Here is a 440437-nt window from a genome sequence, read left to right as displayed (position 1 = left end):
GGCAATCGCCGCGGCGGCTGCGTTGGTGGGATCGAGCCCCGGCGGCTCCAGCGTCATGCCCATGACGACGCTATCCTTCTTGCCCTGCGCCAGGCTCGGCAGCGGCGCGGCGGCGAACGCGGCGACCAATGCAAAAACGGCCAATTTCCTAAACATTCGCGTGTTCCCCTGACATATCGCGTGACCAGACTAAGCCAGTCCCGCACAAAAGGCTAACTCTCCTCCGACGACACCGGAGGCAATGCCATCACCGCCTCGGCGCGATGGCACGCGGCCAGCTGCGCCGGACCCACTTTGCGCAGCGCAGGCGCGATCTCGCGACAGTGCTGATCGGCCAACGCACAGCGTGAAGCGTAGGGACATCCCGTTGCGCCCACGGACTGCGAGGCGATCGCCTGCGCCCCGCGACGCCGACGCAAACCACCGGCCCGGGCGCGCGGAACGGCCTCGAGCAGCGCGCGCGTGTAGGGATGGGCGCAGTGCGCGAACAAATCCTCGGGCCGGCCCTGCTCGACGATCCGGCCGAGATACATCACCGCGATCTCGTCGCAGAGATAATCGACGACGGCAAGATCGTGGCTGATCAGGATGTAGCTCAACCCGAACTCATCCTGCAGATCCTGCAGGAGATTGAGTACCTGAGCCTGCACCGACACGTCGAGCGCGCTGACCGGCTCGTCGGCGACGATCAGCTTCGGCTGGGTGATCAGCGCGCGCGCGATCGCGATGCGCTGGCGCTGGCCGCCGGAGAACTCGTGCGGAAACTTGTCCATGTCGGTGTCACGCAATCCGACCTGCCGCAGCACGGTCGCGACGCGCTGACGCAGCGCGGTGCGATCCACGCGCCCAATCGCGGTCAAGGGCTCCGAGACGATACGCACAATGGTCTGCCGTGGGTCCAGCGAACCATAGGGATCCTGAAACACCATCTGGAAATCCCGCCGGGCGCGGCGAAGCTCGTCGGCCGGCAGCCGGTTCAGGTCGCGGCCCAGGAGCGACACCGAACCTGACGATGGCCGTTCCAGCGCCATCACCAGCCGCGCGAAGGTCGACTTGCCCGATCCGGACTCGCCGACCACGCCGAGGCTGCGGCCTGCCATCACCTGCGCGGTGACGCCGTTGAGCGCATGCACCTGCCCGGCCGGCTTGAACATGCTTTCCCGCGGCAGCGTGTAGCGCTGCGCCAGATCCTTCACATCGAGCAGCGGCAGCTCGGCGGGCGGTGGCGCCTGGTCCAGCATGGTCATGCGCTCAAAACTCCGGCCGCCTCAGCCAACGAAATATCCGTCCTGAGGCAGCGCACGCCATGCCCGGCGCCGACGTCCACGGTGGCCGGCAGCGCCACGCGGCAACGATCTTCGACGATCGCGCAGCGGTCGGCGAACGTGCAACCGGAGGGCAGATCGGCCAGCTCGGGCACGGTGCCGGCGATGGTCTGCAGCCGGGTGCCCTTGCGCGCACCAAGACGCGGGCGAGCCCGAAACAGGCCTTGCGTATAGGGATGTCCCATGCGCGTGAATACGGCATCCGTTGCGCCACTTTCGACGACGGTGCCGCCATACATCACCGCCATGCGCTGGACGCTCTCGGCAATGACGCCGAGATCGTGCGAGATCAGGATCATCGACATGCCGCGCTCGGCGACAAGGTCCGCAATCAGCTCGAGGATCTGTCCCTGGATGGTGACGTCGAGCGCCGTGGTCGGCTCATCGGCGATCAGCACGTCAGGCTGGCAGGCCAGCGCCATGGCAATGGTAACGCGCTGGCGCTGGCCGCCGGAGAACTGGTGCGGATAGGCGTCGACGCGTTTCGCCGGGTCGGGAAGGCCGACACGATCGAGCAAGGCGATGGCTTCCTTGCGCGCCTGCGCGGCCGAACAATTGGTGTGGCGCCGCAGCGGCTCGGCCACCTGGTGCCCGATCGTGTGCATCGGATTGAGCGCGGTCATCGGCTCCTGGAAGATCATGCCGATGCGATTGCCGCGCAGCTTGCAGTAATCCGCATCCGGCAGGCCGACCAGTTCGCGGCCGTCGAGCCGGATGCTGCCGGTGATGACCGCGCTCTCGGGCAGCAGGCCCATCAGCGCGAGCGCGGTGACGGACTTGCCGCATCCGGATTCGCCGACGAGACCCAAGGTTTCGCCGCGCTTCAGCGCGAAGCTGATCCCGCGAACCGCCTGCGCGGGCCCGCGGCTGGTGTTGAGCCGGACGCCGAGATCCCTGACTTCGATCAATGGTGTGTTGGCGGGCACGCTCATGTTCATCGCTCCCGCGCCAGCCGGGGATCGAGCAGATCGCGCAACCCGTCGCCGAGCAGATTGAGGCCGAGCACGGCGATTGCGATCGCAGCGCCCGGATAGACCGCGAGCATCGGCGACTGGAACAGCAACGTCTGCGCATCGTTCAGCATGCGTCCCCAGGACGGCTGCGGCGGCTGCGTGCCGAGCCCGAGGTAGGACAGCGCGGCCTCGGCCAGGATCGCGAGCGCGAACTGGATCGTCGCCTGCACGATCAGGACCGAAAGGATGTTCGGCAGCACGTGCTCGATGGTGATCCGGAAGCCGCCCTTGCCCGAGGCGCGCGCAGCCAGCACGAACTCCCGCGCCCAGATCGCATTGGCCGATCCGCGGGTCAGCCGGACCAGGGTTGGAACCTGGAAGATGCCGATGGCGGCGATCGAGGTCACCATGCCCGGGCCTGCGACGGCCGCCAGCATGATCGCCGACAGCACTGCGGGAAACGCGAACGTGAAGTCGCTCATCCGCATGATGAGCTCTTCGGTCCAGCCCCGGCGTGCGGCGGCGATCAGCCCGAGGCACACGCCAAACGTGAGGCCGATCCCGACCGCGATGACGCCGACCATGATGGTGGAGCGGGCGCCGACCAGCAGCAACGAGACGATATCTCGGCCAAGCACGTCGGTGCCGAGCCAGTGCGCGGCCGACAGCGGCCGCAGCTTGGACGCCACGTCGATCTCATAAGCCGACCACGGCGTCCATACCAGCGACAGCAAGGCGGCACCGACCACCAGCAGCGTGAGCGTGCCGCCGGTGACAAAGCTGCGATGACGCAGCGCGCGCCGCCAGAAGCCGGTCGCAGGCCGCGAACGCGCGGTGGCGGCCTGCACGTCACCCGAAACGCTCAACGGGACGCTCATAGGTTATGCACCTTGATGCGCGGATCGATGAAGGCGTAGAGCACATCGACCACGAAATTGACGACCACGACCATGGCCGCGAGCAGCATCACGCAGTTGCGCACCACGATCAGGTCGCGATTGGCGATCGACTGGAAGATCAGCCGGCCGAGACCCGGCAGATAGAACACGTTCTCGATCACGATGGTCCCGGCCAGCAGATTGGCGAACTGAAGGCCCATGATTGTCATCACCGGGATCATCGCGTTGCGCAGCACGTGCTGCCACAATACGTCGCGCTTGCTCAAGCCCTTGGCGCGTGCGGTGCGCACGAAATCCTCACGCAGCACCTCGAGCACCGCCGAGCGTGTGACCCGGGCGAGGATCGCCGCCTGCACCACCGATAGCGAGATCGCAGGCAACAGCAGCGACTTGATCCCGGCAACAATGCTTTCGTCCCAGCCCGCAAAGCCGCCGGCCGAAAGCCATTGCAGCTTCACCGAGAACAGCAGGATCAGCAGGATGGCGAACCAGAAGTTTGGAAGCGCCATACCGAACTGCGTCAGCGACATCACACCCACGTCGCCGAACTTGTTGTGATTTGCCGCCGTATAGATTCCAGCCGTCAGCGCCAGCACGACCGTCATCGACATCGACATGATCGCCAGCGGCATTGTCAGCGTGAGCCGCTCCGCGATCAATCCGCCGACCGGCGTGCCGTAGACATAGCTGCTTCCCAGGTCCCCCGTCAGCATCCCCTTGATCCAATGCAGGTACCGATAGTGCAGCGGTTGATCCAGCCCGAGCTTGACGGTCAGCGCCCGGACCGCATCAGGCGAGGCATCCGCGCCCATCAGCATCTGTGCGGCGTTGCCGGGCAAGGCATCCAGAACAAGGAAGATAATCAGCGACGCGCCGACCAGCGTCGCTATCAGCGTCAGAAAGCGGCGGAAAATGAAGACGCTCAAGTCCCGATTTCCTTGCTAGCGGCCGGCCCCTCGTTAGCGATCAAGCGTGGTGGCGGCCGCATGTTCGATTATCCGGTTTGACTCGGCCAGCGGCCGAGAAGATCTTGCGAAGCCTCGAACAGCGCGCTGACGCGCAGCAATTCGATGTCGGCGCGGAATTTACCGACGAGTTGAATACCGATTGGCAGGCCGTCCGCGCCAAAGCCACAGGGCAGGCTCACCGCCGGATGGCCGGTCATGTTGAACGGCATTGTCCAGGGAAACCAGTTCGGCCGCACGTCGCTGAATACCCGCCCGTCGATTTCTATCGTGCCGAACAGGTCCTGATCGATCGGAAGCGCGGTGCGAGTGATGGTTGGCATCGCGAGAATATCGAACCTCTGCAACAATGTCTGAATCCGCCGGAACAGAGACGTACGGTCAAACATCGCCCGCTGATAGTCAACACCGCTGACCCTGGTGGCCAGCGCCAGCTGCTTCATGAAAGCTTCGCTCAGCACGTCGCCATGATCGGCCGCAAGCTGCTCGAACCGTGCGCGCCAGGCGGTGTGATTGATGGCGCGCCAGATCGGCTCTATCTCAAATCCGTCGGCGGGCATTTCCTCGACCTCAGCCCCGAGGGCTTGCAGCCCGGCGAGCGCGCCCTTGAATGAAGCGGCGACATCGGCCGCAACTGGCCGGCCTGATGGCGCGAGGCAGAATGCAATCTTGCGCCCGCGCAGGTTGCCGCTTGGCGCCGATCCCTCGACGAAATCCCCCTGCGGAATTCCGATCGACCACGGATCGGAAGCGTCTTCTCCCGACATTGCCTGCATCATCAGGGCGGTGTCCGCGACGGTGCGTGTCATCGGGGTCACGTAGGTCTGGTTGCCGAACGCGTCGTGCACCTGGCTGTGCGGAATAAGGCCGTTGCTTTGCTTGAGCCCGACAACGCCGTTGCAGGCCGCCGGAATCCGCGTCGAGCCGCCGCCATCCGTCGCGATCGCAAGAGGTGCGATGCCACTGGCGACCGCTACCGCCGCTCCCCCGCTGGAACCGCCGCTCGAGCGCGCGTCACTCCAGGCATTGCGCGTGCGGCCGAACAACGGCGAATCCGTCAGGCACTTGGTGCCGAACTCGGGCGTGGTGGTCTTGCCTACGAGGATGGCACCCTCTGCCCGCATTCGCGCCACGGCGACCGCGTCATGGTCGGGAACGTTATCCTTGTAGGGGATCGCGCCGAAGGTGGTTCGCACTCCCCTGGTGTTGACCAGGTCTTTCACCGTGAACGGAATGCCGTGAAGAAGGCCCAGCGGCCCGCCGGCCATGACCTCGCGCTCCGCCTTCCCTGCCGCGGCTATCGCCTCATCGCCGCACAGCGTGATGAAGCAGTTCAACGAGGGCTGCATCCGCTCGGCACGCGCGAGAACGGCACGCATGATCTCAACCGGCGAAACCTCCTTGCGGGCGACCCGAGCACGGAGTTCGGTCGCCGGCAGGAAGCAGAGTTCATCGCTCATGACGCGCAAATCCCCAGGACCGAATTTGACGGCAAGATGACACTCACATTGACTTCAAGTCCAATACCATCGCACAACTTACCCATACGATTTCGGTATGGCAAAAATGGACCTCCGGCGTCTCCGCTATTTCGTTGCCGTTGCAGAAGAACGCAGCGTTGGCCGGGCGGCCGTCCGCCTGCGCATGGCGCAGCCGCCACTGTCGGTCCAGATCCGCAAACTGGAATCGGAAGTAGGAACCCCGCTGTTTCGTCGCGGCGCCCAGGGAATGGAGTTGACGGCGGCCGGTCGCGCCTTGCTGTCGCGCGCGCGTGAAGCGCTGGCCCTCGCGGCCGAAGGCTTCGAGGCAGCCCGCGCGGTAGCCGCGGGGCGCCGGGGAAGATTGTCTGTCGGATACATGTTCGTGCTGGCCCATGCCGTGTTGCCTAAACTCGTGCCGGAACTCCGCAAGACCCTTCCGAAAGTCGACCTCGAATTCATCGAACTGAGCGCGTCAACGCGTGAAGCGCGGTTGCTGGACCACAGCGTAACCGTCGCGCTGTGCATGCCGGCCATTCGCCACAGCGAGATTGAAGCCTCCACCATCGGAACGCAGCGATTGATGCTTGCCATGCCGGCCGGCTCGCCGCTGGCGCGCTCCGCGGCGGTACCGGTGAACCGACTGCAGGGGCGTCCGCTCATCAGTCTGCCCGCGCCCACCGAGGATCCCGCAACATCTATTGTGGCGGCGCTGCTGCGGCGGCATCAGGTCGCCATGCCGGTTACGAACCGGGTTGAAACGGTCCACTCGGCTCTCAGCATGGTCCTGGCCGGGGAAGGCCTGGCGATCCTTCCCGCCTGCGCCGAACTCGGATGCCCAACGGGCGTCGTGTTCAGGCCCTTCCTCGATGCCGACGATGCGATCGATGTCGCGGTTTGCTGGCGCCGGGATTCGCTCAATCCGCTGGTCCGGAATTTCCTGAAGTGCGCGGAACGGGTGATCGGTCAGCTCTGAGCGTTGCGAAAGGCTCGTTGGCACTTGATCGCGTCGATGTTCAGGTCGCATAAAGCCCTTTGACGATTGGCAGGCGCGCGGCGCGCAGCGCCGGAAAAAGCCCGCCGATCAATCCGACGACCAGCGCGAGACCAACGCCCTCGGCGATCAGCCACGGACTGAGCTTGAAGTCGAACACCACCTGGGTGAAGTTGCCGCCAAGCGTCGAGGCGGTGATGCCATCGAAAATCAGGTAGGTTGCGGCTGCACCAACCAGCCCGCCGATCGCAGCCAGCGACAGCGATTCCACCAGCGTTCCGATGAAGGCGGGGAAACCGCCGAACCCGATCGCCCGCAATGTGGCAATTTCGGTCGCGCGCGCCGCCACCGACGAGTACATGGTGTTGAGCGCGCCGGCGAGCGCGCCGAAGGCCATGGCGATCGCCAGCGGCCAGCCCAGCTTCTGGATCAGGTCGGAAGTTTGTGACGCCTGCTCGGCGAAATAGGCGGTTTCCGATTTGACGTCGAGCTTCAGCCGCGGATCGTTGTCGCTATAGTTCTTCAGTTCGCTCAACGCCGCCGGACTGGTGAGCCGCGCGCGTACGGTCTGGACGACATTGTTACGATTGAACAGGCTCTGCACGACGGGAAGATCGGCCCAGATTTCGGATTCGAATACGTTGCCGCCGGCATCGAACACGCCGACAACGGTCCAGCGGGTGGCCCCGAAGGACACGGTGCTGCCGAGTTCAAAACCCTCGAACTCCCGCAACAAGGCTTTGCCGACCACGATCTCGTTGCTGCCGCGATCGAACATCCGGCCTGCGGTGATCGCCACGCCTTTGCGCAACGTGGCGCCCTGCTCGCCGATGCCGCGCAGCGGCAGGTTGGCTTTGGTTTTGGTAGAGCGCTTGAGGCCGTCGACCACGAGATAGAGTTCGGGTGAGATCAGCGGCTTGCCGTCGCTGCCGCGGGCGATGCCCGGTCCATCCTCGATCAGGCGAACCTGGTCGCGGGAAACGGTGCTGTTGATTTCCGCCTGCGAGCCCGCGCGCAAGACAATGGCGATATCGTCGGCGCCCGACCCGGCGATGGTCCGCTGGAATCCATTGGCCATGGCGAGGAAGGCGAGCAACACGATTACCACCAGCGCGATCGCGATCACGGTCGACAGCGACAGCCAGCGGCGCTGCGCGATGCTCTTGAGGTTGATCGAGGTGACTGCAATCACCTGAAGCAGGAGCGAACGCATGGTCTATCCTCGTCCGAGTGCGGCGGCGATCTTGAGCCGCATCGCATTGAGCGCCGGAATGATTCCGGTGATCAGCCCCAACGCGATCATCAGCGCAATCCCCTGCAGCGCAATATCAGGCGATACGGAGAATGCCGGCGCGATCTCGGCAAGGCTGCTGCGTAGCGCTATCGCAATCAGCGCGGCAATCGCCAAACCCGGCAGGCCGCCGAGCAGCGCCAGCAGCACCGATTCGCCGAGCACCAATCGCAATATTCGCGGACCCGAGAAGCCCAGTGTCTTCAGCACCCCGATCTCTCTCGTGCGCTCGCGGATCGACAGCGCCATGGTGTTGCCGACGATCATCAGGATGGTGACGAATGCCGCGCCGACCACTAGAAACACGATCAGCGCGATATTTCCGAACTGCGCGACGAAAGCCTGGCCGAAAGCCTTTTCGGTGTCAGTCGAGGTCTCCGCGGTGGAATTGACGAACATCGCGTCGATCGCCTTCGCGACACGATCGTTGTTCTCCGGCGAGTTGGTCTGGAGGATCAACCAGCCGATGGTGTCCTTGCCGAACGAGCGGGTCTCGTCGAAATAGGCGTACTGGAACAACATGAAGTTGGTGTCGACATGCTCGACCTTGCCTTTGACAATGCCGGCAATGGTGAAATCCCAGGTGTGCCCACCGCTGCGCTGGGTGAAAATGTTGCTCGCGACCGGCACGCGATCGCCGACCTTCCAGCCCCATTTCTGCGCCAGTTTTTCGCCGATGACCGCGCTGCTGCGATTCTGTTTGAAGGCTTTGAGCTGATCGGGCGCAATCTCGAATTCGCTGCGGTAGACATCGAAATAGGTCGCCGGCTCTACCGCCAGCGACATAACGAAATTTTTCGGGTCCTGGTAGTAGCCGCCGAACCAGTTGGCATGTGTGATCTGCCGTACCCCGTCCACCGCGCGCACGCGGTTGAAATAGGCAATTGGCAGCGGCTGCGTGAAGTTGATCTTGTTGACGGTGATCAGCCGGTCCGCGGCAGCGCGATCCGTCCCCGCAGTGAAGGCGCGATGGAATCCGGCAAGCACGCCGAAGATCATGAACGCCACCAGGATCGACACGATCATCAGGATGGCGCGCAATTTGCGGCGAAACAGGTTTTTCCGCACCAGGTCGAAGTCGTTCACGCGGCGAGCTCCTGTTCGACGAACTGGCCCTTGTCGAGATGCAGAATCCGCTTGGCATAGCGCGCCGCCGCCGGATCGTGGGTCACCATCACGATGGTCTTGCCGAGATCCTTGTTGAGAAGCTGCAGGATCGTGAGAATTTCGTCAGCGGAATGCCGGTCGAGGTCACCGGTGGGTTCGTCGCACAGCAGGAGGTTGGGATCCGAAACGATGGCACGCGCGATCGCAACGCGCTGCTGCTGGCCGCCCGACATTTCGCGCGGATGGTGCTTGACGCGATCGGCGAGACCGACCACCGACAGCGCCGTCTCGACCCGGCTTGCCCGCTCCTTGCGCCGCAGATTGGTGAGCAGCAGCGGCAATTCCACGTTCTGCGCCGCGGTCAGCATCGGCATCAGATTGTAGAACTGGAAGATGAAGCCGATATTGGCGGCGCGCCAGCGGGCAAGCTCGCCCTCCGATAGGCCATCGGTGCGCCGGTCGGCAACGGTAAGTTCGCCTTCATCGACGCCGTCGATGCCGCCGAGCAGGTTGAGCAGCGTGGTCTTGCCCGAGCCGGACGGTCCCATGACGGCGACGAAATCGCCGCGGGGAATGCTCAGATCGAGATGATCGAAAATTGAAATCGTTTCCTTGCCCTTGGTGAAGCGCTTGCTGACGCCGGCGAGGCGAACCATCGGTTGTTCCGCTGTCACTTTTTTTCTCTCCCGTCGAATTCAATCGGACTAGTTTGCCGCGTTGGTTTTGCCGGCGGCGGCGCCGTCAGCCCTGGCGTCGCGCAGAAACGTCACTTTCACGGCCATGTCGGGCAGGATGCGCTTATCCCTTTGCACAAAGCGGATACGAACCTTCACCGTGGCCTTTTCGCGATTGGCCGTCGGCACGATAGCGATCACCGCGGCCGGAATGCTCCAGTCCGGATAGGCGTCCAGCACCGCGTTGACGGCACCGCCGGGAACCACCCGGCCGATGAAGGCTTCGTTGACGTCGACCTCGATTTCGATCGAATCCATGTCGACGATGGTGCAGATGCCGGTGCGGGTGAACCCGCCGACCGACATCGGCGAAATCATCTCGCCGGGCTGGGCGCTGCGTTCGACGACGACGCCGGCGAACGGCGCGCGAATCTGATGTTTGTAGAGCACCGAAGCACTGCGCCTGGCATCGATGCTTGCCGAATTGAACTGCGACTGTGCCTGACGCAGTTGCGCCGTCAACACGCCGACGCGGGCCTGAGCCTTGGTCAGGTCGGCGTCGGTCGCAAAATTCTTCTGTGACAGTGTCTGTACCCGGGTCATGATCCGCGTCGCATCCTGCAGGTCGGCGGTGATCGCGGCAATCGCGGCATCCGCCGCCTCGGCGCGCGACTGCGCCAACTCGTGATCCTTTTCCGCAAGCACGCTGTCGAGCCGCGCGACGATCTGCCCCTCGGTGACGGTCATGCCCTCGTCGACGAAAATCTCGACGACCTTGCCGGTGATCTCGGCGGCGACCGTGGCCTTGCGACGGGCCACCACATAACCGGACGCAGCCAAATTGCCGGACTCGCTGCCAGCGGCGGCCTGCTCGCGCGGCTGGAGTTGCGGTGCCGGCGATTGTGCAACCGGTTGCGATGAGGTGTCCTGGGGACGATCCTGGGTCCGAAATACGGTGACGGCAAGGGCTGCGCACGCCACGATGACGCACGCCGCAATGACCGCTCCGATCGGCAGCCAACGGCGCCGGCTCGTGGACCGGACAGGCTCGCTCGCACCGCGGTCGATCGAAAGCGAGCGAAGCAGTTTGGTCCTGTCGTCGCTCATCGTTATCCTGTCCTCGTCACCGGGCCGCCAAGCTCTGGGTATCAAGCTCAGGGTATTACGTATCACCTGGCTTTTCCATTCGCACGTAGGTCGCTTCTGTCCCGTGCTACCGCCTGCAAGTAGCAGGTTCCGTCTCGTTTTGTTTGGGGTCGTTTCACCCGATTCGTCGCGATTTCTGCGCGGCGTTCCGAGGGGAAGGGTGAGCAGTCGCACGGAACGGAGTTCCGACGTGCAGCCGCAGGTCTGCGTGATGAGCTGTCGTTCACGTCGTTCCGGCAGGGCGGAGTCGCCGAATCGCCGATTCATATCTCAGCGACGCCGAGGCGTGCGCCGCCGGTCGCCGGGCCTACCGGAATAGCCGCCTGGCTAGACTGTAAATTTCTTGAAAAGCTTGGTGGGCGCACCAGGGCTCGAACCTGGGACCCGATGATTAAGAGTCATCTGCTCTACCAACTGAGCTATGCGCCCGGAGCCAAAGGTCCGGAAAAGCCTCCGCAAGAGGGCGTCGTTTAGCAAAGCGATTCCCCGATGTCCAGCAAACCCGAGCGAGTTTTCCCGGCCTTTGGCGCCAGCCCGGGACGGCGAAAAACCGCTGGATTCCAGCGGCTTCCGCCCCCGCCGGGACCCGCTTCCGGAAACCGGCGCTCAGAGCCGCTCGGCGCCCCCGCGGTCCGGCCCGCCATCCCGGTCGTAGCGGTTGCGGTCAAAGCCGCGATCGCGGCCGCCATCGTCGCGATCCCGCTCAAAACGCTCCATATGCCGGTGCCGCCAGCCTTCGCCGCGGCCGCCGAACCGGCGATCCATTCCGGTGAGCACGGCAAGACGGCGCTTCTGGCCGTCATCCAGCGTCTTGTAGAGCGGATCGGCCGCATCGGCGATTTTCTTCATGGCCGCCGCGGAAGCCGCCATGCTGTCGGCGCGCTCGCGCAGGCGGGTGACGGGATCGTCGGGCTTCTGCTGGCTGGAATCATCCCGCCGCGCTTCCATCCGCGCATTGGCGCGATCGATCCGCAGCTTTGAAAATTCCCGCACCGCGGCCTCGACCGGCGGCCACAGCTTCTCCTGCTCGGCGTTCAGCTTGAGGCCGGCATGGACCGCCGCGATCCGCGCGTCGGCAAACGCCGCCCGGTCTTCCGGGTTCATCCGCATGTGACTGTGCGACCAATGGCGGTGCTGGGCATAGACCGCGGTCGAACCGGCGATGGCGAGCACCGCGACCGCGGCGATGGTGAACTTCCTCATGCTGACCTCCAATGAAAGGTTGCCTGAAGATGGCCCCGCCCGGGGCGGCAATCAACTTAACGATGGGCAAGAGTGCCTTCCCTTACCAAGATGTAATGTCGCGCCGTTCGCCCTTCCTGAATCAGAGCATGCCGAGCGCACGCGGCAGCCACAGCGAGATTTCCGGCACGTAGGTGACGACGACGAGGAATCCCAACATGGTCAGCAGCCACGGCCACACTGCGATGGTCAGCTCCGTGATGCCCATCTTGGCGATACCGGAGGCCACATAGAGATTGAGCCCGACCGGTGGGTGGCACATCCCGACTTCCATGTTGACGACCATCAGGATACCGAGATGCACCGGGTGGATGCCGAGCTTGACCGCCACCGGAAACAGGATCGGCGCCATGATCAGCACGATCGAGGAGGCCTCCATCACGTTGCCGGCGATCAGCAGCAGCACGTTGACGATCAAAAGGAAGATGATCCAGTCGACACCGATCGAGGTGATCCATGCCGCAATCTGCTGCGGAATATTCTCGTTCGCCATCAGGAACGAGAACAGCACCGCGTTGGTGATGATGTAGAGGATCATCGCGCTCATGTTGGCGGAGCCGAGCAGCACCCGCGGCACGTCCCTGAGCGTCATGTCCTTGTAGACGAACACGGCGATGACGAAGGCGTAAACCGCGCTGATCGCCGCGGCCTCGGTCGGCGTGAACAGGCCGGCATAGATGCCGCCGAGCACGATCAGGATCAGCAGCAGTCCCCACATGCACTTCTGGAACGCCACCAGGCGTTCGGACCAGCTCGCGCGCGGCAGCCGCGGATAGTCGTATTTCCAGGCGCGATAGAACGTCGTCAGTCCGAGCAGCGTCGCCAGCATGACGCCGGGAATGACTCCGGCCATGAACATCTGCCCGACCGAGGCCGACGACACGCGGGCGCCCGACGGGTCGAGCGCAACGCTGCCGCCGGTCGCCACGCAATAGATCACCATCACGATCGAGGGCGGGATCAGGATGCCGAGCGCGCCTGACGTGGTGATGACGCCGGCGCCGAAGCGCTTGGGGAAACCCTGCTTCACCATCGCCGGCATCATGATGGAGCCGATCGCGATCACGGTCGCCGGCGAAGATCCCGACACCGCGGCGAACAGCGCGCAGGCCATCACGCCCGCGAGACCGAGCCCGCCGTACCAGTGCCCGACCATCGAGGTGGCGAAATTGATCATGCGGCGCGCGACGCCGCCATGGGTCAGGAAGTTGCCCGCCAGGATGAAGAACGGGATCGCCATGATCTCGAAATTGTCGATGCCGGTGAACAGCTTCAGCGCCACGGATTCGGTCGGGACGTTCGTCATCGTGTAGATGAAGGTCAGAACCGTCATGCCGAGCGCGATCGAGATCGGCATGCCCGTCAGCATCAGCGCGACCAGAAGCCCAAAAATGAACAGGCTGGTCATCGCGTGGCCTCCGCGGCGCCGATTCCGGGTGCTTCGACGTCGATACCCTCGACATGGGCGTGGTCGTGATGCGGCAGGTCGCCGGTGCGCCAGAACTTGAACGCGACCTGGAGGAAGCGGAAGCACATCAAGTAGGAGCCGAGCGGAATGCAGAGGTAGACAAACCAGCTCGGAATTTCGAGATCGGGCGAGACCTGGTCGGTGTGCATCAACCCGTAGACGAATTTGGCACCCATGGTGCCGATCACGGCGGTGAAGAACGCGCCGCAGAACAGCCCGAACAGCACCACGGCCCGCCGCCACGGCGGGTTGAGCAGATTGACCACGACATCGACGCCGACATGGATGCCGGTGCGCACGCCATAGGCCGCACCGAACTTCGCCACCCACACGAACATGTAGATGCACAGCTCCTGCGCCCAGGACATGTGGATGGGAAACAGCAGCGGGTAAAGCAGCGGAATGCCGATGAGATAGCGATGCATCACGGCGAGAAAGATGATGAAGGTCGCGAGCCCCATCAGCGTCGTGATCAGTATCTCCTCAAGACGATCGAGGATGCGAAGAAACATCTAATTCCCCCAATTATCGAAGCTCGTCATGGCCGCATAGCCGTCTGAAGGACGGTGTCGCTTCCGCTCGCCTATGCCCGGCCATCCACGCCTTTCTTGCTGCCAAGCGAAAAAGACGTGGATGCCCGGGACAAGCCCGGGCATGACGGAGAACGATTTATTTGCCCCTACCACGCGCTTGAAAAGCGCGCGGCACCCCAAGTCGGTCGCCTTAGTTGGTCGCGCCCCTCGTCTCCTTGAGGAATTCGTCGATCAGCGGCTGGCCGACGCGCTTTGCCACATCCTGGTAAACCGGATCGAGCGCCTTGCGCATCGCCGAGTCCTGCTCCGGTGTGAGCGCGATGATCTCGCTCTTGCCGGTCTTCTTGATCTCGGCCAGGGCGTCGTCGTTTTCCTTCTGCGACTGGCCGTTGCCGTAGGCGGTGGCTTCCTGCATCGCCTTGTCGAGTTGCGGCTTGATATCGGCGGGAATGCCGTCCCAGAATTTCTTGTTCACCACCACGATGTAACCGATGTAACCGTGGTTGGTGACGGTGATGTACTTCTGCACCTCGTGCATTTTCTGGGTGTAGATGTTGGACCAGGTGTTTTCCTGGCCGTCGACCACGCCGGTCTGCAGCGCCTGATAGACTTCAGAGAACGCCATCACCTGCGGAATCGCGCCCAGCGTGCGGAACTGCGCTTCAAGCACCTTGGACGACTGGATGCGGAACTTCATACCCTTGTAGTCGGCGGGCGCGATGAGCTTCTTGTTGGCACTCATCATCTTGAAGCCGTTGTCCCAATAGGCCAGACCGGTCATGCCCTTGGCATCGAGCAGTCCCAGCAGGCGCTTGCCGAGCGGGCCGTCGGTGACCTTGCGGAGCGTCTTGAGGTCGGGGAGGATGTACGGCAGATCGAACACCTCGAATTCCTTGACGCCGATCGGGCCGAATTTGGCGTTCGACGGCGCCAGCATCTGCACGGCGCCGAGCTGCAGCGCTTCCAGCTCTTCCTTGTCCTTGTAGAGCTGCGAGTTCGGGTAGACTTCGACCTTGACCTTGCCGCCGGTGTATTTCTCGGCAAGCTCCTTGAATTTTTCGGCCGCCAGCCCCTTCGGCGTGTTCGGCGCCACGACGTGGCTGAACTTGATGACGATCGGCGACTGCGCCGAGGCCGGCCCAACTAGCGCCAATGCCGCGATCGATGCCGCAGCCAAAATCAATTTCCGCATGTTTCCTCCCGCGTATTTTTTGCGGAGCGCGAACAACCCGGCTCCGAAGCTTGTATGCCAATCGAACCAATACAGAGAAGCCGGACAAAACACCATTGCCCGTTAGCAGGGGCCGATCGCTTCAAGGTTTGCTGCATCGCAAAAAAATACCGCGACTTGTTCAGGGATGGATCGCCAAGAGGTGATTGCCGCTGCCGAACGGAGGGACATGGCTCCGCGCCCTCGCCGCGCGTAGCGCCCGAGGCATGCAACCAATGGCCCTCGAAAAGAGAGGGCGCAGGGAAGACCGGGTGCGCGCTGCACCCGCGGTCCCGTGTGCGATATGCACAAAACAAAATGCACACGAGCATACAGGGCAGCGGGTGCAGCGCGCATCCGGCATTCCCTGCGCAATGGCTTTACGGATTATAACGAGCTCTTGTGTCCGCAAAATCTGCCAGAATGGGCGAACGGGCGGTTCTCGTAGGCGCCCGTCGCTGGACTTGAGCCCGAGCGAGCTCGGGAAGCATGAGGCCTGTCGGGGGGCGTGGGACAGGTCGGTGTCTTCCTCAGCAGGAACAGTTGCATGGGCTTCGACCCGGACCGAACTGCGAGAGGAGCTGGACGTAGTGAAGCAAGCCAATCTCGTGTCGCGGAATCGATGTTGCCAAGGACAAGGTAGATGTTTGCATTCGCCCGCTGTCGGCGTTTGCAAGCGGCGGAGGGCCGGCGCGAGCTGGCGTCGTGGCTGCGCCGGAAGAAGGTCGGCAAGGCGGTGATGGAGGCGAGCGGCGGCGCTGCAGGCGCAGTGGGCCAAGGCGCTGCGTGACGCCAAAATCGAGTTCGCATCGTCGATCAGCAGGTTCGCGACTTCGCCCGATCGGCCGGCGCTTCTTCCAGGCTGATACGATCGATGCCGAGATGATCAGCCTGGTTTTGCCGAGACGTTCGTCGACGATCCGAGTCAGGCGCCGTGCGGCGCGCGAGGAAGCGCGCAGATCGTGAACGCGCGTCTGGGACTGCTCGACCTGCAGATGGCTTCCCCATAACAGGGCGGCACGCCGGACCGAAACCGGTGCTAAAATGCACGCGGATGTTGAGATATCGCCGTCGAAATCGCCAAGCTGGGACATGATCGCGGCCATGATCAAGGCCCGCCACGTTTGCGGAACTTGCCGAGATCATCGAGAGCGTGCGGAGCGCTGCAGACCGCCGCCTCTGATTACGGAAATGCGGAACAGAGTAAGGTCAATAACCAGATCGGCGCTGCCCTGCTGGTGCCGCACCTTACGATGACGACGGCAGCGGCGCGGCGAGCGCCACATCAAGGGCGGACGCCGCAAGGTCCGCAATCTCTTCTGCATGGTATCTGAAGGGCCGCGACCCAGCACAACCCCGGCCTCGGGCCTTCTACGATCGCCTGATACCAAAGACAGGAAGAAAGGTCGCCCATATCGCCATGCGCAAGCTCGCCATCATCACCGACATCATGATCGCCAGGCGCCAGAAATAGGATCAAAACTTCACGTGGTGGGATGACGAGCGGCCCGCCGCTCGGCCTTCGGCAGAGCGCCTGGCACCAAAAGACCGGTGAGCGGCTGGGGTCAAGGCCGCAAGCCGCCGGAGGCAGTAGCGCGTAGCGCCAGCGAGCCGGCGATCACCGGGCACCACCAAAACAGCCAGCTACGGTGCCCCGGAGAACGGCTCTTTTGCCTCCGTTGCGCCCTGGAAGCTATTGCCTCCAGGTGCATTGACGCCAGCACCGCGACGTCAGGACCACACGTCTTCGCCGTACGCTTTTGTCGCGTTCGTCTTCGCAACATCAGCGTCCACCGCAACCCGTCCAACGTCCGTGACGACGGCCGACGCCCTTCTGAGTAGGACGGGATGGCCAAACATGTACCCCTGATTTGGATTCCGTAAAAGCGAAATATTTTTTATTCTGGGGGCTTGACATTGGTTCTGCGAATCCGAATCGATCTGCTGGCGGGCAACAGTGCAGGGCTCCATCTGCTTGAACCGTGCAGGCCGGAACTGCGCTTCAAAAATCCAGCTTGGATTGAATCGCATCTATTCCGGCCTTGGCGCAGGCTTCGTCGGCATCGCCGCCGGGCGCTCCCGAAACGCCGATCGCACCGACCAGCGAACCGCCCGCCTCGATGACGAGTCCGCCGCCAATGACGACCGCGCCCGGAAGATTGCGAATGCCCGCCTGCATCATGCCCGGCTGGCTGATGGCGAACAGGTTGCTGGTGCTGCTGCGGAAGGTCGCCGCTGTCCACGCCTTGCCCGAAGCGGTTGCGGGGGTGTGTGCTCCGGCGTACCGATCGCGCAAAATGACCTGGACGACGCCGAAGCGATCGACCACGGCGACTGCAACCTGGTAACCGCGCTGCTGACAGTTCGCGAGTGTGGATTGGGCTAGTTCCAGTGCGATCGCAGGCGCCAGGGATTTATAGGTAATGAGCGATTCCTGTGCGGGAGACGCCGTTGAAATCAACAGAGCGAAACCCGTCAGCAGATGTACAAAACCTTTGCTGCCCATAACTGATCCCGTTCGGTGGCTTGGGTGATCAAGGCGGATTTTAACCGCGGCTTCCGTTGCGCGCTGTTGCATTTATCGCCTTGCTGAATTATCACGTGCGCAGGGGAAATACGGTCTCCCCTCGAGGCTTCGGTCAAAGCACTGTGCAACACTCGACACGTCGAGACAATGTGCACATGGACAAGCGAAAGCCACCAATTCTTCCAAACGAACTCGATCTGCAGCCTGCCTCTGGTCAGGCAAGTCAATCGCGCCGGGACCGACGTCATTCCGGCCAATCCGATCCCTGCGGAAATGAGCTGACCAACCCCTCTCAACTGACGGCAAAGCTTTGGAGAGCCATCATCGCGGCTGCGTTTTTCCTCATCGGAGTGAATGACATGTCAAACACCGCAATAAGTTTCGAAGGCGCCCGGACCGGCGTTGCGCCTGAGGGTTGGACCGCCACCCTCACAGGATCAGGCGATCCAAAATGGACGGTCGAAAGCGATGCGACGGCGCCGTCAAAATCGAAGGTGCTCAAGCAATCCGGCCGGGCGACCTACCCCCTGCTTCTAAAGGACGACGCAAATATCAAGGACGGATTTGTCGAGGTAAAATTCAAGGCGATCGCGGGATCGCAGGACCGCGCCGCCGGCATTATCTGGCGGGCGAAAGATGCGAACAACTACTACGTGACCCGGGCCAATGCGCTTGAGGACAATGTCGTTCTCTACAAGACCGTCAACGGCGTCAGAAGCCCGCTGGACATTGTCGGCCGCAAAGGCGGCTACGGAACGGATGTCAAGGTGCCGGCCGACACCTGGCACAGCTTGCGTGTTGACTTCAAAGCCTCGCGCTTCAGCGTGTCCTTCAACGGCAAGCAATTGTTCGAGGTCGAGGATTCCACATTCGCCGATGCCGGCAAGGTTGGGCTGTGGACCAAAGCCGACAGCGTCACGCTGTTTGACGAGGTGAGTTACGGCGAGACGAATTAGTTCAACGACGATCACACGCCGAATGCGTCCACTACAAACAGATGAGACGTTTTCAGCATCGATACCAGGAACGACCGTCATGGAATTTCGTGCCGCGACGAGCGAACCAATCTAACGGCGCTCCTGGATTTGACCGCTGCTGTCGACGACGAGGGATACTTCCTTGCCGCCCTTCGTCGCCTTGACGACCGTACCTTCGGGCGTGGATTTGATGTCTCGGATTTGTGAGTAGCCGGCGGATTCCAGCTTGGCCACGAGTTCCTGCTGGGTCATGGCATGAGCAGGCGAAAAGGTGCCCGAACAGGCGATCAGTACAAGCGTTGCGCACGCTACAATCGTCTTAGTTATATTCATGTTTGCCTCTTGACGCTGGATGCCGGCGATAAGGGGCGATGAATGGTTTGGTTCCGATTGAATGCGCACGGCTTCGTGATTATTCGAGCCGCTCAAGTGAGCATGTTCATTCACCGGTACTGTTGCGTGTGCACTGCACTCTGACTAAAAACACGTACGGGGAAATGCAGACTCCCCATCAGACGGTTCCCGTCCAAGATCTGCGCAACACTCGCTTGTCGAGAGGTTTGCGCATGGATGGCCGAAAATCACAAATCCAACCAACAACCCCATGCGGACGAATCGACGCTGACGCAGCGCCAACCGATTCTGTCCGCGAGAGCTCGTCAGTCGCCTATTTCGGCGATGCAGCGCGCCTCAACGAAGGCTTCGCCATTGCGTTACGTGCAATGGGCATCGATCCCGGCGTTCTGATGCCAGATGCGGCACCATCCGACACCACCTCAAACCCGGAGGACAACTAGATGGGTATCAAACTTTGGCTTATGGCCTCGATGCTTGCGGCCTCGTTCACGACAGCCGCGACCGCCCAGGACATCGACTGGAACAAGATCGATGACGCGTTCGGAAGAAAGGCCGCGGTCTCGGGCGACGTGCACCGCTACGGCTTTCCCCGCACCGATCTGACCGTGACCCTCGACGGCGTCACCATCAGGCCTGCACTGGCGCTCGGCGGCTGGGTCGCGTTCAAGCCGATGCACGGGGGCGCCATGGTGATGGGCGACCTCGTGCTGCTGGAGACCGAGATCAATCCGGTCATGCTCAAGATGATAGAAGGCGGGCTCGAGATCACTGCCGTTCACAATCATCTGCTGCGCGCCTCGCCTGCTACGTTCTACATGCACGTGGGAGGCCACGGCGATCCCGCAAAGATGGCCAGCGTCATCAGGGAAGCTCTGGCGGCGAGCAAGACCCCGCTCACGCCGCAAGCCGCGGCCCCACCGCCTGCTGTCGATCTCGACACGGCGCAACTCGATCAGATCATCGGCGTCAAGGGACAGCCGAACGGCGGCGTCTATCAATTCGCCGTGCCGCGCCGTGATCCGATCACGGAAAATGGCATGCAGCTCAGTCCGGTCGGGCCGATGGGCGTGGCGACAGCCATCGGTTTTCAACCCACCGGTGGCGGCAAGGCAGCGATCACCGGCGATTTCGTGCTCTCCGGCGATGAGGTGAACCCTGTGATCAACGCATTGCGGACGAACGGCATCGACGTCACCGCCGTCCACAGCCATATGCTCGGCGAACAGCCACGGCTGTTCTTCCTTCACTTCTGGGCCAATGACGATGCGTTGAAGCTTGCCCGCGGACTTCGCGCGGCGCTTGACAGGACGGCCAGCGCGAAGAGTTAGGAAAAAGGGCTCGATCAAGCCACTGGTTTGAACCTATGGGGATTCGCAGCCTCCCCACCAGATGGATGTCCATCCAAGTGCTCGCCACCTCGCCAGGGGGAAGCGACCTATGGATGGACTGATTCTCGCTCTTTTTGTTTTGGCAGCTTTTGCCGGCGGTTTCGTCAGCGGCTTTTCGGGGTTCGCCATGGGCCTCGTCGTGTCAGGCATATGGCTGCACATCATTACACCGATCCAAACCGCAGCGCTGATCGCCGGCTACGGTCTGCTCACGCAGGGTTACGGCATCCTTAAACTGCGTCAGGCGTTGGACTGGCAAAAAATCTGGCCACTCACACTGGGCACAGCGATCGGAATCCCGATCGGTGTGATCCTGCTGAACCAGATCAGTCCGGTATATCTGCAGTTCGGCGTCGGTGTACTGCTCGTGCTCTACACGGTTTACGGCCTGGCGCGGCCGGCATTCAAGCCTATCAAAATAGGAGCCGGTCCCGACATCGCCATTGGCATCGTCAACGGCCTCGTAGGCGGATTGACCGGACTTGGTGGCGTCGTGTCGACCATCTCCTGTCAATGGCGCGGTTGGACAAAGGATAAGCAACGGGCGGTGTTCCAACCGGTGCTGTTCGCGGCCTTCGTGGTAATCTCCATATCCATGGGAATTACCGGCGCCTTCACTTCGGAAACCCTCAAACTGTACGGACTGGGCTTTCCATTCATGGTCGCCGGCCTGTGGAGCGGCTTCAAGCTCTATGGAACGATTGACGACGAGGCATTCCGCAACGTGGTGCTGGTGCTTCTTCTGCTCGCTGGCCTATCGCTGATCGCGACAGCATTGCTCGCGCGCGGTCCCTGACATGAGGCTTGCGGCAACGCTCTTGCCAGACTAGCTTGGTCCGGCGGGGAAAAGCAGACTCCCCACCAGACGGCGTTCCCGTCCAAGTTCTGCGCAACACTCGATATTCGAGGAGATTGCGCGTGGACGAACCCAAGGCTGGTTTTCTTTCCTCCTGTTCCCCGGTTGTTTTGAGCGCAGCACCTAGCACGGTGAGGCCGTCATGCCGCTGAAAACAATCGGAATCATCGCCATCCCGGAAGCCGCGGGCAGCGAGTTTGATCACGCGGCCTTTGACGCGAAAAGCCGACGTGTCTTCATTGCGCACACCGCGCGCGATTGCATCGAGGTGATCGACCACGACGCCGGCAGGCATATTGCGACGCTGCCGGGATTTCCAGGCGTGGCCGGCGCCGTCGCCGACGACGGTCAGATTCTGGCAACCAACCGCGGCGGCGCCAGCATTGCCTTGCTTGATGCTGTCACCCTGGAAACTCGCGCCATGCCCAAGACCGGGAGGCGACCGAACGGCGCTGTGATCGTTGCCCGATCCGGCCTCGCCATCGCTGCTTGCATCGGCGACGACAAGGAAGGGCCAACGCTGCAACTGATCGGATTGAGCGATCATACACACGTATCGATTGAGCTACCGGGACGGCCGCGCTGGTGCGTCACCGATGCCGCCGCCGAACGGCTGTTCCTCTGCATCCGCGAGCCGTCGATGGTGCTGGTGGCCCGCCTGCCCGACCTCGGCGCCGTAACGCATTGGAAAGTGCCCTCATCAGGCGCCCACGGTCTCGACATCGATCATTCAAGAGGACGACTTTACGTTGCCTGCGACGACTCAACTCTGGTCGAGATGAGCAGCGCTTCGGGCGAAGTCATCAACGTCTGGCCGATCGGAGGCCCGCCCGATGTCACGTTTTTCAACCCGGCGACCGGTCTGGTTCATGTCGCCATCGGGGAGCCCGGGCTCGTCTGTTCCATTGATCCGCGCAACGGCCATGCCACACGAACCGTGACCGGTCCGGACGCGCATACCACGGCGCTGGTGTCGCCGGACCAGCTTTACGTCATCTCACCTGCGCATGGCGGAGTTCTCGTCCTTTCGGACGCCTGATGTCCGCTAACAATATTAATTCAAGGCAGACCCAGCATGAAATGGATCACCCGCCAGAAAGTCAAAGTCGATCGCATCGCCTGCGCGTGGCTCACCCGAGGAGTTGATGCTCCCTGCCATCGCTTGAACATCAGAGGTGGGCATGGTACAGAAATCACTCGGGCCTTTGACAACCGCCCGATGAGCTCCCGCAGCCAAGTGTTGTTTCGCTCCAATACGGAGGTGAAACCATGCCTTGCGGCAGCACTACCTGCAATTCAACCAATACCCTCGACACAGTCTCCTCCTTTCCGGGCTCCTCCTTTCCGGGCCTTGGATGGTCCTGGAGAATCCCGCTCGCGTGGCTGGATCGAACAGCACAGAGGTGGGAACGACGTCGCCAGTACGGGCAGCTCCTCGAACTTGATGACCGAATGCTCGCCGACATTGGCTTGTCGAGGACAATCGCCAAAGAAGTGCGCAGGTCTTCCTTGTACATCACTGCGTGGCGCGACAGCCAATGACTTGCCAATGCTTGCTATTGGGTGGTGGGCTCAACTGATCCCTCCCGCGCCTCAGTTGGGGTTCGATCGAGCAAAATCCTTCGAGCCCCATATCCGATCTACGACGCGAGTGGCGCAAGCCCGCTCCAGTCGAACGTGATGCCATGACCGTGTCGCGCCGGCGCGATTGCCATGCCGTGTTCGATGGCAAGCGGATGCTCGATATAGCGATCGAGCCCGAATCCGTGCGCCTCGAGATAGGAGCGGTTTGAGCAGGCTGCGAGCAGGTGCACGGTAATGTCATGTGCGCCGTGGCTGGTCACCGGCAGGTTGAACGCTTCGGCGAGCCGCGCGATCTTCATGAAGGCTGTGACGCCTCCGCAATTGGTGACATCGGGCTCGGGATACGACACCGCTCCGGCCGCAATGTAGTTCTTGAACTCCCAGAGCGAGCGCAGGTTTTCGCCGGCCGCGATCGGCACGCCACCGGCGGCCATGATGCGGACGTGACCGGAGATATCGTCGGGAATGATCGGCTCCTCAAGCCAGGTCAGGTCGCAGGGTTGCAGGGCGCGCGCGGCGCGAATGGCTTCCTCGACCGACCATTTCATGTTGGCATCCACCATTAGCGGAAAGCCGTTGCCAAGATGCTTGCGCATCGCCTGCACCCGCGTGACATCGGCGGCGAGATCAGGACGACCGACCTTCATCTTGATGGCGCGAAAGCCCTTGGCGAGATTGTCGTCGGTTTGCTGCAGCAGCGCCTCCACGGAAAGATCCAGATCGATGCCGCCGGCGTAACAGGGTACGCGCGCATCGAAGCCGCCGAGCAGACGAAACAGCGGCAGCTTGGCACGGCGCGCCTTGAGGTCCCACAGGGCGATGTCGAGCGCCGACAGCGCCAGCACCGGCGGCCCGCCGCGGCCGCCATAGTGCAAGGCCCACCAGACCTGATGCCAGATCGCCTCGGTATCGTCAGCTTCGCGGCCTTCGACCAGTTCGGGAATCTCCCGCCGCAGCGCATCGGCAATCGCGCCGCCATTGCGGCCGACTGTGTAGGTATAGCCAACCCCTTCGGCCCCGTCGGAATCGCGGACACGGCAAGTTAGCAATTCGAAGGCGTCGATGTTGCCGTGCGTGCTGTCCGAGAGGCTGACGGTCAGCGGGATCCGATAGAGCCCGGTGTCGATCGTCGTGATGAGCGCCATTGGTCTCCGCCCTTTTTTATTTATCCTAAGCCGCCCGCCTTGGCAGGGCAATTGCTCGAGCATCTGCAGGAGATCACCGCGCTCCGGAAGGATTCGAGCAGCGATACGCTTGCCGTGCTTATTTCGCCGCCGCGGCGCGCAGGATCGGCATCAGCCGCGCGGTTTCGCTTTTGACCAGATCCGCGAGGGCTTTTGGTCCGCGGCGGGCCTGCTCTATGCTGTCGGCGCCGAGGTCGGCCAACCGCTTCTGCACGGCCTCCTCGTTGAGTCCCTTGTTCAGGGCATCAGCAAGCTTCTCGACCACCGCCGGCGGCGTGCCTCTTGGCACGAACACGCCGTAAAACGGCGCAATATCGAATTCCGGCAAGCCCTGCTCATGGGATGTGGGGACATCGGGCAGCAAGGGACTGCGTTTTCTCGCGGCGACCGCGAGCGCCTTGACGTTGCCTGCCTGCACCTGGCTCAATGTTCCGAGCACGGGATCGCATTCATAGTCGACCTGACCTCCCAGCATGGCATTCAACACCGGGGCCGTGCCGGTGAACGGAATCATCGTTGGCTTGATGCCAATCGCCGCGTGAAGCAGCAGACAACCGATATAGGACACCGAGCCCAGCCCGGCATGCCCGACATTGAGCTTGTCCGGATTGGACTTCGCGTAGGCAATGAATTCCTTGAGGTTGTTGGCGGGAAAATCCTTGCGGACCACCAGCAATTCCGGATATTCGGCCGTCAGTCCAATCGGCTCGAAGTCCTTCTGTGGATCGTAGCCCAGGCTGGGATAGAACGCCGGCGCCAGCGCATTGGTGCCGAGGTGACCGGAAAGGATGGTGTATCCGTCGGCCGTAGCCTTGGCGGCGCGCAGCGCTCCCGTGGTGCCGCCGGCACCGACGACATTCTCGACCACAAATTTCTGACCGAGGTGACGGCCAAAGATGTCGGCGACGATCCTGCCTGTGATATCGGCCGGCCCGCCGGCGGCGAAGGGAACGATGACCGTGACCGTTCTGGTGGGATAATCCTGGGCCCGTGCGTCGCCTGGTCCAGCTACGGCCACCATAGCAACGACCGCTGCTGCCAAATACCTGGCCATCTGCCGCCTCCCCGAGTTCTCGTTTCTTATCTGGCCGAGCCTACAGGCAAGCCAGCAAGTAGCAAGTAGCCGACGCGTTGCCGGGGGCCTTTGCGTCAACGGCCCTGGAGCCTTTCGTTTCGATTGAATCGGAACGGAGTTCTAGATTCTCGATTGACGCGTTTTCCTGACGCGAACCGGTATCCACCCCGGATCAAGTCCGGGGCAGGCTTCGCTGGAAAACGCTCTAACGCCACCCGAGCGCCGGAGCGACGTGCCGCAGGATCGATTCAATGACATGGCTATTGTAGGCGACGCCGAGTTGGTTGGGGACCGTCACCAGCAACGTGTCGGCCTCAGCGATGGCCTCGTCCTTCCTGAGCTGCTCGATCAGAACGTCCGGCTCGGCGGCATAACCCCGGCCGAAGATCGCCCGGGTCGTTGGATCGATAAAGCCAATCTGGTCATCATCCTCGCCACCGAGGCCGAAATAGGCGCGATCGCGATCGCCCATGATGGCGATGATGTTGCGGCTCACCGATACGCGGGGTGATCGCGCATGGCCCGCCTCCTTCCAGGCCGCGCGGTAGGCCCTGATCTGGGCAGCCTGCTGGATGTGGAAAGCCTCGCCGGTTTCGTCGTTCTTGAGCGTCGAACTCTGCAGGTTCATGCCCAGTTTCGCCGCCCAGATTGCCGTAGCGTTCGAGCCGGCGCCCCACCAGATGCGCTCACGCAGTCCCTCGGAATGCGGTTCAAGGCGCAGCAATCCCGGCGGGTTCGGAAACATCGGGCGCGGATTGGGCTGCGCGAAGCCCTGGCCGCGCAGCACGTCGAGAAAGACCTCGGCATGGCGCCGGCCCATATCGGCATCGCTCTCGCCTTCGGCCGGCTGGTAGCCGAAATACCGCCATCCATCGATGACCTGCTCGGGCGAGCCTCTGCTAATTCCAAGTTGCAGCCGCCCGCCCGAAATGAGATCGGCCGCGCCGGCGTCTTCGGCCATGTAGAGCGGATTTTCATAGCGCATGTCGATAACGGCCGTGCCGATCTCGATGCGGCTGGTTTTCGCGCCGACAGCTGCGAGCAAGGGAAATGGCGAGGCGAGCTGGCGGGCGAAGTGATGGACGCGAAAATAGGCGCCGTCGGCGCCCAATTGCTCGGCCGCGACGGCGAGATCGATCGATTGCAGCAGCGTGTCCGCCGCCGAGCGCGTCTGCGACTGCGACGAGGCTGTCCAATGCCCGAACGATAGAAATCCGATGTGCTTCATGCTGCGGCACCGGCGATCAGTTCGAAGGAGCGCAGCCGCTTGGCGTGATCGTAGACATCGGACACGATCATGAGTTCGTCGGCGCCGGTTTCCGCAACCAGCGTATCAATGCCCGCACGAACCGTATCGGGCGAGCCAATGATGGAGCGCGCGAGCATGCTCATCGCCTGGGCCTTTTCCGCTGGCGACCAGTAGCTTTCGATGTCGTCGATCGGCGGCTGGCTGAGGCCGCGCGCGCCGCGGAAGATGTTGGTAAAGGACATCTGCTGCGTCGTCGCCAGCTTGAGCGCTTCCTCATCGCTGCCGGCAGCGATGATGTTGACGCCGACCATCGCGTAGGGACGCTCGAGCTGCTCGGACGGTTTGAAGCGGCTGCGGTAGATCTGCAGCGCCGGCAGGAGGAGTTCGGGTGCAAAGTGCGAGGCGAAGGCATAGGGAAGCCCGAGCTCGGCCGCCAGCATCGCGCCGAAATTGCTCGATCCCAAAATCCACAGCGGCACTTCCGTTCCGGCCGCCGGCACGGCCTGGATGCGCTGGTTTGGACCGGCCGAAGCCAGGAAGGCCTGCACCTCGAGAACGTCCTGCGGAAAATTTTCGGCGGCTTCGGGCGTGCGGCGCAACGCGCGCAGCGTCAGCTGGTCGGTGCCGGGGGCGCGGCCCAGCCCAAGGTCGATGCGGCCCGGAAACAGCCGCGCCAGCGTCCCGAACTGCTCGGCGATGACGTAAGGCGCATGGTTGGGCAGCATGATGCCGCCCGCACCGACGCGGATGGTCTTTGTTCCCGCAGCGATATGACCAATCACGACCGAGGTCGCGGCGCTGGCGATGCCGGCCATGTTGTGATGCTCCGCCACCCAGATGCGGCGATAGCCCCAGGCCTCGGCATGAACCGCAACATCGCGGGCGTTGTATAACGCGCCGCGCGCATCGGTATCTTCGGTGACGCGAACGAGATCGAGGATAGACAATGTCGTCATAACAACTCCCGAACGAACCATTTGAAATGACGCCGCCCGAGGCTTCATCCGATTCTGCTGGCCCCATATGGATATGGTCGACGTGTGGGTCAATCTGCTGTACGCGAAGGGCGACCGGGCGATAATGCCGGGCGCGTCGCTGCGCCAACCACCGCTATGGGCGCAAGGCAGCTCAGCAAACCGGGGTGTTTATTGATTCCGGCGGCCCGCGACGACGTCGCGATACAGGGCGGCGTAGCGGCTCGCCCGATTGCGCCATGATACGTCGGTCGACATGCCATTGGTCTGCAAGCTTCGCCAGGCTGGCCGGTCCTGCCACAGGATATTGGCGCGGCGCAGGGCGCCATCGAGCGCTTCGGCCGTGACTGGCCCAAACGTGAAGCCGGTTGCAACACCACCGGCGGTGCCGGCCTCCCCTGCGTCCATGACGGTATCGGCAAGGCCGCCGACCTGCGATACGATCGGGACAGCGCCGTATCGCAAGGCGCAAAGCTGGGTCAAACCGCATGGTTCGAAGCGCGACGGTACCGCGAGGGCGTCGGCACCGGCCTGAATGAGATGGGCGAGCGCTTCGTCGTAGCCGATCACAACCGCGATCCGCCCGGCGTGCGCTTTGGCGGCGGCCTGATAACCCTGCTGGAGATCCGCATCTCCGCTCCCGAGCAAGGCCAACTGCATCCCTTCACCGAGGATGGTCGGGACGTTCTCGAGCAGGATATCCAGTCCCTTCTGCCAGGACAGGCGGCTCACCACGCCGAGCAGCAGGGCGTTTGGCGACGGATCAAGTCCAAGCCGGCGCTGCAGCGCCAATTTATTCACCGCACGCGGCGCCGGCTCCGTCGCGCTGAAACGCGCGGCGATGTCAGGGTCGATCTCGGGGTCCCAGACCGAGATATCAATGCCGTTGAGGATGCCGCTCAGGACCTGGGATCGTTCGCGCAGCAACCCGCCCAGCCCCATGCCGCCCTCATCCGTCTGAATCTCGCGCGCATAGGTCGGCGAAACCGTGGTGATGCGATCGGCAAATTGCAGGCCCGCTTTCAGGAAGCTGATCGCACCATAATATTCGACGCCGTGAATCGAAAAAGATTCGGGCGGCAAGCCGAACGCAGCGAGCATGTGATGCGGAAACCGGCCCTGGTAGGCCAGATTGTGAACCGTCATTACGGTGGCGGGCCGGGGCCGATGGGTAAGGTGCAAATAGGCAGGCGCGAGGCCGGCCTGCCAGTCATGGGCATGCAGCACGTCAGGCACGAAGGACGGAATGGCGCCCTGGCCGATTTCGGCCGCCATCTTCGAAAGCGCGGCAAAGCGCATGCCGTTATCCGGCCAATCAATGCCATCGGGCGTGACGTAAGGATTGCCGGGCCGCGCATAGAGATGCGGCGCGTCGAGCACGAACAGATCGAGGCTGCCATGCGAGCCGCCGAGCAGGCGGGCCGGTCCGCCAAAAAAATCCGGCACATGGAGGAGCTCCTCCGCGACCACGAGCGCCTTGATGACATCGGGATATCCCGGCACCAGGGTTCGCGTTTCGATGCCGTCCGCGCGCAAGGCGATCGGAAGAGCGCCGACGACGTCGGCAAGGCCGCCGGTCTTGACGATCGGATAGATTTCAGAGACGACCGCAAGAACGCGAACCTGCGTCATGCACCGAGCCTGTCGAGCATCGGCTGCGTGATGAGCGTGATGCCTTGCGCCGTGGTTCGAAACCGTTTCGCATCGAGTTCGGAATCCTCGCCGACCACGAGGCCTTCCGGGATGCGAACGCCGCGATCGATCACGACATTCCTCAGCCGCGCATGCCGGCCCACATTCACGTAAGGCATGACGACGGCATTTTCCATGCTGGCATAGGAATTGACGTGAACCCCGGTGAACAGCAGGGAGCGCCGCAGTGTGGCGCCGGATATGATGCAGCCTCCGGAGACCAGCGACGTCACCGCCTGCCCGCGCCGATCCTGCTCGTCGTGAACGAATTTGGCGGGCGGCGAGATCTCGGCATGGGTCCAGATCGGCCATGCGCGGTCGTAAATATCGAGCTCGGGCGCGGCGTCGGTGAGGTCGATGTTGGCGGCCCAATAGGCATCCACGGTGCCGACGTCCCGCCAGTAGGCCCGTGGATCGTCGTCGGAGGACCTGACGCAGGAGGTGGAGAACTGGTGCGCCACCGCCCGGCCGTTCTTGACGAGGTAGGGGATCACGTCCTTGCCGAAATCGTGGCTCGAATTCGGGTCGTTCGCGTCACGCCGCAATTCGTCGAACAGGAATTTCGAATCGAAGACATAGATCCCCATGCTGGCCAGCGACGTGTCGGGCTTGCCGGGCATTGGCGGCGGATCGGCCGGCTTCTCGAGGAAGGATTTGACGATACCCTCGTCATCGACGTCGATGATCCCGAAGCCGCTCGACTCTGCGCGCGGCGTCTCGAGGCAGCCGATGGTGACGTCGGCGCGCTGCTCGACGTGCTGCTTGAGCATGCGTTCATAGTCCATCTTGTAGATGTGATCTCCGGCGAGCAGCACGATGAATCTGGCATCGTGCGATTCGATGATGTCGATGTTCTGATAAACCGCGTCAGCCGTTCCGAGGTACCAGTTGGTCTCCGAGACGCGCTGGCTCGCCGGCAGGATGTCGAAACTCTCGTTGCGCTCCGGACGAAAGAAATTCCAGCCCATTTGCAGATGCCTGATCAGGCTGTGGGCCTTGTACTGGGTTGCAACCGCTATCCGGCGAATTCCGGAGTTCACCGCGTTGGAGAGGGCAAAATCGATGATGCGGGATTTTCCGCCGAAATAGACCGCCGGCTTGGCCCGCCTGTCGGTAAGCTCCATCAGCCGGCTGCCACGACCGCCCGCAAGAACGAAGGCGAGCGCATGGCGTGACAGCGGTTCGTTGACGATCGTGGCCATTTTTGTCCTCCCTGGACCCACAACGCATGCCCACGACACCTTCTCTTGTCCGGAAGGCAGGATCGAGGGCCACTGGCCGATAGTAGCGGGACGAATGGCTGATCGGAAAGTGGCATGTAGAACGGTTGAGTTCTGAAATTTGTTCCTTCCGCGGAAGTCGGTGCTTCGCTGTTCCGCCGGACCCAATGGCTGCTGCTGGCGCGGCGGGAGAACGTTCGGGGAAGACCCGTTACGCGCCGTTTGCCTTCAACACTTCGAACACGGCGGCCGTATCCTGATCCCCCAGTCCCATCGCCATGGCCTTGGCGTAAACCGGCTGCGTCATCGTAAAGAGCGGCGTTTCGCAGCAGAGTTCGCTGGCGAACTCCGCGATAATGGCCATGTCCTTTTTCCAGGTCGAGATCCGCATCGTCGCCGGTTCATAGCTGCGGCGTGCCATCATCGGGGCGCGCATCTGAAACATCCGCGAACCGCCCGCGCCGGGAGCGATCATCTCGATCACCCGAGTCAAATCGAGGCCGGCCCGTTCGGCGAGCAGCATCGCTTCCGCCGCGGCGACGTTGTGAATGGCGACCAGGTGATTGGCGACAAACTTCATTCGGCTGCCATTGCCGTAAGCGCCGAGATCGGCACTCTGCGTGGCAAAGTCGGCAAACAAGCCGGCACACCGCGCGATCGCGGCTTTATCGCCGCTGGCATAGACGACGAGGTCGCGAATCGCGGCCTGGGCACCGGTCCCGCTGAGCGGACAATCGAGCGCAATATGACCTGCAGGCTCGAGGATGTCCCTGAAACGCGCCTTGTCAGCGATCGTGAACGTACTGAGTTCGACGACGATGCGCTCGCCTTGAGTGCCCAAGGCAATCTCCGTCGCGACGGCATGGGCGGCCGCGGCGCTGGACAGGCTTGTCATGATCGTCGATGCCCGGGCGGCGACAGCACCTACACCATCGACGATGGTCACGCCGGCAAGCGCAAGCTCGCTGTTGCGCGCCGGCTCGGTGTCGAAGCCGACGACATGCCAGCCGCGCTCGACGAGGTTGCGGGCGATGGCGCCCCCCATGATGCCCAGTCCAATGATACCCACTGTCCGGTCCATGTTACCTCGAGTCTGCCGGTTCACTGCCAACAACCAGTTCGCTCAGCGATTCCCTGGCAATCGCGGGAATCATACCATTGGCGGCGGTTCGCGGGCCGGGTCAAATCCGAATTCTTGCGAGACGACCTTTTGTCACAAAGCCGACGCGTGCCAGTCGAGCGATGCCCGAAATACTGACTTGTTGCCAGTGGTGCCGGACGCTACCTTCGCTTGCCCGTTTTTTCGTTTACCCGATTTTTCCTGGAAGCTTAGATGATCTGCCCGGGTTGCCAGCACGAAAACAGCGCGGGGGCGAAGTTCTGCGAGGAATGCGCTTCGGCTCTGGCACCTGTTTGCGCGAATTGCGGCAACCAGATTTCACCGACGGCGAAGTTTTGCTCGGATTGCGGTCGCCCGACCGGCCGGAGCGCGCCTACCTTTTTGTCTTCGCGCTCCATGGCGCTGAGACCGCAGACCCCCCGCCACCTCGCCGAAAGAATCCTCAACGCCAGAACCGAAGTCGAGGGCGAGCGAAAGCAGGTGAGCGTGGTGTTCGCCGATATCACGGGTTCGTTGGAGCTGATATACGGCCGGGACCCCGAGAGCGCGCAGGCGATCCTCAATCCCGTGCTCGAGCAGATGATTGAGGCCGTCCACTACTATGAGGGTACGGTCAACAGGCTTCTGGGTGATGGGATCATGGCGATCTTTGGCGCGCCATTGGCCCACGAGGATCATGCGGTGCGCGCTTGCTACGCCGCGCTGATGATACAGGAATCCGCCGCCGAACTGGCGGACCGCGCCGAACAGCCGCTCAAAATCCGGGTCGGAATCAACTCGGGAGAAATCGTCGTCTGCGCCATCAGCAAAGACCTCGATATGGAATACACCGTCGTCGGCGAGACCGCGCATCTGGCGGCCCGCATGGAGCAGATGGCGCGGCCCGGCTCGATCCTGACGACAGCGAAGACCGTCCGTTTGGCGGAAGGATACATCACCGCGCAGTCTCTCGGTCCAGTACCGATCAAGGGGCTTGCCGAGCCCGAGGAGGTCTATGAACTCGTTGGCGCGGGCCCCGCGCGCACCCGTTTGCAGGCAGCCACCATTCGGGGCCTGACCCAGTTCGTTGGCCGCGAGAGCGAACTGGATCAGCTCCGCCGTGCACAGCAGCCGGTGGCCACGGGGACGGGCCAATTGGTGGCCGTCATCGGCGAGGCCGGCGTTGGCAAATCGCGTCTGCTTTACGAGTTCACCCACTCGCATCGGCTGCTTGGCTGGCTGGTGCTCGAGACCACGGCGATCTCGCTCGGAAGAGCGACGAGTTACCTGCCCGTGGTCGCGCTGCTCAAGAGCTACTTTGCGATCCAGGACCGCGACGAGCAGCCCGAAATACGCCGCAAGGTGGTCGAGAAAACACTCGCGCTCGACGAAGGGCTCGAACCGACGCTATCAGCGCTATTGGCCCTGCTCGACATCCCCGTCGATGACGCCGGCTGGCACACGCTCGATCCAGCGCAGCGCCGGCGGCGTTATCTCGATGCCGTAAGGGGTCTGATACTGGAGGCCGCTCGCAAGCAGCCGGTTCTTCTGATCTTCGAAGACCTGCACTGGGTAGACAACGAGACGCAAGCCCTGCTCGACGCCCTGGCGGGCGATCTGGGCTCGGCTCGCCTGCTGCTATTGGTCACCTATCGTCCCGGCTACCAGGACATCTGGGGCAGCAGGCCAAACTACCGTCAGGTCCGGCTAAGCGCGCTGCCGACCCATGACGCCCATGATCTGCTGGAAGTGCTGCTTGGCCGGGATCCCGAACTTGATCCGCTCAAGCAGCTGCTCATCGGACGCGGCGGCAATCCGTTTTTTCTCGAGGAGACCGTCCGTGCCCTGGTCGAGATACAGGCCTTGTCGGGAGAACGAGGTCATTATTGCCTGATGCGTCCGATTGGAAATATTCAGGTTCCGCCCACGGTACAGGCCATCCTGGCGGCGCGCATCGATCGGCTACTCCCCAGCGATAAGAATCTGCTGCAGATCGCTTCGGTCGTGGGCCGCGAGATTCCGTTGGCGGTGCTTCGACCAATGGCCGACTTTACCGAAGAAGCACTCAATCATGCGCTCGAACACCTGCAGACGGCCGAGTTTCTCTTTGAGACCGGACTTTATCCAGACGTCGAATACTCGTTCACCCATGCGCTCACGCACGAAGTGACCTACAACGGACTGCTACGGGCGCGGCGGAGCTCGCTCCATGCGCGGCTGGTCAATGCGATCGAGACCTTGTACCGGGATCGGCTCGGCGAACACATCGAGCGCCTGGCACAGCATGCGGTTCGTGGTGAGCTGCTGGAGAAAGCCGTTCGATACCTGCGGCAGGCCGGGCAGAAAGCGCTGTCGCGTTCGGCGCTCGAGAACGGGCGGGTCTGGTTCGAACAGGCCCTCTCCATCCTCGAGAAGGTGCCCGAAACCAGGGAGAATATCGAACTCTCCATCGACATCAGGTTTGACCTGCGAAACTCCCTGCATCCCCTGGGTCACCTCGAGCGATGCCTGGATCACCTCCAGAAGGTGCAAGTCCAGGCCACTCAGCTCGGCGACAAGCGACGGCTTGGCCAGGCTTCATCGTTCCTGTGCCAGTACTATCGGTTGATGGGCGAACTCGATCCCGCCACGGAAGCCGGCGAACGCGCCATGGCCATTGCGGAAGAACTGGACGAACTGCCGCTTCGGATGGTGGTGAGCGGCCACTTCGCGGCGCTGTGTGCCGCAAGGGGCAATCATCATCGCGCCTCGGAAATACTGGACGCGGCTGTCGAGCGCCTTCGCGGCGATATCGCCACCGAGATGATGGGCACGACGGGGGTCCTTGGCGTTTTCATGCGCGGCTATCTGGCGTGTTCGCTGGCCGAACTCGGCGAGTTTGAGCGTGCCGCGCGCTCTGCCAAGGAGGCCGTGGAAATCGCCGAAACGGCAAACCAGGTCTATAGCCTGGCCTTTTCCTACTACTGCAAGGGCACCGTGCTCGCACTTCAGGGCGAAGTGTCGCAAGGCATTGACGTCCTCGAGCAGGGTCTCACGCTTGCCCGCGCATGGACTCTGCCGTTGGTGCTTCCACTGATCGGCGTGTCGCTCGGACACGCCTATTGCCTGGCCGATCGCACCGACGAGGCGATCGCGTTGCTGGAGGAGACCGAACGTGAGGGAAGCGCCATGCATCGCTTCGGCGGCCACGCCATGATTTTGGTCCGCCTCGGTGAAGCCTATCTTCGCAGCTCCCGCACCGCCGACGCCGAACGGACCGCCAGACGGGCGCTCGTTCTTGCCCGCAAACAGGGCGAGTACGGCTATGAGGCCCACGCACTCCGGCTGCTGGCCGAGCTCGGACTGGGTGACCCCTCCCCGATTGACGAGAGCGAGACAAACTTTCTCCAGGCGCTGCGAAAGGCCGAGGCGTTCGACCTGCGCCCCCTGGCGGCTCAATGTCACCTCGGGCTCGGAAAACGCTACAGATCGGCCGGCCAGAGCGGAAGCGCCGAGCAGCACCTCACCATGGCCGCAGTCCTGTTTCAGGAGCTTGGTATGCAATTCTGGGCCGAACAAGCGCGGTCGCAGCTTGATTCATTGTCCTAGTCCGAGATCGAAGAGAAGAGCCCAAGGAAGGCGCCATATCCTGCCAGTCCAGCGCAAAGCTCACTCACCGGGGATTTGTTGATGGTTCGGTAACCTTCTGCATTCAAGATTCGGGCAGTTGGTTGCGTTGGAGTATCGCTTTGGAAAATTTTGACGAGCTGCGCGATCTCGCAGCGGACGTTCGCGCATTCATTGAACATTCAAACGACCCGGCCGCCGCATTGCGGGATGTGGTCGCGGCCTATGATGTCGTCTTGGGTATCTTTCCCTCGGATGAGGGAATGGGCTTGCACGTCGTCAAGGGCGGCAGTTTGCTGGACCGACTCGCTACCCTTCAGTCGAATGCCCTCTACAGCCACACCGCTATTGCCGTGCATAGCCGCGAACAGGCGGTAGAGCTTCAAGCGCTGGTGGCTTAAAGGCGCCTTCGGTTCGGCCTGAACGCGTCATGCCCTAGCCGCGCTTGGCAGCAGCCTTGGTTTCTGGCGCCGCAACTTCCAGGGCGGTGACCTCCAGCCCGCACGCGTGCGCGAGCGCGCGCAGTTCGAGCTGAAGGGCCTCGAGCTCATGGCTGTCGAGGCCTCCATCGAACGCGATCGCGGTGACGACTGGATCCCGGATCTCGGCAGCGTTACTTCTTCCTGGCGGCTTTCTTCTTGCCGGTTTTCTTGCCGGCTTTCTTGGCAGCGCGCTTCTTGGCTCTTGCTTCTCTTGCAAGGCGATCCTTTTTTGCGGCCGCGGTGGCTTTCCACTTTGTCTCAAAGTCCTTCACTCCCGCCACGAACTGACGAAGCATCGACTTGCCCTCAGCGCTCTTGGGCGTGACCGCGACCCGAATATAGGTGCGCCCTGTCGTGCTTACCTTCTTGTTGACTTGAATGTACGCCATCCGCTTTTGCCCCTTCCCGTTGTTGCCAAGCGGCCCCGACCCGAGGCTGCCCCTTGCCAAGTGCTTTGAATGTTATCAGCGAATTGGGAGGCTTGGAAGATGCGCGGCGCGCCATCGAGATCTCTCATCATGTACCAGTCCGGCGTGGCCTCGTAGCTGTCTTCGATCCTGACCTTCTGGCCGCGCGCCAGCTGGACGAAAGTCCTCGCCATGTTGTGCTTGCCGACCAGATCGAAAATGTTGGTCGAAGACGTAAACCTGCCGATGCCGATTTCCGTGATGCAGGGAATGCCGCGCACGTCCTCCTTGAGATCCACACTGAAAACGCCCGACGCCCTCGCATCGAGCAGCTTGATGGCCCGCACGCAGGTATCGACGACTTTGGGTTCGAAGACCGTCTTGGCGAGGGCCGCCACGGAGGAGACCCGCGCCGGCTGGCTGCCCATGCCGAGATAGGAAAGCCGTTCGTAGGTCTTGATGAGGATCAGCTCGCCGTCCTTCCAGACGCTTTGGCAGCCGAAATCCCGGCCCGGCAGATACTCCGACAGCACAAACGCCGCGACCGGCACGCCGCGCATCTCCTTCCAGTACCGGATCCAGCTCCGTGCCTGCTCGGGCGTCTGGACCGGCAGCGCGCCGAGCGCGCCGGCCCCGCTCCGGACCCGGCACCACAATGGCCGGCCGCCTTTGAGCTGCTGGAAGATTCTGGTGATCTGCTTCAGGTCCCGCACCGGATAGGTTTCGGGAGCGTCGATGCCGTTGCGGCGCAGCAGTGAAATGAGACGGTACTTGTCGCGGGAAACACTCAGCACGGCTTCGCCCGGCAGGAACAGATACTCGCTAAAACACTTCCGCGCGCGCGACAAGCTCTCAACATCGGCATCGACGGTCGGAATAATGAGATGCAGGCGTTCGGTCTTCATGATCCAGCGCAGCACCTCGCTCCATTCCGGGTGATCGGCAGGCGGGACGAGGTAATTCTTGTCGGCGTCGGACTTCTTCAGGGAGAACTGGTCGTCGTTGCAGCCCACGATAAAGGAAGTGCCGGCCCCGGCCCGGATGCTGCGGGCCAAATTGTTGCTCGAACCGTTACCCGCGCTCGTAAACAGCAATCGCGCAGCCACCAATTTCTCCGTATCGCTTAAATATGATCTGGCCCGAAAGGAAGCTAACGATGAACTTCTCGAAGATATGCAACAAATCTTGCTGAAGCAACCAACCATGGGCCATATCCCACAGCGACAAGCGAAGCGAGGCTCGTACGCGGCACGAAGCGTCGTCAGCCTCCCGAGGGAATGGTTTAGCGTTGATATCGCGCGGTTGGTGCCACGTCGATCACGCCCAGATCAACCAGGGTACGGTGAAACCGGCGCTTCCGCTCCGACGATGATGCGAAGTAGGCTCCGCCGCAATGTTCGAGCAGGCTCGCGCGCGTCGCGAAGATTTCATCAAGCGGCAGACCGGCGTGCTGCAAAGCTACCGTCCCAAGAAAGGCGATATCCAGTTCGCGGCCGCGTCCGCAAGGAATTCGATCGGCGAAGTCGTTCAAGGTTTCGATGGCGTAGAACGTGCGGAACTGCCGTCTCGCGTCTTGCTCGAGGTCGAGTTTTCTCTCGATCCGCCGCGTCATGACGGGTTGATGATCTCCATAATGCACAATGAGTGTCGGACGGTTGGGAAAACGAGCGGAAAGCTCGGATTTGAGTTTCTTCCAGGTCACAGCGGTCTCGACGAGCCGCGCGTAATACTCGGCATAATGTGCGTCGGGAAGGCTTGCGGCAGCAAACGCGCGCTCGCTTTCAAAGTGGTTGGGCGCAACCAGGTTTCGGTTGTGCGGGCCGTGGTTGAAGTTGGTCAGTGCGTATAAGAAGCGCGGCGACGCATCGTCAGCAATGCCTTTCATGTGAGCATCGAGTGCGGCACCGAGAAACAATGCATCGGAATTTGTCGCTTCGAATCGTTTGACGTCGAAGGGCGGATCAAAATCATCCGTAAAGAGACGCTGGTCGATGCCTATTGAACGGTAGAACCTGTCGTAGTTGAGAAAGCTGCGACGGCAGCTCGAGGTCAGCATCGTTCTGTATCCGAGCGCCGCGAGCGTCTTTGGCAGACTGCTATGGAAGCGGCCGGCGCCTCGTTTGAAGAGAAAATAGGCGTTTGAACCGAAGCTCGCGCTTGAAAGGCCCGTCAGCAGGCTGAATTCCGATTGCCATGATCCGCCGCCAAAAATATCCACGTTAAGGCTGCCGTGGAGACCGTTTTCCGGTGACAGGAACTCTTCGACAACCGGCTCGACCGGAAGACCAAATATGCGCGGATCGAAGATCGACTCGTGCTGGATGACGATAATGTCGGGATAATCGGGGCGGCGCGCCGGAACGGCCGCCATCAGCGGCAGCGGGTCGTTGGCGATATCGCTCAGAGCGAGCCCGCCGAACGGCCGCCAGGCAAGCGGGTTGAGCAGGGATGCAATGAAGCTGGAAAGAAAACACCGGCGCAGCGCCGCACCGCGCTGGAACGGTACCGGCCCGCCGCTTGCCCTGTAGGCGGCCAACAGGCCAATAGAGGCAAGGCCGAAAAAGAGGACCTGGAATTCCAAGGATACAGGCGGCCCGCGCACGTAGAGCACGGTTGCGACCGCGGCCACCATGAGCGCGAGGCTTCCGGCGAAAGCTGCCGTCAGCGCGAGCGGATACTGTGCCAACAAAAACGGAACCGTTCCGGCAAACGCCAGCGGCAGATCCGTTGCCGTGAGCTTGATCCCGCTGTGATCGTATTTGACCTTCGACGCTCCGAAAATGCCCGCCGCCAGGATGGAAGACAGCAGCATCGCTCTTTCCAGATCAGCAACGACGAACAGCAGCAGCGCAGTGCACAAACACAGCGCGGCGACGGCCAGTGTAAGGTGCTCAACGCTGCGTTCCGCAAGCCAGAGAACGACGAGAGCGATCAGGATGATCAGGGCCAATGACATATCGATAAGATGCCAGAGGAATGAATCGGCGTCCACGACAGCGAAGCGGACATTCGCGCAGGACGTTGAAACCTGCTAAGGGCAGGCGATGGAGCAGACATGACCGATCCCGTCGACATCAACCGCCGGAACTGGGACGAGCGCGCGGCCATTCATGCGCGCGACACCACCGGTGACTATATGCTCGAGCGGTTCAGGGCCGGCGAGGATGCGCTGCACGCGATCGAAGCGGCAGAACTCGGCGACATCGCCGGAAAGCGCGTGCTGCATCTGCAGTGCCATATTGGCCGGGACACATTGTGCCTGGTTCGGCGCGGCGCGATTGCGACCGGGCTGGATTTTTCCCCGGCCGCGCTGGATGTGGCACGGCGCCTGTCCGAAGAGACCGGCCTGAAGGCCGACTTCGTCGAGGGGACCGTCGATCAGGCTCCCGTCCTGACGCCGGGCCCGTTCGATCTTGTCTTCACCACCTGGGGCGCCATTTGCTGGCTGCCCGATATGAAGGACTGGGCAAAGGTCATCGCCTCCGTGCTGGCACCGGGCGGCGAACTGTATTTCGCGGACGCGCATCCAAGCTTCTTGGCGATGGAAGAGACCGCCGGCAGGCTTGTGCCCACCTACGATTTTCAAACGCCTGCCGACCGGCCGCTGCCGTTCGCAAACGAGACCACCTACACCGGCGACCCCACGATCATGTCGCATCAATCCACCCGCGAGTGGATCCACTCGCTCTCGGCCGTGCTCGGCGGACTGATCGATGCCGGCCTGACGATTACGATGTTCAGGGAGCACGAAGTGTTGCCCTGGCGCGGCCTGCCAAGCCTGGTGCCTGCGTCGGAAAGGCTGTGGCGGCTTGCCGATGGCGCGCCGCGGATGCCGTTGTCGTATTCGGTGAGAGCCAGAAAAGGTTCGTGAAACGGGAGCAGCCTAGGTCGAAGACTGCTTTCGCACGGACCATCGAAAGAACCGTGCAGGCAAGATCAGCCGTTGATTCCACCTGCTGATCTGCGCCGGCCGTTTCAAGCTCATCGCGGAGGCTCGCTTCCGAGAAGACAGCCTCACCACTGTGCCGGCGAAAGACCGCAAGTCGGAGGCATGGCTTGAGCATAATGGCCGAAGGAACAATTGGTATACCCAAAGCAAGGCAAGCATCACGCCAACCATACAGCTACGCCGCGTTCAAGGCCTGCGCGATATCCGCGATCAGGTCGGACGGATGCTCGATGCCGATCGACAGCCGGATCGTGGAGTCGAGCACGCCGATTTTCTGGCGGATGTCGGCGGCGACGCCGGAATGGGTCATGCTGGCCGGCAGGCTGGCCAGCGACTCGGTGCCGCCGAGGCTCACCGCCAGTTTGAAGATTTGCAGCGCGTTGAGGAATTTGAAGGCGGCGGCCTGGCCGCCGACAATGTCGAACGAGAAGGTCGAACCGGCGCCGGTGCATTGCCCGGCGAATAGACGCCCGGCCGGCGAATTCGCATCATGGTGGCCGAGGTAATGGACGTGCGCCACCTTGGCGTGGTCGCGCAGAAAATCCGCCACGAGCCGTGCGTTTGCATCGGCCTTTTCCATGCGGATGCTCAAGGTCTCGAGCGACCTGGAAAGCATCCAGCAGGAATGCGGGTCGAGCTGGGTGCCGATGGCACCGCGCAACGCCTTGATGTCCTTCATCAGGGCTTTCGAGCCGAGCGCCGCGCCCGCGATCAGGTCGGAATGGCCGCCGATATATTTGGTCAGCGAATACAATGACAGGTCCGCGCCGTGTTCGATCGGCCGCTGAAACACCGGCCCGAGCAATGTATTGTCGCACGCGACGATCGGCGTGTGATCCTGCGCCTCGCCGATGTTATCGGCGACGCGGCGGATCATCGCGATGTCGACCAGGCCGTTGGTGGGGTTGGCCGGGGTCTCGATGAAAATCATCGAAACCCGTCCCTTGCGCATGGCGTCTTCCGCCGCCAGCTGGGCGGCGGCTTCGTCGATGCCGTCGGCGAAGCCCACCGCGCCGATCGAGAGGCCCGCCAGCGTCTTGGTGAACAGGGTTTCCGTCCCGCCATAGAGCGGCTGCGAATGGAGAATGACGTCGCCGGGGCGGACAAAGGCCAGGATCGCGGTCGAAATCGCCGACATGCCCGACGAGAACAGCGCGCACTTCTCGGTACGCTCGTAGACCGCGAGCCGATCCTCGACGATCTCGCTGTTGGGATGATTGAACCGCGAATAAACCAGCCCTGCGCCCATTCCCTCGGGTGGCTCGCGCCGGCCCGAGACGAAATCGAAATAATCCTGACCGTCTTCAGCGGTCCTGAACACGAAGGTCGAGGTCAGAAACACCGGTGGCTTGACGGCGCCTTCCGACAGTTGCGGATCGTAGCCGTAATTCAGCATCAGCGTTTCCGGATGCAGCATGTGGTTGCCGATATGCGTCTTGGACGGAAACGGTTTCACCATGGCGTGCCTCGCTGGCTGAATTCAGAGACGTTGCCCCGGGTCGCCCGCAAAGACGACGCGGTGGATGCGACGGCATCCAACGACTCGGGGTCAACGCTACGAGGAGCAGCCTAGCAACATCCGGGGCTGATTTCACCGCGCATGAAACAGTTTCCGGGTCGGGCGACCACGTCGCCGCGCGAGCCGCGTTGCAGATGGTCTGGCAATACCGGTGAGGAAAACCGGCATCGCCGCTTCGTCGCAGGCCTGGCCAGCAGCTTGCTCAGCGCTCGGACCGCATATAGGGGCTGTCCTCGGACACATGCTTCAATTCCGGCGCAACATCCATCTTGTGGGCCACGCTGGTCCGGCTCCGGCCCGCGCTTTCCGGATTACCTACGAATGCCCACATGATCACGCCAATCGCGAGTGTCGCGCCGCTTATCACGCCGATGTCCCGCTTCATTGCGAACTCCCGTATTGCCTCGGGCGTGCACAAATCAAGCCAGCCGCTCGTGGTCGAAGTATGGCTAATGCAAGATCGGCCGGCCGATCCCGGCAATGTGATGGCTGAACCGCGGCAGCGCTCAACTCTTGCTTGGCGTGGCCGCGTCCGGAGCCAATCTGCCGAGCATGGCGGTGAGTTCCTCGTCCGCGCTGATGATCGTCTTGTTGCGATCACCGACGTCCGTTGCAGACTCCGGTGCGATCGGCAGCTCGACGGATGCGCCAATCGTTTCTTGTTTGGCCGGTTCGACCGGCCGGGGCGCGGAAGCAGGCAATTTTTCGGAGAGTTTTAATGTCTCCTCCGGCAACAGCTTGGGTTGCCGATCCGGCCGATGGGCCCCTGCGTTCGAGCTTCCGCCAGTTGAATCGGGCAGCGTGGTATCAACAGCCGCATGGCGTCGCGGCGCGACGCCCTTGCTGGCTCTTGCAACGATCCCGTCGACGATGGCAGGAAGCCTGTCCTTGTCGGTCTCCGCCAAATACTCCCCGGCCAGTTCGTCCACATATTGCTGTCCGTAGTCGGCCAGGACAGAGGTGACCCGCGCGAGATCGGCATCGCTTTCGACAAGCCGCCGCCATGCCTGCCGATCGTAGGAAGACGCTTCGTGAGCCCTTGCCGGTTTCGGCTCCGGGACCGCTGGAGCCGCCGCCATGGGTTCGTCCGCCCGCTCGCCGCTCTGGGCGGCAGCGCTTGCCCGCTTTCGATTATTCTCCGCCACCAGGAGTGACAGCAGGCCAACGCCCATCAGCAGGAATCCAAGCGCGGCCCATACCAGCGTGGCGCAAAGGACAGCCCCGGCAATCAGCAATATCCACCCAGCAACGCGCACTAACTGGCCTTCTCTGTGAACACAGCCGCACTTAGTTGATAAACATCGACACTAATTCTCGACGCTTCCGGCAAGCCGCGCAACACAAGATTAGCGCCGCAACCGGCGTCAGGCCGGCGCTTTCGTGCTGCGATACGGGAGTCGTGGGCCGCGTAGCTACGCGCCGGTGACGCGCCAGATCACATCGCCGACATCGTCCGCCACCAGCAGCGAGCCGTCGGGCCCGAGGGTCACGCCGACCGGCCGGCCATAGGATTCGCGCTCGTCGGGTGCGAGAAACCCCGACAGGATATCCCGCGCCGGTCCGGACGGGCGTCCGTTCACGAACGGCACGAACACGACCTTGTAGCCGCTCAGCGTGCTGCGGTTCCAGGAACCGTGCTGCCCGATCACCATGCCGTCGGGAAAGCCCGGGAGCGTCCCGGCCGGCATCCAACATAAACCCAGCGAAGCGGTATGACCGCCCAGCGCATAGTCCGGCGTGATCGCCTTGGCGACCAGGGCCGGGTCCTGTGGCACCCGGTCGTCCACCGTCTGCCCCCAGTAGCAATAGGGCCAGCCGTAGAAGCCGCCATCGCGCACCGAGGTCAGATAGTCCGGAGGCGTCTCGTCGCCGAGGCCGTCGCGCTCGTTGACCACCGTCCAGAGCACGCCGGTCTGCGGCTCCCACGCCATGCCGACCGCGTTGCGCAGGCCGCCGGCAAAGATGCGGCTGGAACCGCTGGCGAGATCAAGCTCATAGATCGCCGCCCGGCCCTCTTCCACTTCCATGCCGCTCTCGGCGATGTTGCTCTGCGAACCGACGCCGGCATAGAGCTTCTTGCCATCGGGGCTTGCCAGCAGGCTCCGCGTCCAGTGCCCGCCCGGCTTGAAGGTGACGAGTTTGCGCCCGGGTGCGCTGATGCTTGCGGCGTTCGCCGCATAGGGGAATGCCACCACGCCATCGGTATTGCCGACATAGAAGGTGTCGCCGAGCAGCGCCATGCCGAACGGCTGGCTCAGCCCCTCCATGAAAATTCCGCGCTGTTCGGCAACGCCGTCGCCATCGGCATCGCGCAACCGCGTGATGCGGTTCGCGCTGACGCCAAGGGCGTGGGCACGTCGCATCGTCGCCTGCATCGCGTAGCTGAACACGCTCCGGATCGGACCTGCGATTTGGTTCGACTCGGCGATCAGGACGTCGCCATTGGGCAGCACGTTGATCCAGCGCGGATGTTGCAGGCCGGTCGCAAACGCATTGACCTTGAGCCCGGGCGCGGCCGTCGGCTTGTGCCCTTCGTCCCAGCCCCTGGCCGACGGCATCTTGAGCGTCGGAATGGCGCCTTGCGGCTTCGCCTCCGGCACCACAGGCGCGCTGCCCCAGGCCGGCGCAGGTGCCGCGCCCTGCAATCTGCGCCAAAACAGCGCACCAGCACCGATCAGCGCGACGATGCGCGCAAAAATTGCAGAAAGGCTCATGTTATTCCCCAGTTGATCGCGCGCACACTAGAGCAAAACCGCGCGCGCGACGGAAGCGACATTCCGCCTTGTTTGCTTCCTGAGGTTTGGGGATGCCGCATAGCGACCATGCGCGCTCTTGCGACCTACCGGCCGAAAATTGCAGCGCGGCAATTTCGGCCTGAAAACAAAGGCCTGAAAAAGCGAAAGGGGCCGATGGCCCCTTTCAACCCAAGTGCTGAGAACGATACCGCTATATATAGGGCGACATATCGCACGCGTCAACGATGTCTCCCGGGGCGCGTTGCCGCAGCTCCGCTTTCTTACGCCTGCGCTCAGGCGACGGAGCGATTCAATTGTTCTTAACTCTTAAACTCGCTCCAGTTGTATCTATTCATCATACATTCTTGCTTGCTTTGGCATTTCAGAGCGCAATTGGACGCAAAAAAAGCCCGACAGGAGAAAATGATGCAAATCGATTCACAATTGCGTCGAAAAAGCAGATCGTGAAAGTCCGCCCGATGCTGTAAAAGCCGATCCGCTATCAAAGCTCAATCTGCGGAGGGTCACGCTCGGCGAGGAACCCGCGAATAACCAACGGGATTTATCGATGAGCGTCGGACTGATCGCCCTTCTCGACGATATCGCGGCGATCGCAAAGGCGGCAGCGGCCTCCCTCGACGATGTCGCCAGCCAGGCCGCCAGGGCGGGGGTAAAGGCGGCAGGCGTCGTCATCGATGATACCGCGGTGACGCCAGGCTATGTGATCGGATTTGCGGCCAAGCGCGAACTGCCGATCGTGGGCAAGATCGCGGCGGGATCGCTTCGCAACAAACTACTGATCCTGCTTCCCGTTGCGCTGGCGCTCAGCTACTTCCTACCCGCTGCGATCACGCCGCTATTGATGTTCGGCGGGGCCTACCTCTGCTACGAAGGCGTTGAAAAGCTGTACGAAGCCGTCCTGCCCCATCACGCGCACCAGCATGAGGCCGAACTCGGCACGGTGGCGTTGCAGGCGCAGACGCTCGAAGATCAGAAGGTCGCGAGCGCCATCAAGACCGACTTCATCCTCTCGGCCGAGATCATGGCGATTACGCTGGCGGCGCTGCCCGCCGGAACCATCTTGATGCAGGCCATCGTGCTGGCGGTGGTCGGGATCGGGATCACGGTCGCGGTGTATGGCGTGGTGGCGCTGATCGTGAAGGCCGACGACGCCGGCGTCGCGCTGGCGCGAAACGACAATGTCTCGGCCATCGCCAGTGTCGGCCGCGGCCTGGGACACGCCCTGGTTCGAGGCATGCCCGTCTTCCTGACAATTCTCAGCGCCGTCGGTACCGCCGCGATGATCTGGGTCGGCGGCGGCATCGTATTGCATGGCGTGGAGGCCTACGGCCCGCCGTCCATCGGTCATGCCGTCCATGCCGCGACCGACGCGGCGGCCCATGCCCTTCCATCGATCGCCGGCGCGCTCAAATGGATCGTCGAGGCCGCTATATCGGGGGTCATTGGACTGGTGGTCGGCGCGGCCTCGATCCCGATCATCGGATATGCCGTGGCGCCGGCGTGGAAGCGAGTAAAGGGGCTTCTGCCGGGCTGAAGGCTTCGGAATAGAGATGGCCTGAAAACTATTCCGCCTTGGTTTCCTGCGGCGCGGGGTTCGCCGCCACCGCAGGTCCGCCGCCGAGCAGCCTTGCGAGGCTGCGGGCGCGCCGCGTATCGATGCTGACATGGGCGGTCATGCCAGCGCGCAACGCCGGTTCGCCGGGCCGTGCAACCAGCTGCAGCCGCACCGGCAGGCGCTGCACCACCTTCACCCAATTGCCGGAGGCGTTTTGCGCCGGCAGGATCGCGAACTCCGCGCCGGTCGCCGGGCTGATGCTTTCCACCACGGCGTCCCAGGTGACGTCGGGATGCATGTCGAGCACGACCTTGGCCTTCTGCCCCACCGTCACATGGGTCAGATCGGTCTCCTTGAAATTGGCCTCCAGCCACGGCCTGCGGTCGGTGACCAGCGCGAACAGCGGCGTCTGCGCCCTGACCTGCTCGCCGAGCTGCAGCTTGAAATTGACGACCACACCGGCCTTCGGCGCCTTGATCTCGGTATAGGCAAGGTCGAGCGCCGCGCGGTCCCGCACCGCCAGCTTTTCGCGCACCGCCGCGAATTGATCCGTCGGCCGGTCGGGCTTGCCGCCCAGCGCAGCTTCGACGCGCGCGATGCGCTGGTGCAGCACGGCGACGCGGTCCTCGCCTTCCTGCTCCTCGCTGTTGGATTGTTCGAGCTTCGCCGCCGAGGTCACGCCGCGCCCGGACAGCTCACGCTGGCGCCTGGCCAGGGTCTGAAGATACGTCAGCTTGTTCTCCGCCTCGCGGGTTTCGGCCCGGATCTCTCGCAGGCTGGCCTTGAGCTGCTCGACGGCGGCGCGCGCGGAATCGATTTCGGCTTCGGCCTTGGCCAGCACCAACCGATAGGGCGCCGGGTCGAGGCGAAGCAGCACGTCGCCGGCGGCGACGGCCGAATGGTCGCGGATCCGCAACTCGATGATGCGCCCCTGAACCTCGCTGGCGATCTGGGCGATATCCGCCTTGACGAAGGCGTTCTCGGTCGAGATGTGGCGGCCGCCCTGCAGCCAGAACATCAGCGCGCCCACCAGGACCAGCCCGGGCACACCGATGAGCGCCAATCGCTTCATCCGTTTGGTCATGGCGCGGCCCTGCCGTTGAGCCGGGCCACCCCGGAAGCTCGCTTTCTCGGAGTCGCCGCTCCATTGGTTCGCGCGGCCTCGCCGTCATCCGCCGACACCAGGGTTTTCTTGATGCGCTGCAGCAAAGTCATCAACTGCTTGCGTTCTGCCCCGGCGAGATCGGCGAGCCCGGCATCGACCGTGTTTTCGGCCACCCGCCAGATGCGCTTGTGGACCTTCTCGGCCTCCCTGGTCAGGTACACGCGTTTGACGCGGCGGTCGTCAGGCTGGGTACGGCGTTCGACCCAGCCATTGGCCACCAGCCGGTCGATCATGCGGCCGGCGGTGGCCTTCTCGACCTCCATCATCTCGGCCAGTTCGGAATGCGAGGCGCCGGGGCGCCGGTGCAGGCGGGTCAACACCAGCCATTGCGCCCGCGTGATGCCGAGGCGGCGCACGCGGCGATCGAACTCGGTCCGCAACAGGCGGGCAACGTCCGAAATCACAACCCCAATATATTCGTCGGTATTTGGCATGGCGCTGTTGTAGCCGCCCTGAAATTAGTAAGCTAGGTTAGTATTTGACATCAGCTGCCGCAAGGGACATCGCCCTGAGTTCCACCAGCATGGAGGCCGAGGACGTCGCCGGGACCCTGTCCACGGCGCAACGCTATTTGACGCTGATGACGGTGGTGCTCGGCTCTTCGCTGTACGGCACCGCGCTGCTGACGACCTCGACCATCCTGCCGCAGATGCAGGGCGCGCTGTCGGCGACCCAGGACGAGGTCGCCTGGGTGATGACCTTCAACATCCTGGCGACCGCGGTGGTGACGCCGATGACCGGCTGGCTGGTCTCCCGCTTCGGCAGCAGACGCGTCATGGTGTGGTCGGTCGGGTGCTTCACGCTGACGACGCTGCTGTGCGGCATGGCGCAATCGCTCGAAACGCTGGTGCTGTGGCGCATCCTGCAGGGCGGCGCGGGGGCGCCATTGGTGCCGCTGTCGCAGTCGATCCTGTTTGCGACCTTCCCGCGCCGCCAGCACTCGATGGTGATGTCGATCTTCGGAATGGCGGTCGCGGTAGCACCGGTATTCGGTCCGGTATATGGCGGCTATCTCGCCGAGGCGCATAGCTGGCGCTGGTCGTTCTACATGCTGGTGCCGATCGGGATTGCGGCCACGTTCGGCATGGCCTGGACGCTGCCTTCCGACAGCCAGCTGACCAAGGTCCGCTTCGACTGGACCGGCTTTATCGCGCTGGCGACCGCGCTGGCCGCGATCCAGCTGGTGCTGGCCCGCGGCGTGCGGCTGGACTGGTTCGACTCGACCGAGATCGTGATCGAATGCCTGATTGCGGGGATCGCGTTCTATGTCTTCCTCGTCCACAGCATCGGCGCCCGCAATCCGTTCGTGAACCTGAAGCTGCTGACCGACCGCAATTATGCGATCGGGCTGGCGCTGGTAACGATCTACGGCATGCTGAACTTCACGCCGATGGTGCTGCTACCGCCGCTGCTGCAGCAGCAGGCCGGCTACCCCGACGCATTGGTCGGACAGGTGATCGGATCGCGCGGCGTCGGCATGCTGGTCGGCTTCATGATGGCCGGCTTCATGAACCGGCTCGATCCGCGCCTCACCATGGCGTTCGGTTTTGGCCTGCAGACCGTGGCCGGGTTGTGGATGCTGACCTTCGACCTCAACGTCACGATGGAGCTTCTGGTCGTCAACAGCATGATCCAGGGATTTGCCGTCGGCGTGGTCTGGGTGCCGATCACGGCGGTGGCATTCGGCACGCTCGACGCGAAGCATTATGCGGAAGCGTCCGCGATCTTCCATTTGCTGCGCAACATCGGATCGAGCTTCTTCATTTCGCTGTCGATCGCCGAGATCGTGCGCACCGCAGGGGCCAATTACAGCCGGATGACCGAGATGATCTCGCCCTATAATCGTGCGCTGACGACGCCGGGCACGATGGGCGCCTGGAACTTCGATACCGTGCCGGGCCTTGCGAGGGCGGCCAAGGAGATCGCGCGCCAGTCGATGATGATCGGCTACCTGAATGCGTTCACGATGTACACGGTGACGTCGGGCCTTGCCGTGGTGTTCGTCCTGATGGTTCGGGGCCGCAAGGCGGATTGAGAGGCGGCTTGATGCGATGCACGAGCACCGGGCTCTTACGGACGCGGCAATCGCGTTTCCGTGATATATATTTCGCGGACCGGCCTTGATGAAACAATTCTCCCCATCAATGAAGCCATTTTAGTGATCTGGCGAACCCTTCCTGAAATGATTTCCGGGCATGCTGAAGTGTTACTGAGAAACGAATTTCACCAGACTAGCGGTGGCATCCTCAACGAAGTGGAACACGCCATGCTCTCAGAAAAATTCTTTCTGGTATTGGAAACCCTCCGGAGCGAGGCCGAGCGCAGCCCGACCTATTCGGACGGCAGCACCAGAGCGGTAAGCACCTCGCCGCACGTCCCGGTCCAGCTGCCGGCCACCGGCCGGAAGTAAATCGGCTTCGGCCGGTCGCGCCGTCTCGCGACCTTCAAACGCACGACGCCGCACCTGTGCGGCGCGGCGTCGCTTCGCGGCAATCCTGGCTGAGCGATCAACCCACGTTCTTCGGGCCGATCGGGAAATCACCCTTCGGGCCGGGCTTCGGGTCGAGCGTTCCATCGACGATGCAGTAGCCGATTCCCAATGCCACGCCCAAGGCGACGAACGGAAACCAGCCGCCGCTGACCTTGTCCAGATTGGAATCAGACAACCGCGCGAGGCCGTCGGTGTTCACAGTTGCTTGCGTGTTGGCCATGAATGTCTCCTTCAATTGGCCGTCCATCCCTCAACGCCCATCCAGGGGATCGAGATCGCCGAGGCTCGCCATCGAAGCTGACCAAAGCCGGATGATTTCGCTGTGACCGGAATCACGGTGTGGCGCCGCAAAGGTGTTCGCACCAAACAGAAACGCGGCACCACAGGCGCCGCGTTTCGATTTTCTCATTTTTTCGACCGTCATTCCGGGGCGTCCGAAGGACGAACCCGGAATCTCGAGATTCCGGGTTCGATGCTTCGCATCGCCCCGGAATGACGGCGCTACGCGCCGTCAGCTCGCCACGGCCGACGACGGCATGTCGCGCTCGCGCTTCATGACGATCTTGTTGAGCGCGCCGAGATAGGCTTTTGCCGAAGCGACCAGCGTATCCGGATCTGACGCCTTCGAGGTCATCGAGCGGCCTTCATGGGCAAGCCGCACCGAGACTTCGGCTTGCGCGTCGGTTCCCTCGGTGACGGCATGGACCTGGTACAGTTCGAGCTTGGCCTCGTGCGGCACCAGCGCCTTGATGCAGTTGAACACCGCGTCGACCGGGCCGTTGCCTTCGGCCTCCTCGATTTTGATCTGGCCGCCAATGTCGAGCTTCATGGTGGCGCGCTGCGGTCCATGGGTGCCCGCGATCACCGTCAGCGACGTCAGCTTGATGCGGTCATGCGAAGCCGCGATCTCCTGATCGACCAGCGCCTCGATGTCCTCGTCATAGATGTCCTTCTTGCGGTCGGCGAGCGCCTTCATCCGCACGAAGGCGTCTTCCAGCTGGTTGGCGCCGAGCTTGTAACCCATCTCCTCCAGCTTGTGCACGAAGGCGTGACGGCCGGAATGCTTGCCGAGCACCAGCGACGACTTCTTCAGGCCGATCATCTCGGGCCGCATGATCTCGTAGGTCGAAGCATCCTTCAGCACGCCGTCCTGATGGATGCCGCTCTCATGGGCGAACGCATTGCGGCCGACGATGGCCTTGTTGTACTGCACCGGGAACGAGGTCGCCGCCGATACCAGTTTCGAGGCCCGGGTCAGCATGGTGGTGTCGATATTATTCCACCACGGAAATACGTCCTGGCGGACGTTCATCGCCATCACGACTTCTTCCAGCGCGGCATTGCCGGCCCGCTCGCCGATGCCGTTGACGGTGCATTCGATCTGCCGCGCGCCGCCGGCGATGCCGGCCAGCGAATTGGCAACGGCCATGCCGAGGTCGTTGTGGCAATGGACCGAGAATACCGCCTTGTCGGAATTCGGCACCCGCTCGATCAGCGTGCGCATGAAGCGGGTGTATTCCTCGGGCGTGGTGTAGCCGACGGTGTCGGGAATATTGACCGTAGTGGCGCCGGCCTTGATCACGGCCTCGACGATGCGGCAGAGGTAGTCCATCTCGCTGCGGGTGGCGTCCTCGGCCGACCATTCGACGTCGTCGATCTGGTTGCGGGCGCGGGTGACGTTGGCGATCGAGAGTTCCATCACCTGCTCGGGCGTCATGTTCAGCTTGACGCGCATGTGCAGCGGCGAGGTTGCGATCACGGTGTGGACGCGGCCGCGCCGGGCGAATTTCACCGCTTCGGCGCAGCGGTCGATGTCCTTTGGATTGGCCCGCGACAGGCCTGCGATCACCGAGTTCTTGGAGCGGCGGGCGATCTCGCTGACCGCCTGGAAATCACCTTCGGATGTAATTGGAAAACCGGCCTCGATGACGTCGACGCCCATGTCGTCGAGCATCTCGGCTATCTCGAGCTTTTCCTCGAACGTCATGGTGGCGCCGGGGCACTGCTCGCCGTCGCGCAACGTGGTATCGAATACGATTACGCGGTCCTTCTCGGACTTTTTAACTGAAGTCATCTGAAAATTCCTTTTGGGTCGTGCGCCGCGGTCTGGGCGCTGAAGGGTTCTTGGTGTTCTCGCGCAACCCCTGAGTGCCCAGGCGCAAACCGCCCAGACGGCCCTCAGGGGCCGATAAGAAGCAGCAGCCCGCCAAGAAGGAGGGTGGGCAAGGACGCAGCCGGAATCGCCGGGATACGGACGGCCGAAGCCGATCCACCCTGAACTCCAACATTTTCGCTGCTTGTCAGCATTGCCAGACCCTTGAGGAGCCGAAATCCTCGACCAAAACCATTGACGGTTCGTTGCCGGGACCACGTTCCAGGGCCGTTCTAGACGAGAAATATGGCCGGCCGCAATGCCAAAAGACGGTCAGGATAGTTGACCTAACGCGGCAAAAGCGCGGCAGGGTAAATGGTGCCCTGCCTTCTACCCCCGCGGACACGCAGCCGTGACCCGGCGACCGGCGGGCAATGCCCACCCTGATTTTCGTTCGGGTTGAAACCCGGGGACCGAGAACCATCTTTGGCCCCGGTGGAGATATTTGAAAAACGGAGCGGCGGATGAGCCAGCGGTTTCTCCTGCTGACCTTGCTGGCGGCCTTCAGCCTTGCGGTTCTCTTTGCGACGCTGACCACGGTCCGCCAGCTGCACATTCAAACGTCGGCGATCGCACAACCGCTGCATCGGGGCTGAGCGCGCCGGGTAGGCGTTACGCGGATGCCGTATTTGTTCCACCATCCTGCAGCGCTTAAAGCCACATGGTGGTGCGCGGCCGCCAGTTGTATGAACCGGTGACCGGTTCATGGACGGAGCGCGCGTTTGGACAGGTTTCAGATCGGCAGTCACTTTCTTGCGCTGGCCGCCGCCTTCGCGCTCGCGGTGCCGATCGGCTGGGACCGCGAGAAGTACGCGCGAAGCGCCGGCCTGAGGACCTTTCCGCTGGTCGCCCTGGCCAGTTGCGGCTTCGTGCAAGCCAGCGAAAACCTGCTCGTGCACTCACCCGACGGCATGGCCAAAGTCATCGAAGGGCTGATTACCGGCATCGGCTTCATCGGCGGCGGCGCCATTCTCAAACAGGGCAGCTCGGTTCACGGCACTGCGACCGCGGCAAGCCTGTGGGCGACCGGCGCGATCGGCGTTTCCGTCGGGCTCGGCAGTTATGACGTCGCCGTCACGGTCGCCGTGTTTACCTTCCTGACGTTGCGCCTGCTGACACTCGTCAAGGACGAAAGTGATGCAGGCGAAGGCGGCAAGCCCGATCGGACCTGAAAAGGCCGCAGCGTAAAGGCGCTTTGTTGCGTTGCGCGAGGCCGCCGCCTCAACTTTTGCGCAAACCCCGCCTATTGACGTAAGCTGCCGGCTACCGATCCGGCAGGAGGCTGTCCCATGTCAAAGAAGGGGGTTACGGGCCATGACGAGTGGGTGGTGACGCAGGCCCTCGCCACGGCCCTGGTCGCGCTCGAACAGCTTCCGGAGAAAATTCAGCCGCGACCTCACATGGACGATCTCAGGAAGCTCCTGACGGCCGGCTGCGCCCCCGGAAGCGTCGGCCTGCATCTGGCCCAGGCGAAGTGCCGGCTGTTTCCGCAAACCGATCCGGAGACGATCTATCGGGAATATGGCCTGGAGGCCGGCCGGGACTGACAAGTCGTAGGGTGGGCAAAGCGAAGCGTGCCCACCATTCCTGGCGTGCGCAACGATGGTGGGCACGGCGCAAGAGCGCCTCTGCCCACCCTACTTCTTCGCAACCTTCGTCGCCTTCTCTTCCGCCAGCAGCGCCTCGCGCACTTTTGCGAATTCGCTGCGGTCGGCCTTGTCGACCTCCGGGAAACGCAGATCGAGCCTGTCGAGCGCGCTGACGATGGTCGAGCCGATCACGACGCGGGCGAACCATTTGTGGTCGGCCGGCACCACATGCCACGGCGCGTGGCGCGCCGAGGTGTGGCGGATCATGTCCTGATAGGCGGCCTGGTATTTCGCCCATAGCTTGCGCTCGGCAATATCGGCCAGCGAGAACTTCCAGTTCTTGGCGGGCTCCTCCAGCCGGGCGAGGAAGCGCTCGCGCTGCTCTTCCCTGGAGATGTTGAGGAAGAACTTTAAAATAACGGTGCCGTTGCGCGCGAGGTAACGCTCCATGCTGGAGATATCCTCGAACCGTTCGCGCCAGATATTCTTGGTCACCAGCTTTTTTGGAATCTTCTGCTTGCCGAGGATCTCGGGGTGTACTCGCACCACGAGACATTCCTCGTAGTACGAACGGTTGAAGATGCCGATCCGGCCGCGCTCGGGTAGCGCGATCATGCTGCGCCAGAGAAAATCGTGATCGAGCTCCTTGGTCGACGGCTGCTTGAAAGACGTGACTTCGCAGCCCTGCGGGTTTACCCCTTCGAACACGCTCTTGATCGCGGAGTCCTTGCCGGCGGCGTCCATGCCCTGGAACACCAGCAGCATCGACCAGCGGTCCTGCGCGTAGAGCTTTTCCTGAAAATCACTCAGCCGCTTGCGGTTGGCCTCGATGATCTTCTCGCCCTTCTCCTTGTCGAGGCCACCCTTTTCGTTGGTCTTGTGCGATTTCAGGTGAAACTCGCCCGTTCCGTCGACGCGGAACGGCGCGACAAAGGGCTTCAGTGCATCGCCAAGCGGTGGCTGTGATTGCTTGCTCATGAGGTCGGCTTCGCCGCCGGTTTCTCCATGGGCTTCCTGGATTGCGTCCTGAGCCGATCGATGATGCTACCGAGAATGCCCTTGGGCAGGAATATGATGAACAGCACCAGCAGCACGCCGTAGACGAGGTTGTCCCAGCCCACCGCCTTGGTCCCGAACCAGATGCGCAGAAATTCGGCAAGCAGGATCGTGATGACGGCGCCGACCGTCGGCCCCAACGACACATAGACGCCGCCGACGATGACGGCGAACACCATTTGCAGGGACACCGCAATGCCGCTGACCGTATCGGGCGAGATGAACATCTGGTACTGGCAGTACAGCGCGCCGGCGAGCGCCGTCATCAGCGCGCTGATGATGGTGATCTTGAGCTTTTCGAAGGTGACGTTGACGCCGGCGGCGGCGGCGGCATCCTCATCGTCCGAGATCGCCTCCATGGCATAGCGGCTCATGCTGCGGTCGACCCAGCGCCAGATCAAAAGGCCTACCACCCAGACGAACAGCGCGATCAGGTACCACGTCGTCTTGTCGTCGAACTGCAGCGCCAGCAACTGGCTGCCCTTGGTGCGGTTCGGGGTGTAGCCGAGCGAGCCGCCGGTGTAGTCGCGCGTCGCGGTGATGACCTGCAGCACGATGCCGGAGAGTGCCAGCGTCACCAGCACGAAATAATGCCCGGTGATGCGGAAGCGGAAGCAGGGATAGGCGACGATGACCGCGAGCACGCCGGCCGCCAGCATGCTGAGCGGAATGCCGATCCACGGCGAGACGCCGAGATGGTTCCACAACAGTGCCGTGACATAGGCGCCGACGCCCATGAAGCCGCCATGGCCGAGCGACACCAGGCCGAAGCGGCCCATGATCGACCACGAGGTGTAGGCGAACGACCAGATCAGGATCAGCACCAGAATGTGCAGGTGATACGGATCGCGATAGACGAAGGGCAGCGCGATCAGCGCTGCCAGCGCAACGGCCCAGCCGGCATGACGCGGATTCACGAGCGCCTCGCGAAAAGACCGGCCGGCCGGATGAACATCATGACGATGAAGAAGGCGAAAGCGAGCACGTAGCCCCATTCGAGGTCGGAGAACAGGCCGCCGAGCGAAATAATCTCGGCAAACACGAACGCCGCGATGAAGCCGCCGACGAAGTTGCCGAGCCCGCCGAGCACGCAGATCAAAAAGGTGATCGGCCCGAACGACAGGCCGACGAAGGGATGCACGTCGTATTGCAGCACCAGGAGGCAGGCCGCGAGGCCGGCCAGCGCGCCGCCCAGCGCCGAAGTGATGAGGTAGATGCGCTTGGTATCGACGCCCATCAGCGACATGATCTGACGGTCCTGCGAGATGGCGCGGATCGCGGTCCCGGTATAGGTGCGCGTCATGAACAGGTAGACGGTGATCATGCCGATCAGCGCCGCGGCGAACGACAGCAGCCGCGAATAGCTGAAGTGCATCTCGCCGAGCGCCAGCACCGGCAGGCGGATGCCGAGATTGCGGAAGTCGATGCCGAAGGCGACGGTGGCGAAGCTCTGCAGGATGAACAGCACGCCGCCGGTCGCGAGCAGCTGGTTGATCGGCGGCGCGGTGAGCAGCGGCGCGATGACGATGTAGTGCAGCGCGGCGCCCAGCAGTGCCACCAGCAGAATGGTCAGCGGCGCCGCGACCCAATACGGCAGGCCGTAAAACTGCACCAAATAGTACATGCCGTACATGCCGATCATGACCAGTTCGGCATAGCAGATCCAGGTCACGTCGATGACGCCGAAGATCAGGTTGAGCCCGAGCGCCAGCAGCGCCAGCACTCCGCCGAGCAGGATGCCGTTGACCACGGCCTCCAGCAGATAGATGTCGAATACGTCCAGAAATCCCTGCATCGCGATCCTACACTCCCAGATACGCTTGCTTGATGGTGTCGTTGTTCAGCATCTCCGCCGAGGTGCCGGAGGCGCGGATGCTGCCGGCCTCGAGCAGGTAGGCGCGATCGACCACGCGCAGCACCTGCTGCACGTTCTGCTCGACGATCAGCACCGTGAGCCCGCCGGCGCGGATCCGTTTGACCAGTTCGAACACCTGCTGCACCACGACCGGCGCCAGTCCGGCCGACGGCTCATCGAGCAGCAAAAGTTTCGGATTCGACATCAGCGCCCGGCCGATCGCGCACATCTGCTGTTCGCCGCCCGACATGGTGCCGGCCATCTGGCTGCGGCGTTCTTTCATGCGCGGAAACAGATCGAACACGAATTCCAGCCGCTCGGCATATTTGGCGCGGGCGCCTTCCATGTAGGCGCCCATCTTCAGATTGTCGTCGACCGTCAGCCGCGGAAACAGCCGGCGATTTTCCGGCACATGGGCGATGCCGAGGCTGACGATGCGATGCGCCGGCGTCGCCAGCACGTCGGTGCCCTGCATCGAGATCGAGCCTTTGACAGGCCGGATCAGGCCGGAGATCACCCGCATCAGCGTGGTCTTGCCGGCGCCGTTGGGACCGATCACGCCGACCGCCTCGCCTGCCTTGACGTCGAGGTTGACGCCAAACAGCGCCTGGAAACTGCCGTAACCCGCATCGACCGATTTCAGTTCGAGCATGCCTAGTCCCCTGCCCGCCGGCGCGCTTCCCCGGCCGCGACCTGGGTCGAATCCGCATCGGTGCCGAGGTAGACCTCAATCACGCGGGGATCGCTCGACACGGCACTCGGCAAACCTTCGGAAATCTTCTCGCCGTGATCGAGCACCATGACGCGGTCGACCACCCGCATCAGCACGCCCATGATGTGCTCGACCCAGATGATGGTGATGCCGAGTTCGTCGCGGATCTTGCGCAGCATGTCGGCAGCCTGATCCATCTCGTGCTCGTCGAGGCCGCCGAGGCTCTCGTCGGCGAGCAGAAGTTTCGGCCCGGTCGCCAGCGCTTTCGCGAGTTCGAGCTTCTTCAGGCCGGCGGCGCCGAGCCCATCGACCATGGCATGGCGATCCGTCGTCAGGCCGACCATACGAAGCGCCTTTTCGGCGGCCTCGTCGGCCTCGGCGCGGCTATGGCTGCCCCGGCCATAGTAGCCGGCCAGTTCCACGTTCTCGAAGATGCTGAGCCGGTGGAACGGCCGCGGGATCTGGAAGGTGCGGCCGATGCCGCGGTTGATGATGCGATGAGGGGCGGCGCCTGCGATCTCCGCGCCGTCGAACAGAATCGAGCCTGCGGTCGGGACCAGCGTGCCCGACAGCATGTTGAAGATCGTGCTCTTGCCGGAGCCGTTGGGGCCGATCAGGCCGAGAATCTCGCCCTGCTCGACCCGGAACGACACGTTGTTGACTGCGGTAAAGCCGCCGAAGCGCTTCACCAATCCATTCACCGTCAGCACCGAAAGCTCTCCGCTAACCCGTGTTACTGGTTGCTGAAGGTGGTGCCCTTCGGCAACGGCAGCACGGCCTCGCGTTGCGCCTGGCTCTTCGGCCACACCACATACGATTTGTCGTCGACATACTGGATCACCACCGGGAACGAGCGCTCATTCTGGCCGGCCATCTGCTGGCCCTCGCCGTAGAACTTGACGCCGAAACCCAGCATGGTGCCGCCTTCGGGCAGGTCGACTTCCAGCGCCGCCTTGCGCAGCGCTTCGGGATCGACACCGCCATATTTTTTGATGGCGCGCGGCAGCACTTCGGTCATGAAGACGTAGGTGTTCGACGCGGCCATGCCGACATGGGCGGAGCGGATGGCGACGCCGGGTTTCGCCTTGTCGAACTCCTCACCCACCATCTTGATGATCGGCGGCAGCTTCGGATCCATCGACTTCTGGTTGGCAAGCCAGATCGAGATCGGATCGGTGTTGAAGACGTAGTTGACGTCGCCGCCAAGCCCTTCCTTCAGCTTCTCGTACACGCCATAGCCCGCGCCATGGCCGACCAGCGCGCCGAATTTCAGGCCCTGCTCGCGCGCCTGGCGCAGCAGCAGCGTGATGTCCGGGTTGTAGCCGGTATGGAACACCACGTCGGGCCGTCCGCGCTTCAGCTTGGTGACGAGCGCGGAAAGATCCGGCGCGGTGGCGGAATAGCCTTCCTTCAGGACGACGTTGAAGCCGGCCTTCTTGGCGCCCGCCTCGTTGCCCTTCGACACGTCGACGCCGTAGGCGCCGTCCTCATGGATGATCGCCACCCGCAGGTCCTTCGGCTCCTTGCCGAACTTTTCCTTGGCGTTCTGGGCGATGAAATCCATCGTCATCAGGCCGAACTGATCGCCGCTGGCCTGTGGGCGGAAGATATATTTGAAATTCTTGTCGGCGAGCACCGCCGAGGAAATGCAGGTGGTGATCCACATGAACTTCTTCAATTGCTCGACGCGGGCGGCCACCGGCACGCACTGCGCCGACGAGAAGAAGCCGAGCAGCATGTCGACCTTTTCCTGCTCAACGAGGCGGATCGCCTCGTTGATGGCGACATCGGGCTTACTCTGCGCATCGGCGTAGACCGCCTCGATCTTGTAGCCTTCGACACCGGTCTTGCTGAAATGGTCGAGCATGATCTTGGCGCCGGTGTATTGCAGCTCGGAACCGCCGCCGGCGAGTGGTCCGGTCAGGTCGTAGATCACACCGATCTTGATTTTCTTTTCCTGGGCCTCGGCGACAACCACCGTTCCCAGCAGCGCCATCGCGGCGGTCAGTCCGACAAACAGGCGTGAAATTTTGTGCCCCGGCATAAATCCCTCCCTGGAAGATTTTGCGTCTTATTATTCTTGACGGCGCCTATCACATGGGGAGTGCAGACCGATGTCAAGCGCATTGGGATGCGTCTACCCAACGCAGGCCAATTTTGAGGCACGCCTGCACGTCAGGGTTGGGGCCCCAGCTGCGCTTCAATGAACGAGGTGACAAAGTGCGGCATCGCTGACGTGAGATCGCGCGTTCCGCGCACCAGATGAATTGCCGATAGTTCAGGCGATTGCTGCAAGGCAAGATTAGCCTCGATCCGGGCGCGCAATGCTTCACCGGGCATATCGACGTGCAGCAGCCGGATCATCGCCAGCGCCGGACCGGTGTAGACGCAGTGCCAATCAGCATCGCTGCGGTAGTCGCCCGCCGCCAGACCGGTTTCCTCCTCGAGTTCGCGCGCCACACTGCCGGATATGTCGAGCGCGCCATCCCTGACGTCATCGAGATCGGGCGTGCCTGACGGAAAATAGATGCGCCCGGCGTTGGAAGTGTGCCGGCCCATCTCACCCAGCAGGAACGCGCCGTCGGCGCAGCGTAGCGCGCCCATCCCGAACCCGTTGAACACGTCCTTGTCGGGAAAACCCCAGTCGCGCCACGCCAGGAAGCTGGCGAAATCGGTTTCGAAATAGCCGGCCGTGAGGTGACTGCCGGCAAAGACCGGATGGCGTCCGAGCAGCACGCGCCCGTTCCACAAATGCGGATTCTCGCGCTGCGCCTGCGCAAAATGCGCATCGATCTCGGCGCGCCGCGCGTCGGCGAACGGCCAGGACCAGGACAAGACCGGCAAATCGAGCGAGACAACGCGATGAATGACCGAAGGTGTCGTGCCATTCATCGCCGCATCGCTTCCTGCATGATGTCACGCACCACTTCACGCTTATCTGGCGTTCGATCCCGTCGTTTTCTTGACCTGATCGACATATTTATTGGTGTAGGTCTTGGTGACGTCGATATTGGCTTTTGCGACCTCGGGCGAGCCTTCGCTGAACACCGCGAGCACGGCATCCGCGCCCTTCGGGTCCATCTTGCCGTTCAAGGAATACATCGGGATCGTGTTCTTCAGCGCCGCCAGATACAGCTCCTTGTTCTTGCCGACGATCTCTTCCGGCATTTTCGCCATGATCTCCTCCGGCGTGTGCGAGTGAATCCAGCTCAGCGTGTTGACGATCGCGGTGGTCAAAGCCTGCACTTCCTTCTCGTGGGATTTGATCCAGGCCGCCGTGGTGTAGAGCGAGCCGCCCGGATATTCGCCGCCGAAAACGCTCAGCGTGTCCTTTTGGGTGCGGGTGTCGCTCAGTATCTTCAAGTCGGGATAGCTGCCCTGCAGTACCGTGACCGACGGATCCAGCATCACGGCCGCGTCGATCTGGCCCTGCTGCATCGCCGCGATCGCGGTGGCACCAAGGCCGACGCCGATGACAGAGGCGCTGGTCGGATCGAGACCGTTCTTCTTCAACAGATATTTCAGGAAGAAATCGGTCGAGGAGCCCGGCGCGCTGACGCCGACTTTCTTGCCGGCCAGATCCTTGATCGAGTTGATTTCCTTGTTGTGCGAGGGCGATACGACCAGCACCAGCCCGGGGTAGCGGTCATAGACCACGAACGACACCAGTTCCTGCTTCTTGGCGGCCAGATTGACGCAATGGTCGAAATAGCCGGACACCACGTCGGCGCTGCCGCCGAGCACGGCCTTGAGCGCATCCGAGCCGCCCTTGAGATCGACCAATTCGACGGCCAGGCCGGCTTTTTCGTATTCGCCGAGCTGCCTGGCCAGCACCGTCGGCAGATAGCAAAGGCACGAACCGCCTCCGATCGCGATGGTGACCTTGCTTTGCGCTGCGGCAAAGCTCGACGTCAGCACCAGCGCCAGTAGCGCCCCGGCCAGCCGGCCAACAATTTTCTTCATGGTTTCCTCCGATGGGTTGCCGGCAGGATAATGCAGCGCACACGCCTTGAGAAGGCGGCTTTGGTGACAATGCGAGGGCCTGTTATTGCAACGCTGGTCCGCTCGCTGCGATTTATTCCATCGCGGATGCGTGGTGTTTCGTCGCGCTGGCGAAGTGCGCCTTCGCGGCGTAGCATTGCCTTGCAAGAAAATACAACCCAGGGGGCCTATCCATGAATCGCATCGCTACGACGCTCGCTATATCAGCCGCTTTCGCCGCCGGCGTCGGCGTTACGCATCTGCTGCGTCCGGCCCATGCCGCCGAGAACATTACAGCGCAGGTCATCTCTACCGGTGAGATGAATGGTGACGCGCTCGGGTCTGCCAATCCCGCCGGGTTCCGCTCCAAGATGTTCGTCTCCGCCGACGGCGTCACGATCTCGATCCAGGACGGCAACGTGCCCAAGCACATGCATCCGAACACCAACGAGATGCAGTTCATCCTCGAGGGCACCGGGACGGTCTGGCTGGGCGACAAGGAAGTCAAGGTGAAGCCGGGCGACCTCGTCGTGATCCCCAAGGGCACCGCCCATGGCGGCACCAAGCCGGACGGACGAACCTTCAAGGCGATCGCGATCAAGACCCCGCCGCAGGCACCGGATGATACGAAGATGCTGAACTGACGCGAGGCGTCATCCCGGGTTGGTGCGCAGCACCAGACCTCAGGTACGCAATTGCGCACCTGAGGTCTGGTGCTTTGTATCGCCCCCGGAATGACGGAGTGAGTCCCTACCCCCTGCTCTCCGTCGCCGTCGGCCGCCATACCAGAAGCCGCCGCTCGACCAGCGTCACGCCGTAGTCGATCAGGATAACGAAGGCGGACAGCACGAACATGCCGGCGAAAACAGCGCCGACGTCGAATACACCCTCGGCCTGCTGGATCAAATAGCCGAGGCCGGCCGCCGATCCCAGATATTCGCCGACAACGGCGCCGACCACCGCGAAGCCGACCGCTGTGTGCAGCGAGGAAAACATCCACGACAACGCCGACGGCCAATACACATGCCGCGTCAACTGCCGTTCGCTCATGCCGAGCATGCGGCCGTTATCCAGCACGGTGGTGCTGACCTCCTTGACGCCCTGATAGACGTTGAAGAACACGATGAAGAACACCAGCGTCACGCCGAGCGCGACCTTGGACCAGATGCCGAGCCCGAGCCACAGCGCGAAGATCGGCGCCAGCACCACGCGCGGCAGCGCGTTCATCATCTTGACATAGGGATCGAACACCGCGGCGACGCGGGGCTGGCGTGCGAACCAGAAGCCGACCAGCACGCCGCCGACCGAACCGATCACGAAGGCCAGGACCGACTCCCACAGCGTGATCATCAGATGCTTCCAGATCACGCCGGTCGCGAACCATTTGTAGACCTGGCTGGCGACATCGACCGGAGTGGAGAAGAAGAACGGCGGCAACAGCATGCGGCCGAACACCGGAACGGTGGCGAAGAACTGCCACAGCGAGAGGGCGACCACGGCGACCATCAATTGCCAGAACAGCAGCGTCAGGCGGGACATCAGCCGGCCTCCGCCACTTGCGAGGACTGCGCGTAGCCTTTCATCACTTCATCCTTCAGCACGCTCCAGATTTCCCGGTGCAACTCGTGGAACTGCTTTTCCATCCGTACTTCCGCGATGTCGCGCGGGCGCGGCAGCGCCACCTTCCAGTCGCCGATGATGCGTGCGCCTGGCCCTGCCGACATGATCACCACGCGGTCGGCCAGCGCGATCGCCTCTTCGAGATCGTGGGTCACGAACAGCACCGCCTTGCGGTCGGCGGTCCATAGTTCCAGCAAGAGATTGCCCATGATCTGGCGGGTCTGGGCATCGAGCGGCCCGAACGGCTCATCCATCAGCAGGATCTTGGGATCGCGGATCAGCACTTGCGCGAGGCCCACGCGTTTGCGCTGCCCGCCGGACAGCATATGCGGATAGCGGTTGCCGAACGCGCCGAGCCCGACCGCCGTCAGCCAGCCCTGCGCGCGCTCCAGGGCGATTCCCCGCGGCGCGCCCTTGATCTCGAGGCCAATGGCGACATTGTCGATCGCGGTCTTCCAGGGAAACAGCGCGTCGGCCTGAAACAGATAGCCGGCGTCCCGATTGAGCCCGGTGAGCGGCTGGTCAAAAATCCGCACCGCGCCTGCGGCCGGCTTCAACAGACCGGCGGCGACGTTGAGCAGCGTCGATTTCCCACATCCGGTAGGTCCTACAATGGCGACGAATTCGCCATGCGCGACTGAAAGCCTGGCCTTTTCCACCGCGGTATAGACCCGCGCGTCGGCAAGGCGGAATGCCACCGTCGCATCGTCAAGCGCGACCGCCGTAGGCTGTACCGTGTTCACTGCATCCCCTCCAGACTTTGCAGCATGCCTTAGCTGTTACGAACGACAAGTTCAACGCGGCAGCACAACGTGGTAGTTGATCCTTTGTAGCTCTGGACACCGCCTTTTTGTCGGCTCGACCGGTCTGCTTTGGCAGCCTGCCTTGCGAACGGGGTTTGCCGATCGACAGACCCATCGCCATCTATCGAATTCGTGTATCTATTGATCCGTTCAGAATTCATTTCGGAGATGTTCGATGAAGCGGGGGTTTCACCTCGTCGGACCGGCGGTACTGCTCGTCATCACGTGGGGCGTGATCTTTGAGATCGGGTTTCGGCTGCAGCAGTATTTCGGCCCGCTGTACGACCTCGAAATGGCGAGTGTCAATTTGAACTGGCAATCCGACGTCCTGAATCATCGCCCGACGCCGGAAGACCAGAATCTGTGCATCTACGGCGATCCGACCGGCTTCAGCTACAAGCGATCCTTTGACGCAAACGGCATCCGGATCATCGACGATCCAGCACAGCAGGCCGAGTGCGAAAATCCGGTTTCGGTCCTGTTCCTCGGCGATTCATTCATGGAAGGCTACGACGACAGGAACACACTGCCGTACCACGTCGCAAGATACTTCAAGACCGAGCGGGCCACCTGCCTGAAAACCTACAATGCCGGCTACACCTCATATTCCCCGGCCATCTTCGTGCCGCAGGCCAAGAAGCTGCTGCCGGTTCTGCGTCCCGACTATATCGTGGTCGACGTGGACGAGACCGACCTGTACGACGATTTTGCGCGATATCGCGGGCTGATTGTGCGCGACGAACACGGACAGAATGTCGGCGTCAAGGCCTCACCCATGGGACGCGAATGCAGTATCGGCCTGATGGAGGCTCGCAAGCATCCCTTGTATCTAATGAGGTTTGCGGCAAAGCTTTGGCACGCCTTTGTGCGCATGCCGGCGGTGATTGAAAAGAACCGGTCGGATTTCACCCTGTTTTCCTATTCGCAGGACCATGGCACTGATCTCGAACGGAAATATGCAGAGCCGTTGCTGAGCTTCAGGAACAATCTGCAGGAGCTGGCTGACGTACTGAAGGATTACACCAAGGATGGCAGCCGGGTGCTGTTCATTTCTCACCCGCACCTTCAGCACTTGAAGCCCGACCCAGCGGGCCGCCTCTGGAACGATCTCGTCAGCTCTTCGGTGCAAAGAATTTGCCTCGCCAACGGCTTTCGCTTCTTCAATGCCACCGAGGCATTGAAGCTGCGGTCCGGATCGCGTCCCGAGCGCTTCTATTGGGGAGGTAACGATATGCATTTCAGTCATGAGGGCCTGGCAGAATATTCCGCTGCGGTCGCAGCGTTTATGGCCTCGGCGATGATCCCGAAGGACTGAGCGCTCAACCTGACGCTTGCCTGGGCCGACGGCCATCCAACGATGTTACGCTTGCCGGTGGCATAAAAAGGCTGGCGCCTGGCTCACGATTGGCCGATTTTTCGGCTATCACTATTTCCCTTTCGGAGAATCCACGTCGAATGCCGGCCTCGTCCCTCATCTCCTACGCGCATGTCGCCAAGACCTTCGACGCCGGCCGGGATGCGCGCGTGGTGGCGGTGGACGACGTCTCGCTCGATGTCGCCGAGGGTGAGTTGCTGGCCATCGTCGGCGGCTCCGGGTCGGGCAAGACCACGCTGCTGCGGCTGGCCAACCGGCTTATCGAGGCCGACGCGGGCCACATCACCGTGGAGGGCGAAGACGTCCGCAATGCCGATCCGATCCTGTTGCGCCGGCGGATCGGCTATGTGTTCCAGAGCGGCGGGCTGTTTCCGCATCTCAGTGTCGCCGGCAATATCGGCATCACGCCAAAGCTGCTCGGCTGGCCTGCGGACGAAATCGCCGCGCGGGTCGATGAACTGCTCGATCTGGTGCGGCTCGACCGCGCGCAATATCGCGACCGGCTGCCGCATGAATTGTCCGGCGGCCAGCGCCAGCGCGTCGGTGTGGCGCGGGCGCTGGCGGCGAAACCGCGTATCGTACTGATGGACGAGCCGTTCGGCGCGCTCGACCCCTTGACCCGCGACGCACTCGGCGACGATTATCGCGAATTGCACCGTCGGCTCGGGCTGACCACGGTCATGATTACCCATGACATGACCGAGGCCATTCTGCTGGCCGACCGCGTTGCCGTCATGGGTGGCGGAAAATTGCTGGCAGAAGGCACGCCGACCGAACTCTCCGGTAGCGGCGATGCTTACGTCGGCGAATTGCTGCGCACGCCGCGGCGGCAGGCGGAACGGCTCGGCGCGCTGCTGCCGCGGGATGGCGCCGCATGAATTTGTTCTCCGATCCACGCTGGAGCGAAGCGCTCGGGCACCTGCCGGATTATCTCGGCAATCATGTCCGCGTCAGCGTTACCGCGCTGGCGCTCGGGCTCGCCGTCAGCCTGCCCCTCGCGATCGTCGCGCGGCATCGACCCGTCATGCGCGGCGCGCTGCTCGGATTTGCCAGCATCGTGCAGACCGTACCCGGACTGGCGCTGCTCGCGCTGTTCTATCCGCTCCTGCTGGCGCTCGCGGCATTGTCGCTATCGTGGTTCGGATATGGATTTTCCGCCTTCGGCTTCCTGCCCGCCGTGCTGGCGCTGGCGCTCTATTCGATGCTGCCGGTGCTGCGCAACACCATCACCGGCCTGCAGGGCGTCGACGCCGCGATCCTGGAAGCCGCCCAGGGCGTCGGCATGACGTCGCGGCAATCCCTGTTCACGGTGGAATTGCCGCTGGCATTGCCGGTCATGATGGCGGGCATCCGCACCGCGGCGGTCTGGGTGATCGGCACCGCGACGCTGTCGACGCCGATCGGCCAGACCAGCCTCGGCAACTACATCTTTGCTGGATTGCAGACCCAGAACTGGGTCTTCGTGCTGTTCGGCTGCGTTTCCGCCGCGGTGCTGGCGCTGGCGGTCGATCAATTGCTGGCGCTGATCGAGAACGGCTTGCGCAACCGCAGCCGGCTTCGCGCTGTTCTTGGCGGCGCCGGCATAGCATTGCTGGTCGCGGCGACGCTGATCCCAGCCATGACGCGCTCTCAAACCAACTATGTCATCGGCGCCAAGACCTTTGCCGAGCAGTATGTGCTCTCGGCGCTGATGGCGCAGCGGATGAGGGCTGCGGGTCTCTCCGCCAGTTCCCGCGAGGGCCTCGGTTCGAACGTGATCTTCGAGGCGCTGGCCTCCAACGATATCGATCTCTATGTCGATTATTCCGGTACGCTGTGGGCCAATCAGTTCCAGCGCAGCGATATCCGGCCGCGCCAGGAGGTGCTCGCGGAATTGAAGACCATGCTCGCCAAACAGAACATCACGCTGCTCGGCGAACTCGGCTTCGAGAACGCCTATTCGCTGGTGATGCCGCGCAAACGGGCCGAGCAGCTCGGCATCCGCAGCATCGCCGATCTGGCGCCGCGCGCGGCCGAAATGTCGATGGCCGCGGACTATGAATTCTTCTCACGGCCGGAATGGGCCGGGCTGAAAAAAGCCTACGGGCTGTCGTTCCGCGCGCAGCGGCAGATGCAGCCGGACTTCATGTATGCCGCCGCAGCCTCCGGCGAAGTCGATGTGATCGCGGGCTACACCAGCGACGGGCTGATCGCGAAATACGATCTGGTGGTGCTGAACGACGTCAAGCAGGCGATCCCGCCCTACGACGCGATGGTGCTGCTCGCCCCCAAACGCGCCAATGATGCGGCGTTGCGCGCGGCGCTGCAGCCGCTGCTCGGCAAGATCGATATCGCCGTGATGCGCGAGGCCAATCTGCGTGCAGCGGGTGGCGACGCGACTTCATCGCCCGATGCGGTGGCGAAGTGGTTGTGGGACAAGATCGGGACGAAGTAGGCGATCTGCGCTAATGTGTCCCGGCCCACGTGGAAACGCGCCGTGAACTTTTCGCGCTCCCTCGCACTGCCTGCCGCGGGAATCGCCGTGATGTCGGGACTGATGTTCGGAATGGCCGATGCCACAGCGGCATCCCTGCCCGCGCGCGTCACCTTTGCGAGTGCCGACGGGCGGACGACGCTGGTCGGTTACGTCTTCATGCCGGAGGCGCCGCATGCATCGCGCACGCCTGCGGTGGTGATGATGCATGGCCGCGCCGGCGTGTACTCCTCGGCCGCCAACGGCAAATACGACGCTTCGACGCTTTCAAAGCGTCATCAGCAATGGGGACGGATCTGGGCTCAGCAAGGCTATCTTGCCATTTTGGTCGATGGCTTCGGCCCCCGCGGGTATCCGCGCGGCTTCCCCCGCTTCAGCTACGATTCCCGGCCCGATGAATTGAATGAAATCACCGTTCGTCCGCTCGACGCCTATGGCGCGCTGGCTTACTTGCGGACCCGCAACGACGTGATCGCCGATCGGGTCGCGTTGCAGGGCTGGTCCAACGGCGGCAGCGCCACGCTGGCGACGATGTCAGCGATCGCGCCCGGCACATCAGCGCCGACGCCCGCAACCGGCTTCCGGGCCGGACTGGCGTTCTACCCGGGCTGCGGCCTGAAAGGCCAGTTCGCCGACGGGATCAAACCTTACGCACCGGTGCAGGTGTTGCACGGATCGGCCGACGAGGAAGTCTCGCCGCGGCGCTGTGCCGAGTTCGTCGCCAAAAGCCAGAGAATCGGCGGCGATATCCAGTTCCAGCTCTATCCCGATGCGACGCATGGCTTCGACGATCCCAGCCCCTCGCGCCAGAGAAACGAGGCCAATGGGTCCGCGACCCGCGACGCGATAGCGCGCGCGGTAGCGTTCTTTGCGGGCGTGCTGAAGCCGTAGGCTTTTGTGCAGGACGGCAGCCTGCCTGAACCGGCGCCTACAGCCCCCGCACCAGCCCGGCGTCGATCAGGAGGCGGTTGAAGCGCCTGGCTTCCGCGCCGTCCTTGCAGGCGTAGAATACGCCCTTGCAGCGGAACATGATGCTCTTCTGCTCCCTGAACGACGGATCGAGCGGCACGCCGGCGGCTTCCTGAATCACCAGCGGGATGTAGGCCGCATCGAGGGTTGCAAGGGCCGACGACAGATCGGGCGGCTGGAAGTTGATTCCATCCAGCGCATAATAGGTCGAGAAGTAGCGTGGATCCGCGGTCATGATACGTTGGCCCAGCGATTTCCGGTCGATGCCGGGCTCGAGCAGTTTCTGCGAGATTGCCGGTTGATGATCGCCGAAGCGCAGCACCAGAAATGATTGGTCCGGATAGTCGCGCGCCAGCCGTGCGGTGAAATCGCGGTAGTCCTTTGCCGTCATGATCTGGCGGCGAATATATTCGTCGATCTCCGGCGTATTTCCCGGCGGTTTCCAGTCCGGCGTCAGGTCGGGCCGGTAGACACTGGTCCAGGGAAAATGATTGGCCGTGAGATAGACGAACATGAAGACCGGCGACTGTGACGATTGCTGGTCCGCGAACGCCTTCAGAGCCTGGTCGAAGTAGAACTTGTCGGGCTGCATGTCCTCAGCGACGCCCATATCCGCCATGTCGAGGAATCGCTCGACGCCGAGACCCTTCTGGAACGCCCGCGCGCTGAGGAAGTCGCCATAGGTCGGATAGAGCGAGACGGTCTTGTAGCCGCAACGCTGCAGCGCCTGCGGCAGGCCGCGCTCGATCCGGTTCGCGGTGATCCTCGTGACGTAGAACTTCAGATCGCCGAACGACCGCACCGACATGCCGGTCAGGACATTGAACTCGGTGTACCAGGTCGGACCGCCGGTCGCCTCGGCGATCATGGTCCGTTGCTTGCCGTCAGCGGACTTGAAGTAGTCGGCATACCCCGGCGGCACCTTGACGCCGGGCGCGGCTGAGATGTCGAAGCTGGACTCGTCGAGCAGCAGGATGATGTGCGGCCGCTTTGCCGTGGCGTCGCATTTTTCGTCCGGCGACAGTGCCGTCCGGCCTGTGGCATGCGCTCCCGGGGCCAGGCCAAGCGAGCCGCTCGCCGGCGGATCGGCCTCGATCCATCCGGTCGAGGCCAGCCGCGACACCGCAACCACGCCCGAGCGCGCCAGACTGGAAATATGATTGACGCCCTGGAACGGCTCCCACGCCTGCTCGGGTACTGCGACCGACATCGCCGACATCGACACGGTGGTGGCGGCAAGAACCGCCAGCACAGGGCGGCGACCTGCGCGAAGCGGATCGACGCGCCAGATCGCCCACAGCAGCGGAACGGCAATTACTGCCGCTACGATCAGTTGCGTCCGCAACTGTGGAAACACCGAGAGCAGGAACGACAACGTATCGCGATCGATGATCAGGAAATCGAGGAACGTCAGAGTTAGCTGCAAAATGTCGGACTTAAAGCGCGACAGCACGATCAGCAGCACCACCAAAACAAGCCCCAGCGCAGCGGCAATGCCGGGCCGCGGCAGCACCAGCAGCAAGAGACAATTCACAAAGACCCACGCCAGCGCCGAGAGCGTGATGCCAAAAAATCCGTATTCCGTGGTGAGCAGGACCGCCAGGGCCGCAAGATGCAGCGCGGCGACCACGCCGACGCCGGCATAGAACCAGGCCCCGCGCGATGCTGTATCGCCGGCCCGGCTTGCTGCTGGTTTGACGGAGGCTGGAATACTAACCCTCCTGCTGGCTAGAGGTTTTTCACGAAACCGGCGTCGATCAGAAGCCGGTTGAAGCGTCGGGCTTCTGCGCCGCCCTTGCAAGCATAGAACACGCCCTTGCAGCGCAGCATGATGCTCTTCTGCTCCGTAAAGGAGGGATCGAGCGGGATGCCGGCGGCCTCCTGGACCACCAGCGGCAGATAGGCCGCGTCGACCGTTTCCATCACCGCGGGGCTCTTGACCGGTTCGAAATTGATGGCGTCGATCGCGTAATAGGTCGTGAAATAGCGCGGATCGTAATTCTCGAACTTCTTGCCGGCGGCGATCTCGTCAATACCGGGATCGAGGACATGGGACGAAAATTCCGGCTGATGGTCGCCATAGCGCACGATCAGAAACGGCTGTGCCGGAAACTTCTTCTTCAACCCGGCGACGAACGCCGCGTAGTCGTTGGCGCTCATGGTCTGCCGGCGGACATATTCATCGACCACAGGCGTGTTGCCGGGCCTGGTCCAGGACGGCGTCAGGTCGGCGCGAAACGGTTTCTCCCACGGGAAGTGATTGGCGGCGAGATAGACGAAGATGAATTGCGGGTTCGTCGCGGCGTTCTGCGACAACAGGCTCAGGGCCTTGTCATAAAAGAAACTGTCGGGCTCGATGCCCTTGGCGCCGAGATCGCGAGCGTCGTAGAAATTCTGGATGCCGGTGGTGGTGTGGAAACCGCGCGCGCTCATGAACGCGCCGTGGGCCGGATAGAGCGAAGTCGTGCTGTAGCCGCAGCGGCGCAGCGCCAGCGGCAAGCCGCGCTCGACACGGCCCGCCGCGATGCGGGTCACAAAGTAGGAAAACCGGCCGAACGAGCGCGACGACAGCCCGGCCAGCACATTGTATTCGGTGAACCAGCTCGCCCCGCCGCTGCTTTCGGCCACGAACTTGCGCGCCTTGCCATCGAAGGAGTCGAAATGGCTGCCATAGCCCGCCGGGACCTTGATGCCCTGCGCCTGCCGAATGTCGAAACTCGACTCGTCATGGACCATGATGATGTGCGGCCGCCGCCCCGCCGGGGCGCATGAATCCACCAGCGGCACCTTGAGGCGGCCGGCGGCAACGGCGTCGGATTCCATGAAACCGTAGTTGGCGAAATCCGAGACCGCAGTAACGCCGGAACGGGCAAATTTGGACAGGTAGCCGTCGGGATAGTAGCTGCGCCAGGCATCATCGGGCCACGTAAAGGAATATCCTGCGAGCGCGGCAAGGCAGGCGAGCATGCCCGCCAGCGCCGGCAGGCGGCGGATGCGGAACGGATCGAGCCACCACAGCGCGTACATCAGGGGAATGGTGACGAGGCCGGTCAGGATCACCGACCAGCGCAGGTTCGGGAAAATCGTAAACAGGAATGCGGCACTGTCGCGATCGATCACCATCAGGTCGACGAAGTTCGCGGTCATCTGCACGACGCCGTGCTTGAACTTCGACAGCAGCACCAGCACCACGACCAGCGTCAGCGACAGCGCGCCCGACAGCGCGGGCCGGCGCACTAGCGCGATGAACAGCAGGTTCAGGATGCCCCAGGACAGCGCGAAGCCGACCCGCCCGGCGAAATCCGGTTCAGTCTGGTACATGATTGCCACCGCGGCGGCATGCGGCGCAGCGACGGCCAATAGCCGCCATGCACCGATCGCGGCGATGCCGGCGGCGACCGCAGCAATTGCGGAGGGACCTGGGTTTGGCGCGGGCGCCATGGATGGGACGCAACACTGCCCGGCGCAATGCAAATGCCTTGGCTGGCGACGGCCAGGAGACCCACGACGCAGCCGGAACCTGAGCCGTGTCATGAAAACGTAGTGTAAACGTCATGAACAGGCAATGAATTTGCCGTTGCAACGCAAAGCTTTAGTGAATCCGGTTGGCATTCGCACACGCCGCCGGCCGGCCCGCCGCCAGCCCCGCGCGCGCCCTTGCCAACGGCCAAGGATCGTCGCCGGGCCACCTGATTTTAGCGACTTCTGGGTCAGGTACCGGACAGACAACCGTTTTTGGACGGCGTTATTTTTGGACATGCCGAGGACCAGAGCCGATCCAGAGCTGTTGCCCACCCACCGTCCGCGCTGCCCTGACTGCCAAACGCGGATGCTGACGGTTGCCGTGTTGGCGGGCACGGAAGGATTCGAGCATCGCAGCTACCAATGCCCGAAATGCGCCCACGTCGAAACCAGGATCGAGGCGATCGACCCGCTGGATCCGCATAGCGTGGGCTGGACAGGTGGCAGGCCGGGACAGTTGCAGCAAGCCGCGCCAGGCCCGGTCCCCGATAACCCGACGAAAACCCAGTAATAGCCGAAGCGTTACAACCATGGCCCGACCGATCAAGAACCCCCGCCCCAAGCTCGATCTCGAAACCGAAGCGCTGGCCGCGCTTGAAGCAGCCCGCACCATGGCTCCCGGCCCGGAGCGCACCGAAGCGATGAAGCGCGCCGGCATTCTGCAAAACGCCGTGGACATGCAGGGCGTGCTGTTTGCCAAGCGGGGGCGACCGCCAAAGAGCTGAGCCTCAATCGTATGGAGGAATGCGCATGATCACGGAGCATTTCAATTCCAGGACCGTGGCCAATATGGAAGTCGCGCTGGAGCGGGCCAGCCTGTTACTGAAAAAGAAGCCGGAACTGCACGAGTACCGGCGCTACATCGCCAACAAAATTCTCAAACGCGCCGAGGGTGGCGACACGACGCTTGAAGGTCTTACCGAAGCCGGAAGCATGGCCGCCCGCGAACTTCGGGTTCGCGCCAAACCGGATCGTCATTACCGGAAAACGTCAGCCCGGCTCGACGATCAATAGGATCACGAAAAATATCGAGATGGCGATCACGGCAGTCAACGCCAAGGCGCCGGCGACCCGGATCGCGATTTGAGTCAAGCCCAGATCTTCGTCAAACCGGGGGGCGGACATTAGTCGTCAGCCGCACCACGGCTTCCGATTTCAGCGGGTCGGCAATCGTCTTGGTTTCGATCGCGTTGCACTTCGGGCATTCGAAAGTCCGTTCCTCGGAACCGTCGGGCAGCGGCGCGATACGCGCCAGCATCATCCGGGAGAGGCACCGACCGCAGCGCGGCCGTTCGATCCAAGAAAGCGGGACGTCCGGTGTTCTGGGCATGATCCTTCTCTCATGCATATCTCGCCGCTTGGATCGTGCCGTTCGCGGCGCACAAAAGCATCTTTCAAACATGGAAAGACGCAGGCCCGTAATATCCTGCCGCATCGTTCGCCGAACGGCTTTCGGCGTCTGTCCGATACCCGACATAGTGGGATTATTTTCTTGCTATGTCCGGTAGTTGACGTACCGTCCGGGAATTATCGGGTATCCCGCCAAGGCACCGATAGCTGAGAGTTCTTCGCGCTCCCGCCTGTCACTCAGGAGCGCGCTTCGTGGACAATCAATTGCTCAGCCTTCTCTCGCCGTCCGACTCAAAACTTCTCACGCCTTATTTTAAGCCGGCAAAATTCGAACAGCACCACGTGTTGTTTGAAGCGGACGAACAAATTCGCCACGTCTATTTTCCGACCAGCGCAGTCGTGTCGTTGGTGATCACGCTTTCGACCGGGGAAACCGTCGAAGCGGCGATGGTCGGCAGCGACGGCGTGGTCGGTGCTTCCGCGGCACTCGATGGCAAAGTATCGCTGAGCCGCGGCATCATTCAGCTTGGCGGTGAAATTATCGTGTGCGATATCGACGCCCTTAAATCAACCGCCCTGAAAAGCCCGAATTTGCTCTCTCTGCTCATTCGACACGAACAAACAGTCTACGCGCAGGCGCAGCAATCCGCGGCATGTTTTGCCACGCATCAGGTGGAAGCGCGGTTCTGCCGCTGGTTACTCCGCGCGAGGGACTTATCCGGGAGTGACAACCTGCCGTTCACGCAGGAATATCTGGCGGAAATGCTCGGCGTCCGAAGAACGAGTGTGACCGCGGTTGCCAAGACCTTGCAGGAGGCCGGCCTGATCAAATATGCCCGCGGCAAGATCCAGATCATCGATGCGAAGGCGATGCAGAGGAGCACCTGCGAATGCTATGGCTCGGTCAAGATGCTTTATGAAAAGCTGATCGGACCGATCAAGAAGTAGCCGGCAGCCTGGTGCGTTGCCGACGCCATTCTATTGGTTGCATGGCTTCAGAGTCTTGATGGCGTTTTCCGCCTCGGCCCGCGTTTTATAGATCGTGTCGCTGGCCACCGTGATGTTGGGCGTGTCGGTGCGAAGGGTCTTGTCGACCACCGTGCAGGTCTTGGTTAGCGAGTTCAGCACGATGTAGAATGCAGGTGCGTTTCCCGCAGGCTGGGCGAGAGCGGAAGCGTTCAGAATCAGCACGAACACGGCGGATAACAAGCCTCGCTTCATGGCAGTCTCCGTTAGCCGCTTCCCAGGCGAACGAGGCTCAGGACGAGCACCAGCACGATGGCGCCGACAAGCCCGCCAAAGAAGATCCACCGTCGCAGCGGCGTATTGAGGATCACCTCGGCGCCTCGCGCCTTGTTGGCGGGATAGGGTTCCTTCGGCGGTGGTGCGGGTTGCGCAGGACCTTCTCTGACCACGGGCGTCCTCCCGGTTCAGCATGCAGTCTCCAAATTGATGCAGCAGCGAACGGTGGCGGAACGGCTTGCCGCGTCTGTCAACGCGCGGCGCCATCGTGGGTTCCTGGCACCTTGGGCGGTGTCTTGTGCCCCAGCATCAAGCGAATTTGCCGGGAACTTTGGCAATACCCTCGATAAAGAGATCGAGGATGCCTGCCGCGGTGCCTTCGGCGTCCGCGCCGGCGACACCCCAACGCGGAAAATGGCCATCGATGTTCATCCGGGCGAAGCCATAGACCAGCGCCCGGCCGGCAATCTGCACCCGTTTCAGGTCCGGCGAGCGCAATTGCCCCTCCGCAAACGCCTCCGCCAGCGTGCGTTCGGCAAGATCGATCAGCTCGGCATTGTCCTGCGAGACACCCGCCGCCTTGTCGTGATCAAAAAAGCGGCGGCTGGAAATGATCTCGAAATGGGTCGGGTTCTTCATCGCCCAGCGCAGGTAGGCCAGCCCCAGGCAGCGAAACCGGCCCAAGGGGTCGCCGGCGCCGGCCGGTGCCTCGGCAAGTGCCGCCTCGATCTCGGCCCGGAACCGGCGCTGCGCTTCCTCGGCGACGGCGTTCATCAGGGCGTCGCGACTCGGAAAATGCCGGAACGGCGCCCCCGGCGACACTCCGGCGCGGCGCGCGGCCTCGCGCACACTGACCGCCTCGGGACCGCCCTCGCCGACCAATTGCAGCGCGGCGTCGATCAGGACCCGCCGGAGATCGCCATGGTGATAGGGCTTTGGCGCCGGCACGCGCGCGGTGCGGCGGCGCGGTTTGGCAGGCGGAGCTTTGGCGGACGGAGGTTTGGCTGAAGGACGCATTCTCCCTCCTACCATCACCCTCTTGTGAATGTAAGCATCGATTACACGGATTGACGAAGCGCGGGCCGCAAATGTAACTGGTGATTACATTCATTTGCAGGGGAGCGCGCGATGTCCGGCCGTCAAAACTGGTTCGAAGGCTGGCGGCTGTTCGCCGTGCTGGCGCTGACCCTGCTCGCGCTGTCGGTCTGGATCGCCGGGATGCGGCAATTCGAGGTCGATGGCGTGCGCATGGTGATCCGCTTCACCGCGCGGACCTCGCTGCTGTTCTTCTGTCTCGCCTTCAGCGCCGCGGCGCTGGCGCGGCTCTGGCCCAACGCCTGGACACGATGGCAGCGCCGCAATCGCCGCTATCTCGGCGTGACCTTTGCGGCATCGCACGGCATCCACGCGGTGGCAATCGGCGCGTTCGCAATCATGGATCCGGCGGGTTATGCAGCCGCGACCTCGCTGGCCTCCTATATTTTCGGCGGCATCGGCTATGCCGTCATCATCGCGATGACGGCGACGTCATTCGACCGCACCGCCAGAGCCCTCGGCGCGACCGCCTGGCGCAGGTTGCATCTGATCGGCGGCTATTATTTGCTGCTTCAGTTCACGGTGTCGTTCGGCAAGCGGATCCCGGACATGCCGCTCTACGCGCTGTTCCTGATCCCGCTGGCCGCGGTGTTCGCCCTGCGGATGATCAGCATGGCGGCGGCGCGAACCCCGCGGACGATGGCCGCGGGATGACGGTCAGTCATATCAGAGCAGATGAAACGAGCGGCCCAATCGGCGATGAATGGTGATCACGGCGCGATCGACGTCGCTGATCAGGCTGTCGCCGAGCACCACGTTCGGGATTTCCCAGTTGCGGCCGCCGCGAACGCCCGCCACCGGCTGAAGACCGCTGACACGAGCGGTTTCGCATCCCGGTTGATCGCGAAGCGCCGCGTTGACCAGTTCGGTCAGCTCCACGTTGGTCTTGCCGATTGTTTCCGTCACCGCGTCGCCGTCATGCCTGCGGCGTCAGGCCGAGGCGTTTGGCGATGATCTTGTCGACCGTGCGCCTGGGCAGCAGCGCCGCCACCAATACCTGCACCGGATCGGGCACGATCGAATACCGGACTCTCGGTTTCGGCAGTGTCAGTGCGTCGAATATCTTCTCGGCGATCTTCTCCGCCGGCAATCCGGTCGCGCCGAGCCGCAGCATGTAGGCGCGAACCTTTTGCAGCGACGGGAAAAACGGCGAGTTTCTATAGCCGGAAATATCGACCTCTTCGGCCTTGTTCCAGATCGGCGTCTTCACCGCACCGGGGGCGACGATGATGACGTCGATTCCGAACAGCATCAGTTCGCGGCGCAGGCTCTCCGACAACCCCTCGATCGCGTGCTTGGAGGCCGCATAGGCCGACGTCATCGGCGCGCCATTCTTGCCGGAGACCGAGGAGATCATTACGATGCGGCCCTTCGGCCCCTTGAGCTGCGGATCGGCGCCGAGCAGCGGGCCGAACGCCTGCGTCGCGATCACAGGCCCGATCACATTGACCTCCAACTGGCGGCGGAACTCGTCGGCCGCAAGTTCGAACACCGGACCGGACACCGCAATGCCGGCATTGTTGACGAGCCCGGCCAGCGTTTCGCCGTTCAATTGGCGGCGCACCTCGCGCGCCGCGGCCAGCACCGCCGCCTCGTCGGTGACATCGAACAGCAGCGGCGTGAAGTCAGCACCGAACTCGACCCTGAGGCGGTCGGCGTCGAGCTGCTTGCGCACGCTGCCGAACACGCGAAAGCCACGATCGAGCAACAGTTTCGCGGAAGCCCAGCCGATGCCGGTGGATGCCCCGGTGATCACGACGGTTCTCATGATTATCTCCCCCTCTGCAAGGCGGGGTTGATGTAATCCGGATCGGGAGAAGTGCAATGAGCGGCGGCGGCCGGTATCCCTCGTCGACGGAGGCGCCGCGCCCTCGCCCCGTAATTGCATGGGAGAGATTGAAGAACGCCGCCCAGCAGCCTTAACGAAATTCGTCGTGAAGAAACCCTTAGCGTAGCGCGTCAAGAGCCACTACCCGGCGGCCGGCGAGGCTTGATGGCCTGTTGTCGGAGCGCTTCGCCTTCGAGTTTTTTCCGAAACGGTTTGGAGAGGATAGCAGCCCGGACCAAGTACCGGAGACGGCGCAAATTCAGCGAATGCCGGTGGTTTGACGTCGATATGGCGCAATAGGGCGGCATGCAGCGTCGCATGCTTGGTAAAGCAATCGGCAATGCAAACCGGACAATGTTCGGACCGCTCATGCGGCGAACGCGCAACGATACGTGCGAACTTCCCACGCGCCTGTTTTCAGTGCAGCCGTCCCGCGATTCTACGGAGTTTCGCCTTAACGCTCGCGAAAGACCGCATTCGGCATGGTGCATGCTGAAGTTGAAACAACAAACAGGCTGCCCACGATGGCGCAACAGCCGGCTCACTCCATTATCGCCGAACTCGAAGACGCCGTAAGAGGCGGATCGCCTGCCCGGCGGGTCGAAACCCTGCGTCAGGTCACCGATCTCTTCCTCAATGACGGCGAACGTCTCAGCGAAGACCAGGTCAAGGTTTTTGACGACGTGCTCTGCCTGCTGATCGCACGCGTCGAGACGCGGGCCAGGGCCGAGCTCAGCAAGCGGCTGGCGCCGCTCGACTACGCGCCGTTCGAAGTCATTCAGTATCTCGCATGGGACGACGAAATCTCGGTCGCCGGCGAGGTGCTCACCCATTCCAACCGCCTCAGCGTCGAAGCGCTGGTCGAAATCGCCCGCATCAAGGGGCAGGAGCATCTGCTCGCGATCTCGGCGCGCGACAATCTGCCGGAGGCCGTCACCGACGTGATCGTCGATCGCGGCCAGACCAAGGTCATTCGAAGGCTCGCGAAGAACGCGACCGCACGATTCTCCGAGGCCGGCTATTCCGGCATGGTCACGCATTCCGAAAGCGATGAGGAATTGGTCGAGATCCTCGGCCTGCGCCTCGATCTCCCTATAAAATTCCTGCGCGACCTGCTGCGCCGCGCCAAGGACGCCGTTCGTGCAAGGCTTCTGGCCCTTGCGCCGCCCGCACTGCAGGAAGAGATCCGCCGGGTGATCGAAGACATCGTGCGCGAGGGACCTCCGTCCGGACGCGACTTCCGCGTGGCCGAAGAACTCATCAAGCTGATGATGGAATTGAAGGAGTTGGACGACGCCGCGGTGTATGATTTCGCGGAAGCCAAGAAGTTCGATGAAGTCATGGTCTCACTCGCGGTACTCAACGACGTGCCGTCCGAAATGATGGCGCGCCTGATCGAAGGGCCCCGCGCCGACCTCATCCTGATTCCCTGCCGGTCAGCCCGCCTGAACTGGCCGACGGTCGAGAGCATCCTGCGCAACCGGCCGATGAAGCGCCGCATCGACGACCAAACGCTGGCCATCGCTGAGCGGGACTACAAGAAACTGTCGATGGAGACCGCCCAGCGCACCGTCCGCTTCTGGCAACTTCACAACAGGATCGAGCGATAGATCTCGCTCCTGCACGCGGGCGGCATGACTGTCACGCCGCGCGCACCGTCTCCAGGAATTTGCCGACCTCCCGTTTGAGGCGGCCGCTTTCCGACGAAAGCGACTGCGCCGACGTCAGCATCCGGGATGACGCCGAACCGGTTTCGCTGGCGCCGCGTTGCACGTCGGTGATGTTGGAGGCCACCTGCTGGGTGCCGAGCGCCGCCTGCTGAACGTTACGGGCGACCTCCTGTGTGGCAGCGCCCTGCTCCTCGACCGCGGCGGCAATGGTCGACGAGATTTCCGAGATCCGGCCGATGGTCAAGCCGATCTCCTCGATCGCGTGCACGGAATCCCGCGTCGCGCTCTGGATGTCGCTGATCTGCTTGCGAATCTCTTCGGTCGCTTTCGCCGTTTGCTCAGCCAGCGCCTTGACCTCGGAGGCGACTACCGCAAAGCCACGTCCGGCCTCTCCGGCACGCGCCGCTTCGATGGTTGCGTTGAGGGCCAACAGGTTGGTTTGCCCCGCGACGGTGTTGATCAGTTCGACCACATCGCCGATCCGGTTGGCCGCACTCGACAGGTCATTGACGCGGTCGTGGGTCTTGCGCGCCTGCTCCACTGCCTCGCCTGCAATTTCCGCGGATGCCTGCACCTGCCGGCTGATCTCGTTGACCGAGGAGGCCATCTCTTCGCTCGCGGAGGCCACCGATTGAACATTGGTCGAGGCCTCCTCCGAGGCAGCGGCGACCATGGTCGCAAGTTCCTGCGCCCGCACCGCGGTCGTCGTCACGGTGCCCGCCGACGCCTCAAGCTCCGTCGAGGCAGCCGTCACGGTTTCGATAATCTCACCGACCGTGCCTTCAAACGCGTCGGCAAGCCGGGCCATCTCGGCTGACTTTTCCTGCCGCGCGGTAATTTCGAGCGCCTCGCGCTCGGCCTGCATGGCTTGCACCCGGACGGCATTATCCTTGAACACCAGTAAGGCGCGCGCCATCGAACCCAATTCGTCGCGGCGGTCCGAGCAGGGCACGACAACCGACGTCCCGCCGCCCGCCAGTTCACCCATCGCGTCGGTCATCTGGCCAAGCGAACGAATGATGCGGATCGTCACCATCCAGAGCGTAGCTGCGGCGAGCAGCAGCGAGAAAGCCATCAGCAAGCCATTGAGCACCAGGGTCTGCAAGCTGTTGCGCCGGGCGGCTTCGGCCAGACGCGCGGCTTCCTGGCTGGCCAATGCGCTCAACGCGATCACTTCGTCGATGGCCGCCGTCGACTGGCTGAACCATTCGGCGGAATTGATCGGGTAGTTTCCGCCACCAAGACCCCCGGCGTAGACTGCCTTGCGGGTCTCCTCGAAGCGCTGGAACACCCGTTGGCGGACCCGGCTGGCGCCCGCGGTCACCGGCGGCGCTGCCGAGGTTTTTGCCGCATAGGCCTGGACATAATCCCACGCCGCTTCCACACGGCCCCGGAAGGCGCCGAGTGCGCTGATCTCCTGAGCCTTCATCGGTCGGGCGGCGGCGACCATTGCCGCCACCATGGCGCGCTCGCGGCCGAGATACTCGCTCATGATCCAGACGAAGTGCTTGAGATTTTGCAGGCTCGACAGCCGCGCCTGAATGTTGTCCTCGTCCATCGCCGCGGCCACGCGCAGACTCTGACTCGCCACGATCATCGCGGTGATGGTCGGCGCCCATTGCGACACCACCTGAGACTGACGCGCGCTTGCGGGTTTGGCCATTTCAGCGGCCGCCTGGCGTCGGAGCTCTACCAGTTGCTCGAACACACGTTTCGCGTTCGCGATCAGTTCGTCGCGATTGGCAAAATCCTGCGCCGCCATGCGACCGAGCGCCTGCTCAAACGGCTGGTCCGCCGCCTTGCGAAAATTCCCGATCGCCGCGACTTGCGCCTCCGCTGCGGGATTGGCCGCATTCAATGCCAGGTTGGTCGCTCCGCGCTCGCGGGCCCATTGGCCGGCACTTTCCAGCAACAGATCGGCGACCTCGTTGGCGGATGCGGCGTCCGAAGCTGTGGCGCGCTCGAGGCTGGCATTGCGCAACACGTAACCCGATACGGCGAGGCCGAGCAGGGACAGCAGCGCAACGGCGGCGATGAGAAGATTGCGAATATTCCAAACAGTGACTTGGGCGGCCGGATTCATGGCGAGAGGGCTTTCAATCCAGGACTTCAAATGTCACAAGGACGCCGAGATTGCGAAGCACGGACGCGGAGAGAATCCGCGGAGATCTTGAAGTCTCGTTCGGTCGTCGTCTTAGAAATAATCCTACCCGCTTAATTTCCTGTGAATTACTGGAGACGATGCGATCGTTCGCATTCGCGCGGAAGATGAAAGCAGCAACTACGAATAGCAGTTGCGTTGCATGATCTTCTGTTGCTTGAAAAATTTCGACGAGCGCCAACAAATCAAATTCGGCTGCAGTGATGTTGCAGAGATAGTGACGCGCGCCCGACGCAACCCTTCTTCGACGCGCGTGACGCCGTGCTCACCACCTCAGCCGAGTCCATCACCGCGATGATGGGCACGCTTCACTTTGCCCGCTTGGGATCTGATCATGAAAAAGGGCCGCGCGATGCGCGGCCCAAATTCGTTCTGACCTTGAGAGCTATCAGTTCTTGGTCTTGTCGACCAGCGCGCCCTTCTTGATCCACGGCATCATGTCGCGGAGTTTTTCGCCGACTTCCTCGATCGGGTGGGCGGCGAGCTTGGCGCGGGTGGCCTTGAACGAGGTCTGGTTGACCTTGTTCTCCAGCATCCAGTCGCGGGCGAACTTGCCGGACTGGATGTCGGACAACACGCGCTTCATCTCGGCCTTGGTCTCTGATGTCACGATGCGCGGGCCGGTGACGTATTCGCCGTACTCGGCGGTGTTGGAGATCGAGTAGTTCATGTTGGCGATGCCGCCTTCATAGATCAGGTCGACGATCAGCTTCACTTCGTGCAGGCATTCGAAATACGCCATCTCGGGCGCGTAGCCGGCTTCCACCAGCGTCTCGAAACCACCCTTGATCAGTTCGACCAGGCCGCCGCACAGCACCACCTGCTCGCCGAACAAATCGGTCTCGCATTCTTCCTTGAACGAGGTCTCGATGATGCCGGCACGGCCGCCGCCGATGGCCGAAGCATAGGACAGGCCGAGGTCATGGGCGTTGCCCGAGACGTCCTTGGCGATCGCGATCAGGCAGGGCACGCCGCCGCCGCGCTGATATTCGGAGCGCACGGTGTGGCCGGGGCCCTTCGGCGCGATCATCAGCACGTCGAGATCGGCGCGCGGGTCGAGCAGGTTGAAGTGCACGTTGAGGCCGTGCGCGAACACGAGCGCCGCGCCCTTTTTCATGTTGTCGTGCAGATGCTCGCGGTAGATATCGCCCTGCAATTCGTCGGGGGTGAGCATCATGACGAGGTCGGCCCATTTGGCGGCTTCGGCGACTTCCATCACCTTGAAGCCGGCGCTTTCGGCCTTCTTGGCCGAGGCGGAGCCCTTGCGCAGCGCGATGGCCACGTCCTTGACGCCGGAATCCTTCAGGTTCAGCGCATGGGCATGGCCCTGGCTGCCGTAGCCGACGATGACGACCTTCTTGCCCTTGATCAGGTTCAGGTCGGCATCACGATCGTAATAAACTCGCATAGTCGTTTCCTCATCGGTGGCCAAAACCAGGCCGGTTAATCAGGCATTTGGGTGGGATGGAGCGCCGGTCGCCCGCGAATTTCCGGCGTTGTCTAGAGCATTTTCCGTGTCAAAGGAAACCCGTTTCTGCATGGCGCGGTGCGGCATCATGCGTCCATGAAGACCGGGTAGAGCGAGGCCAATAGCAGCACCGCCATGACGATGTTGAAGGCCCGCACCGCCCTCGGCGAGGTCAGGACCGGCCGCAGCGCGCTGCCGAACAGCGCCCAGGCGGTGCAGGACAGCGCCCCGAGGAGCAGGCTGAGTGCGACCTGGATGGCGATGTTCCAGGGATAGGGTGAGATCGCCGCATAGGCGGTGATGGTGCCGATCACCATGACCCAGCCCTTGGCGTTGACCCATTGGAACATCGCCGCGCCCCAGAACGTCATCGGCCCGCGACGGTTGTCCTGGCCGGCCGAAACCGGCCCCGACATCGCAATCGCGGCGGCGAGATAGATCAAATAGACGACGCCGGCATATTTGAGGATCGTCTGCAGCACCGGATAGGCGATGAAGATAGTGCCGAGCCCAAGCCCGACCGCGCCGACCATGAAGGCAAAGCCGAACGTGATCCCGGCGATGTGCGGAATGGTCGGGCGGAACCCGTAAGTCAGTCCGGAGGAGAGCAGCATGATGTTGTTCGGGCCCGGCGTGAAGAACATCACCGTGGCGAACAGCACGAAGGCTATCAAAAGCGAATGTGACATGGCGACCTCACGCGATCTTTGGCAGAACTGTTTTTGATGAGGAATGCGAACGCTTCGCCAGCAGCATCACGGCGATGCCACCGACCACGGTGATCATGCCGGCGAGCCGCAGCGGCCCAAAAGTTTCGCCGAATACCACACTGGAAGCCGCGGATCCAACGAACGGCACCAGCAGCGCGAACGGCACCACCTGCGCCGCGGGATAATCCCGCAGCAGCCGGCCCCACAGCCAATAGGCGATGCTGGTGGAAATCAAGCCGAGCGCCAGCATACAGACGAAGCCGGTCAGCGACATGTTGGTCAGCGCGTGCCAGGTTGGCTGCGGCCCGTTGCTGACCAGCGTCAGCGCGGACAAGGGAACTGCGGCAACCAGACACAGCCACGCGAACAGATCGAACATCCGCACGTCCTGCGCCTGTCGCAGCAGCAAATTGCCGGCCGCAAAGCTGAGCGGCGAGATCATCAGAACGGCGAACGCGGCGACGCTGAAATCATAACCGACGGTGCCGCAGATCATCAGAAGGCCGAGCGTGGCGACACCGATGCCGACGGCCTGGGTGCGCGACGGCAATTCCGAAAACAGCAGCTCCGCAAAGCCGATCGTGAACAGGGCCTGGCTCTGCACGATCACGCTGGACAGGCCGACCGGCACGCCGTACGCGATGGCAAACGCCTGCGACAGGAACTGGCCGAGGAACAGCGTAAAGCTGATCGCGATCAGCAGCGGCCAGGGCACATCGGGCTTCTTCACGAACAGGCACGGCAGCGCCGCGATCGCAAAGCGCAGCGTCGTCATCAGCTCCGGCGAAAATTCGTTGAGCGCGATCCGGCTTGCGACAAAGGCAAGCCCCCAGATCACCGCTACCAGGACGGCGATGCAGACATCGGCCGGTTTCATTTTTTTCTAGCTCTGTTGGTGGTCCGGCTTCGGTTTGCGCAAAAGATAGGTGCCGTGCAGCGGCGCGTGATAGTCGACCGATTCCAGCGTGAAGCCGACATCGGTCAGCATGCGTTCGATCACCCAGCCGAAGGTCGAGTATTCGTCGCGCATATGGGTGACCACGCTCTCGCGCTCGAAATCGTGGTTCTTGATCGAGAAATCGGCCCACGCCTCGACGTCGCGATCGACGCCGTCGGGCATGCTGACGAAAACGATGTCGCGCAGGTAAAAATTGGCGCCGGGCTTCAGCGCCGCATGGATTCGCGCCAGTGCCACCACCTTCCAGAAATCCGGCAGATGATGCAGCGTGAACTCGCTGACGATCAGATCATAGGAATTCGGCTGGTAGGCGAAGCTCAGCATGCCCGCCGGCTGGGTGCGAACCGCGACCTTGCGGTCGCGGGCCTGGATATTGGCGAGCGCCAGCATCGCCGGCGAAATGTCGATGGCGTCGACTTCGGCGCCCATCAGCGCCGCCTCGACGGCCAGCACGCCGTTGCCGCAGCCGATATCGGCCAGCCGCCAGCCGCGCTGGACACCGAGCATGGTCAGCGCCGCGCGGGCGCGGATGTCGCTGTCGTCATGCCGGTCATAGATCGAGGCGACGGCGGAATCGAGCCCGAGCTGCCGCCTTTGATTGTAATACCAGTCGCGCGCCAGCATGTTCACATCCCTTCGGGCCCGCGCCCGATCGCGGCAACCCCGGTGCGCGACACCTCGACAAGTCCGATCGGGCGCATCAGGTCGATGAATTGATTGATCTTGGTGGAATTGCCGGTGATCTCGAACACAAAGCTCTCGGTGGTGGCGTCGATCACGCGGGCGCGGAACGCGTCGGCGAGCCGCAGCGCCTCGACGCGGTTATCGCCGCCGCCGCGCACCTTCACCATCGCGAGTTCGCGCTCGATCGAGCGGCCGGTCAGCGTCATGTCGACGACGCGGTAGACCGGCACCATGCGGTCGAGCTGGTGCTTGATCTGCTCGATCACCATCGGCGTGCCCGTGGTGACGATGGTGATGCGGGAGAGATGTTTCTGGCTCTCGGTCTCGGAGACGGTGAGGCTCTCGATGTTGTAGCCGCGGCCGGAGAACAGCCCGATCACGCGCGCGAGCACGCCCGGCTCGTTCTGCACCAGCACCGAGAGCGTGTGCGACTCGCTCGGGTCGTGGCGATCTTCGAGAAAGTATGCGGATGCGGGCTGGTTCATTGTCGTCCCCAAATTTCGGCTTACACCAGCGCCGTGGCGGCGGCGGTGACATTTTCGTTGCGGGCGATCCATTTCCAGAACAGATCGAAATCGATATTGCCGCCGGACAGAATCAGCCCGACGCGTTTGCCGCGCAGCTTTGCCTTGTCCTGTAGGGCGGCCGCTAGTGCGGCGGCACCGGCGCCCTCGGCGAGATTGTGGGTGTCTGTCCAATAGGCCCGCACCGCGTCGGCGATTTCGTCGTCGGTCACTTGCACGATGCGCGAGGCGCCCTTGCGGATGATCGCGAGCGCTTCCGGATCGGGGACGCGCGTCGCCATGCCGTCGGCCAGCGTGTTGCTGCTATTGGTCTTCACCACGGTGCCGGCCGCGTACGACAGCGCGTAGGACGGCGCTTCCGTCGATTGCACGCCGACGATTTCCGTCTTTAGCCCGAGCAGGTCGCGCGCCAGGATGCAGCCGCAGATACCGGAGCCCTGCCCGATCGGAACATAGAGAATATCGATGTCCGGCGCGGCGCGCAGCAGTTCAAGCGCATAGGTGGTAACTCCCATCACCAGGTCGCGATGGAAGGACGGCACCAGTTCGAGCCCCTCGCGCTCGGCGTGGCGCTCGCATTCCTCGCGGGCGGACTGAAAATCCTCGCCATGCTCGACGAGATTGGCCCCGAGGGCGCGCATCGACTGGTTCTTTTCGACCGAGTTACCGCGCGGCACGTAGATCGTCACCGGCACGCCGTAACGGCGCGCAGAGAAGGCGAGGCTCTGGCCGTGATTACCGCGCGTCGCCGAGATGATTCCGGGGGTCTGCGGCCGCTCGCGCTGCAGCCGCTCGACATAAACCAGCCCGCCCCGCACCTTGAAGGCGCCGATCGGGGTGTGGTTCTCATGCTTGACGACGACGTCGGCGCCGAGCCGTTGCGCCAGCAGCGGCCACGCATGCGCGGGCGTCGGCGGCATCGCTGCCCCGACGACCTGATGTGCGCGCTCGAGTTGCCCCAGATCAAACATCTTCGTTTCCTGTCAACCTTCCATCTTCTCGTCATCCCCGCGAAAGCGGGGATCCAGTATTCCAGAGACGCCAGAGAATCGCCGAGACGCCGCGGCGTACTGGATCGCCCGGTCAAGCCGGGCGATGACAGCAGAGTTTGTGTCTATCATCCTCACACCAGCGCCTTGCCGCCGGCGAAGGCCGCGGCGGTCGCCTCATCGGTCGCTTCCGCCGGCAACAGCATTTCATTGTGCGCCTTGCCGGACGGGATCATCGGGAAGCAGTTTTCCAGCGCCGCGACGCGGCAGTCGAACAGCACCGGGCGCTTGACCGAGATCATTTCCTTGAGCGCGCCGTCGAGATCGCCGGGCTTGATCGCCTGCAGGCCGACGCAGCCGAACGCGTCCGCGAGCTTGACGAAATCCGGCAGCGCCTCCGAATAGGAATGCGACAGCCGGTTGCCGTGCAGCAGCTGCTGCCACTGCCGGACCATGCCCATGTACTGGTTGTTCAGGATGAAGATCTTGATCGGCAGTTCGAACTGTACCGCCGTCGACATCTCCTGCATCGTCATCTGCACCGAGGCATCGCCCGCGATATCGATCACGAGGCTGTCCGGATGCGCGACCTGGACGCCGAGCGCCGCAGGCAGCCCGTAGCCCATGGTGCCGAGGCCGCCTGACGTCATCCAGCGGTGCGGCTCCTCGAAGCCGAAGAACTGCGCCGCCCACATCTGGTGCTGGCCGACTTCGGTGGTGATGTAGGTGTCGTGGCCGCGCGTCGCCTCGAACAGTCGCTCGATGGCATATTGCGGCAGGATGACCTCGCTGTTCTTCCTGTAGGCGAGCGAGTTGCGCGCGCGCCATACGGCGATCTCCTGCCACCACGCCTTGATATTCGGCTTCCTGGCTTCCGCCTTGAACACCTGCAGCAGGTCGCCGAGCACGTTGGCGCAGTCGCCGATGATCGGCACGTCGACGTGGATGTTCTTGTTGATCGACGACGGGTCGATGTCGATGTGGATCTTCTTCGAGCCCGGCGAGAAAGCGTCGGTTCGGCCGGTAATGCGGTCGTCGAAGCGCGCGCCGACGCACAGCATGACGTCGCAGTCATGCATCGCCATGTTGGATTCGTAGGTGCCGTGCATGCCGAGCATGCCGAGCCAGTTCTTGCCGGTCGCGGGGTAAGCGCCGAGGCCCATCAAGGTCGAGGTGATGGGGAAGCCGGTGACCTCGACCAGCTCGCGCAGCAGTTTCGAGGCTTCAAGCCCCGAGTTGATGACGCCGCCGCCGGAGTAGATCACCGGGCGCTTGGCGCCGGCGAGCAACGCCACGGCCTTGCGGATCTGCGCCGCATCGCCCTTCACCCGCGGCGAGTAGGACACATGCACGTCGGACTTGCGCGGCGGATGATAGGTGCCGGTGGCGAACTGCACGTCCTTTGGCACGTCGACCACGACGGGGCCGGGACGGCCCGTGGTGGCGACGTAGAACGCCTCGTGCAGCACCTTGGCAAGATCGTTGACGTCGCGCACCAGCCAATTGTGCTTGGTGCAGGGACGGGTGATGCCGACGGTGTCGCATTCCTGGAACGCGTCATTGCCGATCAGATGCGTCGGCACCTGCCCGGTGATGCAGACCAGCGGAATCGAATCCATCAGCGCATCGGTCAGCGGCGTCACCATGTTGGTGGCGCCGGGGCCGGACGTCACCAGCACGACGCCCGGTTTGCCGGTCGAGCGTGCATAGCCTTCGGCGGCGTGGCCGGCGCCTTGCTCGTGCCGCACCAGGATGTGCTCGACTTCGCTCTGCTGGAAGATCTCGTCATAGATCGGAAGCACCGCGCCGCCGGGATAGCCGAACAAATGCTGGACGCCATGATCGATGAGCGCGCGCACGATCATCGCGGCGCCGGTCATCTGGTTCGGATCGTGGCTGCTATCGGTCATGGCTTGCTCCGGATGCGCTGTGTTTGCGCGGCTTGGTCGGTTTGGATTTCGGGAAATAAAAAAGGGCCCCAGAGGCCCCCATGCACACCGCCTGAATTTGGATGGCCTCAGCCATCCCGGGCGGTGCGCCAGGGTACGACTACGATAAGGAGTTTGGTAATAATATTACGCATTTGTCGGCTCGGACTTCCCAAAGGTTGCGCGGGTTATACCGTCCAGACCCCGGAAGTCAAGGGAAGGACGCTTTCAGCGCGATTGTGGCAGTGTAACCGGGTTCCGGCCGTTCGGCGAGTGCGAATTTACTGTTCCCTGCCATGCGGGGCCCGCAACCGGGCTACGTCTCCAGCCACCCCCGTGCCGCCTCCGGCGCCACCCACTCAAACTCCGGCAATTGATGCCGAAACCAGGTGAATTGCCGCTTGGCGTAGTGGCGGGTGTCGGCGCGGCCGATTTCGGCGGCCTCATCGCGGGTGATCTCGCCCTTCAGATGCCGGATCAGTGCCGGCACACCATGGGCCTTCATCGCCGGCAGCAGCGGGTCGAGATGCCGTGCCGCGAGCGCCCTCACCTCCTCCAGCGCGCCGGCCGCCAGCATCACATCGAACCGCGCATCGATCCGCGCGTAGAGCTGGTCGCGCTCCGGCGCCAGAAACAGCGCGCTGAATTCGCCTGGCGGCAGCAGCGGCGGCAGGCCTTCGCGGTGCCAGTCGTTCAGCGCGCGGCCGGTGGCCTCGACCACTTCGAGTGCTCGCGCGATGCGGACGCGATCACGCGGCTTCAGGCGTTCCGCCGAGACCGGATCCCGCGTCGCGAGTTCGGCATGCAGCGCCTCGACGCCGTCGCGTTCCAGCCGCGCGCGCACGCCCTCGCGCACTGCGGCCGGAATCGGCGGCACGGCCGACAGCCCGCGCGTCAACGCCTTGAAATACAGCCCGGAACCGCCGACGAAGATTGGCAGACGTTTTGCGGCTTGCGCCTCCGCCAACATGCTGGCGGCATCCGCGACCCAGGCCCCGGCCGAAAAATTCACGGCCGCATCGACATGGCCATAGAGCCGGTGCGGTGCCAGCGCCTCCTCTTCCGGCGTCGGCCGTGCCGTAAGGATGCGCAGATCGCGGTAAACCTGCATGGAATCGGTGTTGATGACGACGCCGCCGGTCTTTTGCGCCAGCGCCAGCGCCAGCGCCGACTTGCCGCTGGCAGTCGGCCCTGCGATAAGCACGGCCTTGCTCCCAAATAGCGAATTCGCCCGCATGTCCTTGGTCGCCACGCTCATCTGCAATCCCGTCGACCCCGCCCTCGACTCCACCATCGTCGACGGTGCGCTGGCCGTTCTGCCCTCGCCCGGCACCGCACAATGGCTGTTCGACGAGGTCGCGGTCGATATTCCTTTTACTGGTAGCGAAGATATCAAGGCGATCGAGGCCCGTCTGCGCGAGGCGCGCGGCGACCTGCCGATCGACATTGTCGTGCAGCCTGTCGCGCTCAGGCGCAAGAAGCTTTTTCTCGCCGACATGGATTCCACCATGATCGGCCAGGAATGCATCGACGAGCTGGCCGATTTCGCCGGACTGAAGGCGCATGTCGCCGCCATCACCGAGCGCGCAATGCGCGGCGAGATCGAGTTCGAGCCGGCGCTGCGCGAGCGCGTCGCATTGCTGAAAGACTTGCCGGTCGGCGTGGTCGATGAGGTCCTGAAGAAGCGCATCACGGCAACGCCGGGCGGCCGCGAACTGGTCATGACCATGCGCGCCAATGGTGCCTACACCTGCCTGATCTCGGGAGGCTTTACGCTGTTCACCAACGCGGTTGCCGCGATGATCGGGTTCCAGGAAAACCGCGCCAACGAATTGAAGGTGTCAGACGGCAAGCTGACCGGCGAGGTGACGGAGCCGATCCTGGGCCGCGCCGCCAAGCTTGCCACGCTGATTGAGCTGCGCGAAACCTTCGATCTCGACGGTATCGACACGCTGGTGACCGGCGATGGCGCCAACGATCTCGGCATGATCGAGGCCGCCGGCCTCGGCGTCGCCTACCACGCCAAGCCGGCCGTGGCGGCGGCCGCAGCGGCCCGGATCGATCACGGCGATCTCACGGCGCTGCTCTATGCGCAGGGCTATCGGCGCGATGAGTTCGTGGGAGCGTAGTCTACGCTACGCGCTACAATGCCCCAGCAGCAAACGTGTTGCAGGCCTGTACTGTGCCCTGCTTGTAGCCGGTCATGAACCATTGCTTGCGCTGCGCCGCGGTGCCATGGGTGAATGAATCGGGCACCACCCTGCCCGTCGTCTGCCGCTGCAGCGTGTCGCCGCCGATCTCCGCGGCCGTGGTCAACGCCGCTTCGATGTCGCCGGGCTCGATCAAGCCAGGGCGTTTGTTTTCCTCGCGGTTGACCCAGACGCCGGACAGGCAATCCGCCTGCAGTTCGACCTTGACCTGCAGCGCGTTGGCCTCCGCCTTGCTGGCCTGCTCCTGCAGCTTCTTCACGCGCGGCAGGATACCGAGCAGGTTCTGAACGTGATGGCCGGCCTGGTGTGCGATGATATAGGCAGCCGCGAATTTGCAGGCATTGCCCGTACAACCGCGAAAGCGCGTCTCGACCTCACGGAAGAAATGCGTGTCGAGATAGATTTGCTTGTCCGCCGGGCAGTAGAACGGCCCCGTCGCCGACTGCACCATGCCGCAGCGTCCGCCATTGGTGGCGTTCCGAAACAGCACGATCCGCGGCCCCGAATAGGACAGCCCGGTCGCTTGAAATATCTCGCCCCAGCGGTCATCGACCTCGCCGACAACGCCGCTAATCAGGCTCCCCATCTCGTCGGGCGGCGCGCCGATTTTCGGTGTGGCCAGAGGCGCCGGCGCGATCGCCGCGACCGCCGGTTCCGGCGGCGCACTGATACTCGGTGTGACCGGAGTTGTAGGCACTATCGCTGTGACCGCCGGTTTCGCCGGCGGAGGAACGGTTGGATTGGCGGGCTTGAGATAAATCTCGTCTTTCGACAGCGAGCCGGAGAAATAAGGCTGCTGCTGACGGTTGGTCGCGCTCATGACGGCGTCGCGCACCCGTCGCAACATGAAAGTGACTTCAACGCCCGGCGCCTCTATTCTTCAACAGAGCTTCGGTGTACGGGCTGTTGCGACCGTTTCCGTCACCGGCCGTCGTGCCCTCCCTCGCCGCATAAGCCACCAGGATATTGTCCTCCGGTTCAACCCGGGCAAATCCGCGCTCCACCGTGCGGGTTCGCACCGAGCGTTGCATGCTGGCCGCAAACGGATTGCTCCGGCACGCGTCGAGCAACACAAAGCCGAGCCGGCTCGCCTTGGAAACTTGCAGCATCAAGGTTTTGAGATTGATGGCTTCGCTCGCTACATCGAGATCGCTGCGCAATTCGGCGTCAACGGGAAGCAGCCAGTTCTCGCCCCCGACTTCGATGCCGTGTCCTGCAAAAAAGATGATGGCGATCTCGGATCCTGTTGTTTCCCGCCCGAATTCGATGAATGCCCGGCGCATGTTGTCGAATGTTGCATCGGTCAATCGGCGAACGGAAAACCCGAGCCGTTCGAGTGAGGCACCCACATCGGACGCATCATTCAGCGGATTCGGAAGCCGCGGCACTCTTTGATAGGCGCCATTCCCGATCACGAGGGCCACCCGGCTGGCCGCAACCGCAAAGGACGTCCCGGCCATCGTGCCCAAAGCGACGATGGCGACCAGCAACCAGAGGCGTGGTTTTTTCAGCATGGGTGGTGTTAGGCCAACCAAAAAATCGACAGCGTAATAATCAATTGCCAATCCGACGGCCTCATCTGGCCACCTATCCACGGGATAGTCAACAGGACGGGGTTTGGACCTTGATCGCGACGACGCGGTGCGTTCGTGACGGCGTGAACGACCGCCGCACCAGAGCACGAAGCATTTAATTGCTTGTTCGTGGCACTCCCCTCGCCCAACTTTGGCGAAAGCAGCGCGGGTGGAGTTCTTCGGGTGAACCAGGTCAATTTTCGATTCGCATCGTCCTCTCTTGCCGGGAGCGACCCGCTGCAGGCCATCGAGATCGCCTATCGGCGGATCGAGGCCGAGCGTGACCGCAACTGCTGGATCCATGTCCGCCCGATCGCACAGACGCAGGATCATTGCCGCACGCTGATGGTGCGCGCCGACGCCGGCGAAAGCTTGCCGCTGCTCGGTGTCCTGTTCGGCGTCAAAGACAATATCGACGTTGCGGGCATGCCGACGACGGCGGCGGTCCCGGCATTCCGCTACATGCCGGCACGATCAGCCGAAAGCGTCGAACGCCTGATCGCGGCCGGCGCCATCTGCATCGGCAAGACCAATCTCGACCAACTCGCCACCGGCCTCTCCGGTGCGCGCTCGCCCTACGGCTCCTGCGCCAGCGTCGCGGACCCGCGCTACGTCTCGGGCGGCTCCAGTTCCGGCTCGGCGGTCGCGGTCGCCGCCGGGCACGTCACGTTCGCGCTCGGCACCGACACCGGCGGCTCGGGCCGCATTCCCGCCGGGTTCAACGACGTCGTCGGCATCAAGCCGACGGTCGGGCTGGTATCGTCGCGCGGCCTGGTGCCGAATTGCCCGACGCTGGACTGCGTCTCAATCTTCTGTAATTCAGTGCAGGACGGCGCCGCGATCCTGGACGTCATCCAAGGCTACGATCCCGAAGATCCGTACAGCCGGCCTGCGCCGGCGGCTTCCGGCGTCCTCGCCGCCGGCAAGTTCAAGTTCGGCCGCCTGATGGCCAAGGATCTCGAATTCTTCGGCATGCCCGAATGCGGCGCGCTCTACGAGCAGGCCTGCGACCGGTTTTCCACTCTCGGCGGCACCGCGGTCGAGATCGATTTTGCACCGTTTGCCGAGGCCGGCGAGATGATGTTCGCCGGCCCCTGGGTTGCGGAACGACGCGCGTCGATATCAGCCCTGATGGAGGTCGATACCGATCGATTGCTCGACGTCACCAAGACAGTGCTTCGAACGGCCGGCAGCTATTCGGCGATCGATACCTTCACCGCGATGCACCGGTTGTTGCGGCTGCGCCGGCAAACGCAAGGCCTCCTCGCCGGTGTCGATGCGCTGGTGGTGCCAACGGCGCCGCGCCCGTTCCTGCTGGACGAGATGCACGGCGATCCGGTCACGCTGAACAACCGGCTCGGCCACTACTCCTATTTTGCCAATCTGCTGGACCTGTGCGCGGTGGCGATCCCGAACGGCGTGTTGCCGAACGGCATTCCCATGGGCGTGACACTGCTGGCACCGGCCTGGTCCGACCGGGCGTTGATCGCATTGGCGCGGCGGCTCGAAGCAGGCAAACCCGGCGCGCCGCTCGCGTTGATGTCGCGCGCCGCCGAGGCTTAAGCAAAAAATCGCGAAAACAACCCCATGCACAGTATGGATTGTGCCCCTCGGCTCGCAGCACCCACGATATGTTGTATCCCGGGTGCGAGAAGAATGGTTCGCCGTCGCCGCCGAACCTAATCTCGTCTCGTTCTAGACCACCTCCAGATCCAGCGCCGGCATGTTCAGGATCGAGATCAGCCCGCGGTGATACCGGATGATGCCGCGCTGCTGCATGCGCGCGAGCTGAACCGTGACCCATTGCCGGGTGGAGCCGATCAGATTGGCGAGGTCGCCATGGGTAAACGGCACCGCGATGGTGGTTTCGCGGCCGTTGCGGATGCCGTGTATCCGCGACAGGAAAATCAGCAGGCGATGCAGCCGTTCGGTGACCGAGCGCGTCCCCAGCATCTGCGCCATCGCCGAGTAGCACCGCGCCTTGAACGCGAGCGCGTCCAGCAGCGCGACCGCGAGCGGCGCGGACTGCAGCGCGATCTTCTTCAGCGCCGGTCCCGGCAGAAATGTCAGCTCGCTCGCCTCAACCGCCACCGACGTCCACATATGCGGTCCGGTGCCGAACAAATCCGGGCCGCCGACAAAGTTGCCCGGAAACCAGTAGGCCAGCGTCACCTCGCGCCCTGAGGGGGCGACATAGTAGCTGCGAATGCGGCCGGATCGGATCAAATAGATTCCGGTCTGACCATCACCCTGTTGCCAGACGAACTGACCGGCCTCGAGAGGCTTGTCGCGGCCGATTCCACGCAGCCGTAGCCGATCCGCCTCGCACAATTCATCCAGCAGACCCGGCAGCGGGCGGACGAGGCTGTCCGATTCCGCCAGCATGATGCCGGCTGCGGTTCTGGCAAGTGCTGCTGTCATGATCGCCTCCTTGAATTGCGCTAATCAATTCAAGACTCGTGCCAAGAAGGCACGATTTGGCGCCGTTAGAGCCTTCGGTTTGACGCGTTTTCTTGAACGCGAACCGGTATCCACTTCGCTTTGAAAACGCTTTAGCCGGCGCTCGACTGATCGAAGGCGCGGCGGCCTTCGGAGCGGATCAGCTCGAGGCAATCTTTCTTTAGCGCGAGGTAGGCCGGATCGAGCATGATGGCGTTGGAACGCGGCCGCGGCAGCTTGATACCGAGATCGCGCAGAATGCGTCCGGGGCCCGCGCTCATGATCAGGACGCGGTCCGCCAGCAGAATAGCCTCGTCGATATCATGCGTCACAAACACGACCGTTGCATCGATCCGCTCGCGCAGTTCGAGCAGGCTGTCCTGCATCACGCTGCGGGTCTGGGCGTCGAGCGCGCCGAACGGCTCGTCCATCAACAGCACGCGGGGCTGGTTGGCAAGCGCGCGTGCGATCGCCACGCGTTGCTGCATGCCGCCGGAAAGCGTGTGCGGATAGGCGTCGGCGAAGCGATTGAGACCGATCATCTCGATCAGGCCATCGGCGATCGCCCGGGCCTCGCTGCGCGACTTGCCCAGCATGCGCGGGCCGTGGGCGATGTTTCTGCGGACGGATTTCCAGGGGAACAGATGCGGCTGCTGGAACACCATGCCGACATCGGGCCGCGGACGCTGCATCGGCCTGCCGTCCACCATCACCGCGCCGCTGTACGGCGTCTCCAGGCCCGCGATGGCGTTGAGCACCGTCGACTTGCCGCATCCGGATGGACCCACGATGCAGACAAACTCGCCGTGCTCCACGCTGAACGTCACCCGATCGACCGCGATCACCTGTCCCTGCGGCGTGTCGAACACGATGCTGAGATCGGCGACGCTGATGATGGTGCGGGCCACCGCGCGCTCTCCTGCAAGCGACGGCCGTGGATGCGCAAGCGTCAACGCCGGTTCGGATCGATGTCCCATCTGCTTCATCGCCACCACACCGTGCGTTCCGCGACCGCCGCGAACAGCCGGTCGGCGACAAACGACATCAACCCGAGCGCGGCCAATCCGCCCATCACCTGACCGGTCTGCAAATTCTGCTGCGCGATCTCGATCCGGTAGACGATGCCGGCAAAGGCGCCCGCCAGTTCGGCCGCCACCAGCGTGTAAAACGAAATGCTGATCGCGGTTCGAAGCCCGACCACGATGTAGGGCAAGGCGCCGAGCAGCACGATCTCCTGCAGCATCTGGCGCCGCGGCGTTCCGAGCATCTGCGCCGCGCGGATCAGTCCGCGGTCGACCTTCTGCACGCCGATGTGGGTGGAGAGCCATACCGTGAAGAACACGCCCCAGACCACCAGGAACAGCTTGCCGGTTTCAGACAGGCCGAACCAGAGGATCACGATCGGGACGAACGCGATCGGCGGTATAGGCCGCAGGATATGAAACAGCGGCGACAGCAGGCTCGATACCAGCGCAAACTGCCCGGTGAGAACGCCGAGTGCGATGCCCAGCGCCGCTCCCACCACGAACCCGGTCACGACGCGATAGAGGCTCGCGCCGAGATCCAGAAAGAACTGCCCGCTTCGCACCCATTCGAGCACGGCAACTACGACGACGGACGGCGGCGGAAACAACACGGCGTTGACGACCCCCGACCGCGCGACCACCTCCCACGCCACGATAAAGAGCGGAATCGAGAGCGCGCCGACCAGGATGTTGAGCCGCTTCATGTTCTATTTGGCCGAGACGGTGACGCGGCCGGCATCGATGCCGCGCAGCGGTTCGAGTGCGAGTACCTTGGCGAAGTCAGGCATCGTCGCGCCCGGCGGGTGGTTGCCGCTCTCCAGCCGCCATGCCGCATGCAGCTTGAGGATGCCGAGCAACTGATCGTCGATGCGGACGCGGTAGATATAGTCCTGCCAGATCGCTGCCAGTTCGTCACGCTTCATGCCGACGGCATCGGCGATGGTCGCGATCGCCTCGTCCGGGTTCGCCTTCAGCCAGGCCTCGGCGTCGAGCAAGGCGCGAAGAAACTTCTGGACCTGCGGGCCGTTGGCCTCAAGATACGGCCGCGTCACGACGATGTTGAAGGTCTCGGAATAAAGACCCTTGGTGTCGAGCAGTACCGCGTTCTCGCCAAGCGCCTTCCTGGCGTTGGCGATATGCGGCTCCCAGGTATCGAAGGCGTCGATGCTGCCGGCCGCCATCGCCGGCAGCATTTCCTGCGGCCGGAGGTTGACCAGCGTCACGTCGCCCGGCGTCAGGCCCGCGGCCTTCAGCAGCGTCGAGGTGTAGACCTCGCTGCCGGTGCCCGCGGTGAAGCCGATCTTCTTGCCGCGCAAATCGGCCTTGGTTTTGATCCCGGCCTTTGCCGCTGTCATGGTCTTGAGATCGGAATATTCCATGCCGGCGACGAATGCGATCGGCTGATTGGCCATCGCCGCGGCGGTCACCGGCGCTTCGGCCGTGGTCGCGAAATCGGCGCCGCCGCCGAGCACTGTATCCAGGCATTGCTTGCCCGAGGTGAAGTTGGCGACGGAGATATCGAGCCCCTGCTTTTCGAACATGCCCTTCGCCTTGGCAACGATGACCAGTCCGGATATCGGGCCGAGATTCTGCGCCAGCCGCGCTTTCACAAGTTCCTGCGCCGCGGCCATCGTGGGCGCGACGATCGACCAGCAGAGCGCGGCACATGCCGCAAACATGACGACGGGGATGGGTCTGGCGCGCGGCATGAGTGATCTCCGTGGGCCGCCAGGGGTCTGACGGCATGCTTGGTGACAATGATGGCGCCGGCCCCTGACCGGTCCCACCCGCAAACCCCGCGTCCTCCCTTGGACCTCCCGGCCAGCCTGTTGGGACCGTTGAGGTGGTCCCGCTGTTGTCCGAGATGCGGATCGTCGGTCATGGCCTCCGTCCAAGGAAGCAATTAATCGACATTGGGCGCGGGCAGGCGCGACATGACGCGGCCAGGGATGCTTTCGCATCCCGGCCACGACGTCGGGTCATCGCTTGATTGGGTTACGGTCAGGCTGGCCGGTCGAGACGCCGTCCGTCAGCACAGGAGAGGCGACGCAAAACGCCGCCCTTCCGCGGAACACCTACTGCACGAGCAGCGGCACGAAGCGCAACTCGCCTTCGCCGTTGGCGACCATCAGCAGAACCGACTTGCGCCCGTCCTTCTTGATCTGATCGACCCGCTTCTTGACGTCGGCCGTGTTCGTCACTGCCTCCTGCGCCACTTCGACGATGACGTCGCCAGCGGACAGCCGCTTCTCGGCGGCATCGGATGCATTATCAACGCCGGTGATGACCACGCCCTTGACGCTGTCCTTGATCTTGTATTTGCCGCGCAGATCCTTGCTCAGGGCGGCCAGATCGAGGCCAAGCACCTTCTGCGTCACCGGCTTCTCGGCGGCGGGCTCGTCCTTGGGCTTGGCGGCGGCCTGCTGCACCTTCTCGTTATCCTCGAGCCGGCCGAGCGTTACCTTCTTGATCGCCTCGGTGCCCTTGCGGATGACGACGACCTCGACTTCCTTGCCGACCGTGGTGTCGGCGACCACGCGCGAGAGGTCCTTCGGGTCCTTGACGTCCTTGCCGTCGAACTTGATCACGACGTCGCCGGGCTCGATCCCGGCGGGCTTCGCCGGGCCCTTGTCGTCGATGCCGGCGACCAGCGCGCCGCGCGCCGGCTTGATGTTGAGGCTTTCGGCGATCTCGTCGGTGACCTGCTGGATGCGGACACCGAGCCAGCCGCGGCGCAATTCGCCGAATTCCCGGAGCTGATTGACCACGCCGATGACGGTCTTGGAGGGCACCGCGAAGCCGAGGCCGATCGAGCCGCCGGTCGGCGAGATGATCAGCGTGTTGACGCCGACCACTTCACCCTCGAGGTTGAACAGCGGGCCACCGGAATTGCCGCGGTTGATCGAGGCGTCGGTCTGGATGTAGCTGTCGTAGGGACCCTGGCTGATGTCGCGGTTGCGCGCCGAGACGATACCGGCCGTCACCGAGCCGCCGAGGCTGAAGGGGTTGCCGATCGCAATCACCCATTCACCGAGACGCAGCTTGTCGGACTCGCCGAACTTGACCGCGACCAGCGGCTTCACCGGCTTGAATTTCAACACCGCGATATCGGTCTTCTTGTCGACGCCGACCAGCTCGGCCTTGATCTTGGTGCCGTCGTTCATGATGACGTTGATCTCGTCGGCATCTGCGATGACGTGATTGTTGGTCACGACGACGCCGGCGGTATCGATGATGAAACCGGAGCCGAGCGAATTGGTCTTGCGCGGCTGCATCTCGCCCCGCTCGCCACCCTTGGGGGCGCCGCCGCGCCGGTTCTTGAAGAAGTCGTCGAAAAATTCCTCGAACGGCGAACCCGGCGGCAATTGCGGCGTGGTCTGGCGGTCGCTGCCGCCGCCTCCGCCCTTGGCCTCGACGTTTTGCGAGGTCGAGATGTTGACGACAGCGTCGATCACCTTTTCGGCGATGTCGGCGATGCCGTCCGGGCCCCGTGCGAAGGCCGGCGCCGCGGCGAGAGCGCCGGCGGCGCCAAGCGAGATCGCAGCTCCCATCATGCGCAGGCGACGGCTCAGGGCGGGTCTGGCACCGGTCATGTCAGCTTCTCTCCAGCGGGTCGATTTGGGTCCACAGTGCCCCCGAATTGGCCTGAGGCGCAAGCATTTGAACCGGGCAATTCGGCGAAAAACCGGCCATCGGCGGCTCACGATTTCGTTGATTCCGCAGGCGATTCGCCAAGGTCGGCACGGCCCGGAGCGCTAGCGCCTCACCAGCCAGATCAGGAGCAGGCCCACGACCGCCGATCCGATGCCCACGCCGCGCAAAATGTTGTCCGGCGTCGCCATCGCGCTCTTCATCGCCCGGCGCATCCAGGCCGGGCTTGCCGCGAACATCAGGCCTTCCAGCACAAACAGGATTCCCATGCCGATGAGGAAGTCGGCAAACGCTATGGACCTCATCGGATGGCAACCTCCCCGCTGGACGCGCGTCTCGCTTTATCGCAGGCGAAGCGGCATCCGCTTCGCCTGATGTGTTGTGTGGCCGGCCGGAGAGCTATTGCTTCGGCGCGGCTGGCGCGGCGGCGGCCGGCGGGTGGCCGGCCGAATTGGCAAAGAAGCGGAAGAACTCCGAATCCGGCCGCAGCAGGAAGCGGGTGTCGTTGCTGCGAAGCCCGGTCTCATAGGCCGACATCGAGCGGTAGAAGGCGAAGAATTCCGGATCCTTGCCATAGGCCTCGGCGAACAGCCGGTTGCGCTCGGCGTCGCCGGCACCACGCGTCTGTTCGGACGTCGAATTGGCTTCCGCGATGATGACGGTCGCCTCACGATCGGCCTTGGACCTGATCTCCTGCGCCTTCTGTCCGCCCTGGGCGCGGAACTCGGCGGCCTCGCGCGCCCGCTCGGTCTGCATGCGCTGGTAGACCGCCTGGCTGTTCTGCTCCGGCAGATCGGCGCGGCGGATCCGCACGTCGACGACCTGGATGCCGTAACCGTCGGCCTCCTTGTCGAGCTGATCGCGAATCCGCAGCATCAGGCCTTCGCGTTCGTCACGTACGACCTGGATAAAAGTAACCTCGCCCAGCACGCGGCGCAACGACGCGTTCAGCAGCGTCGTGAGCTGGATGTTCGCCGCCTGGATCGTGCCGATGCTCTGATAGAAGCGCAGCGCGTTCTTGATGCGGTAGCGGGCGAAGGCATCGACCACCAGCCGCTTCTGATCCGAGGCGATCACTTCCTGCGACGGATTTTCCAGATCGAGGATGCGCTTGTCGATCGAGATGACCGTGTCAATGAACGGCGCCTTGAAGTTGAGGCCCGGTTCGGTGACGACGCGGATGGGCTCACCGAGCCGCACCACCAGCACTTGCTGGGTCTGGTCCACGGTGAAGACGGAGCTGTAGCCGACGATAACGACGACAAACAGCGTTATCAGGAGGACAATGCCTGCGACGGGAGACCTCATCGGTTGGCTCCCTGCTGCTGCTGCTGACCCGTGGTAGGCTGCGCCGGGGCACGCCGCGGCGACAACTCGCTGAGCGGCAAATACGGCACCATGTTCTGCGCCGACGGGCCGCCGTCATAGACGAGCTTCTCGGCGTTGCTGAGGATACGCTCCATCGTCTCCAGATAAATTCGCTGCCGCGTCACGTCTTTTGCCTTGTAGTATTCGTCATAGACCTTGAGGAAGCGCGCGCTCTGGCCCTTGGCCTCGGCAACCGCCTGCTCCTTGTAACCTTCAGCGACTTGCAGGATTTGCGCTGCGCGGCCCCGCGCGTCGGGAACGACGCGGTTGGCGTAGGTCTGCGCCTCGTTCTGCAGACGCTCAAGATCGGCGCGGGCGGCCTGCACGTCACGGAACGCGTCGATCACCTGCGCGGGCGGATCGACCTTCTGCATCTGCACCTGCGTGATCTGAATCCCCGAACCATAATTGTCGAGCGTCTTCTGCATCAGCTCCTGCACGCCGGCTTCCGTGGAGGTGCGGGCGCCGGTCAGGATCGGCTGGATCATGGAGCGGCCGATCACCTCGCGCATCGCGCTTTCGGCGACCGCCTTCACGGTGCCTTCAGGATTCTGGATGTTGAAGAGGTAATTGCCGACGCCATCGGGCTTGATCCGCCATAACACCGTGAAATCGACGTCGACGATGTTCTCGTCGCCCGTCAGCATCAGGCTTTCTTCCGGCACGTCGCGCATGGTGCGGCCGCGCCCGGACGGATCGCTGATCAGCGTCATGCCGATCGAGATGGTCGACACGCGCAGCGCCTTCGGCAGCAGCACGGTCTCGATCGGATAGGGCAGATGATAGTTCAGGCCCGGCTGCACGGTCTTGATGTGCTTGCCGAAGCGCAGGATCACGCCGAGTTCTTCCGACTGAACGCGGAAAAACCCCGACAGGAACCAGATCGCCAGCGCGCCGATCAGGACCAGCGCGATGCCCATGCCGCTGAAATGGCCGCCCGGCAGCAGCTGCTGGATCTTGTCCTGGCCGCGACGCAGAAGATCCTCAAGATCGGGCGGGCGCGGCCCAACCGATTGCGGACCGTTGCCCCACGGTCCCTTCGGACCCGAGCCCCACGGGCCCCCGCCTTGATTCTTCCACGGCATCTAAAAGTCTCCTCCGCGGGCCCAGGTCCGCCTGATTGGGCAAGTTGCCCAGCCCCGTATGTCCGCCCGGCTTTATAGGGGACCGCCCGGGTCCTTACAACGCAAGCTTATGACCAAAGCAGCTATGCCTGAGGCCAAAATTGTCAATGCAAACATTGGTTAGCGAGGTTAATGCGGCAATTGACGCGGGCCGCGCCGGCGAAATGTCACATAGGAGAAGTCGGCGCTGTCGTCGGGACCGGCCGGATTCCGCACGCGCGCCACCTCTTCCCAGTCGGAAGCCGCAATTGCGGGGAAACGCGTATCGCCGTCGGGCCGGGCATGCACCTCGGTGATTTCCAGCCGGTCGGCACGATCGATCCATTGCGCATAGATTTCCGCGCCGCCGAGGATCGCGATCTCAGTGGCGAAACGTCGCAGCGCATCGCCGGTGGCGATCGCCTCGGCGTCGGCAAGGGAAGTCGTGACCACGGCGCCGTCGGCGCGGTAGGCGGCATCGCGCGTGACCACGATGTTGGTCCGCCCGGGGAGCGGCCGGCGAGGAAACGACAGGAAGGTCTTGCGGCCCATCACGATCGGCTTTCCCATCGTCATCGCCTTTAACCGCTGCATGTCGGATTTCAGCCGCCACGGGATGGCGCCGCCGGCGCCGATCACACCGTTCTCGGCGATCGCGGCAATGAGGACGATCTCCATCAGCGTGCGCCCCGCGCCAGCGCCGTCAGCGCCGGACCGTTGACCCGGCATACCGTCCACTCGTCCATCAAGACTGCACCCAGCGATTTGTAGAATTCGATCGACGGCGTATTCCAGTCCAGCACCGACCATTGCAACCGCGACCAGCCATTCTCGACGCATTGCCTGGCAAGATCAGCCAGCAGCGCCTTGCCGATCCCCCTGCCGCGCTGCGCCGGACGGACGAACAGGTCGAAAAATTGATGAACCAGACCGCGAACCCGACCGGTTCCCCTTCCCACTCGGCAATCTCGCAAAACAGCCGCGGATGACTGCCGAACAGCGCCGCGTCGATGTCTGCTTCGGTGGCTTCGACCTCGTGGAGCAGCTTTTCGTATTCGGCGAGTTCGCGAACCAGAGCGAGGACAAGTCCGGCCTCATCGGAACGCGCGCGGCGGATAGCGAGTGACATTCAATCGCCCACACCGCTGATCATACAGCCACCGCGGCCTTGATATGCGGGTGCGGGTCGTAGCCCTCGAGCGCGAAGTCCTCGTAACGGAACGCGAAGATGTCCTTTACCTCCGGATTGATCTTCATGACCGGCAGCGGCCGCGTCGGCCGCGTCAGTTGCAGCCGCGCCTGATCGAGATGATTGGAGTAGAGATGCGCGTCGCCAAGCGAGTGCACGAAATCGCCCGCCTTCAATCCCGTCACCTGGGCCACCATCGTGGTCAGTAGTGCATAGGACGCGATGTTGAAGGGCACGCCGAGGAACACGTCGGCCGAGCGCTGATAGAGCTGGCACGACAGCTTGCCGTTCGCGACGTAGAACTGGAACAGGCAGTGACAGGGCGGCAGCGCCATCTTGTCGACGTCGGCCGGATTCCACGCGCTCACGATCAGCCGCCGCGAATCCGGGTTGCGCTTGATCATGTCGATGAGGTTGGAAATCTGGTCGATGCGGCGGCCGTCGGGCGCCGGCCAGGATCGCCACTGCGAGCCATAGACCGGGCCAAGATCGCCGTTGGCGTCAGCCCATTCATCCCAGATCGAAACCCCGTTGTCCTTGAGATATTTGATGTTGGTGTCGCCGGCCAGGAACCAGAGCAATTCGTGCACGATCGCCTTCAGCGGCAGCCGCTTGGTGGTCAGCATCGGAAACCCGGCGCCGAGGTTGAAGCGCATCTGGTGACCGAAGATCGACAGCGTGCCGGTGCCGGTGCGGTCGTGCTTTTCAGCGCCGTCGGCGAGGATCCGTTCGAGCAGGTCGTGGTACTGATTCATGTGGTCTTCTTGCGGTCTTCTTGGCGACGGTTGCGCAAGCCTTTCGGGAAGGCCAATTTAGCGGCCGGTGCCGGCGATCGACAGCGCCGATTCGGCTGCGTCCTGATTATACCCCGAAAATGTTGTTCCACCCCCGAAACGACAAGGGGCGGAACCTGCGTCCCGCCCCTCGCCTATCCGATTGATTGGAATATTAATTTGCCGGCTTGAGAACCGGCGTCCACTTCGCGATTTCGCCCTTCACCAGTGCCGTCAGCGCCTCCGGCGTGCGGTCCTTGGGGCCCGGGATCACGCTGCCGAGATCGAGCAGCCGCTTGCGGACGTTCTCATCGTCGAGTGCCTTGACGACCGCCTCGTTCAGCTTGGCGATGACCGGCGCCGGCGTGCCCTTGGGCGCAAAAATCGCATTCCACGCCTGGGCCTGGAACGCCGGCAGGCCGGCCTCCGTGGTGGTCGGAACATTGGGCAGCGACGGATTACGCTCGGCGGTGGCGACCGCATAGGCCTTGATGGTGCCGCCATTGATCTGCGGCACGGCGTTGACGATCTGGTCGCACATGTAGTCGACCTGCCCGCCGACCAGCGCGTTCATCGCAGGTCCGGTGCCGTTGAAGGGCACGCCGACCGGCTTGACCCCCAGCACCGAGTTCAGCAACTCGCACGACACGTTCGAGACCGAACCGACACCGGCATGCGCCGCGTTGATCTTGGTTTCGTTCGCCTTGACGTAAGTGACGAATTCCTTGAGATCCTTGGGCGCGAAATCCTTGCGCGCCAGGATCAGGATCGGCGTGCCGGCGAGCAGCGCGACCGGCTCGAAATCCTTTTCAGGATGATAGGCGAGCTTGGGATAGAGCGGCACCGAGGCCGCGTGCGTGCCCATATGCCCGGTGATCAGCGTATAGCCGTCATTGGCGGCGCGCGCTGCGCGCGTGGTGGCGGTGGTGCCGCCGGCGCCGACCACGTTCTCGATGATGATGCTCTGGCCGAGCGTCTGCGCCATATGGCCGGTGACGATGCGCGCGATCACGTCGGTCGGACCACCCGCCGCAAACGGCACGATCATGGTGATGCTGCGCGCGGGATAGTTTTGCGCCTGCGCCGGCGCGGCAAGAGCGACCAACCCGGCAAGCGCGGCCAGGCAACCGCCCGCCAGTAAGCGACCATACAGTTTCATCTCGTTCCCCTAGTTATCTATTTGCCATTGCGGGAAACGCCGGCCCAATCAGCCGGCATTCCCATTTCATGATAGGACCAACGAAGTCGAGTGGACTTCGGACTGCGGCGAGCCGACGCAGGTCAGTTCTCGGACTCCACGAACACCTGGTCGCGCTTTTTGCGTAGCGATGGCAGTATTGCCAGCACCAGCAAGGCTGCAGCGATGGCCATCAGCAACGCCGACAGCGGACGGGTCAGGAAAACCGACCAGTCACCGCGTGAGATCAGCAACGCGCGGCGAAGGTTCTCTTCCATCAATGGTCCGAGCACCATGCCGAGCAGCAGCGGCGCCGGCTCGAAATCGTGCTTGATCAGCCAATATCCGACCAGCCCGAACGCGCCGGCGAGCATGACGTCTGTCGGCGCGTTGTTCACCGAATAAATGCCGATCGCGCAGAAGACCACGATCGAGGGAAACATCAGCCGATAGGGCACACGCAACAGCCGCACCCAGATCCCGACCAGCGGCAGGTTGATGATCAGCAGCATTAAATTGCCGACCCACATCGAAGCGATCATGCCCCAGACCAGCTCGGGCTGCTTCTGCATCACCTGCGGTCCCGGCACGATGCCGTGAATGGTCATCGCGCCGACCATCAGCGCCATGACAGCGTTCGGCGGGATGCCGAGCGTCAACAGCGGGATGAACGAGGTTTGCGCCGCCGCGTTGTTGGCGCTTTCCGGCGCCGCAACGCCCTCGATCACGCCGTGGCCGAACTTCTGCGGGTGCTTCGATACTTTCTTTTCCAGGGTATAGGCCGCGAACGATGCAATGACCGCGCCGCCGCCCGGCAGAATGCCGAGGATCGATCCCAAAACCGTGCCGCGCCCGATCGCGGGCGCAGCAGCCTTGAGGTCTGCTTTGGTCGGCATCAGGCCGGTCACCTTCTGCTGCACCAGCTTGCGGTCGGTTTCACCGCCCGCATCGAGATTGCGGATAATCTCGGCGAAGCCGAACAGACCCATCGCGACGGTGGCAAAGCCGAGGCCATCCGCGAGTTCGGGGATATTGAAGGCCATCCTTGACGCGCCGGTCTCGATGTCGGACCCGACCATCGACAGCAGCAGGCCGAACACGATCATCGCGATCGCCTTCAGCACCGACCCCTTGGCGAGCACCACCGCGAAGATCAGGCCGAGCACCATTAGCGAGAAATATTCGGCCGGCCCGAACGCCAGCGCGATTTTGGTCAGCGGCGCGCCCAGCAGTGCGATCAGAACGGTCGCGACGCAGCCCGCAAAGAACGAGCCGATCGCCGCGATCGCCAGCGCCGGACCCGCCCGTCCCTTCTTGGCCATCTGAAAACCGTCGAGCGCGGTCACGACGGAGCCCGCCTCGCCTGGAATGTTGACCAGGATCGAGGTGGTCGAACCGCCATATTGTGCGCCGTAGTAGATGCCTGCGAGCATGATCAGCGCACCGACCGGCGGCAGGCCGAAGGTGATCGGCAGCAGCATGGCGACCGTGGCGATGGTGCCGATGCCCGGCAGCACGCCGACCAGCGTTCCGACCAATGCGCCGATCAGGCACAGCAGAATGTTGACGGGAATGGGAATAGACATACCGCCGAGGAAAGCGGGGGTCCACTGCACGAGCTGGAATACGACACCGAAGCCGAGGCCAAGGTTTGAAAAGACTTCTCCCATCACACCCTCACCGGATCATAAATTTGGGCAGCATCTGCAAGGGCAGACCGAGCGCGTAGGGAAACAACAGGCTGCAGAAGGCGGTCAGGCACACGCCGACGATGATGGCTTCCGTCCATTTCGTTTCGGGAGAGCCCAACGCCGCAATCAGGAAACTCGATAATGCGGTGACGATCAGACCCATCGGGCGGATCAAGAACGCAAAGGAGAGGATCGCCATCGATACGAAGAGCGGGCCCCGCCAATGGTACTTCGCCAGGTGGGCGCCCTCGGTGACGACGCCCATGACCGTCACCGCAACGCCGAGGCCAAGCAACAGAAAGGCGAACATGCGCGGCGCGGTTCCGGCTCCGAACGAGAAGCCCCGCATGCCCTGCAAATCGCTCGACGCCCACAGCGCAAACAGCGCGATTGCAATCAACGCAACCCCGCCGATGAAGTCCTGCGGGCCGCGAATCCACTTCGGCAAGATGGAATTGACCGGCCCGTGGCTCGGCGTATCACTCATCGATATCTCTCCCCCCGACAGGGCTTCCCGCCCGCTCTGATTGGATGGCGTTTCTGATTGGATGGCGTTTGTGCACAGGTCCCAAGGTCTTGCCTAGCCATTTTCCTCAGATAACGCCAGCAAAACCCAAAGCGCCCCCGGCAAGCAATATCCAGACCGGATTGAGCCGCGTGGCAAAGGCCAGAATCGCGGCTGCCGCCGTTACCAGTCCGGCCACCCAGCTCCGGTCCGAGGTCAGCGCCAAAATCAGGCCACTGGCGCCCATCAGGCCGATCGAAAGCGGAACAAGGGCCGCCTGGATGATGGCGGGCCAGCGGGAATGGCTCGACCGCTGCAGCAGGCCGCTCACAAAATAGGCAAGCACGGCGGTCGGACCGCACATCGCCAAGGTCGCGGCCAGCGCGCCGGCAACGCCCGCGACGGAATAACCGATCAGCGTCACGATCAGCACGTTCGGCCCTGGCGAGAGCTGGGAAATGGCAAAGATATCGGCGAATTGCTTGTCATTCATCCAGTGGTGAACATCGACCGCGATCCGATGCATCTCGGGTATGGCCGAATTCGCGCCGCCAACCGCAAACAGCGACATCAAACCGAAAGTCCAAACGAGCGTCGAAACCGGATGGCTGTCTGAATTCATGCGGCCACCCGCCGATGCAGAAAAAAAGGTGATACCGAGGCTGAGCGGGACCGCCACCAGCAGCACCGTCGGCAGCGGCAGCCGCAGCAGGCCGATCGCAACGAACACCGCGAGCAGCATGACGAGGCCGGCCAGGTCGCGCTTTTTGATCAGCGGCATCATCATCTTGAAGACGACCGCCATCAGAAGCCCGACCGCCGCGCAGGATACGCCTGCCAGGATCCGCCGCAGCGCGTCGATCTCGCCGTAGCGCGCATACAGCGCCGCGAGGATGGTGGCGATCACCATCGGTGGGCCGACCAGCCCGGCAAAGGCCGCGATGCCGCCGGCAATGCCGCGAAAGCGCGCGCCGAACACGACCGACAAATTGACGATATTCGGCCCTGGCAGAAAATGGCACAGCGCAAAGGTTTCGTTGAATTCTTCCGCCGTCATCCAGCGATGCTGGTCGACAATACCGCGGCGGGCCCAGACCAGTACCCCGCCGAAGCCGGCCAGCGACATTTTGGCGAACGCCACGAACAGCTCAAGCAGGCCGGGCTGTTTTGGCGGGTGCAGTACAGGGATATCCGGCGCCGGGACGGCGGCCGGCGGGGATTGCGAGGCCATGAACCGAAATCTAGAACGGCGGCACCGCCGAGGCCAATCCCAATTCGGCGTGTTCCCGTGCGTTCCAGGCCCATCCCGGCCCTGTTTTTCTCGCCATTTGCCCTTATATTAGAGCTGCCGGTTCGCCGGCTATGGAAATAAATTGCCGTCGCAATAAACCATTCGGACCCGGGGGCAGTACCCGGCGCCTCCACCCAAGCCCACCCCCTGAAGGCGGGTTTCGGCGGGGGCGAAACAGGATCGACGAGGGCGTAAAGGACGTGTTTTTTCCCGGTATGGTTCCGCCGTTATCGGGCTATGCAATAGTTGCAAACGACAACTATGCTCCGGTTGCTCAGGCTGCGTAACGCAGTTTGAAAGACCAAGTCTAAAGTCCTAGTGGGTTAAGCTCCGCTGGGCGGGGTTCGGAGGCACCTGGCAACAGAAGCCTCCACTTTAATTTGGGCTGCTTTCTTGCGAGTTTACTTGGCAGTTTTCTTGTGATTTGCCACTCGGCGAAAACGCTTCTGCCGGCACATTCCGACGACGACGCCTGCTGACCTGCCGCCGCCGCCGGGGTAGCATGGGGCAAAGGCGAGTCGGGCGACCGGCGCCGCCGCCATCTCAATGTAACAGGACCACCATGGCAACCGACCACATCCGTTATGACGTGCTGGCGCGCGACGCGCTGCGCGGGGTGCTGCGCCGCGTGCTGACCGACGCTGCCGAGCACGGCCTGCCCGGCGAGCATCATTTCTTCATCACCTTCCTGTCCACCGCCGACGGCGTCAAACTGTCGCCGCGGCTGCTGGCGCAATATCCGGAAGAGATGACCATCATCCTGCAGCACCAGTTCTGGGACCTGGTGGTGACCGAGGATCGCTTCGAGGTCGGTCTGTCGTTCGGCGGCATCCCCGAGCGGCTGGTGGTTCCGTTCGCGGCGATCAAGAGCTTCCTCGATCCTTCGGTGAAGTTCGGGCTGCAATTCGAACCATCCGACGAGGCCGCCGAAACGCCCACCGCCAACCTGCCCGCTGTTCCCGCGCCATCCGCCCTGACCGTCCCTGCTCCGGCCGCAACCGCCGAAGTCAAGGATGAGAGCAAGGACGACAGCAAGGATGAACCGGCCAAGCCGAGCGAAGGCGCGGAAGTGGTGCGGCTGGATCGTTTCCGCAAGAAATAGATTTCCGCCGGACAGTACCTGGAGACAATCTAGGCGCGGGAAAATTCGCGACGCTGTAGAATAACGTTCCGCATCCCCGCGTAACGGAATTCATTGATGGCCCGACGAGCAACATCCCCGCGATCCAAATCCACCCGCAGCGAAACCGACAGTTTCGGGCCCATTGACGTCCCCGCCGATCGCTACTGGGGCGCACAGACCGAGCGCTCGCGGCAGAATTTCCGCATCGGCCATGACCGCATGCCGATCGCGCTGGTCCACGCGCTCGGCATCGTCAAACTCGCCGCCGCCCAGACCAACCGCGATCTCGGCCTGCTCGACACACGCCGCGCCACCGCCATCGCCCGCGCCGCGCGCGAAGTGATCGAGGGCAAGCTCGACGATCATTTTCCGCTGGTGGTCTGGCAGACCGGTTCCGGCACCCAGACCAACATGAATCTCAACGAGGTGATCGGCAACCGCGCCAACCAGGTGCTCGGCGGCGAACTTGGCGCCAAAAAGCCGGTTCATCCCAACGATCACGTAAATATGAGCCAGTCCTCGAACGATTCATTTCCGACCGCGATGCATATCGCGGCCGCCGGACGCATTATTGACGATCTGATCCCGGCCCTGAGCGAACTGCAGCGCGAACTGCGCAAGAAGGAAAAGGCATTTGCCAGGATCGTCAAGATCGGCCGCACCCATACTCAGGATGCGACGCCGCTGACGCTGGGTCAGGAATTTTCCGGTTATGCTGCACAGGTAGAGAGCGGCATCGCGCGGCTGCGCGTGGCGGTGAAGGATCTGTTTCCGCTGGCGCAAGGCGGCACCGCTGTGGGCACCGGCCTCAACTCGAAGCCGAAATTCGCGAGGATATTCGCAAGGCACGTCGCCAAGATTACGAAACTGCCGTTCACGAGTGCCGCCAACAAGTTCGAGGCGCTGGCATCCAACGATGCCTATGTGCTGGTGCACGGTGCGATCAACTCGGTGGCGACCGGCCTGTTCAAGATCGCCAACGATATTCGCCTGCTGGGATCGGGCCCGCGCTCCGGTCTCGGTGAATTGATCCTGCCTGAAAACGAACCGGGTTCGTCGATCATGCCGGGCAAGGTCAATCCCACCCAATGCGAAGCGCTGACCATGGTTTGCTGCCAGGTGTTCGGCAACCAGACCGCCATTACGGTTGCCGGCAGCCAGGGCCATTTCGAGCTGAACGTCTACAAGCCGGTACTGGCATATTGTATGTTGAATTCCATCGAATTGTTGTCGGACGTGGTTCGCTCCTTCACCGAGCATTGCGTGGTGGGAATACGCGCCGACGAAAAGCGCATCCGCGATTTGATGGAGCGTTCGCTGATGCTGGTGACGGCACTCGCGCCCAAAATCGGTTACGACAACGCCGCCAAGGTTGCCAAATCGGCGCATGCGCGCGGAACGACATTGAAGGACGAGGCTGTGCGGCTGGAGTTCGTTACTGCGGCCGAGTTCGATCGCCTGGTGCAGCCCGACAAGATGACGCGCCCGGGCTGAGGCTCGCGCGCCCCCGGGAAACTACGGGCGCGTGTGTATGATTATTGATCATAACCGCTAAAGAATGAGCTTGTTCATCTATCGCCATCGCGCCGACGCATGGTACGAGCACGAATTATTTAGTATTCGCAGGGCGAAATTTATTTTTTGATGCTATCACAGAGCACCACACGGGGATTCTGATGACCATCGAGTTTGCGCGCGCGCGGCGTGATCACGTTTGCCTACGTAATGACCCGCGTAATAAATCATCACACCTTCAATTCGCCGGATGATGGAGGCGAGCATGGGGGACGTGATCAACCTGAAGCGATTCAAGAAGCGGAACGAGCGCGAAGCGTCGGCCAAAAAGGCCGATGCCAACCGTGCACGGTTCGGCCGCACCAAATCCGAGCGCGCGCTTGATGAACATGCCAAGGATCGCGCCGGGAGCTTGCTTGATCAACATCGTATCGACGGCGGAGACGCATCATGAAGTCCCCGGTCGTGAAGCGTTCGATCGTGGTCGCCGGCCACAAGACCAGCGTCAGCCTCGAAGAGGCGTTCTGGAACGGCATGAAGGAAATCTCGGGCCTGCGGAACATGACGCTGTCCGAACTGGTCGGCGAGATCGACAGCAACCGCCAGCAGGGCAATTTATCCTCGGCGATACGTCTGTTCGTGCTCGACTATTTCCGCACCCGCGCCATGCCGGCCGCAGCCGGCCCGGATGCGCGACCGCAGGCCTGATTTGGCCTGGCGCCGATGGCTTTGCCGACCGGCGCCTGGCCCATTCCGCAGCCGCGCGATGCCATTGTTGTTCGATTTCCGCCATTTCCGGCATAATGCCGGCACGACGGCCTTAAAGGCCGCGCGCGGCTTGTTATCGGACGCTGGAGTAGCCACTTAGGGGACTCAGCATCCGGCCCGCTTCAAGCGCCTGTCCGGAAACGCGACGCCTTAGCCACACCAAATCCTACCGACGATATCGGCCAACGGCACGTCGCCCCGACGTGCGCGTCACGGGTCAGGACATTTCATGCCTACCGAACATGCCGCCGTGCGAGTCGTTCACAAGCCCTGGGGGGTCGGCGATCTGCAACCCTGGAGCCATGTTGACGGGTCTGGTGATGCCGTCGGCGAGCTATGGTTCGAGCGGGCCGACAAGGACGCACCCACGCCGGCCTTGCTGCTCAAGCTGCTCTTCACGAGCGAACCCTTGTCGATCCAGGTACATCCGGACGACACTTTCGCGCGCGCGATGGGGATGCCGAACGGCAAGAGCGAGGCGTGGTACATCCTCTCCGCCCAGCCCGATGCGCAAATCGGCGTTGGATTAAAGCACCAGGTAACGCCACAGCAATTGCGTACGTCGATCCAGAATGGCTCGATCGCCGAACTCGTTCACTGGCGAGCGGTCGCCAAAGGCGACGTCATCTACATCCCGGCCGGCACCATCCACACCATCGGCGCGGGGATCGTGCTGGCCGAAATTCAGCAGAACAGCGACGCGACATTCCGCCTGTTCGACTATGGCCGGCAGCGCGAATTGCACGAAAACGACGGGGTCGCCGTTGCACACCCATGGCCGCTTCGTACGCCTTGCAATCCGGCCCACCTCACCACCGAACGCATGGTTCTCGTCGCGAGTAAACATTTTGTTCTCGAGCGCATTGAGCTGCCCGAGCGTTCAAGCTGGGCGCTGCTTGCCGAACCGGAGACCTGGATGCTCGTTCTCGACGGCCATGCTGCAGTCGGTTTGGCCGCGGCGTCGATCGGGGAAGCCGTCTTCATTGGCGGCGGCCGCACCAGCATCGAGGTCGGCAACAATGGATTGAGCGCGCTGATCGCGTATCCGGCGAGCCGCGCGATCGATTCCCTGTTGCAGAGGCTCTGTGAACAACCGGGCAAGCCATCCAATCCAGTTGCTCCCTCTGTTCCGCAGTTTGCGGGCCCAGCCGGGGCGCTAACATGACGCCGCTTCGCCGCATCGCCGTCATCGGCAATTCGCTGCCTCGCCGCTGCGGTATCGCCACCTTCACAACCGATCTGGAACGCGCGATTTCCAATTCACGGCCGGACCTGGAGACCAGCATTGTCGCAATGAACGACCACGGGCAAGCCTACGACTATCCCGCTTCGGTCGCCTTGCAGATCAAGGATGACACCATTGAAGACTATGTGCGTGCCGCGGCCTTCCTGAACGCCGGCCGGTTCGACGTTGTCTGCCTGCAACACGAATTCGGAATCTTCGGCGGTGAAGCCGGTGCCCACATCCTCGAACTGCTTTCACGCCTCAGTATGCCGGTCATCACGACGCTGCACACGGTGCTGGCCAAGCCGACCGCCGCCCAGCGCGCGGTCATGGAGCGCATTGTCGAGGCGTCTTCGAAGATCATCGTGATGGCCAACAAGGGACGCGAGATGCTGCGTCGCGTCTATCGCGTGCCGGACGACAAGATCGAGGTCATTGCCCACGGCATCCCCGATTTTCCGTTTGTCGAGCCCGACGCAGCAAAGGCCAAACTCGGATTCAGCGACCGCTCCGTTATTCTGACGTTCGGCCTGCTCTCCCCCAGCAAGGGCATCGAGGTCATGATCGACGCCATGCCCTTGATCCTGGAACGGCGCGCGGACGCGGTCTATGTCGTGCTCGGCGCAACGCATCCCAATCTGGTGCGCGACCAGGGCGAAGCCTATCGCGAGAGCCTGATGACGCGCGTGCGCGAATTGGGGGTCGAGGACCACGTCGTATTCCTCGACCAGTTCGTCGATCAGGCGACGTTGCTGGAATTTATTTCGATGTGCGATGTCTACGTCACGCCTTATCTCAATGAAGCGCAGATGACGTCGGGTACGCTGGCCTACAGCTTCGGATTGGGGAAGCCGGTAGTGTCGACGCCTTATTGGCACGCGCTTGAGCTGCTGGATGACGGCCGTGGCGTGATCGTTCCCTTCGGCAACGCGGTCGCGATCGGCAAGGAAATTGCGCAATTGCTCACCAATGCCCCTCGCCGGCAGGCGATGCGCGAGCGTGCCTATTCGATCAGCCGATCGATGACATGGGAGCGCACGGCCGAATGTTACATGGCCGCTTTCGAAAGTGTGCGCCATGGTGACTGGCTCAAGGTGGTCGCGCGTACTGGGCCGGTCGCGATCGCGCACAGCCCTGCGGCGTCCGATATGCAATTGGATCACTTTCTTTCCATGTGCGACGATACTGGCCTGTTCCAGCACGCAGTGCATTCGGTGCCCAATAGGGCGCACGGCTATTGCGTGGATGACAATGCCCGCGCCTTGCTGCTGGCCTGCGCCCTCAACAACCCGGGCGAAACCCGTCTGTCCGAGGTTTTGACGGCCCGCTTTGCCGCCTTCGTTCAGCATGCGTGGAATCCCGACACCAAACGGTTTCGCAATTTCATGGGCTTCAATCGAACCTGGCTCGAAGACCGCGGCTCCGAAGACAGCCATGGGCGGACACTATGGGCGCTGGGTGAGTGCGCGCGCAGGGACGCAAGCCCGTCGCGACGCCGATGGGCTGCCGCCTTGTTTGCCGAGGCATTACCGGCCGTCGAGGCCTTTGGTTCGCCCCGCGCCTTGGCGTTCACCCTGCTGGGTCTGGACGGCTATTGCGCCGTTGCTCGCGATGATGCGCGCGCCCGAGAAATCCGGCGTTTTCTTGCCGACAAGCTGATGTCGGGCCTCGCGTCGGTCGAAACGCCGGACTGGTCGTGGTTCGAGGAAGGCCTGGCGTATGACAATGCGCGCCTGCCGCAAGCCTTGATGCTGACAGGCATGGCCACGCAAACACCTGATTACCTCAATGCCGGATTGCGATCCCTGCGTTGGCTGATGATACAACAAACAGCTTCGACGGGACATTTCCGTCCCATCGGCACCGCCGGCTTTGGTGAACTGCGCCAACCGCCTCGCGCGTTCGACCAGCAGCCCGTGGAGGCAGCGGCGACGATCGCCGCCTGCCTGACCGCCTGGCGCGCGGAGGGTGACCCCGAATGGAAGGCGATCGCAACCAACGTTTTCGCCTGGTTTCTCGGCCGCAACGATTTGTCGATCGCGCTGGTCGATCCCGAGACCGGCAGTTGCCGGGATGGGTTGCATCCCGACCGGGCCAACGAAAATCGCGGCGGCGAGTCGGTCGTGTCCTATCTGCTCGGTCTCGCTGATATTCGTCAGCTTGCACGCGTCAATGTCAGCGTGACACCGCCGGTGGCGCTTCGCGCCATCGGCGCCTGAGTTCAGTTTCCCCTAACGAACCGAGGACACCTTGTTGCAAGCCACTTTCCTGCATCGGCAAGCGCTCTATCTGCGCCCCGACCCCGCGCGCGTGATCGTACGCCCATTCAAGCCGACGACTGAACCGCGCGACCTCAACCCGACCGACAAGACACGCGCCAACCATATCGTCGAGCGCGTGCTCGCACTCGATCCGAAAGTCACAGCCAGCCTGTTGGCCGACGTACTGGAGAACTTCCAGGGCCGGCATCGCAACCTGCTGCAGGAATTCGAGTTTCGCGCTGACGAGATGGAGCAGGCGCTGGCCGCTCACGGCGCTTTTTCCAACGTCCAGCGCCAGCTGATCGGCGCTTTTTTCCTGAACGAATATTCGTTCGAGGCCTCTGCACTGTTCAATCCCAGCATCGTACCGCATCCCGACCAGTCTGGAGCGCCGAAAGGCGGCCTCCGCTTCGTGCTCAGTCTCCGGGCCGTTGGCGAAGGGCACGTGTCTTCGCTGACATTTCGCACCGGCACCATCGCCGCCGACGGCAGCCTCGCCGTCGATCCGACCGCGCGGCTGGCCTCCAGTCCCCGGGTCGGACGTCGCGTATCCGGACCATCAGGCGAAGAGGTTGAGATCACCTTCAAGGAGGAACAGGACATCAGTGAACGCGTGATATTTCCGGTGACGGCATCCCAATCTCAGGGCATCGAAGACGCCCGCTTCGTCGAATTCAGCGATGGCGGCCGAAAGACCTATTACGCGACCTTCACCGCCTATACCGGCAGAGCGATACGATCGGAGTTGATCGAGACCAGCGACTTCCTGTCATTTCGAATGTCGCCGCTGCAGGGGACCGCGGCGCGCAACAAGGGTATGGCGCTGTTCCCGCGCAGAATCGACGGCAAATACGCCATGATCGCGCGTCAGGACAATGAGAACCTCTATTTGATCTATTCGGACGATCTGCACCAATGGGACGGCGGTCAGGCGATCCTGAAGCCGCAATTCCCCTGGGAGTTCGTGCAGATCGGAAACTGCGGTTCACCGATCGAACTGGATGAAGGATGGCTGCTGCTGACGCACGGCGTCGGTCCGCTCCGAAAGTATTCGATCGGCGCGGCCCTGCTCGACAAGAACGATCCATCCAGGGTGCTGGCGCGTTCGGTCGAACCGTTGCTGCATCCCGAGCCGTCGGAACGCGAAGGCTACGTTCCCAACGTGGTTTATACCTGCGGGGCGATGCGGCACAATGATCAGATCATTTTGCCTTACGCCGTATCGGACACCTATTCCAACTTTGCGACCATCAAGATTGCAGCCCTGATGCAGGCGATGTCCTGAAGCCAAAATAGCGCGACACGGCCTGGCACACTCAAAGGAGGGCCTCATGGCTCGGGAGACAAGCTACTTCGTGCAGGCCTTCAACCCAGGCAGAGGCGGAAATCTGAAGGCCGACGCCCCGATCGCCTGCAAAACGGAAAGCGGCGCGCTTCGAACGGCCGAGAGACTGGCGCTGAGCAAGCTGGGCGTCGTCGCCTTCGCGTCGACAGGAGATCCCGAGATGGGCGACTATGACGACGAACCGACGGTGTTCTTCCGGCAAGGCAAGTTGCCGTCGGCGTTTGATTGAGGCATGTGCTTGCGAGCCGCAGGCGCATTCCGCAAGGACTGCGCCAACGGCGATCGTCTCGCAGACCTCAATAGACGAGGCTGGAACCGGGCGGTTGTTCCAGCGCGGCGGCGAGCGAACGATACTCCGCGCAGTCGCTGCCGCAGATCGCGGCAATCCGGCTCAAATGATATTGCGCAGAATCGCGGTTGCCCTGTTCGATCTGCCACAGACCGTAATACTGCCAGGTCAGCACGTGGTTCGGATCTGCCTTTAGCGCGCGCTCATACCAGGCTTGCGACAGTTTGTAGTCGCCGAGCTTGCGATAGGAGTAGCCGATCAGATTGGCCACGTTCGGGTGATCGTCATGGCCGAGCGCCTTCAACTGCTCGATGGCGCCGGCATACTCGTTGCGGTCGTAGATCGTGGCGAAGGCTGCGCGATAGCCCTGGATAAAGGCGGGGTCGCCGAGACTGGTTTCCTTGGCCTTCTTCTTGGCCTTTTGGGTGCTGCTTTTGGCGGGCCGCGGCGCCGACCTGGTTTCCGGCGGCGGGGTCGTTGCCATCGGGGACTCGGCGCCGCCACCACCACCTCCTCCGGCGGCAAAGGCCGGAACCAGCGGTGACGCAACGGCCAGCGCCGCTAAGGACATGGCCAGTGTTAATAACCTGATCGCGGATTTGATCACACGCGCCTCCTGTCTCGAGGATGGGGATTCCTCCAGCCGTATCCATCAACCCCGCTTTGCCCGAGACATTCCCTAACTTCGCCCTAACTTCGTCAGGCGGCGTCCTCACAAACAGGAGAGACCGGCGACGACGCCCCTTGCCTTAGGGCTGGCAAGTTTCTAGGAAATGCCGATCCAGTCATACAGACCCATGGAGAGAGCAATGGACATCGCAATGCACACCGCGCCGCGATCCCTGTCCATTTCGGAAGCTCTCTATGCCCGCCTTTCTCATTCTGGATTCGATTTGCCTCACCACGCCTGACGGACGCCCACTGTTCGACGGACTGACGCTTGCGTTTGGGCGCGAGCGGACGGGGCTGGTCGGCCGCAACGGCTCCGGCAAATCCACGCTGCTGCGGCTGATCGGCGGCGAGAGCGAACCTGCCGGCGGATCCGTTCAACGCACCGGCACGATCGGTATGCTCGCGCAGCTGGCGGACGATGGGCAGACGCTCGCGCAAGCGCTCGGGGTTGCCGACGACATCGCCCGCCTGCGCCGTCTCGAACACGGCGAGGGCTCGCTCGCCGATGCGGCGGAAGCCGACTGGACGTTGGAAACCAGACTGCATTCCGCGCTGGTCGAAACCGGCCTGCCCGCGATGCCGCTCGATCGTCCGATCGCCTCGCTGAGCGGCGGCGAACGCACGCGCGTCGCACTGGCGCGCCTCTTGATCGAAGCGCCGGACCTGCTGTTGCTCGATGAGCCCACCAACAATCTCGATGCCGATGGGCGGCAGGCCGTGGCGCAATTGCTCGAACGCTGGCAGGGCGGCGCCCTCGTCGCCAGCCACGACCGCACCTTGCTGGAGCGCGTCGACCGCATCGTCGAACTGACGCCGGTCGGCATCACCGTGTTCGGCGGCGCGTGGTCCGCCTTCGCCGAGGCGCGCGACGCCGCCCGCGCCCGCGCCGGAGCCGAACTCGAACGCGCGTCGGACGCGCTGCGCGATACCGAACGCTCGATTCAGAAAGCGCGCGAGAAAAAGGCGCGCCGTGACCGCGTCGGTCGCGCCTATGCACGCTCGGGCAGCCAGGCAAGGATCATGTTGGGTGCTCAAAAGCAGCGCGCGGAAGCCAGCAGCGCCCGCGCCGGCCAACTTGCCGACCGCCTGATCGGCGGCCGCACCGACGCGCTTGAGGAGGCCCGCGCCAAAGTCGAAGTCCTGACACCGCTTGCGATCGACTTGCCCGAGACCAATTTGCCAAGTGGCCGCGAACTCGTCGCCTTCAAGGATGTGACGATGTCCTTTGCAGGCCGCCCATTGTTCGGCCCGCTGTCATTCGAGGTGCGCGGGCCCGAGCGGATCGCGATCCGCGGCGCCAACGGCTCCGGCAAGACCACGCTGTTGCGGTTGATTGCGGGAGAGTTGAAACCCGCGAGCGGCGAGATCCGCCGCCTGACCGATCGCATCGCCGTGCTCGACCAGCATGTCGGGCTGCTCGATCCGGCCGCATCCATTCTCGATAATCTCCGCCGCCTCAATCCGGAATTGACTGGCAACGAGGCGCACGCCGCACTCGCCCGCTTTGCTTTCCGCAACCGCGCCGCACTGCAAATCGCCGGCACGCTGTCCGGCGGCGAGCGGCTGCGCGCGGGGATGGCCTGCGTGTTCGCGCGGCCACAGCCGCCGTTGCTGTTGTTGCTGGATGAGCCGACCAATCATCTCGATCTCGCTTCGATCGAGGAGCTGGAGCACGCGCTGCGCGGATTTGACGGCGCGCTGATCGTGATCAGCCACGACCAAGCGTTTCTGCAGGCGATCGGGATCGAACGTGAGATCGCGCTCTAATTGATCTTTTAATTATTCTGCAGCGCCGGCCGCTGCGGTGGATTGGCGACCTGCGGCGTGAGCGACAGCGGCGGCTTCGGCCTCGATTTGGCTACCGGAGCAGGACCGGGCGCCGGCCTGACTTCGATCGGCGGCGGCAGCGGCGCAACTTGCTGCTGGCTCGTCAGCGGCGCGGGCAGATTCGGCGCGGGTGCCGGCGCCGTGGCGACGGGCGGCGGCGGACGCGGCGTGGCGGCCTTTGGCTTGGCCGGTGGCCGGCGCGGATCGCGGCCGGGGACCGGCACGGGCAGCAGCGGCTCGCTCGGCGAAGCCACGTCCGGCGTCGGCGGCAGCGCCACCGCATCCGGCGGCAGCGATATCGGCGCGGGCATCGGCGGCGGCGGTTCGCCGCGCTCGATCGCATCCAGCCTTCTGGTTTCGTGATCGATCGTCCGCACCGCCAGCCAGGACGACAAGGCCGTCACGTCGACGCTGCGGTTGAGCGCGTCGGGCGTGCCTACCGCAAACAACTGAATTTCGGGGCGGCCGGTCGCGGGCCCAACCATCGTCAGCGCCAGCGCCGCGCGGATGTCGGCCTGGTCCGCCGGAATATCGTAACCGCCGGAGACCGTGGCGCGGACGCCATTGGCGTCGAGTGTGGTGGCGCCGACGCGCAGCCGGCCATCCCTGACGTTGAACGGAATTTGCGCCGAACTGACCGCCAGCCCGCCGACCAACAGCGCCGGTTCGACGATCTGCTTCAGCCGCGCCTCGTCCTTGGCCTGACCGCCGTCGCTGGCGCGCACCGCTACTTCAAAGGCGCGCGGATCGAGGCCGGCAATCCTCGCGGATTCCAGCGTCACGGTTCCGCTGCCGGACAGTGCACCGGTCAGCGCCGACGCGCTGCGGCCCTGGCTTGCCAAACTCATCTGCAGCGCCGTGCGGCCCGCGGGCATCGCGAGATTGCGATAGCGCAGTGCCGTGCCATCGACGCCCGTGAGCTGCACGCTCGCGTTCAGCGCAATTCCGTTTGGGCTTTGCCTCGCGTCGATCGTGGCTGTCACCTCACCGCCGCCGATCTTGCCGTTGATGGCATCGAACGTCAGCGACTGGCCGTCGCTCTTCACGAAGCCGCTGACCGGCTGCAACTCGCTGCCGCCCGGCAGCGCGCCGCGCAGCGCCTGGAACGCGACCTTGCCGCGCCAGCCTTTGAGCAGCCCCGTGGTAAGCGGCTCCGCTGCGTCGTGTCCGGCAGCCCCCATCGCCAACGCAAAGGCCGGCGCGAGCGCGAGCTGGTCCAGGCCGATTTCGCCCTCGATGTTTTTCTCATCACCAAGGGTAACCGAAACGTGTCCGCGCAGCCGCGAACCGGCAATGCTGCTGTCGAGATCGTCGAACGCGAGCTTGTTGCCTGCGAGCGACACGCGCGACGACAGGCCGATATTCTGTGCCAGCGTGTCCGTTGGTTTGAGGTCGAGCAGCGGCCCGAAATCGGCGCTGCGAACTTTCAGCGAGAAACTGCCCTTGGCTTCCTGCGCCCATGGTTCGGCCGTACCGTCGGCGTCGGCGTCCAAACCCTTTCCAGAGATCCTCGCCTTGAGCCGCAGCGATGCACCCCATGCCCCCGTCGCCGAACCCTCGAATTGCGCCGGGCCGTCACCGGCGGTCATCGCGCGATCGAGCCCGAGCAGCGCCAGCAGGGCACGGCCCTGTCCCGACGACATCTTCGACTCGATGCCGATTTCGCTGCGCCCCAGCGCCTGCAGATCGATGCCTTGAATAGCCCCTTGGATCGCAGCCACCGGCGGCTTCGCGGTGATCGTGGTGATACCCTTGAGCTGCGGCGAATCGATATCGATCACCGCGCGCGCGTTGCCCCGATCGGCCTGCCCGGCGCTCTTGCTGAGCTCGAGGGCGAGTTTGACGCGCGCGGGTCCCGGGCTCGCCCCCATCGCGCTGAGCCGCGCCGCCAGCGAAGGCGCAAACGGCGTCAGCAACGCGGTGATCTGGCCAAACGACGACGCCGTCGAATGCAGTTCCAGCTTGCCAATCGATGCGACGCGGTCGAAACGGCCGACGCCTTCCAGCGCGACCTTGTCAGGCTGACCGATATTCAACTGGTCGAGCGCGAAAGCCTTCGGGCTATAGCCAAGCCGCGCCACCAGTGGCCGCAACTCCTGACCAGCGGAAATGGCGCGGCCGATATCCAGCACCAGCTGCCCTTCGTCCGGCCACTCGGCCTGCGGGCCTGCCAGCGAGCGTACAAACGTAGTGGCTGCATCGAGGTCGAGCCGCTCGGCTTTCAGCTGCGCAGAAATTTTCGAGCCGCTGTTGGCGTCCCGGTGCGAGACCGCAACGCGGCCTTCGACGGCGCCGCCATCAATTTCGGCCTTCATCGCATCGATCGAAAATCCATCAGGCGCAATGGTGACGTCGCCGCGCAGCCGCAACGGCTTCTGGCTGCGATTGCTGATGTCGCCGCGGCCCTGCAGCCAGGTCATCAACGCGTCGGGATCGGACGATTCGACGTTGAGCGCGGCCTTGAATTGATCGGGCGACGCGCCTTTTGCGGTCGCCTCGCTCAGCGAGACCCGGGTGGTGCCGGGCGCGCGAAAATCCAGCTTGCGCACGCTCCAGGATTTCGCATCGCCATGCAGCGCGGCGGCGATGTCCTGCAACGGACGGCCGCCCAGCATCACCTGCTCGGCGGCGAGTTCGATCTGCGCCGGGATCGGGACTTGCGGAAGCCCCGACATCAGCTCCCGCACCGCCGGCAACACGCGCACCGGCTCGGTCGCGCTGGCATCCTTGCCGTCCTTGGCGAAAAATTTGTCGGCATCAAGCTGGCGCGCCGAGAGCGCAGCCCGTAGCAGTGGCGCCGCGCCAAAGCGCATGTCGCCATTGCCGGATAATTTCAGCGCCCGCTCGTCCGTGCCGTAGGTCATTTCGAGCGCTTCGAGCCGTGCGGCCGAGTAATCGGCCTTGACCCGGGAGCTGACACGCCAGGATGGCGGCGAAATGTCGAAGTCGCCGGCCTTTTGGCGGGGAGGGCTCGCCAATATCATTGTGCCTTCGAAGCGCGGCGCCCGGGCGTCGAACGACAAGATGCCGTCGAGATCGGCCGCAAGCGTCTTCGGACCGGGATCGATATTCAAATGGACACGCGTGCCGCTGCCGTCGGCGGTCTGGCCGGAAGAAACCCGAAACGGATAGCGCGTGCCCGACAGCACGAAATTGCCGTCGCCACGGATCGAGCCCGCCAGCGAACGCACATCGCCGGAAAACGCGATGTCGCTGAGTTCGAGGGTGCTGCGGCTGGCGGCGTCGTGCAGCGCGATCCGGCCGGTGAGATTCAGCCGATCGATCGCCAGCGAACCCGGATTGAGCGTTCCTGTCGAGGCCGGCCAGTCGATCCGGCCCTTGGGATCGAGCCCGAGATCGAGCGACATGCCATTGATGGAAAGCTCCGTGGCGCGCACCTCGCCGCGCATCAGCGAGCCCAGACTGAATTCGACGTCGAGCTTGTCGGCGCGCACCTTGCCGAGATCGTTGGCACCGCCGACGACCACCGAGCGCAGCTGCAACGACGGCGCCGGCAACAGCCGCGCATCGAGTTTGCCGCTGACGCGCACCGGCGTGCCGATGATCCGGCTCGCCTCGGCCTCGAATTGCGGCCGGAACTGATTCCAGTCGATGAAATACGGTCCGACGAGCGCGGCCACCAGCGCGATGATGAAAGCGATTGCCAGGCCGAGCAGCGTCGTCTGCACGGTGTCTCCCCATGAACCCGCCCCGGCACAGACCGCGCCACGCGAACTCAGGCCGGAGCAGCCCAATATATAGAGGGAAGTATGGCGAAGTCACAGCGCCATCGACGCCAGAGCCCTTCCGGTTCCGAATAATTCAGAACCGGGCGCTGGTCCCATTTCGAGGCGACGCGGTTACCAGCTGGCGGGCAGATGCTTCAGGCCGCGGAGCACAAAAGTCGGCCGCCATTCCGGGTTCACCGCGTCATCCAGCCGCAGGTCGGGAATCCGGCGCAGCAGGGTCGCGAGCGCGATCTCGGCCTCGATCCGCGCCAACTGGGCGCCGAGGCAGAAGTGAATGCCCCCGCCAAAGGACAGCGGCTTCACGTTGGGTCTGGTGATGTCGAGGCGCTCCGGATGGTCGGGATAGACCGCCGGGTCGTGGTTGGCCGAGCCGAGCAGGCAGAGCACAGTCTCGCCCTTCGGAATCTTCCGGCCGCCGAGGTCGTCAATGTCTTCCAGCGCCACCCGGCCGGTGAGTTGCACCGACGAATCGTAACGCAGGAACTCCTCGATCGCGTTGGTGATGAGCTCAGGCCTGGCCTTGAGCAGCGCCAATTGGTCGGGATTGCGATGCAGCGCCAGCAAGCCGTTGCCGATCAGGTTGACGGTCGTCTCATGGCCGGCGCCGAACAGCAGAATGATGTTGGCCGTCAGTTCCTCGTTGGAGAGCTTGTGACCGTCCTCCTCGGCTTGCACCAGCTGCGTGGTCAGATCGTCGCCGGGCTGTTTTCTGCGCAACTCGAACAATTGCTGGAAATACATCTCGGAAATGAGGGTGCCTTCGTTGGCCTGCTTGATCTCTTCCGGCGACAACGGCACGGGATCGAGAATACGGCCACCGACGCGCGCCCTGGTGTAGAACGCCTCGCGATGCTCTTCGGGAATTCCCAGCATGTCGCAAATGACGGTCACCGGCAGGCGGAACGCGAAATCCTCGATCAGATCCATCCTGCCCTGCGGGATGATCCGGTCGAGCGTCTCGTCGACGATTTGCTGGATGCGCGGGCGCATGTCCTCGATCCGGCGCGCGGTAAACGCCTTCACGACCAGCCCGCGCAGACGGGTGTGGTCGGGTGGATCCTGCTGCAGCATCATCAGGCCCAGGCTGCGAAAGGCCGGCTCCTCCATGATCTTGGGGCCATAACGCCGGATCGTGCGTTCGACATGTTCCTTGCCGAAGCGCTTGTCACGGATCACGAGGCTGGCCTCGGCATGCCGGCTGGCGACATAGACGCCGAGCGGCGTCAGATGCACCGGATCGGTGGCGCGCATTTTCGCGTAATGCGGATAGGGATTGCGGATGAATTCGGGTGACAACGGATTGAAAAGCGGTTCGCTCGTCGCAGTCTGAACATGCTCGTTCATCGTGACCTCGCTTGATTTCCACACCGCATTGTTTTGACGTTGTTTTTCAGCGTTTCGGCGGCTGAAAAATGCCGCACGGCATCTGCAACTCGATACACTGTTGTATCGAGTTGCATTCTGACCTAAAACGGCACGATGTCAAGAGTTCGAACCAGACCGACACGCGACGAAACCCGCGACAAGCTGTTCGAGGCGGCGGCGCGCGTGTTCGAGGAACAGGGCATCGGCGGCGCCAGCATCGAGACCCTCGCCGCCGCAGCCGGCTTCTCGCGCGGCGCGTTCTATTCGAATTTCAAGAGCAAGGACGAGTTGATCATCGCGATGCTCGAGGATCACCTCGAGCAAACCACTCGGCGCAACCTCGAGCTTCTCGCCAGGCACAAAAACCTCGCCGACTTCATCGACGCGCTGAAGACCATGGATCGCAGCAAGCAGGATCCGCTCGGCCGCTCGCCTTTGCTGCACATGGAGATGATCCTGTTCGTGGCGCGCGCGGAAAAGCGCCGACCCGAACTTGCCAAGCGGCTGCGCGCTGGCCGTAAGCTGATCGCCGACATCCTCGAGACGACGTCCAGGAACAGCGGCAGGAATCCAGCAATCGATCCGGCGTGGATGGGGGCGATCGTTCTGGCGATGGAGGATGGTTTTCGGCTGCATCGCCTGATCGATCCGGAGACCACGCCATCAGATAGTTTCCTGCGTGCCATCGGCGATCTCAGGCGCGCTATCGGGGCGGCGTCGAAAGAATCCTAACCGCCGCCACGCGCCTTATGCAGCTGCCCCGCCACCGCGCGGATCTTGCGCGGCGAGGCCTGCCAGATCGCGAGCGCCGACAGTGCGCTGACCGCGATACCGATTGCAAACGCCAGCGTGTAGCTGCCGTAGCGGTCGAACAGAAATCCGGTCGCCCACGGGCCGGCCGCGCCGCCGGCCAGTGCCGCCAGCATGATGGTGCCGAAAATGCTGCCGTACTGCTTGCCCTGGAAGATCTCGAGCACCACCGCGCCCAATACCGAGGTCAGGCCGTAGCCGAGCACGCCCTGGGTCACGATCATCAGATAGACCAGCGGCAAGGCAGGCGCGAATTTCAGGCCGATCAGCGCCGCAAAACAGATCGCAAATCCGGCGCAGCTGATCGTCCAGATCCATTCGCGCCCGATCCGGTCGGAGAGATGCCCGAGCCAGATCTGGCCGGGAATGCCGAGCAGGCTGACCACGCCGAGCGCCCACACCGCGACGTTGGAGCTAAAGCCGATATCGAGCAGGTATTTGGTCTGGTGCACCTGCACCGCGTACCAGACGTAGAGGCCGCAGAAATAGCTGAGGCATATCCACCAGAACCTTGCGGTGCGCAGCGCGCGCTGCAAAGTCCAGTCGGTGGCGGCCCAGACCGGATCGACGATGTTGGACACCGGCTTTGGTGAATTGGCCGTCGGCGCGGCATCGCCGTCCGGCAGCAGTCCGATATCCTCGGGCCGCTTGCGCAGCAGCAGATTGATCGGCGCCAGCACGACGAGCACCACAATGCCCATCGCGGTGCAGGCGGTGCGCCAGCCGGTCTGCTCGATCATCAGCTGCACCCACGGCAGCAGGGTCACCGAGCCGATGCCGACGCCGGCAAACGCCAGCCCCATCGCAAGGCCGCGGCGGCGAATGAACCAGTTCGGCACGAACAGCGATTGGCCGGAATAACCGAGGCAGACGCTTCCCGCGCCGACCAGCACGCCGATGGTGAGATAGAGATGCCAGGGCTGCGTCGTCAGCGGCGCCAGCAACAGGCCTGCGCCCATCAGCGCCACCCCGATTTCCATTACCGCGCGCGGACCAAAACGGTCCATCAAGCGGCCGATCAGCGGGCTGACGCCGCCGGATACGATGAAACCGAACGAGAACGCGCCCGCGGTGACGCCGCGTTCCCAGCCGAACTCGGAGATGATGGGTGGAAAGAACAGCGAGAACGCGGTCCGTGCATTGACGCCGATCGCCATGGTGACGAACGTCACCGCGACGATCATCCAGCCGTAAAAGAAGGGAAGACGCATCAGGTTTAGCCTGTCATTCCGGGGCGATGCGAAGCATCGAACCCGGAATCTCGAGATTCCGGGTCTGGTCCTTCGGACCATCCCGGAATGACGGGGTCAAGGGCTTTTGAAACTGTTCAAGCGCCGGGTACGTCGGGCCAGCTATGAATGCTGCATGGTGCAGAGCATCATCAAGGACGTCGCGTCCAGCTGATGGCATTGACGGCGCCGAGCGGAATCTCGCCGGCAATGATCTTCTCGACCTGCCGCACCGTCTCCAGCGACTGGCTTTCGATCGCCGGCGGCGTCAGTCCGCCGATATGCGGCGTGGCGATCACGTTCGGCAGCTTTGCCAATTCCGGCGTCGGCATCTGGTCCGGTGCGCGGCCGACATCCATCGCGGCACCTGCGATACGGTTGTCGCGCAATGCCGCGCTCAGCGCCGCCTCGTCGACGAGATTGCCGCGCGACAGATTGATGAAGAACGCATGCGGCTGCATCCGCGCCAGCGCCGCCTGCCCGATCAGATTTTCCGTCGCATCATTGGCGACCGCGAGACAGACGACAAAGTCGGACCGGCCGAGCAGATCGTCGAGCGATACATGCTGGATCTCAGCCTCGTTCACCCGCGCAAAGGGATCGGCGACCAGAACTTCCATGCCCAGCACTTTCGCGATCTGGGCAAGGTAGCGGCCGATGCTGCCATAGCCGATGATGCCGATGCGGCTGCCGGCCAGCTGCCGGCCCATGATGACCTCCGGCTTCCGTCCGGCATGGTAATCGGCGCTGGCGCGCGAGACGCCGCGCGACAGATCGACCATGAATCCCACAGCGAGTTCGGCCACCGACTGGACGAAGCCGGGTCCGGCATGGGTGACCAGCACGCCCACTTTGGACGCGGATTCGACGTCGATGTTTCGGATATCGACGGCGCAGCGAACGAAGGCGCGCAGTTTTGGCAGCCGTGAAAAAATCTCGCCGGGGCCGGCGGTGAGCCGGTCCGCCACGATGATCTCGACATCCTGCGCGGCCGCGATCAGGCCGGACGCATCCAGCGCGTTGTCACCCGGATGCAGTTGCACTTGCGCAATCGCCTGCAAACCGCTGAGGCTGCGCTCGCCGTAATATTGCGCCCTCGCCTGCGGCGTATGGGTGAGCAGGACTTTCACGTCAGGATCTCCGTTTATTTGGATTTGGCGACTGACGTGCCGTCCCAATCTTCGCCGCCGGGGTTATCGAGCTGCTGCCTGCAGCGCTCGATCATGACCGATGCCGCCGCATCGTCCTTGCGGATTTCCTTCACCTGTTCGAACGCGGCGATCGCGGCGGTGAATTCGCGCGCCCGCCAGGCCGCCAAGCCAGCTTCATAAGCATACACCCAGTCGATCGCGCCGCTGGCCTCGTCCGCCATCGCAAGCAATTCGTAGATCTGCAAGCCGCCGGCACGGCCATAGACCGCCAATCGGTCGAGTTCGCGCACCACGATGCGATCGCCGGCCAGACGCCGCGTTTCGGGGCCGATAATGATGGTGGAGCCGTAGACCTTGTTGGTGCTCTCCAGCCGGCTCGCGATGTTCACGGCGTCGCCGATCACCGTGTAGTTCAGCCGGACTTCCGACCCGATATTGCCGACCAGCATGTCGCCGGAATTGATGCCGATGCGGATCTTGACCGGCTGGCCGTGGTCGTCGACGAGACCCGATTCGGCCATGACGCGCTGGCAGGCCAACGCGGCGCGGCAGCAATCGACGGCGTGCTCGGGGTTCGGCGCCGGCGCCCCCCAGAACGCCATCACGGCATCGCCGATGAATTTGTCGATGGTGCCGCCTTGCGCCTGGATCTGCACCGAGACGGAATCGAAATAGCGCGACAGCAGCGGAATGATGCGGTCGCCGAGCCGCTCCGACATGCCGGTGAAGCCGGCGAGATCGATGAACATCACGCTCATGGCCTTCACCGAACCGCCGAGGCGGGCGCCATCGCCGTCGCTCACCAGGCGCTTCACCAGATCGGCCGGAATGTACTTTCGGAACGCGGCGAGCCCCTGCGCCATGTCGCTGATCGCGCCCGAGAGGTTCTTGATTTCGGTCAGCCGCGACGGATGGCGCTGCACTTTATCCAGATCAAAGCGCTCGACATGCCTGATCTCGCCCACCACCTTGATCAGGGGCGCGGCGATCAGGCGCTGCGCGAGCCAGGCCGACAGCAGCCCCGCGATCACGATCAGGACCGCAAGGCCGATCAACAGGTTCCGGATCGTCATCTGCACCGGGCCGAGGAATTCCGATTCCGGCACCACGGTGACCAGCGACCAGCCCGGAAACGAGATCGGCGTCAGCACCGCCTGATAGACCTTGCCGTCCCGCGTCACCTGGCGCTTCAGCGGCTCGCCCTCGCCGGGATTGTAGGCGCTGCCGGCGCTCTTCATCGCGTCCACCGCGACCGGAAACAGCGGATGATCGGTCTTCAGCGCCATCACTTCGCTGGCATCGGGATCGGGCGCCGCGACCACGCCGCCCTCGCGATCGAGGATGAACGCGCCGGCGGATTTGCCGACCGTCAGCTGCGACAGGAAATTCGAGACCCGCGTCAATTCGATGATGATGGCGATGACGCCGGCGGGCTTCTGATCGATCTGGATCGGTGCTGCGAACGCGGCCGCCAGACGTTCGCCGTTCGGATGCTTCGTCAGAACCGACCAGTTCTCGTCGTTGGAGCCGATCACTTCGCGGAACCATTCCTGATCGGTGACGGAATAATTGGTATCCTCGACCCGGCTGGACTTGGTCAGGGTCTCGCCACCTGTGAACTCATAGCGGTTGATCCTGGCTTTTCGATCGCCCGCGATTTCGATCATTTCGATGACGCCATTGCCAAGCTTGTGCCCGGCAAAGAACGCCCCGTCCGGCCATCCGAACGCCACCCAGGAAATGGTCGGTTGCGAGCGCAACTGCGACCGGATCACCACCTCGCGCATCTCGGCGTCGCGCGCCTCGAACACTTTTCCGAGCAACAAGGTGCGCACCGCCGACATCGACGATCGCGCTTCGGAGGTGATCGATTGCAGCTCATCGCCGACAGCGGAGACGATCTGCTCGTTGATGGTATCGGCAAGGGTCTGGCTGACCCGCTGGGCGGTGCGCCACCACAACAAATGCACGCCGACGGCGCTGACGACGATCGACGTCAGTACGAGGGCGGAGATGGCGCTGCGGATGCCGATGCGCATGCGGGGTCCTGGTTCGCGGGGTCGGTTACCGCAATACGGAACGATAGGTGCGTCTGTTTCACCGGCGAGGCCGGCCTCTTCATATGCCTCGAATCATAAGCCTTGGACACGGCTCTGTGACCAGAGTTGAGCCGGCAGGCGGCGAAACTTACCGATTGCCTGTTCCGTACCAGCCAAGACGGCGCTATGCCTTGCGGCAGTTCTCGAAGGTCATGCAATGAGCGATGTTTCCATCCCGGCGGCGATGATTGCCGGTCTCGTCAGCTTCCTGTCGCCCTGCGTGCTGCCGCTGGTGCCCCCCTATCTGATCTACCTGACCGGCGCGACAATCGAGCAGGTCAGCAACGAGGGGGCGACGACGGCCTCGAAGCGCGCGGTGATGGCCGCGGCTGGCATGTTCGTGCTCGGCTTCACCACGGTGTTCGTGGCGCTCGGCGCCAGCGCTTCCATCATCGGCGGGCTGATCCGGGCCTGGTCGGCCGAACTCTCGATCGTCGCCGGCATCGTCATCATCATCATGGGGCTGCATTTCCTCGGACTGACCCGGATCGGGCTGTTGATGCGCGAGGGAAGACTGACCGCGCCGAAGCCGGTCGGGCTGTGGGGCGCCTATGTCATGGGGCTTGCCTTCGCGTTCGGCTGGACCCCCTGCATCGGGCCGATCCTGGCCGCGATCCTGTCGATTGCGGCCGCCGAAGCCACGGTGATCAAGGGCGCCGGCCTGCTTGCGGTCTATTCCCTCGGGCTCGGAATCCCGTTCCTGCTGGCGGCCTTCATGATCGAGCAGTTCTCCGAACTGTTCGCCCGGATGAAGCGGCATCTCGTCACCGTCGAGCGCGCCATGGGCGTCCTGATGGTCATTACCGGCATCGGTTTCCTGACCGGCGCCGTTACCAGCGTCAGCATCTGGCTGTTGGAGACTTTTCCCGCACTGCAAAATTTCGGTTGAGGCGTAACAAGCGCGCCATCGGCTGCGAAACTCCGGCATGGCCAGGTTTGTCGCCGCCATGGCGGCCGCGCTTTCGCGCATACCGGATTTTGAGGCGGCCGCCCCTGCGGCCTCACCTCACGATAATCATTGGAGGGGGCCCGCATGAATTTCATCGTTAATCTTTTGCTCCTGCTGCCGGCGCAGATCGCTTCGTATTTCTCCTGGGCCGGACCTCTCATCATGCGGCTGGTCGTCGGCTACACCTTCATGCTGGCCGGCTGGGGCAAGCTCAACAACCTGCCGCTGGTCACCGAGAATTTTGCCGGATGGGGCATCCCGTTTCCAAACATCCTCACCCCGTTCGTGGCAAGCGTCGAGTGCTTTGGCGGCGCCATGCTGATCCTCGGCCTGTTCACCCGGATTCCCGCCGCGATGCTGGCGGTGGTCATGCTGGTCGCGATCAAAGCGGCGAAATGGGACGACATCGATTCCCTGCAGACGCTGCTCGGCTTCGAGGAGATGACCTATTTTGCCGCCTTCATGTGGCTTGCAATCGTCGGCCCCGGTGCCGCCTCCGTCGACCGGCTGCTGATGAAATCCGCCGGTTACAACAAGGTGCCGGCCTGAAGATCGGCCGCCCCCGCGGCCTCACAATGCCGTGACCTCGCGAAAAGTCTGAGCCCGGATCTTGCCGCGCGCGTAGCTGTCGCAACACCAGCGCTTCCGGGAGCCGCCATGAAACTCGTCCGCATCGCCGCCTTCGCCATTGCCGCGCTCGCGGGCAGTGCTCTCCACGCATCCGACGGCGTCAAATGGAGCGAATGGAGCGAGGACCTGTTCAGCCGCGCCGCCGCCGAACAGCGTTTTGTCATTCTCGACCTCGAGGCGGTGTGGTGCCACTGGTGCCACGTCATGGAAAAGACCACCTATGCCGATCCCAAGGTGAAGGAGCTGCTGGCGTCGAAATACCTGCCGGTCCGCGTCGACCAGGATGCCAACCCGGACTTGTCGAGCCGCTATGGCGACTGGGGCTGGCCGGCGACCATCGTGTTCGGCCCGGACGGCACCGAGATCGCCAAGCTGCGGGGATATATCGAGCCCGAGCGGATGCAGGCGCTGCTCAAGGCCATCATCGACGATCCCTCGCCCGGACCGTCCGTCGGCGAGGCCTTCGAAGTAAAACCGGCCGCGTCGGCATTTCTCAGCAAGCAACAGCGCGCCGAGCTGACGAAAAATCATGACGAGTCCTACGACGAAAAACTCGGCGGCTGGGGCGAGAACCAGAAATTCATCGATGCCGACAGCCTGGATCTTGCGATCACCCGTGCCGAGGCCGGTGATGCCACCGCGATCAAGCGCGCGCGGCAGACGCTGGATGCGGCGATAGCCTTGATCGATCCGGTATGGGGCGGCGTCTATCAATATTCCGAAGCCGGCTCCTGGACCCGTCCGCATTTCGAAAAGATCATGTCGTTCCAGGCGCAATATCTGCGTCAGTACAGCCAGGCCTATGCGCTGTGGAAGGATCCGAAATATCTTGCCGCCGCCCGCAGCATCGAGCGCTATCTCGCCGACTTTCTCTCAAGCCCGGGCGGCGCGTTCCATGTCAGCCAGGATGCGGACCTCGATCACGACACCGACGGGCACAAATATTATGCGCTAGGCGATAGCGGCCGCCGCAAACTCGGCATGCCGCGCATCGACAAGAATTTGTACGCGCGCGAGAACGGCTGGGCGATCTCGGGTCTGGCCGCCTATTACAACGTCACCAACGACGCCAAAGCGCTCGCAATTGCCGAACGCGCGGCAAAGTGGGTCAACGCCAACCGGGCGCTGCCGGACGGCGGATTCCGTCACGGCGAGAAGGATCGCGGCGGCCCCTTCCTCGGCGACGCGCTTGCGATGGGCCAGGCTTTTCTCGATCTCTACGCCGCCACCGGCAATCGCGAATGGCTCACCTCCGCCGCGAAGGCCGGCGATTTCGTCGCGACTTTTCGCGACGACGCCGGCGGCTTCGTGACGTCGAAGACTTCAGAAGCCAAAACCGGCGTATTGGCAAAACCGGCAAAGCTGCTGGACGATCAGGTGCAGGTTGCGCGCTTCATGAGCCTGCTCAACCGCTATTACGGCACCGAGAGTTATCGCGAGCACGCGTCGCATGCGATGCGCTATGCGAGCAGCGCCTCGGCCGGAATGATCCGCCCGTTGCCCGGCGTGCTGCTGGCCGACGAAGAACTCGCGATCGAGCCGACCCACATGACCATCGTCGGCCACAAGGACGCGCCCCGCGCCCGCGAGCTGCACACCTTGGCCCGCGCATTGCCGGCCCGCTACAAGCGCCTGGAGTGGCTCGACCTGCGCGAAGGCAAATTGCCCAACCCCGATGTCGAATACCCTGATCTTGGCGAGCCCGCAGCCTTCGCCTGCAGCAACCGCATCTGCTCGTTCCCCTCGTTCAATGCCGAGGAGTTGCAAGCCACGGTGAAGCAGATGGCGAAGCTGAAGCCGTCGCGCGCGTCGTTGAACTGAAAACAAGCGGCAATTCCCGTTGTGCAACGCAGCGAGACTTGTCCGCCCCCGGTGTAGAGCGTGGTGAGTTTAGGTCTGACTGCGAGCCGCGAAGCAGGTGCGCTCCCTCTCCCGCTTGCGGGGGAGGGCTGGGGTGGGGGTGTCTCCGCGAGCGACACTCTTCGTGGGGAGAGAGCCCCCACCCGCCGCGCTTCGCGCGTCGACCTAAGAGCGAGCTTCGCTCGTCTCGACCCCGCAAGCGGGAGAGGTGCAGCGAATCCGCGGCCCCACCGATTCAACTTCATAACGCTTTGGTCCATTGAAGGGCGTGGTTTCCTGACCATCGTCAGCGTCAATTACCATTCTCTCCGCGTAACGAAATAGTCTGACTGTGCCGGTGTTAGACTTGAACGGCCGTCCAAATCCAAAAATCAAAACTTTCTTTCGAAATTCTGTAACCAAATCGCCGATGCCCCGTAGCTGTTTTCGGATGAGCGTTCACATCACGGCGGCTTGGCGGCCTTCGCGAAGCCGCCGCGATCTGATTGGCATCCGTTGTTTCCCCTGCGTTGTGCGGGTCGATGATCCCCATCGAACGCGCACGGCGTCATATTGTCGTCAAACAATCATCGAGGAGAACGTCATGAAGCTGAATTCAAAATCCGGTGCGACGCTCGCGGCCGCCGCGGCGACTTTGTTCCTCGCCGGCGCGGTCGCGTCGACCGGGTCGACCTCGGCAAACGCCGCGGCCGGCAAGTGCATGGTCGGCAACGCCTGCAAGGGCCAGAGCGCCTGCAAGGGCGGCGCTAGCGCGTGCAAGGGCCAGAATGCCTGCAAGGGTCAGGGCTTCTCGATGGCCACCGAGAAGGCTTGCACCGCCATGGGTGGCAAGTTCGTCAAGGCTTGATCGTCCCGAATTGAGGCGAAAAGGGCTCGGCATCGATGCCGGGCCCCCATCAGGTTTCCCAATGGCCGCTCATTAAAATAAATTCAGCCGGCCGTGTAACCAAGCCAAACCCGCCGCGTATTTAATCCCGGGTGCCATCTGCCGGTCGTGATTGTCGGGGCTGGCCGGGTGGTGCACCTTCACAGTTCCTTTTCGAGGAGACGCTCATGAAGATGACTTCCAAGTCCGGCGCCACGATTGCCGCTGCCGCGGCCACCCTGTTCCTGGCTGGCGCTGCCATGTCGAACGTCGCCTACGCCGCCGGCGAAGGCAAATGTATCGGCGCCAACGCCTGCAAGGGCCAGAGCGCCTGCAAGGGCGGTGCGAACGCCTGCAAAGGCCAGAACGCCTGCAAGGGTCAGGGCTTCTCCGCCATGACCAAGGAAAAGTGCGAAGCCGCCAAGGGCAAGTATACGCCCGCCTAAATCGACACCATCCGGAACGGGGCCCGGTGTAGGCCGGGTCCCCTTTCCATGATAATTTGAGGCAATACCTATCGCCGCGGTCGGTGATGCCCATCGCCGCGGTCGGCGAAGCGCGAAGCGGAGACGAGATGAACGTCGCAAGCAGATTGCCCAACTCCCCGGCGGCGCCCGGGCGCCGAGCGCAATCGACCGGGCAATCGGACAAGCCGCCGTTCCTCGGCTTCGGTCTCGGCCTGCGCGCGCAACATTACGACGAAATTTTGAACGGTAACCCGCCGATCGACTGGTTCGAGGTCATCAGCGAAAACTACATGCTGCCGGGCGGCCAGCCGCTGCGCGTGCTGGACAGGATCTGCGAACGCTATCCTGTCGTGATGCACGGCGTGTCGCTATCGATCGCCTCGACCGCGCCGCCGAATTTCGAATATCTGCAGGGCTTGAAAGACCTCGCCCGGCGTGTCGAGCCGAAATGGATCTCCGATCATCTGTGCTGGACCGGCGTGCACGGCAAGAATTTGCACGACCTGTTGCCGATCCCCTACACGTCAGAAGCGCTCGACCACGTCGTCAGCCGCGTGCAGCTGGTGCAGGATTTCCTCGGCCGCGCCATCGTGCTCGAGAACGTCTCGACCTATGTCCAGTTCAACAATTCCGAAATGACGGAATGGGAATTCCTGTCCGAACTGTCGCGCCGCTCCGGCTGCTGGCTGCTGTTCGACATCAACAACGTCTATGTCAGCGCCTTCAACCACGGCTACGATCCGCTGGTCTTTCTCAACGGGATTCCGGCCGACCGCGTCGTCCAGTTCCACATGGCCGGCCACAGCCACATGGGCACCCACATCATCGACACCCATGACCATCCCGTGTGCGAGGACGTCTGGGACCTCTATGTCGCGGCCATCGAGCGCTTCGGCCGGGTCTCGACCATGATCGAGCGCGACGACAACATCCCGCCGCTCGGCGAACTGCTTCTGGAAGTCAACCGCACCCGTGAGATCGCCGAAAAGATCTTGCCGCCGCTGGGCCTGCGGGCGGGATGAGCGACTTCGCGCGACAGCAGGCTGATTTCCAGCGCGGCATCCTGACCGATGACGACACGGTGCTCGGCGAAATCCTCGACAGTCCCCGCGAGAAGCGCGAGACGCTGTATGGCGTCTACCGCCACGCCTATGGCTCGCGGCTGGTCGAGGCCATGCGTAACGATCACGCGCTGCTGCATTCCTATCTGGGCGACGAGATGTTCGACGAGATGGGCCACGCCTATGTCAAGGCGCGGCCCTCCGAGCATCCGAACCTGCGCTGGTTCTCGCAAGGCCTGCCGGAATTCCTGAAATCCGCCAAGCCCTACTGCGATCACCCGGTGCTGGCCGATCTCGCCGCGCTGGAAAAAGCGCTCAACGACGCCTTCGACGCCGCGGAAGGGTCCGTGCTCGACCTCGCCGCCATGGCCGCGTTCGCGCCGGAGCAATGGAACGATCTCAAATTCCGCCCGCACCCCAGTGCGGCGAGGCTCGATCTGTCGACCAACGCGGCCGCGGTCTGGCTGGCGCTCAAGAACGACGAGACGCCGCCGGAAGCATCCACCCTCGATGAACCGTCGCGCATCCTGGTCTGGCGTCAGGACACCACGCCGATGTTCCGCGAGCTCCCCGCTGAAGAAGCGATGATGTGGGACGAAGCCGCGAACGGCATTGCGTTCGGCGTGCTCTGCGAGATGCTTGCGACCTATGACGACCCCGACGGCGCGGCGGCGCGCGGCGCGGGCTATCTGCACGGCTGGATTACATCGGGGAACCTGACGGCGGTTTCCGCCAAATAAAGAAAGCCCGCACCATGGGCACCGACACCGATCGCCATTTTATCGAGCGCATGAGGTGGGACGAAGTCGCGCGGCACATCGGCAACGGGGCGGCGGCGATATTGCCGATCGGTGCGGCGGCCAAGCAGCATGGTTTCCACCTCCCGCTCAACACCGATCGCATCCAGGCCGAATGGCTCGCCAGCCAGCTCGCCGGGCGGTTCGACGCGCTGATCTGGCCGACGCTAAGTTACGGACACTATCCGGCCTTCGTCGCCTATGCCGGCAGCAGCAGCCTTTCGAGCGCCACCTTCGAAGCCGTGGTGCACGAGATCGCGCAAGGCATTCTCGCCGACGGTTGCCGAAAGCTGTTCGTGCTCGACACCGGGATCAGCACGCTGGCACCGGTCGAACGCGCGCTGGCGCGGCTCGATGCCGGCAAGGTCATGCATCTGCGGATCCATGACGGACCGCGCTATCGCCAGGCCGCCGAGCGGCTGGCCGAGCAAAACCATGGCAGCCATGCCGACGAACTCGAGACCTCGTTGATGCTGGCGCTGGCGCCGCATCTCGTCGAGATGGCGCGCGCCGAACCGAGCCCGGCCATTGGGCAGGAGGCGCCCGGCCCCCTGACGCCGCTGGATGTGAACTCGCCGAATTACAGCCGCTCCGGCAGCTTTGGCGATCCCACCCTCGCGACATTGGCCAAGGGCGAGATCCTGCTGGCAGCGATGCTCGACGATCTCCGGGAACAGGTCGCCGCGTTCGTGACTGAAGCAGCTGCCGCGCAACCACGATCCGGCATGACCCGCAGCGTGTCGCGATGAAAAACATCGGCGGCGTCAGCAGGATCATCGTGGCCGGCGCCATGCTGGCCGGCGCCATCTCGTTCCGCGCCGATGCGCAATCGGAATTTATGCGCGGCGACCGGATGCCCTATGACGCGTTCGACCGCATGCCGAAGACCGATCTCGAAATCGCAGGCAGCACCATCCATGTCAGTTTCGCGCCCGGCGAGATGACGCTGCCACGGGAAAAGGTGCTCGACTGGGTCCGGATGTCGGCGAAGGCGGTCGCGGCCTATTACGGCCGGTTTCCCGTCGAACAGCTGCGGCTGCTGCTGGTGCCGGTCGACGGCGCCCGGATCCGCGGCGGCACGACCTGGGGCTATCGCGGCGCCGCGATCCGCATCCCGCTCGGCCGCGACTCCACCGAGGACGTCTTGCGGCGCGACTGGGTCATGGTGCACGAGATGGTGCACACCGCCCTGCCCGACCTGAATTATCGCTATACCTGGCTGTCGGAAGGTCTTGCGGTCTATGTCGAGCCGGTCGCACGGGTGCAGGCCGGCGATCTCACCGCGGCGGAGATCTGGCAGGCGATGATGCGCGACATGCCCAAGGGCCTGCCGCAGGCCGGCGACCAGGGCCTCGACAACACCGACACCTGGGGCCGCAAATATTGGGGCGGCGCGCTGTTCTGCCTGCTCGCCGATATCGAAATCCGCAAACGGACCGACAACCGGCTTGGCTTGCAGGACGCCATGCGCGGCGTCCTCGCCGCCGGCGGCAACCACGAAAAGGCCTGGTCGATCGACCGCATCCTCTCCACCGCCGACAACGCCGTCGGCGTCGATGTGCTGACCCGGCTTCACGGCGAGATGGGACCAAAACCGGTGACGCCGGATCTCGCCGGCCTCTGGCGCGATCTCGGGCTGAAGCCGCACGGCGAAAACCTCGAATTCGACGACGCTGCGCCGCTCGCCGCCATCCGCAAGGCGATCACTGCACCGCGCGCGAAATAGCGGGGCTGCTACGCCGTGCCCAGCAAAGGATGCTCTTTCAGCACGTCGTCGCTGATCAATTTGGACTGGATGGCGCGAAACAGCGTTCGCGCAGTGGTGGTGTGATTGGCCTTGAGGCAGAGCTCGACGATCTGGCGCACAGCCGCGTCACGCAACAGACCATCGGAAATCTTCATGGCGATTTCCATAGCGACCTTCGCCGCGCGCTCATAACGTTCTACTTCGGACTCGATTTTCGCCTGCGAACGGTCCGCAGAAGCGCCGATCTTTTCCGCGCTGCTGGCGGCAGAACGGCAGATCGCCCGTATCCTGTGCGCGGCCTGGATATCACCGATTGGCTCCTCGATGGGCTCGTCCCAGATCTCCTTGGGTGCGTCCTTTTTGAACCATTGCATGGAATCAGCAGCCAGCGCGTTTGCAAGACAAACAATGCGATCGTGCGATCGGTGGCGGCATTCTCATCCGGGAAAATCAATCGGTGGTGACATTCCGGCAACAGAGGTTCGAAAATCCGGTTCGTTGTTTGTGGCGTGCAGCCGGCCTCCATGGTTTCGGGCGACGATCTACGCCGACCGCCTGGGGCCGATCGCCTCGAACTGCGCCTTCTGCTCGTCGTTCAGCGTGGCGTAAAAATCCTCAAGCGCGGCGCGCACCTGCTTGACGGCCTGCAGCATGGTGTCGAGCCGCTTGGCGATGGCGGCGAACCGCGCCGGAGGCGTCATCAGCTCGTCCGGCTGACAGGCGGCCTTCAGCATCTCGTCGGCCTCGGCGCTGGTGTCCTGAAGCACCTGCAGGGCGGCGCGCTGGGTGTCGTTCGGCTGCAGCCTCGCCTCGATCTCGCCGGTCGGCCAGGCCAAAGCGGCGGACTGCGCCGCGCCGCAGCCTTCAGCGGCACCTTGAGCAGTTGCTTGAGGCGTTGATTGAGGCGTTGCTTGAGCAGTTGCTCGAGCAGTTCGTTTGGCGGATCGCCGCTTCGCATGGTCGGGCACGGCTACCCTGCGCTGCTCTTCGGCGAGCGCGTTGAACCTCGCCTTCTGTTCGTCGTCCAGCATGCCATAGAATTTCTCCAGCGGCGGCCGCACCGTGGCGACCGCCGAGATCATCGCCTCGATCCGCTGCTGCATGGCGCCGAGCCGGCCCGGCGCCGTCAACACGACGTGCGACGGGCACGCGCTGCGAATGTTCTGCGCGGCCGCGATCGATGCGTTGCCGAGTTCGTCGAGCGCGGCAAATTGCGCATCGTTCGGCTGTACCGTGAGCTGGATCTGGTCGATCGGCACGCCGGCGATGGCGCGGCTGTCATCGCCGCACATTTGCGCCAACGGAGGAAGCCCGCGATTCCTGCGGCCGGACGGACGCGGCGCCAGATAGCGCTCCAGGTCATCGAAGCCGTAGGGCGAAAATATTCCGGCGTAAATATCGGGATAGCCGTAATCCCAGAACCCGACGCGGTCTCCCCAGATCGTGTAATCGTAGATGTCGTGATAGGCGAACGGCCAGAACAGCGGACCAACCCATCCATAGCCGCCGTTGCCGTGTTGCCACCACCCGCTTCCGCCGCGGCCGTGATGCCAGCCTGCGACGGCAAACCCGGCCGCGATCTGGCCGCGCGCCATGGGGTTGCTGAGCAGGCGTCCGGCGCGGGATCCGCCGGCGCGCGACAGCGAATTCATCGCGTTGCGGACGTTTCCCGACCGTATCGAGGCGTTTCGGATCTGGCCGGGATTCGGGCCGTGCCGCCCGGCAAAAGGATGGCCGCGAAAATGGTCCCTCGACGAACGGGCGATGGCGAACTTGCCGCCGCCATGGTGGCCACCGGAATGACCGTGATGCCCGCCGAAATGCCCGTGGCCGCCGCCGTGACCGCGGCCGCCCCCATGACCACCGCCGTGGCCACCGCCATGACCTCCGCCCTTGCCGATTGCCATGCCCGAAAGCAGGGTCGCCAGAACGAGCACCACGATTCCGATTGCCGGCTTGAACATGGCATGCTCCCTCGCGCCACCTCGCCGAGGTTGCGGCATCAGACAGACGCCGACCGGGAGCAAAAGTTCCCCTGCGACGCCTCCGCAGTCATCACGCTTTAGAAGGCGTCTGCCTGCAGTGCGCGCACTTCCTTGACTGCAGCCTTCATGAGGGGCCTGACCGCCTCATCCTCTCGCCCAAGAACGATGCCGGATGCAAAGGCACGGACGCGCCGATCCTTCCGAGGGGACTTCAGGGCAACTTCCGCCGCCATCTTCCGATGTGCAGCGAAATCGTTGAGTGATCCCAAGGCATCCTGGATGTTTTTCAGATGTCTGGAGAGACGCGCGATTTGCTTGTGCTCGCGCTTGCCGGGGAAAAGGCTTTCAAAAAATTCGACCGCATACCTGACCTTCTTGACCCTGATGCGAAACCTGTGACGTTCGCGCGCGGACAGCTTCCCAAGGTCGCGTCCCTGCTTGAGCAGTTTTTTGACACGGCGGCGGAGTATCTCCGCCGCGAACGTTCCGATGGGGGTGGTCGTATCTTTCCGCCCGCCCCTGTGTCTTTCCTCGATCCACTCCAGCACGTCGACAAGAAGCGCCCGGCAGCGCGCCGACCCGACGGCTTCGCTCGCGCGCTCAAGCGCTTTGGCCCGTCTTGCGGCAAACTCCGTCTCGATCGCCTTGCCAGCCCGGCGCGGGACAATGTCCCGCACCGCCTGGCTTATCCTTTCCTTGACGAAGACGTCGATTTCGCGCGCCGGCGCGAGTTCGCTTGTCAGCCACCTCAGCTCCGACTTGATCTTCTCGGTGCGCGCTTCGGAAAGCACATCAGAGAACAGGGAAATCGCCGCCCGCAAACGGCGCAACCCCACTCTCATCTGATGGATACCCTCGGGATCAAGCATGCGCACCGCGTCCGCATTCGCAGCAAAATGCCGGACAGCCGAGCGGGCGATAACTCGGAATCCCTCCTCGGCGGTCATGTCATCCTGCAATTCGATGGATTCCGCGAAGACGACCTGGCCATTCTTGCCGCTTGCAAGCTCATAGCCGCGCTCTGACTTGGTTCTGAAATAGAGTTCAGCACCGATTTTTTTCCCGACGAATTTTGCGAGCCGGAACAGATCGGCCGGACGGCCCGTTTTTAGTTCCAATTCCAATTCTTCAATCGGGCTTGAACGGCGTCCCGCGATCAGGCGGCCCCGGTCAACCGCCAGTTCGATCTCGCTGCTCCGCGAGCGGACCGGGAGGGTCACGCGATGAACCGAAGTCTTGAAGATCGGCTTGAGCTTGCCCCGCAATTTTTTCGACGCGAGTGGTTCGAGCGGCGTTCCGTCGACCTTCTTGAGGTCGGGCGCATTGCCCTCGATCTCTGTTTCCCATTCCCCCCGGCCGAATTGTGCTCCCGCAGCGCTCTTGATCGTTTGAATATGCTTGTCGCCGATTTGCCGGACGCGCAACGCAAGCCCGTATCTTCTGAGTTTGTGCTTTGCGGTATCAAAGTAGGTTGAAACCTGTTTGCTCTCCTCGCAGGCTTTGGTCATGCCGCCGGGAATTTTTCCCCGAGCAAGGCCCCGCAGCCCGCGCGCTGGGACGCGGAATTTCAGTTCGGTCTCAACACCCATCGAAACGCTCCGGCAAGCCGTTCAGATTCGAATAGCCGTCGAGATATTAGATAATTCAAGGGAATGTTCGAGGATGCCCTGGCGATCAAAAATTAACCTGCGGAACTCTGCCGGTGCGGATCGCGCGTCTGGCTTCTGCGCCGCAGCAAATTACGTACCGCGCATTTCCGCGTCCGCGTTGAAAGGCCAAAAGCGCACATCTCGCTTGAATGCGATTGGGGCAGTGCACTCCAGAAATTGCAATTTCGGCCAGTGTAGATGCAGCTCCTGTGGCGGTAAAGACCGGCAAAGGCTCACCGCTTATGCTTGTCTCTCGCTTGACGTGCAATGTCGCCCGAAAGAGTTTGCGCGCGGCACCGTTGGCAAAGGCGAATTCTCCTCTAAGAGTGCGGGGCGTGTACGGTGCGGCTGCGACGAGACGGAGTTGCGGATGAAACAGTTATCCCACACAGGTGCCGCGCTTGCCGGAACGATTGACCTCGGCGACCTGACGGTCAACCGATTGGGCTTCGGCGCGATGCGGCTGTGCGGAGATTATGCCTGGGGACGACCAAGGGATCGACAGCACGTCAATCGGGTTCTGCATCGAGCGGTCGAGCTGGGCGTTAATTTTATTGACACGGCTGATAGTTATGGCCCCGAAGCGAATGAGTCATTGATATCGCAGGCGCTGTATCCCTACCCGCCGGGTTTGGTTATTGCCACGAAAGGCGGCTTGGTGAGACCAAACCGCGGATCCTGGGTCCCGGACGGTCGCCCCGACCATTTGCGGCGGGCAATTGAAGGCAGTTTGCAGCGCTTGCGGCTGGATCGCATTGATTTGTACCAATTCCATGCGCCTGACCCCAATGTACCCTTCACAGAGTCGGTTGGAACGCTGGCTGATCTGCAGCGCCTGGGCAAAATTCGCCATATAGGCGTCTCGAACGTTACGGTCGCCCAGCTCGAGGTGGCGCGCTCCATCACACCAATCGTGTCGGTTCAGAACGAATACAATCTGCGAAACCGAACCAGCGAAGAAGTACTCGCCGCCTGCGAGCGTCTCGGAATTGCTTTTCTGCCCTGGTATCCCCTGGGTGGGAAGCGCGGCCTGAGGGCACAGAGGATAAAGGAAGTCGCCTCGCGTCGCGGTCTCACGCACGCTGCCCTGTCCCTTGCATGGTTGCTCGCTAAATCACCTGTTATGCTGCCAATCCCGGGCACTCGATCCATCGATCATCTGGAGGATAATTTGCTTGCGGCCGGCCTCAAGCTTGATCCGGAAGACCTTGACGACTTGGGATGAAGGCACGGCCATGTAAGTCGCGCCGTCCGATGATCGGGCCAGTAGTCGACATCCGCTTGCGTCAGTGACGTCTGTTTTGGGTCAAAGCAGTCCTGACGACCACGACACGCCGGCTTCCGCTTTGCCTCGAACAGCGGACATTGCTGCGCCGGCCCAGTCGGTCCGGTTCGTGCCAAAGGGCGACATGGCTCCGCCAGCAGGCTCACCCAGAGGCGGTACACCCTATCGAGTAGGCACCGTTCCTTTAACGGCCCAAGCCGCACTTACAAAACTTCGCGGCCCGTCTGGCTGACCGGACAGATAGGCCTTGCGAACAGCGGCCTGCACTCGCTCTGGAGTGCCTTGGGGTAGCGATGAAAGGAAAGCTGCTAACGTGCCTTGGCCATTGATGAGCGGAAACCAATAGTCGTCGAAACTCGCAAAATCCATTCGGATAGTCAGGATCTGCTCGGCGACGTTTTCAAGGCCGACGGCCGTGAAGCCCCGGGCCATTTCGCCCGGAAAGGTCATCGGTCTCACAAGAGCGGGATCGCGCCTGACAAGCGCGGTGGGCTCAATTGCAGCGATTGTATCCCAGAACATTCGCTGGCTAGGCATGCCGCCAAATGTATCCCAGACTGTGGCCGCTATAATCCCACCCGGCCGCACAACGCGAAGCATTTCGGCTATCGCCCGTTCGGGTGTCGGTACAAAATGCAGAACGAGCATCGACATAGCGCGATCGAAATGGTTTTCACCGAAGGGTATCGAACAGGCGTCACCTTGCCGTGCGGATATCCGCTGATCGGTGTTGCGCTGTAGAAGCGCTTCGACGAACTGTGGTTCGAAGTCGATGGCTTCGATGGTCGCAACATTGGCTCGCTCAGGGATCAGGAACGTTAGGCTCCCGGTTCCACATCCGACATCTATGATGCGCTCGCCGTCTGCAACGCCAGCGAAGTCCAGAAAAAGGGGAGCCAAACGCTTGCTCCATCTCCCCATGTACTGATCGTAACCATCAGCGCCCTTTGCAATGAAATTGGAGGACATGGCTCTCCTCGATTGCCCAATCGCCGCAGCTTAGTACCATTCGGCGTGGTGACTAGTGAACATCGAAACAATACCCGGCGTCCAACGAGACCTTCAAGGTCCGCTCCGGGCCCAGACTGTGTGAAAAGTCCGAATCCGATGGAATACTTCCCCCGCGCATGAAGCGTCGACTTCCGTTATGGGTCACGAACGACAAAACCCAAAGTGAGCGTAACGCGTCCGCTTTCGGGCGCATCGCGACCAAAGCGCTCCCGAGCCGGCCATCTTGAGCCCACCTGCCAAACCCGGCACGCTGGCTCCTAAGGCTTGGCCTGGTCCTCCCAGTCCTCCCACTCGACATCATGGATTTCCAGGTAGCGGGAAACGGCCACCCCGATGGTTGGGAAAAAGTTACGCTCGCCGAGCTGCGCCAATAATCCGAACTTCTTCAGCTTGTCCTTTACGGGATCCTTGAGTTCGGCAAAACAAAGCTCGATATCCTGTGCGTGCAACGCCTCGTCCAGTTCGGCGAGCGTGTCGCCGGCGGTGACGTCCACGCTGGTGACCGGCTCCGCCGCAACGACCAGCCAGCGTACCGGCGTCGGCGATTTCGCCACCGCGTCCAGAGCGCGCGCCTTGAAAAATTCAGCGTTGGCGAAGAACAGCGGCGCATCCCACCGAAACAGAACCAGCCCGGGGATCTGGCGTGCATCCGGATATCTCGTGATGTCGTGATAGCCTTTCACGCCGTCGGCGCGGCCCAGCACGGCGGAGTGCGGGCGCCACCCGCCCCATAGAAACTCGGCAATGGCGAGGGCGATTGCCAGACCTATTCCCGGAATCACGCCGAGCGCGGCGACGCCGACAAAGCAGACGATCGATAGCCAGAACTCCCACGGCTGAATCCGGTAGATGCGCTTGAGGTCGGTGACCTCGATCAAGCCGATGGCGGCGGCGATGACGACGGCGGCCAATGCAGCATTGGGCAAATACTGAAGGAGGTTCGGGGCCACCAGCAGAAAAAAAGCGATGGCAAGCGCACCCACGATGCAGGTCAGTTGCGTGCGGGCGCCGGCGGCTTCTGCGACAGGCGTGCGCGACCCGCTGCTGCTGACCGGGAAACCTTGAAAAAAACCGGTCACCAGATTGGCGGCGCCGAGCCCGACCATCTCCTGGTTGGGATCGACCTTGGCGCCCAATCGCGCGGCATAGGCCCGCGAAAGCACGCTGGTGTCAGCAAAAGATACCATCGCGATGGCGCAACCGCCGATCAGCACCGGGAATATGTCGCCGGGACCGATCCAGGGAACGGCGAAACCCGGCAGACCCTGCGCAAGGGGACCCAGAACTGTCACGCCGTAACGCGGCGCAAGATCCAGCGCGGCGACGGCGGCCGTTGCCCCGACGACGGCAATCAGAATGTCTGGCAGCCGCTTGTATTTCTGGAGCAGGAGGATAACCGTCAACGTGCCGAGCCCGATCCCGAAGGCTACCCAGTTGGTCTTGCCATCAAGGATCGCGCTGGCGATCGCCCACAAGCTGCGCAAGGATCCTTCGCTCTCGATCGAGAAGCCGAACAGCTTTGGCAGTTGGGTGATCAATACGATTAATGCAATTCCATTGATGTAGCCGTAGCGTATCGGCTTGGAGAGAAGCTCGGTCACAAAGCCCAGGCGGGCGACGCCTGCCAGAATGCATACCGTCCCGGAAACGATTGCCAACATGGCGGCCAGGGTTGCGGCACGGACGGGATCGCCACCCGACAACGGAACGACAACGCCAAGGATGATGGCTGCCAGAGCCGAGTCCGGTCCGAGGACGAGGATGCGGCTAGGGCCGAACAATGCGTAGACGAGCAGCGGTACGATCGTTGAGTACAGACCGTAGATGCCGGGCAAGCCCGAGGCCTCCGCGTAGGCAATGCCGACCGGGACCAGCATGGCCGACAGCACGAGCCCAGCGAATATATCGTGCGGAAGCCATCCCATGTCATATCGACGGAGGGTGTCGAGACCTGGCAGCCAGCGGGTCCAATGATCCATGGCCTGTCACTCTCAAGCCCGGTCGGGCTCGTTGGCCGGGCTCGAACGCCGTACGTCATGCGTCGGCGCGATTGGCTTAGCTATCAATCCTGTCTAGGCTGCCGGCACGATTTTCCCGGGATTGAAGATGTTTTGCGGATCGAGCGCCTTTTTCAGCGCGCGCATGGCGTCGATCGCCTCGTCGCCGAGCTCGGCCTTCAGGTATTTCTGCTTGCCCTGGCCGATGCCGTGCTCGCCGGTGCAGGTGCCGCCCATTGCCTGCGCGCGCTCGACCAGCCGATGCATGAAATCCTCGCCGCGGGCCATCTCGTCGGCATTGTCGACGTCGCAGACCAGCGAGCAGTGGAAATTGCCGTCGCCGACATGGCCGACGATCGGCGACAGCAGGTTGAGCCGCTTCAGATCCTCCTCGGTCTCGGTGACGCAATCGGCCAGCCGCGAAATCGGCACGCAGACATCGGTCGCGACCACGCCGGCGCCGGGGCGCAGCGCCTTTACCGACCAATAGGCGTCGTGCCGCGCCTGCCAGAGTTTGGTCCGATCTTCCGGCTTGGTGGTCCAGGTGAAATCGCCGCCGCCGCATTCGCCGGCGATCTCCTTGAAGTTCTTCGACTGCTCCGCGACCTCGTTGGCGCTGCCATGGAATTCCAGCAGCAGCAGCGGCGTCTCCGGCAACGTCAGTTTCGAATAGGAATTGCAGGCGCGCACCTGCTCGGCGTTGAGCAGTTCGATGCGCGCGACGGGAATCCCGGTCTGGATTGCCAGGATGGTAGCTTGGCAGGCGCCGCGCACGGTCTCGAACGAACAGGCGGCCGCCGCGATCGTCTCGGGAATGCCGCGCAGCTTGATCGTGAGTTCGGAGATGATGCCGAGCGTACCCTCGGCGCCGACGAACAGATGCGTCAGGTCATAGCCGGCGGCGGATTTCTTGGCCCGCGTGCCTGTGGTGATGATCTCGCCGTCGCCGCGCACGACTTTGAGCGCCAGCACGTTGTCGCGCATGGTGCCGTAGCGTACCGCGTTGGTGCCCGATGCGCGCGTCGAGGCCATGCCGCCGAGCGAGGCATCGGCGCCGGGATCGATCGGGAAGAACACGCCCTGGTCGCGCAAATGCTCGTTGAGCGCCTTGCGGGTGACGCCGGGCTGGATCACGCAATCGAGGTCGTCGGCGTGGACTTCCAGCACCTTGTTCATGTCGTGGAGATCAATGCAGACGCCGCCGGCGGGCGCATTGACCTGCCCCTCCAGCGAGGTTCCGGTGCCGAACGCGATCACGGGAACGGTATGCCTGGCGCAGATCCGCACCACGTCCTGGATATCGGCGGTTTCCTGCGCCATCACGACCGCATCGGGCGGCTGGGTCGGCAGCCAGGTGGTGGTATGGCCATGCTGTTCGCGCACCGCCTGCGAGGTGATCAGGCGGTTGCCGAACCGCGCCGCCAGCGCCTCGATCGCGCTCGCCAGCGCCTGCGGCTCCGGCCGCTTCTCATTGCCCGATATCGTCATCGCCACGCAAAATTCCTCCTGGCTTTCAGCCGACCGTGGCAAAGGATATATGGGGGGTCAAGAGCGATCGGCCAAACAGGGATGGATGATGACATCAGCTTCAGCCGCCAAGGATAGACTATCCGAAATGCCGCTACCGCCTGCGCCATTTTTGTCGTCCGTGATGCAGATCGAGCCGCCATGGATCGACTACAACGGCCATCTCAACATGGCCTACTACAACGTCATGATGGACCGCGCGATCGACGAGATGTGGCTGCAGCTTGGCATGGGCCCCGGCTACATGAAGGAGCGCCAAGGCTCGAGCTTCACCGCCGAATGCCATGTGCGGTACCTGCGCGAGATTCATCTCGGCGATCCCGTGCAGGTCACGGTCTATCTGCTCGCCGCCGACGACAAGCGCATTCACACCTTCGAGGAACTGCGCCACGCCACCGAGGGCTGGATCTCCGCGACCTCGGAGAACATGACCATCCACATCGACATGAACGCGCGAAAGGCTGCACCATTTCCGCCCGACATCCGCGCCCGCATTCAGGCGGTGGTGGATTCACATGCGGCCGTCCCACGCCCCGAGGGCACCGGCCGGAAGGTGGCGATGCCCCCGAAGTAGCGCTGCATGCGACCGTCATCCCCGCGCAATGGCTTCGCCATTGTCGCTGGAGGCGCGAGCCTTGCGGTGCACTTGCACCGCTGGGCGAGCCTCGAAGGATGGGCCACGGGCCGTACTCATCCTTCGAGGCGCGCAAGCCAGCGGCGCAATTGCGCCGCCGAGCGCACCTCCCGAGCGAACGCAAATGCGTTCGTCCGGGGATGACGGCAGACAGTGCAGAATCTACACCCGCGTTCGTCCGCGCACCACGCCGACCACCGCCGAGATCAGGAACAGGATGATGGCGATGAAGAAGATCGCCTTGGCGATTTCGACGGAGGCGCCGGCGATGCCGCCGAAGCCCAGAATACCCGCGATCAACGCGATGACCAGAAACGTAACGACCCAGCTCAGCATGGTCAGACCTCTGATTGGTTGCGATCGGCGCGGCTAAAAGCCATCGCGCCCGCTCATGCCAAAACAATCCGGGCCGAAAGCGATGGTTCCTGGGCGCGAAACCGGGAAATTTGCCGATCGGGTGGAACAAAATCGCGCGCGGCCGGCGCAAAACGGCCTCCCGGGATAACGCCGGATAAAACCTGTCAAAACGGCCGAACAGGCCCTATATGGCCTTTAATCCCTGCTATGAAGGCTCCCCTTCAGCGCCCCGCGGTGCCATCGTGGGAAGAAGACGATTCGCATGACCGAGCCGAGCAAATTGCCCCATCACGGCGTTCCCGAGCACCAGCCCGCGGCTGGCGGCATCGCCGCGCGCGCGCGCGCCACGGCGGCCCCGCAATACCTCACCGGGCTCAATCCCGAGCAGCGCGACGCTGTCGTGACGCTGGACGGCCCGGTGCTGGTGCTGGCCGGCGCCGGCACCGGCAAGACGCGCGTGCTGACCACGCGTATCGCGCATATCCTGAGCCAGGGCCGGGCACGGCCGCACGAAATCCTGTCCGTGACCTTCACCAACAAGGCCGCGCGCGAGATGAAGCTGCGGCTCGGCCAGATGCTCGGCCAGGCCGTCGAAGGCATGCCATGGCTCGGCACCTTCCACTCGATCGGCGGCCGCATCCTGCGCATCCACGCCGAGCTGGTGCAGCTGAAATCCAATTTCACGGTGCTCGACGTCGACGACCAGGTCCGGCTGCTGAAGCAGTTGCTGCAGGCCGAGAACATCGACGACAAGCGCTGGCCGGCGCGGATGCTGGCCGGGCTGATCGACGGCTGGAAGAACCGCGGCCTGACGCCGGCGCAGGTGCCATCAGGCGAAGCCGCCGTGTTCGGCAATGGCAAGGGCGGCAAGCTCTACGCCAGCTACCAGGAGCGGCTGAAAATCCTCAACGCCGCCGATTTCGGCGATCTGTTGCTGGAGAACATCCGCCTGTTCCGCGAGCACCCCGACGTGCTCCGGCAATACCAGAGCCGGTTCAAGTTCATCCTGGTCGACGAATATCAGGACACCAACGTCGCGCAGTATCTGTGGCTGCGGCTATTGTCGCAGGCGCCGAGCAAGCCGGGCGTGCCGCTATCGTCCGTCGTTCCGGGGGCGCTCGACTCTCCCGTCATCCCCTCGCCCGTCATTCCGGGGCGCGTAGACTCTCCCGTCGTTCCGGGGCGCATCGAAGATGCGAACCCGGAACCTCGAGATAAAGAGGACTCATCTCGAGATTCCGGGTTCGCACCTTTCGATGCGCCCCGGAATGACGAGAGAAATGTCGCCCCCTCCTCGCCTCTCAAAAACATCTGCTGCGTCGGCGACGACGACCAGTCGATCTATGGCTGGCGCGGCGCCGAGGTCGACAACATCCTGCGCTTCGAGCACGATTTTCCCGGCGCCAAGGTCATCCGCCTCGAACGCAATTACCGCTCCACCGGCCATATCCTCGCCGCCGCCTCGCATCTGATCGCGCATAATGAAGGCCGGCTGGGCAAGACGCTGCGCACCGAGGATGTCGACGGCGAGAAGGTCACGGTGACCGGCTCCTGGGATTCGGAAGAGGAAGCCCGCGCCATCGGCGAGGAGATCGAGCAGCTGCAGCGCGCCGGCGACAATCTCAACGAGGTCGCGATCCTGGTGCGGGCCTCGTTCCAGATGCGCGAATTCGAAGATCGTTTCGTCACCCTCGGCCTGCCCTATCGCGTGATCGGCGGCCCGAGGTTCTATGAGCGCGCCGAAATCCGCGACGCGCTGGCTTATTTGCGCGTGATCAATTCGCCGGCGGATGATCTCGCCTTCGAGCGCATCGTTAACGTGCCCAAGCGCGGGCTCGGCGACGCCACCGTGCAGATGCTGCACGACCACGCCCGCAAGCGCCGCATTCCGCTGTTCGAGGCCGCCCGCGCCGTGGTCGAGACCGACGAGTTGAAGCCGAAGGCGCGCGGGTCCTTGCGCGATCTCATCCTGCATTTCGACCGCTGGCGCGCCCAGCGCGAGGTGACCGCGCATACCGTGCTGGCCGAGATCGTGCTCGACGAGAGCGGCTATACCGAGATGTGGCAGAAGGACCGCTCCGCGGACGCCGCCGGACGGCTCGATAACCTCAAGGAACTGGTGCGCTCGATGGAGGAGTTCGAGAACCTGCAGGGCTTTCTCGAACATATCTCGCTGGTGATGGACCGCGATACCGGACCCGAGGAGCAGGCGGTGTCGCTGATGACGCTGCATTCCGCCAAGGGGCTGGAATTCGACAACGTGTTCCTGCCCGGCTGGGAGGAAGGCCTGTTTCCGAGCCAGCGCACGCTCGACGAACAGGGCCGCGCCGGTCTGGAAGAAGAGCGTCGCCTCGCCCATGTCGGGCTGACCCGCGCCCGCCGCCGCGCCAAATTATATTTCGCCACCAACCGCCGCATTCACGGCACCTGGTCGACCACGATCCCGTCGCGCTTCCTCGACGAATTGCCGGCTGACAATGTCGAGATCACGGAGTCCAAGGGCGGCTCGGGCTGGGGCGGTGCCGGCGGCTACGGCGCCTCGCGCTTCGACAATGTGGAATCGTTCGGCTCCAGCTACACCACGCCGGGCTGGCAGCGCGCGCAGGCCAATCGCGCGCGTAACAATCAAGGCGGCCGTCACGGCCAGACCCGCGACGGTTTTGAGGAAAGCCAGTCGCCATTTTCGGATTTGCGCGGCGATAGTTCAGGTTCGCGCGGTAACGCCGGCGGCTTCTCCCGCGCCAAGCGCGGGCCGATGGTGATCGAGGGTGAACTGGTCGCCAAATCCACCGGCACCGTTTCGGAGTTCGCGCTCGACGACCGCGTCTTCCACCAGAAATTCGGCTACGGCAACGTGGTGAAGGTCGACGGCAACAAGCTCACCATCGCCTTCGAGAAGGCCGGCGAGAAGAAGGTGGTCGACAGTTTTGTCGAGCGGGTGTGAGCGCATATTTGACCGGGTCTGGCCGCGGCTGGAGCGTGATGGCATTGGGTTCAACCAGCATTCCCGTCGTCCTGAGGAGCGAGCGCAGCGAGCCTCGAAGGATGTGCCACGGGCCGTGCTCATCCTTCGAGGCTCGCCGAAGACGGCGAGCACCTCAGGATGACGGGAGATAGTGCGAGCATGCCTCTCCGACCTAATGTCATCATCTAGGATTAGGAGTTCGCGATGCCGCATTACATCGCATTGATCCATAAAGACTCGGACAGCTGTTACGGCGTGTCATTCCCTGATATTCCCGGTGTGTTTACCGCCGGAGACACCGTCGACGAAGCGATGCAACAGGCGCGCGAAGTCCTGCAATTTGCTGCGGAGGATTGGACCAACCCTAACGGCTCGCTCGGCTTCAAAGCCCCGAGCACCATCGACGAATTGCGCAATAACCCCGAATTTCTTGAGGACGCGAAAGACGCGGTGGTCGCGTTCGTCGAATATCCTGCTCGCGCCCACGCCGCGGAATAGCTGCGTCGTTCCGGGCTTCGGCGGTTATTCCCGAGATTTCTCGCGTAGTGATGGCTTCGGCGCTGGTTTCCGGGACCGCCTTTGCGAACCCAGCACGAGCCGAAAATCCATTTACACGAAACGAGGACCTTGCGCTCGATATGCCGCGGGTGATCAACTCTCGGACCGGAATGCTGCTGCACGGTTGGAGAAAACACCATGTTCAAGAAGATTGCGATCGTGGCTGGTTTGGGACTGGCACTGTCAGCCACGGCGGAGGCCCAGACACCGCGCAAGGGAGGCGTCATCAGGATGACGGCGCCCTACGGCTCGAGTTTCACCAGCATGGACATTCTGACGACCCAGCGCGCCCAGGACGAGATCGTCGCCAAGGGCCTGCATCGCTCGCTCTACATCTGGAACTCCGCCGACGGCAAGCCGGTTCTGGAGCTTGCCAAGGAACACACCGTCTCGGGCGGCGGCCTTGTTCATACCTTCAAGCTGCGCGACGACGCTTACTTCCACCATGGCCGCAAGATGACGGCCGACGACATCATCTGGACCTACAACCGCATCATGGACGGCACCAAGGCCTATCCCGGCGCGCGCTTTGTCCGCCTGATCGAGGGCGCGTCCGAGGTCGAGAAGGGCAAAGCCAAGGAAATCTCCGGCCTGAAGAAAATCGACGATTTCACGCTGGAAATGAAGCTGACCGAGAAGGTCGATCCGGGCTTCTACTTCTTCAACGCGATAACCTCGATCTATCCCGCCGACGAGGCCGCGAAGGACGGCTTCATCCAGAAACCGATCGGCCTTGGGCCATTCAAGTTTGTCGAGCACGTGCCGGGATCGCGCGTCGTTCTGGAACGCTGGGACAGGTTCTACAAATCCGGCAAGCCGTATGCCGACAAGATGATCGTCTCGCTCATGGGCGAAGCCGCGGCGCGCGATGTCGCCTTCCGCAACAAGGAAATCGACACCTCGGTGCTGGGCCCAGCGCAGTATGTCGCCTATCAGGCCGACCCAGCCCTCAAGGGCACCATCGTCGAAGTCGCCGAGGTCTTTACGCGCTACATGGGGATGAATCCCGCCTTCAAGCCGTTCGCCGACAAGCGGGTGCGGCAGGCCATCAACCATGCGATCGATGCCGATCTGATCATCAGCAAACTCGTGAAGAACAAGGCCTATCGTGCCGCAAGCTGGCTGCCTTTGACCTCACCCGCTTTCGACAAGACCATGAAGCCCTACGCCTTCGATCCCGCAAAAGCCAAGCAGTTGCTCGCAGACGCGGGCTATCCCGCCGGCTTTGAATTCGAATGGACGGCGAGCCAGAATGAAAGCTGGGGTCTGCCGATCGTCGAGGCCATCATCCCGATGCTGGACCGGGTGGGCATCAAGGTGAAGGTCAAGCAGGTCGAGACCGCGGTGCTGGCGGAGGTCGCGCGCAAGGGCGAGTTCCAGGCCTTCATCTATTCGCAGGCGACCGGCCCGGATCCCCAGGCAGCCCTGAAATGCTTCCACTCGGCGACGCCGCAATCGGCCTGCAACTACACCAGCTTCAAGAACGCGGACTTCGACAAGCTGATCGATGAGGCCGGGCAGACCGACGACGCCGCCAAGCGCGTCCAGCTGCTGCAAAAGGCCAATGCGCTGCTCTATGAAGAGGCGCCGGTGTGGTTCTTCAACTACAACAAGGCGGTCATGGCGGTGCAGCCCTGGCTCAAGGGAATTCAGCTGAACGCGACCGAACTGACCCACCAGAACGTCGAAGACCTGTGGGTCGATCAGACCTCGCCCGCCAAGTGAGATACAAGTGACGCGCGCTCTCGCCCTCCCTGCATCGCAACATGATGGAGGAAGGGAGGAACAGGTCTGATGCTCTCGTTCGCGATCCGCCGAATCCTGCAAACCGTTCCGACCGTGCTGGCTGTCGTGCTGGTGATCTTCGTGCTGTTCAGCGTCGTTCCGGGCAGCATCGTATCGAGCATGAACGATGACGGCCGCGGTCCGACCGACCCGCAGGTCGTGGAGCGCATGAAAAAGCAGCTCGGCCTCGACGATCCCGTCTATATCAGGTTCAGTTCCTACATTGCCAAGCTTGCGACCGGCGATTTCGGAACGTCGTTCCGGACCCGCGAGCCGGTCACCACCATGCTCGCCAAACGGGCGTGGCCGACGCTGCAATTGATTTTCGCATCGATGACGTTTGCGATCGCGATTGGCGTACCGCTCGGTTTCGTCGCGGCGCTGCGGCCGGGCGGCATCGTCGACACGCTCTCGATGGTCGTGGCGGTGTCGGGGCTTTCAATGGCCAAATTCTGGCTCGGGCTGCTGCTAATGTACCTTTTTGCGTTGAAACTCGGCTGGCTGCCGAGTTTCGGCTATGGCGACGGCGGGCTCAAATACCTGATCCTGCCAGCCGTGACCCTCGGTGTCTCGCCGATGGCGCTGCTGGCACGGACGACGCGCGCCGCGGTGCTCGAGATCATGACCGCGGATTTTGTCCGCACCGCGCGCTCGAAGGGCATGAGCGAGACCCGGGTCGTGAAGTGGCACGTGATGCGCAATGCGCTGGTCCTCATCCTCACCACGATCGGCCTGCAATTCGGCGCCTTGATGGGACAGGCGGTCGTCGTCGAGAAACTGTTCTCCTGGCCGGGCATCGGCTCGCTGCTGGTCGACAGTGTCCTGCAGCGCGACCTTCCTGCCGTCCAGGGTTCCATCCTCGTGGTGGTGCTGTTCTTTCTGACGATCAATACAATGATCGACCTGCTCTATGCCGTGATCGATCCCAGGATCAGATACGCATGAGTGCCGGCTTGATCGATCACGCTCTACTGACTGTAGCGCCTGCCGCGGCGGGGCGGCTGCGATGAGGCTCGGCGCCAATTTCATCATCGGCGGGGCATTGTTCGCGCTGGCGATCGTCGTCGGCCTGCTCGCGCCGTGGCTGGCGCATACCGATCCGGTGATGGATGCCAACCTCATGAATGCGGAGGAGCCGCCGAGCTGGACCTGGTGGTTCGGCACCGACGCGCAGGGCCGCGATATCTATTCACGCGTCGTGCACGGCGCGCGCATCTCGCTGACGGTCGGCATCGTCTCGCAGCTCGTCAACAGCGTCATCGGCGTGACACTGGGCTTGACCGCCGGCTATTGGGGCGGCTGGTGGGACGATTTCGTTAATGGGCTGACCAATCTCATGCTCGCGATCCCCTCGCTGATCTTCGCGCTGGCCATCATGGCGGTCCTCGGACCCGGGCTGACCAGCCTGCTGATCGCGCTCGGTTTGACCAACTGGTCCTTCACCTGCCGGATCGCGCGGGCGTCGACGCTGTCGCTCAAGAGCCAGGGCTATGTGCAGGCGGCACGGGTGCTCGGCTACGGCGATTTGCGCATCATGATCACGCAGCTGCTGCCGAACATGGTCGGCCCGATCATCGTCATCGGCACGCTCGGTATGGGCAGCGCGATACTGGCCGAAGCCGCACTTTCGTTCCTTGGCCTCGGCGTCCGCCCGCCCTATCCGAGCTGGGGCAGCATGCTGTCGGAGGCGCGCGACCAGATCACGACGGCGCCGTGGCTCTCGATCTTTCCCGGCCTTGCGATCTTCCTGACGGTGCTCGGCCTCAATTTGCTCGGCGATGGCTTGCGTGACGTTCTCGACCCACAGTCGCGGAGCCGGCGCACATGACGACACCTCCCCTGATCGAAGTCGAGGACCTGCGCATCGATCTCAACTATCGATCCCGCCATGTTGCGGCGGTCGAGGGCGTTTCATTCCGCATCGACCGTGGCGAGACTTTTGGGCTGGTCGGCGAATCCGGCTGCGGCAAGAGCATTACGGCGCTCGCCTTGATCGGCCTGTTGCGCGACCCGCTTTCGATCGGCGCCGGCGCCATCCGGTTTGACGGGCGCCAGATCCAGAACCTTCCGGCGGCCGAGCAACGGAGCTTGCGCGGCAATCGCATCGCCATGATCTTCCAGGAGCCAATGACGGCGCTCAATCCGGTCTCGCCGGTCGGCCGGCAGATCGCCGAGATGTTCGTGCTCCACCAGGGCAAGGACTGGCGGGAAGCCGACCGGTTGGCGGTCGAGGCGCTGGCCAGCGTCCGCGTCCCCGCCCCCGAGCGGCGGGTGAAGGATTACCCGCACCAGCTCTCGGGCGGCATGCGCCAGCGCGTGATGATCGCCATCGCACTCGCCTGCGGCCCGGACCTTCTGATCGCCGACGAGCCGACCACCGCGCTCGACGTCACCGTGCAGGCCGAGATCATCGAGCTGATGCGGAATTTATGCGCCGAGCGAGGCACCGCCATTCTGATGATCAGCCATGATCTCGGCCTGGTCGCCAATGTCTGCCGCCGCGTCGCCGTGATGTATGCCGGCCGCATCGTCGAGGAACGCGGCTCGGACGATATCTTCCGCGCCAGCTCGCATCCCTATACGCAAGGGCTGGTCGACTCGCTGCCGCGGCTGGGAACTCGCGCCGCCCTTGGCCGGACGCGGCTGACGGAGATCGCGGGCGTCGTGCCGGCGATCACGGATTTCCCGCACGGTTGCCGGTTCCATCCGCGCTGCGCGCACGCGACCGACATTTGCCGGACCACCGAGCCGGAGACGACATGGCTCGGTGCGGGCGGGCTGGTCAGGTGCCATCACCATGCATGAACCTGCGGCGAGGCCCGGCGACGATGTCATCCTCCGTGTGGAGGATCTCGCGGTGCATTTTCCGGTCGGCGGCGGCCTGCTGGGCGGCGGCCGGCGGCTGTTGCGCGCGGTCGACGGGGTCGATCTCGAACTGAAGCGCGGCGAATGCCTCGGTCTGGTCGGCGAGTCCGGATGCGGCAAGTCGACATTGGCGCTTTCGATCCTCGGCCTGCAGGCGCCGACGCGAGGCCGCATCGTGCTGGACGGCCAGGTCGTGACCGGCCGGCAATCGGTCGATCGAAAATCATTGGCCCGTATCGTCCAGATCGTGTTTCAGGATCCCTACGCCTCGCTCAATCCACGCCAGACCGTTCGCCGCACGCTGGAAGACCCGCTGCGTCTGCACGGCGTAACGGCCAAGAGCGAGGTCGACGGACGCGTTGCGGCCATGCTTCGGCATGTCGGCCTGCGGCCCGAACAGGCCGACCGCTACCCGCATGAATTCTCCGGCGGCCAGCGCCAGCGCATCGGCATCGCCCGCGCACTGATCCTCAATCCCAAAATTGTCATCTGTGACGAACCGGTATCGGCGCTGGATGTTTCCATCCGGGCCCAGATCATCAATCTGCTGCTGGAATTAAAGGAAACGCTCGGCCTCTCCTACATTATGATCAGCCACGACCTCGGCGTGGTCGAGCACATGAGCGACCGCGTCGCCGTGATGTATCTCGGCCGCATTGTAGAGAGCGGCGGCTGGCGCGAGATCTTCGAACGGCCGGCGCACCCGTATACGCAAACCCTGATATCAGCGATTCCCGACCCGCTGCGCCGCGCGCCGCTGGCGACGATACCGGGCGAGCTTCCCAATCCGCTCGATCCGCCGGACGGATGTGCGTTCAGTCCGCGCTGCCGTTACGCCGAAGCCGTGTGCCAGCGCGAGCCCCGGCCATCGCTCGAAACGCGTCCCGACGGCCACGCGGTGCGGTGCTGGCGCGCCGACGAGATTGCGGGGCAGACGGCGCTGGCCTCGCCCGAAAGCTGAGATCCCCAAAGACGGCGGGCACGCGACGCCATGAGTCCGCGGCTCACATATCGAGATGTGCATCGAGCGATCGAAATGCCCGCGGCCGTCTAGACAATCCCGCGGACGGCCCACGCGCTGGCCGTGAAAGAGCGCGGTCCGTCGTCTGAGCCAGAAAGATAGGCGCGGCGCATATACTCCTCGAGTACGGCGCGTTTGCTTTGATCCAGACCAGTCACATAGGCACCCACCGTGCCCTGACCCCTCAGCCAAGGCAGCCAGTAGTCGGCAAATGATGCGAAGTCCATGCGGATTGTCAGCGACGATTGCACGACCTCCTTCAAGCCCATGTCGGACCATGCGGCCGCAAACTCGCCCGGACCGGTGAACGGCGCAGAGAATTGCTTGGCACGGAACGCCTCTCCTCCTGGATCCAGGACAGCGGCTGTATCCGCCAGTACGCGCAGAAAAGTGAGGCCTCCTTTGAAGTCCCATACGGCGGCCGCGACCACGCCGCCAGGCTTAGTAACGCGCCGCATCTCGCGAGCGGCTTGCTCTGCGGCAGGCACAAAGTTCAAGACGAGCAGCGACATGGCCGCGTCGAATGTGGCGTCCCCGTAAGGTAGCGAAGCCGCGTCTCCTTGTTCGAATTGCAGGCGGGGATTGTTCGCTTTCGATCGCGCGTAATCGACAAAGTCTTGCGAATAATCAATCCCGACAATGGAGGCGTGCGGGAATTCGTCCGCGAGTGTGAAGGTCAAGCTCCCGGTACCGCAGCCGACATCAAGAATGCGCATCGCATCAGGGATCGCGGCGAACTGTGTGAACAGTGGTGCGAGCCGGGTACTCCACCGGCCCATGCTCTGCTGATAGCCGGTAGCGTCATTTGCCTTGTAGGTCGACATGGCGAATCTCCGTTAGCGCAACTCCACACGGCCGCGTGGGCACGCTACGCGGGCCCGCCTGGACCGACAGATATCCTAACGCTTCCTCGAGCTTGTCGATGCCGAGGTTTAGGTCGGGAGTGGCGTAGATGATGTGATCGAGCTTTCGAATCTGCCCACCGGCTGCCTGGGGAGATGCCGGCGCCATGCGTTTGCCTCATCGCGTAGAAACTTGCCTGATGCGTGCGAGCATGCGCAGACGCGGAGCTTCTTGGATACTCCACAAAGTGTAGTATCCTCCAGGAGAGGACCTTGCTCGGCTTCACCAGGCAAGAAGGAGCAGGCTAGTGAGAACCTATGGGCAGTTTTGTCCGATTTCCAAGGCGGCCGAGCTGTTCTGCGAACGGTGGACGCCGCTGATCATCCGCGACTTGGGAAAGGGCGTTTCACGCTTTTCCGAACTTCAGCGCGGCGTCGCACGGGCTTCCCCGACCCTCCTGTCACGCCGACTTAAGGAGCTTGAATCCGAAGGACTGGTCGAGCGGCGTCGATCGGAATCCGGACGCGGCTGGACCTATCATCTCACTACGCCGGGGCAGGATCTCATGCCGCTGGTGCACGCGCTCGGCGCCTGGGGGCAAAGGTGGTCACGGCGCGAGCTGATGGATCACGAGCTCGATGCAGGTCTTCTTCTCTGGTCCATGGAGCGGGGCTCGCGTCCTGACGCCTTCGGGGGTGGCCGTTCGGTCGTGCAGTTAACATTCCGCGAGCGACCTGCTCGCTGGCGGCACTACTGGTTTGTCGGCGGAAACGGCGCGACGCAATTGTGCATCAAGGATCCCGGTTTCGAAATTGATCTCTACCTGACTACGACCCTGCGCGACATGATCTACATCTGGCGCGGCGATCTTCCGCTCGAGGCCGCGCTCAGGAAGGGAAAGCTCGAAGCAATCGGCAAAGCAACGGCCAGATCCGCGCTGCCGCGCTGGCTCGCCAGATCCAAACTCGCCGACGTGAAATCAGAAAGGCCGAATCGAGACATTCCAAGTGCTGGTAGTCGCAGCCGATCGAAGCGGCAGGCTGAGAGCGACAAAGCGGTTCGGTGATCGCCGCCGCCTGCCCAATAGAGTCCCCCGTACCACGAGGCTCGACCGTCCGCTGCTGGCACAACGCGGACAGTCGGCACACTGACGCCGCGGCCCGTTAGCGACGACGCCGGGCGAGCTTCCCAATCCGCTCAATCCGCCGGACGGATGTGCGTTCAGTCCGCGCTGCCGTTACGCCGAAGCCATGTGCCATCGCGAGCCCCCGCCATCGCTCGAAACGCGTCCCGACGGACACGCGGTGCTGGCGTGAACCGGGCTAGCCCGTATTCCTGACCGCGTCAGCTAGCATGGCGTAAAGCTCGCGCTTGCTGAGCTCCTCAGGCTGCCTCGCTACTGTCTTCTTCCGCGACACATTCTTCGCCACCGGGCGGGCACCGTCGGCCAGCAACGCCGGCCTTCGCTTCGGGACCGGCCTTATGTTGGGTTTTGCTGTTGGCGGTTTGTGACCACGTTTCAGGCCCAAACGAGTTAGCCTGCCGCAGACCGCGTTGCGGCTACAGCCGACACGGCGCGCGATCTGTGCGGCGCTCTGTCCTACGGACCAGAGTTCTTTGAGCAGCGCTACGTCTTTCGCATCCCAACCCATGCGAGACACTATACGCCGACTGCCAACCACAGGCTATTCTAGTCTTCGTCCGGCTCGCGCACGGCCGGCGGTTGGTCGGCGTCCTCCTCTTCGTCTTCTTCGTCGTCTGCTTCGTCGTCTTCATCTTCATCAGGATCCCGGGGCGGCACCGTGTTGCCCGTGATCACGGGACTCCCGTCGATCAACCTGGTGGAAAATTCCTCCGGGATGTGTCGTTTCATGTTGATGCTCCCTGGGACGTGGACCCTCCGAAGTAATCGGCCCGGCCCGCCGATCTGAACTTCAGTGTAAGCTCGCGGAACGCCTTTAGATCAACCCCATGAGGATGAACGCAGCGATCTCGATCAGGACTGCGGTCCCGAGGGTTGCGACGACGAGAAAGGCGTCGGCTGGCGATAAATAATGCATTGCATGCCTCGCAGTTTTGCGAAGCCCCGAGTCCCCATGAACTAAATTCACCTGAGCAAAAAAGGTTGCGGTTCCCAAGGCGCTACCCCAACATGGCTGGCGCAAAGACCCGGGACGTCCGGACGACATCACGGGTAGGCTATTGGAACAGCTTGCGTCGCGCTGGTCGCGCCCGCCATGACGAACCATTACTTCAATCCTGGCCGATACACGGATGCGGAACTCGTCGGCCTGCGGCGATGCGTCACTCATTGCATATCTCACCGCTTGGCTTCCAAGCCTGGACAGTTGCCGGAGCCGTCCAGATTGCCGGAAGCAACACGACCCGCAATTAAAAATAAGCCTTGCGTTCGGTCGACAGGACGCGCTCAAATCGTCGTATTGGAATAACAAAAGGCGAGGCGTAGCGAGCGGGAGAACGGCGATGGGTGCAATTGGAACGGATTTTCAGCCCGAGCTGATCGAATTGACGAGGGCCGTCCTGGACGATGTCACGGTCATGCTCCCCGAGGCAAAGCGCACGTCGACGATGAAGGCCGAAATCGCGTCTCACATTCTTGAATGTGCCGCGAAGGGCGAGCGGGACCCGATAGCGCTGAGAACAGCTGCACTCTCGGCCACCGTGGAGTGTACTCACTATTCGCACGATATCTCTCCGGAGCGCAGGGCCATCTAGGACATAAAAAGCCGCCCGGGCATGACTCCGTGCGGCTCCTTACGCGACTGCCGGTTTCCCGGTTCCGCCGCTGCTGCCTCATAAACCGTCGAGTGGCGTGAGGGTTCCGCCGTCGCAAGGCGTTTGAGGTTACAAGTCGCCTCGCGGGATGCAGTGCGATCTGTTACCGTACGGCGGGAACCTTACGCGCCCGCGCGACGGGTCGCCCATGCCGCTGCGCAGCGGTTCATAGTTCGGTAGCTGATCAGATCGAACGGCGCTCAGCGAAGCCCCGATGTCTGCTTTGAAGCGTCCCCGAAAGCCTTAGCCTTGCTGTTCATCCGTCGCGACAAGGCGCCCGTCTTTCACCTCGTAAGAAACTGCGGCGTTACCGGATCGCTCTATGGCGCGCTCCAGCCACCTGATCGATTCATCGACCCAATATTCCTGGCGCTCGGGCTCAGTCCGCGCCCTTTCACGACACACAGAGGCTAGAGTGATGCACGCTGCTTTGCGGTCCATGGCTCACCCTCATCTGGTTGCGGGCCGGGTGATGTCAGCCACATATTGAGACGCGCACTTATTGAGACGCGCCGTTTCTTAACTTTGCCCCACGCTTAAGTTGCCGCGCAAACATACCTCGGCCAGAACGATTGTCTGTCCGGTAGCCGACAAAAAGTGAAGCTACGACACTGTCGGATTTGCCGACTGCGGGGGACATCGCCCGCGCGGGGGCGCATGGCTCGAGGGGGTTAGTAGCGGGACGGATCAACGGCGGTCAGTGAACCCCAATGTCCGTTCAGCAGCACAGAACGCGCTCAAGTCGGACATCGCGCCATGTCCGAAAAGTGCCAACCCGGAAGTCGGATATGCAGGCAGCTCTCTCAATGTGAGGCACATCACTAACAGGTTCTGCAAAATCATCCACGGTGGTTGGCACAGGCAAGCGATAATGCAGCCTGATTTGGGATCACGAAAATGAACTTTTCACGCATAGGCTTCATCGTGCTGGCTGCCACCGTATCACTCTCTGCGATGCCGGGATTGGTATCTTCCGCACTGGCCGGACCCTATGACTGGATGAGCAACAAGCCTTATGTGGCCTGCCTTAAAAGAGCGAACCATCTCGCCGCGGTGAGGCGCGATCATGGGGGCGGTAGGGCAGTCTACGAAATCAGCTACAACAGCGGTCGTCGTGCCTGTAACAGGGCATTTGGTTACCCTGATTACTGATCTCCTCGGGGACGAGCGGCTGTTACGCCTCGGCACTAAAGACCCCCCCGATTCAAACCGAGGGGCAGGTCTCGGAAACGCGACTATAGACCCCCCTCATACCGTTGCGGCAATGCAGTCCAAACAGGAGACTTGCTATGACAGATACACGCGCTCAAATGGCAGCGGGAATGTTCATGCCGGTGCTGGACGGATACGTGTTTCGCGAGCCCTATCGATGGCCTTTCACGCAAGCCCGACATTACCTCGTGAACGAAGCCCAGAGAGATAAAATCATTGCAATGATCGTTCCGAAACGGCCAATGCTCTGGCAAATCGCACTATGGGGCACACTATGCTTGATGGTGGTCGCAGCTGGATTCGTGGTCTGGGCCTTTACTCGGCATGAGAACCCAACCCTGGTCGACACAATCAGTATGATGGTTCTGACGTTCGCACAGGTCGTCGTGGCCTTTCTGTTTCTGCGTTGGCTTAAACTGCGCGAGCTTCGGCCGCTCCTCGCGAGCCTTCCGACCACGGATTTGAAGATCACAAGAAGCGACATGCAACGTCAGTCGATGAATGCGATGTCTATCAGGCAACTCATTCTCCTTGGTGCAATCAATGTCATGGCGTGTTCGTCATTTCTGATCAGCGGAATCATTTTCCTCATACTGAGCCAATCGCAAGGATTGTTTTATCTCGCCGGAGCACTTCTGTTTGGTGCGTTGACGTTTCTTTACTACCGCCTCCTGATTGACCGGGTAGAGAATACGCCCGCTAAAGCCGCCACGAGCCCATAACGGCGGCTCGCCTCGGTTAAAAGCTGTTCGGGCCGCATGTATGTCATTGGGTCATGCGCGTCGGTTTGGCCGGACCACGGCGACTTCCGGTCTACCCCGGTGAACGGACATTCGCAGGATAGGCGGGCATGTCACAAAGGTGCCAACAGGCGACATTCGAGTGGTGTATAACGAAAGAGGCCGCCTCAGTAGGCGGCCCTTAATTCGAGTTTGAAAGGGACGGGGATAGCTGGAGATGAAAAGCGTTTTGAACGGACCAGGCGCACAGCTCTTTGCGCTGCTCTTTATGTCGTTCGCCGCCGGTGCGCTCGCCATTGTGGCGTTTAAGGGAGCCCTGCGCAACGACAGTGAGTGGATGATTTTGGCTGGCGTTACCGTCATCTTTCTCGTCACGATAGGCATCAACGCTGTTCGGCTTATTAGAAAGACCGGTGCCTCCTAGCTCTCGAAGAGGACGCCTCTTAGATTACCGACGGCACACATTGAAGTGCGATCTCAATAGGAACAGTTCGGCAACCGAGAACCTTCCCTGAACCCGGCAGATGTTGTCACAAATAACCGCATGTCTCTCGTGGCTCAAATTGAGAAGTCGGGATGTTCGACCGGCAGGTCAGCTTCACCGCCAATGGCAGACACCTCAGAGGGCCATCGGCATGTCTCAAACGTGCCATAAACCGACATCCGATCAAAGCGACCCACTACGATCTGCCATAAGTGCCGAACTCGGGAGACCCAATTCGCTGGGGACGAGGGTGATGCGTTTGGCGGCGTCGGTGCGTTCATCGCACGGCCCCTCACCCGCCTTTGGCGAGTGAGGCCATAGCGTTGGCGTCGGCGGCAACCTGAGCGGTGATTGCGCTCTGACGAAGGCTAGTGCGCCAAAAGAACGGGGCGTGCCGAAGCGTTCTTGAGGATGTGGCGCGTCGCTCCGCCCAGAAGCATCTCGCGCAGGCGGCTATGGGAATAGGCGCCCATGATCAGCAGGCCGGCTTCATACTCTGCCCCCACCGCGAGCAGCGTATCGCCCACCGAGCGCAATTCCGGTGCAACCACCTGCGCGGTCGCACTGATGCCATGACAGCGCAAATAGGCAAGCACCTCGGCCTGCGAGGCTTGGCGATTGCTGGCGTCGCGGTCAACTCTTATGACCCGCACCGATTTGGCAAGTTGCATGAACGGGATGGCAGCAGAGACTGCGTGCCAGCATTCCGGGCTCTCGTCCCAGGCGATCATCACGCTGTCGGTCAGATTAGTCTGCAGCTGAGCCGGCGCCAACAGCACGGGGCGACGGGTCCGCAGCAGCGATTGCTCGGCAATGGCCATGAGCGATTCCGTCACGGTGGCGCTCGCGGCGACCATCAGGTCGAAGGCAGCGGCCCGTTGCACCGCGATTTCGACATACGATCCCTCGGCTTCGCGCCAGGATGCTGCGAGCGGGCTGCCGGGCTCGTCGTTCGCCGATAGCATCGGGATGCCGACTACCGCGCAGGCCTGCGCGAAAACCTCACGCGCTTCCTGCGCTGTTCGCTCCCGTTCCTCGGCGTACCGGTTTTCCAATGCAACGGTCGCCGTTCGTCCCATCTCGGTGGCCGTCAGGCCGCCGCGCGCGACCGGCGGCGGCTCACTGATAAACAGTGCCTGGACGTGAGCCCCGAGCGCCTTCGCGACAGACAGGGCCGTTTCGATTTGACCGGTGTGACTGGCTGAGCCGGGAAGTGGAACCAGGATTCGCTTGATACTCATGAGAGCCTCCTGCGATGGCGCCATTTGCGACGACAGACGGCATATGTGTGTTGAGCCGAAGCGAAATCGCGCAATACTGCCCAATTCATAACTTCCGGAATCACCCCAAAGTTCCGGAGACCTGCCGGTTGCCGACTTTGGACGGCGATGTCCGGTGTGGATCAAAAAGCGTCGATTTGACCGGACCACGGCGACTTCTGGTCTACCCCGGCGAACAGAAATTCTCAGGCCAGGCGGGCATGTCTCAAAGGTGCCAACTACGCCCGCCGCTCGACGCCATGCTTGCGCACGCAGCGGACGGGTAGCCCTTGCGAACAATTACGCATCAGATTCTATATTCACCAAAACTTCCCCCGCGGTGATTTCGGGGTCTCCAAGATTCAGGTCATGCAGGCTTGCTTGAACAAACTCCAGTACTTTTTGGTTCGCCGCATTGGCGCTTTCGCGGTCCTCGAATATCATGACAGCGACACCGACGCCTCCGCCGCCATCCAGCACATAATAAGATCTGAATCCGCGCGATTCCCTTAGCATCTGACCGATGCCGCTTTTGGCGCGGCGAGCAGCATCCGCAACCGAGTGAACCTTGGTGTACTTTCGAATGACTATGTACATGAGGCCACCCATGCGTCTCAGTTCCAGCCCCGCCCATCAAAGCATATCGGGCCGCTGCTGGACCAGGGCCGCAATGATTCTTGACGACTTCGCCACTACTGTCCAACAAATCCACGCAGCTTGTTCACCGTTTCGGCGGCGTCCTTGGCTTCCTCGGTTGTCAGGACGGTGATCTCACCAGTTCGCCTATGCAAGACGCTGTGATGGATTGGCGCGCCTGAAAGGCCGTCTACATCCGACTTCACCGCGATGTCGTCGATATCGGAGAGCGCGAACTCGACAGGCTTTCTGTTCCACAGCAGCATTTTTTGCTGCAGCGTTGCCTTGCCGGAATCCTTGTCGAGTGTAAGCGTCGTTGAGCCCGCTTTCAAAACGAGCTTGCTCGGAGTTGCTTCGATATTAGCCATGGCAGGTCCCCGTTGGTCCCTACTCCAGATGTCAATTATCGGGCGATTTACGCACTGTGTCGAGCGACAAATTGACACCAAAAGACGCAGGCAGCCGGTGTCCATTTCGGGACGCATCGCCAAAACCTGTGTGCCAATGATCGACAGCTTTGTGCCAACAGCATCACTCTGAAACAGCCTCAAAACAACGCGATGAACGTTCATCTTAAATAGTTACCGTAATTCCTGAATCGAGTTTGCTCTCGCTCAAAAAGACCATATCGACCTCGGACGCGCAGCGAGGTTCGACATGGCAGAAGCGAGCTACGATCTCATCAGGTCCCGGACAGTCCCTTTCAATTGGCGGATCGCCGCGATTGCTACGTTCACGATTCTGGTCGTGGCACTGGCAGCCTTGCTCCACGTCATCCCCTACGGCCGCGCGGTGTGGGATTTCGTCTTCATCCTCGATGGCGCCTATCGCATCGGCCACGGGCAAGTTCCGCACGTCGACTTTTCCTCGCCGGTCGGCGCGCTGACACTTTACCTGACGCATTTTGCCGAACGGCTTTTTCCCACCGGGCAGCCCTTCGTCGGCCTGCACGCGCTGGCGTGGCTCATGGTGGTGCCGCCGTTCGCCGTGATCGCGTCGCGCATTCAATCCGGCTGGGGTTTCGCCGCCAGCTTCGCGATTCTCGCGATGGTGGTTCTGGTGCCCTACACGCTCGACCCCACCATGCTCTCCGAGATCAGCTATTTTGCCACCTATAACCGCTTCGCCACCGCGATCCTGTTTTTGGCAGCGCTTTGGTATGTGCTGCCAAAGGCCCGCGGTGACGGCGTGTTGCTGGGTTACCTGCTGACCGCCCTGATCTTCATCAAGATCACCGCTGCGATAACCATGCTCGGCCTGGTCGTGGCGGCCGTGCTGCTCGGACGGGCGCGGCCCGCCGCGCTGTTCACCATGCTGTTCGTCACCGCGGCACTGGCGGGGCTGATCGAGTTGGCGACCGGAGGACTGGTCTCCGGCTACCTGCGCGACATCGTCGCGATGAGTGCATTGAACCGGGGCGGCGCGCTTTACCGGCTTGCCGCCACGTCGGCCCGCAACTGGCTGCCGCTTGTCGTCACGCTCACGATCGTCGGGCTCGCGGCCCGCGAACTCGATTTCACCGCGGCCGTTCGGCGCCCGCTCCATTTCGTGCGCGAGACCATCGCGCGCGAAGCATTTGCCGTGGATGCCACGCTGCTGGTCGCGGTCGCGCTCGCCGCGGAAAGCCAGAACACCGGCGGCGTCGGACTGATTGCCGCCGCGGCCGTGCTTTTCCATCCGAGCCTGCCCGTCAGCCGCGGCTGGCGCCTGGCGGCCGCAGCGGTACTCGGCGCGACGCTCGTCCTGCCGATGGCCGACGTCGTTGAAAAGCGTGTGGTCTCGACCCTAGTGCGGGAAAGGCAGGGCACGACCGAGCACGGCTTTGCAACGTTCCTGCCGGGCATGCGCGTGCCGCCCGCCACGCTCGCCGGCTCCCGGCTGATGACGCGCCTGCAATCCGAATGGATGCCCTACCTCGACGAGATCACCAATAATGGCTTCGATCTCGACGGCGATCCGGCCAGCACGAGCCCAGCGACGCGCGCGGCGTGGGCGATCAGCGTCGCCGAAGCCGGAGCGAATTTTCAGCGGCTTGGCTATGCGTCCAAGGCGCAGCGCTATACGACCATCGACTTTGCCGAATCCTTCCCGCGGATGCTCGGCTTGACGCCGGCGCGCGGCTCCACCCTGGCGATGGATTTTCGCCGCACGGTGCCTGCGTTTTCCGTAACCGAAGCGTCGACCTATCTGGCGTCCGCGGACGGCGTGTTTTTCCGCACCTGCGTTTTGCCCGGCGCGGCCGACACCAATCCGGCAACCTTCCGCACCGTGCTCGAACGCGAGTTCACGCGACACAAGCTGCATCCCTGCTGGGATTTCTACAGCCGTACCCGCTGAAAGGGCCCGCATGTCCACCTTACCCCTGCCGCTGATTCCCGAGCTCTCCGCGTCCCGCGAGGCTCCGCCGCCCCGGCCGCTGATTCTTGATCTCGATGGCACGCTGGTGCGCGCCGACATGCTGCTCGAGACCGTCCTGGCGCTGCTCAGGAGCGCGCCGTGGCGGCTGTTCGAGATCGGCCTGTGGATGCTGCGCGGCCGCGCCTATCTCAAGCGCCGTCTCGCCGAGGAAACCAGCATCGAGCCGGATGTCCTGCCGTTCAATGAGGAACTGCTCGCCTACGCGGCCGACATCGCGGCGAGCGGGCGGCCGGTCTACGTCGCCACCGCCGCCGACGCCAAGGTTGCGGAGAAGGTCGTGCGACGGATTGCTTTCATTCGCGGCGTCATCGGCAGCGACGGCGTGCGCAACCTGAAGGGCGAAGCGAAGGCGCTGGTTCTCGCCGAACGATTCCCCGACGGCTTCGACTATGCCGGCGACGCGCGCGCCGACATTCCAATCTGGCGCCGCGCCACCAACGCCATCGTCGTCGAGGCGGCAAGTTCGGTGCAGCACGCCGCCGCAAGCGTCGCGACCGTCGCCAAAGTGTTCCCGCGACCGTCCCGAATCCGCGCATTGCTGCGCAGCATGCGCCCGCACCAATGGGCGAAAAACGCGCTGGTTTTCGTGCCGCTCATTCTCGCCGGACTGGCCTCGCACGCTGACGCCGTCTACGCGACGACATGCGCTTTCATCGCCCTCGGCCTGGTTGCCTCATCGACCTATCTCGTCAACGATATCTGGGACCTGACCGATGACCGCAGCCACTGGTCGAAGCGAAACCGGCCGCTGGCGAGCGGACGACTACCGCTCGCAACCGCGATCGCGGCGGTTCCAATTGGACTGGTGATGGGCATCGCCGTTGCGGCGCTGGCCGGACCGGCGACCGTTGCCGTCGTCCTGCTGTATCTCGCCGTAACCCTGCTCTACTCGTTCGCGCTCAAGCGCATCCCGATTCTCGACGGTTTCGTTCTGGCCTCCTTGTTCACGCTGCGCCTCGGCGCCGGCATCGTGGCGTCGGGAGCGCCGCCGTCGCCCTGGCTCCTGGTGTTCGCGATGTTCCTGTTCGCCTCGCTCAGCTTCGCCAAACGCCATACCGAGGTTGCCCGCGTCATCGAGCGCGGAGGCACCGAGGTCCGCGGCCGCGGCTACAAGTCCATGGACCTGCCGCTCATCATGGGCATCGGCATGGCGACCGGGGTCGCCGCCGTGCTCATCATGGTGCTCTACATCATCAACGACGCGTTCCGGCAGAGCTTCTACGGCAACACCGCCTGGCTGTGGGGTTTTCCGGCGATCCTGTTCCTGTTTGTGTGCCGGATCTGGCTGAAGTGCGGACGCAGCGAACTGCACGACGATCCCGTGGCTTTTGCCGTCACCGATCGGCCAAGCCTGGCGCTCGGCGGCGCCCTGATGGTGTGCTTCGGACTGGCATGGTCGGGCGCGTTTGGCTGACATGGCCCGTCGTCACCGGCCAGCCCGCCCCCGGGGCTCCCTTGGGCGCGGAGGTTGACGTCCTGCAAGTCAACCGAAAAAAATCTACCGGACAATGTCGGATTCGGGATACCTCGTTCGTCGTTTCGCCAGGCCGATCCAGCCGGCCCCGTTACCCAAGCGAAGCGAAAGGATGAGCAATGGCCAACACTGCCAAGAAGACTGCCAAGAACACGATTTGCGTATGGTACGACAAGGACGCAGAGGCTGCCGCCCGCTTCTACGCCGAAACCTTTCCCGACAGCTTCGTCGGCGCCGTCCACCGGGCACCCGGTGACTATCCCTCCGGCAAGGCGGGCGACGTGCTGACGGTGGATTTCACCGTTGCCGGCATCCCCTGTATCGGCCTCAACGGCGGTCCGATGTTCAAGCACAACGAAGCGTTCTCGTTCCAGATCGCCACCGATGACCAGGAAGAGACCGACCGCTACTGGAATGCCATCGTCGGCAATGGCGGTCAGGAGAGTGCGTGCGGCTGGTGCAAGGACAAATGGGGCATCTCCTGGCAAATCACGCCGCGCGTGCTGACGGAGGCGATGGCGGCCGGCGGCGCTGAAGCAAAGCGCGCCTTCGATGCCATGATGACCATGAAGAAAATCGACGTCGCCACGATCGCGGCGGCGCGGCGCGGCTGACGCTCACGACGAGATTGTCCGGATAGAGGTGTCCCCTGATAGACGTGTCCTGGCCAGCTTCAGTTGCTGGCCAGGCTCAGTCGCCGCGGGCGCGCGACGCGCCTATCCTCGGCATCGGACGTTGTCTACTTCTGCTCGTTCGCGCGCATCTCTTCCGCAAATGGCCGCAGGCCTTGCGACATGTCATCGAGACGCTTTTGCCATTCCGCGCCGGGCATGAAAGCGAGAACCGGGACGTCGCCTGGCGAACTCTTGACGTATTCGGGGTCACGCACGCTTTCCGCAATGGCCGCTTCGAGTTGCTTGACGATTTCGTCGGGAACGCCCTTCGGCACCGCGAAGCCGCGTTCGGCCGTCATGGTGATCGCGACGCCGGCCTCCTCCGCCGTCGGCACGTCGGGAAGCGAAGGCGAGCGCGTCTTCGACAGGATCGCAATGACGCGAAGTTCTCCCTTGTTGGTGCCGTGCAGCTCGGGCACCTCGCTGAGGCTGATCATTCCCACTTGCAAATGGCCGCCCAGAATGTCGGTCCGCTGCGCCGACGTGCCGCGATAGGAAATCTCGTTGGGCTCGACCCTGGCGGCGCCCGCCAGCATGCGTATCGCCAAATGCCCGTTGGTACCCGCGCCATTGTGACCGAACGTGACCGAGCCGGGCTTGTTGCGCAACGCGGCGAGAACGTCCGAAAGACTGGTGAGTTTGCTGGCCGCATGCACCACCATGATGCTGGGATCATCGACCACGCGCGCCACCAGACGGATTTCATCCATGCCGTACTGGGTCTTTCGCGTCATCGGGAGAAAATTGTAGCCGGGCACGTTGACCACACCCATCGCATAGGCATCGGGGGCGGCGCGGGCAATCGAGCTAAACGCGATCTCGCCGCCGGCACCGGGCTTGTTCAGCACGACGAACTTGGCCTTTGCGCCCACCCTTTTCTCGACGAACGGCAGCAGCTTGCGGGCCATGACGTCGGTGCCGCCACCGGCCGCGAAGCCGACGACAACTTCAATCGGCTTGTCGTCTGGCCATGTCGCCCAACAAGGTCCGCTGGCTGCGATGCCGAGAATTGCTGCGATTATTGTTTGGACCTTCTTATGCATGAAGGCTTTCCTCCGCTCTGATTTTTCTCGCCGGCACACTAGAGCCCTTTCCGTTTCGATTGAATCGAAACGGGGCTCTAGATTCCTTGTTGACGCGTTTTCTTAACGCGAACCGGGTCCACTTCGCTGGAAAACGCTATAACCGATCGAGTCGGTCCGTCCAGACCTAGCGCGTCATAGCCGTCATCCCGATAAGTGCGGTGCGTGCGCCGCTGCCGACGGACAGGCCGAAAAAATCTCACCTCCCCTGGGTTATGGAGGCGAGATCGGCAATTCGGCTCTCTGCGGCTGCGCGATCAGTCGCGGGGAATCGGAAGAACGATGCCGCCGCCGACCGCAAGCAGCTTCGCGATCATCTGCGGCGTCAGCAGGTCATGGCCCCTGGAAGGTGCGGATGCGCAAGGAGGTTGTTGCCGGCAATCGACGCACTGGGTGCCGCCTCCTACCACCAGCTCGAGCCCGGCTGCACCTGCTGATAGTATGGCTGGCCGCCGCGGCGGCGCGTCGTGGCGGGTTGCGGCGGCTGCGGCTCCCAGCTGCGCTGGAAAAACGGGTTGAAGCCGTCTCCAGCGAAGGAGTCGTTCGCAGCGTAGACATCGATCGGGGGCGTGGGCTTGCGCGTGATGAAGCCGCCTTGCGGCTGGGTGCTCAGCACCACGACGAACTCGGTGCGATAGTTGGTCTCGACACTCAGCGGCTCGTCCGAGATCACGATCGAGGAGCGTGGCACTGCGGTCGGCGCGATGCGATCGAGCACCTCCTGCGGAATGGTGATGCGGTCGAGCGCGGCCTTGGCGTCGTCGGCGTTGTCGATGCTGACCGCGGTCCAGCGCAGGCCTGAATCGTTTTGCGCCACCGCCGTGAACACATGCGTGCCGATCGGTCGTTCCGGATTGCGGATCGTGACCGGGACCTCAATCGTCGCATCGAACACAATGCCGCCGCCGTCTGGCGCCGGCTTGTGCGTGGGCCGCCGCACGTAAAGCTTCTGCGTCTCGCGGCTGATGTAGATCGAGACCGGCTCGAGCGCGAGCTTGGCTTCGCTGGCCGCCTTGGCGGTGTCGGCCTTCCTGGCCTGGGCCACCTTGGCGGCGTCTTTTGCCGCGGCGGCGGCGTCGAGCTTCGCTTTCGAGTCGGTCTTGGCGGCCTCAAGCTGGGTCCCGAGATCAGCGGCCTTGGCGGCGGCCTTTTGCTTGAGGTCCTCGGCCCGCGCCCTGGCCTCGTCGGTCCTGGCGGCGGCGAGCGCTTTGTCGGCGTAGGCGAGTTCGGCGTCGGCACGGGTCTTGAGCACCTGCAGCTTGCGCAGCGATGCTGTCAGCGTCGCCGTCTCGCGCGTCGCCGCCGCGGCGGCTTTCTTGGCCTCATCGGCCGCCTTGGCGGCCTCGGCAGCCTCGCGGGGGAGCGCCTCGGCTCTGGCCGGCGCGGCCGCGATGGCCTCCGCCTTCGGCGAGAACAGCGCCGGATGGGAGAATTCGACCGGCTCGGCGTCGTTGGGCGAGATGATCACCCGCATCCCGATCCGCGTCTTGTCGAACAGCTTGTCGGCAAAGCCGAACGGCATCCGCACGCAGCCGTGCGAGGCCGCATAGCCCGGCAGCGGCCCGCCGTGCAGCGCGATGCCGTTCCAGGTGATGCGCTGCATGTTCGGCATCGAGGCATCGTCATACATGTTGGAGCGGTGTTCCTTGTTCTTCTCGAGGACGGCGAAGACGCCGGCCGGCGTTTCGCGACCCGAGGTCCCGGTCGACACCGGCGCGCGCAGGATCCAGCCCTCGGCGTCGTACAAAGTAACCTGCTGGGTCTTGATCGACACGATCGCCATGATCGGCTCGCCCGCATCGCGCGGCGCCGTCGCCTCCTTGGGGGCCGCGGGGCGCGGCTGCCGCGGCGCGGCATCGGCGGTCGGCGCCGTCAAGGCCGCCAATGCGGCCATGACCGCGAACGTCACTATGGCGGGAAGGCCGCAACGCCGCATCGTCACCGTGGATTGCGCCGTCGTAAGTCGATTTACCATGCCTTGCCTCGGTTCAAATGCCTGCCCGCGCTTGCGTCGATCGCGTATCAGATTGCGGTCATTGGATTAACAAACCGCCGCCACCATCCACGCCGTCCATTTCGCCCCGAGGGGATTATCGGCACTTCCGTTGGCAATTCACTCATATACGACAGCCCGCGCAGGAGAAAGGGTCGCCCGCGGCGTCCATCGACCCCGTTTACGATCTGCGAGCCGAGTCGCCCCCGCGCGCAATAGCGATGTGGATACGGCGGGTGCGACAAAACAACCCGGCGCAAAGCCGGGCTTCCGTCATGCCCGACCGGCGGGGCAGCAATGGGGCAATAATGATGGGCATGTCTTTTGCTTCCTGCACAGGAAACAGTCCTGTCGAGGCCCGCATGTTGGGAATCCCGCGGCGCTACAGCCACTTTGTCTATGGCTTTATTCAGTCGGGCTTGACCTGCGCGGTAGCGGCGGCGATCGCCAGCTTTCCGCTCGCGGGATCGGGTCATTTCGTCGTGCACTGGGGGCGGGCATGGCTGTTCTCGTGGCTGCTGATGTTGCCGGTGGTGCTGTTTGCGGCGCCCGTCATCCGCCGCCTGGCCGATGCCATGACCCGGGAAGAGTAGCAGGCTCGCTCCATGGAAACGAGCCTGCCTGACCACCGAACCGTTACTTCTTCATGCCGTCCTTGGACATGGCATCTTTCGACATACCGTCGTGCTTCTTCATGGCGTCCCTGGACATCGCATCTTCCTTTTTCATGTTGTCCTTGGACATCGCGTCCTTGGACATCGCGTCCTTCGCCATCCCGTCCTTGCTCATCTTGTCCTGCGCGTAGGCCGCGGGCGCCGAGGCAAGTCCGAACGCGAGTGCAAGCGCGGAAATCGAGAGCAAGGCGCGCAGATTCCTGGTTGTCATCGTCAATATCCTTCGTTGTGTCTGTTAGCGGTTAGCCGCTGTTCCGATTACGTCGATCGATCGGCCTTCGTTACGAACGGGGCTCGACCGGTGGTGAACACATCGCTGTGATCAATCAGCCGTCTTGGCCGGCATCATTGGCGTCTCTCCTCTGTTTGATGGAAGTTTGAGGTGCGTGGTCAGTACCGCTGCCAGCGCGAGCGACACACCGACGCCGGCGACGCAGGCGATCCAGCCCAGGCGGTCGAACAATTGTCCGAGCACGGCGCTGCCGACCAGACCGCCGAAGAAGTAACAGGCGAGATACGTCCCACTGGCGACACCGCGGTTGTCGTGGGCCGCCTGACCGACAAAGCCGGTCGCCGAAGCCTGCGCGAAGAAAGTGCCAACGCCAACCAGCACCATGCCGGTAAGGACGGGTGCAAGATGCGAGGACAGCATCAAGGGCAATCCAACCGCGGCGAGCGCAAGGGCGCCCCACAGCACCGGCCGGGTGCCAAACCGTGCGACGGCTCGTCCGGCGAACAGCGTCGTGACCACGGAGGGTGCAAAGACAAAATAGACCAGGCCGAGATCCATTCGCCCGAGCGACAGCGGCGCGCGGACGAGAACGAAGTTGACGAAGGTAAAAGTGCCGACGAAAGCGAACAGGATGCAGAAGCCGATCGCGTAGGCGGCGCGCAGCGAGGGATCGCGCCAATGGGCAACGGTAGCCGCGAAAGGCGATTGCGTCGTCGGCATCGCCTGCATCGGCTTGACCTGCCGAATGGTGAAGTACACCAGCACCGCACCGGCCAGATTGAGCAGCGCGAAACAATAGAAATTCGAGGCCAGTCCGAACGTGTCGACCAGCGCGGCCGACATCAGCCGCCCGATCAGATTACTGGCGACATTGCCGGTGATATAGGCCGCGAATGCGCCGCCGGCGTCCATCGTGCTGCACTGCTCGCCGAGATGGGTCAGCGTCAGGGCAAAGGCCGATGCCATGCAAAGACCCTGCAGCACGCGAAGGAAAGTGAACGTGACAAGGTCGGGTGCACTCGCCAGCAGCGTGGTGGGGATCGCGAGCAAGACCAGGCTCACGAGAATGCCGAGCCGGCGGTCGATAAGCGGGCTCAGGAATCCGACCACCAGACTGGCGGCCGCCATGCCTACGGTGCTGGCATTGACGGCGACACCCATCGCGGCCGGGGTCACGTCGTAGTGCCGGGTCAGGGACGGAAGGATGGCCTGCATCGCGAACAGATCGACCACGGTGAGAAAAGCCGTCAGGCCGATGATCAGGGAACGCAGCGCCACACCTGGCGAGCGGCCATCCATATCGATCGCGTGCGTTTTCATCGATGCGGAAAGCTCGGTCATGGTGCGACTCGCCAGCATGATCTGGAAGGGGATGTGACGCCTGGGCGTGCGGGGCAACACGGGGGATCCCAGGACGTCACATCAGGCAACGGGCGCGGCAAGCGCGCGCGTTACATCCGGTTACATGTGGTGGTCGTGCGGATCCTTGCGGACGTCGCCGACATAGAGAATGACGGTCTCCCTGCCGAGGTTCTTCCACCAGTGCGAGACACCGGCGACTTCCGGCCTGATCTCGCCGGCCTTGTGCACGATCGGATCGGCGCAATTGCTGGCGTACTCGACGATCTCGCCCTGCTGCACGAAGATCAGCGCCGGACGATCGTCATGGCTGTGCCACGGCACGATGCCGCCGGGCTCGATCGTCAGCTTGCGGAAACGCAGCTCGCGATCCCTGATATTGGCCGGCTGCTTCTCAAGATTGATCGCACCGAGCGTGACGTCCGTGACGCCGACCGCCTTGTAATCGACCTTTTCGCGGACGTTGGCCTTGATCCTGTCGGCCGGGCATTCGCCGGCCGATGCCGCCGGCGCCGACGCGAGCGTGCCTGCGAAAATGCCGGCAAGCGCGAGGCCATGCCAGAGGGTGCTGGATGAGCTGGATTTGGACATGTCGTGGTCTCCTCTGTTGTTTGCTTCCGCCTTTGAAGTGGCCGAAATGGATTTGGCCGGCTACGTCACGACAGTCGACGAAATCACCAGAGGAATGAAATGCCGGTTGGCTCTGGACTCGATAGCGCCGGGCTATGCGTGCCCGAGCATGTGCTTGATGTCGGATGAAAACGTCGGATAGGCGTAGACGTTGTCGCGAATCTGCGCGGCGGTGAGGCCAAAGCGCATCGCCAGGCCGAACAGGTTCACCAATTCCTGGCCGGCGTGCCCGACGAAATGCGCGCCGAGGATGCGGTCGGTGGTCCGATCGACAATGATTTTCGACCACGCGACGGTCTCGGCATAGGTTCTTGCCGAGAACCAGTCACACATGTCGTTGGTGTGCACGTCGATTGCAAAGCCGTTTTGCCGGGCGGTAGCCTCGGTCAATCCAACCGCGGCGAGCGGAGGAACGGTGTAGACCGACGTCGCCATGCTGGCGTAGTCGGGACTGTATTTCGGCCCTTCCACGATATTGCGGCCGACGATGTCGCCCTCATAGGTGGCGATCGGCGAGAGCTGCGGCGAAGTCGGCACCGCGTCGCCACAGACATGGACGAGCGGGTTGGAGATCGAGCGCAGATGGCGATCCACTGCGACGCGGCCGTTGGCGTGTTCGACGTTGCCGGCGGTGAGGTCCAGCATATCGACGTTGGCGACACGGCCGGCGCCGTTGACGATACGATCAGCATCCAGAGCGTGCTCGGCGCCGTCGTGGTGGAAGATCACGCGCAGACGGCCGTCTGCACGCTCGATCCGCTTGACGCTGACGGCCATTTTGACGCTGATGCCAATGCGCTCGCTCTCGATCTGCAGGCGAACGACGGCGTCAGCGTCCATCGCCGGCAGCAATTGCCGCTGCGCTTCGAGAACGGTGACCTCGGTGCCTGTCCGCGCATAGACATGGCCGAACTCCAGCGATATGACGCCGCCGCCGACGAATATCACCGATGCCGGCAAGTCGCGCTCGCTCAGCATTTCGTCCGAGGTGATCATGAACTCCGCGCCAGGGATCGGAAGCGGCCGCGGCTTTGAGCCTGTCGCGATCACGATGTGTTTGGCTTCGAGTTCGCGGCTCCCCACGCGAATAAGATTGCGTCCTGCGAAAACCGCGCTGCCTTTGATGATTTCAACGTCGCGCTTGGCCATCGAGCGGGCCAGTTTGGCCGGGATGTCCTTGATCATTTCCTTTTCGCGGTCGATCAGGGCTGCCCAGTCGAGCCTGGGCTTTCCAACCGAGATGAGATGAACGGCTGCGCGTTCGATCTCATGCAGGGCGTGGCCGGCCGCCACCAGCACCTTCTTCGGCGTGCAGCCGCGGTTCGGACAGGTGCCTCCCAGCATATCCTGCTCGATCATGGCGACCGACATGCCGGCGCGCCGGACCGGCCCGGTCACCCCGATGCCGGCATTGCCGCCGCCGAGGATGACTACATCGAATTGCTCTCTGCTCATCGGATGAACCTTCTTCTGGCAATGATCCGGACGAAATCAGGCCGCGCGCTGGCGCAGCCTGTCAGCCCATATGTGGAGCAGGCGGGCGGTGTTACTTCGTCGTGATCGTCGAGGTGATCGAAGCCACGACCTTGGTCGCCATCTCGAACTGCGCGACGCGATCCCTGATGTTGTGACGCTTCGCGATCCATCCGAAATCGGTCCAGACCGCCCAGACGTCGCCATTGTCATCCTGGGTCAGCAGCAGTCGCACCGGCCAGTCGAGGCCGGCATTGGGGTTGGAGGTGATGAATTGGGTTCCGAGCGGCGGATTGCCGAACACCAGAAGCGTCGAGGGACGCAGCTGGATGCCGGCATCGGCCGCGAGCTTCGACTGGTCGATTTCCGAGAAGAACTTGATCCCCTTGCTGGCGATATCGGCCTTGATGCGGGTGATGGCTTCCGCCAGCGGCACCGCGCTCTTGACCCGGGTGATGCCGTCGTCGCTATCAGCCCGGGCCCCGGACGCGATGGAAGCCACGAGAAACAGCAACAGCAGCGTTACAGCGAAATTCGCGAAACGGTTGGTCAAACCAGGTGTCATGGAACGTCTCCTATCCGGGGTCCATGCCGTCGGCATGGCTTCCGGCGCAGGATGATTGTCGTCGCCGGTAAACTGAAATGCGATCTCGCTCTCATTTTGATAGCGGCCAGCTATTGGCAGGAGCATGCTGTCGGGGTCTCGATACGCCGTGGCTATCGAACCCATTGGGCGACGGCATTTCTGGCGCGCCGCAATCCGGCCTCTGATGGCGGCAGCGCCCGATCGGGCCGGGGCCCCTTGCCGTTGGCCCGGGCCGGAAAATAGTATCAGCCGAATACCGGAGAAAAACATGTCGCTATCTTCAGCCGATGCCGAGCGTCTCAAGGAGGCTTTCCAGCAATGTCGCGACATGGAAGGCACGCTGAGCGACCAGCTTCAGGCCTATGCCGCGGCGGGGCGGGAGATCTTTCCGGCCTATGGCGAGGCGGTCGACCGGCTGGTGGCGCGACTGCACGAAAACGGCGGCGGCGAGAACGCGCCGCGGCCGGGCGAGCCGATGCCGCCATTCCTGTTGCCGGACGAGACCGGCCGGCTGATCAGTCTGCCGTCACTGCTGGCCGAAGGACCGCTCGCGGTGATGTTCTATCGCGGACACTGGTGCCCTTATTGCCGGCTCAACGTCCGGGCGGTGATCCAGGCGCACGACCGCATCAAGGCATTGGGCGCGCAGACGGTGGCGATCATGCCGGAGACCCAGCCATTTACCGAAAGGTTCAAGGCCGAGGCCAGGGCGCCGTTCCCGGTGCTGACCGATCTCGACAATGGCTATGCGCTGTCGCTCAACCTGGCGATCTGGCTCGGCACCGAGATCCAGCGGCTGCTGTCCTATCAGAACCTGTCGGAATTCCACGGCAATGACGGCTGGATGCTCCCGATCCCCGCAACCTTCGTGGTCGGCCGCGATGGCCTGATAAAGGCCCGGTTCGTCGATCCGGACTTTCGCAAGCGCATGGAAATCGACGACCTGATCGCCGCACTGAAGAGCGCCAGCGAGGAGCGCTGACGCGCCGTATCCTTCAGACATTCGCGCCCTTGTCGACGACGCGCTGCCAGTCCGCACCGCGCAGCATGCGCATCACGGCGGATGCCACCGCCGTGCGCTCACGTCCGGCGACGCCATAGAGGTGCACGGTGCGGCGCGAATCCAGTCCCTCGACCGGCGTGCGTTTCAACGTGTCCGGCAGCGAGGCGGTGTGGGGAACCACCGCGATGCCGATATCGGCCTCCAGCAGTTCGATCAGGTCGCGCTCGGAGGCGATCTGGTGGCTGCGCTCGACCGCAACGCCATGCTCACGCAGAGAGCGGCCGAGTCGATCCGAATGTTCGCAGTAATTCCGTGACAGCCACTGCTCGGCACGCAAATCATCGAAGCCGATCGTTTCGCGCTCCGCCAGCGGATGCCGCCGGTTGATGACGAGATCGAAATCCTCCGTGAATAGCGGCCAGGTGTCCAGCCGGTCCCAGTCGCTGCCGAGTTCGGCGGCAATGCCAAGCTCGGCTTCGCCCTTCTTCAGATATTCGCCGACCTCGTCGGCGTTGCCGCGCAGGAAGCGGAATTCGAGCCGGTTGAACTGGCGTTTGATCTGGTCGAGACAGGGAATCAGGATGGACAGATCGACGGAATGGCTGAGAGCGATCCGCAGCGCTCCGACTTCGCCGCCCTTGAAGGACGCCGCCAGCATGCGTGCGCCAGCGGCTGCATCATAGCATTGCTGCAGCAGCGGGTGCATCCGCAGGCCGAGTTCGGTCAATTGCGCCGCCGGCCGCTCGCGCCGGAACAGATCGCCGCCCATTTCCGCCTCGAGCTGCTTGATCGCCCGCGTCAGCGACGGCTGGGTGACATTGCACTCGTCGGCGGCGCGCGTGAAGTTCAGTAACCGCGCCACTGCGAGGAAATACCTGACCTGATGCATCTCCATGATCGTGCTGCCCTGCCTGTTTCGCTGGAGAAATTAGCCGAATGGCCGCGGCAATAACACCCAAACCGCAATAGCGGCCGCCTATGGTTTCGGAAGCCAAAGGGCATTTCAAAACCCAAAGGCCGTCCTGCACATTCGAGCCGAGAATGCCGGAAGCGCAGGAAGGGCTCTGTCATGAACATTCAGGTGAAGGCGCAGGATGCCAAGGCGGCACGGCCGCTCGCCGGCAAGGTCTCGCTGGTCACGGGGTCGACCAGCGGTATTGGCCTCGGGATCGCGCGGGCATTGGCCGAGGCCGGATCGGCGGTGGTGCTGAATGGTCTTGGGGTCGCCTCCGAAATCGCCGGGATCAAAGACCAGATCGAGGCCAATTTCGGCGTCAAGGTCAGCTATTCCGCCGCCGATATGAGCAAGCCTGAGGCGATCGCCGACATGATCGCCGCGACGATTACCGGACATGGCCGGCTCGACATACTCGTCAACAATGCCGGCATTCAATATGTGGCGCCGCTCGACCAGTTTCCTGTCGAAAAATGGGACGCGATCCTGTCGATCAATCTGTCATCCGCGTTTCACACGACGCGGCTGGCCCTGCCGGCGATGCGCCAGAACAAGTTCGGGCGCATCATCAACATCGCCTCGGCCCATGGACTGGTCGGGTCGCCGTTCAAGGCGGCCTACGTCGCCGCCAAGCACGGTATCGTCGGGCTGACCAAGGTCGCCGCGCTGGAGACCGCCGAGGAAGGCATCACCTGCAATGCGATCTGCCCGGGATACGTCTCTACGCCACTGGTCGAGGCGCAGATCGACGGCCAGGCCAAAGCGCACGGCATTTCTCGCGAGCAGGTGATCCACGACGTGCTGCTGGCGCAGCAGCCAAACAAGCGCTTCGCCACCGTCGAGCAATTGGGCGCGTTGACCGTCTTCCTCGCCAGCGACGCCGCGGCATCGATCACCGGCATCGCGCTGCCGGTCGATGGCGGCTGGACCGCGCACTGAGGTGTTGAACGGAACGAAATCAAGGGAGTGCCACATGAACGACGTCCGGGACAATTGCGCTTCGCCACAGGCATTCGCCGGATCCGGGCCGGGCCAGATCGTGCTCGTGCTGCAGGGCGGCGGCGCGCTCGGCTCCTATCAGGCCGGCGTCTATCAGGCGCTGCACGAGGCCGGTATCGAGCCGGACTGGATCATCGGCACCTCGATCGGCGCTATCAACGCCAGCCTGATCGCCGGAAACTCACCGCCTAACCGGCTGTCGCGGCTGCGCGAATTCTGGAAGAAGATGGAGCAGAACCCGGTCTGGAGTTTTCGCGACATTTTTCCGGGCTTCAACGAAAAGCTTTCCTATTGGTCGACCGTGACCAACGGCATTCCCGGCTTCTTCCGGCCGAACCCGCTGGCGCACGCCGGCGACAGCTATACGCTCGGCGCCGATCGGGCCGGCTACTACTCGACCTCACCGCTGCAGCGCACGCTGACCGAACTGGTTGATTTCAACCTGGTGAGCCGGTGCAAGCCGCGGCTGACGGTCGGCGCGGCGCACGTCTGCACCGGCCAGATGCGCTATTTCGACAGCCGGGATGGCGAGATTGGCGTCAAGCACATCATGGCGTCGGGCGCGTTGCCGCCGGCATTCCCGGCCGTTCGAATTGACGGTGAACTGTATTGGGACGGCGGCATTCTGTCGAACACGCCGACCGAAGCCGTGTTCGACGACAACCCGCGCAGGAATTCCTTGATCTTCGCCGTGCATCTCTGGAATCCGACCGGCGCCGAGCCGACCACGATGGCGGAGGTGCTGAACCGGCACAAGGACGTGCAGTATTCCAGCCGGATCGCCAGCCACGTCGCGCGGCAACAGCAGGCCCATCGGCTGCGCCATGTCATCAACCAGCTCGCCGCGCGCTTGCCGGAGTCCGAGCGCAACAGCGAAGCGGTGAAGGAGCTGGCGAGCTATGGCTGCCCGACGCGGATGCACGTTGTGCGGCTGCTGGTCCCGCAACTTATCCGCGAAGACCACACCAAGGACATCGACTTCAGCCCGTCCGGCATCATGCAGCGCTGGGATGCCGGCTATTGCCACACCAAAGCGGTACTCGAACGCAAACCGTGGACCGGCGACTTCGATTCGTTGTCGGGCGTGGTCCTGCACGAGCAGAAGGAGCTGTTCGCGGAAGCGGCAGAGTGACGGCCTATGGTCACATTTTCGTCGCTACTTGCCCGTCCAGCCCGAAACTTCGTACCAAAACCGACGCGAACGCCCCCGAGCGGAGCCCTCCCCGTTATCCTAGAATGTGTGCAATTTATAACCAGCGCGTCGAAAATTTGAATGCTCCGCCCTCATTCGAGGCACGAAGGTTCATGCCCCCATATCCTGCTCTGCCCCGCCCGCCTTCGTGACTTCGGCCTCTTGGCCCTCGGATGCATCCCCGAACGGAGCGCAAGCAGGCGCTGCTGGGAAAAGCGCTGCGTCAAGCGCATCCGGGCTCCCGGGTGCTTGAAATGATTTGTCCATTTCCGGGCTGCCGGCGGCGACGATTGTATTTTCGCCGGTCCTAAGGAACTTTTTGGAAATTCTGCCATTGCAGCTGTGTCGATTGGTGCGAACCCCCGAGGAGTGTTTGCAATGGCAACCCAAATCGTTATGGACCACAGTGGCGATACCCGACATCACTTCGATGCGAACGACGCAAAGGCGCTGCTTGAAGCGGAAGAACGCTTCAAACAGCTGACCGGCGCCGGCTATACGGCGGCAACCAGAAATTCCTCCGGCGACCCGGTCGTGACCCGCAGGTTCGATCCGAAAGCCGAAGAAACCCTGTTTTATCCAAGGCTAGTCGGCGGCTAGAGCCTCATGTTGCGGGCCAGGCTACGAAATGCTGTCCGTAACATCAGGCAATTCCTGGCGGACAGCGCCCACCGCTGGCAATTGTTTCGGGCTCAATATCGAGAATTGGGCCGCACGCAACGGGAGGTGCGGGGCATAAGGCTGTTGCAAGCGTGGCTATCGGCTGAACAGCGCGTTCAGTTTAACAAATACGGGTATTTCGAAGTCACGGGCTGCCATAGCGGCAAGCGATACCGCATATGTTATGGCTCAGCGACAAATATCCATGAGCTTGACCAGTATGGGCGCCCGAAGGCCGGTTGGTGTTTTGTGCCGAACCAGCCTTTGGTGCCCGGCGACGTCATGCTCGCACAGAAAATTGCCTTGGAGACCGACGAGTGGAGCGCGCTGGCGGTGGCCAAATCGTTCAGGCCGACTTGGCATTGAGCAACTGGCATTGAACAATTGATATTGGTCGCTTGGCATTGATCACCTGGAATTGAACATCAGGTGCCAAGCCACGCCTGCCACTGAGGGCCCAGGCCCCACTGCGCCGGCGCTGCCAACGAGCAGCGCTTGCGATCGTGATGCACCGGCTGCGTCGCGGCCGCATAGGCTTGGTCCAAAAGGGAGATCGGCTCGCTCTACTCCCTACTCCGGTTTGAATCCCGAGGCTTTGACCACGGGTCCCCACAGTTCGGAGTCGGATTTTTCAAGCCTTGCAAACTCTTCGGCCGATGTTCCGGTGGCCTGAACGCCGAGCTGCGAGAGGCGTCCGCCAAACTCGGGGCTCCGCACAGCTTCGACCACGGCCTGGTTTAGCTGCGAGACGACCGCGGCGGGCGTCCTGGCCGGAACATACATGCCATACCAGCCCTCGCCGCGGATGCCGTACCCGCCTTCCATGAAGGTTGGCACCTCACGCATGACCACCGAACGCTCGCGGCCCGACGTCGCGAGGACGCGGATGCGGCCGGCGTTGTGGGCCTCGACCAGATCCTGTGTCGAGGTAAAAAACATCGGGAGGTGACCGCCGATCAGGTCGGTGATGGCCTGCGGGTTGCCTTTGTAGGCGACGTGGCGAAGTTCGATGCCGGCCTCGCGGGCGAACAGTACCGCAAAGAAGTGCGGCAAGGATCCCGCCGCCGGGGTGCCGTACGCCGCCTGCGCAGGATTGACCTTCAACCACGCGATCAGCTCCTTGAGGGTCCTGGCGGGCACGTTCGCACCGACCGCGACGGCAAGGTCGTAGGTCCCGACCTGCGAGATCGGCTGGAAATCTCTCACGGGATCGTAGGCCAGATTGTCGTAGACATGCGGAAACAGCGCCATCGGTGCGATCGGCGTGAACAGCAAAACCGTACCGTCGGCTGCAGCGTCCTTGACCGACTGGACGCCGAGGCGTCCGGCCGCGCCGGCCTTGTTCTCGACGATGACGGTCCGGTTGAGCTTCTTGCGCATGGAATCGGCGATCATCCGTGCTGCCGTGTCGCCGACGCCGCCGGCTGGATACGGCAGAACGATCCGGATGGGGGATTCACCTGGTTGCGCAACGGCATGATCCGCCATGACCAGGCTGAGGATGGCGGCCAATGCAATTCTGATGATGCGCACAGGCGCCCCCAATTACCGCGGATGTTTGGTTATTGTCTTGACCGATGCAGCCTCTGCCCCAATGATCCATAAAGGAAGTACTGTTATTCTTATAGGGCAATAGAATCTCTTGATGGGGGGCGGCATGGATCGCAGCACGGACAGACGCATCAAGCTTCGCGACCTTCAGGTATTTCAGGCCGCCGCAGAGACCGGCAGCATGGCGAAGGCGGCGGCTCACATGGCGATAACCCAGCCCGCCGTTTCATATGCGATTTCAGAGCTGGAACAGACCGTGGGCGTGCCGTTGCTCGACCGTTCGTCGCAGGGTGTGACGCCGACGGTCTACGGACGCGCATTGCTCGAGCGCAGTGCCATCGTGTTCAATGAATTGCGGCAAGGCGTTAGCGAGATCGCCTCGCTTGCCGACCCCGAAGTCGGTGAGTTGAGGATCGGCACAACCCCGCCGATGTCGGCGGTTGCCTCGGCCGTCTTCAATCGTCTGGTGCCGCGCTATCCGCGAATGAGGTTCGAGCTCAGTGTCGGCCCCACCGACGTACTGCTTCGCCAGTTGCGCCAGCGCGATGTCGAGATCGTCATCAGCAGGATCGCGTCGATGGCGGGCCATGACGACCTCAGCATTGACACACTGTTTCAGGACGAGTTGGTGGTTATCTGCAGCAAACACAACAAGTGGGCTCAACGCCGAAACGTTTCCCTGGCAGAACTCGTCGGCCAATCCTGGGTGTTGCCGCCTGCAGCAGGCTTCCTCACCGGGATCATGCGCGCTGCTTTCGAAGCCGAAGGCCTGGAGTTTCCCCGTGCAACCGTCACGACCTCGTGCACGTATTCGCTGAGCGTTCTGGTCGGAAACGGCAATTTCCTCGGCATTCATCCCCGCGCCATGTTGACGACCCCGAACGATCATCCGCAACTGACCGCCGTCGATGTACGGCTGCCGACGACGCGCGGGGCGGTCGGCTTGATCGCGCTGAAGGATCGTTCGCTGAGCCCGGTGGCAAAGCTGTTCGCGCAGTCGATCCTTCCTGTCGTTGAGGATATTCAACCGCAGCGGACGTTGCGCGCGGCGCTCACGTCGCGCGCTTTGCCCCAGACGGCACCTGCTTCACGTTGAGCTGCGTTCGGCCGTCGTGCTCGATCAGCCCATCGGTAAATCGGAAGTCGCCGATATCCGGTCAAAGTAACACGAATGACCCGTCACGAGCCTGCACTACACGGTCAGCACATCTTCAATTCGGATCGGCAGGGTACGCACGCGTTTGCCAGTTGCGTGAAAGACGGCGTTGGCGATGGCTGGGGCCATGCCGACGAGCGCGATCTCGCCGAGGCCTTTGACGCCAAGCGCGTTGACGTGTGGATCCAGCTCCTCGACGAAGTGCGCTTCGAGTTGGGGAATGTCGAGATTCACGGGCAGGAGGTAATCGGCCATGTGGGCGTTGACCGGACGTCCGTCGCGTGGATCGAGGACAGTGCGCTCCATGAGCGCCATGCCCATACCGCCGATCATGCCGCCGATGCATTGGCTCCTCGCAAGTCGCGGATTAATGACGCGGCCGATTCCGTAGGCGCCTACTGCACGGCGCAGCCGGATCGTTCCGACGTCCGGATCGACAGCCACCTCCGCAAATACGGCTCCAAAGGAGTGCATCGAAAATCGGGCCGCGACATCGGGATCGCGCTGAGACGAAGCCGTTACCTCGATGGGTCGGCTGTCCTGAGGGCGCTTCGCAGCCTCCTCTTGCACCGCAAGGCAGGCGGCACGAACCGCAGAGCCGACCGAGGCCATCGTCCATGAGCCGCCATGGGATGGAGCGGGCGGATAGTCAGAGCGGCCCAGGCTGAAGCGCACCCGTTCAACGGGCAGCCCCAGCGTCTCGGCGGCAACTTGCGTCATGGACGTGTAGGTGCCGGGACCCATGTCGCTTGCCGCGACTTCAACTTCAGCGGTGCCGTCAGGGAGCAGCCGCGCCCGCGCATTCGCCGGCGCATGGAAAGCCGGATAGCTCGCTGATGCCACGCCCATGCCGACCAGCAACCGGCCATCGCGCATCGAACGGGGCTCGGGTAACCGCCGCGACCAGCCGAAACGCTCGGCGGCGAGGTCATGGCATTTCATGAGGGATCGGCTGGAGAACGGCTTGTTCTCGCCCTCATCGATAGCCGGCTCGTTGCGGCGCCGCAGCTCTATGGGATCGATCCCAAGCTTGTACGACAATTCATCCGCGGCACATTCGAGCGCAAAGACACCGCTGGCCTCGCCGGGACCGCGCATATGGTTTGGGGTGCCGATATCGAGTGGCAGCAGCCGGTAGCGGGTCCGCACGTTCGGCGCAGAATAAAGGAAGGTCGTGACTGACGTCAGAGCCTCCATGAACTCTTCGTATCGGCTCGTCTCGCCGGTGCCTTCGTGCACAATGCTGGTGAGCTTGCCGTCCGCCGTGGCCCCAAGGGCCATCCGCTGAAGGGTGCGGGGCCGGTGGCCCGTCATGAAGAACATCTGCTTGCGCGTAAGTACGAGCTTGACGGGACGTCCCACTTGTCGCGCCGCCATGGCAGCAAGCGTCACATGCGGCCACGTCCTGAGCGACGTGCCGAAGGCGCCACCGATAAACGGACAGATCACCTGTACGTTCTCGGGCTGCAGGCCGAAGACGGCCGCGACCTCGGCCTGTTCGTTGACGACGAACTGGCTCTTGCTCCACAGCGTCAGCCGATTGCCATTCCAGGCCGCGACGGTGGCATGCGGCTCCATTGGATTATGGTTTTCGCGCGCGATTTCGTAGATCTCGTCGACCCTCATCGGCGCATCCGCGAGAGCGCCGTCAGCAGCGCCGCGCGCGGTGTCGGCCGGCAGCATCGCATCCGGCTGCTTCCCGGCTTCCGGGACGATAGGCCGGGCTTTTGCGTCGGCAGGATCAATAATCGGCCGCTCGGCCGAGTAGGAGATACGTAGCGCGGCAGCTGCACGCTCCGCATGGTCGAGCGTATCGGCGACGACGATCGCTACCGGTTGTCCATAGAAGCGCACGTGGTCATCCTGCAACACATGCAGCCGCTCCCCCGTGGCCGGATCGATGTAGCTCTTGTGAGGTGCATATGCCAGGCGTGGCGCATTGTGGTGCGTGATGACTGCAATGACGCCCTGCATCTTCTCAACCTGCCCGGTGTCGACACCGGTCACGCGGCCGAGACCCACCGTGGCACCGGCGACCACCGCGTAGGCTTGGCCGGGCTGGTTGAAGTCGGCGGCATAGCGTGCGGCACCGGTGACCTTGGCGCGACCATCCACGCGCGGCAGCGGCTTTCCGATCACGTTCGTTGTCATGCGGCTTCTCCGGTCATCTCAAGGGCGCGGACGATCGTCCGGGGCAGGAGTTCGAGCTTGTAGTGATTGCCCGATAGGGGACGGGCTCCTTCGACTGCCAACCGGGCGGCTGTCTCGAACACTTTGCGATCCGGCGCCTTGCCGATCAGCGCTTTCTCCACTGTGCGCAGACGCCACGGCCGAGTGCCTACACCGCCAACAGCGAGCCGCGCCTGACGGATCACCCCGCCGCCAACGTCCAGTGCGGCGGCAGCGGACACCAGCGCAAACTCATAGGAGGCGCGGTCGCGCACCTTGAGATAGCGCGCCCGCCGGCTGTACGGGCCGCCGGGGACCCGCACCGTCAGGATGAGTTCGCCAGGCAGCAGCGTGTGTTCGAGATGGGGCGTATCGCCCGGCAAACGAAACAGTTCCTCGACTGGAAAGCTGCGCTCGCCCTGCGGTCCCCTCACCTGCATTGTAGCTTCGAGGGCGACCAGGACGACGGCGACGTCCGAAGGATGCGTTGCGACGCAATGATTGCTCGTGCCGAGAATGGCGTGGCCGGCATTCAGACCATCGATCGCGGCGCAACCGGAGTTCGGGGTGCGCTTATTGCAGGGCGCATCGTGCATCCGGAAATAGGGGCAGCGCACGCGCTGGAGCAGATTGCCGCCGATGGAGGCCATGTTGCGCAGTTGCGGCGATGCGCCCTCGATCAGGCTTTCGGCGACGAGCGGGTGCAGGCGCTGCACGTCGGGATGGGCGGCGACATCGGCCATGCGGGCGAGCGCGCCGATCACGAGATCGGAGCCATCAATACGGATTTCGGAAAGCGGGAGCGTGTTAATGTCGACAAGGTGCTCCGGCCGCTCCACCTCCTCCCGCATGAGGTCGATCAACGTCGTGCCACCGGCGATGAAACGTCGGCCGGACGACGCGGCGGCGATAGCGCCATGGACGGAGGTCGCCTTCTCGATCGTGAATGGGAACATGGTCAGGCCCCCTTGGCAGCGTCTGCGACCGCGGCGACGATCCCCGGATAGGCGCCGCAGCGGCAGATATTGCCGCTCATCCAGAACCTGATTTCATCCGGCGTATTCGCATGACCCTCCGCGATGCAGCCAATTCCCGACATGATCTGTCCGGGGGTGCAGAAGCCGCACTGCAACCCATCGTGCTCGACGAATGCAGTCTGGAGTGGATGGAGTTCGCCATTCGTCTCAAGGCCCTCGATCGTCCTGATCTCAGCCCCGTCATGCATCGCGGCCAGCGCCAGGCAGGAGACGATCCGCCTGCCGTTCAGAAGGACGGTGCAAGCGCCGCAGGCGCCCTGGTTGCAGCCCTTCTTCGTCCCGGTGAGATCGAGCGTTTCGCGTAGCACATCGAGCAGTGAACGGCGGGGATCCAGGTCAAACTCATGCTGGTTTCCGTTGACGACCAAGCGGAATCGTCTCGTGGATGGGCTGGGAGGCCGTTCAGATATGGATTGTGCGGCAACTTCCGGTGCGGCCGCGAGTGCGGCCACTCCCCCGACCGTCAGCAGGATCGAACGGCGTGATAATCCGCCACGACCTTGTTCGATCTGCACGGCATCGCCGCTGAACGGCTTCTCGCTTTTCATGGTCGTCTGCTCGCCTGTTTATGAGGTGATGATCGTTCTTGCTACCGGATGGCCCACAACTCGACGCTCGGAAGCGGATCGAATTTTGCCGCGCACTTCAGTATCAAGCGCAGCCAACCTTCGCCTCAGACGAGCATTGCGAGTTAAGCATTACGCGATGGGACGCACCGTTCCGATATTGCGGCGACTATCGCGGTGTTGCGATCAATTGCACCGGCCCTACAGAGAGCGTCGGAACGCCGAGGGGGTCACTCCGACAATCGTACGGAAAGCCGCCGTGAAAGCTGATGGTGTCTCGTAACCGACTGCAAGCGCGACCTGTGTGATGCTCAGATCTGAATGGGTGAGAAGCTCGCGGGCGCGGCGCATGCGTTGCGCGGTCAACCATGCATGCGGGGTTTGGCCGGTCGACTGCCGAAAAGCCGTGCAGAAGTGAAAGCGGCTTAGGCCGACAAGAGCGGCGAGCTCATTGAGCCCGATATGCTGCTCGAGATTCTCGCACATATACGTCGTAACACGCCGCACCTGCCAGTCAGCAAGGCCGCCCTTTATGACGGCAGCAGGCAAGCTGCCAAATGATGAATGCTCCCGGATCAGCCGCGAGCAGAGAAGGTCGATCACCTGCTCCACGAACAGACGGGACGATGCACTGTCTCGCGTCGCCTCGTGACTCAGAATTTCAAGCAGCCCCGCCGCCGCCGGATCGGCGAAAGCGACGCGCGGAAGAATTTCGACAGGTCGCCCACCCGCGATCTCGTCAGCGCATGCCTGGAGGCGTTCCTGAGTGAGATAGACATGCGAAACGACCACCGGGCCGGCAATGTTCCAGTGGCCGTCAATGCCCTGCGGAATGAGAGTGAACGCTTTCGAGTTGGTTCTGGAAGTCAGGCGCTTGTTCTCAATCCGCCAGGATATCTCATGCTGTCCTTCGTAGCAGCCGACAGCGACGTGCCCCGCAACGCCCCGCATGTAATCTTCTTGCAGCCCGCCATGCGCCCATTTCGAAGTCAGACGCGTATCACCGTGCAAAACCTCAGGCACCAGTACCGGTGGCTCGTCCAGGATGCGGGCCATCTCAATGGCGGCATCAGGACTTGAGTGGTCCGCTGCAGATCGGCGCAGGCCGCGTGGATTCGGCGCAGCCCTGCTTCGGGAACGGAACAGCCGCTGGTCCAAACTGTCGCCCTCCTCAAGCTGCTAGAATATTCGCATTGATTGAGATTGAGATTGAGGTTCAATTATACCAAAGGGCCCGTAGGGCATACGAAGGTTGGCACCCTAGAAAAATATCCGCGACGCTCGCGGGTGCCGTCCGCGGATCTGCCCACAAATTGGTCAGCGCATTGTTGATGGAAGGGCAGTTCGGGCGAGGCCTAGGCCTCGTGGCGACGTGGTAGCTCCTGGCTACCTCGAGCTTCGGCTGACCGCCGGTTGTGCCACGCACAGGACCTCACCGCTCTCGATGGCTCGTTGCCGCCGCGAACGGCTCGATCTGAGGCGGTCGAGTCCCTTTCATGTCCTGACTTACATCCGGGGCGTCTTGTTCATGTCAGCAATTGCGAATTCGGTTCGGCGATCCGGCCCACGCGACCGAACGTCGTCAATTTCTCGCGCCGCACTTCGCCTGCGAATTAAAGGGTATTGCCCGCGACTATCTTGCGCGCGGATGCCGCTCGCGTCCACCACATAGAGCGCACCCGTGCCGAGCTCCCAACCACTTTGCGAACGAGTGCTCGTGCTCCCCCGAAGCAACCGCTTTCGCCAAATAGCTATCGCTTCTGCCTCGTGCGAAGCCTCACTTTGAGTCGGGAATGCGGATCAAAGCGAGTATCCGTGGGCCCTTTGAATTTGTACACACCCTAACTCACCTACGATCCACGAGTCGTCTCGCGCGCAATAGCAATTTGAATAAACCAGGTGCGACAAATCAACCCGACGGGCAAATCATTTCCGATTTGCAGAAAGCGTGTCAAGTCCCAGGACAAAAAATATTTCGCTTTTACAGAATCAAAAATCAGTTTATATCTTCGCCATCCCGTCCCGCCAGAGGGGCGCATCATGATCGTCACGATCGTTGGGACGGGTCGCGGTGGACGCTGGTAGTGCCGATAACGAACGGCGCGAGAGCGTACGGCAAAGACGTGTGGTCCTGACGCCCTTAGGCTGGCGTCAAGTTGCGTCGGATTCATTTCGGCGCAGCGACGGTGGCAACAGAGTATAGGCTCACCGGGGAGAGCACGTTATAAGCCGTAAAGCCATTGCGCAGGGAATGCCGGATGTTCTCCGCTGCCCTGTATGCTCGTGTGCACCTTTGTTTGTGCACTTCGCACACGAGATCGCGGGTGCAGCGCGCATCCGGCATTCCCTGCGCCCTCTATTTTCGAGGGCGGGAAGTTTCCAGCAAAGCTCGGGCGCAACGTGCCGCGAGATCGCGAAGGTGTGTGTTCCGTCCACACCGTCATCACCCGCGAAGGCGGGTGATCCAGTATCCAGAGACAATGATAGAACCGAGAGGCCGCGGCGATCGGGGACAGCGGAGCCCGTGGCTCCTCCTCCCACACCACCGTACGTGGCCGGGTCCGTATGCCGGCAGTTCGCTGGATTGCGGTTGCGGGACGCGCGAGGAAGCATAGGCCGATGGATCCGAAGAAGCCGATTGGCATGGCGGTGGGAGCGCGCGACCGCTTGCGAGCCGCCAAGGGCCATGCTGATCTCGGCCGTCGTTGCTGCTAGGACCGCCGACGCTGCGTCGCAGCTCGCGCCGAGTTCGCCTCGCCTTCACCACCAGATACAGCGCAATCGTCGCGCCGAACACCACCAGCGCTCGCAACACCGACGGTGTTTGGCAGAAGCCGAAGTAGCCGCGCCATCCGGTGAGATAGGCGGACAACCAGTTCGATAGTCGCTTCGCATTGCGCCCGCATGCGCCGCGTCAGTTCTCGGACCCTGCCTTGAAGCGGGCGATCGCCCGCGCGATGCGCCGTCGGCTTCCACAGGTGCTGCTCCAGGAACTTGCGGACGCTCGATTTGGCGACCGCACCTTGGCCTTGTTGACCCTTAGCCCGGAGATGTCGGCAAGGAACTGTTCGACGCCGGTCATTACCGTCGCCCGCACGTTGCTGCGCATGATGCCAGGTCGTTGCGCGCGCAATGAAGTGTGACCGCGCTTCTCCAGTTCCTTGTCCAAGACGTCCAGCATCGTGGTTCGACAATAGCGGTTGCAGCTGCCCACCTTGCGGCGTGCCTTCCTCCGTCGGACTGACCAGTCCTCCCTCCATCACCCCTGCGGTCAGAAAGCCGCGGATGAGCTTCAGGATGCGCCGTCAGCTACCCGCTTGGCTACGAGTCCACCAGACGAATGGTTGATCCGGTCGAAGAACTTTTCCAGGTCGATATCCACGACGACGGCGGCATCCGGACGCAACAGGCTCTACGCCCGTTCCACCGCCTGATGTGTCGAGCGCTTCACCAGGCCGGTTGTCTCGGAGAACGTTCCGTCCCAGTCGCCCGTAGCGCCTGCATCGCCGCCTGCCGGATCCAGGCGGTCGAGCACCGTCGAATGCCGAGCAGCCGTACGCCGCCCGACGCCTTCGGTATCTCCACGCCGCACCGGCTGCGGCCAGCGCTGCCGCCGCGGGAGTGATCGGGATCGCAGGCCAGTGCTCCTTCAGGTAGGCGGCTGGGTAATTCGCTCAACGGTCATCCCATCGACGCCCGCCGCACCTTTGTTGCGTTTCACTTGCGCCAGTTTTCAGGTTCTCACGCTCGACAACGTCTTCCACGACGGTCCCGCGACTGCTGCTGCTCCTCGAGACCTCGCCGTGCATGCGCTTCGCCTGGCGGCAGCGCTTCGGGCTTCACCCTCCGCCCTGCGCTCCGAGTTCAGTTCGATTCGATTTTTCTGCCGCATGGTCGCACGATCGTCGCTCTAGTGGCCTCTTCCAGGCGGTGCCCGCCTTCGGCGCGCCGTCGTCTACTATGCCCTCTGCTGACTTCGCGGGCCGCGTCAGCCGCCTTGCGACGGCCTCAGTCCCGTGCCGGGACAGCGCAGACCTCCCTGAGGTAAGACCGATCGCCTTCACCGCACGCCCGCCGGATTTACCGCCCTTCATCAGACTTCTGCGACCAGTAGCTCGCTCGTCCGGTCGCAGGCCCTCGATATCCGTGTCGGTCCATCGGGCCGCGACTTTGCTCCACGCTTTCTTCGACCCCACCGCGACGCCCTTGCGCTTCGCTAATCCTTCGCCGCCATCAGGCTGAGAATGAGCCAGAGACATCAATGATAGAACCGAGAGGCCGCGGCGTACTGGGTCCCCCGCCTGCGCGGGGGATGACAGCTGTATGTGGAGCGGCGCCATTGCGGTCATTGCGCACCCTGCCCCCCCAAACAAAAACGGCGGGGAAATTCCCCGCCGCTTTGAATTCAACGACCCGAGAATGACCTTACATCATCCCCATGTCCAGCATGCCCGGCAGTTGCGCGAGCGGCAGGGCGGCGGCGCCGACCAGGGTGGCGACCATCGCGGCCAGCGCGTGGTTGGCGCGGCGCTTGCCGCGCATCTGGGCGGCAATCCATTCCAGCACCTTGGTGTCGATGTTGACGGCCTTGGCGGGGGCCCAGCTTTCGATGTCGGTGTCCGGCGACAGCGCTACCGTGCGCGGCGGCACCGGCAGGCCGGATTCGGAGGCGGCATGATGGGCGATCGCCTTGGCCAGCAGATCGTCGAAGCGGCCATCGTCGCTTCGCTCGGCGGCAGCGTCGCTGATTTCGAACAGCGCCTCGGCTTCGGCGCGGCTGACCGGCTGATGCTCGATGGCGGCCGCGGTCAGGATGCGCGCGCACCAGGCGGCGTCATCGGCATCGAGCGCGCGGGAAAAATGGATGCGGCCTTTGGTGGTCGGGCCTTCGCCGGTGATGACGCCATCGCGCACGATGGTCAGGGCGTGGGCTGCGGTCTTGCGGCAGGAAGGTTGGAGTATGGCAGACGCTTCAATCGATTTGGTACTACTAGGGGCAGACATAGCTTTCACTTCTCAATTTCTTTTTCTGGTCCAGCATTGCGACGCTGGCGTAAACGAGTGGTTAACGATTCGGAACTTGCATTCCGAGATTTTTAGATGGTTGCCAATTGGTCGCTGTGACTGATGTCACGGTTCAGTTGAACGCCCCATGAACACCGCCCTTGAGACACCCCTGAAACCCCCTTGCAAAATCGGGACCGGGTTCATGCGGGCCATAAAAGGCGATATCGGGGCAATCCGGGCGATTACGGCCGACGGGGATTTTTCGCCGCAGGGGCGCGGATCAAAAGAAGGTGCTAGGAGTTCCCCCGCGCGAAGAAAAATATCGCCTTTTGTCGTCGGCGGTTCACTTCCATCGCGCTAGCGCGTATGATCCGCAACCGAAATTCTACTGTAACTTGAACGACATGAGGTCGAACCATGGCTCTCCAGATAGGCACACTCGCCCCTGACTTCGAAGCCCAGACCACCGAGGGCAAGATCAAATTCCACGACTGGATCGGCTCCAGTTGGGCGCTGTTGTTCTCGCACCCGAAGGATTTCACTCCGGTTTGCACCACCGAACTCGGCGCTCTCGCAAAGTTGAAGCCGGAATTCGACAAGCGCGGCGTCAAGCTGATGGGGCTCAGCGTCGATCCCGTCGACAAGCATTCGAAATGGTCCGAGGACATCAAGGAGACGCAGGGCGCGGCGCCGAACTATCCGATGATCGGCGACACCGATTTCAACGTCTCAAAACTCTACGACATGCTCCCCGCCTCCACCTCGGGCGATCCGGCGACCCGCACCGCCGCCGATAACCAGACCGTGCGCAACGTCTTCGTCATCGGACCGGACAAGAAGATCAAGCTGGTGCTGGTCTACCCGATGACCACGGGCCGCAATTTCCAGGAAATCTTGCGCGCAATCGATTCCCTGCAGATGACCGCCAAGCATCGCGTTGCGACGCCGGCCGACTGGAAACAGGGTGAAGACGTCATCATCGCAGGCTCGGTCAGCGACGACGAGGCCAAGACGATCTATCCGCAGGGCTGGAAAGCGCCGAAGCCCTACATCCGGATCGTGCCCCAGCCGAAGTGACGGCTGCGATTGCAAAGCAATCGAAGCCGTCATCCCGGGGCGCGAAGCGAACCCGGGATCTCGAGATTCCGGGTCTGGTGCTTACGCACCATCCCGGAATGACACCTTGAACGAGATTCCGGGTCTGGTGCTCACGCACCATCCCGGAATGACACCTTGAGCGGTGTTGCGGATATTGACGGCAGTCGCTGAATCATCCTCAAGCCGTACCTCTGTTGACCAGAAACACCGCTCCCGCGCACGCCGACATGCCGACAAGCGCTACTCCATCGAGCCGTTCGCCGAACAGCACATAGGCCATCAGCGCCGTTACCGCCGGCACCAGATAGAACAGGCTCGCCACCGACGTCGCGGCCGAGCGGCGGATCAGCCAGTACAACAACCCGATCGATCCGATCGACAGCACCACGACCAGCCAGCCCAGCGCGAGCACGAACTCCGTGGTCCAATGCACCACATGGTCCTCGAACAGCCATGCCCCGATGCCGAAGAAGATCGTGACCGCGATGTACTGCACGAGGTTGCCGGCACGCCAGTCGATCGCGTTGCAATAGCGGCGCTGGTAGAGCGTGCCGAGCGTGATGCTGACCAGCGACACGGCAGAAGCGAGCCAGCCCCAACCCGCGTCCCCGCTCATCGGCCGGTCGTGCAGGATCAGCACCACGCCGGCCAATCCGAGCAAAAGTCCGGTCCATTGAATCGGCGTGACGCGCTCGCCGAGCCAGCGGTTGGCGATGGTCGAGGTCAGGATCGGCTGCAGGCCGGGAATCAGCGCCGACAATCCGGCGGGAATCGAATGCGCAATCGCGATCGCGGTGCCGCCGAGATAGAACCCGTGCACCAGAATACCCGCAATGGCGCTGTGGGCGATGCCGATCCGATCGGGCCATCGCGGCCGCACGATCGCGACAATCACCGCCATCAACACCACCACCAGCGCCATCCGGATCGCGAGGTAGGTCAGCGGATCGGCGTTGTTCACCACGTATTTGGTGCCGATGAAGCCGGTGCTCCACAGCACCACGAAAATCGCCGGCGCCGCGCGCGCGGCGAAATTCTCAAGGTCACGATTCATGGGCGCAAGCGTAGCCGCGCGATTGCGCCCGGCTCAAAACGCTTCCGGACAGGGATCGACGATCTTCCAGAGTTCACCGCCGTTCTTGATCTTCTTCATCTCGGTGGTGAGCCCGCCATTGCGCCTGATCCAGTCCTTCACGGTATCCGGATAATAGGACATCAGGTCCGACGTTCCGTCGGAACTCGTGACCTTGATACCGAAGGTGAAGGCCTTGTCGTAATAGGCCTGGTGGAAGCCGAGGCTCGCCTTCGGCGTCACGCAAATCTTGTTCATCGGCACGATGCCGAACACCAGCGTGCAGGCCGAGTTGCAGATGCCGTCGATGATGACGCGTTCCTTGCGATCGCGGATGCGCTTGTACTTCGCCTTGTATTCCTCGACATAGCCGCCATGGTCGCGCGTGATGTGCAGGTCGGCCCGCGCCGGGGTCGCGACCAGAACCGAAAGGGACAGCAGGGCAAGGGACGTGATGCGCATGGATCGATCGGGAACCGGGTAGCCTTGTCAACGCAGGAGGGCGGTCCTTGGAGGCTGGACCACACCGCAGAACCTTGGCCGGACTGTGTTGGGATTTCGTTAAGCATCGCTTGGGGGCCAAAAATAGGCAAAGTGTTGCCAGCTTTCCGCAGCTTTTCGGCTCCTTCTGCGTAAAATAGCCCCCGGACCGGCCAAAAACGTCTAGGTTCCGCTGGGACTACCGGAGAATCGAAATGACCAGAGCCAAGTTTTTGATTGCTGCCGCCCTGTTTGCCGCCGCCGCGCTAGCCCCCAGCCTGGCGGACGCACGCCACCGGCACCATCGCCATCACTGGCCGCTGCCCTACCCGATCAGCTACCTGCACAATTACGGCCCGGGGCCGCAGCCCGGCACCTTTGCCTATTATGACGGCCCCTCGACCAATCACTGCCGTCGGAGCGCGGCCGCCTATATCGGCCAGGGTGGCCGGCATCCCTGCTACTAGCGTTCCGCTGCTGGCCCTGCCCGGACAAGTCTGATAATCGGGCGGGCTACAGGCACTCGTAGCTCAGCTGGATAGAGCATCGGATTTCGATTCCGAGGGTCGGGAGTTCGAATCTCTCCGAGTGCGCCATTCGGCGCAAAGCCGGGCGGCAGACACCCATTCGAGAGCGGAATGACATGAGAAAGATGATCCTGGCGCTGGCGATCCTGTATCCGGCCGCGGCGTTTGCTCAGGGAACGGCTACGCCAACCGCCCCCGCCCCTCCGCCCACGGTCGGCGGCAAGCCGCTGGTGCAGGTCGGGTCGAAAAAGCCAGCAGCCGAGAAGTCGGCAAAATCGGCACCCGCCAAGCCGCTGTCCATCGCGCAGAAGCTGCAGGCCTGTCAGGACATTGATGACGCGACCAAGGAACGCCTGACTTGCTATGACGGCGTCTATGCGCCGCAGCCCAAACCCAAGCCGTCTGCCGCCAAGAGCGCCAGTGAATGCCGCTTCGTGAAGGAAGAAGACGAGCGGCTGACCTGCTTCAACCGCTTCGTCGACAAAATTCCGCAGCTGCCGCGGTAACCGTCAAGCCGCTCGGCCCGAAGGCGGAGAAGCTCGCAAGCGGCGCGCTACCAGGTGTTCCCGAAAAAGCCGAAATGCTGCTGCTGGGCAAAATGCTGCTGCTGGGCAAAGCGCATCGCCGGCGGCTGAGCCGGGCGGGCCTTGGCGACTTTGCGCTTGCGCGGAGCAGCCTGCGGCTCAACCTTCCTGGTTTCCTTGGCTTCGGCCGGCACGAATTGGGCAAACGTATCCCGCACCCGCGCGGTTGCGCGGGTGTCGGCGACCGGCGCCGGTGCCACGGCGATTTGGGTCGCTGGCGCCGGCGGAACAATGGTTGGGAGGCTCATGTCATAGACCACCCGCTCCGGCAATTTCTGGTCGGAACGGATCCGGACCACGGTCTTGTCGATCGAGCCCGTCGAATTGCTAGCCACGGCAGTTTCCTGCGGGGCGAACGCATCAAGCGCAAACAACAGCGCGAGCAGGATGCCGCCGACAAACAGGAAGTATCGCGCTACGGGCATTGACGTCGCTCCTCCGCGCCGGTGCGCGGTTCATTCGGCCTAACTGGAGATATGTTGATTAGTTCCTGGGGCATCCCCCAGGTTCAACGGCGGCGATCACATTTTCGGGTTCGCGGGATCAGGCTCGACTGGCGGTGACCAGCGAACATTTCGCCTTGTTTGCATTAACATTGACGAACCCGACCAGCACGCCGGCGTAAAGCCTCCGGCTCCTGGTGTTCACGGTGTCGGGAATTACCCGCCGACGGTCGGTCAAATGGCTGCCGTCCCAGCGCGTAAACGCGCAAGCAATTTCGATATCTTTCACCGCATAATCATTGGCGTTGCGCAGCGTGAACGTAACGAGCGCCTTCGAGCCGAGCCCACCCCTTCGCCACGATTGCGAGGAAATCCTCAAACCCTCCATCGGCGATTTCGACTCCGGCGCAATCGACATCGGCGCAGTCACCGCGGCGGGATCAGTGGCATAGGCTGCGTGAGCCAATGTGGTCTCGGCAGCGGCGGGAGTCACCGCATCCTCAACCAGGGTTACTTTCTGCGCGTAGATGACTGGAGCAGGTTCTGCCGCGGAGCGGCCCTCGGCGTCGCTCGGTTCGGGAATCATCATCCATATCGTGCATCCCGCGATCGCGATGGCCGGCAAAACGAGCAGTCGCAGGTGCGCGGCTCCGAACGACCGTCCAGCGATCCTCATGGCCATGCCCTCACCCGGCGGCGACGGCGATACGGTTGCCGCTCCGCGCATGAAAAAAGCCCTACGGACGTTACCCCGTACGGCTCTCACACGACTGCCGCTGCACGGTTCCGCCGCTGGCTTATAATCGCTTACGGTCAAAATGGTTGCACGTAAGCTCGACAATTTTGCGGCGGCAGAGGCGCGCCACAGGGGATGGAATTGCGGACGACCGGCCGCTAGATTGCCGGCGCTGTAAAAGCAGTCGCGACAACAAGAGGCTTGGGGAGACGAATATGCCGACAGTAACTTGGGACCATGTCCATCTGCGCAGTCCCGACCCGGAAGCGACCGCGGCCTGGCTTGCCGATATCCTGGGCGGCGAGATCATCCGCGGCCCAGACAGAATCGACGTCAAGCTCGGCGGCGCCAACGTGTTCATCGCGCCTGTTACGGCCGGAGACGGCGTCAACACGCCGCCGGTGACGCCCTATCAAGGCCTCGATCATTTCGGCCTGACGGTAAAGGATATTGACGCGGTCGCCGCCGAGATCAAGGCCAAGGGCGTCGAGTTCACCAAGCCGCCGACCACAATCCGGCCCGGCGTGCGCATCTGTTTCATCCGCGGGCCGCAGGGCATTTCCATCGAGCTCCTGGAGCGCGACAAGAAATACGCGTGATCCGCCCGTTACGTCATGGACCCCGGCATGAAGCAGCGGATGGTCAATCCACTGTAGCCACGGATCGGCCAAACCATGGTTCGGCCGGCGCGGTTGGGTTCCGTAATCACCGCTTCGTCGGGCACGTCGATCCATTCGCCTTCGATGCGCACGCGGTAGCGGCCGTTGCTGGATTCCCAGTCGACATCGCTGACCGCGCTGCCGTCGGCATCAGAGCAACACGGCCCCTTCCCGCTTCTCAAGGAGTCGAACCACTCCTTGAGCGGCGATTTGGCGTAGCGGCCGTCCAGGTCGCGCGTATGCCCAACATGCGCGATCGCCCACAGCAGCACCACGAGACCCAGTTTCAGCGGTGTCCTTCGCCAGCCGGCACGGCGGCGGCCCGTTCCATGGTTGTCATTCTCGGCACTGAGATGCGGCACATGGCCGCCGGAATTGATCCAGTTGCTCATCTGTCTGTTGCTCCAACACCCACCGGCCGGTGCACAACAGAAGAAGCATTTCATGGGCCAACTTGATTCGGCCCTCGTGACCCGTCATCATCCCCGCGTCAGGGCTTTGCACGTATATTTGCGGGCCAGCTATGTTGACGCTGCGGGTTCCGCTTGGGCACGATTGGCGGGTTCCGCGGGCGCGGAAACTGGCGTTGGGACGTCATGAAGAACGGTCTGTATTCGATCCACGTCACCCTGCTGGATGGGCGCACCGGCAAGGGCAGCGGCGTGATTCTGTTCCGGGATGGCCAGATTCTCGGCGGCGACGCCTATCTGTTCTATACCGGTAGCTACACCGTGAAGGAAGATACCTTCAAGGGCGAAGTGCTGGTACAGCGGCACACGTCGAGCCCCGATGCCAATCCGCTGTTCGGCGGGCCGAATCCGGTCGGCATCGGCGTCTCCGGCACCTTCACGGACACGCGGGGCACCATGAACGGCACCGCGCTGGTGGGAAAAGCCAGCCAGATTTTCGGCGCCACGCTGCGCAAGCTGGCCGATACGAATTAGCCGGGCACCCATTCTCCGAGCCTTGGCTCACCGGTAGAGCATCACGCCGTCCTGCGCGGTGCGGCTGTTGCTGCATCGCCGGTGTTGGGCGTGCCGCTCGGCTCGATCAACACCAGATGCACCTCCTCCCTCGCAACGGGTCGATGCTCGACGCCCTTGGGCACGACATACATCTGTCCCGGCCCGAGCGTGATCGTTCGATCACGCAACTGAATATCGAGCACACCCTTCAGGACGAGAAAGAAATCGTCCGTGTCATCGTGATGGTGCCAGACAAATTCACCTTTCACTTTCACGACCATGACGTCGCAATCGTTGAACCGCGTCACCGTGCGGGGCGACCAGTGCTCGGAGAACGTGGATAGCTTCTCCGACAAATCAATTCCGTTGCTCATTGATGGTGCCTGTTGCTATTCCGCCGCCATTTCGAGCGGCGCCGTGCGCGGCAGGATCATCTGGATCCGCGTGCCGCCGCCCGGCTCCGAGTCAAGGTCTAGCCTCCCACCAAGGCGGTTGGTCACGATGCTGTAGACGATGTGCAGGCCGAGCCCGGTGCCGCCCTGATCGCGCCGGGTCGTGAAGAACGGATCGAACGCGCGGCGGCGGACGTCGAGGCTCATGCCGCATCCATTGTCGGAAAACAGAATCTCGACATTGTCCTTGCCGGACTCGCGCACCTGGATATCGACCGTGCCGGGCTTGCCGTCCGGGAAGGCGTGCGCCACCGAATTGAGGAACAGATTGGTGAGCACCTGTCCGTAGGGACCGGGGTAGCTGTTCATCATCAGATTGGGCTGGCAGTCGACGTTGAGGGTCAGATTGTGTTTGCGCAGGCCCGGCCGCAGGCTCATCACCACCTGCTCGGTGAGATCGCCGAGGTCGAAGCTGCGCTGATCGGAGTAGTTGCGGTCGGCCGCGACCTGCTTGAATGACTGGATCAGCTCGGCCGCACGGTTCAGGTTGGCGACCAGTTGCGATGACGCATCGCGGCTGGTCTCGAGAAAATCGGTCAGGCTGGAGCGCCGCAGTTCGCCGCGCGCGACCTCGGCGGCGAAATTCACCGTCTTGCGTTCCAGCGCGGAGGCGACCGTCAAACTGATGCCGACGGGATTGTTGACCTCGTGGGCGACGCCCGCCACCAGGCGGCCGAGGGCGGCGAGTTTTTCGGCCTCGATCAGCGAATTCTGGGTCTCCCGCAAGTTGCGCAACGCGCCTTCGGCGGCGTCCTTGGCCTTGCGCATCTCGAATTCGACGCGTTTGCGCTCGCCGATATCGAGCGCGACGGTGACGATATTCTCGATCTCGCCCGCCGCATCCAGCAGCGGCAGCTTGTTGACCAGCCATTGTCGCATATTGCCGGCGGCATCCTCGTATTCCTCCTCGTAGAAACCGAGTTCGCTGCCGCCCGCCAGCACCCGTTTGTCATGCTCGTCGGTCTTTTTTGCACCATAGCGCGACATCAGGTCGGCCGTGGTGCGGCCGATGGCCTCCGCAGGCTCGATTCCGAAAATGCCGGCCATGTAGCGGTTCATCAGGAGATAGCGAAGCTGCTTGTCCTTGACGTTGATCACCGCCGGCACGGTATCGATCACCTGTTGCAGCAGGCGGCGGCCCTCGGCGATCGCATCCTCGGCGCGTTTCTGGTCGGTAATGTCGCGGACCGTCCCCTCGTAACGGATCAACTCGCCATCCTCGTTGCGCACGGCGCTGGCACTGTCGGAGAGCCAGAGGACCCTGCCATCGCGCGCGCGAACCTGATATTCGTACTCGCGCACCATGCCGTCGCGTTCCATCAGCCGCTCATATTCCGCCCGCGCCCGCGGATCGACGTAGACGGATTCGGAGACGTCGCCGATGCCCTTGATCAGATCCTGCGGCGTGGCGTAACCCATCATCCGCGCCAGCGCCGGGTTGGCGTTGAGCAGCGCACCTCCGGGCGTGGTGACGTAGATTCCGTCCACTGACGCCTCGAACAATTTGCGATAGCTTTCTTCGGCGAGGCGCTGTTCGGCCAGCGCGCGTACCGCCGCCTCGCGCGCCGCATCGGCATCGACCAGCGTCTGGCGGAACACTTCGGCGGCTCGCGCGATGTCGCCGATTTCGTTGTCGACATCGGTCTGCGGGATCGAGGTATTCTTTTCGCCGCCAGCTACCTTGCGGATCGAAGCCGCAATCATTGCGAGCGGCCGCACGGTACGCCGAACCACCAGCAGCGAAGCGAACAGCCCGATCAGCACGCCGGCCGTGCCGAGCACGATGCTCTGCCATTTTGCTTCCGCCAGCGTCCGGGCGAAATCGCGCGACAGCACGTGGCCGCGGCGCTCGCTGACCCCGCGCAGCAATTCGGTGACGCGCTGGATCAGGCGCCCCTCCGCGCCCAGCACCTCCTTGTCAATGTCGGATATCTGCCGCTCGCGGGTCGAGATGTTGATAATCGCCAGGGCATAGTCATCGACGGCCGCGCGAAGCTTCGGCTCCGTCATGGTCATCGAGCGCATGCTTTGAGCCGCCAGTTCGGCGGCGGACGGATTTCGCGCCAGCAAAGCCGAGGCGATCTGGCTCTGCGTTTGAAACAGCGCCGACGCGATCAGTGGATCCGGGGTGTCGGCGATCGCCGCATCGAATTTCTCGCGTAGCGGCGGTAGCCCGACGATCAGCTCGGCACGGCGGTTGATCAGCGAGGAAATCCGCTCGATGCCGCTGCGGTAGGTCGACAGGCGTTCGGTGACGCCGTCGATCATGTCCTGTTGCTCAGGAGCCAGCTCCAGCCGGGTTTTCTTCAGGACTTCGCCGAGCGCGGTCGCCGCCTCACCGACCTGGACCGACTGGGTGCCGGGCTCGGTGACGAAATCCCGTGCCGCCAGACGCAACTCGTTCATGCGCCGGTCGATATCCTCGGCGAGGTCGCCGACGCTTTGCAGCCGCTGCAGCTCGCCAAAGGTCGCATCGATGTGGCGGATGGCGATGACGCTGGCGGTGGAGGTGATGATGATCACCGCCAGCACCAGCATGAAACTGCCGAATGTCAGCTGGCCAATCGACAACGAGAACGATCGCGTCATGGGCGAATTCGGCGGCGATTCAGAGGTCATGTTGGTGGGGCCGGGCTCCAATCGGCGGCAATATACGACGTTATGCGGGCCGTGGGGAACATGCTCAAATCGATCGCGAAGCCGGCCAGACTCGTCCGGGGCGGCACGCCGGTCCACGCCCTAGCGTCACGCTGGCGTCCCAGCGCCGGTCCCCGCTGCCCCAATCCGGGATTCGGCCGTGGCGGTAGCCCGGCCGCGGCAAAATGGCCAGATTTCGCCTCGGGGCCCTCATCGCGACCTACCCGGCCAGGGTCTTCACGCACGGCCTGGCCCTACCCCCTGGACCTGTCGCAACGCCTTCAGCAGGTCGGACGGCATCATGCCGAACATGTCGCGAAAGGCGCTGCTGAAATGGGCCGAACTGGCAAAGCCGGCGGCGTGGGCGGCTTCCGTCAGGGACGAGCCTTCGCCGCAGGCGCGCACCGCCGCGCCCATCCGGTTCCAGATCCGGTAGCGCCGCAACGGCACGCCGGTCTCGGCCTTGAACAGATGCAGGAACCGCGACGCCGATAGCCCGGCGTGCGCCGCCAGTTCCGTCAGCCGGTGCGCTTTGTGCGGCTCGTCCCGCATCAACCGCAGCGCCGCCGATATCCGCACATTGGCTTTCGTGCGGGTGCCAACGCCCAGTAAGTCGCCGAGCAACGCGCGGCCCTCGCCCGCCGCGATGCGACCTTCGGCAAGGCCGGTCAGGATCTCGATCACGGAGGACTCATCGCGCAGCTCGAATGCCGCACGCGCGCGCGTTTCCGCCATCCGCGCCAGCAGCGCCTTGAGGTCACGCCCCAGCGGATCGACATAGAGGAACGCCATGCGCCCGTGCGCGATTCGCAGATGGTGCAGGCTGTTGGGCAATATCAAGACGCTGCGGGCGGAACGATAATCCGTCGTGGGATCCGCCGGATCGTCGGCCACTTCCAGCGCCGCATCGAGGCCGACGGCCAGGACGGCGGTCGCGTTGCGGTGTGGCGTCAATCCGAAGGCCGGGCCGAGATAAAGCACGCGGGCGCCGCCCCACCCCAACAATTTCGTCTCGCCGATTGCTCGCATAGCCAGTTTCTGAAAGCCCGGGTGGTTCGGGCGGGGCTAGATTATAGGCATCATAATAGGACCCGGCACGATGACAGATAAGCTTGATGACACCGACAGCCAAGCCGCGATTGAACGTACCCGGCGGGCCGTGACGCGTTACGCGACCGCGTGGCTTGCGGGTGACCGGGCGGCGCTCGCCGCCTGCTACCACGACGGCTTCACGCTGCATTATTTTGGCCGCAACCCGCTCGCCGGCGACCACGGGGGCAAGACGGCCGCGCTCGCGATCCTGGCCGAGGTCACCCGCCGCACCAACCGGAAGCTGCTCGGCATCGTCGACATCATGGCCGGCCCCGAGCGCGGCGCGCTCTTGGTGCGCGAGCGCTTCGAGCGCGACGGCAAGGCAGCTGAATTCGAACGGCTATTGGTCTATGCGGTGCGCGACGGACTGCTGGGGGAATGCTGGGTGTGGGACCAGGACCAGGCGGCGATCGACGCTTATCTCGCGTGAGGCGCTGCTCTGTCGCGCCAACACACTTCGCTAGCTATCGAAGTGTATCAGCCGACCGAGCCGACCTCGAACACGTCGCCGTCATAGCCGGCCTCGAGCGGGATTCGCAGCTGACGGCCGCCGTTATCTTTGGTCATGATCGGCGTCACCGTGACGACGGACTTGCCTCTGCTATCCCCCAGCGCGGCCTGCACGCTGTCCTGCTTGCCGAGCTTGATCAGGTTGCGCGTGGTCGGGAACGGCAGCTTGAAGCGGCCGGTCTCGCCGCCTTCCAGCGCCTCGCGCGGCGACACCCAGATCGAATCGGTGGATTCCTTGCCGTCGTGGGCGCCGACCTGTTCCGGCGGCGCGGCGGCGAGGAAGAACCAGGTGTCAAAGCGCTTCGGCATGCCTTCGGGGGTGATCCAGTGCGCATAGGGCACGAGTTCATCGAGCGCCAGCACCATGCCGTTATCGGTCAGCACTTTGAGGAAGCTGATCTTGCTGTCGCACAGGTCGGCCCGGTGCGCAGCTTCGATCGCGCTGGCCCTGACGGCATCGACCAGCGCGTTCGATCCCTTCGGCCGCGCCAGCAGGATGCCGCTTTCTTCAAAAGTCTCGCGGATCGCGGCGATGCGGAAGCTGAGCGTGGCCTCGTCGAGCCCCTCGCCGCCCGAATACAATTCAGGCGCCGCGATGATCTCCTTGTCGCCCTTGTCGACGCTGCCGCCGGGAAACACCAGCGCGCCGGAATTGAAGTCGATCTCATAATGGCGAACCATCATGAAGACTTCGATTTCTTTTCGGGCCGTGGCATCGCGCAGCAACAGGATGGTGGACGCCGGGCGCGGAGGTTTGGCGGGTTCAGTCATCGGATCAACCTGCTGCGCTGGATTGCGGCTGCAGATTGGCGCGGCGATCGACCCGCGCCACCCGCGACAGCAGATATTCGACTTCGGCCTTTGCTGTCGCGGTAATGGTCGCACCCGGCTTGCGCTGCGCGCTGGAGGCGATCACGCCGCGCTTCTGCAGCACATATTTGCGCACGGCGAGACCGGCGCCCGGCTGCTGCTCGTAACGGATCAGCGGCAGATGCGCGTCGAACAGATCGTGCGCGGCGTCGCGCTTGCCGGCCTTTTGCAGTTTTACGACATCGATCAGCAATTCCGGGAAAGCGTAGCCGGTCATGGCGCCATCGGCGCCGCGCTCCATTTCGAAATCGAGGAACAAGCCGCCATTGCCGACGAGGATCGACATCGGCTTCAGCGAACCGTCCTTCTGGAAGCCGCGCAGCGTGGAAATCTTCTCCAGCCCTGGCCAGTCCTCGTGCTTGAGCATCACGCAGGACGGCGAATCCATCACGATCTTGCGGATCACCGCGGGCGTGAACACGACGTTGAGGGTCAGCGGATAATCCTGCAGCACCCAGGGAATGTCATCGCCGATGGCTTCCTGCGCCTGCTTGAAATAGCCCGTGATCTGGTCGTCGGTACGCAAATGCGGCGGCGGCGCGATCATCACGCCGGCGGCGCCCGCATCCATCGACGCTTTTGCAAGCGAGCGCATGGTAGCAAATCCCGGCGCCGAGACGCCGACGATGATCTGCATATTCCTGGCGCGCTTGACGAAGCGAATCGCCACCTGCTCGGCTTCAACCGCATCGAGCTTCGGCGCCTCGCCCAAGATGCCGAGCACGGTGACGCCGTCGCAGCCGACTTCGGCATAGAAATCGGTCAGCCGGTCGATCGATTTCTCGTCGATGCGGCCGTCATCGTGGAACGGGGTCGGCGCAATCGCAAAGGTGCCTGCGGCCTGGGCGGTGAGCTTCATGGTGATCTTCCATAACTGAGGGGCGAATATTCCTGATCCAGTGATACCACCGAGTGACTGGTGTCTCAAAGCGGGAGATTGAGCCTGGGAATGAACCTTCCCGGGATCGAGCCGGATGGAACAACGCCATCGTCGACTGCTCCCATGCGGCGGTAGAACGGGGCGGCGTCCGGATCGGCCTCGATCAGCAGGCTCATAGCCCCGGCGGCCCGCGCAGTGGCCTTGGCCCAATCGAGCAGCTGTCGGCCGGTGCCGGTGCGGAGCATGGCCGGATCGACGAACAGCTTTTCGAGTTGCGCGATTTGGCCCTCGGATTTCACCTCGGCAACGCCGGCAAGACGGCCATCGACTTCGGCGACCTGCACGCGGGACGCCATGATGGCCGCAGGCGTCACCGCAAGCTCCCTGCGGCAAGCCTGCATGAAGGCCGCGTCGTAGCCCCAAACCGCCTTCGAGCGCAGGCACAGCTCGGTAAGCGCGGCAGCTTCTTCGGGACGAGCGGGCCGCAGCGCTAGCATAGAGCCTCCTTGCGATGGGACGAGAAGTTCAGAACCGCCGCGCGCCCATCTTGATCTGTTCTTCGGAGAAGAAGATCTCCTTGGCGTGCTCGACGATGTCTTGCGCCTTCCAGGCCTCACCCGGCGGCTTCCAGCCTTCCATTTCCATCATCCGCATCTCGCGGACGCCGCGGGGACCGGAAACGCCGAGCGTCTTGCCGGTCTGGTCGCCAGAGAGATCGCTGACCATGTATAGCACCGCCGGCGCGATGCCGTCCGGCCCCAGCGCCGCTTTGGGGTTCTCGATATAGCGCGGCAGGTCCGCGGTCATGCGGGTCAACGCGCCCGGCGCCAGGGTCCAGATCCGGATGTTGTACTTGCGGCCCTCGATCGCCAACACGTTCGACAGCCCCCAGATACCACCCTTGGCGGCGCCGTAATTGGTCTGGCCGAAATTACCGATCAGGCCCGAGGTCGAGGACGTGTTGACGATGACGCCGCCGCCATTCTCGCGCATCCATTTGAACACCGGCTGGGTGCAGCAGAACGTGCCTTTGAGGTGCACCCTGAGCACCTTGTCCCAGTTGGCTTCCTTGGCTTTCGCAAAAGTCTCGTCGAGCAGGATGCCGGCGTTGTTCACCAGAATATCGGCGCGCCCAAAGTTCTTGATGGCGTCTACGAACACCGACTGGCCGCCGGCCATGGTCGAGATGTCGGCGCCATTGGCGACCGCGCGGCCGCCCTCGGCCTTGATCGCCTCGACCACGTTCTGCGCCATGGTCTGGTCGCCGCCGGAGCCGTCACGGGGACCGCCGAGGTCGTTGACCACGACCGCCGCACCCTCGCGCGCGAACAATTTTGCGTAGGCTTCGCCGAGCCCGCCGCCCGCACCGGTGATGAGGGCGACCTTGCCGTCGAGTAATCCCATGGTGGTTCTCCCTGTGGTTCTTTCTTCCTTACCTCGCCCCGCTTGCGGGGAGAGGTCGGATCGCTCTTGCGATCCGGGTGAGGGGGTACAGGTCTCACCACCGTCACAGCTCGCGGTGAGAGCCCCTCACCCCAACCCTCTCCCCGCAAGCGCGGGGCGAGGGAGCGCACCGCCGACGGAGCGCACCGCCTTCGACGGCCTTAACCCAGCACTGTCCTGCCGCTCTTGATCACGGTGACATCCCGCGACTTCACCTTGGCTTCGAACGAAACGACGTTGCCGTCCTTCCACAATTCCATCGTCACGGTTTCGCCGGGATAGACCGGCGAGGAGAACCGCGCGGAATGCTGCCTGAAGGCTGACGCGTCATAATCGGCGTAGGTCTGCAGCACGCCACGGCAAGTGATGCCGTAGGTGCACATGCCATGCAGGATCGGTTTTGGGAAACCGGCCTTTTTGGCGAATTCCGGATCGGAGTGCAGCGGGTTGCGGTCGCCGCACAGCCGATAGACCAGCGCCTGATCCGGGCGCGTCGTGATGTCGATGATCCTGTCGGGCGCCCGGCTCGGCACCTTGTGCGGCTCGGGCTGGCCTTCGGACGGCCCGCCGAACCCGCCATCGCCGCGCGCGAAACGCGAGGCGACCAGGGTCGCAAGCTTCTCGCCCTTCTCGTCCTTCAACACCGTCTGGTGCCGGATCACCGCGCCCTTGTCCTTGCCCTTGTCGAACACGTCGAGCACGGTCGAGTCGGCCGTGATGTGCGCCGCGCCGGGCAGCGGCTTGTGGAAGGTGATGTCGCGCTCGCCGTCAACCACCATCACGCGATTGAGATTCATCTCGCCGGGACCCGCCCCCCAGGCCGCCACCGAAGCGAACGTCGGCACCACCTTGAGCGGCCGCGGCGTCAGCGTGCCCTCGTTGACGAAGGCCAGCTCCTTCTCGTCCAGGGGATCCGCGCCCATGCCGATCCCGTAGGCGTAGAGCATGACGTCGCGGTCGGTGTAGGCGTATTTCTGGCCGAGGTTTTTCAAGGCCATCAGATTTTCATACACGATCGGCATTTTTGGGCGTCCTCTCGAATTTCTTTGTTTGCGCCGTCGCAACATTCTCAGCTGTCACCCCCGCGAAGGCGGGGGTCCAGTAAACGCCGGTGATTACTGGATCCCCGCCTTCGCGGGGATGACGACTTTCTGCATTGCGCGCTTAGTGCGCATCTCTCTCGTTACGCCGGCGTGAAGAACGGCAGCGGGGCGCCGTCGGTTGGCTTCCACACCACCTTGACCTTCTGGCCGATCCTGAGCTTGTCCATGTCGCAGTCGACGATGTTGGTCTGCAGCGACGGGCCTTCCTTCAGCGTGACATAGGCGATCGCGTAAGGCCCGGTGGGCGATTTGCGCATCAGGCTGAAGGTGTAGATCGTGGCTTCGCCGGAGCTCTGCTCCCACTCCGTCTTGTCGGAGAAGCAGAACGGGCAGATCGAGCGCGGGAAGAAATGCGGCTCGCCGCAGGCGGTGCAGCGCTTGATCATGAACTTGCCCTGCCGGGCGGCTTCCCAGAACGGCGCGGTTTCCGGATTGCCCTGCGGCACGGGAAGTTTCCTTGGCTCCGTCATCACGCACGCTCCAGAATGCAGGTTGAGGCGGCATGGCGCACGCCGAGAAGTCCGCCGGTGCCATGGGCGACCGCGAGATCGCAGTTTGGCACCTGCACCTTGGGATGCGCTTCGCCGCGCAACTGACGCACCGCTTCGATGATTTTTGTCATGCCGCCGCGGTTGACCGGATGATTGCTGCAGAGGCCGCCGCCATCGGTGTTGAATGGCAGTTTGCCGACGCCCGAAATCAGATTGCCGTCGGCGACGAACTTGCCGCCCTCGCCTTTCCTGCAGAAGCCGAGATCCTCGAGCTGCATCAGCACCGTGATGGTGAAGCTGTCATAGATCGAGGCGTATTTGATATCTTTCGGCGTGACGCCCGCCTCCTCGAACGCGCGCGGGCCGGACCACACGCCGGCGGAGTAAGTCAGATCGAGATCCTTGCCGCCGCGCGGGCCCTTCATTGCCTCGCCATGGCCGATCAGGCGCACCAGCGGCTTCTTCAGGCTCTTTGCAATCTCCGGCGTGGTGACGATCAGCGCGCCGCCGCCGTCGGTGACGACGCAGCAGTCCATTCGATGCAGGGGATCGGAGATCATCGGCGAGTTCAAAACGTCCTCGACGGTGACGACTTCCTTCAGCATCGCGTGCGGGTTGTACTGGGCGTGGTGCGAGGCTGCGACCTTGATCCAGGCGAGCTGCTCGCTGGTGGTGCCGTAGTCGTGCATATGGCGCATGGCACACATGCCGTAGGCATTGTGGGTGGTCGCGCCATAAGCGGCCTCGAAATCGCCTTCGGCGCCGGCGGCGCGCGGCGGCATCGGGCCGGTGCGCGGCTTGCCGGCCAGCGTAATCAGCGCGATCGAGCATTTGCCGGCGGCGATCGCCTCGGCGGCGTGGCCGAGATGGATCAAATAGGAACAGCCACCGGTTTCGGTGGAATCCATGTGGCGCACTTTCAGGCCAAGGTAGTCGACCATCGGCCACAGGCCGCCCGGGGCGTCGCCGGCGCAGAAATAGCCGTCGATATCGGCTTTGGTGAGCCCCGCGTCCTCGATCGCGCCCTTGGCGACCTCGGCGTGCAACTGCGCGGTGGATTTATCGGGTGCGTGCCGGGTGGGATGCTCAAAGATCCCGGCAATGTAGGCCTTGCCCTTGATGGTCAAATCGTTCTCCGCTGGCGCTTCTATTTCCAATGTTTTTCTGGCCTGTCGGGAGGGCCTTGGCAAGCAAGGAAATATTCCGTCAGGCGAGACGGGAGCGACGGACTCAAGTCGGGATGATTATCAGCGAACATCGTATCAGGTTGGCATGCCAACGCTGTCGTCCTCCGCGAAAGCGGGGGACCCAGTACGCCGCGGCTTATCGATTCAATCACTGGTGTCTCTGGGATACTGGGTCACCCGCCTTCGCGGGTGACGACAACTGAATATGACGCCGCGTTCTCGCGGCGCTGATCGCCCGAGGTTTGCAATTCGTTTCGCCCTCTGAAACAGAGAGGGCGCAGGGAATGCCGGATGCGCGCTGCACCCGCGATCTCGTGTGCAATGTGCACTAAGAAATGCGCACACGAGCATACAGGGCAGCGGAGAACATCCGACATTCCCTGCGCAATGGCTTTACGGCTTATAACGAGCTCTCCCCGGAGAACGGCTCTTTTGCCTCCGTTGCGCCCTGGAAGCTATTGCCTCCAGGTGCATTGACGCCAGCACCGCGACGTCAGGACCACACGCCTTTGCCGTACGCTCTCGCGCCGTTCGTTATCGGCACTACCAGCGTCCACCGCGACCCGTCCCAACGATCGTGACGATCATGATACGCCCCTCTGGCGGAACGGGATGGGCGAAGATATAGACTGATTTTTGTTTCCGTAAAAGAGAAATATTTTTTATTTTGGGGCTTGACACGATTTCCGTAAATCGGAAGTGATTTGCCCGACGGACAAAATCAGTTTTGGCGATCGCGCAAACCGAACCAATTGCCGGCGGTCAAATCGGGCTGCGCCGCCCGGAAATCCGCAGACGCCCCCGGCGTCCATGGAAACTCCCCGCCCCGGTCCGAGAACACTAGCTCGAGGCACTCGAAAGTGTCATTGCCATAAAACCATCCGCTCCATCCCAGGTGAGATGGATAGTGCCCGAGCGCAACGGGGAGAAGCACGGCCTCCCCATTTTCAAAAATCTCTTTGGTTGGTTCGCCAACGGGAAAGCGCCGTCCCGCTTCGAGTTCGCGATAGATGGTCCAGAACGTATCGTGAGCGTTCTCTTTCGACATTGAGAACAGGATCACCTCCGGAAAACCGAACTTCAGCCAGAAGCCGGTGGTGTAGGCGAAGCCGGGTCCCTCACTGTCCGGCATTACATGCGTACCGATCCAGCCATGTTCACGAATTCGGGCAACGAAGCTCTGTTCGTGTTGGTCAAGTCGCTGGGGGTCGACGTCAAGGGCTGTGGCCATGAATACGTATCCGATCGAGGAACTTTCGACGTCATAAAACGTTGACGGTGATGGATTACAAGCATCAATCATAGCGCAGCAATGCGCACCAGTCGTGTCGCGACGGGCGGATGTACCCCTCGTGACAGTGAAGGCCTCCAGCTTCGGCTCGGAGGTCTTTTGCGTTTTGGCAGGCCGGCGCTCCAGCTTTCGCAAAACTGACGTCGGTGGTTATGGGTCCCGGGATGCAAGGCAGGAACTGTAGGGCTTTTTTACAGAATCCTCTCACCAAATTTTCTTAGTGCAGCGTCCGCGAGGGTCAAACCTAGACCTGGGGCATCGTTCAAAGTCACCCACCCATCCGCAATGTTCGGTGGATTTTCGAACAATTCAGCCTGCAGAGGATCGCGCTCAGGGTCGGTAAATGATTCGACAGTGCAACCGGCCGGCGTCGAAGCCACAAGCGGTGCATGGATGAAGCAGTCGTGATGCGGCGCGACCTGAACGTGATTGAGCTCGCACAAAGCCGCGAGCTTGCGTCCCTCCGTGAAGCCACCGAACATTGTGCAATCAAACTGCAGAATCTGAATCGCCCGCTCTTCCAGCAACGCCCGGCAGCCATAAGCTGTGAGCTCACTCTCGCCCGCGGAGAGAGGGATGCGCGTTCGCTGCGATAGCAGCTTCAACTCGCGGCGGTCATCGGCCCATCGGACTGGCTCCTCCAGCCAACGCGGCCTTAGCGGCTCCAACAGGCCGATCGCCTCGGTAGCGGTCGCGAGGTCCCAGGCGCGATTGGCGTCGATCATCAAGTCGTTGTCACTGCCGATGACATCGCGAACGACTTCGAGCCGCTTCATGTCCTCCGCGAGCGTGACACCACCGACCTTAGCCTTATAGCCAGTATGGCCCTGCCCCTTGAGTTTCTGCATTTCATCGCGCAATTCCACGAGGTCCTTGCCGTCGCGGTAGTAAGCACATGTGACGTAGCATGGCACGCGGTCGCGGTATCCACCGAGCAGGCGATGGAGCGGCAATTTCGCCATCTTGCCGATGATGTCCCAGCAAGCGATATCGACGGCCGCAGCGATGCGAATGAGAGCCTCCCGGCCCCAACCTTTCTCGTGCGCCAAACGCTGCGATGTCAGGGAAAGCACCGCCTCGTGCAGCCGCTCCGGCGCGAGGGGGTCCATGCCGATGATCTGTTCGCCAATGCCGTTCCGGAACGCCTGGATGATCGGTTCGGCGGACGCGTAACTCGTCGCCAGACCGAACCCCTCGACACCTTCGCTCGTACGCATACGAACAAGAATCTCGTTGGCACTTGCAACGGTGAAGTGGCTGACCCAGTGCGGGCGGTCAGTGTGGGGCGCACGGAGAACGAATACTTCGAGGCCGTCGATGTGCATGACGTATCCTTTCCCGCAACATACGGCGCTCGCAAACGGTGGCAGCTGAATGGTGCGTCCGCGGGTAAAGCACCTGTTCCGGCGATGTCGACGATCTGATCTTCTGCAGCTACTTGACGCGCTTCCTCAGATCAGTCCACTTTGATGCCTGCGAAGTTGATAACCTTGGCCCACTTCTCGGTTTCGTCGGCAATCAGCTTTCCAAATTCCGCGGGCGAACCTCGAAACGCTGTGCCGCCCAGGTCGGAAACGCGTGCCTTGAGCTTGGGATCAGCCAGCCCCGCATTGACCTCATTGTGGAGAATGTTGACGATCTCGGCAGGCGTGCCTTTCGGCGTGCCGAGGCCAAACCAGTCGCTCGCCTCGTAACCTTTTACGAATTCGCTCACCGCCGGAATGTCCGGCAACGCCTCTGAACGTTTCGCAGTGGTCACCGCCAGTGCCCGCAGCTTGCCGGCTTTGACGTGATCGATTGAAGAGGCCATGCCGCCGAACAAGAGGTCCACCTGTCCGCCGATCAGATCGGACAGTGCAGGCCCAGCGCCGCGATACGGCACGTGGCGCACGTCGACGCCAGTCATCATCTTGAACAGTTCGCCCGTCAGATGATTGATGCTCCCGTTGCCACCCGAGGCCATGTTGATCTTGCCCGGATTGGCCTTGGCGTAGTCGATGAACTCCGGGACCATCTTCGCCGGAACGGATGGATTTACCAGCAAGATGAGCGGTTGGCGGATCATGCTTGCAACCGGCGCGATGTCGCGGAGAAACTCGAAGTGGAGCCTCTTGTAGAGCGTTGCGTTGATTGCATTCGCAGGGTTTACCATCAGAAGCGTGTATCCATCCGGCGCCGCCGTCACGACTGCCTCGGTGGCGATATTCGTGCCGGCGCCCGGTCGATTTTCGATAATGAATGGCTGGCCAAGTCGCTCCGACAGCCATTGCCCTATCAGGCGCGCAACGATGTCGTTCGAGCCGCCGGCGGCGTAGCCGACGATGATGCGCACCGGTCGCGAGGGATAGGTCCCCGCCCGCGCCGCGAGCGGCCACGCCGCTGCTGCGCCTACCATCATGATGAAATCGCGTCGCCTCATTTTTCCCTCCCAGGATACCGAGCCATGACGCCGCACCTACAATCAGAAGGACGCTTGATATTGGTGCTGTTTTCATATTGGCGCTGATTGCCCGAGACGCACAATGCGGAAGATGCTAAGTTTGCCTCAGGTGTCGCCGAAGGCTCACAGCCTCATGTCAATTCGGTTTGACCTGACCGACTTAGGGTTGTTCCTGCATGTGGCGGATGCCGGAAGCATCACGCATGGGGCGAGCCGAGCAAACATGACTCTGGCGTCTGCGAGTGAGCGGATCCACGCCATGGAAGACGCGCTCGGCATTCCGCTGCTCGAGAGGAAGCGGCGGGGCATCCAGCTCACTCCGGCAGGATCGGCGCTTGGGCGTCATGCGCGCACCATGATGCAGCACCTGGAGGAAATGCGCGGCGAGTTGAACGATTTCGCAAAGGGGCTGAGATGCAGTATCCACGTTCTTGCGAATACCGTCGCAACGGTAGAGTTTCTTCCGCCTCTTCTGGCCCCATTTCTGTCGGCCCATCCCAACATCGACGTCGACCTCGAGGAGCGCCAAAGCGGAGAGATCATACGTGCCATCGCCGAGGGCCATGCCGACATCGGCATCGTCGCCGAACCGGTGAACCCTGCCGAGGAGCTCGAGGTCTTTCCTTTTGCTGAAGACCGCCTTGTTCTGATCGCGCCCCGTCGCTACGTGCTCAGTCCGAAAAGCGAGATAGCTTTTCGGGAGGTCCTGGACCACGAGTTCGTAGGTTTCCCGGAAGGCAGCGCGCTCCAGAAGACGTTGAACCATCATGCCGCGCGCGCCGGTCACCGGATGAAGCTTCGCGTACGGCTTAACAGCTTCGACTCCGTCGCTCGGATGGTCGAGAACGGTATCGGGATTGCCGTCCTGCCGCAAAGCGCAGCACGACGGTGCCAGCGGTCAATGGCCATCCGCAGTTTTCCTCTTTCGGACGGCTGGGCTGCTCGCCATTTCACGGTTTGCATACGCAAGTCCAGGTCACTGTCTCCCCACGCCAAACGACTCCTGGAGTACTTGATCCGTCACTCGCCGTCGGCCGAATGACGCAACATGTTCCGGATTAAGGATAGCGTGTTAGCCCTTTGCCGTCACAGCGTGAGTCCGTTCGTGGCACATCGCGACGTATCGCTGCGATGCAACGATACGTCGGCTGCCGGGCGCAAGGCGGACACGAGCAGTCGATCTGATCTGCGCTTTATGGGTTCATGGTCTAGCATTGCAGGGTAAGCAAAGCGAAGCGTGCCCACTCTACTCGGCAGGAAGTAGCCCGATCCCAACCTAGAGATCGTAGGATGGGTGGAGCGAAGCGATACCCATCAATTGCAGACCCTGACGGTAATGGGTTTCGCGAAGGACTCAACCCCATCCTACAGCTGCGGGCTGAACAAAACGCCGCAGCCTCCCTGGGGACAAATTCTGCGAAGTGCCGATCGGCTCCAAGGCCGGCGAACGGCGTTCTTTGAGGCCAACACCTTCTAGGCATGGCTCCATAAGCAACTTTCGTACATTTCGTCGGAACGAAATCCCGCTTCCCGCGTGATAGTTCACGGGCATAGCAGCTGGAGGATCAGGAATGTTTAAAGGAATGCGCGGGTATGCGTTCGGCGTCGCAGCAGCAGCGGCTCTTTTTGTAATTCCGATCCCGGCCTTTTCCCAATCCATTGAGGTTGGACCGGGGGGCGTCCGAATTGGGGATGGGCAATGCGAGCAATTGCGACGTGCCTGCGAAAACAAGGACGCGCTCGGGGAGCGTGGGGAAGGAAATTGCCGCAGGTACCGGGAGACCTGCCAAGGATCAGCTCGGAGGGACGTGTGCGGCGAATTGAGGCAAGCTTGCCTCAACAAGGAGCAGTTGGGTGAACAAGGCGAGGGAAATTGCCGCAGGTATCGCCAGACTTGTAGAGGTCGGTTGTAGAGCTCGCCAATTTCGCAGCGTTGCGGGGCGGCTCGGCATCGCCCCGCGCACCGTCATCGCGAAAGGCCACCTCAGCACGGTGTGTAGTGTGCAGGGCGGGTTCTCTTTAACCCGCCGCATTCCATGCAAGATGGCGGGTTAAAGAGAACCCGCCCTGTCCTTGCTTGTTCGTCTAGACCTACGGCCTTCGGGCGCATTTGCAACCTAATCCTTTCCGCCCAAAATAGTAGTGGCCTGATTTGGAGTGTAACGATGTGTGACTTCTATCACCGCGAGCGCGTGCTGCATGTCGTACCCCTGCCAGCACAGAGGGGATGGTCCCCTCCTTTAAGCAGGAGAGAAACATGAACCACGAAGTACGCGAACTGAACGATGCCGAACTCGAAGCCGTCTCCGGCGGCATGACCTGTGAGACCGCGTGCGTTGTCTCCAACATTCACCAAATGACCGCTATAGCCTTGGGCGTCTTGGGCAATAATGACGGGGCGCAGTACTTCAGCGGCTTGGCGACCGGAGTGTTTAATGGCGGTTGCAAATAGTAACGGGAAGAACGAGGCCGCCTCAGTTGGCGGCCTCTTTCGTCTCTGGGTATACGCCCGAAGGCCGTAGACCTATAACTCTCAACGTCATAAAACGTTGACGGTCAAGGATTACACACGTCAATTATAGCGCAGCGATGCGCACCAGTCGTGTCGCGAAGGGCGGATGTACCCCTCGGGACTGTGAAGGCCTCCAGCTCCGGCTCGGAGGTCCTTTGCGTTTTGGCAGGCTTTGGTTTGTCCGTCTCCGTTGAGGGACGATGGCAGGCTCAAGCACGCCTTTGCTCACCTTAGACGCCTTTGCTGTCATTCCGGGGCGTGCGAAGCACGAGCCCGGAATCCATTTCACCGCGCTGCTTGCGGCTCAATGGATTCCGGGCTCGCGCCAACAGGCGCGCCCCGGAATGACAGCGAACCCCTACTCCGCCGCGATCTGGCGCGGCGCCGGCGGCGGGTTGACGAGGTCGGCGGCGAGCTGGGTGTAGCGGGCCTTGGCGTCGTGCGCTGCCTTTTCCTTCACCGGGCCGTAGCCGCGGATGCGGTCGGGCAGCGAGAGGATTTCGATGGCCGTATCGAGCGTCAGCGGCGACAGCAGGCCGAGCACGGTCGCGACGTCCTTCTCGTAGCCGGCGATCAGATCGCGCTCGAGCTTGCGGTCGGCGCTGTAGCCGAAGATGTCGAGTGACGTGCCGCGCAGGCCCTTCATTTTTGTGAGAATCCGGAACAATGGCATCATCCACGCGCCGAAATTGCGTTTGCCCGGCCGCCCCATCGCGTCGGGCTTGCCCGCCAGCATCGGAGCCGCGAGGTTGAAGCTGAACTTGAAATCGCCCTCGAACTGGTCGCGAAGCTGCTTTTCGAAGCGGCCATCGGTAAAAAGCCGCGCCACTTCGTACTCGTCCTTGTAGGCGAGCAGTTTTGCGTAATTGATCGCCACCGCACGCGGCAAGGCGTCGCCGTAACCGCCACTGGTCGCGGCGTCGCGGACCTGCTTGACCAGCCCCTGATAGCGGGCGGCAAGTTTTGCGTCCTGATACTCGGTCAGGAGGTTACTGCGATGGACGATGATCTCGTCGAGCGACATCGCATCCAGCGTCTTCGGTGCAACCGTGTCGTCCTGACCCTTCATCATCGAGATCAGCTTTGCCGGGTCGTGCGCGGCCAGACGTCCGAGCTGGAATGCCTGCTGGTTCAGCTTGATCGCGACGCCGTTGACCTCGATGGCCTGCTCGATGGCCTTCGCCGAGAGCGGCAGCAGGCCCTTCTGATAGGCAAAGCCCATCATCATCATGTTGGTGGCGATGGAATCGCCGAGCAGCATTTCGGCGGGTTTGGTGAAATCGAAGAACGACGAATCCTTGCGCAGCGCGGTTTCCAGCACGTGGTTGACCTTGCGGGCCTGGAAATTGAAGTCGCGGTTGAGGATGAAATCGGCGATCGGAATGAGGTGGGTGTTGATGATCCCGGTGGTGCGGCCGGATTCGCAGAGCGTGATGGTTTCCTTGGAGACCGCCACCACTTCATCAGCGGCCAGCACGAGATCGGCGGTACCGGTGACGATGCGCGAACAGGTGACGTCGGCGGTATGTTCGGACAGCCGGACATGGCTCAGCACCGCGCCGCCCTTTTGCGCCAGACCGGACATGTCGAGGATCATGCTGGCCTTGCCTTCGATATGCGCGGCCATGCCGAGCAGCGCGCCGATCGTCAATACGCCGGTGCCGCCGACGCCGCCGACGGCGACGTTATAGGGACGGTCCAGTGTAGGCCTTGAAGCAGGCTCCGGCAGCTCGCCGATATCGCCAACGCCCGCCGGCGCGCGTTTGCGCATCTTGCCGCCGTCGATGGTGACAAAGGACGGGCAAAAGCCCTTTACGCAGGAATAGTCCTTGTTGCAGGTCGACTGGTTGATGGTGCGTTTGCGCCCGAGCTCGGTTTCCAGCGGCTCGACCGAAATGCAGTTCGACTGCACCGAACAATCGCCGCAGCCCTCGCAGACCGCCGGATTGATCATGACGCGGCGCGCCGGATCTTCCAGCGTGCCCCTTTTGCGACGGCGGCGCTTTTCGGCGGCGCAGGTCTGCACGAACACGATCGCGGAGGCGCCCTTCACCTTGCGCAGCGTCTTCTGCACGGTGTCGAGTTCGTCGCGATGCGCGGTCTTGACGCCGGGCGCGATCTCGGAGGCCGGATAGGCGTCGGGATTTTCCGAGACCAGGTAGATTTCGCGGATGCCTTCGGCGTGGAGCTGGAAGGTGATCTGCTGCGGCGACAATTCGCCGTCGACATGCTGGCCGCCGGTCATCGCGGTCGCGTCGTTGTAGAGGATCTTGTAGGTGATGTTGGCCCCGGAGGCGACCGCCTGGCGGATCGCGAGGCTGCCGGAATGGAAATAGGTGCCGTCGCCGAGATTGGCGAACACGTGCTCTTCCTTGGTGAACGGCGCGACACCGACCCACGGCACGCCCTCGCCGCCCATATGGGTAAACGTCTCGGTGGAACGGTCCATCCACAGCGCCATGAAATGGCACCCGATGCCGGCAAAGGCGCGGCTGCCTTCCGGCACTTTTGTCGACGTGTTGTGCGGGCAGCCCGAACAGAAATACGGCGTGCGGGTGATCGGCGCGACTGCCTGCATCTGCGTTGCCTGCCGGCCGTTGAACCAGTCGGCCTTGGCGCGCAGCATCGCTGCGATCTCGGGGTTGAGGTTGAGGCGAAGCAGCCGCTCGGTCAGTGAGCTCGCCAGCGACGCGACGCTGAGCTCTTCCGCAAAGGGGAGGAAGCGCTTGTCGTGGTCGTCCATCTTGCCGATGATGCGGGGACGGACATCGTCGCGCCAGTTGAACAGCTCCTGCTTGACCTGATTTTCGACGATCTCGCGGCGCTCTTCGATGATGAAGATTTCTTCGAGACCTACCGCGAACTCCCGCACGCCTTCCGGCTCCAGCGGCCAGGGCATCCCGATCTTGTAGAGCCTGAGGCCGATCTTGGCGGCGACCTCAGGCGTGACGCCGAGTTCGCGCAGCGCCTGGCGGATGTCCTCGTAGCTCTTGCCGGACGCCATGATGCCGTAACGGGCGTTCGGCGAATCCATGGTGACGCGGTTGACCTTGTTGGCGCGGGCAAAGGCGATCGCGGCAAAGCCCTTGTAGTCCTGCAGGCGGCGGTCCTGCGCAAAACGGTCGTCGGGCCAGCGCAGATTGAGGCCGCCCTCGGGCATTTCGAAATCGGTCGGAATCACGAATGGCGTCATCTCGTCGGTGAGGTCGATCTCGGCGGTGGTTTCCACCGTCTCGGTGATCACCTTCATGCCGACCCAGCAGCCGGAATAGCGCGACATCGCGATACCCAGCAAACCCATCTCGATCATTTCATGGATGCTGGAGGGATAGAGATAGGGCATCAGCGCCGACATGAAGGCATGGTCGGACTGATGCGGCACGGTGGAGGATTTGGCGCCGTGGTCGTCGCCGGCGAGAACCAGCACGCCGCCGTTCTTGGCCGAGCCTGCCGCGTTGCCGTGGCGGAACACGTCGCCGCAGCGATCGACGCCGGGGCCCTTGCCGTACCAGATGCCGACCACGCCATCGTAGTTGGCGCCGGGCGAAAGGTTGAGCTGCTGCGAGCCCCAGACCGCGGTCGCCGCGAGGTCCTCGTTCACGCCGGGCTGGAACTTGATGTTGTACTGTTCGAGGTGCTTGCGGGCGGCGAACAATTGCTGGTCGTAACCGCCAAGGGGCGAGCCGCGATAGCCTGAAATGAAGCCCGCGGTATTGAGCCCTTGGGCGCGGTCGCGGCGGATTTGCGCCATCGGCAGCCGCACCAAGGCCTGAATGCCGGTCAGGAAGACGTGACCGGATCCTTGGGTGTATTTCTGATCGAGACTGATCGGACCTTGGTTAATTCCCATTTAAGCCCTCGTTTGCCACCCGCTTGAGCCTCGCGATGGCTGTTTTAGCTAGTCATCCGAACTTGTTAGAACCAGTCTATGTCGGATTTTCCGCTTCCCGCACTACAAATCTGGGCAACGGAGCCGTGCGTTCAAAGATCGCAACTTCGTGCCGGGAAGAATGCCAGCCGGTTTCGGTTTGTGTCGTGCGGGCGCCTTGCCACGAAATGGCATGAGGTGGCCGCGTTCCTGCGTTTGGGGATAACGCCCCCAAGCAGTCAGCAGCGGCACGTCGTTGCCGAGGACTATACGCCATCCATGCTGCAGCGCCGTGCAGCCAACGCGGCCGTCGTCCCTGCCCGGCCAGCGCCATCACAAAGGACCGCGTTCCGGGGCGGTGGCTGACCGGGTGTGGCCACCTCTCCACCTACTGGCAGCCCGCGATTCGGCGTGGAACCGCGACTCGCGGGTTCACATCAGCTGGTTGCAGGATTTGGCGCGGAACATCCGGGCGGGCCAGCCATTGTATCTTCGTATCTTCGCTTACCGCTTTGGGGTTCAAACGGAGGAACTTATTAATGACCTACAATCCGAACGACCCGTATCGTCCCAATCTGAGTGATGACGAAATCCGTCGTCAGGCGCGCATGAACAGCCTCGACAACGAGATCCAGGCCGACCCGCAACTTGCCGAGGGTCCCGCCAGCGGCGCCAAGATCGCGATGTTCGCAATTGCCATCGCCGTCGTGATGGGCGCGTTGTTCTATGGTCTGAACAACACCAACGTGAACGAGGCCGGCACCACGCCGTCCAGCCAGACCGCGCAGACACGGCCGGATAACCCGACGGCGCCTCCGGGCATGCGTGACGTGACGCCCAAATCGAACAACCAGCCCGGCACGACCACCGGTGCCGCGCCGCAGCGCCCGGCGCCCTCGCCGGCGGCTCCGTCCGACAACGCTCCAGCCAAACAGTAACGGCCGAAGCGGGAGTGACCTAAACGACAGCGCAGCGGGCATTTCGCCCGCTGCGCTGTTTGTTTTGTGTTTGGATGTTTTAGCTGAACATCTTGTTGAGTTCGCCGCCGGGATAGCCGCCTGCAAATTCCGTGAAGGTGCCCTGCTCCGCCATCTCCTTTGATGCCTTCATGAAGCCGGCCCACGCCATCCGCGCCAGCGAAGCGCCAACACTGATACGGCGAACGCCGAGATCGCCGGCAATTTTCAACGACGGCCCGGCCGCGCCGACCAGGAGATTGACCGGTTTTGGTGCGACCGCCTTCACCACGGCCGAAATCTCCTCCGGCGTTGAAATGCCGGGCGCATAAAGGCAATCGGCGCCGGCCTCGGCATAGGCGGTGAGCCGGTCGATCACGAGTTTCAGATCCTTCTGCCCGCGCAGGAATGCCTCGCAGCGGCCGGTGAGCAGGACGCCGCTGTTGTCCGCGTCGATCGCCTTGCGCGCCGCTTTGATGCGATCGACGGCGAACTCACGATCGAACAGCGGCTTGGCGTTGTCTCCGGTAAAATCCTCGATCGAAAGCCCGGCGACGCCGGTCTTGACGGCGCGGGCGACGTTGACGCCGACTTTGTCCGCCTCATGCGCAAAACCGTCCTCGAAATCGGCATTGACGGGAATGTCGACCGCCGCACTGATCGCGGCGAGATGATCGCAGACCTCATCGACGCTGACGCGGTTGTCGGCTTTGGCAATGGCCCAGGCAAAACCGGCGCTGGTGGAAGCCAGCGCCTTGAAGCCGAGATGCTGCAACGCCTTCGCGCTGCCGACATCGAACGGATTGGGGATGATGAAGCAGCCGCTCTCGTGCAACTTCTTGAAGGCGGCGCGTTTGTCAGCAGTTGTCAGCATGGTCACTCCCCAAAATTGTTTGTTGGCGCCGCCAAGATAGGTACGCAAGCCCTGCGCCGCCAGACACTCATGCCACGACCTGGCGCAGGAAGGTTCGTTCCTCGGCGAGGATGAACTGGTTCTGCTCGGCGAAGCTGAAATTGGCCATGCCTTCCTTGTCGGCGCGCAGCCGCGCCCGGTAGCTCTCATAGGCCGCGAGGCTGTCGAACGAAATCAGCGCGAAGGCGATGTTGTTGGTGCCCTCATGCGGCATCCAGTAACCGATCAGATCGCCGCCGCATTTCGGAATGATGCTGAGCCAGTTTTTCGAGTACGCCTCGAACATCGCCCGCTTGAACGGATCGAGTTGGTAGCGGATGAATACGGTGATGGTCATGTGAGGCTCCTGTGCTTGCTTGGTCGTCATTGCGAACGCAGCGAAGCAATCCATTCCGCCGCGTGTGGTGCGATGGATTGCTTCGCGGAGCCTGTCATCGGGCGCGCATTCGCGCGACCCGTTGGCTCGCAATGACGTTCGCGAAGACAATACCCGCTTGATCGACGGAAACGCTTCGTCTATCATCGAACTATGAAAGCAGGTCCCGATATCGCGATGGTCGCTTCCCTGGTCGGCGATCCCGCGCGTGCCAACATGCTGACCGGGCTGATGAGCGGCCGCGCACTGACCGCGACCGAGCTGGCACACGAGGCCGGGATCACGCCGCAAACCGCGAGTTCGCACCTGGCCAAACTGGAAGCCGGCGGCCTGATCGAGCAGGAGAAGCAAGGCCGTCACCGCTACTACCGCCTCGCCGACCCCGACGTCGCCGGCGTGCTCGAGGGCCTGGCGGGGCTTGCCGCCCGCGCCGGCCACATGCGCGTGCGGACGGGGCCGAAGGATCCGGCGCTGCGACGTGCGCGGATCTGCTACGACCACCTCGCCGGCGATCTCGGCGTGCAGATGCTCGACAGCATGAAACAGCAGAAGCTGGTCCGGCACAGCAAGGAGACGATCGAACTCACCAGTGAAGGCAAGCGGTTCCTGGCGAAGGCGCTGCAGATCGACGCCGCCACGCTGGCCCATCCGCGCCGGCCTGTCTGCAAGGCCTGCCTCGACTGGAGCGAACGGCGGCATCACCTCGCGGGCACGTTGGGCGCTGCGGTCATGAGCCGGTTCACCGAACTAAACTGGGCCGCGCGCGATACCGCGCCGGGCAGCCGCGTCGTCAATTTCACCCGCAACGGCGAGAAGCGATTCGCGGCGCTGTTCGGCGCCAGCGAGGTCTGATTCGGAAGCCTGATTCAAACCGCTCGCCGGTTTACGCATTGGCCGCGAATAAGGCGGCCGCGACAGGAATATGTTAGCAGAGTAGCCGGCAATTCGTTGCCGGCGCATCATCCATCAACAACATTCATTTTCTATTCAGGTCTGCGTGACTAGGTTCCGGACCGCGCCGCTTGGCGGCCAAGAAACGGGAGACACCATGAAGTACCTTTTCGCAGCAGTTTTGGTCGCAGCGTCCTTTGCGAGTTTCAGCGCGGCCAACGCCGCGGGCGGCTGCGGCCCTGGCTGGCATCGCGGTCCGTATGGCGCATGCGTGGTCAATCGCGGCCGTGTTGTCGTGGTCCCCCCGCGCGTCGTGCGCCCGCCGGTCGTGGTGGTGCGGCCCGGCGGCCGCGTTTGCCCCTACGGCATGGTCTGGGCTTACGGACGCTGCCGCGTTCGGTAACATCGATCAGAACGGCAAAAAGGCCCCGCTCCGGCGGGGCTTTTTATTTGGCGGGACGACGTTGAACGTTGCGCCGTGTTCTGCAGACGAAGCGCGCCAGCAGGAGTGGCAAAGGCCACCCCTGCCCGGTTACGCCAAAAACCTCACCAGTAGCGTCGGCGCCAGAAGCGGCGACGGCGCCAGCGGCGGCGATGCCAGCCGTAATGCCTGCGGCGCCAGCCCCAACGACGACGGCCCCAGCCACGGCGACGGCCCCATCCGCGGCCACGGCCACGGCCCCAGCGCACATCCTCCGGCTTGAGCCGATCGACCTCATCGCCAGACGTGACGGCCGGTTGAGCATCGGGCTTGGCGGGGAGTTGACCGTCCGGGACCAGCGGCTGCGGCGTCAGCGGTGCGGCCTGTGCGCTGGCCGCGAGCGCGACACCACCTGCCGCGAATCCAAAGGCGAGTTTCAGAAAGTGCCGGCGCTCCATGATGTCTCCTCCTCCGCGATCGGTTGGATTGAGCAGCAGAGTTTCGGCGCGCCGAGATGAATGCTGGATGAATTGCGCGTTCAGGTTTGGCGTCTCCAATACACTGATGTCGTCCCTGCGAACGCAGGGACACGCCGCGTATGGCCGGATTTGCTGGCAGGAAGATCATCACCAGCGAGCAAAATTACTACCGACGGTGGCTATGGGTCCCTGCGTTCGCAGGGACGACGGGAAACCTATTTCCCGAACTCCTCCGCCAGCACCAGCACTTCGCGCGTGCGCGTCACGTCGGGCCAGTCGCGGTTGAAATCGGCGATCAGCCGGTCCATGTCGGGCGCCCTGGTCGCGCGATCGAGCGCGGCCTCGTCGGAGAACTGATACATCGCGTGATGCAGCGCGGGATCGCTGAGGCTCCAGTAGCGCCACGCCTTTTCGGCGCCGAACGATTTGACGGCATCGGGCAGATGTTCGCGCGAATACCAGGCGTCGAACGCCTGACGCTTGGAGGCATCGGTCACGGTGGCGCGGACGACGAACAGGGCTTTGGGCATTTCGGTTCCTCCCGATTGTTATTTTGAGATTGCGATCGCCGCCATGCGATCTCGCGAACTCTAGATAAACGGCAAGCGGGCGCAAGCCACATGCAGACGTCACAATGTCGTGGTGATATCGTTCTTTACACCGTCACTTGCGAGGTTCGTTCATGCCGTCCTGCCGCCTTCCAATTCTGCTCTTCGCGCTTGCGATGCTTGCATCCGCCACCCCCGCCGCGGCGCAAAGCGTGCCCTTGCCCCGCGAGGCGCAGATCGGCCCGCGCCCGTTCTATCTCGTCGACAAGATGAAGGACGGCCCGCTCAAGGAAAAGCTCAAGCAGTGCACCGGCCCGTTCCACAAGAGCGACTTCTCGATCGGCCACCGCGGCGCGGCGATGCAGTTTCCCGAGCACACCAGGGAATCCTATACCGCCGCGGCGCGCATGGGCGCCGGCATCATCGAATGCGACGTGACCTTCACCAGGGATCGCGAACTGGTCTGCCGGCATTCGCAATGCGATCTGCACACCACGACCAACATCCTGGCCGTGCCCGCACTCGCCGCCAAGTGTACGCAAGGTTTCAGCCCCACCGACCCGGCGAGCGGCAAGAAGGCGTCGGCCAAATGCTGCACCAGCGACATCACGCTCGCCGAATTCAAGACGCTGACCGCGAAGATGGACGGCTTCAATCCGGATGCCACCAACGTTGCGGACTACATCAACGGCACGCCGCGCTGGCGCAGCGATCTCTACGCCAATTCCGGCACGCTGGTGACGCATGACGAGAGCATCGCGCTGATCAAGAGTCTCGGCGCCAAGTTCACACCGGAATTGAAAGCACCGGAAGTGCCGATGCCGTTCGACGGCGACTACACCCAGGAAAAATATGCCGCGCAAATGCTCGCCGCCTACAAGGCCGCCGGCATTCCGGCGAGCGACGTGTTCGCACAGAGTTTTAACCTTGCCGACGTGCTGTTCTGGGTGAAGACCGAGCCGGCGTTTGGCGCGCAGGCAGTCTATCTCGAGGACCGCTACGAGAAACAGGGCCTCGATCCCGGCAAGCCCGAGACCTGGAAGCCTTCGATGGCCGAGCTGAAGGCCTCCGGCGTCAGAATCCTGGCGCCGCCGATCTGGACCATGCTGACGCTGAACGACAAAAAGGAAATCATCCCGTCCGAATACGCCAAGGCCGCGAAAGCTGCCGGCCTCGATTTGATCGGCTGGTCGCTGGAGCGCGACGGGCCGCTGAACAAGGGCGGCGGCTTCTATCATCGCTCCGTCAAGGCTGCCATCGACCGCGACGGCGATACGCTGACGGTGCTGGATGTGCTTGCAAAGCAGGTCGGCATCCGCGGCATGTTCTCGGACTGGCCGGCGACCACGACGTTCTATGCGAGTTGCATGGGGATGAAGTGAGGCAATCGCCGGAATCGTAGGGTGGGTTTCGGCGAAGCCGTAACCCACCGAAGCGATGCTCGGATCGATACCGCTCCCGTTACCCCACTTACATTTTAGGTCGCTGACAGCCTCCACGGCGCCGGGCGGGCTTCCCCGACAATCTCCACGCTCTTGCCCTCATTGGTTCTTGAGGCGGCGAGCGGCAACGTGACCCCGCTCACAGTGCCGCGCGGAGTGTCACCTAGGTAACAAGTTGAGACCGACACTCCTGCCACTACTCGGCGTGAGAAGGGAATGGTCTCTTCTCGAAAACAGGAGATTGAAATGACAAAGTTGCATGAACTGATTGACGCCGACTTGGATGCCGTCATCGGCGGCGCGGACCCGAACTACCATTTCTGCTGGAACGGACCAGCAGGTACTGGCGCCTATCCCCTAAACGTGTCCTGCGGCCCCACCTGGCAGGATATCTATCAAGGCTGGGCCGATCTCGGTCGGCGGTTGGGCGGCAAGGCATGAACTCCGAGGAGGCCGCCTCAGTTGGCGGCCTCTTTCAACCGCCAGCGTTGCGGGAAACCTTCCGCGCTCGTCGCGCCGTCCTTGCGTGCCCGAAGCGCAGGCAAGATGGCCGCCTGTAGGTTGTTCGCCTGCTTCCGCGTGGCCTCTGGCGTCTTCCCGGCCAGCAACGCCTTACAGATATCGTCTGCCGTCATCGGCCCTGACGCCTTCCGCAGCGTGTCTATGACGGCCCGGTAAAGCGTCCCGCGCTTGAACCACGGATTGCCGACATTGCGCCGCTTGGGAGCGATCAACCGGATATTCACGTCCGGGCTGAGCATCTTCATCACGGCCTCAACCTGGAATATCGCCACCGTAGCCGTTTGGTCTCGCGCTGGTTGGCGCTGAGCTTGCCGGCCAACTCGCTATGGAGTTGGCGGAGGGTATAGAGGGCTTGCTTGGTTAGTATCATGGCGTGGGGCATCCGCCAGAGATGGCGGCGGACCGTTCAAAGTCCTTGTGCCGTTTGCGCCATAACACCGCGCTAACCCACCCTAGGGCGCCTTGGGCGGACACCTCGGCCCCTGAACCTTCCGGCCGTTCACCCCGTCTAACCGACCATGCAGCTATTTCAACGCACCAAGCAAGCTGTTCGCGCAGCGGCCGACCGATTTGACGCATGGACCAGCCGACATCAAACGGCCCTCCGCACGCTTCGTCATGTGGCCTGCTTCGCCCTGATGCTCGGCGGCGTGGCGCACGCCTCCTATCATTCCGCTTTGGCGCAATCCGCGCAGGCGTCGTGCGGTGAGAAGTGTCTGACCATGCCGGGCTTCTACCTCCTCGCCGCAGCGGCCTGGGGCGGCGTGGCTGTGCTGACCGCATTGGCCTACGCCGCATTGCTCGACGCATTCAAACGCCAGCCTCCCCCGGATGGAGACATCCTCTGGATCGCAATGGGCTTCATCGTCGCACTGTTCAGCACGCTGTTTGGCGCGCACAGCTATGCCAAGGCCGAGTTCTTTTTCGCATGGTGCATCGGCGGCGCCGGCGTGGTGGATTTTTTCTGGTCAAGGCTTGCGCGCAGGCGATACGGGAATCATGGCACGGGCGTAGCCGTAGCTCCGTGGGGACGCTCCAGAGTTAACTGGTCGGTTTCGGTGGGTTAATCCAGCCGACCCCGCTTATTCGTCCTGCGCGTCAGCCAGTTTCATCGGTGCATCACCAACCACCCGCAGATCGATCCGGCTAATGAGATCCGAGCGGAGCAGTTCGGCGGCGCCAATGGCCTCCTCCGTCTGTCGCAAGGTGCTGACGTTCGAACCCAGCGAGACAATTCCGCCCAGTATCATGGCGATCGATCCGAGGGCTGCGACCTGACTGGCTGCTATCAGGCCGAGTACCGTCACGAGCAGCAACGCACCGCCGCCGGCAATGGCCGCCTTCGACGCCAGAATAAACTTCCGGCATCGCTCGGCGGCCTCGGAAAGCGCCGCGATCTGCGCTTCGATCCGTGAAATCTCGTCGGTCGGGTCGTATTCAGCCATCAGGTTCTAGATCGTAGGATGGGCGGAGCGACCTGTGTCCGCCGTAGCTCAAAGAGCGAAGGCGGAAGCGATACCCATCAATTGCAAGTGCCAGGGCGAAAGATGGTGGGTTACGCAACGCTAACCCACCCTACGAAGCTTCAACTCACAACGGCAAATTGTCGTGCTTCTTCGCCGGCATCTCGACCTTCTTGTCTTTCAGCATCGCCAGCGCCCGCGCGATCCGCTTCCTCGTCGAATGCGGCATGATGACGTCGTCGATATAGCCGCGCTCGGCGGCGATGAACGGCGACAGGAATCTGTCTTCATATTCCTTGGTTCGCGCCGTGATCTTGTCGGCGTCGCCAATGTCGCTGCGGAAGATGATTTCCACCGCCCCCTTGGCGCCCATCACGGCGATCTGGGCGGTCGGCCAGGCGTAGTTCATGTCGGCGCCGATTTCCTTGGACGCCATCACGTCGAACGCGCCGCCATAGGCCTTGCGCGTGATGATCGTCACCAGCGGCACCGTGCATTGCGAATAGGCGAACAGCAGTTTGGCGCCGTGCTTGATCAGGCCGCCATATTCCTGGCTCGTACCCGGCAGGAAGCCCGGCACGTCGACAAAGGTCACGATCGGGACGTTGAAGGCGTCGCAGAAGCGGACGAAGCGCGCGGCTTTTCGCGAGGCATCCGAGTCAAGCACCCCCGCCAGCACCATCGGCTGGTTGGCCACGAAGCCCACGGTGCGGCCGGCGATGCGACCGAAGCCGGTGACGATGTTCTTGGCGAACGTTTCCGAGATTTCGAAGAAGTCACCCTCGTCCACGACCTTCAGGATCAATTCCTTCATGTCATAGGGCTTGTTCGGATTGTCGGGGATCAAGGTATCGAGCGACATGTCGAGGCGTTCGATACTGTCAAAACTCGGCCATTCCGGCACGCCATCGGTGTTGTTGGACGGCAGGAAGTCGATCAGCCGGCGCATCTGCAGCAACGTCTCGACGTCGTTCTCGAAGGCACCATCCGCGATCGAGGAGCGCGTGGCGTGCACCGAGGCGCCGCCGAGTTCTTCGGCTGTGACCACCTCGTTGGTGACGGTCTTGACCACGTCGGGGCCGGTGACGAACATGTAGCTCGTGTTCTTCACCATGAAGATGAAGTCGGTCATCGCGGGCGAATAGACGTCGCCGCCGGCGCAAGGGCCCATGATGACGGAGATCTGCGGGATCACGCCCGAGGCGATGACGTTGCGGCGGAACACATAGGAATAGCCCGCGAGCGCCGCGACGCCTTCCTGGATCCGCGCGCCGCCGGCGTCATAGAGCCCGATGATCGGCGCCCTCGCCTTCATCGCCATGTCCTGGATTTTTACAATCTTCTGCGCGTGGGTCTCGGAGAGCGAGCCGCCGAACACCGTAAAATCCTTGGCGAAGACAAAGGTCTTGCGGCCGTTGACGGTGCCCCAGCCGGTGACGACGCCGTCCCCCGGTACTTTTGTCTTCTCCATGCCGAATTCGACGGAGCGGTGTTCGACGAACATGTCGAACTCCTCGAACGAGCCTTTGTCCAGCAGCAATTCGATGCGCTCGCGCGCGGTCAATTTTCCGCGAGCGTGCTGCGCCTCGATGCGCTTCTCGCCGCCGCCAAGCTTGGCGCCGGCGCGCCGCTCTTCGAGGGTGTCCAGGATGTCTTTCATGCTGCTTTCCGCCCCGTCATAGGTCCGAATTGGCCGGGGTTCTAACACGGCCTTTTGCGAACCGGAAACACCCCTCTATGCCCCCTGGCACCGCGCGGAAATGCACCTATATCCGCACCTCTGCACAGGGGATGCAATTGACGGATACCGCTACCGCCGAGCCTGCCGGGGCCGTTACCGGGGGCCTGCGAACGATGCTGCGGCTGGAAGGCCTGGCGCTGTTTTTGGGGATGACGCTGCTCTACTGGGTCTGGGAAGGATCGTGGTGGGTCTACGCCGCGCTGATTCTGGCGCCCGACCTCAGCTTCGCCGCCTACTTGTTTGGGCCGCGCTTCGGGGCGATGATCTACAACGCCGCCCACACCTACATGGTGCCGATGGCGCTGATGACGGTGGGATTTGCCACCGCCGAGCCCCTGGTGCTGTCGATCGCGATGATCTGGCTCGCCCATATCGGCTTCGACCGCGCGCTCGGCTACGGGCTGAAATATTCCACCGGATTTGGTTTTACCCATCTCGGCCGGATCGGGAAGAAATCGGCCACCACCTAAACCGGTTTGACAGGCAAAGCACTGCTTGGTCTAGTTGCCCCACAACGAAAAACACTGGGGGGCACACCGATGCTGACAGACTGGCGCTTCGCCGTCACGGCCGCGATCTTCTGCACCGGGACACTGCTGGCTTGCCTCGAGAGCAACGCGCAATCGATCCCGAAGGAAATCGCTGCGCGCACCGAAATCTACGCGATCCCGTCGCTGACGATTTCGGACCAGCAATTCCTGACCGGCGACACCAACGGCAAACAGGTCACCGTTGGCGGTGCATTCCGCATCGCGCAAGGCACCGGCAAATTACCCGTCGTGGTGCTGATGCACGGCTCGAGCGGCGTTGGCGCCGGCATGGATCCGTGGGTACGCCAGTTCAACAGCATGGGGATTTCGACCTTCGTGATCGACGGCTTCTCCGGCCGCGGCCTCACCGCCGTCGGCCCGAACCAGGGCCTGCTCGGCCGGCTCAATTTCATCGTCGACATCTATCGCTCGCTGGAGATTCTCGCCAGGCATCCGCGTGTCGATCCTGAACGGATCGCGCTGATGGGATTCTCGCGCGGTGGACAGGCCGCGCTCTACGCCAGCCTCGATCGTTTTCACAAGCAGTGGAACAAGTCCGGCGCGCAGTTCGCCGGCTACGTCTCGTTCTATCCGGACTGCTCGACAAGCTACGCCACCGACACCGAAATCGCGGCGCGCCCGATCCGGATCTATCACGGCACGCCCGACGATTATAATCCGGTCGCGAGCTGCAAGGCCTATCTGGCGCGGCTGCTGGAGGCCAAACGCGACGTGGTGCTGACCGAATACCCGGACTCCCAGCACGGCTTCGATTCCGGCCTGCTCGGCCTCAGCACGATTGCGGTCTCCACCAATTCGCAGACCGCGCGCAATTGCAAGCTCAGCGAGGGCGAAGGCGGCGTGCTTGTCAACGCCGATACGAAAGCGCCGTTCAGCTACAAGGATGCCTGCATCGAACTCAACCCGCATGTCGGCGGCAACCCCGTGACCGCCGCGGAAGCGCGCAAGGCGGTGAGTGATTTCTTAGCGGCACTGTTCAAGCTGGGCTAGCGCTGGTCGCCGGGGACTCCCTCGCAGCTCTCCGGCAAGGCGAGAAGTAAAGGAGAGCAAGCGGTGCTGCCGCCACTTCTCCCGGCGCGCTATTTCAAATGCAACAGCGCCCCGCCCCGGCCGGTGCTGGTTGTGCATGGTCGTGGACGCAGGAACTCTGGTCCGGCGCAACGGCGCAACCAGCCGAACCAATTGGACCCACGCGGCGCCTCCCGCGTTAGCTTCCCAACACGGAACCGAAATGGAGGCAAAACATGTCGAGATCCAAAATCGCACCGGCCGGGTTACTGCTGCTGGCATCTCTGTATCTTCCCGGCAGCAGCCAGGCCGCGCCAGCTTCACCCTTTGCCGGTATGGCCGGTTCATGGTCCGGCGGCGGCGTGCTGAGTACGAGCGACGGAGCACAGGAGCGACTGCGGTGCCGGGCCTCCTACGACGTCACCGGAAGCGGGGCCGAACTCCGCCTCAGTCTCCGATGCGCTAGCGAAAGCTATAATTTCGATCTGGCGAGCGACGTTCAATACCGGGGCGGCGCGATATCGGGGTCGTGGAGCGAAGCCAGCCGCAACGCCTCCGGGACCCTTTCCGGACGCGCTGCCGGCGACCGCATCGACGTTGCGGCGCGGGGTGAGAGCTTCTCCGCCAATCTGTCGCTGACGACGCGCGGCGGCCAACAGACCGTGTCGATCCGCCCGCAAGGAACCAACATCACCGACGTTTCGCTCGCGCTCAACCGGCGCTAGCCGGCGATAATCCTGGTTGACCGAGCGCAGCCGTCAGCTCGAGCGCGCCATTCCGGCGTCACGTGCGTCAGATCGCGACAATATCGGTAAGACATTGCTGCGTCACCGTCATGCGCGCGGCGATCTGGGCAGGCTCCTTGCAGTCCATGTTCATCGCGAACACGGTCTGCATGTTGCCTTTCTCGGCCCAGCCGACCATCCAGCCCAGCGACGGCTTGCCCTGCTCGGCGCCCAGCAGGCCGCTCTTGGCGCGGATCGTGGCGTCGCCAACCTTCGTCACCGTCAGGATGTCGCGCACCAGCTCCTGGCTGCGCTTGGACACCGGCAATACGCCGCGCCGCAGCCGGTCGACGAAATCGATCTGCTGGATCGGATCGATGCGCAGGTTTCCCGTCAGCCAGAACTGATCGATGCCGCCGCCGATATCGCGGTTGCCATAGTCGAACAGGTCGAGATATTTCTGCATCCGCTCGGCGCCGATGCGCCGGGCGATCTCCTGATAGACCGGTACCGCCGAGACCGCGATCGCCGAGCGCAGCGTGTGGTCCTTGTTCCACGGCTCTATGCTGCGGGTCACCCCGTCCCACTTGAAGATATCCTTGTCCGGATCCTCGACCACGCCGGTTTCCAGCGCGATCAGCGAATTCGGAATCTTGAAGGTGGAAGCCGGCAGCTTCGCTTCGCCGGAGCGGACCTTGTCGCTGGCGATCATCAGGTAATCATCGACCTTGTAGCCGATGAAGGTGCCGACCGTTCCGACATTGAAGAACCGCTTTGCGAGATCATCGCGAAACTCGCTGCGTTGATAGGAGACATTGGCGAAGCTGCGCGAAGGGTTAATGCTCGCGGCGGCAAGAAGTCCGAGCGTATGGCGTCGATTGATCACGGGGGATTTCCGAAACGATTGAGGAGAGCGGCGGAGGATGCGGTTGGCATCGTGGTAAAACGATGACAATGGAAATGCCAGATAGCGGATTTTTCCGATGCCGCCATCCTTCGAGACGCGGCTGCGCCGCTCCTCCAGCGATGAGCTTACGCTCACGCGGGAATGAGGTCTGGTGCTAGACCCTCATGGTGAGGAGCGCGTAGCGCGTCTCCGGACGATGCTACGCATCGCCGGGCGAATCACGAGGCCCGAACTGTAGCTACCTGATCCGCCCCGACAGCTGAAGCACGAAAATCAGCACTTCCGCGACCGCCTTGTAGAGCTCTTCCGGAATTTCGTCGCCGATCTCGACATGGGACAGCGCGCCCGCTAGCACTTCGTTTTGCTCGATCGGGATGTCGTGGGCTTTGGCGAGTTCGATGATCCTGGCGCCGATCGTGCCCTTGCCCTTGGCGACGACGCGCGGCGCCCCCTTCTTGTCGTAGTGCAGCGCGACCGCGAGTTGGCCTCTCGCTTCGACGTTCATAGCGCGCGATCCAGGAAGTGCCCGGCCTTGGCGGGGGCGGCCTGCGGCGGCGCGCCGTCGCGGATCACGATCTCGCCGGGCTGCAGTTCGGCTTTGGCGAGCGCCTGGCTCAATTCCGCAGCGCCGGCGCGCAGCTGCGCGGCGGTGGCGGGCCGCTCCGCCCACATCCGTACCGAGGTCTTTTCGCCGATCAGCGACACCAGCGCATGGATCGGTCCGGTCGGCTCGACATCGAGCGAAAACCGCGCGCGCCACACCTGCCTGGCGGCTTCGGCCTCGCTGGCGCTGCCGTCGCGGGCAATCTCGAACTGCGCCATCGCGGTGCCCTGCGGCGTCACGAACGGAATCTCGAAATTCCAGCGCGGCGTGGTCAGGTCGATCTTTGGCCCCGGCCCGTCGATGCGGTCCGGCAGCGAGGCGACCTGCAGCAGGGTTTGCCGTGCAATCGCGGCATCCGTGTCGTCGAGCAGATGATGCGCTGTGGTGGCGAGCGGCGCGTCCGGCGCGAGCGAGGGCGAAGCCACGGGCTGCGCCGTCGGCGACGCGCCGCGAAACGGCGGCGGCGGCGTATTGGTGTGAACGGTGATGTCGTCGCCGGGAGCACCTTTCGCCATGCCGGCGGCGCGCGCGGGATTGCCGAGCTCCTGCAGCGCTTCCTGCAACAGGTTCATGGTCGCGCCGGCGCTCGGTCCGGAATTGAGGGCTTGCGCGAGCGCACCGTGCAGGCCGCCGCGCGATTGAACGGTGTCCGGAGCGACCGGTAGCCGCGCCTGCGGCAGCAGGATTTCCTGGACGTCGGGTTCGCCGGCCGCAGGCGGCACGAGGCCAGGCGCGAGATTCGATAACCCCGCCTGCGTCGGCATCGGCATCGGCTTCGCCGCCGTCGTTCCATCCGCGCCGAGCGCCGATTGCAGCGTCTGGCGCAGCACGATCAGCGCGGCCTTGAGATCGGGCACGCCAGACGACGGCACCGAGCCCGCGGCCAGCGACGCCTCGAGGAAAATCCCGGATTTCTGGAACGCGTTCTTGATGTCGCCGCCATCGAGGTTCTGGTCGAGGCTGGTCTGCTGCGCCAGCACCTGCGCGATCGCCTGCTGCAATTTCGGCGGCAGGCTGCCGGAGGCCGCCGCAGCACCGAGATTGGCGAACAAAGGCGCGAGGCTGTCCTGCTCGGTCGCCGCACTCTGCGCCGCAACCGACACCGCCGCACGTTCGGGGGGCGTCAGCACGTTCGTCAAAGCATTCTTGGACGCGACAATCGTCGGGCGGTTGGCCGCGGCGCCGACCAGCGCTTCGGGCGACAGGGTAACAGCATCGCCGGATGTACCATTCGCGTCGCCGCCCTGCCCGACCATCGCAAGGCGGATGCCGTCCTTGGTCTGCGACACCGCCAGCTGCAGCGTCTGGCCCGCCTGCAGCGGGACTTCCGAGAGCACGTCGATCGAGAGTGCTGCGATCGCGATCCGCACCAGATTGGCGTCGAGAACCTTCAGGACCTGCGCATTGACCACGCTGCCCGGCGCCAGCAGGAGTTCGGGCGCAACGCCGCCTGCCGCTTTCGCGGCCAGCACCGGAAGCACGGTATTGTTGATCGGGATCGCCATATCAGGTCTCGGCCAGAGCACGAGGCTACCCCGGCGTCGTAAACCTCTCGTTAACCGACCAACCGATTCAGGGCTTCATGGCTTTCAAAATGGTCACCGCGGCGGTGAAATCGACCAACCGGGCTGCCCTCCGGGCCGCGACTTCCTCGTCGATGCCCCATTTCTCGATGTTCCAGTCCTCATCGACGTGCGCGGCGGCCCAGACCTCGTCGGCGTTGTGCACGCCATGATACAGCGCCAGCGCCAGCAGCGCCGAGCCGGTCAGCGTCGTCACCACATGCAGCGCCGCGATCGACCAGGGGTCATCGGGAAACACCGCGCGCGCCGCCTTGATCGCGGGCTCCGGCTGGGCGACATGCACGATCCCCTCGGCCAACATGAAATGGGCGCCGAGTTCTTCTGCCGCCCAGAACACCACCGGGTCCCAATGCGCGGCTTCCCTGGCGACCAGCGCCTCGGGATGGCCGGCGCGATAGAACAATAAATCGGTGCCGAGATATTTCGCGACGTCGTCGGCAACTACGTCGACACGATCGACCACCGCTTCGCCGACGCTGTTGGCAAAGCGCGTCAGCGGCATGGTCAGGGGATTGATGGTCTCGACCTGCGCATTCCATTCCGCCGCGATCGCGTCGGCGATCTCGCGATTGGGGGCGACGACATGGCGGCCGGAGGGCGTGCGGATCGGCCGGCCGTCGAGCGTGACGGCAAAACCGCCATCGGCCTCGGCGATGCCGGCACTGGTGTAAAACCGCTTGCGCCGCGGCACGCGGGTCGCGCGTCGCACCGCTTCTTCCGGGTCGTAAGGCGACTGTCCGGCAACTTCATCGAATAATTCACGCATGCGCGCGTTATAGCGCTTTTGGGTGAAATAGACACCGGTTGAGGTGAGAAAACGCGCCAATCGGAGCTGTACGCAAGGCTTTCGCTCGGCCTCGTTTGCCGTCAAAATAGGTCTGGTGAAACCGGAAAAGGGCCCGAGAGCCGTGAAATTCCTCGTTGCGATCCTGATACTCGTGGCCGGCCTCGCCGCCTCGCCCGCGCAAGCCGGGTTCCGCACGCCGGAATCGCTGGTCCGCAATGTCTACGCCTATTACGGCAAGGGTTCCTCGGACCTCTCGAAGGGTTTGCCGCGCAGCGCCGAGATCGCGGAGCAGTTTTTCGACCGGAATTTGCGAAGCGCATGGATTGCCCCACGCGCGGCGCCTTACGATTTCCTGGTGCAGGGCCCGACCTGGAAAATCGGTCCGGTCACGACCAAGATCCTGCGCACGGAATTCGACAAGACCTATGTCACCGCCACCTTCGACAATAACGGCAAAGCCGTTTCGCTGAACTTCATCGCCGTCAAAGGCCCCGACGGCTGGGTGATCTCGGACATCGAAAGCGCGCACGATTCCCTGCGGCTGTTTCTCGCGCAGTTCAAGCGCTGAGAGCGTTCACGGCTTGCGATAGATCACCTGCCCCGCACGAATGGTGTAGGCGACTTTCGCAAGATTGCCGACGTCGGCCATGGGATCGCCGTCGAGGACGACGAGATCGGCGTCAAACCCCGTTTCTACCTTACCCTTCCTCGCAGCCTTGAAAAAAGCTGCCGGATTGGTCGTCAGCGAGGCAAGCACCTGCCGTTCCGACAGCGCACGGTGCATCAGTTCGTATTCGAGCGATGTGTCATAGACATTGGTAAAGCCGACATCGGTCCCAAACAGGACGACGCCGCCGTTCTCCGAAAAAGCTTTGAGCTGGCTAACGCCGGAATCGACCAACCGGGCAGCAAGGCCGCCGGGTGCGGTGCTCCAGAGCGAGAGCGTCGGAATCAGCGCAACCCCTTGCAATTTGAAGCGCGCGAGTTGCTCGGACGTAAAGCCGGGCTCCCGGGGTACGGTGTGGGCGAGCACGTCGACTCCAGCTGCGATCACCACTTCCACACCCGTTCTGTTTTGTGGGTGCGCAAACACCGGCTTGCCCTGGGCGTGCGCCACATCGACTGCTGCCTTTGCCGTCGCCGCATCCATATTGACTACGGGCTTCTCCCCCATGAACGCGCCGACGAACAGCTTGATACCGTCCATGCCCATTCCGAGCGCTTCGCGCGCGGATTTATCGGCTTCGTCTGGCGTGCCGATTTGCGGAAGCTCCACGTCGGCTGGCAGATACACGGGATGCCCCCCTTTGGGGTAGAAGTTGCCGGCGAGAAGAATGTTCGGCCCCGGAATTTCGCCCGAATTGACACGACGGCGGAGCGGCAAGGAGTCAGTCGGATCAGATCCAAGATTCCAGACCGTAGTGAATCCCCACCGCGTCAGCATGTTCTGCATCGATTCCGTCAACGACACGGCCGGCGCGCTGGCTGCTTTGGCCCACATCGCCTGCGTGAAATGAACGTGGCTGTTCCAGAAGCCGGCAACAATGGTCTTGCCGGCGCAATCAACGACGCGCGCGCCTTGCGGGATTTGCAGTTCGCTGCGGCCACCGATCGCGGTGATGACACCGTCAGTCGCGACAACCACTGCATCAACGAGCGGCGCAGCGTCGGGCGATGCGTGGACCCTGCCACCCACCAGCGCGAGTGTTTCCGCCGTGGCTGGCGCGCCGAAGCAGGCGGCCTGCCCCAGAAGAAAACAGAAAAACGCAGCGCGGAGCCAAGTGCCGGTCATAGGCCGATCCCCTGTTCACGATGGCAGCCTGGTGCCAAACAAACCGGACCGGGCGATAACTGATTAACACGCCCTCGATTTGACCGCTGTTCCGCTCCCGGAAAATTGATGGGTGGCGCATTGAGGGATCGAGCGCGCTACTCCTCCGGCGCGTTCTCGATCGGATCGAACCGGTCGTGCTCGAGCCCGAGCAGGTTCCAGGACTGCAGCATATGCGGCGGCAGCGGCGCGCTTGCGTCGATCACGCCGCCGCGCGGATGCGGGATCACGATCCGGCGCGCCAGGAGATGCAGGCGGTTCTGGATGCCGCCTGGCAGGTCCCAGTTTTCCTTGTTGAAGTATTTGGGATCGCCGACGATGGCGTGACCGATATGCGCCATATGCGCGCGCAGCTGATGGGTTCGCCCCGTCACCGGCTTCAACGATACCCAGGCTAGCTTCTGCGCCGAGGTCTCGACCACCGCATAGTAAGTCACGGCGTGGCTTGCGCCTTCATCGCCATGCTTGGCGATCCGCATGATGGTGTCGTCTTCGCTCTCTTCCTTGGCCAGATAGGTCGAGATGCGGCCCTGCTTCGGCTTCGGCACACCTGCGACCATCGCCCAGTAAATCTTTCGCGCGGAACGGTGGCGGAACGAGCCGGTCAGCGCGGTGGCGGCAAAGCGCGTTTTCGCAATCAAGAGACAGCCCGAGGTTTCCCGGTCCAGCCGGTGCACCAGCCGCGGCTTCTGCCCCTTGGCGTCGCGCATCACTTCCAGCATATCGTCGACGTTGCGCGTGATGCCGGAGCCGCCCTGCACCGCCAGGCCTGCGGGCTTGTTCAGCACCATGACGTCGGCGTCCTCGTACAGGATCATGTCCTTGAGTGCCCGCAGCGTCTTGGTTGCGGCTTCGGAGAGAGTCCCGCCTCCCACCTTCGGCGTATCGAGCTTGAGCGGCGGAATCCGGATGCTCTGCCCCTCCTCGATCCGGTCCTTGCTGTCGGCGCGCTTGCCGTTGACGCGCAGCTCGCCTTTGCGAACGATGCGCTGGATATGGGAAAACGACAGGCCCGGGAAACGCGCCTCGAGAAAACGATCGACGCGCATGTTGTTCTCGTCCGCGGTCACGACCACGGTCTGGACCGTGGTCGGCAACGGTGGCGGCTCGGCGACGATCTTCTCAGGCTCGGGAATGTAAGGCGCCGGTTTGGGCGCGCGGGGCGCTGACGCCGCAAAGCGCGCCGGCGGCTTGCCGCCCGGGCGCTGCGCCGGCCGCTCGGCTTTCGAGCCTCGATAGGGGCGCGCGCCTTTCGGGCGGTCGCCCGCCGGGCGGAGAGGTTTTTTGACGCGACGGCTCATGATGGCTAGCGGCTCCGGATGAGGCCGTTAGGTAGCCCAAATGCAGCGAATCGTCACGGTTAAATCAGGCTGTTCCGCGGGTATTCGGCCGATTTGGTGTAATTGGTGTCGAGATCGGCCATGCTGACTCGGACGTATAACAAGGGAAATGGGAGTACGGGATGAAACCGACGACATGGGCCATGAATGCGTTATTGGCCGTGATTGCTGCGATGTGGGCGGGCGCAGCCCCCGCGCAGCAGCCTCCGATGTCCGAGGATCTGGCGTGGAAGCTTCTGGAACTGGGACGCACCATCGATCCGCCCAAGACCGCCGCGCTTTACGCACCGATGCAGCAAAAGGAGCCCTACGAGGGCGTCAACGCCGGGCGCGACGTCAAATACGGCCCGGCCGAGCGCCATCTGCTCGACGTCTTCATGCCGGCGACGAATTCATCGGCGCGGCCGGTGCTGATCTATATTCATGGCGGCGGTTTTGTTGCCGGCAACAAGCGCAATCCCGGCAGTCCGTTTTACGACAACATCATGCTGTGGGCGGTGAAGAACGGTTTTGTCGGCGTCAACGCCACCTACCGGCTGGCGCCGCAATTCGTTTATCCGGCCAGCGCCGAAGACCTTGCCTCGGTCGTGCAATGGGTCACCGAGAAAATCCGCGAGCGCGGCGGCGACCCGGCGCGCATCTTCCTGATGGGACAATCCGCCGGCGCTGTGCACGTTGCCAACTACGTGTCGCATCCCGAGCTTCACAAGGTGAAAGGCGGCGGCCTCGCCGGCGCGATCATGCTATCGGGCCTTTACGACCTGACGGCCTCGCCGGTCGGCGACGCCGAGATCATCTATTTCGGCTCGGATCCCTCGCGCTATGCCGAACGATCTTCGCTGCGAGGCCTGCTGGAGACAAAAATCCCGCTGATGATGACGGCCGCCGAGCTCGACCCGCCCCGCTTCATCGAGCAATACGAACTGGTGAAACAGGCCACCTGCAAGCGCGCCAGCGGCTGCGCGCGCACTTTCATGCTGCCCCAGCACAACCACATGTCCGAGGTCTACGCGATCAACACCGCGGATACGCGGCTGACCGACGAGATTCTGGAATTTGTGAAGACGGGAAAGTAGCGCCACTCATTTGCACTGCGCGTCATTTCTCAACTTGTTGAGATCGACGGCCGCATTGCTGGATGGACGCTGCTTCATCGCCACGTCTGCCGCCGCGCAGGCGGCGTCGCGGTCGCCATTCTGCAGGCGGGCGTGGGCGAGATTGATCCAGGCGTCGCCAAAGTCCGGCGTGTCCTTGACCGCCTGTTCCAGCACCGGCTGCGCCTCCTTCGGCCGCTTCGCGACCAGAAGCACGCGGCCGTAGTCTGCATTCAGCATCTTCAGCGGGTTGGGCTGCTTCTGCGCGATCCGGAACAGCTCTTCGGCGAAGTCGATATCCTTGAAGCGTATTTGGGCGATCGCCGCCAGGCCGTGATAGACGACGCTCTGTTCGGGGGCCACGAGAAACGCCTGATTGAATCTCAGTGCGGCTTCGGGGTATTTGCCCGATCCAAGCGCCCGCCAACCACGCTTGACAACTTCGTCCAGGGCCTTCTCCCGCGTGCCGGCCGCCTGCACCAGCGCCTTTACAAACTTGTCGTCCTCTTCCCGTTGCGCGTCGGTCTTGTCGGCGAAGCCGAAGAACGGCTGTTCTTTGGTCGGCGCAGCATACGTACGCTTCGTCACCTGCACACCCGGTGCAACTTCCACGGTGTCCGCCAACGCGCAATGCGCAAATCCCATTGCAAGAAGCGCGAATGCGAAAGAGAAGAAGCCACGGCACTTTCGACCAATCATTCAGCACTTCCCCCACCGCGCTCGCGTCGCAGCTTCGCCCAATAATCCAGCCGCTTGCGGATTTCGCGCTCGAAGCCGCGGTCCGGCGGATCGTAAAATGTCTGGCGACCCAGTGCTTCCGGGAAATAGTCCTGGCCCGAGAACGCATCGGGCGCGTCGTGGTCGTATGCGTACCCGGAGCCGTAGCCTTCCGACTTCATCAGCTTGGTCGGCGAGTTGAGGATGTGCTTTGGCGGCAGCAGCGAACCGCCCTCCTTTGCCGCCCGCATCGCGGCGCCAAAGGCCTTGTAGGCGGCGTTCGATTTCGGTGCGGTGGCGAGATAGATCACGGCCTGCGCGATCGCCAGTTCGCCCTCGGGATGGCCGAGAAAATCATAGGCGTCCTTGGCGGCGTTGCAGATCACCAGCGCCTGCGGATCGGCAAGGCCAATGTCCTCGACCGCCATGCGCACCACCCGCCGCGCCAGGAACAGCGGGTCTTCACCGGCGTCCATCATTCGCGCGAGATAATACAGCGCCGCATCCGGATCGGAGCCACGCACCGCCTTATGCAGCGCCGAGATCAGGTTGTAATGGCCGTCGGCCGACTTGTCGTAGATCGGCGCGCGGCGCTGCAGGATCTCCTGCAACTGCGCGGCGTTGAAGGTTTCGTCCTTGCGCGCGGCGCGCCAGACCTCCTCGGCCAGCGTCAGCGCGGCGCGGCCGTCGCCATCGGCCATCCGCACCAGCACGGCGCGAGCCTCGGCATCGAGCGGCAGCTTTTTGCCTTCGATCTTTTCGGCATGAGCATAGAGCTTCTCGACCGCGGCCGCGTCGAGCGAATGAAACACCAGCACGCGGGCCCGCGACAGTAGCGCCGCGTTGAGTTCGAACGACGGATTTTCCGTGGTGGCGCCGACCAGCACCACGGTGCCGTCTTCCATCACGGGCAGAAACGAATCCTGCTGCGCGCGGTTGAAGCGATGCACCTCGTCGACGAACAGCAACGTGCCCTTGCCGGTCTCGCGGCGGGCACGCGCCGCGTCGAACACTTTCTTCAGGTCGGCAACGCCGGAGAACACCGCGGAGATCTGCTCGAAATGCAGCTCGGTGGCGTCCGCGAGCAGCCGCGCCACCGTGGTCTTGCCGGTGCCGGGCGGCCCCCAGAACACCAGCGAGCCCAGCGTGCGCGTTTCCAGCATCCGTGTCAGCGCGCCATCGGGACCGAGGATGTGATCCTGGCCGACGACATCGCCTAGCGACTGCGGACGCAGCCGGTCCGGCAGCGGCCGCGGCGCGTCCTGCTCCATCCCTGCCGCGGCAAAGAGGTTGGTTGCCTCGCGCGGTTGTTTCGGGCTCATCCGCCGAGCGTCACGTTGATCTGCTGGCCGCCGCGCACCACCCTGATGCGCCAGATCCGCGACTGACTTTTTGAGGCCTTGTCGAGATCGCTGGTCTTGGCGATCTTCTGGTTGTTGACTGCCTGAATGATGTCCCCCTTCTGGAAGCCGACGCTGGCGGCGGCTCCGCCGTCGGCAAGATCGATCACGACGACGCCCTCGGCCGAAGCGTCGAGACGCAGTTCGTCGGCCACCGCCGGAGAGATGTTAGCGACCTTCGCGCCCTGGAACGGCGAGCCGGGCGCGGTCAGCACGATCTCATCGCGATTGGTATCGGGAGCGGTTTCCAGTGGCACCGCCAGCTTCACGGTCTTGCCGGCACGCTGCACGTCGATCTGGGCTGAACCACCCAACGGACGGGTGGCGAAGCGGTAGTCGAACGCGTTGGGATCGTCGATCACCTGTCCATCGATGCCCACGATCAGGTCGGACAGTTTGAGGCCGGCACGCGCTGCCGGACCGTTCGGCGCGACATTGGCGACCAACGCGCCGGTCGGCAACTTGAGCCCCAGCGTCTCCGCGATCTCCGGCGTCACCGCCTGCAACCTGGCGCCGAGATACGGGCGCTTCACCGCCTTGCCGCCGCTCTTGGCGGAGGCAACGACCACGCGCACCATGTTGGCAGGTATGGCAAAGCCGATGCCCTGCGAACCACCGGAGCGCGAGAAGATCGCGGTGTTGATGCCCGCAAGCTTGCCGGTCATGTCGACCAGCGCGCCACCGGAATTGCCGGGGTTGATCGCGGCATCGGTCTGGATGAAGAACTGATAGTCGGTGATGCCGACTTGGGTGCGCGCCAGCGCCGAGATGATGCCTTGCGTCACGGTCTGGCCGACACCAAAGGGATTGCCGATCGCGAGCACGACGTCGCCGACCAGCACTTCGTCGGAATTGGCAAAGTCGAGCGTCGCGAATTTCTCCCTGGAGTCCTTGATGCGCAGCACCGCCAGATCGGTGCGACTGTCCTTGAGCACGATCTCGGCCTCGAATTCGCGCTTGTCCGCCAGCGATATCTTGACCTGATCGGCGCCTTCGATGACGTGGTTGTTGGTGACGACGAGACCGGAGGCATCGACCATCACGCCCGAACCCAGCGAACGCTGCATCTGCTCCGGCTGCTGGCCGGGCACGCCGAAGAAGCGGCGGAAGATCGGATCGTCCAGCAGCGGGTTGCGGTTCTGCACGGTCTTGGCGGCATAGACGTTGACCACCGCCGGCTGCACCCGCTGCACGATCGGCGCAAACGATAGCCGAAGTTCCGCCGCCGACGACGGCACGCGGCGCTCCTGCGCCAGCGCCGGTGTGGCAACGACGGCGGAAACCAGCAGCAGGGTAACGTAACGAATCAACGTCATGCGAAAATCCCGGAAATTGTGGCCTCAGATATAGATGCGCAGCGGCAACGAGAGAAGACAAAGCAGTACTGAACTACGCCGCGCGATCGGGCGCTTCGATGGTTTCGGGCGCAGGTCCACAGGACAGCTGGTCCCGATGGCTCTCCCCCCAGGCCTTCAGCGTATCGATCACGGGACGCAGGCTCTCGCCGATCTCCGAGAGGGTATATTCGACCCGCGGCGGCACTTCGGCATAGACCTTGCGGATCACCAGTTTGTCATCCTCCAGCGCGCGCAGCTGCTTGGTCAGCATGCGCTGGGTAATGCCGGGCATCCGCCGCCGCAACTCCCCAAATCGCTGGGTGCCGGCTTGGAGGTGGAACAGGATCACGCCCTTCCACTTGCCGTCGATCAGATCGAGGGTCGCCTCGACCGCGCAGCCGGGCCGATGGGCAAAATTCCGCCTTTTCATGCGTTATTTTCCAATAGTATCCAAACAGGGACTAGCTCCCCGATTTTACAGTACTTGCCAAATTGACGCCAGCGCGACAGGTAGGCTGATCGCTTCGAACAGGAGACCTCAGCCATGAAGGCCGTCGGATACCAAAAATCGCTCCCGATCGAGGACGCGAATTCGCTGATCGATTTCGAGACCGCCAAGGGCGAGCCGAAAGGCCGCGACATCCGCGTCGCCGTAAAGGCGATCTCGGCCAATCCGGTCGATTACAAGGTCCGCAAGCGCGCCGCGCCGCCAGCGGGCGAAACCAAGATTTTGGGTTATGACGCGGCCGGCGTCGTCGATGCGGTCGGTCCGGACGTCACGCTGTTCAAACCGGGCGATGAAGTGTTTTACGCCGGCTCGATCCTGCGCCAGGGCACCAACTCGGAATTTCACCTCGTCGATGAGCGCATCGTCGGCCACAAGCCGAAGTCGCTGTCATTCGCGCAGGCCGCCGCACTTCCCCTCACCTCGATCACCGCCTGGGAATTGCTGTTCGACCGCCTCGGCGCGGTGCCGGGCAAGAGCGTCGACCCGCGCACGCTGATGATCACTGGCGGCGCCGGTGGCGTCGGCTCGATCCTGATCCAGCTCGCCCGCCGCCTCACTGGCCTTACGGTGGTTGCGACCGCGACCCGGCCGGAATCGAAAAAATGGTGCCTCGATCTCGGCGCGCATGCGGTGATCGATCACAGCAAACCGATGAAGGAGCAGATCGAGCAATTGAAAGTGCCGCCGGTCGCGCTCGTCGCCAGCCTCACCTACACCGATCAGCATTACAAGCCGATCGCAGAATTGATGGCGCCGCAGGGCAAGTTCGGCCTGATCGACGATCCCCCGGAGTTCACCATGAGCGCCTTCAAGGGTAAGGCAATCTCGGTGCATTGGGAATCGATGTTCACGCGCTCGTCGTTCCAGACGCCGGACATGATCGCGCAGCACATGCTGCTCAATGACGTCGCCGACCTCCTCGACAAGGGCGTGCTGCGCACTACGCTGGACCAGACCTTTGGCACCATCAACGCCGCCAACCTCAAGCGCGCCCATGCGCTGCTGGAGTCGGGTAAATCGCGCGGTAAGATCGTGCTGGAAGGGTGGTAGCGGGCCAACAATTGGGTTGATCGGGGCCCCGATTCAAGGGACGCTCCCTGATCGATCCGGGACGGCTGTCGCCGAAGACCCCGGCGCGAATTGCCGGGGTTACGGAAGACAGGAGTACTTGTTCGACATGATACGGATGTTTCTATTGGCCGCGATTGCGTCGGCCTGCGTCGCCGGTTCGTCTTCGATCGCCGCCGCCCAAGGCACCAACCAAGGCACCTACCCCGAAAAATCCTTGCAATTGATCGTGCCCTTCCCGCCGGGTGGAGCTTCCGACGTGATCGGCCGCATCGCCGCGGGCGAACTGGAGGCGCGCCTCGGCAAGCCTGTGATCGTTCTCAACCGCCCCGGCGGAGGCACGGTGATCGCCGCCAAGGAGGCCGCGAACGCGGCGCCCGATGGCTACACCCTGTTCTGGAGCTCCAATTCGACCTTCACCTTGCAGCACGCGGTCAAGGAAAATGTGCCGTTTGACAGCGCCAGGGATTTCGAGCCGATCGGTCAGCTCGGCACGCTGACCATGGTGCTGGTCACCCATCGCGACAACCCGATCAAGGACGTCGCGACCCTGGTGGCGGCCGCGAAGGCCAAACCCGACAAGCTGTCGCTGGCGTCCTTTGGCGTCGCGACCATCTCGCATTTTGCCGGGGAGATGTTCAAATCCAGTGCCGGCATCAAGATGGTGCACCTGCCCTACAAGGGCAGCGCCCCGGCGATGAACGACCTGATCGGCAAGCATATCGAGTATCACGTCGATACCGTGATCGCCGTCAGGCCGCAGCTCGAAGCCGGCACCGTTCGCCCGCTCGCCGTGTTCTCCGCCAAGCGCTCGTCGTTCATGCCCGATGTTCCGACGCTCGCCGAACTCGGCTATCCCAAGATCGACCTCGTCTCTTGGGGCACCCTCGTTGCGCCGAAGGCAATCCCGCCGGCCATTCGCGACCGGCTGGCCGCGGTGCTGGAAGAGGCCATCGCGAGTCCCGCGGTCATCGAGCGCTTCCAGAAGGTCGGGTTCGACCCCGCCTTCAAACGCTATCCGGACTGGCCGGGCTACATTGCCAAGGAAACCGCGGAAATGAAGGAACTGGCTCGCGCCGCAGGCATCAAGGAAGAGTGATGACTGAGCCTTGCGACCTGACCGCGGTAGCGGCGCGGGCGTTGATCGGCGAACGCGCGCTTTCGCCGGTCGAATTGCTGGATAGTTGCATTCGACGCATCGAGGCGATCGATCCCGCGGTGAATGCCGTCATCGCGCGCGCGTTCGAGTCTGCGCGCGAAACGGCGCGGGGAAGCGAAGCTGCAGTCATGCGCGGCGACGCGCTCGGCCCGCTGCACGGGCTGCCGCTAGGGGTCAAGGACCTGATCGACGCCAAGGGACTGCCGACGAGTTTCGGCAGCGTGCTGTTCGCCGACAATATCGCCAAGGACGACGAAGCCATCGTCGCGATGCTCAGGCGCGCCGGAGCGATCGTCGTCGGCAAGACCAACGTCCCCGAATGGGGCGCGGGCGGCAACACCCGCAACGCACTGCACGGCGCGACGGGCAATCCCTTCGACCCCGATCGATCCGCGGCCGGCTCATCCGGCGGATCGGCGGTGGCGCTTGCCACCGGCATGGTGCCGCTGGCGACCGGCTCCGATACCGGCGGATCGGTACGCAATCCCGCCGCCTTTTGCGGCGTGGTGGGATTCCGCCCCTCGCCCGGCTTGATTGCGAGCAACAGCCGCAACATGGCCTGGCTGCAAATCTCGCAGCTCGGGCCGATGGCACGCACGGTTTCGGACGCGTGCCTGATGCTGTCCTGCATGCTGGACCGTGACGCGCGGGATCCGCTTTCCGCGATCCTTCACGCCGGCGGTTCGCCTGCGCCCGCTGCCTATCGCGATCCACCGGCGACCAACCTTGGCGCTCTACGAATTGCGGCAACCACGGACTTCGGCTTCGCGCCGACGGAGCGCGCGATCGCCGAAACCTTCAGGACCAGGCTTGCGGCCTTCGGATCGGCGTTCCGCAGTGTCGAATGGACTCATCCGGATTGCAGCAATGCCGACGAGGTGTTCGCTGTCCTGCGTGCGGTTGCCTTCCTCGGCCGTCATCGCGAGCTTGCGGAAAAACATCCAGACAAGGTCGGTCCCAACATTCGCGACAACGTGGCGGAGGGCCTCGGCTATTCGGCGCTGGACGTCGCGCGGGCCCTGTCGATGCAGACCGAGATGTATCGGCGCTGGCAGAGTTTCTTCGGCGAGCACGATTTTGTTCTCGCGCCTGCGATCACGATCAGCCCGCGGCCGTGGTCGGAACTATACCCTGCCGTGATCGACGGCGTCCCGACAAAATCCTATTTCCACTGGCTGGCGATGGCCTATGCGGTCACCAATGTCGGGCATCCCGTGGTGGCGATACCGGCGGGGCGCGATGGCGCCGGAATGCCGTTCGGCATCCAAGTGATCGGGCCGCGAGGCGGCGATCTCGCAACACTGTCGGTGGCGCGCGAGATCGAGGCGCTGCTGTCAGCCAATCCGGAAACGGCTCGTCCCGTTCCCGATCTCGCCTGGCTGGCTCGCCAGAAGCCGATTGCCGGCAAGCCGGGATTCCGCGATTTCGACTGACAATGCCGGCATCGCTGCACCTCACGCGATGGTCTGGATGATGCCGCCCTCAGCACGCAATGCAGCGCCGTTGGTGACGGAGGCTTCCCTGGAGCTGACGTACACCACCATGTTGGCAATCTCTTCGACACTGGCGAAACGCTCGACCAGCGACGTCGGCCGGTGCTGCTTGACGAAGCGCGCAGCCGCTTCCTCGACCGACTGGCCATTCTGCTTTGCCAGATCCGCAACGAAGGTCTCGACACCCTCCGACATGGTCGGTCCGGGCAACACCGAATTGACCGTCACGGCGGTGCCGCGGGTCAGTTCTGCGAGGCCGCGGGCTACCGCGAGCTGCGCGGTCTTGGTCATGCCGTAATGGATCATCTCCTTTGGAATATTCAGCGCGGATTCCGACGAGATGAAAACGATACGGCCCCAATTGCGCTTCAGCATGCCAGGCATATAAGCGCGCGACAGCCGCACGCCCGACATGACATTGACCTCGTAGAAGCGGCTCCAGTCCTCGTCGGGGATATCGAAGAAGCCCTTGGGTTCGAAGATCCCGGCATTGTTGATCAGGATGTCGACGCTCGGCAGCGCCTCAAGCAGCGCGTCGCAACCCGCTGCGGTCGAGACGTCCGCGGCCACACCGCTGACCTTGGCGCCGGGCACCGACTTGGTGATTGCGGCGACCGCACCATCGACCTTGCCCTGCGCCCGGCCATTGATCACGACCGTCGCGCCCGACGCGGCCAGTCCCCTGGCGATGGCGTGCCCGATGCCGGCGGTCGAGCCCGTGACCAGCGCGGTTTTTCCCGAGAGATCGATGTTCATTGGATATTTCTCCATCATTGATGACGAAGATATCGGAAGCAGCGGACACAGCCGCAATTGCACTCTTCAGTTCGTGATCCCTTTTTGGGATGGCCTCCTCGCTTCGCCGTAGAAGACCTCTCGAGTTGGTCGGTAAGGGGTCGAGCGCCGCTCATTCGGGGATGCTCCGGCGACGCCAACATTCCGATTACCGTTCGAACCATTCTGTCGGCAAAGCGAACGCGCGCTCCGACCAGGCAACAAAGGCCGCGCCCGGAGGCGCCGCTCGGGAAAGCCGAAGTGACGATGGCATTCGGCGACGGCCACATCCAGCAATGGCCGGTGCCGCAGACAGCGGTCGCCGCTGCGCGAGGGTTCTGGCCGCGATCACCTGAACAACCATTCATCAAATTAAAATCTGCCGCCACACCGTTCCGGCGCCTGCCCCCAATGCAACGAAACTCACTCGAATGTGTTTATTCGGCGTCTAATTTACGCAAAGGAGTGTTCGATGAGGAAAGCACCTTTGGTTCTGGCAGTTGCGGCCACCCTCGGCCTGACGGCGGTTGCGGCGCCGTCACCCGCGGAAGCGCACTGGCGCGGCGGCGGATTTTTCCCGGCTGTGGCCGGCGGACTTCTGGCGGGAGCGTTGATCGGCGGCATTGCGTCCAACGCCTACGCCTATGGCCCGGGTTACGGATATTATGGGCCGCGCTATTACGGCTACGCTCCGGCCTATTACGGCGGCTATGCGCCAGCCTATTACGGCGGATATGGATACTATGGCGAGCCCTATGTGCCCGTAGTCCGCTATCGCCGCGTGGTGCGCCCGGCCTTCGCCTTTTATCCGAGGCCCCGGTATTATCATCGCCACTGGCATGGCTGGTGAGTAGGGCGAAACCGGCGTCGGACGTCGCATGACGTTCGTCGCTTTCGGCAAATAAAAAAGCGGCGCCCGAAGCGCCGCTTTGAAGTCGTTTTTGAAACAGGTAGCCGGTAAGGCTTATGCCGCCTCGGCGGACTTTTCCTGCACCGGGCCGGAGTCCTTGCCTTTGGCATCGACGTCGCGGTCGACGAACTCGATCACGGCCATCGGGGCGTTGTCGCCGTAGCGAAAGCCGGCCTTGATGATGCGGGTGTAGCCACCCTGGCGGTCTTTGTAACGCGACGCCAGCACGTCGAACAGCTTCCTGACCTGATCCTTGTCGCGCATTTCAGAGATCGCCTGGCGGCGCATCGCCAGACCGCCCTTCTTGCCGAGCGTGACCAGCTTCTCGACGATCGGGCGCAGTTCCTTCGCCTTCGGCAGCGTGGTGACGATCTGCTCGTGCTTGATCAGCGCCGCGCACATGTTGGCGAACATCGCTTTGCGATGCTCGGCGGTGCGGTTGAGCTTCCGATGAACCTTGCCGTGACGCATGTTGAATTCCTCAATACTTATTCTGTCGCGACGGTTCGTCGGACTTGTTGCTCAGGTGGGCCGCCTGCGTTCGCCCAAAAAGCAATGGCCGCGCTTTCGCCCGGCCATCGCGGTCATTGCTAAATCAATAATGGTCTTCGAAGCGCTTGGCGAGCTCGTCGATATTCTCCGGCGGCCAGCCCGGCACTTCCATGCCGAGATGCAGACCCATCTGGGCCAGCACTTCCTTGATCTCGTTGAGCGACTTGCGGCCGAAGTTCGGGGTACGGAGCATTTCCGCTTCCGACTTCTGCACGAGGTCGCCGATGTAGACGATGTTGTCGTTCTTCAGGCAGTTTGCCGAACGCACCGACAATTCCAGTTCGTCGACCTTCTTGAGGAACGCCGGGTTGAACGCGAGATCGGGGATGATCTCCTGCGTCACTTCCTTGCGCGGCTCTTCGAAGTTCACGAACACGTTGAGCTGATCCTGCAGGATGCGCGCGGCATAGGCCACCGAGTCTTCCGGCGTGATCGCACCATTGGTCTCGATCGTCATGGTCAGCTTGTCGTAGTCGAGGATCTGGCCCTCGCGGGTATTCTCGACCTTGTAGGAAACCTTGCGGACCGGAGAGAACAGGCTGTCGACCGGGATCAGGCCGATCGGCGCGTCCTCGGGACGGTTACGCTCGGCGGCAACGTAGCCCTTGCCGGAAGCGACCGTGAACTCCATGCGGATTTCCGCGCCCTCGTCCAGGGTGCAGATCTGCAGGTCGGGATTGAGCACCACGACATCGCCGACGGTCTGAATGTCGCCGGCGGTGACGACGCCCGGGCCCTGCTTCTTCACGACCATGCGCTTGGGGCCTTCGCCCTGCATCTTGATCGAGATGTCCTTGATGTTGAGCACGATGTCGGTGACGTCCTCGCGAACGCCCGCGATCGAGGAGAACTCGTGCAGCACGCCGTCGATGTGCACCGACTGCACCGCTGCACCCTGCAGCGAGGACAGCAGGATGCGGCGCAGCGCGTTACCCAGCGTCTGGCCGAAGCCGCGCTCGAGCGGTTCTGCCACAACGGTCGCAAACCGGGCCGCATCGGAGCCCGGCGTTACCTGCAGCTTGTTCGGTCGAATAAGTTCTTGCCAATTTTTCTGGATCGTCACTGTGTCACCCATGTGTCAGTCCTTTGGGCCAGTCGTGCCCGCAACTGACGTTGGAGATCGCGGATCAGCCCGCGGCTGTCGAAATTCCAAGGCAATCGCGGCGGATAAATCCGACCACGACCAAAAATCAAACCCGCCGACGCTTGCGCGGACGGCAACCATTGTGCGGGATCGTCGTCACGTCGCGAATCGATGTGACGGTGAAGCCCGCCGCCTGCAGCGCGCGAAGCGCCGACTCACGGCCCGAACCGGGGCCTGCAACTTCCACTTCCAGCGTGCGCATGCCGTGTTCCTGCGCCTTCTTGGAAACGTCTTCGGCCGCGACCTGCGCAGCATAGGGGGTCGACTTGCGCGAGCCCTTGAATCCCATCGTGCCGGCCGACGACCAGGCAATGGTATTGCCCTGCGCGTCGGTGATGGTGATGGTCGTGTTGTTGAACGACGAATTCACGTGCGCGATGCCGGAGGCGATGTTCTTGCGTTCGCGACGGCGTACGCGGGTGGCTTCCTTGCCCATTCCAAAACCTTTCCTGTGATCTCAAACGCCGCCGTAGTGCCAGCGGCTACACCTAAGAGGCGAGTAGTGAATGCGAATAGCGCATGGTAGGGATTGCCCTACTCGCTATTCGCTACTCCCAATTCACCGAATTATTTCTTCTTGCCGGCAATCGACTTGGCCGGGCCCTTGCGCGTGCGCGCATTGGTGTGGGTACGCTGACCACGCACCGGCAGGCCGCGGCGATGACGCAGGCCGCGATAGCAGCCGAGGTCCATCAGACGCTTGATGTTGATGCCGACTTCACGGCGAAGATCGCCCTCGACCAGATAGTCGCGGTCGATGACTTCGCGGATCTGAAGAACTTCCTGGTCGCTGAGCTGGCTGACGCGGCGCTCTACCGGGATCTTCACCTTCTCGATGATCTCGGCCGCGTTCTTCTGGCCGATGCCATGGATGTACTGGAGCGCGATCAAGACGCGCTTGTTGGTCGGGATATTCACGCCGGCAATACGGGCCACGGACTTCTCTCCTGTCGCCGATCCCTCGCGGACCGGCACTATGTTCTTGCTAACTCGGGCAGGTGTTCACAAACGCGAACACGACGCCCGTCCCCTCAGATTCTTTTGGGGCCCGGCATCGTCTGAAACTATCCGACTTGGATGCGGGCTTATTAAAGGATTCAACTCGGTTTCGTCAACCGTCTCTATCGTTTAGCTCGCTTTTTCGTGACCTTTTTCACGGCCTTCCTGGTCGTCTTTTTGGCGGCCTTTTTGCCCGCTTTCCTGGCGGTCTGCCTGGTCGTTTTCTTCGCGGCCTTCTTGGTTGCCTTTTTGGCTTTTTTTGCCACTTTGGCGGCCTTTGGAGCGGTTTTGACGGCTTTCTTGGCTGTTTTGGCCTTTTTGCCCGCCGGCTTGGCGGTCTTGCTGGCGCCAGCCTTGGCCTGTTTTGCCGGTGCCGCCGCCTTTGCCGTCGCTTTGGGTTCCACCGCGCCGATTGCGGACAGGATCCGGTTAATTTCCCGCGTGACGTGCTCGATGGTCATCATGCCATCGACCGTGAGCAGCTTGCGCCGCTCTGAATAATAGTGAATCAGCGGCTCGGTCTGGGTCCGGTAGTTCGCCAGCCGCTTCGACAGCACCTCGGGGGTGTCGTCGATTCGCACTTCCTCGCCTCGCGCCCGCATCTCGGCGACGCGATTCTCGACGCGGTCGAGCAGCGCACTCTCGTTGACGCGCAGCTCGATCACGGCGTCGAGCTTGATATGCTTCTTCTTCAACAGTTCATCGAGCGCGGCGGCCTGCGGCACCGTGCGCGGAAAGCCGTCGAGGATGAACCCGTTCTTCATGTCGGGCTGGTCGAGGCGGTCGGAGATGATGCCGATGACGATTTCGTCCGGCACCAGCGCGCCGCTCGCCATGACGTCCTTGGCCTGCAGGCCGATCGGCGTCTGGGCGGCCACCGCAGCGCGCAGCATTTCGCCGGTCGAGAGCTGGATGAGGTCGTGCTTCTGAACCAGCCGCTGCGCCTGGGTCCCCTTGCCCGCACCAGGCGGCCCCAGAAGGATCAATCTCATGACAATTCGCCCCCCGGCTTGGTGAGCGAATGACGCACACCCGTGACTGTGATTTCAGACCGCGACATTACCACCTAGCGGCGGCGGCCCTTGAGCTTGGATTTCCGGATCAGCCCTTCATACTGATGGGCGAGCAGATAGCCCTGCACCTGCGCCACCGTATCCATCGTCACGCTGACGACGATCAGAAGCGAGGTTCCGCCAAAGTAGAACGGCACCGCGGCGTAGGAGATCAGGATTTCGGGAATCAGGCAGACGATGGCGAGATAGATCGCGCCCAATACCGTGACGCGCGACAGCACGTAGTCGATATATTCGGCGGTGCGCTCGCCCGGACGGATGCCGGGGATGAAGCCGCCGTGCTTCTTCAGATTGTCGGCGGTCTCGGTCGGGTTGAACACGATCGCGGTGTAGAAGAACGCGAAGAACACGATCAGCCCGAGATAACAGAACAGGAACAACGGACGGCCGTGGCTGAGCTGGGTGTTGAGCCACTGGAACCATTCCGGACCCGAGCCCGCGTTGAAGTTCGCCACCGTGGTCGGCAGCAATAGCAGCGACGAGGCGAAGATCGGCGGGATCACGCCGGAGGTGTTGAGCTTTAGCGGCAGATGCGAGGACTGGCCCTCGAACATCTTGTTGCCGACCTGGCGCTTCGGATACTGGATCAGGAGCCGCCGCTGCGCGCGTTCCATGAACACGATGAAGGCGATCACGACGACCGCCATCACGATCACGACCAGGATCAGGGCGGTCGACAGCGCGCCCTGACGGCCGAGTTCGAGCATGTTGGCAAGCGCCGACGGCAGCTCGGCGACAATGCCGGCCAGGATGATCAGCGAAATACCGTTGCCGATGCCGCGTGAGGTGATCTGCTCGCCAAGCCACATCAGGAACATGGTGCCGCCGGTCAGCGTGATCGCGGTGGAGATCAGGAAGAACGGACCGGGCTCGCTGACGACGTTGCCGGCACCCTGCAGGCCGACCGCGATGCCGTAGGACTGGAACGCGGCGAGGATCACCGTGAGATAGCGGGTATACTGGTTCAGCGTCTTGCGGCCGGCCTCGCCTTCCTTCTTCAGCGCCTCGAGCTGCGGCGAAACCGTCGTCAGAAGCTGGATGATGATGGAGGCCGAGATATACGGCATGATGTTCAGTGCGAAGATCGCCATGCGGTTGATGCCGCCGCCGGCGAACATGTTGAACATGCCGAGAATGCCGCCGGCCTGGGACTTGAACACCTGCTCCCAGGCCGCCGGGTCGATGCCGGGCAGCGGGATATAGGTGCCGAGCCGATAAACAAGCAGCGCACCCAGTGTGAACCAGATGCGCTTCTTCAGTTCGTCGGCTTTACCGAGCGCAGAGAAATTGAGGTTTGCCGCAAGTTGTTCTGCTGCTGAGACCATGTCTAGGCTTTCTCCCGCCGTCCCTCACGCCTCGAGCCCCGAGCGGGGCTATCGGCAGACGCCGGACATTATTTGGTGCTCGGCTTCGATAAGTCCATCGTTCTATTGGCGGATTGCCCGCGCCCTGGCGGGCAATGACGCAGATGTTACGCCGCCTCGCCTTCTTCCTTCTTCGGGGCCAGCACCTTCACCGTGCCGCCGGCCTTTTCGACCGCCGCGATCGCGGGCTTCGAGGCGCCGTGCGCCTCGATGGTGAGCTTGGCCTTGATTTCGCCGCGGCCGAGCAGCCGCAGGCCATCCTTGGCGCGGCGCAGCACGCCGGCCTTCACCAGCGATTCAGCGGTGATGGTCTCGTTGGCATCGACCAGCTTGGCATCGATCGCGTCCTGCAGACGGTCGAGGTTGATCTCGGCGAAATCGAGCTTGAAGATGTTGGTGAAGCCACGCTTCGGCAGGCGCCGATGCAGCGGCATCTGGCCGCCCTCGAAGCCCTTGATGCGCACGCCCGAACGCGCGGTCTGACCCTTGCCGCCGCGGCCCGCCGTCTTGCCTTTGCCTGAACCGATGCCACGGCCGACGCGCATGCGCTTCTTGCGCGAGCCGGCGTTGTCGGCGATATCGCTGAGCTTCATCGCGAAATTCCCTTATCTTGGAGCATGATCTTGACCGAAAACCGGTCCCCGCTTTTCGGGATCATGCTCCTCCTTGCCTACTCGCCGACGACGCGGACGAGATGTTGAACTTTGGCGATCATGCCGCGAATCGCAGGGGTGTCCTGCAGCTCGGTAACCCGGCCGATCTTGTTGAGCTTGAGGCCGATCAGCGTCGCACGCTGCGAGTGGTGGCGGCGGATTGCGCTGCCGGTCTGCTCGACCTTGATCATCTTTGCGGCCTTGGCCATCGTATCAACTCCGAATAGCGCGCGAAGACGCGCCTGATTGTTTATTCAGCCACCACTTCGGCATCGCCACCGACGCGGCGCGACTGCAGCGTGGACACCTTGATGTTGCGGCGTGCCGCCACCGAACGCGGCGAATCCTGATGCTTCAGCGCGTCGAAGGTTGCGCGAACCATGTTGTAGGGATTCGACGAGCCGATCGACTTCGCCACCACGTCCTGGATGCCGAGCGTTTCGAACACCGCGCGCATCGGACCGCCCGCGATGATGCCGGTACCGGCGGGAGCTGCGCGCAGATAGACGCGGCCTGCGCCGTGACGGCCGGCGATATCGTGATGCAGCGTGCGGCCTTCGCGCAGCGCAACGCGCGTCAGATTACGCTTCGCCGATTCCGTCGCCTTGCGGATCGCCTCGGGGACTTCGCGCGCCTTGCCGTGACCGAAACCGACCCGGCCCTTCTGGTCGCCGATCACGACCAGCGCCGCAAAGCCGAAGCGCTTGCCGCCCTTGACGACCTTCGCCACACGATTGATGTGGACGAGCTTGTCGACGAATTCACTGTCGCGCTCTTCCCGGCCGCCCCTGTGGCCGCCACCGCGCTCGCGTTCACCTGCCATGGTGTTTTCCAATCTCTTAGAGGCGAAAGCCCCTGTCCGTTCAAAACCAGTTGTTAGAAGCTCAATCCGCTTTCGCGTGCCGCATCCGCGAGCGCCTTGACGCGCCCGTGATAGAGATATTGGCCGCGATCGAACACCACTTCCGTGACGCCCTTCTGCACGGCGCGTTCCGCCAGCAGCTTGCCGACAGCCTTGGCCGCATCGATGTCGGCGCCCGTGTTGCCGCTCTCGCGCATCGTCTTCTCCAGCGACGACGCCGAAGCCAGCGTCTCGCCCTTCAGGTCGTCGATGACCTGGGCGTAGATGTGCTTCGACGAGCGGAACACCGACAGACGCGGACGTCCGTTGGCGGAGCGGCGCAGTGAATTTCTCACACGCTGCTTGCGCCGGGCATTTGTAACTTTCAGTGACATGACCGGCTCCGTTACTTCTTCTTGCCTTCCTTGCGGAAGATGAATTCGTTGGCGTACTTCACGCCCTTGCCCTTGTAGGGCTCCGGCGGACGATAGGAGCGGATCTCGGCCGCAACCTGACCGACGCGCTGGGAATCGTTGCCCGTGATCGTGATCTCGGTCGGCTTCGGCACCGCGATGGTGATGCCTTCCGGGATCGCATAAACGACATCATGGCTGTAGCCGAGCGCGAGCTGCAGGTTCTTGCCCTGCAGTGCTGCGCGATAACCGACGCCGGTGATCTCGAGCTTCTTCTCGAAACCCTTGGTGACGCCCTCGACCAGGTTTGCGACCTGGGCGCGCGCGGTGCCGTACATGGCCTGCGCCCGGTTGGTTTCGAGCTTCGGCGCGACCTTGACCGCGCCATCCTCGAACTTCACCTCGACGTCGTCATGCACGACGAACTGAAGCTGGCCCTTCGGCCCCTTCATCTTGACGGTCTGCCCTTCGACGGTCGCCGTCACACCGGACGGGATCGGCACGGGGCGTTTGCCAACACGTGACATGGCTTAAATCCTTCCTCAGAACACCGTGAAGAGAACTTCACCGCCCACGTTCGCGTCACGCGCTTCGTGGTCAGCCATGATTCCCTTCGGTGTCGACAAAACCGAAATACCGAGACCGTTGTTCACGCGCGGCAGGTTCTTCACCGAGGCGTAAACCCGGCGGCCGGGCTTCGACACCCGCTCGATTTCGCGAATGACCGGCTCGCCGTCGAAATACTTCAGTTCGATCTCGAGCTCGCTGCGGCCGGACGAATGCTCGACGCTGGCATAGCCGCGGATGTATCCCTCGGACTTCAGCACTTCGAGCACGTTGGCGCGCATCTTCGAGCCCGGGGTCGAAACCTTGGACTTCGAGCGCATCTGCGCGTTGCGGATACGGGTGATGAGATCGCTGATCGGATCGTGCGTTGACATCTGACGACCCTCCTTACCAGCTCGACTTCACGAGCCCGGGAACCAGGCCCTTGGAGCCGAGTTCACGCAGCGCGATACGGCTGAGCTTGTTCTTGCGATAGACCGAGCGCGGACGACCGGTCAGCTCGCAACGGTTGCGGATGCGCGTCGCCGACGAGTTGCGCGGCATCTCGGCAAGCTTCAGCGTCGCGGCGAAGCGCTCTTCCATCGGCTTGGTCTTGTCGGCGATGATCGCCTTCAGCTTCGCGCGCTGGGGAGCGGCGTTCTTCGTCATCCGCTTGCGCCGGTTGTTCTTCTCGATCGAACTCTTCTTTGCCATGCTTGGCTCCTGGGTTTCCGCGTTTGAGAGGCTTTTAACTGCGTCTCACTGCCGGAACGGGAAATTGAAAGCGGTCAACAAGGCACGCGCCTCGTCGTCGGTCCGCGCCGTGGTGCAAACCGTGATGTCCATGCCCAATGTTTCCCCGGCCTTGTCGAAGTCGATTTCGGGGAAAATGATGTGCTCCTTGAGGCCGAGCGAATAGTTGCCGCGGCCGTCGAAGCTCTTGGCGTTGAGGCCGCGGAAGTCGCGCACGCGCGGCAGCGCCACGTTCACCAGGCGATCGATGAACTCGTACATCTTGGTCTTGCGCAGCGTGACCTTGCAGCCGATCGGCTGGTTTTCACGCAGCTTGAAGGTCGCGATGGCGACGCGCGAATAGGTCACGATCGCCTTCTGGCCCGCGATCAGCGACAAATCGGCCGCCGCCGTCTCGGCCTTTTTGCGGTCGTTGACGGCCTCGCCGACGCCCATGTTGAGGACGACCTTGTCGAGACGCGGCACCTGCATGACGTTGGCATAGCCGAACTGTTCGGTCAGCTTGCTGCGGATGCTCTGGTCGTACTCCGCGCGCAGGCGCGGCACGTAAGCGGTATCAGCCATCGATCTCTGCTCCCGAGCTCTTGGCAATGCGTACCTTCTTGCCATCGGCCTGAATCTTGAAACCCACGCGGGTCGGCTTTCCGTCCTTGCCGAGATAGGCGATGTTGGACAGGTGGATCGGCGCCTCCTTGGAGATGATGCCGCCTTCCTGCGCCTGGGTCTGCTTCTGGTGACGCTTCACCATGTTGACGCCACGCACCAACGCCTTGTTCTCGTCGGGGCGGACCTCGAATACTTCGCCGGTGCGGCCCTTGTCGCGGCCGTTCAGCACGATGACCTTGTCGCCCTTGCGGATCTTGGCAGCCATCACAGCACCTCCGGCGCAAGTGAAATGATCTTCATGTGGTTCCTGGCGCGCAGTTCGCGCGGCACCGGCCCGAAGATACGGGTGCCGACCGGCTCCGACTGATTGTTGATCAGCACGGCGGCGTTGCGGTCGAAGCGGATGACCGAGCCGTCGGCGCGGCGAATGTCCTTGCGGACCCGCACCACGACAGCCTTCATCACGTCGCCCTTCTTCACCTTGCCGCGCGGAATCGCTTCCTTGATCGACACAACGATAACATCGCCCACGGTGGCATAGCGGCGCTTGGAGCCCCCAAGCACCTTGATGCACATGACACGGCGTGCGCCTGAATTATCGGCCACGTCGAGGTTGGTCTGCATCTGAATCATTGATGCACCTCGTCCTCTTTCTGATGCGCTGAAACGCGCTTAAAATTTCCCAAAACCAGTCCGGCGAAACCAGACTTGCTTCAGGCCGTTTTCTTCTGTTCGCCCCGGACAACCGTCCAGCGCTTCAACTTCGAGATCGGCTTGCTCTCCTCGATCCACACCATGTCGCCCGGCTTGAACTCGTTGTTCTCGTCGTGCGCGTGGTAGTTTTTCGAGCGGCGGATCGTCTTCTTGTAGATCGGGTGGGTGAATCGGCGGTCGACGCGCACCACGATCGTCTTGGCTTGCTTGTCGCTCACGACCACGCCCTGAAGGGTTCGTTTCGGCATATCCGGCCTCTTACTTCTTCTTCGCGCGCGCTTGCGCGGCGATGGTCTTGATGCGGGCGATATCGCGGCGGGCTTCACGCAGCCGCGTGGTGTTCTCCAGCTGCCCGGTGGCGCGCTGGAAACGCAGGTTGAAACGCTCTTTCTTCAGGTTGAGGACCGCGTCCTCCCTCTGATCTTCGCTCATCGCGCGAATGTCGGCGGTTTTCATCTCGGCCATGACGTTACTCCGCAATGCGCGCGACGAAGCGCGTCTTGATCGGCAGCTTGGCGGCGGCGAGCGAGAGCGCTTCCTTTGCGGTCTGCACCGTGACGCCGTCGATCTCGAATATCACGCGGCCTGGCTTGACCCGGGCCACCCACAATTCCGGGGTACCCTTGCCCGAGCCCATGCGGACTTCGGCGGGCTTCTTCGACACCGGCAGGTCCGGAAATATGCGGATCCAGACGCGGCCGGCGCGCTTCATGTGACGGGTCAGCGCGCGGCGCGCGGCTTCGATCTGACGGGCGGTGATGCGCTCTGGCGCCATCGCCTTCAGGCCGAACTGTCCGAACGACAACGTCGCGCCCGAAGTCGCAACGCCGTGGATACGGCCCTTATGCGCCTTCCGGAACTTCGTTTTCTTTGGTTGCATCATGGCTTACGCCCTCAAACCTTCTCTAATGTCTCAAGCAGCGTCGCGACGCGGACGGGTAGTGTCGCCTTCGGCCATCTTCTTGTCCTGGGCCATCGGATCGTGCTCGAGGATCTCGCCCTTGAAGATCCAGACCTTGACGCCGCAGGTACCGAATGTGGTGAACGCAGTTGCCACGCCGTAATCGACGTCGGCGCGCAGCGTGTGCAAGGGCACGCGACCTTCGCGATACCATTCCATGCGCGCGATTTCGGCGCCGCCGAGACGGCCCGAGCAGTTGATACGAATGCCTTCGGCGCCAAGACGCATCGCCGACTGCACCGCGCGCTTCATGGCGCGGCGAAATGCGACGCGGCGCTCGAGCTGCTGCGCGATCGATTCGGCGACCAGGGTGGCGTCGAGTTCGGGCTTGCGGATTTCGACGATGTTGATGACGACGTCGGAAGCCGTGATGTCGGCAACCCGCTTGCGCAGCTTGTCGATGTCGGCGCCCTTCTTGCCGATCACGACGCCGGGACGCGCCGAATGGATCGTGACGCGGCACTTCTTGTGCGGACGCTCGATCACGATGCGGGCAACGGCGGCCTGCTTGAGTTCCTTGTGCAGGATCTCACGGATCTGGACGTCCTCGTGCAGCAACTTGCCGTACTCGTTCTTGCCGGCGAACCAACGGGAATCCCACGTACGGTTGATGCCGAGACGCAGTCCGATTGGATTGATTTTTTGACCCATCGTCTTCTCCCGCGCCCTTAAGCGCCAGCCTCGGCCTCGACCTGACGAACCACGATGGTCAGGTGCGAGAACGGTTTGTAGATACGACCCGAACGGCCACGGCCGCGCGGCGAAAAGCGCTTCATCACGATGCCGTTGCCGACATGGGCCTCGGCGACGACCAGATCGTCGACCTCGAGGTCGTGGTTGTTCTCGGCATTGGCGATCGCCGATTCCAGGCACTTCTTGACGTCGACCGCGATCCGCTTGCGCGAGAACTGCAGGTCGGCCAGTGCCGCAGATGCCTTCCGGCCGCGGATCAGCTGCGCGACAAGATTAAGCTTCTGCGGGCTCACGCGCAGCATCCGGGCCACAGCCTTGGCCTCGTTATCCGCGAGCACTCGTTCGCGCTTTGGTTTGCTCATCGCTTATTCCTCAAGCCTTCTTGGCTTTCTTGTCGCCAGAATGGCCATGGAAGGTACGGGTCGGCGAGAACTCGCCGAACTTGTGGCCCACCATTTCCTCGTTGACCGATACCGGCACATGCTTCTGGCCGTTGTAGACACCGAAGACCAGGCCGACGAACTGCGGCAGGATGGTCGAGCGGCGGCTCCAGATCTTGATGACGTCGTGACGGCCGGACGCGCGCGCGGCATCTGCTTTCTTGAGCAGAGAACCCTCGACGAACGGGCCTTTCCAGACTGAACGAACCATGTCCGGCGTTCCTTACTTCTTCCGCTTGTGGCGGCTTAGGAGGATGAATCTGTTGGTCGACTTATTCGAACGGGTCTTCTTGCCCTTGGTCGGCTTGCCCCACGGGGTCACCGGGTGGCGGCCGCCCGAGGTGCGGCCTTCGCCGCCGCCGTGCGGATGGTCGATCGGGTTCATGACGACGCCGCGGTTATGCGGACGCCAGCCCAGCCAGCGGGTACGGCCGGCCTTGCCGATCGAGATGTTCATGTGGTCGGGGTTGGAGACCGCACCGATGGTGCCGCGGCAACGGCCGTGCACCAGGCGCTGCTCGCCCGAGTTCAGACGCAGAATGACGTAGTCCTGGTCGCGGCCGACGATCTGCGCGTAGGTCCCGGCGGAACGTGCGATCTGGCCGCCCTTGCCGATCTTCATCTCGATGTTGTGGACGATGGTGCCGACCGGCATGTTGCCGAGCGGCATGACATTGCCGGGCTTCACGTCGACGTAGTTGCCGGCAACCACGGTCTCGCCGACGGCAAGCCGCTGCGGCGCCAGGATGTAGGCCTGCTCGCCGTCCGCATACTTGATCAGCGCGATGAACGCGGTGCGGTTCGGATCGTATTCCAGGCGCTCGACGGTCGCCGATACGTCGACCTTGTCGCGCTTGAAGTCGACCATCCGGTAGGCCTTCTTGTGGCCACCGCCACGAAAGCGCACCGTGATACGGCCGGTGTTGTTGCGGCCGCCGTTGCTGTGCTTGCCTTCGGTCAACGCCTTGACCGGCTTGCCCTTGTACAGCGCCGAACGGTCGACCATCACCAGCTGGCGCTGGCCTGGCGTCGTCGGATTGTATGTTTTCAATGCCATCGTCGTAACGCCTTATAGTCCGGTGGTGACGTCGATGCGGTGGCCCTCTTCGAGGGTCACGATCGCCCGCTTCACATCCGACTGCGAACCGAAATTGCCGCGGAACACCTTGGTTTTTCCCTTGCGGACCAGCGTGTTCACGCTCTTCACCTTGACGTCGAACAGCTTCTCGACGGCTTCCTTGATTTGCGGCTTGGTCGCCTTGCTGGCGACCTTGAACACAACCTTGTTGTGCTCGGACGCCACCGTCGCCTTTTCGGTCACCACCGGGGCAACGATCACGTCGTAATGGCGCGGATCGATATTCTTCATTTGAAGCGCGCCTCCAACGCATCCACTGCCGACTTGGTCAACACCAGCTTGTGACGGCGCAGAATGTCATAAACGTTGATGCCCTGGATCGGCAGCACGTCGATGTTCGGAATGTTCCGCGCCGCGGTCGCGAAACCGACGTTCACCTCGGCGCCGTCGATGATCAGTGCATTGGTCAGGCCGAGACCCGAGAAATGTCCGACCAACGCCTTGGTCTTGGCGGCCTCGAGCGTCGCCGATTCGATCACGATCAAACCGCCGTCCTTGGCCTTGGCGGAGAGCGCATGGCGAAGCGCCAGCGCGCGCACCTTCTTCGGCAAGGCGAAGGCGTGCGAGCGCACCACCGGGCCGAACGCACGGCCGCCGCCGCGGAACTGCGGAACGCGGGCCGAACCGTGACGAGCACCGCCGGTGCCCTTCTGCTTGTACATCTTCTTGCCGGTGCGCCAGACCTCGGCGCGGCCCTGCGTCTTGTGGGTGCCGGCCTGACGCTTGGCGAGCTGCCAGTTGACGCAGCGCTGGATGATATCCTTGCGCGGCTCCAGGCCGAAAATCTCGTCGGACAGCTGGACCGAACCGGCTTCCTTGCCCTCAAGGGTCGTGACTTTCAGTTCCATCTCACGCGCCCTCCTGCTCGGCCGGCGCTGCAGCCTGCTCGGCGCCGCCCACAACCCTGAACTTGCCGGGCTTCGGAGCCTCCTTCGGCAACGGCTTCTTCACCGCATCACGCACCGAGATCCATCCGCCCTTGGAGCCGGGAACGGCGCCCTCGACGAGGATCAGGCCGCGCTCGACGTCGGTCTGTACGACGCGCAGGTTGAGCGTGGTGATGCGATCGACGCCCATGTGACCGGGCATCTTCTTGTTCTTGAAGGTCTTGCCGGGATCCTGACGTCCGCCGGTCGAACCGATCGAACGATGCGAAACCGACACACCGTGGGTGGCGCGAAGACCGCCGAAGTTCCAGCGCTTCATGCCGCCGGCAAAACCCTTACCGACCGAGGTGCCGGTGACGTCGACGAACTGGCCGACCACGAAATGGTCCGCCTGAATCTCGGCGCCAACCGGGATCAGCGCGTCTTCCGACACGCGGAACTCGGTGACCTTCCGCTTGGGCTCGACCTTGGACACCGCAAACTGGCCGCGCTCTGCCTTGGGCAGATAGACGGTCTTGCGGGTACCGGAACCGAGCTGCAGCGCAACGTAACCGTTCTTCTCGGTCGTGCGGTGGCCCAGAACCTGGCAATTGCCCAGCTTCAGCACGGTCACAGGGATATGTTCACCGGTCTCCGTAAAGACCCGCGTCATCCCGACCTTTTGTGCGATCACTCCGGAGCGCATCGGCGTGCTTCCTGTTCTTTCTGTCCGCTAAGTTCGGACGATCTAAAAAAATCTAGAGCTTGATCTCGACGTCGACACCGGCGGCCAGGTCGAGCTTCATCAAAGCATCGACGGTCTGCGGGGTCGGGTCGACAATGTCGAGCAGGCGCTTGTGGGTGCGCATCTCGAATTGTTCACGGCTCTTCTTGTCGACGTGCGGCGAACGGTTGACGGTGAACTTCTCGATGCGGGTGGGCAGCGGAATCGGTCCGCGAACCTGAGCACCGGTACGTTTCGCCGTGTTCACGATCTCGCGGGTCGACGTATCGAGAATTCGATGGTCGAACGCCTTGAGACGGATGCGAATATTTTGGCCGTTCATTGCCGCTGTCTTTCTTTGTCGTCGTATTTGCGAATGGTGGCTAGCGAGTAACGAATGACTTCATTCGCTACTCGCCATGTTCCTGTTCGCTTACTCGATGATGGCGGAGACGACACCCGAGCCGACGGTGCGGCCACCTTCGCGGATCGCGAAGCGGAGCTTCTCTTCCATCGCGATCGGCACGATCAGGTGCACTTCCATCGCGATGTTGTCGCCCGGCATCACCATTTCGGTGCCTTCGGGCAGATGTACGACGCCGGTCACGTCGGTGGTGCGGAAGTAGAACTGCGGCCGGTAGTTGGTGAAGAACGGGGTGTGACGACCGCCCTCCTCCTTGGTCAGGATGTAAGCCTCAGCCTTGAACTTGGTGTGCGGCTTGACCGAACCCGGCTTGCACAGCACCTGGCCACGCTCGACTTCCTCGCGCTTGGTACCGCGCAGCAGCGCACCGATGTTGTCGCCGGCCTGGCCCTGATCGAGCAGCTTGCGGAACATTTCAACGCCGGTGACGATGGTCTTCTGGGTATCGCGGAGACCGACGATTTCGATTTCCTCGCCGACCTTGACGATGCCGCGTTCGACACGACCGGTCACCACGGTGCCGCGGCCCGAGATCGAGAACACGTCTTCGACCGGCATCAGGAACGGCTGGTCGATCGGCCGCGCCGGCTGCGGAATGCTTTCGTCGACGGCCTTCATCAGTTCGACGATCGCATCGTGGCCGAGCTTCTTGTCCTTGTCTTCGAGGGCGGCGAGAGCCGAACCCTTGATGATCGGGATGGTGTCGCCCGGGAAGTCGTACTTAGACAGCAGTTCGCGGACTTCCATCTCGACCAGTTCGAGCAATTCCGGATCGTCGACCATGTCGCACTTGTTCAGGAACACGACGAGCGCGGGAACGCCGACCTGACGGGCGAGCAGGATGTGTTCGCGGGTCTGCGGCATCGGGCCGTCGGCGGCCGACACCACCAGGATGCCGCCGTCCATCTGCGCCGCACCGGTGATCATGTTCTTGACGTAGTCGGCGTGGCCCGGACAATCGACGTGGGCGTAATGCCGGTTCGCGGTCTCGTATTCCACGTGAGCGGTCGAGATCGTGATGCCGCGCGCCTTTTCTTCGGGCGCCTTGTCGATCTGGTCGTACGCCGTGAACGTCGCACCGCCGGTTTCAGCCAACACCTTGGTGATCGCTGCGGTCAGCGAAGTCTTACCATGGTCGACGTGACCGATGGTTCCGATATTGCAGTGCGGTTTGTTACGTTCAAACTTTGCTTTGGCCATTTGACTCTCCGTTTAATCGTTGACTGTCGCCAACGACAATCAGGCAAACTTCTTCTGGACTTCTGCCGACACGTTCGCGGGCGCTTCCGCGTAGTGATCGAATTGCATCGTAAAGGTCGCGCGACCCTGGCTCATCGAGCGCAGGTTATTCACGTACCCGAACATGTTCATGAGCGGCACCATCGCATTGATGACGTTGGCGTTGCCGCGCATGTCTTGACCCTGGATCTGGCCGCGCCGCGAGTTCAGGTCGCCGATGACCGATCCGGTATAGTCTTCCGGGGTCACCACTTCGACCTTCATGATCGGCTCGAGCAGGACGGACTTGCCCTTCTGCAGCGCTTCGCGGAACGCCGCGCGCGATGCGATTTCGAAGGCCAGTGCCGACGAGTCGACGTCGTGATACTTGCCGTCGACCAGCTGCACCTTGACGTCCACCACCGGGAAGCCGGCAACGACGCCCGAACCCATCACGCTGTTGAGGCCCTTTTCGACGCCGGGGATGTATTCCTTCGGCACCGCGCCGCCGACGACCTTGGACTCGAACTCGTAGCCCTTGCCGGGCTCGTTCGGCTCAACGATGATCGACACTTCGGCGAACTGACCGGTACCACCGGTCTGCTTCTTGTGCGTGTACTTGACCTCGGCGCGCTTGGTGACGCGCTCGCGGAACGCCACCTGCGGCGCGCCGATGTTGGCATCGACCTTGTAGGTGCGGCGCAGGATGTCGACCTTGATGTCGAGATGGAGTTCGCCCATGCCCTTGAGGATGGTCTGGCCGGACTCCTGGTCGGTCGACACCCGGAATGACGGATCTTCCGCAGCGAGCTTCGCAAGCGCCACGCCGAGCTTTTCCTGGTCAGCCTTCGACTTCGGCTCGATCGCGATTTCGATCACCGGCTCCGGGAATTCCATCTTCTCCAGGATCACCGCCTTGTCGGGGTCGCACAGCGTGTCACCGGTGCGCGCTTCCTTCAGGCCTGCCAATGCAACGATGTCGCCGGCATAGGCTTCCTTGATGTCTTCGCGGTTGTTGGCATGCATCAGCAGCATGCGGCCGATACGCTCCTTGCGGTCGCGCGTCGAATTGATGACGCCGGTGCCCGACAGCAGCGTGCCGGAATAGATGCGGCAGAAGGTGATGGTGCCGACGAACGGGTCGTCCATGATCTTGAATGCGAGCAGAGCCAGCGGCTCCTTGTCGTTCGGCAGGCGAACAACTTCGTTGCCGTCTTCATCGAGGCCCTTGATGGCGGGCACGTCGACCGGCGACGGCAGATAATCCACGACCGCGTCGAGCAGCGGCTGCACGCCCTTGTTCTTGAACGCCGAGCCGCACAGCACCGGGAAGAACGCGCCAGTCAGCACGGCCTTGCGGATCATGCGCTTCAACGTCGCCTCATCGGGCTCCTTGCCGTCGAGGTAGGCAGCAAGAACCTCATCGTCGAGTTCGACGGCGGCTTCCAGCAACTTCTCGCGGTATTCCTTGGCCTTCTCGACCATATCGGCGGGAATATCGATATCGACGAACTTGGCGTCGAGCTTTTCTTCTTCCCAGATCACGCCCTTCATGCGGACGAGATCAACCAGGCCCTTGAAGTTGTTCTCGGAGCCGATCGGAAGCTGGATCGCAATCGGCTTTGCGCCGAGACGATCGACAATATCCTGCATGCACTTGTAGAAGTCGGCGCCGGTCTTATCCATCTTGTTGGCGAAGACGATGCGCGGAACCTTGTACTTGTCGCCCTGACGCCAGACGGTCTCGGTCTGCGGCTCAACGCCCTGGTTGGAATCGAGCACGCATACCGCGCCGTCGAGCACGCGCAGCGAACGCTCGACTTCGATGGTGAAGTCGACGTGGCCGGGAGTGTCGATGATGTTGAGGCGCTTGCCTTCCCAGAACGCGGTGGTCGCAGCCGAGGTAATCGTGATGCCCCGCTCCTGCTCCTGCTCCATCCAGTCCATCGTCGCGGCACCTTCGTGCACTTCGCCGATCTTGTGGCTCTTGCCGGTATAATAAAGGATGCGCTCGGTGGTCGTGGTCTTGCCGGCATCGATATGCGCCATGATACCGAAGTTGCGGTAGTTTTCTATGGCATGAACGCGGGGCATGGGGTGTTCCTTAAAATCCGTTGTTTCGCCGTTACCAGCGATAGTGCGAGAAGGCGCGGTTGGCTTCAGCCATCCGGTGCACGTCTTCACGCTTCTTGACGGCGTTCCCCCGGTTATTCGACGCGTCGAGCAGCTCGGCCGAGAGTCGCTCCGTCATTGTCTTTTCGTTGCGATCGCGCGCTGCGGTAATGATCCAGCGAATTCCCAGCGCCTGACGGCGCACCGAACGCACTTCGACCGGCACCTGGTAGGTGGCGCCGCCGACGCGGCGCGAGCGCACTTCGATGGTCGGCATGACGTTTTCCAGCGCCTGCTCGAACACCGGCAGCGGACCCTGCTTGGTCTTGGTCTCGATCATGGCGAGCGCGCCATAGACGATGCTTTCGGCGGCAGACTTCTTGCCGTCGTACATGATCGAATTCATGAACTTCGTAATGATGACGTTCCCGAACTTCGGATCCGGGTTCACTTCACGCTTTTCAGCAGAATGGCGACGAGACATCGATTCTGTTCCCGATTATTTCGGACGCTTCGCGCCGTACTTCGAACGACGCTGCTTACGGTTCTTGACGCCCTGGGTATCGAGGACGCCGCGGAGAATGTGGTAGCGCACGCCGGGCAAATCCTTGACGCGGCCGCCGCGGATCATGACCACCGAGTGTTCCTGAAGGTTATGGCCTTCACCCGGAATGTAGCCGATCACTTCGAAGCCGTTGGTCAGACGCACCTTTGCGACTTTACGAAGCGCCGAGTTCGGCTTCTTCGGGGTCGTGGTGTAGACGCGCGTGCAAACGCCGCGCTTCTGCGGCGACTGTTGCAGCGCCGGCACCTTCTTGCGCGACTTCTGCACCGTACGCGGTTTTGCGATCAGCTGGTTGATCGTCGGCATGTCAGCCTTCACCCTTTAGTTCGCGCGAAGCCGAAGTTGGCCTCGCAAATTCTTCTCGGGACTAGCCGCCCCGTTCGGCCGCCTTGCGCGAAAACACCACGCAAAACGAAATCACGCCAACCACTCATTGCTGAGCGGAAAGCGCTTCGACGCCACAGAGGACCGCGAATGAAGGCCGATCAGCTTTCGCCGGTCGGTCCGCTACCGAGGTCATGCATCCGAGTTCACTCTCAAGAGAACGTGCTCAAGAGACCTAAAATCGCACTGGCATTTGCCTAGCTATATCGACAGCGTTTGAGCGGCATTCGTCGAGGTTGGTGCCCGTCTCAGTCCAGAAGGATTTGAAAGGGTGGTCCGTTCCGACGCTGGCGACGCTCACCGCCTGTCGTGAAGTGGGGGTCTTCTATAAGCCGCAGGTAGCTAAGTCAAGTGAAACGACAACGCAGGAAACGCCTATGGCACCGGCAGATTCAGCGCTTCGCGTGAATCGATGCGTGCGAAAATCGGCAGCCCGCCCTGCTTATCCGCTTCGGACAGAATCGGCGATTCTCGATTATTTTACCCGGGTAAATATATCACGAAGCACCATTCACCGAGTTCCCGTCCAACGCAAATCGCCAAGCTAAGCCTTTATTTGCCTTTCCCGGCGCAAAACTAGCACTTCTGGACCGGGAATCCTGATGCGGTACACCGACATTGCAATCATCGGCGGCGGCCTCGCCGGCTCCACCGCGGCCGCGATGCTCGGACGCGCCGGGATTTCCGCGCTCCTGGTCGATCCGCATGAGGTTTATCCGTTCGATTTTCGCGTCGAAAAGTTGAGCGGCGACACCCAACTCGATCGCTTTTATCGGACGGGAATCGCCGATTCGGTGCTGCGCTCGGCCACCCATGACGGCGAAAACTGGATCGCGCGATTCGGCTATCTGCTCGACAAGAAGCCGAGCCGGCAGTTCGGCATCATGTATGACGCGCTGATCATGGCGATCCGGGCCGAAATCCCCAAACCCGCCGAATTGGTCTACGCCAAGGTTACGGATGTCTCGACCAGCGACGACCGCCAGAAGATCACGCTGTCGAACGGCGAGGCGATCTCGGCGCGGCTCGTGGTGCTGGCCAATGGGTTGAACGTCGGGCTGCGCCGCAATCTCGGCATCGAACGCCAGGTCATCAGCGCCTGTCACTCGATCTCGATCGGGTTCGACCTTGCGCCGGTCGGCCGCGCCGCTTTCGCATTTCCGGCGCTGACCTATTTTTCGGAACGGCCGAGCGAGCGCATCCCCTATCTGACGCTGTTTCCGGTCGGCAACAAGATGCGGGCCAATCTGTTCGCCTATCGCGAGGCCGACGATCCCTGGCTACGCGAGATGCGGCACAAGCCGGTCGAGACCATGAATGCCGCGTTGCCGCGACTGCGCCGGATCACCGGCGAGTATACCGTGTCCGGCGAGGTCAAGATCAGGCCGGCGGATCTGTACGTCTGCACCGGCTATCGGCGGCCCGGCATCGTGCTGGTCGGCGACGCCTTCGCGACCACCTGCCCGGTCACGGGCACCGGCACTGACAAGGTGCTCTCGGACGTCACCCAGCTCTGCAACGTCCATATTCCGGCCTGGCTTGCAACCGAACGCATGAACGCGGCCAAGATCGCATCGTACTACGAGGATCCGGTCAAGCAGGCCTGCGACGCCTGGTCGATGGCGAAGGCCTTCAGCTTCCGCAAGGTCACCCTGGACCGCGGCATCTACTGGCGCACACAACGCCTCGCGCGCTTCCTGGCGTGGTTTGGCGAAGGCAGTCTGCGACGGCTGCGCAAGGCGATCAGCGCGGAATCAAAAGCCCACGCTCACTCCTCCTCGTCGTCGTCCTCATCATCGTCGTCTTCATTGTCGTCGTCGGCCTGACCGGCCGCGTTGTGCGCCTTGTGGCCCTGGTCGTCCCAGAGCTTGCGGTAGGCGCCATTGAGCGCAAGCAACTGCGCGTGCGATCCGCGTTCGATCGCCTTGCCGTTCGAAATCACGATGATCTCGTCCATCTCGACCACCGACGTCAGCCGGTGCGTCGACCAGATCATGGTGCGTCCCTCCGCCACGTTCAGCAGCGTGCGATTGATCGCAGCTTCCGTGGTCTGGTCGAGCGCCGACGTCGCTTCGTCCAGCAGCAGGACGGACGGATTGCGGATAACCGCGCGCGCGATCGCGATGCGCTGGCGCTGGCCGCCCGACAGCGTGTCGCCGCGTTCGCCGACGGAGGTATCGTATTTCTGCGGCAGGCTCATGATGTAGCGGTGGATCTCGGCCTTTTTCGCGGCCTCCACGACCTCTTCGTCTGTCGCGCCTTCCTTGCCGAGCCGGATGTTTTCGCGAATCGACATGTTGAACAGCATGTTCTCCTGGAACACGACCGCCATGCTCCGGCGCAGCGATTCCAGGGTCACGCGGCGGACGTCGACACCATCGATGGTCAGACGCCCCTCATCGGGCTGGTAGAGCCGCAGGATCAGGTTGAGCAGCGTGCTCTTGCCGGAACCGCTGGGGCCGACGATGGCGATGCGCTTGCCGGCATGGAGCTTGAGGCTGAGATTGTCGAGTACCGGCGTCTCGCTGCCCTCGTACTTGAAGGTCACGCGATCGAAGGTGATGTCGTTGGTGATACGCGGCAGATCGGGTGCGCCGGGCCGGTCGGCGCCGCGGGTCGGCTCGTCCAAGAGTTCCTCCATGTGACGCACCGCGGCGGCCGCCTGGATCGACACCGGAATGAAATGCATCAGATGGGCGATGTTGTAGGACACCTCCCAGAACGCGCTCTCGAAGGTCACGAAGGTACCGATGGTGATCTGGCCCTTGGTGGCGAGATAGGCGCCGATCGCGAGCACCACGAGATGCAACAACAGCACCGAGATCGTGACGGTGCGCTCCACCATGGTCGACAGGAACACCGCCGACGCGGTCTTGATACGCACATCCTGGTTGCGCAGGGTGAACCAGCCGAACGCGCGGCGCTGCAGGCTGAACGCCTTCACCACCGCCTGGGCCGCGACGTTTTCCTGCACCGTGCCGAGCAGCGCCGATTCATTGAGCTTCTGCTCGTAATTGGCCTGCACCGCCTTTGGCGTCAGAATCCGCGGGCCGATCAGCGTGATCGGAAACACCAATAGCGCGACGGCGGCGAGCTGCCAGTTCAGGAACAGCATCAGGATGATGCCGGCGATCAGCTCCAGGAACGGCAGTGCCGCGCTATTGGCAAAGGTCTTGACCACGCCCTCGAAGGCCGAGAGGTCGATCGAGAAGCGCGAGAGAATCTCGCCACGCTTGGTGCGGGCGAAATAGCCCGCCGGCAAACTCTGGACGTGCTCGAACAACCGCGTCCGGACATCGGAGATGATGCCGGCTGCCAGCCGCGCGTCCCAGCGCTCATACCAGATCGCGACGATCGAGGTGATGATGCCGGCGACCGCGAGCACGCCGAGGATCTTGTACAGTGCCTGGAAATCCTCTTCGCCGAGCGCGTCGTCGATCAGGAATTTCAGGCTGAGCGGCATGATGACGTTGAACAACGTCTCGACCAGCACGCCGAAGGTGACGATCGCCAGCGGCTTCCGGTAGTTGCCCAGATACGGCCTGACGAAGCCGTAGACCGTCGCCATCGCGCCGGCGGCTTCCTTGGCGGTGAAGACGACGAGGTCCTCGTCATCATCGTCATCGAGCTCCAGCTCGTCGTCATCCTCGTCGTTGTCGTTTTTATCGTCTCTATCGTTTTTATCTTTTTTGTCTTTTATGCCGGCATCGGCGGGCAAGCCGGCCGCCTTGGCACTGGCCTCGTGCGCGAGCTTCTTCGCAAGCTCAGGATCGTCCGCTGGCGCGGGATTCTGATCACCCGAGGAAGGAGGCTTTGGCGCCATGAAACCAACCGATGCTGCACGGCCGGCATGACCGCAAAATCGAAATGCGACAGCGGTGGACGCTATCGCGGCGATCCTATGCGATCAGGATGAATTCGGCAAAACAATTGGCAAATAATCAGAGCGCCGGCGGCTGCCGATCAGTCCTCGGACCCCATCTTGTCAAAGAACGAATAGCGCAGGCTGTCGGAGTCGGCGTACCACTGCCCCGGCCCCTTGTTGGCCGCGAGCGTCGCCGCCCACAGTGCATCGGTGACGTCGCGGCGATGCATCGAGAGGTCGAACCCGTTGCCGAAGAACAACTCCGACCATTCCCACCAGGTGCCGAGCTTCTTCACCCCGCGCAACAGGTCGTAGCGGTCGATCAATGCCGGCGGCGTGTCCGACGTGACGGAGCCGAACACCAGTCCGGTCTTGATCACCCGGTTGAGTTCCCGCACGGCGCGCGGGACTTGCTTCTCCGCGACGTGGCACAGACTGGTCTCGAACACGAAATCGAATTCGTTGTCCTTGAACGGCATATCGACGATCGAGCCGAGCTTGTTGAATTTCTTCAACGCCTTCGGCGTCCGGGCATGGACGGCCCGGTTGTTTTCGATGCCCCAGGCATCGATGCCGCGCTCGCGCAGCGCGCCAACCAGTTCGCCGCTGGCGGAGCCGGCGATCAGCAGCTTGTAGCCTCTGGCCCTGTTCCAGACGATCTTGATGAGGTCCGTCAGATAGGCCGGGTCGGTAAAATGACTCCAGACCTCGCTGTAGGGGCCAAGCCCGCGATAATTTTCAAAATAGTCGCGGTCGATTTTGTCGGAGAGCAACCCGCCCGCCTGCGCGCGCGTGCGGCGCAGCCGCATCATCTCGCTGACGATGATGTCGGTGGCGGCGTCGGAGGAGTCGAGCAGTCCGTTCAGGGTGGAATCGAACAGATAGTCGCCGACCACGACGATCCCCGGATGTTCCTTCGGCTCGGGCCGGTGGTTGGTCATGACGTCGCGCGCCGGCAATCCGCCCGGCAGCGCGTTCACCGACGACAGCCAGCGATGGATCTTGCCTTCCTTGAAATAGTCACGGGCGTTGCCGAGCGAGGCCGGCAGCGACTTCAACGCGGCGTCGATCAGTTCCTGATCGCTGAGATTGGCAAATGCCAGCGCATCGGAACCGGCAATCAGCCAGTTCAGGACGCCGTGCCTGCCGACGTCATGGCGCGCGCCCTCGTTGTAGACGCAGCAGCCGCCAAATGCCTCCGACATGAACCAGGCGCCGGGGATCTTCTCGCCCCAGAACGGTTCGTCGAACAGGATCGAGACACGTAGATAATGCGCGGGCCGGTCGAAATAGGCGACGTGCTTGACCATCGACCGGCGCAGCTGTTCGCCGTCCCAGCGCATGGTGGCGAGCCAGGAATGCGGCAGGCACATCACGACGAGATCGAAATCCCGCGTCTCCGGTCCCTTGCCGTTCATCATGTTGAGCTGATAGCGGCCGGCGGAGGTCTTGCCGACCTTGAGCACGCGATGATTGAGCTGGATGTCGGCCGCGACTTCGGAGCGCAGGCAATCGACCAGTTGTTCGTTGCCGTTCTGAATCGAATACAGACCGATATAACCGTCGACATCCATCACGAAGTTTTTCAGCGCGTTCAGCCCATTGGTATTGTGGGGCTCGGTCGCGATGTCCGAGCGCGCCATCACCTTGAAGAAGCGCTTGGCGGTATCGTCGTCGACGAACTTTTGGAGCAATTCCTCGGCGGTCATGTAGGCCCAGGGATGCTCATTGTCGTGGGCGCCGACGCCTTCGTAATACTCGATCGGCGACACCATATCGCTGCAGCGCTTGCGGAACGCCTCGATCGCAGCCGCGGTCTTTGCACCATATTTGCGGCGCATGCCCGGCACGTCGTTGAGCAACTCGCCGTCGAATTGCACCTGCTCGGCGTCCATCGGAATTGTCTGCAAGCCGAAATGCTGAATCAACTCGCGCAGCGGATCCGGGCCGGTCATCGAGTAGTCATAGATCTCGGCAACGCCGGCCTCGTACATCGCGGGCGCCGAATCGAATTTACGCGTGAGTATCTTGCCGCCGACCCGGTCGGATGCCTCGTAGATCGTGATGCGGCAGAGGTCGCCAAGCTTCTTTTTCAGGTACCAGGCGCTCATAAGCCCGCCTGGGCCGCCGCCTACGATTGCAAGATCGAGCATGTGTTTTCCGGAAGTTCCCGCCTGCCCCAAGCAGCCGGTCAAGAGTCCTTAGCAAAAGCGCTTTTCACTCTGAAGGGAAGATGAACAAAGCAGGTCCGCGCACCGCAGCAATGCCGAAGCGGCGCTGAAGAGCCCGCCAAGCAGTGCTTTTGGCCGAATTCCGTAGTCTTACGGAGGCTCCGTCCGTGGTGGCGGACGGGGGGCCGCCGCCGTGATTTCACCGCGCGCCGTCGCCAAAAATACGGGTTCCCGCATTCGTGGAATGCGCCCTGGTTCTGCGGACATTCGCTAGCTTTTTCGGAACGCCTTACCGGCGAGCAGACTGACTAGTTCCTGCTGTCGCGAAAGGCCTGTTTTCGCGAGCACCGACTTGAGCTGAGAACGCACCGTTTCGCGGCTGACACCAAGCGTCCCTGCGAGTACGTCGACCGTGCGTGCCTCACCGATGCCGCGTGCCACACGCGCTTCCGCCGGCGTCAGGTCGAACAGGCCCTGCAGGACTTCGGCGGTCGGCACCGCGGCGCGATCGACCGGCGTCACCACAAGCAGCACGGTCGCTTGGGTGAAGATGTCGCGCGCGGCCCCGGTGACGGGAATGACGTGCAATACCATCGGCACGTGATCCGCCGTCGCGGCGACCGGTATCGACTTGATGATCCGGCCATCCCGAAGTCGCGAGGTGCCGAGGGCTTCGGCTAGCAGCGCATCCGCCGCGGCATCCGTCATCGTCACACGCTGGGCCCGGTCCTCGAACAGCGAAGGCACCAGCGCATCGAACAGGCCGTTTGCCGCGAACACCTGGCCGCGACCGCGCAGCACGGCGCCCGGCAGGCCCAGCGCCTGCAATGCGTCAGCCTGCGCACGTGCGCGCTCGAAACCAAGGCGGCTTGCCGCAAGCGACGCCCGGGCCAGATGCGGCCGCAGTTCATCCAGGAAGCTGACGATCTGGCGCGGCACCGGACCAAGATCCTGATGCCGCGGCACGACAATGGCGATGGAATCGCCGCTCGGTATCGGGATGATCGTGCCGGCCCGGTAGCCGAGGCCGTATTTGCGGTAAAAATTGCGATAGACTTCGTTGGTCGCAATTTCCTCATCCGACAGTAGGTCGCCGTCCGTGAGAAAGCCCGCATGATTGAGCGCGATGGCGCGCGGCAGATTCGGATCGCGCTCGCTCCATCCGTCTCGCAGAAAGATCGGCATGGTCTCATCGTATTCGACTGAGTTGACCGCGCTGACGTATCCGTCCCGCACAGCAAAGAGAAAGGCGCCGCTGCCACTGGTCGCGGCGCCGAGTTCGCCAAGTACCGCCGGCCAAAGCGAGGGAATGAGCCCCGCCTCGTAAATGCGGTCGACCAAATGTTCTGAAATTGATTCGCTCATGGGGAATCACAGGTATCGCGATGATCACCAGATTGCATCACCTGATAGCACACGCCGTAGTCAGGCGTGAAGCACCGGAACGTCGCGTTGAAAAAGCGAAAGCCGGCTTCACAGCCGGCTTTCTTGTTGTTTAGCAACTGGACAGAGGCCCTATTCCGCGGGCGGCAGCGCCAGCGGCTCCACCTCGGGAGCGGCCGGCACGATCGCGGCCTGCTTCTCGCGTTCGTCGAGGATCAGCTTGTCGCGCTTGACCGCGACTTCGCGAATCTTGGCCATCGAGGCGCCGGTGCCCGCCGGGATCAGCCGGCCGACAATGACGTTCTCCTTGAGGCCTTCCAGCGGGTCCACCTTGCCGTTGACGGCGGCTTCGGTGAGCACGCGGGTGGTCTCCTGGAACGAGGCCGCCGAGAAGAACGAGCGGGTCTGCAGGCTCGCCTTGGTGATGCCGAGCAGAACCGGCGTTCCCGTGGCGGGCTTCTTGCCCTCTTCCTTTGCCTTGACGTTGAGCGCGTCGAACTCGATCTTGTCGATCTGCTCGCCCGAGATCATGTCGGTTTCGCCCTGGTCGGTGACTTCGACCTTCTGCAGCATCTGACGGACAATCACCTCGATGTGCTTGTCGTTGATGAGCACGCCCTGCAGCCGGTAGACCTCCTGGATTTCGTTGACCAGATAGGCAGCGAGTTCCTCGATGCCCTTGATCGCCAGAATGTCGTGCGGCGCCGGATTGCCTTCGACGATGAAATCGCCCTTTTCGACGATATCGCCGTCCTGCAGATGGATGTGCTTGCCCTTCGGGATCAGGTACTCCCTGGTCTCCTCGGTCTTGTCCATCGGCTCGATCGAAATGCGGCGCTTGTTCTTGTAGTCGCGGCCGAAGCGGATCGTGCCCGCGATTTCCGCGATGATCGCCGCGTCCTTTGGCTTGCGAGCCTCGAACAGTTCGGCCACGCGCGGCAGACCGCCGGTGATGTCGCGGGTCTTGGCGCTTTCCGTCGAAATACGCGCCAGGATGTCACCGGCCTTGACCTTCGCGCCGGTGTCGACCGACAGAATGCCGTCAACCGACAGCATGTAGCGGGCATCGCCGCCACGCGCGAGCTTCAAGACCTTGCCGTCCTTGCCCTTGACCACGATGGCCGGACGCAGATCCGCCCCGCCCCGCGACGCGCGCCAGTCGACGACGACGCGCTTGGCGATACCGGTGGATTCGTCCAGCGTTTCCGAGATCGACTGACCTTCAACCAGGTCCTCGAACCCGATCGTGCCCTCGACTTCAGTCAGCACCGGACGGCTGTAGGGATCCCATTCCGCGATCCGCTGGCCGCGCTTGACCATGTCGCCTTCATCGACGTGCATGCGCGCGCCGTACTGAATGCGGTGGGTTGCACGTTCGGTGCCGTCGGCGTCGGTGATCGCAACGACCATGTTACGGACCATCGCGACCAGAAGACCTTCGCTGTTCTTGGCGATGGCCTTGTTCCTGATGGTCACCTTGCCGTCGAAGTTCGACTCGATGAACGACTGCTCGTTGATCTGCGCCGCGCCGCCGATGTGGAACGTGCGCATCGTCAGCTGCGTGCCCGGCTCACCGATCGATTGCGCCGCGATGACGCCGACCGCTTCACCATGGTTGACCGGCGTGCCGCGGGCCAGATCGCGGCCGTAGCACTTGCCGCAGATGCCGTTGACGAGTTCGCAGGTCAGGGCCGAACGGATCTTCACTTCCTGGATGCCGGCCTGCTGGATGGCGTCGACATGCGTCTCTTCCATCAGCGTGCCGCGCTTGACCACGACCTTGTTGGTCGCAGCATCGCGCAGATCCTCGCCCGCGGTGCGGCCGAGAATGCGGGACGCCAGCGACGCAACGACCGTGCCGGCATCGACGATGGCGCGCATCTTGATGCCGAGCTTGGTGCCGCAATCGTCCTGCGTGATGATGCAGTCCTGCGCCACGTCGACCAGACGCCGCGTCAGGTAGCCCGAGTTCGCGGTCTTCAACGCGGTGTCCGCGAGGCCCTTGCGGGCGCCGTGGGTCGAGTTGAAGTATTCGAGCACCGAAAGACCTTCCTTGAAGTTGGAAATGATCGGCGTTTCGATGATCTCACCCGACGGCTTGGCCATCAGGCCGCGCATACCGGCGAGCTGACGCATCTGCGCCGGCGAACCGCGCGCGCCCGAATGCGCCATCATGTAGATCGAGTTGATATCGGCGTCGGCGCCCTTGGCGTTCTTCTTGGTCGAGGAGATTTCCTTCATCATCTCCTTGGCGATTTCTTCGGTCGCCTTCGACCAGGCGTCGACCACCTTATTGTACTTCTCGCCATGGGTGATCAGGCCGTCGTTGTACTGCTGCTCGAAATCCTTCGCCAGCGTACGGGTGGTGTCGACGATCTTCCACTTGGAGTGCGGCACGACCATGTCGTCCTTGCCGAACGAGATGCCGGCCTTGAACGCGTTGTAGAAGCCGAGCGCCATGATGCGGTCGCAGAAGATCACCGTCTCCTTCTGACCGCAATGGCGGTAGACCTGATCGATGACGCCGGAGATTTCGCGCTTGGTCATCAGCTTGTTGATGATGTCGTACGAAATCTTCGCCGAGCTCGGCAGGAGATTGCCGAGCATGACGCGGCCCGCGGTGGTTTCGATCCAGCGCTTGGACACCTTGCCGGTCTCGTCGATGCCTTCCCACCGGTACTTGATCTTGGTGTGGAGGTGGATGACCTTCGAATGCAGGGCGTGCTCGAGTTCGGCCATCTCGCCGAAGATCTTGCCCTCGCCGGGCAGGCCTTCGCGCATGATCGACACGTAGTAGAGGCCGAGCACGATGTCCTGCGACGGCACGATGATCGGCTGGCCGTTCGCCGGATGCAGGATGTTGTTGGTCGACATCATCAGCACGCGCGCTTCCAGCTGCGCTTCGAGCGACAGCGGAACGTGCACGGCCATCTGGTCGCCGTCGAAGTCGGCGTTGAACGCGGCGCACACCAGCGGATGCAGCTGGATCGCCTTGCCCTCGATCAGGACCGGCTCGAACGCCTGAATGCCGAGGCGATGCAGCGTCGGCGCGCGGTTCAGCAGCACGGGATGCTCGCGAATCACCTCGTCGAGGATATCCCAGACCTCGGGACGTTCTTTTTCGACCAGCTTCTTCGCCTGCTTCACCGTGGTGGACAGACCCTTGGCGTCGAGCCGCGAATAGATGAACGGCTTGAACAGTTCGAGCGCCATCTTCTTCGGCAGGCCGCATTGATGCAGCCGCAGCTCGGGACCGACCACGATCACCGAACGGCCGGAATAGTCGACGCGCTTGCCGAGCAGGTTCTGCCGGAAGCGGCCCTGCTTGCCCTTGAGCATGTCGGCCAGCGACTTCAGCGGCCGCTTGTTGGCGCCGGTGATGACGCGGCCGCGGCGGCCGTTGTCGAACAATGCGTCGACGGCCTCCTGCAGCATGCGCTTTTCGTTGCGGATGATGATGTCGGGCGCCCGCAGCTCCATCAGCCGCTTCAGGCGGTTGTTGCGGTTGATGACGCGACGGTAGAGGTCGTTGAGGTCCGAGGTCGCAAAGCGGCCGCCGTCGAGCGGCACCAGCGGACGCAGGTCCGGCGGAATCACCGGCACCACGGTCAGGATCATCCACTCCGGCTTGTTACCGGAATAGCGGAAGGCTTCGACGATCTTCAGGCGCTTGGCGAGCTTCTTGTGCTTGATGTCGGATTCAGTCTCCTGCATCTCGGCACGCAGCGAAGCCTCGAGCTTTTCGAGCTCGAGCCCCTTGAGCAACTCGCGGATCGCCTCGGCGCCGATCATGGCGGTGAAGCTGTCCTGGCCGTATTCGTCCTGCGCCTTCAGATACTCGTCTTCCGACAACAGCTGACGGTCCTTGAGCGCGGTCAGACCCGGCTCGAGCACGACGTAATATTCGAAGTACAGAATCCGCTCGAGATCCTTCAGCGTCATGTCGAGCAGAAGGCCGATACGGGACGGCAGCGACTTCAGGAACCAGATGTGCGCTACCGGCGCCGCCAGTTCGATGTGGCCCATGCGCTCGCGCCGGACGCGGCTCAGCGTCACTTCGACCGAGCACTTTTCGCAGATGATGCCCTTGTACTTCATCCGCTTGTACTTGCCGCACAGGCACTCGTAATCCTTGATCGGCCCGAAGATGCGGGCGCAGAACAGGCCGTCGCGCTCGGGCTTGAAGGTGCGGTAGTTGATGGTCTCCGGCTTCTTGATTTCGCCGTAGGACCACGACAGAATCTTCTCCGGGGACGCAATCGAAATCCGGATCTGGTCGAAGACCTGGGCCGGCGTCGTCGGATTGAAGAGATTCATAATTTCTTGGTTCATCGTCTTCTCCTCGCGTGCCGGTCGTCACCGGCAGCAAATTCGAAATTCCTGGTAAGCCGCGCCCTGCTCAACGTCCGAGCGGGGTGCGAATGTCCGGCACATCAAAGCGAAGACCTTGCTTCGCGCTGATGCGCCAGACATGAAATCGTAGCGTTACTCCGCCGCCTCGGCGGTCGTGGCCGGGCCGATCTTGGAATTGTGCAGGTCGACGTTGAGGCCGAGCGAGCGCATTTCCTTGACCAGCACGTTGAACGATTCCGGGATACCCGCCTCGAACGTGTCGTCGCCGCGAACGATCGCCTCGTACACCTTGGTACGGCCGGCGACGTCGTCCGACTTCACGGTCAGCATTTCCTGCAGCGTGTAGGCGGCGCCGTACGCTTCCAGCGCCCAGACCTCCATTTCGCCGAACCGCTGGCCACCGAACTGCGCCTTGCCGCCCAGCGGCTGCTGGGTAACGAGCGAGTACGGTCCGATCGAACGCGCGTGGATCTTGTCGTCCACGAGATGGTGCAGCTTGAGCATGTAGATGTAGCCCACCGTCACCTTGCGGTCGAAGGCGTCGCCGGTCCGGCCGTCATAGACGGTCGACTGGCCCGAGGCGTCGAAGCCCGCGAGCTTCAGCATTTCCTCGATGTCGGCTTCCTTGGCGCCGTCGAACACCGGCGTTGCGATCGGAACGCCGTGGCTGAGATTGCGACCGAGCTCCATCAACTCGTTGTCGTTCATCGTCTTGATGGTTTCATCGTCGCCGTAGATCTTCTTCAGGGTCTCGCGCAGCGGCTTGAGATCCTGCTTCTGATAATAGGCGTCGATGGTCTGGCCGATGCGCTTGCCGAGGCCCGCGCAGGCCCAGCCAAGATGCGTCTCCAGAATCTGGCCGACGTTCATGCGCGAGGGCACGCCGAGCGGATTGAGCACGATGTCGGCATGGGTGCCGTCCTCGAGGAACGGCATGTCCTCGATCGGAACGATCTTGGACACCACGCCCTTGTTGCCGTGACGGCCGGCCATCTTGTCGCCGGGCTGGATCTTGCGCTTCACCGCGACGAAGACCTTGACCATCTTCATCACGCCGGGCGGCAGTTCGTCGCCACGCTGCAGCTTTTCGACCTTGTCGAGGAAGCGCTGTTCAAGGCCCTTCTTCGATTCGTCGTACTGCTTCCGCATCGCCTCGATTTCGGTCATCAGCTTGTCGTTGGGCGAAGCGAACAGCCACCACTGCGAGCGCGGATGCTCGTCGAGCACCGCGCGGGTGATCTTGGTGTCCTTCTTGAAGCCCTTCGGACCGGCGATGCCCTGGCGATTTTCCAAAAGCTCCGCCAGGCGGCCGTAGACGTTACGGTCGAGAATCGCCTGCTCGTCGTCGCGGTCCTTGGCCAGACGCTCGATCTCTTCCCGCTCGATCGCCAGCGCGCGCTCGTCCTTGTCGACGCCGTGCCGGTTGAACACGCGGACTTCCACGATCGTGCCCTGCACGCCCGGGGGCACGCGCAGCGAGGTGTCGCGAACGTCGGAGGCCTTTTCGCCGAAGATGGCGCGCAGCAGCTTCTCTTCCGGCGTCATCGGGCTTTCGCCCTTTGGCGTGATCTTGCCGACCAGGATGTCGCCGGCGCGGACTTCGGCGCCGATGTAGACGATGCCGGCTTCGTCGAGGTTCTTCAGCGCTTCTTCCGAAACGTTCGGAATGTCGCGGGTGATTTCCTCAGGGCCAAGCTTGGTGTCGCGCGCCATCACCTCGAACTCCTCGATGTGGATCGAGGTGAAGACGTCGTCCTTCACGATCCGCTCGGAGAGCAGGATCGAGTCTTCGAAGTTGTAGCCATTCCACGGCATGAACGCGACCAGCACGTTGCGGCCGAGCGCGAGTTCGCCAAGATCGGTCGAGGGACCGTCGGCGATGATGTCGCCCTTCTTGACGATGTCGCCGACCTTCACCAGCGGACGCTGGTTGATGCAGGTCGACTGGTTGGAGCGCTGGTACTTCATCAGCCGGTAGATATCGACGCCCGACTTGGTGGGATCGAGATCCTCGGTGGCACGGATCACGACGCGGGTGGCGTCGATCTGGTCGATCACGCCGGACCGGCGGGCCGCAATCGCAGCACCGGAGTCACGCGCAACCACGCCTTCCATGCCGGTGCCGACGAACGGCGCCTCGGCGCGAACCAGCGGCACCGCCTGGCGCTGCATGTTCGAGCCCATCAGCGCGCGGTTGGCGTCGTCGTTCTCGAGGAACGGGATCAGCGCCGCGGCAACCGAAACCAGCTGCTTCGGCGACACGTCCATGTAGTCGACCTTGTCCGGCGTGATCGGCAGCACTTCGCCGGCGTGACGGCAGATGATCAGGTCCTCGGTGAAACGGCCCTTGGCGTCGAGCGGCACGTTGGCCTGCGCCACGCGGTAACGGCCCTCTTCCATCGCCGACAAGTACACGACCTCCTCGGTGACGCGGCCGTCCTTTACCTTGCGATAGGGTGTTTCGACGAAGCCGTACTTGTTGACGCGCGCGAACGTCGCCAGCGAGTTGATCAGGCCGATGTTCGGGCCTTCCGGCGTCTCGATCGGGCAGATACGGCCGTAATGCGTCGGATGCACGTCGCGCACTTCGAAGCCGGCGCGCTCGCGGGTCAGACCACCCGGTCCAAGCGCCGAGAGACGGCGCTTGTGGGTGATCTCCGACAGCGGGTTGGTCTGGTCCATGAACTGCGACAGCTGCGAGGAGCCGAAGAATTCGCGCACCGCGGCAGCCGCCGGCTTGGCGTTGATCAGATCCTGCGGCATCACGGTGTCGATATCGACACTGGACATCCGCTCCTTGATCGCGCGCTCCATGCGCAAGAGGCCGATGCGGTACTGGTTCTCCATCAATTCGCCGACCGAACGCACCCGGCGGTTGCCGAGATGGTCGATGTCGTCGATCTCGCCCTTGCCGTCGCGCAGGTCGACCAGCGTCTTGATGACGGCCAGAATGTCTTCCTTGCGCAGCGTGCGGTGGGTGTCGGGCGCGTCGAGTTCGAGGCGCATGTTCATCTTGACGCGGCCGACCGCGGACAGGTCGTAGCGCTCACTGTCGAAGAACAGCGACTGGAACATGGTCTGCGCCGAGTCGATGGTCGGCGGCTCGCCGGGACGCATCACGCGGTAGATGTCGAACAGCGCGTCTTCACGCGTCATGTTCTTGTCGGCATGCAGCGTGTTGCGGATGTAGGCGCCGATATTGACGTGGTCGATGTCGAGCAGCGGCAGTTCCTTGTAGCCCTGCTCGTTCAGCGCCTTCAGCGACTTCTCGGTGAGTTCCTCGCCGGCTTCGGCGTAGATTTCGCCGGTCTTCGGGTTGACGAGGTCTTCGGCGAGATAGTTGCCGATCAGCTCTTCGTCCGACAGACGCAGCGCCTTGAGGCCCTTTTCCTGCATCTGGCGCGCACTGCGCACGGTCAGCTTCTTGCCGGCCTCAAGCACGACCTTGCCGGTGTCGGCGTCGATCAGGTCGTTGATGGTCGAGTAGCCGCGGAAACGGGCGGCGTCGAACGGCACGCGCCAGCCGTCCTTGGCGCGCTTGTAGTTGATCTTCTTGTAGAAGGTGGACAGGATCGTCTCGCCGTCGAGACCAAGCGCATACATCAGCGAGGTCACAGGAATCTTGCGGCGGCGGTCGATGCGCGCGAACACGATGTCCTTGGCGTCGAACTCGATGTCGAGCCAGGAACCGCGGTACGGAATCACGCGGGCGGCAAACAACAGCTTGCCGGACGAATGGGTCTTGCCCTTGTCGTGGTCGAAGAACACGCCGGGCGAACGGTGCATCTGGGAGACGATGACGCGCTCGGTGCCGTTGACGACGAAGGTGCCGTTCATGGTCATGAGCGGAATATCGCCCATGTAGACGTCCTGCTCCTTGATGTCCTTGACCGACTTGGCGCCGGTTTCCTCATCGATATCGAACACGATCAGGCGCAGCGTCACCTTCAGCGGCGCCGCATAGGTCATGCCGCGCTGGCGGCACTCGTCGACGTCATATTTCGGCGGCTCGAATTCGTAGCGGACGAACTCCAGCATCGAGGTGCCGGAGAAATCCGAGATCGGGAACACCGAACGGAAGACGGCCTGCAGGCCCTCGTCCAGACGGCCGCCGACCGGCTCATCGACCATCAGGAACTGATCATAGGACGCCTTTTGAACCTCGATGAGGTTCGGCATCTCCGCAACTTCCTTGATGTGTCCAAAGAACTTGCGGATGCGTTTGCGACCGGTGAATGTCTGCTGCGCCATCGTGGCCTCTCATTTTCGTCGCCCATGATGGGCGAACCTTCCGAAGCGCGACTGCCATCGCCCCCGGGTTGAATTTTCGAATCGCTTCGCCGGAACCAAGCCCAAATTCAGGAATTAAATCCCAAACCCGTTCCCCAGACCTTCAAAACGCAAAACGACGCGCGGGGCGCATGACTGCACCCGCCCGTTACAACCTTCGCTTCACGGACTGAAAAAGCCCGAAATTTGACTGTCTCCCAACGGCTTACGCCGAGAACCCTGCCGTTCCCGCCGCCTACCGCATTTTCCTGCTGCCGCCCCGATATGGGGTGACAATAGTGGAGATTCGAGGGTTAACCCCGCGAATCCCCACACATTTTTGTGTACGTCGTGCGTCCGGTTGTCCCATAGCACGGCTTTTGCATCGACCCGGTGCGACTAGGCCCGCCGGGTCTCCGCCTCAGGTAACTTGCGTTACTTGAGTTCAACCTTGGCGCCGGCCTTTTCGAGCTGGGCCTTGACCTTCTCGGCTTCGTCCTTGTTCACGCCTTCCTTGACCGGCTTGGGCGCGCCTTCGACGAGGTCCTTGGCTTCCTTGAGGCCCAGGCCGGTGATGGCGCGGACTTCCTTGATGACTTCGATCTTCTTGTCGCCGGCGGCGGCGAGAACGACCGTGAACTCGGTCTTTTCTTCAGCAGGAGCGGCGGCAGCGCCACCACCGGCCGGACCGGCAACCGCAACGGCGGCTGCGGCGGACACGCCCCACTTTTCTTCGAGGAGCTTTGCGAGCTCGGCAGCTTCGAGCACGGTCAGGCTCGAGAGGTCGTCGACGATTTTCTGTAAGTCAGCCATTGATCTGTTTCCTTAAACGTATTGGTTCGAACCAGGGTTGATTTGCGAAGGGTCAGGCCGCTTCGCTCTTTGAGGCATAGGCCTGGACGACGCGCGCGAGCTTGGCCGCGGGCGCAGTCGAGAGCTGAGCGATCTTGGTCGCCGGCGCCACCAGGAGGCCGACAATCTTTGCGCGCAGTTCATCGAGTGACGGCAGCGAGGCAAGCGCCTTGACGCCGTTAACATCCAGGACGGTTTTACCCATCGAGCCGCCGAGAATGACGAACTGTTCGTTCGTCTTGGCGAATTCGATGGCAACCTTCGGCGCCGCTACCGGATCGTCTGAAGTAGCGATCACGGTCGGCCCCTTCAGCAGGGAACCGATGGCAACGACATCCGTGCCTTCAAGAGCAATTTTGGCAAGACGGTTCTTCGAGACCTTCACCGACGCACCCGCCTGCTTCATCTGCATGCGCAGCTTCTGCATCTGGGCAACGGTGAGGCCGGAATAGTGGGCGACGACTGCAACGCTGGTGGTCTTGAAGACCCCGTTCAGCGCTTCAACCGCGTCCTTTTTTGCCGCTCTTTCCACAGCAAGCTCTCTCCGGTTGGCGGCCTTCGCGTGAGACGAGACCGCCGGGTTGCACCCATCGTCTCACCTAAAACCTGACCTCAAGACACCAGTCCTTCGGACACGTCGGGCAAGACGACATTGAAAAGCCTGCCCTCCCGAACCAGATGGCGCGGGGTGTCGAGGTTCGAACCAAATTGGCCCACACGCCGCACGAGGCGACGTCAAAGCAAAATCCGGTCTTCACCCGTCTGTGCAGGCTATGCGATTAAGCCGTTGAAGAGACTTGCATCTCTGCTCAGGCGCCTGCAGTCTTGGACAGGATCGAGGTTATCCGGCAAGCCGGACGCCCCCTGCCGCATTCCAACCGGACGATGGGTTTTCCTTCCTTTCGAGCAATCCATAGCGGATGTCCTGAAAGGAATGATCTCCTACCGTATCGGGTTTTCGGAATGCGAGCACAGACGTGCCAGCAACGGCCAGCACGCCCGGAAGCCGTTCTTTACCGAGTCTCGCCCGGCTTGCCAAGGGCAAAATTCAGGCCGCGGCCACATGTGGGAAAACGCGCCAAATCGTCCCGAATCCCCCTTCCCGGCCCAGTTCCTACCCGTCACGGCGAGGCCAGCGGCGCAGGACACCGACGATCAATCGAGTTTCACAGCGTACGGCAACGGCCTTCCGGCAAAATACGCCTCGAGATTGGCCATCACGCAGTCCTGCATCGCCACATGCGATTCGAGCGTGTGGCCGCCGATATGCGGGGACAGCACGACGTTCGGCAATGCCGTCAGCGCGTCGGGCGCGTGCGGCTCCCTGGCGTAGACGTCGAGACCGGCGCCGGCGATGGTCTGGTCGGTCAACGCCGCCACCAGCGCCTGTTGATCGATCACCGAACCGCGGGCGATGTTGACGACATAACCGTCCTTGCCGAGTTTCTTCAGGATCGTGCCGTCGACCACGTGATGGGTGTCGCTGCCGGCACGAACCGCGATCATCAGCACGCTGCACCATTCCGCCAGCGCCTCGAGCGTTGGAAAATACCGGTACGGCACGTCGTGCTTGCTGCGGCTGAAATAGCCGACCTCGGTTTCGAAGGCCGCGACACGCGCGGCGATCTTGCGGCCGATCTCACCCATGCCGTAGACGCCGATTTTGCGCCCGAGCATGCCGGCCTGCGGACGCATCATCGGCGACGGTTTTGCGGCCGCCCAACTGCCGCCGCGGACATAGTCGTCGGCCACCAGCAGGCGCCGGGTCGTCGCCAGCATCAGCGTCACGGCGATGTCGGCAACCGAAGCGGCATTCGCGCCCGGACTGTGGCCGAGCGCAATCTTGCGCTTGGCCACAGCGGCGAGATCGACGCCGTCATATCCGGTGCCGTAACAGACGATGGCGGCAAGGTTCGGCATCCGATCCATCACGCCGGCGCCGAGCGCGGTTCCGCCCGCGGTGATCATGGCGCGGATGCCGGAGAGCTGCTCGGCGGAGAACATCTCGTTCGGTGGCTTGCCCGCGGCGTCCAGCAGTTCGAAGCGCTCACCGATCCGCAGCATCAGGGCATTTGGGAAACGCGAATAGACCAGGACTTTTTCGGGCATGTTGTTGTTCTTTCCCTTGTCGCAATAGCAAAGGGCGGAACCGGTCACCCGATTCCGCCCCGTTTTCTCATAGCTGCCGCAAGGACTTAACCGAGCAGCGTGCCCGGCTCGACCTTGACGCCCGGGCCCATGGTGGAGGAGACCGCCACGCGCTGGATATAAGTGCCCTTGGAACCGGCGGGTTTGGCCTTGGAGACCGCATCCGCGAGCGCCTTGACGTTCTGCACCAGCTTCTCTTCGGTGAACGACGCCTTGCCGATACCGGCCTGCACGATGCCGGCCTTCTCAACGCGGAACTCGACCGAGCCGCCCTTGGCGCCCTTCACGGCAGTGGTGACATCCATCGTCACGGTGCCGATCTTCGGGTTCGGCATCATGCCGCGCGGACCGAGCACCTTACCGAGGCGGCCGACCAGCGGCATCATGTCGGGAGTGGCGATACAACGATCGAAATCGATCGCACCGCCCTGCACCTTCTCGACCAGGTCTTCGGCGCCGACGACGTCAGCGCCTGCGGCCCGGGCTTCATCCGCCTTGGCGCCGCGCGCGAACACGCCGACGCGCAGCGTGCGGCCGGTGCCGTTCGGCAGGGTCACCACGCCACGGACCATCTGGTCGGCGTGACGCGGATCGACGCCGAGATTGATCGCGATCTCGATGGTCTCGTCGAACTTCGACTTGGCGCGTTCCTTGACCATCTTGATGGCGTCCGCGAGCGGATAGAGCTTCTCGCGGTCGACGCCCTCGCGGGCCTTCTTCAAACGTTTTCCGATTGCCATGACCCGTTACCCCGCAACTTCCAGACCCATCGAACGGGCGGAGCCCTCGACCATCTTCATGGCCGACTCGACGGAATCACAATTGAGATCCTTCATCTTCTTCTCGGCGATCTCGCGCACCTGCGCTTTGGTCACCTGGCCGGCCTTGTCGCGGCCCGGGGCTTTCGAACCGGACTGGATCTTGGCGGCCTGCTTGAGGAAGAAGGACATCGGCGGGGTCTTCATCTCGAAGGTGAACGAACGATCGGCATAGATCGTGATCACCACCGGGATAGGGGTGTTCTTTTCTTCCTTCTGCGTCTGGGCGTTGAACGCTTTGCAGAATTCCATGATGTTGAGACCGCGCTGACCAAGCGCGGGACCGATCGGGGGCGAAGGATTCGCAGCACCCGCCGGCACCTGCAATTTCAGGTATCCGGTCACTTTCTTTGCCATACGTCACTCCTCATGTTGCTCCGGATCATCCGGCAGCTTCACAGGACCGTGGTGCGGTTCAACGGATGACTGGCAATCATCCATCTCCTCCCACGGCACTTTTCAAGCGGCATCGCCGCTCGACAACGATCAGACCTTCTCGACCTGACCGAATTCCAGTTCGACCGGGGTAGCGCGGCCGAAGATCGACACTGCTACCTTCACGCGGCTGCGCGCCTCGTCAATTTCCTCGACCACGCCGGAGAACGACGCGAACGGCCCATCGGCCACGCGGACATTCTCGCCGATTTCGAACGACACCGAGGCCTTGGGACGTTCGACGCCTTCCTGCACCTGGTGCAGGATCCGCATCGCCTCGGACTCCGAGATCGGCATCGGCTTGTTTTCAGCGCCCAGGAAGCCGGTCACCTTGGGCGTGTTCTTGATGAGATGGAACGCCTCGTCGGTCAGCTTCATCTTCACCAGCACATAGCCCGGGAAGAACTTGCGCTCGGCGTCGATCTTGCGGCCGCGGCGCACTTCGGTGACCTTTTCGGTCGGCACCAGCACCTGCTCGAACAGTTCCTCGAGCCCGCGCTGCTTGGACTGTTCACGGATCGATTCCGCGACCTTCTTCTCGAAGTTCGAATAGGCGTGAACGATATACCAGCGCTTGTCCATGGTTTGAATTCCGGTGCTCATCATTGGACGCCCAGCAGGAAGGTGATGAGATAGCGGATGATCATATCCGCGGCGAAGAAGAAGATCGAAGCCAGCGCCACCATCACGAACACCATGATCGTGGTAATGGTCACTTCGCGGCGGGTCGGCCAGGTGACCTTGGCGGTCTCCGAGCGCACTTCCTGCAGGAACTTGAACGGGCTGAAAGCCATCGTTGGGTACCGCGTCCTTCGTAAGACCAATGTCTGAATTTAAGTGAATCCGAACAGCCCTCTAGCGCCCAGCCCTCTCTCGAAGGATGAGCCGCCAAGCGGGCTCGATTGTTCGGGGGATTTAAAAGCCGCGCCGGATATCCGCATAACGGGCCGGCAGCAGGTGGCGGGTATCTACTGCCAGTTCGGTAAAAGGTCAAGGTATGGCGCAACGACCTGCGGCGGTCGGAAACGCCCCGGGCCGGCCCGAAGCCCTTGGTTAACCGCTGGTGCCGGGTGCGCCTCAAATCCGAAGCAGCGCGTGGCTTGGTTCTTAAAGGCTCCCCGCCATCCTGACGGTTCCATTGATGACCATGAGGTGACGATGTCGCTGCCCAGCCAACCCCAGACCGGCCAGGACGGGCCTGCAGGCGACATCGCCTGGAGCGTTCTCGATGCGGCCAACGACCTCGGCGATACCGTCACGATCGACGCCTGCCGGCGTGTCATTGACGCGAATCTGCGCGGCCTTGCGCCCGCGACATCGGACATCGCGATCGTCATGGGATTCTTCGGCTAGTTCCGGACCGGCGGCAGGAATCTCGCGCAAGTCCTTGATTTGGCTGGCAGGGGCGGCAGGGCTCGAACCTGCGACAACCGGTTTTGGAGACCGGTACTCTACCAACTGAGCTACACCCCTACGCAAAACCATGCGTCGCCGCCGGTTTCGGCCCGTTTCAAGCATAGGCCATGCCCCGATTGCAAGGGCGAAGCCGTTAACCGCCCTCTGGAAATCGGTAACCGCCCTGTTCAAGTCAAGGGTTCTGCGCCAAACTTGGCTCCCTGCCATAACAAACAAGAGCAAATGGGAGAGACCATGAACGCGCAGACCGCCCCCAAACACGCCGCCTCGCCGCAGACCCCGTCCCTCCCCCACGCCAAACCCGAGCAGATCGGACTTTCCACCGCCCGCCTGCAACGCATGTCGGACGCCTTCAAGCGCGAGGTCGACAAGGGAACCCTGCCGGGTGCGACCGTGCTGGTGGCCCGCCGCGGCCAGATCGGCTGGTTCGACGCGATCGGCCGGCAGGCCCCGGCGTCTTCCGCAGCCATGACGCAGGACAGCATCTTCCGGATCTTCTCGATGACCAAGCCGATCGTCTCGGTCGGCATCATGATGCTGATCGAGGATGGCCACTTCCTGCTCAGCGATCCCGTCGCGAAATTCATCCCGGAATTTGCCGGCCAGAGGGTCGGTATCGAGAACAACGGCCAGCTCGACCTGGTGCCCTTGAAGCGGCAGATGACGGTGCAGGACCTGCTGCGCCATACTTCGGGTATCACTTACGACCACACCGGCAACGGTCTGGTGCAACAGCTCTATCAGCAATCGCGACTGCGCAGCCGCAAGATCACCAATGCCGAACATGCCGCGATGGTCGCGAGCATGCCGCTGATCTGCCAGCCCGGCGCCGAGTGGAATTACAGCCGCTCCACCGACATCCTAGGCCGCATCATCGAAGTCATCTCCGGCAAGTCGCTCGGTGCCTTCCTGACCGAGCGCATCCTGGCGCCGCTGCAGATGGCCGAGACCGCCTTCCACACCGGGGCGGAAAATGCCGGCCGGCTGGCCGAGGCGTTCCCGACCGATCCGTGGAACGGCGACAAGGTCCAGCTCTTCAACATGCTGGAGAAACCGGTGATGGAATCCGGCGGCGGCGGACTGGTCTCGACCACGATGGACTATGCCCGCTTCAGCCAGATGCTGCTCAACGGCGGCACGCTGGATGGCGTCAGGATCGTCGCCCGCAAGACGCTGGAGCTGATGGCGTCCGATCATCTCGCGCCGTCCGTCAAGGTCAACTCGCCGTTGATGCCGGCCGGCCACGGCTTCGGGCTCGGCTTTGCCGTCCGCACCCATGACGGCATGGCGCCGTTCCCGGGCTCGCGCGGCAACTTCTTCTGGAGCGGGATGGCCGGAACGTTCTTCTGGATCGATCCGAAGGAGGACCTGTTCGCGGTGTTCATGATGCAGGGCCCGGGCCAGCGTGAGTACATCCGGACGATGCTGCGTAATCTGGTGTACGCGGCGGTGGAGTGATCTTCGTCGTCCCTGCGAACGAACGCAGGGACCCATACGCCGTGTCGCCAATTGTTGCGGACGACACGGCGTTACGGATGGGCCGCGGAGTATGGGTCCCTGCGTTCGTTCGCAGGGACGACGAGGCACCTTGCGTTTTCAGCTGATCGTCGCCCCGCCGTCGATCACGATGGTCTGGCCGGTCATGAAGTCGCCGGCGGCCGATCCCATGAACACGGCGGCGCCTGCGATTTCATCGGGGACGCCGATGCGCAGCAGCGGCGAGCGCGCCGTGGAGGCCTTCAGCGTCTCCGGATTGTCCCACAGCGCCTTGGCAAAATCGGTCTTGATCAGGCCGGGCGCGATGCAGTTCACGCGGATGTTGTGCTTGCCGTATTCGCAGGCGAGGTTGCGCGCGAGCTGCATGTCGGCGGCCTTCGAGATCGCGTAGGCGCCGAGCACGGTCGAGCCCTTGAGGCCGCCGATCGAGGACACAATGATGATCGAGCCGTCCTTGCGCTCGATCATCTGCGGCACCACCATGTTGATTAGCCAGTTGTTGGCGACGATGTTGTTGTCGAGGATCTTGCGGAACTGATCGTCGGAGATGCCGCCGAGTGGACCGTAGTAAGGATTGGACGCGGCGTTGCAGACCAGCACGTCGATCTTGCCGAAGGCGCGGTTGGATTCATCGACCAGGTTCTGCAGATTTTCCTTGCTGGAAATGTTGGCGGCAATCGCAACCGCCGTGCCCTTGCCGAACTTGTCGTTGATCTCCTTGGTGACGGAATCGCAGACGTCCTGTTTGCGCGAGGAGATCACGACCTTGGCGCCGTGCTCGGCCATCCGCTCGGCGATCGCCTTGCCGATGCCGCGCGTCGAGCCGGTGATCACGGCGACTTTGCCCTTCATGTCGAACAAGCTCATGTCTCTCTCCCTGATGTTGGCCCAGCGGTCCGCCGGTTCTCGTTTTTCAAATTCAAGCTAAGCAGCCTTTGTGGTTCTCGACAACGCGGGATCAAGCAAGCTTGCCCCGGGGCTCAAGCAAGCTTCGTCGCAGGCGGGACGACTTCCGGCCCGGCTGGCTGATGCATCGCATTGTGCGAGGCGTCCGCGATCCATGGCTGCTGGTTGACCATCGGCAGCCGCCAGAGTGAATGGTTTTCGCTTGCGACGTGATCGAGCCGCGTCACCGAGCAATTGTCGATGTCGAAGGCGAGGCCCTTTTCCGGCAAGCCGCCGAGCGCAAGACCGACCGCGGCCTTGATCGTACCGCCATGGGTCACGGCAATCACGTCCTTGCCGGGATGCTCCCTGGTGATGCGCTCGATCGCGCCGCAGACGCGGTTGTAGAGATCCATGAAGCTTTCGCCGCCGGGTGCGGCTTCGTCGATCGCCGCGAACCAATGACTGCCGGCGGGACGGCTCGCCAGAAATGCCGCGCGATTCAAGCCCTGCCATTCGCCGAGATGCTGTTCGGCAAAGTCTTTTATGTGCGGCATCTCAGCGGGTCTGGGAAATCCGGCGGCCCAGATCGCGTCCGCGGTCTGATGGGTGCGCTTCAGGTTGCTTGCATACCAGACTGCGTTGCGCGGCAGGATTTTGCCGACCGCGTCGAAGACCACCCGATCGCTGGTGTCGCAGCCGAGATCCTTCTGCCCGTAGATGCAGCCGCCATCCTCGCGGACCGGCGCGTGCCGCACCCACCACCAGCGCGTCGTGACCTCATTCGGTCTGCCTGGATTGGACATAGCCAAAGCCCCTCAATAGTGTTTGCAATCGTCTTTGATGTCGCTGTACGTCAGAGCACGCATCGCCTCAAGTCACTTCGACGTTCTCGAGCGTTTGAAATCTTGTTTGAATTCCGCAAGGCGGCAAGCGCCGACCGATACATCCAGGGAGAAACTCATGGGCCGCCTCGAAGGCAAATCCGTCATCATCACCGGCGCAGGCAGCGGCATTGGACGCGCGGCCTCCTTGTTGTTCACCAGAGAAGGCGCAAAACTGATCGCGGTCGACCGCAGCGAGAGCGTGATGGAAACCGCAAAGCTCGTCAGCGATGCCGGCGGTACCGTCGAAGCCGTGATGGCGGATGCGGGTTCGGAGTCCGACGTGAAGGGCTTCATCGACAAGGCGGTCTCGAAATACGGCAGACTCGATGCGATCTGGGCGAATGCCGGCGTCAGCGGCGGGCTGGTTCCGATACCCGAACAGACCGTCGAGCATTGGCAGGAGGTGCTGCGCATCAATTTGATCGGACCGTTCCTCGCGATCAAGCATTCGATGCCGCACATGATCCAGCAGAAGTCGGGCTCGATCGTCTGCACCGCATCGGTCGCGGGCCTCAAGGCCGGCGCCAGCGGACATCCCTATGGCGCGAGCAAGGCCGGCGTGATCAGCCTGGTGCAGACCACAGCCTATTCGCTGTCCGGCACCGGCGTGCGCATCAACGCGGTCTGTCCGGGCCTGATCGAAACCGGCATGACCAAACCGATCTTCGACAATGCGAAGGCGCGCGGCACCGACGGCAAGATCGGCCAGCTCAACCCCTTGAAGCGCGCCGGCCAGCCGCATGAACTGGCAGCGATGGGACTGTTCCTCGCCAGCGACGATGCGTCCTACGTCAACGGCCAGGCGATCCCGGTCGACGGCGGCCTGACGGCCTCGATGCCGTATGCGGGGAAGCCGGTTTGATTGAACGTCCATCAACTGGTCGTCCCCGCGAACGCGGGGACCCATACCGAGTGATCTCTCGGTGAAGCCTTGGTAGCAGAGAGCTTTCGCAAAACTACTCCCGGTGGTTATGGGTCCCGGCGCAAGGCCGGGACGACAGCGGTGTTTGTTGTCATACTGTGGCCCAAACACACTTTCGCCTTCTCGCGACGCTGATCGCCCGAGGTTTGCTGGAAACTTCCCGCCCTCCAATTGAGAGGGCGCAGGGAATGCCGGATGCGCGCTGCACCCGCGATCTCATGTGCAATGTGCACAAGAAAGTGCGCACATGAGCATACAGGGCAGCGGAGAACATCCGACATTCCCTGCGCAATGGCTTTACGGCTTATAACGAGCTCTCCCCGGAGAACGGCTCTTTTGCCTCCGTTGCGCCCTGAAAACTATTGTCTCCAAGTGCATTGACGCCAGCACCGCGACGTCAGGACCACACGCCTTTGCCGTACGCTCTCGTGCCGTTCGTTATCGGCACTACCAGCGTCCACCGCGACCCGTCCCAACGATCGTGACGATCATGATACGCCCCTCTGGCGGGACGGGATGGCGAAGATATAGACTGATTTTGTCTTCTGTAAAAGCGAACTATTTTTTATTTCAGGGCTTGACACGATTTCCGGCAATCGGAATTGATTTGCCCGTCGGGTTGATTTGTCGCACGCGGGGTCGGAAGATTGCGCTTGCGTGCAAGGCGACGCAGCTGGTGTTTCGCAATTCACTCCGTTGGACTGCCGCCCATGTGTGAGACACAATCGCTTCTGTGACAGCGAATTCGATGCACCAACTAGTTAAGTGCACCGAATCATATGGAATGACGCTGAGAGTTCACGCCTGCAGGAGACTTCCCCTCACCGGCGAATAATCGACCGGCACCAGCAAGCGATCCCCGATCGCTCCTACCATCAGTCCGTGCTCTGCGTGCGTCACACGCTTGATTTCGGACCATTCGGTGTCGGCCATGAAGGCCGACCATGACGCGGTCTTGCTCGCCTCATCGGGCCATTCCAGCAGATAGGCAAATTCCGTTCTGTCACCAAACCTGGTTTCCCACATCGCGACTATCCGAAAGCCGTATCTGGTACGCATGATACGCGCCGCGTGATCGCGAAAACGGTTGTGGAACGCGGCCTTGTTCCTTTCGAAGATTTCATAGATGCGAAGTTGTTGGATCACGGCCAGATCTCCTTTTGCGCCGGAGATATGATCGCGGGGTGGTCTGTCAATTGCTCTGGTCCACACCATCCCGCGATCGGTTCCATCAAACAACCGAGCTCACAGCCCGTCGGGCGGGATGCCTGTCATGGTGGCCGCCACCGGCCGGGCGCGGACGCGCTCGCGGTAGAACGCGTAGAGGCCGGACGATATGATGATCGACGCGCCCAATAGCATCATCGCATCCGGCTTGTCGCCGAACATGAAATAGCCGAGCAGCATGGCCCACAGCAGCGCGGAATAGCGGAACGGCGCGACCGCCGAGATATCGCCCGACCGCAACGCCACGATCATGCATTGATAGCCGATCAGCACCAGCACGGCCGCCAGCGCCAGCATGCCCAGCGCGCGACCGGACGGCGGCGTCCAGCCGCCGAGCGGAAACAGGATGAGCGCGCCCGCCGTTGTCACCGTCACCGTCATCAACAGCGTGATGAACAACGAGGGGATGTGCGCCGGTATTTTCCTTGTCGACAGATCGCGCAGTGCGCAGAACGCCACCGACACAAGGGCATAGAGCGAAAACTGGTTGAAGCCCGCAATGCCCGGCCGCACGATGACGAGCATGCCGATAAAGCCGGCCGCGATCGCCAGCCAGCGCCGCCAGCCGACCGGTTCGCGAAACACCAGCGCGGCACCCAGCGTGATGGCGAGCGGCAACGCCTGAAAGATCGCCGAGGTATTGGCCAGCGGCAGGTGCGTGAGGGCCGCCATGAACGATATCGTGCCGCCGACCTCGCCGACGACTCGCAGCGCCACCGGCGCCGTCATCACCGCGCGGAACGGGCGCAATGCGCGCTGATGGAATGCGAGGGCTGCGACCAGCACGATCGCGAACAGGCCGCGCACCAGCATGACCTGGCCGAAATTGATTTCGGCCGACACCGCCTTGGTGATGGAATCGTTGATCGTAAAGGCCGCCATGGCGGTGGCCATGATCAGGCTGCCACGGATATTTGGGGGGAGAGCCACGTCAGATCCAGTGGATCGTAGGGTGGGCAAAGCGACAGCGTGCCCACCATTGGCAAAAAGACTTGGGAGAGATGGTGGGCACGGCGCGAATGCGCCTTTGCCCACCCTACGATTGCGGCACCTCGCGGCGCGACCTTTTCAGGTCGCGCCGGCCTTCTGCGCGTATTCCCAGGAAGCCTGCGACAGCGGCACCGTGCGCTTCGCCGACTCGATGGCCTTGGCGTTGGCCGCGGTGCCGTCGCGGATCCGGCCCGCAATACCCTGCGTGATGCCGGCAAGGCGGAACAGATTGTAGGAGAAATACCAGTTCAGGTCGGGGACCTCGGTGCCGGTGACGTTGCAGTAGATCTGCGCGGCCGCTTCCATGCTCGGAATGTTCAGCGCCTTGAGATCGGCGTTGGCGAGGCCCGGCATGGTCCATTGCATCAAGAGGTAAGTGAAGTCGGCCATGGGATCGCCGAGCGTCGACAATTCCCAGTCCAGCACCGCCTGCACCCGCGGTTCGGTGGCGTGGAAGATCATATTGTCGAGGCGGTAGTCGCCGTGCACGATCGACACGCGCTTCTGTTCGGGCACCGTCTTCGGCAGCCATTCCGCGAGCTTTTCGAATTCCGGAATGTGCTGGGTTTCGGAGGCGCGGTATTGCTTGGTCCAGCGATCGACCTGCCGTGCAAAATAATTGCCGGGCTTGCCGAAATCGCCGAGGCCGATGGCCTGCGGATCGAAGAGATGCAGCTTGGCGAGCGTCTCGATCTTGCTGGTGAAGATCTTGTAGCGATCTTCCGGCGTCTGGCTCGGAAGCGTGGGATCCCACAGCACCCGGCCCTCTTCCATCGACATGATGTAGAAAAAGGAACCGATCACGCCGTCGTCGGTACACAGCGCATAGGCCTTCGCGACCGGAAAGCCCTGCTTGCTCAGCGCGGCAATAACGCGGAATTCGCGATCCACCGCATGTGCCGACGGCAACAATTTGCCGAACGGCCGGCGCCGCATCACATAGGATTTTCCTGGCGTATCGAGCCGGTAGGTCGGGTTGGACTGGCCGCCCTTGAACTGCAGGACGGTCAGCGGTCCCTGATAGCCTTCAACGTTTTCGCGCATCCATGCATCAAGGCGCGTCTCATCGATCCGATGACGCTCCTCGACTTCCTTGGTGCCCGAAAATTCCTCGTCTTTCCTGACGCCGTCCGCCACGATGACGCTCCCTTACTTTATCATCCGTCATTCCGGGGCGATGCGCAGCATCGAACCCGGAATCTCGAGATTCCGGGTCTGGTCCTACGGACCATCCCGGAATGACGGCGGGGAGAACGCGCTCCCATTTTGTTACTGGTTAGTGCGACGTGTTTGCATACTTCCGAAGTTCAAGTCTGGCAATGGCGCGATTGTGCACCTCGTCCGGACCATCCGCCAGACGCATGGTGCGCATCGAGGCATAGTCCCGGGCGAGACCCGCGTCGTCGGAAACGCCGGCGCCGCCATAGGCCTGGATTGCCTGATCAATGATCTTCAGCGCCATGTTCGGCGCCGCCACCTTGATCATGGCGATCTCGAGCTGGGCGGTCTTGTTGCCGACCTTGTCCATCATATCGGCGGCCTTGAGGCAGAGCAGACGGTTCATCTCGATATCGGTGCGGGCCTCAGCGATGCGCTGTTCCCAGATCGAAAACTCGACGATCTTCTTGCCGAACGCCGTGCGCGACGACAACCGCTTCACCATCTTCTCCAGCGCCTCTTCGGCCTTGCCGATGGTGCGCATGCAGTGATGGATGCGGCCCGGACCGAGACGGCCCTGCGCGATCTCAAAACCGCGGCCCTCGCCGAGCAGGATGTTCTCCTTCGGCACACGGACGTTCTCAAGCAGCACCTGCGCATGGCCGTGCGGCGCGTCGTCATAGCCGAACACCGGCAGCATCTTCTCGACTTTGATGCCGGGGGTGTCGAGCGGAACCAGGATCTGCGACTGCTGGGCATGGCGCGCGGCCTTCGGATCGGTCTTGCCCATCAGGATCGCGATCTTGCAGCGGGGATCGCCGACGCCAGACGACCACCATTTGCGGCCGTTGATGACGTAGTGATCGCCATCCTTTTCGATCCGGGTTTCGATATTGGTCGCGTCCGACGACGCCACCGCCGGTTCCGTCATCAGGAAGGCGGAGCGGATTTCGCCGTCCATCAGCGGCCGCAGCCACTTCTTCTTCTGCTCCTTGGAGGCATACCGCATGAACACTTCCATGTTGCCGGTATCGGGCGCAGAGCAGTTGAACACTTCGGAGGCCCAGCTGATGTGGCCCATCTCTTCGGCGAGCGGCGCATATTCGAGGTTGCTCAATCCCGCGCCACGGAATTCATCGTCCTCGTGCGACGACGGTGGCATGAACATATTCCAGAGGCCCTCGGCCCTGGCTTTCTTCTTCAACTCTTCCAGCACCGGGATCACCTTCCAGCGCGGGCCTTCCTCGTCCTGCTTCCGGTAGATCGGCACCGCAGGGCGAACATGCGTGTTCATGAACGATCGCACGCGGTTGAGCCATTCGGTCTGGCGCTCTGACATATTGAAGTCCATGGGACGCTCCCTTCTCTCGGTATTCGGCGGCTTTTGAAAGCTTTGGCGGCACTGTCTGCCCGCCCCTCGCGCGCCGCAAGAGATTTGCTGGCGCTTTGCGGGAGATGGATTGACTTTTGCCCTTCAAACGATAGTTTCATACAAGTGTTTGAATTGCAACTCCCCAAGAGGGGACCAGATATGGCGTCCGATCATACCCGCTCTGCCATTCTTGCCGCCGCTGAACGGCTTTACGCCGATCGCGGTTTTGGCGATGTGACGTTGCGCGACATCGTTGCCGAGGCGAACGTCAATCTCGCCGCGGTGAATTATCATTTCGGCTCCAAGGACGAGCTGATCGCGGAATTGTTCGTGACCCGCAGCCTCGCCACCAACCGCGAGCGGCTCAACGAACTGAAGGCCGCCGAAGAAGAAGGCGGCGGCCGCGCCTCGATCGAGGCCATCATGCACGCGCTGGTCGGGCCGACCTTGCGCGGCTGTCTCGGTCCGGACCGTGAAGGCTCGACCGCGGCGCGCTTCATGATCCGCGCCTCGATTGAATCAGTGCCCCCGATCCGCCGCATCAAGAATCGCGAGGTCGATCATCTGCGGAAATTCGTCGCCGCGATGCGCCGCTCCCTGCCCGGCCGCGACGATGCCGAACTCTATTGGGGCCTGCATTTTGCGCTCGCGATGTCGCACCACACGATCAGAGAAAAAGAGCGGCTGACGAAATTGTCGGAAGGCCAGTGCGACCTCAACGACGTGAATGCGATCGTCGACCGCGTGGTCACGGTGTCGGTGATGGCGCTGACCGGCGGGGAGCCGGCGAAGAAGGCGCCGGTGCGGCCGGCGGCGCCGTATGGAAGGCTGACCCGCCAGGATCTGTGAACTTCACCATCACAGCCGATCCCGATGCGGCACGACATCCGCGGTACTCGCACGCAAAATCGGAGGCACTTACCTTGCCTAGACGATCCTCTGCGCCTTCAGCGCCTCGACCTTCGCATCATCATAGCCGATCGTCGCCAGCACTTCCTTCGTGTGTGCACCCAATAGCGGTGGGGCGCGATACTCCTGCACCGGGGTGCCGGAGAAGCTGATGGCGTTGCGGATCAACGACAGCTCGGGCTCGAAGGGATGATCGACCTTGACCCGCATGCCGCGCGACTGGACATGCGGATCTGAAAACACCTGCTCGAAATTGTTGATCGGACCGGAGGGCACGCCGGCCTTCTCCAGCTCGTCCAGCCAATACGCCACCGGCTTCTTCAGGAATAATCCGGCGAAGATCGCCATGATCTCCTTGCCGTGCACGACGCGGTCGTTGTTCTTGAGGAATCTTGAATCGGTCGCGAGCTCGGGAGCGCCGAGCACGGCGCAGGTGCGCGCGAACTGGCCGTCATTGCCGACCACCAGCATCAATTCACCGTCGGTGCAGCGGAACACGCCGGCGGGCATGCCGCCATTGCCCCAGGTGCCGCGCCGCGGCGGCGTTACGCCGTTGACGAGGTAGATCTGCAACCAATGCGACAGCGAGGCGATCACGGTGTCGAACAGGCAGACGTCGACATGCTGCCCCTCCCCGCCATTGACCTTGCGATGAAACAGCGCCGAGAGAATTCCGATCGAGGTGTTCATGCCGGTCATGTAGTCGACGATCGACGGGCCGACCTTCATCGGTCCCTCGCCGGGCTCGCCGTCGATATGACCGGTGACGCTCATCAGGCCGCCCATCGCCTGCAAAATCGCGTCGTAGCCGGCGCGCGGCGCATAAGGTCCGGTCTGGCCGAAACCGGTCACCGAGCAATAGATGATGCCGGGGTTGATCGCCTTGATCGATTCGTAATCGAGCCGGTAGCGCTTGAGGTCGCCGACCTTGTAGTTCTCCATCATCACGTCGCACGACTTTGCGAGCTCGCGGATGATGTCCTGGCCCTCGGGCGAGGCGATGTTGACGGTGACCGACTTCTTGTTGCGGTTGGCGCACAGATAAAACGAGTTGTTGTTGTTCGCCTTGCCTTCCGGGTCCTGCAGGTAGGGCGGGCCGAACGCGCGGGCATCGTCGCCGCCGCCGGGACGTTCGATCTTGATCACCTCGGCGCCGAGATCGCCCAGCATCTGCGCCGACAGGGGCCCCGCCAGCACCCGCGTCAGGTCGAGAATTTTGATGCCTTTGAGTGGCAGAGCCGACATGAAACTTCCTCCGAAACTTCTGATTTGGTGGCGCGGGATGTCCCCCGGCGCGCTCGATGCCCAGCCGATACACTATTTTGCGGCGATGAGCCCTGCACTGGCGACATGCGGGTATCCGCCTGCGGCTTGCGGCACGGCGCAACGCCTCAGCCCGGCGCATTAAAGGTCCGCGCAAAAAACACCGGGGCCCTGGCCTTCTTCAGCCGGTATAGCTGCGCCGGCCGGTTCGGCCCCTTGCGCATCTTGGCCACCGGCTCGATCAGGTCCGCCGCCAGCATCCGGGTGCGGAACGCGCTCTTTTCCAGCGGGCGGTCGAGCACGATTTCATAGACCCGCTGCAGGTCCGGCAGCGTGAATTCCGGCGGCATCAGGTAAGCCGGCAACGAGGTATACTCGACCTTGCTGCGCAGGCGCTGGACCGCCGCCTCCAGAATATCGGCATGATCGAAGGCAAGCCTGACCTTGGGCTTGCCCGAACCCACGGCAAACCACCGCGCGTCGGCGGCGCCAGGCCCGCTCGCGGGCAAATCGGGCATCAGCGCGAAATAGGCGTGGGTCGCCGACCAGCCACGGGGATCGCGGCCGGCGCTTCCCCAACTGCCCAATTGTTCGAGATAGGGACTGACCATGCCGGTCTTTTCCCGGAGCTTGCGGACCGCACAGGCCTCGAGATCGCGGTCGCGGTCGATGTCCACGAAACCGCCCGGCAACGCCCAAAAACCCGGAAACGGTTCATTCTCACCGGCCGGGCGTTGCACCAATAGAACTCTGAGCGCCTCTTCCCGGACGGCGAAGATGACGACATCGACCGTCGTCAGCGGCCGCGGAAAGTCCAGCGCCCCCGGCTTGCCCGGATTTTTCTCCCGTCCCTGCTCCATGGCCCGAGTCCCCGTCCGTGAACCTTTTTGCCGCTGGGCTTGACAATAGCATACTTAGTTGTACTGTCCAACTTACTTAGTTGTTCAGACACACTTATTAACAAACCTATTGGGAGAGCGCGTCATGTTCGGAATTCGGTTCATCAAGGCCCAGCCGACCACCTATCTGATGAAATACCGCGCCGGCGCGGTTACCCAGGAAGGCGCCGGCCTGTCGGGCTTCTATTACGCTCCGGTCACCTCGCTGGTCGCGGTGCCGATCGGCAGCCGCGACGCCGCCTTCATCTTCGAGCAGATCGCGCGCGACTTTCAGGCCGTCACCATCCAGGGCCACGTCACCTATCGCGTCAGCGATCCCAAGCGCGCCGCCGCCATGCTCAATTTCACGCTCAAGAAGGACGGCAAGAATTACGAGTCCGACGACCCCGAGAGATTGCCGCTGCGGATCCTCGGCACCGTCGAGGTGCTGGCCCAACAGGCGGTCAAGGAGCTGACGCTCAAGGAAGCGCTGCAGGCCTCCGACCGGATCGCCGACATCATCGCGACCGGGCTCAAGAGCCGCGCCGACATCGCCTCCCTCGGGCTGGAAATCCTCGGCGTATCGATCCGCGCCGTCAAGCCGACGCCGGACACCGCCAGGGCGCTCGAAGCCGAAGCGCGCGAGGCGATCCTGCGCAACGCCGACGAGGCGATCTTCGCCCGGCGCAATTTCGCGGTGGAGCAGGAACGCGCGATCCGCGAGAGCGAACTCGACACCGAAATCGCCGTCGAGCAAAAGAAGCGCTCGATCCGCGAGACCCAGATGGATGCCGAGGCCAGCGTCGTCGCCAAGCAGAACGAACTGCGCGAAGCCGGCATGGTCGCCGACATCACGCTGGAAGGAAAACGGAAAGATTTCGTGGCGCTCAACGCCGAAAACACCCGAACACTCGCAGACGCGGAAGCCTACCGTGTCGGCGCGCTGATGAAGATTTTTGAGGGCGTCGACACCAGGGTGATCCAGGCGCTCGCGGCCTCCGGCATGCAGCCCGGCCAGTTGATCGCGCAGGCGTTCGGCGGGATCGCCGAAAAGGCCGAGCGGATCGGCCAGTTGAACGTCTCGCCGGAACTGCTCAACGCACTGATGGAGAAGCCGAGGGAGACCGCACATGCCCGCCGCCAATGACCGCAAGGTGGTGCTGGTCACCCGCAAGACGCGGTTGGAAGATTTGATCGCGAAATACCTGACGGCCGCGCAAGCCAGATTCTATGTCGAGCATCTCGGCGCCGACTTCTCCGACTATCAGCGCGAGCACGACGTCTATCAGGCAGAGCAGCACCGCACCGTGCAGGCGCTGGAGCAATGGGGCCGTTACCAGATCATCGACCGGAGTTTCCTTCCCAACTTCCTGTTCGGCCCCGCCGACATCGTGGTCGCGCTCGGCCAGGACGGCGTGGTCGCCAACACCATGAAATATCTCGACGGCCACCCGCTGATCGGCCTCAACCCGGATGCCCGGCGCTACGACGGCATCCTGCTGCCGTTCGTGCCGGACGACCTCCCTGCCCTGCTGCGCGAGGTCGCCGCCGATAAGCGCGCATTCAAGGCGGTGACGATGGCCAGGGCCACGCTTACGAACGGCCAGGTCCTCCACGCCGTCAACGAGCTCTTCATCGGCGCGCGCACGCACACCTCAGCGGTCTATGAAATCGTGGCCGGCCAGCACAAGGAGACGCAGTCGTCGAGCGGCCTGATCGTCGCCACCGGCCTCGGCTCGACGGCGTGGTTCAAGAGCATCGTCACCGGCTCGCTCGCCATCGCCGGCGCCTCCGGCAGCCAGATCAAGCCCGCCCCCTACTCGGCGCAAGCCTGGGACTGCGACGCCTTGCGCTTTGCCGTGCGCGAACCGTTTCCGAGCCGCACCTCGCAGGTCAATCTGGTCTACGGCGAGCTGACAAAATCCGAGCGGCTCAGCGTCCGCTCCTTGATGCCGGAAAACGGCGTCATCTTCAGCGACGGCATCGAAGCCGACCGCCTAGAATTCAATTCGGGAACCGAAGCGCAGATCACCGTCGCCGATCGGGTCGGCCGGCTGATCGTGTGATGGGGTCAAGCGGCGCATTGCGCGTGTGCGACCGCGACATTGTCACCGAAATGTCGCGGAACAGGTTTTCTCGCGCAGCGTTCCTCTGGTGTGAAGCGAACGGATGCGCGGCTCAATCGGCAATGTCGCAGTGGAGGCGAGGAACGGAAGCGCCGTCGCCGACGTTATTTCGTACCGGTTTGGCTTGCGACGATGCGCTTTTGCGGGCGATCCGTACGCAACCATCGCTAATCGACGATTTCAGAACAGCGCTCGAACTCGAAAAATCGAACCGCAAGGAATTCCAGCAGCTGACAACGGGTGCGCTCATGCCGGAAAACAAAACCAGTCGGCAAATCTACGACGAGAGCATAAAAATTCGCCGGCAAGTCGACGACGGCCGGCCAAGACAATCCGAGGACGACATTCAGCGCGAGCAACTCGGACCGCGCGGGGTGCCTGGAAAGCCGGATCCCGCAAAAATGGTCCCGCAACGCAGAAAGAAGACGCCTTCGGATTTTGATCCCGGCCATACGGCTTGAGGCCCGGATGCGCCCGGCCGGGTCAGATCATGCTGCCAGGGATGAAGCAGCGGATCGAGATGCCGAGCGCGTCCTTGATCGGCCACACCATGGTTTTCCCGGCACGGTTTGGTTCGGTGATAACGGCGTCATCGGGAACGAGAATCCATTGCCCGTCGAGCCGGACACGGTAATGCCCGTCCTTGGATTCCCAATCGGGGTCGGCGACTGCAAATCCATCTGCATCGGAACAGCACGGACCCTTGCCGCTTCTGAGGCTGTCGAACCATGATTTGAGGGGTGATCCGGCATACCGGCCGTCATCACGCGCCAGCGCGCTTCCGACCATCAGAGCGGTCACAAATAATGCCGGCAACAACACCGGCAGCGGCAAAGCTTTAGAGAGACCAAGTCGGTTCATGCCGTCACCGCCGATGCGAGAAGGAACTGGATCTGCAAGTTACAAATCACCAACTCGCCCGAAGTTCCTTCGCCGGCCGTCCTCCTGCGGGCAACAGAGGTCGCCCGAGCAACAGAGGTCGCCGCAGTCCAGAAGTCCTTCTAGCCGCCCAGCACATTTCCCCATCCATCGAACACAAAGCCATTCCAGGCGACACTTCCATCGTCCTGCGCGACGCTGGAACGGCGGAACGCCGCAGCCTCGTCGCCGGTCCACGCAATGATGGTGTCCGATATCCGGTCATGAAGAATGGCCGGCGCCGAAGGATCAAAGTCCTTCATGGGATGCAGCGTAGGTGGTGGCTCGCGGTGTGGCATGGGTTCACAACCCCTGACTTCCATCAGTTGCCGGGCGTGTAGCCCGTCTTTGAAATGCGAACGCAGGCGTCCGCAATCGTGGTCGAAACCTGTCTCAGCGCTTTCCGACGGTTTGTCCCGCCGCCAGTTCCTGCGCCATCTCGACATGGTGTCGCAGTACCGGAAGGGTCTTGCCCGCCCAGTCTTTTAATTTCGGATGATCTCCGCCCTTGGCGTAGCGTTCGAACAACGACACGGCGTCCTTGTGGCCGCTGACCTGATGGATGACATAGCGCGAACTGAAGTCGGCGCCGCTGAGCGATTTCAGCTTGGCCAGTTTGCTCTGGTGCACGCTATCCAGCACGGTCGGCACCTCCACCTTCACGTCACCGCCCGACGCCATCGCCTTCAGCTCATCCGAGGTTTTCTTGTGGTCGCTGATCATGGTTTCTGCAAAACGTTTCTCAGCCGCATTGCCCCGCTCTTGCGCCAACTCGCCGGACTGAATTTCGAACATGTCGGTGATTGCCGCCAGCTTCACGAAATCCGCCGTTGTCGGGGTGATTCCCAGGGTCGATTTCACCCCGGTCTTTTCCCCGATCGACTGGGCCAGGCCAGGTGTCGCCAGGAGGACGAGTGCAACGCCGGCGGCAAGGTACCTCATGGCCAGATACCTCATGGTCTGGTCCTTTCCCGGTTCGGCAACTCCTGCCGGATATAATCAGCCATCTCGCCGATCGTTCCCGCCTCGTGTTCCCTCCCCTGGCCCGCAGGGCCCGCACAGCGGATCGGCTGTTCTTTTCCCACACCATTAGGAGCCTGGCTCGGCAGTCCGTCGTTCTAGGACGCGTCAGGCAGGGATGCCGGCGGAGCGGCAATTCAGATGACGAGAAAACCATCAGCGCCGAAAGATCGCAGACGACTTCGACACCGGAATAAATTGCGCCATCGATATCGCGCGCTCGACGAATCCGGCCCTGATGAGCTGTTGGATGATTGGATGACCGCCGGCCCGGCCGCCGACCAGATTTCATCGAGTCAAGACGTTACGACGTCCTCGCGCGCTTCTTCGGGACCCTGACACCCTACCTTCGGGCCTCGGACAGGCCGATCGCGATCGCCGGCTTTTTGCTTTTTCGATCCGTTTAGCGACCTGAAAAAGCTGACTTGGCTTGGCGCCGCCAGCCCATCGGTCGGCGGGCTGTCGAGAACCGCTGATCTCACCGCATCGTCGCGAGCTGGACTGCGAGCGCACACGCCTTGTCGTACTCGTCGAGATTGATCCACTCGTCGATGGTGTGCGGTTCGTTCTGCCCGGCGCCGAAGGTCACCGTCGGAACGCCGTGGCGGACCATCCAGTTCGCATCCAGCCCGCCATTGGCGGCGCGGATCGCCGGGGTCGCGCCGATGCCGGAGACGGCCTCGACCGCGCGTTTGACCACGGGCAGGCTCTCTTTCATGCGGAACGGATAATAATCGGTCTCGGCCTTGAACTTGACGCGGCCGGACTTGCCATCGCTGTTCTTGACGCGCTTGGCGGCCTTCTCGAACGCCGCCTTGTAGGCCTTGGTGATCTCCTTGAAGAACTTGCTGTCGTGGCTGCGGCTTTCGCCGCGCACATGCACATAGTCGGTGACGACATTGGTGGCGTCCCCGGCCGGCCGGCCGTCGCCGCCGGTGACGGGGCCGACATTGCTGGTGCCCTGCAGCTTGCGCTTCACCACCTTGCCGAACCAGCCCCCCGCCTTCACGTCGGCGAGCGCGAGGGCCAGGATCATGGTCGAACTGATGCCGCGCTCCGGTGCGACGCCGGCGTGCGAGGCGCGGCCGAAAATCTCGACCTGCCAGCGATCGGCGCCGACCGCGCCGATCGTGACATTGGAGGCCGCGCCGCCGTCGTAGTTGAACGCCATGACCGGCGAGCCGAGTTCGGCGGTGTTGACGTGCCGCGCCCCGTAGAGCCCGCTCTCCTCGCGCACGCAGAACAACAGCGTGATCGGCGGGTGATCGAAATTCTGTTTGGCAAGCTCGGCCGCCAGCGTGACGAGCACGCCGCAGCCGGCGCGGTTGTCGCCGCCGAGCGCGGTCTTGGCGTCATTGACGATTTTGCGCCCCGCCAGTTTTGGTTTGGCTCCGGCGCACAGCGGCACGGTGTCCATGTGAGTCATGAACATGATCCGCGGCTGGTTGTGCATGGCGCCGCGGCCCGGCAGATCGACGATGAGGTTGCCGGTTTCCGTCGGCACGGGAATGCGCGTGTTGGCGTCGTCGAGGCGGATCGCGCTCTCCGGCACGCCACATTCCCTTAGCGCCGCGTCGAGTTCGCGTCCGATCGCGGCCTCCTTTCCGGTCACGCCCTCGACAGCGAGGAAGCGCATGAGACGGTCGGTGGCGGCTTTGACGTCGACGGGCATGGTGGGTTTCCTGATGCGGCTTGCGGAGCGCGTGAGCATCGTTCGGGACGGCTGGCTGCACAAGCTTCCCAGGATCAGGACTGCCATGCGGACGCCATTGCCCTCGTGGCAGCGAGCGCCGCTAGATGGGAGCGTCCTGCCGGGCCACCGCCGGACGCGAGACGACGTAGGCGGCGCAGGCAAGAAAACCCGCCGCCACGCCCAGGGCGAGCGGCAGCGACGGCGCGAAGCTATAACAGAACACGACGAAACCGAACGCCATCCCCGCGCAGGCCATGATCTTGGCCGGACGCGGGATCGCTCCGGCGGAGCGCCAATCGCGCAGCGGCTTGCCCAGTGTCGGATGATCGAGCAGCCAGGCCTCGAAACGGGGCGAGGAGCGCGCAAAACACGCCGCCGCCACGATCAGGAAAACCGCCCCCGGCATCAGCGGCATCACGAGGCCGATCACGCCGAGCGCGACCATCACCCAACCCAGACCGAAGTAGATGATGCGCATCAGGCCTGCCGATTATCTGTCTCAAGCAAAGATTGTTCTTCAGGCAAGGGGTGCTCGCTCCCGGCTGACGCCACGGCTGGTTTTAGCCGCTTCGCGGCAGGAAAAGAAATGGCGGGTGAAGCGAATCGACCCCTCGTACTGGAAGGCTCGAAATACGGTAGCATTTTCAAAGGTCGTTCTGACATTTCAGAACGAACCCGTCACCGAGCCGAGCACGATGACGGCGGCAAGCGCCACGAGGGCGCCGACGATGCCGACCATCACGATGTCGCGATAGCTGTCCCGGTGCGTCGATCCGCAGACCGCCAGCAATGTGACCACCGCGCCATTGTGCGGCAGGCTATCGAGCGTGCCCGAACCAATCACCGCGACGCGATGCAGCAGCGCGGGATCGAGCCCGATCTCCGCCGCGCGCGTCATGTATGTCGCCCCGAGCGCGTCGAGCGCAATGGTCAGCCCACCCGATGCCGAGCCGGTGAGCGCCGCGAGCACGTTGGTGGCGACTGCCAGCGACACCAGCGGTCCGCCGCCGATGCCGAGCACGGCGTCGCGCACCACGGCGAAAGCAGGCATCGCCGCCACCACGGCGCCGAACCCGACCAGGCTCGCCACGCTCATCGCCGGCAGTACGGCGGCGTTGGCGCCGGCGTCCATGGTCGCTCGCAGCGCCGGCAGTCGCCGATGGCTGATGGCGAGCACGGTCAGAATCGCGCAGGCGAGCGCCGTGATCACGGCCCACACGCCACCGACAGCGGCGAGCGAGGTCTCCCCCCAGCGAGTTTCGGCGAGAAAGCGAGTGTCGAGGATAGGCAGGATGAACAACGACATCGCCAGATTGACGGCAATCACCACGATGAGGGGCAGCGCGGCGAGCATGACCGGAGGCGGCACGTCGGCCGCCTTGCCGTGCAGGATCTCCGCCGGATCGAACTGGTGCGCGGTGGTGGCGCGTTCACGCAGCTTTTCGTCGGTGGCGAGACGCTCGGACGGCATCGGCGCGCCGTCGCCAAAGCCTTCGCCGTTCTTCCTTGCGACGGCCTCTTCGCGATTGAGCCACCACAGGCCGAAACCGAGCATGATCAGCGATGCCAGAACACCGAGGCCCGGCGCAGCAAAGGGCGTGGTGCCAAAAAACGGCATCGGGATCGCGTTCTGGATCGATGGCGTGCCGGGCAGCGCCGACATGGTAAAGGTCGAGGTGCCGAGCACGATCGCCGCCGGCATCAGACGCCGCGGGATGCCGGCCGCGCGAAACACCTCCTGCGCCATCGGCGCCAGCACGAAGAAGGCAACGAACAGGCTGACGCCGCCATAGGTGACGAGCGCGCCGGCGAGCACGACCGCCAGCACGGCCCGCTGCGGACCAAGCCGCTGCGTCATGAAGCTCGCGATTGCAGTGACCGAGCCGCTGTCCTCCATCAGCTTGCCGAACAGCGCGCCAAGCAGAAACAGCGGAAAGAACTGCGCCAGGAAGCCTGCTGCGGAGACCATGAAGGTCTGGGTCCAGTGGGCAAGCAACGGCTCGCGGGAGAACAGCGCCGCGGTCAGGGCGGCGAGCGGCGCCAGCAGCAGCACGCTCCAGCCCCGGAAGGCGAACGCGATCAAAAGGCCGAGCCCGATCAGGATGCCGAGAAGTCCTGCTACCGTCATGACCTCAGCATTCCGCCAGCAGCGCGTCGAGATCGGTGGTGGATTGCCTGCCGATATCCTCGCCGTGGGCATTGAGGAATGCGTCGGCGCACTTGCGGCCCTCTTCTTTCAGCAGTGAGACGAACGCCCACTCGGCGTTGAGCTTCGAGGACGCACCGAAGTCCGCGAGCGCGTCGGTCATGATCCGGTGCGTGCGCATTCCGGCCCAGCGCGCGCCCTCGCCGTGTCCGGGGTCCGCCACCTGGCGCAGCAGCGCCATCATGCGCAACTCCTTCATCAGCGGCGAGTTAAAGGAAATCTCGTTGAGTCGGTTGAGGATCTCGTTTGCCGTGCGCGGCAGGTCTGGCCGCTCTCGCGGATTTATCTGCACCAGAATGGTGTCGTGCGCGTCGCTTTCGCGCACCAGCGGCGTCAGGGTCGGATTGCCGGCGTAGCCGCCGTCCCAGTAAGGTTCGCCGTCGATCTCGATCGCATGGAACATGGTCGGCAGGCAGGCAGAGGCCAGCAGGACGTCGGCGGTGATCTCCTTGTTGCGGAAGATGTGGCCGCGGCCGGTGCGCACATTGGTCGCGGTGACGAACAGCTTGATCGGTGCGCGGGCCAACCGGTCGAAATCGATGCTCGCGGCGAGGATGGAACGCAGCGGGTTGAGGCCGAGCGGATTGAGATCATAGGGCGAAACCACGCGGGCCATCAGGTCCATGGCGAGATAGGCGGGCGACGTGTCGAGCGTCCAGCGGCCCATCAGCCGGTCGAGCGGCGAGCGCTGCAGCGGGCTGAACGCCGCAGCCTGCGACACGCGCCGCCAATAGCTATCGAGCGCGGCCCGCGCGCCTTCGGCACCGCCTTGCGTCCATCCGTCCGCCATCAGGGCGGCATTCATCGCGCCCGCCGACGTGCCGGAGATCGCCTCGATCCGCAGCCACGGCTCGTCGATCAGCCGATCGAGCACGCCCCAGGTGAATGCGCCGTGGGAGCCGCCGCCCTGCAAGGCGAGATCCACCAGAACCGGTTCGCGTGCTGTAGCGTCCATCGTCATCCTCTTCGGCCGGGATGAAACAACATCTAAATCAGGACGAGCCCCCAAGGCCTCGTCTCGACGCTTTGTAAGATCGACGCAGCAGCGCAAACAGGCTGCCGCCCGTCGCCGCGCCCAACAGGTAGGCGACGCCGACCAGCAGCGCGAGCGGCACGCGGGTGTTGCTGCCGAGGAAGGACACGGTGACGATCTCGAAGTTCTGCGCCGCGAAGACGATCGTCGCGGCAGCGAACAGGATGATGACGGCGAGGTAGACCCAGCGCATGGGTGCCTCCTGATTGTCGATCAACAACGTGGCGCGCGGTCCGCCGCCACCACCTCAACGACCACGGCGCGAGGCCGAAGCGAAAGCCTATCCGACATTCGTCTGCAGAAGATGGAGAATAATAGCAAAATTGGAAAGGTTTCCGGCCCGGTCCCCCTGACATTCAGCGGGTGTCGGAATGAGGTCGAGCAGAATGAGGTCGAGCACGTGTAACCGAAGGCTGGAGCGGGTGAAGGGAATCGAACCCCGCCGCGGTTCATCGTCGGCTACTCCTGTCGCCTTTCTTCGAAGCCGGCTTCGCCGCGTGCACTGGATTGCCGAGCGTCTGGTTGAGTGCGACTGCCTCCCGAGCCAGGCGACGCACGATCGATGGCTTGATGGACATTCCCTCTCGCAGTTCCAGCGTGGCCATCTCGTACTTGCCGGCCTTCTTGAGGCGAGGCTCTATGTCACTCAGTCGCTGGCCTCTCCAGAAGCCGAACAGCACCCGCTCCTGCTCGGCGCGGATGAGCAGAGTCGGCCCATTGGCCAGATAGACGAGGTGGCCCCATTTCACGACTTCTTCCAGGGCAGAAACAGCGCGAACCGCCGCGCGCAGGGATTCAACACACTCGCGGCGCCAGCCGAAGAGAGCGACGACATACGCCTCGGGGCTGGCGGCAGGTGTCATCTTCTTCATATCTGATCCACGTTCATCCACCCGACCGCGGGATTCGATCGGCGCCACTACCTATGTTGCGGGCTGGACACATGAGATTGTTGGAGCGGGTGAAGGGAATCGAACCCTCGTATTCAGCTTGGAAGGCTGCTGCTCTACCATTGAGCTACACCCGCGCCTGGACGATCACCTAACACGCCATGCGGGCGGCCTCAACCTCCCCGGAACCGTCAAGAAATCGCCAGGAAATTGCCAAACGCGGCCCGGCCGGCCTGCAAACCGGCCCGGTTCCGGCCGGAATCCGCGCCCGTCCCGCCCCTTAACAGCGACAGATTCGCTGCCTATACTGTTGTTTCCATCAACAACGAAAGGAGGTGATCCAGTGTCTCTTACCAAGCGCTGTCACCTCGCTGGGATCGCCCGCTAAGCTCTCGAGGCTAGTTTCTTAGGGCTTGGCAACGGGGCGCTCTCAGCCCTGGACCAGCGAGTTCAAAAGTTGGGGCGCGGCGGGAGAAATCCCGCCGCGCTTTTTTGTTGGTCGGGTGCATTGGAATCGGCCGCAACGGCGATCAAAAAAAGGCGACATCTTGTAGGGCGGGTTCTCTTTAACCCGCCGCTGGAATGCGAGATGGCGGGTTAAAGAGAACCCGCCCTACGCGGCTTGCCGCAACTCCCGATCAGCTCATTTACACACCAGGAATTTTCGAAACACCCAGCCGATCGGCCGGGAAGCGGCGTTGGAAATATAGGCCCATTGCTTGCCGTTTTCGGTGGTCTGGTCCGAGATGCGAATACGCTCGCCGTTGGCGATCTTGCCGACGATCTTTCCGTTCGGCGAGGTGCGGATGTTGAGCGGCGTTCCGGTTGGATCAGCGACGACGCAGGTGTTGCGGTCATGGCTTGGCGCCGCCGGCGGCGATTCCTGCCTGGTGCCCGAGAGCGCCTTTTCATCGTTGCCGATGGTGCCGCCGGCATTGCCGGATTGCGCAAAGGCCGTCGCGACACACGCAACGCTGACAACCGCGCCAAGCAAGACGACCTTCAGCACGGCACTTTTGGCGCTACTGCGAACGCGGCTCCCATCGCTTCCTCCATCGCTGACGGCATTGTTTCGCAAGCTCGCGGCGAGAGCAATAGGGCAAGGGCTCGTAGCTCGTAGGGCGGGTTCTCTTTAACCCGCCACAACCCGCCGCTGGAATGCGAGATGGCGGGTTGACGAGGTGGCGGGTTAAAGAGAACCCGCCCTACGAGATTGGCTGATCTATTCAAGCCGAAATCGCAAAAACGCCGATTGTGTCGCCCCCCGGCGCAAGCACAATTTTGCGGCTCACCTGCGACAAATCAACCCGACGGGCAAATCACTTCCGATTTGCGGAAATCATGTCAAGCCCCGAAATAAAAAATATTTCTCTTTTACAGAATAGAAAATCAGTTTATATCTTCACCCATCCCGTCCCGCCAGAGGGGCGTATCATGATCGTCACGATCGTTGGGACGGGTCGCGGTGGACGCTGGTAGGGCCGATAACGAACGGCACGAGAGCGTACGGCAAAGGCGTGTGGTCCCGACGCCCTTAGGCTGGCGTCAAGTTGCACGTCGCCGAAGAAAGTCCGCGCGCGGCCATTGCCGCGCTGCGTGACATGGTGCGGATGACCGGGGATGACGACACGGGCGAGGCGGGCCATACGGCATGATGGCTGCGAAAGGGCGACGCGTCAATTGAGTGCACTGTCACCGTAATTAAATACAAGGGCCGCCAACTGAGGCGGCCCTAAACGATCCAGCAATTCGTATCGATGGGGTATTGATTAGAACCACCTATACCGACGAAGTATTTTTCGCCGCGTTGCAACGCGCAGTACATTTCGAATTTCGGCGCTACAGGTCGCGATAGCTCCAGCCTGACGCGCTGGATCGAGGACATTGCTCCGCGCCCAGCTTTTACATTCGCTGCCTTGCTGCGTACAGCTCTTTGCATGGGCGGATGTGCCAGTGATAAAATCATCCCCATGACTGCAATAAATCCTAAATATCTAGCCTGAATCATTCTCGCTCCCTTCAGTTGAAATCCTCAAAGCTTTGCTTTTTGAGATGCTACACGGCCGCAACAAAGTCGGGCCGCGGCGCTGCAACGACGGAAAACAGGAGCAATATACCAACTCGCAAAAATGCTGCGAGTCAGTACACGATCCGCGGCACCCGCCAATCATGACACGAGCTGCGTGTATTGTCCCGGAGCAAATGACTTCACCCAAAAGGGTGAAACTTAGAAAATCTCTGAAATGATCGGCTGAGCGCCGTTGGGCTAGGCTCAGGACTCATTAGTTGGTAGAGCAGCACTATAACCACGATACAGATGGCTGAGAAGAAAGTATAGGCGCATCGGTCGTAGCGGGCGGCGATGCGGTGCCGCTTTGAGACGGCTATCCGCCACAGCAGTGCGCCGTGCGTTTCCCGTTGAGCAACGGAGTAATCTCGTGCGGATAAGGGCGCTGGAAACGATGGAGTTTTCAACCCCGCTAGCCGAATGGTAATGCCTGCCAGCCAGAAGGCTGACCAGTTCGCCTGCCTATAGAGGCCAGTCTTCCCCAGCCGCCTTGAGCTGCGTCCGCACAGTCTCGCGCGAAATACCGAGCGACCGCGCCAACGGTCTGGGCGTCGCCAATTCCCCGGGCCACGCGCGCTTCGGCCGGGGTTAGGTCGAAAAGTCCTTGCAGCTTCGCGGTAGGCACGACAGATCTATCAACCGGCGTCACAACAAAGGCGTGGTCACGTCAGAGATGTCGCGCGCAGCACCTCTGATCGGGACAAGATGCACGATCAGCGGGAGATGGCTTTCGCTTGCCGCTATCGGGATCGAATGAATCCGGCAACGCCGCGACGTCTCAACCTCTCTAGCGAAGCATTGAAAAACATCTGCTGCAGCATCAACCAGCGTTAGTCGCCGACGGCGATCCTGAATGACGTTCGGCACAAGATCATTCAGCAAATGATTCGCAACCACCAAGCGCCCATGCCGACGACTACTCCTGCCGCCAGCCCAAGTACTTGTAGCGTTTCCGTTCGCGCGATCGAGACCGAGCCGCGCCGCTAGCAATGTGCTTCTTGCCAATGAGGGCGTGAGTGTTGAGGTACTGGATCAGCGGCTTGTCGACTGGACCTTTCGCAAACGCCCGCTCAAAGGTAATAAAAATTAGATCGCTTGGGATCTGAAGTACCTGCTGCATAACCAAGGCCGTTCTTGCGGAGAAAGTCCTGATAGAATGGATCGTTTCAATTTCATCTTCCGTGAAAAGCTCCTGGTCCGACACGATCCCGCTTCGCGTAGTGCGGCCATTCGTACCGGCAAAGGTTTAGGTCTTCCAGCCTTCTCGAAGGTATTTCGAAACACCGGCGCGATGCCTTCGGACGCCACCCACTAGGTATTCTGCCCATTGGCAGTAAATATCACGCCACCTCAGCTTCGGATAAATCGGACAAGGACTGAAGAATGGCTGGCCACCGCTCTGGCACCACAGCCGCTTCAGATGCGGTCCTCAAGAACTGACATCAAACCCTCGCATTGGTTTCCCTCGCGCCACCCTCGCGGGATCTTCCGACTCTGGTGGGGCCGAGAGTTTGACGGTTGTCACGTTACAGGGGCCATGAGCCGAATCCGCTGATTTTGGCCGTGGAGCCCGGAAGGCTGCATGCCGTCTGGTCAAAAAGGTCATGGCCGACGCATCCGTAGTCGGACTGACCGCAAGGCGACATCTTGTAGGGCGGGTTCTCTTTAACCCGCCGCTGGAATGCGAGATGGCGGGTTAAAGAGAACCCGCCCTACGCGGCTTGCCGCAACTCCCGATCAGCTCATTTACACACCAGGAATTTTCGAAACACCCAGCCGATCGGCCGGGAAGCGGCGTTGGAAATATAGGCCCATTGCTTGCCGTTTTCGGTGGTCTGGTCCGAGATGCGAATACGCTCGCCGTTGGCGATCTTGCCGACGATCTTTCCGTTCGGCGAGGTGCGGATGTTGAGCGGCGTTCCGGTTGGATCAGCGACGACGCAGGTGTTGCGGTCATGGCTTGGCGCCGCCGGCGGCGATTCCTGCCTGGTGCCCGAGAGCGCCTTTTCATCGTTGCCGATGGTGCCGCCGGCATTGCCGGATTGCGCAAAGGCCGTCGCGACACACGCAACGCTGACAACCGCGCCAAGCAAGACGACCTTCAGCACGGCACTTTTGGCGCTACTGCGAACGCGGCTCCCATCGCTTCCTCCATCGCTGACGGCATTGTTTCGCAAGCTCGCGGCGAGAGCAATAGGGCAAGGGCTCGTAGCTCGTAGGGCGGGTTCTCTTTAACCCGCCATTTGCGAATGGCGGGTCAAAGCAACCCTGCGGATGACTCATTTTCCTTCAAGCCGAACTGTGTCGCCCCGGGCAAGCACAATCTTGCGCCTGCGACAAATCGACCCGACGGGCAAATCACTTCCGATTTACGGAATCGATGTCAAGCCCCGAAATAAAAAATATTTCGCTTTTACAGAAATGAAAATCAGTTTATATCTTCGCCATCCCGTCAGAGGGGCGTATCATGATCGTCACGATCGTTGGGACGGGTCGCGGTGGACGCTGGTAGTGCCGATAACGAACGGCGCGAGAGCGTACGGCAAAGACGTGTGGTCCTGACGTCGCGGTGCTGGCGTCAATGCACCTGGAGGCAATTGCTTCTCAGGGCGCAACGGAGGCAAAAGAGCCGTTCTCCGGGGAGAGCTCGTTATAAGCCGTAAAGCCATTGCGCAGGGAATGTCGGATGTTCTCCGCTGCCCTGTATGCTCGTGTGCACCTTTGTTTGTGCACTTCGCACACGAGATCGCGGGTGCAGCGCGCATCCGGCATTCCCTGCGCTCCTCTCTTTGAAGAGGGCGGGAAGTTTCTGGCAAAGCTCGGGCGATCAGCGTCGCGAGATCGCGAAGTTGCGTTTGGATGATGGCGCAACAACAAACACCGCCGTCGTCCCTGCGAACGCAGGGACCCATAACCACAGGAAGAAATTTTGCGAATGGTCTCTGTCAGCGAGGCCTCACGAGAGATCACGCGGTATGGGTCCCGGCTCAAGGCCGGGACGACAGTTGTATGTTGAGCAACAGCGCGCCCGGAGCCGGCCGCTCAAACCATCCGGCGCTGGCGGATCCGTTCCCACACCGAGGCCAATGCGATCGCCATGCCGGTGATCCAGGGAAGCACGGCGCCATATTCCCTGACGCTGAGCAGCAGCGCCAGAATGCTGGTCAGCAGCGTAAGCATCTTCGCCATGGCGCCCTGCCCGACGAGCGACAACAGGAACGGCAGAAACAGGATAAAGAGCGTGCTTAAGGTGACGTCGGCCATGAGGTTGCTCTCATCAGGCGAAGGCCGGTCAGAAGCCGCAGAGGTTGACCGACCGCGGACGCGCGCCGCGGCGGCTTTCGACGATGTTCTCGCCGCCATTGGTGGCCGAACTGCCGTAATAGCGGTGGTGGCCGGAGACGTCGTGCCAATCGCCGGCCTGCGTCGATGCGGGCGCGGCCGCGTGGGACCTGGTGGCATCGCTGATGATCGAGGCTGGCTTGCGTGGCATGACCGTCTCCGTGGATGATGCGCAGTTGCTGCGTTCTGTTCATCAGTCGTGGGCGCGCCGCGGTGCGTTCAAGGCGCCTGCCCCGATATCGTGTTTCCGGAATGTTTCGTGACCTGCCTCACCCCGCCAGCGTCTGGCGCTTCCCGAAACCGATTTGTCGGGATAGGCATGTGCGAAACGTCCTCGGAAGTGGCCAATCGCGGCCTTATTTTTCGAAAACGCCTTAGCCCAGGGAGATATCGATGCTTTACGCCATGCTGGCCTACCACGTCGAAGCCGAGGTGCAGTCCTGGACGGCGGAGGCCGATGCCGCCCTGATGACCGACCTGCTGCGGGTTCACGACCGCTTGAACGAACAAAAGCTGCTCGGGCCGTCGGCGCGGCTCGGAGCAACGGGCAAGGCCCGCACCTTGCGCGGACCGGGCGACGGAATCGTGATCGACGGGCCGTTTGCCGAGACCAAGGAGCAGCTGCTGGGGCTCTATGTCATCGACTGCGCCAATGAGGACGCCGCCATCGCGGTGGCGCGCGAGCTGCGCAAGGTCAATCCGACGGCGGTCTACGAGATCCGCCCGATCGCGCTCTATCTTCCCGGCGAGCCGTTGCCGACCACCGAGACCCCGGGCATCACCTGAGGCTGCGTCGTCACGCGGCCGAGAAAGCCGTCGATCTCCCGCGCCACGATGATCGCGGAGCGCTCGTCCATGTGCGAGGCATCGACCCAGCGCAGCTCGGGCAGATGGTAATCGATGTCGGGCCATTTGCTGCGATCGGGAAACGCGTTGTGCGCCAGCGTTCGCGCGGTCACCGCATAACGCGACTGACCGAGATTGCCGGGATAGGGCAACTCCACGAAATAAATCCGGCCCCCCCTGCTCTCGAGCTCCGCGACCAGCCGTTGCAGGGTCGCGGCGTTCTGCGCCATCGGCGCGTCGAAAGCGGGATTGGCATATTCCGCCTCGGTTTCATCGAGCGAGGCCTTGATGTCGTAGATCGACGGCGGCTGCCGCGGCAAATTCGCGATATTGTCGCTCTCGGATTTATACTTCAGCCAGTAATACACCCAGGAAATCGCGACGCGATAGGGCCAGAACCATGCGAATGGTTCGGCATCGTTGTTGCCGAAGTTCTTCACCAGCGCGGCATCGATCGGGCGGGACAGGATGTTGGTCTCGACCACGATGACCCGCGGCAGTTTCGGATAGCTGGCGATGATCGCAAGGCCCGTCAGCGGCGAGCCGCCGCCGATCGCGGCGTTGCGCAGGGGTGTGCTGAAATAGCCTTCGTAAATCCGGAACATCATCGAACTGCCGACCAGCGCCACCTCAGGCACCGGCTCGAGCGCGTAGCGGCTCAGCGCCGGAAATCGCCGGTCTTCCAGCACGCGCGCATAGAGTTTCGGATAGTTCCACAGCACCGGGGCCACGCAGGCTGCGACAAGCAGCAACGCGACGATGATGATGGTTCGGGATTTTCCGGCGTGGCGGCGGCGCATTGCAAGCTGGCGATGGTTGGGGGAGTAACTGGCTTCCTCTGGATTTCAATGCGTAAGCCGTCTGCTTGCCAGCCGTCAATTGAAACGATGCGCCGCGCATTTGACCGTCATGAAGTCCTTGGATACCTTGGGATCTGGCCTTCAACTCTCCGCAGTCAAACCAAGCGAGCCGCGACCAAGGTGAGCCCATTCGTCCCTGCGACCAGCAAGGCTGCCGATCCCACCTCGCCAATCAGCTCCAGCTTTCGACGCTTCGCCATCGGATTGATCGCATGTGTGGCGACGCCTCCGCTCGTCCTCGCCGCCGTCGTTGTTCTGGTAGATCCCCATTACGTGTTCGGAACGCCTGATATCCCCGGGATCAACGTCGTGCGCCCACGCTACGAAAATCACCTGCCGGCGGCAAAGCCCTATCAGGTCCGGCGGATCAAGCCCGACGCCGTCATCCTGGGCAGCTCCCGCGCCGAAACCGGCCTTGATCCGCGGCATCCCGCCTGGGCCGGCAAGAACGTCTTCAACTTCGGTCTCCCCGGCGCCTCCAGCTATGAAGTGATGCTGGCGTTTCGCCATGCCCAGGCCAGCGCGCCGCTCAAGCAAGCCGTCGTCGGCCTGGACTTCTTCGGCTTCAACATCTTTTTTCCCCGCGATCCGGAATATCTGGAAGCCCGCTTCTCCGGCGACGCGGCTCAGGCCTTCGCCGATTTTTTGACCGCCGAACTTGCGAAGCGCCGCGCTGATAGCAGCAGCAAACCATCGCCTCCGGTAACGGCACCCGCGCCTGAGGAAGCGGCCTGGACGGAAGCTCACCCGGACGGCAGTCCCCCTGCCAACTGGAGCGAGGCTCTGTATCTCCGACTTTACCCGGATGTCGCCGCCGAAGTGCAGCGCCGCAAGTTCACCAGCGGCTATCATCACTATCTCGCCGCCGGACGCGCGGAAGGCCGTCAGACGGGAACGCCACCGCCACCGCCTGACTGGAACGACAGGCTATACCTGCGTGTAAATCCAGACGTCGCCGCCGAAGTTCGCCGGGGCACGTTCACCAACGGCTATCATCACTATCTCCTCGCAGGACGTACCGAAGGCCGCCACGACGGCACGCCGCCGCACGATTGGAACGAAGAGCTGTATCTTCGGGTCAATCCCGACGTGAGGGACGAGGTCGCCCGCGGCACGTTTGTCAGCGGGTATCATCACTATCTCGCCGCCGGCAGGCTGGAACGTCGCGAGGGCGGCTTCGCCCCCTCGGACTGGTACGAGGCGAGATATTTGCAGGTGAACCCCGACGTTGCATACAAAATCAGGTCAGGCCGATACCTGAACGGCTATCACCACTACCTGGTGGCCGGACGCGCGGAAAGCCGATCGGGCAGATTCCGTCCCGAGGGCTGGAATGAAGCGGAATATCTCAGCCGAAACGCCATCGCTCGCGTCCGCTTGGCGTTTGGCGGATACCGCGACGGATACGCTCATTATGCCGCGGCCGGTCAAAGGCAGAAACTGCCGGGCGGATTTCCTCCTGCCGATTCCACCGAAGCGCTCTGGCAAAGCTGGCCCAGGCTCGGAAAGGCGGTATTCGAGATCGACGAATTATTCCGCCTGATTTTTTCGCGAACCGCCATCCGCGACACATTCCTGACACTTCGCGGGCAATCGGAACCAGCATCGTTTGACGATCGCGGCACGCGCGTATGGCGTTCCCACGACGACGTTCTTCGCACGCTCGGCGGGACCGGACTGGTCATCCGGAGCACGCTTCAGAGCTTTCAATGGTATCTGTGGCTGATGCCACCGCGATACATGCATTGTTTCAACAATCCCGACACCGGCATGACCAGCTTCGATGCATTCCGCTTCATGGTGCGACAGGCCCATGCCAATGGAACCGACCTGCGTCTGTTCATGACGCCGGCGCCGCCCTCGGTTCGACACTTGTTCACCGCGCTCGGTCTCTCCGAGCGGTACGAGTTCTGGCAAAAGGAGCTGGTTCGCATCAACGAGGAAGAAGCGGCGCGCGCCGGGCGCGAGCCGCTGCCGCTATGGGATTTCAGCGACGCCAACACAGTTACCCGCGAGACCGTGCCAGCCTCCACCGATTTGACACCCATGCACTGGTACTGGGAATTCTCGCATTACCGCCTCAGGACCGGCGATCTCATTCTCGATCGCATTTTTGGGTATAGCAGCCCCGAAAGAATCATGCCGGCGGATTTTGGCGTCCGCCTCACGGGTGAAAATATCGACGCCCATCGCGCCCGCAGCCGCGGCGGAATTGCGGATTGGGCCACCGGGAATCCCGAATTTGCAACGCAGATTTCAGCCGCCACCAAGGGCCCGAACGTTCAAAATCGCCAGGCCGAGGCCAAGTGCTGGTGACCCCCGCTGTTCGATGCTCTCCCATTTGGCGGAAACGGCATGGCTTTTCGCGACAACGTCGTGGGCTGGCGGTGGTATCTCTGGCTAATGCCTCCACGGTACATGTATGGTTTCACCAATTCCGACACCGGCATGACCGGCTTCGATCCGTTCCGCTTCATGGTTCGACGCGTATGAACAACAAACCGACCTACGGCTATTCATGACACCGCTACATGCCTCGGTACGGCAGTTGCTCACCGAACTCGGTCTCTCCGATCGGTACGCGTTCTGGCAGAAGGAGCTGGTCCGCATCAACGAGCAGGAGGCGGCGCGCGCCGGACGCAAACCGTTGCCGCTGTGGGATTTCAGCGACGCCAATTCGATTACGCGTGAAGCCGTGCCGGCGCCCGCGGATTTGACACCGATGCGCTGGTTCTGGGAGTATTCGCATTACCGGAATGCGGCAGGTAATCTCATCCTCGATCGCGTGCTCGGACATGATCGTCGGCAACTGAGCCTGCCGGCGGATTTTGGCGTCCGCCTGACGGGCGAGAACATTGACGCCCATCTGGCGCACAGCCGGGTGGGGTTGGCGCATTGGACGCCCACGAATTCCGAATTCGCAGCGAAGATTTCCGCCGCAACGAAGGGCCCGACCGTTCAGAATCGTCAAACCCGAGCGACTTGCTGGTAGCCCGTGCTGTTCAACTCACCCATCTTCCTGTTCGTATTCCTGCCGATCGCGCTCGGTGGATTCTACCTGCTCGGCTGGTGGCGCGGGCGGAATGCGGCGCTGCTGTTTCTGCTCGCGGCATGCCTTCTGTTCTACGCCTATTCAAGCCTTTTCAACTTCATTCTCTTCCTCATTTCCGTGGTGGTGAATTTCCTGTTCGGCTACGCCATCGCGCATTCCCGCATGAGCTCACGGGCATGGCTGATCGGCGGCATCGCGCTCAATCTCGCTTTGATCGGCTACTTCAAGTACACCGGCCTGATCATCTCCAGCGTCAACGACATCTTTGCGGCGTCCTTCTTCATTCCAACCATCGTCCTTCCGGTCGGCATATCCTTCTACACCTTCGAGCAGATCAGCTATCTGATCGAGACCCGGGAGCAGAACAAGGCCGAGCCGTCGCTTGCGCGTTACGCGCTGTTCGTCAGCTTCTTCCCCCATTTGATCGCCGGACCCATCATCCGCCCGCATCAGCTGTTGCCGCAGTTTTCCGCACCTGGCTTCGCACGTTTTTCCTGGCAGAACTTCGCGCTCGGCATCAGTTTCCTGCTGTTCGGCCTGTTCAAGAAGACCATCATCGCCGACAGTATGGCCGCTTATGCAACGCCGGTATTCGCAGCCGCAGCGCGCGGCGAAATGCCGGGCTTCGTCAATGCCTGGGGAGCCGCCCTCGCCTACACCTTCCAGATCTATTTCGATTTCTCCGGCTATTCGGACATGGCGATCGGGCTCGGGCTGATGTTCGGCGTCGTTCTGCCCTTCAATTTCAATTCGCCCTACAAAGCCACCAGCATCATCGATTTCTGGCGCCGCTGGCACATCACGCTGTCGCTGTTCCTGCGCGACTACGTTTACATCCCGCTCGGCGGCAACCGGTCCGGTCCGGCCCGCCGCTATGTCAACGTCATGCTCACGATGCTGATCGGCGGCCTCTGGCATGGCGCCAATTGGACGTTCGTCGCCTGGGGCGGGCTACACGGCCTGTTCCTGCTCGTAAATCACGCCTGGCGAAATTTTCGCGGCGAGCGCGAGATCAATGTCATCCGGCTGTGGATTGCGCGGGTCGCCACCTTTCTGCTGGTCGTGCTGGCCTGGGTGTTCTTTCGCGCGGAGAGCTTCGATGCGGCACATCGGATGTTCGATGGAATGAGGGGGATGCACGGCTGGCTGCATGGCCCTCTGTACGACCCGATGCCGGACGTCGCAACGGCACTGAAGGCGATCGGAGTGCCGATCGGAGAAGGCTGGCTCGTCGCCCGTAGTCTGCTGCTCGGCTGGTTCGTCGCGGCACTGGCGATCGTGTGGGGACTTCCGAACACCCAGCAGTTCCTGCTCGGCGAGGGCCGGCCGAAAAGCGCCCGGCTCGCCTGGCGTCCGACCTTCGGCTGGGCGGCGGCCCTCGGCCTCTTGTTCGGCGTCGCCTTCACCTACAACGTTGTTGCGGTCAACCGGGTGAGCGAATTCATCTATTTCATGTTCTGAAGCCGCGTCGCCTCGAACCGCGTCGACCGCGGCCGATCAGACCATGCGCTCATAAAAGGCGAAGCCTTCGTCGACGTCGCCAAAGAAGACGCTTTCGCCCTTGGACAGCACCAGCGCCTTGGTGCACATCAACCGGCACAAATCCTTCGAATGCGACGCCAGCAGCAAAATCCGGGCACGGCTGACGAACTGACTGACCCGAGCCCGCGCCCTCTCCTGGAAGTGCGCGTCGCCGGCGCCGATGCCTTCGTCAATCAACAGGATGTCGGGATTTTGCGCGGTCGCAAGCGCGAACGACAGCCGCGCCTGCATGCCGGCCGAGTAAATGCGCGTCGGCAAATCCAGATAGACGCCGAGTTCGGTGAATTCCTCGATGTCGCGAACCAGATCCTGATACTTGTCGCTCGGCCAATTGTAGAGATTGGCGATCAGCCTGATGTTCTCGTAGCCGGTGGCATCGGCGTTCAGCGCGATGCTGCCACCCAGCAGCGTGAATGCGCTGCCCTTTACGTCCACCGAACCGGTCGAGGTCGGGTAGATGCCGGCGACCAGACGCAACAGGGTGGTCTTGCCCGCGCCGTTGTGGCCGATCAGGCAGACGCGGTCGCCCTCCGCCAGTTCGAGAGAGAGGTTCTTCAGGGCGTGAATGACGATGACGCCGTTGGTGCGGCTTGCCGAGTCGGAGCCGACCTTGGCATTGCTGAACGACGGCAGACGGATCAGGCGGAGCGCATGACTGTCGTAGATCGGTATGCTGACGTTGACGTTCTTCAGGCGCACGTGAGTCATGGGTCAGCCGTATCCCAGCTCTAGACGCAGAACGCAAGTTGACCGCGCATCCGGCGGTAAACGAAAAAAGCGAGGAGATAGCCGGCCACGGTGACTCCGAGCACCGTCAGATAGTGCGCCAGCGGCGGAACTTCGCCGAGCAGCGGATTGCGGATGATCTCGATGAAATAGAACAGCACGTTGTATTCCACCAAAAACTGCCGGTTGCTGGCGATCTGCCGATAGTTCCAGAATATCGGCGTCACGAAGAACGCAAGTTGCATCAAATTGCGCACGATCAATTCGACGTCGCGGTACCGCGCGCAAACGAAGCCGAGCACCATCACGATCCAGAATCCGTTGACGAACAGCAGGATGATCCCGGGGATCGCAAGCAGACTGGTCCAGCTGAGCGGCACCAGCGCAAACACCACGCCCATCACGTAGATAATGGAGTGATGACCGAAGGTGATCATGATCTTGAAAACAGTTCGTCCGACATAAAGGCCGAGGCCGAGCGTCGAATTGCTGAGATATCCGGCGTTCCTGACGAAGACGCCGCCGCCCTCGATGACCAGCGCTGATATCGCCGACCAGACGATGATGCCGACGCCGACATAGGCGATGATGTCGCTGACGCTGCTGCCGAAGATCGCCGACGAGACCACGCTGAGGCCGAGCAGCATCACGAGGACATTGAGGGTCTCCCACAGCGGGCCGATTCGCGAACGCCGATACTGGCAGACGGTATCGAGCCACGCCCAGCTCAGGGCATTCGACAAGGTACTCAACATCCCGCGAATGGCCGACGCCAGGGGATGCGGTTCCGATATCGGCTTTACAACGGTTGAGACCAAGACCACTCCCGACTTCGTGCAACGCGGCCAACCGCGTCAGGTGTCGAATCCCGGCGCCAGGCGAGCCGGGACGTCAGAACCCCAACCGCGCTTCGTAACGGCGATAGGTGCCTTCGATGCTTCGCATGACATCCCGCTCCAGCGGCCCCTGTTCGCACGCGGCAACGCTGGCCAGAACTTCGCTACGCGTTAGCATGCCCGGAATTACCGTGGCAACTCCTTCGACCGAGAGGCAAAATCTCAATGCCAGCGCGGCGCGTTCCACCGCATTGTCCGGAACGCCGGCCGCCTCGGCGACCGACCGGGCCGCCTCGACCCAGGTGGCGATCCGCTCGCGCTGCCATCTGCTGCGATGGTCATTGGCGGCAAACACCGTATCCTTGGCCACCGCCCCAGCGAGAAATCCCGCAGCGAGCGGCGTGCGGGCGATGATGCCGATGCCCCGCCGCGCTGCGCTGCCGGGCAATCCGGTATCGACCGCACGCCAGTCCAATAGGTTGCAGTTGACCTGGAAGCATCCAACGCCGGCGGCATCCAGCAATGCAAGGGCATCTTCGGGCGAAAACGTCGAGATGCCCCAGCACCTGACCTTGCCCTCGGCCACCAGCCGCTGCATCAGTTCCGCGACTTCGGGGCCGCCCATGACGATTTCGGGACTGCCATTGTGAAGCTGGAATACATCGACATAGTCGGATCGCAGCCGTCGCAGGCTGCCCTCGAGCGACGCGCGTAACGCCGCCGGGCTGAAGTCGTAGCCGCGATACGATGACGTGATCCCGGCCTTGGTCGCGATGACGACGTCGCCCCGCCGCCCCTCGAAGCACGCGCCGATCAGCTCTTCGCTATGACCGTCTCCGTAGACGCTGGAGGTGTCATAGAAGGTGATTCCGCCATCGAAAGCCGCGTTCAGCGCCCGAAGCGATTCCCGATCGTCGGTCTCGCCATAAGACGTGGCGCCGGGCGTGCATCCCCCGATGCCCCAGGCGCCAAAGCCGATCGCAGAAACCGTTATTCCGGTGGAGCCGAGCGGCCGATAGTGCAAGGGCTTCGTCCGCTGCGAGATCAATAATGTCCGGCGAGCTGCGGCTCGGCCGTGACACTTCGGTTGATGTAGAGGTAGGCGCCCTTCTTGTTGCCCCACCACACGACTTCGCGACACCAATCGAGAATGTCGGAGTAGCGCGACTTGCTGCGCTCGATCAACACCTCCGACGGTACTTCACGCAACGCCGCCGGGGCGCCTTTGCGCACATTGTCGCAGAATTCGAGGATGTTGTAGCGGGTGGAGATCCGAAGGTCGTCCAGCACGAACGGTTGCGAGATCAAGGCCGCGTTCAGCCTGATCGCCTCCTTCACGGCGCATTCGAGCAGCGGCCAGGATTGATCGACCATCGACTTTGCGAGCAGGCCCGGCAGCAGCCGCTCCGCCTCGTCGTAGAATTTCTGCAGCCGGCCTTCGGCGGTCAGCTTGATGAACATGTATTCGTCGGCCGGCCAATAGATCCCGAGCCATTCCTTCGAATAGACGTATTCTGGCCCCCCGTTCTGCATCGACAGCGCTTCGCTGTCGAAGAACTCGCGCACGCTGTGGATGACGGGATACTCTTCTTTCGAGGCGGCCAGGAACGCATCGATGATGTCGCGATAGGCCAGCCCGCCGAGTTCGCAGGCCACCATCATCGGCAACTGCAACAGCTTGTCGAAATGCAGGAATGCCGCCATCCAGCCGAACACGCGCGTCTTGCGCCAATCCTCCGGCGGCAGCGAATAGGTTGCGATCACCAGGTCCTGAACCTCGGGAACGTCGTCGGGCAACTCTTCGCGCGTGCCGTGGATGTTGATGATCTCGGACTGCACCGTCACCATCCCGAATTTCTTGAGATAGTCGGGATTGCCCATTTCCGCATTCGGCAGGATGGTCAGGTTGTTGAACTGCACGCGGTTGTGCTGACCAAGACGGATCAGCTTGTCCACGCCATTGCGGAACGTGTCATAGGTCTCGCCAGGCAGCCCTAGAATGATGTCGCTGTAAGTCTCGACGTTATCGGCGGTGAAGCGCCGCGCCAGCTCGAAATAGGTTTCCAGCGAGATGTTATCGCGCTTGATGTTCTTGAGCGTCGTCGCATCGAGACTCTGCATCGATAGCGCCACGCCCTTGTTGAGCTTGGCATCGGCCAGGATTTTCTGGGTCTGATAGGCGCGCTCGGTGGCGTTCTTGGTGTTCTGCACCGAAAAGCCGTGGGGAAATCCGGTTCGCTGACGGATCTCCGCCACCGCCTCCGCAATTTCGACGTCGCGCTTCTGGATGCCGAAATTGGCGTCGCAAACGAAGATGTATTTGACCTCGCGCCTGGCAAACCAATCGAGTTCGCCCCGCAGACGATCGAACTCGAACTTGGTCACCTTGCCTGCGGTCGCCGAGCCCCAATCGCAGAACGTGCACTGGAAGGGACAGCCGCGATTGGTCTCCCAGAGACCGATCCACTGCTCTTCCGGGTTGCTGGCGATCAAGCCATCGAAAATGCCGTTCAGAAACGGTGACGGCAGTTCTTCCAGGTCGCGCATCCGCTCGACGGCTGCGGCGCGCACGAAGTTGCCGACGGCATCGATGTAGCTGACGCCCCGAATTCCGCTCCAGTCACGCCCCGGCAGCCGGTTCAGCAATTCGACGAAGACCTTCTCGCCCTCGTTATGGACCACGAGATCGATAAACGGATGGCTACGCAGGAAGCTCTCGGCATGATCGGGCACATGCGGTCCGCCGAAGACCACCAGGCGATCCGGATGCAGGCGCTTGATGCGCCGCGCCGCTTCCAGCGAGATCTGCGCGTTCCACACATAGGTGCTGAACCCGATGACGTCGGCACGTTGCAGCCGGCCCACGATCTCGGAAACCGGCATCCGCTTGTAGATCATGGGTAGGAAGCTGAACTTTCCGGGCGTCAGCCGGTGTTCGGCGTAGGATTGCAGGCAGGCAATCGAATACGGCAGATAGTTCTGACCGGAAAAACTATTGTTGATTTGGACGAGCCCGATCTGAACCATCGTCAGTCCCCAAGTCCCCACCCGCCGAAGTAGCCAGCACCGATTGGATACACGCCAGATCAGCTGTCAATAGATCAATACCAAATAACTTCTCAGCCACATAGAGCCCGCCCAGTGCTGCGGTTTGGTCGAAACGATGCGATTTGACAAGGTCCAGCAGCCGGGATCGGGGCAGGAACCGTACCGCTCCACGTTCCGTCCGCTCGTAGTCCTCCGCTTTATGGGCTCCCAGACCCACAAAAAAATGGTCGACCGCATCTTCCCGCTGCAAAGCGAGGCGGCACGGGGTTATTGAGTACCAATGCTCACAAATTAGGCCGGTCTCTTCCAGAACCTCTCGAATCACGGCGGCCTCGAGGGTTTCTCCCTTGTCCACCGACCCGGCCGGCATTTCCAGCGTCACCCGGCCAAGTGGTGGACGAAATTGCTCGACCAGCACGACCGCGCCCTCAGGGTCGAGCATGAAGGCAATGACGCCATTGGGACGGACCAGACAGTAGTAGGGCTCGGTGGTTCCACTCGGTTCTTCACCGGGGTCGACGGTCCTGATCTCGAACCACGGGGTTCGAAAGACCGTCTCGAACTCAGCTGTCATTTGGCAGGATCACGTTATTCGATTGATGGACCGTGCTGACGCCTTCGCGCTCCAGTGTAAAAGGCACGTTGACGCACTGGGGTGTCAGGGCGTCGATCACCGCGGCCTGGTATTCGCTGGGCACGTACAGCAAGACAAAGCCGGTCCCGCCCGCACCGAGGAGCTTGCCGCCGACCGCCCCCGCCCGCCGCGCGCGATCGTAAAGGTTATCGATCTCCGGCGAGGACACCCGGTCGCTCAAACCGCGCTTCAGCAGCCACGTCTCATGCAGCATCCGTCCGAAATCCATGAGGTCGCCATGGCGCAGGATCGCCGCGCCCTCCTCGACCATCGCCACCATGCGACGAATTTCGGCGACACGGTTCGGCAGGTTCTGCGTCACGCTGAGCGCCGGGTCGGATGAAAAGCGGCTCCTTCCGGGAAAGAACAGCATGAGATTGGAACACAGTTCGCGCTCGCGTTCGGCGGATAGTCCGAGCGGATTGACTTCGAAGCGACCATTTTTATGGAAATTGATGATATTGAGTCCACCGAACGCCGCCGCCACCTGATCCTGCGATCCGACGGTCTCCTTCATGCGAACCTGTTCAAGTTCGATGGCCATTTCGGCGATCTTCCGCTGATCGGCCTCGAGGCCCCGCAACCCTGTCAGCGCTTGCAGCATCGCCACGACGAACGTGGAGCTCGACCCCATGCCGACACGCGAGGGAAGATCGCCCTGATAGTGCATTTCGATGCCGAGGCTGTCATCGAAATTGAGATACCGCAGCCCTTCACGAACGGCGGGATGCAGAATTTCCCGGATCGAATCGACCTGCTCCACGTAACGCCAGACGACGCGATGCTTGGTGCCGAGAAACGGCGGCAAATAGCGGCAGGTGATATAGATGTATTTGTCGATCGTGGTCGACAGCACGGCGCCCGGCTCGTCACGACACCATTCGGGATAGTCGCTGCCACCTCCGAAAAAGGAGACCCGGAACGGCGCCCGGCATACGACCATCGACATTTTAAGAAACGCCCTCGGAGCTGACGGCCTCGCGCTGATAATCGAGCAGATCACTCAAGGTTTGCCGGGCCGGAATCTGCGGGGTCCAGTTCGTCGCCTTGTGGAATTTTGCAGTATCGGGAATCTGCAAGGTGACATCCGACGGCCGCAGCCGCGCCGGATCGACCTTGTGCTCGATCGGCACGCGCGCCAATGATTTGAGCGTCTCGAGGATTTCGCCCACGGTCATCGTTTCGTTGCCGCCGATGTTGTAAACTTCGCCGCCGGGACATTTGTCCAGCAGCAGCTTGTAGGCCTGCACCGCGTCGCGCACATCCGCCAGCGTGCGCACGCTGTCCAGATTGCCGACGAGAACCGGTCCGGTTTTCTTGTTCGCCTCGATCTCGGCAATCTGCCGCGCAAACGAGCTCTCTGCAAAGACGTCGCCGCGGCGCGGGCCGGTGTGGGTGAACATCCGCGTCCGCACCAGATCGAGCTGGTACGAGAGCCCGTATTGATAGGCGATCATGTCCTCGCCGACCTTGGAGACGGCATACGGGCTCGCCGGACGAAGCGGCGTGTGTTCCGTGATCGGAATTTCGTCAGGCCTGACCTGGCCATAAACTTCGGAAGACGAGCAGATGTGGACCCGCGGATTGATTCCAACGATCCGGATCGCGTCGAGCAGATTGCACGTGCCGATGATGTTGCTGTTCAGCGTGTCCGCCGGGGCGACAAAGCTCATATCGACGTAGGACTGCGCCGCCAAATGGTGGATGCGGTCGGGCTTCACATTGCGCAGCAGCACCACCAGGGAATTCAGGTCGCGCAGATCGCCCTGATGAAGCTTGATCCGCGGCAGAATGCCCTTGATGTTTCGCAGCGGGCTGCGCCAGCGCACCAGCCCGTGGACTTCGACCTCGGGAAACGACGACAGAAAGTACTCCGCCAGATGGCTCCCCACCATCCCGGTAATGCCGGTGATCAGAACTTTCATGATCTCATGCGGACGTTCCGCCGTCCCTTTGCGAAATGATGGGGTGGTGGACGGGCCACCAGATTTTCAGCTCGGGATCGTTCCACAGCAAGGTGAACTGCGAGGATCGATCATAGGTTGTGGTCTGCTTGTAGTGGAACATCGCGGACTCGGTCAAGACGACGTGGCCATTGCCAAACCCCGGCGGGACCAGAACCTGCTCGCGATTCCGATCCGACAGCGTGAATGCCGTCCACTGCCGGTACTGCGGCGATTCCGGAATATTGTTCACCACCACGAGATAGAACGCGCCATGGAGGCACGAAACCAGCTTCGCGGTCTTGCGATCGCCATGGATACCCCTCAGGACGTGCTGCCGTGAAACAGAAATATCGTCCTGGATGAACTGATAGTCGATGCCGGCGGCCTTGTACGCGGGATCGTTGTAAAGCTCAACGTATTGACCGCGAAAGTCCTCGAAAACAGTGAGCGGCTCCACCACAAGCACGCCGTCAAGCGGAGTCTTTCGCGTCTTGGGCGGCAAATCAGCCGACATATCAGGCACCATATTTGAATTATTGATTGTGACGATGATTATAGCTACGTTTCCGCACCGCGCAAACTCGAAGTTGCTTTGCAACCAAAGGTGAAACCATAACTCGCGAAGCGCTCATCCTGGCCGGCGGTTTGGGCAGCCGGCTCCGAACAGTCGTCAGTGACCGACCAAAACCTTTGGCTGAGGTCGCAGGCCGACCATTCATCACTTTCCTGCTCGATCAGCTGTTGCGGTTCGGCTTCCAGCGCGCCGTGCTGTGCGTCGGACATCTGGGCGAATATGTCCCTCCGGTGCTTGGCGAGAAGTATGGCGCGCTCGAGCTGCTCTACTCGTTCGAGCAGACGGCACTTGGAACGGCGGGCGCTTTGCGGAACGCCGCCGGTCTGGTGCGCGAGCAAAACGTGGTGGCGATGAACGGTGATTCGTTTTGCGATCTGGACCTGCGCAGGCTCGAACAGATGCATGGAACCTATAATGCGCCGGCAACCATGTCGGTGCTGCACAGGAGCGATCGCGGCCGATCCGGCGCCTTGAGTGTCGATTCGACCGGCCGCGTCGTTCGCTTCGACAGCCGCCCGACTGAGCCCACACCAGGCCTGATCAACGCCGGGGTCTACATGCTGCGCCGGGACGCGCTCGATGCCATTCCAGCGGGCCGCGCGGTTTCGCTCGAGGAAGAAACGTTTCCCGACATGGTGGGGCGCCGCGAGCTTTTCGCCTGGCAGGTCGAAGCACGCTTCATCGACATCGGAACTCCCGATAGCCACCGGACGGCGCAGTCCTTTTTTGACGGCGTGACCGAATGACCGACCTCGTCGCGGCAAGTGTTCCCGCAAGCGCCGTTCGGCCCGCCCGCAACGTGCTGATATCAGGCGCACGCAGCGGCCTCGGACATTCGGCGCATCAGGCGCTCGGCGGCATCGCCTTCGTGCGCGGGATGTCGGTGGACGACCCCTTGATCCGCGCCGCGGCGCCGTTCGACGCCATCATCCATTGCGCCGTCAACGCGGCAAAAGACGTCTCGATGAAAACGGCCTATGGATACATGGCCGACAACCTCCTGCTGACGCAGCAACTGGTCAACATTCCCCATCGCAAGTTCATTTTCGTATCGACGCTGGCGGTCTATCCGCCGACCGGCCGCGCGGTCAGCGAGGACGACGACATCGACCTGCTGCCGCTCGCCGGGCCCTACGCTTTCACCAAGCTGTTCTCCGACCTTTACGTGCAGGAACATGCGACGGCGCCCCTGGTCCTGCGCACGACCACCCTGCTCGGCCCTTCCATCCGCGCCAGCACGGTTCACCGGGCCCTGACCCAACGGGACTGCCAGCTCTTTTTGGCACCGACCGCGCGCTACAATTTCGTGATGCACGACGAAATCATCGAATTCATGGTCCAGGCCATGGATTCCGGCCACACCGGGGCCTTCAATCTCGGATCGGCAGGCCTGGTCCATTTGTCCAGCATCGTCGACCAACTCGGCCTCTCGGTGCGATACGGTGAGTATCCGTACGACATCGGCCCCGTGGACAGCCGCAAGGCGGGCGCGCTGCACCCCGCCTTTGCCCGTCCGTCCTGGCAGACGCTCAACAGGTATATCGACTGGCTTGGACCGGCCTATATCGGCACCGGGCGACTACGGGGACCCTGATGGTCACAAGCGCATCGACGGCGAAAATTGCGAATGTTTCGGGCAACTTCCCGTATGCGTCGGCGGTCTCAGGCACTCACTAGACGCGCCCCTGATCCGCAGTGTAGAGAAAACCAGCTGCAGAATCCGGCTAACCTTTTATCCGCGGCACCCCAGGCGAGCATCATGGCGGACATCAAGACACAGAAGCACGATGCGATCGTGCTTTCGAGCCAAAGCGAGAAAGACCTGCAGCTCAAATTCGTTGAGATGCTCAAGCAGGCCCCGTTGCCGGAGGACGAACTCCTCGCCAATCTCGGGCTGTTCCTGTCATCGAAATCGCTTTCGCGCATTCTGTTCTTCTATGAAATCTACCGCAAGATCATCAACACCCATGGCGTGGTGATGGAGTTCGGCGTCCGCTGGGGCCAGACGCTTTCGCTGCTGTCGGCACTGCGCGGAATTTTCGAACCGTTCAACCGGCATCGCAAGATCATCGGCTTCGATACTTTCGCCGGCTTCAAGGGCATGAGCGACAAGGACGGCAAGCTGTGCAAGACCACGGACGGATCGTTCTCGGTCAGCGACAATTATCAGCAGTATCTCGGCGAAATCCTTGCGCTTCAGGAAGCGCTCAACCCGATCTCGCATCTGAAGAAATTCGAGCTGGTGCCGGGCGACGCGACGGAAACCATCCCCGCTTACCTGAAGCGCCAGCCGGAGACGCTGGTATCGCTCGCGATCTTCGATTTCGACATCTACCAGCCGACCAAGGTGGCGCTCGAGGCGATCAAACCGCATCTGTTCAAGGGCAGCGTGCTGGTGTTCGACGAACTCGCCGATGACATCTTCCCCGGCGAGACCATTGCGCTCCGCGAAGTCTTCGACGTCACCAATCTCAGGGTCGAGCGGATGCCGATGACGGCGCGCGTCTCCTACGTGGTGCTTTGATGAACGATATCTGCAGGAAGATCCGCTCCGAAATTCTCAACGTCTCGCACAAGAGCGGGCATGGCCATATCCCGACGTCGTTCTCGATCGTGGAAATGCTGACCGCCGTCTACCAGACCATGCGGCACGATCCGAAGCGACCCGACATGCCGGAGCGCGATCTGTTCGTCCTGAGCAAGGGACACGCGTCGCTCGGCTTCTATTGCACCCTCGCCGCGCACGGCTACTTCAGCTTCGAGGACGTCTACGCGTTCGGCGCGTTCGACTCCCGGTTCGGCTGCCACCCCGATCGCACCAAGGTTCCCGGCGTTGAAGCCTCGACCGGCTCGCTCGGCCACGGCATCGGCATCGCCGTCGGCATGGCGCTGGCCGCGAAGATTTCCGGCACCAACCGCAAGGTCTACACCCTGATCGGTGACGGCGAATCCAACGAGGGCAGCGTCTGGGAAGCGATCATGGTCGCGGTCAACACCAAGCTCGATAATCTGACCGTGCTCTACGACAACAACCAGTCACAGGGGCGTTGCCTGCCGATCGGCAATCCTGCCGAGCGCTTTGCTGCGTTCGGCTGCGACGTGGCGGAGATGCATGGCCATGACCTGCCGGCAATCAAGCAGGCGCTCGCCAAACCGGCCGACCGGGTTCGCGTACTCGTCTGCAATACCGTGAAGGGTTTTGGTTGCGAGACCCTCTCCGAGAACGTCTACGAATGGCATCGTCGCGCGCCGAAGCCGGATGAGCTAACCAAGCTTCAAGAGGAGCTCCATGCGGGCGCAATTTAAAAATACCGTCTCGGAGCTGGCCGCTCAGGACGACAGCATCGTCATCGTGCTCGGCGACATCAGCGTCTACATGTTCAAGGACTTTTGGGAGAAATACCCGAACCGGTTCTACAACATGGGGATCTGCGAGAACACGCTGGTCAGCGTCACCGCAGGGCTGAGTTCGCAGGGTTTCAACCCGTTCGTGCACACGATCTGCCCGTTCCTGACCGATCGCAGCCTCGAGCAGATCAAGCTCGACATGTGCTACAACAATTTCGCCGGCAACATCGTGACCTGCGGCGCCACCTTCGATTACGCTTGGGACGGCGCCACGCATCACGCCTATACCGATCTGGCCTCGCTGCGCATGCTGCCGAACATGGAGGTGCTCCATCTCGGCTCGAAGCGGGAGGTCGACGCGCTGATCCGGTCGCAATACCGAAGTCCGCGGCCGACCTATTACCGGCTGTCGGATCATCCGCATACGATCGAGACCAACACCGAGTTCGGCAAGGGCACGGTGCTGAAGAACGAAGGCGCGCCGCTCACCATCATGACCGCGGGCCCGATCCTCACCAACGTGATGGAGGCTTGCCGCGACCTGCCGGTCAATCTCGTCTACTTCCATACGCTCAAGCCGATCGACAAGGCGCTGATCGAACAGTTCCGCGATACCGATATCCTGGTCGTCCATGACGCCTATGGGCTGTACGAAGCGATTTCCGAAGTCCCGGCCCTGCGCATGCGCTATCATGGCCTGCCCGATGCGTTTTGCGGCTGGTACGGAACCGTGCACGACATCCGCAAGCGCATCGGCCTGGATCCGGCGTCGATCAGAGCTACGGTACAGGCGCTGCTCGAGGACCGCTCGCAGCCCGTGCGCGTCAGATGAAAGCCGACGGACACTGAACCTTCGCGCCAGGCTGCGCTGACGCGTTTTTAGGCCGCTGATGTTTTTCAAACCCCGCCTTTCTCTGGTGACCGGGGGCGCCGGCTTTATCGGCACCCATCTCGCCAAGGCCCTGCTGAACCAAGGCGGCCGCGTCCGTCTCGCCCTTCACCAGCGCGCGCCCATCATCTCCGATGCCAGCGTGGAAACCGTCTCCGGCGATCTCACCGATCCGGCGCAATGCCTGCGGGCGATGCAGGGCGTGCAACTGGTCTTCCATGCGGCCGGCGCGGTTTCGGGCGCCGGCGGTTCGCCCGAAGACGCCATGGCGGGCATCGTCAAGAACCTCAATCTGACGGCTCAGGTGCTGCACGCCGCCTGGGCGGCCAAGGTCGAGCGTATCCTGATCTTCAGCAGCAGCACCGTTTATCCCGAATCCGACCATCCGATCCGGGAAGACGAACTATCCGAACAAGCGCCGCATCCGGCCTACCTCGGCTATGGCAGGATGCGACGCTACTTCGAACATCTCGCCGAGTTCGTCGCCAGCCGCTCAACCGTCAAGGTCGCGCTGGTGCGGCCAACCGCGGTCTACGGCCCGCATGATGATTTCGAACCGGGCAGCAGCCACGTCATTCCCGCGCTGGTGCGCCGGGCCGTGGAAAAGTCCAATCCGTTCGAGGTGTGGGGAAGCGGCAACGAAATGCGCGATTTTCTCCATGTCGAGGATTTCGCGCGCGGCTGTCTGCTGGCGATCGAAAAACATGCCGTGTGCGATCCCGTCAACATCGGATATGGCACAGCCATTTCGATCCGAGAGGTGGTCGAGACCATCCTCAGGGCGGCGGGACACCAAGTTACCCCGCGCTTCGATCCCTCAAAACCGACGACGATTCCGGTCCGGACCGTCGACACATCCAAGGCCCGGCGCTTGCTCGGCTTCGAGCCGCAGATTCCGATCGAAACCGGATTGAGCGATCTCGTGCGCTGGTATGCGGCACGGACGGCAGGCTAGCGATCCGACGGCCGGTCAGACCGGTCGCCAGATCGTCTGCGAATAGCCCTCGTGCAACAGGCTGCCGAATTCCACCCGGTGCTCCTTCAGGATTTCGATACGCCCTTGCTGCTGCAAGGCGTGCAGCGCGCGCGGCATTCCATGCAGGAAGTTGCGGATCGCATGGCCGCGCATGGCCAGGTGGTCGATGAAATTGGCCGGGTCGTACCACTCGTAGATCGGCTCGACGAAGACACATAGCTTCGGCCGCTTCGCCAGCAGGAACTCGACAAAGGCGCCGAATGAATCCGACACCTGCTCGAGGGCGGCAAAGGTGTAGATCACGCTGTTGTCTGGAATTTCGATGTCATAGTCGGGCTTGTAGAAATCGAACAGGCGGCCTTCCGTGTTCCAGCCGCGCAGCTTTTTCATGTTGTTGATGATCTCGCAGGACGGTTCGGCCCAGTCGAGCCCCGTGATTTTCTTGTCCGGAAACATCTGCGCCAGCACGCTGACGTGGCCACCGGAGCCGCATCCGAACTCGAAGATCTGCTCGCTGTCCGCCAGATAGGTGCGGAACAGCCATTCCTGATACACCTTGCGCCAGTTCTGCTCGAAATTCGGTTCCACCGGCTGGGCGTAGCGGCGGTACAGCCGGACCGGCATGTTCGGGCGAACGTATTTCGGCGCCAGCGCGTCAATATCGCCCTTGCTGGCGACGAAATCATCGAGGTTCTCGCCCCAGCCCTTGACCCAACGCGATTTGTCGCCGGGAACGACGATGGAAAACTCCTTGCGTCGGATGCGCTCCAGCAGGCCGGTCACGACGTCGTCGAGCTGCTCTCCCTCGATCCAGTCATATTGCCAGTCGCACGCGGCAATCTGCGCAAGACAGCCTGGCGGGAGCTGATCCTCGGGATGTCCCAGGAGGCGTGCGAAGTCTTTTGTCTCAAGCGAATGGCTTGTCATGGTCTGATGCTGTCCATGTCTGATGCTGTCCATCTAGAAAATAGCGTAAATGAAGGGCGCGACCGCAGAGCCTTTCGACAATACGAGCAGCGAGCCGAATAGCAGCATCATCATGAAGATCGGCAACAACCAGAATTTCTTCCGCACCCGCAGGAACATCCAGAATTCGCCCAGAAACGAGAGCATTTCCGACCTCAGAGCTGATGGATTCACCGAGTCCGGCAGGACGCCGATGGTTTGCGAACGATTCAGCAAGTTTCCGCAAAACTATCGCATGTCCGCCGTCAATCCGGAACAGATTTCAGCGAACCCTGTTCGTTGCCTTGCCGAACAAATCAAGCGGCGAAACGAGCTAGTGAAAGGACGAAAGTCCTAGCGAAAGATTTCTCTTCTCCACTGCTCCGGCCGCCAGATAGTGCTCAATTCCGGAGCGGAATAGCTTGTTGATGACAGCGTTTCGAACATCGCCATATGCGATATTGTAGCCCTCTTCATCCCAGCCGGAGAACCCGCCGCGCCGGTTCTCGCGCGCGCCGAGCTTCATATAGTGCTCCTCGCCGCTGCTGTACTTGCCCGCCTTCACTTCTGCGGCGACGTCGGGGTTCGCTGCCAGATAGGTTTCCTCGATCCAGCGCATCGGCAGGCCCTTGCAGCGTCCTTCCGACTTCCCCTCCTTGAGGTAATGCTCATATCCACTTGCGAAGGCGCCTGAACGGATCAAGGCCGCGACGTCCGGATTGTCTTCCAGATACGCCTGCTCGTTCCAGCCGGGAAAGCCGCTGTGCCGGAACTGCAGAAAGCCTGCGGCTCGATAATGCTCGAAACCGTTCTTGAACTTGCCCTTTGCGATCAGGGTGCTGACGTCCGGATTGGCCGACAGATAGACTGCTTCGCTCCAATCGTGCGGCGTTCCCGGGATATGGCTTTGCCGCCAATCCGGCAGCGCCTTTCCGGCATACAGAACGCGTACGATCTCGTCTGCCATCCGGCTGGCCATCATCTCATTCCCGGTGCTCAGCTGAGCTGTTTCGAACTTCATGTGAGCAAGATCGTCGAACACCTGTTCGCGGATGAACATCAGGCTCAAATCGACATAATGGTACGATGGGTTCTTGCTCGCCGCCGCCTGCAGTTTCGAGCGCAATACCGGATAGACATCGTCCATCCATTTCAGCAGCGAGGGCTCGGTCATCTTGATGACGGCCTTATCGGCCTCACCGACGATCTTGTGCTTGAGCGAAAAATACGGCTGCAGAAATCCGACGAATTTGGCGCCCGATCCTTCGGCCAGATACGACATCGCGAGCTGGTTGTTGATGTAGCCGTCGAGACGCTCGAGATTGGCCGTGGAATAACCTTCACTCGTGGGTGCGAACCGTCCGGCAGTCTTGCCCTCGAACGGATGGACGGCCTGGCGAGCGGCAAATAATGGCAAGGCGAGGCGAACCAGGGCGGAACTGGCAGCGAGCTGGTGCAGGACTCCCAGCTGCTGAATTTTTCCGGTCCGCGGATCGAAGATGCTGCCGATATCGACTTGGGTCTTGTGATACACTGAGCGCTTGAACAAGCCTTCTCCGAACCGCAATATCGTGGCTCGTTCATCGAGCACAAGAATATCGTTGATTCCGTTCAGTGAGATCACGACATCCGGCCGGAATTGCATGCCGTCGTGCGCCAGCGTGCCGAGAGAGGCGCTCGAGAAACCGCCGCCAACAGAAGTGTTAATGACTTCCCACGGTTCGCCCGTTCGCAGCTCGAGCGCTCGCTTGAGTGCGCCCCCCACGGTGGCTTCCTCGCGCCCTCCCCAACCGGAAAACCCGACGCTGTCACCCACCAACAACGCGCGCCTGACCGCCTTGCTGCGCTCGATCCTGGGCTCCGGGCCGCGCCACCCCCAGCTATTGATGACGACCGGCACCCAGTTTCCGAGTTCATAGCGGAATCCCGGAGTGTTCCGATATCCGGCCCACGGGTGATAGGCAGCGTGCTGGTTTTCGACCGTAATCTTCGTCGCTTCGGGAACGGGAGGTGCCACCGAACGCGCCCACCATTCACCGATCGCCAGACAGACGATGGTCAGTAGAACGGTGTTTCCGAGGATCAGCGATGTCGTTCGCAGGAAGCTTCCCAGCGTGGTCAAATACCGGATCGTCAACACTATCTTCCAAATGAAAAACGGATGGACAGGGATAAGCCTTGCGGCAATCGCGCGTGTCAATCCCCGGGAAACTACTCAGGCCAATTCACCTACTTCAAATTGCGCTGGCAATCATGCCGGGTCGTCCATGCCGGGAATCAGACCAGTACGCCACGCTGCCGCAGAAATTGCAGGACCTGCTCGGCGAGACCTTCGGCTGTCTCGGCCGCCGTGTTGAGGATCAATTCCGGATGCTCGGGGCGCTCGTAAGGCGAATCGATACCGGTGAAGTTGCGAAATTCGCCGCGCCTTGCCTTGCCGTAGAGTCCCTTTGGATCGCGCTGCTCGCAGATCTCGACCGGCGTATCCACGAATATCTCGATGAATTCACCTTCCGCCACGATCCCGCGCGCCATCCGGCGTTCGGCACGGAACGGCGAGATCAGCGCAACCAGCGTGATCAGGCCGGCATCGACAAAGAGTTTTGCGGTCTCGGCGACGCGGCGAACGTTTTCGACGCGGTCGGCTTCGGTAAAGCCGAGGTCGCGATTCAGCCCCTGACGAACATTGTCGCCGTCGAGCAGATAGGTTCGCCTGCCGAGCGCATGCAGTTTGCGTTCGAGCAGATTCGCAATTGTTGACTTTCCCGCCCCCGACAATCCCGTGAACCAGAGAATGACCGGGCGCTGGCCGTTCAGTTGGGCGCGCGCCTGCTTGGTAACGTCGAAATCGGCGTGGTGAATGTTGGCCGCCCGGTTGAGACCGAAGCGTATCATGCCGGCCCCGACGGTCTCGTTGGTGAAGCGGTCGATCAGGACAAAGCCCCCGGTTGTCCGGTTCTGCTGATAAGGATCGACGGCGATAGGCTCGGCCGTTGCAAGATTGACGTAGGCGATTTCGTTGAGCTCTAGCTGCCTGGCCGCCAGATGGGCAAAATTCGTGATGTCGACGCGGTATTTCAGGCTCGTGACCGTGGCGCCGACCGTTCGGCTGCTGCATTTCAGCAGATAGCTGCGCCCGGGCAGCAAATGAGTTTCCGACATCCAGACCAGATCGCAGGCGAACGCATCGGCGATCTGCGGCGGCTTGTCCGGGGCGGCGAGCAGGTCCCCGCGCGAGACATCGACGTCGTCGGCCAACACCACGGTGATGGCGTCGCCCTCGCCGGCTGACGCGAGGTCACCGTCCATCGAAACGATCCGCTCAATGCGCGTCCTGACGTTGGTGCGAGCGATCAGGACTTCGTCGCCAGGATTGAGTTCGCCGGACGCCACCGTGCCGGCGTAACCGCGAAACTCCGCATCGGGGCGATTGACCCATTGCACGGGCATCCGGAACGGCCGCTGCGGCGCATCAAGGTTGACCTCGACCACCCCCAGGTGTTCGAGCAGCGTCGGTCCTTGAAACCAGCGCATGCGCTCGCTGCGCCGCGTAACGTTATCGCCGAGAACGGCGGAGGTCGGAATCGCGACGACACTGCGGAAATGCAGCGACCCGGAAAAGCGCGCAAAGGCCTCGCGAATCCCATTGAAGACGCTCTCCTCGAAATTGACGAGGTCCATCTTGTTGACGGCGAGCACGATGTCCCGGATCCCGAGCAAGGCGCAGATAAAGCCGTGCCGCTGGGTCTGCTCCAGCATTTGCTTGCCGGCGTCCACCAGCAGCACGGCCAGGTCCGCGCTCGACGCACCCGTCACCATGTTGCGGGTATAGTGCAGATGACCGGGCGTATCGGCGACGATGAAACGCCGGCGCGGCGTCGCAAAATGATGGTAGCCGACATCGATCGTGATGCCCTGCTCGCGCTCGGCCTGCAGCCCGTCGAGCAACAGTGCGGCGTCAGGCGCGTCGCCGGTGGTTCCCGAGACCTTCGAGTCCCGCTCCAACGCCTGCCGGCGATCTTCAAACACCGCGCCGCAATCGAGCAGCAGCCGGCCGATCAGCGTCGACTTGCCGTCGTCGACCGACCCACAGGTGATGAGACGCAGCAAGTCGCGCTGGACCGAAGCCGCGCGCCGGCCGGACGACGAATTGGATTTCGGATCAGAAATAGCCTTCACGCTTCTTTTTTTCCATCGATCCCGCCTGATCGAAATCGATCAGCCGCCCCTGTCGCTCGGACATCGAAGCCGTCTCCAGTTCCCGCACGATATCGGTGACATCAGCGGCGCTGGATTCGATCGCGCCTGTCAGCGGATAGCAGCCCAATGTCCGGAAGCGAACGGTAAGGGCGCGCACCTCCTCGTCGGCCCCGATCGGAAGCCGCTCGTCATCGACCATGATGAGATTTCCACCGCGCCTCACCACCGGCCGCTCTGCCGCAAAGTACAGCGGAACCACCGGAATATCCTCGCATTCGATGTAGCGCCAAACGTCGAGTTCGGTCCAATTGGAGATCGGAAACACGCGAATGGATTCGCCGGGTGCGATCCGGCAGTTGAAAATGTTCCACAATTCCGGGCGCTGGTTTCTCGGATCCCAGACGTGGTTTTTCGAGCGGAACGAAAACACGCGTTCCTTGGACCGGCTCAGCTCCTCGTCACGGCGCGCCCCGCCGAACGCCGCGTCAAACCCGTGCGCGACCAGCGCTTGTTTGAGCGCTTCGGTCTTCATCACGTTGGTATAGGCGGAGGATCCATGTTGAAACGGGTCGATGCCCTGTGCAACCCCTTCGCGATTGACGTGGACGATCAGATCGAGCCCGAGACGATCGGCGGTTTCGTCGCGAAACCGGATCATGTCGCGAAATTTCCAGGTAGTGTCGACATGCAGCAGCGCGAACGGCGGTTTCGACGGATAGAACGCCTTGCGCGCCAGATGCAGCATCACCGAGGAGTCCTTGCCGATCGAATAGAGCATGACCGGCTTGCGACACTCGGCGACGACTTCACGAAAGATGAAGATCGCTTCGGCCTCCAGGCGACGCAGATCGGAAGGCAAATTTGCCATCACCGAAGCCCGCGATTGCCAATGTGAACGCCGTCAAGGCGTTCACCCCGTGCGTGCCGCAACGAGCTGATACCAAAACCGTGCTGGTCGATCGGGCGAATCAAACTGGCTCTTCCTGTGAGAGACTTTCCGGCGGCCTCGCCCCGCTTTAGCACGCAAACCATCTGGCGCGGTATTCGCAGACTATGCGCTCGGGCGGAGACCCGTTATAGTCGAAACTATCCGAAACGCTCTCGATTGCGCAACCTGATCGCGACGCCCGCTTGACGTTCATCCCCCACGATGTCCCGCTCGGGATCAAGGCCTCCGCGCCGCCTGCGGGCTATCGCCGATTTGTGGTTGCAATATTCGTGTTCCTGCTGATGCCGCCGGCAGCTTTTGCGGCCCTTACGATCGCGGTCGATCCCTACTTCGTGTGGGGAGCCCCGAGCTGGCCTGGCGTCAATGTGGTACGGCCCACCTACGAGCCTCAGGTGGTCATGGCCAAGCCCTACCAGGTCGCCCGCCTGCGCCCCAGCGCCGTGGCCCTGGGGAGCTCTCGCGTCGAGGTCGGCATCGATCCGAGGCACAAGGGGTGGGCGCCAGGCACCGTCTTCAACTTCGCCCTTCCCTCGTCCAATTCCTACGCCGTGATGCTTGCGTTCCTGCATGCCCAGAAGCACGGTGCGCCGCTGAAGCAGGCGGTCGTCGGCCTGGATTTCTTTGCCTTCAACATCAATTTCCCGCTTGCGTCCACGCTTACAGAGCAACGCTTTCACGAAAGCACTGCCCGGGAATTCGCGCAGTATCTTGCACTTCGGAATCGCGTCAAACCCAAAGTGGCGTCGGACAGCACCGGGGACTGGAATGAGGCGCTCTATCTTGCCGTCAACGCCGATGTGACAGCAGCGGTCATCCGCAAGGATTTCAAGTCCGGACGAGAGCATTTCGAGCTTGCCGGACGCACTGAGCGTCGAAAGGGCGCAACCGTACCGGCGGATTGGGATGAAACAGGCTATCTCCAGGTGCATCCCGACGTGGCCGCCGCCGTCAAGGACGGCAGCTTCATAAGCGGATATCACCATTGGCTCGCGGCGGGACAGGCCGAGAAGCGGCTTGGCGGGTTTCGCCCAGCGGACTGGGATGAGGAACGATATCTCGCCGCCAATCCCTTTGTGCGGATTCGCATAGCGCGCGGCGAATATCGGGACGGCTACTTGCACTACGTGGCAACCGGCCGCAAACAAGGCCTCATTGGAGCCGGCCATCCCGCCGACATGCTCGACCGCCTGATTTTACGGTTTGCATCATTAGGCCAGGCGATCTTCCATGCGAAGGAACGCTTCAGCCTGGTGTTTTCCACGACCACCCTGCGTGACGCCATCTCCACGCTCCGCAGGCAAGCCGAGCCGGCCGATTTTAATTCGGAAGGCATGCGAGTGTGGCATGGTCAAGAAGCGGTATTGGACCGCATTGGCGGCCCCGGGGCTGCGATGCGCACACGACTGCTGAACGGACCATGGAATCCGATGCTGGTTCCCCCAGCAAGGCAGTACTGCTTCACCAAAACCGAAGCCGGAATGACGACGTTCGATCCGTTTCGTTTCATGATCCAAAAGGCTCATGCAGAAGGCACTGATCTCAGGCTGTTCATTACGCCGCTGCATGCGGTGGTACGCACAACAATCAATGCCTTGGGTCTCGGAGAACGCTACGCGTTCTGGGTCCGAGAACTGGTCCGGATCAACGAAGAGGAAGCATCCAAAGCCGGACGCCAGCCGTTTCCTCTCTGGGACTTCAGCGCACCCGGTTCTGTCACAGCCGAACGCATACCAGAGCCGGGTGACCGTTCGCCGATGCGCTGGTTCTGGGAATGGTCACATTACCGAAAGGAAACCGGTGATCTCATTCTTGACCGGCTCCTCGAACATGGCGATCCCGCCCGCGTCGTGCCCGCCGATTTTGGCGTGCGCCTGACAACGGCAAATATCGAAGCGCATCTGGCCAACGGTGCGATTGATCTCTCAAGATGGGCTGCGCGATCCGACCTGGCTTCGAACATCGCGCGCGAGGCAGGCAAGCCCGGAAAATTCAACCGGCAGGCCGAAGCTACTTGCTGGTAGGCGATCCGCGAATGGCACGCCGACCGTCTCAAAGTCATCGGGCAGCTGGAGCCGTTTACGAATAGTACCTTGCCCAACGGTGCTCGCTAGCCGGCTTTGGTAGCCTCATCATTCGCTCGCGATAAATCTCAACCGCTCGGGTGTAAAACTTGACATCTTCCGAGAAGAGAGATTGCAGTTCGGCAACCTCGCTCGGCGTCACGGTGGCAGCATCGGTCGCAGTTGCATTCAAATTCCTGTACGTTCTCGTTGGGAGCCCAAGTAGCACCCCCAACGCCTCAACGCATTGCGAAAACTCCGATTGGAGCCCGAAGAAGGATATTTCCTCTTCCAAGCGCCGTATCGCCGCATCAACTCCATCCTGCGGCGCAAATATGCTATATTGTGTCGCAACTGCATCCGCGAACTTGCGACAATAGTCAACGACCGACAGCCCGTCCCGAATAGCGTCCTGGAAGACGCTGGGCTGCGTCGAGTTGAAGCGATAGTGCGAGATCGCGCGATCGACCGGGTCGCGCAGCAGTGTAATCGCAACATACCTGACCGGCATGGAGCGGAAGATTTCGTTATCCAGATTGATATGTCCGGTGAAAAATCCTGGCCGAGTCCGATCATCTTCCGATCTCGGCGCGTTTGCTAAATTTACCAACTCGCGTGGCGTGTAGCGTGAGAAGAAGCTGTCTCCCCGGCTATCAGCACGAAATTTGTAATTCTTCATGAAAATGGCGTTGAGCGTTGACCCAGCAGCCTTCGGCACATGAAGAAATATCAGCGGCGGCGCTTGCGACTCTTGCGGCGTCAGGAGTTCATCGAAACGATAAACAGACCCTCTGCCGCCGCCAAGCTGCATTAGTTCCTGCGCTCGAACCTCAGTGCTGCCCGAAGGCCGCTCGGACGTGACATGGTCGGCCATCGGTCGTGGCGACCGATCCTTGCGTCCCTTTTCGACAAGGTTGGCAGCGAGCGGTTCGCTATTGTCCGGGCTCACCGTCGGAATCCCCTCGAAGACCGACGGATCAAACCCTCCAAAGCTTTCTATCAGCGCCTCAACCTGCCGTCGCTCGTGCTCGGCAAATGCCGCACGTCCTCGACCGGACACTCCCTTATTCAGCTTTGTTATGCCGGCTTCATTTTGCGTGCGTTCGATAGCATCCTGAATCTGTCGATCCGTATATTCGAGACCCAGGTGTCGCAGTATCGCCCTGGTCTCTGACATGGGATCACCGAAAAACCTACGGTATGTTTCCCAATAGATCGGGACTCTTTGTTCGCTGAATGCATCGCGCCAGCTCGACACTATCCGGACAATTATCGGCGCGTACACGTTGACAATGAAGGCCCGCTTTTCGTCTTCGGTAGCCAGTTCGTAGTAGTTTGGAAATAGCTCGTGATGAGGAACGCGATCGATGTACTCTTTCATGCTCAGCAAAGAGTCATAAATATCTCTCGTGAGGAAGATCGGCCTGATCGAAAACTGTTCGCACAGCGCCAAGGTCTTTGGTTTCGCATGGCAGTGCAGTTGCGAGACTGACGGCCACTGGGCCGCAACCTCCATGTTCGGCAAATACGGATCCCCTTCCAGCATCTGTTCGTCGGCGAATACGGGATTGTAGTGACCGAATCCAGTGATGTTCTGCAGCAGCGTGACGAGGAAACTTGATCCGCTTTTGGGCGTGCACACGACAAATATTTTTGGTGCAGGCGCGGGGGAACTCAGAACGTAGGTGTCGTCTGCCGCGCTTTGCAGAAAGCCTTCGCTAACCAGATTTGCAACGTCGGTGTTCTCGAACATCACCAATCGACGGCCCGCATTGGGGAATGCGGCCCATCGATCCGAATAAGGCTTGGCGACCAACTGGAGCCGTCTCGCCGGCCGAAGTTCTTGCTTGAGCGTCTGCTTGATGAAATCAGGCGACCCGTTGACGACGGTCATGTTAGCTTCCGAACAAATACTGTTTCCAGCATATCCGATCTGGCAGTTCGCGAGCAATCCACAATGAATATCGAGCGCGGCGTTAGGGACGTGGACCGCGAAAACTCCACTGGTAGGCCGAAGCTACGTGCTAGTGGGCAATCCGCGCTCGCTGGCCGGTTCAATATCAGGCGGCGGCGGCTCGAAATGCCAAAAACGGGCCAGATGCAGGGTGGTACGGGGAACCTGACAAAATGACCGGCCGAGGTATAACAACAGGCCAAACCACTGCTTGTGGCTTGAGCAGAACGCAGCGCGCTCAATATTCAGGTAAGCGCTGAGCCGACGAGCGAGTTTGCCGGACAGACGATCCGGGCTTTCTTTCGCAAGATATTTCCGGCTCAGGCGCGCTGCCGCCTGGGTTAAATGAACCCCGGGGAATTGCGACTCGTCTGCGATGAGCGCCGCTGGCTTGTTCCAGACCTTCAGGCAGCCGCCCTGAAGCGCCAGCCGCAAGAACCAGTCCAGATCTTCAAGACGGCGCAATTCGACATCGTAAGGGCCGACGCGATCAAAGACCTCCCTGCGCGCCAGCAGCGTCGAACCGGGCGCAAACCAGCAGGCGCTCGCGAAATCCAGCGGATCGGCACTTTCGCGCGGTATGCGGGTTTCCAGCTTTTTCGTGAGCGAGCTCTCCAGGATGAAGCCCGCCGCGTAGACCGCCAATGGATTGCGATCGGCTGCGAAACCAGTCTCGGCACTCTCAAGACGAGGGCTTAACGTTGCCGGAAGCCAATAGTCATCCGAATCGAGGAATGCGATCCAATCCGCATCGGCTGCGGCGATACCGGTATTTCTTGCAGAACCGGCCCCGCGATTATCAGGGTGGCGCAAAAGTCTTATCGATTGATTCGATTGCAGGTCGGCAGGAATCTGAAATGGCGGCTCCGACGCATCGTCAACAATGATGATGTCAGCTTGCGAAACAGTTTGGGCCGCGGCACTTCTCAACGCCCGCTCCCCAAGCTCCTGCCGATTCCGGATCGGGATGACGATGGTCAGTCTCGGCTTGGGCAAGGCGGCCATTTCCACGCATTATCGAAATCAGCAAGGTGTCGTGAAACGAAAAGTGGATGGTTTTGGTCAGCCTGCGTCAACATAGCGAGCCTTGCGACTGCGTGATGCCGAGCCAGAGTGCCCGGGCATGATTGGAAACTTGACCGCGCCGCTTGGGTCACTTGATGAGATGGAAGGTGCGGCGGCTCGGGTCCGCAGGATCTTCCAGGACCAAAACCTTGCTTATCGCTTCACGACTCGACTCAACCAATGGCAGCGCTTGCGATAATACGGCTTGCAGCCGATGATCACTGACGCGCCTCTCATACTCCTTGACCGCCTGCTGATAAAACCAGATATCGTCTTTAAGTGCCGTGGTAAGGCCGTCTCGTTCTTCGTCGGTTAACTCTGTCTTCGGCGGGAAGCCAATTGTATCGTCGATGTCCTTTGTGACATTGATCGGCGGCACCGCCAAAATCCTTGCGCGGCCCATAAAATAGCCGGACATTACGGCAAACTCGTCAAAGCGATCACTCAATCCATAGTAGCTGACCTTGGTCAGCAGATTCGCGAAGCACTCCTGAGCGGTCGCCATCCCGGTTCGAGCAAATGTCCCTTGGCCGGTATCGTCAAAAAAGCTGTATTGCGGGCCGATCGCCTCGAGCATCCTGTTCGAATATTCAACGAACGACATACCCTTGTTGACGATTTCATCGTGCCAGGGATTTCTGGTCCTGCGCAGCGTGAAGTTGTAATTTGAGATCATTCTCTCGACCGGGTCGCGCAACATCGACACGACGACATGTTGCATCCAGAGCCGGCGAAAGATCGGCTGATCCAGCCGCATGTGCCCGGTCAGCAGGTATGGATCTCGCTGCGGTGGAGCGGCATAGTTTTCAAACCAGCGGTCCTCCCGGAATGTACCGAAGAAATCCTTCGTGTTCATGTCGAGCGAAAGCGGGATGAATCCCATCTGCCGGAAGAGAGCATTCACCGTGTGGCCGGCTGCCTTTGGAATATGGATGTTGAGCACCAGATCCGGCCCGAGGCGCTCCACTTGTCGGCTTACCAACTGCTCGAACGTGTAGGGTTTGACGATAGGCCGAGAAGGCTGGTCTTGGGTGCTCTCCGCCGCCGCGGCCTCCACAACAGCAGCTGGCTTGCTTTCAGGTGCGGCGCTGATCTGCCGAACGATGTCGTTGAGCGCCGCAAGCTGCATCTGTTGCGCGGTGATGGTCGAGTTCAAGGCCCCAAGTTGAAGCTGCTGTCCATGGAGGGTGGCCTCGAGATTGGCCCGTTGCGCTGGAGGCAGATGCTGAGAGACCTCGGCCAAAGCAGCACTGTGTTTTTCGTGATCGGCGGCCAACTGGCGTATTTGCGCGAGCAGCGCGTCGATCTGCGCTTGCTGGGCCTGAACGGTATCACGCGTAGCCGCCCGCGCCTGCTGTGCAAGCAACGTGGCCCCCTGCGTTTGCTGGATGTGAACGTTATCGCTGAGGACGGCTATCCGGGATTGCTGCCGCTCAAACTTGGCCACGGCCTCCTGCAATTTAGCGTGCTGGCCTGCCTGCTCCGCGCTCATCTGCGCCCGTTGACCATCGAGCGCATCGAGCAACGATTGCTGCTTCGCAATCGCAGCTTCCATATTGGCCAGCCGCAACATCACGCGACGCACTGCCGGCATTTTCATCAAGACCCGAACGACACGCCCCATCTAGCCACCCCTCATACCGTCATCGCTTCGATCCTGAGCGATGCGGACCGTCAGGGCAATCCCCGCGCTGTCCAGAAACCGCCATGGAATCGATGCCCGCTGCTCAGTCATGCCGAACAGAGGTTCTGCCCAGCCGCATCAGCCAGATGCGAAACGCCGAGATTCCCCATTTTCGCCGCCTCGGAAATGCGTTCAGGCCATCGCCCTTGGACCACTTGCTGGAAGCCGACCATTTTTGGGTACGCACCAGGGCCTGCCTGAAGTCACCGCGCAACAGCATGCGCGTCGCCTTGTTGAGATAGACCCGCCGCACGTCGCCGGGAGCACGAAGCCAGAACCGCATGGCACGCAGGATGCTGGAAAACAGCACGCGCTCCTGGCCGTAACCGCTCTCGGCCAGCAGGCGGGCGATCTGGTCATTGGCGCGGGCCTTGTCGGATTTGAGCGACCACCATTTTCGCCTTTTCTCCGGAGAGGTGCTGATCCGCGCCACCTCGATCATGCGCCGCTCCAGCTGCGTCAGATCCTGCACCGACTCGGGATCCCAGAGCGCCTCATCGATCCGCTCCAGCAACGTCTTGGGCAGCAGCGAGCGGTGGTTCCACAGCAGTCCAAACAGCGCGAGTTGATGGGCCTCGTCGTCGACGCGGAGTTTGTGCACGATGTTGGCCAGCTGATGCCATCCCGCGAGCACCTCCCTCGCCGCCTGACGCTCGCCGTTCTCCGCCAGGATCGGCACGATGGTGTAGACGTGCGTCAGCAGGATCGACGGATTGACGTTGGCGACCGCGATGAAGGCCTCGGCCAGATCGGACGCAAGTCGCGCCGGCAGCTTCGGCACGCTTGCTGCCAGCCGAAGCAGCGTGTCGAAATACAGACGCAGCATCGGCAGCCCGTGCGGGTAGAGTTCGGTGCCGCGCCCCAACCACGCCAGCCCGCCTTCATTGTCGTTGCGCTTGATCCTGGCCCAGCCCACGTAGCCGTGACACGCCGAGAAGATCATGTCGCGCGTGCTGTAGGGTATCGGCTTGCGGTCGCGAAGCTGCGGCGTATTCTCCAGCACCAGTTCGCTGGTCGCGACGTCGGCATATTCGTAGCAGGGGAACACCTCGTCGGCGCCGTGCAGCGTATAGGCAAAGGCGACGTCCGCGCCGCGCACATCGAAGGTCAGCTCCTCGTGGCGGTCGATGATGCCGAGGAATTTTTCTTCCGCCGCCCGGACGTTCGCGCCAGGTTTGAAAAAGCTCCAATGCGCCTCGTTGAACAGCAGCAGCAGCGAATTGGGGAAACGCGCCAGACCTTCCCTGAAATAATGATCGGCCCGCGCCGCCCATTTCTTGGCGTTCCGGTTCTCGTGGAACGTGAAGACCGCCTGGGCATGCAGATGCGCGGCGTTGTTGTAGTCGACCTCGTCGGACAGATCGTCCGGCCCCACCTTCTCGCCGAAACGCGCGATCTGCTCGCGGATATGCTCGGTCCCGAACACTCCGCAATCGACCGCCGGCGTCAGCCATACCAGCCGCCGCTGCCGCGGCCGTTTCGGCACCGCGGTGGCGTGTGGCCAGACCAATCCCATGAACAGCGCGTATTTCAGCAGCCGGTGATAGGTCTCTTCCCGCGGTTCGCGATGAATCGCAAAGCGCTCGTTCACGACAGGGACCACCGTCGCAAACTCGTAGTCCGGGTCGCCGGCGGCGCAGCGATCGAGGTGAGCCGCGATGTCGGCCGTCATGGTTTCGGCGCGAAACGAATAACAGCCGGGCGCGATCTGGTCGTAGAACGATCCTTCCGGAAACAGCAGAAACGCCCCGTTGGACAGCGCATCGCGCCAGCGCGGCGACGGCGAGCCGGCATAGCGATTGACGATGGGCAGAAATTTCGCGTGGGAGACCACCTCGAAATAATCCTTCTCCGGCATATGCCCTTCGATCACCTTGACCTTGTAGCGCGGGGCCAGCGAGGACAGGTTGAACAGGAAGCGGGGCTTCTCGGAATGGAATGGCGCCAGCGCCGAGCCGGTGAAAATGATGTCGACGAGCTTCTCACGGTGCGGCGACGCCTCCGGGAACGGCGTCGCGATCGGGTGCAACAGCATGTTGGCGGCGCAGTAGAGCCCCGGCGTGCCCTGGCTGAGTTCGAAATGTTCCTGCGAGCAGTTGCAGATCGCAACGTCGTAGAGCGCATAATTATCGACGTTGCGGTATTGGAAGGCGTCCGAGTCGTGACACCAGATCACCTTGGGAACGGTGACCTTGTGAAAATCCTTTGCCACCAGCCATTGCGGGCTGAGCGAAAAGATCAGGTCCGGCCGCTCTCGCTCAGGCAAGCGGTCGATGAACTCGCTGAATGAATCGGTCGGCGAATAGTCGTAGGCATTGCTGGCCAGCTGGCTTCCGACGTACTTGACCGTGATCGAACCATATTTGTAGACCGGCGCAATGAAGCTCTCCGAATAATGCTCCGGAAATACCGACAGGATGGCGCCGGGGATGAAGATGGTCACGTCGTCGCGCGTGATCAGGTTGCGGAAAGCTGTAGCCGCCTGAATGAATTCTGCGCCGCCGACCTCGGCTAATTCCGCATCCGCCTCCGCATCCCGCTTGAAGGACCAGAACACCAGCGCCCGGCACAACCGCGCCCGATCGCTGACGGTGCTCAGCCTATCGAGGATCGCCAGCCCCTGTTCGGGCAAGCCGCCCAGGATCAGCGCGCAGGCCCGCAGTTCGGAATCCGCGGGCGCCATCTGCGCCACATTGAGGAAATCGCCACGCGCGAACGCGGTGTCCGCCGCGCCATAGGAATCCTGAATGTCTTCGGCGGTGAACCGGAACGAGAATTCGGGTGCGATTTTTCCAGAGCTCATGCGTCACTTCGTTTCGGTCGCGCGGAGGCGATCGACCAGCTGTTGAACCGCGTTGCCATTGTAGAGCCTGTGTCGGCGCCGGCGCGCGCTCACGATGCTTAAAGCACGCAGAATCCACAAGGGGTCGGCGCGTTCCTCGCGAAAAAATGCCGACGCGGCCTCCTTCCACTGCCGGGCGCGGCATTGATAGGCGACCAGCCTGAGCACCTCGCGCGCCCGCCAGTTTCGCAGGAAACGCCGGACGTCGTCGGCGATGTCAGCGCGAACCAGCCAGTGATCGGCGATGCGGGCGTGCTCTTCCAGATAGGGCGGCGTCACTCCGTTGCGCAAATGCATGGTCCGCGACTCCTGATGCATTCTCATTTCGGACACGACGACATTGAGCGAGCCTTCCGGCACGCCGGCGATCGCCGCCCGAAGCAGAAATTCGCGGTCGCTGCTCTCGGAAAACATCGGATCGAAATTGCCGATCTGGGAAAACACCGAGCGGTGGCAGAACCGCGCCGACAATAGCGGCGTATCGTCGCAAACGTTCGCAAGCGACAACCGCGTCATTTCCTCTCCGACCATGCGGCGAACGACGAGTTCCTTGCCGTCCGGCAGCGTACAGAACATCTGCGCGCCGCCGGTCCAGATTTGGACATCCGGCCTGGCGGCCGCCTCGCTTGCCAATTTCGCAAGGACCCCGGCACGGATCCGGTCGTCGCTGTGAACCAGCAGGATAAAGTCGCCGGTCGCCGCTTCAACGCCCAGTGCCGCCGCCGCCGTGGCGCCGGCGCCGCTTCCGCCGACGAACTTGATGTGCGGATATTTCTGCGCCAGCCGCCGGGTAAAGCTCTCGGTGCCGTCGTGAACGACAATGTGCTCGAGTTCGTACGGCCCTTGATGCTCGACGCTGCCGATCGCCTCGTCGACATAGTTCGACGAATCGATCGTCAACGTAATAATTGAAACTCGCATTCAGCTTCCGCGATCGGAACCCCCTGTTTGACTGCCGAGATTAGGGCTCGTGCCTCTCCTTAAACGAACTGCGACGGGTTTCAAAGCCGTGTTCGAACACAGGTTGCAATCTCGCTCGCATCAAAAATCCCGTTCGCGGCGATTCAAGCTGCCGGCGGGCCACCGGCCGGTAAGCCCGGCGTTTCTCCGCGCCGTCTTGCCCCAAGATGCATGCCACCGGCAACGCCGACACCCAGCACGTACAGCCACCCCTCGACAAAATCGAACAGGTGAGCATTGAACAGCGAACTCACCAGGTTTTGGACGACCACCAGCAGCCCGATCCAGTTGGCGAGGCCATGGCCGCGGAACAGCAGCAGATGGGCCAGCCACATCGCATACAGCGTCACGATCCCGATCATGCCCCATTGGACGGCGACGCTGAGCGTCTGGTTGTGCGGGTTTTTGGTGATTTCGGCCGCAAGCCCGGTCTGCCCAATCGCGGCGCGCTCGAACAACTGCCGGATCGAGCCGGTTCCGTGGCCGAACAGCGGCGCCTCCGCAAAGAACCCCAGCGACTTTTGCCAGTATTCGAGCCGCCTGCCGGTCGAAGCTGGAATGTTCTGCTGATAGTCTTGGTACTCGACCGAGAAGGCCGTGATCCGGTTCCGCAAATACGGCGACGTGAACCACAGCGTGGCTGCCATCACCACAACGCCCGCGAACAGCAGCGCGGTTGCGCGGCGCCCGAGGTGCAGGAAGGCGAACACCAGCAGCAGCGCCGGGACGTAGACCAGCGCCGCGCGCGCCAACACCACAAAGGCCATATTGGCGAAGAAGCCGACCACCAGGGCGGCGCAGGCCGTGGCGGCGGCGTAGCGCTGCCGCTGGTACAGCATGATGACGAACGGCATCAGCGCCACCATGCACAAGGCGAATTCCTGGCTCTGGTCGATATAGTTCTTGACCGGCACGCCGGGATTCCTGCCCGCCGCCAACGCCAGATCCGGGACGAACAACACGATCCAGGACAGGCCCATCAGAAGCGCGCAGGAGATCAGAAAGCCGACGAACACCCACGCGCCGCGCTGCGAGCGTTCGAAATGATGCAGCAGAAACGGCAACGCAAGCAGCTTCGCGACCGGGCTGATGCCGGCAAGCCGCTCTGGCCACGGCACATCCGCCCACAGGGTCCCGAGCCCCGCCAGTGTGACGATGGCCAGCGGCAACAGACAGATCGGCGTTGCGAGCAGGCGCAGGAACGCACGGATTTCGCCCATCGTGAACTGCGGGATCAGCGACAGCAGCCAAAGCCCCATCAGGATCCCGACCCCCGACGTCGACCAGGGCAAGGCCATTGCCGCGAGAACCGCGAGCAGATCGGTACAGAGAATCCGCCCTCGCGGACTGTTCCAGGCGGCAATCACCGCGGACAGCCTGGAAACGCCCGGCGTGCTATGCGCAGCGTCGGCCATGCTCGACCGCTGGGCGGGCGGGAGACGCCATTTCGCCTGACCTGATTTCACCCGACCGGGACAATCGTCGAAGCGACAACTCGAAGTTCCCCTGGCCGCCCGAACGAATTCCTTTGCCATGGCAGCGGATTTGGGTGATGCACGGCGGTCCAGCCGCCATTCCCGCATGGCCGGCCGGCAGCATCTCCCTCGGCCGATTGTGTTCCTCCATCATAACAACCGCATGCGAGAATTGGCCATAAAATAAGCTCTTGCAAACAAGCCCAGAACTCGTTCGTACCGCGTCATCAACCAGGCCGAGCGTCATTTTTCCGGTGAACGCGATATTTGGGTAGCGGTTTGTTCGGGAAGCGTCCACCCTTCGCAAAGAAGGCCTAGAACGGCAAATTGAATATCCAGAGTGAGCAAATGGGCGGACGGAATTCCGAGCGTCAAATAAACCTGACGGTCGAACCCGAGGGCCCCCAAAGCGACGGCTCCGGATATCGGGTCCTCGTGATCTGCAACGATGGCGCCTACTTCCTTCGGCACCGCCTCTCCGTCGTCACCCATCTGGCGTCCCTCGGTGTCGACGTGACGGTTATTGCCGGCGGCAATCAAATTCCCGAAAGCCGCATTGAGGGCTGGAAGTACATCCACGTACCGATCGAGCGTTTCAGGTTCGATCCGTTTGGCGATGCGGCGTTGATGATCCGGACGGCCCGGACGGTCCGCTCGTTCAAGCCACACGCGGTGCATCTTGTAACGCTCAAGCCCGCAATTTTTTCCGGATTCGTGTCGATCATCTCCCGCTTGCTCCACGCCTTCCCGGAGCGGGTCCTGATCACGTTGCCGGGTTTGGGCCGGATGATGTCCCGGCCAAAGGCGCGCGGCGAACGGCGTTATCTGGTCGCAAGCGCGCTGACGCTTTCGGCATTCCGGTTTCTGGGACGCCGCGACTGCGTGCATTTCACTTTCGAAACCAGACACGATTGCAACTTCTGGGCGGAAAAGGGCATCGCCAACGACAAGAATTCGTCGCTCATCGACGGCGCCGGCGTCGACCCCGATCTGTTTCATCCGCCGGAGCAGCCACGAAGCGGTCCCCCGACAAAAATCCTGTTTGCGTCCCGGCTCCTGAAGGCGAAAGGCTTGAGCACCTTTCTGATGGCGGCGCGCGACCTCGCCCATCGTTCCGACGTGGAGTTCATCGTCGCCGGGGTCCCGGACGACCATGATCCCGATGCGATTGCGCACAAGGAGCTGGAGCAAATGCCGGAGATCCGCTTTCTCGGCCACGTCAAGGATATGCCGAACCTGCTGCGCCAGTGCGACGTCGCATGTTTGCCGACGAGGTATGGCGAGGGAATCCCCCGCATCCTGATCGAGGCTGCGGCAACCGGTCTGGCGTCCATCGTGTCCGGCCATCCCGGTTGCCGCGAGGCCGTCGAGGATGGCGTGACGGGGCAAATCCTGTCGGCAACGACGGACGCCGACATGCGACGAGAACTGACGGATGCAATCGTCAGGTATCTGGAACGCCCGAGCCTCCTGGCGGCGCACAAGCAGGCCGCCTCCCGGCATTTCCAATCGCGGGAGTTCAACCAGGTTGCGATCGCCGATCGATTCACAAAACTGCTGGGCGTGCCTCCGTCGCCGGCCCAACAACGGTCGTCATCGACCTCGAATTGATCGAAGTGCCCCCGCTCCGCAATTCCCGGCGGTGCGCGGGCCGTGGACAACCTCCCGTAAGCGTGGTGGGGCACCCCGCATCCCGACGAAAGCGCTGACCAGAGGGCTCACAGGGCAGCTCGCGACGTGGTTTTGAGCAGGCGGAAGGCAGGCCATCGGCGAGAAGCTAAATTCCGGTGGGCTCCGCGCGGAGCCGACCGCCCATCCGTGAGGGGCGCAACGAAATTATTATTTTAATTCAATGGCTTGATTGGAACGAAGCGGAAGCCAACAGCCCGCCTTCGCCCAAGGGGGCTTCGGCGAGGCAGCCTTTGCTACGATAGGGCTTGCCTGGCCGTAGCTCGCGGAGCGAGCGAAGGCTGGTGGGGGAAGAAGGACTCGAACCTTCGAAGTCATAAGACGGCTGATTTACAGTCTCCTCCTCCCCTTTGATATTGCTGGGGTCCGTAATCAATTTCCAAGGGTGCCCGTGGCTTTCGGCCGGGAGGCCACCCTTTTGCGGGCCACTCGCCTCGTGGTCTCGACGTTCCCGACGATGTAGTCCCGCCGGGTCCCCTCAATGTCGCTCTTCTGCATATGATCGGCGATATCGTCGATCGGCGCGCCGGACGCGCGCGCCTCGGTGCCGCCGCCGTGCCTGGCCCGGGAACTCCACACCTCGGCAGGCACCCCAGCCTCTTCGGCGACATCCCGGTACATCCCATAGAACACCCGGTACCGAATCGGGTCGCCGTCCGTGTCCGTCACTAGCGGGCCAGTTCGCTCGGCCTCCGGCACCGCGGACAGGGCGAGCTGGAACAAGGGGTATTCGTTCACGTCGAAGATGGCCGACCGACCGGTCTTGAGCCGGGACAGGTCCAGCAGCCCCTCTGCAAAGTCCTCGAACCGCAGACCTGGCCGCCAGAGCTTGCCGCCCCGGAGGATCATCCCCGCCTCGACCGGGATATGCTGGGCCGGCATCCAATAGCCGATGGCGTCGATTTGGCTGACGGTGAACTCGAATTGGGCAGCCGTCGCGAGCGCGACCGAGCGGCCGCGACGGGTTCCGCGCGCCAGCCCAGTACGAACGATCGCCTCGGCCTGGGCGTAGTTCATGGCCACCTTCTTTTTCTTCTTCGGCTGGCCAATTCGCTTCTCGTCGTTCTCGCTCCGGAACTCCATGTCCTCGATCATGGCATAGAGCTTGGCGCAGTCGTCGAGGCCAGCCCCTTTGCCGTAGACCAGCGCGATGCGCATCATCTGGATGATGGCCTTGGCAAGCCGCTCGCGCGGCGGCCGGCCTTGCCGCGGCTTCCGTACGTTGCGATGCCATTCGCGAAGATCGTTTCCGACGAGTGCCGAGATCCGGCGCGCGCCGGCAACGCGCTTGAGCGCAGCGCCCCACGACGAATAGCCGCGCTGGGTGTTGTAGCGGTTGTCGTGATAGGGAGATTTTGGGTCCTTGAAGTAGCAGTTCAGCAGCGATCCGACCGTGCCGTCATAGATCGGACGGTTGTCGACCTCGCCGCTTTCGATCCAATCCTGCATCTCGGCCCAGAGGGTGTTGCAGCGGCCGAACATGGCTTCGACGTCACGAAGGGACTCCAGATCGCCGTAAAGGCGCATCGTCTTCGGATGATAGCCGCGTTTGGCGGCGCGCTTCGCAGCATACCACCACGCCTCGCGCCCGCCGTCGTCGCGGGTGATGATCCGGAAGCCCCTACCGGTGACCTCGACCTCGAGGCCGCCGATCATTAGCGGCAGATGCTTCCGCGCCATCGTACTGTTCCTTGCCGTCCGCCTTGAAGGGGACGACCCTGATGCTGGGGGACAATGAAGGACTGGTGACCTGAGGCTCGTCAAGCTGATCCCGCAGTTTGAGGCCGTGCCGTTCACGGAAAAATTGCACCACGGCGGGCCAGAACCTGCCGCCCATAAGCTCGTCGACGCGGGGAAGTCCCTGCTTGTCCTCAAGATACTTCGCCTTGGCAGGCCAGTCCTTGGCGCGCTTCGGCCCCATCACCTCGCGGGCGATGGTCTCCTCGTCGGGATAGAGCGGCATATGGTCGTCGCGCCGCTTCATCGCCGCTCCTGCTGCGCGATCGCCGTGGACAGCAACATCACAAGCGGACCGAGCTTGTCGGCGATATCGTCTAGTCGCCCCAGCTTGGCATTCAGCAGGTGGTCTCCGAGCAGCGGCCCTAATGCTTTGCAGAGCGGCGCCGGAGGCATGTCCGGGTCCATGTGCTGCAGGAAGTCGATGAACATCTTGGCGTGCTGGGTGCCCATGTTGATCGTGATCGTGCCGTCGGTGCTGGCCTTGATGGCCTCCTTCAGCTCGTGGACGCAAAGCTTGATGTCGGCGGGCGACATCATTGGCTGCCCCGTGCCGGTCCAAACCAGCAGTTCAGGCAGATCGAGTCGTCGAAGCGGTCACTGTCCGGCCGGATGACGTAGCAGCCGCACTTCTGACAGTAGAAGCGGCGCTCTTGGCGCGGATATGTCGAGAGCCGATTCATGCGGCAGGCCGCTTAGACTTGATTAGCTGCTTCGATTGTCGAGCAAGCGCCCTTGCCGAACAACCACTTCGTGCATAGGTTGAGCGCTTTAGAAAAGGAGCGTTACCTTGAGCAAATTGGTCAAAGTCAGCAGCCCAACCGGCAAACAGAATTATTATGTTAACGGTGCCCAGGTGAACTACTATCAGCCAACAGACGACGGAGGCACGACCATCCATTTCAGTAACGGAACCCAAACCCTCAAGGTCAAAAGCTCCATCGACGAGATCATGGCTCAGCTGCCCTGAAGATGGGCGGATTGCTGGTCTCATCGCTCGCCCTCCGGCCGCTGACAGTCAGATAGCTGCCCCTCCGACAGCGGAGATGTCGTCAGCCACTCCATCGGCAGCCAGTGCGTAGCGCAGGCGTGGCCGACGTTGTTCATCTCCGAACCTTTCGGGCCGAGAACGAACAATTCACCATCCGTCGACCATGACGCGTTGCAAATATTGATGTAGGTCGTCCCGTCTTGCTGCGGCTGGATGCTAACCAGCAGGACTTCAGATCCGTCGCGCGGAGCGGTCGCGATCGGCGGGAGCCATTTGCCGGCACCGGCGATCGCCGCGGCCGTCCGGAGTGCCCACGCCTCCATGCGGAGCGTCTCGGCGTATTCCGGGTTGCCGCGCCAGAGACCGAGAAGCTTGTCGAAGAAGCCGGCGCGAGCCAGTAGGCGTTCGGGCGAATAGCTCATGAATCCTCGTCGTGTTCGCCGTCATCATCAAAAGGGACGTCGTCATCTCCGGGCGCCGGCGCCGGCAGCGCGATCCGAGCCGGCGGCGCCCACGGCGTGTTCTTCTTCATCACCATGGCTTCGGTGGTCAGCGAATATGAGAAGATGGACGCACCGCCGTAATAATGCGTCGTCCAACCCTTGGCCGGATCGCCATCGGTCGGCACGTCGATCCGGATCATCTTCGCGCCAAAGCGCTCTTCCTGGCGCGAGCGGCCCCAATGCGAGCGATGGCCCATGATCTCGAGGAAGCACCATTCCCAGCCGTCGTCAGCGATAGGTGTTGCGAGTTGTTCGATTGCGGTGTCGTTCAATGTCCTCTCCTATGGCGAGATGCGTGCCGTGTATTGCGGCTTGGTCGGCGACCCCTTCTCGATCGTCAGGTAGGGTTTCCACTTCGCATTCGGCGGTGGCGCTGTGGCTTTTCCTTTGTGCGGGCCTTCCGCGATCGTCACCACGCGCCAGTTGTGCGGGTAGACGTCGATCCTGATCCTTCCGGCGCGCGCCAGATCGCCCGTGACCTGGCTGGTGAGGCCGTCGCTGCCGGACTTCGGGCAGCGCTCGCCGGCCATCGCCTTTACCAAGAGAACGGCGAAGGCCTCGTCGGGGGTAATCAGTCTGCGAGGGCGGCCGCGCGGCATTACTTCTTGCCCTTCTTCGCGGCCTTGGCAGGCGCCGCCACAGCCTTCGCCGGACCGGTGTAGTACGGGCCGCGCAGTTCCTTCGGAAGCCATCCGGTCTTGGTGACGTTGGCCACGGCGAATTTCCAGATGTCGGCCTTGGTCTTTCCAGCCGGTTTGAACTGAGTGTCGTTGAAGGCGGCCTCTTTGATCGCCGCGATGACGATGTTCTTCGGCGCACCGCTGAAATAGTTCTTGGCGTCGAAGTTCTTGACGACCGCCGCCAAGATGATCTTGGGCGTCAGATTGGCTCGGACGGCGGCAAGGCCGTCGGTCACCTGACGCGGCATATAGCCCGCCCTGTCAGGTGTGATCTGCGCGGCCACGATCTTGGCCAGCGCTTCATCGAGCCCGCTGTCCTTGGTGTCCTCAAGCAATGCCTGTTGCGTCGCCTTCAGAAGTTGCGCGTTCAAGCGTTGCTTCAAGGCGTTGGAAAGCGTGGTCGGGGACTTCGTGGTCGCGGCGTCGGCCTTGGTCGTCTTCGCCTTGGCGGCCGACGTTGCCTCCTTGGTTTTGACGAACCATTTCTCGGTGACCAGCTCACCGTCGTGATTGAGATGCAGTAGGCACCCGGACCTCGCCTTATCGACGGCCTTGGGCTTGTAGCTGCCGCGATCGAGGCGATCCAGCTGATAACGCTGGTTGCTGACGTCGTACTCGGCAAACGACCATCCATCTGCGAGCAGCTTGTCGCGCTCGGCTTTGACTTTATCTTCCGCCAGCCGCATCAGCAACGCGGGGTCGCTGACGTGCGAAGCCGCCTCGTGGTTCTGGGCAAACAGATCCTTGATGATCTTGCCGCCCGCGTCTTCGTAAGCCTTGGGCGTGACGAACACCATCAGCTTGCCGTGTTCGCGATCCTCGCCAAGGATGGCGGTGCGCACCTGATAGCGGTTCGGCCATTTGCCGAGTTTTTTGAGGATTGCATCTTGCCGTGCGTGGTCAGGCTCGAGCGTGAAGGCCTGGGCGGCATCCTCGCGCAATCGATCCTCTTTCCACGCCAGACGCACGTTCGGCGAAAGCGCGCCGAGTTCGAGGACCTGGTCCACTTCCTTGTTCGAGAGGCCATACCGTTTTCGGATATCCTCACGAGACATTCCGCCGGCCTTAAGCGTTGCAAACGCCTCGTACTCGTCTGCCGGGTGCATGTCGTCGCGGATGTAGTTCGTCGTCAGGCTGGTATCGGCGGCCTCGATGTCGGTGTCGTCGCGAACGACGACGGCCACCATAGGGTCGCCACCGTTCTTGCCGCGCTTCGATATGGCCTGCAGGGCGGCGAGGCGCTTCCCGCCATCGGTGACAAGATAGCCGTCGCCGTTCTTGCGCACCGTTAGAGGCTGGATGACGCCCTTCTCCGAGATGCTGGCGAGGAACGAGGGTTTCAGGTCGCTGTCCTTGCGGACGTTGGCGGGATCAATCTTCAACTGCGAAAGCGGTACTTGAATTTGCGGCTGCATCTTTCACTCCTGTTGTGTCAAAGCGTGGCTTCCATCAGCGCGCGCGCCAGCGCTGCGCCTGTTCGTCGCGGTACGGCTTGGCCGATCTGGCGCACGACCTCGGTCTTGTTGCCGACGAAATGGTAGGGACGCTCTGGCGTCGAAATGCTCATGGCTGCGGCCAGCTCGTGCGGCTGCAACATTCGAAACAGGATGTCGTATTCCCGCCCCTCTGCAACCAATGCCAGCTCGCCGCGGTTCGCGGTCGTCAGCGTCGGCAATGGCTCAGTCAGTTGCCGGGCACGGTTGCTGCTGTCGTCGTGGGTGACGGGTATGACGAGGCCGAAGCGATCATTTGTGGTGACGGTCGGGAGAGGTTCGCGGACCGACGAACAGGTGTTGCCGGAGCCGCTGCCGTAGTATGGCGCGATCAGGGAATGGGCACCGCCAGTCGGTGCCGTTGGCATCGGATCATCCGTCGATCGTGGCGAGCCACCTGACGCCTGGGACAGAACGAACGGCTCTATAACGCTGATCCTGCTGATGGTGCAGACGGTCGGCGCCGGTTCGTCGACCTCGCGAGGCGCCGCGTTGCTGTGCTGGCCGAGCATGAATGGCTGAACCAACCCGATGTCAGCGCTTGTCGCCGTGATTGTACCAGTGGGGTCCGACACCGGCCGGTGGCCTCGATTCCGTCCTTTTGATTGTTGAAGCGGAAACGTGAATGTCTCACCGACAGGCTGCGCCAGCCCGATATGCGTTCCGCCTGCCGTCACTGCAGGAATCGGCAAATCGATGCCTCGCGCGTCACAGTGCCGACGCAACACCACGATGAAGGGTTCTGGCCAGTTGAACTTGACCACGCCGGCGGCGATCCGCGCGATCGTCTTCGGGGCGAGCGGCCGGTCGCGGTCGAATATCGAAGTGCCGGCAAGCGACCAGTCGATGATGTCGCGAGCTGGACGCCATGGCAGAACTCCGACAGCGAGTCCGCGCTTCGCATGGGTCCTGATAGCCCATGGCAGTGGCTTCTTGGACTGCCACCCGAGGATGAAAAGCCGCTCTCGCGTGGTCGCATCGCCGAAGTCGGCACAGTTGATGACGCGCCAGTCCACCCGGTAGCCGATAGCCTCTAGCGCGCTGATCCACGCCCGGAAGTATTCTCCCTTGCGGCTCTTGATCGGCCGGCCGGTCCTGGCGTCGACCGGTCCCCATTCGACGAACTCGGGCACGTTTTCGAGCAGCAAACGCTTCACGCGAAGTTCGGTGCACCAGCGAACGACGTGCCATGCCGACATGCGTTGCTGATCGTTGACCGGCTTGCCGCCCCGCGCGCGACTGAAATAGGTGCATTCGATTCCGGCTGTCAGAAGGTCCAGGCGGCCGCTCGGCACGAGTCGAGACGGGAATGCTGCATCGAGATTGACGCAATGGACGGAAGCGCCGGGGTGGTTCCGGGCATAGGTCTGCGTCGCGACGTCCCAATGATTGACCGCGACAAACTCCGGCTGATAGCCGAGCTCGATCAGAGCGTCGTTGATGCCCATCGACAGTGAGCCAGCGCCGCAGAACAGGTCCGCAACGCGGGCTCGTTTGGCCTTGGTCAGTAACGGCTTTGGGTCGATGATCTCGGCGAGCGCGTTCATCCCCGCACCCATGATTGCAGCTGCACCATCTTGCTTCGCGGGTAGATCACCAGTTCGAGGCGGCTGAGTTCGGACAGGCGGTCGCGAATGTTCGAGCTGTCCGGAGACCAGCCGCAGGCCTGCGAAAGCATGTCGCGCGATATCGCGGTCGTGGCCGTGGTGTTGTCGCGCAGCGCGTCAAAGACCGTACGCTGCGGGTTCGTGAGAATCGCGCGGATGCTGTCGACCAGCGTTGCGGACATGTCGGGGCGTGGCGCGGCGGCGTCGCCGGCCGCCGTCAACCTCACCATGCCAGTGCCGGGATATTCGACAAACCCCAGCTTCGATACTTCCGACAGCCTGTCGCGGACGTTGCTGGACGAAGGCGACCAACCGGCGATGACCGAGACCTGGGCGCGAGTGACAGTCTCGTGTCCCATCGCGCTCCACCACGCCAGTGACCGCAGCAACGTTTTCTGCGGATTCGTCAAGCTGCCGTCCCCACTCGCCTCCGGGGACGGCTTACGTGGCGCCGACCGGGCAACATCGGCTGGCGATCTCATCGGGGCGTGAGCGGACGGACGGTCCGTAGGCGAGTCCGACGGGATATTGTTTTCAGCGATCGTGAATTTTAGTTCGTGCGCGGCGATCTTGTTGACCACTTCGGACGCTTCTGCGGTCGCGCGCGCGATCTGGGTCTTGATGACCTCGAACTGGTATGATGCTTGGTCGACCGCCGCATCGAAGCCGCGCTTAAAACCACGGCGCTCCGAATCTGCCAACTGCGCCGGGTTCATCGGCGGAGAGATCGCGGATGCGGTAGCCAGGTCGCCTTGAAGCCGAACGATCTCAGCCCGCAACTTCTTCGGATCATCGGCCTCGGCCTGCACCACCGCATCACCGATGATCGACCGCAGCTTCTCGCGATCGACCGGCGCCGTCTTGACGTCGAGGTCCGCCATGTCACCGGTCGGAGTGGCCGAATTGTCGTACGTGCCGATCTTCGGGAACTGCACCAGATCCGCGACCTGGGCCTCGCCGGAGCAAATCCAGCCCGATCCCGTCTTGAGCGACGACATCGACGACGAGACCTTCTCGAAAATCTCCTTACCCACGTTCGCCTTGAGCCAGTTCAGCACCGGGGCCTGATCTGCTGGCGCCGTCAGCCGATGCGCGATCATCGTGTCGCAGCTGCCCAATAGCGCGTTGTGCAATGCCTGGGTCCGCTGGGTCAGCACCATCATGCGAATGCCCTTGGATCGACCGGCCGTCGCGAGCTTCTTGGCAAAATGGATCGCCATGCTCTCGGCGCCGATACCGGAGCGTTCCTTTGGTGCGAACTCGTGGGCTTCCTCGATCACGAGGTAGACGACGCCGCGCATCTTCTTCATGAGCGCTGGCGCAAAGTCGTTGAAGAACTTCTGCAAGCCGCCGGCATTGAAGTCGGCCATGTCTATGATCGACAGGGGCAGCGCACCGGTAGCGACCAGCTCGCCGATCGCCTTGCCGGCGGAATCGTGCAGCGCGACGTGGCCGCGCGGACCGCCAAGGATATGGAACGGCAGGCCAGGCTTCTTGCCGTCTGCGCTAGAGGTCAGCCCCCACCAATCGGACTTGATCGGATCGAGGACGCAGACACGGGCCGAAGGGTTGCCGCGAACGATCTGTTCAACGGCCAGCTTTGCGGTTGACGTCTTGCCGCTGCCGGTCTTGCCGAGGAAGGCAACGTGCTGGTGCAGAACGGCGTCGGGGATGGCGTGCTTCACGCGGCACCGCCTTCATCAGGCTTTGCCATTTCAGCCAGTATTTCGGTGACCTGTTGCGGCGGCAGGCCAGCGAGGCCGTACTTCTCCTCGATCGTGAGACAGCCGCGCGAGTCGTCAATCTCGCAAAGCTGGGCATAGGCTGACGCGTCGGCAGCGATCTCGGCCGAGACCTCGGCATCGTCGCCTGCGATCATCGAGTCCCATGACATGCTCATGATGTCACCTTTGGCGCCGGGTAATCGAACGCGAGATTGCCGAGTCCGCGCGTATCGGAGGGGTCAAGCTTGATCTCGGTGCCGGGGATGGGCGTCATGCCATCGCAGCCGACGCGAGGATCATCGAACACGATCTGCGGGAACGGGATGCCGTTCCGTGTGATCCAGAGGAACGTGCGCGGGCGTCCTTGGTCGGTCAGGGCCATGGGTTCACCTTCGGCAGCGCCTGATGTTGGGGGCCTGCCGCCGACTCGGCGACCGCAGCGACTTCACGTCCCGTGGTTGATGCAATTCGATCACCCGCTGCGACGCTGTCCCTACCGGCGACAGGCTTTCCTTGACGCCTGATCTCGGCGTCTAAAGTCGAGACGAGATAGCCATGGGCGCTCCCGTCGTTCGCTCGCCAATAGCTCATGGCGAGGTTGAGCAGATATTCTCCATCGACGATGACGTTGAAGTCGTCGATGCGCACATAGCGCAGGCCGAACGTATCCAGCGCGGCAAGGCGCGAGGTGCTTGCAGGCTCTGCGCGACGAGCGCCGCGGTGCTGTTCCCTGATACGTTCGGCCTGGTTCGTCATTTCGTCTCCATGCGGACAACGTCGAAGCCGAGGCTGTTGAGCAGCCGGCGGAAGCCGCGCGCGGCGGCGATCCAGAGCGCCTTGTCTTTCGGCGTCCTGTCCGCCCAAAGCGGACGCAACAGGCCGTGGCGGTAGCGCAGCAAGGCCTCGCCGAGACATTCCGCGATCTCGTGATCCTGCTGCTCGGCATCCCACGCGAGCAGTGCGTCGCCGGGGTTGTCGAACACCCTGCCCGTCGCCGGCATCTCGTACCGCTGCTCGATCGTCTCGAAGTCGCCGTCGGCGCCAACATCGGCCAACTCGCAGATCACGATGAGCCCGGGGCAATTCCGCACGTCGAAAATCTGGCGAATGCGGCCGTGCTCAAGCGCGACCGTTTCGCGCAGTTGAGAGATCATCACCTGTTCTGCTGCACTCATGACCGGTTAGCGTCCCTGATCTCGCCGACCTTGGCCGCCAGCTTCGTTTGCAGGGTTTCGCGCGCATCGCCGCCGACGTTCGCCTTGTTGCGGAGGTTCTTTTCCGCCTTCCAGCGTTTGTCGCCCTCGTCGGCGTCGGTGAGCGAAATAATCCACGCCTCCGCATAGGTGACGTACTCAGCCTCGTTCTTCGGGGGTGCCGCGACCTTATCGGAGGCCGTGGCCGCTCCCTTGTCGCCAGCTTCTGCCTTGGAGGGGTCAGGACTGGAAACGGAGGAAGCGGCCTGGCCCGACGCAACGGATTCCGTGTCAGGTTTTCCGGTCGGCTGCGTCGAACTCGAATTGGTAGCGGGACCGCTGGGCTGGTTGGCGGTCCCGCCGTCCGTAGCGTCACCTGATTTCTCTCCGGTGGCGGTAGACGCTGCGGTGTTAGAATTGGTGCTGGTCTCTTTGATCTCGCCGGTTTCGGGGTCATGAGCGACACCCTTCGGCGGGAAGGTTTCGTCAACGCTGGCCATGCCGTCAGCGATGGCCTTCATCATCGCGATTACCTTGGCAATATCGGGCGCCAGCCAGTCCTTCGCTGCACGACCCATTGCCAGTTCGACGCGCGAAAGTTCGACGCCGAGGTTGGCGATGCCCTGGATGGTGCGGTCACGGTATCCAACGAGATTCTTGCCGATCTTGTCGACCAGCGAGTTGCGCGCGCAATCGAACGCGTAGTCGGAGAAGGTCTGCAGCGCATTATTGACGACGTTACGGATCGCTTTCGAGACGCCGATCTGGAACGCAATATCGAGCTTGCGGTCGTTGTCGCTGCCCATCTTCGACGCGCCCTTGTTCTGCTGGAACGGGCGGGTCAGCGCATAACCAGTCTCGAAGTCCGTGAACCTGGCATAGATCAGCCAGCTAGGGCCGAGATCGATTACGCGGGTATCGACTTCGCAGTTGCCGTAGATGCGCGCGACGTCGTTCGCCAGCTTGATCGACGCGCCCTCGATGTAGTCGGTCACCCACTCGTCTTTCCCGGTCTCCGGATTCTTGATCTTCTTCTTTACCGGGAAACGATAGAACCAATCATCGCCGGCCGCCGCGCCGAGCGCAGCGAGCTTCTGCAGGATGCGCGCCTCGTCTCGATAGACCGCGACCTGTTGCGCGCCGAATACGCGATCTGCCGTCGAAGTCATCGGCATCACGGACGGCGATGAAACCTCGCGCGGTGGCGCTGCAGCGAATTGATCAAGCGCGTTGCGCCGTTCGTTCACGTCGGTGTCTGACATTGCAGTTCTCCTGTTCAGGCGCGGAATCGCGTCTTGCTGTCGTTGAAGATGCGAGCGCCCTTGATCTCGCGGCGGCCGGCCTTGATGAAGGCGCGGATTGCTTGCTCGATTGCTGTCTGCGGGATGAACGCGCGCAGCGTTTCGAGATCGACCGTGTTCATATCCAGGTCGTCGAATGTCCAGTTGTCGACCAGCGACGCGCTGCCGGCGTCCGTCGATACCTTCGCCATCGAATTGACCGGCGCGGCCGCGGCGACGTTGGCCTTGTTTGCGAACGCCGTTAGCGAATTTGCCTCGGTCACCGCGACGGTCGCGGCTCTGACGTCGCTAGCCTTGACCGCTTCGGTGACCTTGGCGGCAGCCTCTTCGACCAGTTTCCTGGCCGCGTCGGCGGCGGCTACGCGCGCAGCCTGTTCGCGCGCAGCCTTCTTGCGCTGGTATGCCGTCGTCGTTGTTTCCAGCGCGGCCTTGAGCTTGGAAAGCCGGTTCGGCAATTCGCGCTTGAGGAAGTCATTGACGGTGGTCTCGCCGTCGAGAAATGGCTGAACCTCTGCCTTGCGCGCAGTCTCGATACTCTTCTGCAACGCGATGATCGACGTTGCGAGCCGGGTTATTGTCGTCAGATCCTCGTCATCCTCGGCAACGGTCGGGGCCTCTTTGCAGGCGTCCTCCAGTTCTGCAATCGAATTGGAGAAGTGGACGTAATCGACGGCGAGCTGATCGCGGGTGATGAGCGGCGGCGGCAAATTGTCGGTCTTGGCGACGGCTCGATTTGTGGTGGCGGCCATCATCCTTTTCCTTTCAAGATTCGAAGCACGCGGAAGTCGGTTTCTCCGACCGTGTACGAGCCGCGGTGCTGGGTCTTGAAGCTGATGCGCCGACCGTCAGCCATGCGCGCGATCGCCGCCTCGCCCATCTTTCCGGCGATGGCCGTCTTGGCGGTTTTCTCGTCGTCCTCGCACATCTTCTTTTCGGTGCGGGCGTTGACCAGAGAGTCGACCAGCCCTGGCAGTTCGTTGTCGTGGCTCAGGTCGATCTCGATTCCGTTGTCCTGCGGAAACAGCAGTTTCAAAACTTGTTCGTCCCGCTCCGGATCGACTGGCGGTTGAATGCCGGTTTCGAGATAGTTCTTGCGGAACGACGCGACGCGGTCGCGGATGACGGCCTCCGCTGGCGCGTTGCGCTCGAGCGAGACGGTGAACAGCGACCACTTGAAGGTATCGACGACGAGCGCCACGATCATCGCGCGCGCGGCATCGGCCAGCATGGTCTCGGTCAGCGTCTGCAGCTGATAGGCCAGCGGCGCGACGATCGGGCTATATTCGTCGTCAGGATCGGCGCGCCAGTAATTGTCGAACACCGGCCGGGCGATTACCTTGGTCTGGATCACGGTGACGCCGTCGAGGCCTGGGATGATGGCGGCGCCGTCCGGCGTCGCGCCAAGCCGAAGCTCGGTATCGCGCAGATAGATTTTCGCGCGTCTGATCTCCCAATCCGGATATTCCCAGCCGATGGCTTCGAACACGGCGGCCTCGCCCCACAGGCCACGTTTCATGGCCTCGGTCATTTCCTGCGGACCGACCTTGCCGAGTTTTTCGGCCCATACCTTCGTGGCCGATCCGAACATGCCCTCGCCGCAGATCGCCGGCACGTCGCTGGCGGTGATGTCCTGCTGGCGCAGCGCCAGCCAGGTCGCGCGGTCTTTCGAGGGGTCGACTGCAATTCGCTCGATCGGCATTGCTCAATCCCCGCTGTCGACGGACATGTCGAGTCCGCATTTTTCACAGGATGCGGGACGCCAGCCGCGCGACGGGTTGGCGCCGGGACCGGCGACGGGCTTGTGGTCGCAGATCGCAAACTTCATCGCGACCGCGCGATAAGCGCCGTCTTTCCACTCAACCCACGCCACGACGCCGGAGCCGTACAGGCCGCCGCCCTGCCCGTAATCGAGGAAGAACCGTGCGCTCCATTGCTTCTTGCCGTCAGGAAACAACGCGGTACCGCAGTGCATTTCGCGATAGTGCAAAATCGTCGCGCCTGCATCGATCACGACGCTCGTTGCGTTAGGGACGGGCTGCTTGCCGTCGAGGATCGGCTGGAGATCGTCCACCATCGAATAGCCGTTGCGCTTGTTGAGGGACGTTTCGTTCATCGCACCGCCTCCCGCTTGATCTGGTCTTTGATCCAGCCGCAGAGTTGCTGGCGCTGGTTTCTCATGGCTCCGTCCATCGACGAGCTGGCGGCGTGGACCTGATCGACCAGCCGGCCACAGGCGGCGATATCGCCCCCGAGCCGCGCGATGGTGATGGCCTTGAAGGTCTCGGCTTCGCCGGGTTGCGCCAGTTCAGCGAGTTCGGCGAACAGCCAGGTCGTGCGGACAAAGAACGCAGGCTGGTTCGGATTGACCTTGGCGCGGTCCTGTTCGTCGAGGACGGCGCGCGCGGTCGACATGAAGCGGCTGAGCTGCGACATCAAATCGTGCCTTTCTTCTCGAACGAACGAGCGATATCGCGCAGTTGTTGGCGTTCTTCCTTGGCCTGACATTCGATCGGCATAGGCTCCCGGTGCTTCCAGCCGTCCAGGCGCCAGCTCAACCGGCAACCTTCACAGCGAAGCTCGGCCATTCGCTTGAGCGACGAGACACGTTCACTGATTTCTGTCATCGGCCGCCCCACGACGGATCAGGATTATTGGCCTCGGCCTTCACGCGGGCCTCAACGCGCTTGAGCAGCGCGCCGAGCGCGACGTTCGCCACGCCGGCCGTGTCGGTGACGATGCCGAGACGGCGGAAGGTCGACCGCACGCGGCGGCAGACCTCGACAACGTCTTTCGGCGTCCCGCTGCACGCCGAGCAAAGCGGCGGCGAGCCGGGTTCAGTCTTGACCCACGAGCAACCTTCCTCGCAGGCGTTGAACTCGGTGCATTTGCAGACGCGGCAGGCGGGTTCGGTCATACGAACCTCCCCGGAGTCGTGGGGATGTGGCGGCGATCTCGCTGTGGCGGAAGCGTCGGCACCTCGCCAAACGTTTCCGGGTCACGGTTCTTCGGTCGCATCCATGAATTGACCGTTCGCATCGCCACGTCGTAGCCGATGCACCAGCCGATGACGCCGAGCGCGCCACCAAAGCCGACGCTGCCGAAAAAGAGGCCGACGAAGAACGGTTTTGGATTCGCGATAGCAGAGGCGTACAGATCGGCGATCATGACGCCCTCGCCGGATTGTTGTGGGTGTCGTGGGTGTGCTGGTTCAGCCCTGCCTCGGTGCGAAACAGCCGATGACACTTCCCGCACTCGAATGGCTTGCGCTGGCGCGCGATCTCGTGCCGCTCGCGATTGTGGCGAGCGTTCTTGTGTGCGTTACCCGTCAGCGTCCGCTTGAGCGCGGTCTGCAAGTTGATTGGGCCGCACCGCCGGCAACGGCGTGGGTGGCCTGGTGAAGTGGCACCGTCGACCATGTCGTCGAAGAGTTCGCCGCACCCCTCGCAGAGAATGCCTTCCAGCATCATTTCAGCGATCTCGCCCATCACTCGGCCCTCGCCGCAATCAGCGTTTCGGAATCGCTCTCGCGTCCACGTCGCTGGACCTGGCTCTCGTCCATCCCGGCGCCGTCGAAGTTGCGTTCACGGCAATAGCCGAAGCCCTCACAGGCGACGGGCGAGCGGCAGGTTTTCTTGATGCAGGCGAAGCCCGGTGCCATCACGCGGTCTCCCGCGTCTGGTCGAGGATCGCCTGATACGCGCGGCGCTGGGCGGCGTGCCCGATTGCGCCGTATTCAGCGGCGGCTGTCCGGTAGTCCAAATTGCCACGCAACGTGACCGGCGCGCAGGCCATGCGGGCACGCAGCATTTCGCGGCGTGTGGCCTCGGTGGCGGTGAACGGCAGTTCGCGGGGCAGTTGCGACCAGACGATTTGGTGGCGCTGCGCCCCCGCCTCCAACCACGTTTCGCGGATGACGCGACGAGCGATGGAACGCTGCCAGTAGCGCTTGGGAGCCCCGGTGTAGCGGTTGATGAAATCGAGCTTGAGATCGTACCGGGCCTTGGCGGCGGCCTTGATGGCCGGGATATCGAAGCTGAGGTCGGACCGGACGAAGGCGGTCAGGTTGGTCGGGAAAACCGGCGCGGCGGCGCTTTTTTTGAAATGAACCAGCATCGAACCCTCCAAGGCGATGCATGGAAGGTAATGCGGTTATTGAACCGCGTCAACTCTTTTTGCGGTTATTGAACCGCTTATTTTTGCCGGGGTCGCGCGCGTACGTTTCCCAAGATAGACCTATCCCAGAGAGGCGGTTTCTATAACCGCCTCGTTCCTGTGATAGAGAGTAGTTATTCTATATGGAGCAAATGGCGTGCCAGAGGGCCGCTTGAGGCGGCCCCAGGCAGGCATTTTGTCTCCGGAACAGGAAAAATAACCTCACTCCGAAAGACGGTCGGGCGACGGTTTTGGGGTCGGGTGGGCGACCAGCGACGCCGACAATCGGCGAATTCACTCCGAGGTGATTCGGGTCGGAACCAGGGCCTTGCGGTTAGTGGTAGTTGCCAAGAATCTCGCTTCGCAATTGATCAAGCTGCAGAAGGCGAGGATCGCGCGCGAGATGCGGGCACGATTTCAGGATGTCCTCATTGCCTGCGGCCTTGGCTTCGTCGGCAAGAATTGCCTTGGCGGCGGCATCGGCGGCCGACATCTCAGCGTTCGTGATGCCGATCCGCCTGGATTCCTGCATCGCGTATCTCATCGCCGAATCCGACAGCGTCCTGAAGTAGTGTTCGCTGCGAAGGCGACAAATGCCGGCGCGGTATGCCATGTCGAGCGCGCGCTGCACCGGCATCATGATCTTGCGGTACTCAAGGGCCTTCTCAGAACAACAGCTCGCGTCGCCCTGCGCGTTCGCCGCCGCGATCGGCAATGCCAGTAGCAGCGGCACAGCGAAAAGTGCCTTCATCGCGGCCTCATATCGGTCACGCGCGATGCCCACTCGACCTCCGCTTGCTTGATCGGCGGCTCGATGTTCGCATTCGACAGCAGCGTGAAGCTGCCGTCGGGCTCGTGCTTGATGATCTTCACCAGGATCCGATCGTCGGCGAGACCAACGACGCAAAGCCGGCCGTACAGATCCTCGGTGACCGGCGATCGGATGTCGCGATAAAAAACCAGCCAGCTCTTGAACGCATCGCCGAGACTACCGCCGCGGACCTCGACTGCGACCGTCTGGTCGGTGGCGCCAGGCGGCGGTTCTACGTACTCGAACTGATCGTCGGAGAAGCGATAGTAGACCGCCTCCCCGCTGGCGCCGACATAGCCAGCGACGCGAACGGTTTTCTTTGCGTCGTCGTGGTCGCGCAGGATGTCACCGCTCTCGAGGTGGCCCGGCTCATAGATGAATTCCGGCCCCTCTTCCTTCAAAAGCCATTGGGTGGTGGTGCCAAGGCCGATCGCCAGCTTCTCGAGCGTGTCGGTGCGCACGCCAATCTGCCGACCGCTGTCGAGTTGCCGGCGCAACGTCCTGATTCCGTCAGCCGACAAGCCGGACTTCAACGCGGCTGCGCGATCGCTGAGCTTCTTCTTGCCCGGAGGCGCAAGCGCCTTTAGTCGCCGATCGATGCGCGAAATGATTGTTTTCTTGGGACCTTTTGCCATGCGGTATTCTAACCGCGACACCTCAGTGGCGGTTAGCGGTTCAGCAACCGCATTTTGAGATTGACTTATGCGGTTATTGAACCGCATATTCCCCAACATGAAACTCACCCAGCAATTGATCCTCGTTGCCGATGCCTATTGTCGGGCAACCGAGCTTTCCCCCTCGCGGGTATCCACGTTGATCTTCAACGACGGCAAGCGGCTCGATGCCATCAGGGAGGGCGGTGACCTCTACACCGGCCGCCTCGAGCATGCCCTGGCTTGGTTTTCCGAGCGCTGGCCCGCAGAGGCCGAGGGCCAGAGCAGCTGGCCGGTCGAGGTGCCCCGCCCCGCTGTACCAGCGAGGGCCGAACCATGACGGTGATGCGATCACGTTCCATGTCGGGAACATTGTCGGCCGGCCCCGCAAAAGCAAATTCGGTGGCTGCAGCACCTTTCACCAAAAAGGAAGAATCCTTCCTCCTTTTCCAGCGCCTGATGAAAGTTATCAGCGACTTATGGCCGAAGAAGACGGCCGCGCACGTCGCCCATTTCACAGGTGTCAGCGAGCGGTCCGTCAGGTTCTGGCTCGCGCTGTCCACGCGGATGTCGGTTGAGCACGCTGCAGCGTTGCTGCGCACCGACGAGGGATACCAGATCCTCGAAGCCGTGATGGGCGACAGCCAGGCCGAATGGTGGCTGGACACCAAGGTCGCCGCTGAACTGCGGGCCTCCCGCAAGGCAATGCGCGCGGAAGCGCGAAGAACCACCCGGCTCAAGGAGCTACGGACCCAGCGCGAACTTTACGAAGACCAGTAAGCACCACGAGTCGTCGCCGCGCGTTCGCGGTTTCGGGTACCGGGCAGTCCCGATGTTGAAGCGGTTTTTTGCACAGGCTTGCGGCTGGATTGCGGATCGTCACACCGCATGCGCGGCGCTTTGGAACGACCTCGGCGAGCTGGTGCTCACCGGCAGGACGCTCGCTGAAATTCGAAAAGAGAGGCAGGGGGGAAACTGATGACCGATGTTTGGACCGTCGCTCGCATAGCGATCCTGAGAACAAGGTGGGCGGCTGGCGAGACCGCGGCCGCCATTGCCAACGAGCTGGCGTGTGGCGTCTCGAGGTCCGCGGTATTGGGCAAAGTGATGCGGCTCAAGCTGCCGCCGCGCGAAAATGGCAACCACCCCACGAAACGCCAGTTTGCGATTGCCGAGCAACCGTCGCCCAAGCCGAAGCCCGGCAAGATCGCGTCGTTGTCGCAGACACCGCAAAGCTCCGGGCGCCGCAACCAGACCAACAGCCTCGCCGAGAAGCTGGCGATCGCCGAGGCCGAGCCCGGCCTGCCCGAAAAGCTCAAGGGCGAAAAGCCTGACGGCACCGGCATCAAGTTCGCCGCTCTCAACGCAAACAATTGCCATTGGCCAAAGGGCGATCCACTCGACGAAGACTTCGAGTTCTGCGGCGCCGTGGCAATACCTGGCATGCCGTATTGCGCAGGGCACTGCCGGCTCTCCTACACGCCCGCGGTGTCACGGCGCAGCGCAGAGCAGCTTAACTCCCGCCTCAACCGCGCGAGGCCCAACGATTTCTACCAGCGTTAGTCACCACCACCGAAGGAGCCCATCATGGGACGGAAGAAGAAAGACGGTGCAGCATCAGCGGCGCCGAAGCAGACACTGGAAGGCCTGAGCGACGACCAGCGATATTCGCTCGTCGAACAACACAAGCAAAAATATGCGCGGCTGATCACTGCGCAGAAGGCGGCGAACAAAGCCGTCCAGGATCACGGCAAGATAATCAAGGCAGACCTCGGCGCCGACGGCATGGCCGAGATCAAGGCTCTGATCGAAGGTGCCTCGACCGACGGCGAGGCCACGATCAAGGCGCGCATCGAGCGGGACATTCGTGTCCTCAAATGGTTGCAGGTGCCCATCGGCACGATGGAAGATCTCTTTCCATCGAACGACCGCACGCCGTTGACGGAGCGGGCCTTCAACGAAGGCAAGCGCCAGGGCCTCGCCGGCGAGAGCTGCAACAACCCTCACCACCACACCACCGAAGCCCATCGCTTCCACAACGACGGTTGGGCCGAGGGTCAGAAGACCAAGGCAACGAAGGGTTTCTCGAAGCTTGAACCCGGAGACGCCGCCGACGTTCAAGCGAGCGCTGCCCTCGGCTCATCTCGTCCCACGTTCGAAGTCGCGCACTGAGGCCAGCATGTCTCACATTACCGGGTCGATCTTCACTCTCGATCTTGGCGTTGCCTCGGGCTTCGCCAAAGGTCGGCCCGGTGATGCGCCTGTATCCGGCACGGTGTGGCTGAAGAAGCCAAAGGAAAGCATCGACGTGGCGTACGCGAACCTGATCGCGTTCCTGGCCGACGTGTTCACGCGAGATCGTCCGGACCTCGTCGTAAAGGAAAAAATGTTGCCGTTGCAGGCGTTCATGGCGATGGGCAACGCCGAAAGCACCGTACGCGCCCATGCCGGTTATCACGCGATCGTCGAGGGGCTTTGTGGCCGGTTCGGCATCCCGTGGGACGAAGTGGCGGACTCCACCGCCCGCAAGCACTTTATCGGCATAGGCCGCACTGGCGATCGCGACGAGACCAAAGCCATGGTCGTCGCGCGCTGTCACGCGCTCAAGATCATGCCGGCGGACTGCGACGACGACAACCGGGCTGACGCGCTCGCGATACATGATTGGGCCTGCGCGAATTTCGGCAGCCGCAGCATGTCCATCCAGAATTTTCAGTTGTTCGTACAGGGGGAGCAACGCCGTGGCTGAGATCGCACAACCGCCTACGATTGCCGAGATGGCGGTCGCGTTGTCGCTGGCGCATTCGAAGCTGCAGCTCGATCTCGCTCAGACCGAGGTGATCGCCCGTCGTATCGGCCTGTCGAAGATGGGGCTGGACCTCGTCATCGAAGGCCTGCAGCGCGACGTCGCTTGCGTCGAGCACGCGCTGGAAATGTTGAAGCAGATGGTCGAGATCGAGCCGCAGGTTCGCGCGCTGATCGCGCGCAAGAAAACCGGCCGCTGGTCGCTCGCATCATTGACCAAGGTAGCAGTCCTATGACCGAACTCCTTCGCATATCAGGAGCGTCGTTCCGCGAGCGCCTGGCCGGCCGCCCGCTCTCCGACATCGACAAGTCCGAAAAGCCCAAGCTCTACTGGATCGCGATCGCATCGTTGCGTGTCGACAGCCGTTACCAGCGCAAGATCATCGGCCGCGCCTCGGAAAAAAGCGTGCTGACCATCGCCGAACAGTTCTCCTGGTCGAAGTTTGCCCCGGTGGTCGTTGCCGAAAGCGAGGACGAGGACGGCATCTATGCCGTGATCGACGGTCAGCACCGTACGACGGCGGCAGCACTCCGCGGCATCAAGGACGTGCCGTGCCTGATCCTCAAAGCGGGCCTCGCCGACCAGGCTAATGCCTTCGCCGCAATCAACGGCACGGTAACGGCGATCTCCACGATGCAACTTTACGCCGCCCGCGTAGCCGCCGGAGATCCTGCCGCCGTCGCGCTGCACGCCGCCTGTGTTGAAGCTGGCGTATCTATCTGCCGATATCCGGTGCCGGCATCTATGATGAAGGTCGGCGAGACGCTGGCGGCCGCAAAGCTGGCGCAGCAGCTCGCCCGCTACGGCCGCGAAACCCTCGTCAATGCACTGATGTGCATCACCAAGACCGGGGACGGCAATGTCGGCATGGTGCGGGCGCCCGTCGTCGAGGCCCTTTGTGCGGTTCTGGACGGCGAGCCGGAATGGGGCAGCGCCGGCGAAGCCCTCATCGATGCCATGCAGTCGTTTGATTTTCATCAGGCCTATTCTGACGCCCGGCTGCGCGCCTCGCAGGAGCGAGTCGGCGTGCAGGTTCCGCTGGTTGAGATCATCAGTACCCACCTTGAGAAGGCATTGGCGGCGGCGTGACGATCAGGCGTACCAAGGAAGGAGCGCTAACCGAGCGCGTGGCGATCGCGCTACTCGGCAAGCCATCGGGCATGGACCCGGAAAAGGGACAGGTGCGATTCGGCGACATCGCCGTCAATGTCGCGACCGGCCGGTACTTCGACTATGAGGATGAGACTGGCGGCACGCACGTCGACCTGATCCGCCGCTTCAAGAACCTGCAGAACGGCCAAGCCGAAATATGGCTGCAGGAGAACATCACCGAGGCCGCGACACCGCCCCTGCCCCGCGAATACGACTGCGAGCGAGCGCTGATCGGCATGCTGGCGATGCAGCCGGAGCTGCGCGCCGCGATCGAGGAAGAAGCCACCGTCGACCACTTCGCCGAACCGATCCATAAGCAGTGGTTCGAAGCAATAATGTCGGCCGAGGTCGAGAGCGGAAAAACCGTTTCGATGAAGACTTTGATGGATGCCGCCGGCGGCGACCATCTGATGCCGGTGTTTGAGGGCTACACCATGGGCCGGTATGTCGCCACGGTTTTGGCCGATGCACCGATGGCGCCGGACGCCGCGCACCTGGCCCGAACATTGGCGACGCAGATCCGCAGCCTCGCCAACCGAGAGGGCGACGTCGAAGACGAGTTCGATCATGATCCGGAGCCGGAGCCGTTCATATCGCTGTTCGGTGGCATCGCCTTCGAGCAGCTCGACGAGCCGGGCCCGGAGCATGCACACGTCATCGACGGCCTGATCACCGTCGGCGACAAAAGCGTGTTGGGCGGTGCCTCGCAGTCCGGCAAGTCGTTTCTCGCCATCCACATGGCAATGTGCATCGCCACCGCGATGTCGTTCTTCGGCCGAAAGATCCTCACCCCCGGCCTCGTCATCTATCAGGCCGGCGAAGGTGGCCGCGGCATCAAGAAGCGTTTCCGCGCGTGGCGCCAGCACTTCGGTATTCCGAAGGACAAGCGGGTACCGGTCTACATCCTGCAGTCGAAGGTCGATATCCACAGCCACGAGGGAGATACCGCCAAGCTGATCGCGGAGATCCAGGGAATCGAGCGCGTCTACGGGATGCCGGTGGTGGCGCTGTTCATCGACACCTTGCAGAAGGCGCAAGGCATGGCCGATGAGAATTCCGGCCGCGACATGGGCACCGTGATGGCGAACGTCGACCGGATCGCCGATGCCGTGCCAGGCTGTCACGTCTGCCTCGTCCACCACATGAACGCCGGTGGCACGAAGCTCCGCGGTCATACCTCGGTCTATGCCGGCGTCGACCAGGTCATCCTCGTCAGTAAAGACCCCGAGACCAAGCTGCGCACCGCGGTCCTCGACAAGCAGAAGGACGAGGAAGACGGCGCCAAGATACTGTTCGAGTTGATGCAGGTCGAAGTCGGTCACCGCCCGGTCGACGGCAAGCCGATCACGTCATGCGTCACCCTGCCGCTGGGCGGCCAGCTCGAGATGAAGGTCGCCGGCACCGCGAAGGACCGCACCGTCCAGCTGACGAACCAGCAAAAGAACATCCTGACCGCGCTGAAAGAGGCGCTCGCGCAGCACGGCGAACCGCCGCCGGCAAACCTCAAGCTGCCCCGATCGATCACAATCGTCGTTCTATACAAGCACTGGCGCGACGCCTACGCGGCGATCGCAGCCGACGACAACGCCGAGGCGATCAAGAAGGCCCTGACGAGGGCTGGAGACAAACTCTATGCCCTCAAGATCATCGGCAAGGTGAATCCCTATGTCTGGCTCACCGGCCGCGCGACCGTGGATGCGCCCTATCAATTCCCGGCAGGAAATCTGGACGCCGGCGCCACGGTACCAATGCAGGAAGAATTCCCGGAAAGATAATGTCCCCGATGTCCCCAACTACCGTATCGGACCCAACCAGTGCAGTTAGAAATGACTGAAAAGAAACACAAAAACCGTTCCGGGGACATTGGGGACAAAGATGTCCCTGACCAATTGTCCCGAATGTCCCTGACTGAGCGGGCGCGCCTTGCCGCGCTCGTCGAGGCCGATGGAGATGACGCCCTCCGAACCCACCTTCTAGGGGCAATTGGGCGGGCGGAATCGGGCCGTGGAGCGCGTGGCGGCAAGCGGGAGGTACCGGATAGGTGGACCCAAATTCACGTCTTGGACCGGCTGGAAGACGCCTTCCGGACGCTCGCCAGCCAGCCCGGCGGCGGCAAAGCCCGGTCATCCAGCGTCTGGCCGGTGATGGAGCAAACAAGGCTCACCTTCAAAGACCTGATCGATATGCAGGAAACTGGCGAGCTGGAACAGCGGCAGGCTGATCAGAACCGTGTCCGCTTGGCGCCTACGTCCCTGCAGGTCTCGCAGATGGAGCAGGCACTGGCCTGGCCCTTCCAGCATCTGAGCGACCGGCCGGAGCTGGCGCGCGCGATCCAGCTGCGCGCGCTCTGGGCATCGATGGGGGTCGATATCCGCAAGCGCTGCGAGCGGCGCGGCATGGACCATGATCAGTTCAACGCGAGCTGGCAGGCGGCGCTGGCGGTGATCACCGGCGCGCTCATTGCGAGGAAGGTACCGGTCAGCTGAGACGCTGGACGATCTCGGCATGCATGGCCGCGCGAATGATCATCGCTGGGTAAGACTCTTGACCGCGGCCGGCACTGAAGTCGTCGCCGATGTTGTAAGGATCGTGTTCCAAAACCTCATAGCCCATCGTCAACGAGGTCTCTGGAATTGGGTGTCGATCGGAAGCGTAGGCCAAGAGCGACAGCAACGCGCCGACCGGGCCCGACGGCCCCGCCCCATCCTCCCACTTCCGCATGGTGTCGGCGCCGTTCGCCGGCGCCAGGCCGCACAGCTTCGCCATGTCCGCCAGCGTCAGGCGGCGGCCGATCGCATCGCCGAGATCGTGACGCAGCTGTTTGAGTTCGGGGCCGGTCACGAAGAAGCCATGCGGGCACGTTCGGTGGCTCGCAGCTCCTGCGCCAGATCGCGCAATTGCTGGCGCACCGGCTGCGAACGGCAAACCGTCCGCGCAGGGTCACGGTGCTTCCATCCACGTCTGGCATCGATCCGCCATGCGGCGCGACAGCCAGGGCACATCGATTTCGCGACGGAGATCAGTGCTTCAGCTCGAGGGTCGCGGGACATGTCAGCCTCCTAATGCAGCGTCACTTTTTCACCAACGAGCCGCGCCGGCGTCGTGGTGTCGCCATCCTTCACGAAAAGATCGTATCCAAGCCGAGCGAATGTCTGCACACGGTGATGCCCGTTGATGATCTGATTATCATCGTCGAGGTCCGCAATGCGGTTTCCGTCTTTGTCGACAACCTGTTTCATTGGCGATCTCCTACCCTGCCATCACGATTTTGGCCTGCGCGCCGACGTGCCGCAGCTCTCGTTCCATATGCGCGATCGCCGACTTGATACCCGCCAGCTTGTCCGCCATCAAGGCCGCACGATCCGGCGAAACCCGGCTTGCGACGATACATTGCCCTTCCCGCCAGCCCATCGCAACCACCGCCGCGATCTGGTCGACTCTGCCCTCCATCGAGCGCACAACTTTCAGATCCTCGGCTTTCGAAGCCGGCGCAACGCTGCCGAAGATATCGGCCTGGGTCGTGCCCTCAAGGATGGCGTCGACCGCGTTCCGGACGGACTTCCAGCCTACCAGATGGCCGCGATTGATCAGCCTGACGATGCGCGCCTGGTCGGCGTGGTTCTCGATGCGGGCGACCTCCATCGCCTGTTGCCGGTCAAGGTCACCGGACGCCACCATCTTGCGGATGTCAGCCGACAGGTTGAGCAGAAGCAGGCGCCATCGGACGCGGAACGGGGCGAGCCCCAGCTTGGTTGCGATCTCGTCGGCGTCCATGCCGAACGTGTCGCGCAGTTCCTGGAACGAGTCGGCCTCTTCGAGCGGCGTCATGTCCTCGCGCTGGACGTTCTCGATTATCTGCTTGATCAGCACGTCGGCGCCGACCTTGACGTTGCGGACGTTGGCCTCGATCGACGCGAACCGCCTGACGCCGCGGTCGCGCAGCAGCACGTGCGCGCGGTACCGGCGCTCGCCGGCGACGATGATGTAATGTCCGCGCTTCTTGTCCGGCCGGACCGTGATCGGCTGGATCAGATCGTTGGCCTTGATCGATTCCGCCAGCTCGTTGAGCGCTGCGGCGTCGAACAGTTTGCGCGGCTGCTTAGGGTCGGGTTTGATTTTGAGAAGTGAAATTTTCAATGAAGCACCCGCGCATAATGCTCCGGGAACTTGGCCTTCAATTCGGCAGGCACGTCCTCCCATTGCTTGTCGAACACCGCGCGGCACTCGTGATAGGCAAGCCACCCCGCTTTGTATTCCGGCGAGCAATCGTCGAACAGCGGTTCGCCGTCGGCCGCGTCGAAGAATCCCTCGTGATAGTGTGGATGCTGCTGGATCATCACTTCCTCCTGGCTATGTCGACGAGATCGGTCTGCAGATGGCCGTCGCCGAACAGGCCGAAGTCCAGCGCCGCTTGCGGCTTCTTTGGTTTCAGCGGCGTATCTGCCTTGCGCTGCGCGACCGACGCGACCGGATCGGGAGGCAGTAACACCGGGAGCGGTCCGGCCTTTTGCGCGGCCGGTGGACCGCTTGAGGAGCGTTTGGGGTGCATGATCGCCGCCAAGGTTGGAGTTGATAGCCACGTCTCGAGCGATAGCGTGTTGCCGTGGATGACGTCGGCGGAGACCCCGCAGAGATTCATCTGGATGTAGGCGGCGCACATCGCCGAGTAATCGATGTCGACCATCGTCCAGTGAACCTGGCGCGCGAGATCGAATTGATATTCCCGCAGCACTTCGCAGGCGGCGAGCGCCATGCCGCCGACCCCGCACGCTGGTTCCTGCAGCGTGATGAACTTCTGGCCGGACTTGCGGAAGTGCTCCACCGGCTGCTCGATGATCATCATCGCCATCATCTTCGAGACGTGCCACGGCGTGAAGAATTGCCCCAGCTCACCGCTGGCAGCGAACTCGCCGAACACCGGCCCGATGAAGTCGACCGGGTCAGCCTCGAGCGCCAGCGTCAGAGCGCCCAACATGCTGGCGAGGTTCGTCATGGTCTCGCCGGCGTGCCGGCATCGTTTGACGATCCGCATGTATTGTTCTTCGTTCTTCGCCAGATCCTCCGGCCGGAATTGCAGCGTGGCCCCGCGCATCGATCGGAACGAGGCATCGAGCCAATAGCTGATGGCCTCGTGACTGCGCCAACCCTCGCGGCGCGTGACCTCGTTCAAGTGATGCACGAACTGATCGCGCGCAGGCCTGTGCGCGTCCGTGTTGAGCAGGACGGCGGAACGCTTGACGCTCACGTCTTGCCCTCCGCCTTGGAGATGGCAGCGAGCGCAACGGCGATATCGGCCGCGCTGATCTCTACGGCGTTCGTGATCCGATGCAGGGCGGCCAGCATGTCCGGCGCGGCCGAGAACAGCCGCGCATATTCCTCGCGGTCGTTGATGCCCTGGCTGACGGTGGCGACCGTGTATTTGTCGGCCGCCACCACGACGCGGATATTCCAGCGCCGCTGTTCGATGGCCAGCGGCGTGCTGGCGATACGCTCCGCGGCCGTCGTCATCGCAGCACCTGCAGCGCGCGCACCGCATCCGGCCCGCCATCGGTCAGCACCAGCGTTGCCGCTTTGTCGTTGACGCGATCGGCCAGTGCGATGTTGCGGCGGATGATGCCGGCGACGATCGCCCCATTGTGCTTCACGGGCTTGGCCCTGCGATCGAACTCCTCGCGGGTGATGTTGATGCCGATCAGCGACGGCGCCGAAAACAGGCGAACGGTGCGCGGGCCGATATCCAGAACGACGTAGCGGCGGCGGCCGCAGGCGATGTCGGGAAGGTCCAGCGCGATCTCGATCATGCGCGCATCGACCAGCGGAGACGGCGCGGCCTCGACTTCGATTGCCTTCTGGCGTTCCTGCAGCGCATGGCCTGCGGCCTTGGCGCGCCGAGTTTCCCACGCCTTCTGAGCGGGTGACAAAATGCGGGTATCGCGGGAATGGAAGTTCATCGCACGCCCTCCCGCTGCTTGGCGGTGCAGGCTTCGAACTGATCGGCCGGCATGTCGACCACGAAGGCGACGAATGCCTTGAGGCTGAACGTCGGTCCGACCTTCTCGCGGAATGACAGGTTCAGCGGGTCGTCGGACCAGAAGGCGCGGACGGCGGCCGCGCGGCGTTCGTCGGTGGATGTCGGGAGTTGCATCGTATGATCCTCGATTAGGCGGGGCGTTGCCCCTGTTGCGGTGGTGGTCGGGACTTCAGAACAGGCGAAGGGCTTTCATGCTGGCGTGATCGCCACGAGCGATGATGATGTGGTCGTGGATGGAAATTCCGAACACCTTGACCGCTTCGACCAGCGCCTTGGTCATCTGGACGTCGGCCGATGATGGCGTGGTGTTGCCGGACGGATGATTGTGCACGAGGATCAGCGCCGAGGCGTTCAGCTCGAGCGCGCGGCGCGCGACCTCGCGCGGATAGACCGGGACGTGGTCGACCGTGCCCGTGCCCATCACTTCATCGGCGATCAGGTTGTTATTTTTGTCGAGAAACAAAACGCGGAGTTCTTCGGTGGCGCGGAAGGCCATCGCCGACTTGAGATAATCGAGAACCGTGTTCCAGCTGGACAGCGCGGGGCGGCCGATCAGGAAGCGCTTCGAGACGGCAGCGCCGACCGTCGAGAACAGCGCCAGCAGATCGGCATCGGCCAGCAGCGCGATCGAACCTGGCTCGCAGAAGCCTTGGACCTGCACCGCGACCGGGGCGGTCAGGGCGGCCTTGGCTGCCCGGCGAGTGGCCCAGGCTTTGGCGGCGGGGCTGATGGTGGTGGCGGTCATCTGTATTTCCCTCAGGAGGTGGGGCGTTGCCCCGGTGGCGTGGGAATAGAAGACCAAGAATCGGCCGTTGCTTCAACAAAAATCGACAATAAAATCAATAAACTAGCTGCTTTTGTTGACCGGTTTTAGGCCCAAGGGATGGCCTGCCGCGGCCCCGGTGGTTGGGATGGCCGGGAGCCGGAAAACGCGTGGAATCGGATTTGTGGGGACCGCTTCGGAAGTGGGGCGGCGTTACCGCCGCCCCTGCCCCGATCAGAAGGCCATTTCCATCACGCGGGTCCCGGCGAGGTTCAGCGCGTGGCGATCGTTCGCATTCGGCATGTCGCGGGCAATCTCGGTCAGCGCGCCGGCATAACCCCAGGCGGTGCGCGGCGAGCCGTACCAGTCGACGCGCTTCTCGGCGAGATCGTACGCCTGCGTCGCGATCTTCTTGGTGATCACCGGCACCTTGAGCTTGAAGATGGCATCCAAGACGTCATCCTTCGACGCGCCGATCTGGTACTGACGAGCCGACAAAACCTTCGCCTCGTCGTCGGCGGCGGACGCTTCCGCATACTTGCGGACTTCCACCGTCATCATCTCGAAGGCCTTGGCGCTCTGGTCCTTGCCGATATGGATGATGCGGGCTTCGTTGATGTCCTGCACGCCCCACACACGATGATTGCCGCAGACGTATTCGTAAAGGAACGTCATGATCCCGAACGATGCGTCGCCGACTTCGCTGTTCCACGTGAAGAAGCCGCGCGAAAGACCGCCGCCCGGGCCCGTCTCGAAAATGCGCCGCTCGTTGTCGACGAGGAAGGCGAACATGTCGCGATCGCCGAGGTACAGGCCGCGCGATCCATCGAAAGCCGCGGGCGCCGGCTGCCACGGACCCTTCGCCTCGAGCTCCAGCAGGCGCTTGGTGATGTCGCTGTTCCAGATCCGCGAATACTTGTCCGACGTCACCGCCCTGGCCGTCAGGCGATCGCCGCCGTCCCGCGCCAGCAAAAGCTGATGGTCGGAACCGTCGGCGCGCTTCAAACCGGCGTTGATGCAATCGGCCGCGATCGACGCGGGCAGCGTCTTGAGGTAGCTGGCGGGCGCTTTGGCCTTCTCGGCGACCTGGCCGAAAGACCAGTTCGTCAGCGTGGCGTTCCCGCCCTTCGGGCCGGTCAGCAGCAGCTCGTCGCCTTCTGCCGCAACGCGCAACGCGTTCGCCTTGATCTTGGCGACGGCGGCCGTGGTGCGGAACTTCATGGCCGCGTCGTGCATCGTCTGCAGCGAGCCGAAGCGCTCGTCGGCGGGACGGCGGGACCATTGGGCGTTGGCTTGGGTGAGAGTGGTAGACATGTTGCACGTTCTCCCTTGTGCGATGGTGGGCCGATGGCCCGGGTTCGAAAGCTGGATGCTTCCGGCGGTGCCGCGCCATAAAAGGGGCGGCACGACCTGAAGCAGATCAGGCCTTCTTGCCGGACCGGCGAGAAGCGCGGGCCTGCTTGCGGCGGGTCGCCCACGCCTTGAAGGCGGCGGCTGAGGTTTTCGAGATTTTCTTGGGGGTTTTGGTCTTCGTCGTCATGGCACTGTCTCCCGGTGCGGTGGTGGGGCGCGGCCCCGTTGGAATGCGGTTATATAACCTTGTTTGCGAAAGTCTCGCAAGCCTTTTATTCAATAAAATCAGCGATCTAACCGCTTATTTTTGGGTAATATTGTTTCATGTGAAACGTGCGGTTAAATATCCGGCGATATAGAGCTGGAATGGGCAGTAAACGCGGTGCGCTGGTCGAGGCGTATTTGGGGGCATTGGAAGCAAAACCGCTTCTGATCCTGACGGGCCCGACCGCCCAGCCTGCCAAAATTTCCTTCGAGAAGTCCGCAAATCTCGACGTCTTCGCGGCTCTCTGGTTCGCAAAGCCTGCGCATGCCGAGCTCGTGCTGATGCGATGCCGTGATGATCTGACAGCCATCGGCGCCGCGCGACCGCAAGGCTGGTTCGATATGTCCGCGCGCGAAATCCTCGACGCCCTCGTCAACACCGCAGCCCAACTCGGCGCGACATGGCGAACCGCTGACCTGATGAAAGCCGATGCCGAACGCGCGGTCGACCTGATCGTCAACCAGGTCGAAGCGCAGCGGAAGTCCGGCGGCCTCGCCCAGGTCAATGCCGAGTACAAAGTTTATAGGCAGCGGCAGGTCGAGCGCGGGCAAAAAGCCATCCCCTACTCCGCACATCTGCACGCTTTCACAACGTCACTCGTCGTGCTCGCCGCGGCCAACGCGAGCGCGCGCTGACACCCGAATCATCGTTCAATAAACAATTAACGGGACGATTTTCTGGGGACATTTGCCAATTGTCCCCTATGTCCCCGAGGCCCCTCGAAAATAATTGTTATGCCCGTCGCATCGGCGTTTCTATGCTGCAGGGACAAATGTCCCCGGCCAATGTCGCTTGACATTCCAAAAGTTGCGCGGCTCTTCTTCGCGGGCACACACACACCGACAACTGCGTCCGAAACAAACGGACAGTGTGAAGGGGGAGCGGGCAACAAGCCCGCGATACCCCACCCACAGAACCATCCCAGCAAAGAATCTTATCGGTACCGCGCGAACGTTAATTGCTCGCGCGCCTGACGGCGCTCGCAAATGTCCCCGATGTCCCCGGAACCCACGTCCGCTACGAGCGGGATACCGGCAACGGCACTGAAAGGCGAAAGCCCGTGGCTCGTTGCTTTTTTCACCGCGCTTTAACGCGCGAGGCTGCTTGCTCGAACTCCGTCTGGATGCCCAGCGCCTCCTGACGGGCTTTCTCGAAGTGTCCGTCGGCCAACAACGTGCCGACAAACATCAGATAAACTTGCAGGAGTTGTCCGTCGTCGTTCAGGTCAAGGATGCGCTGCGGCGGTGTCCAGTAGCCGGCGGCATCGATCCGTATCAGGAGAGATTGCAAGTCTGGGATACGGTCCGCGATCCGGCCAGGCCAAGGGTTCAACGACCTCGACGCCCGGTTCTGAAGGAATTCGGCATAATCCTTCATCGCGTAGCCAAGCGATTTGGATTCGGCGACGCGGCCTCTGGACCGAGTGCGCAGCAACGCATCCCACCAAAGCCCGATGACAAGCCCAACAAAGAAGCACAACGCCGGATAGAACCACCAAAACTCGGTGACGCTTGCAACCGCCGACAAGAGCCATTGCAGACCCTTCGTCGGGTCATCCAGATAGCCATTCCGGTCGGCCCATCGCTCAATTGCTTTTGCCGAAAGCGAAGAAATACCAACGGCGCCGACGATCCAGAGCGCTGCTTTACGTGCGGTGGAATCAGTTCCCATTTGCCCTCCAAGGCACCAGCACCGTATCGCTCGTGTAACGGCGGTTCAACGGACCGGACAGCTTATGCCCGGAAACCACCGGCCGCGGGCTTGCGGCAACGGCCCAGGAGACAGCTATGCCCCGCTTCTTCGGTGTCCGCGAGCGCGGCGCATTCGATCGGTTCTGGAACGAGCCGGGCCCGGGCAACGACAACCAGCCGGATGCGCGCTGGCCGATCTACGTGATCGGCGCCGCGGTCGCGGCGATCGTGCTGATCGGAATTTTCATCGCGTAACAGGAGGCGTACCCATGGATGTTTCGACAGGTGCAGTGCTGGTATCGGCGATCGGCGCAGCCGTGGCGGTCTATGCCATCCACAGCATTGGGCGCGGCAAAGACCGCGACAGCAAGGTCAAGCACGACGAATTCAAGGCGGCGCTCGAACCTGGGCACCGCGAGGCGATGACGAAGATTGCAGCCAATCGCGACATCGAGATTGCGAAGGCCACCAAGAAAGAACCGTCGCCGGTTATCGACGGCACAGCAACGCGCCAGCTCGCTAACGACTGATGGCGCGCCAACCTGCAAAGACGGCGCCCGCCGGCGAGCCCGTCATCACCGACGAGACGCGCAAGGTCGCCGACCTCACGGCGGATCCGCGCAATGCGCGCCGGCACTCGGAAGCGCAGATTTCGCAGATCGTCTATTCGATCGAGAATTTCGGTTTCGTCGAGAAGCTGGCGATCCGTCCCGATGGTCAGCTGATCGGCGGCCATGCCAGGCTCGAAGCCTTCAAGCGCATGGGCCGCCTCGAGGTGGAATGCCGCGTCGTCGCCGGTCTATCGGAGACTGGTTACAAGCGCCTCGGCCTCGCCCTCAACCGGATTCCAGAGAACTCACGGTGGGATGACGACATCCTGCGCGAGGTGGCGCTTGAGCTGCAGGACGACGGCGGCGATCTGCAGGCGCTGGGCTTTGGCCCGGGCGAACTGAAGAAGCTGCTCGACGAGCCCGACGAGCTCGAGGTCAAGGAGATTCAGACCAGCATCGTCGACGACGAATTCTGGATCAGCATCCGCGGCCCGCTCGCGCAGCAGGCCAACGCGCTCAAGGCGCTGAACGACGCGATGAAGCCCTTTGCCGGCGTCACCGTCGAGCAGGGTACGATCAATATCGGTTAGCCGCGCTTCAAACGCGCGACCTGCACCTCAAGATTCTGCACGACCTTGACGAGTTCCTCGATAGCCTTGACGAGGTTGAGATTGGCAGTATCCGGATTTGCGGCTGACTTAGCCCGCCGCGCGTAAGTGCCGGCCATCGATGACGACATAGCTGTACCCTCCAAGGTTGTTCTCGGAGGCTACCCACCGATTCTAGCGCGCGCAAGCTGCCTGTCAGAGACCAGGTCGTCGCCGTCTCTGGATTTGACGATACCGGGCTGGCCCTCCAAGCGGCCCGCGAAAGCATGCGCAAACACTGCGGCCGGGCCTTCGGGTAACCGGCCGCTTTCATTTCCAGCAAGAGGCAAAGCGGCAATGTCAGGCGTGCGCGTCACCGGCAAGGTCAAGTTCTTCAGCGACGAAAAGGGATTCGGCTTCATTCGCCCCGACGACGGCGGCGAAGAGGTGTTCGTTCACCGCACCGATCTCGGCCAGAACCTCAACATGCTGATCACCGACCAGCAGGTGGCGTACGAGCTGGTCGACAGCCACTCGAAGAAGGGCAACGGGAAGAAGGCAGCCAACGTCGAGCTGGTCTGATGAGCTTCAAGGGCCTGGGCGTCAAAACCGACAACAACCCGCAGGCCTTCCGCGCCAAGGTCTCGATCCGCAAGAGCGTTCTCGACGCCATCGGCGCCGACAAGGGGGTGTTCGATGCGTTCGCAGGATCAGGCGAGATGTATTCGGCCGTCTGGAAAGCGGCCGCTTTCTATACCGGCTGCGATCAGAAGCCACAGCGAGACGGCCGCCTGCTCTTCTGCGCCGACAACCGCCGCGTCATGCGCGCGATCGACCTGGCGCCATTCTCGATCTTCGATTTCGATAGCTACGGATCACCCTGGGTGCAGGCCATCATCCTCGCCGACCGACGCCGCGTCGCCGCCGGCGAGCAGCTGGGGCTGGTGCTGACCGAGGGCGCCGGCTTCGCCTACAAGTCCAACATCGTGCCGGAAGCGATCACGATCCTTACCGGGTTGCGGACCGGCATCGTCGGACTGTCCAAGAAACAGGACGCCGTCATCGACAAGGCGATAGCGGGCCTGGCGCGGCGCATGTCGTGCACCGTCGAGAAGCGCTGGCAGGCCGAGGGGCGCACCGGCGCGTCGATGCGGTATATCGGGCTGGTCTTGAAGGGAAAGGGGTTAGACCCGCAAACCTGATACGATGTCATCAGGTGTTTCTTGGACCATTTCGCTGCCACCATTGATGAAAATGATCCGCGTCGCTGCGTACCCCTTCTCGACGCCGTTGACGACTTCCATGGAGAGGATGTGATCCGTGTTTATCCAATAGATGCGATTGGCATCGCCCGTTAGCCTCTGAAACATCGTTCCTGCTCCCGATCGAGTTGGTGATCAGCAGAACAATAGCCAGCCGCCGCCAATTGGCAAGGCGACGGCCGTAACGCTTGCAATCAGCAGGATGTCAATCAGGCGCATCGGCCATCACCAATCAAAATCGTACGGAGTGCATTGGGCCCCATTCCCGGGGCAAAACCACGTCTTAGCGGTCTCCTTGTCGACAACCATCGCGGGAAGAATGACCGTGCCATCATTTTTGAACAGATGTTGAAGTTCAAAACGATCGTCTCGGCCAGCGCCATCGATAGCTCGGAGAATGATTTTGCATTTCCCTTTGCCGTCCGCGCCTTTGGCACAACGGACAGTCTCGCCCGTTTTACGGTTCGTTCGAAAAAACACCTCGTAAGTGCCGTTATTACCAGTGCTCATTATCGAAAAGTTGTCAGCTGCCCAAGCATGTTGCGCAAAACCTGCCATGGCCAGCAAAGCAATTACGGCTTTCATCATTAGATGCCCTTTCGGTCGTCAGGATCAGTGATGCTGCGGGACTCGCAGCGGATTATGGTACCCTGTCGGAAGGAATGGCTGCAAATCCTTCTTGATGTAGTGCCGCTTACCCAACGCCGACAGTTTGTCGATCATGCGCAGCGTGTAATCGCGCCAGTCCTCGGTTTTGGTGATCGGCAGATAGTTGACCCTGCCGACCTTGTAGAGATCGACGAATTCGTGAGTCGCATCGACGATCGACAAAGACGCCTCCACGTCGATGGTCGGCTCAAGGCTGACCCACGTGAAGATGCCCTTTCCGTGAAAGGCCTTGAGCGCGGCGATCCGGTCGCCCGGCAGGGCAGCGCCGCTTTCCCACTTCTGCGAGAAGCGGTCGTCCAGGCTGGTCATCGTCGAGGCGAAGGCGTCGCGGTCAGTGCGGAACAGGTCGATATCGGCCAGCGCCCGCGTGCCGCCCTTCGTCAGGGTGCAGATCGCCAGGCCGTGTTGCTGGATGATCTCGAGCGACGGCCGCGTCAGCGTCATGTCGGTCGGGTTGTAGACGTCGGACGTGAACGACAGCATCACCTGTTCGGTGATGCCGGCCAGCTGGTATTTGACGGCGTCGCGTTTGAGTTGATCGAGATACCCGCCGCGCGCCACCGCGCCGGCATTGAATTCGCCGCGGTCCTGTTTCGTGACTCGCGGCACGTAGCAGTAAGCGCATTTGTGACCGCAGCCGCGATATGGATTTGCGGCGAGCGGCGAGTACTCGCCGGCCTGGCCGCGTGGTGCGTAAATGTGCGAGCAGCCTTTGACGGAGATGCCGTCGTCGTTGAGTTGGATGACAGCCATTCGGTGAGCGCCTTTCGATTCGGTTCTATAACCGCATTGTGAGCGCAAACGTCCGTTTTCACTACTCTTTTTGAAACCTTTGGGATAAGTGCGGTTCTGCTATGGCGAGGAAGAAAGAACCGAAGAAAACAGGGCGGCCGCCAGTAACGATTGACCCGGTCGACTTGGAAAAGCTGGGCGCACTGCATGCCACCCTCGAAGAGGTTGCTGGCTTCTACGGTTGCACTAAGCGAACCGTCATCAATCGACTGAAGGACCCGGATCTTCTGCTTGCGTTCGAGAACGGCAAGCAGAAGGGCAAGCTGAATTTGCGTCGGCTGCAGATGCGCCACGCGCAAGGCACCGGCTCCGGCGCCGTCAACATGACGATCCACCTCTCGAAACATCTGCTCGGCCAAACCGACAAGTCGCTGCTCGAGCTGACCGGCAAAAACGGCGGCGCGATCGAAACCAGAGATGTCAGTGCAAGAGCAGTTGTCGCAGGCCGAATTGCTAGCATCGCTTCCCGAATCCGAACGGGCGGCGATTCTGGCGGACCTGACGGAAGCACAGCTTGAAAGCCTGAGGTGGGACTGGTCCTTCTGGGCCCGTCCCGATCAGATCGAGCCAATAGGCAGCAACTGGAATAACTGGCTCATCCTGGCCGGTCGTGGCTACGGCAAGACCCGCACCGGGGCCGAATGGGTCCGGCAGAACGTCTGCGGCTCAACGCCATTGGCGCCGGGGCGGTATAAGCAAATCGCGTTGATTGCCGAGACCGCGGCCGATGCTCGCGAAGTCATGGTCGGCGACGGGAAGATTCCCGGCGAGGGTTCGGGCCTTCTACAGGTCCACCCGAAAGACTTCCGGCCGATCTACGAGCCGTCAAAGCGACGCCTGACCTGGCCGAACGGCGCGATCGCGACGCTCTACAACGCGACCGAACCGGACCAGCTCCGCGGCCCGCAGCATGATGCGGCATGGTGCGACGAGCTGGCGAAGTGGCAGTACGCTCAGGATTCCTGGGATCAGTTGCAGTTCGGGCTTCGTCTCGGCGATCACCCCCGCGTCGTCATCACCACGACGCCGCGGCCGATCCCGCTGATCCGCAAGCTGCTCGCCGACGGACCAACGAAAGTCACACGCGGCAGCACGATGGAGAACGCGGCAAATCTTCCGCCGACGTTCATTGCTTCGATTCAGGACCGATACGCCGGTACCAGGCTTGGCAGGCAGGAATTGAACGCCGAAGTTCTCGACGATATCCCGGGCGCGCTGTGGACCCGGACGATGATCGACCATGCGCGCAAGCGCGTCGAGCTGCCGGAGATGCAGCGGATCGTCGTCTCGATCGACCCGTCCGGCACCGCCGGCGAGGAAGACGCGGGCGACCCGATCGGCATCATCGTTGCCGGCAAGGGTATCGACGGCCGCGGCTATGTTCTGGCTGACCGGAGCTGCAAGCTTTCGCCGGATGGCTGGGGCAAGCGGGCCGTCAAGGCGTATTACGAATTCCTGGCCGACCGCATCGTTGCCGAACGAAACTTCGGCGGGGCGATGGTCGAACACGTCATCCGCACCGTCGACAAGAACGTCCCGTATGTCGAAGTGGTGGCCTCGCGCGGCAAGGCGATCCGAGCCGAACCGGTTGCGGCGCTCTACGAACAGAAGCGCATCACACACATCGGCGATCTCGCCGTGCTCGAGGATCAGATGTGCGCAATGACGAGCGACGGATATGGATTGGAGGGTTCGCCTGACCGGCTCGACGCGGCCGTCTGGGCGATCAGCTACCTGATGTTCACGGCCAAGACGCCGATCGTCGTGTCGCCGGAGGCGATCGCGAAGTCCAAGGAGACTCCCGCCTATCGTCGGAAGCGGCTAGCGTGAAGGGCAAGAAGAAACTAGCCAAGGCGATCGCCACACAGATCGCGATGGAATTCCTGGCGCAGCAGGCCCGCGCGCCTCGTCGTGCGCCTGCCAAACGATCCGCCGCGCCGAAGGCTGTGCCGCCGGCGCCATCGGTCGCCGCCGCGCCTGAGCGCAAGCCGATCAAGGTTTCGGATACCGCGCTGCATCTGTCCAGGCAGCGCAAGCCGCGCTACCAGCGCCTCGATCCGTTCAAGCTGCCGGCGTTCCCGGTTGCGATGAATGACCATGTACCATCTCACCGCCGGATGGCCGCGGACACCGCACTGACCAGCACGGCTGCATGGGCCGGCGGCGTCTGGAACAATTACGGCTACACCGCCGCCTTCGAGGGCGTGACGTTCCTCGGATATCCGTACCTCGCCGAACTGGCGCAGCGCCCGGAATACCGCGTCATTGTCGAGACCATTGCCACCGAGATGACGCGGAAGTGGATCCGCATAGAGGCGAAGGGCGAAAAGGACAAGTCACGGCGGATCGCGCAGCTCGGGGACGAACTGGAGCGCCTGCAGGTCCGCGAGCGCTTCGGCCAGATTTGCGAGGTCGACGGCTACTTCGGCCGCGCGCATCTCTACATCGACACCGGTCAAACCGACGATCGGCAGGAACTGTTGACGCCGATTGGCAACGGCACGAACAGCATCAGCAAGGAGAAGATCAGCCGGGGCTCAATCAAGCGCCTGGCCGTGGTTGAGCCGATCTGGTGCTATCCGGCCAACTACAATTCGAACAACCCGCTCAAGCCGGACTGGTACAACCCGCAGACCTGGTTCGCGATGGCGAACGAGCTGCACACCTCGCGCCTGCTGCCCTTCGTCGGCCGCGAAGTGCCAGACCTGCTCAAGCCGGCCTACTCGTTCGGCGGCCTCTCGCTGACCCAGATGGCCAAGCCCTATGTCGAAAACTGGCTGAACACGCGCCAAAGCGTGGCCGATATCATCCAGGCCTTCTCGCAGATGGTCCTCAAGACCAATCTCGGCGAGACGCTGACGCCTGGAGGTGACCAGCTGTTCGCCCGCGTCGACCTGTTCAACAACACCCGCGACAACCGCGGGACGATGGTGATCGACAAGGAGTCGGAGGAATTCGAGAACGTCTCGGCGCCGCTGGGCACGCTCGATGCCCTGCAGGCGCAGACGCAAGAACACATGGCTTCGGTCAGCCGCATCCCGTTGATCAAGCTGCTCGGCATCTCGCCGCACGGCATGAACGCGACGGCAGAACCGGAGCTCCGGGCCTTCTACGACACGATCCATGCGTTCCAGGGCAAGTTCTTCACGCCCAACCTCAAGCGCATCTTCGCGCTGGCGCAGCTCAACATCTGGGGCCGCGTCGATCCTGATCTTTCGTTCGTCTATGTCCCGCTCTGGTCGATGACCGAAAAGGAAGAGGCCGAAGTCCGCAAGCTGGACGCCGAGACCGGACAGATCCACGTCGACTCCGGTGTGCTGTCTCCGGAAGAGGAGCGGGCCCGCATCGCTGCCGATCCTTCGACGCGATATCCCGGCATCGAACCAGACGACGTTCCGGAGCCTCCGGATGAAGACGACGATGACGGCGGTGATGACGGCGACGCCGACAAGACCGGCGCCACGGAACGCCCGGCCGGTGAAGCTGGCGAGGCCGACAAGACGGAAGATCGCGAACAGCAGGCGGCGTGATGGCGAGGGCCTCCAAGAACCAGAAGGTCTTGAGGCCTGTCCATCCTAATGCCGGCATTCAGGCCGCCTATCGCAAGCGCCTCGATCGACTGATCGATGAGATGAATCAATCGTTCCAGTTCTGGATCAAGGCCACCTTTCGAGCCAACCCGCCGGAGATGGCGCAGGACCGCAATCCCGCGCAGGAGCTGCGGGCGGCGCTGCGCAAGCTGGCCAAGCAGTGGCAGGACAATTTCGACGAGGCGGCGCCGAAGCTGGCAGACTACTTCGCCAAGGCGGTGCAGCTGCGCAGCGACGCGGCGCTGAGGAAAATCCTTCGCGACGGCGGGATCAGCGTCAAATTCAAGATGACGCGGACCATGCAGGACGTGATGGACGCGACCATCAACGAGCAGGTCAACCTGATCAAGTCGATACCACAGCAGTACCTGACCCAGGTCGAGGGGATGGTGATGCGATCGGTGCAGACCGGGCGCGACATGGGGACGCTAGCGAAGGGCCTGCAGGAACAGTTCGGCGTCACGAAGCGGCGCGCGGCGAATATCGCGCGGTCGCAGACCAATATTGCGACTTCCGCGATGACGGCCGCGAGGCAGCACAGTCAAGGCATCACCGAGGGTGATTGGATTCATTCGGGCGCTGGCAAGCACCCTCGCCCGACGCACGTTGCGATGAACGGCAAGCGATTCAATCTGCGCAAGGGGATGTACGATTCCGCTGTCGGACGTTTCGTCATGCCTGGCGTCGAGCCCGGTTGCCGATGCATCTGGCGGCCGGTCATCAAAGGGTTCTCATGAGCATCAAGCTTCTCAGCGGGTTCCTGTTCTGGTCGTTCGTCGGCATCGGGTCCGGCGCCATCTTTTACAAATTCGTCGTCGCGCCGATCGGCGGCATCTTGCGGTGGACCTTCTGATGGCAGCGATCGGCACAAAGCTGCGGCGGGCGGTTGGCGGTGGCCGTGTGATGCTGATGCATTGGTGCCCGGGGTGCGACGATCCGCATGGAATAATTATCGAGGGCGGACCACCGATTTGGTCGTTCGATGGCAATTACGATGCGCCGACGTTCTCGCCGTCAATCCTGTGCTTCACCACCGAAACAACCGACGATGACGACAAGCCGCTGCCGGCGCCGGTGCGCCGAACGCTGTGCCACTACTTCATCAAGGCCGGCAAGATCGAGTTCTGCGGCGATAGCCCGCACAAGCTGGCCGGACAAATCGTAGACCTTCCCGATTGGCCTTACGCGCCTGGCACGTACGGCGGAATCGAAGAGTAACCACCCCACCCAAAGGACAGTTCATGCGTACAGTTCAGTGCCTCGCACTCGCCTGCCTCGTTGCCCTCACCTTCCCGGCGATCGCGGCAGAAGCGCCGGCTTCCGAGAAGGCGACGGTTCTCGACTGCTTGACGATCCTCAACGGTCTCGAGGAGATCGACGGCAAGCGGACCATGATCGTCAACCAGGGCAAGGCGAACGAACAGGTTGTCGAACTGCCGTTCGAGTTCGGCAACGGCCGCCTGCGGCAGGACCTGGCCCGCAACATCGGCATCCTCGGCATCGTCCGGCGCGATCAGCAAGCCGCGGCGCAGAAGGTGCTGATGGAGATTTCCAAGGGCAAGGGCGAGATCCGCCCGCCTGAGCAAAGCGCGTCGGCCGAGGACAAGGCAGAGTATCTGCGCCAGACCCTCGAATATGACCGGCAGATGCGCGAGCTGACCGCTCGCCCCTGCCCCGTCGATGGCCTGACGCGCATCAAGGCATCGGAATTGAAACTGGATCGCAACGAGATCAGGGCCGGCGCGCTGTCCGCAGTCGACCGGATTCTCGACAAGTAGGAACACTACGATGAAGCTTGCGATGGACAAGGCTCCCGGCAAGATCGCCGCCGGGATTCTGTTCGTCGCGCCGGACGGCGACGTGCTGCTGCTGCGCCGATCCTCGAAAGAAGAGAACTTCGCCGGCCATTGGTCTCTGCCCGGCGGCAAAGCCGATGACGGCGAGACCCCCGACCAGGCGGCGCGCCGAGAAGCCCTAGAAGAGATGGGCGAGCATCCGGACGGCGAGCGCGAGCTAATCGACGAGCGAACCACGCCGACGGGGATGCAGTTCCACACCTTCAAGCAGGTTGTCGGCGACAAGTTCGTCCCGAAGCTGAACGACGAGCACAGCGGCTATGCCTGGGCATCGCGCGACATGCTCCCGCAGCCGATGCACCCGGCCGTCAAGGAAGTGCTGGCGCGCGCCATGGCTGCCGACGAGGCGATCCGGTCGCGCGCGATCGCCTTCGATCGGAAGTCGGTCCGCCGCTACGACGGCGACGGCCGCCTGCACATCGAGGCCGCGCACATCAGCAAGGCCAACGTCTGCGAATATCTCGGCCGCGAGATTCCCGACTTTCAGGAACTGGGGCTGGATCCGGACAAGCTGTACCGGCTCTATCGAGATCCGGAAGAGCTGGCGAAGGGCGCTCAGACCTTCAACAATCTGCCGATCCTGTCGCGGCACGTCCCAGTCGACGCACGCGATCATCAGCCGGACCTCGTCATCGGGTCGACTGGTACCGACGCAGCGTTCGGACCGCCGCATCTCGACAACAGCTTGGTGTTCTGGGCCGGCGAGGCCGTCGACGACATCGAGTCTGAACGGAAAAAGGAACTATCCAGCGCGTACCGGTACCGCGCTGACATGACGCCAGGCACCTCGCCAGAGGGCGAGGCCTTCGACGGCGTCATGCGCGACATCATCGGAAACCATGTAGCGCTCGTCAAAGAAGGCCGTGCCGGCAGCGATGTTGTCGTCGGCGATTCCGCAATCCCGAACCTCCAGGAGACATTCGAAATGTCCAAGACTTTGCTGACCCGCATGGGTTCCGTTGCTCTCGGCGCCGTCATGGTCGCGCTCAAGCCGAAACTGGCGCAGGATGCCAAGGTCGATCTCGGCCCGGCGTTCGCAGGACTGACCCACAAGAACTTCAAGGCCAAAAAGGCCGGCGTGATCTCCGGCATCACCAAGGCGACCAAGGGCAAGCTGGCGCAGGACGCCACGATCGAAGACGTGGTCAAAGTCGTCGAGGCGCTCGAGGGCACCGATGTCGAGGAAAGCGCTGACACCGATCTCGACACCGGCATCATCGCCGATCCGGACGAGTCCATGGACGCCGAAGGCGGCGGTCTTAGGGACTTTCTCAAGGGCAAGCTGGGCGAGGATGACTTCGCGACGGCTTGCGGCATGATGAAGCCTGGCGGTGCCGACGAGGAAGAGTCCGACGAGGACAAGAAAAAGCGCGAGGAGAAAGAGAAGGAAAAGATGGCCGGAGACGTCGAAAAGCAGGTCGCCGAGAAGACCAAAGACATGGTCACCAAGGGTGCGATGGACGCGGCGATCGACAAGGCTGTCACCGCGGCCGTGAAGGGTGTCAAGACCGAGGCCACGGCCACCGTCGAAGCGCGCGAAGCGGTCCGCCCCGTGGTCGGCGCCGTGTCCCTGGCTCTCGACAGCGCCGCCGGCGTCTACAAGGCGGCGTTGACCATTCTCGGCGCCGAGGACCTCGACAAGGTCGATGCGTCGGCTTACCCGGCGCTGTTCAAGGCCATGTCGACCAAGGCCGCGCCGCAGGTCAAGACGCCCCCGGCGATGGACGCCGCTGGCGCCAAGTCGTTCGCCGAGCGTTTCCCGCACGCCGCACGCATCAACGTCAGCGCGTAACCTCAACTTCGTCACCACGGCTGAACTGAACCCACGCTGGAGGGCTTAGAGCCTCCGGCGCCAACCCCGCTTTCACGAAGGAACAGATCCAATGGCTGGTTTTCAGGCCCGTACCACCGTTCAGCCCGCAGTCGGCGTTGAAGGTGATTTCGCCAGCGCCAATCCGCGCTTCTCTGTCATGGCCGGCGCCGGCGCATTCGTTGCTGGCGCGCTTGGCGTCTATGTCGGCCGCTTCGCCTGGGCCAAGGAAACCCGCATCGATGACGTCGGCGCGCCTGCCGTCGTCGACAGCTTCGGCGCTGGCCCGGTGACCGGCTTCGTCCATCGCGAGATGCAGGCCGCGCTGACGGCGTACCTGCAGGAATCGTCGATGTTGATCCCCGCCGGTTGGGGTCTCACCCTGATGAACGGCGGCGACTTCTTTGTGAAGAACACCGGCGCCAACCAGGCGCAGCCCGGCATGAAGGCCTACGCGAACTTCCTCGACGGATCCGTCACGTTCGCGGCTACCGGCACGCCTACTGCAGGGGGCACGTCGACCGCATCCACGATCGCCGCGGGCACGAACTCCGCCAACGGCACCATCAACGGTAACGTGTTCACTGCAACCGACACCCTCACCGGCGTGCTCTACGACGGCTCGCTGCTGTCCGGTACCGGTGTGGCGACCGGCACCCGCATCGTCGACCAGGTCCTGCCGCTGCTGCCCGGCGAAGCGCTGCGCGGTCTCGGCCGCTACTACGTCAGCATTCCCGAACAGGTAGTCGCATCGACGCTGATCAGCGGCACCTATGGCTTGATGACGATCGGCGGCACCGTTGCTGGCACCTTCGCTGTCGGCCAGCCGGTCTCGGGAGCCGCGACCCCGGCCGCCGGTACCGTCATCACCGACGTCGGCACCGGTCTCGGCCAGGCCGGTACCTACATCGTCAACCTGACGCAAACCGTCGGCTCCGGCGCGCTCAACACGTCGACCAACGTCGAAACGAAATGGGTCGCGATGAGCTTCGGTCTGCAGAACGAGCTCGTCAAGATCAGCGATCACCCGCTCGGCTAATCGCCGGGCTCCCTTCCATCACCTGGTTTCAACCAAAACCGAGCGGCGCTCGGCCCATGGAGCTTAAAATGACCCTTGAAGAAGCGATGGCGCGTTACGCCGCAGAATCGGTACAGTTCCAGCGGCTCGGTGTCACCGTCGATGCGCGCTGCTACCTGACGGACGAATTGAAGCACAACTTCATGGCGTACGACGCGCAGCCGATCATGCAGACCGCGCCGAACTCCGGCATCCCGGTCTGGCTGTCGACCTATATCGACCCCGCCATCTACGACATCCTGTTCGCCCCGACCGAGGCGGCCGAGATCGTCGGCGAAGAGCGCAAGGGCGATATCACCACCACGACGGCGACGTTCCAGACCGTCGAGCATACGGTCGAAGTCTCCACCTATGGCGACTTCAACGAGAACGGCCGCGCATCGGTCAACACCAACTGGCCGAACCGTCAGTCGTACATCTTCCAGGTCATGGCGGAGTACGGCGACATCGAGATCGAACGCGCAGGCCTCGGCCGGCTCAATCTCGTCAGCGCGCTGGACAAGGCGGCCGCGGACGGTCTCAACCGGTTCTCGAACCTGTCGTACTTCTACGGCATCGGCGGGATCCTGTGCTTCGGTCTCTTCAACGATCCGAACCTTGGCGCGCCGCTGACGCCGGCCACCAAGGCCAACGGCGGTACCGCGTGGTTCACCGTCGATGGTCACCCCAATGCCACCGCCAACGAGGTCTACAACGACATCGTCGCGCTGTACCAGAACAATGTTCAGCAGAATCTGGGCAACGTGAACAAGAAGTCTCCCATGGTGCTGGCACTGTCGCCTGGCTCCGAGGTGGCGCTGACGTTCACCAACTCGTTCAACGTCAACGTGGAAGATCTCTTGAAGAAGAACTTCCCCGGCCTGCGCATCCAGACCGCCGTTCAGTATGGCGCGCTGTCGGCCGACAACCCGCAAGGCGTCGCGGCCGGCAACTTCATGCAGCTGATCGTTGAGACGATCAAAACGCAGAAGACCGCGTTTTGCGCCTTCAACGAAAAGCTGCGCGCCTTCCCGATCATCCGCGCGGCATCGTCCTACAAGCAGAAGAAGGCGGCCGGCACGTTCGGTGCCGTCATCCGCATGCCGGTCGGCTTCACGTCGATGGTCGGCATCTAAGACCGCCGCAATCACGAGAGGTGCGCTTCGGCGCGCCTCTCACACCCACCTAAACCGCCAGCACCCAGGAGTTCAGTCACCATGACGCAAGCTACAGCCCAGCAGCTGCCAAACGCCGACAAGAACAACGAGCAGGCCCTGACCACCCGAAACACGGTAACGGTGGCCTGCAAGATGCCGCACGGCGTCATGATCAGGGATTTCGCCGAAGGCAAGGTGATGGAAGACGTGCTGGGCGGAGGCAAGCGGCCGACGAAGGTGTTTCGCCCTGTTGGCCGCCCGATCCGCGTCAAAGGTCCGGTGGTGCCAGACCAGTTCATTCGCCTCGTCGAAGTCGTCGGCGGCTACGCGATCACCGAAGGCGTTGATGCCAGAGTCTTCGCCAAATGGATCGATGCCAATAAGGAAGCCCCGTTCGTCACCAACGAACTGATCTTCGGCCACGAGAACGGCGACATCGTTCGCGGCTGGGCCAAAGAGCACGCCGCGGTCAGGAGCGGCATGGAGCCGCTGGACGTAACGATGAAGAGCGAGAGAGGCCGCATGGTCTACAGCGACGAGCGCGTGCGCACCGCCGGTGCCGATCAGGTCGTCGACGGCAAGGTCGAAGCGACCACCGCGTAACACCGCGCGCTCGAGCGAGGATCGATCCCGATGGGCGTAATTGTCTCCTTCGATTACGCCACATGGATTGCGAACCCGCTCTATGCCGGGTTTGTAACGACGGTCGACGCGCCGGCAGCGCAGGGTTATTTCGACATCGCCACCACGATCCACCGCAACGATGGCGGCGGACCGGTGTGTGACGCGACGCAGCAGCTCAACCTGCTCAACATGCTGGTAGGCCACCTGGCCGGGCTGTTCGCGCCGCCCTCCCCGGGCGTGGCGCCGTCGGGCGTCGTCGGCCGCATCTCGAGCGCAACGCAAGGATCGGTCTCGGTCCAGGCAGCCTATTCGAACAACGTCACCGAGCAGATGGCGTGGTTCATCCAAACCAAATGGGGCGCGCTCTATTGGACGGCGACCGCGCCGTTCCGGACCATGCGCTACATCCCCAACAGAAATCGCGGCGTAGTCGGGCCTCCGGGCTTCGGCGTTTAACAGGAGTGGAAGTCGATGGAACAGGATATCGTATCGAAGCGCGTGACGGATTTGATGAGCTTCAAGGCGAGAGCCGAAAAGGCGATCGCCTTCTTCGAGGGAGTCCAGGCCGCTGGCGGGTTGCCGACCGCACCGGCCGGCGCTGCGACTGGAATGAGCGACGAGGTGCGCACGGCAATCGACGACCTCAACACCAAACTCGATGCGCTGCTGTCCTTCCGCGTCGACGTCAGTGGCAAGCTCGAAGGCATCCCGGAACGCCTGACGGCGCTCGAAGGATCGAAGGCTGAAGCCGAGTCGTTCTCCGATCGGCTGGGCTCCATGCTGACGTTCTTCGAGGAAAACCGCGAGGGTCTTGAGGTGCTGCTGTCGATGGACGGCGTGCCGGATGCGCCGAAGGCGCCAGAACCCGCGCCCGAACCGGCTCCGGCCGATCAGTCCAATACCGGGACCGGTCCGCAGACCACCGACCAGCTGGTGGCCGAGACTGCCAAGACCTGATGGCTGCGTTCCGGGGCGGAGAAAAGCTGGCGATCGCGCTGGCTGAGATGGCCGCTAACCTGTCGAGGCCCGGCACCTTGCGTGTCGGGTTTCTTGAAGGCGCCACCGCCCCGAACGGCGACTCCATCCCGCTGCGAGCCGCGCTCAACGAGTTCGGTACAGGCACCATCCCGCCCCGCCCTTTCTTCCGCAACATGGTCGCCGAGAAAAGCGACGAATGGCCGGAAGGCATCGCCGAGGCGCTCAAGGCCAACGATTACGATGCCACCGCGGCCCTCTCGCTGGCAGGCGAAGGCATCAAGGGGCAGTTGCAGCAGTCCATCAAGGACACGAATTCGCCGCCGCTTGCCGCATCCACGGTGAAGCGCAAGGGCTTCGACAAACCGCTGATCGAGCACGGCGATATGCTCAACGCCGTCGACTACGAAGTTAAATCCTGAAAACACAAGGAAACGACACGATGCGGAATCTCAGTCCGAAGCCGCTTGCCATTGTCGCCGCGCTGGTTGCCTCGTCGATTGCCGCGCTCGCGGCCAACACGGTGTTTTTCACGAACACAGGCGACCTGACATTCCCGTTCAAGGCTCCGACCGCTTCGGCGCCTGGCCTGATCGACAACATGACGATCGGCGCCACCACGCCGCAGGCCGGCAACTTTACCACGCTCAAGTCTACCGATGGCATGACCTGCGTTAGCTACAACCAGGTCCTGACGGCCGCGATCGGCGACAGCACCATCTTCATCGCGACGAGACCCTACATTCTGGTCAGCGCGAGCCAGGTCCACGCGATCGCCGCCGGCGGCGCGTCGTTGGTGCAGTTGGTCAAGGATACCGGCACCGCAGCTCCTGGCGCCGGTACCGACCTTTTGACGAACAACACCAATACCGGCTTCAACCTGAACGCTACCGCCAACACGGTGCAGGTCGGGACGCTGGTAGCGGCCTCGACGCGGACGCTAGCCGCCGGCGATCGGCTGTCCGTCGATTTCTCGGCCGCCATCCAGGCCTCGTCGGGCATTTCCATCACCGCCTGCCTCGCCCCGCAGTAGTCGCCATGAACCTGCGGGCGATCGCCAATTCGGTAACGAGCGCGGTCAGCCCGAACTTTGCGGCCAAACTGTTCATCTCGACCGGCCACACGACGGTAAATTTCAAGCAGGTGCCGGCATACGACAAGATCGACGTCGTCGCCGACGTGCAGGCGCTGTCGTCAGGAGATCTTCGGCAGCTCGACTCGCTCAACGTGCAGGGCGCGCAGAAAGCCATCTATCTGAATGGCGCGGCGCTCGGCATCAGCAGGATCAAGCAAAAGGGCGGCGACCTCATCGTGTTCGCCAACGGCACCATGCCGGAGGGCAATACCTGGCTGGTGCTGGCCTCGCTCGAGCAGTGGGGCGGCTCCACCTGGTGCAAGGTCGCCGTCAGTCTTCAGGACGACATTCCGGACCCGACGTAAGAGGATGCATTCGATGCGAAGTCTGAAGCTCAGTGTATTTCTGCTTGCGCTGATCGCCACGGCTCCGGCGGTTGCTCAGACTCCCAACGCGACCGGCGACACGTTCGTAACGCAACAACGCAGCAAGACCGTGCAAGGCATGGTCGGGATGTGCGTCAATTCGTCGAATATCGCGGTACCATGTGGCACTGGCGGTACCGGTGCAGTGGTGGCGGGCAGCACCAGCAACGCTTCATCGAACGTGACGCCGACCGCGACCAACGTTCCGACCGCCGCCTATCAGTATTGCTGGGATGGCTCGAATTGGGACCAGTGCCCGGGGTTGCTGACCGGCACACCGGGCGCACCAGCTGCTGACGTTCTCACCGTGCAATTCCCGCTCGCCGGAGGCTCGTTCCCGACCGGCGCGACCGCCATCCAAGGCAACGCCGCTGGCACCACCGGCGCCGTCGTCGGAACGCTGGCGGCGAACGCAACCAAGATCACCTATCTGTGCGACTTCGACGTCTCCGGAATCGGCGGCACCGCAGCGCTCGGCCCGGTAACGATCGCCGGACTGCTCGGCGGCTCGAAGATCTATCAACTGAGCTCGTCCGCCACCGGCGTGACGTTGAGCAAGTCGTTCAACCCGTGCATTCCCGCCAGCGCCATCAATACGGCAATCACGATCACGACGACCGCGAATGGCACCGCCACCGCGGTAAACGTCAATTCGTCGGGCTATCAGCAGTAGGAGTGATAGCCATGAAGTGGTTTCGCAAAGCCGTCGCGATCGTCACGGCGGCCGCGATCGCGGCGCTGTCGTTCATCCCGACCGCGGATGCTCGCCGCGTCGTCTTCAGCAAGGGCTATTCGGGCGCGGCCTATACCTACAATCTGAAGTCGTCGAACACTACCAACCTGCGCGCCGACTGGCTCGCGCAATCCGGCAACGTCAATCTCGTCGCCGACGGCGATAGCACGGTACGCGGACAGTCGACCGGCGCAGGTGCGTCGCAGGCCGTCAACTCGTGGCCAATGAAGATGGCCGCGAAGCTGCGCGCGCGCGGCGTCAACGCCGGCGCCAACAACTTCATGTCGGACGGCGGTTCGTGGGGCCTCGGCCAGACCATCGACAATTTCAAGACCGGCGACGGACGCGTTCTCAGCACTCCTACGATGGCGCTTGGCAGCGTCATCACCGCCGGCGGCAACGCCTTCGCGGCAAGCGCCGCCGGGACGCTGTCATTCACCCCGCAGGACAACGTCGACTCTGCGGATATTTGGTGGCGTGACGGCGCGACCGGACGCAACTTCACCTGGGCGGTGAACGGCGGCGCGACCACGCCGATCAATTCGACCAACGTCACGCAACTTCGGCGCACGCCGGCACCGCTCGGCGCTGTGGGCAGCAAGACAATTGAATTGTCCTGGGCGCTCGGCTCGATAACGCCGATCGGCATCCATGCCTACAATTCGACGCTGGGTCCCGAACTGTCCATCCTCAATTGGGGCATCTGCGGCGCGACGTCGACCGGGCTGAACAGCAACGCCGACGTGGTCGGCAGGCTGAACATGGTCGACATCGTTCAGCCGAGTGCCATGTTCTACAACGCCGGCATCATCAACAGCTGGCGGACGTCGATCTCGGTAGCCGTGGCCAAGGCCGACATGGTCACGATGGTGCTGCGGGTCAAAGCCGCCGGCGGCGATCCGATCCTGGTGGTGCCGCCCTTCGACAACTCGTCGACCGGCAACGCGGCTAATCAGAACCAGTACGTCAACGCGATGTACCAGGTCGCGGCGGAGTATGACGTCCCACTGGTCGACATCCGTCTGAAGTGGCTGTCCTATGCGAACGCGCTGGCGCTCGGCTACATGAGCGATAGCGTCCACTCGACGGCGCTTGGATATGACGACATGGCAGAGGTTTACACCAACGTCGTCATGGCAATCCTGAACAACACGTTTGCCGCCAACGATAACGATCCGATGCTGCCGCCGAAGTCCAACGACGGCGCGCCGCCGCTGTATTCGCGGCATGCCATGGTCACCGATGCCGCAAACGACAATCGGCCGAGGTGGCTGGAGATGGTCGCGTGACGCCATCGATCTCGCAAGACGGCGTCAATGTCGCTCTTGGCAATTTTCTGAAAGCAGCGCTCGGCCTCGCAGACGGCAAGATAGTCGTCGGGCAGTCGAACCGGGTTGCCTCTCCGGAAGGCGATTTTGTGGTGTTCTGGCCGCTGCGCCGCCCGCGCCTGGCTACCAACCTCGACACCAGCGCCGACGGCGCCTTCACCGGCTCAATCGCCCCGATCAATGCCAACACGGCTACGATGACGATCACCGCGGTCGATCCGGACTTCACGGGGCAACTGAAGGTCGGAAGCAAGGTCTTCGGCGTGGGTGTTGCCGCCGACACGACGGTCACCGCGCTGGGCACTGGTTCCGGAGGAATCGGAACCTACGTCGTCACCCCGTCCCAAACCGTCGCCTCGGGCACCCTATCCGCCGGCACCGTCGATATCGCCCAATCTACCGATGTCGTGATGCAAATCGACGTCCATGGGCCGAATTCAGGCGACAACGTCCAGACGATATCGACGTTGTTCCGCGATCAGTACGCGGTCGATCGCTTCGCCGGCACCGGCGTATCGCCGCTCTATGCAGAAGACCCCCGGCAGATGCCGTTCTCGACGGCGGCGCATCAGTTCGAGGACCGGTGGATGATCGACGTCCACATGCAGATCACGCCGGCGGTATCCGTGCCGCAGCAGTTCGCAGACACCCTCGAGCTGGACTTGGTCGACGTCGAGACACCGGCCGCCTCGTGGCCGAACTCGACGATCACCGTTCCCTGAAACTCTTTACGGAAATGAACGCGAGGACCCTTCCATGAGCACGATCCCCGTCAGCGAAGTCGTTCGCGTTACGCCGGGCGTTCTGCCCGCCGGCGGCTCGGCCCGGACCATCACTGGCTTGGTGCTGACCACGAACACCCGCGTGCCGATCGGCACCGTGGCGGCATTCTCGTCGCCGGAGGCGGTCGGAAACTATTTCGGGTTCGATGCGGCTGAGTATCAGAACTCGCTGAAGTATTTTGCCGGCTTCGACGGCTCGAACAAGCGACCGGCGTCAATGCTGTTCGTGCAGTATCCTCTTACAAACGTCGCTGCCTACGTTCGTGGCGGCGACGTCTCCCAACTCACCCTGGCGCAGCTGCAGGGATTCAGTGGCACTCTCAGCGTCACCATTGATGGCGTCCTCAAGACTGGTTCGGTCAATCTGAGCGGCGCGACCTCGTTCACGAATGCTGCGATCATCATCGCCAACTCGCTCGACATCGAGGGCGCGGTTGCAGCGACGGCCACGGGCTCGATCGCCGGCACGGTGTTCACCGCAGCCTCGGCCCTGACCGGCACCTTCGCGCCTGGTCAGCGCATTTCCGGCGGCACGACCGCGGCCGACACCACCATTCTCGCGCAGCTCACTGGCCCGACCGGCGGCCTCGGTACCTATACGGTTTCGATCAGCCAGACGGTTGCGTCCGCCACGATCACGGCGCATGCGCAGGCCGTCGCCTATGACAGCGTCTCGGGCGCCTTCGTCATCAATTCCGGGACCGCCGGAGCCTCATCGACCATCACGTACGGCTCTGGCGCCATGGCGACCGACCTGAAGCTGACTTCGGCATTGGGCGCCGTTCTTTCGCAAGGCGCCGCGGCTACGACGCCAAGCGCCTTCATGGGTGCACTGGTGCAGGGAAACCGCGGCTTTGCGACCTTCATGCTCAACTTCAATCCGGACGTCTCTGGCAACGATATCCGGTTTGCTTTTGCTCAGTGGAACGGAACGCAGAATTCGCGCTTCGCCTATGTGGCGATCGACGACGACGCAGCTCCGACAGTATCGACGCCGGCGGCCGCCTGCCTGGCGCAGCGCATCGCAGCCGCCGAGATCGACGGCACGGTCTGCAACTGGCAACCTCCGGCAAGCGACCTCGTCAATCCGACTGTGGCCATCGACTATGGCAGCCTCGCCGCGTTCGTGTGCGGATCCGCTGCCTCGATCGACTTCACCCAGACGGACGGCCGCATCACCTTCAAATTCCGGAAACAGTCCGGCTTGCAGGTGGGCGTCACCGATCAGACGGTGTTCGATAACCTCGTGGCCAACGGCTACAATTGCTACGGCGCCTATGCCGACGGCGATGATACCTTCACATGGTACGCCAACGGCGTCGTCTCCGGCGACTTCTTGTGGTTCGACACTTACGTGAACCAGATGTGGCTGAATGGGTCGTTCCGGAACGATCTCGTCACGCTCGCTCAGAACGCCAAATCGATCCCGTACAACGCCGCGGGCCGCGCGACGATCGAGGCGGCTCTTGCCGGGACCATCAACCAGGGTCTCAGCTTTGGCGCGTACCGATCAGGTGTGACCCTGTCCCCCTCGCAGATTGCGGACGTCAACGCGAGCGCCAACATCAGCATCTCCGACACCTTGACGGCTCAGGGCTGGTACCTGTTCGTTGGCGACGCAGATCCTACGACGAGGCAGGCGCGCCAGTCCCCGCCCATGACGTTCTATTACGTAGACGGCGAATCCGTGCAGGAGTTCGATTTGGCGAGCATCGCACTTCAATAGATTTTCGGAAACACCAGCGAGGATAACCCGCGATGAACATCACCTCCGCCAACGCGACGATCCTGCTGACGTCGCCGCTGGTATTTCCAACCCCGCAGCAGCTCCAGCAGTTCGCGACCGACGACGTCTATGGCACCGATCCGCTATCGGTCGGAGAAACCGCGATGGGTGTCGACGGTCATCTGACGGCCGGCTTCACCAACGTCCCGGTTGTCCAGAAATATATGCTGATGGCCGACTCTCCTTCGAATTTCTTCTTCGATCGCATCTTCAATCTGGAGAAGGCGAACCTGACGAAATACGAGATCAACGGCGTCATCCTGTTGACGTCGGTCGGCCAGAAGTGGACGCACACACGCGGGTTTCTGTCGATCTATCAGCCCATCCCTGACGCGAAGAAAGTGCTTCAGGCCCGCACTCACACAATCACATGGGAGCGGGTAGTTCCGTCGCCGGTATAGTATGCGCAGGTCCAGTAAAGTTGAAATTCCAGCGGGCGACACGAACAATCGCGACGCCGGCAAGACGTTCATCATCACTGAAGTCTCCGCGGTGCAGGCCGAGGAATGGGCGCTGCGCGCGCTCATGGCGCTTGGCACCTCCGGAATCGTGGTGCCGCAGGAGACCGCCGACGCCGGCCTGATCGGCGTCGCGCTGATTGGCTACCAGGCATTCATGGGCGCCAAGCAGGACGAAGTTCTGCCGCTGTGGCGCGAGATGCTGCCTGCCTGCGTAACCATGCGGGTATCGCAGGACGTCTCCCACCCGTGGAATCCGACGCTCATCGAAGAGGTATCGACCCTCCTGAAGCTGCGGGAGCAAATACTGGAACTGCACACGGGTTTTACGCTGGCCGAGCTCACCCTGCGCTTGAGGGAAGTGGGCTCGGCTGGGCCGAAGAAGCGGCGCTCGCGGAATACCTCAACGTCCCCCGCACCATCGGGACCGTAATTTCGCTGCGGATGGCGACGCTTCACGAACTCTCGACGGTCTACAGTCTGAAGGATTGCTACGACATGATCGAGATTGCCGCTGTCGATGCGCATAACCGGCGTGTGCTAAATCCGCCGAGAGTACCGTAATGCCGACGATCATCGATAGCCTCGTCGTCGAGCTTGGTCTGGACCCGAAGAAGTTCACGGCCGGGCAGCGCCAGGCGCTCGATGAGGCAAAGAAGCTCGAGAACCAACAGCTCGCCAGCGCCAAGAACATCGAACACGCCTCCTCGCGCGCCGGCGAGGCTATTGGATCCGTTCGAACCGAGGCATTGCGCCTATTCGGCGCCCTGGGAGGAAGTGCCGCCGTCATCGCTCTCGCCACTAAGATCACCACCGCCGATGCCGCGGTCGGACGATTGAGCCGCAACCTCAATATGTCGACCGAGACCATTTCGAAATGGCAGGGTGTCGCCCGGATATTCGGTGGCGACGCGGCCACGATGGCGCAGACCTTCACGACGATCTCCGACGCCGTCGAGGGTTTCAAGATAGGGAAAATCTCGCCGCTGATCGCCGATTTCCGCGCGCTGTCGACCGCCGGCGGGACGATCATCGACGTCAACAAGGGTGTCGACCAGACGCTCTTGGATATATCGGCGAACCTGAAGAAAATCCACGACACCGACCCCGCGCGCGCCGGCCTGATGGGCCGCATCATCGGACTGGACCCTGGCCTCTATGACCTTCTGGTCAAAGGGCCCGGCGCTACCCAGCAGATGCTGGACAAGGTGAAGTCCCTCGGCATAACGACGAAAGCGGCGGCCGAGAACGCCGGTGAACTGGCTAAGGCCTGGAATTCGGTTGGCTTGGCGATTGAAGGTGCAGCCCGTCCCACGACAACTATACTTGGCCCTGCTCTCGCCGATGCCTTGAACGCCGCGGCCAAAGATATCTCGGGCAACCGCAGCTATGTTGGCCTGAGCAAGATCAGGGAAACCGGTCTCTCCGGGTTCTGGGAGACGCTGAAACAGGGCCTGCCCTGGACGTCGGCGTCAAAACCGTCGGCGGCGACGCCGGCAGGTGGCGCCTTCACGTCGCAGCTCGAGAAGGAACAGTTCATTCGAGCTGAAGCGGCCAGGCGCGGCATCAATCCAAACGTTGCCATGCAGGTTGCGCGCAGCGAGGGCTTCACGACCTTCGTCGGCGACAACGGGACGTCATTCGGATCGTACCAGCTGCACGTCACGCCGGGAGGCAAGGGGCGCGCCGTTGGGGATCAGTTCCGCGCCGCCACCGGGCTGGACCCGTCGGACCCAAAGAACGAGCGTGCAGGAATCCAGTTCGCGCTGGACGATGTCAGGCGAAATGGCTGGACCGCCTACCACGGCGCCAAACGCGTCGGCCTCGACAAGTGGTCAGGCATCGATCGCAATGGCGGCAGCACTTCGACCACCGAAGTCAACATCAACGGGCCGATCACCGTCACCCCGCCAGCGAATGCATCGCCGGAAGACTTCGCCAGCCGCTTCAGCGCGGCTATCGCCCGCCAAAGCTTCGCGCAACAGGCCGCAGGAGGGCAACAGTAAATGGTCGGGTTCCCGAATGTGCCGTTCGCGCCGGGAGTTCCAGCCCTCCCCCGCGCTCCTGGGTTCGTCGGTGTGGTCGTCGATCTGCTGCTGGCCGACGCGCTATCGATTTTCGGGGACAACTCATCGCAGTGGGGCCTCTTCGTCGACGGCGTGCCCGTCGTCACCGCGGAGTCGGTTCTGTCGTTCGAATTCAAGGAAGGCGCCACGGTAGCGACGTTTCCCGTCGAGCCGCCGGCAAGCGGAGGTTCACCAGGAACTTTCGAAAGCTACGACAAGGTCATGCGTTCGTTCGACGTGCGGCTGCGCTTCTCGACCGGCGGATCGCCGGAGGATCGCCAGGCGCTGCTCGATTCCGCAAGAGCAGCGGTTCGATCGCTCGACCTGATGGACGCGGTCACTCCGGAAGCCACTTACGAGAGCGTCAACCCGACCCACTGGGACTATCGTCGAACCGCGGATCGCGGCGTCGGCCTGCTCGTGGTCGACATCTTCTGCGAACAGATCCAGGCCACGGCATCAACGTCATTCACGACGGCGCAGTCTGGCGCCAGCGGCATCGACACCTCGACCAGCACGACCCAGATATCGGTACGGCCGGCCGCTTCGATTGTGAACCCGCAATCGCCGAGTGCTTCACCGCAGGTCAACGGTGGAACAGTGCAGCCGGTAGCGAACGCGCCGGGCCAATTCGACTTTCCGTCATAGGTTCTGGAATGTCAGACACGATTCCGCTGTCGGCAGTGCCGAACCAAGCGTTTGTGGCACCCGTAGGGAGCCAGAACTGTCGGCTTAACATCTACCAGAAGACCACCGGCCTCTACATGGACGTCATCCTGAATGAACAGGCGGTCATCCTTGGCGTGCTCTGCGAGGACCGCAATCGGATCGTTCGCAACGTCTATCTCGGGTTCTCCGGCGACTTCGCGTTCTTCGACACGCAAGGCACGTCGGATCCAGATTACACCGGTCTCGGCGAGCGGTACCGCCTGATCTATTTTGAGGAATCGGAGATCCCCGAGGGTGTCACCTGATGGCGCTCGAGCAAAGGCTGCTCAACGCAACGATCTCCCTCGCGTCCGGGTCGTTCACGGAGGGAGGCAACACCGCCAAGCTGCCTCAGGGCCTGCGGATGTCCGCGGTCTTGCAGAACGCCGGCGGCTTGTCAGATGGCACACTCAACCTGACGATTTACGGAATGACCCGATCGCTGATGAACCAGCTTTCGACCCTCGGCATCCAGGTCAATCTTGTACCCAAGAACCCGATCACCTTGACGGCCGGCACGGCTGGGAAAATGTCGACCGCGTTCACCGGCTACATCATCGCCGCTTTCGCGGACTACAATGCGTCTCCAGAAGTTGCCTTCCATATCACCGCGCACACCCTGGCGGCCTATGGTGCTGCGCCGGCCGAGGCATCGAGCTTCAAGGGCTCGGCCGATGTCGCGACGATCATGGCCGGGTTCGCGACCAAGATGGGATTGCGGTTCGAGAACGCCGGCGTCACGACGAAATTGTCAAACCCGTACTTCTCTGGGTCGCTACGCGACCAGGCGCGCGCGTGCGTGAAGGCGGCCGGCATATCATGGAATGGCGGCGAACTCGGCTTGATGTCGATCTGGCCGAAGAACGGCAGCCGCGCGGGCCAGGTCCCGGTTATTGCGCCCCCTCCCCGCGGCAGCATGATCGGTTACCCGACCTATACGGCCTACGGCATCATGCTTCGCAATCTGTACGAACCAACCATTGGTCTGGGACAGAAGGTCAGCGTTGAAAGTTCGGTCCTGACCAAGGGCGAGTGGCAGGTCTACTCGCTGGCTCACCAGCTCGAATGCGCGGTGCCTCGCGGAAAATGGGAGACGACCATTATGGCCTACAATCCCAAACACCCGACACCGGTTCGTTGAGATGGCGGATGGCGACAGTGGATTTAGCCAGCAGGACCCAGCAGATTCCGCGACGCCGTACAATGCGCAAACGTTCGTTATTCGGCAGCTGATTGCGCAGATATCGACGCTGAAAATCGTCAAGGTCCTGACCGTCAATACCGACGCACCGGGACGCGGCACCGTCGACGTTCAGCCGATGGTGAACCAGCTGGACGGCGAGAACAACGCTACGCCGCACGGCACGATCTTCGGAATCCCCTACCGTAGTTTTCAGTTCGGCAAAAACGCCGTGCTCGCGGACCCCGTCGCCGGCGACATGGGTGTGATGGCTTGCGCCGATCGCGACATTTCCGCGGTGAAGTCGGCAAAGGATATCGCCCCACCCGGTTCAGGGCGGCAATACGACATGGCCGACGGCGTCTATCTCGGCGGCCTCTTGGGAGACGAGGAGCCGGAACAGTACGTCAAGTTCACCGAAGACGGGATGGAGCTGGCGGACAAGAATACGAACAAGCTGGTGTCGGGCCCGACCGGATGGGAGTTCACCGGACCGGTGAAGTTCAACCAGCTGGCGGTTATGGCGGGGGGAATGCAGCTGTCCGGAAACATCGTGAACGTCGGTGGCGGCGCCTATACCGGAAACTTCATCACCTCCGGCACCATCCAGTCCGGCACGATCAGCCTCACCGGTCACCATCACACGGCGCAGGGCGCCTTCGCACCCACAACGGCGTCGCAGCCATGAAGACGCTTCTGCTCGATACCGTCACCTGGGACTTGGTTCTCGACGTCAACGGCAACATCGCGCTTGCAAGCGAGCCCTATTCGTTGGCGCAAGACGCGGCGAGCTCGATCCGGACCTTCCTGGGTGAGTGCTGGTACAACACCACGATCGGCATTCCATATTTCCCGACACTGCTTGGCAAGGCGCCGAACGTGCCGCTCATCAAAACAAAAATGGAAGGCGCCGCCCTCGCCGTGCCAGGCGTCGTCAGGGCCAAATGCTTCATAACCTCGATCGCAGGAAGGCGTGTCACCGGTCAGGTGCAGGTCACGGACAGCGACGGAACCGTAACAGCGGCGGCTTTCTGACATGACGAACGTGCCCGGCCTTACCTTCACCGATCGGGGCTTCGTGGTGCCGAGTGAGCAGGCCGTATTGACAGGCGTGCAAGCCGATATCGACGCTGCTTTCGGCGGCGGCGTAAATCCGGCGCTGAACACGCCGCAAGGCCAGCTCGCGACCTCGACCACGGCGGTCATCGGCAATGTCAACGACAGCGTCGTCAACCTCTTTAACCAGTTCGATCCTGCCTACGCATCCGGCCGCGCGCAAGATGCGCTAGGCCGAATTTACTTCATCGCTCGGAAGCCGGCCCTACCAACCGTCGTCTCAGCCGTCTGCACAGGCGGTCAAGGCGTCGTCATTCCGGTAGGCGCTCTTGCCCGCGCGGCCGACGGAAATATCTACACCTGCACCGATGGCACTGGAGAGGAAGGTATCCCGGCGATAGGAAATGTCACGCTGACGTTCACCTGCAATGTCGATGGACCGATCGCGTGCCCGGCCGACAGCCTGACGACAATATTCAGGGCGATACCAGGTTGGGATAGCATCAACAACCCGACGGATGGCGTTCTCGGCAACGAAGTGGAAAGCCGTGCAGAGTTCGAGCTGCGCCGCACGGCATCGATCGCGAAGAATGCGCGCGGCTCACTGCCGTCCGTGCTTGGCGCCGTGCTCGACGTCACCGATGTGCTCGACGCCTATGTGACGGAAAACGTCACCAGTTCGCCGATCACGGTCCGCGGCGCGGCGGTGGCGCCGAAGTCCCTGTACGTCTCGGCTGTCGGCGGTACCGATCTAGACGTGGCAACCGCCATCTGGTCGAAGAAGGCGCCAGGCTGTGCCTACAACGGCAACACGACGGTGACGGTGACGGATAACAATTCCGGATACTCGCCACCGCTGCCGACGTATGACGTGCAGTTCGAGCGTCCGGCCTCGCTGCCTATATCGTTCGCGGTCATCATCGCCAATAGTCCGCAGGTACCAGGTAACGCGGCGGCGCTGATCCAAACTGCAATCATGTCGGCCTTCGCCGGCGCCGACGGCGGCACGCGGGCGCGCATCGGTTCGACCGTCTACGCCAGCCGCTATTATGCGGCGGTTGCTGCGCTTGGAACGTGGGCGAACATCATCTCGATTCTGGTCGGGTCGACCAACGTTGCCCAAGCCGCATTCACCGGTACGATCGCCGGCACCGCTCTGACAGTATCGGCCGTCACCGGCACCATAGCCGCCGGTCAGCAGGTCCGCGACGTGAATGGCGCGGTGCTGGCGAACACCAAGATCGTCAGCGGCGCCGGCCTGTCGTGGGTGGTCGACATCTCACAAACCGTGGGTCCGATCGCCATGGTGGCTTTCCGCGCCAACCAGACATTCGTTGACGTCGACGCCGACCAGGTGCCGACCATCAACGCGTCCGACATCGTGGTGACCACCACATGACTGGTCCGGATATCCATCGCGCCAGGCATGGATTTGCGATCGGCGTTTCCGCGATCGGCGGCCCCGACCCGATAGGAACGGTTCAGGCGTTCGACGTCTGGGAAACGGTTATATCGCAGTTTGCGAATAGCCCGGTGCTGATGCAGTTGATCCTGAACATGGACAGCTACCTCGACCAGTCGGCAAACTTCGACGACTTCTACGACAAGGTAATGAACGTTTTGACCGCGCAGGGGTGGGGCCTCGACGTGTGGGGGCGCATCGTCGACGTCAGCCGGACATTGAGCGTTACCGAAGACGAGGCACTATTTCTCGGCTTCCAGGAAGCCGGCCAAACCGCGCAGCCGTTCAACAATGCACCGTTCTATTCGGGTCAGCAGATCAACGACGTCTTTGTTTTGACGGACAGCGCCTATCGTGTGCTGATCCTCGCGAAAGCGCTCGCCAATATCTGTGACGGTTCAATCCCCGCCATCAACCAGATCCTGCTGAACCTGTTTCCAGGTCGCGGCAACTGCTACGTCGTCGACAACCTCGACATGACGATGGTCTACAAGTTCGATTTCATCATGACTGCCGTCGAACTCGCGATCGTAGGTCAGTCCGGAGTGCTGCCGCGATCGACCGGCGTTTCGGCTACCGTCGAATCTCTGTTGGTGGACAGCTAAGAAGGACGATTCCTTATGCTTCGATCCGCCATCCCGCTTCGCTTCGCTCTCCCATGGGCCAAGAATGCTGCCGGCCCGTATATCCGCACCGTGCCTGTAGCTTCACAGATCGGCGTGCAGGATGGCGCGGCCTCCTTCAACGACGGTTTCGTTCCCGACAACTTCACGCCGCTTGCCGGCGGCGGTGTCCCGCCTTTCGGGCAGGACTTCAACGGCGTTATGAACGTCACGACGTCGTGGGATCAATGGTACCAAGCCGGGGCGCCGATCGCGTTCGACTCGTCGTACTCGACGGCGATCGGCGGCTATCCGCAGGGTGCCATCCTCGATTCCGCTCTCGTTATCGGCAAGCGGTGGGTGTCGCTGGCCGACGGCAACACGACGGACCCTGACGATCCTCTGACGTCGACGAATTGGCGCGCTGCAGGCCTGCCGTCGGGTACTCCGCAGGGCTTTCTGACGCCGACCTTGCCGAATGACCATGTCGCGGCGAACGGACTTACCATCGGCAATGCCTCGTCCAACGCGACGGCGCTTGCTTCAGCATCAGCGCTGTTCCTGTATGCAGCCAACTGGCTGCAGTTCTCGAATACCCAATGCCCGATCTTGACCAGCGCCGGCGCACCGTCGACGCGCGGCGCCAATCCGTATGCCGACTTCGCTGCAAACAAGCAGCTGACGCTGCCGGACATGAAGGGCCTTGGCATCATCGGCGCCGACACGATGGGCGGCGCGGCTTCAACGTTTCTCTCCGGTGTGCCGGCGACGATCGGCAATTCGACAACACCAGGCTCGATCTTGGGCGAGAACCTGCATGCGCTGTCGCTTGCCGAGAACGGCCCCCACACACACCCTTATCTAGGCAATACCGGCATAGAAAGCGCCAACCACGATCACGGCTATACGCAGAGCAATCCCACTTCGCCGATCGGTGGCGGCTACTCTGGAACGGGTAACATCGCAAGCTTTCCGAACACCGGAGCGACGACGTCGCTTCAGAGTGTCAACCATACACACAGCTATAGCGGCACAACCACCGGCTCCGGCAGCGGTACCGGGCACAATACCGTGCATCGGAGCATGGTCGTCTTTTGGGGACAGATCCTGTGACGTACAAAATTTCCAAGACGATCCTCGATCGACAAAACCTCGGAGACTTCGCGGCTCGAGCCGCGACCTTCGCTGTCGAGATGAAGCGCTGGCGCGAGCACATGGCGCGGGTGGCGAAAGACGAAGCCGGGAACGTTCCGGTCATCGACCGGCATATGCCCTATCCGCGTCCGCGCGAACACGAGCTCGTCGAAGCCGCGGTGAACGAGAATGACGAGATGGCCTACGAGCTCGTCGACGACGGACCAAAGCCGGAAGAAATATTGGCGACCAAAAAGCAGGAGCTGGCGGCTGTGGTTTTTCAGATGGAGCGTGCAGCCGCGCAAGCCATCCTGCCGGAAGGCAAGCGCCGGCTGCAGGGTATGCGCTACAACGACATCAAGGGGCGGGACGCCGTCGTGGCGGCCGAAGTTGTCGGCGAACCATCGTTGTTGAAGAACATGGCTGCCGCGGTCGGATTGAAGAAAAGACTGACAGGCGACGATATCAAGAACGAAATCGAGAGCCGGCGTCCTGCCGACGACACCAGTTTTTTGCAGGACTACGAAATCCGCCTGAAGCGCATCGCCGCGATCGAGCGGCGCACCGCCGAGATCCACGATGCGATCGAGGACCTCACGCTCGACAATGTCGACGCCTATCAGATTCCTGACTTCACGAAGGAAGATTGATCCAATGCGCTATTTGAAGTTTGCACTGGCGTTCGTCGGATCGCTGCTGCTCGCGGCGGTGCCGGCGATCGCGCAGACAAGCCCGAACCTCACCAAGGGCCAAGTGCTGACGGCCGGTCAGTGGAATGCGCTGTTTGCCAGCAAGCAGGATACGCTCGGTTATATCCCGCTGAATCCTGCGGGCGGCACGATGTCCGGCCGACTGGTCACCGCGGCGCCCGGGACCAACCTTGCGGGCCTCAATCTGACGCCGGGAACGACGCCGGCGGCCCCAGCGAACGGCGATCTGTGGGTGACGTCGTCCGGCATCTTCGCCCGCATCAACGGCGTGACGATCAACCTAACGGGCGCGGCCAGCACCAGCTTTGCGGCGACATCGCCTGTAACCGTTTCCTTCCCGGCCAGCGTCGTCACCTATGCCTGCGCGACCTGCGGTGTGACTGGAAGCCCGCTTTCTCAATTTGCTGCCACTACTTCGGCCCAGCTCGCAGGCGTAATATCGAACGAGACCGGCACTGGGTCACTAGTGTTCGCAGTCGGCCCAACAATAGGGTCCCCCATCATCACCACGGCGTTCACCGCGACCGGTCTCGTGAAGAACTCCGATCTGGTCAGCGCCTCGACCACGGTCAACGGTCAGACCTGTACGCTTGGATCGACGTGCACCATCAGCGCGACCGCCGGCACCATCACGGTCGGAACTACACTGGTTGCCAGCGGAAGCACCACGCGCATTCTGTACAACAACGCGGGGACGCTCGGCGAATACACGATCACCGGCACCGGCACCGTGGTGGCGATGCAGACTTCGCCGGTGTTCACGACGCCAAACATCGGCGTTGCCACGGGCACAAGCCTGGCTCTTGGAACTTGCACGCTCGGAACCGACGTGGCGTGCATCGGGGCGGGAGCAAATACCACCGTTACCATCGGATTGAGCGGAACAACCACACTTAAAATCGGTATCGCCAACGTCGCCAACGGTCGACTTGAGATTGCCGGTGCTACCAGTGGCAGTTTGATCGTTCTTCCGGCGGCTGTTGCAAGCGGCCAATGGACAATCCCATCTGGCACCACCTCCTTTGTCGGCACCGATCTTACGCAGACGATGTCGAACAAGACATTCAGCGGGACGACCGCGTTTGCCAGCGCGAACTTCAACGGCACGGTTTCGATTGCGAACAACTCGGCAACCGGATTCACGGTCGGCCTAAGTGGCGTCAGCAATCCAGCGTTGCTTGTCGATTCCAGCACGGCTTCATCTGCGACCGGAATTTCAATCAAGAGCGCTGCGGCTGGAGGCGGCAGTTTCCTTGCTGCGATTTCCAGTAATACTAATGAGAATCTGCATCTCGACGGCAAGGGCAGCGGCTCCGTCATCCTCAATGCCATTGGGACGGGTACGGTTCAAATCTCGCGTGCCATCCTTTACGGCGGCGTGACGCTGTCGAACTCGGTAACCGGCACTGGCGCGATGGTGCTCGGCACCACGCCAAGTTTCACAACCGGATTCCGGATCGGCGGCGCGGCGGCTTCAGGCAACTATGCGCGCGGCGACGGCACCAACTTTGTCAGTTCGGCGATTCAGGCAGCCGATCTTCCCTTGGTCGCGAACGCTTCAGGCGCACCATCGGCAACTTTCGGCGCGATGAAGTGCGATGGTGTCACGACGACCTGTTCGAGCGGCGTTGTTACGGCGTCGGGCGGTGCGGCGTCATCAGTGCAAATCGGAACGACGACGATCGTCGGCGGCACGAACACTCGCTTCCTCTACAACAACGCGGGCACGCTCGGAGAGATCATCGGAGTGTCGCCAAGCGGTACGCCAACCGCCAATCAAACGGCTGTCTGGGTGACGGGCTCGACGGCGAAGGGCGTCGGGCCAGGCACTGCCGGACAACATTGGACATCGAACGGCGCTGGCGTCGATCCATCATTTACTTCGGGCGCGTGGGTGCTGCTCAACACGATGACCGCGAGCAATTCGGCCTCTCTGGATGATACGACCAGCTTCACAGCGACATATCGCGAGTACATGATCTCTATCGAAAACATTGTGCCGGCGAGCGCTTCAAATAACTGCCTATTGCAGGTTCATTCCGGTGGCACCTTTCAAGCGTCAAGCTATTTCGCGGGAGCAATCAGGTCGACATCCACGACGGTTGCTTCGATCGGGCAGACCACCAACATTCCCTGCGACGCCGGTAGCACGAATCTAGTCAATGCCGTTCCGGGCGTATCCGGGTATATGTATGTCGCTAATCCATCGTCGACTACGACACCCAAAAATTGGCACGGCACCTACAACGAAGCTATCAGCGGAACGACGCTGTTTGGTACCATGGGCGGATTTTGGAACAGCAACGCGGCGTTGACGGGATTCCGGATTGTCATGGGCTCCGGCAACATCACCAGCGGTGTCGTCCGCGTTTACGGCAGGCTTTGAATTCTCCGGCGGCGCTGGCGGCTCAGGCGCGATTTATGTCATCGATGATCGACGAATCGGAGCGCACTAGGGGATAACGCGCTCAACATACCGTTTGCCGGCTACCAAGGTGCTTTGCTGTCCAAATCGTTCGACAACGGGCAATGCGTGTTGCCAGCAGGGCACCATCACGGACATGTCGTCAGTGTATGGCGGTCGGCAGGCAATAATGGTGCGTCTCCAATATGGTCGTGCTGACGGAATTTTCATTCCAGTGCACTGCTTACGGGCGGCAATTGACCGAGGTCATTCCGGGGCCGCGAAGAGATAAGCCAAAGCATAAACAGTGCGGCGCCACCGTTGGAAAGCAGCACCGTAGAAAGTGGGACGTTCATGAGGGCTTGGATCAGCACACCACTGGAAACGGCTATCAGCGCTGGCGAGAGCCTTGCCGAGACGACGTTCCCGATGCCGATGACGATCCCGCAAACGAATGTTGCGATCGGAGCTAGAACAGGGCCTACGGATGCGATGCCTTCGGTGGCAAACAGCGAGCCGTTGAAGTTTCCAAGATTGTATTCGTGCTTCATGATGACCCCCAGCTGCTCGGTGTAGGGGCATCCGGTAAAGAGCCGCACGACATTGATCTGGCAGAAATTGGTGTGCGAGTGCGTGCTGAAGAACGCAAAGTAGTGATCGAGCGCGATTGAGGGCGTGGCGATCATCCTGAGATTGATGTAGCCAACCGCGTACAATCCGAACGCAGGATTGAGGAAGTAGAAGCCGGCACCCAAGATAAGCGGGGCCAGAATAGAAAGGACTGTTGCCGTTTTTGGCTTGAAGATCGTGTAGAGCGTCAGCAGGAAAACCAGCCATGCGGGGGCCAGCAAGACCGTCTTGTTCAGCAACACCGGGAAAAACGCCAGCAGCAGGATGAGCGCGATCGCACTCAATACCCAACGCCGGTTGAGGGAAAAGTAGGCAAAACAAAACGGAAGAACGGCTCCCGAGACGATGCCGCTCAAGTAATTCAACGGCCTAGGTCTGACGATCTCGTCCCGCATCGCTAACGAGCTAGCCAATCCAGCCACCCTGAAACCATACATTGCGCAGGCGGCAAGCACGGCGGCACTCGCGATCACTGCGCAGATCGCCAGCGCGTCCATCGTTCTGGGCGTCGCCGACAGGGGCTTGTTTTTGGTGGTGAGAAACAGCGCCGGGATCAGAAACGCGATCAGGCACAGCAATGCCGAGATCCTGGCCTGGCTATGGTCGTAATGGAGTTTGGTCGAATAGCTGAGAAAAATATAGCCAGCGACCATGCCGTACATCCACACACTGATGACGTAGCCGAAACTGAATTTGGCCAGCGCTAAGAGTGGAAGCGGGGTGAGCGCGAGCAAAATCGCAACGGCAGCGTCGGAAGAGTTTGAAAAATACAGCGGAGTAGCGAACCCAGGAAAAACGCGGCCAACAAGAGAGTAGGAAGCGACGGTTAGCACCAAGAAGATCAGGAGCTGCGCTGCAGCAATCGCCTGTTGGCGCGTCAGAATTCGCTCTCGGTCCTTGGCCGTGCGGCCAAGGCCGGAAAGCCAAGAAGAAATATCCACCACGTAGGCGCGCCCCCTGCTTTGCGAGCGACCTTCTAGCACCACAACCCCACCGCGAAAACCCCTGAAATCGGAGAATTCCGCATGGCAATCCCTAATGTCGGGAAATGCTTCCCCACGGCTGCGGGCTTTCTGGCCTATCTGGAGAGCCTGAAATTCGGCGCGTGGCGGCCTCGTTTCGTGACGATGCACCACACCGGCGCTCCGGACCTCGCGACCTGGCGGGGCTGGCAGACGCGCGCAAAGCCGGTCTCCGATGAACAGTGGCTGAAGAACCTCGCGGCCTACTACGGCGCACCGCCTTTAGGCTGGAGTGCGGGGCCGCACTTCTTTTTCACTCCGAACAATTTCTGCGTTCTGTCGCCACCGACGGCGCGCGGGGTTCACGCGGTATCGTTCAACGCGATGTCATGGGGCCTCGAGTGCGTCGGCGACTTCGACCGTGAGAAGTTCGACGGGGCCGTCCGTGACAAGTACGTCGAGGGTCTGGCCTGCCTGCACATCGCGACAGGCTTCCAGTTGGCGCCGTTCGAGAAGGGTGTCCGCGGGCTACACTTCCACCGGGACGATCCCAAGACTAGCAAGACCTGTCCGGGCAAAGGCGTCGACAAGGGCGCGCTGGTCAAGCTGGTGCAGGCGAAGATCCTCGTCATGACTGGCGGCGACCACCCAGCAGAACAGGTGACGCCAAGGCCCGTCAAGAAAGACCGAACCGGGATCGTCAACGCGGCCGACGGCCTGACCGTCCGGATGGAAGCCAGCGCCAAATCTCCGCAAGTCAAATCCCTGAAGAAGGGAACGACCGTCACCATCACGGGCGAGGCCGTGAACGGCGAAACGAAGTGGTTCGCAATCTCCGGCGGCTACGTGGCCGCTCGATACGTCACTCTGAACTAACCGCCGCGCGACGGCATCGCGCATCACAAGATCACCATCCGGAGTCAACTATGAAACGCTCTCTTGGCGTGGCCTTTGCTGCGCTCTCTCTGCTTTACGCTCATTCAGCGTTCGCCGCTGAAATCAACATCGGCCAGGCCCTCAACGGCAGCCTGCAAGAAATCATCAATGCCGCGGTCACGGCGGCGATCGCGACTCTGGTTGGCTGGGTCGCGATCGTGGTCAAGAACAAGTTCAATATCGACATCGAGGCCAAGCACCGCGACGCACTGACCGCTTTCCTCCAGCGTCAGGCTTCGGGCTTGGTCGCGGCCGGTGCGGTCAAATTGTCAGGCGTCAAGGTCGAAGTGAAGAGCGAGGCGTTGGCATCTGCCGCGAACGCGGGACTGGCGGCCATTCCGGGGGCACTGGCGTTCTTCGGCCTCACGCCCGAGAAGATCCAGAGCATGATCGTCGACATGCTGCCGAAGCAGCCGGCGGTTGCTCAGGCGCAGGCCGTGGCGATCGACGTCGCCAATCCGGCCACGCCCAGCAAGCCCGCCTGATGCTATCCGCCATTGCGACGTGGTTCGCAGCGCACGGCGCCGGGCTTGTGCTCGGCGCCATCGCAAAGCTCGTGTTGGACGGCCTGACCTCGTACCAGGCCAACAATGCCCTTCGCGAGGCTGGCGCGGCTCAGACGGCGAACAAGGTCAATGTTGAAACGCTGGAGACCCAAGATGCGATGGCAGGCGTTGCTCGTCCTACCGATGACGCTGTTTCTGACAGCCTGCGATCCGGGAAGTTCTGACGTCGTCGTCAAGATCGTCTGCCCGCGCATCAACGAATACGACGCCAAGACGCAGGATCGCGCCCTGGCGGAATACAACGCGCTGCCGAAGGATTCGGCGCTGCGGCTGTTCATCGGCGACTACAAGCAGCTGAGAGACCAGATCAGGGTATGCCGGGCACGCGGGGCTTCAGCCGCATGACCATCGAATGGTGGCTGCAGAAGGTGCAGGAGGGTGGCGGCATTGCCGCGGTTCTCGAGCTCGCCGCTCTGATCTGGATGAACTTCGAGCGCAAACGCTTAATTGGAGAAGTTAAAGAGAAGTCGGACAAGGTCGACGCGCTTGCCGAACGGCTGATCGTGGTGGCGACCGAACTCAAGACCTTCCTGTTCAGCGAGCGGCGTGCATGAATTATATCATCGTGCGGCTTTTTCAGCGTGCCCCGACTAACGGTCACCACGACCCCTATGCGGCCGCTATGTCGATCAGTGATGAGTTGATTGACAAGATGCGCGCTGCCAACGGCACCATGGACACCGTCAGGTCGCTGGTCACCGACATCCTGCAGCGGCGCCATAACGTGCCGGTCGTCACCACCATCTACGAGGCCGTGCAGGAAATGAAGGCGGGCACAGATCAGGATCCGCTCGATCTAGGTTAGTCTCGACTCTACGTCTAAAAAAATACGGCCCCGCTTAGCCCTTCCCGGGGCGGCGGGGCCTTTTTCGCGTTTTGGGACTGGATGATGTTGTAGGCCTTAGCCTGTTTCTTGCGCGGCTCTGCCGTCGGTGATGGTTCGCCGTGATGGATCGCCTTGAGCATGGCGATCCTGGCATGCAGTCGCGGACCCCTGCCCTCTGCGGCGTCGATCAGCAATTGGCCGGCAAGCTGCCAATGCGGCAGCTTGTGCTTGGTCGCCGGCACCTTCGCGATGTACGCTGCCGCGTCCCTGAGAGTAACCAGCTCGCCGCCGTCTGGCAGATCGATCGGCAATTCAAATGGACGATGCCAGCCTCTATCCGCCACGGGCGCGTTTCGCCGGCGGCCGGGGCGGTGAAGCCTCGCGAGATCGCAGCGCGACGAGGTTGCAAGCCGGCTTCTTCCGTTCGTCTTTGCAGCGCTGACATCGCAGCACCCGCTCCAAGGTGTGCACCTGGTTCTCTCGAGGCCAGACGACCTCGCGCAGATCCATCATGCTCTCATGGCCGCAGCGCTTGCAGCGGACCTCGAGCAGCTCGCAGCCGCAGGCGATAGCCTCCGCGATCGAGGGCGACGGGCTGGCGTCTCCGCCGATGAACTGGCGGGTGTTCCATTCCTGGCAGGCGAGATGGTGCGCGTGGCGGTAGGCGGATTCCACCTGCCCGACAATGGCCTGATGGGCCTGTTCGGCCGCCCGCAGCTCGCGAACGTAATGGCGCCGATCGCGACCCGATAACGGGAGCTGGATGACGCGTGGAGACATCAGTCGCTCCGGCCGGCGGCCTTGCGCGCGTCCTTGCCGGCATCCCAAGCCTTGACACCATGGCCGGCGGCAGCTTCAGCGCCGGGTGCCGTGCTTTCGGCTGTGCACCTGGTGGTCGGCGGGTTGCCGCAGGTCTTGCCAATATCGGCCCAGCCGACGCACCGGCCCGAAGGTCCGCGATAGCCGGGCCCACCGCGATCGCCGCACGCCGCCAGGGCGTCGGTCGCTAGAATGCAAAGGAACGTCGCTGCCAGTGTCCGCCACATGGCGGTCATAAAAGCGCGGTCCTGACAGCTTGGCAAATGACCCCACCGGTTGAGCCCGGAAATGGGGGCAGGCCCCGCCGGTTGTACCCGCAATCGCGGCCGTCGTCCGGCTAGACCCGAGGAACCAGCACGCCGTTGTTGTTTGCCTGCTTCAAGATGACGTCTGGACCGATCTGAAGGTCAGCAGCAAGGTCGAAGACCTCTGTCATTGTCAATCGCCCCTTCTTCACGCGCGATCGTATTAGAGCTTTCGGGGCGGTCAATTCAGCTGCGAATGCCCGGTTGGCCTGCTGATCTCTCGTCACCGCCGACGTGAGCAATCTCGTTTCGGTCAATCCTTCTGATGACCAGGCAGAAAAAATTGCTCGGGCCCCGGCGAAACGACGCTTCGTCTCCTTCTCCTGGAGAAGCCCGACCTTCATCTCGTTCTCGTTGCGAACGACGGCGCCGGTCACTACGACTTCGTCATAGGTATGGTTCGTCCGAGTCTGCACCTTCGTATCGATTTTGAACAAATCGAAAATACGGCTCGCGCCCTTGGTGTCGAGATCACTGATCCCCAACCGCCGACGAAGCAGCTCCGCAGCCTGAATACCTCGCCGCCACGCCGGTAGAGACAGGTTCTCCTTCGGCAGAAGTACCGATTCAATCGGCGAGAGCGTAGAAGAAGCGGCCCCGCGCGTGATCTCCATCGCCTGCTCGGCGATGGCTGCAACCACCGGGAACTGTGCGGCAGGAGAGGCCAGGCACAGATCCATCAACAGGCGCTCGCCAAACTGCGGCAACAACTGCTCGAGCAGCCCAGCTATTCTATCGTCGATATCATACGGCGAGAGGCCGAGAGCCCCGGCGAAACGGCAAAATTGCGCCTCTTCCTCGTCCGTTTCATTGATCAGCTTCCATAGGTCCTGCAGGGAAGTATCCCGCACACGCCTTTCTTCGAGGCGATCGACGACGGACTGAACAAAGCCGCGGATCGTTCCTTCGACCAACTCTCGGCCACAGGCAATTTGAGCACGGTTTTTGAAACGCACGCCCGCGAGCGTAGCGTCGCGAGCCGATGCCGTGATGTCGAGCGACTTCCCCAATGCGACGATTGAAAGCTTGGGCAGAGCAAAGCCATGCTGCGCGGTAAGGAACGAGTGCCTCGAAAGAAACTCGGAATCGTCCCCCTCGTCCTCGCTCTTCCTGGGCTCCCAAAGGAGCGGCCACCAATTCTCGGCCATCCATTCCGCGAGAAAATAGGCGGGAATCTGCAGCTTCTTCGAGACGGCGCCCTTGCGATCGGCAAATTCGGACACAATGCGGTCGTCGACGACGATCAGCATTTCGCTGAGCGTTGCGTCGGCTTCGTTCCGCCCCTCCTGGGCGATCCAGTCCGCTGAAATCTCAAACTCACTCATGATCGCAATCCTGCGGGAAGGCCAGAGACCTCAACGGGATAAGCGTGGTAGGTGCCCGCCGTTCCGGTATTGGTGCAGGCCTCGTACCAAACATCGCCCTCTTTGTGCCACAGCCGCCTCGGGAAACCATTAACCCACTCTTCCGAGATCCTGCCTTTCCTGATCGCGTCGCGCATCGCGTCGCCGGCCTGCTGGAGGGTGAAATCCCTCGGACACGGCGTCGCCGGTTTCGTCCGGCGGACGAGCTTACCATCAATTTTGCAATGATAGTCGCTGGGGGCATATAGGGCCGCCTGAGCGACAGCTTCAAGCTCCTCCTTCGGCACAACCTTCCGCAACAGCCTCATCCTTTGCGGAAATTTAATTTCGCGGGTTTTCGGTCGTTTCATCTATTCCCCCGTTCAGGTTGTAACGGGAGCCTTGAACCAGCGTCAACATGGGCCCCAGGGCCTAGAAGACGGCGCGCCGACATCGACAAAACCAATGGAAGCCGGGCTTGGGAATCCCTGTGGTGCGTTAAAACCGATCCGGCCGTTGTCCGGTAGCCGGTTTCTCAGCAGGGCCTATGGGAGGCCGGTTTTGACCCCTTGGGGCTCGAACAAACCGGGAAAAGCGGATTGCTTACAGGGTTGCTTACAGATTGCTTACGGGCCGTCGCCCCGCAGGGCCAAAACGGCAGCAAAAACAAGATGGTGGGGGAAGAAGGACTCGAACCTTCGAAGTCATAAGACGGCTGATTTACAGTCAGCTCCCTTTGCCACTCGGGACACTCCCCCGTTTAACTGCATCGCAAACCCGACCGCTAACCGGCGGCGGAAAGGCCATGGATGACGTTAATACCCGGAGCCGATGGCGGGCTCCCGGTCGGCGCGTTTATGGGCGAAGGGCCATGGCAAAGTCAACCAAGGGAAGCCGCCAAAAGCACCCCCAAATGGCCCAAATTGCCATAATCCGGAACCCGTGACACAAGCTGGCCCATGAGCGATCGCGACCGAAAACCACCGTTCCGCCGTGGCGGCGGCAAACCCTTCGAAAAAGGCCGGAAACCGGGCGGCCGCCCGGCCTGGCGCGACCGGGATGCGAGCCCGGACGGGCCGGTGATTCTCTATGGCTGGCATACGGTTGCGGCGGCCCTCGCCAATCCGGAGCGCCAGATCCGCAAACTGTTTTTGACCGAAAACGCCGCCCGGCGTCTCGCCGACGAGAATATCGACACCCGCGTGCCCCCGGAAATCGTCCGGCCCAGTGCGATCGACCAGCGGCTGGGTCCCGATGCAGTGCATCAGGGCCTGCTCGCGGAGGCCGAGCCGCTGCCCGCGCCTGATATCGATGCGCTGGCACAGGAGGGCATCGTGCTGGTGCTCGACCAGATCACCGATCCGCACAATGTCGGCGCCATCCTGCGCTCGGCCGCGGCGTTTGCGGTCAAGGCGATCGTCACGACAGCCCGTCACAGCCCCGAGGCGACCGGTGTGCTGGCCAAATCCGCATCCGGCGCACTCGAGATGGTGCCGCTGGTGACGGTGCAGAACCTCGCCCGCGCGCTGAACGAGTTGAACGACCGCGGCTTCATGACGGTGGGCCTCGACAGCGAAGGCGCGGAGGACCTCGCCGCGGTCGCGCTACAGCAGCCGCTGGCGCTGGTATTGGGCGCCGAAGGCAAGGGTTTGCGGCAATTGACGCGCGAGACCTGCAGCGTGGTGGCGCGCCTCGACATGCCCGGCGAGATCAAGAGCCTGAATGTCTCGAACGCCGCGGTGCTGGCGCTCTATATCGGCGCCTCCAGGCTGGGATTGATGAAATAAGAGCTCTCTATTTTTTGACGCGTTTTCTTTACGCGAACCGGAATCCACTTCGCTTGAAAACGCGATGAAAACGCCCGCTCGCATGATGCGAACGGGCGCTGAAGCCTTGATTCGAACTTTGGATCAGTAACGGCCGTAGCGCGCGCCGCCGCGATAGCCGTAACGGCTGCCGTAGCCGTAGCGAGCGCCATAACCGTAACGGGCGCCATAGCCATAACGGATGCCCGGACGGACACCGTAGCGATAGCCATAGCCATAGGCGCGCGGAGCTACGACGCCGCTGCCATAGCCGTAATACGGAGGATAGCCGGTGACGAAGTCTTCCTGATAGACGCGGGCCGGAGCCCAGGCGCCGGGACCGGAATAGGTCGGACCCTGGTTGACGTAGTAATATTGCTGCACGGGATCGGCGAGCCGGGCATAACCCCAACCGACGCCGCCGCAGGGGTTGCAGGCCGACGAAGTGTAGGTTGCCACCGGCGCGGCGTAGACGACGGGCGCTGCGTAACCGCAGCTGGAGTAACCGCAGGCCATCGCGGGCGAAGCGGCCATCACGGCGACTGCCGCGACCAATCCTGAAATCAAATGACGCATTACTCTCTCCTGTGGGTTTTTTGCCTGCAGTTATTTTGCCTGCAGGTATTTTTGTTGGCGTGGTTTTGTTGGCGTGGTCTCTCAGCGTGGAAAGTTCTGTCGTCCTCGTGGTCCGAAATCCGGTCGCCGGACATCCCCCGGCGCGTAGATGATATCTGGCGGTTCGACCGGCACGTTGGACTGCGCCGGCAGCGGCGCCGACTGCGCAGACCAGGACTGGTGATAGCTTTCGGCGGGCTGCGGCAACCTGCGGTTCGCCGGCGGTTCGATTTCCAGCCGCCCGTAACCGGGCAGATGACCCGCGCTCGGATAATAATGACCGACACGCGGAACCGGATCGACATAGCGGCCACCATAGACGGTCGGCTGCACATGCGTGCCCTTGCCGAGGCCCCATTCGCCTTCGACCACCCTATAGGATGCATCGACGCCGTTAATGATGACGGGCACACCGGGACGACCTGGAATCACGATATCAAAGCCGCCGCCGGCAAGTGCCGTCGACGTCGTCGCCATCAATATTGCCAGTGTCACGCCAATGCGCATCGCTCGGGACCCCGTTTTTCCTGGGCCGCAATCTAATCGAACAGGCGTCCGCAAGGGTTAAGAGGCCGGACCAAATTGCCAGTAAGGCTAACGCGCAAGCATTCCCCGCCGTTCAATTGCGAGCGAACGCGATCAGCAATTGTTAACGGCGCGCGCTCAGCCCAACAGGTTTTCGACGATCGTGTTGGCCCCGATCGCGATCGTGACGAGACCGACGGCACCCTGCAGGCCGCGGTTGGCCCAGGTGAGCCAGCGCGCGGACACCGCGAGCGGCACGGCGATGACCGAGGACAGTGCGCCCATGCCGATCATCGAGCCGATCCCGAACAGCGCCACATACCCAAGCCCGGCCGCGGGTGTGGACGCCTGCGAGACCGTCAGCATCAGCAGCGCAGCCGATCCCGCCATGCCGTGCATCAAGCCGACCAGCAGCGTGCGCCAGCGAAAACCGTGTTCGTGGATGTGCGCGGTGCGCAGATGCGGCGTGGTTTCGCCGGCATGGCTGTGGGCGTGAATATGCACGGTGCCGTCGCCGTGGCCATGTTTGTGAAAATGCACGCGGTCGCGCCACAGCCGCCACAGCACGTGCGCGCCAAGGCCGACCAACATGATGCCGACGGCGGCCTCCAGCGGACGCGCCACATTTTCGGGGATCGCGCGGCCGAGCAGGATGGCGCAGCCGGCGAAGACGAACAGCGTCAGCGTATGGCCGAGCCCCCAGGTCAGCCCGTGCTTGACGATATCGCCGACCCGGCTGCGGCGCGCGGCGATGCTGGAGACGGCGGCGATATGATCGGCTTCGAGCGCATGTTGCATGCCCAGCAAAAACCCAAGCCCCAAAATTCCGAACATATGTCCCCTTCCCCTTCCGTCATTGCGAGCGCAGCGAAACAATCCATACTTGCTTTGCGGCCCGATGGACTGCTTCGCGGAGCCTTCATCGGGCGCGCATTCGCACACTGGCTCGCAATGACGTTTCAAATTTCCTTATGACACCGCTTGACCTGATTGTCAGAGGCAATATTCACGCCGGATTAGTGCCTTCGGAAAACACTTCATCCAACAGGCTGCGCATCGCCGCCCATGAGCGGCGATCGGCCTGTTCGTTGTAGAGCGCGGTGCGCATCATCGAACCGTCGGCGGCGGGATTGGTGAAACCATGCAGCGTGTTGCCGTAGCTGATGACCTGCCAGTCGCCCACCTGGGCTTCCCGCATCTCGTTCTCGAACGCGGCGACCTGATCAGGCGGCGCCAGCGGATCCTCCGCACCGGTCAAGACCAGCACACTCGCCTGCACGGCGCCGGGTTGCGCGGGCATTTTCGTCGCCAGCGCGCCGTGGAAACTGACCGCCGCCTTGAGATCGGCGCCCTCGCGCGCGAGCTCCAGCACCACCGAACCACCGAAGCAGAACCCGATCGCCGCGAGCCGGCGCGTATCGACCTCAGCCAAATCCGCCAGCGCCGCGAGCGCGGCACGGCCGCGGGCGCGGAGTTTTTCCGGCTCGGCGCGCAGGCCGCCGACCAGTGTCGCGACCTGCTGCAGATTGCTCGCCTGCCGCCGGTCGCCAAACATGTCGGCGGCGAGTGCGATGTAGCCGAGGTCCGCGAGCCGCCGTGCGCGCTCCATCGCAAACTCGCCGAGCCCGAGGCCCTCGTGAAACACCAGCACGCCCGGGCGCGGGACTGCGGCATTGTCGCTCCAGGCCAGATAGCCCCGCAAATTGACGTCGTCGCAGCGGTATTCGAGGTCACGCGTCGGCATGAAATTCTCTTGAAAGTTTCTTCAAGGTCTCTTGAAGTTCTATCGAAGTTGTCTTGGAGTTTTTTTGGGGGCGCTTCAAAATGCGGGGATCCGGAACATCACACCGGTTTGAACGCAGCACAACCCAAAATCGGAACATCGTGTCCAGCCATCGGTTGGCCTCCGACAACAATTGCGGAGAGCAACCCATGACAAAGCTGAAACTTTTGGGCGCAGTGGCCTTGCTGGCGGCCACGGTTACGACACCGGCGATGGCGCAGCGGTGGACCAATGATTACGATTATCGCTATCGATCGTCCGGCTTCTGGCCAGGCGACGTCGCAGCGGGTGTCGTCGGCGGTGCGATTGGCACTGCAGGCGCGATTGCGACCGCCCCGTTCCGCGGCAGCGACTCCTACGCCTACTATGGCGGCCCGGCCTATGACGATTCCTATGCCTATCGGGTGCAACGCCCGCGCAGCCTGCGTCCCGCCTGCGGCATCCAGCCTGACGCGACCTATATGGGCCCGGACGGACGCTGGCGCCCTTGCTGAGGGTCGATCGGCAACGCGAGCAACTAACGCCGGTTTGAATCGTTAAGAAAAATGCGGGGCGCCCGGCGCGTTCCGCATTTTGCCTTGCGTGACGAAAGCTCGCGTCACTTGCGTCACGGAAACGTCACGGAAAGGAGAGATCGCATGACAAAGTTCAAGATTCTCGGTGCGACCGCAATTCTCGCCTCCGCGTTGGCGACTCCGGCCGCGGCGCAGCAGCTGCCCGGCAGCTATCGTCAGGCCGCTCCGGATCAGGCTTATCGCCAGCAGGCCTATCGCCAGAACGGCATTTGGCAGAACAGCTACAACCGCTGGGATAACAGCGGCGGCGTCCGGCCGGGCAATTTCGCAGCCGGCACCGCGACCAATATGGCGGGCGTGCCGCCGATCGGCGGCGAGGAATATGCCCGCCGCAACGGCTTTGTTTGCATCCCCGGCACAACGTTCCGCGGCGAAGACGGCCGCCGGCATCCCTGCCAGTAAGACAAGCGTATCGAGACGCGGAAAAAGGCGGCTTCTGGGCCGCCTTTTTCATGCGCGGAAATGCTGAAAGTGCCGTTCGAGGTTCTGGCCCTTTGCAAGCAAGTCTGGTATTCGAGCCGCCTGATGTCGACGGGATCCAGTCCGGTATTCCGCGGGCCCGTGATTTCAGTTCGCCGGTTTAGCTCAGCGGTAGAGCAGCGGTTTTGTAAACCGAAGGTCGGGAGTTCAATCCTCTCAACCGGCACCATTCCGCGTTCAAGGTCGCATCCCCTTACATCAGCATCCAGCGCCGTATCAGCCACGCCAGCCCGAGCGCAACGATCATGACGCAGACGCCGAGCCAGGACACTGCTTGTTCTGAAATCGCCGGCGAGCCGCCCGGCAATCTTGAAAACGGATTCCAGCTCGGTCCTTCGGAGTGGTCGACTTTGACCCGATTGAGGGTGAAAAGCGCGAGCGCGCCACAACCGAAAAAGAAGAAAACCACGTGGCAGACATAAGCGGCCGGCGAGCTGACACCATTATACTTCAACATGGCACCTGCCGAATGATGGCTCGAGGAATACGATTTTGAAGCGCACGCGCGTCATGAGAGCACGAATAGCTCGGCACGGCCGTCATCACAACGTTAGACGCTGATTGTAGCCGAATCTACTTCTTCGACCGAGCCGCCGCCGCGCCGCTGGCGATATCTTTCCGCCTTTTGGCCGTCATTCCGGCCGCCCGCGCCTTGCGACCCATGCGTCTGAGTATTGTCACGGGGAAATGCTTGGCGGTAAGGTCTGCAAGTTCAGCAGACGGTGGGGGCTTTCCCGATGGGCGACGCCAGATGTAGCTGCGGTGCAGTCACGCTCTCGCTTCCAGAAGAGCCATCCAGGATCGTTGTTGCTTGCCATTGCATCGACTGCCAACGCCGAACCGGCGCGCCGTTCGGTGCCGGCGCTTATTACCCCGCCGAGCTTGTCGCCATCTCAGGAACCTCAAAAGAGTTCACGCACGCCGCCGCAAGCGGCGGGGAAATCCATAACTATTTTTGTCCGCAGTGCGGCTCAACAGTCTACTGGAAACTCGGCAACATGCCCGGTCTGATCGCCGTCGCTGTCGGCGCGATGGCGGACCCGACATACCCGACCCCTGTCATATCGGTTTTCGAACAGTCGAAACATCATTGGGTTCGAATTGATGGCGCCGTGGAGCACTTCCGGCAAAATCGCCTCCCAAAAAATTCAAACTGAGACACTCCCCGCTATTCACAGCAAATTTTTGGCGCGGTCCACTACGAGCCGCTCCAAGCAAACCACACGATAAAAATCTCAAGTGACTCTTGACCGAGAATCGCAAATCAGAATTTGTACGGCCTTGCTTTGGAGGCGCCGTGTCAGATCCTTTTACTGATTTCATGACTGGAAAATTATCGAACCGGCGAGCTGCTGAAGACCGGCGGGTGTTCCGCCTGATGTATCTTGCCCTCGCCGGCTTGATCATTCTGGCGGTGGCGAAACTGTTTATCTGAACGCGTTCGGGCAAGGAAAAAGCCCGGATTGCTCCGGGCTTCTTCGTTACCAATGATGGTAGTGGCGATGATAGTGGCGGCGATAGTATCGCGGGCCACCGTCGTAGTAGGCGTACGGCCCACCGCCGTAATAGCCGTACCTCGGTCCATAGTAGTAAGGGTTATTGTAGGCATTGGCTGCCGCTGCGGCGCCTAGCACGCCTGCGGCCACGCCGAAGCCGATCGCAGCGTTACGCCCGCCGCGGGCCTCCGCCGGAGAGTTGACGACAGCTGATGTCGCAAGCGCGGCAACGGCTGCAAGAGTAAGTCCTGTCTTTCGCATGTGTGATCCTCCTTTCCATTCCCGCGTTAACGCTTGCCACGCGAGGCCGTTGCAGGAACTTGCCCGGCTTAATTTTTGACATTTTTGCGAAACGGAGTTCTGTTCCGGCGACTCGACGAAGTTCCGGAAGGCTCTACACGCGGATGCAAATTCCACTGCACCCGTTCAGGGCTTCAGCGCGTAGGAGATCGCGATACGCAGCGCGAGGCCGACGCCGATCCCCGGCGACGTTATTCCATGGCCGCACCTATCGCGACGCCGATCAGTCCCCGCGGCGATGGTGCTGCCTTGCGTCACGGCGGCGTCCCTGCGCTATCGGTTGCTGTTCCGGTCCGGATCCGGCACCTGGGGATTTCTGTCCGCCCGGCTCGAATCGTCCACTTGCGATTTGAGATCGGCGGCCTTCTCGACCAGACCCGCTGCGACATTCGGGTCGGTGACTGTCCTGGCGAATTTGAGAAGCGTCGTTGCCTGACGCGTCAGATACTCCCTGCCCACCACTGTTGTTATCTCCGGATTTTGCCGCGCCCGCAGACGTTACGTTGCAACGCGGGATTCGTTCCGAGCCCGGCGCTACGAAGTGATCATTTTTAATCTTTTAATCTTTGTTCCCTCCTTTAGCCGCGGGAGCCGGCATCTTGGGTTCCCGTCGTCCGCCCGCCTCGGAACCAACCCCGGCCGATCACGTTTTTTCCGCATGAGAATTCGGGAAGAAAACTGCAATCTGGTTTTGCTCACCGGCGTGACGCTGGTGAGCGCTGTAATCGCGGGCGCCGCCACTTTCGTGGAGCCAGCCTCCCCGGCTGGCAAAAGCAAGGCGGTTTATGCCGCCTCGGCGTCTTCGCCGTCGGCTGTCGCGGCCTCGTCGCCGTCGACCGCCGCGACTTCACCGGCGGTGGCAAGGCAGCCGGGCCGCCTCGTCGACCAGGCTCCGGTCCGGGTGATCGGCGCCCCCTTCGTACCCAACACCAATCCGCGCGAGCGCTGAGCAGGTGAGATCGGGTGCAGCCGCTTGACAACTTTTGATTACATTCTCATCCAATACTCGTTCTGCGAGTTGCCCCCTTCTTTCTTTGCATGGGGTTGTTTTCGCGATTTTGAGTCTGGGCCTCCCGGCTGTCTCCCTTTTGTCACCTCACCGGCAAATCGGATGCCTTCATTAGCCATCTTCAACACTCGCCCTTGATTCCGCAAAAGCCTTTTGCTGGAATGGCTTGGGCCGAGGTGTGTGATGAAATGGATGAAAGAACGCGACCTCCTGATCGCGCAGACGATGGCATTCGTGCAATCGGTGACCGGAAAAAAGCCGGATCTCGACCAATTCGTCGGGAAGGCATCGGCTATCGCCAGCCCCGAAGCTCCCGCTACCTCTGAGGCCCCCAAGGCCACGCCCGCGGTGTCGATGCCTGACATCGAGGCGATGCTGGCCGAAACCGTCGCCGCCCCGCCACCGAAGCCGGCGCTGGCCGGGCGCACCGAGCCCAAGGTCGACTTCCAGTCCGAGATCCGCGCCCGCGTCGCCAATTTCCGCGCGCATCAGGAACGCTTCAACCGCGAGCGCGAGGCCTATTGCAGCGCCACCATGGCCAAGGTGCACGCTTCGCTGCACGAAGACACCGGAGTGCCGCGGCCGGGCAAATAGCCGCCTGCCTCAGGCCCTGCCGATCTTCTCCAGCACGGGCAGCAGGTGCGTCAGGAACAGGTCCGGATTTTCGCTCATCGGGAAGTGGCCGAGCCCCTTCATGATGGTGACCTCGCAACCTGCGATGCTGTTCGCGACATCAAGCGTTTCCTCCGGCGTGCAGGAATAATCATACTCGCCGGAAAGCAAAAACAGCGGACAGCGCCCGGTGTCGATCTGCGCGACGCGGCCACGGATATCGCCGTCGAGCTTGTAGAAGTGCAGATCGCCTTTGAAAACGCCGGGGCCGCCTTGCATATAGTGCCACAAGGTTTCCCAGCGCTCACTGTCCGGCGCATCGGGCCCGACCAGGCCGGAGACGATGGCACCGGCGACCTCGCCGCCGTGCACGTCCGGCCGGTGCAGGAAATTCAGATCGTAATAGGGATCGACATGCGCGCCGGCCTGCAGGCCGATGATGGCGCGAAAGCGCTCGGGATGTTCGAGCGCCAGATGCAGCGCGATGCGGCCGCCGATCGAACAGCCGATCAGGATCGGGTGATCGAGTTCAAGTGCCGCCGAAATTTCCAGGACCATGGTGGTGTATTGCGCCGAAGTCAGCTGGTATTCCTCGTCGTGCCAGCCGGCCGGCGGCGAGGACTTGCCGTGCCAGGGCATGTCGAAGGCGATGACGCGATGTCTTGCGGTGACGCGCGCGTCGTTCATCAGCGCGCGGTATTGCCGGCCGTCGCTGCCCGCGGTGTGCAGGCACAGCAGCGGCGTGCCCTCGCCCGCTTGCTCGACATAGATGCGGTGCGGCCGGCCGAACAATTCCAGATGCATGTAGCGGCCGATGATCGGCTCGAACCTCGCGCTCATGCGGCGGCTCCCGTGGCGCGCAGCTTGGCGAGCGCCTCCTTGAAGTAGCGCAGATGGGCCATGAATACCCAAAGATCGCCCTCGGCCTGCAGCACGCGCCGCTTGATCAGGGCCAACAGGTCGTTGGAGCCCGGCGGCGGGCGCTGGCTCCAGAATTTCTTCCATTCCGCCTCGGAGGCGCGAAGCGCAAAGGCCGCTGACGGCATCACGATCGGCCCTTGCGTCACCGACATGATTCGGCCCTGGTAGATCGAAATCAGAAAGGCAGTCTGGCCGACCTCCAGCAGAAAGCTGGTCGTAAGGTAGCGGCCGCGCCGGACCAGTCCCGCATCGCCATTGACCCGCGCCTGCAGCGTCTCGATCATTCCCGGCTCCACCCTGCAATGTTGTCGGGCCGCTTCGCTGCCCGCATTTGTTGTGTCGCATGATGGGCGGATTAGGCGCGCCGTCAATCCGCTCGAGACAAGCCTATAGCCAGGCGTAGACCAGCGCGACGTTGGCCGCGCAGGCAACCAGCAGGGCGACCGTGAGCGTGAGCTGGACACGCTCGCAGGAGTGCGTCTGGAGGATCGTTCTCATGGCCGAAACATCCGGCGATTCTAGCCGAGGAGTCTCGGAGATTCTTTTTTGTGGGATTCATAACTCGTTTACGACTCATGGGCTTCGCCAAATCACCGCCGAAATGAGCCATTTCAGCCCTTCCACAGCCCTGAGCCGGCGGCATACCAGCCAAGCCTGAAACCCAGATGCGACTGCAACGTTGACCGTTTTTGCCGGAGCCCACACGCATGCCCTACGCGCTATTCTGCAACGAAGCCAAGCTGAGCAAAGCCTATCCGAGCGAGGCCGATGTCTGGAAGCTGGCCCAACATTCGGGACTTGTGGTCGATGTGGTCGAGGAGGACAAGTCCGGGCCACGACCCGTGCTGGACAATGACTACGAGATCAGACCTTGCCAGCCGGACCCGCATGAAGATCCAGCCCGCAACAAGGCCGAGGCCGAGCGCGACGTCCGGTCGGCGCTGCAGCTGAGTTCTGCTCCAAGGGACCCGAGATAGATCGTCATGCCCAACATAGGTGGGACCGATCGCCCTAATAAGGCGTCGGGGTCGCCAATGAAGCCTGTTCCGAAGCGATCACCACGCAAGCCTTGCGACGGTTAAGTCCCCTGATCGCGCCGGTCACCTTGAGCACCTTCCCGACAGGACAGTTGGCGTCCTGCACGAAGGCGATTTCATAGGGAGCAAGGATGAGCGGTTCAGATTTCAGGACAGTCTGGGCAAGGCACGGCAACGACGCTGCAGAAAGTATCAGCCCTAACGCAAAAGCACGCATGTGTGATGTCCAACCAGCCGACCGGACCATAATAGCCGAAGATGACGAAAAGTTGCGTGCACCGCGAAAATAATTTTTTGCGATCTACCGGCAGCTGCGAATGGCGCTTCGTGCGCCTCCAGCGCCGCCCCCGAAATGCAAAAAGGCCGGCTTCCCGCCGGCCTTTTCTCGTCCGAATACGGAAAGCCCGTATCAGTATTTGGAGGCTGCGGGGCCGCCCCAGCCAAACCGGTAGTTCACGCCGGCCTTGACGGTGTGTTCGTCGTTCCGAAAACTCTGGCCGGTGATGTCAGCAGGGCCAGCCGTGAAGGTGGTCTTGCCGAAATCATAATACTGGTACTCGGCCTTGGCCGAC

General features: G+C 62.5%; 472 protein-coding genes, 6 tRNA genes, 1 other RNA gene and 5 pseudogenes (2 of these 484 only partly in view). 183 read left to right on the top strand and 301 right to left on the bottom strand.

The genetic code is table 11. The annotated features are described in order from the left end of the window. The 6 genes from ACSQ84_RS13440 to ACSQ84_RS13415 form a co-directional block, all read right to left on the bottom strand. Positions 1-156, bottom strand: the start of a protein-coding gene (locus ACSQ84_RS13440; RefSeq protein WP_436212122.1) for an ABC transporter substrate-binding protein. 1341 nt of this gene lie to the left of the window's left edge; the window shows 156 of its 1497 coding nt (coding positions 1-156); the start codon lies at positions 154-156; the stop codon falls past the left edge of the window. Between the two features lie 56 nt (positions 157-212). Then, positions 213-1241 carry an ABC transporter ATP-binding protein gene (locus tag ACSQ84_RS13435; RefSeq protein WP_436212285.1) on the bottom strand — a complete coding sequence of 343 codons (1029 nt, stop codon included), beginning with the start codon at positions 1239-1241 and terminating at the stop codon, positions 213-215. A 2-nt stretch (positions 1242-1243) separates the two neighbouring features. Beyond that, entirely contained in the window at positions 1244-2257 is a 1014-nt protein-coding gene (locus ACSQ84_RS13430) for an ABC transporter ATP-binding protein (protein WP_436212121.1), read from the bottom strand. Positions 2258-2259: 2 nt separating this feature from the next. Next, positions 2260-3156, bottom strand: coding sequence for an ABC transporter permease (locus tag ACSQ84_RS13425; protein ID WP_436212120.1), 897 nt, complete (start codon positions 3154-3156; stop codon positions 2260-2262). Continuing rightward, a complete protein-coding gene (locus tag ACSQ84_RS13420) occupies positions 3153-4103 on the bottom strand; it encodes an ABC transporter permease (protein ID WP_436212119.1) in 951 nt (316 codons plus the stop codon). The genes ACSQ84_RS13425 and ACSQ84_RS13420 overlap by 4 nt, the downstream gene beginning before the upstream one ends. Positions 4104-4171: 68 nt before the next feature. Further along, positions 4172-5602, bottom strand: coding sequence for an amidase (locus ACSQ84_RS13415; RefSeq protein WP_436212118.1), 1431 nt, complete (start codon positions 5600-5602; stop codon positions 4172-4174). Between the two features lie 106 nt (positions 5603-5708). On the opposite strand from ACSQ84_RS13415, the gene ACSQ84_RS13410 reads away from it, so the two are divergent. Then, positions 5709-6596 carry a LysR family transcriptional regulator gene (locus ACSQ84_RS13410; RefSeq protein ID WP_436212284.1) on the top strand — a complete coding sequence of 296 codons (888 nt, stop codon included), beginning with the start codon at positions 5709-5711 and terminating at the stop codon, positions 6594-6596. Positions 6597-6636: 40 nt separating this feature from the next. On the opposite strand, the gene ACSQ84_RS13405 is transcribed toward ACSQ84_RS13410, so the two are convergent. The 9 genes from ACSQ84_RS13405 to ACSQ84_RS13365 all read right to left on the bottom strand — a co-directional run bounded on the left by ACSQ84_RS13405 (position 6637) and on the right by ACSQ84_RS13365 (position 15267). Further along, the gene (locus ACSQ84_RS13405) at positions 6637-7827 is read right to left on the bottom strand and encodes an ABC transporter permease (protein WP_436212117.1); all 1191 of its coding nucleotides are present in this window, start codon (positions 7825-7827) and stop codon (positions 6637-6639) included. A 3-nt stretch (positions 7828-7830) separates the two neighbouring features. Continuing rightward, positions 7831-8991 carry an ABC transporter permease gene (locus ACSQ84_RS13400; protein ID WP_436212116.1) on the bottom strand — a complete coding sequence of 387 codons (1161 nt, stop codon included), beginning with the start codon at positions 8989-8991 and terminating at the stop codon, positions 7831-7833. Then, positions 8988-9668 (bottom strand): ABC transporter ATP-binding protein, encoded by a 681-nt coding sequence (locus ACSQ84_RS13395; protein WP_436212283.1) that lies wholly within the window; start codon positions 9666-9668, stop codon positions 8988-8990. The genes ACSQ84_RS13400 and ACSQ84_RS13395 overlap by 4 nt, the downstream gene beginning before the upstream one ends. Positions 9669-9716: 48 nt before the next feature. Beyond that, entirely contained in the window at positions 9717-11099 is a 1383-nt protein-coding gene (locus ACSQ84_RS13390; protein ID WP_436212115.1) for an efflux RND transporter periplasmic adaptor subunit, read from the bottom strand. Between the two features lie 86 nt (positions 11100-11185). Continuing rightward, positions 11186-11261 (bottom strand) — tRNA-Lys (locus ACSQ84_RS13385). A gap of 177 nt (positions 11262-11438) precedes the next feature. Then, positions 11439-12035 (bottom strand): Spy/CpxP family protein refolding chaperone, encoded by a 597-nt coding sequence (locus ACSQ84_RS13380; RefSeq protein WP_436212114.1) that lies wholly within the window; start codon positions 12033-12035, stop codon positions 11439-11441. Between the two features lie 121 nt (positions 12036-12156). Further along, a complete protein-coding gene (locus ACSQ84_RS13375; protein ID WP_436212113.1) occupies positions 12157-13482 on the bottom strand; it encodes a TRAP transporter large permease in 1326 nt (441 codons plus the stop codon). Then, complete coding sequence (locus ACSQ84_RS13370; protein WP_436212112.1) at positions 13479-14054, bottom strand: TRAP transporter small permease; 576 nt, start codon at positions 14052-14054, stop codon at positions 13479-13481. The genes ACSQ84_RS13375 and ACSQ84_RS13370 overlap by 4 nt, the downstream gene beginning before the upstream one ends. 211 nt (positions 14055-14265) lie before the next feature. Beyond that, positions 14266-15267 carry a TRAP transporter substrate-binding protein gene (locus tag ACSQ84_RS13365; RefSeq protein WP_436212111.1) on the bottom strand — a complete coding sequence of 334 codons (1002 nt, stop codon included), beginning with the start codon at positions 15265-15267 and terminating at the stop codon, positions 14266-14268. A 661-nt stretch (positions 15268-15928) separates the two neighbouring features. Between ACSQ84_RS13365 and ACSQ84_RS13360 the strand changes: the two genes are divergently transcribed. After that, complete coding sequence (locus tag ACSQ84_RS13360) at positions 15929-16075, top strand: hypothetical protein (protein WP_436212110.1); 147 nt, start codon at positions 15929-15931, stop codon at positions 16073-16075. Positions 16076-17287: 1212 nt separating this feature from the next. Here the strand turns inward: ACSQ84_RS13360 and ACSQ84_RS13355 are convergent. Then, the gene (locus ACSQ84_RS13355; protein WP_436212282.1) at positions 17288-17791 is read right to left on the bottom strand and encodes a GlcG/HbpS family heme-binding protein; all 504 of its coding nucleotides are present in this window, start codon (positions 17789-17791) and stop codon (positions 17288-17290) included. 80 nt (positions 17792-17871) lie between these two features. Between ACSQ84_RS13355 and ACSQ84_RS13350 the strand changes: the two genes are divergently transcribed. Beyond that, positions 17872-18768: a family 16 glycoside hydrolase gene (locus ACSQ84_RS13350; protein ID WP_436212109.1), complete on the top strand. Its 897-nt coding sequence runs from the start codon at positions 17872-17874 to the stop codon at positions 18766-18768. Positions 18769-18879: 111 nt separating this feature from the next. Here ACSQ84_RS13350 and ACSQ84_RS13345 read toward each other — a convergent pair whose 3' ends face one another. After that, the gene (locus ACSQ84_RS13345; RefSeq protein WP_436212108.1) at positions 18880-19218 is read right to left on the bottom strand and encodes a hypothetical protein; all 339 of its coding nucleotides are present in this window, start codon (positions 19216-19218) and stop codon (positions 18880-18882) included. Between the two features lie 137 nt (positions 19219-19355). On the opposite strand from ACSQ84_RS13345, the gene ACSQ84_RS13340 reads away from it, so the two are divergent. From ACSQ84_RS13340 to ACSQ84_RS13315, 6 genes and pseudogenes are all read left to right on the top strand, one after another. After that, positions 19356-19586 carry a hypothetical protein gene (locus tag ACSQ84_RS13340; RefSeq protein ID WP_436212107.1) on the top strand — a complete coding sequence of 77 codons (231 nt, stop codon included), beginning with the start codon at positions 19356-19358 and terminating at the stop codon, positions 19584-19586. Further along, positions 19587-20474, top strand: a complete 888-nt coding sequence (locus ACSQ84_RS13335) for a DUF1259 domain-containing protein (RefSeq protein WP_436212106.1) — start codon at positions 19587-19589, stop codon at positions 20472-20474. It abuts the gene before it with no gap. Positions 20475-20583: 109 nt separating this feature from the next. Next, positions 20584-21330: a TSUP family transporter gene (locus tag ACSQ84_RS13330; RefSeq protein ID WP_436212105.1), complete on the top strand. Its 747-nt coding sequence runs from the start codon at positions 20584-20586 to the stop codon at positions 21328-21330. 202 nt (positions 21331-21532) lie between these two features. Continuing rightward, positions 21533-22429: a YncE family protein gene (locus ACSQ84_RS13325; protein WP_436212104.1), complete on the top strand. Its 897-nt coding sequence runs from the start codon at positions 21533-21535 to the stop codon at positions 22427-22429. A gap of 36 nt (positions 22430-22465) precedes the next feature. Continuing rightward, positions 22466-22528: pseudogene (locus tag ACSQ84_RS13320) on the top strand (chromate resistance protein ChrB domain-containing protein); the annotation flags it as partial. Between the two features lie 131 nt (positions 22529-22659). Further along, positions 22660-22932, top strand: coding sequence for a DUF1127 domain-containing protein (locus ACSQ84_RS13315; protein WP_436212103.1), 273 nt, complete (start codon positions 22660-22662; stop codon positions 22930-22932). A gap of 98 nt (positions 22933-23030) precedes the next feature. Here ACSQ84_RS13315 and ACSQ84_RS13310 read toward each other — a convergent pair whose 3' ends face one another. The 7 genes from ACSQ84_RS13310 to ACSQ84_RS13280 form a co-directional block, all read right to left on the bottom strand. Next, entirely contained in the window at positions 23031-24119 is a 1089-nt protein-coding gene (locus ACSQ84_RS13310) for a mandelate racemase/muconate lactonizing enzyme family protein (protein WP_436212102.1), read from the bottom strand. A 118-nt stretch (positions 24120-24237) separates the two neighbouring features. Next, entirely contained in the window at positions 24238-25212 is a 975-nt protein-coding gene (locus tag ACSQ84_RS13305; protein ID WP_436212101.1) for a Bug family tripartite tricarboxylate transporter substrate binding protein, read from the bottom strand. A 226-nt stretch (positions 25213-25438) separates the two neighbouring features. After that, positions 25439-26461 (bottom strand): LLM class flavin-dependent oxidoreductase, encoded by a 1023-nt coding sequence (locus tag ACSQ84_RS13300; protein WP_436212100.1) that lies wholly within the window; start codon positions 26459-26461, stop codon positions 25439-25441. Next, positions 26458-27438 (bottom strand): LLM class flavin-dependent oxidoreductase, encoded by a 981-nt coding sequence (locus tag ACSQ84_RS13295; protein ID WP_436212099.1) that lies wholly within the window; start codon positions 27436-27438, stop codon positions 26458-26460. Before ACSQ84_RS13295 ends, ACSQ84_RS13300 begins: the two co-directional genes overlap by 4 nt. Positions 27439-27627: 189 nt before the next feature. Beyond that, positions 27628-29088 (bottom strand): glycogen synthase GlgA, encoded by a 1461-nt coding sequence (gene glgA, locus ACSQ84_RS13290; RefSeq protein WP_436212098.1) that lies wholly within the window; start codon positions 29086-29088, stop codon positions 27628-27630. Next, positions 29085-30350, bottom strand: coding sequence for a glucose-1-phosphate adenylyltransferase (gene glgC / locus ACSQ84_RS13285; RefSeq protein WP_436212097.1), 1266 nt, complete (start codon positions 30348-30350; stop codon positions 29085-29087). The genes glgA and glgC overlap by 4 nt, the downstream gene beginning before the upstream one ends. A 229-nt stretch (positions 30351-30579) precedes the next feature. Next, positions 30580-31449: an NAD(P)-dependent oxidoreductase gene (locus ACSQ84_RS13280; RefSeq protein WP_436212096.1), complete on the bottom strand. Its 870-nt coding sequence runs from the start codon at positions 31447-31449 to the stop codon at positions 30580-30582. 252 nt (positions 31450-31701) lie between these two features. Between ACSQ84_RS13280 and ACSQ84_RS13275 the strand changes: the two genes are divergently transcribed. Both ACSQ84_RS13275 and ACSQ84_RS13270 read left to right on the top strand, forming a co-directional pair. Beyond that, positions 31702-35055 (top strand): AAA family ATPase, encoded by a 3354-nt coding sequence (locus ACSQ84_RS13275; RefSeq protein WP_436212095.1) that lies wholly within the window; start codon positions 31702-31704, stop codon positions 35053-35055. Positions 35056-35195: 140 nt separating this feature from the next. After that, positions 35196-35474, top strand: coding sequence for a hypothetical protein (locus tag ACSQ84_RS13270; protein ID WP_436212094.1), 279 nt, complete (start codon positions 35196-35198; stop codon positions 35472-35474). A 212-nt stretch (positions 35475-35686) separates the two neighbouring features. On the opposite strand, the gene ACSQ84_RS13265 is transcribed toward ACSQ84_RS13270, so the two are convergent. From ACSQ84_RS13265 to ACSQ84_RS13255, 3 genes are all read right to left on the bottom strand, one after another. Beyond that, entirely contained in the window at positions 35687-35944 is a 258-nt protein-coding gene (locus ACSQ84_RS13265) for a hypothetical protein (protein WP_436212093.1), read from the bottom strand. After that, entirely contained in the window at positions 35914-37167 is a 1254-nt protein-coding gene (locus ACSQ84_RS13260; RefSeq protein ID WP_436212092.1) for a hypothetical protein, read from the bottom strand. Before ACSQ84_RS13260 ends, ACSQ84_RS13265 begins: the two co-directional genes overlap by 31 nt. Before the next feature lie 77 nt (positions 37168-37244). Next, positions 37245-38912 carry a sulfatase-like hydrolase/transferase gene (locus ACSQ84_RS13255; protein WP_436212091.1) on the bottom strand — a complete coding sequence of 556 codons (1668 nt, stop codon included), beginning with the start codon at positions 38910-38912 and terminating at the stop codon, positions 37245-37247. Positions 38913-39017: 105 nt separating this feature from the next. Here ACSQ84_RS13255 and ACSQ84_RS13250 point away from each other — a divergent pair, with 105 nt between their 5' ends. Further along, complete coding sequence (locus tag ACSQ84_RS13250) at positions 39018-39833, top strand: class I SAM-dependent methyltransferase (RefSeq protein WP_436212090.1); 816 nt, start codon at positions 39018-39020, stop codon at positions 39831-39833. A 253-nt stretch (positions 39834-40086) separates the two neighbouring features. Here the strand turns inward: ACSQ84_RS13250 and ACSQ84_RS13245 are convergent, their stop codons facing one another. The 4 genes from ACSQ84_RS13245 to ACSQ84_RS13230 all read right to left on the bottom strand — a co-directional run bounded on the left by ACSQ84_RS13245 (position 40087) and on the right by ACSQ84_RS13230 (position 44144). Next, positions 40087-41370 (bottom strand): cystathionine gamma-synthase family protein, encoded by a 1284-nt coding sequence (locus tag ACSQ84_RS13245; RefSeq protein ID WP_436212089.1) that lies wholly within the window; start codon positions 41368-41370, stop codon positions 40087-40089. A gap of 262 nt (positions 41371-41632) precedes the next feature. Beyond that, positions 41633-41815 (bottom strand): hypothetical protein, encoded by a 183-nt coding sequence (locus tag ACSQ84_RS13240; protein ID WP_436212088.1) that lies wholly within the window; start codon positions 41813-41815, stop codon positions 41633-41635. Between the two features lie 121 nt (positions 41816-41936). Then, the gene (locus ACSQ84_RS13235; RefSeq protein WP_436212087.1) at positions 41937-42602 is read right to left on the bottom strand and encodes a hypothetical protein; all 666 of its coding nucleotides are present in this window, start codon (positions 42600-42602) and stop codon (positions 41937-41939) included. Between the two features lie 240 nt (positions 42603-42842). Then, positions 42843-44144 carry a PQQ-dependent sugar dehydrogenase gene (locus ACSQ84_RS13230; RefSeq protein ID WP_436212086.1) on the bottom strand — a complete coding sequence of 434 codons (1302 nt, stop codon included), beginning with the start codon at positions 44142-44144 and terminating at the stop codon, positions 42843-42845. 589 nt (positions 44145-44733) lie between these two features. Here ACSQ84_RS13230 and ACSQ84_RS13225 point away from each other — a divergent pair. Then, the gene (locus tag ACSQ84_RS13225; protein ID WP_436212085.1) at positions 44734-45720 is read left to right on the top strand and encodes a DUF808 domain-containing protein; all 987 of its coding nucleotides are present in this window, start codon (positions 44734-44736) and stop codon (positions 45718-45720) included. 28 nt (positions 45721-45748) lie between these two features. Here the strand turns inward: ACSQ84_RS13225 and ACSQ84_RS13220 are convergent, their stop codons facing one another. Beyond that, positions 45749-46825, bottom strand: a complete 1077-nt coding sequence (locus ACSQ84_RS13220) for an HlyD family secretion protein (protein ID WP_436212084.1) — start codon at positions 46823-46825, stop codon at positions 45749-45751. Continuing rightward, on the bottom strand, positions 46822-47340 hold the full coding sequence (locus tag ACSQ84_RS13215) for a MarR family winged helix-turn-helix transcriptional regulator (protein ID WP_436212083.1): 519 nt from the start codon (positions 47338-47340) through the stop codon (positions 46822-46824). The genes ACSQ84_RS13220 and ACSQ84_RS13215 overlap by 4 nt, the downstream gene beginning before the upstream one ends. A gap of 44 nt (positions 47341-47384) precedes the next feature. On the opposite strand from ACSQ84_RS13215, the gene ACSQ84_RS13210 reads away from it, so the two are divergent. Continuing rightward, positions 47385-48941 (top strand): DHA2 family efflux MFS transporter permease subunit, encoded by a 1557-nt coding sequence (locus ACSQ84_RS13210; protein ID WP_436212082.1) that lies wholly within the window; start codon positions 47385-47387, stop codon positions 48939-48941. Between the two features lie 60 nt (positions 48942-49001). After that, positions 49002-49316, top strand: a complete 315-nt coding sequence (locus ACSQ84_RS13205) for a hypothetical protein (RefSeq protein WP_436212081.1) — start codon at positions 49002-49004, stop codon at positions 49314-49316. A gap of 97 nt (positions 49317-49413) precedes the next feature. Here the strand turns inward: ACSQ84_RS13205 and ACSQ84_RS13200 are convergent, their stop codons facing one another. From ACSQ84_RS13200 to ACSQ84_RS13190, 3 genes are all read right to left on the bottom strand, one after another. Next, positions 49414-49644, bottom strand: a complete 231-nt coding sequence (locus ACSQ84_RS13200) for a hypothetical protein (RefSeq protein ID WP_436212080.1) — start codon at positions 49642-49644, stop codon at positions 49414-49416. A gap of 3 nt (positions 49645-49647) precedes the next feature. Then, positions 49648-49821, bottom strand: a complete 174-nt coding sequence (locus tag ACSQ84_RS13195; protein WP_436212079.1) for a hypothetical protein — start codon at positions 49819-49821, stop codon at positions 49648-49650. Positions 49822-49908: 87 nt separating this feature from the next. Further along, on the bottom strand, positions 49909-51471 hold the full coding sequence (locus tag ACSQ84_RS13190; RefSeq protein ID WP_436212078.1) for a 2-isopropylmalate synthase: 1563 nt from the start codon (positions 51469-51471) through the stop codon (positions 49909-49911). Between the two features lie 542 nt (positions 51472-52013). Between ACSQ84_RS13190 and ACSQ84_RS13185 the strand changes: the two genes are divergently transcribed. The 3 genes from ACSQ84_RS13185 to ACSQ84_RS13175 all read left to right on the top strand — a co-directional run bounded on the left by ACSQ84_RS13185 (position 52014) and on the right by ACSQ84_RS13175 (position 53096). Continuing rightward, complete coding sequence (locus tag ACSQ84_RS13185) at positions 52014-52145, top strand: hypothetical protein (RefSeq protein WP_436212077.1); 132 nt, start codon at positions 52014-52016, stop codon at positions 52143-52145. Between the two features lie 126 nt (positions 52146-52271). Beyond that, entirely contained in the window at positions 52272-52721 is a 450-nt protein-coding gene (locus tag ACSQ84_RS13180; RefSeq protein WP_436212076.1) for an MgtC/SapB family protein, read from the top strand. 117 nt (positions 52722-52838) lie between these two features. After that, positions 52839-53096 carry a hypothetical protein gene (locus ACSQ84_RS13175; RefSeq protein ID WP_436212075.1) on the top strand — a complete coding sequence of 86 codons (258 nt, stop codon included), beginning with the start codon at positions 52839-52841 and terminating at the stop codon, positions 53094-53096. A gap of 90 nt (positions 53097-53186) precedes the next feature. Here ACSQ84_RS13175 and ACSQ84_RS13170 read toward each other — a convergent pair whose 3' ends face one another. The 8 genes from ACSQ84_RS13170 to ACSQ84_RS13135 form a co-directional block, all read right to left on the bottom strand. Next, the gene (locus ACSQ84_RS13170) at positions 53187-54116 is read right to left on the bottom strand and encodes a polyphosphate kinase 2 family protein (RefSeq protein WP_436212074.1); all 930 of its coding nucleotides are present in this window, start codon (positions 54114-54116) and stop codon (positions 53187-53189) included. Then, the gene (locus ACSQ84_RS13165) at positions 54113-55111 is read right to left on the bottom strand and encodes a branched-chain amino acid ABC transporter permease (RefSeq protein WP_436212073.1); all 999 of its coding nucleotides are present in this window, start codon (positions 55109-55111) and stop codon (positions 54113-54115) included. Before ACSQ84_RS13165 ends, ACSQ84_RS13170 begins: the two co-directional genes overlap by 4 nt. Further along, positions 55108-55989, bottom strand: coding sequence for a branched-chain amino acid ABC transporter permease (locus ACSQ84_RS13160; protein ID WP_436212072.1), 882 nt, complete (start codon positions 55987-55989; stop codon positions 55108-55110). Before ACSQ84_RS13160 ends, ACSQ84_RS13165 begins: the two co-directional genes overlap by 4 nt. Positions 55990-55996: 7 nt before the next feature. Beyond that, the gene (locus ACSQ84_RS13155) at positions 55997-56701 is read right to left on the bottom strand and encodes an ABC transporter ATP-binding protein (RefSeq protein ID WP_436212071.1); all 705 of its coding nucleotides are present in this window, start codon (positions 56699-56701) and stop codon (positions 55997-55999) included. 2 nt (positions 56702-56703) lie between these two features. Next, positions 56704-57471 (bottom strand): ABC transporter ATP-binding protein, encoded by a 768-nt coding sequence (locus ACSQ84_RS13150; protein ID WP_436212070.1) that lies wholly within the window; start codon positions 57469-57471, stop codon positions 56704-56706. Positions 57472-57494: 23 nt separating this feature from the next. Next, positions 57495-58757 carry an ABC transporter substrate-binding protein gene (locus ACSQ84_RS13145; RefSeq protein ID WP_436212281.1) on the bottom strand — a complete coding sequence of 421 codons (1263 nt, stop codon included), beginning with the start codon at positions 58755-58757 and terminating at the stop codon, positions 57495-57497. Positions 58758-58936: 179 nt separating this feature from the next. Further along, positions 58937-59653 (bottom strand): NUDIX hydrolase, encoded by a 717-nt coding sequence (locus ACSQ84_RS13140; protein ID WP_436212069.1) that lies wholly within the window; start codon positions 59651-59653, stop codon positions 58937-58939. A 42-nt stretch (positions 59654-59695) separates the two neighbouring features. Beyond that, positions 59696-60724 carry an ABC transporter substrate-binding protein gene (locus tag ACSQ84_RS13135; protein ID WP_436212068.1) on the bottom strand — a complete coding sequence of 343 codons (1029 nt, stop codon included), beginning with the start codon at positions 60722-60724 and terminating at the stop codon, positions 59696-59698. Positions 60725-60936: 212 nt separating this feature from the next. Here ACSQ84_RS13135 and ACSQ84_RS13130 point away from each other — a divergent pair, with 212 nt between their 5' ends. Continuing rightward, positions 60937-61386 carry a cupin domain-containing protein gene (locus ACSQ84_RS13130; RefSeq protein ID WP_436212067.1) on the top strand — a complete coding sequence of 150 codons (450 nt, stop codon included), beginning with the start codon at positions 60937-60939 and terminating at the stop codon, positions 61384-61386. Between the two features lie 106 nt (positions 61387-61492). Here ACSQ84_RS13130 and ACSQ84_RS13125 read toward each other — a convergent pair whose 3' ends face one another. Both ACSQ84_RS13125 and ACSQ84_RS13120 read right to left on the bottom strand, forming a co-directional pair. Further along, the gene (locus ACSQ84_RS13125) at positions 61493-62281 is read right to left on the bottom strand and encodes an ABC transporter permease (RefSeq protein ID WP_436212066.1); all 789 of its coding nucleotides are present in this window, start codon (positions 62279-62281) and stop codon (positions 61493-61495) included. Further along, complete coding sequence (locus ACSQ84_RS13120; protein WP_436212065.1) at positions 62281-63105, bottom strand: ABC transporter ATP-binding protein; 825 nt, start codon at positions 63103-63105, stop codon at positions 62281-62283. Before ACSQ84_RS13120 ends, ACSQ84_RS13125 begins: the two co-directional genes overlap by 1 nt. A gap of 235 nt (positions 63106-63340) precedes the next feature. Between ACSQ84_RS13120 and ACSQ84_RS13115 the strand changes: the two genes are divergently transcribed. The 4 genes from ACSQ84_RS13115 (at position 63341) to ACSQ84_RS13100 (ending at position 67904) form a co-directional block, all read left to right on the top strand. After that, positions 63341-64480, top strand: coding sequence for a hypothetical protein (locus tag ACSQ84_RS13115; RefSeq protein WP_436212064.1), 1140 nt, complete (start codon positions 63341-63343; stop codon positions 64478-64480). Positions 64481-64620: 140 nt separating this feature from the next. After that, positions 64621-65418, top strand: coding sequence for an ATP-binding cassette domain-containing protein (locus tag ACSQ84_RS13110; protein ID WP_436212063.1), 798 nt, complete (start codon positions 64621-64623; stop codon positions 65416-65418). Then, complete coding sequence (locus ACSQ84_RS13105) at positions 65415-66974, top strand: ABC transporter permease/substrate-binding protein (RefSeq protein WP_436212062.1); 1560 nt, start codon at positions 65415-65417, stop codon at positions 66972-66974. The genes ACSQ84_RS13110 and ACSQ84_RS13105 overlap by 4 nt, the downstream gene beginning before the upstream one ends. Positions 66975-67016: 42 nt before the next feature. Further along, complete coding sequence (locus ACSQ84_RS13100; protein ID WP_436212061.1) at positions 67017-67904, top strand: dienelactone hydrolase family protein; 888 nt, start codon at positions 67017-67019, stop codon at positions 67902-67904. Between the two features lie 37 nt (positions 67905-67941). Here ACSQ84_RS13100 and ACSQ84_RS13095 read toward each other — a convergent pair whose 3' ends face one another. Then, complete coding sequence (locus ACSQ84_RS13095) at positions 67942-69612, bottom strand: sulfatase-like hydrolase/transferase (protein ID WP_436212060.1); 1671 nt, start codon at positions 69610-69612, stop codon at positions 67942-67944. 98 nt (positions 69613-69710) lie between these two features. Next, the gene (locus ACSQ84_RS13090) at positions 69711-71423 is read right to left on the bottom strand and encodes a sulfatase-like hydrolase/transferase (RefSeq protein ID WP_436212059.1); all 1713 of its coding nucleotides are present in this window, start codon (positions 71421-71423) and stop codon (positions 69711-69713) included. Between the two features lie 388 nt (positions 71424-71811). Here ACSQ84_RS13090 and ACSQ84_RS13085 point away from each other — a divergent pair, with 388 nt between their 5' ends. The 3 genes from ACSQ84_RS13085 (at position 71812) to ACSQ84_RS13075 (ending at position 72518) form a co-directional block, all read left to right on the top strand. Then, positions 71812-72015 (top strand): hypothetical protein, encoded by a 204-nt coding sequence (locus ACSQ84_RS13085; RefSeq protein ID WP_436212058.1) that lies wholly within the window; start codon positions 71812-71814, stop codon positions 72013-72015. Between the two features lie 19 nt (positions 72016-72034). Beyond that, positions 72035-72229 (top strand): hypothetical protein, encoded by a 195-nt coding sequence (locus ACSQ84_RS13080; RefSeq protein WP_436212057.1) that lies wholly within the window; start codon positions 72035-72037, stop codon positions 72227-72229. 64 nt (positions 72230-72293) lie between these two features. Beyond that, positions 72294-72518 carry a hypothetical protein gene (locus tag ACSQ84_RS13075; protein ID WP_436212056.1) on the top strand — a complete coding sequence of 75 codons (225 nt, stop codon included), beginning with the start codon at positions 72294-72296 and terminating at the stop codon, positions 72516-72518. 91 nt (positions 72519-72609) lie between these two features. Here the strand turns inward: ACSQ84_RS13075 and ACSQ84_RS13070 are convergent, their stop codons facing one another. Then, positions 72610-72834, bottom strand: a complete 225-nt coding sequence (locus ACSQ84_RS13070) for a response regulator (protein ID WP_436212055.1) — start codon at positions 72832-72834, stop codon at positions 72610-72612. Positions 72835-73106: 272 nt separating this feature from the next. On the opposite strand from ACSQ84_RS13070, the gene ACSQ84_RS13065 reads away from it, so the two are divergent. Further along, a complete protein-coding gene (locus tag ACSQ84_RS13065; RefSeq protein ID WP_436212054.1) occupies positions 73107-73802 on the top strand; it encodes a Crp/Fnr family transcriptional regulator in 696 nt (231 codons plus the stop codon). Between the two features lie 30 nt (positions 73803-73832). Here ACSQ84_RS13065 and ACSQ84_RS13060 read toward each other — a convergent pair whose 3' ends face one another. The 3 genes from ACSQ84_RS13060 to ACSQ84_RS13050 all read right to left on the bottom strand — a co-directional run bounded on the left by ACSQ84_RS13060 (position 73833) and on the right by ACSQ84_RS13050 (position 75113). Beyond that, on the bottom strand, positions 73833-74075 hold the full coding sequence (locus ACSQ84_RS13060) for a hypothetical protein (RefSeq protein WP_436212053.1): 243 nt from the start codon (positions 74073-74075) through the stop codon (positions 73833-73835). An 11-nt stretch (positions 74076-74086) separates the two neighbouring features. Continuing rightward, positions 74087-74269, bottom strand: a complete 183-nt coding sequence (locus ACSQ84_RS13055; protein WP_436212052.1) for a hypothetical protein — start codon at positions 74267-74269, stop codon at positions 74087-74089. 136 nt (positions 74270-74405) lie between these two features. Next, positions 74406-75113 carry a TetR/AcrR family transcriptional regulator gene (locus ACSQ84_RS13050; protein ID WP_436212051.1) on the bottom strand — a complete coding sequence of 236 codons (708 nt, stop codon included), beginning with the start codon at positions 75111-75113 and terminating at the stop codon, positions 74406-74408. 111 nt (positions 75114-75224) lie between these two features. Between ACSQ84_RS13050 and ACSQ84_RS13045 the strand changes: the two genes are divergently transcribed. Then, positions 75225-75845 (top strand): hypothetical protein, encoded by a 621-nt coding sequence (locus ACSQ84_RS13045; RefSeq protein WP_436212050.1) that lies wholly within the window; start codon positions 75225-75227, stop codon positions 75843-75845. Positions 75846-75857: 12 nt separating this feature from the next. Here the strand turns inward: ACSQ84_RS13045 and ACSQ84_RS13040 are convergent, their stop codons facing one another. Both ACSQ84_RS13040 and ACSQ84_RS13035 read right to left on the bottom strand, forming a co-directional pair. Next, positions 75858-76097 (bottom strand): hypothetical protein, encoded by a 240-nt coding sequence (locus ACSQ84_RS13040; RefSeq protein ID WP_436212049.1) that lies wholly within the window; start codon positions 76095-76097, stop codon positions 75858-75860. A gap of 10 nt (positions 76098-76107) precedes the next feature. Beyond that, the gene (locus ACSQ84_RS13035) at positions 76108-76959 is read right to left on the bottom strand and encodes an SDR family oxidoreductase (protein ID WP_436212048.1); all 852 of its coding nucleotides are present in this window, start codon (positions 76957-76959) and stop codon (positions 76108-76110) included. A gap of 584 nt (positions 76960-77543) precedes the next feature. On the opposite strand from ACSQ84_RS13035, the gene ACSQ84_RS13030 reads away from it, so the two are divergent. Beyond that, on the top strand, positions 77544-78629 hold the full coding sequence (locus tag ACSQ84_RS13030) for a DUF2336 domain-containing protein (RefSeq protein WP_436212047.1): 1086 nt from the start codon (positions 77544-77546) through the stop codon (positions 78627-78629). Between the two features lie 31 nt (positions 78630-78660). Here the strand turns inward: ACSQ84_RS13030 and ACSQ84_RS13025 are convergent, their stop codons facing one another. The 9 genes from ACSQ84_RS13025 to miaA all read right to left on the bottom strand — a co-directional run bounded on the left by ACSQ84_RS13025 (position 78661) and on the right by miaA (position 89369). Next, positions 78661-80772, bottom strand: coding sequence for a methyl-accepting chemotaxis protein (locus ACSQ84_RS13025; RefSeq protein ID WP_436212046.1), 2112 nt, complete (start codon positions 80770-80772; stop codon positions 78661-78663). A gap of 466 nt (positions 80773-81238) precedes the next feature. Next, positions 81239-82258, bottom strand: a complete 1020-nt coding sequence (ilvC, locus tag ACSQ84_RS13020) for a ketol-acid reductoisomerase (protein ID WP_436212045.1) — start codon at positions 82256-82258, stop codon at positions 81239-81241. Between the two features lie 146 nt (positions 82259-82404). Continuing rightward, positions 82405-83007 carry a LysE family translocator gene (locus tag ACSQ84_RS13015; RefSeq protein WP_436212044.1) on the bottom strand — a complete coding sequence of 201 codons (603 nt, stop codon included), beginning with the start codon at positions 83005-83007 and terminating at the stop codon, positions 82405-82407. A gap of 7 nt (positions 83008-83014) precedes the next feature. Beyond that, complete coding sequence (locus tag ACSQ84_RS13010; RefSeq protein ID WP_436212043.1) at positions 83015-83905, bottom strand: EamA family transporter; 891 nt, start codon at positions 83903-83905, stop codon at positions 83015-83017. A gap of 6 nt (positions 83906-83911) precedes the next feature. Further along, positions 83912-84610, bottom strand: coding sequence for a class I SAM-dependent methyltransferase (locus ACSQ84_RS13005; RefSeq protein ID WP_436212042.1), 699 nt, complete (start codon positions 84608-84610; stop codon positions 83912-83914). Positions 84611-84612: 2 nt separating this feature from the next. Beyond that, entirely contained in the window at positions 84613-85155 is a 543-nt protein-coding gene (gene ilvN, locus ACSQ84_RS13000; protein WP_436212041.1) for an acetolactate synthase small subunit, read from the bottom strand. Between the two features lie 20 nt (positions 85156-85175). Continuing rightward, positions 85176-86165, bottom strand: coding sequence for a threonine dehydratase (locus tag ACSQ84_RS12995; RefSeq protein ID WP_436212040.1), 990 nt, complete (start codon positions 86163-86165; stop codon positions 85176-85178). A 152-nt stretch (positions 86166-86317) separates the two neighbouring features. Then, positions 86318-88093, bottom strand: coding sequence for an acetolactate synthase 3 large subunit (locus ACSQ84_RS12990; protein WP_436212039.1), 1776 nt, complete (start codon positions 88091-88093; stop codon positions 86318-86320). A 334-nt stretch (positions 88094-88427) separates the two neighbouring features. Beyond that, positions 88428-89369 carry a tRNA (adenosine(37)-N6)-dimethylallyltransferase MiaA gene (gene miaA / locus ACSQ84_RS12985; RefSeq protein ID WP_436212038.1) on the bottom strand — a complete coding sequence of 314 codons (942 nt, stop codon included), beginning with the start codon at positions 89367-89369 and terminating at the stop codon, positions 88428-88430. On the opposite strand from miaA, the gene serB reads away from it, so the two are divergent. Continuing rightward, the gene (gene serB / locus ACSQ84_RS12980) at positions 89347-90240 is read left to right on the top strand and encodes a phosphoserine phosphatase SerB (protein ID WP_436212037.1); all 894 of its coding nucleotides are present in this window, start codon (positions 89347-89349) and stop codon (positions 90238-90240) included. The two genes, miaA and serB, sit on opposite strands and share 23 nt — an antisense overlap. Before the next feature lie 13 nt (positions 90241-90253). Here the strand turns inward: serB and ypfJ are convergent, their stop codons facing one another. Together ypfJ and ACSQ84_RS12970 are read right to left on the bottom strand one after the other, a co-directional pair. Continuing rightward, positions 90254-91168 carry a KPN_02809 family neutral zinc metallopeptidase gene (gene ypfJ, locus ACSQ84_RS12975; RefSeq protein WP_436212036.1) on the bottom strand — a complete coding sequence of 305 codons (915 nt, stop codon included), beginning with the start codon at positions 91166-91168 and terminating at the stop codon, positions 90254-90256. Between the two features lie 10 nt (positions 91169-91178). Further along, positions 91179-91886 carry a caspase family protein gene (locus ACSQ84_RS12970; protein WP_436212035.1) on the bottom strand — a complete coding sequence of 236 codons (708 nt, stop codon included), beginning with the start codon at positions 91884-91886 and terminating at the stop codon, positions 91179-91181. Positions 91887-92078: 192 nt separating this feature from the next. Between ACSQ84_RS12970 and atzF the strand changes: the two genes are divergently transcribed. After that, positions 92079-93458, top strand: coding sequence for an allophanate hydrolase (atzF, locus tag ACSQ84_RS12965; protein WP_436212034.1), 1380 nt, complete (start codon positions 92079-92081; stop codon positions 93456-93458). Between the two features lie 132 nt (positions 93459-93590). Here the strand turns inward: atzF and ACSQ84_RS12960 are convergent, their stop codons facing one another. The 16 genes and pseudogenes from ACSQ84_RS12960 to ACSQ84_RS12885 all read right to left on the bottom strand — a co-directional run. Further along, the gene (locus ACSQ84_RS12960; protein ID WP_436212033.1) at positions 93591-94316 is read right to left on the bottom strand and encodes a Crp/Fnr family transcriptional regulator; all 726 of its coding nucleotides are present in this window, start codon (positions 94314-94316) and stop codon (positions 93591-93593) included. 131 nt (positions 94317-94447) lie between these two features. Next, on the bottom strand, positions 94448-95242 hold the full coding sequence (locus ACSQ84_RS12955) for an ABC transporter ATP-binding protein (protein WP_436212032.1): 795 nt from the start codon (positions 95240-95242) through the stop codon (positions 94448-94450). A 74-nt stretch (positions 95243-95316) separates the two neighbouring features. Beyond that, positions 95317-96063, bottom strand: coding sequence for an ABC transporter permease (locus ACSQ84_RS12950; protein WP_436212031.1), 747 nt, complete (start codon positions 96061-96063; stop codon positions 95317-95319). 3 nt (positions 96064-96066) lie between these two features. After that, positions 96067-97068 carry an ABC transporter substrate-binding protein gene (locus ACSQ84_RS12945; protein ID WP_436212030.1) on the bottom strand — a complete coding sequence of 334 codons (1002 nt, stop codon included), beginning with the start codon at positions 97066-97068 and terminating at the stop codon, positions 96067-96069. A 366-nt stretch (positions 97069-97434) separates the two neighbouring features. Next, positions 97435-98952, bottom strand: a complete 1518-nt coding sequence (locus tag ACSQ84_RS12940; RefSeq protein ID WP_436212029.1) for a Do family serine endopeptidase — start codon at positions 98950-98952, stop codon at positions 97435-97437. Positions 98953-99114: 162 nt separating this feature from the next. Beyond that, positions 99115-99315 (bottom strand): DUF2065 domain-containing protein, encoded by a 201-nt coding sequence (locus ACSQ84_RS12935; protein WP_436212028.1) that lies wholly within the window; start codon positions 99313-99315, stop codon positions 99115-99117. Between the two features lie 94 nt (positions 99316-99409). Continuing rightward, a complete protein-coding gene (gene hflC / locus ACSQ84_RS12930) occupies positions 99410-100318 on the bottom strand; it encodes a protease modulator HflC (protein WP_436212027.1) in 909 nt (302 codons plus the stop codon). After that, entirely contained in the window at positions 100315-101463 is a 1149-nt protein-coding gene (gene hflK, locus ACSQ84_RS12925; protein WP_436212026.1) for an FtsH protease activity modulator HflK, read from the bottom strand. Before hflK ends, hflC begins: the two co-directional genes overlap by 4 nt. Before the next feature lie 168 nt (positions 101464-101631). Continuing rightward, complete coding sequence (locus tag ACSQ84_RS12920) at positions 101632-102159, bottom strand: dihydrofolate reductase (protein ID WP_436212025.1); 528 nt, start codon at positions 102157-102159, stop codon at positions 101632-101634. Beyond that, positions 102159-102610, bottom strand: a pseudogene (locus ACSQ84_RS12915) (GNAT family N-acetyltransferase). Before ACSQ84_RS12915 ends, ACSQ84_RS12920 begins: the two are co-directional and overlap by 1 nt. 20 nt (positions 102611-102630) lie before the next feature. Further along, complete coding sequence (locus ACSQ84_RS12910) at positions 102631-103425, bottom strand: thymidylate synthase (RefSeq protein ID WP_436212024.1); 795 nt, start codon at positions 103423-103425, stop codon at positions 102631-102633. Positions 103426-103618: 193 nt separating this feature from the next. Continuing rightward, entirely contained in the window at positions 103619-104602 is a 984-nt protein-coding gene (locus tag ACSQ84_RS12905; protein WP_436212023.1) for a tripartite tricarboxylate transporter substrate binding protein BugD, read from the bottom strand. Positions 104603-104724: 122 nt separating this feature from the next. Beyond that, positions 104725-106290, bottom strand: a complete 1566-nt coding sequence (locus ACSQ84_RS12900) for a tripartite tricarboxylate transporter permease (RefSeq protein WP_436212022.1) — start codon at positions 106288-106290, stop codon at positions 104725-104727. A 7-nt stretch (positions 106291-106297) separates the two neighbouring features. Then, positions 106298-106798: a tripartite tricarboxylate transporter TctB family protein gene (locus tag ACSQ84_RS12895; protein WP_436212021.1), complete on the bottom strand. Its 501-nt coding sequence runs from the start codon at positions 106796-106798 to the stop codon at positions 106298-106300. A 106-nt stretch (positions 106799-106904) separates the two neighbouring features. Beyond that, positions 106905-107438 carry a chromate transporter gene (locus tag ACSQ84_RS12890; RefSeq protein WP_436212280.1) on the bottom strand — a complete coding sequence of 178 codons (534 nt, stop codon included), beginning with the start codon at positions 107436-107438 and terminating at the stop codon, positions 106905-106907. A 24-nt stretch (positions 107439-107462) separates the two neighbouring features. Further along, positions 107463-108047 (bottom strand): annotated as a pseudogene (locus ACSQ84_RS12885) (chromate transporter); the annotation flags it as partial. A gap of 77 nt (positions 108048-108124) precedes the next feature. On the opposite strand from ACSQ84_RS12885, the gene ssrA reads away from it, so the two are divergent. The 9 genes from ssrA to ACSQ84_RS12840 all read left to right on the top strand — a co-directional run bounded on the left by ssrA (position 108125) and on the right by ACSQ84_RS12840 (position 116573). Beyond that, positions 108125-108482, top strand: a transfer-messenger RNA (tmRNA) gene (ssrA, locus tag ACSQ84_RS12880). A 187-nt stretch (positions 108483-108669) separates the two neighbouring features. Then, a complete protein-coding gene (locus tag ACSQ84_RS12875) occupies positions 108670-109209 on the top strand; it encodes an SspB family protein (protein ID WP_436212020.1) in 540 nt (179 codons plus the stop codon). A gap of 96 nt (positions 109210-109305) precedes the next feature. Then, on the top strand, positions 109306-110724 hold the full coding sequence (fumC, locus tag ACSQ84_RS12870) for a class II fumarate hydratase (protein ID WP_436212019.1): 1419 nt from the start codon (positions 109306-109308) through the stop codon (positions 110722-110724). A gap of 286 nt (positions 110725-111010) precedes the next feature. Next, positions 111011-111199 (top strand): DUF4169 family protein, encoded by a 189-nt coding sequence (locus tag ACSQ84_RS12865; protein ID WP_436212018.1) that lies wholly within the window; start codon positions 111011-111013, stop codon positions 111197-111199. Further along, a complete protein-coding gene (locus ACSQ84_RS12860) occupies positions 111196-111453 on the top strand; it encodes a ribbon-helix-helix domain-containing protein (RefSeq protein WP_436212017.1) in 258 nt (85 codons plus the stop codon). The genes ACSQ84_RS12865 and ACSQ84_RS12860 overlap by 4 nt, the downstream gene beginning before the upstream one ends. A 289-nt stretch (positions 111454-111742) precedes the next feature. After that, positions 111743-112678 carry a class I mannose-6-phosphate isomerase gene (locus tag ACSQ84_RS12855; RefSeq protein WP_436212016.1) on the top strand — a complete coding sequence of 312 codons (936 nt, stop codon included), beginning with the start codon at positions 111743-111745 and terminating at the stop codon, positions 112676-112678. Then, the gene (locus ACSQ84_RS12850; RefSeq protein ID WP_436212015.1) at positions 112675-114957 is read left to right on the top strand and encodes a glycosyltransferase family 4 protein; all 2283 of its coding nucleotides are present in this window, start codon (positions 112675-112677) and stop codon (positions 114955-114957) included. The genes ACSQ84_RS12855 and ACSQ84_RS12850 overlap by 4 nt, the downstream gene beginning before the upstream one ends. Before the next feature lie 31 nt (positions 114958-114988). Further along, the gene (locus ACSQ84_RS12845; RefSeq protein ID WP_436212014.1) at positions 114989-116284 is read left to right on the top strand and encodes a glycoside hydrolase family 130 protein; all 1296 of its coding nucleotides are present in this window, start codon (positions 114989-114991) and stop codon (positions 116282-116284) included. Between the two features lie 46 nt (positions 116285-116330). Beyond that, positions 116331-116573 (top strand): hypothetical protein, encoded by a 243-nt coding sequence (locus tag ACSQ84_RS12840; protein ID WP_436212013.1) that lies wholly within the window; start codon positions 116331-116333, stop codon positions 116571-116573. 67 nt (positions 116574-116640) lie between these two features. Here the strand turns inward: ACSQ84_RS12840 and ACSQ84_RS12835 are convergent, their stop codons facing one another. Then, entirely contained in the window at positions 116641-117240 is a 600-nt protein-coding gene (locus tag ACSQ84_RS12835) for a tetratricopeptide repeat protein (RefSeq protein WP_436212012.1), read from the bottom strand. 257 nt (positions 117241-117497) lie between these two features. Here ACSQ84_RS12835 and ACSQ84_RS12830 point away from each other — a divergent pair, with 257 nt between their 5' ends. Then, the gene (locus ACSQ84_RS12830; protein ID WP_436212011.1) at positions 117498-119072 is read left to right on the top strand and encodes an ABC-F family ATP-binding cassette domain-containing protein; all 1575 of its coding nucleotides are present in this window, start codon (positions 117498-117500) and stop codon (positions 119070-119072) included. Positions 119073-119080: 8 nt separating this feature from the next. Here the strand turns inward: ACSQ84_RS12830 and ACSQ84_RS12825 are convergent, their stop codons facing one another. Together ACSQ84_RS12825 and ACSQ84_RS12820 are read right to left on the bottom strand one after the other, a co-directional pair. Next, entirely contained in the window at positions 119081-122821 is a 3741-nt protein-coding gene (locus ACSQ84_RS12825) for an AsmA family protein (protein WP_436212010.1), read from the bottom strand. 171 nt (positions 122822-122992) lie between these two features. Further along, positions 122993-124225, bottom strand: a complete 1233-nt coding sequence (locus ACSQ84_RS12820) for a cytochrome P450 (RefSeq protein WP_436212009.1) — start codon at positions 124223-124225, stop codon at positions 122993-122995. Positions 124226-124360: 135 nt separating this feature from the next. On the opposite strand from ACSQ84_RS12820, the gene ACSQ84_RS12815 reads away from it, so the two are divergent. Next, a complete protein-coding gene (locus ACSQ84_RS12815; protein ID WP_436212008.1) occupies positions 124361-124978 on the top strand; it encodes a TetR/AcrR family transcriptional regulator in 618 nt (205 codons plus the stop codon). Here ACSQ84_RS12815 and ACSQ84_RS12810 read toward each other — a convergent pair. The 3 genes from ACSQ84_RS12810 to ACSQ84_RS12800 form a co-directional block, all read right to left on the bottom strand. Then, positions 124975-126267 (bottom strand): MFS transporter, encoded by a 1293-nt coding sequence (locus ACSQ84_RS12810; protein WP_436212007.1) that lies wholly within the window; start codon positions 126265-126267, stop codon positions 124975-124977. The two genes, ACSQ84_RS12815 and ACSQ84_RS12810, sit on opposite strands and share 4 nt — an antisense overlap. A gap of 170 nt (positions 126268-126437) precedes the next feature. After that, entirely contained in the window at positions 126438-127415 is a 978-nt protein-coding gene (locus tag ACSQ84_RS12805; protein WP_436212006.1) for an NAD(P)-dependent oxidoreductase, read from the bottom strand. 14 nt (positions 127416-127429) lie between these two features. Continuing rightward, the gene (locus ACSQ84_RS12800) at positions 127430-129475 is read right to left on the bottom strand and encodes an adenylate/guanylate cyclase domain-containing protein (RefSeq protein WP_436212005.1); all 2046 of its coding nucleotides are present in this window, start codon (positions 129473-129475) and stop codon (positions 127430-127432) included. Positions 129476-129692: 217 nt separating this feature from the next. On the opposite strand from ACSQ84_RS12800, the gene ACSQ84_RS12795 reads away from it, so the two are divergent. The 9 genes from ACSQ84_RS12795 (at position 129693) to ACSQ84_RS12755 (ending at position 137890) form a co-directional block, all read left to right on the top strand. Continuing rightward, positions 129693-130424: a cytochrome c biogenesis CcdA family protein gene (locus tag ACSQ84_RS12795; protein WP_436212004.1), complete on the top strand. Its 732-nt coding sequence runs from the start codon at positions 129693-129695 to the stop codon at positions 130422-130424. Between the two features lie 144 nt (positions 130425-130568). Next, complete coding sequence (locus tag ACSQ84_RS12790; protein ID WP_436212003.1) at positions 130569-131033, top strand: DoxX family protein; 465 nt, start codon at positions 130569-130571, stop codon at positions 131031-131033. Positions 131034-131141: 108 nt separating this feature from the next. Then, positions 131142-132935 carry a thioredoxin domain-containing protein gene (locus tag ACSQ84_RS12785; RefSeq protein ID WP_436212002.1) on the top strand — a complete coding sequence of 598 codons (1794 nt, stop codon included), beginning with the start codon at positions 131142-131144 and terminating at the stop codon, positions 132933-132935. A gap of 622 nt (positions 132936-133557) precedes the next feature. Next, positions 133558-133821: a BufA2 family periplasmic bufferin-type metallophore gene (gene bufA2, locus ACSQ84_RS12780; protein WP_436212001.1), complete on the top strand. Its 264-nt coding sequence runs from the start codon at positions 133558-133560 to the stop codon at positions 133819-133821. A gap of 206 nt (positions 133822-134027) precedes the next feature. After that, positions 134028-134285, top strand: a complete 258-nt coding sequence (gene bufA2, locus ACSQ84_RS12775) for a BufA2 family periplasmic bufferin-type metallophore (RefSeq protein WP_436212000.1) — start codon at positions 134028-134030, stop codon at positions 134283-134285. Between the two features lie 128 nt (positions 134286-134413). Next, positions 134414-135328, top strand: coding sequence for an MNIO family bufferin maturase (gene bufB / locus ACSQ84_RS12770; protein WP_436211999.1), 915 nt, complete (start codon positions 134414-134416; stop codon positions 135326-135328). Next, positions 135325-136107, top strand: coding sequence for an HvfC/BufC family peptide modification chaperone (locus ACSQ84_RS12765; RefSeq protein ID WP_436211998.1), 783 nt, complete (start codon positions 135325-135327; stop codon positions 136105-136107). The genes bufB and ACSQ84_RS12765 overlap by 4 nt, the downstream gene beginning before the upstream one ends. Before the next feature lie 14 nt (positions 136108-136121). Beyond that, a complete protein-coding gene (locus ACSQ84_RS12760; protein WP_436211997.1) occupies positions 136122-136913 on the top strand; it encodes a creatininase family protein in 792 nt (263 codons plus the stop codon). Next, positions 136910-137890, top strand: a complete 981-nt coding sequence (locus tag ACSQ84_RS12755; protein WP_436211996.1) for a hypothetical protein — start codon at positions 136910-136912, stop codon at positions 137888-137890. The genes ACSQ84_RS12760 and ACSQ84_RS12755 overlap by 4 nt, the downstream gene beginning before the upstream one ends. Before the next feature lie 8 nt (positions 137891-137898). Here ACSQ84_RS12755 and ACSQ84_RS12750 read toward each other — a convergent pair whose 3' ends face one another. The 3 genes from ACSQ84_RS12750 to ACSQ84_RS12740 all read right to left on the bottom strand — a co-directional run bounded on the left by ACSQ84_RS12750 (position 137899) and on the right by ACSQ84_RS12740 (position 141485). Next, the gene (locus ACSQ84_RS12750) at positions 137899-138285 is read right to left on the bottom strand and encodes a hypothetical protein (protein ID WP_436211995.1); all 387 of its coding nucleotides are present in this window, start codon (positions 138283-138285) and stop codon (positions 137899-137901) included. Positions 138286-138453: 168 nt separating this feature from the next. After that, positions 138454-139875 (bottom strand): Spy/CpxP family protein refolding chaperone, encoded by a 1422-nt coding sequence (locus ACSQ84_RS12745; protein WP_436211994.1) that lies wholly within the window; start codon positions 139873-139875, stop codon positions 138454-138456. Between the two features lie 98 nt (positions 139876-139973). After that, positions 139974-141485, bottom strand: coding sequence for a CHAD domain-containing protein (locus ACSQ84_RS12740; RefSeq protein ID WP_436211993.1), 1512 nt, complete (start codon positions 141483-141485; stop codon positions 139974-139976). A 430-nt stretch (positions 141486-141915) separates the two neighbouring features. Here ACSQ84_RS12740 and ACSQ84_RS12735 point away from each other — a divergent pair, with 430 nt between their 5' ends. Then, entirely contained in the window at positions 141916-142770 is an 855-nt protein-coding gene (locus tag ACSQ84_RS12735; RefSeq protein ID WP_436211992.1) for an aldo/keto reductase, read from the top strand. Positions 142771-142992: 222 nt separating this feature from the next. Here ACSQ84_RS12735 and ACSQ84_RS12730 read toward each other — a convergent pair whose 3' ends face one another. The 3 genes from ACSQ84_RS12730 to ACSQ84_RS12720 all read right to left on the bottom strand — a co-directional run bounded on the left by ACSQ84_RS12730 (position 142993) and on the right by ACSQ84_RS12720 (position 147326). After that, positions 142993-143799 (bottom strand): class I SAM-dependent methyltransferase, encoded by an 807-nt coding sequence (locus ACSQ84_RS12730; RefSeq protein ID WP_436211991.1) that lies wholly within the window; start codon positions 143797-143799, stop codon positions 142993-142995. Positions 143800-144098: 299 nt separating this feature from the next. Then, positions 144099-145820 carry a SulP family inorganic anion transporter gene (locus ACSQ84_RS12725; RefSeq protein ID WP_436211990.1) on the bottom strand — a complete coding sequence of 574 codons (1722 nt, stop codon included), beginning with the start codon at positions 145818-145820 and terminating at the stop codon, positions 144099-144101. A 93-nt stretch (positions 145821-145913) separates the two neighbouring features. Beyond that, the gene (locus tag ACSQ84_RS12720; protein ID WP_436212279.1) at positions 145914-147326 is read right to left on the bottom strand and encodes an FAD-binding oxidoreductase; all 1413 of its coding nucleotides are present in this window, start codon (positions 147324-147326) and stop codon (positions 145914-145916) included. A 127-nt stretch (positions 147327-147453) separates the two neighbouring features. Between ACSQ84_RS12720 and ACSQ84_RS12715 the strand changes: the two genes are divergently transcribed. Continuing rightward, positions 147454-147939: a thioesterase family protein gene (locus tag ACSQ84_RS12715; RefSeq protein WP_436212278.1), complete on the top strand. Its 486-nt coding sequence runs from the start codon at positions 147454-147456 to the stop codon at positions 147937-147939. A gap of 222 nt (positions 147940-148161) precedes the next feature. Here ACSQ84_RS12715 and ACSQ84_RS12710 read toward each other — a convergent pair whose 3' ends face one another. Further along, positions 148162-148335, bottom strand: coding sequence for a DUF1328 domain-containing protein (locus ACSQ84_RS12710; protein WP_436211989.1), 174 nt, complete (start codon positions 148333-148335; stop codon positions 148162-148164). A 283-nt stretch (positions 148336-148618) separates the two neighbouring features. Here ACSQ84_RS12710 and ACSQ84_RS12705 point away from each other — a divergent pair, with 283 nt between their 5' ends. The 7 genes from ACSQ84_RS12705 (at position 148619) to ACSQ84_RS12675 (ending at position 157490) form a co-directional block, all read left to right on the top strand. Next, positions 148619-151300: an ATP-dependent helicase gene (locus tag ACSQ84_RS12705; protein WP_436211988.1), complete on the top strand. Its 2682-nt coding sequence runs from the start codon at positions 148619-148621 to the stop codon at positions 151298-151300. Positions 151301-151525: 225 nt separating this feature from the next. Further along, positions 151526-151819, top strand: a complete 294-nt coding sequence (locus ACSQ84_RS12700; RefSeq protein ID WP_436211987.1) for a type II toxin-antitoxin system HicB family antitoxin — start codon at positions 151526-151528, stop codon at positions 151817-151819. 198 nt (positions 151820-152017) lie between these two features. Continuing rightward, positions 152018-153604, top strand: coding sequence for an ABC transporter substrate-binding protein (locus tag ACSQ84_RS12695; RefSeq protein ID WP_436211986.1), 1587 nt, complete (start codon positions 152018-152020; stop codon positions 153602-153604). A 69-nt stretch (positions 153605-153673) separates the two neighbouring features. After that, positions 153674-154609 carry an ABC transporter permease gene (locus ACSQ84_RS12690; RefSeq protein WP_436211985.1) on the top strand — a complete coding sequence of 312 codons (936 nt, stop codon included), beginning with the start codon at positions 153674-153676 and terminating at the stop codon, positions 154607-154609. Positions 154610-154670: 61 nt separating this feature from the next. Further along, a complete protein-coding gene (locus ACSQ84_RS12685; RefSeq protein ID WP_436211984.1) occupies positions 154671-155492 on the top strand; it encodes an ABC transporter permease in 822 nt (273 codons plus the stop codon). Continuing rightward, positions 155489-156469: an ABC transporter ATP-binding protein gene (locus tag ACSQ84_RS12680; protein ID WP_436211983.1), complete on the top strand. Its 981-nt coding sequence runs from the start codon at positions 155489-155491 to the stop codon at positions 156467-156469. Before ACSQ84_RS12685 ends, ACSQ84_RS12680 begins: the two co-directional genes overlap by 4 nt. Beyond that, on the top strand, positions 156462-157490 hold the full coding sequence (locus ACSQ84_RS12675; RefSeq protein WP_436211982.1) for an ABC transporter ATP-binding protein: 1029 nt from the start codon (positions 156462-156464) through the stop codon (positions 157488-157490). The genes ACSQ84_RS12680 and ACSQ84_RS12675 overlap by 8 nt, the downstream gene beginning before the upstream one ends. Positions 157491-157579: 89 nt before the next feature. Here the strand turns inward: ACSQ84_RS12675 and ACSQ84_RS12670 are convergent, their stop codons facing one another. After that, positions 157580-158374, bottom strand: coding sequence for a class I SAM-dependent methyltransferase (locus ACSQ84_RS12670; protein ID WP_436211981.1), 795 nt, complete (start codon positions 158372-158374; stop codon positions 157580-157582). Positions 158375-158700: 326 nt separating this feature from the next. Here ACSQ84_RS12670 and ACSQ84_RS12665 point away from each other — a divergent pair, with 326 nt between their 5' ends. Next, on the top strand, positions 158701-159459 hold the full coding sequence (locus ACSQ84_RS12665; RefSeq protein WP_436211980.1) for a winged helix-turn-helix transcriptional regulator: 759 nt from the start codon (positions 158701-158703) through the stop codon (positions 159457-159459). A gap of 85 nt (positions 159460-159544) precedes the next feature. Further along, positions 159545-159709, top strand: a pseudogene (locus ACSQ84_RS12660) (oligopeptide/dipeptide ABC transporter ATP-binding protein); the annotation flags it as partial. Between the two features lie 6 nt (positions 159710-159715). Here the strand turns inward: ACSQ84_RS12660 and ACSQ84_RS12655 are convergent. From ACSQ84_RS12655 to ACSQ84_RS12645, 3 genes are all read right to left on the bottom strand, one after another. After that, positions 159716-160045: a GcrA family cell cycle regulator gene (locus ACSQ84_RS12655; RefSeq protein WP_436211979.1), complete on the bottom strand. Its 330-nt coding sequence runs from the start codon at positions 160043-160045 to the stop codon at positions 159716-159718. Between the two features lie 38 nt (positions 160046-160083). After that, positions 160084-160266, bottom strand: a complete 183-nt coding sequence (locus ACSQ84_RS12650; RefSeq protein WP_436211978.1) for a hypothetical protein — start codon at positions 160264-160266, stop codon at positions 160084-160086. Positions 160267-160351: 85 nt separating this feature from the next. Continuing rightward, entirely contained in the window at positions 160352-160705 is a 354-nt protein-coding gene (locus ACSQ84_RS12645; protein ID WP_436211977.1) for a hypothetical protein, read from the bottom strand. A 172-nt stretch (positions 160706-160877) separates the two neighbouring features. Between ACSQ84_RS12645 and ACSQ84_RS12640 the strand changes: the two genes are divergently transcribed. The 4 genes from ACSQ84_RS12640 (at position 160878) to ACSQ84_RS12625 (ending at position 163565) form a co-directional block, all read left to right on the top strand. Continuing rightward, the gene (locus ACSQ84_RS12640) at positions 160878-161129 is read left to right on the top strand and encodes a hypothetical protein (RefSeq protein WP_436211976.1); all 252 of its coding nucleotides are present in this window, start codon (positions 160878-160880) and stop codon (positions 161127-161129) included. A 957-nt stretch (positions 161130-162086) separates the two neighbouring features. After that, a complete protein-coding gene (locus tag ACSQ84_RS12635; RefSeq protein WP_436211975.1) occupies positions 162087-162341 on the top strand; it encodes a hypothetical protein in 255 nt (84 codons plus the stop codon). Between the two features lie 137 nt (positions 162342-162478). Then, positions 162479-163123 carry a hypothetical protein gene (locus ACSQ84_RS12630; protein WP_436211974.1) on the top strand — a complete coding sequence of 215 codons (645 nt, stop codon included), beginning with the start codon at positions 162479-162481 and terminating at the stop codon, positions 163121-163123. A 235-nt stretch (positions 163124-163358) separates the two neighbouring features. Beyond that, positions 163359-163565, top strand: coding sequence for a hypothetical protein (locus tag ACSQ84_RS12625; protein WP_436211973.1), 207 nt, complete (start codon positions 163359-163361; stop codon positions 163563-163565). A gap of 428 nt (positions 163566-163993) precedes the next feature. Here the strand turns inward: ACSQ84_RS12625 and ACSQ84_RS12620 are convergent, their stop codons facing one another. The 3 genes from ACSQ84_RS12620 to ACSQ84_RS12610 form a co-directional block, all read right to left on the bottom strand. After that, positions 163994-164950, bottom strand: coding sequence for a hypothetical protein (locus ACSQ84_RS12620; RefSeq protein WP_436211972.1), 957 nt, complete (start codon positions 164948-164950; stop codon positions 163994-163996). A gap of 234 nt (positions 164951-165184) precedes the next feature. After that, positions 165185-165481, bottom strand: a complete 297-nt coding sequence (locus ACSQ84_RS12615) for a hypothetical protein (protein ID WP_436212277.1) — start codon at positions 165479-165481, stop codon at positions 165185-165187. Positions 165482-165576: 95 nt separating this feature from the next. Continuing rightward, positions 165577-165888 carry a hypothetical protein gene (locus tag ACSQ84_RS12610; protein WP_436211971.1) on the bottom strand — a complete coding sequence of 104 codons (312 nt, stop codon included), beginning with the start codon at positions 165886-165888 and terminating at the stop codon, positions 165577-165579. A gap of 289 nt (positions 165889-166177) precedes the next feature. Here ACSQ84_RS12610 and ACSQ84_RS12605 point away from each other — a divergent pair, with 289 nt between their 5' ends. The 3 genes from ACSQ84_RS12605 to ACSQ84_RS12595 all read left to right on the top strand — a co-directional run bounded on the left by ACSQ84_RS12605 (position 166178) and on the right by ACSQ84_RS12595 (position 170026). Next, positions 166178-167857: a hypothetical protein gene (locus ACSQ84_RS12605; protein ID WP_436211970.1), complete on the top strand. Its 1680-nt coding sequence runs from the start codon at positions 166178-166180 to the stop codon at positions 167855-167857. A 10-nt stretch (positions 167858-167867) separates the two neighbouring features. Then, the gene (locus ACSQ84_RS12600; RefSeq protein ID WP_436211969.1) at positions 167868-169352 is read left to right on the top strand and encodes a UbiA family prenyltransferase; all 1485 of its coding nucleotides are present in this window, start codon (positions 167868-167870) and stop codon (positions 169350-169352) included. A gap of 179 nt (positions 169353-169531) precedes the next feature. Next, on the top strand, positions 169532-170026 hold the full coding sequence (locus tag ACSQ84_RS12595; protein ID WP_436211968.1) for a VOC family protein: 495 nt from the start codon (positions 169532-169534) through the stop codon (positions 170024-170026). A gap of 125 nt (positions 170027-170151) precedes the next feature. Here the strand turns inward: ACSQ84_RS12595 and ACSQ84_RS12590 are convergent, their stop codons facing one another. Then, positions 170152-171129, bottom strand: a complete 978-nt coding sequence (locus ACSQ84_RS12590) for a tripartite tricarboxylate transporter substrate binding protein (protein ID WP_436211967.1) — start codon at positions 171127-171129, stop codon at positions 170152-170154. Between the two features lie 442 nt (positions 171130-171571). After that, positions 171572-173143: a L,D-transpeptidase gene (locus ACSQ84_RS12585; RefSeq protein ID WP_436211966.1), complete on the bottom strand. Its 1572-nt coding sequence runs from the start codon at positions 173141-173143 to the stop codon at positions 171572-171574. Positions 173144-173523: 380 nt separating this feature from the next. On the opposite strand from ACSQ84_RS12585, the gene ACSQ84_RS12580 reads away from it, so the two are divergent. After that, positions 173524-173754 carry a DUF2798 domain-containing protein gene (locus tag ACSQ84_RS12580; protein WP_436211965.1) on the top strand — a complete coding sequence of 77 codons (231 nt, stop codon included), beginning with the start codon at positions 173524-173526 and terminating at the stop codon, positions 173752-173754. 43 nt (positions 173755-173797) lie between these two features. On the opposite strand, the gene ACSQ84_RS12575 is transcribed toward ACSQ84_RS12580, so the two are convergent. The 5 genes from ACSQ84_RS12575 to ACSQ84_RS12555 all read right to left on the bottom strand — a co-directional run bounded on the left by ACSQ84_RS12575 (position 173798) and on the right by ACSQ84_RS12555 (position 178094). Next, positions 173798-174046 (bottom strand): pentapeptide MXKDX repeat protein, encoded by a 249-nt coding sequence (locus ACSQ84_RS12575; protein ID WP_436211964.1) that lies wholly within the window; start codon positions 174044-174046, stop codon positions 173798-173800. A 111-nt stretch (positions 174047-174157) separates the two neighbouring features. Next, a complete protein-coding gene (locus tag ACSQ84_RS12570; RefSeq protein WP_436211963.1) occupies positions 174158-175408 on the bottom strand; it encodes an MFS transporter in 1251 nt (416 codons plus the stop codon). A 120-nt stretch (positions 175409-175528) separates the two neighbouring features. Continuing rightward, on the bottom strand, positions 175529-176017 hold the full coding sequence (locus ACSQ84_RS12565; protein ID WP_436211962.1) for a cupin domain-containing protein: 489 nt from the start codon (positions 176015-176017) through the stop codon (positions 175529-175531). 132 nt (positions 176018-176149) lie between these two features. Further along, positions 176150-177511 (bottom strand): dihydrolipoyl dehydrogenase family protein, encoded by a 1362-nt coding sequence (locus ACSQ84_RS12560; RefSeq protein ID WP_436211961.1) that lies wholly within the window; start codon positions 177509-177511, stop codon positions 176150-176152. Between the two features lie 91 nt (positions 177512-177602). Continuing rightward, entirely contained in the window at positions 177603-178094 is a 492-nt protein-coding gene (locus tag ACSQ84_RS12555; RefSeq protein WP_436211960.1) for a DUF302 domain-containing protein, read from the bottom strand. Between the two features lie 289 nt (positions 178095-178383). Between ACSQ84_RS12555 and ACSQ84_RS12550 the strand changes: the two genes are divergently transcribed. Further along, entirely contained in the window at positions 178384-179097 is a 714-nt protein-coding gene (locus ACSQ84_RS12550; RefSeq protein ID WP_436211959.1) for a peroxiredoxin-like family protein, read from the top strand. A gap of 13 nt (positions 179098-179110) precedes the next feature. Here ACSQ84_RS12550 and ACSQ84_RS12545 read toward each other — a convergent pair whose 3' ends face one another. Then, a complete protein-coding gene (locus tag ACSQ84_RS12545; protein WP_436211958.1) occupies positions 179111-180013 on the bottom strand; it encodes a LysR family transcriptional regulator in 903 nt (300 codons plus the stop codon). A gap of 174 nt (positions 180014-180187) precedes the next feature. On the opposite strand from ACSQ84_RS12545, the gene ACSQ84_RS12540 reads away from it, so the two are divergent. The 4 genes from ACSQ84_RS12540 to ACSQ84_RS12525 all read left to right on the top strand — a co-directional run bounded on the left by ACSQ84_RS12540 (position 180188) and on the right by ACSQ84_RS12525 (position 183290). Then, a complete protein-coding gene (locus tag ACSQ84_RS12540) occupies positions 180188-181012 on the top strand; it encodes a 3-hydroxybutyrate dehydrogenase (protein ID WP_436211957.1) in 825 nt (274 codons plus the stop codon). Between the two features lie 34 nt (positions 181013-181046). Beyond that, positions 181047-182204: a patatin-like phospholipase family protein gene (locus ACSQ84_RS12535; protein ID WP_436211956.1), complete on the top strand. Its 1158-nt coding sequence runs from the start codon at positions 181047-181049 to the stop codon at positions 182202-182204. A gap of 438 nt (positions 182205-182642) precedes the next feature. Then, on the top strand, positions 182643-182864 hold the full coding sequence (locus ACSQ84_RS12530; protein WP_436211955.1) for a hypothetical protein: 222 nt from the start codon (positions 182643-182645) through the stop codon (positions 182862-182864). A 6-nt stretch (positions 182865-182870) separates the two neighbouring features. Beyond that, positions 182871-183290: a hypothetical protein gene (locus ACSQ84_RS12525; RefSeq protein ID WP_436211954.1), complete on the top strand. Its 420-nt coding sequence runs from the start codon at positions 182871-182873 to the stop codon at positions 183288-183290. Between the two features lie 204 nt (positions 183291-183494). Here the strand turns inward: ACSQ84_RS12525 and ACSQ84_RS12520 are convergent, their stop codons facing one another. Continuing rightward, positions 183495-184457, bottom strand: coding sequence for a Bug family tripartite tricarboxylate transporter substrate binding protein (locus ACSQ84_RS12520; RefSeq protein ID WP_436211953.1), 963 nt, complete (start codon positions 184455-184457; stop codon positions 183495-183497). A 124-nt stretch (positions 184458-184581) separates the two neighbouring features. Between ACSQ84_RS12520 and ACSQ84_RS12515 the strand changes: the two genes are divergently transcribed. Beyond that, positions 184582-185571, top strand: a complete 990-nt coding sequence (locus ACSQ84_RS12515; RefSeq protein WP_436211952.1) for a LysR family transcriptional regulator — start codon at positions 184582-184584, stop codon at positions 185569-185571. Positions 185572-185667: 96 nt separating this feature from the next. On the opposite strand, the gene ACSQ84_RS12510 is transcribed toward ACSQ84_RS12515, so the two are convergent. From ACSQ84_RS12510 to ACSQ84_RS12485, 6 genes are all read right to left on the bottom strand, one after another. Continuing rightward, a complete protein-coding gene (locus ACSQ84_RS12510; protein ID WP_436211951.1) occupies positions 185668-187782 on the bottom strand; it encodes a xanthine dehydrogenase family protein molybdopterin-binding subunit in 2115 nt (704 codons plus the stop codon). Beyond that, entirely contained in the window at positions 187779-188756 is a 978-nt protein-coding gene (locus ACSQ84_RS12505; RefSeq protein WP_436211950.1) for an FAD binding domain-containing protein, read from the bottom strand. Before ACSQ84_RS12505 ends, ACSQ84_RS12510 begins: the two co-directional genes overlap by 4 nt. A gap of 2 nt (positions 188757-188758) precedes the next feature. Continuing rightward, complete coding sequence (locus tag ACSQ84_RS12500) at positions 188759-189385, bottom strand: (2Fe-2S)-binding protein (RefSeq protein ID WP_436211949.1); 627 nt, start codon at positions 189383-189385, stop codon at positions 188759-188761. A 219-nt stretch (positions 189386-189604) separates the two neighbouring features. Continuing rightward, a complete protein-coding gene (locus ACSQ84_RS12495) occupies positions 189605-190561 on the bottom strand; it encodes a helix-turn-helix domain-containing protein (RefSeq protein WP_436211948.1) in 957 nt (318 codons plus the stop codon). A 1756-nt stretch (positions 190562-192317) separates the two neighbouring features. Next, positions 192318-192572, bottom strand: a complete 255-nt coding sequence (locus tag ACSQ84_RS12490; protein ID WP_436211947.1) for a hypothetical protein — start codon at positions 192570-192572, stop codon at positions 192318-192320. 1256 nt (positions 192573-193828) lie between these two features. Continuing rightward, the gene (locus tag ACSQ84_RS12485) at positions 193829-194407 is read right to left on the bottom strand and encodes a hypothetical protein (protein WP_436211946.1); all 579 of its coding nucleotides are present in this window, start codon (positions 194405-194407) and stop codon (positions 193829-193831) included. 420 nt (positions 194408-194827) lie between these two features. On the opposite strand from ACSQ84_RS12485, the gene ACSQ84_RS12480 reads away from it, so the two are divergent. Further along, the gene (locus ACSQ84_RS12480) at positions 194828-195487 is read left to right on the top strand and encodes a peroxiredoxin (protein WP_436211945.1); all 660 of its coding nucleotides are present in this window, start codon (positions 194828-194830) and stop codon (positions 195485-195487) included. Positions 195488-195686: 199 nt separating this feature from the next. Here the strand turns inward: ACSQ84_RS12480 and ACSQ84_RS12475 are convergent, their stop codons facing one another. Then, on the bottom strand, positions 195687-196562 hold the full coding sequence (locus ACSQ84_RS12475) for a DMT family transporter (RefSeq protein WP_436211944.1): 876 nt from the start codon (positions 196560-196562) through the stop codon (positions 195687-195689). Between the two features lie 33 nt (positions 196563-196595). Further along, complete coding sequence (locus ACSQ84_RS12470; protein WP_436211943.1) at positions 196596-197042, bottom strand: hypothetical protein; 447 nt, start codon at positions 197040-197042, stop codon at positions 196596-196598. A gap of 233 nt (positions 197043-197275) precedes the next feature. On the opposite strand from ACSQ84_RS12470, the gene ACSQ84_RS12465 reads away from it, so the two are divergent. The 3 genes from ACSQ84_RS12465 (at position 197276) to ACSQ84_RS12455 (ending at position 198093) form a co-directional block, all read left to right on the top strand. Further along, the gene (locus tag ACSQ84_RS12465; RefSeq protein ID WP_436211942.1) at positions 197276-197527 is read left to right on the top strand and encodes a hypothetical protein; all 252 of its coding nucleotides are present in this window, start codon (positions 197276-197278) and stop codon (positions 197525-197527) included. 52 nt (positions 197528-197579) lie between these two features. Then, positions 197580-197656: transfer RNA gene (locus tag ACSQ84_RS12460), tRNA-Arg, on the top strand. Positions 197657-197712: 56 nt separating this feature from the next. Continuing rightward, positions 197713-198093: a hypothetical protein gene (locus ACSQ84_RS12455; protein ID WP_436211941.1), complete on the top strand. Its 381-nt coding sequence runs from the start codon at positions 197713-197715 to the stop codon at positions 198091-198093. A 47-nt stretch (positions 198094-198140) separates the two neighbouring features. On the opposite strand, the gene ACSQ84_RS12450 is transcribed toward ACSQ84_RS12455, so the two are convergent. Then, a complete protein-coding gene (locus tag ACSQ84_RS12450; protein ID WP_436211940.1) occupies positions 198141-198596 on the bottom strand; it encodes a hypothetical protein in 456 nt (151 codons plus the stop codon). A 118-nt stretch (positions 198597-198714) separates the two neighbouring features. Next, the gene (locus ACSQ84_RS12445) at positions 198715-199203 is read right to left on the bottom strand and encodes a hypothetical protein (protein ID WP_436211939.1); all 489 of its coding nucleotides are present in this window, start codon (positions 199201-199203) and stop codon (positions 198715-198717) included. 362 nt (positions 199204-199565) lie between these two features. Here ACSQ84_RS12445 and ACSQ84_RS12440 point away from each other — a divergent pair, with 362 nt between their 5' ends. Then, positions 199566-199949 (top strand): VOC family protein, encoded by a 384-nt coding sequence (locus tag ACSQ84_RS12440; protein WP_436211938.1) that lies wholly within the window; start codon positions 199566-199568, stop codon positions 199947-199949. Between the two features lie 8 nt (positions 199950-199957). On the opposite strand, the gene ACSQ84_RS12435 is transcribed toward ACSQ84_RS12440, so the two are convergent. Continuing rightward, positions 199958-200401, bottom strand: coding sequence for a hypothetical protein (locus tag ACSQ84_RS12435; RefSeq protein WP_436211937.1), 444 nt, complete (start codon positions 200399-200401; stop codon positions 199958-199960). 204 nt (positions 200402-200605) lie between these two features. Here ACSQ84_RS12435 and ACSQ84_RS12430 point away from each other — a divergent pair, with 204 nt between their 5' ends. Next, the gene (locus ACSQ84_RS12430) at positions 200606-200953 is read left to right on the top strand and encodes a GrlR family regulatory protein (protein WP_436211936.1); all 348 of its coding nucleotides are present in this window, start codon (positions 200606-200608) and stop codon (positions 200951-200953) included. 41 nt (positions 200954-200994) lie between these two features. Here ACSQ84_RS12430 and ACSQ84_RS12425 read toward each other — a convergent pair whose 3' ends face one another. The 3 genes from ACSQ84_RS12425 to ACSQ84_RS12415 all read right to left on the bottom strand — a co-directional run bounded on the left by ACSQ84_RS12425 (position 200995) and on the right by ACSQ84_RS12415 (position 205092). After that, positions 200995-201348: a cupin domain-containing protein gene (locus ACSQ84_RS12425; protein ID WP_436211935.1), complete on the bottom strand. Its 354-nt coding sequence runs from the start codon at positions 201346-201348 to the stop codon at positions 200995-200997. A 15-nt stretch (positions 201349-201363) separates the two neighbouring features. Next, positions 201364-204015, bottom strand: a complete 2652-nt coding sequence (locus tag ACSQ84_RS12420) for a PAS domain S-box protein (RefSeq protein WP_436211934.1) — start codon at positions 204013-204015, stop codon at positions 201364-201366. Between the two features lie 285 nt (positions 204016-204300). Continuing rightward, positions 204301-205092 carry a helix-turn-helix domain-containing protein gene (locus ACSQ84_RS12415; protein ID WP_436211933.1) on the bottom strand — a complete coding sequence of 264 codons (792 nt, stop codon included), beginning with the start codon at positions 205090-205092 and terminating at the stop codon, positions 204301-204303. A gap of 70 nt (positions 205093-205162) precedes the next feature. Here ACSQ84_RS12415 and ACSQ84_RS12410 point away from each other — a divergent pair, with 70 nt between their 5' ends. Then, complete coding sequence (locus tag ACSQ84_RS12410) at positions 205163-205585, top strand: nuclear transport factor 2 family protein (protein WP_436211932.1); 423 nt, start codon at positions 205163-205165, stop codon at positions 205583-205585. A gap of 47 nt (positions 205586-205632) precedes the next feature. On the opposite strand, the gene ACSQ84_RS12405 is transcribed toward ACSQ84_RS12410, so the two are convergent. The 10 genes from ACSQ84_RS12405 to ACSQ84_RS12360 all read right to left on the bottom strand — a co-directional run bounded on the left by ACSQ84_RS12405 (position 205633) and on the right by ACSQ84_RS12360 (position 215349). Next, on the bottom strand, positions 205633-206436 hold the full coding sequence (locus ACSQ84_RS12405) for an NUDIX hydrolase (RefSeq protein WP_436211931.1): 804 nt from the start codon (positions 206434-206436) through the stop codon (positions 205633-205635). A gap of 4 nt (positions 206437-206440) precedes the next feature. Next, positions 206441-207394: a dihydrodipicolinate synthase family protein gene (locus ACSQ84_RS12400; protein ID WP_436211930.1), complete on the bottom strand. Its 954-nt coding sequence runs from the start codon at positions 207392-207394 to the stop codon at positions 206441-206443. 65 nt (positions 207395-207459) lie between these two features. After that, positions 207460-207912: a GNAT family N-acetyltransferase gene (locus tag ACSQ84_RS12395; protein WP_436211929.1), complete on the bottom strand. Its 453-nt coding sequence runs from the start codon at positions 207910-207912 to the stop codon at positions 207460-207462. A 28-nt stretch (positions 207913-207940) separates the two neighbouring features. Next, positions 207941-208819: an SDR family oxidoreductase gene (locus ACSQ84_RS12390; protein WP_436211928.1), complete on the bottom strand. Its 879-nt coding sequence runs from the start codon at positions 208817-208819 to the stop codon at positions 207941-207943. Between the two features lie 200 nt (positions 208820-209019). Then, positions 209020-209880 carry a MaoC/PaaZ C-terminal domain-containing protein gene (locus ACSQ84_RS12385; RefSeq protein WP_436211927.1) on the bottom strand — a complete coding sequence of 287 codons (861 nt, stop codon included), beginning with the start codon at positions 209878-209880 and terminating at the stop codon, positions 209020-209022. 161 nt (positions 209881-210041) lie between these two features. Continuing rightward, positions 210042-210431, bottom strand: a complete 390-nt coding sequence (locus ACSQ84_RS12380; protein ID WP_436211926.1) for a Zn-ribbon domain-containing OB-fold protein — start codon at positions 210429-210431, stop codon at positions 210042-210044. Next, complete coding sequence (locus ACSQ84_RS12375) at positions 210431-211579, bottom strand: thiolase domain-containing protein (RefSeq protein WP_436211925.1); 1149 nt, start codon at positions 211577-211579, stop codon at positions 210431-210433. The genes ACSQ84_RS12380 and ACSQ84_RS12375 overlap by 1 nt, the downstream gene beginning before the upstream one ends. Positions 211580-212360: 781 nt before the next feature. Then, complete coding sequence (locus tag ACSQ84_RS12370) at positions 212361-212870, bottom strand: DUF4262 domain-containing protein (RefSeq protein WP_436211924.1); 510 nt, start codon at positions 212868-212870, stop codon at positions 212361-212363. 251 nt (positions 212871-213121) lie between these two features. Further along, on the bottom strand, positions 213122-214255 hold the full coding sequence (locus tag ACSQ84_RS12365; protein ID WP_436211923.1) for a mandelate racemase/muconate lactonizing enzyme family protein: 1134 nt from the start codon (positions 214253-214255) through the stop codon (positions 213122-213124). 131 nt (positions 214256-214386) lie between these two features. Then, positions 214387-215349 carry a tripartite tricarboxylate transporter substrate binding protein gene (locus tag ACSQ84_RS12360; protein ID WP_436211922.1) on the bottom strand — a complete coding sequence of 321 codons (963 nt, stop codon included), beginning with the start codon at positions 215347-215349 and terminating at the stop codon, positions 214387-214389. A gap of 103 nt (positions 215350-215452) precedes the next feature. Between ACSQ84_RS12360 and ACSQ84_RS12355 the strand changes: the two genes are divergently transcribed. After that, complete coding sequence (locus ACSQ84_RS12355) at positions 215453-216412, top strand: LysR family transcriptional regulator (protein ID WP_436211921.1); 960 nt, start codon at positions 215453-215455, stop codon at positions 216410-216412. Between the two features lie 1215 nt (positions 216413-217627). Next, on the top strand, positions 217628-217822 hold the full coding sequence (locus ACSQ84_RS12350) for a hypothetical protein (protein ID WP_436211920.1): 195 nt from the start codon (positions 217628-217630) through the stop codon (positions 217820-217822). 418 nt (positions 217823-218240) lie between these two features. Here ACSQ84_RS12350 and ACSQ84_RS12345 read toward each other — a convergent pair whose 3' ends face one another. Next, entirely contained in the window at positions 218241-221732 is a 3492-nt protein-coding gene (locus tag ACSQ84_RS12345; protein WP_436211919.1) for an indolepyruvate ferredoxin oxidoreductase family protein, read from the bottom strand. 557 nt (positions 221733-222289) lie between these two features. Between ACSQ84_RS12345 and ACSQ84_RS12340 the strand changes: the two genes are divergently transcribed. Next, on the top strand, positions 222290-222688 hold the full coding sequence (locus ACSQ84_RS12340) for a hypothetical protein (RefSeq protein ID WP_436211918.1): 399 nt from the start codon (positions 222290-222292) through the stop codon (positions 222686-222688). 79 nt (positions 222689-222767) lie between these two features. Here ACSQ84_RS12340 and ACSQ84_RS12335 read toward each other — a convergent pair whose 3' ends face one another. Then, the gene (locus ACSQ84_RS12335) at positions 222768-223580 is read right to left on the bottom strand and encodes an isocitrate lyase/PEP mutase family protein (protein WP_436211917.1); all 813 of its coding nucleotides are present in this window, start codon (positions 223578-223580) and stop codon (positions 222768-222770) included. 67 nt (positions 223581-223647) lie between these two features. Continuing rightward, a complete protein-coding gene (locus ACSQ84_RS12330; RefSeq protein WP_436211916.1) occupies positions 223648-223956 on the bottom strand; it encodes an NIPSNAP family protein in 309 nt (102 codons plus the stop codon). 192 nt (positions 223957-224148) lie between these two features. On the opposite strand from ACSQ84_RS12330, the gene ACSQ84_RS12325 reads away from it, so the two are divergent. Continuing rightward, positions 224149-224847, top strand: a complete 699-nt coding sequence (locus ACSQ84_RS12325; RefSeq protein WP_436211915.1) for an ArsR/SmtB family transcription factor — start codon at positions 224149-224151, stop codon at positions 224845-224847. A 196-nt stretch (positions 224848-225043) separates the two neighbouring features. After that, on the top strand, positions 225044-225289 hold the full coding sequence (locus ACSQ84_RS12320) for a GCG_CRPN prefix-to-repeats domain-containing protein (protein WP_436211914.1): 246 nt from the start codon (positions 225044-225046) through the stop codon (positions 225287-225289). 143 nt (positions 225290-225432) lie between these two features. Here ACSQ84_RS12320 and ACSQ84_RS12315 read toward each other — a convergent pair whose 3' ends face one another. Together ACSQ84_RS12315 and ACSQ84_RS12310 are read right to left on the bottom strand one after the other, a co-directional pair. Further along, positions 225433-225864 (bottom strand): twin-arginine translocation signal domain-containing protein, encoded by a 432-nt coding sequence (locus ACSQ84_RS12315; protein WP_436211913.1) that lies wholly within the window; start codon positions 225862-225864, stop codon positions 225433-225435. Between the two features lie 137 nt (positions 225865-226001). Beyond that, complete coding sequence (locus ACSQ84_RS12310; RefSeq protein WP_436211912.1) at positions 226002-226316, bottom strand: hypothetical protein; 315 nt, start codon at positions 226314-226316, stop codon at positions 226002-226004. Positions 226317-226510: 194 nt separating this feature from the next. Between ACSQ84_RS12310 and ACSQ84_RS12305 the strand changes: the two genes are divergently transcribed. Both ACSQ84_RS12305 and ACSQ84_RS12300 read left to right on the top strand, forming a co-directional pair. Further along, the gene (locus tag ACSQ84_RS12305) at positions 226511-227716 is read left to right on the top strand and encodes a glycerophosphodiester phosphodiesterase family protein (protein WP_436211911.1); all 1206 of its coding nucleotides are present in this window, start codon (positions 226511-226513) and stop codon (positions 227714-227716) included. A gap of 306 nt (positions 227717-228022) precedes the next feature. Further along, positions 228023-228217: a hypothetical protein gene (locus ACSQ84_RS12300; protein WP_436211910.1), complete on the top strand. Its 195-nt coding sequence runs from the start codon at positions 228023-228025 to the stop codon at positions 228215-228217. A gap of 17 nt (positions 228218-228234) precedes the next feature. Here ACSQ84_RS12300 and ACSQ84_RS12295 read toward each other — a convergent pair whose 3' ends face one another. Further along, positions 228235-228543, bottom strand: coding sequence for a hypothetical protein (locus ACSQ84_RS12295; protein WP_436211909.1), 309 nt, complete (start codon positions 228541-228543; stop codon positions 228235-228237). A 273-nt stretch (positions 228544-228816) separates the two neighbouring features. On the opposite strand from ACSQ84_RS12295, the gene ACSQ84_RS12290 reads away from it, so the two are divergent. Continuing rightward, the gene (locus ACSQ84_RS12290; protein WP_436211908.1) at positions 228817-229365 is read left to right on the top strand and encodes a hypothetical protein; all 549 of its coding nucleotides are present in this window, start codon (positions 228817-228819) and stop codon (positions 229363-229365) included. Positions 229366-229380: 15 nt separating this feature from the next. On the opposite strand, the gene ACSQ84_RS12285 is transcribed toward ACSQ84_RS12290, so the two are convergent. Together ACSQ84_RS12285 and ACSQ84_RS12280 are read right to left on the bottom strand one after the other, a co-directional pair. Continuing rightward, positions 229381-229743 carry a hypothetical protein gene (locus ACSQ84_RS12285; protein ID WP_436211907.1) on the bottom strand — a complete coding sequence of 121 codons (363 nt, stop codon included), beginning with the start codon at positions 229741-229743 and terminating at the stop codon, positions 229381-229383. Between the two features lie 145 nt (positions 229744-229888). Next, on the bottom strand, positions 229889-231421 hold the full coding sequence (locus ACSQ84_RS12280) for an acyl-CoA carboxylase subunit beta (RefSeq protein WP_436211906.1): 1533 nt from the start codon (positions 231419-231421) through the stop codon (positions 229889-229891). A gap of 194 nt (positions 231422-231615) precedes the next feature. Here ACSQ84_RS12280 and ACSQ84_RS12275 point away from each other — a divergent pair, with 194 nt between their 5' ends. The 3 genes from ACSQ84_RS12275 (at position 231616) to ACSQ84_RS12265 (ending at position 233786) form a co-directional block, all read left to right on the top strand. Then, the gene (locus ACSQ84_RS12275) at positions 231616-231972 is read left to right on the top strand and encodes a DUF4260 domain-containing protein (protein WP_436212276.1); all 357 of its coding nucleotides are present in this window, start codon (positions 231616-231618) and stop codon (positions 231970-231972) included. 69 nt (positions 231973-232041) lie between these two features. Continuing rightward, the gene (locus ACSQ84_RS12270) at positions 232042-233043 is read left to right on the top strand and encodes a dienelactone hydrolase family protein (protein ID WP_436211905.1); all 1002 of its coding nucleotides are present in this window, start codon (positions 232042-232044) and stop codon (positions 233041-233043) included. Between the two features lie 254 nt (positions 233044-233297). Next, positions 233298-233786, top strand: a complete 489-nt coding sequence (locus ACSQ84_RS12265; RefSeq protein WP_436211904.1) for a hypothetical protein — start codon at positions 233298-233300, stop codon at positions 233784-233786. Between the two features lie 67 nt (positions 233787-233853). Here ACSQ84_RS12265 and blaOXA read toward each other — a convergent pair whose 3' ends face one another. The 4 genes from blaOXA to ACSQ84_RS12245 all read right to left on the bottom strand — a co-directional run bounded on the left by blaOXA (position 233854) and on the right by ACSQ84_RS12245 (position 237646). Continuing rightward, on the bottom strand, positions 233854-234672 hold the full coding sequence (gene blaOXA / locus ACSQ84_RS12260; protein WP_436211903.1) for a class D beta-lactamase: 819 nt from the start codon (positions 234670-234672) through the stop codon (positions 233854-233856). 259 nt (positions 234673-234931) lie between these two features. Further along, on the bottom strand, positions 234932-235198 hold the full coding sequence (locus tag ACSQ84_RS12255; RefSeq protein WP_436211902.1) for an EscU/YscU/HrcU family type III secretion system export apparatus switch protein: 267 nt from the start codon (positions 235196-235198) through the stop codon (positions 234932-234934). Continuing rightward, the gene (gene fliK, locus ACSQ84_RS12250) at positions 235195-236802 is read right to left on the bottom strand and encodes a flagellar hook-length control protein FliK (protein WP_436211901.1); all 1608 of its coding nucleotides are present in this window, start codon (positions 236800-236802) and stop codon (positions 235195-235197) included. Before fliK ends, ACSQ84_RS12255 begins: the two co-directional genes overlap by 4 nt. Before the next feature lie 67 nt (positions 236803-236869). Then, the gene (locus tag ACSQ84_RS12245) at positions 236870-237646 is read right to left on the bottom strand and encodes an ATP12 family chaperone protein (protein WP_436211900.1); all 777 of its coding nucleotides are present in this window, start codon (positions 237644-237646) and stop codon (positions 236870-236872) included. Positions 237647-237788: 142 nt separating this feature from the next. Between ACSQ84_RS12245 and ACSQ84_RS12240 the strand changes: the two genes are divergently transcribed. Beyond that, complete coding sequence (locus ACSQ84_RS12240) at positions 237789-238235, top strand: hypothetical protein (protein ID WP_436211899.1); 447 nt, start codon at positions 237789-237791, stop codon at positions 238233-238235. Positions 238236-238241: 6 nt separating this feature from the next. On the opposite strand, the gene ACSQ84_RS12235 is transcribed toward ACSQ84_RS12240, so the two are convergent. After that, positions 238242-239459: an amidohydrolase family protein gene (locus ACSQ84_RS12235; RefSeq protein ID WP_436211898.1), complete on the bottom strand. Its 1218-nt coding sequence runs from the start codon at positions 239457-239459 to the stop codon at positions 238242-238244. Between the two features lie 137 nt (positions 239460-239596). Further along, positions 239597-240799, bottom strand: coding sequence for an RluA family pseudouridine synthase (locus ACSQ84_RS12230; RefSeq protein WP_436211897.1), 1203 nt, complete (start codon positions 240797-240799; stop codon positions 239597-239599). A gap of 161 nt (positions 240800-240960) precedes the next feature. Here ACSQ84_RS12230 and ACSQ84_RS12225 point away from each other — a divergent pair, with 161 nt between their 5' ends. Beyond that, the gene (locus ACSQ84_RS12225; protein WP_436211896.1) at positions 240961-241914 is read left to right on the top strand and encodes an alpha/beta hydrolase; all 954 of its coding nucleotides are present in this window, start codon (positions 240961-240963) and stop codon (positions 241912-241914) included. A gap of 6 nt (positions 241915-241920) precedes the next feature. Here ACSQ84_RS12225 and ACSQ84_RS12220 read toward each other — a convergent pair whose 3' ends face one another. The 4 genes from ACSQ84_RS12220 to ACSQ84_RS12205 form a co-directional block, all read right to left on the bottom strand. Continuing rightward, positions 241921-242556, bottom strand: a complete 636-nt coding sequence (locus tag ACSQ84_RS12220) for a tetratricopeptide repeat protein (protein WP_436211895.1) — start codon at positions 242554-242556, stop codon at positions 241921-241923. A gap of 71 nt (positions 242557-242627) precedes the next feature. Beyond that, complete coding sequence (locus tag ACSQ84_RS12215; RefSeq protein WP_436211894.1) at positions 242628-243971, bottom strand: replication-associated recombination protein A; 1344 nt, start codon at positions 243969-243971, stop codon at positions 242628-242630. Further along, on the bottom strand, positions 243968-245365 hold the full coding sequence (locus ACSQ84_RS12210; protein WP_436211893.1) for a DegQ family serine endoprotease: 1398 nt from the start codon (positions 245363-245365) through the stop codon (positions 243968-243970). The genes ACSQ84_RS12215 and ACSQ84_RS12210 overlap by 4 nt, the downstream gene beginning before the upstream one ends. A gap of 73 nt (positions 245366-245438) precedes the next feature. After that, the gene (locus ACSQ84_RS12205; protein ID WP_436211892.1) at positions 245439-245816 is read right to left on the bottom strand and encodes a winged helix-turn-helix transcriptional regulator; all 378 of its coding nucleotides are present in this window, start codon (positions 245814-245816) and stop codon (positions 245439-245441) included. A gap of 114 nt (positions 245817-245930) precedes the next feature. On the opposite strand from ACSQ84_RS12205, the gene ACSQ84_RS12200 reads away from it, so the two are divergent. The 3 genes from ACSQ84_RS12200 (at position 245931) to ACSQ84_RS12190 (ending at position 249554) form a co-directional block, all read left to right on the top strand. Next, on the top strand, positions 245931-246944 hold the full coding sequence (locus tag ACSQ84_RS12200) for a zinc-binding alcohol dehydrogenase family protein (protein ID WP_436211891.1): 1014 nt from the start codon (positions 245931-245933) through the stop codon (positions 246942-246944). Between the two features lie 127 nt (positions 246945-247071). Beyond that, entirely contained in the window at positions 247072-248061 is a 990-nt protein-coding gene (locus ACSQ84_RS12195; protein ID WP_436211890.1) for a Bug family tripartite tricarboxylate transporter substrate binding protein, read from the top strand. Beyond that, a complete protein-coding gene (locus tag ACSQ84_RS12190) occupies positions 248061-249554 on the top strand; it encodes an amidase (RefSeq protein ID WP_436211889.1) in 1494 nt (497 codons plus the stop codon). Before ACSQ84_RS12195 ends, ACSQ84_RS12190 begins: the two co-directional genes overlap by 1 nt. 21 nt (positions 249555-249575) lie before the next feature. Here the strand turns inward: ACSQ84_RS12190 and ACSQ84_RS12185 are convergent, their stop codons facing one another. Beyond that, positions 249576-250370, bottom strand: a complete 795-nt coding sequence (locus tag ACSQ84_RS12185; protein WP_436211888.1) for an SDR family NAD(P)-dependent oxidoreductase — start codon at positions 250368-250370, stop codon at positions 249576-249578. Positions 250371-250860: 490 nt separating this feature from the next. Here ACSQ84_RS12185 and ACSQ84_RS12180 point away from each other — a divergent pair, with 490 nt between their 5' ends. After that, entirely contained in the window at positions 250861-251238 is a 378-nt protein-coding gene (locus ACSQ84_RS12180) for a hypothetical protein (RefSeq protein ID WP_436211887.1), read from the top strand. Between the two features lie 114 nt (positions 251239-251352). Here ACSQ84_RS12180 and rplQ read toward each other — a convergent pair whose 3' ends face one another. The 31 genes from rplQ to rpsL form a co-directional block, all read right to left on the bottom strand. Then, on the bottom strand, positions 251353-251769 hold the full coding sequence (gene rplQ / locus ACSQ84_RS12175) for a 50S ribosomal protein L17 (RefSeq protein ID WP_192733846.1): 417 nt from the start codon (positions 251767-251769) through the stop codon (positions 251353-251355). 124 nt (positions 251770-251893) lie between these two features. Next, positions 251894-252925 (bottom strand): DNA-directed RNA polymerase subunit alpha, encoded by a 1032-nt coding sequence (locus tag ACSQ84_RS12170; protein ID WP_436211886.1) that lies wholly within the window; start codon positions 252923-252925, stop codon positions 251894-251896. A gap of 115 nt (positions 252926-253040) precedes the next feature. Next, on the bottom strand, positions 253041-253430 hold the full coding sequence (rpsK, locus tag ACSQ84_RS12165) for a 30S ribosomal protein S11 (RefSeq protein WP_006021048.1): 390 nt from the start codon (positions 253428-253430) through the stop codon (positions 253041-253043). A gap of 131 nt (positions 253431-253561) precedes the next feature. After that, complete coding sequence (gene rpsM / locus ACSQ84_RS12160) at positions 253562-253930, bottom strand: 30S ribosomal protein S13 (RefSeq protein ID WP_211998091.1); 369 nt, start codon at positions 253928-253930, stop codon at positions 253562-253564. A 185-nt stretch (positions 253931-254115) separates the two neighbouring features. Next, the gene (locus ACSQ84_RS12155; RefSeq protein WP_436211885.1) at positions 254116-254985 is read right to left on the bottom strand and encodes an adenylate kinase; all 870 of its coding nucleotides are present in this window, start codon (positions 254983-254985) and stop codon (positions 254116-254118) included. A 74-nt stretch (positions 254986-255059) separates the two neighbouring features. Next, on the bottom strand, positions 255060-256391 hold the full coding sequence (gene secY, locus ACSQ84_RS12150) for a preprotein translocase subunit SecY (protein ID WP_436211884.1): 1332 nt from the start codon (positions 256389-256391) through the stop codon (positions 255060-255062). Positions 256392-256537: 146 nt separating this feature from the next. Continuing rightward, positions 256538-257023 (bottom strand): 50S ribosomal protein L15, encoded by a 486-nt coding sequence (rplO, locus tag ACSQ84_RS12145; protein WP_436211883.1) that lies wholly within the window; start codon positions 257021-257023, stop codon positions 256538-256540. A 77-nt stretch (positions 257024-257100) separates the two neighbouring features. Further along, a complete protein-coding gene (rpmD, locus tag ACSQ84_RS12140; protein ID WP_436211882.1) occupies positions 257101-257292 on the bottom strand; it encodes a 50S ribosomal protein L30 in 192 nt (63 codons plus the stop codon). Between the two features lie 41 nt (positions 257293-257333). Beyond that, positions 257334-257906 carry a 30S ribosomal protein S5 gene (gene rpsE, locus ACSQ84_RS12135; protein WP_079570998.1) on the bottom strand — a complete coding sequence of 191 codons (573 nt, stop codon included), beginning with the start codon at positions 257904-257906 and terminating at the stop codon, positions 257334-257336. Positions 257907-257959: 53 nt separating this feature from the next. After that, positions 257960-258319 carry a 50S ribosomal protein L18 gene (gene rplR / locus ACSQ84_RS12130; protein ID WP_436211881.1) on the bottom strand — a complete coding sequence of 120 codons (360 nt, stop codon included), beginning with the start codon at positions 258317-258319 and terminating at the stop codon, positions 257960-257962. A gap of 11 nt (positions 258320-258330) precedes the next feature. Beyond that, positions 258331-258864, bottom strand: coding sequence for a 50S ribosomal protein L6 (rplF, locus tag ACSQ84_RS12125; protein ID WP_436211880.1), 534 nt, complete (start codon positions 258862-258864; stop codon positions 258331-258333). A gap of 15 nt (positions 258865-258879) precedes the next feature. Next, the gene (gene rpsH / locus ACSQ84_RS12120; protein WP_436211879.1) at positions 258880-259278 is read right to left on the bottom strand and encodes a 30S ribosomal protein S8; all 399 of its coding nucleotides are present in this window, start codon (positions 259276-259278) and stop codon (positions 258880-258882) included. Between the two features lie 13 nt (positions 259279-259291). Continuing rightward, positions 259292-259597 carry a 30S ribosomal protein S14 gene (gene rpsN, locus ACSQ84_RS12115; RefSeq protein WP_192733858.1) on the bottom strand — a complete coding sequence of 102 codons (306 nt, stop codon included), beginning with the start codon at positions 259595-259597 and terminating at the stop codon, positions 259292-259294. Between the two features lie 45 nt (positions 259598-259642). Then, positions 259643-260200: a 50S ribosomal protein L5 gene (gene rplE / locus ACSQ84_RS12110; RefSeq protein ID WP_436211878.1), complete on the bottom strand. Its 558-nt coding sequence runs from the start codon at positions 260198-260200 to the stop codon at positions 259643-259645. Next, the gene (gene rplX, locus ACSQ84_RS12105; protein ID WP_436211877.1) at positions 260193-260507 is read right to left on the bottom strand and encodes a 50S ribosomal protein L24; all 315 of its coding nucleotides are present in this window, start codon (positions 260505-260507) and stop codon (positions 260193-260195) included. Before rplX ends, rplE begins: the two co-directional genes overlap by 8 nt. Beyond that, on the bottom strand, positions 260507-260875 hold the full coding sequence (rplN, locus tag ACSQ84_RS12100) for a 50S ribosomal protein L14 (protein WP_436211876.1): 369 nt from the start codon (positions 260873-260875) through the stop codon (positions 260507-260509). Before rplN ends, rplX begins: the two co-directional genes overlap by 1 nt. Positions 260876-260955: 80 nt before the next feature. After that, complete coding sequence (gene rpsQ / locus ACSQ84_RS12095) at positions 260956-261204, bottom strand: 30S ribosomal protein S17 (RefSeq protein WP_192733861.1); 249 nt, start codon at positions 261202-261204, stop codon at positions 260956-260958. Positions 261205-261214: 10 nt separating this feature from the next. After that, positions 261215-261421, bottom strand: coding sequence for a 50S ribosomal protein L29 (gene rpmC, locus ACSQ84_RS12090; RefSeq protein ID WP_209843878.1), 207 nt, complete (start codon positions 261419-261421; stop codon positions 261215-261217). A gap of 4 nt (positions 261422-261425) precedes the next feature. After that, a complete protein-coding gene (gene rplP, locus ACSQ84_RS12085) occupies positions 261426-261839 on the bottom strand; it encodes a 50S ribosomal protein L16 (protein WP_027536812.1) in 414 nt (137 codons plus the stop codon). Positions 261840-261869: 30 nt separating this feature from the next. Then, positions 261870-262568 carry a 30S ribosomal protein S3 gene (rpsC, locus tag ACSQ84_RS12080; protein ID WP_436211875.1) on the bottom strand — a complete coding sequence of 233 codons (699 nt, stop codon included), beginning with the start codon at positions 262566-262568 and terminating at the stop codon, positions 261870-261872. Between the two features lie 17 nt (positions 262569-262585). After that, the gene (rplV, locus tag ACSQ84_RS12075) at positions 262586-262972 is read right to left on the bottom strand and encodes a 50S ribosomal protein L22 (protein WP_192733864.1); all 387 of its coding nucleotides are present in this window, start codon (positions 262970-262972) and stop codon (positions 262586-262588) included. A gap of 10 nt (positions 262973-262982) precedes the next feature. Further along, complete coding sequence (rpsS, locus tag ACSQ84_RS12070; RefSeq protein WP_027536815.1) at positions 262983-263261, bottom strand: 30S ribosomal protein S19; 279 nt, start codon at positions 263259-263261, stop codon at positions 262983-262985. A 12-nt stretch (positions 263262-263273) separates the two neighbouring features. Continuing rightward, positions 263274-264107 carry a 50S ribosomal protein L2 gene (gene rplB, locus ACSQ84_RS12065; protein ID WP_436211874.1) on the bottom strand — a complete coding sequence of 278 codons (834 nt, stop codon included), beginning with the start codon at positions 264105-264107 and terminating at the stop codon, positions 263274-263276. Between the two features lie 12 nt (positions 264108-264119). Beyond that, on the bottom strand, positions 264120-264419 hold the full coding sequence (locus ACSQ84_RS12060) for a 50S ribosomal protein L23 (protein ID WP_192733866.1): 300 nt from the start codon (positions 264417-264419) through the stop codon (positions 264120-264122). After that, positions 264416-265036, bottom strand: a complete 621-nt coding sequence (gene rplD / locus ACSQ84_RS12055) for a 50S ribosomal protein L4 (protein ID WP_436211873.1) — start codon at positions 265034-265036, stop codon at positions 264416-264418. Before rplD ends, ACSQ84_RS12060 begins: the two co-directional genes overlap by 4 nt. A 1-nt stretch (position 265037) precedes the next feature. Continuing rightward, positions 265038-265760, bottom strand: coding sequence for a 50S ribosomal protein L3 (gene rplC / locus ACSQ84_RS12050; RefSeq protein WP_192733868.1), 723 nt, complete (start codon positions 265758-265760; stop codon positions 265038-265040). Positions 265761-265812: 52 nt separating this feature from the next. Beyond that, entirely contained in the window at positions 265813-266121 is a 309-nt protein-coding gene (gene rpsJ, locus ACSQ84_RS12045; protein WP_002712302.1) for a 30S ribosomal protein S10, read from the bottom strand. 90 nt (positions 266122-266211) lie between these two features. Continuing rightward, on the bottom strand, positions 266212-267402 hold the full coding sequence (tuf, locus tag ACSQ84_RS12040; RefSeq protein WP_436211872.1) for an elongation factor Tu: 1191 nt from the start codon (positions 267400-267402) through the stop codon (positions 266212-266214). Between the two features lie 39 nt (positions 267403-267441). Next, positions 267442-269514, bottom strand: coding sequence for an elongation factor G (gene fusA / locus ACSQ84_RS12035; protein WP_436211871.1), 2073 nt, complete (start codon positions 269512-269514; stop codon positions 267442-267444). A gap of 31 nt (positions 269515-269545) precedes the next feature. Beyond that, a complete protein-coding gene (gene rpsG, locus ACSQ84_RS12030; protein WP_108518073.1) occupies positions 269546-270016 on the bottom strand; it encodes a 30S ribosomal protein S7 in 471 nt (156 codons plus the stop codon). Positions 270017-270031: 15 nt separating this feature from the next. Next, positions 270032-270403, bottom strand: coding sequence for a 30S ribosomal protein S12 (rpsL, locus tag ACSQ84_RS12025; RefSeq protein ID WP_057849132.1), 372 nt, complete (start codon positions 270401-270403; stop codon positions 270032-270034). A 680-nt stretch (positions 270404-271083) separates the two neighbouring features. On the opposite strand from rpsL, the gene ACSQ84_RS12020 reads away from it, so the two are divergent. Beyond that, the gene (locus tag ACSQ84_RS12020; RefSeq protein WP_436211870.1) at positions 271084-272307 is read left to right on the top strand and encodes an FAD-dependent oxidoreductase; all 1224 of its coding nucleotides are present in this window, start codon (positions 271084-271086) and stop codon (positions 272305-272307) included. Here ACSQ84_RS12020 and ACSQ84_RS12015 read toward each other — a convergent pair. From ACSQ84_RS12015 to secE, 12 genes are all read right to left on the bottom strand, one after another. Continuing rightward, on the bottom strand, positions 272250-274304 hold the full coding sequence (locus tag ACSQ84_RS12015) for an ABC transporter ATP-binding protein (protein WP_436211869.1): 2055 nt from the start codon (positions 274302-274304) through the stop codon (positions 272250-272252). The genes ACSQ84_RS12020 and ACSQ84_RS12015 overlap by 58 nt on opposite strands. A 140-nt stretch (positions 274305-274444) precedes the next feature. Then, positions 274445-276499, bottom strand: a complete 2055-nt coding sequence (locus ACSQ84_RS12010; RefSeq protein WP_436211868.1) for an FAD-dependent oxidoreductase — start codon at positions 276497-276499, stop codon at positions 274445-274447. Between the two features lie 288 nt (positions 276500-276787). Further along, positions 276788-277882 (bottom strand): helix-turn-helix transcriptional regulator, encoded by a 1095-nt coding sequence (locus tag ACSQ84_RS12005; RefSeq protein ID WP_436211867.1) that lies wholly within the window; start codon positions 277880-277882, stop codon positions 276788-276790. A gap of 150 nt (positions 277883-278032) precedes the next feature. Continuing rightward, positions 278033-282232 carry a DNA-directed RNA polymerase subunit beta' gene (gene rpoC, locus ACSQ84_RS12000; RefSeq protein ID WP_436211866.1) on the bottom strand — a complete coding sequence of 1400 codons (4200 nt, stop codon included), beginning with the start codon at positions 282230-282232 and terminating at the stop codon, positions 278033-278035. Positions 282233-282385: 153 nt separating this feature from the next. Beyond that, entirely contained in the window at positions 282386-286504 is a 4119-nt protein-coding gene (rpoB, locus tag ACSQ84_RS11995) for a DNA-directed RNA polymerase subunit beta (protein ID WP_436211865.1), read from the bottom strand. A gap of 453 nt (positions 286505-286957) precedes the next feature. After that, positions 286958-287335, bottom strand: a complete 378-nt coding sequence (rplL, locus tag ACSQ84_RS11990; RefSeq protein WP_029081779.1) for a 50S ribosomal protein L7/L12 — start codon at positions 287333-287335, stop codon at positions 286958-286960. Positions 287336-287387: 52 nt separating this feature from the next. Then, a complete protein-coding gene (rplJ, locus tag ACSQ84_RS11985) occupies positions 287388-287906 on the bottom strand; it encodes a 50S ribosomal protein L10 (protein ID WP_436211864.1) in 519 nt (172 codons plus the stop codon). Between the two features lie 623 nt (positions 287907-288529). Next, positions 288530-289483 carry a 2-hydroxyacid dehydrogenase gene (locus tag ACSQ84_RS11980; protein ID WP_436212275.1) on the bottom strand — a complete coding sequence of 318 codons (954 nt, stop codon included), beginning with the start codon at positions 289481-289483 and terminating at the stop codon, positions 288530-288532. 86 nt (positions 289484-289569) lie between these two features. Then, positions 289570-290262, bottom strand: a complete 693-nt coding sequence (gene rplA / locus ACSQ84_RS11975; RefSeq protein ID WP_436211863.1) for a 50S ribosomal protein L1 — start codon at positions 290260-290262, stop codon at positions 289570-289572. Between the two features lie 6 nt (positions 290263-290268). Beyond that, complete coding sequence (rplK, locus tag ACSQ84_RS11970) at positions 290269-290697, bottom strand: 50S ribosomal protein L11 (protein WP_065728804.1); 429 nt, start codon at positions 290695-290697, stop codon at positions 290269-290271. A gap of 129 nt (positions 290698-290826) precedes the next feature. Then, positions 290827-291357 (bottom strand): transcription termination/antitermination protein NusG, encoded by a 531-nt coding sequence (nusG, locus tag ACSQ84_RS11965; RefSeq protein WP_192734252.1) that lies wholly within the window; start codon positions 291355-291357, stop codon positions 290827-290829. A 20-nt stretch (positions 291358-291377) separates the two neighbouring features. Next, on the bottom strand, positions 291378-291569 hold the full coding sequence (gene secE, locus ACSQ84_RS11960) for a preprotein translocase subunit SecE (protein ID WP_436211862.1): 192 nt from the start codon (positions 291567-291569) through the stop codon (positions 291378-291380). A gap of 364 nt (positions 291570-291933) precedes the next feature. Between secE and ACSQ84_RS11955 the strand changes: the two genes are divergently transcribed. Continuing rightward, the gene (locus ACSQ84_RS11955; RefSeq protein WP_436211861.1) at positions 291934-292128 is read left to right on the top strand and encodes a hypothetical protein; all 195 of its coding nucleotides are present in this window, start codon (positions 291934-291936) and stop codon (positions 292126-292128) included. A gap of 44 nt (positions 292129-292172) precedes the next feature. Here ACSQ84_RS11955 and ACSQ84_RS11950 read toward each other — a convergent pair. Continuing rightward, positions 292173-292248 (bottom strand) — tRNA-Trp (locus tag ACSQ84_RS11950). A gap of 177 nt (positions 292249-292425) precedes the next feature. Here ACSQ84_RS11950 and ACSQ84_RS11945 point away from each other — a divergent pair. Next, complete coding sequence (locus tag ACSQ84_RS11945; protein WP_436211860.1) at positions 292426-293649, top strand: serine hydrolase domain-containing protein; 1224 nt, start codon at positions 292426-292428, stop codon at positions 293647-293649. Positions 293650-293787: 138 nt separating this feature from the next. On the opposite strand, the gene ACSQ84_RS11940 is transcribed toward ACSQ84_RS11945, so the two are convergent. Together ACSQ84_RS11940 and ACSQ84_RS11935 are read right to left on the bottom strand one after the other, a co-directional pair. After that, positions 293788-294555, bottom strand: a complete 768-nt coding sequence (locus tag ACSQ84_RS11940) for an SDR family NAD(P)-dependent oxidoreductase (protein WP_436211859.1) — start codon at positions 294553-294555, stop codon at positions 293788-293790. A 113-nt stretch (positions 294556-294668) separates the two neighbouring features. Continuing rightward, entirely contained in the window at positions 294669-295379 is a 711-nt protein-coding gene (locus tag ACSQ84_RS11935; RefSeq protein WP_436211858.1) for a histidine phosphatase family protein, read from the bottom strand. Positions 295380-295536: 157 nt separating this feature from the next. Here ACSQ84_RS11935 and ACSQ84_RS11930 point away from each other — a divergent pair, with 157 nt between their 5' ends. Further along, positions 295537-296322 (top strand): SDR family NAD(P)-dependent oxidoreductase, encoded by a 786-nt coding sequence (locus ACSQ84_RS11930; RefSeq protein ID WP_436211857.1) that lies wholly within the window; start codon positions 295537-295539, stop codon positions 296320-296322. Between the two features lie 858 nt (positions 296323-297180). Here ACSQ84_RS11930 and ACSQ84_RS11925 read toward each other — a convergent pair. The 4 genes from ACSQ84_RS11925 to ACSQ84_RS11910 all read right to left on the bottom strand — a co-directional run bounded on the left by ACSQ84_RS11925 (position 297181) and on the right by ACSQ84_RS11910 (position 301108). Further along, the gene (locus ACSQ84_RS11925) at positions 297181-297621 is read right to left on the bottom strand and encodes an NIPSNAP family protein (RefSeq protein WP_436211856.1); all 441 of its coding nucleotides are present in this window, start codon (positions 297619-297621) and stop codon (positions 297181-297183) included. 6 nt (positions 297622-297627) lie between these two features. Continuing rightward, the gene (locus ACSQ84_RS11920; RefSeq protein WP_436211855.1) at positions 297628-298539 is read right to left on the bottom strand and encodes a DMT family transporter; all 912 of its coding nucleotides are present in this window, start codon (positions 298537-298539) and stop codon (positions 297628-297630) included. A 138-nt stretch (positions 298540-298677) separates the two neighbouring features. Beyond that, the gene (locus tag ACSQ84_RS11915; RefSeq protein ID WP_436211854.1) at positions 298678-299736 is read right to left on the bottom strand and encodes a phosphotransferase family protein; all 1059 of its coding nucleotides are present in this window, start codon (positions 299734-299736) and stop codon (positions 298678-298680) included. Between the two features lie 139 nt (positions 299737-299875). Next, complete coding sequence (locus ACSQ84_RS11910; protein WP_436211853.1) at positions 299876-301108, bottom strand: acyl-CoA dehydrogenase family protein; 1233 nt, start codon at positions 301106-301108, stop codon at positions 299876-299878. Between the two features lie 180 nt (positions 301109-301288). On the opposite strand from ACSQ84_RS11910, the gene ACSQ84_RS11905 reads away from it, so the two are divergent. Beyond that, on the top strand, positions 301289-301978 hold the full coding sequence (locus ACSQ84_RS11905) for a TetR/AcrR family transcriptional regulator (protein WP_436211852.1): 690 nt from the start codon (positions 301289-301291) through the stop codon (positions 301976-301978). 78 nt (positions 301979-302056) lie between these two features. Here ACSQ84_RS11905 and ACSQ84_RS11900 read toward each other — a convergent pair whose 3' ends face one another. Continuing rightward, positions 302057-303283, bottom strand: a complete 1227-nt coding sequence (locus ACSQ84_RS11900) for a CaiB/BaiF CoA transferase family protein (RefSeq protein WP_436211851.1) — start codon at positions 303281-303283, stop codon at positions 302057-302059. Between the two features lie 146 nt (positions 303284-303429). Beyond that, complete coding sequence (locus ACSQ84_RS11895) at positions 303430-304161, bottom strand: NUDIX hydrolase (protein WP_436211850.1); 732 nt, start codon at positions 304159-304161, stop codon at positions 303430-303432. Positions 304162-304285: 124 nt separating this feature from the next. On the opposite strand from ACSQ84_RS11895, the gene ACSQ84_RS11890 reads away from it, so the two are divergent. The 3 genes from ACSQ84_RS11890 to ACSQ84_RS11880 all read left to right on the top strand — a co-directional run bounded on the left by ACSQ84_RS11890 (position 304286) and on the right by ACSQ84_RS11880 (position 306766). After that, complete coding sequence (locus ACSQ84_RS11890; protein WP_436211849.1) at positions 304286-305326, top strand: SPFH domain-containing protein; 1041 nt, start codon at positions 304286-304288, stop codon at positions 305324-305326. Next, entirely contained in the window at positions 305310-306245 is a 936-nt protein-coding gene (locus tag ACSQ84_RS11885) for a sugar kinase (RefSeq protein WP_436211848.1), read from the top strand. The genes ACSQ84_RS11890 and ACSQ84_RS11885 overlap by 17 nt, the downstream gene beginning before the upstream one ends. A gap of 308 nt (positions 306246-306553) precedes the next feature. Continuing rightward, positions 306554-306766: a hypothetical protein gene (locus tag ACSQ84_RS11880; RefSeq protein WP_436212274.1), complete on the top strand. Its 213-nt coding sequence runs from the start codon at positions 306554-306556 to the stop codon at positions 306764-306766. Positions 306767-306788: 22 nt separating this feature from the next. Here the strand turns inward: ACSQ84_RS11880 and ACSQ84_RS11875 are convergent, their stop codons facing one another. From ACSQ84_RS11875 to ACSQ84_RS11795, 17 genes and pseudogenes are all read right to left on the bottom strand, one after another. Continuing rightward, entirely contained in the window at positions 306789-307166 is a 378-nt protein-coding gene (locus ACSQ84_RS11875; RefSeq protein ID WP_436211847.1) for a hypothetical protein, read from the bottom strand. 140 nt (positions 307167-307306) lie between these two features. Continuing rightward, positions 307307-307486: a hypothetical protein gene (locus tag ACSQ84_RS11870; protein ID WP_436211846.1), complete on the bottom strand. Its 180-nt coding sequence runs from the start codon at positions 307484-307486 to the stop codon at positions 307307-307309. A gap of 130 nt (positions 307487-307616) precedes the next feature. Then, complete coding sequence (locus ACSQ84_RS11865; protein ID WP_436211845.1) at positions 307617-308165, bottom strand: DUF4142 domain-containing protein; 549 nt, start codon at positions 308163-308165, stop codon at positions 307617-307619. Between the two features lie 421 nt (positions 308166-308586). Beyond that, positions 308587-308637, bottom strand: a pseudogene (locus ACSQ84_RS11860) (DUF6496 domain-containing protein); the annotation flags it as partial. 84 nt (positions 308638-308721) lie between these two features. Next, positions 308722-309915, bottom strand: coding sequence for a M20/M25/M40 family metallo-hydrolase (locus tag ACSQ84_RS11855; RefSeq protein ID WP_436211844.1), 1194 nt, complete (start codon positions 309913-309915; stop codon positions 308722-308724). Positions 309916-310036: 121 nt separating this feature from the next. Continuing rightward, positions 310037-310414 carry a YbaN family protein gene (locus ACSQ84_RS11850; RefSeq protein WP_436211843.1) on the bottom strand — a complete coding sequence of 126 codons (378 nt, stop codon included), beginning with the start codon at positions 310412-310414 and terminating at the stop codon, positions 310037-310039. Positions 310415-310600: 186 nt separating this feature from the next. Next, on the bottom strand, positions 310601-312064 hold the full coding sequence (locus ACSQ84_RS11845; protein ID WP_436211842.1) for a GntP family permease: 1464 nt from the start codon (positions 312062-312064) through the stop codon (positions 310601-310603). 4 nt (positions 312065-312068) lie between these two features. Further along, the gene (locus tag ACSQ84_RS11840; RefSeq protein ID WP_436211841.1) at positions 312069-313103 is read right to left on the bottom strand and encodes a patatin-like phospholipase family protein; all 1035 of its coding nucleotides are present in this window, start codon (positions 313101-313103) and stop codon (positions 312069-312071) included. Between the two features lie 31 nt (positions 313104-313134). Beyond that, entirely contained in the window at positions 313135-313368 is a 234-nt protein-coding gene (locus ACSQ84_RS11835) for a lipopolysaccharide assembly protein LapA domain-containing protein (protein ID WP_436211840.1), read from the bottom strand. 256 nt (positions 313369-313624) lie between these two features. Continuing rightward, positions 313625-314047, bottom strand: a complete 423-nt coding sequence (locus ACSQ84_RS11830) for a DUF1801 domain-containing protein (RefSeq protein ID WP_436211839.1) — start codon at positions 314045-314047, stop codon at positions 313625-313627. An 81-nt stretch (positions 314048-314128) separates the two neighbouring features. Beyond that, positions 314129-314202 (bottom strand) — tRNA-Gly (locus ACSQ84_RS11825). A gap of 506 nt (positions 314203-314708) precedes the next feature. Then, the gene (locus ACSQ84_RS11820; protein ID WP_436211836.1) at positions 314709-315074 is read right to left on the bottom strand and encodes an SH3 domain-containing protein; all 366 of its coding nucleotides are present in this window, start codon (positions 315072-315074) and stop codon (positions 314709-314711) included. A 723-nt stretch (positions 315075-315797) separates the two neighbouring features. Continuing rightward, the gene (locus ACSQ84_RS11815) at positions 315798-316073 is read right to left on the bottom strand and encodes a hypothetical protein (protein ID WP_436211838.1); all 276 of its coding nucleotides are present in this window, start codon (positions 316071-316073) and stop codon (positions 315798-315800) included. 976 nt (positions 316074-317049) lie between these two features. Then, positions 317050-317337, bottom strand: coding sequence for a hypothetical protein (locus tag ACSQ84_RS11810; protein WP_436211837.1), 288 nt, complete (start codon positions 317335-317337; stop codon positions 317050-317052). Positions 317338-317875: 538 nt separating this feature from the next. Beyond that, positions 317876-318241, bottom strand: coding sequence for an SH3 domain-containing protein (locus ACSQ84_RS11805; protein WP_436211836.1), 366 nt, complete (start codon positions 318239-318241; stop codon positions 317876-317878). A 934-nt stretch (positions 318242-319175) separates the two neighbouring features. After that, the gene (locus ACSQ84_RS11800) at positions 319176-319397 is read right to left on the bottom strand and encodes a hypothetical protein (protein WP_436211835.1); all 222 of its coding nucleotides are present in this window, start codon (positions 319395-319397) and stop codon (positions 319176-319178) included. A gap of 28 nt (positions 319398-319425) precedes the next feature. Continuing rightward, positions 319426-319626, bottom strand: coding sequence for a hypothetical protein (locus tag ACSQ84_RS11795; protein WP_436211834.1), 201 nt, complete (start codon positions 319624-319626; stop codon positions 319426-319428). A gap of 242 nt (positions 319627-319868) precedes the next feature. Between ACSQ84_RS11795 and ACSQ84_RS11790 the strand changes: the two genes are divergently transcribed. After that, positions 319869-320261, top strand: coding sequence for a YciI family protein (locus tag ACSQ84_RS11790; RefSeq protein ID WP_436211833.1), 393 nt, complete (start codon positions 319869-319871; stop codon positions 320259-320261). Here ACSQ84_RS11790 and ACSQ84_RS11785 read toward each other — a convergent pair. Continuing rightward, the gene (locus ACSQ84_RS11785; protein ID WP_436211832.1) at positions 320210-321121 is read right to left on the bottom strand and encodes a hypothetical protein; all 912 of its coding nucleotides are present in this window, start codon (positions 321119-321121) and stop codon (positions 320210-320212) included. The genes ACSQ84_RS11790 and ACSQ84_RS11785 overlap by 52 nt on opposite strands. A 180-nt stretch (positions 321122-321301) precedes the next feature. Here ACSQ84_RS11785 and ACSQ84_RS11780 point away from each other — a divergent pair, with 180 nt between their 5' ends. From ACSQ84_RS11780 to ACSQ84_RS11765, 4 genes are read left to right on the top strand one after another with little or no spacing between them, the layout of a single operon-like run. Further along, positions 321302-323497 (top strand): hypothetical protein, encoded by a 2196-nt coding sequence (locus ACSQ84_RS11780; RefSeq protein ID WP_436211831.1) that lies wholly within the window; start codon positions 321302-321304, stop codon positions 323495-323497. A gap of 39 nt (positions 323498-323536) precedes the next feature. Next, on the top strand, positions 323537-323674 hold the full coding sequence (locus tag ACSQ84_RS11775) for a hypothetical protein (protein WP_436211830.1): 138 nt from the start codon (positions 323537-323539) through the stop codon (positions 323672-323674). Positions 323675-323699: 25 nt separating this feature from the next. Then, a complete protein-coding gene (locus ACSQ84_RS11770; protein ID WP_436211829.1) occupies positions 323700-324173 on the top strand; it encodes a hypothetical protein in 474 nt (157 codons plus the stop codon). 3 nt (positions 324174-324176) lie between these two features. Next, on the top strand, positions 324177-325694 hold the full coding sequence (locus ACSQ84_RS11765) for an MBOAT family O-acyltransferase (protein ID WP_436211828.1): 1518 nt from the start codon (positions 324177-324179) through the stop codon (positions 325692-325694). A gap of 36 nt (positions 325695-325730) precedes the next feature. On the opposite strand, the gene ACSQ84_RS11760 is transcribed toward ACSQ84_RS11765, so the two are convergent. The 8 genes from ACSQ84_RS11760 to ACSQ84_RS11725 all read right to left on the bottom strand — a co-directional run bounded on the left by ACSQ84_RS11760 (position 325731) and on the right by ACSQ84_RS11725 (position 333479). Next, on the bottom strand, positions 325731-326483 hold the full coding sequence (locus tag ACSQ84_RS11760; protein WP_436211827.1) for an ABC transporter ATP-binding protein: 753 nt from the start codon (positions 326481-326483) through the stop codon (positions 325731-325733). Positions 326484-326503: 20 nt separating this feature from the next. Continuing rightward, the gene (locus ACSQ84_RS11755; RefSeq protein ID WP_436211826.1) at positions 326504-327244 is read right to left on the bottom strand and encodes an ABC transporter permease; all 741 of its coding nucleotides are present in this window, start codon (positions 327242-327244) and stop codon (positions 326504-326506) included. A gap of 148 nt (positions 327245-327392) precedes the next feature. Then, complete coding sequence (locus ACSQ84_RS11750; protein WP_436211825.1) at positions 327393-328361, bottom strand: aldo/keto reductase; 969 nt, start codon at positions 328359-328361, stop codon at positions 327393-327395. A gap of 20 nt (positions 328362-328381) precedes the next feature. After that, on the bottom strand, positions 328382-330364 hold the full coding sequence (locus tag ACSQ84_RS11745; RefSeq protein ID WP_436211824.1) for a B12-binding domain-containing radical SAM protein: 1983 nt from the start codon (positions 330362-330364) through the stop codon (positions 328382-328384). Further along, complete coding sequence (locus tag ACSQ84_RS11740; RefSeq protein ID WP_436211823.1) at positions 330330-330959, bottom strand: NUDIX hydrolase; 630 nt, start codon at positions 330957-330959, stop codon at positions 330330-330332. The genes ACSQ84_RS11745 and ACSQ84_RS11740 overlap by 35 nt, the downstream gene beginning before the upstream one ends. Next, the gene (locus ACSQ84_RS11735; protein WP_436211822.1) at positions 330949-331968 is read right to left on the bottom strand and encodes a GHMP family kinase ATP-binding protein; all 1020 of its coding nucleotides are present in this window, start codon (positions 331966-331968) and stop codon (positions 330949-330951) included. The genes ACSQ84_RS11740 and ACSQ84_RS11735 overlap by 11 nt, the downstream gene beginning before the upstream one ends. 1 nt (position 331969) lies before the next feature. After that, the gene (locus tag ACSQ84_RS11730; RefSeq protein ID WP_436211821.1) at positions 331970-332944 is read right to left on the bottom strand and encodes a GDP-mannose 4,6-dehydratase; all 975 of its coding nucleotides are present in this window, start codon (positions 332942-332944) and stop codon (positions 331970-331972) included. Between the two features lie 4 nt (positions 332945-332948). Further along, entirely contained in the window at positions 332949-333479 is a 531-nt protein-coding gene (locus ACSQ84_RS11725; RefSeq protein ID WP_436211820.1) for a dTDP-4-dehydrorhamnose 3,5-epimerase family protein, read from the bottom strand. A gap of 98 nt (positions 333480-333577) precedes the next feature. On the opposite strand from ACSQ84_RS11725, the gene ACSQ84_RS11720 reads away from it, so the two are divergent. The 6 genes from ACSQ84_RS11720 (at position 333578) to ACSQ84_RS11695 (ending at position 338731) form a co-directional block, all read left to right on the top strand. Then, positions 333578-334285, top strand: a complete 708-nt coding sequence (locus ACSQ84_RS11720; RefSeq protein WP_436212273.1) for a nucleotidyltransferase family protein — start codon at positions 333578-333580, stop codon at positions 334283-334285. Next, positions 334282-335133, top strand: coding sequence for an NAD-dependent epimerase/dehydratase family protein (locus ACSQ84_RS11715; RefSeq protein ID WP_436211819.1), 852 nt, complete (start codon positions 334282-334284; stop codon positions 335131-335133). Before ACSQ84_RS11720 ends, ACSQ84_RS11715 begins: the two co-directional genes overlap by 4 nt. Before the next feature lie 165 nt (positions 335134-335298). Then, entirely contained in the window at positions 335299-336063 is a 765-nt protein-coding gene (locus ACSQ84_RS11710; RefSeq protein WP_436211818.1) for a hypothetical protein, read from the top strand. After that, positions 336063-336845, top strand: coding sequence for a transketolase (locus ACSQ84_RS11705; RefSeq protein ID WP_436211817.1), 783 nt, complete (start codon positions 336063-336065; stop codon positions 336843-336845). Before ACSQ84_RS11710 ends, ACSQ84_RS11705 begins: the two co-directional genes overlap by 1 nt. Continuing rightward, positions 336829-337719, top strand: coding sequence for a transketolase family protein (locus tag ACSQ84_RS11700; protein WP_436211816.1), 891 nt, complete (start codon positions 336829-336831; stop codon positions 337717-337719). The genes ACSQ84_RS11705 and ACSQ84_RS11700 overlap by 17 nt, the downstream gene beginning before the upstream one ends. Before the next feature lie 58 nt (positions 337720-337777). After that, the gene (locus ACSQ84_RS11695) at positions 337778-338731 is read left to right on the top strand and encodes an NAD-dependent epimerase/dehydratase family protein (RefSeq protein WP_436211815.1); all 954 of its coding nucleotides are present in this window, start codon (positions 337778-337780) and stop codon (positions 338729-338731) included. A 15-nt stretch (positions 338732-338746) separates the two neighbouring features. Here the strand turns inward: ACSQ84_RS11695 and ACSQ84_RS11690 are convergent, their stop codons facing one another. The 5 genes from ACSQ84_RS11690 to cysD form a co-directional block, all read right to left on the bottom strand. Beyond that, a complete protein-coding gene (locus tag ACSQ84_RS11690; protein WP_436211814.1) occupies positions 338747-339679 on the bottom strand; it encodes a hypothetical protein in 933 nt (310 codons plus the stop codon). Between the two features lie 33 nt (positions 339680-339712). Then, on the bottom strand, positions 339713-339838 hold the full coding sequence (locus ACSQ84_RS11685) for a DUF5989 family protein (protein WP_436212272.1): 126 nt from the start codon (positions 339836-339838) through the stop codon (positions 339713-339715). A gap of 193 nt (positions 339839-340031) precedes the next feature. After that, on the bottom strand, positions 340032-341834 hold the full coding sequence (locus ACSQ84_RS11680; protein ID WP_436211813.1) for an SGNH/GDSL hydrolase family protein: 1803 nt from the start codon (positions 341832-341834) through the stop codon (positions 340032-340034). A 140-nt stretch (positions 341835-341974) separates the two neighbouring features. Beyond that, the gene (cysC, locus tag ACSQ84_RS11675) at positions 341975-343867 is read right to left on the bottom strand and encodes an adenylyl-sulfate kinase (RefSeq protein WP_436212271.1); all 1893 of its coding nucleotides are present in this window, start codon (positions 343865-343867) and stop codon (positions 341975-341977) included. After that, the gene (gene cysD / locus ACSQ84_RS11670) at positions 343860-344765 is read right to left on the bottom strand and encodes a sulfate adenylyltransferase subunit CysD (RefSeq protein WP_436211812.1); all 906 of its coding nucleotides are present in this window, start codon (positions 344763-344765) and stop codon (positions 343860-343862) included. The genes cysC and cysD overlap by 8 nt, the downstream gene beginning before the upstream one ends. A 263-nt stretch (positions 344766-345028) precedes the next feature. Between cysD and ACSQ84_RS11665 the strand changes: the two genes are divergently transcribed. Continuing rightward, positions 345029-346867 (top strand): hypothetical protein, encoded by a 1839-nt coding sequence (locus ACSQ84_RS11665; protein ID WP_436211811.1) that lies wholly within the window; start codon positions 345029-345031, stop codon positions 346865-346867. 55 nt (positions 346868-346922) lie between these two features. Here ACSQ84_RS11665 and ACSQ84_RS11660 read toward each other — a convergent pair whose 3' ends face one another. The 6 genes from ACSQ84_RS11660 to ACSQ84_RS11635 form a co-directional block, all read right to left on the bottom strand. Further along, on the bottom strand, positions 346923-348800 hold the full coding sequence (locus ACSQ84_RS11660; RefSeq protein ID WP_436211810.1) for a sulfotransferase domain-containing protein: 1878 nt from the start codon (positions 348798-348800) through the stop codon (positions 346923-346925). Between the two features lie 123 nt (positions 348801-348923). Further along, positions 348924-349865: a glycosyltransferase family 2 protein gene (locus ACSQ84_RS11655; RefSeq protein WP_436212270.1), complete on the bottom strand. Its 942-nt coding sequence runs from the start codon at positions 349863-349865 to the stop codon at positions 348924-348926. Between the two features lie 148 nt (positions 349866-350013). After that, positions 350014-351549 carry a hypothetical protein gene (locus ACSQ84_RS11650; RefSeq protein ID WP_436211809.1) on the bottom strand — a complete coding sequence of 512 codons (1536 nt, stop codon included), beginning with the start codon at positions 351547-351549 and terminating at the stop codon, positions 350014-350016. Between the two features lie 103 nt (positions 351550-351652). Next, a complete protein-coding gene (locus ACSQ84_RS11645; protein WP_436211808.1) occupies positions 351653-354412 on the bottom strand; it encodes a hypothetical protein in 2760 nt (919 codons plus the stop codon). Positions 354413-354415: 3 nt separating this feature from the next. Further along, the gene (locus tag ACSQ84_RS11640; RefSeq protein WP_436211807.1) at positions 354416-355372 is read right to left on the bottom strand and encodes a glycosyltransferase; all 957 of its coding nucleotides are present in this window, start codon (positions 355370-355372) and stop codon (positions 354416-354418) included. 143 nt (positions 355373-355515) lie between these two features. Next, complete coding sequence (locus ACSQ84_RS11635; RefSeq protein WP_436211806.1) at positions 355516-356826, bottom strand: O-antigen ligase family protein; 1311 nt, start codon at positions 356824-356826, stop codon at positions 355516-355518. 495 nt (positions 356827-357321) lie between these two features. Between ACSQ84_RS11635 and ACSQ84_RS11630 the strand changes: the two genes are divergently transcribed. After that, positions 357322-358497 (top strand): glycosyltransferase, encoded by a 1176-nt coding sequence (locus ACSQ84_RS11630; protein WP_436211805.1) that lies wholly within the window; start codon positions 357322-357324, stop codon positions 358495-358497. A gap of 450 nt (positions 358498-358947) precedes the next feature. Here ACSQ84_RS11630 and ACSQ84_RS11625 read toward each other — a convergent pair whose 3' ends face one another. From ACSQ84_RS11625 to ACSQ84_RS11615, 3 genes are read right to left on the bottom strand one after another with little or no spacing between them, the layout of a single operon-like run. Beyond that, positions 358948-360255, bottom strand: a complete 1308-nt coding sequence (locus ACSQ84_RS11625; RefSeq protein ID WP_436211804.1) for a hypothetical protein — start codon at positions 360253-360255, stop codon at positions 358948-358950. Continuing rightward, positions 360197-360559, bottom strand: coding sequence for a hypothetical protein (locus tag ACSQ84_RS11620; protein WP_436211803.1), 363 nt, complete (start codon positions 360557-360559; stop codon positions 360197-360199). The genes ACSQ84_RS11625 and ACSQ84_RS11620 overlap by 59 nt, the downstream gene beginning before the upstream one ends. Next, positions 360556-360852 (bottom strand): hypothetical protein, encoded by a 297-nt coding sequence (locus tag ACSQ84_RS11615; RefSeq protein ID WP_436211802.1) that lies wholly within the window; start codon positions 360850-360852, stop codon positions 360556-360558. Before ACSQ84_RS11615 ends, ACSQ84_RS11620 begins: the two co-directional genes overlap by 4 nt. A 250-nt stretch (positions 360853-361102) precedes the next feature. Between ACSQ84_RS11615 and ACSQ84_RS11610 the strand changes: the two genes are divergently transcribed. Continuing rightward, complete coding sequence (locus ACSQ84_RS11610) at positions 361103-361282, top strand: hypothetical protein (RefSeq protein WP_436211801.1); 180 nt, start codon at positions 361103-361105, stop codon at positions 361280-361282. Between the two features lie 20 nt (positions 361283-361302). On the opposite strand, the gene ACSQ84_RS11605 is transcribed toward ACSQ84_RS11610, so the two are convergent. From ACSQ84_RS11605 to ACSQ84_RS11495, 23 genes are all read right to left on the bottom strand, one after another. Then, complete coding sequence (locus ACSQ84_RS11605; protein WP_436211800.1) at positions 361303-361725, bottom strand: hypothetical protein; 423 nt, start codon at positions 361723-361725, stop codon at positions 361303-361305. Next, on the bottom strand, positions 361722-362078 hold the full coding sequence (locus ACSQ84_RS11600) for a hypothetical protein (protein ID WP_436211799.1): 357 nt from the start codon (positions 362076-362078) through the stop codon (positions 361722-361724). The genes ACSQ84_RS11605 and ACSQ84_RS11600 overlap by 4 nt, the downstream gene beginning before the upstream one ends. A gap of 9 nt (positions 362079-362087) precedes the next feature. Further along, on the bottom strand, positions 362088-362405 hold the full coding sequence (locus ACSQ84_RS11595; RefSeq protein ID WP_436211798.1) for a hypothetical protein: 318 nt from the start codon (positions 362403-362405) through the stop codon (positions 362088-362090). After that, positions 362405-363901 carry a ParB/RepB/Spo0J family partition protein gene (locus ACSQ84_RS11590; RefSeq protein WP_436211797.1) on the bottom strand — a complete coding sequence of 499 codons (1497 nt, stop codon included), beginning with the start codon at positions 363899-363901 and terminating at the stop codon, positions 362405-362407. The genes ACSQ84_RS11595 and ACSQ84_RS11590 overlap by 1 nt, the downstream gene beginning before the upstream one ends. A gap of 17 nt (positions 363902-363918) precedes the next feature. Beyond that, complete coding sequence (locus ACSQ84_RS11585; protein WP_436211796.1) at positions 363919-365526, bottom strand: DNA cytosine methyltransferase; 1608 nt, start codon at positions 365524-365526, stop codon at positions 363919-363921. Next, entirely contained in the window at positions 365523-367271 is a 1749-nt protein-coding gene (locus ACSQ84_RS11580; protein WP_436211795.1) for a helicase HerA domain-containing protein, read from the bottom strand. The genes ACSQ84_RS11585 and ACSQ84_RS11580 overlap by 4 nt, the downstream gene beginning before the upstream one ends. Continuing rightward, a complete protein-coding gene (locus tag ACSQ84_RS11575; protein ID WP_436211794.1) occupies positions 367268-367486 on the bottom strand; it encodes a hypothetical protein in 219 nt (72 codons plus the stop codon). The genes ACSQ84_RS11580 and ACSQ84_RS11575 overlap by 4 nt, the downstream gene beginning before the upstream one ends. Then, positions 367483-367692, bottom strand: a complete 210-nt coding sequence (locus tag ACSQ84_RS11570; protein WP_436211793.1) for a hypothetical protein — start codon at positions 367690-367692, stop codon at positions 367483-367485. The genes ACSQ84_RS11575 and ACSQ84_RS11570 overlap by 4 nt, the downstream gene beginning before the upstream one ends. After that, positions 367683-368066, bottom strand: coding sequence for a hypothetical protein (locus ACSQ84_RS11565; protein ID WP_436211792.1), 384 nt, complete (start codon positions 368064-368066; stop codon positions 367683-367685). Before ACSQ84_RS11565 ends, ACSQ84_RS11570 begins: the two co-directional genes overlap by 10 nt. Continuing rightward, positions 368063-368485, bottom strand: a complete 423-nt coding sequence (locus ACSQ84_RS11560; RefSeq protein WP_436211791.1) for a hypothetical protein — start codon at positions 368483-368485, stop codon at positions 368063-368065. Before ACSQ84_RS11560 ends, ACSQ84_RS11565 begins: the two co-directional genes overlap by 4 nt. Next, on the bottom strand, positions 368482-369765 hold the full coding sequence (locus ACSQ84_RS11555) for a hypothetical protein (RefSeq protein WP_436211790.1): 1284 nt from the start codon (positions 369763-369765) through the stop codon (positions 368482-368484). Before ACSQ84_RS11555 ends, ACSQ84_RS11560 begins: the two co-directional genes overlap by 4 nt. A gap of 14 nt (positions 369766-369779) precedes the next feature. Further along, complete coding sequence (locus tag ACSQ84_RS11550) at positions 369780-370553, bottom strand: hypothetical protein (RefSeq protein ID WP_436211789.1); 774 nt, start codon at positions 370551-370553, stop codon at positions 369780-369782. Next, positions 370553-371503: a YqaJ viral recombinase family protein gene (locus ACSQ84_RS11545; RefSeq protein WP_436211788.1), complete on the bottom strand. Its 951-nt coding sequence runs from the start codon at positions 371501-371503 to the stop codon at positions 370553-370555. The genes ACSQ84_RS11550 and ACSQ84_RS11545 overlap by 1 nt, the downstream gene beginning before the upstream one ends. 3 nt (positions 371504-371506) lie before the next feature. Beyond that, entirely contained in the window at positions 371507-371917 is a 411-nt protein-coding gene (locus ACSQ84_RS11540; RefSeq protein ID WP_436211787.1) for a hypothetical protein, read from the bottom strand. Continuing rightward, positions 371914-372237: a hypothetical protein gene (locus ACSQ84_RS11535; protein ID WP_436211786.1), complete on the bottom strand. Its 324-nt coding sequence runs from the start codon at positions 372235-372237 to the stop codon at positions 371914-371916. The genes ACSQ84_RS11540 and ACSQ84_RS11535 overlap by 4 nt, the downstream gene beginning before the upstream one ends. Next, on the bottom strand, positions 372237-372428 hold the full coding sequence (locus ACSQ84_RS11530) for a hypothetical protein (RefSeq protein WP_436211785.1): 192 nt from the start codon (positions 372426-372428) through the stop codon (positions 372237-372239). Before ACSQ84_RS11530 ends, ACSQ84_RS11535 begins: the two co-directional genes overlap by 1 nt. Next, positions 372425-372718 (bottom strand): hypothetical protein, encoded by a 294-nt coding sequence (locus ACSQ84_RS11525; protein ID WP_436211784.1) that lies wholly within the window; start codon positions 372716-372718, stop codon positions 372425-372427. The genes ACSQ84_RS11530 and ACSQ84_RS11525 overlap by 4 nt, the downstream gene beginning before the upstream one ends. Continuing rightward, complete coding sequence (locus tag ACSQ84_RS11520; RefSeq protein WP_436211783.1) at positions 372715-372969, bottom strand: hypothetical protein; 255 nt, start codon at positions 372967-372969, stop codon at positions 372715-372717. The genes ACSQ84_RS11525 and ACSQ84_RS11520 overlap by 4 nt, the downstream gene beginning before the upstream one ends. Beyond that, the gene (locus tag ACSQ84_RS11515; RefSeq protein WP_436211782.1) at positions 372966-373289 is read right to left on the bottom strand and encodes a hypothetical protein; all 324 of its coding nucleotides are present in this window, start codon (positions 373287-373289) and stop codon (positions 372966-372968) included. The genes ACSQ84_RS11520 and ACSQ84_RS11515 overlap by 4 nt, the downstream gene beginning before the upstream one ends. Continuing rightward, complete coding sequence (locus tag ACSQ84_RS11510) at positions 373289-373462, bottom strand: hypothetical protein (RefSeq protein WP_436211781.1); 174 nt, start codon at positions 373460-373462, stop codon at positions 373289-373291. Before ACSQ84_RS11510 ends, ACSQ84_RS11515 begins: the two co-directional genes overlap by 1 nt. Beyond that, positions 373462-373917, bottom strand: a complete 456-nt coding sequence (locus ACSQ84_RS11505) for a hypothetical protein (protein ID WP_436211780.1) — start codon at positions 373915-373917, stop codon at positions 373462-373464. The genes ACSQ84_RS11510 and ACSQ84_RS11505 overlap by 1 nt, the downstream gene beginning before the upstream one ends. A gap of 373 nt (positions 373918-374290) precedes the next feature. Beyond that, positions 374291-374671, bottom strand: a complete 381-nt coding sequence (locus ACSQ84_RS11500; protein WP_436211779.1) for a hypothetical protein — start codon at positions 374669-374671, stop codon at positions 374291-374293. A gap of 32 nt (positions 374672-374703) precedes the next feature. Next, the gene (locus ACSQ84_RS11495; protein WP_436211778.1) at positions 374704-375402 is read right to left on the bottom strand and encodes a phage repressor protein; all 699 of its coding nucleotides are present in this window, start codon (positions 375400-375402) and stop codon (positions 374704-374706) included. A 97-nt stretch (positions 375403-375499) separates the two neighbouring features. Between ACSQ84_RS11495 and ACSQ84_RS11490 the strand changes: the two genes are divergently transcribed. From ACSQ84_RS11490 to ACSQ84_RS11450, 9 genes are all read left to right on the top strand, one after another. After that, on the top strand, positions 375500-375760 hold the full coding sequence (locus ACSQ84_RS11490; protein WP_436211777.1) for a hypothetical protein: 261 nt from the start codon (positions 375500-375502) through the stop codon (positions 375758-375760). Next, positions 375757-376200 carry a hypothetical protein gene (locus ACSQ84_RS11485; protein ID WP_436211776.1) on the top strand — a complete coding sequence of 148 codons (444 nt, stop codon included), beginning with the start codon at positions 375757-375759 and terminating at the stop codon, positions 376198-376200. The genes ACSQ84_RS11490 and ACSQ84_RS11485 overlap by 4 nt, the downstream gene beginning before the upstream one ends. 198 nt (positions 376201-376398) lie before the next feature. After that, entirely contained in the window at positions 376399-376983 is a 585-nt protein-coding gene (locus tag ACSQ84_RS11480) for a GcrA family cell cycle regulator (RefSeq protein WP_436211775.1), read from the top strand. A gap of 24 nt (positions 376984-377007) precedes the next feature. Further along, entirely contained in the window at positions 377008-377592 is a 585-nt protein-coding gene (locus tag ACSQ84_RS11475; protein WP_436211774.1) for a hypothetical protein, read from the top strand. Further along, a complete protein-coding gene (locus ACSQ84_RS11470) occupies positions 377513-378169 on the top strand; it encodes a hypothetical protein (protein WP_436211773.1) in 657 nt (218 codons plus the stop codon). Before ACSQ84_RS11475 ends, ACSQ84_RS11470 begins: the two co-directional genes overlap by 80 nt. Next, positions 378162-378461 (top strand): hypothetical protein, encoded by a 300-nt coding sequence (locus ACSQ84_RS11465; protein ID WP_436211772.1) that lies wholly within the window; start codon positions 378162-378164, stop codon positions 378459-378461. The genes ACSQ84_RS11470 and ACSQ84_RS11465 overlap by 8 nt, the downstream gene beginning before the upstream one ends. Next, positions 378458-379315 (top strand): DUF6551 family protein, encoded by an 858-nt coding sequence (locus ACSQ84_RS11460; protein WP_436211771.1) that lies wholly within the window; start codon positions 378458-378460, stop codon positions 379313-379315. The genes ACSQ84_RS11465 and ACSQ84_RS11460 overlap by 4 nt, the downstream gene beginning before the upstream one ends. Continuing rightward, positions 379312-381153 carry an AAA family ATPase gene (locus ACSQ84_RS11455; protein ID WP_436211770.1) on the top strand — a complete coding sequence of 614 codons (1842 nt, stop codon included), beginning with the start codon at positions 379312-379314 and terminating at the stop codon, positions 381151-381153. Before ACSQ84_RS11460 ends, ACSQ84_RS11455 begins: the two co-directional genes overlap by 4 nt. 51 nt (positions 381154-381204) lie before the next feature. Beyond that, complete coding sequence (locus tag ACSQ84_RS11450; RefSeq protein ID WP_436211769.1) at positions 381205-381864, top strand: hypothetical protein; 660 nt, start codon at positions 381205-381207, stop codon at positions 381862-381864. Here the strand turns inward: ACSQ84_RS11450 and ACSQ84_RS11445 are convergent. The 10 genes from ACSQ84_RS11445 to ACSQ84_RS11400 all read right to left on the bottom strand — a co-directional run bounded on the left by ACSQ84_RS11445 (position 381857) and on the right by ACSQ84_RS11400 (position 387486). Further along, positions 381857-382219, bottom strand: a complete 363-nt coding sequence (locus tag ACSQ84_RS11445; protein ID WP_436211768.1) for a hypothetical protein — start codon at positions 382217-382219, stop codon at positions 381857-381859. The genes ACSQ84_RS11450 and ACSQ84_RS11445 overlap by 8 nt on opposite strands. A gap of 218 nt (positions 382220-382437) precedes the next feature. Beyond that, positions 382438-382617: a hypothetical protein gene (locus ACSQ84_RS11440; protein WP_436211767.1), complete on the bottom strand. Its 180-nt coding sequence runs from the start codon at positions 382615-382617 to the stop codon at positions 382438-382440. Between the two features lie 10 nt (positions 382618-382627). Next, the gene (locus ACSQ84_RS11435; RefSeq protein ID WP_436211766.1) at positions 382628-383515 is read right to left on the bottom strand and encodes a ParB/RepB/Spo0J family partition protein; all 888 of its coding nucleotides are present in this window, start codon (positions 383513-383515) and stop codon (positions 382628-382630) included. Next, entirely contained in the window at positions 383512-383715 is a 204-nt protein-coding gene (locus ACSQ84_RS11430; RefSeq protein ID WP_436211765.1) for a hypothetical protein, read from the bottom strand. The genes ACSQ84_RS11435 and ACSQ84_RS11430 overlap by 4 nt, the downstream gene beginning before the upstream one ends. After that, a complete protein-coding gene (locus ACSQ84_RS11425) occupies positions 383715-384623 on the bottom strand; it encodes an N-6 DNA methylase (protein ID WP_436211764.1) in 909 nt (302 codons plus the stop codon). Before ACSQ84_RS11425 ends, ACSQ84_RS11430 begins: the two co-directional genes overlap by 1 nt. Beyond that, complete coding sequence (locus ACSQ84_RS11420; RefSeq protein ID WP_436211763.1) at positions 384620-384886, bottom strand: hypothetical protein; 267 nt, start codon at positions 384884-384886, stop codon at positions 384620-384622. The genes ACSQ84_RS11425 and ACSQ84_RS11420 overlap by 4 nt, the downstream gene beginning before the upstream one ends. After that, the gene (locus ACSQ84_RS11415; RefSeq protein ID WP_436211762.1) at positions 384883-385329 is read right to left on the bottom strand and encodes a hypothetical protein; all 447 of its coding nucleotides are present in this window, start codon (positions 385327-385329) and stop codon (positions 384883-384885) included. Before ACSQ84_RS11415 ends, ACSQ84_RS11420 begins: the two co-directional genes overlap by 4 nt. Beyond that, on the bottom strand, positions 385326-385523 hold the full coding sequence (locus tag ACSQ84_RS11410) for a hypothetical protein (RefSeq protein ID WP_436211761.1): 198 nt from the start codon (positions 385521-385523) through the stop codon (positions 385326-385328). Before ACSQ84_RS11410 ends, ACSQ84_RS11415 begins: the two co-directional genes overlap by 4 nt. 55 nt (positions 385524-385578) lie before the next feature. Continuing rightward, on the bottom strand, positions 385579-386154 hold the full coding sequence (locus tag ACSQ84_RS11405) for a JAB domain-containing protein (RefSeq protein ID WP_436211760.1): 576 nt from the start codon (positions 386152-386154) through the stop codon (positions 385579-385581). 252 nt (positions 386155-386406) lie between these two features. Continuing rightward, positions 386407-387486: a hypothetical protein gene (locus ACSQ84_RS11400; protein ID WP_436211759.1), complete on the bottom strand. Its 1080-nt coding sequence runs from the start codon at positions 387484-387486 to the stop codon at positions 386407-386409. A 405-nt stretch (positions 387487-387891) separates the two neighbouring features. On the opposite strand from ACSQ84_RS11400, the gene ACSQ84_RS11395 reads away from it, so the two are divergent. Further along, complete coding sequence (locus ACSQ84_RS11395; protein WP_436211758.1) at positions 387892-388425, top strand: hypothetical protein; 534 nt, start codon at positions 387892-387894, stop codon at positions 388423-388425. A gap of 442 nt (positions 388426-388867) precedes the next feature. Here the strand turns inward: ACSQ84_RS11395 and ACSQ84_RS11390 are convergent, their stop codons facing one another. Beyond that, the gene (locus tag ACSQ84_RS11390; RefSeq protein WP_436211757.1) at positions 388868-389461 is read right to left on the bottom strand and encodes a hypothetical protein; all 594 of its coding nucleotides are present in this window, start codon (positions 389459-389461) and stop codon (positions 388868-388870) included. A gap of 116 nt (positions 389462-389577) precedes the next feature. Here ACSQ84_RS11390 and ACSQ84_RS11385 point away from each other — a divergent pair, with 116 nt between their 5' ends. From ACSQ84_RS11385 to ACSQ84_RS11375, 3 genes are read left to right on the top strand one after another with little or no spacing between them, the layout of a single operon-like run. Next, entirely contained in the window at positions 389578-389736 is a 159-nt protein-coding gene (locus ACSQ84_RS11385; protein ID WP_436211756.1) for a hypothetical protein, read from the top strand. A gap of 14 nt (positions 389737-389750) precedes the next feature. Next, positions 389751-390011, top strand: a complete 261-nt coding sequence (locus tag ACSQ84_RS11380) for a hypothetical protein (RefSeq protein WP_436211755.1) — start codon at positions 389751-389753, stop codon at positions 390009-390011. Continuing rightward, positions 390011-390622, top strand: coding sequence for a ParB/Srx family N-terminal domain-containing protein (locus ACSQ84_RS11375; RefSeq protein ID WP_436211754.1), 612 nt, complete (start codon positions 390011-390013; stop codon positions 390620-390622). The genes ACSQ84_RS11380 and ACSQ84_RS11375 overlap by 1 nt, the downstream gene beginning before the upstream one ends. Here ACSQ84_RS11375 and ACSQ84_RS11370 read toward each other — a convergent pair. Further along, positions 390619-390771, bottom strand: a complete 153-nt coding sequence (locus ACSQ84_RS11370; RefSeq protein WP_436211753.1) for a hypothetical protein — start codon at positions 390769-390771, stop codon at positions 390619-390621. The genes ACSQ84_RS11375 and ACSQ84_RS11370 overlap by 4 nt on opposite strands. A 205-nt stretch (positions 390772-390976) precedes the next feature. On the opposite strand from ACSQ84_RS11370, the gene ACSQ84_RS11365 reads away from it, so the two are divergent. Continuing rightward, on the top strand, positions 390977-391201 hold the full coding sequence (locus ACSQ84_RS11365; RefSeq protein WP_436211752.1) for a cold shock domain-containing protein: 225 nt from the start codon (positions 390977-390979) through the stop codon (positions 391199-391201). After that, a complete protein-coding gene (locus ACSQ84_RS11360) occupies positions 391201-391821 on the top strand; it encodes a hypothetical protein (RefSeq protein ID WP_436211751.1) in 621 nt (206 codons plus the stop codon). Before ACSQ84_RS11365 ends, ACSQ84_RS11360 begins: the two co-directional genes overlap by 1 nt. Here the strand turns inward: ACSQ84_RS11360 and ACSQ84_RS11355 are convergent. From ACSQ84_RS11355 to ACSQ84_RS11345, 3 genes are all read right to left on the bottom strand, one after another. Beyond that, entirely contained in the window at positions 391804-391989 is a 186-nt protein-coding gene (locus ACSQ84_RS11355; protein ID WP_436211750.1) for a hypothetical protein, read from the bottom strand. The two genes, ACSQ84_RS11360 and ACSQ84_RS11355, sit on opposite strands and share 18 nt — an antisense overlap. Before the next feature lie 117 nt (positions 391990-392106). Continuing rightward, positions 392107-392466 (bottom strand): hypothetical protein, encoded by a 360-nt coding sequence (locus ACSQ84_RS11350; protein WP_436211749.1) that lies wholly within the window; start codon positions 392464-392466, stop codon positions 392107-392109. Between the two features lie 27 nt (positions 392467-392493). Then, on the bottom strand, positions 392494-393303 hold the full coding sequence (locus ACSQ84_RS11345) for a radical SAM protein (RefSeq protein WP_436211748.1): 810 nt from the start codon (positions 393301-393303) through the stop codon (positions 392494-392496). A 101-nt stretch (positions 393304-393404) separates the two neighbouring features. On the opposite strand from ACSQ84_RS11345, the gene ACSQ84_RS11340 reads away from it, so the two are divergent. From ACSQ84_RS11340 to ACSQ84_RS11185, 32 genes are all read left to right on the top strand, one after another. Next, complete coding sequence (locus ACSQ84_RS11340) at positions 393405-393860, top strand: hypothetical protein (RefSeq protein WP_436211747.1); 456 nt, start codon at positions 393405-393407, stop codon at positions 393858-393860. Beyond that, complete coding sequence (locus tag ACSQ84_RS11335) at positions 393793-395172, top strand: DNA-packaging protein (protein ID WP_436211746.1); 1380 nt, start codon at positions 393793-393795, stop codon at positions 395170-395172. The genes ACSQ84_RS11340 and ACSQ84_RS11335 overlap by 68 nt, the downstream gene beginning before the upstream one ends. Then, positions 395169-396872: a DUF1073 domain-containing protein gene (locus tag ACSQ84_RS11330; RefSeq protein ID WP_436211745.1), complete on the top strand. Its 1704-nt coding sequence runs from the start codon at positions 395169-395171 to the stop codon at positions 396870-396872. Before ACSQ84_RS11335 ends, ACSQ84_RS11330 begins: the two co-directional genes overlap by 4 nt. Before the next feature lie 158 nt (positions 396873-397030). Then, a complete protein-coding gene (locus ACSQ84_RS11325; RefSeq protein WP_436211744.1) occupies positions 397031-397669 on the top strand; it encodes a phage head morphogenesis protein in 639 nt (212 codons plus the stop codon). 115 nt (positions 397670-397784) lie between these two features. Further along, entirely contained in the window at positions 397785-398150 is a 366-nt protein-coding gene (locus ACSQ84_RS11320; RefSeq protein WP_436211743.1) for a DUF6527 family protein, read from the top strand. 23 nt (positions 398151-398173) lie between these two features. Then, entirely contained in the window at positions 398174-398710 is a 537-nt protein-coding gene (locus ACSQ84_RS11315; protein ID WP_436211742.1) for a hypothetical protein, read from the top strand. Between the two features lie 10 nt (positions 398711-398720). Further along, positions 398721-400580, top strand: a complete 1860-nt coding sequence (locus tag ACSQ84_RS11310; protein WP_436211741.1) for a DUF2213 domain-containing protein — start codon at positions 398721-398723, stop codon at positions 400578-400580. A gap of 91 nt (positions 400581-400671) precedes the next feature. Next, on the top strand, positions 400672-401637 hold the full coding sequence (locus ACSQ84_RS11305) for a gp53 minor capsid family protein (protein WP_436211740.1): 966 nt from the start codon (positions 400672-400674) through the stop codon (positions 401635-401637). A 68-nt stretch (positions 401638-401705) separates the two neighbouring features. Continuing rightward, positions 401706-402791, top strand: a complete 1086-nt coding sequence (locus ACSQ84_RS11300; protein ID WP_436211739.1) for a hypothetical protein — start codon at positions 401706-401708, stop codon at positions 402789-402791. A gap of 81 nt (positions 402792-402872) precedes the next feature. Continuing rightward, positions 402873-403415, top strand: a complete 543-nt coding sequence (locus ACSQ84_RS11295) for a hypothetical protein (RefSeq protein ID WP_436211738.1) — start codon at positions 402873-402875, stop codon at positions 403413-403415. Positions 403416-403445: 30 nt separating this feature from the next. Then, positions 403446-403892 carry a DUF4054 domain-containing protein gene (locus ACSQ84_RS11290; RefSeq protein WP_436211737.1) on the top strand — a complete coding sequence of 149 codons (447 nt, stop codon included), beginning with the start codon at positions 403446-403448 and terminating at the stop codon, positions 403890-403892. 15 nt (positions 403893-403907) lie between these two features. Next, complete coding sequence (locus tag ACSQ84_RS11285) at positions 403908-404393, top strand: hypothetical protein (protein WP_436211736.1); 486 nt, start codon at positions 403908-403910, stop codon at positions 404391-404393. Then, positions 404393-404833, top strand: a complete 441-nt coding sequence (locus tag ACSQ84_RS11280; RefSeq protein ID WP_436211735.1) for a hypothetical protein — start codon at positions 404393-404395, stop codon at positions 404831-404833. The genes ACSQ84_RS11285 and ACSQ84_RS11280 overlap by 1 nt, the downstream gene beginning before the upstream one ends. A 20-nt stretch (positions 404834-404853) precedes the next feature. Continuing rightward, entirely contained in the window at positions 404854-405444 is a 591-nt protein-coding gene (locus ACSQ84_RS11275; protein WP_436211734.1) for a hypothetical protein, read from the top strand. Positions 405445-405449: 5 nt separating this feature from the next. After that, positions 405450-405851 carry a hypothetical protein gene (locus ACSQ84_RS11270; protein WP_436211733.1) on the top strand — a complete coding sequence of 134 codons (402 nt, stop codon included), beginning with the start codon at positions 405450-405452 and terminating at the stop codon, positions 405849-405851. Positions 405852-405864: 13 nt separating this feature from the next. Continuing rightward, positions 405865-406584: a hypothetical protein gene (locus ACSQ84_RS11265; protein ID WP_436211732.1), complete on the top strand. Its 720-nt coding sequence runs from the start codon at positions 405865-405867 to the stop codon at positions 406582-406584. A gap of 11 nt (positions 406585-406595) precedes the next feature. Further along, complete coding sequence (locus ACSQ84_RS11260; protein WP_436211731.1) at positions 406596-407933, top strand: SGNH/GDSL hydrolase family protein; 1338 nt, start codon at positions 406596-406598, stop codon at positions 407931-407933. Next, positions 407930-408694, top strand: coding sequence for a phage neck terminator protein (locus ACSQ84_RS11255; protein WP_436211730.1), 765 nt, complete (start codon positions 407930-407932; stop codon positions 408692-408694). Before ACSQ84_RS11260 ends, ACSQ84_RS11255 begins: the two co-directional genes overlap by 4 nt. Positions 408695-408728: 34 nt before the next feature. Next, the gene (locus ACSQ84_RS11250) at positions 408729-410480 is read left to right on the top strand and encodes a DUF3383 domain-containing protein (protein ID WP_436211729.1); all 1752 of its coding nucleotides are present in this window, start codon (positions 408729-408731) and stop codon (positions 410478-410480) included. A 32-nt stretch (positions 410481-410512) separates the two neighbouring features. Then, positions 410513-410941: a phage tail fiber protein gene (locus ACSQ84_RS11245; RefSeq protein ID WP_436211728.1), complete on the top strand. Its 429-nt coding sequence runs from the start codon at positions 410513-410515 to the stop codon at positions 410939-410941. A 1-nt stretch (position 410942) separates the two neighbouring features. Then, positions 410943-411431: a hypothetical protein gene (locus tag ACSQ84_RS11240; protein ID WP_436211727.1), complete on the top strand. Its 489-nt coding sequence runs from the start codon at positions 410943-410945 to the stop codon at positions 411429-411431. A 130-nt stretch (positions 411432-411561) separates the two neighbouring features. After that, the gene (locus ACSQ84_RS11235) at positions 411562-413004 is read left to right on the top strand and encodes a hypothetical protein (protein WP_436211726.1); all 1443 of its coding nucleotides are present in this window, start codon (positions 411562-411564) and stop codon (positions 413002-413004) included. Continuing rightward, complete coding sequence (locus ACSQ84_RS11230) at positions 413005-413712, top strand: hypothetical protein (RefSeq protein ID WP_436211725.1); 708 nt, start codon at positions 413005-413007, stop codon at positions 413710-413712. Positions 413713-413720: 8 nt separating this feature from the next. Further along, complete coding sequence (locus ACSQ84_RS11225) at positions 413721-414038, top strand: hypothetical protein (RefSeq protein ID WP_436211724.1); 318 nt, start codon at positions 413721-413723, stop codon at positions 414036-414038. Beyond that, positions 414038-414913 (top strand): baseplate hub protein, encoded by an 876-nt coding sequence (locus ACSQ84_RS11220; protein WP_436211723.1) that lies wholly within the window; start codon positions 414038-414040, stop codon positions 414911-414913. The genes ACSQ84_RS11225 and ACSQ84_RS11220 overlap by 1 nt, the downstream gene beginning before the upstream one ends. Position 414914: 1 nt before the next feature. Then, positions 414915-415640: a hypothetical protein gene (locus ACSQ84_RS11215; RefSeq protein ID WP_436211722.1), complete on the top strand. Its 726-nt coding sequence runs from the start codon at positions 414915-414917 to the stop codon at positions 415638-415640. After that, positions 415637-415987, top strand: coding sequence for a hypothetical protein (locus ACSQ84_RS11210; protein WP_436211721.1), 351 nt, complete (start codon positions 415637-415639; stop codon positions 415985-415987). Before ACSQ84_RS11215 ends, ACSQ84_RS11210 begins: the two co-directional genes overlap by 4 nt. Before the next feature lies 1 nt (position 415988). Then, on the top strand, positions 415989-417407 hold the full coding sequence (locus ACSQ84_RS11205) for a baseplate J/gp47 family protein (RefSeq protein WP_436211720.1): 1419 nt from the start codon (positions 415989-415991) through the stop codon (positions 417405-417407). Then, positions 417404-418075 (top strand): DUF2612 domain-containing protein, encoded by a 672-nt coding sequence (locus ACSQ84_RS11200; protein ID WP_436211719.1) that lies wholly within the window; start codon positions 417404-417406, stop codon positions 418073-418075. Before ACSQ84_RS11205 ends, ACSQ84_RS11200 begins: the two co-directional genes overlap by 4 nt. A gap of 15 nt (positions 418076-418090) precedes the next feature. Next, positions 418091-419185 (top strand): hypothetical protein, encoded by a 1095-nt coding sequence (locus tag ACSQ84_RS11195; protein ID WP_436211718.1) that lies wholly within the window; start codon positions 418091-418093, stop codon positions 419183-419185. Continuing rightward, positions 419182-419856, top strand: a complete 675-nt coding sequence (locus ACSQ84_RS11190) for a hypothetical protein (protein ID WP_436211717.1) — start codon at positions 419182-419184, stop codon at positions 419854-419856. Before ACSQ84_RS11195 ends, ACSQ84_RS11190 begins: the two co-directional genes overlap by 4 nt. 4 nt (positions 419857-419860) lie before the next feature. Beyond that, entirely contained in the window at positions 419861-422302 is a 2442-nt protein-coding gene (locus tag ACSQ84_RS11185) for a beta strand repeat-containing protein (protein WP_436211716.1), read from the top strand. A 245-nt stretch (positions 422303-422547) separates the two neighbouring features. Here ACSQ84_RS11185 and ACSQ84_RS11180 read toward each other — a convergent pair whose 3' ends face one another. Beyond that, positions 422548-423894 (bottom strand): hypothetical protein, encoded by a 1347-nt coding sequence (locus ACSQ84_RS11180; RefSeq protein WP_436211715.1) that lies wholly within the window; start codon positions 423892-423894, stop codon positions 422548-422550. 81 nt (positions 423895-423975) lie between these two features. On the opposite strand from ACSQ84_RS11180, the gene ACSQ84_RS11175 reads away from it, so the two are divergent. The 5 genes from ACSQ84_RS11175 to ACSQ84_RS11155 all read left to right on the top strand — a co-directional run bounded on the left by ACSQ84_RS11175 (position 423976) and on the right by ACSQ84_RS11155 (position 426219). Then, positions 423976-424788 (top strand): N-acetylmuramoyl-L-alanine amidase, encoded by an 813-nt coding sequence (locus ACSQ84_RS11175; RefSeq protein WP_436211714.1) that lies wholly within the window; start codon positions 423976-423978, stop codon positions 424786-424788. A gap of 50 nt (positions 424789-424838) precedes the next feature. Further along, positions 424839-425333 carry a hypothetical protein gene (locus tag ACSQ84_RS11170; RefSeq protein ID WP_436211713.1) on the top strand — a complete coding sequence of 165 codons (495 nt, stop codon included), beginning with the start codon at positions 424839-424841 and terminating at the stop codon, positions 425331-425333. Between the two features lie 174 nt (positions 425334-425507). After that, positions 425508-425759: a hypothetical protein gene (locus ACSQ84_RS11165; protein ID WP_436211712.1), complete on the top strand. Its 252-nt coding sequence runs from the start codon at positions 425508-425510 to the stop codon at positions 425757-425759. After that, the gene (locus ACSQ84_RS11160; protein ID WP_436211711.1) at positions 425756-425968 is read left to right on the top strand and encodes a hypothetical protein; all 213 of its coding nucleotides are present in this window, start codon (positions 425756-425758) and stop codon (positions 425966-425968) included. The genes ACSQ84_RS11165 and ACSQ84_RS11160 overlap by 4 nt, the downstream gene beginning before the upstream one ends. After that, entirely contained in the window at positions 425965-426219 is a 255-nt protein-coding gene (locus ACSQ84_RS11155) for a hypothetical protein (RefSeq protein ID WP_436211710.1), read from the top strand. Before ACSQ84_RS11160 ends, ACSQ84_RS11155 begins: the two co-directional genes overlap by 4 nt. A gap of 14 nt (positions 426220-426233) precedes the next feature. On the opposite strand, the gene ACSQ84_RS11150 is transcribed toward ACSQ84_RS11155, so the two are convergent. The 6 genes from ACSQ84_RS11150 to ACSQ84_RS11125 all read right to left on the bottom strand — a co-directional run bounded on the left by ACSQ84_RS11150 (position 426234) and on the right by ACSQ84_RS11125 (position 429465). Next, positions 426234-426551, bottom strand: a complete 318-nt coding sequence (locus tag ACSQ84_RS11150) for a hypothetical protein (protein WP_436211709.1) — start codon at positions 426549-426551, stop codon at positions 426234-426236. Between the two features lie 22 nt (positions 426552-426573). Then, positions 426574-427020: a hypothetical protein gene (locus ACSQ84_RS11145; protein WP_436211708.1), complete on the bottom strand. Its 447-nt coding sequence runs from the start codon at positions 427018-427020 to the stop codon at positions 426574-426576. After that, a complete protein-coding gene (locus tag ACSQ84_RS11140) occupies positions 427020-427295 on the bottom strand; it encodes a hypothetical protein (protein WP_436211707.1) in 276 nt (91 codons plus the stop codon). The genes ACSQ84_RS11145 and ACSQ84_RS11140 overlap by 1 nt, the downstream gene beginning before the upstream one ends. Positions 427296-427396: 101 nt before the next feature. After that, positions 427397-428689: a hypothetical protein gene (locus ACSQ84_RS11135; protein WP_436211706.1), complete on the bottom strand. Its 1293-nt coding sequence runs from the start codon at positions 428687-428689 to the stop codon at positions 427397-427399. After that, complete coding sequence (locus ACSQ84_RS11130) at positions 428686-429078, bottom strand: hypothetical protein (RefSeq protein WP_436211705.1); 393 nt, start codon at positions 429076-429078, stop codon at positions 428686-428688. The genes ACSQ84_RS11135 and ACSQ84_RS11130 overlap by 4 nt, the downstream gene beginning before the upstream one ends. 301 nt (positions 429079-429379) lie before the next feature. Continuing rightward, positions 429380-429465, bottom strand: a tRNA-Tyr gene (locus ACSQ84_RS11125). 201 nt (positions 429466-429666) lie between these two features. Between ACSQ84_RS11125 and rlmB the strand changes: the two genes are divergently transcribed. Further along, positions 429667-430494: a 23S rRNA (guanosine(2251)-2'-O)-methyltransferase RlmB gene (gene rlmB, locus ACSQ84_RS11120; RefSeq protein WP_436211704.1), complete on the top strand. Its 828-nt coding sequence runs from the start codon at positions 429667-429669 to the stop codon at positions 430492-430494. 123 nt (positions 430495-430617) lie between these two features. Here the strand turns inward: rlmB and ACSQ84_RS11115 are convergent, their stop codons facing one another. The 4 genes from ACSQ84_RS11115 to ACSQ84_RS11100 all read right to left on the bottom strand — a co-directional run bounded on the left by ACSQ84_RS11115 (position 430618) and on the right by ACSQ84_RS11100 (position 433396). Next, positions 430618-431088 carry a hypothetical protein gene (locus ACSQ84_RS11115; protein ID WP_436211703.1) on the bottom strand — a complete coding sequence of 157 codons (471 nt, stop codon included), beginning with the start codon at positions 431086-431088 and terminating at the stop codon, positions 430618-430620. 81 nt (positions 431089-431169) lie between these two features. Continuing rightward, positions 431170-431634 carry a hypothetical protein gene (locus tag ACSQ84_RS11110; protein WP_436211702.1) on the bottom strand — a complete coding sequence of 155 codons (465 nt, stop codon included), beginning with the start codon at positions 431632-431634 and terminating at the stop codon, positions 431170-431172. A gap of 156 nt (positions 431635-431790) precedes the next feature. Continuing rightward, a complete protein-coding gene (locus tag ACSQ84_RS11105) occupies positions 431791-432486 on the bottom strand; it encodes an urease accessory protein (RefSeq protein WP_436211701.1) in 696 nt (231 codons plus the stop codon). Between the two features lie 172 nt (positions 432487-432658). Further along, a complete protein-coding gene (locus ACSQ84_RS11100) occupies positions 432659-433396 on the bottom strand; it encodes a dienelactone hydrolase family protein (RefSeq protein ID WP_436211700.1) in 738 nt (245 codons plus the stop codon). 188 nt (positions 433397-433584) lie between these two features. On the opposite strand from ACSQ84_RS11100, the gene ACSQ84_RS11095 reads away from it, so the two are divergent. The 3 genes from ACSQ84_RS11095 (at position 433585) to ACSQ84_RS11085 (ending at position 434659) form a co-directional block, all read left to right on the top strand. Next, a complete protein-coding gene (locus tag ACSQ84_RS11095; protein WP_436211699.1) occupies positions 433585-433929 on the top strand; it encodes a hypothetical protein in 345 nt (114 codons plus the stop codon). Between the two features lie 144 nt (positions 433930-434073). Next, a complete protein-coding gene (locus ACSQ84_RS11090; protein ID WP_436211698.1) occupies positions 434074-434412 on the top strand; it encodes a hypothetical protein in 339 nt (112 codons plus the stop codon). A gap of 172 nt (positions 434413-434584) precedes the next feature. Continuing rightward, positions 434585-434659 (top strand) — tRNA-Thr (locus ACSQ84_RS11085). 24 nt (positions 434660-434683) lie between these two features. On the opposite strand, the gene ACSQ84_RS11080 is transcribed toward ACSQ84_RS11085, so the two are convergent. Next, entirely contained in the window at positions 434684-434947 is a 264-nt protein-coding gene (locus ACSQ84_RS11080; protein ID WP_436211697.1) for a hypothetical protein, read from the bottom strand. Between the two features lie 280 nt (positions 434948-435227). Between ACSQ84_RS11080 and ACSQ84_RS11075 the strand changes: the two genes are divergently transcribed. Then, a complete protein-coding gene (locus ACSQ84_RS11075; RefSeq protein WP_436211696.1) occupies positions 435228-435647 on the top strand; it encodes a GFA family protein in 420 nt (139 codons plus the stop codon). Between the two features lie 140 nt (positions 435648-435787). Beyond that, complete coding sequence (locus ACSQ84_RS11070; protein WP_436211695.1) at positions 435788-435925, top strand: hypothetical protein; 138 nt, start codon at positions 435788-435790, stop codon at positions 435923-435925. Between the two features lie 46 nt (positions 435926-435971). Here the strand turns inward: ACSQ84_RS11070 and ACSQ84_RS11065 are convergent, their stop codons facing one another. After that, on the bottom strand, positions 435972-436247 hold the full coding sequence (locus ACSQ84_RS11065; RefSeq protein WP_436211694.1) for a hypothetical protein: 276 nt from the start codon (positions 436245-436247) through the stop codon (positions 435972-435974). A gap of 697 nt (positions 436248-436944) precedes the next feature. Here ACSQ84_RS11065 and ACSQ84_RS11060 point away from each other — a divergent pair. Together ACSQ84_RS11060 and ACSQ84_RS11055 are read left to right on the top strand one after the other, a co-directional pair. Continuing rightward, a complete protein-coding gene (locus ACSQ84_RS11060) occupies positions 436945-437235 on the top strand; it encodes a hypothetical protein (RefSeq protein ID WP_436211693.1) in 291 nt (96 codons plus the stop codon). Positions 437236-437478: 243 nt separating this feature from the next. After that, entirely contained in the window at positions 437479-437889 is a 411-nt protein-coding gene (locus ACSQ84_RS11055; RefSeq protein WP_436211692.1) for a hypothetical protein, read from the top strand. 9 nt (positions 437890-437898) lie between these two features. Here the strand turns inward: ACSQ84_RS11055 and ACSQ84_RS11050 are convergent, their stop codons facing one another. From ACSQ84_RS11050 to ACSQ84_RS11040, 3 genes are all read right to left on the bottom strand, one after another. After that, a complete protein-coding gene (locus ACSQ84_RS11050) occupies positions 437899-438747 on the bottom strand; it encodes an alpha/beta fold hydrolase (protein WP_436211691.1) in 849 nt (282 codons plus the stop codon). Beyond that, positions 438744-439112: a hypothetical protein gene (locus ACSQ84_RS11045; RefSeq protein WP_436211690.1), complete on the bottom strand. Its 369-nt coding sequence runs from the start codon at positions 439110-439112 to the stop codon at positions 438744-438746. The genes ACSQ84_RS11050 and ACSQ84_RS11045 overlap by 4 nt, the downstream gene beginning before the upstream one ends. Positions 439113-439215: 103 nt before the next feature. Continuing rightward, positions 439216-439326: a glucose transporter gene (locus tag ACSQ84_RS11040; RefSeq protein ID WP_209851245.1), complete on the bottom strand. Its 111-nt coding sequence runs from the start codon at positions 439324-439326 to the stop codon at positions 439216-439218. 209 nt (positions 439327-439535) lie between these two features. On the opposite strand from ACSQ84_RS11040, the gene ACSQ84_RS11035 reads away from it, so the two are divergent. Next, positions 439536-439805, top strand: coding sequence for a hypothetical protein (locus tag ACSQ84_RS11035; RefSeq protein WP_436211689.1), 270 nt, complete (start codon positions 439536-439538; stop codon positions 439803-439805). Between the two features lie 34 nt (positions 439806-439839). On the opposite strand, the gene ACSQ84_RS11030 is transcribed toward ACSQ84_RS11035, so the two are convergent. Together ACSQ84_RS11030 and ACSQ84_RS11025 are read right to left on the bottom strand one after the other, a co-directional pair. Beyond that, a complete protein-coding gene (locus tag ACSQ84_RS11030; RefSeq protein ID WP_436211688.1) occupies positions 439840-440082 on the bottom strand; it encodes a hypothetical protein in 243 nt (80 codons plus the stop codon). Between the two features lie 192 nt (positions 440083-440274). Then, positions 440275-440437, bottom strand: the 3' portion of a protein-coding gene (locus tag ACSQ84_RS11025; protein ID WP_436211687.1) for an outer membrane protein. Its footprint extends 551 nt past the window's final position; 163 of the gene's 714 nt are visible here — the last part of the coding sequence; its start codon lies beyond the right edge, outside the window; it ends in the stop codon at positions 440275-440277.

The sequence above is a fragment of the Bradyrhizobium sp. LjRoot220 genome, assembly GCF_964252915.1.
Taxonomy (GTDB): Bacteria; Pseudomonadota; Alphaproteobacteria; order Rhizobiales; family Xanthobacteraceae; genus Bradyrhizobium.
Note: the sequence above shows the minus strand (reverse complement) of the source record. Positions and strands in the feature narration are given on the sequence as shown.

Bases quoted from the DNA above. Each gene is read 5' to 3' on its own strand.
- ACSQ84_RS13005 (WP_436212042.1), bottom strand. From the start codon at position 84,610: ATGCTGGCGCGCGACTGGTATTACAATCAAAGGCGGCAGCTCGGGCTC.
- ACSQ84_RS11550 (WP_436211789.1), bottom strand. From the start codon at position 370,553: ATGGCCGCCACCACAAATCGAGCCGTCGCCAAGACCGACAATTTGCCG.
- ACSQ84_RS11715 (WP_436211819.1), top strand. From the start codon at position 334,282: ATGACCGACCTCGTCGCGGCAAGTGTTCCCGCAAGCGCCGTTCGGCCC.
- ACSQ84_RS11375 (WP_436211754.1), top strand. From the start codon at position 390,011: ATGGCGCGCCAACCTGCAAAGACGGCGCCCGCCGGCGAGCCCGTCATC.
- ACSQ84_RS12285 (WP_436211907.1), bottom strand. From the start codon at position 229,743: ATGGCTGAATACGACCCGACCGACGAGATTTCACGGATCGAAGCGCAG.
- ACSQ84_RS13035 (WP_436212048.1), bottom strand. From the start codon at position 76,959: ATGAGAACCGTCGTGATCACCGGGGCATCCACCGGCATCGGCTGGGCT.
- ACSQ84_RS11595 (WP_436211798.1), bottom strand. From the start codon at position 362,405: ATGCCGCGCGGCCGCCCTCGCAGACTGATTACCCCCGACGAGGCCTTC.
- ACSQ84_RS12815 (WP_436212008.1), top strand. From the start codon at position 124,361: ATGTCAAGAGTTCGAACCAGACCGACACGCGACGAAACCCGCGACAAG.
- ACSQ84_RS12950 (WP_436212031.1), bottom strand. From the start codon at position 96,063: ATGAAGCGGCTCAACATCCTGGTCGGCGCGCTCTCGATTCCGCTCTTT.
- rplB (WP_436211874.1), bottom strand. From the start codon at position 264,107: ATGGCATTGAAAACATACAATCCGACGACGCCAGGCCAGCGCCAGCTG.
- ACSQ84_RS11300 (WP_436211739.1), top strand. From the start codon at position 401,706: ATGACCCTTGAAGAAGCGATGGCGCGTTACGCCGCAGAATCGGTACAG.
- ACSQ84_RS12570 (WP_436211963.1), bottom strand. From the start codon at position 175,408: ATGACCGAGCTTTCCGCATCGATGAAAACGCACGCGATCGATATGGAT.
- ACSQ84_RS13010 (WP_436212043.1), bottom strand. From the start codon at position 83,905: ATGAAACCGGCCGATGTCTGCATCGCCGTCCTGGTAGCGGTGATCTGG.
- ACSQ84_RS12170 (WP_436211886.1), bottom strand. From the start codon at position 252,925: ATGGGTGACACAGTGACGATCCAGAAAAATTGGCAAGAACTTATTCGA.
- ACSQ84_RS11815 (WP_436211838.1), bottom strand. From the start codon at position 316,073: ATGATTCAGGCTAGATATTTAGGATTTATTGCAGTCATGGGGATGATT.
- ACSQ84_RS12535 (WP_436211956.1), top strand. From the start codon at position 181,047: ATGAACGACGTCCGGGACAATTGCGCTTCGCCACAGGCATTCGCCGGA.
- rlmB (WP_436211704.1), top strand. From the start codon at position 429,667: ATGAGCGATCGCGACCGAAAACCACCGTTCCGCCGTGGCGGCGGCAAA.
- ACSQ84_RS11495 (WP_436211778.1), bottom strand. From the start codon at position 375,402: ATGGCAAAAGGTCCCAAGAAAACAATCATTTCGCGCATCGATCGGCGA.
- rpsE (WP_079570998.1), bottom strand. From the start codon at position 257,906: ATGGCAGGTGAACGCGAGCGCGGTGGCGGCCACAGGGGCGGCCGGGAA.
- ACSQ84_RS11385 (WP_436211756.1), top strand. From the start codon at position 389,578: ATGCCCCGCTTCTTCGGTGTCCGCGAGCGCGGCGCATTCGATCGGTTC.
- ACSQ84_RS12430 (WP_436211936.1), top strand. From the start codon at position 200,606: ATGAAGAACGGTCTGTATTCGATCCACGTCACCCTGCTGGATGGGCGC.
- ACSQ84_RS11265 (WP_436211732.1), top strand. From the start codon at position 405,865: ATGCGAAGTCTGAAGCTCAGTGTATTTCTGCTTGCGCTGATCGCCACG.
- ACSQ84_RS11220 (WP_436211723.1), top strand. From the start codon at position 414,038: ATGGCGCTCGAGCAAAGGCTGCTCAACGCAACGATCTCCCTCGCGTCC.
- ACSQ84_RS11585 (WP_436211796.1), bottom strand. From the start codon at position 365,526: ATGAACGCGCTCGCCGAGATCATCGACCCAAAGCCGTTACTGACCAAG.
- ACSQ84_RS11390 (WP_436211757.1), bottom strand. From the start codon at position 389,461: ATGGGAACTGATTCCACCGCACGTAAAGCAGCGCTCTGGATCGTCGGC.
- ACSQ84_RS13130 (WP_436212067.1), top strand. From the start codon at position 60,937: ATGAATCGCATCGCTACGACGCTCGCTATATCAGCCGCTTTCGCCGCC.
- ACSQ84_RS13245 (WP_436212089.1), bottom strand. From the start codon at position 41,370: ATGGTGAAACCGTTTCCGTCCAAGACGCATATCGGCAACCACATGCTG.
- ACSQ84_RS12855 (WP_436212016.1), top strand. From the start codon at position 111,743: ATGCCTACCGAACATGCCGCCGTGCGAGTCGTTCACAAGCCCTGGGGG.
- ACSQ84_RS12700 (WP_436211987.1), top strand. From the start codon at position 151,526: ATGCCGCATTACATCGCATTGATCCATAAAGACTCGGACAGCTGTTAC.
- ACSQ84_RS12440 (WP_436211938.1), top strand. From the start codon at position 199,566: ATGCCGACAGTAACTTGGGACCATGTCCATCTGCGCAGTCCCGACCCG.
- ACSQ84_RS11225 (WP_436211724.1), top strand. From the start codon at position 413,721: ATGTCAGACACGATTCCGCTGTCGGCAGTGCCGAACCAAGCGTTTGTG.
- ACSQ84_RS11060 (WP_436211693.1), top strand. From the start codon at position 436,945: ATGAGAATTCGGGAAGAAAACTGCAATCTGGTTTTGCTCACCGGCGTG.
- fliK (WP_436211901.1), bottom strand. From the start codon at position 236,802: ATGGCGATCCCGATCAACAATACCGTGCTTCCGGTGCTGGCCGCGAAA.
- ACSQ84_RS12765 (WP_436211998.1), top strand. From the start codon at position 135,325: ATGAGCGACTTCGCGCGACAGCAGGCTGATTTCCAGCGCGGCATCCTG.
- ACSQ84_RS13215 (WP_436212083.1), bottom strand. From the start codon at position 47,340: ATGCCAAATACCGACGAATATATTGGGGTTGTGATTTCGGACGTTGCC.
- glgC (WP_436212097.1), bottom strand. From the start codon at position 30,350: ATGGCCACGATCGTCAACGAACCGCTGTCACGCCATGCGCTCGCCTTC.
- ACSQ84_RS11480 (WP_436211775.1), top strand. From the start codon at position 376,399: ATGACCGATGTTTGGACCGTCGCTCGCATAGCGATCCTGAGAACAAGG.
- ACSQ84_RS13315 (WP_436212103.1), top strand. From the start codon at position 22,660: ATGCCTTGCGGCAGCACTACCTGCAATTCAACCAATACCCTCGACACA.
- ACSQ84_RS12745 (WP_436211994.1), bottom strand. From the start codon at position 139,875: ATGTTCAAGCCGGCAATCGGAATCGTGGTGCTCGTTCTGGCGACCCTG.
- ACSQ84_RS11700 (WP_436211816.1), top strand. From the start codon at position 336,829: ATGCGGGCGCAATTTAAAAATACCGTCTCGGAGCTGGCCGCTCAGGAC.
- ACSQ84_RS12735 (WP_436211992.1), top strand. From the start codon at position 141,916: ATGAAACAGTTATCCCACACAGGTGCCGCGCTTGCCGGAACGATTGAC.
- fusA (WP_436211871.1), bottom strand. From the start codon at position 269,514: ATGCCCCGCGTTCATGCCATAGAAAACTACCGCAACTTCGGTATCATG.
- ACSQ84_RS11790 (WP_436211833.1), top strand. From the start codon at position 319,869: ATGCTTTACGCCATGCTGGCCTACCACGTCGAAGCCGAGGTGCAGTCC.
- ACSQ84_RS12060 (WP_192733866.1), bottom strand. From the start codon at position 264,419: ATGAAGAATATCGATCCGCGCCATTACGACGTGATCGTTGCCCCGGTG.
- ACSQ84_RS12330 (WP_436211916.1), bottom strand. From the start codon at position 223,956: ATGACCATCACCGTATTCATCCGCTACCAACTCGATCCGTTCAAGCGG.
- ACSQ84_RS11355 (WP_436211750.1), bottom strand. From the start codon at position 391,989: ATGTTTCAGAGGCTAACGGGCGATGCCAATCGCATCTATTGGATAAAC.
- ilvC (WP_436212045.1), bottom strand. From the start codon at position 82,258: ATGCGAGTTTATTACGATCGTGATGCCGACCTGAACCTGATCAAGGGC.
- ACSQ84_RS12840 (WP_436212013.1), top strand. From the start codon at position 116,331: ATGGCTCGGGAGACAAGCTACTTCGTGCAGGCCTTCAACCCAGGCAGA.
- ACSQ84_RS11135 (WP_436211706.1), bottom strand. From the start codon at position 428,689: ATGAGTGAGTTTGAGATTTCAGCGGACTGGATCGCCCAGGAGGGGCGG.
- ACSQ84_RS12750 (WP_436211995.1), bottom strand. From the start codon at position 138,285: ATGCAATGGTTCAAAAAGGACGCACCCAAGGAGATCTGGGACGAGCCC.
- rpsQ (WP_192733861.1), bottom strand. From the start codon at position 261,204: ATGCCGAAACGAACCCTTCAGGGCGTGGTCGTGAGCGACAAGCAAGCC.
- rpsK (WP_006021048.1), bottom strand. From the start codon at position 253,430: ATGGGCAAGGAAGCCACCCGCGTACGCCGTCGCGAACGCAAGAACATC.
- ACSQ84_RS11460 (WP_436211771.1), top strand. From the start codon at position 378,458: ATGACCGAACTCCTTCGCATATCAGGAGCGTCGTTCCGCGAGCGCCTG.
- glgA (WP_436212098.1), bottom strand. From the start codon at position 29,088: ATGACGCAGGTTCGCGTTCTTGCGGTCGTCTCTGAAATCTATCCGATC.
- ACSQ84_RS12960 (WP_436212033.1), bottom strand. From the start codon at position 94,316: ATGACAGCAGCACTTGCCAGAACCGCAGCCGGCATCATGCTGGCGGAA.
- ACSQ84_RS13395 (WP_436212283.1), bottom strand. From the start codon at position 9,668: ATGGTTCGCCTCGCCGGCGTCAGCAAGCGCTTCACCAAGGGCAAGGAA.
- rplF (WP_436211880.1), bottom strand. From the start codon at position 258,864: ATGTCACGTGTTGGCAAACGCCCCGTGCCGATCCCGTCCGGTGTGACG.
- ACSQ84_RS12010 (WP_436211868.1), bottom strand. From the start codon at position 276,499: ATGCTCGATCTTGCAATCGTAGGCGGCGGCCCAGGCGGGCTTATGAGC.
- ACSQ84_RS11865 (WP_436211845.1), bottom strand. From the start codon at position 308,165: ATGAGGTACCTTGCCGCCGGCGTTGCACTCGTCCTCCTGGCGACACCT.
- ACSQ84_RS13190 (WP_436212078.1), bottom strand. From the start codon at position 51,471: ATGACTTCAGTTAAAAAGTCCGAGAAGGACCGCGTAATCGTATTCGAT.
- tuf (WP_436211872.1), bottom strand. From the start codon at position 267,402: ATGGCCAAAGCAAAGTTTGAACGTAACAAACCGCACTGCAATATCGGA.
- ACSQ84_RS12990 (WP_436212039.1), bottom strand. From the start codon at position 88,093: ATGACCGATAGCAGCCACGATCCGAACCAGATGACCGGCGCCGCGATG.
- ACSQ84_RS12730 (WP_436211991.1), bottom strand. From the start codon at position 143,799: ATGTCCTCCAATTTCATTGCAAAGGGCGCTGATGGTTACGATCAGTAC.
- ACSQ84_RS11405 (WP_436211760.1), bottom strand. From the start codon at position 386,154: ATGACCGCCACCACCATCAGCCCCGCCGCCAAAGCCTGGGCCACTCGC.
- ACSQ84_RS12420 (WP_436211934.1), bottom strand. From the start codon at position 204,015: ATGACGCGATCGTTCTCGTTGTCGATTGGCCAGCTGACATTCGGCAGT.
- ACSQ84_RS12475 (WP_436211944.1), bottom strand. From the start codon at position 196,562: ATGAATCGTGACCTTGAGAATTTCGCCGCGCGCGCGGCGCCGGCGATT.
- ACSQ84_RS12200 (WP_436211891.1), top strand. From the start codon at position 245,931: ATGAAGGCCGTCGGATACCAAAAATCGCTCCCGATCGAGGACGCGAAT.
- ACSQ84_RS11515 (WP_436211782.1), bottom strand. From the start codon at position 373,289: ATGGGCGAGATCGCTGAAATGATGCTGGAAGGCATTCTCTGCGAGGGG.
- miaA (WP_436212038.1), bottom strand. From the start codon at position 89,369: ATGAGCGTGGCGACCAAGGACATGCGGGCGAATTCGCTATTTGGGAGC.
- ACSQ84_RS11045 (WP_436211690.1), bottom strand. From the start codon at position 439,112: ATGATCGAGACGCTGCAGGCGCGGGTCAATGGCGATGCGGGACTGGTC.
- ACSQ84_RS11490 (WP_436211777.1), top strand. From the start codon at position 375,500: ATGAAACTCACCCAGCAATTGATCCTCGTTGCCGATGCCTATTGTCGG.
- ACSQ84_RS12190 (WP_436211889.1), top strand. From the start codon at position 248,061: ATGACTGAGCCTTGCGACCTGACCGCGGTAGCGGCGCGGGCGTTGATC.
- ACSQ84_RS11775 (WP_436211830.1), top strand. From the start codon at position 323,537: ATGGCTTTTCGCGACAACGTCGTGGGCTGGCGGTGGTATCTCTGGCTA.
- ACSQ84_RS13045 (WP_436212050.1), top strand. From the start codon at position 75,225: ATGTCCGGCCGTCAAAACTGGTTCGAAGGCTGGCGGCTGTTCGCCGTG.
- rplA (WP_436211863.1), bottom strand. From the start codon at position 290,262: ATGGCAATCGGAAAACGTTTGAAGAAGGCCCGCGAGGGCGTCGACCGC.
- ACSQ84_RS13375 (WP_436212113.1), bottom strand. From the start codon at position 13,482: ATGACCAGCCTGTTCATTTTTGGGCTTCTGGTCGCGCTGATGCTGACG.
- rpsH (WP_436211879.1), bottom strand. From the start codon at position 259,278: ATGTCAACGCACGATCCGATCAGCGATCTCATCACCCGTATCCGCAAC.
- fumC (WP_436212019.1), top strand. From the start codon at position 109,306: ATGGCCCGACGAGCAACATCCCCGCGATCCAAATCCACCCGCAGCGAA.
- ACSQ84_RS12370 (WP_436211924.1), bottom strand. From the start codon at position 212,870: ATGGCCACAGCCCTTGACGTCGACCCCCAGCGACTTGACCAACACGAA.
- ACSQ84_RS13410 (WP_436212284.1), top strand. From the start codon at position 5,709: ATGGACCTCCGGCGTCTCCGCTATTTCGTTGCCGTTGCAGAAGAACGC.
- ACSQ84_RS11695 (WP_436211815.1), top strand. From the start codon at position 337,778: ATGTTTTTCAAACCCCGCCTTTCTCTGGTGACCGGGGGCGCCGGCTTT.
- ACSQ84_RS12545 (WP_436211958.1), bottom strand. From the start codon at position 180,013: ATGGAGATGCATCAGGTCAGGTATTTCCTCGCAGTGGCGCGGTTACTG.
- ACSQ84_RS11350 (WP_436211749.1), bottom strand. From the start codon at position 392,466: ATGAAAGCCGTAATTGCTTTGCTGGCCATGGCAGGTTTTGCGCAACAT.
- ACSQ84_RS12760 (WP_436211997.1), top strand. From the start codon at position 136,122: ATGGGCACCGACACCGATCGCCATTTTATCGAGCGCATGAGGTGGGAC.
- ACSQ84_RS11380 (WP_436211755.1), top strand. From the start codon at position 389,751: ATGGATGTTTCGACAGGTGCAGTGCTGGTATCGGCGATCGGCGCAGCC.
- ACSQ84_RS12425 (WP_436211935.1), bottom strand. From the start codon at position 201,348: ATGAGCAACGGAATTGATTTGTCGGAGAAGCTATCCACGTTCTCCGAG.
- rplD (WP_436211873.1), bottom strand. From the start codon at position 265,036: ATGGAACTGAAAGTCACGACCCTTGAGGGCAAGGAAGCCGGTTCGGTC.
- ACSQ84_RS11275 (WP_436211734.1), top strand. From the start codon at position 404,854: ATGCGGAATCTCAGTCCGAAGCCGCTTGCCATTGTCGCCGCGCTGGTT.
- ACSQ84_RS11475 (WP_436211774.1), top strand. From the start codon at position 377,008: ATGGGACGGAAGAAGAAAGACGGTGCAGCATCAGCGGCGCCGAAGCAG.
- ACSQ84_RS12435 (WP_436211937.1), bottom strand. From the start codon at position 200,401: ATGAGCAACTGGATCAATTCCGGCGGCCATGTGCCGCATCTCAGTGCC.
- ACSQ84_RS11395 (WP_436211758.1), top strand. From the start codon at position 387,892: ATGGGCAGTAAACGCGGTGCGCTGGTCGAGGCGTATTTGGGGGCATTG.
- ACSQ84_RS12810 (WP_436212007.1), bottom strand. From the start codon at position 126,267: ATGCGTCTTCCCTTCTTTTACGGCTGGATGATCGTCGCGGTGACGTTC.
- ACSQ84_RS13425 (WP_436212120.1), bottom strand. From the start codon at position 3,156: ATGAGCGTCCCGTTGAGCGTTTCGGGTGACGTGCAGGCCGCCACCGCG.
- rpoB (WP_436211865.1), bottom strand. From the start codon at position 286,504: ATGGCGCAGCAGACATTCACCGGTCGCAAACGCATCCGCAAGTTCTTT.
- ACSQ84_RS12615 (WP_436212277.1), bottom strand. From the start codon at position 165,481: ATGTACATAGTCATTCGAAAGTACACCAAGGTTCACTCGGTTGCGGAT.
- ACSQ84_RS11110 (WP_436211702.1), bottom strand. From the start codon at position 431,634: ATGCGCATTGGCGTGACACTGGCAATATTGATGGCGACGACGTCGACG.
- ACSQ84_RS11980 (WP_436212275.1), bottom strand. From the start codon at position 289,483: ATGCCCGAAAAAGTCCTGGTCTATTCGCGTTTCCCAAATGCCCTGATG.
- cysD (WP_436211812.1), bottom strand. From the start codon at position 344,765: ATGGCAAATTTGCCTTCCGATCTGCGTCGCCTGGAGGCCGAAGCGATC.
- ACSQ84_RS11740 (WP_436211823.1), bottom strand. From the start codon at position 330,959: ATGACAGCTGAGTTCGAGACGGTCTTTCGAACCCCGTGGTTCGAGATC.
- ACSQ84_RS11870 (WP_436211846.1), bottom strand. From the start codon at position 307,486: ATGAAGGACTTTGATCCTTCGGCGCCGGCCATTCTTCATGACCGGATA.
- ACSQ84_RS12505 (WP_436211950.1), bottom strand. From the start codon at position 188,756: ATGTTCCCATTCACGATCGAGAAGGCGACCTCCGTCCATGGCGCTATC.
- ACSQ84_RS11155 (WP_436211710.1), top strand. From the start codon at position 425,965: ATGAATTATATCATCGTGCGGCTTTTTCAGCGTGCCCCGACTAACGGT.
- ACSQ84_RS11315 (WP_436211742.1), top strand. From the start codon at position 398,174: ATGCGTACAGTTCAGTGCCTCGCACTCGCCTGCCTCGTTGCCCTCACC.
- ACSQ84_RS13200 (WP_436212080.1), bottom strand. From the start codon at position 49,644: ATGGACGGCCAATTGAAGGAGACATTCATGGCCAACACGCAAGCAACT.
- ilvN (WP_436212041.1), bottom strand. From the start codon at position 85,155: ATGAACCAGCCCGCATCCGCATACTTTCTCGAAGATCGCCACGACCCG.
- ACSQ84_RS12800 (WP_436212005.1), bottom strand. From the start codon at position 129,475: ATGCGCATCGGCATCCGCAGCGCCATCTCCGCCCTCGTACTGACGTCG.
- ACSQ84_RS11705 (WP_436211817.1), top strand. From the start codon at position 336,063: ATGAACGATATCTGCAGGAAGATCCGCTCCGAAATTCTCAACGTCTCG.
- ACSQ84_RS13235 (WP_436212087.1), bottom strand. From the start codon at position 42,602: ATGGGCGTTGGCCTGCTGTCACTCCTGGTGGCGGAGAATAATCGAAAG.
- ACSQ84_RS13240 (WP_436212088.1), bottom strand. From the start codon at position 41,815: ATGAAGCGGGACATCGGCGTGATAAGCGGCGCGACACTCGCGATTGGC.
- ACSQ84_RS11050 (WP_436211691.1), bottom strand. From the start codon at position 438,747: ATGAGCGCGAGGTTCGAGCCGATCATCGGCCGCTACATGCATCTGGAA.
- ACSQ84_RS11635 (WP_436211806.1), bottom strand. From the start codon at position 356,826: ATGGCCGACGCTGCGCATAGCACGCCGGGCGTTTCCAGGCTGTCCGCG.
- rpsN (WP_192733858.1), bottom strand. From the start codon at position 259,597: ATGGCAAAGAAGAGTTCGATCGAGAAGAACAACCGGCGCAAGCGGATG.
- ACSQ84_RS13415 (WP_436212118.1), bottom strand. From the start codon at position 5,602: ATGAGCGATGAACTCTGCTTCCTGCCGGCGACCGAACTCCGTGCTCGG.
- ACSQ84_RS12385 (WP_436211927.1), bottom strand. From the start codon at position 209,880: ATGCCGATCGTGTATGAAAATCTGATGGCCTTGAAAAACCTCGGCCAG.
- ACSQ84_RS12555 (WP_436211960.1), bottom strand. From the start codon at position 178,094: ATGACACCTGGTTTGACCAACCGTTTCGCGAATTTCGCTGTAACGCTG.
- ACSQ84_RS12585 (WP_436211966.1), bottom strand. From the start codon at position 173,143: ATGGTAAATCGACTTACGACGGCGCAATCCACGGTGACGATGCGGCGT.
- ACSQ84_RS13110 (WP_436212063.1), top strand. From the start codon at position 64,621: ATGCCGGCCTCGTCCCTCATCTCCTACGCGCATGTCGCCAAGACCTTC.
- ACSQ84_RS12195 (WP_436211890.1), top strand. From the start codon at position 247,072: ATGATACGGATGTTTCTATTGGCCGCGATTGCGTCGGCCTGCGTCGCC.
- ACSQ84_RS11310 (WP_436211741.1), top strand. From the start codon at position 398,721: ATGAAGCTTGCGATGGACAAGGCTCCCGGCAAGATCGCCGCCGGGATT.
- ACSQ84_RS12690 (WP_436211985.1), top strand. From the start codon at position 153,674: ATGCTCTCGTTCGCGATCCGCCGAATCCTGCAAACCGTTCCGACCGTG.
- ACSQ84_RS12600 (WP_436211969.1), top strand. From the start codon at position 167,868: ATGTCCACCTTACCCCTGCCGCTGATTCCCGAGCTCTCCGCGTCCCGC.
- ACSQ84_RS11030 (WP_436211688.1), bottom strand. From the start codon at position 440,082: ATGCGTGCTTTTGCGTTAGGGCTGATACTTTCTGCAGCGTCGTTGCCG.
- ACSQ84_RS12635 (WP_436211975.1), top strand. From the start codon at position 162,087: ATGAACTTTTCACGCATAGGCTTCATCGTGCTGGCTGCCACCGTATCA.
- ACSQ84_RS12710 (WP_436211989.1), bottom strand. From the start codon at position 148,335: ATGCTGAGCTGGGTCGTTACGTTTCTGGTCATCGCGTTGATCGCGGGT.
- ACSQ84_RS11910 (WP_436211853.1), bottom strand. From the start codon at position 301,108: ATGGACTTCAATATGTCAGAGCGCCAGACCGAATGGCTCAACCGCGTG.
- ACSQ84_RS11730 (WP_436211821.1), bottom strand. From the start codon at position 332,944: ATGAAAGTTCTGATCACCGGCATTACCGGGATGGTGGGGAGCCATCTG.
- ACSQ84_RS12295 (WP_436211909.1), bottom strand. From the start codon at position 228,543: ATGAAGATGCTCAGCCCGGACGTGAATATCCGGTTGATCGCTCCCAAG.
- ACSQ84_RS12820 (WP_436212009.1), bottom strand. From the start codon at position 124,225: ATGAACGAGCATGTTCAGACTGCGACGAGCGAACCGCTTTTCAATCCG.
- ACSQ84_RS13145 (WP_436212281.1), bottom strand. From the start codon at position 58,757: ATGGCGCTGCTGGGAACGGTGGTTGTCGCCGAGGCCCAGGAAAAGAAA.
- bufA2 (WP_436212001.1), top strand. From the start codon at position 133,558: ATGAAGCTGAATTCAAAATCCGGTGCGACGCTCGCGGCCGCCGCGGCG.
- ACSQ84_RS12255 (WP_436211902.1), bottom strand. From the start codon at position 235,198: ATGAACGTCGAAGCGAGAGGCCAACTCGCGGTCGCGCTGCACTACGAC.
- ACSQ84_RS11745 (WP_436211824.1), bottom strand. From the start codon at position 330,364: ATGGTTCAGATCGGGCTCGTCCAAATCAACAATAGTTTTTCCGGTCAG.
- ACSQ84_RS11295 (WP_436211738.1), top strand. From the start codon at position 402,873: ATGACGCAAGCTACAGCCCAGCAGCTGCCAAACGCCGACAAGAACAAC.
- ACSQ84_RS12650 (WP_436211978.1), bottom strand. From the start codon at position 160,266: ATGAAACGACACATCCCGGAGGAATTTTCCACCAGGTTGATCGACGGG.
- ACSQ84_RS11080 (WP_436211697.1), bottom strand. From the start codon at position 434,947: ATGTTGAAGTATAATGGTGTCAGCTCGCCGGCCGCTTATGTCTGCCAC.
- rplL (WP_029081779.1), bottom strand. From the start codon at position 287,335: ATGGCTGACTTACAGAAAATCGTCGACGACCTCTCGAGCCTGACCGTG.
- ACSQ84_RS12515 (WP_436211952.1), top strand. From the start codon at position 184,582: ATGGATCGCAGCACGGACAGACGCATCAAGCTTCGCGACCTTCAGGTA.
- ACSQ84_RS12215 (WP_436211894.1), bottom strand. From the start codon at position 243,971: ATGAGCCCGAAACAACCGCGCGAGGCAACCAACCTCTTTGCCGCGGCA.
- ACSQ84_RS13085 (WP_436212058.1), top strand. From the start codon at position 71,812: ATGCTGACGGTTGCCGTGTTGGCGGGCACGGAAGGATTCGAGCATCGC.
- ACSQ84_RS11340 (WP_436211747.1), top strand. From the start codon at position 393,405: ATGGCGAGGAAGAAAGAACCGAAGAAAACAGGGCGGCCGCCAGTAACG.
- ACSQ84_RS12390 (WP_436211928.1), bottom strand. From the start codon at position 208,819: ATGGGATTACTCGACGGCAAGGTCGCCCTCATCACCGGTGCGGGCGGC.
- ACSQ84_RS12235 (WP_436211898.1), bottom strand. From the start codon at position 239,459: ATGACCGGCACTTGGCTCCGCGCTGCGTTTTTCTGTTTTCTTCTGGGG.
- ACSQ84_RS11795 (WP_436211834.1), bottom strand. From the start codon at position 319,626: ATGCCACGCAAGCCAGCCTCGATCATCAGCGATGCCACCAGGTCCCAC.
- ACSQ84_RS12605 (WP_436211970.1), top strand. From the start codon at position 166,178: ATGGCAGAAGCGAGCTACGATCTCATCAGGTCCCGGACAGTCCCTTTC.
- ACSQ84_RS11855 (WP_436211844.1), bottom strand. From the start codon at position 309,915: ATGCCCGTCGACGTCAAAGCCGCCACCGACCGTCTCATGCGCTTCCTC.
- ACSQ84_RS12510 (WP_436211951.1), bottom strand. From the start codon at position 187,782: ATGACAACGAACGTGATCGGAAAGCCGCTGCCGCGCGTGGATGGTCGC.
- ACSQ84_RS12905 (WP_436212023.1), bottom strand. From the start codon at position 104,602: ATGAAACTGTATGGTCGCTTACTGGCGGGCGGTTGCCTGGCCGCGCTT.
- ACSQ84_RS11725 (WP_436211820.1), bottom strand. From the start codon at position 333,479: ATGTCGGCTGATTTGCCGCCCAAGACGCGAAAGACTCCGCTTGACGGC.
- ACSQ84_RS11945 (WP_436211860.1), top strand. From the start codon at position 292,426: ATGAACGCGCAGACCGCCCCCAAACACGCCGCCTCGCCGCAGACCCCG.
- hflC (WP_436212027.1), bottom strand. From the start codon at position 100,318: ATGAGGTCTCCCGTCGCAGGCATTGTCCTCCTGATAACGCTGTTTGTC.
- nusG (WP_192734252.1), bottom strand. From the start codon at position 291,357: ATGGACAAGCGCTGGTATATCGTTCACGCCTATTCGAACTTCGAGAAG.
- ACSQ84_RS12900 (WP_436212022.1), bottom strand. From the start codon at position 106,290: ATGGGAGAAGTCTTTTCAAACCTTGGCCTCGGCTTCGGTGTCGTATTC.
- ACSQ84_RS11710 (WP_436211818.1), top strand. From the start codon at position 335,299: ATGGCGGACATCAAGACACAGAAGCACGATGCGATCGTGCTTTCGAGC.
- ACSQ84_RS11955 (WP_436211861.1), top strand. From the start codon at position 291,934: ATGTCGCTGCCCAGCCAACCCCAGACCGGCCAGGACGGGCCTGCAGGC.
- rpoC (WP_436211866.1), bottom strand. From the start codon at position 282,232: ATGAACCAAGAAATTATGAATCTCTTCAATCCGACGACGCCGGCCCAG.
- ACSQ84_RS12565 (WP_436211962.1), bottom strand. From the start codon at position 176,017: ATGTCCAAATCCAGCTCATCCAGCACCCTCTGGCATGGCCTCGCGCTT.
- ACSQ84_RS11895 (WP_436211850.1), bottom strand. From the start codon at position 304,161: ATGGAGCAGGGACGGGAGAAAAATCCGGGCAAGCCGGGGGCGCTGGAC.
- ACSQ84_RS12345 (WP_436211919.1), bottom strand. From the start codon at position 221,732: ATGGGAATTAACCAAGGTCCGATCAGTCTCGATCAGAAATACACCCAA.
- ACSQ84_RS11090 (WP_436211698.1), top strand. From the start codon at position 434,074: ATGACAAAGTTCAAGATTCTCGGTGCGACCGCAATTCTCGCCTCCGCG.
- ACSQ84_RS11245 (WP_436211728.1), top strand. From the start codon at position 410,513: ATGAACATCACCTCCGCCAACGCGACGATCCTGCTGACGTCGCCGCTG.
- ACSQ84_RS13135 (WP_436212068.1), bottom strand. From the start codon at position 60,724: ATGAAGAAAATTGTTGGCCGGCTGGCCGGGGCGCTACTGGCGCTGGTG.
- hflK (WP_436212026.1), bottom strand. From the start codon at position 101,463: ATGCCGTGGAAGAATCAAGGCGGGGGCCCGTGGGGCTCGGGTCCGAAG.
- rplK (WP_065728804.1), bottom strand. From the start codon at position 290,697: ATGGCAAAGAAAGTGACCGGATACCTGAAATTGCAGGTGCCGGCGGGT.
- ACSQ84_RS13030 (WP_436212047.1), top strand. From the start codon at position 77,544: ATGGCGCAACAGCCGGCTCACTCCATTATCGCCGAACTCGAAGACGCC.
- ACSQ84_RS13160 (WP_436212072.1), bottom strand. From the start codon at position 55,989: ATGCAGGGATTTCTGGACGTATTCGACATCTATCTGCTGGAGGCCGTG.
- ACSQ84_RS11590 (WP_436211797.1), bottom strand. From the start codon at position 363,901: ATGCAGCCGCAAATTCAAGTACCGCTTTCGCAGTTGAAGATTGATCCC.
- ACSQ84_RS11520 (WP_436211783.1), bottom strand. From the start codon at position 372,969: ATGATCGCCGATCTGTACGCCTCTGCTATCGCGAATCCAAAACCGTTC.
- ACSQ84_RS12890 (WP_436212280.1), bottom strand. From the start codon at position 107,438: ATGAATTCAGACAGCCATCCGGTTTCGACGCTCGTTTGGACTTTCGGT.
- ACSQ84_RS11505 (WP_436211780.1), bottom strand. From the start codon at position 373,917: ATGCTGGTTCATTTCAAAAAAAGCGCCGCCGCGCCGGTTTTCCCGACC.
- rpmC (WP_209843878.1), bottom strand. From the start codon at position 261,421: ATGGCCGAGATGAAAACCGCCGACATTCGCGCGATGAGCGAAGATCAG.
- ACSQ84_RS11770 (WP_436211829.1), top strand. From the start codon at position 323,700: ATGACACCGCTACATGCCTCGGTACGGCAGTTGCTCACCGAACTCGGT.
- ACSQ84_RS12580 (WP_436211965.1), top strand. From the start codon at position 173,524: ATGTTGGGAATCCCGCGGCGCTACAGCCACTTTGTCTATGGCTTTATT.
- ACSQ84_RS12830 (WP_436212011.1), top strand. From the start codon at position 117,498: ATGCCCGCCTTTCTCATTCTGGATTCGATTTGCCTCACCACGCCTGAC.
- ACSQ84_RS13300 (WP_436212100.1), bottom strand. From the start codon at position 26,461: ATGAAGCACATCGGATTTCTATCGTTCGGGCATTGGACAGCCTCGTCG.
- ACSQ84_RS13060 (WP_436212053.1), bottom strand. From the start codon at position 74,075: ATGAAGCGAGGCTTGTTATCCGCCGTGTTCGTGCTGATTCTGAACGCT.
- ACSQ84_RS12365 (WP_436211923.1), bottom strand. From the start codon at position 214,255: ATGCACATCGACGGCCTCGAAGTATTCGTTCTCCGTGCGCCCCACACT.
- ACSQ84_RS12245 (WP_436211900.1), bottom strand. From the start codon at position 237,646: ATGCGTGAATTATTCGATGAAGTTGCCGGACAGTCGCCTTACGACCCG.
- ACSQ84_RS11845 (WP_436211842.1), bottom strand. From the start codon at position 312,064: ATGACGGTAGCAGGACTTCTCGGCATCCTGATCGGGCTCGGCCTTTTG.
- ACSQ84_RS11160 (WP_436211711.1), top strand. From the start codon at position 425,756: ATGACCATCGAATGGTGGCTGCAGAAGGTGCAGGAGGGTGGCGGCATT.
- ACSQ84_RS12795 (WP_436212004.1), top strand. From the start codon at position 129,693: ATGAGCGATGTTTCCATCCCGGCGGCGATGATTGCCGGTCTCGTCAGC.
- ACSQ84_RS13360 (WP_436212110.1), top strand. From the start codon at position 15,929: ATGTTTGCATTCGCCCGCTGTCGGCGTTTGCAAGCGGCGGAGGGCCGG.
- rpsL (WP_057849132.1), bottom strand. From the start codon at position 270,403: ATGCCGACGATCAACCAGCTGATCGCAAAACCGCGTACGGTGCAGAAG.
- ACSQ84_RS13275 (WP_436212095.1), top strand. From the start codon at position 31,702: ATGATCTGCCCGGGTTGCCAGCACGAAAACAGCGCGGGGGCGAAGTTC.
- ACSQ84_RS11170 (WP_436211713.1), top strand. From the start codon at position 424,839: ATGAAACGCTCTCTTGGCGTGGCCTTTGCTGCGCTCTCTCTGCTTTAC.
- ACSQ84_RS13115 (WP_436212064.1), top strand. From the start codon at position 63,341: ATGAAGCGGGGGTTTCACCTCGTCGGACCGGCGGTACTGCTCGTCATC.
- ACSQ84_RS11240 (WP_436211727.1), top strand. From the start codon at position 410,943: ATGCGCAGGTCCAGTAAAGTTGAAATTCCAGCGGGCGACACGAACAAT.
- ACSQ84_RS11800 (WP_436211835.1), bottom strand. From the start codon at position 319,397: ATGGCCGACGTCACCTTAAGCACGCTCTTTATCCTGTTTCTGCCGTTC.
- ACSQ84_RS11365 (WP_436211752.1), top strand. From the start codon at position 390,977: ATGTCAGGCGTGCGCGTCACCGGCAAGGTCAAGTTCTTCAGCGACGAA.
- ACSQ84_RS12450 (WP_436211940.1), bottom strand. From the start codon at position 198,596: ATGCCCGTAGCGCGATACTTCCTGTTTGTCGGCGGCATCCTGCTCGCG.
- ACSQ84_RS11785 (WP_436211832.1), bottom strand. From the start codon at position 321,121: ATGCGCCGCCGCCACGCCGGAAAATCCCGAACCATCATCATCGTCGCG.
- ACSQ84_RS13405 (WP_436212117.1), bottom strand. From the start codon at position 7,827: ATGCGTTCGCTCCTGCTTCAGGTGATTGCAGTCACCTCGATCAACCTC.
- ACSQ84_RS11195 (WP_436211718.1), top strand. From the start codon at position 418,091: ATGCTTCGATCCGCCATCCCGCTTCGCTTCGCTCTCCCATGGGCCAAG.
- ACSQ84_RS12350 (WP_436211920.1), top strand. From the start codon at position 217,628: ATGAACCACGAAGTACGCGAACTGAACGATGCCGAACTCGAAGCCGTC.
- ACSQ84_RS11065 (WP_436211694.1), bottom strand. From the start codon at position 436,247: ATGCGAAAGACAGGACTTACTCTTGCAGCCGTTGCCGCGCTTGCGACA.
- rplV (WP_192733864.1), bottom strand. From the start codon at position 262,972: ATGAGCAAACCAAAGCGCGAACGAGTGCTCGCGGATAACGAGGCCAAG.
- ACSQ84_RS11040 (WP_209851245.1), bottom strand. From the start codon at position 439,326: ATGAGAACGATCCTCCAGACGCACTCCTGCGAGCGTGTCCAGCTCACG.
- ACSQ84_RS11095 (WP_436211699.1), top strand. From the start codon at position 433,585: ATGACAAAGCTGAAACTTTTGGGCGCAGTGGCCTTGCTGGCGGCCACG.
- ACSQ84_RS11565 (WP_436211792.1), bottom strand. From the start codon at position 368,066: ATGACGAACCAGGCCGAACGTATCAGGGAACAGCACCGCGGCGCTCGT.
- ACSQ84_RS11205 (WP_436211720.1), top strand. From the start codon at position 415,989: ATGACGAACGTGCCCGGCCTTACCTTCACCGATCGGGGCTTCGTGGTG.
- ACSQ84_RS12210 (WP_436211893.1), bottom strand. From the start codon at position 245,365: ATGACGTTGATTCGTTACGTTACCCTGCTGCTGGTTTCCGCCGTCGTT.
- rplC (WP_192733868.1), bottom strand. From the start codon at position 265,760: ATGCGCTCCGGAGTGATCGCACAAAAGGTCGGGATGACGCGGGTCTTT.
- ACSQ84_RS13250 (WP_436212090.1), top strand. From the start codon at position 39,018: ATGACCGATCCCGTCGACATCAACCGCCGGAACTGGGACGAGCGCGCG.
- ACSQ84_RS11370 (WP_436211753.1), bottom strand. From the start codon at position 390,771: ATGTCGTCATCGATGGCCGGCACTTACGCGCGGCGGGCTAAGTCAGCC.
- rpsC (WP_436211875.1), bottom strand. From the start codon at position 262,568: ATGGGTCAAAAAATCAATCCAATCGGACTGCGTCTCGGCATCAACCGT.
- ACSQ84_RS11525 (WP_436211784.1), bottom strand. From the start codon at position 372,718: ATGACCGAACCCGCCTGCCGCGTCTGCAAATGCACCGAGTTCAACGCC.
- ACSQ84_RS11935 (WP_436211858.1), bottom strand. From the start codon at position 295,379: ATGTCCAATCCAGGCAGACCGAATGAGGTCACGACGCGCTGGTGGTGG.
- ACSQ84_RS13325 (WP_436212104.1), top strand. From the start codon at position 21,533: ATGCCGCTGAAAACAATCGGAATCATCGCCATCCCGGAAGCCGCGGGC.
- ACSQ84_RS11545 (WP_436211788.1), bottom strand. From the start codon at position 371,503: ATGCCGATCGAGCGAATTGCAGTCGACCCCTCGAAAGACCGCGCGACC.
- ACSQ84_RS12015 (WP_436211869.1), bottom strand. From the start codon at position 274,304: ATGGCGCCAAAGCCTCCTTCCTCGGGTGATCAGAATCCCGCGCCAGCG.
- rplE (WP_436211878.1), bottom strand. From the start codon at position 260,200: ATGGCTGATACCGCTTACGTGCCGCGCCTGCGCGCGGAGTACGACCAG.
- ACSQ84_RS13330 (WP_436212105.1), top strand. From the start codon at position 20,584: ATGGATGGACTGATTCTCGCTCTTTTTGTTTTGGCAGCTTTTGCCGGC.
- rplO (WP_436211883.1), bottom strand. From the start codon at position 257,023: ATGAAGCTCAGCGATATCGCCGACAACGCCGGCTCGCGCAAGAAGCGC.
- ACSQ84_RS11260 (WP_436211731.1), top strand. From the start codon at position 406,596: ATGAAGTGGTTTCGCAAAGCCGTCGCGATCGTCACGGCGGCCGCGATC.
- ACSQ84_RS13260 (WP_436212092.1), bottom strand. From the start codon at position 37,167: ATGGTTGGTTGCTTCAGCAAGATTTGTTGCATATCTTCGAGAAGTTCA.
- ACSQ84_RS12455 (WP_436211941.1), top strand. From the start codon at position 197,713: ATGATCCTGGCGCTGGCGATCCTGTATCCGGCCGCGGCGTTTGCTCAG.
- ACSQ84_RS11650 (WP_436211809.1), bottom strand. From the start codon at position 351,549: ATGGGGCGTGTCGTTCGGGTCTTGATGAAAATGCCGGCAGTGCGTCGC.
- ACSQ84_RS12740 (WP_436211993.1), bottom strand. From the start codon at position 141,485: ATGGGTGTTGAGACCGAACTGAAATTCCGCGTCCCAGCGCGCGGGCTG.
- ACSQ84_RS11485 (WP_436211776.1), top strand. From the start codon at position 375,757: ATGACGGTGATGCGATCACGTTCCATGTCGGGAACATTGTCGGCCGGC.
- ACSQ84_RS11130 (WP_436211705.1), bottom strand. From the start codon at position 429,078: ATGAAACGACCGAAAACCCGCGAAATTAAATTTCCGCAAAGGATGAGG.
- ACSQ84_RS11075 (WP_436211696.1), top strand. From the start codon at position 435,228: ATGGGCGACGCCAGATGTAGCTGCGGTGCAGTCACGCTCTCGCTTCCA.
- ACSQ84_RS11230 (WP_436211725.1), top strand. From the start codon at position 413,005: ATGGTCGGGTTCCCGAATGTGCCGTTCGCGCCGGGAGTTCCAGCCCTC.
- ACSQ84_RS11305 (WP_436211740.1), top strand. From the start codon at position 400,672: ATGGCTGGTTTTCAGGCCCGTACCACCGTTCAGCCCGCAGTCGGCGTT.
- ACSQ84_RS11270 (WP_436211733.1), top strand. From the start codon at position 405,450: ATGAACCTGCGGGCGATCGCCAATTCGGTAACGAGCGCGGTCAGCCCG.
- ACSQ84_RS12715 (WP_436212278.1), top strand. From the start codon at position 147,454: ATGCCGCTACCGCCTGCGCCATTTTTGTCGTCCGTGATGCAGATCGAG.
- ACSQ84_RS12230 (WP_436211897.1), bottom strand. From the start codon at position 240,799: ATGAGCCGTCGCGTCAAAAAACCTCTCCGCCCGGCGGGCGACCGCCCG.
- ACSQ84_RS12500 (WP_436211949.1), bottom strand. From the start codon at position 189,385: ATGAAAAGCGAGAAGCCGTTCAGCGGCGATGCCGTGCAGATCGAACAA.
- ACSQ84_RS11900 (WP_436211851.1), bottom strand. From the start codon at position 303,283: ATGTCGGCTCTGCCACTCAAAGGCATCAAAATTCTCGACCTGACGCGG.
- rplX (WP_436211877.1), bottom strand. From the start codon at position 260,507: ATGGCTGCCAAGATCCGCAAGGGCGACAAGGTCATCGTGCTGAACGGC.
- ACSQ84_RS13230 (WP_436212086.1), bottom strand. From the start codon at position 44,144: ATGAGCCTTTCTGCAATTTTTGCGCGCATCGTCGCGCTGATCGGTGCT.
- ACSQ84_RS12485 (WP_436211946.1), bottom strand. From the start codon at position 194,407: ATGTCTGCCCCTAGTAGTACCAAATCGATTGAAGCGTCTGCCATACTC.
- ACSQ84_RS11510 (WP_436211781.1), bottom strand. From the start codon at position 373,462: ATGGCACCGGGCTTCGCCTGCATCAAGAAAACCTGCCGCTCGCCCGTC.
- ACSQ84_RS12270 (WP_436211905.1), top strand. From the start codon at position 232,042: ATGCTGACAGACTGGCGCTTCGCCGTCACGGCCGCGATCTTCTGCACC.
- ACSQ84_RS13355 (WP_436212282.1), bottom strand. From the start codon at position 17,791: ATGGGCAGCAAAGGTTTTGTACATCTGCTGACGGGTTTCGCTCTGTTG.
- ACSQ84_RS12470 (WP_436211943.1), bottom strand. From the start codon at position 197,042: ATGCGCATCACGTCCCTTGCCCTGCTGTCCCTTTCGGTTCTGGTCGCG.
- ACSQ84_RS13050 (WP_436212051.1), bottom strand. From the start codon at position 75,113: ATGCGTCCTTCAGCCAAACCTCCGTCCGCCAAAGCTCCGCCTGCCAAA.
- serB (WP_436212037.1), top strand. From the start codon at position 89,347: ATGTCCTTGGTCGCCACGCTCATCTGCAATCCCGTCGACCCCGCCCTC.
- ACSQ84_RS11410 (WP_436211761.1), bottom strand. From the start codon at position 385,523: ATGCAACTCCCGACATCCACCGACGAACGCCGCGCGGCCGCCGTCCGC.
- ACSQ84_RS11560 (WP_436211791.1), bottom strand. From the start codon at position 368,485: ATGAGTGCAGCAGAACAGGTGATGATCTCTCAACTGCGCGAAACGGTC.
- ACSQ84_RS11690 (WP_436211814.1), bottom strand. From the start codon at position 339,679: ATGACAAGCCATTCGCTTGAGACAAAAGACTTCGCACGCCTCCTGGGA.
- ACSQ84_RS11830 (WP_436211839.1), bottom strand. From the start codon at position 314,047: ATGAAGAAGATGACACCTGCCGCCAGCCCCGAGGCGTATGTCGTCGCT.
- ACSQ84_RS12155 (WP_436211885.1), bottom strand. From the start codon at position 254,985: ATGAGATTGATCCTTCTGGGGCCGCCTGGTGCGGGCAAGGGGACCCAG.
- ACSQ84_RS13075 (WP_436212056.1), top strand. From the start codon at position 72,294: ATGGAAGTCGCGCTGGAGCGGGCCAGCCTGTTACTGAAAAAGAAGCCG.
- ACSQ84_RS13295 (WP_436212099.1), bottom strand. From the start codon at position 27,438: ATGACGACATTGTCTATCCTCGATCTCGTTCGCGTCACCGAAGATACC.
- ACSQ84_RS12465 (WP_436211942.1), top strand. From the start codon at position 197,276: ATGACCAGAGCCAAGTTTTTGATTGCTGCCGCCCTGTTTGCCGCCGCC.
- ACSQ84_RS11660 (WP_436211810.1), bottom strand. From the start codon at position 348,800: ATGACCGTCGTCAACGGGTCGCCTGATTTCATCAAGCAGACGCTCAAG.
- ACSQ84_RS12480 (WP_436211945.1), top strand. From the start codon at position 194,828: ATGGCTCTCCAGATAGGCACACTCGCCCCTGACTTCGAAGCCCAGACC.
- ACSQ84_RS11685 (WP_436212272.1), bottom strand. From the start codon at position 339,838: ATGTTCCTGCGGGTGCGGAAGAAATTCTGGTTGTTGCCGATCTTCATG.
- ACSQ84_RS12395 (WP_436211929.1), bottom strand. From the start codon at position 207,912: ATGCTAGCGCTGCGGCCCGCTCGTCCCGAAGAAGCTGCCGCGCTTACC.
- ACSQ84_RS13220 (WP_436212084.1), bottom strand. From the start codon at position 46,825: ATGACCAAACGGATGAAGCGATTGGCGCTCATCGGTGTGCCCGGGCTG.
- ACSQ84_RS12335 (WP_436211917.1), bottom strand. From the start codon at position 223,580: ATGCTGACAACTGCTGACAAACGCGCCGCCTTCAAGAAGTTGCACGAG.
- ACSQ84_RS11615 (WP_436211802.1), bottom strand. From the start codon at position 360,852: ATGATGTCGCCCGCCGACATCAAGCTTTGCGTCCACGAGCTGAAGGAG.
- ACSQ84_RS12695 (WP_436211986.1), top strand. From the start codon at position 152,018: ATGTTCAAGAAGATTGCGATCGTGGCTGGTTTGGGACTGGCACTGTCA.
- ACSQ84_RS13370 (WP_436212112.1), bottom strand. From the start codon at position 14,054: ATGTTTCTTCGCATCCTCGATCGTCTTGAGGAGATACTGATCACGACG.
- ACSQ84_RS11055 (WP_436211692.1), top strand. From the start codon at position 437,479: ATGAAATGGATGAAAGAACGCGACCTCCTGATCGCGCAGACGATGGCA.
- ACSQ84_RS12720 (WP_436212279.1), bottom strand. From the start codon at position 147,326: ATGACGATATCGGGCAATGAGAAGCGGCCGGAGCCGCAGGCGCTGGCG.
- ACSQ84_RS13155 (WP_436212071.1), bottom strand. From the start codon at position 56,701: ATGCTCGAACTGAAATCGGTCGATGCGGGTTACGGCAGTTTCCAGGCG.
- ACSQ84_RS11430 (WP_436211765.1), bottom strand. From the start codon at position 383,715: ATGATCCAGCAGCATCCACACTATCACGAGGGATTCTTCGACGCGGCC.
- ACSQ84_RS11360 (WP_436211751.1), top strand. From the start codon at position 391,201: ATGAGCTTCAAGGGCCTGGGCGTCAAAACCGACAACAACCCGCAGGCC.
- ACSQ84_RS12725 (WP_436211990.1), bottom strand. From the start codon at position 145,820: ATGGATCATTGGACCCGCTGGCTGCCAGGTCTCGACACCCTCCGTCGA.
- ACSQ84_RS13090 (WP_436212059.1), bottom strand. From the start codon at position 71,423: ATGGCGCCCGCGCCAAACCCAGGTCCCTCCGCAATTGCTGCGGTCGCC.
- ACSQ84_RS11885 (WP_436211848.1), top strand. From the start codon at position 305,310: ATGCCCGCCGCCAATGACCGCAAGGTGGTGCTGGTCACCCGCAAGACG.
- ACSQ84_RS11905 (WP_436211852.1), top strand. From the start codon at position 301,289: ATGGCGTCCGATCATACCCGCTCTGCCATTCTTGCCGCCGCTGAACGG.
- rplP (WP_027536812.1), bottom strand. From the start codon at position 261,839: ATGATGCAACCAAAGAAAACGAAGTTCCGGAAGGCGCATAAGGGCCGT.
- rpsS (WP_027536815.1), bottom strand. From the start codon at position 263,261: ATGGTTCGTTCAGTCTGGAAAGGCCCGTTCGTCGAGGGTTCTCTGCTC.
- rpsG (WP_108518073.1), bottom strand. From the start codon at position 270,016: ATGTCTCGTCGCCATTCTGCTGAAAAGCGTGAAGTGAACCCGGATCCG.
- ACSQ84_RS13435 (WP_436212285.1), bottom strand. From the start codon at position 1,241: ATGCTGGACCAGGCGCCACCGCCCGCCGAGCTGCCGCTGCTCGATGTG.
- ACSQ84_RS11555 (WP_436211790.1), bottom strand. From the start codon at position 369,765: ATGTCAGACACCGACGTGAACGAACGGCGCAACGCGCTTGATCAATTC.
- ACSQ84_RS11575 (WP_436211794.1), bottom strand. From the start codon at position 367,486: ATGAGCATGTCATGGGACTCGATGATCGCAGGCGACGATGCCGAGGTC.
- ACSQ84_RS11940 (WP_436211859.1), bottom strand. From the start codon at position 294,555: ATGAGCTTGTTCGACATGAAGGGCAAAGTCGCCGTGATCACCGGCTCG.
- ACSQ84_RS11875 (WP_436211847.1), bottom strand. From the start codon at position 307,166: ATGAACCGACTTGGTCTCTCTAAAGCTTTGCCGCTGCCGGTGTTGTTG.
- ACSQ84_RS12675 (WP_436211982.1), top strand. From the start codon at position 156,462: ATGCATGAACCTGCGGCGAGGCCCGGCGACGATGTCATCCTCCGTGTG.
- ACSQ84_RS13430 (WP_436212121.1), bottom strand. From the start codon at position 2,257: ATGAGCGTGCCCGCCAACACACCATTGATCGAAGTCAGGGATCTCGGC.
- ACSQ84_RS11345 (WP_436211748.1), bottom strand. From the start codon at position 393,303: ATGGCTGTCATCCAACTCAACGACGACGGCATCTCCGTCAAAGGCTGC.
- ACSQ84_RS11145 (WP_436211708.1), bottom strand. From the start codon at position 427,020: ATGTCTCCACGCGTCATCCAGCTCCCGTTATCGGGTCGCGATCGGCGC.
- ACSQ84_RS12300 (WP_436211910.1), top strand. From the start codon at position 228,023: ATGACAAAGTTGCATGAACTGATTGACGCCGACTTGGATGCCGTCATC.
- ACSQ84_RS12790 (WP_436212003.1), top strand. From the start codon at position 130,569: ATGAATTTCATCGTTAATCTTTTGCTCCTGCTGCCGGCGCAGATCGCT.
- ACSQ84_RS11420 (WP_436211763.1), bottom strand. From the start codon at position 384,886: ATGACGACGGCCGCGGAGCGTATCGCCAGCACGCCGCTGGCCATCGAA.
- ACSQ84_RS13365 (WP_436212111.1), bottom strand. From the start codon at position 15,267: ATGCGGAAATTGATTTTGGCTGCGGCATCGATCGCGGCATTGGCGCTA.
- ACSQ84_RS12920 (WP_436212025.1), bottom strand. From the start codon at position 102,159: ATGGAGATCGTCCTCATTGCCGCGATCGCCGAGAACGGTGTGATCGGC.
- ACSQ84_RS12400 (WP_436211930.1), bottom strand. From the start codon at position 207,394: ATGAAGCTCACCGCCCAGGCCGCAGGCACCTTTGCGATTGCGCCGACC.
- ACSQ84_RS12895 (WP_436212021.1), bottom strand. From the start codon at position 106,798: ATGAGTGATACGCCGAGCCACGGGCCGGTCAATTCCATCTTGCCGAAG.
- ACSQ84_RS12685 (WP_436211984.1), top strand. From the start codon at position 154,671: ATGAGGCTCGGCGCCAATTTCATCATCGGCGGGGCATTGTTCGCGCTG.
- ACSQ84_RS11200 (WP_436211719.1), top strand. From the start codon at position 417,404: ATGACTGGTCCGGATATCCATCGCGCCAGGCATGGATTTGCGATCGGC.
- ACSQ84_RS12865 (WP_436212018.1), top strand. From the start codon at position 111,011: ATGGGGGACGTGATCAACCTGAAGCGATTCAAGAAGCGGAACGAGCGC.
- ACSQ84_RS12940 (WP_436212029.1), bottom strand. From the start codon at position 98,952: ATGACCGGTGCCAGACCCGCCCTGAGCCGTCGCCTGCGCATGATGGGA.
- ypfJ (WP_436212036.1), bottom strand. From the start codon at position 91,168: ATGTTGCGACGGGTGCGCGACGCCGTCATGAGCGCGACCAACCGTCAG.
- ACSQ84_RS13105 (WP_436212062.1), top strand. From the start codon at position 65,415: ATGAATTTGTTCTCCGATCCACGCTGGAGCGAAGCGCTCGGGCACCTG.
- ACSQ84_RS13195 (WP_436212079.1), bottom strand. From the start codon at position 49,821: ATGACGGTCGAAAAAATGAGAAAATCGAAACGCGGCGCCTGTGGTGCC.
- ACSQ84_RS12625 (WP_436211973.1), top strand. From the start codon at position 163,359: ATGAAAAGCGTTTTGAACGGACCAGGCGCACAGCTCTTTGCGCTGCTC.
- ACSQ84_RS12560 (WP_436211961.1), bottom strand. From the start codon at position 177,511: ATGAGCAGAGAGCAATTCGATGTAGTCATCCTCGGCGGCGGCAATGCC.
- ACSQ84_RS11175 (WP_436211714.1), top strand. From the start codon at position 423,976: ATGGCAATCCCTAATGTCGGGAAATGCTTCCCCACGGCTGCGGGCTTT.
- secE (WP_436211862.1), bottom strand. From the start codon at position 291,569: ATGGCTTTCAGCCCGTTCAAGTTCCTGCAGGAAGTGCGCTCGGAGACC.
- ACSQ84_RS11115 (WP_436211703.1), bottom strand. From the start codon at position 431,088: ATGCGTCATTTGATTTCAGGATTGGTCGCGGCAGTCGCCGTGATGGCC.
- ACSQ84_RS12530 (WP_436211955.1), top strand. From the start codon at position 182,643: ATGGCAACCCAAATCGTTATGGACCACAGTGGCGATACCCGACATCAC.
- ACSQ84_RS12185 (WP_436211888.1), bottom strand. From the start codon at position 250,370: ATGAACATCGATCTCTCGGGAAAAACCGCGCTGGTCACGGGCTCGACC.
- ACSQ84_RS12590 (WP_436211967.1), bottom strand. From the start codon at position 171,129: ATGCATAAGAAGGTCCAAACAATAATCGCAGCAATTCTCGGCATCGCA.
- ACSQ84_RS12320 (WP_436211914.1), top strand. From the start codon at position 225,044: ATGAAGTACCTTTTCGCAGCAGTTTTGGTCGCAGCGTCCTTTGCGAGT.
- bufA2 (WP_436212000.1), top strand. From the start codon at position 134,028: ATGAAGATGACTTCCAAGTCCGGCGCCACGATTGCCGCTGCCGCGGCC.
- bufB (WP_436211999.1), top strand. From the start codon at position 134,414: ATGAACGTCGCAAGCAGATTGCCCAACTCCCCGGCGGCGCCCGGGCGC.
- ACSQ84_RS11440 (WP_436211767.1), bottom strand. From the start codon at position 382,617: ATGAAACAGGTTGTCGACAAAGACGGAAACCGCATTGCGGACCTCGAC.
- ACSQ84_RS11320 (WP_436211743.1), top strand. From the start codon at position 397,785: ATGGCAGCGATCGGCACAAAGCTGCGGCGGGCGGTTGGCGGTGGCCGT.
- ACSQ84_RS13140 (WP_436212069.1), bottom strand. From the start codon at position 59,653: ATGAATGGCACGACACCTTCGGTCATTCATCGCGTTGTCTCGCTCGAT.
- ACSQ84_RS11105 (WP_436211701.1), bottom strand. From the start codon at position 432,486: ATGTTCGGAATTTTGGGGCTTGGGTTTTTGCTGGGCATGCAACATGCG.
- ACSQ84_RS11655 (WP_436212270.1), bottom strand. From the start codon at position 349,865: ATGGCCGCCTTGCCCAAGCCGAGACTGACCATCGTCATCCCGATCCGG.
- rpsJ (WP_002712302.1), bottom strand. From the start codon at position 266,121: ATGAACGGCCAAAATATTCGCATCCGTCTCAAGGCGTTCGACCATCGA.
- rpmD (WP_436211882.1), bottom strand. From the start codon at position 257,292: ATGGCCAAGGCCGCAAAGATGATCAAGGTCGAGCAGACCGGCAGCGCA.
- ACSQ84_RS11530 (WP_436211785.1), bottom strand. From the start codon at position 372,428: ATGACAGAAATCAGTGAACGTGTCTCGTCGCTCAAGCGAATGGCCGAG.
- ACSQ84_RS13380 (WP_436212114.1), bottom strand. From the start codon at position 12,035: ATGAGGAAGTTCACCATCGCCGCGGTCGCGGTGCTCGCCATCGCCGGT.
- ACSQ84_RS11140 (WP_436211707.1), bottom strand. From the start codon at position 427,295: ATGACCGCCATGTGGCGGACACTGGCAGCGACGTTCCTTTGCATTCTA.
- ACSQ84_RS11450 (WP_436211769.1), top strand. From the start codon at position 381,205: ATGACTGAAAAGAAACACAAAAACCGTTCCGGGGACATTGGGGACAAA.
- ACSQ84_RS12005 (WP_436211867.1), bottom strand. From the start codon at position 277,882: ATGAGCGAATCAATTTCAGAACATTTGGTCGACCGCATTTACGAGGCG.
- ACSQ84_RS11570 (WP_436211793.1), bottom strand. From the start codon at position 367,692: ATGGCCCTGACCGACCAAGGACGCCCGCGCACGTTCCTCTGGATCACA.
- ACSQ84_RS12410 (WP_436211932.1), top strand. From the start codon at position 205,163: ATGACAGATAAGCTTGATGACACCGACAGCCAAGCCGCGATTGAACGT.
- ACSQ84_RS11840 (WP_436211841.1), bottom strand. From the start codon at position 313,103: ATGACGATGGACGCTACAGCACGCGAACCGGTTCTGGTGGATCTCGCC.
- rplQ (WP_192733846.1), bottom strand. From the start codon at position 251,769: ATGCGTCACGGCAAGGTTCATCGGAAGCTCAACCGCACCGCCGAGCAT.
- ACSQ84_RS12610 (WP_436211971.1), bottom strand. From the start codon at position 165,888: ATGGCTAATATCGAAGCAACTCCGAGCAAGCTCGTTTTGAAAGCGGGC.
- ACSQ84_RS12525 (WP_436211954.1), top strand. From the start codon at position 182,871: ATGTTGCGGGCCAGGCTACGAAATGCTGTCCGTAACATCAGGCAATTC.
- ACSQ84_RS12355 (WP_436211921.1), top strand. From the start codon at position 215,453: ATGCGGAAGATGCTAAGTTTGCCTCAGGTGTCGCCGAAGGCTCACAGC.
- ACSQ84_RS11165 (WP_436211712.1), top strand. From the start codon at position 425,508: ATGCGATGGCAGGCGTTGCTCGTCCTACCGATGACGCTGTTTCTGACA.
- ACSQ84_RS12785 (WP_436212002.1), top strand. From the start codon at position 131,142: ATGAAACTCGTCCGCATCGCCGCCTTCGCCATTGCCGCGCTCGCGGGC.
- ACSQ84_RS12325 (WP_436211915.1), top strand. From the start codon at position 224,149: ATGAAAGCAGGTCCCGATATCGCGATGGTCGCTTCCCTGGTCGGCGAT.
- ACSQ84_RS12670 (WP_436211981.1), bottom strand. From the start codon at position 158,374: ATGTCGACCTACAAGGCAAATGACGCTACCGGCTATCAGCAGAGCATG.
- ACSQ84_RS11890 (WP_436211849.1), top strand. From the start codon at position 304,286: ATGTTCGGAATTCGGTTCATCAAGGCCCAGCCGACCACCTATCTGATG.
- ACSQ84_RS12755 (WP_436211996.1), top strand. From the start codon at position 136,910: ATGAAAAACATCGGCGGCGTCAGCAGGATCATCGTGGCCGGCGCCATG.
- ACSQ84_RS11285 (WP_436211736.1), top strand. From the start codon at position 403,908: ATGGAACAGGATATCGTATCGAAGCGCGTGACGGATTTGATGAGCTTC.
- ACSQ84_RS11735 (WP_436211822.1), bottom strand. From the start codon at position 331,968: ATGTCGATGGTCGTATGCCGGGCGCCGTTCCGGGTCTCCTTTTTCGGA.
- ACSQ84_RS11625 (WP_436211804.1), bottom strand. From the start codon at position 360,255: ATGGCGCGGAAGCATCTGCCGCTAATGATCGGCGGCCTCGAGGTCGAG.
- ACSQ84_RS12640 (WP_436211976.1), top strand. From the start codon at position 160,878: ATGGGTGCAATTGGAACGGATTTTCAGCCCGAGCTGATCGAATTGACG.
- ACSQ84_RS11640 (WP_436211807.1), bottom strand. From the start codon at position 355,372: ATGCGAGTTTCAATTATTACGTTGACGATCGATTCGTCGAACTATGTC.
- ACSQ84_RS12645 (WP_436211977.1), bottom strand. From the start codon at position 160,705: ATGAGTGACGCATCGCCGCAGGCCGACGAGTTCCGCATCCGTGTATCG.
- ACSQ84_RS13185 (WP_436212077.1), top strand. From the start codon at position 52,014: ATGAGCCAGCGGTTTCTCCTGCTGACCTTGCTGGCGGCCTTCAGCCTT.
- ACSQ84_RS13070 (WP_436212055.1), bottom strand. From the start codon at position 72,834: ATGCCCAGAACACCGGACGTCCCGCTTTCTTGGATCGAACGGCCGCGC.
- ACSQ84_RS12995 (WP_436212040.1), bottom strand. From the start codon at position 86,165: ATGTTTGATCTGGGGCAACTCGAGCGCGCACATCAGGTCGTCGGGGCA.
- ACSQ84_RS13280 (WP_436212096.1), bottom strand. From the start codon at position 31,449: ATGGACCGGACAGTGGGTATCATTGGACTGGGCATCATGGGGGGCGCC.
- ACSQ84_RS13305 (WP_436212101.1), bottom strand. From the start codon at position 25,212: ATGGCCAGGTATTTGGCAGCAGCGGTCGTTGCTATGGTGGCCGTAGCT.
- ACSQ84_RS13265 (WP_436212093.1), bottom strand. From the start codon at position 35,944: ATGGCGTACATTCAAGTCAACAAGAAGGTAAGCACGACAGGGCGCACC.
- ACSQ84_RS11290 (WP_436211737.1), top strand. From the start codon at position 403,446: ATGGGCGTAATTGTCTCCTTCGATTACGCCACATGGATTGCGAACCCG.
- ACSQ84_RS13025 (WP_436212046.1), bottom strand. From the start codon at position 80,772: ATGAATCCGGCCGCCCAAGTCACTGTTTGGAATATTCGCAATCTTCTC.
- ACSQ84_RS12850 (WP_436212015.1), top strand. From the start codon at position 112,675: ATGACGCCGCTTCGCCGCATCGCCGTCATCGGCAATTCGCTGCCTCGC.
- ACSQ84_RS12445 (WP_436211939.1), bottom strand. From the start codon at position 199,203: ATGATGATTCCCGAACCGAGCGACGCCGAGGGCCGCTCCGCGGCAGAA.
- ACSQ84_RS12290 (WP_436211908.1), top strand. From the start codon at position 228,817: ATGCAGCTATTTCAACGCACCAAGCAAGCTGTTCGCGCAGCGGCCGAC.
- ACSQ84_RS11215 (WP_436211722.1), top strand. From the start codon at position 414,915: ATGGCGGATGGCGACAGTGGATTTAGCCAGCAGGACCCAGCAGATTCC.
- ACSQ84_RS13080 (WP_436212057.1), top strand. From the start codon at position 72,035: ATGGCCCGACCGATCAAGAACCCCCGCCCCAAGCTCGATCTCGAAACC.
- rplN (WP_436211876.1), bottom strand. From the start codon at position 260,875: ATGATTCAGATGCAGACCAACCTCGACGTGGCCGATAATTCAGGCGCA.
- ACSQ84_RS12875 (WP_436212020.1), top strand. From the start codon at position 108,670: ATGGCAACCGACCACATCCGTTATGACGTGCTGGCGCGCGACGCGCTG.
- ACSQ84_RS12705 (WP_436211988.1), top strand. From the start codon at position 148,619: ATGACCGAGCCGAGCAAATTGCCCCATCACGGCGTTCCCGAGCACCAG.
- ACSQ84_RS12630 (WP_436211974.1), top strand. From the start codon at position 162,479: ATGACAGATACACGCGCTCAAATGGCAGCGGGAATGTTCATGCCGGTG.
- ACSQ84_RS11415 (WP_436211762.1), bottom strand. From the start codon at position 385,329: ATGAACTTCCATTCCCGCGATACCCGCATTTTGTCACCCGCTCAGAAG.
- ACSQ84_RS11325 (WP_436211744.1), top strand. From the start codon at position 397,031: ATGGCGCAGGACCGCAATCCCGCGCAGGAGCTGCGGGCGGCGCTGCGC.
- ACSQ84_RS11930 (WP_436211857.1), top strand. From the start codon at position 295,537: ATGGGCCGCCTCGAAGGCAAATCCGTCATCATCACCGGCGCAGGCAGC.
- ACSQ84_RS13175 (WP_436212075.1), top strand. From the start codon at position 52,839: ATGTCAAAGAAGGGGGTTACGGGCCATGACGAGTGGGTGGTGACGCAG.
- ACSQ84_RS11620 (WP_436211803.1), bottom strand. From the start codon at position 360,559: ATGAAGCGGCGCGACGACCATATGCCGCTCTATCCCGACGAGGAGACC.
- ACSQ84_RS12655 (WP_436211979.1), bottom strand. From the start codon at position 160,045: ATGGGTTGGGATGCGAAAGACGTAGCGCTGCTCAAAGAACTCTGGTCC.
- ACSQ84_RS13125 (WP_436212066.1), bottom strand. From the start codon at position 62,281: ATGTCCCGCCTGACGCTGCTGTTCTGGCAATTGATGGTCGCCGTGGTC.
- ACSQ84_RS12280 (WP_436211906.1), bottom strand. From the start codon at position 231,421: ATGAAAGACATCCTGGACACCCTCGAAGAGCGGCGCGCCGGCGCCAAG.
- ACSQ84_RS11835 (WP_436211840.1), bottom strand. From the start codon at position 313,368: ATGCGCTGGGTCTACCTCGCCGTCATCATCCTGTTCGCTGCCGCGACG.
- ACSQ84_RS11760 (WP_436211827.1), bottom strand. From the start codon at position 326,483: ATGACTCACGTGCGCCTGAAGAACGTCAACGTCAGCATACCGATCTAC.
- ACSQ84_RS11185 (WP_436211716.1), top strand. From the start codon at position 419,861: ATGCGCTATTTGAAGTTTGCACTGGCGTTCGTCGGATCGCTGCTGCTC.
- ACSQ84_RS13225 (WP_436212085.1), top strand. From the start codon at position 44,734: ATGAGCGTCGGACTGATCGCCCTTCTCGACGATATCGCGGCGATCGCA.
- ACSQ84_RS12575 (WP_436211964.1), bottom strand. From the start codon at position 174,046: ATGACAACCAGGAATCTGCGCGCCTTGCTCTCGATTTCCGCGCTTGCA.
- ACSQ84_RS12340 (WP_436211918.1), top strand. From the start codon at position 222,290: ATGACCTACAATCCGAACGACCCGTATCGTCCCAATCTGAGTGATGAC.
- ACSQ84_RS12275 (WP_436212276.1), top strand. From the start codon at position 231,616: ATGCTGCGGCTGGAAGGCCTGGCGCTGTTTTTGGGGATGACGCTGCTC.
- ACSQ84_RS13310 (WP_436212102.1), bottom strand. From the start codon at position 24,119: ATGGCGCTCATCACGACGATCGACACCGGGCTCTATCGGATCCCGCTG.
- ACSQ84_RS13335 (WP_436212106.1), top strand. From the start codon at position 19,587: ATGGGTATCAAACTTTGGCTTATGGCCTCGATGCTTGCGGCCTCGTTC.
- ACSQ84_RS11100 (WP_436211700.1), bottom strand. From the start codon at position 433,396: ATGCCGACGCGTGACCTCGAATACCGCTGCGACGACGTCAATTTGCGG.
- ACSQ84_RS12310 (WP_436211912.1), bottom strand. From the start codon at position 226,316: ATGCCCAAAGCCCTGTTCGTCGTCCGCGCCACCGTGACCGATGCCTCC.
- ACSQ84_RS11605 (WP_436211800.1), bottom strand. From the start codon at position 361,725: ATGAGCTATTCGCCCGAACGCCTACTGGCTCGCGCCGGCTTCTTCGAC.
- ACSQ84_RS12680 (WP_436211983.1), top strand. From the start codon at position 155,489: ATGACGACACCTCCCCTGATCGAAGTCGAGGACCTGCGCATCGATCTC.
- ACSQ84_RS12180 (WP_436211887.1), top strand. From the start codon at position 250,861: ATGAGGAAAGCACCTTTGGTTCTGGCAGTTGCGGCCACCCTCGGCCTG.
- ACSQ84_RS12415 (WP_436211933.1), bottom strand. From the start codon at position 205,092: ATGCGAGCAATCGGCGAGACGAAATTGTTGGGGTGGGGCGGCGCCCGC.
- ACSQ84_RS12935 (WP_436212028.1), bottom strand. From the start codon at position 99,315: ATGAGGTCCATAGCGTTTGCCGACTTCCTCATCGGCATGGGAATCCTG.
- rplR (WP_436211881.1), bottom strand. From the start codon at position 258,319: ATGTCACTGAAAGTTACAAATGCCCGGCGCAAGCAGCGTGTGAGAAAT.
- ACSQ84_RS11535 (WP_436211786.1), bottom strand. From the start codon at position 372,237: ATGTCGCAGCTCAGCCGCTTCATGTCGACCGCGCGCGCCGTCCTCGAC.
- ACSQ84_RS12945 (WP_436212030.1), bottom strand. From the start codon at position 97,068: ATGCCGCGCGCCAGACCCATCCCCGTCGTCATGTTTGCGGCATGTGCC.
- ACSQ84_RS13340 (WP_436212107.1), top strand. From the start codon at position 19,356: ATGGATGGCCGAAAATCACAAATCCAACCAACAACCCCATGCGGACGA.
- ACSQ84_RS12380 (WP_436211926.1), bottom strand. From the start codon at position 210,431: ATGACGGAGCCAAGGAAACTTCCCGTGCCGCAGGGCAATCCGGAAACC.
- ACSQ84_RS12595 (WP_436211968.1), top strand. From the start codon at position 169,532: ATGGCCAACACTGCCAAGAAGACTGCCAAGAACACGATTTGCGTATGG.
- ACSQ84_RS12405 (WP_436211931.1), bottom strand. From the start codon at position 206,436: ATGACTGAACCCGCCAAACCTCCGCGCCCGGCGTCCACCATCCTGTTG.
- ACSQ84_RS12860 (WP_436212017.1), top strand. From the start codon at position 111,196: ATGAAGTCCCCGGTCGTGAAGCGTTCGATCGTGGTCGCCGGCCACAAG.
- ACSQ84_RS12540 (WP_436211957.1), top strand. From the start codon at position 180,188: ATGAACATTCAGGTGAAGGCGCAGGATGCCAAGGCGGCACGGCCGCTC.
- ACSQ84_RS11035 (WP_436211689.1), top strand. From the start codon at position 439,536: ATGCCCTACGCGCTATTCTGCAACGAAGCCAAGCTGAGCAAAGCCTAT.
- ACSQ84_RS12550 (WP_436211959.1), top strand. From the start codon at position 178,384: ATGTCGCTATCTTCAGCCGATGCCGAGCGTCTCAAGGAGGCTTTCCAG.
- ACSQ84_RS13015 (WP_436212044.1), bottom strand. From the start codon at position 83,007: ATGTCACATTCGCTTTTGATAGCCTTCGTGCTGTTCGCCACGGTGATG.
- ACSQ84_RS12265 (WP_436211904.1), top strand. From the start codon at position 233,298: ATGTCGAGATCCAAAATCGCACCGGCCGGGTTACTGCTGCTGGCATCT.
- ACSQ84_RS11280 (WP_436211735.1), top strand. From the start codon at position 404,393: ATGGCTGCGTTCCGGGGCGGAGAAAAGCTGGCGATCGCGCTGGCTGAG.
- ACSQ84_RS12910 (WP_436212024.1), bottom strand. From the start codon at position 103,425: ATGAATCAGTACCACGACCTGCTCGAACGGATCCTCGCCGACGGCGCT.
- ACSQ84_RS12020 (WP_436211870.1), top strand. From the start codon at position 271,084: ATGCGGTACACCGACATTGCAATCATCGGCGGCGGCCTCGCCGGCTCC.
- ACSQ84_RS13390 (WP_436212115.1), bottom strand. From the start codon at position 11,099: ATGAATCGGCGATTCGGCGACTCCGCCCTGCCGGAACGACGTGAACGA.
- ACSQ84_RS12360 (WP_436211922.1), bottom strand. From the start codon at position 215,349: ATGAGGCGACGCGATTTCATCATGATGGTAGGCGCAGCAGCGGCGTGG.
- ACSQ84_RS13170 (WP_436212074.1), bottom strand. From the start codon at position 54,116: ATGAGCAAGCAATCACAGCCACCGCTTGGCGATGCACTGAAGCCCTTT.
- ACSQ84_RS11250 (WP_436211729.1), top strand. From the start codon at position 408,729: ATGAGCACGATCCCCGTCAGCGAAGTCGTTCGCGTTACGCCGGGCGTT.
- ACSQ84_RS11210 (WP_436211721.1), top strand. From the start codon at position 415,637: ATGAAGACGCTTCTGCTCGATACCGTCACCTGGGACTTGGTTCTCGAC.
- ACSQ84_RS11880 (WP_436212274.1), top strand. From the start codon at position 306,554: ATGCCGGAAAACAAAACCAGTCGGCAAATCTACGACGAGAGCATAAAA.
- ACSQ84_RS11850 (WP_436211843.1), bottom strand. From the start codon at position 310,414: ATGCGCATCATCTACTTCGGTCTGGGTTGGGTGATGGTCGCGCTCGGC.
- ACSQ84_RS12305 (WP_436211911.1), top strand. From the start codon at position 226,511: ATGCTTGCATCCGCCACCCCCGCCGCGGCGCAAAGCGTGCCCTTGCCC.
- ACSQ84_RS11540 (WP_436211787.1), bottom strand. From the start codon at position 371,917: ATGAACGAAACGTCCCTCAACAAGCGCAACGGCTATTCGATGGTGGAC.
- ACSQ84_RS11400 (WP_436211759.1), bottom strand. From the start codon at position 387,486: ATGTCTACCACTCTCACCCAAGCCAACGCCCAATGGTCCCGCCGTCCC.
- ACSQ84_RS12205 (WP_436211892.1), bottom strand. From the start codon at position 245,816: ATGAAAAGGCGGAATTTTGCCCATCGGCCCGGCTGCGCGGTCGAGGCG.
- ACSQ84_RS11235 (WP_436211726.1), top strand. From the start codon at position 411,562: ATGCCGACGATCATCGATAGCCTCGTCGTCGAGCTTGGTCTGGACCCG.
- ACSQ84_RS12225 (WP_436211896.1), top strand. From the start codon at position 240,961: ATGAAACCGACGACATGGGCCATGAATGCGTTATTGGCCGTGATTGCT.
- ACSQ84_RS11645 (WP_436211808.1), bottom strand. From the start codon at position 354,412: ATGAGCTCTGGAAAAATCGCACCCGAATTCTCGTTCCGGTTCACCGCC.
- secY (WP_436211884.1), bottom strand. From the start codon at position 256,391: ATGGTCTCAGCAGCAGAACAACTTGCGGCAAACCTCAATTTCTCTGCG.